The following is a 461,373-nucleotide window of genomic DNA, read 5'->3' as shown; positions in this document are numbered from 1 at the left end:
TGGCGATACATGTTACGCTTACAGGGCTTCGAGGGTTAGTCATGCCATTTGTTGGCATTGCCTTTTATCAATGGTTAGAAAGTCTCTCACCCCAAACTGGAAAATACGCTTTGTTGCTACCCTTAGTTTTAACAACGACAGGTGGCGTTTTATTTGTATTATTTAATCATCAGCGCCTTACCGGTAAGTTAAACTAAAAGCATTGAGTTTACGCTAAATTATTAATCTATTATTGCAGCGATAGAGGAATTTTAAATGATTCACTATAAAGTCAGTTTTGAGCAAGCAAATGCCCATTTGTTTGAAGTGAAATTGAATTTGAATTTTGCGCTCCACAAAGGCCAAAAATTTAGCTTGCCAAATTGGATTCCTGGCAGCTATATGATCAGAGACTTTGCGCGAAATATAGTTAGCTTTAGCGCCAACTGTAAAGGGGAGCTTATTGCTGTCGAAAAGCTTGATAAATCCACTTGGCAGCTACTATCAGATGTTGATTGTTTAGAAATTGGCTACCAAGTATATGCTTGGGATCTTTCAGTACGTTCTGCACATTTAGATAGTCAGCATGCATTTTTTAATGGCACCAGTTTGTTTCTAGAAGTCGATGGATATCAGGATGAAGTTCATCATATGATTTTACAACCCAGTTCGCATGCATTGGCCAACAATTGGCAAGTCGCTACTGCGATGACGGCGAAGTCAGTTGATGAAAATGGTTTTGGAAAGTATTTTAGTAATAACTATGCCGAGTTTATTGATCATCCGGTAGAAATTTCACAATTAAAGTCGGTTGAGTTTGATGTAAATGGCGTAGTACATAAAATGGTCTTTACAGAGGCGCCTGAAAATATTGACCTAGCGCGTATCGCCGATGATGTTAAAAAGATTTGTGCGGCAGAAGTCGAATTTTTTGGCGATGCTAAACCACCTTTTGAGCAATACTTATTTATGACATTTGTTCTTAAAGAGGGGTTTGGAGGGCTAGAGCACCGAGCCTCCACCGCGCTTCAATGTAGCTATGCTGATTTACCATTAAAGTCTGCATCTAAAGAAAAAATTAGCGAAGGGTATCGTGGATTTTTATCACTTTGTTGTCATGAGTACTTTCATAACTGGAATGTCAAAAGAATTAAACCGGCAAAATTCTTATCGCTTAATCTAAAGCAAGAAGTAAACACTCAACTGCTTTGGTTTTTTGAAGGGATAACATCCTATTATGACGAACTACTGTTAGTACGCAGTAATGTTATTTCAGCTGAAAGTTATTTAGACTTATTAGCTCGAACGATATCTAAGGTGACCAAAGGTAAGGGACGCTTTAAGCAAACCGTCACTCAATCGAGCTTTGATGCATGGACTAAATTTTATAAACAAGATGAAAACGCGATTAACTCAATCGTTAGCTATTACACTAAAGGCGCTGTAGTTGCACTGTGTTTAGATTTTGAAATTAAAAGTAGGACGAATGGACAGAAATCATTAGATGACTTAATGCGTTTAATTTGGAATCGTTATGGAAAAACGAGCAAAGGATTAGGCGAGTCACAAGTGGAGCAGTTAGCTAAAGAGCTTGTCGGAGAGAGTCTGCATGACTTTTTTGAGCAGGCGTTGTACTCAACAGAAGATCTTGATTTAGCCGCGGTATTTAATTATTACGGGATTAATTTTCAGTTATTGCCGCAACTAAGCTGGAACGAAAAAGGTGGCTTTAATACTCAGTTAATTGAGCGCGAAGCAAGCAGTTATTTAGGAATTACACATAAAGCTGATCCATTAGGTGTTAAAATTCACTCAGTAGGTCATGGTAGTTGTGCGCTTGAAGCTGGTTTATCTAATGGGGACATTATTATTGCCATTAACGACTTGCGCGTAACCTCCGTTGAAATCGATAAACTGATCGCAGAAATTCCTTTAGGCGAAGTGGTAAAGATTAGTTACTTTAGGCGTGAACGCTTGTATCACACAGAATGTCAGTTAACAGCAAGTGATCCCAATATTTGCTATTTAAGTTTTAAAAATGGCGCAATGAATAATCAGTTTAAGCACTGGGTCGGTCAGCTTGAGTCACAGTAAGTACCGAGTTTTTTGTGGCTGATCGTTGAATCAATGGTTTGAAAATAAGAGAAAAGAATGAAAATAATAAGTTTTAATATTAATAGTTTACGAGCAAGGCCTCACCAGTTAGAAAGTCTAATTGAAAAACATTCTCCCGATGTTATTGCGCTTCAAGAAACTAAAGTTGATGATGCTGACTTTCCTCACCAAATGATTGAAAAAACGGGGTATCACGCTGCTTTCCACGGCCAAAAAGGTCATTATGGCGTGGCAACTTTAAGTAAACAGCCGCCACTTTCAGTTGAGAAGGGCTTTCCAACCGATTCACAGGATGCACAGCGCAGAGTAGTGATAACAGAGCATGCTACGCAATCTGAGAGTATTTATGTATTTAATGGATATTTTCCGCAAGGAGAAAGTCGCGATCACCCGACTAAGTTTCCTGCAAAAAGTAAGTTTTATCACGATCTTAACGCTTACCTGACACCAGAAAAAATGCAACAAAACTGGGTTGTGCTTGGCGATATGAATATTTCTTTTAAAGACCAAGACATTGGGATAGGCGAACCCAATGCAAAGCGTTGGTTAAGAACCGGAAAGTGCAGCTTTTTACCTGAGGAGCGTGAGTGGTTGCAAAGCGTTGTTGATAAGGGTTTTGTGGATACTTTCAGACAGCACTATCCAGAAGTTACCGATCGATTTAGTTGGTTTGATTATCGTAGCAGGGGGTTTGCCGATACGCCAAAGCGAGGCTTAAGAATCGATTTAATTCTTGCTACCCAAAAGCTTGCGCAGCAATGTCAGGGCGCAGGAATTGATTATGATATTCGAGGCATGGAAAAGCCCAGTGATCACGCACCTGTGTGGGCTGATTTTGATATTTGATTTGCGCATTACCATGACGAGCTAAGTTAATTATGTTGCGCTCATTGGTTTGTTTAATGTTTAAGTTTGATGAAGAAGGTATTTGGAGGAATGGTTGGAATTTAAAAGCAAACTGCCGACGCTAGGTACGAGTATTTTTACTCAAATGTCGATGCTCGCGAATAAACACAATGCGGTTAATCTGTCACAAGGATTTCCCGGATTTGATACGCCAGAATTTTTGAAAGAGGCGACTATTCAGGCAATTTCTAATGGCATGAATCAATACTCTCCGGCTAACGGCCAAAGTCAGCTCCAGCATCAGATTGCTAGTCTGGTGGCGCTTAGTTATTCGCATAAGCTAGACCCAGATAAAGAAGTCACTGTCACTTCCGGCGCTACTGAAGGGCTTTGGTGTGCAATTCAAACACTTGTTAGCCGGGGAGATGAAGTGATCGTGTTTGACCCAGCCTATGACTCTTATGCTCCTGCGGTAGAGTTAGCAGGCGGTCAATGTAAGCATATTGAGCTCTTGGCACCATCGTTTAATATTGATTGGGATAGGGTCGCCCAGGCCATTAATCACAAAACTCGCGCCATTATTATTAACTCTCCACATAACCCTACCGGTAGTATCCTCAGTGCAACGGATCTTCAAATATTGCAAAAGTTGGTGCTTGAGCATGAACTATATGTGATTAGTGATGAAGTGTATGAGTTTATAACGTTTGACCAAAATCGGCATGAAAGTGTCCATCTTTATCCAGAACTTTATGCCCGCAGCTTTATTATTTCTAGTTTTGGTAAAACCTTTCATTGTACAGGCTGGAAGATAGGTTATGTGTGTGCTCCAGAAGTGTTGTCTAAAGAGTTTAGAAAAGTTCACCAATACGTTACATTTTGTAGTTTTAGCCCAGCACAGATAGGGCTAGCACAAATGTTATCACAGCACCCTGAGCACATTGAGTTTTTACCAAATTTTTATCAAGCAAAACGAGACCTTTTGCTTGAACACTTGCAAAATTCTAGGTTTGGCTTGCTTCAATGCTACGGAACCTACTTTCAGCTATTAGACTATTCTCAAATATCTGATTTAAACGATGTTGAATTTTGTCGCTGGTTAACCATAAAACAGGGAATCGCAGCCATTCCATTAAGTCCATTTTATCAACGCGGAGCCGAGCACAAACTAATTCGGCTTTGCTTTGCTAAGCAAGATGCAACTTTAATGGCAGCGGCAGAAAAGCTAAAATCACTCTAAAATTCAAAGAGTTAGCTCTCGAGATTAAATTTGCTAGATTAAGCACTAGCGCTCCTTAGAAATTTAAATTTTAGCTTGAGAAAAGGGCTAAATGGGGTAAATTTGACTATACTCTTTATTTAAAAGCGTCGTTTCTTTTAATTTTCTATTGGAACTAGAATAAGAATGCCAGATCCCCAATTAATTGACTCACGTCGAAACCTTGTTTCTGAAATGAAAAGCCGACTGATCAATTTTGTTTTAATTGTATTAGGGCTTGTGGCGCTTCCCGCTTTAGCCAGCTCACTTTATCGAATGCTTTCGGTTGGCTTTCTACCGGTTATGATTGTGCATATTATTGTCGCTATGTCATTGGTCACTACTTTAATATTTCGTAAAAGGTTATCTTTTAATATTCGTTTTTACGTTGCCGTAGCTTGCTTAATGCTGGTAGGCCTTGGCGGCGTATTGCAGCTTGGGTTGATTAGTAATGGTGTGCCATTTTTACTGGCAGCAATTGTTGTGGCAACTTTATTAAAAAGCTACTCATTGGGGATAACGCTTTTTCTTGTAGATCTGGCTTTTTTTATTTTAGTGAAAAGTTTTATTGCCGTCTCTGGTTATGATTACGGCATAGACTTTAATGAGTATGCAACCAATTGGAGCAGTTGGTCTACTTATATCATTTCATTTGTATTTATTGGCAGTCTGTTAGTTTATACCTTAGGAAATTTTAGCCGTTTCTTTTTTGATTTAATTGAAAACCTAGAAGAGCGTGTTTTAGAAAACACCCAAGAATTACAGCAAGCTAACCAAGCAAAAAGTGATTTTTTAGCAAATATGTCACATGAAATTAGAACGCCAATGAATGGTGTACTCGGAATGTTGCAATTGTTAGCTAAAACTCAGCTAGATCACGATCAAACAAAGAAAGTTAACCTAGCCAAATCTAGTGCGGAATCACTTTTGTCGTTAATTAATGACATTCTAGATTTTACCAAGGTAGAAAGTGGCAAGTTAGATATCGAGTCGATTGAATTTAACGTAAGAAAGTTAATAGAAGAAGTTGTTGAATCGCTCGCAGCAAGCCTTAACTCTAAAAATGTAGAACTGTTTGTGGATTGCAGTGAGCTTAAAAATGATATTATCATCGGTGATCCTACTAGAGTTAGGCAAGTGCTCGTTAACCTCATTAGTAACGCCATAAAGTTTACTGAATCTGGTTATGTCGAAGTCATTGCTGAACTCAATGATTTAGAACACTTGTCCTGTCAGGTTAAGGATACCGGAATAGGTATAGAGCAAGACAAAATCGATAATCTATTTGACGCATTTACTCAAGCTGACAGCTCTACAACCCGACGTTTCGGAGGCACAGGCTTAGGTTTATCCATCTCGAATAAATTGGTTAAGTTAATGGGTGGGGAAATTACTGTTGAAAGTGAAGCAGATAAAGGCAGCTGCTTTTCTTTTTGGATACAAGTAAAAATAGCGGAAACTTATAAACCCATTGGTTTAGATCAAAAGTTTGGTTTAGAAAAAGTTGCCATAGTTAGTGACAGTCAAAAAATTAGTCGCGTTATTCAGGCCCAGCTAAGTCAATGGTATGTAAGCAGTCAAGTCTATGGGTTAAGTGACGGTTTACAAGCGCTCAATACAGCCCAAAACTCTCAGTTAGCTATTGTTGAATTTTGTTATGAGGGGCAGCAACAAGACACTCAAAACTTAAGCTCACAATTGAAAGAGCTGATCAATAAAATGCCTGTAATTATTGTGAGCCAATTATCGCAACAAGCTTTAGTGGGTAGGTTTTCAATTTCTAATGATACACCGGTAGTTGCCAAGCCAGTTACATCAACTAATTTACTCCAAGCAATTTTAGCTAAATTAAATAGCACTAGCAGTGATTTTGAAGATAGTCAGACAGAAGAGCAAGTTGATCATTCACACCAGAAGTTTTTGCTTGAAACCAAGAAGGCAGAGGGGAATGTTGAAGAGACTGAACAAGTTATTGAGCATGACGCGCTAGTGAGCGCAACAAGTGATGAAATTATTGAACAAAAGAGCCAAGCGATTGCTCAACGCAAGGCGTGTATTTTAATTGTAGAAGATAATATTGTTAATCAAGAAGTCATGCTCGGGATTTTAGAAGAGCTTAATATCGCTGCACAAGTTGCAGAGAATGGCGACGTGGCGATTCAAATGTTAAGAAAAACAATTCAACCGCAATTTGACTTGATTTTAATGGACTGCCAAATGCCAGTGCTGGACGGTTACGAAACGACTAAAAAGATCCGAAATGGTGACTGTGGCGAGCACTACAAAAAGGTGCCAATTGTTGCAATGACTGCCAATGCTTTGGCTAAAGATAGAGAAGCCTGCCTAAATATTGGTATGGATGACTATTTGGCAAAACCACTTGCTATTGAAATTTTAGTTAATAAACTTTTCTATTGGTTAATTGTTGCTGCTGAGTATGATGCGAAAGACGCTGCTCAAGCAAAACTTTTAGAGCAGCCCAAGAATTTTAGCGAGTCAAAGCTTTCAAGTGAATCGGAGCTTTCAAGTGAATCGGAGCTTTCAAGTGAATCGGAGCAGTCTAGAAAATCAGCGGCAGATAACAGCAACAAAAAAGTGGAGCAAGAAGTCTCAGATAGTCAAACTCATCTATTGGAAAATAAGTTAGAAGAACAAAAAACACTGCAATCAGAAGTCGAGCCTAAATTAAAATCTGTAAGCCCGTCTATGCGAACTGATTCCGCTACGAGTAATTTCAAGTCTGCTACTAAACCTTCTACTGAATCTGAGTTTAAAACTACCTTAGCCACCAACCAATCGAATTCAAAGACGCAACAGTATGTTAAATTTTCAAAACCTTTTATTGGAGAAGAACAAGAAAACAATGATAGCAGCGTTAAAAAAGAAAGCTATTTGAGTATTTGGGATAAAGCATACGCGCTAGAACGCTGCCAAGAAGATGAAAGTAAATTGCTAGCGGAAGTTCAATACTACATTAATAGTCATTTAATGCTTCAGAATGCGCTTTCTGATTCCGTCGTTAGTAAAGATAGTGTCCAAATTAAAACCAGCGTTAATGCATTGCGCTCGGCTGCGAGTAAGGTTGGTGCGCTAGAGGTTGTTGATATCTGTAAAAACCTATTAAATTGCTTGAGCGAAGAAGCCTATTCTGAAATGAGCAGGCTGTTGCCTGATTTACAACGTGCGAATAGAATGATTGTAAACGCATTAAAGTTTTATATACAAAAGCAAGAAGAGTGATAGCGGTAGTGGGTGATTAAAAGCATTCGTTTTGGATGAAAAACTACGAGCTCAAAATTTGAATTAATTTGTTGATAAAAAGATTATTTTTTACCAAAAATGCCGTTATATATATGGTCCAAAACGCTAGCTGATATTAAGGAATTATCACATAATTGAAAGACTCTAAATACAAGAAAATATTATTGAATAACACTTATATTGGGCTGGCGTCTTATCATGTTGCCTTCCTGATTGCTTGTCTTTGTGTTTTCTTTAAAGTAAGCCCTTTTACTTTCTCAGACATTTCTGTATTACTTTACTATTTGTACCCTCCATTAATCGTGGCGATTTACTTTATAAAAACACAGCGTCAAATGAACCTCGCTTTTTCCAACAAAATTTTTGCCCTTTTGCTGTTACATTGGTTCGTTATTTTTGGTTTCTTTAGTTATTTTCTCGGTGAAATGCGTCCTTTGGCGCTTATTGTTGCATTTATGGGGCTTATTTTTATCAGTCTTTACTCAACCTTGCTTAAGTCACTTATTGCAATACTTCTAGTAGTGCTAGTCTACCTAATTAGCGGTGTTTATTATCAACAAGATTTTCCCAGTGCTAATTTTTGGCAAAAAGAGTTTGTCTATTCAGTTACCTTTATTGGCACTGCTTTGATGGTTGGTTTTAATCTTCACTTAGTCGCAATGAAAATTCGTAATACGGCTACCTTCGATGCGCTCACTAAACTGCTTAATCGCCGCGGATTTAAAAAAATATTTTCAGAAGAGTTTAGTCGTAGCCGACGTTATCATCAGCACTGTTGTTTGATGATGCTAGATATAGATTATTTTAAGAAAATTAACGATCAATTGGGACATGATTTAGGCGATCAGTATTTAAAGTCATTCGCACAATTTTTGAGCCATAATGTGAGAACCTGTGACAAAGTCTGCCGTTGGGGGGGAGAAGAATTTCTCGTTCTATTACCCCAAACATCGTTAAGCCAAGCGTGTTTTTTAGCAAATAGAATATTAGCCCAAGCTAATCAAATAGCGCCAATCGAAGGGGCTACAAGCCTTAATATATGCTTTAGTGCAGGACTGGTCGAAGTCGGTCGTTTTGCTCAGCCAGATGCCGCGATTAATAGAGCAGATGAACTTTTGTATCAAGCAAAATCACAGGGGCGCAATCAAGTTGTGTGTGATCCTAGCTAGTCTGTTATGCTATGTCGATAAACTGCCAACCAACCATTTTAGGATAGCTAAATGAACGATCCAGTACTGCTTTTAGTTGCAGTGGGAATAGTATCGATTTTTTGCCAATTTGCAGCGTATAAATTAAAGCTTCCTGCAATTTTACCTTTATTAGTTGCGGGCTTATTGTTAGGCCCTGGCTTTGGCGTACTCGACCCAGACGAGCTGTTTGGTCGATTGTTATTTCCCGTAGTAACTTTGGCCGTTGCCATTATCCTGTTTGAAGGTGCACTCACCTTACACATGAAAGATATTAAAGAGCACGGTAAGATGGTTAGGAATCTTTGTAGCGTAGGTGCTCTAGTAACTTGGGCGCTCGCTACCGTGAGTGCTCATTTAGTGCTTTCAATGAGCTGGGAAATGGCATCATTATTTGGTGCGATAGTCACCGTCACCGGGCCAACCGTTATTGTGCCAATGTTACGCTCAGTAAGACCAGAGCGCAAAGTAGCCAATATTTTACGTTGGGAAGGCATAATCATTGATCCTATCGGCGCATTATTTGCTGTTTTAGTATTTGAATTTTTAATTTCTACCCAAGACGCTTTTCAGCATACTATTTATGCTTTTGGTAAAACTCTAGCAATAGGCCTAAGTTTTGGCGCGTTGTTTGGCTACTTAATTGGTATTGTTATTCGTAATAATTGGCTTCCTCATTATTTAGTCAATACTGCAGTATTAACTATTATGTTAGGTGCTTTTGCGCTGTCTAATGAACTCGCTCATGAGTCTGGCTTGCTCACTGTTACCGTTATGGGTATTTGGTTAGCCAATATGAAAAATGTTGAAGTTGAAGATATTTTAGAGTTTAAAGAAACGTTAAGTGTTTTATTGATTTCTGGTTTGTTTATTTTGTTGGCGGCTCGCCTTAATTTAAATGCAGTAATGCAAGTAGGCTGGGAAGCGATAATTTTATTACTCATTCTTACTTTAATTGTAAGGCCTTGTAGTGTCTTAATATCGGCAATTGGCACAGACTTAAAGTGGAATGAAATAGCTATATTAAGTTGGATTGCGCCTAGAGGTATAGTCGCAGCCGCTGTGTCTGCGCTTTTTGCGTTAAAGCTAGAGAGTATTGGCTTTGAAGGCATTGAATTGTTAGTGCCAATGGTCTTTTTAGTGATTATTTTTACTGTTGTTTTACAAAGTCTAACTTCTGTGGGAGTCGCAAAGTTATTAGGTGTGAGAGCGCCACCCTCGACTGGCGTTTTAATTTTTGGCGCTAGCCGTTTTGGGCGCATGTTAGCGCATGAACTTACCAGTGAAAATATCTACACTCAAATTGCTGACACTAACTGGGATGCGATAAAAATTGCCCGAATGGAAAACATTAACACTTATTATGGCAATCCTATTTCTGAACATGCGCAACGAGAATTGGATACTTCGTTGTTTGGACATGTTTTAGTTATGTCTCCCTATCGACAATTTAATCCTTTAGTCACCTACCATTTTGAAAACTTACTAGGAAAGGGGAGTGTGCTCGGGTTAAACGTGTCTGATCATAAAAGTAGGGCAAGTCATCAAGTTTCTAAACAATACGCTAAAAAGCTGGGCCTTTTTGATAATGATATTACTTATGGGCGCTTACAAGGCATGGTCGAGCGCGGCGCTCAAGTTAAAACCACAGGGCTCTCTGATAATTTTACATTTAAAGATTATACTGAAAAATGGGGAGCTAGAGCGCTACCTTTGTGCGCTATAGATCCTGATGGCATTGTTCATATTTTTGCTCATAATCGAGACGTTGTGGCAAAGCCTAACTGGAAACTTGTCGCGCTTATACTTCCCGAAAAAGAACCAGAAAAATTAACTGAGTCATAATCGGTTAATTTACCCAGCTAAGTATAAAACGCTCATATTTAGCTCTCGACCTTTTACTGGTTAGAGAGCTAAATCACCGCGTTAATTAAGCTATTGAGGGCTCAGCGATTAGCAGCCAAGAGACTTAGTTCGTACTTTTAAACCTAGCTTAGTGGCCGTGAGCTTCTGGATTGTCAAACGGCGTTATCATTGAGGTGTCGTTTGCACAAAGTGTGGCTTCCGGGTGTTTATGCTTCATAATTTCTTTTACCTGAGATTCGGTACCTACTTCTATATCAACCATGATGAGGAAGGCGCCATTTTCTAGCGCGTCATGAAAGCGTTTTATTTTGTAATTTTCAGTTTGTATACCAATAAAGCCGCCAAACCAGCCACCAAATAAAACAAAAAACAGGGTAATAAAAATAAAGCCGGTAGTTCCTATTGAGCCGCCAAAAAAGTTGCTCGCGCTAACAATAATTGACACCAAAACGCCAACCATTAAACCAAAAATTGCACCTCGCTCTGCCGAGTGGATTAGATCAGACTTATGAATAATATTGGCGGAGTGAATATGTCGCCGGTATAGGCCACTTTCGTTCTGCTTACTAATAACATGAAAATTCCAATCAGTAATTCCCGCTTTATGTAAATCTTCAGAGATACTTTGGGTGCTATCTATATTATCGGTAAGGTAATAAAGTCGTTTCATAATATCCTCCTAATTGGTTATTAGAGACCTTAGCGCAAAATTTCTTTGCACTAAGATGACATTAAACTTTACTGAATCAAAATACCAATATTTAAGCAGTGCTTAAGGGGTTTATAGCAAATAGATTTTAGTGGCTAAAAGGTTAGACAGAATGGTGCTAGTAAATAATTAATTTGGCACTTAGCTAGCAAACAGTTGCTATTTTAGTTTGATTCCTTCCAGAGTGTTTAGCTTGGTAAAGGGCTTTGTCAGTTAGTGATATAAGTTCAGCTAAAGTAAGCTTGGGATTACTTTTACAAACACCAGCACTTAAAGTGCAACTCACTTCTGCTGCATCTAAATCAAAAACCTTTTCAGAGAATGAAATTCTAATTCTTTCGCAAATATTGTAAGCCACGTCTGGGTCTGGGCTATTGATAATTAAGGAAAACTCTTCACCGCCCATCCGTGCTGCGATATCTTCATGGCGAATAGACTGAGCTAAAAGTTCACCCAGGGACACTAGCACGTCGTCTCCGGCGGGGTGTCCATAAGTATCATTGAATTTCTTAAAATGATCAATGTCGAATAAAATTATCGAAAACTCTTGTTGTTTGATTTCAAGTTGCTGAATAAATTCATCGAAAGCTCGCCGGTTAGCAAGCTTAGTTAAAGGATCGATCAAGCTTATTTGTTTATAGTGAGAGTGACTCGCCGATAGCGTATCTCTTTCACTTTGAAGTGATTGAATTCGATAACCTAGCGCCAATGAAAGAAGTATACTTTCAAGCGCAGCACCGACCGCAAGCGGCAGCTCAACTATGGGTGAAATGGGTATAATGCCAAACCAATAATAGACCCAAAGCGTACCGCCGATAATATAGGCTAACCAAGACACTAAAAATATACCAGCAGAATAGCTTCCTTTGTACCAAACCCAAGCGGCACCCATAATGGCAAATATCGGGGTAGGTCCTGCCAGTAACAGCGCTAAATTTAGTGCTAGGTTACTAGGGATGAGTAAACTTAAAGCGGTGAAGATTGCAAAGACGATTATAAAGCCACGGGTAAACTTGGCTAAACTCGGGGCGTAAAGCCTAAATTCAGCAAAACGGTAAAGAAAAATAAGCGCGGCTAAGGCACTGCTCATGGCTAAAAAATTAAGCAAATAATTGACGTTATCCCAGTTTGGTAAAAAAGCTAAGCGGATATGTCCGTGCGCAAGTACTTGATATATTAAAGTAAAGCCAATAGCTGCAGCATAAATAAAGTACAGCGAGTCTTTAAGAAAAACTCCGATAACTGCGTTATACAACACCATAACAAGTAAAATCCCGTAACAAATAAAAAAGATACTGTTAAGTAGCTGTTGGGAGTTTATAAACGATTGGTTTTGGTGAAAGTTGAGTTGAAGGTGGTATTTGTCAGAGGCTTCAGTTCGCAGGTAAATAGTGTGTTGACGCCATTCAGGTTCAATTTGAAAGCTTAAAAAGCGCGTTTTAGGCTGAGTTTGCAGGGCTTTTTCACTGCTAATTTCACCCCATATCCCTGGTTGTTTTTGAACATAAAGGATGGCATCGCTCATGCCACTAGAGGCAAGCTCTATCCAGTCATATTGAGAGTTTTGCCTAGAGTCAGGCTCAATTTTTAACCATACGACTTTAGGCTGCGGTCCAAACCAATAATTGAGTTGGTCATAGGACTCTTTAATCCAGCCGTCGCTTGAATGCTGCCACTGATTAGTATGCTTTATAACCTGAAACGAAGCAGGCGCATCACCTTGAAAAAGGTAATGGACTTTGGCTGGCAAGTTTTCAAAAGCAAATGCCAAGCTCATTCCTAAAAGGTAGAAATAGAGGCCAACACCCAGTTTAAAGGCAAGCTTTAACATAGAAAATATATGTGATCCAAAAATTTAATATTAAGAATGAGATTTTTATTTAATATAAGTATAGCAGCACACGAATAAACTATGATGTTTTCGTCACTTAGCTTAATATATTAAACCAAATCAACGATATACAAAGTATCGAGCTAAATAGGAGATTGCTTATTATGAAAAGAATAAAAGTTAATAGTTTGAGCTTCATCATCATTTTATTGTTTAGTTTATCCAGTCAAGCGGCGCAAAAGCTTAGTTTAGTACCACAAAACTCTACGCTTCACTTTATTTCGATTAAAAAGTCTAGTATTGGTGAACTCCATTATTTTAATCAGCTTAGTGGCGGGTTAAAAAAGTCTGGAGAATTTTATGTCAAGATTGACTTGGCAAGCGTTAACACGGCAATTGAAATTCGCGATAAGCGCATGCAACAGCATCTTTTTGAAACTGATAGCCATCCACATGCCATTATCACTGGGCGCATTAATGCTGCTAAGGTTAATTCATTGAAAGCTGGCGAAAGCTTACAGTTGGAACTACCACTGACCCTTTCATTGCACGGACATGAAAAAACATTACAAGCAACGGTTCGCGTTGTTAGATTATCTTCGGGGGACATTTTAGTTAATTCTATTAAGCCTGTAATTGTTAATGCGAGAGACTTCAAATTGCTCGACGGAATCAAAAAGTTAGCGGAGCTTGCGGGGTTAAGCCAAATAGCGAGTGCAGTGCCAGTAGGATTTGAATTAGTTTTTGCGGTGGAAAAATAGCGACATTTAGGTTAATGCGGTGAGTAAAAATACGGCTTCAAAAGTAAAATGCGACTACAGCCAAAACTAGCAGAAGCGATCGCTTTGCAGGTCTCTAAGGCGCATAATTTTGATTTAGAAAAAGCTCGTTTTTCTCCAGTTAGTGGAGGCGATACTTCAAACAGTTTTAAATTAAGTTTTAGAGAAAACCACTTTTTTGTCAAAGTTTTTAGTGAAAGCCAACAGCCGCTGTTAGCGGCGGAAGTTCATGGAATAAGTGAGCTGGCTAAACAAGGCTGCATCAAAGTGCCTGAAGTGGTATTAACGGGACAGTGCGAGGCAAACTTTTATTTAATATTAGACTTTATTCCGTTGCTTGATGCGAGCGCAAATGGCGAGGCTAAATGGCGTAGCCTTGCAGTGCAACTCGCCCAGTTACATAACTGTAGCCAAGCTTATTTCGGATTAAAGGTTGATAACTTTATTGGGAGCAGCGCGCAACTTAATACGCCAAATACAAACTGGCAAAAATTTTATGTAACGCAGCGACTAGAAGTACAGCTTAGCTATTTGAATAAGCGTAAATATCAAATTTTAGCGAGAAAAATTGAAGTTGTGGCACAAAATATTGAAGCTTTTTTTGTGCACCACAATCCTTTGCCTGGATTAGTTCACGGAGATTTATGGAACGGCAATTTTGGGTGGACACTGAGTGCAACAAATACCCAAGCGCAAGTCGAACAACTTGTTCCAGTAATATTTGATCCTGCTTGTTATTACGCTGATCCAGAAGTTGAACTTGCTATGATGACTTTGTTTTCTTCTATTCCTAAAAATTTCTTCCTCGCTTATCATCAACTAAGACCTCGAGCCGATGGCTTTGAAATTAGACAAGTACTTTACCAGCTATATCACCTACTCAATCATTTAAATTTATTTGGTGATGTTTATTTAAGCCAAGTAGAAACACATACAGCAAGATTATTGGGTTTTGTGTCTAAGCAATAGTCTTTAATTTATTTAACCCTCTGGTATCTTTTTTTTCACTGTTCACTGTTCACTGTTCACTGTTCACTGTTCACTGTAGGCTGTATCCCCTTAATATGAGTGATGCTTTAACTTGGCTAGAGCAACTGCTTGCATTCGGTTAGCCGTTAAAGATAAGGTATCGGTTAATATGCGAGGCATGCTGCATTTAGACTTAAAACAAGCGGCTTAGGGGGTCGCTATTGAACAAGCTTAATAGGCAGAAGGGGCGAGTTTAGTCAATTTTGTCTTGCCTTGTTACTAAATTGAGCAGTTTATAGCTAGCAAGGCGCTGTTAGTTTGCTAAACTTAGTGACTTACTGGGTAATGTGTTAAAAGTATAAAGAAAGTGCTTTAGCAGTGTTTTTAAATAATCGGTGTATTTCTAATAAAAGGTGAGTATGCATAGTCAATTAAAATCAGTCATTGAAGCGCTAAACCATATCATTTTAGGCAAAGAGCAGCAGTTAAAATTGTCTTTGGTATGTTTATTAGCTAAGGGACATTTGTTGATAGAGGACTTGCCGGGAATGGGCAAAACTACTTTAGCCCATGCGTTAGCGAAAGTGCTGGGGTTAGATTTTCAGCGAATTCAGTTTACCAGTGATTTATTGCCTGCAGATATAATCGGCTCAGCGATTTATCGGCGCAGCGACGAAACATTTAAGTTTCACCAAGGCCCTATTTTTACCCAAGTCATTTTAGCTGATGAAGTCAATAGAGCAACACCAAAGTCGCAAAGTGCACTACTTGAAGCTATGGAAGAGTATCAGGTGACATCTGAAGGTGTGAGTCGCCCTTTGCCAGAACCATTTTTTGTTATCGCGACCCAAAACCCTTTTCATCAAATAGGTACTTACCCTTTACCTGAGTCTCAACTTGATCGATTCTTAATTAGAATATCTTTAGGCTACCCAGCCCCGGAAGTTGAAAGACAGCTTTTTCAAGGGCAAGAAACTCGGGTCCAGATAGTCGATTTAGAGCCGCGATTAAATGACAAAGATTTAGTTGAGTTACAGTGCCAAGTTGATGAGATTAAGGTAAGTGATAAACTCTTAGATTATGTGCAGGCATTAGTCGGCGCTACGCGAACCGCAGCAGAGTGGGCGCATGGTATTTCTCCGCGAGGAGGACTCGCTTTAATTAAAGCAGCCAAAGCATGGGCATTGTTAGAAGGCCGCGATCATGTGTTACCTGATGATGTGCAAGCTGTGTGGAGTGCCGTTGTTAGTCACCGTTTGTTAAGTCAAAGCTCAGTAGAAAATGTTTCTACTGATATTGTGGATCAGCTTTTAAATAGCACGCCAATTCCTCGTTAACATGCTTCAAGTATTCGGTCGTCAGTTAAAACACAAATTTAGCTTTTGGCTAGATAAACGAATGCCCAAAGGCCGCACCATTCGTTTATCGCAGCACTCTACCTATATTTGGCCAACTAGAACCGGTTATTTTTTGCTTGGTATGGTTATCTTAATGCTAATAGGAGCCACTAACTACCAGAACAATTTAGCGTTTTTAGTGACTTTTTTATTGGTGGGTGTGGGGCTTGTTTGCATTATTGTGACCTTCAAAAATATGCAAGGCATAGAGTTTAAGATAAAAACAAGCGACGAGGTTTTTGCAGGCGATGCGGTTCCAGTGATTGTTTTTACCCAATCCTTTGACAATATAGAGCACTACGCAATAGGTATAGGAGAAAGTTTAGAGCGCTCTCAATGGATTAATTTACTCCCTAATGAAAAGCAGCAAATCGGGTTAAAAGTTGGCCAAGCCCAACGGGGTTATTATCAATTGCCACGCTTAATGGTAACTAGCTGTTATCCGTTTGGCTGGTTTAGAACATGGGCTTATTTTAGTTTGTCCTCGCCAGTACTTGTATTTCCTAAACCTGTCCAACCTAAACACTCTCGTTCTAACTATGCAGGTCAAGACTCAGATGAAGGTAAAAAGCTAGCAGGCAGCACTGAGCTTTATGGCTTAAAGCCTTATCAAGTGGGGGAGCCGCTTAGCCGTATCGATTGGAAGTCTTACGCTCGAGAAAGGGGCATGTATATGCGAGAATTTGCCGACTACCAAGCACAAGACTTATATTTTAGTTGGGAAGATTTTCCGCAAGTTGAAAAAGAATTGCGATTGAGTTATTTGAGCTTTTTAGTGATTAATGCTTCAGCGCAGGGGCTAAGGTTTGGGCTGAGTCTACCGCAACTAAAAATTCCTTATGGCGAAGGCGCGGGGCATCGTTTTCAATGTTTGAAAGCTTTAGCGTTGTTTCAAAAAGATTCTAATGCTAGTACGCCTAAGGAAGTAGCTAATGAATAGCTATCAGCAATCGTTTACTTCATTTGGCCAAAGTAGCTCTGATAATAATTTGCCTTTGCTCAGTATTATTTGTGCGCAACAAAGCGTTTTGTTGCCTTTGTATTTTTATGTTCCTTTGTGGATATCAATAATCAATACTCTGGTGCTTGGGTTGGTTATTTATCAAGTAAAACAGGGCCGCTTTAATATTAACCGATGGCTAAAACTCTGTATTACTTTGCTGACGATAGGTTTGGTTATTATTAGCTATCGAAATTTTTCTGGTAAAGACGTGGGGCTGGCTTTAATAACGGCGATGTATGGCCTTAAAATAATGGAAACTCGAAATTATAAAGAAGCCAGTGCACTTTTGAGTATTAGCTTTTTTATGCTTGTTGCGGCTTTTTTGTTTTCTCAGTCACCCTTAATGGCACTTTATCAATTAATTCCATTTGGACTTATTTTAAACGCATTTTTGGCGCTAAATACAATTCAGCCAACTAAAAAGAATGCTAACGCAAAACCTAAAACTCAGTTGATACGCCAGCTTTGTCGTTATTTATTGTTTGCTATACCAATCATGTTACTGCTTTTTGTGTTTTTTCCTCGACTAAATGGACCTATTTGGCGAATGCCGAGCAGCGGGGCACCGCAGGTCGCTTTTTCGGATAATATGAGCCCTGGTGAAATCAGCAACCTCCAATTATCCGATCGGGTGGCATTTAGAGTCATGTTTGAACAAAGCCCACCGCCAGAAACCCAGTTTTATTGGCGTGTTCTCACGTTACCTCGATTTGATGGGATTAACTGGACTAAGGGTGAACGTCGACGCATAGACGATATTGACCTGTCTAAGCAAAGCTATTTTGCTGATAGTGATAATATTTTTGACTATACAATTACCTTAGAAGCGACTCAACAAAACTATTTAGTGTCTTTAGATCGCCCGGTCGAAACGCCAAGAAATGCCAGCTTATTCGACGATTTTACGGTAAAAACTCGCTATCCAATTCAGGATCGCTTGCGTTATCAAGTTAGCTCTGCGCCAGCTCTTGTATTAAGCCAAACCATGACGCCAGAAAAAATCTCCAGTTATTTACAACTGCCTCAATTTGGGAATAACCGAACTAAACAATGGGCAAAAGAATTTCGTTCTAGCTTTGACACTGATAGAGCCTTTATTCAAGGCGTTTTACAACACATCAACCAGCAAGAGTTCTTTTATACGTTACAGCCTCCTATTTTAGAACGTGATTTGGTCGATAGCTTCTGGTTAGATGAAAGAAAAGGCTTTTGTGAGCATTACGCAGGCGCATTAGTTTTTATTGCCAGAGCTGCGGGGATCCCTGCAAGAGTTGTCATTGGTTTCCAAGGCGGCGAGAAAAATACGCTTTCTGATTACTGGATAGTCAGAGACGCTAATGCTCACGCTTGGACCGAGGTTTGGTTTGAAGGTACAGGCTGGCTTAGAATTGACCCAACTGTCGCCATCGCAGCACACCGGGTCGAAGAGCGCTTATTAGGAGAATATCGCCAGCGCGACTCTCTATTTGATGATTTTGAAGTCGTTGAACTCGATAATATTGGCTGGCTCAAGCAGCTCGAATATTGGAGCGATGAGCTTAATAATCGCTGGAATGATTGGGTTTTAGACTATAACGGCGCCAAACAACGCTCATTTTTTAGCCTTTGGGGAATTGATAGAATTACCCCACAGCAGCTCATTATTGGTATGGTGATTGGGTTATTGTTTTTCGCTGCAACGGTTAGTTTAAAGTTTATGCGTCAAGTCACTAAAGCAAGCAAAATTGAAAAAGGGTTTGCCTTACTGATCCAAAAAGCGATTAAGTTAGGCGCTAAAAATATCAGTGCTAGCACCGGGCCCTATGAGATCCTTAAATTAATTAAGACTTTACCTAGCCCTGAAAGTCATTTTAAAAAGCAACAATTAGAAGCGTTACTGCTTGAATACATTAATATCCGCTATCAATGCAAAACCGAAGACGAATCCACAGCGCAGCAGTGGTTTAAAAAAGTTCGGAAAATTTAATAGAATTTGTTTATTATTAATACATCACTTTTTGATTTTATTGAGGCTCAATGGGCGTTATTACTCAAAGCATACTAATTCATCCCGGTGAGATTGCGATAGAGCAAGCACCCATTGAAATTAAAACTTTGCTTGGTTCCTGCGTAGCGCTAACCGCTTGGCACCCGCAAAAGAAGGTTGGCGGTATTTGCCATTATCAACTTCCTAAGCAAAGAGAAAAGGGTAACCCAACTGAGAGCTTCCGTTATGCCGAGTGCGCTTTGCCAGAGTTTAAGCGACTGCTAACCGAGCAAGCGCCTATCAATGAATACCAAATTGGCCTTTATGGCGGGGCAAACTTGTTTGCGGCTTCTAAATTACAAACGATAGGCAGCAAAAACTTAAAGTTTGCTAAAGAATGGCTCAATGAAAACCAACTGACGCTGGTAAAGGAAGATTCTGGTGAAAGCTTTTGCCGAAATCTAAGCATCGATTTAAATACGGGTGTGGTTTCATTTTTACGCTATTCTGTTGAGTCAGAAGCCATATTCCAGTAGTAGAGCCCACTTCTCTAGTGAAAGCGCGCTAGAAGCCCATCCTAAATATTAAGTTAACGCAGCGCATTAAAGTTAGCTCGTCAAATATGTAAAAATTCCCTATAATCCCGCCTTTATTTAGCTCAGCGAAAAATGGCGAGTGAAGTTTTATGACAGATATTTCCCATATAAAAGCGTTTTTACATTGCGAGACGCCGACTGAGTGGCTTGATTATGCTGCCGCTCACATTGATTTATTGCTAATTGATCACGCAAAATGCGAAAAAAAAGCAGCCTCTACCGCGCTTAGCTTAATGTTTAAGTACCCCCAATGTCATGAGCTTCAAGTCAAAATGGCGCAACTTGCACGAGAGGAAATACTTCATTTCGAACAAGTTTTCGAAAAAATTCAAGCAAGAGGCCTAACCTACAGTATCTTATCGCCTTCAAGATATGCAGGACAATTACGTAAACTGGCTAGAGCTAACGAGCCATTCAAGTTAGTCGACTTTTGTATTATTGGTGGGATCATAGAAGCTCGCTCTTGTGAGAGGTTTGCAGCGCTGGTGCCTAAATTAGAGCCACTTGAGCCAGAATTAGCCAAGTATTATCGTTACTTATTAAAGTCTGAATCGAGGCATTATCTTGATTATTTAGAACTAGCGCAGACATATTCTGACCAAGACATAACGCCGATTGTACAAAAAATGTTGAGCTTAGAGGCCGAGCTAATACAAAGCCCAGATGATGTCTTTAGATTTCATAGTGGCATACCCGCTGAGTGCGTTTTAGCAGCTAACTAAAAGCCAACCTTACTATTTGTAAGGAAAGCGTGAGTTAAGGCCTTAAAAATAAGCTTGAAGTTGAACCTAAACTAAACAAAACAGTCATACAACGAGGCTGCCAATAGGATTTCGCTTGAGTTGGTTGCAGCAGGCTTGTAACATAGCGCCACGCTAAATTTGTGCAGAATAACGAGCATATTGCCGATAGATAGGTTGTTTGTAAGCATTAGTCTGAGCATGTTGTCTTAGTTGGAAAAGTTAAATGAATTCAAACACAGTAAATAATGAGCAAAGTTTAAATCAATTGACTGGTAGTTTAGTGGCGCTAGTAACGCCAATGAACGCTGATTCAAGCGTTAATTTTAGCCAATTAGGCGAGTTAATAGATTGGCATATTGCCAGTGGTACACATGGTCTGGTGGTTATGGGAACCACCGGTGAGTCTGCACTAGTAAGCCAGCAAGAATTATTAAGTGTGGTTACCTTTGCAATTGAACATGCAAATAAACGCATTCCTATTATTGTGGGCTGTGGTGCAATAAGTACCCAAAAAACTTTACAGTTAGCTAACCTAATTAACCCGTTAGGGCCAGACGCTTTACTCTGTGTAACGCCTTATTATGTAAAGCCAACGCAAGCAGGAATGGTCGCGCATTTTGAGCAAGTCGCCGATCACAGTGATTGTCCGGTTATATTATATAATGTGCCTTCTAGGACTGCGGTTGATTTGTCTAACGAGTCGGTCATTATGTTGGCAAAGCATAACAACATTGTTGGTCTAAAGGATGCAACTGGCGATTTAAGCCGAGTTGTGGCTCTCTCGCAAGAGCTTGGCCCTGAGTTTTTACTATTAAGTGGAGATGATGAAACGGCTTTAGAGTTTATTAAAAATGGTGGTCAAGGCGTAATTAGTGTGACTGCTAACTTAGCACCCCAACAATTTAGTCAATGGTGTGAGCTAGCATTAAATAAAGAGTTTGAAAAAGCCAGTCGCATCTTTTCTCGGTTTAAGCTGCTTAATCAAATGTTATTTATTGAAGCTAACCCAATACCTGTAAAGTGGGCGTTGGCTGAAATGAAAAAAATTAATAACTATATTCGCGAGCCTTTAACCATCCCAGAGGCTGAATCGCAAAAACAAATTAATCAAGCTCTTAAAGAGTCTAAGTTAGTGTAAAGCTGGAGTAGCAATTTTGAATTTTTGTATTAAATTAAGTCTTGTTGGTATTTGTAGTATTTTAACTGCGTGCAGCAGTATTTATGGTGATGATGGCCTTATTAAAGACAGTAGTTACGAATACCTTGAAGCAAAGCAAGTAGAGCCTTTGGTTTTACCTGAAGGGCTTCATCAAAAAAGAAAATTAAACTATACACTTGTACCTCAAATTGGTGAAATTGCCGCCAAAGCTCCCGCTGGTAAAGAGCTAGCATTGCAAGCGCCGACTCAAATATTAGATGTTTTAGATAACATTCGAGTTAATAAGCAGTCGGACTTACCTTCGGTATTTATTATTGATGAAAAAGCTTTTGTCGCTCAGTCTATTGTTAATTTATTTACTGAAAATAAAGTTGAGTTAACAAAAAAAGAGAGCCAAAAGGTTATTGAAACAGGGTGGGTTGCATTAGATAGTCGCGGTGTTTGGTTGGGTTTGGCTGGCGAAGAAGATGTTGATGAGTTTAGAGCTAAATATCGAGTTGTTTTCGGAGAGGGAGTGCAGCGTGGTGAGTTATCTTTGCATGTTGAAAGAATCGCAGCGCAAAAGTTAAACCCAGATACCGCACAATGGGAAACAATACCAAGCTTTTGGGAAGATGGTGCGCAAATGTTAAATATGCTTATCGCTAATTATGACAATGCTGCAACCGCACGTGAAGCCGAAGCGCGAGCAAAAGCACCTAAAGGCATAAAGGTCCGTCTTGCTAAAGACGATAAAGGTAATGCTGCGCTTGTTACAGAGGTAGCTATAGAACAAGTTTGGGCGCTTCTGCCGGAAATTCTGCCTACGTTAAATTTTAACATTAATGATAAAGACCGGCGCTTAATGACTTACTTTGTAAGCTATAAGCCAACCGAAAGCGGATTCTTTGCTTCTTTATTTACAGCTGAAAAAGTTTCTCTACCACTAGAAGCTGGCGAGTATCAGATTGCCGTTCGTCAGCTAGGTGAAATGACCGCGGTTATTTTTAGCGACGCACAAGGCAGCCCGCTGGATATTAAAAAATTAACCGAAATGTTTCCGCAGTTGAGTGCGAGTTTTGGAAGACAAAGGTAGCGACATTAAGCCTTTTAGAGTCGCTTCTTTAGGCTCTGGCAGCAAAGGCAATGCAACGTTAATCCAGTACCAAGAAACCACTATCATGATAGATAGTGGTTTTTCGTGCAAAACGCTTGAAAGTAAACTTGCGCTGCGTGGTGTTAAACCAGAGCAAGTCGACGCGATACTAGTGACCCATGAACATGGCGATCACTTTAATGGTGTTCCAACTTTTTCAAACCGCTACAAAATTCCAGTTTGGATGTCGCGAGGGACTAGCTTCCACCCCAAAGCTGAAAAAATTAAGCTGCTTAACTGCTTTAACAGCCAGTTTCCATTTAGTATAAAGTCTTTAGAAATATCTCCTGTATTAGTACCTCACGATGCCAGAGAAGCATGTCAATTTGTTGTTCACGCTAAAGATAAGTCAATAGGTTTGTTGACCGATTTAGGGCATATTACGCCATACGTAGAAAGCAAATACCGCGATTGTGATGTGCTGTTATTAGAGTTTAATCACGATATTAACTTGTTAGAAGGCGGACAATACCCCGTTTCATTAAAAAAGCGCGTCGGCGGCGAGCTTGGTCATTTAAATAATCACCAAGCGAAAGCGTTAATTGAAAAGCTTAATTTGGAAAAACTGCGTTACTTGGTCGCCATGCATTTAAGTGAGGAGAACAACGATGCGAGTATTGTTTTAGACACAATTAACCGTGCTAGTTTTGCAGATAAATTTGAAACACAAATAGCTCACCAAGAGTCTGGTTTTGACTGGATTACTGTATAATCTTTGGCAAGACTAAAGGGCTGTCTTTAGTGTCTTTATAACGATAAGGAGTATCGGTGCAAACTTTAGCTAAAAAGAATATCCCATTTATCTTTCTTGCAGTTATTTCTGTTTTCTGGACTTTTTACTATCAAAGCGCCAATGCTCTTAATGAATATGGCGTAGAAAAACCAGAATGGCTTTTGCTAATCGATGGTTTAATAGTTTTACCTATCTTATGCTTTTGGCTTGTTAAAGATAAGAAAGAAGCTGCCATTAAAGCTGTTGCCTATAGTTGTTTAATTATATTTCTTGGTAGCTTTATTATTCCTGAAAGCTCAAAGGTTGTATGGCCTTATCTTGAATCATTGCGCTATCTTGCTATTGCTGCGTTTATCGTTTTGGAAATTACCACTATTCTTACCGTTTTTTTTGCAATCAAAGCTTCGCTTTCCAAAGATACTGATCCAGATTTGGCTATATCAAAACCAATAGAAAAAATTCTAGGTAAAGGTGCTATAAGCTCCTTGCTTTCGTTTGAGTCAAGAGTTTGGACATACGCATTATTTTCAAAAAAGATAAAGCAGCAAAATTTTGTTGGTGATAATCATTTTTGCTGTCATAAAAAAGATGGCACTCAAAGTAATCAATTAGGTTTTATTTTTATTATTTTATTTGAATTACCCGTTATGCATTTGTTGTTACATTTCTTATGGTCACCGTTTTCAGCCAATTTAACAACAGGCTTAACTCTTCTAGGTTTAGTCTTTTTTATTGCAGAGTATAAAGCGATTGCAATTAGACCTATTTCAATTGTTCCAGACAGCGTTATTGTAAGATATGGCATATGGAACCCATTAATTATTGCTTTAAGTGAAATTAATCACATACAACCTAATTCAAAATTTATACCTAGGTCAGCTAATATTAAGCGATTCAATTTGGCAGGAAACCCAAATATAGAAATCAAGCTCAATTCGGGTAAGTTAATCTATTTAGGCGTAGATTCACCTAACGAGTTTATTTTAGCTATAGAAAAGTATCGAGAAAAATCGTTATAACACATTTAAGACGCTCTCTAGTCAATAAGCAAAAGTAAATAGTTTCGGTTACCTCAGTAACCAAATAGTAGTTAATTAATAATATGAAAATGTGCGGACAGCCATAACTATTTTTAATACCAAAGCACACAAAGCTTGGTTTTGAGTTGCAGGCGAAACTTTACGATCTACTGCGAGATGCGTTAGGAAATCGTTGACTTCATTAGACGACATATCCTTGGGGTGGTTGAGGTTATGAAAGTGAATGTAGCTTTTAACCCAATAAACCTAGCTTTTTTCGGTAAAGTAGGAATATTGCATCGTTCTAATCCTTTCCCTAACCAAACGCATAAATTTCGGTTTTTGTGTCATATTACATCCTCCTTGGCGTTCAATGTAAAACTACTCATACAAGTAGTTATTGTCAAGGTGTTTTGCAATTACGACGCTTCAAGTCGCTAACTTATTGATTTAAAACGTTGTCAAAAAGTGAGTCTGGAATTGTACGCAGTAAAGTTAAGTAGTTACGGGATTGACTTTAAAGTGAAGTTAGGTAAGTATCAGATTTAAATCAATTATTCAGTAATAATTTAAACAAGTGTTTGAATTTAATTGTGATTTACTGAATACAATCATCTGTTAGGAGCACAATATGTCAGTGATCGAAAAGATTATAGATTCGGCTGAAGCGGACACAGATGTGCTTCGTAGACTAGATCAAGATGGGGACAATTTCTCCAAGTTTCGAGAAGTAGACTTCCATTTCAGATGTGAAACCGAAGAAAAAGCGAAGACTGTAGCGGGATTTATTGAAGATTTTCAGTTTGGGAAAGCAAGTTTTGAATTCGACGATGGTGAGCACTATGTTAATGCTGTGATAAATATGCCTGTGACGCAACAAGTAGCTCTTTGTGTTTCTGGTTTTATGACTTGCTTGGCTGAATTGTACGGTGTGGAATTTGACGGTTGGGGATGTGTTGCACAAAATGGCTCCTAACAAGAAAATGAAAATTGAAGCAGGAAAAACGCTCAATTTATTTGGGCGTTAGCTTCGAAAAGGAATTATGTGCATACTCAGAATAAACAGTGATACCTATTCGTTTAAGAAATTCGCCGAAGAAACCAAAATCCCCGTTTACAGTGTTTACGATAAAGGTGAATTTCGGAACAAGAAAAAGACAAGAGTATGTAGAGAATATACTCTTTCATTTGATGTATCAGAAAAAGATTGGGACGATTTTCCAGGCCAAGTAACTGATGCATTGGAGTTTCTTTCTAAGTATTATAATGAATTGTCAACGTTATTAGTTATGACAGAGAGTGTTGATGCTTATTTAGACTTTCCTATTTATTCAAGGCTGAACGAAGAAATTGTAAATCAGAATGATCATCTTCCAAAGGAATTGATTGCTATAGCGGGAAGGTTAAATCTGGGTATAGAAATGTCACAATATGCTAAGGATGCATTTGATGAAATCAGCTAACAAGGTGTTGGAAATTGACGCTAACATCGCGCACTCAACTAGGCGTTATGAGTGAAAGAAATTATGGATGACGAAGAGTTTCAAAAATATTTGGATAGTTGCTTCGATGAGCTAGAGAAAAAGCAGCAAATGCTCATTGACGATTATGGATTTGGTTCATTCGATCGTTTTGAATACGACTTCGATAAAGAGGAAATCTATTTTTTAAATAATGCTGTTATTGAAGTTACGGCAAAGATAATTCCAATTGGTAGTTATAACTCGGATAGCAAAACTTGGATGTGGGCATGGGCTAACGAAGCCTTTCCCGATTCACTAAGAGAAAAGTCGGCGCAGCTAAAGCAACTTGAAGAATTAACAGGTTACGAGATGTTTGGTAATGAGATGGCTGAAATTGACGAAGATATGACATGGGAAATTGCTGGAATGTCATTGTACCTTTTAGAATATCAAGGCGTCTATCGTGGCCCAGCAAATAACACGCAGTACTTTTACGCATTGGATCAAGTGCAAAATGTCAACTCATAACAAGCAGCTCCACCGGACAAATTTTAGCTGTCACCTTTTTTGCAAAAAGACGCAAAAAAGTCGCCATCCAAAATTTGCGCGGTGAGCTGAGCGTTAGGCTTTAAAGTCACAATCGAGTAAATAAAAAGGATCTATTCATGCGGTTATTTACATTATTACTTTTTATTATTTTAGTTATAATATCTGAAAAATCAGCGTCCGAAGAAATAACCATCGGCGAAAAGTTAACTCTATATTCTGAAGTTATAGGTGAAGATAGACCAATTTCCGTTTATATACCCAAAGGGGTAAATGACGACGACTCGCTATATGTTATTTATTTACTTGATAGCCAACATCATTTTCATACAGTTACTGGCATTGTCCAGTCCTTAGTCGATTATAAACAAATACCAAAGACGATGGTCGTAGGGATTCAAACAACCAATCGACCGCGTGATTATTTGCCTGCAATAGACGGTGAACCTAAAACCAATTTTCAAACTTTCGTTAAGTCTAAATGGCCTAAGTCTGGACAGAAGAACTTTCTAAAATTTCTCAGTGACGAGTTATTTCCATTTATAGATAAAAAATACCCGACATACCCGCATAGAACTATTGTTGGGCATTCCAATGCTGGAACATTGGCGCTATCCGCCTTGTTTGAAAGGCCTGAGTTATTCAACAATTATTTATCAATAAGCGCAAATGGGTGGTGGAGTTATGATGAAATTATTCAAAATTCAAAAAAACTCACATTAACTGACCGTAAAAAACAAAAACTTTTTCTTTCGGTTGCTGGTGAAGGCGGTCTTTTTTATACCGGCACATTAGAGTTGTTAACCAACATGGAAAGAAATAAGCCAACTAATTTAGATTGGAAATTTGAACACTATCCAGAACGCACACACATGAGTGGTATTCTACCATCGGTAAGCAGTGGTTTAGAGTACTTATATTCTGATATTAATTTTAATGTCACGCCTGCATTAGCTAAGTATGCAGATGTTTCAGCTCTTAAAGATTACTATGCCGCCTTATCAAAACAATTTGGTTTCACTATTTCAGTTCCTGTTGATACCTACGTAGAGTTTGCTGATCAGCAGCATATGAATCAGCGAACAGACGAAGCTATTGTTACTTTGGAGCAGTTTGTTCAAGACTACGCTAACAACTCTTATGCTCATATGAGACTGGCACAAGGTTATGCCAAGGCAAGCAAGCATGAAAAATCATACAGCAGTTTTGTTAAGGCACTTAATTTAGCTAAGCAACAAAAGCGTGAGGCTAATATTATAGATGCTCTACAAGATATGGTTAATCAAGCTCAATCAAAGGTAGATATATAAAACCTAGCAAGAAGTTATACAAGGTGAACATGCAGTTGGCTTTTTCTCCTAAGTTGCTATTTTTGCTAACAAATTTTTGCCTATTGATTAGGTGTTAAGAGCGGTCATGAACTCGGAGATAAAATGGACTTAATATTACCCTCAGCCGAATATAAAAATAGTTACATTCAATATATTAATGAACTAGGCGATGAAGAGCGTTATCCATTTCCTACGAAAAAAAAGGGACACCCACAACTTTTTCAAAAAACATCTCAAGATAAATTTGACGGCGGCGCGAGTTTTTATTAGTTTGGTTTAAAAGGGTATCAAACTAGAAGGGATTTCAACGATGACTCGCGCTCGCAATTCAATTATTGATTTAGCTTCAACCACTTATTATCACTGTATCTCTCGTTGTGTAAGACGCGCATTTTTATGTGGCGAAGATAAATTCTCTGGAAAGAATTTTGAGCATCGCAGACACTGGATAGTCGAACGAGTTGCCTATCAATTAGATTCATTCGCCATTGAAGTGGCGAGTTACGCCATTATGTCAAACCATTATCACCTTGTGCTTAGAGTCGATGACGACAAAGCCAAAGGCTGGAGTGAGGCCAATATTATTCGGCGCTGGAAACGACTCTATAAAATTCCGCCTGTGGTACAGCAGTATATTAAAAATCCACAGGCGCAAGGCATAGCGGAAGTAGCGCAAGGTATGATTCAAAAATGGCGAGAGCGACTGATGGATATCTCTTGGTTTATGCGCGGTTTAAACGAATACCTGGCCAGAGAAGCAAACAAAGAGGATGAATGTAAAGGCCGTTTCTGGGAAGGGCGCTTCAAATCTCAGCCATTGTTAGATGAAGCCGCAGTTATCACCGCAATGGGTTATGTCGATTTAAATCCTATCCGAGCTAAAATGGCTAAGACGCCAGAAAAATCTGACTTCACCTCAATTCAACAGCGAATCAAGCAGCAATTAAAAACTAAAATAGAAACAACTATACCTCTGCTTAAACTCACCCAATCAAAACAAAAACATAAAAATGCAATTAACGTAACCCAGCAAGACTATATCGAATTAGTCGACTGGTTAGGCCGTGCGATACTTCCCACAAAACGAGGTTATATTGAACAGAGTACACCGCCAATATTAAACCGTCTTAATCTCCATGCTGATGAGTTTGTTTCATTGATGAAACAAAAAGATGATTTATCGCAACTCAGTGTCATTGGCTCTCCCAGTGCAATTACGCATTTTATGGATGTAGCAGAAAGAAAATTAGTCAAAGGGCTTTCTGCAAGTCAGCGGTTGTTTCTTTAGCTAAATCATAATTTATCAACTCGTAGTACCTTAATCAGCTCGGCTGAGGCTTAGTGTTTCCTGAAAATTAATATCTATCCGAAAAATGTCCTGATTGAATCTAATTCGATAAAATTATTCTCATAAAACGCAGACTGGGGCGCTTTAAAGTTATGGTGTGGTGTTGTAATATAAAGCAGGTATAAAAATGGATGTCCCTTTCTTCGACTTTCTTCGCCAGCAGCAAGAACCATACGGGAATGAAGGTAAAGGTTTTTGGGTTGTTGCTGTAATTGGAAATAGCGTCATCTGGTTCAATGATATTGAGGATGGATTCAACCGCTCTTCCTATAGCTCATTTGGAACCATAAACGAGTATTGGTGCAATCAAGATCAACTTGAGTGGACTGTACAACACGTTCTAGATGAAATTAGAGATGGTTACGACTCGGCTGGGTATTGTAGTGCTCCTCAGCCAATCGCTTAACCAGAAATAGGTGGTTGACGCGGGAAGACGCGCAACACAATTAAGCGTTAAACGTATGAAACTAAAAATTGTATTCTTAATGTTAATACTTAACTCTTTTGCAACTTTTGCGGAAGAAGAAACTATCGATCCTTGTAATCCTCCAGAAGATGTACAGGTGCTTCATGCTGTATGTTCTGCCGAAGATGCCGCAGACACAGTTTTTTATCTTGTAAGAAATACGAAGGTAAGGAAAGTTCAGTGCTCAAAACACAACGAAGAATTGAGCAAGAAATGGGGAAGTGCATTTGATGTTTGGGTGGAGAGAAACCGAGAATTAATAAATATCGCTCATAGAATCAAGACAAAGAACTCTGATGCTATTTTCGATCAAAATGCACTAGATGTCAGTTACCTGTTAAGAGTGCATAATCCTTCTTTGGAATCATGCTCTGAAGGCTACAAAGAATTACTTGATACTGACTCAGATGTTAAGAACATGAAGTGGCTTCAAGGCAACTTGCATTATCTTGGCAATGAGTTTAACCAGTCAAAGCAGTAGATGAACTACTGTTTGAGGAGTTAGAGCTGTATAGAAATTTTAGATTCACGAAACCCTTTCACAATATTGACGGTACTTGCAGTTATGATTGCTATGTCTGCTGTCTATTATGCATTTTCATACAATACTCGTACTTATGGCGATATTGAGGTTCAGAAACAAATTTGGGATCAAACCAAACCTCAAAACTATTCATACACAATTTTCAACGGATGTATGTTTGTTCAAAAAAGTGAAGTGATGGTTATATTTGGCAAAGTAAATATCAAGCCTCCCGAAGAAGGTGAACCTGAAGGTTCCCGAAGTGGGCTGGTAATCGAAAACCTATTTGAGAAACTTGAGAAAGCAATGAGTGCTGCAGAGCTTTCGGTCGATTATCATAGACTATATGGCTTTCCAACAAAGATCTCAGTAGATTGGAGCGCTGGGGCAGTAGATGATGAGTGCTTTTATTCAGTCAGTGATTTTGAATTGCTTGAGTAAAAGCTCTAACCAATATGTGAATTTGACCACTTACTCGCAGCGCACTATCGTGCGATACTCCTATTATGCGTGGCTTACAGCCATTTTCGCATAAAACTGCGCTACGCAAACGGCTCAATTTATACAGGCGTCAAGTGTTTGGAACGAAATCTAAAATGAAATATTTAGCTTTACAACCAAAGGAAATGATAATGAATAAGATTAGGCTACTCCTCGGTATATTTATCTTAATAACTTTTATGGGCTGCGGCGGTGGTTCATCCGAAGAAATAGATTTAGATCCACAGCCAATAAGCGAAAAGGCGTTTAGCCTTTGGGTTATGCAAGAAAATAAATGTAATGTTCTAAAGGGCGTGATGGATGCGACTGTTTTGGTTTACGATGAATCTCCAAGCCAGAACCCGCAGGCTGATTTTACTACATATACTACCGGCGAAAATGGGTTGATTGAGCTTGATCTTGATTTAGGTAGTCAGGTTTCTTTTACTGTCATTGCATCTGCCGATCAACCGCTAGGTAAGGTTAACATCATCCGAAGTTTTATCGATGTTGACGTCGACAATTACGTAGTGCCAATATTCACTGGTAGTTACACGCTTGAAGACAGCGATTGCCAATGTCAATCTGCGACGATTACTGCTGAAATTGCTCAATTAGACAATCCTGAAGAGCTTGTCACTCACGTTACTCTTGATTGGAACAGGTTGCACGATCCCTATTCTAACTGGAGCACTGATGGCGGCGCTACCGCAATCTACAGGGCTCAGGAAATCTGTGGTGAAGACTCTGATTCGCCTTTAGTATTCGGTGCTTTAACTGCAATAGGTTGTGCCGACTGCCTTCATGAATTTAAGTTTGGTATCCTTGAAAATCCTACAATTGACAAATTGAACGAAGTTATTCCATTAAATATGGTTTCTGAAACAGTTCCCAAGCCTGAACACCTGGAAGACTTTTGGTTATCTCACGCACGTTATTTAGACGGAACTTATTATCTTAAGGCAGCCAGCAATTGGGGAATTCGCACGCTTGATGAAGTTGATCTCGGAAGCCACTATTATGAAATTTCACGAGAGGTCGAAGGTAGTTATAACGGACAGAGTAACTTAGGCGTTATATACCGATACTCCTATCAGGACTCGAGCGATATGGCATTAATTGGAGACGCACCTCTAGAGACACCAATAGTAGCCAATTATAATGAGGCAGAACAAAGCTACTCCATCTCCGCGCAAGGTAGTGAAGACTACGACTTTAAGTACTTCTATTCCCGTTTTGTCGATGAAGATTATAATGCGACGTTATGGGCAATCTATTCTCCAAACGTCCAGAATGCATTTGTGCCAAGGTTGCCAGCAGAGATAGAACAAGCAATAGCTGCGAGTAGTTACGTTTCACGTACTTTTAGAATCACGGATGTCGATGATGCTTCTGACTACTCCAGTGCACTGAAAGAAGCCGAGCTCAAAAGACATCCTTTTAGTGGAGTTTCGCGAAAATCATATTATATGCGATTTATAGAAGAGGATACCAAAAGCAACTCCTCCATCCTCAAGTTACTAGAGCAACTCGAGAGTGAGTTTTGATGGCTACGAATATTTAAAAGCTCTCGAGTCACCAAGAAACAGCTGAAAACAGCACACAAGGAGTGCTGTTTTCAGAGTAGAGCGTTAAGCAAAAGTCTTCCGCATAATCTACGGACAATCTTCTAGCGTTATATCAGCATCTACTGGAGGTGTATTATGAGCAGGAAGAAGTATCAAGACTACAATTAAGGATTTAGACGAGAAGCAGCTCTTCGTTCTAGGAAGCCTAGTATCACATAAGCCGTAGTTGCCAAGGAATTTGGCGTAAGTGTTCAACGAATCGCAAATTGAAAGCGACAATTTAAAAGACTATCAGGCAAACAATTAAACTGCTTTATTAGAACGCCACACCTAGGGTGTTAAGCGCAGTGACTGAGATGATAGTTTTAGACTCAATGAATTAATTAATATCACTAAGCATAATGTAAAAACATAGAGGAGGCGCTAAGCCTCCTCATTTCTTTGTCTTTAAAGCTTAAAACTAATTGCTACTTCAAAAGTAAACTCTGACTTTTCAAGTTCTGTGGGTATGGCTTGGAAAGGAGCTGCCTTGCGAATAATTCGCGTTACCGCTCGGTCAAGTATTCGAGAACCAGAGCGTTCAATTAGTTTAATTTCTTCGACTTCTCCAGAGGTATTAATGGTCACCATGGCGGTGACATCACCTTCTTCTTGCTCTCTTAAAGCTTCACGAGGGTAAGACTGGTACTCTTTAATCGTGTTAATTAAATCTCGAGTGTAAGAACCTGTAATTAAATCCACATCAATTAAGTCTTCAATTGGCGGCTCAATTTTTGCTACTTTCACAGGCTCTCTTTTAGGTGGCTGTTTTGGTGTTTCAATAGCTGGTTTTGAGTTTGAAGAAGCGCCTTTATTATTGGCGATCTTTTCTTGTTGTGGAGAAGCCTTAGCCGAGTTATCAACGGTTTTAGGTTGATTCACTTTTACTGGCTCAGGATCAGGCTTTTTAGGTTCTGGCTTTTTAGACACAACCTTTTCTGGTTGTGCTTTTTTAGGCTCGGGTTTTTCTGCTTGAGGCTTTGTCTGTTCTACTTTAGCTACTTGAGTTTCATTAGAAGGCTTGTCGGCGTCAAATTTGCCTGCAACCGGCTGGAGAGCCGCAAATTGTGCAAGATAGGTATCAGTGGTGTCAACATTGCCTCTTATAGCTGATTTAAAAGCTTTAGTAGGCGGAATATTGCCTAGCCAAACATTCAGTAATAAACCCATAAAGCCTGGTTTTTCGATAGTGTCGAATAGAGTGCCATTGATAAAAACCTGAGTTCCTACTCCCGGAACGTAATCTATATTGATTTCATCACTGCTATCTAGCTGACGCTTAAAAAGTCGAGAAAATCCAACGATTTCACGGGTGAAGGGTTGCCATTCAGAGCGTGAGTTATTCATAGCCATGCGCTCTTTCCAATGTCGTGCCAGTTTACGGTTAGAGTAGGATGAAACAAACCTTAATGACATTCTCGAGGCAACATTTTGATCCAACAGAAGCTCTACTTGATCGACCGATTGAGGCCCGTAAAGCGCACCTAAGTATATGTCGTTACGCAATTCTTGAAACATACCTATACCAATTAGCTTCAGTTGAGAGCCATCGCTGAGGGTTACTGTTTCATTCGCTTTAAGGTGATTAATTGGATACAGCAGAAAAAGCGCTGCCAAAAAGACGGTAGCGATAAAGCTTTTTCTAACGATGTTTTGATAATGCATGAACAACGCTCCAGTTAAGTGAGTTATCTTCGGTCAGATTGTTAATTCGTCAATCCTACCCAATTCTATGGCGGATTAACAGAATACGATATGTGAGAGCATTAGTTAAGCCAATATTCAGCTTTAACCTAACATAATGTGTTCAATCTTAGCTTAGCGACTGCATTCTTAGCTTTGCAGCTGAATTGGCTTATTTAGTTATACTGCGAGTCAAGGCGAGTTGTAAAAAGTAATGCCCGTTGAGCAGTAACATAATTGACTATATTAGCACAAATTCATCAATTGAAGATTATATGTTTATTATTCAATGTTATACGAAATAAATTAAAATTAATCAATAAGTTTTGTGCTCAGGTGAGCAATTAAGGTTTTGAGATTAGGGTGATGTTGGTAAACAAAAAAGGGATAAATCGGTAATATTCACTTATTTTGGACGAAAGTAGCCAAAATATTGCTTTTTGCGAAGAAACTGATTAAAAATAAACGGAAAAATTTGACTTAAAACGCTTAACTAAGCTAAAAGATATGAAAGGAACTCGTCTAGTGATTACTTTGGCAAGTGTTTTTGGCCAAAATTAAGTGTTTTAAGCCGAAATTAAGCGTTGTTGGCAGGCAAATAAGCGCCTTAACAAAGTATTAATAGATTGCGATTAAGTAGTCGTCAGCGAAAAATTATAAACAAGCATAAACCATTTTGTTGACGTTAATAATTAGTGAATAAAGCAAGCGGGGTAGATTGTGAAGTTAAAATCAAAGATAGTATTGTTTATTTTTTCAGTAGTTTCCGTGTTTAGTTGGGCTGCGGAAAAAACTGATAGTGAAAAAATGCTCGAAGCTCAAAGAACTACAATTGAAGGCTCCGCTTTATTAATGGTGGGTATGGCTCTTACTCAAAACCTTAATGGAGACTACTACATTGGAGCGATGTATCTCGATGAAAATGTACAGTTCGATAGAAGTGTCGACTTTTTATTAATCGATGTGCCACGCCGAATGGAGTTTCGATTTGCGGATCCGTCTGGGGTGTCGGCGAGAAGTTTTAAGCGCAAGCTGAGCGAAAGCATGCGAATCAATAATCCACGCCAAAGTATTAAAGATGAAAGCCAAAACATTTCACGCTTTTTCAGACTTTTTAGTGGCCGTTACAAAAAAGGTGACTCTTTAACAATCGACTTTCATCCTGATATAGGAGTTAGAGTGTCGTTGAACGGGCGAGTACTCGGTGAGATTGAGAGATCACAAGGGCTGTATAAGCTTATCCTAAACACTTGGATAGGTCGTAGACCACCGCATTCACAGTTTAAAGAAGGTATTATTGGTAATAACGAAGGCGATTTTGCCGTTGATCTTCTGCGAAAATATATTTCACTTTAAGCCGTTTAAATTTCCCGTTTTGTCACCTCAAAAAGTCTAAGTTTTTAGCTTAGGCTTTTTGTGGTTTTTGTTTCACCCTATTCTAAACATTTCTATTCTCTTGACCTATTGGGGCTTTACTCTGCGTTTAATCCTCGTTATTCTTTGCCGCTTTAAAGCCAAGCTGCTGTCTTTAAATTCTATAAAAAAAGAGTCAGCATTGCTCAATTAATAAACAAAAGGTTAAGCGAGTCGACATGTCGAATATTTTATTATTAGGTGCAGGGTTTGTTACGGGCCCTTTAGTGGAGCATTTACATGCAAAACAACACCACATCACAATTGGTTCTCAGTTTTTACACGAGGCCGAAAAACTCGCCGCCAACCGAGAAAGAATTACTCCGTTAGCAGTTGATGTTACGAGTGAAGCGGAGCTACGCGAGCTAATTAAAGTCGCAGATATTGTAATTTCCTTTGTGCCTTATCAGTTCCACGTGAGTGTTGCAAAAATCTGTATTTCAGAAAAAAAATCAATGGTTACCGCGAGTTACACTCATCAGGATATGTGGGCTCTAGACCCTCTAGCCAAACAAGCTGGTATTACAATTCTTAATGAAATTGGCGTTGATCCCGGGGTTGATCACATGACTGCGATGAAGGTAATTGATGAAGCCCATGATAAAGGTCAAAAAGTTGAAGCACTTGTTTCTTGGTGCGGCGGCTTACCTGCGCCAGAAGCCAGTAACAACCCTTTAGGATACAAATTTTCTTGGTCGCCTTTAGGCGTTTTAATGGCACTAAACAATGATGCTCAATATTTAAGTCAGGGTGAGATTAGTAAAATACCAAGCAAAGATCTTTTAAGCTCTAAACGAGACGTCTACTTTAGCGAGTCACTTCAATTGCAAGGCTACGCAAACCGTGACTCAGTCAGTTATCGAGAAAGTTACCGTATACCTGAAGTTAAAACACTTTTACGAGGCACCTTACGTTACCCAGGATTCTGTCCAATAATTGATCAAGCGAAAGCCTTAGGACTATTAAGCCAAGCGCCTTTTCAAGAGGCACGTCCAACTCACTGGTTAGCTCTAATAGCCAATTTAAACCAAGTAGCGACTGATAAAATTGATGGACTGTTTCAAAATGCTGAGATGCAGCAACATTTCGAGTGGTTGGGTTGTTTATCTGAGCTAGAAATAACCGGAAATTCACCAATGGAGGCGTTTAGCCACTTATTAAGTGAAAAGCTAAAATACGCTGAAGGAGAGCAAGATATGATTGCGATGCAGCACCGCATGCTACTTGTGAGTGAAACTGGAGAGCGCATAATGCATCGTAGCACTTTAGTCGAAACTGGCGATGTGGGCGGGTTTAGTGCCATGGCGAAAACAGTCGGCTACCCAGCCGCAATTGCTGCTGATTTAATATTGAAAGGGGTCATTGATCGCAAAGGAGTTTGTATTCCAGTCACTAAAGATATTTACTTGCCTGTGCTGGCTGAATTAGAAGCAAAGAATATAGTAATGCATGATGAAGTGATTCAAGGGCAAGATGAAGCGAGCTTTCTTAATAATTTATAACTAAGAAACACTCGCTAGCTTCAACCCTGTTTTCAGCTTGTTGTGAGAGAGGCTGAGTGAGTAAATCTAAACCGATAGCAATAAACAATATAAGCGATTGATACCCTCAATTTTCAATTTTCGTAACAAAGGCGTATCGTTGCTTATAATCTGCAGTTTTTAAGCAGTTATATTAAAAATAGCCTTTGTTTAAAAAGGCATAATAACGTTGTTTTATTAAACTAATTTAAGGAGAAAAGTATGGGCGTTTTAGTTGGTCGTAATGCACCGGATTTTACGGCTGCGGCTGTTTTAGGTAATGGCGAGATCGTAGATTCTTTTAATTTTAAAGAAGCCACTAAAGGTAAGAAGTCTGTTGTTTTCTTTTACCCTCTAGATTTTACTTTTGTTTGCCCATCGGAACTGATCGCTTTTGACCGTCGATTAAAAGAGTTTCAAGACCGTGGCGTAGAGGTGATTGCTGTTTCTATTGATTCACATTTTAGCCACAATGCGTGGAGAAATACGGCAATTAATGACGGCGGTATTGGCCCTGTTGGCTACACAATGGTTGCCGATGTTAAACATCAAATTTGCCAAGCGTTTGACGTTGAGCACCCAGAAGCAGGTGTTGCATTCCGTGCCTCTTTCTTAATCGATGAAGATGGTTTAGTACGTCATCAAGTGGTTAATGACTTACCATTAGGTCGTAACGTAGACGAAATGTTACGCATGGTTGACGCACTTAATTTCCATCAAGCGCATGGAGAAGTTTGCCCTGCAGGTTGGAAAGAAGGCGATAAAGGTATGCAAGCTACGCCAGAAGGTGTTGCTAAATACTTATCAGAAGAGTCTGACAAACTTTAAGTCATTTGGCTTTAAGTTAAAAAAAGCTGGATTTATCCAGCTTTTTTTTCGCCTGTTGATTGTCGCACAGTTCACACTATTTCGCGGAAAATAAGCAAGAAAGCGCTATTTATGCTAATTTCGAAGTAACTGAGTTAATTGTTATTGAGCAGTCCCAAATATTGGTCAATTACTAAATATTGGTCAAATACTGCAGTCTGGCCTACTTGTTCTAATTAATAAAATACTCAATTGAATAAGCATTTACAAATCAATTGCCTAGGCAGGAAAGGGTTTAAAGTTATGTGGCGCAAAATTGGGTTTCAAATTTTAACTAAAACAAGTGCTAAATTAGATTTAAGTAAAATCGCTGAAAGTTTTAGGAACTTATTTGGCTGCTTTTTGTTATTAACTTGCTTTAATTTGTCTGCGGCAGTACCTGATAATATTCAAGCCATTTTTAACGCCAACTGTGTTAGCTGTCATGGTGCGGTTAGCCCGAGTGGTAATTTATCCTTGGCCGACGCGCAAACCTCTGAAGATCAGCTTGTTGGGATTGACTCTCAATGTAATCCAGCGATTAAACGTGTATTGGCCGGTGAGCCCGAAGGCTCCGCGTTATTTTTAAAAATATCACGTCAAAATCCTGGGTGTGGTGGGGTGATGCCGCCAATGGGGGGCTTAATTAGTCAAGCGGACCAAGACGCCATATTCGACTGGATTGTCTCTATAGGGCCTGCGGCGCAATTTGGATTAATTCAAATGCAGTCGGCCGCGGTAAGTGTTGAAGAGCAAGTCACTACTTTGCAATTAAACGTCGAGCGATTACAAGGATCGCAAGGCCAGGTTAGCGTGGAGTATGAAGTAGCTGCAATAGGAAGCGATACTGCCACCGCTGGTGAAGATTTTATTGCTGCAACAGGGCTGATAACCTTTGCTGCTGGCGAGACTACCCAAATGATTGATGTAACGCTTATTGATGATACGGTATTTGAAGGCGCAGAAATCTTTTCGGTTACTTTGAGTAGTAGTCAAGGCGGGGCAGTTTTAGGAAGTCAAAATCAAACTAAAGTCACGATTAATGATGACGAAGTTGCAAACGAGCCGGGCACTTTTTTCTTTAGTGCTGTGAACTACTCTGCAAGCGAAGGTGCAGGTAGTGTTGATATTACCATTTTGCGTTCATTTGGTGGTGCAGGACAAGTCAGTGTCGATATAAATTCCAGCGATGCGAGCGCGATTGCCAATATGGATTATACTCAAGTCTCACAAACTTTGGCGTTTGCTGAAGGTGTGCAGTCGACTCAGGTCACTATTAGTCTTATCGATGATCAAGAGCTAGAATCAAACGAAGTATTTAATTTGACTTTATCTAACCCAACCAATGGCGCACTTATCGGAAACCCCAACCGAGTGAGCTTTACCATTACCGACAATGACGCTAATGATGATGGCGGTGATGGCGGTGATGGCGGTGATGGCGGAGAACAGCCACCGACTGAAAACCCAGATCCGCAAGCCGAGGCTGAATATAGTGCGGCAGGTGCTTTGTCTCTCGCCTGGCTGTTATTTTTTATACTATTATTAGGGCTTAAGCGGGCTAGAAAAAGCACGTTCAACTAATAACAATTAGCTTTAAAGAGCAAAAGCTATTTAATGTCTAAAGATTGCATGTTAAATTATTGATTCGCTTAAACTTCTAGCGCTCAGCAAAATATTGTTGTGCTGATTGGCTGCTGGCAAAGCGCCACTAGAATACTTATTGGGAACACGCTGACACGCTATTATGAATGAATCTACTCTAATGACTGATGGGCTTTTCTTAATGTTAATTGGCATGAGCACCGTCTTTGTGTTTCTTTCCTTGTTAGTATTTTTAACGAGCTTTATCAAGCATTTCGCTAGTGCAGAGCCGCAGGTTAGTTCGAGCGCTTTATCTAATCAGCCAAATAAGCAATCTGAAGAAGAATTAGCCGCAGTTGCTGCCGCCGTATTTGCTTTCCGAAATAAAAACTCTCCCCCTTAAGGATAACAAATGGTCAAAAAGCTTGGATTAACCGAATTAGTACTACGCGATGGTCATCAGTCATTATTTGCTACCAGAATGCGCATTGATGATATGTTGCCTGTGGCAGAGCGCCTCGACCAAATTGGTTATCATTCTATAGAAACTTGGGGTGGGGCTACGTTTGACGCCTGTATCCGGTTTTTAGGGGAAGACCCGTGGGAAAGGTTGCGTCGTTTAAAGCAAGCGATGCCCAACACGCCGCAGCAAATGCTGTTTCGAGCTCAAAATATTCTTGGATATCGACATTACGCTGATGATGTAGTTAATGCGTTTGTAGAGCGAGCTGCAGTTAACGGAATGGATATTTTCCGCATTTTTGACGCGATGAACGACATGCGTAACTTAAAAACCGCGATAGCTGCAACCATCAAGGTTGATAAACATGCACAAGGTACTTTGTCTTACACGGTAAGCCCAGTTCACAATATTCAAATGTGGTTAGATATGGGCAAACAAATTGAGGATATGGGCGCTCATTCTTTATGTATTAAAGACATGGCTGGCTTGCTTAAACCTTATGTGGCAGAAGAGTTAGTGAGTCGTCTTAAAGAGTCTATTAACATTCCTATCGCGCTACATGCCCATGCGACCACTGGACTTAGCACGGCAACCATCACTAAAGCAGTAGAAGCTGGTGTCGATACCGTTGATACCAGTATTTCCTCTATGAGTATGACATATGGCCACTCGGCCACAGAATCTGTAGTCGCAATATTCCAAGATCATGAGCGTGACACCGGTCTTGAATTACCAAAATTAGAAGAAATAGCGGCTTACTTTAGACAAGTCAGAAAGAAATATGCGCAATGGGAAGGGAGCTTAAAGGGTATCGACTCACGCATTTTAGTGGCTCAAGTTCCAGGCGGTATGCTAACCAATATGGAAAATCAGCTAAAAGAGCAGGGGGCAGAAGATAAATTGGATGAAGTGCTCTTAGAAATTCCTAAAGTAAGAGAAGATTTAGGTTTTATTCCTTTAGTAACGCCCACCTCTCAAATTGTGGGGACTCAGGCGGTAATAAACGTTTTAACTGGTGAACGTTACAAAAGCATTAGTAAAGAAACCGCAGGTGTTCTTAAAGGTGAATATGGTGCAACTGCTGCCCCAGTAAATAAAGCTTTACAAGAGCGAGTTTTAAAAGGCGACAAGCCAATTACTGTTAGGCCTGCGGATAACTTACAGCCGGAGTTAGCCAAATTGACCAAAGAGCTAACTGACATTGCACAACAAGAAAATATTCAACTAGCCGAAGCCGCTATCGATGACATATTAACTTACGCACTGTTTCCTCAAGTAGGGATTAAATTTTTAAAAAATAGGGGGAACCCTGAGGCATTTGAAGCTGCGCCTTCACAAGCAACAGCCAGCAGTAAAACCGAAAGCCTACAACATGTGGCAGCAGAGGGCTCAGCGGCAACTGAAAGTTATCAGGTAGCAGTGAATGGTAAGCAGTTTAGTGTCACCGTGAGTAGAGGAGAAATTAACAGTATACAACCAGCGGAGTCTGTCGCCTCGTCTTCGCGGACTACTGCGGGTACAGAAAATGCTGCAGCTTTGGTTAATGCGCCTCTTGCGGGCAACATATTTAAAATTTTAGTTAAACCTGGCGATCAGGTGAATGCCGGAGATGTTGTCATTATTTTAGAAGCGATGAAAATGGAAACTGAAGTTCGCGCGCAAAGCGCCGGTAAGGTTTCTCAAGTTAATGTAAAAGAAGGTGATTCAGTTAGCCATAACGAGCCTTTACTGCATTTAGAATAAGCCTTAAAGGCAAAGATAATAATAACGAGAAACAGAATTTATGTACGAAGGTTTGTTACAGCTTTGGCAAAGCACCGGAATTGCCAACTTTGAATTTGCACAAATTGCGATGATCGCAGTTGGCTTTACATTGCTTTATTTGGCGATAGTGCGCGAGTTTGAGCCGTTACTTTTATTGCCGATTGGATTTGGTGCAATTTTAAGTAATATTCCGGTGGCGGGAATTGCCGAGCCCGGCGGTGTGTTGTACTTAGTCTACCAAGTTGGAATTGAGACGGGTGTGTTTCCACTTATCATTTTTATGGGAGTTGGCGCTATGACAGATTTTGGCGCGCTCATCGCAAACCCGAAAACCCTATTTTTAGGCGCTGCAGCTCAGTTCGGTATATTTGCCACATTATTGGGTGCACTGGCTCTCAATGCACTGCCAGGCATTGAATGGAGCATTCAAGATGCGGCCGCAATCGCCATTATTGGCGGTGCCGACGGGCCAACTGCTATTTTTCTAGCGGGTAAATTAGCGCCTGATTTACTTGGTGCTATAGCTGTTGCGGCTTATTCTTATATGGCGCTTGTACCTATTATTCAGCCTCCTATCATGCGCTTGCTAACAACTGAAAAAGAAAGAGCCATAGAGATGACTCAGTTGCGCCATGTTAGCAAAAAGGAAAAAATTATTTTCCCACTCGTTATATTAACTCTGTGCTTATTGCTACTTCCTTCTGCTGCACCACTAATAGGCATGTTTTGCTTTGGTAACTTAATGAAAGAAAGTGGAGTCGTTAACCGCTTGTCAGAAACAACACAAAACGCACTTATTAATATTACCACCATATTTTTAGGCCTAGGGGTTGGCTCTAAACTATCTGCAGATAAGTTTTTAAACTGGGAAACGATTGGTATTTTGTTGCTTGGTGCTGTGGCATTTTCAATTGGCACCGCGAGCGGGGTTATTATGGCCAAAATCATGTCACGTTTTAGCCGTGAAAAAATAAATCCACTAATCGGAGCTGCCGGCGTGTCAGCGGTTCCAATGGCAGCCAGGGTCGTTAATAAAGTCGGCCTAGAAGCAAACCCACATAATTTCTTATTAATGCATGCGATGGGCCCTAATGTTGCGGGTGTTATTGGGTCGGCGGTCGCTGCTGGCGTATTATTGGCATTAGTTTAACCACATACTGAGGTTTTACATATTCAGCCGTTGTATGACTTAAATAGACCACTAATTGGTTTAAATAGCGAAGATTGACTTACCCAACTATACTGAGTAAGTGGATAAAATTTAAGCTAGTTTGAGGTTGTTTCTATGCCATTAAGATTTCCTGACGAACCGTTATACCAGCTGCTAAGAGCAGAAAAAGTCAAAGAATTTAATCAACAAAAGCCCCAAGGCGAAACTTTAGATTTTCACGATTGTGACTTTCGTGGCTTGGATTTGAGAGGGCTTGATGCCTCGCATTGCAACTTTAGTGGGTGTTATTTTAGAGCCGCAGACCTACGCGGAATTGATTTCTCACTTGCTACTTTAAGCGGTGCAAGTGTTGCTTCAGCGCAAATTTCGGGGTGTTTGTTTCCTGATAAAATTCGCGCAGAAGAAATCCTCTTGTCGGTTGATAAAGGCACCCGGATGAGACCTTCAAGCTAAACGCTAAACAAAGTAAATGATTACTTAAAAATCTTGTTTTCAAGATGAGAAATTTTATATTGTTTAGTTTATACTGCCTGCAATAAACATAAATAACATAAATATTTTAAGGGGCAGGCTTTGGAAGCATTTACTGATTTTATAAAGTTTTTGGATTCATTTTTAGGAAGTGCAGCTTACTTCCCATACCTATTGATTGGTGTTGGTGTTTTCTTCACCATTTATCTTGGCTTTCCACAAATTCGTTATTTTGGACAAGCGACTCGCATTTTGCGTGGAAAATACGCAAAAAGCGATGCACCTGGTGATACTAGTCACTTTCAAGCTTTAACCACCGCTCTATCAGGTACTGTTGGTACGGGTAATATTGGTGGCGTTGCCTTAGCAATTTATTTAGGGGGCCCAGCCGCACTTTTTTGGATGTGGATGACCGCATTCTTTGGCATGACCACTAAGTTTGTAGAAGTCACACTGTCACACAAATATCGTGAAAAAACTGCAGACGGTACAATGGCTGGTGGTCCAATGTACTATATGGAAAAGAAGCTTAACATGAAGTGGTTAGCGGTAATTTTCGCTATAGCAACCATTGTGAGCTCTATGGGTAGTGGCAATATGCCACAAATCAATAATATTGCTGTTGGCTTAAACGAGTCTTTCGGAATTGAAAAGTGGTTAACTGGTGCTGTATTAGCGGTTATTTTAGCCTTAGTTATTATTGGTGGCATTAAACGTATTGCACAAGTCGCTGAAAAAATTGTTCCCGGAATGGCGCTTATTTATCTTGTTGGTGCTTTTGCGGTAATTTTTGCTAACTTGGAAAATATTGGTCCATCATTTATCTCTATATTTGAAAATGTTTTTACCGGTTCCTCAGCTGTTGGTGGTTTTTTAGGCGCTAGTTTTGCCTATGCAATGCAACGCGGTGTGAATCGAGGCCTATTCTCAAATGAAGCAGGACAAGGTTCTGCTGCAATTGCGCATGCGAGCGCAAAAGGTAAAGAGCCTGCGTCAGAAGGTATGGTGTCTTTATTAGAACCATTTATCGATACCATCGTAATTTGTACCATTACCGGTCTAGTGATACTTTCTTCAGGTGTTTGGACAGAAAAGCATCAAAACGACTTTGATACCACGGATATGACTTATTTTGCTGGCAATTATAGTGAGCAAAATAGTGCTGACGTTGAAAAGCTCTATAAACATCTCAATAAAATACAGCAAGAGCCTCTGGCGACTTTTACGGGAGACGTTAGAGTCGTAGACGGTAAAGCCGATGACTCTCAATACACCCTTATTGCTGCTCGTTCAATTGCTGAAGATGTTACCTACAGCCAAGAGGGGCAGCCATTTACAGGAATGCTGAGTATTAAAGACGGTGGTATTACTACACCCGACATTGTGGTGTCAGGAAAGTCGCTTGTTCACTCTGTAAAATTAACCTCCGAGGCATTTAAACGCGGCTTTTTTGGGGATTGGGGACAGTACATTGTCACCATTGGACTTTTACTTTTTGCTTTTAGTACAGCGATTGCCTGGTCTTACTACGGTGACAGAGCGGCAATTTACTTGTTTGGCGAAAGAGCAGTGCTTCCTTACCGCATTGTTTATATTAGTGCCTTCTTCTTGGCATCTATTGTGGACTCGAAAATCATTTGGGAAATTGCTGCCGTGACGGTTGCTTTAATGACCATACCCAATTTAGTCGGTATTTTCTTGCTGCATAAAGATATGAAGCAAACGGTGGCAGAATACTGGAAAGATTTTAAAGAGAATAAAGCAGATTAAAACACCTGTTTGAAAATTGTGATAGAATAACTCTAACAGTCACAATAAAAGCTAATTATTTAGCTGTCGATTGCAAAATAAGCCCCACATAGTGGGGTTTATTCTTGGTCGAGTGCAAACACCAGTTTGCCTAATGATTAACCCAATTTGAGAATGAGACACAATGAGTTATAAAGCACCTTTAGCAGATATGAACTTTTTGCTTAATAATGTATTTAATGTTCAAAATACCTTAGGGCAAATTGAAGCTTTTGCCGAGTTTGATAGCGAACTATACGCTGCAGTTTTGGAAGAAGCCGCTAAGTTTTCAGAAAATGTTTTGTTTCCGCTTAACCGAGAAGGTGATGAGCAAGGTTGCGAGTTTGACCAAGGTAAAGTGACTACGCCTAAAGGCTTTAAACAAGCTTATCAAGAGTTTTGTCAAGGCGGTTGGCAGGGGACATCAGGTGATCCTGAGTTTGGCGGTCAAGGTTTGCCAAAAACTCTCCATGTGCTGATTGAAGAAATGACCTATTCAGCCAATACTTCCTTTTGTTTATATCCTAGTTTAACTAATGGTGCATACCACGCAATTAAAGCGCATGCGAACGACGCGTTAAAGCAAACTTACATTCCTCCTATGTTAGAAGGCCGCTGGTCTGGCGCAATGGGGTTAACTGAGCCGCACGCAGGTTCAGATTTAGGCATCATCAAGAGTAAAGCAGAACCGCAAGGTGACGGAAAATATGTAATTTCTGGAACAAAGATTTTTATAACTGGTGGCGAGCATGATTTAGCTGAAAATATTATTCATTTAGTGTTAGCTAAACTGCCTGGTGCGCCAGCAGGGCCGCGCGGAATAAGCTTGTTTCTTGTGCCTAAGATAAAGGTTAATGAAGATGGTTCTCTCGGTGAACCCAATGGAGTAACTTGCGGTAGTATAGAGCATAAAATGGGAATCAAGGCCTCAGCTACCTGCGTCATGAATTTTGATCAGGCTGAAGGCTTTTTGGTAGGCGAAGAAAATCGCGGCCTTTTTGCTATGTTCACCATGATGAATTTAGAGCGGCTTTCTATTGGCATTCAAGGTATTGGGTTGGCTGAAACTTCCTACCAATTGGCTAAATCTTACGCTTTAGAGAGAAAGCAGGGCAAAAATGCGCAAGGTGAGTTTGCCAGCATTATTGAGCATGCGGATGTTCGCCGAATGTTATTAGAGCAACGGGCCTACACAGAGCCTGCGCGTGCTTTAGCGGTATTTATGGGGCTGCAAATTGACAAGCAATACCATCATTCAGATCCACAAGAAAAATTAAAAGCCGAGTCGTTAATGGCATTGCTTACCCCAATTGCGAAAGCGTTTTTTACGGATAAGGGCTATGAAGCCTGTAACCATGGTTTACAAGTTTTAGGTGGTCATGGCTATGTAAGAGAGTGGGGATTAGAACAGCTTGTTAGAGACGCTAAAATAGCGCAAATATACGAAGGAACTAACGGAATTCAAGCGCAAGATCTACTCGTGCGTAAAGTTTGTTTAGACAAACAAGGCATGCTTGAAATGTTATATGCGTTAATAGAGCAAGACATAGACACGCAAAGTAGCGATGCTTTAGTGGCGCAGCTCAGTCAATCACTACAGCAAGGGCTCTCACGACACCAAAAAACGAGTGCATGGTTGAAGCAAGTATTTAGTTCTCGAGCTGCAGAGGTGCAAGGTGGCGCAGTTGACTATCTACATGCTAGTGGTGTGCTAATTTATAACTGGATGTGGGTGAAAAGTATTCGCGCATTAAATTCCGTCAGCGAATCAGATTTTAGCGCTAAAAAGCGCTTGGCTGCGACTTACTTTAATAAGCAAATAGCCAACAATATCAATGTTTTATGCGATAAAGTTGAGCAAGGTTATGAAGATGTGATGAGTGCTAATAGCGAATTAATTTAAGCTTAAGCAAGCGGTTCCAGAAAAAGGAAGGAAACTTCCTTTTTTTGTGTCTGGCATTTGTGAATGAAGAGCTGATCTTTAACCCAAAATATAATTTTAAAGGGGATGATTGACTAAAACTGAGAAAATGCTAGCTTTAAAGGTAATTCTGTAACTAATTTTAAAATTTGTGAACGGATAGCTATTGGTAAAAATCCAATATTAAGCTATAGTTATCGCAATGTCATAAAGAAAAATCTTAAGTAAGTGCTGTAACTTTATGGAATAGCTAAAGTTTGAGGTAAAATTGCTTTACTAAATGATAGAATTTACGATGCTCGACTTGACGCCAAATATAGACTTTAAAGGCAATTTAGAAGGGTGTTGGCAGTTAAAAATACTTAAAAAGGTTCAAATACAAGGGAATCAGCGTATGTTTCGCAAACTAGTCCTATTAATCATTACCACTGCAAGTTTTTACTCGAGCGCCATTTTTGCGGTTGGCTTGGGGGAGTACAAGCTTAATTCTGGGCTTAACCAACCATTAAGAGCAGAGATTGTTTTGCTTTCTGCAGGCGATCTGGGTGAGCATGAGGTTCATGCTTCGCTGGCAAGCTTAGCAGAATTCGAGAAAGTTGGAGTTGAACGCCTTTTTTATCTTAACGAAATTAAATTTGAAACGGTTAAGTCAGACAATGGTCAAGTAAAGATCTTAATGACCACGCGTGAGCCAATAAAAGAGCCCTTCTTAAACTTTTTAGTTGAACTTAACTGGCCGAATGGGCGTATTATTAGAGAATACACTTTTTTATTAGACCCGCCGGTATTTGAGAAGTCGGCGGCAAGCACTATAGAAAAAGCTTCGGTAAAAAAAACTTCAAATAATTCCAATCAAGTAACTCAGCAAGCAGCTCAGTCGCAACCAGAACCAACCTATAGCGGTAGTAGTTATGGCCCAGTTTCAGCAAACGATACCTTATGGAGTATCGCGAGCAAAGTAAGACCTAACTCTCAAGTAAGCATTCATCAGACCTTAGTGGCTCTATATCGGGCTAATCCAGATGCTTTTGGAAACGGTAATATTAATAATTTGCTGCGCGGTAAGGTGTTAAAAATCCCAGATGAACAGTCAATTGCAAATGTCGCTCAACGAGCCGCCTTGCAAGATGTGGTAATGCAAAACCGTCAATGGAAATCGGGCGGTGCACGTCAAATTATAGATAACTCACAGCAGACTTCACAGCGTGAAATATCAAGCGATGCGCGTTTGCGTTTAGCATCACCAAGTGATTCAAGCTCAAGTCAAAATTCTGCTGGAGGTACGCAAGCGGTACAGCAAATTCAAAATGAACTCGCTAGAACCCAAGAGCAAAGTGCAACTTTACAAGCAGAGAATGAAGAGCTGCGCAGCAGACTTGCAGATGCCTTGCAAAAATTAGAATCTATTCAAGGCGATTCAGCGGTTAACATTGCAGATGCAGAGTTAGCGGCACTTACCCAAGCTAATCAAGATACTTCATCTCAAAATGATAGTGGTATTGATGCAGAGTCTACCGATTCTAACGCCACTGCTGACGAGCTCGCGGTTGAGTCTAGTGACTCTGTTCAAACTGCCGATAACGCAACTGATACAGCAAACGACAATGCTGCCCAAGCAGTGCAACAACCAAAACTACCAGAACCTAAAAAGGTGAAGCCTAAGAAAGTTTATACACCTAAGCAAGAAAAGGGGTTCTTTGAGTCTATTTTAGATTCGGGTATGGCGCTTTGGGGAAGTATTGGGGTTATTCTTTTAGTTGTGATTGCGGTTTTCTGGAAAATGCGCAAGCGCATGGAAGAAGACGACTTTCAAGACGATTTAGTTGCTAGTGCAGGTGCTGCAGGCGTTGATACATCGGAAGACTTTGAGTTACCAGATGTTGGTGATGATATGTTAGTTGAGCTAGATATGGATGAAGATGATGATGCGTCCAAAGAAGGCGATGATGAAAGTTTTGATCCATTAGGTGAAGCAGATATTTATATTGCCTATGGTAAATATGAACAAGCAGAAACTTTACTGCTAGAAGCGATAGAAGATAACCCCATTCGCTCTGATCTAAAAGTGAAGTTAATGGAGTGCTACGCAGAAAATGATGACCAAGAAAAATTTGACTCTTTAGCCGAAGAAGTTTCTCAAGCGGTTGATTCTGCAGAGTGGGAATCTCAAATTAAGCAATTAAAAGAGCAAGCTTGGGGTGAATCTGCGAATGAATCGGGAGAAGAAGGTTTTGATTTACCGTCTACCGAAGATATTTTTGGTGAAGATGAATTTAGTATCGATGACGACTCAAATGTAACTGCTGCTGATACTACAGAAAGTGACGAAGAGTTTGATATTGATATGGACTTTGACACTGAAAAACCAGAAGAAGACCTAAGCGGTGCGGTTACAGAAACTTTCGATGCGATTGAAGACGAGCTATCTATCGACGAAATTGAAGGTGCTGATGAGTTAGACTCTGAAATAGCTGGTGGTGATTTTGAACTAGACCTAGAAGATGACTTAGGGACAGACTCTGAGCAAGATGATGATTTTTCATTAGACATCGGTGATGACTCAGATGATATTTCTTTAGACTTAGATGATGATGAGTTTGATATTGACGGTGATGAAAGCAACTTTGATGAAGAAGACGATGAAAGTGCTGGCGATGAAATTGGCACTAAACTCGATTTAGCAAGAGCTTACATTGATATGGGAGACTCTGAAGGTGCGAAAGAAATTTTAGCTGAAGTAGTTGCTGAGGGTGACGAAACTCAAAAGCAAGAAGCTCAGGCGCTTTTAGATAAAGCTGATTAATAGTAAAATACCCATAACTTAAAACAAAAAGGCGGTTTTTACCGCCTTTTTTCATGAGATTTAAACATGAATATTGCGTTAGGCGTTGAGTATACGGGAACCGCTTATTGTGGTTGGCAACGGCAAAGCCACTCCCCATCAGTTCAACAATGCGTCGAAGAAGTGCTCTCTCAAATTGCTAATGAACCCATTCAGGTTTATTGTGCCGGACGTACGGATTCTAGAGTGCACGCAACTGGACAAGTAATCCATTTTCATTGTTCTAACCCAAGGCCCTTAAAAGCCTGGAATCTGGGCGCTAATACTTTATTGCCGAGCGATATCGCAATTCGCTGGGCGAAATCTGTGCCAGAGGCGTTTCACGCTCGGCATTCGGCAACTGCACGCCGCTATCGTTATATTATTCAAAATACCCCCTACAGGAGCGCTACTTTAGCCACGAAAGTCACTTGGCATAATCAGTCTTTAAACGAGAGCCTCATGCACCAAGCGGCACAGGCTCTGCTTGGAGAGCAAAGTTTTGCCTCTTTTCAAGCTGCTTCATGTCAGTCCAAAACGCCCAACCGTTGTGTTACCCAGGTATCGGTGAAAAGACAAGGGGAGTTCGTTATTGTCGACATTCAGGCTAATGCGTTTTTGCATCATATGGTAAGGAATATTGTGGGTTGTCTAATCACCATTGGCGAAGGCAAAAATCCGGTTAGTTTTGTTGCTGAAGTTTTAGCCAAAGCAGATAGAACACAAGCACCCATGACCGCCAAACCTGACGGTTTGTATTTAGTTAATGTCAGTTACCCGGAAACCTATGAAATACCGAAAATGCCGCTAGGGCCACTCACATTTATTGATAATTTGTAGGCTTACTCGCATTTATTAAAAATCTAACCTAGAGATTAGACCAGTTTATTAACATTAACACTTAACCTTTTGATTAACGATGGTAGAATACCCGCCAGTTTTATTATCAATAAGAGCGAATTATGAGCTGGTTTGAACGAATTTTGCCAAAAAGAACAACCTCTGTTGCCGATCGAAAAAAGTCAGTACCGGAAGGTGTTTGGGCTAAATGCAAAAACTGTGATTCTGTTTTGTACAAGGCTGAATTAGAACGCAGTTTAGAAGTTTGCCCTAAGTGTTCATTTCATATGAGAATTGGTGCGCGAGCGCGCTTGAATAGTTTTTTAGATGACGCTAACTTGGTGGAAATTGGCAGCGATTTAAAGCCTGTGGATCGTTTAAAGTTTAAAGACTCAAAGCGTTATAAAGACCGCATTGTTGCCGCGCAAAAGGCGTCAGGTGAGAACGATGCCCTAGTTGCATTTAAAGGTGAACTTAAAGGACAACCGATTGTTGCTTGTTCGTTTGAATTTAACTTTATGGCTGGTTCAATGGCAGCGGTTGTTGGTGAAAAGTTTGTTAGAGCCGCATTAATTGCAATAAAAGAAGGTTTACCTTTAGTTTGCTTTGCAACGAGTGGTGGTGCCCGTATGCAGGAAGCGCTAATTTCGCTTTTCCAAATGGCTAAAACCAGTGCCGTGTTGGCAAAAATGTCTGAAAAGGGATTACCTTTTATCTCTGTGCTCACTGATCCAACCATGGGCGGTGTGTCTGCGAGTTTAGCGATGCTAGGCGACATTAACATTGGCGAACCAAATGCTTTAATTGGGTTTGCGGGTCCACGCGTTATTGAGCAAACTGTAAGAGAAACTTTGCCTGAAGGGTTTCAACGCTCTGAATTTTTGTTAGATCATGGTGCCATCGATATGATTGTTGACCGGCGAGAAATGCGTGATGTGATTAGCAGCGTGCTATTAAAAATGATGCACCAGCCAGAGCAAGTCGTAGAAACAGAAGCTTAACTTGAAAAAAGATAGATAAAAAATAGGTGCTCAGGCGCCTATTTTTTTATGTTAATTTCCTTTTAAACCGACACTAACCAACGTACTGTCCTGCGGCATAGGCCGATGCCCAAGCCCACTGAAAATTAAAACCGCCTAAATGGCCAGTAACATCTAGCACTTCGCCAATAAAATACAAACCACTAGATTTATTCGACTCGAAGGTTTTAGAGGATATTTCACTGGTATCAACACCGCCGATGGTCACTTCTGCGACCTTATAACCTTCATAGTCTTTAGGATAAATAATCCAGCCACATAGAAGCTCTTCGATTTGCTGTATTTGCTTTTGCTCTAATTGTTTAAGCTTTAAGTTAATATTAAGCTTACTAACTAAATAAGTGGCGACAGACTGACTAAATTGAGTTGCAAGCAAAGTTTTTAAATTAATCTCGGGACGAGTGCTTTTGCTTTCAGCTAACCACTGAGCACAATTTAAATGCGGCAGTAAATTTATGCTAATTGGCATGCCTGGCTGCCAATAGCTAGATATTTGAAGGATCGCGGGGCCGCTTAAACCTTTGTGAGTGAATAGCATGGCTTCTTTAAAGGATGTTTGGCCACAGCTGACTTCAACATCTATAGAATTCCCTGCTAGCTCTGCGAAACTTTGTTTTAGTTTCTCGTCCACAATTAGTGGGGTTAGACCCGGCCTGGTAGGGTATACATGGTGTCCAAATTGCTCAGCGACTTGATAGCCAAACCCGCTAGCCCCCATTGTAGGAATTGATAAACCGCCACATGCAATCACTAGAGAGCGGCATGAAACATCGCCTAAAGTGGTACTAAGCTGATAGCTATCGTTGTCTTTACGGATAGTTTGAATACTGCATTTTAAGTGAATTTTTGCACCATGACTTTGACATTCATTGAGGAGTAAATCGCGAATATCTTTTGAGCTTTTTCGGCAAAATAGTTGGCCAAGAGTTTTCTCATAGTAATCGATTTGGTATTTTTCCACGAGCGCTATAAAGTCCCATTGGGTGTAGCGACTTAACGCGGACTTACAAAAGTGGGGGTTATGACTGATAAAGTTTTCTGGCTCGACATAATAATTGGTAAAGTTACAACGGCCACCGCCACTCATAAGGACTTTTTTAGCCATTTTATTAGCGTGGTCTATTACTAAGGTCTTTTTACCTCTTGCAGCTGCGGTAGAGGCGCACATTAAGCCCGCTGCTCCGGCGCCTACAATAATGACGTCATATTCTTTTAACTCAAACACAAATACTGCCTTACTGACTAAATTGTGCCGCATTTTACCCGATATCCGCAACAAACCCTAAAATTTGTTCTAGACTCTAAAGACGGGGCTTTGTTGAATGTTAGCGATAGCTCATAAAAGATGACTACAATAATTCAGTTTTATTCGTTCTATTTAATTTATTCGTGCTAAAGCGGGAAGTCGGTTATGTATAAAGAGATGTATTACACAGATGACTTAGAAAACTTATCTGAAGAGCTGGTATTTGAGCAAATTCACTTATTAATAGAAGAAAGTCAGGTTGAAGTGCCTAGTTCTGAAGTTTCAATCCAAGACGTTGCAGCTATTGCGTTAAATAATATGCCCGCCAAATACATTTGTAATTTTTTAGAAAAGCAACAGCCAGGGCAGCAACTCACTGATGAAGTGAATGATTTACGCAAATACGCTAAACGGCAAGTATTAAAAGCCATTGATATTGTTAAAAAAGTACCTCATGATTAGGGGATTTCCCCTTATCAGAAAGCGTTAATAAAGTGCCGAGGGTGCCTAAAAATTTAAATGATTGAATATACGATTAATTTATGCGGTGTCTCTTGCGCCGTAGTAGAGTGGAATCCCCAAGCCGAAACTAAAGTTTTTGCCTTGCATGGTTGGCTCGATAACTTAGCTAGTTTTGAAAGTATTGCGGCCCACGCGCCTAATTTGCATATTATTGCGATAGACTTTCCCGGACATGGCCACTCTGCTCACATTCCTACCGGTCAGCTTTATCATTTTATTGATGGTATTTACTTAATTAATGATTTAGCACGCCATTTTAAGCTTAAAAAAATAAATTTGCTCGGTCACTCAATGGGGGGCGCTACCGCTTATTTGTATGCAGCAGCGGCGCCGGAGAAAGTTAACAAGTTAATTGCGATAGAGTCTCTTGGCCCATTAACTGCAGAGCCAGACAAAGGCGTAGCGCTATTACAAGCGGCAATCAAGCAACGTAATGACTTGCATGAAAAGTCCAAGCCTATTTATCCTGACTTTAACCAAGCGCTGAACGCGCGCGCAATCGCATCAAAAATTCAAAGCAAACTAATTAAACCCATAGTTGAACGCGGCTTAGCTAAAGTAGACAACGGCTACACTTGGCGCGCGGATGCCAGATTACGAATTACCTCTGCGACTCGGCTTTCTGAAGCGCAGCTGCTTACGGTTCTAAGTGAAATTCAGTGTGAAGTGTTATTAGTAGAGGCAAAGCATGGTTTTTTGCAGCCCGAGTCATTGTTTTTAAAGCGCCGCGCGGCATTAGCCAATCTTAAAACTCACCTGCTAGAAGGTGGCCATCATGTTCATTTAGAGCATCCGTTAGAAGTTGCCTGCCTAATTCAAGCATTTTTGTTAGAAAACGCTTAAAATTTAGACATTAAGGTAAATTTTTCGTATTTATGAAAAACCTTTTTGCCATTCTCATCGGACTAGTATACTTTAAGCTTCTTGGATGCTGATTATAAAAAGAAATGATGGTAAGCCTAAGTCTTAAAAATTTAGGTTACAATCGATTGGTTGGGAGAATAACAAATGCAAAAAGTCTGGCTTGACTCATACCCAGATGGTGTACCACACGAAATAAATCCAGATTCTTATCAGTCTTTGATCGAGATTTTCGATGAAAGTGTTGCGCTGTACCCAGACAGACCTGCATTCCATAATATGGGTGCAGAGTTAACCTATAAACAGCTCGATCAAAAAGCGCGCGATTTTGCGGCTTATTTGCAGACCGAGCTTGGGCTACAACAAGGCGATCGGATCGCATTAATGATGCCTAATTTGCTCCAATATCCGGTGGCAATTTTTGGCGCTTTTAAAGCGGGCTTAGCCGTGATTAACGTAAATCCGCTATATACTTCTAGAGAGCTCAAGCATCAATTATGTGACTCAAATGCCGATGCAATCGTTATTGTTGCAAATTTTGCCCATACTTTGGAAAAAATAGCCGATGAGACTCCGTTAAAACATATTATTGTCACTCAGCTAGGGGATATGTTGGGCGGCTTAAAATCACACTTAGTTAATTTTGTGGTTAAGTACGTTAAAAAAATGGTACCCAAATACCAGCTTCCAACCGCAGTTACCTTTAAAAATGCAATGCAAAAAGGCGCTCAACTTGAACTTGAAAATGCCAAGTTAACATCTGGTGACATTGCATTTTTGCAATACACTGGCGGTACTACCGGAGTTTCGAAAGGGGCTGTATTAACGCATCGTAATATGGTGGCAAATGTGGTGCAGTCTCACGCTTGGTTATCTACCTCATTAAGCCAGGGGCAAGAAGTCATTATTACAGCACTGCCGCTTTATCATATATTCTCTCTAACCGCGAACTGCATGGTGTTTAGTAAGGTAGGTGGACTAAATGTATTGATCACTAACCCAAGAGACATGCCTGGCTTTGTTAAAGAGCTAGGCAATCATGACTTTACCGCAATAACTGGTGTGAATACTTTGTTTAATGGATTGCTGAATACTAAAGGTTTCGAGCAATTAGACTTCTCCCATTTAAAGCTAACCTTAGGTGGAGGCATGGCGGTTCAAGAAGCGGTTGCTAAAGAGTGGCAGCTAGTCACTGGTAAGCCGCTTTTAGAAGCCTACGGACTAACGGAAACTGCCCCAGCGGTCTGTATTAATCCGATGAATCTAAAAGCTTATAACGGCACTATAGGTTTACCTATATGTTCAACAGAAGTTTCAATTCGCAACGAGCAAGGCGAAGAAGTCGGCTTGAATGAACCGGGAGAGCTGTGGGTTAAAGGCCCGCAAGTAATGCAAGGGTATTTAGACCGACCAGAAGAGACAGCAAAAGTATTAAAAGATGGCTGGTTCGCCACTGGTGATGTGGCTCAAATGAATGAAAAAGGCTTTTGTAAAATTGTCGATCGCAAAAAAGATATGATTTTAGTTTCTGGGTTTAATGTATACCCTAATGAAATTGAAGACGTTGTGGTTGCTCACCCTAAAGTTTTAGAAGCTGCAGCAATTGGCATACCATCTAAATCTAGTGGTGAGGTCGTTAAAGTTTTTATTGTTAAAAAAGACGCTTCATTAACGGAGTCCGAAATTTTGGATTATTGTAAAGAAAATCTCACGGGCTATAAGCGACCTAAAGTTGTCGAGTTTAGAGATGACTTACCTAAGTCAAATGTTGGAAAAATATTACGCAGAGAGTTGAGAGACGAATAGCTTGTTATTCGAAGTTATTTAACCTTTCAGTTTTAGTATGAGCTCAAACGCAAGTCGTTTGAGCTTTTTCGTTTTAGATTAGCAATGAGTCGTTTATATTCATGAATTTAGACAAGGTTCCAGTGCATTGGATTGAAAGCACCTCGGAGTTTGAAAAAATTGCCGCAGACTGGTTAAAAGTTAAACTGTTAGCAATTGACACCGAGTTTGAAAGGCGCACCACTTACTTCCCGAAATTAGCGTTGGTTCAAGTTTTTGATGGTCAATCGATATATCTAATCGACCCATTAAAAGCGCGTTGCAACGATAGTTTTCGTCAGGTTTGTGCCGATCAAAAAATTATTAAAGTGATGCATTCTGCAAAAGAAGATTTAGAAGTGTTCTTTCACTCTTGGGGGTGTCAATTTGAAAGCCTTTTTGACACTCAAGTGGGTTACACTTTTTATAGCGGAAAAATTTCAATTGGTTACGCCAATATAGTCGAAAAATATTGTGGCGTCAGTCTGAATAAACAGGCTACTCAATCTGACTGGTTAGCGCGTCCGTTGAGTCAGGCACAGCTTAATTATGCTGCTGCCGATGTACTCTATTTACCCAAAGTTTACCAGCAAGTGAGCGAACAGCTAGCGCAGGTTCCGCAGGAATTATTTAGTCAAGAGTGTAAACAACTGACTGAGCAAGTAAAGCAGCAACCTGATTATGCTCAAGACTACCGGCAAGCAGGAGATGCTTGTAGGCTTGATGGAAAATCGCTGCACTTGTTTAAATTATTATATCAATGGCGAGAAGAAACTGCGATTTCACAAGATAGAACGCGAAACCACATTGCTAAAGACGTGCAGCTAGTCGATATTGCGTGGCGAAAACCACAAACTAAAAACGATTTAGCTAAAATTGACGGTTTGCACCCACGTTCAGTACGTCAATACCATCAGCAAATTATTGAAATTGTAGAACGGCATCCTTCGCTCGATGAATTAAAGCCGGTGCCTAATCCCAGAGAATTACCTGAGTTAAAGCCGCTGTCACAAAAGTTCGCGCAACAAGCCAAATTAGTTGCCAAAGCGCTGCAAATTGATGCCAGTGTTATTGCCAGTAAACGCTTGCTTAAAAAAGTAGCTTTTGCCTATTTAACGCAAGAGAGCTTTCCCGCATTATGGTGTAGCTGGCGCAAACAATATTTAAAGCCACATTTTGACCGCGAATTTGCAGAATTCAATACTAGGCAAGGGAAATAAAAGTGTTAGAATAAGCTATTCGCGCATTGAGCTAAGCAATTTGAGTTAGTTTTTTAAATTGCAAATTAATTAAATCGATATTCAAGGAACATCATGTTAGCAAGTGTATACCGAAGTAACAAAAAGGACGAGATGTATCTGTATGTTACCCAAAAAGATGATTTTTCCGCAGTTCCAGAACCCTTGATGAAAGTTTTTGGTAAACCTGAATTTGCATTACAACTTAATTTAAGCAAACGTGAGTCTCTTGCTCGAGTTGACATTGAAGAAGTTCGCAATAAACTTAATGATGAAGGTTTTTATTTACAAATGCCGCCTTCAATTCACGCCAATAAGGCCGATGAATAATATTGATTTTGTTTTTGTCGTATCATCTCTGGTTAAATTTAAGCCTTGAGTTTGAGAGGCTAGATTAAGCTTAACAATTATTAGAAGGTAATTTTTTGAACGCTATTAAACCTATCCCTTTAGTCTTAATTATTTGTGCTGCTATGCTATCGGCAAGCTCGTACACTTTAGCTCAATCGGAAGTAGCGACCAAATCCGCGCCAGCTTCAAAAATTTCGCAAGCAGAAAAGTTTAATGCTTGGAAGCAAAACTTAAAAGCCGACTTCATTAAACAAGGGGCGAGCGAAGATTTTGCCGTGGAGATTATTCAGTCGCTTGAATATTTACCTAAAGTCATTCGCCTCGATAGACGTCAACCTGAAGGTACTATGACGCATGAAGAGTATTTAACTAAAGTTATTCCAGAGAGCAAAGTGAAAGCCGCGCGAAAAGCGTATAAAAGTAATATTGATGAGTTAACCAAAGCCGAAAAGAAAACTGGAGTCGCTGCGCGCTTTATTGTTGCCTTGTGGGGTAAAGAAACCCATTTTGGCAGAATAACCGGAAATTATCATGTACCTAGCTCTCTAGCCACTTTAGCATTTGATGGGCGTCGAGCATCGTTCTTTAGAAAAGAATTATTGGCGGCTGTTAAAATTTTAGCAGAAGGACATATTGGCCTTAATGAAATGCAAGGAAGCTGGGCGGGGGCCATGGGAAATTGTCAGTTTATGCCATCGAGTTTTTTGCGCTTAGCTGTAGACGCTAATGGTGATGGCAAAAAGGACATTTGGTCAGATAAACAAGATATCTTTGCTTCAATGGGTAACTACTTAAGCCAGTCCGGTTGGAAACCTAATCAAACTTGGGGCCGCCAGGTTAAGTTAACCCAGCCATTTGAAAATTATCCTATTGGTAAAAAGCATAAACGCCCTTTAAGCGAGTGGCAAGATTTAGGTGTGAAGCGGGCCGATTTATCTGAGCTGCCAAACGCAAATATTGACGCTTACTTAATCGCTCCTGGGGGACAGAAAGGAAGAATTTATTTAGTTTATAATAATTTTGACGTGCTAATGCGTTGGAATCGTTCGCATTATTTTGCCACGGGTGTCGGTTATTTAGCAGATAGAATTGGTTTTCCGCACATAGATACTCAGTCGCGTTAAACTTATGCTAAATATGCAAACTATTCCTATGTGGTTTTACCCTAAAATTGTTGACCCACAAAACACAACGCAGTTTCAGTTTCCTACCAGTAAAGTGGTGTGTATAGGGCGCAACTTTGTTGCCCATGCTCAAGAGTTAAATAACCCCGTACCTAAAGAGCCGCTGCTTTTTATAAAACCAAACTCCTGTTTGGTGGATTTTGCCGAGCCGCTTAATCTTAACCATTTAGCTGAGCCTTGTCATTTTGAAACTGAGCTCGCCATTTTGATTGGAAGTTCGCTAACTAATGCAACTGCAGCTCAAGCTGAAGCGTCGATTTGTGGTGTAGGCTTAGCATTAGACCTTACCTTGCGAGAGATGCAGCAGCGCTTAAAAAAACAGGGACACCCTTGGGAAAAAGCCAAATGCTTTGATAATGCTTGTCCTGTAACTAGTTTTATCTTAACGGAAAAAGGCTTAAACTGGGATCAAATTGAATTTAAGTTGCAAATTAACGGCAATGCGCAGCAACAAGGCTATACTAGTCAAATGATTGTTGGTGTCGTTGAGTTAATCGCAGAAGCATCTAAACACTTTAGGTTATTACCTGGAGATATCGTATTAACGGGTACGCCCGCAGGGGTAGGACAGCTCAATGTTGGTGATCAGCTAGCATTAAGTTTAACTTTTCAATCGCAAGATACTAACCAGCAATTCAACTATCATTGGCAAAGTGTTGTAAATTCAAATGACAAAACCTAACAAACTTGATCGATTTTGGGAGCGAATTCCATTGTTGGAACTGAGTGAAACCCAATGGGAATCTATTTGTGATAGTTGTTGTCAGTGTTGCGCGCACAAATTACAAGACGAAGAAACTGAAGAAATAGTAAAAACCAATATAGTTTGTCAATACCTCGACACCAATCAATGCCGCTGTACAGTCTATCCAGATAGACATACTTATGTTCCAGACTGTATTAAAGTCACCCCTGAAAATGCCGCTGAATTGGACTGGATGCCAGATACCTGTGGTTATAAGCTTTTAGCTAATGGTGAGCCGTTGCCTAAATGGCATCCATTAGAAACTGGTGATCCTTTGTCGGCTAAAAAGCAGGGTGCGGCAATTTGTGGCAAGGTGATTAGCGAGGCAGACATCAATCTTGAAGACATAGAAGACTATGTTGTTCCTGACAACTATTTTAATAGTAAAGATTAGTCAAGATTGGCGACTCGCTCGATAACAAAGTTTAATTATTCACTGGTTTCGTTCAAATCTTTAAAGTTCACCCTAACTTTGTGAGCTATCTAACTGAATATTATGATAATTCTGATATATTAGGCTACACTAGAGATGTCGATTAGTAAACTTGATGGCTATGTAAATGCAAAATCTTTGGTTAAAAATACTTTGTCTAATCATTTGTGCTCTAAGTGCAGGGGCTTGGTCCGCAGAAAATAGTAAAAATCTAGCCAAATCAGATGTTCGTTTACTGATTGATATATCGGGAAGTATGAAAAAGAACGACCCGCAAAACCTTCGTATACCCGCGTTGCAATTAGTGACTAATTTGATGCCAAAGGGAGCTGATGCAGGCGTTTGGGCGTTTGGGCGTTACGTTAACATGTTGGTGCCTTTGGCGCAGGTTGATAAGCAATGGCAAAGCCAGGCGACGAACGCCGCAAAAAAAATTAATAGTGCAGGCCTTTACACCAATATTGGTGGAGTTTTGGAAAAAGCCAGTTATGGTTGGAGTTCACCCTCTAGCGATGAAAAGCGAAGCTTGATATTACTTACCGATGGAATGGTAGACATTTCTAAATCAGCGTCGGCGAACCAAAAAGAGCGCACCCGAATCCTCGAACAAGTATTACCCAAATTAATTACCGCTGGTGCGACTATACATACAATCGCGCTATCGCAAAATGCCGATCACGAATTACTGAAAGCTTTATCTGATCGAACTGACGGTTGGTATCAAGCGGTAGAAAGTGCAGAAGAGCTTCAAAAAGTTTTTCTTAAAATATTCGAACAGTCAACCCAGCGCGACAGTTTGCCGTTAGAAAACAACCGCTTTAAAGTCGATGCCAGTATAGAAGAAATGACACTACTCGTATTTAAAAGCGAAAACAGTGATAAAACGCGCTTAATTACTCCAGACAAAACGGCTATAGAAGGTGCGACGAGTGATGGAAATGTACGCTGGTTTGCAGCTAAAGATTATGACCTAGTGACAATAGAAACACCACAACCTGGTGACTGGCAAATAGAAGCCGATGTCGATCCTGATAACCGAGTAATGGTGGTAAGTAACTTACGTCTTGATGTTAGCAGTGTACCAAATAACTTACTTTCTGGTGAAGCCATTGATTATCAAGTGGCGTTGTTACAAGATGATAAACCTATCAGCAAACCAGAGTTTATAAAACTAGTAAAAGCTCAGTTAACGCAAACGAAAAATGGCCAGTCTAGTCGGTTAGCCATGTTTTATGATGGTTCTGAAAGCCGTTTTAAACAAAACTTTTTTACTGATAACTATGAAGGCATATTAAATTTACAGTTGATTGTAAGAAGCCCAACGTTTGAGCGAACTCGCAATCATGCAGTGAATATTTATGGCTCTCCATTAATCCCTTCAGTTAACGTTAGCGATACCATAGAACAATCACATGAAGTGAGCTTTAGTATCCGCCAAGATATAGTTAAACCAGAGACAGTTACAGTGATGGCAACGGTCGAGTTGCCTAATGGTGAAAAACAATTTATTGGTTTAGAAGATTTAACTCAACCAATTAAAATTCCTTTTATTGCGCTTGGTGGTGAATATAGCGTAACTTTAGACATTAAAGGCCAGTCAATTACTGGTCGAGAGTTTTCTGTTTCGCCCGAACCTATCGTTTTTAACGCAGAACCATTAATTCAACCAGCTGAACAGCAAGAAGCGCCGCCTGAAGAGCCTGTTGTTGATATCAAACAACCAGAAGTCGAGGCGCAAGCCGAGCAACCTAAAGTTGAGCCTGTTAATTCAGATAAACAAGAATCAGCAGACACAAACAATAGCGAAACGGATTCAAACACCGAAACTGAACCCGAAACTGACTGGACATTTTGGATTTATATTGGCATAGGTGTAAATCTATTACTGGGTGTAGGAGGCTTTTTTGCTTGGAAGCTAGTGAAAAAGAAAAACCAGCAAAGTGCGTTGGCGGTTGCAGACGAGCTCGCGCTTGATGAAGAAGATGACGAAGACAGTGAAGATGCTGAAGCAGATGAAGAACAAGAAGAAGATGATGGTTATGATGAATATGAAGATGAGGAAGAGACCAAAGATGATCCCGGCGCTAAAGCATAAGTTGAGGTAAAGAACATGAATAATGAAATGTTCTCATGGTTACTCGTATTAGAGATCGTCTTGCCTTTTGTCATTTTGAGCATTGTACTCATTTTGGTTATTTTAAAAGGGCGTAAAAATAATAAAGAAGCTGCTCGCTTTCTTATTGAGAAAATTAAGAGTAACGAAGATTCACAACGTAAAGAAATTTTTAATTTCTTAAAAAATCAGTTAAACCTTGATAAAAATATAGCGAAACGGGCAACCCGTAAAATAACTAATGATAGAAAGTTTTTATTTAGAAACTTAATTAGTGGCATGCTAAATAAAAATCCGGAAGCCATTGCCTCATTAGAATTAGATATGAGTCGAATTTTTGGCCACTATCACGATCTGACAGCAAACCCAGTGACCACAGATGCAGCTCCAGAAGGCGCGCCAGAATCGAATACTGAGGAGAATACTGAAGATCTAAAAGCGCTGAAAAAAGAAATTAAATTATTAAAGCAAGAAATCCATGTCACTTTAACAACCTTAAATAATATATTTGGCGAGTTTAGCTCTATGTTTGGTGAAGAAGTCCCATCGAGTGAAATGTCTGTAGAGCAAATAATAACGGCAATGGAGTCTTTTGCTGGCGCTAAGGTGAACACTGATGCTGTGGTCGCCGAAATGGATCAAACCGATGCAGGCAAACCTGCAGTCTCAGGTAATGCTCAATCTGCCGCTAGTGCAAACGAAGGTAACAGCGATGATAAGAACAGTCCTGTTGAAGAGGACACCCTTGAAGACACGAGCAATTTAGACAAGACATTAGCTGAATTAGAAGCAAAAGCCGGAGAACCAGACGCCAATATTATTGTAGACGATGAGTCTGTAGAGCCTATGGAAGATGACTTGCTTGAGCAAGCCGTTGAAGACTTACTGCCCGAGCTGCAAGACGAGCCTAGCCCTCAAGTTCCAGAAGAAGTCGAAACGGCTGAGAGCTTTAGCGAGAAATTAAGCGCTGAGTCAAAGCCTAAAGAAGAAAAAGATGAGCTCGACTTTTCAATCGACAGTGAATTAGATGATATTGATAGCGCGCTAGATGAATTAGAGTTAGGAACTTCTGACGATGAGCCTTCATGGGATGAAGCCTTTGAAGAAAGTGGAGATAAAAAAGAGGGTGAAAAATAAGCAACTTTTACATTAAGTTGTTTGTTAAATAACCACTTATGCCTAATATGCAACTTTTTTTAAAAAAAAGGCAATTTTTTTAAATTTATCGTTGACAGCAAACTGGGGTAAACGTATTATTGCGCCCGCTGAAACGCACTAGCTAAAAACTTTTCTGAACGGAGTTTTTACGCATGTTTCACAACTCGGAGCGGTAGTTCAGCTGGTTAGAATACCGGCCTGTCACGCCGGGGGTCGCGGGTTCGAGTCCCGTCCGCTCCGCCATTTTAAAGCCACTAAAAGTATCACTTTTAGTGGCTTTTTTGATCCACTCTTATTTTATTTCTCAAGCGCTTCTTGTCCACCTCTCCTTTTCAATACCGAGCTAGCAGTCATTCTGTTTTTTATAGCATTCATCGCAATTGTGACCTGTCGTCAGGCTTTGCAAACTAGATGAGAATATGACTCATTGGTATTTTTTGTATGCGATACCAGCCTGGGTAGGTCAATATTCTGATGTTCAATGGACAGCTTGATAGCTTTTGTTGGTTAGACAATAATCAGATTGATAGCGTGCAAAGCTTGGCTCTAAATAGTATTTTGTTAATTTTTATTGGTAAATTTAAGACAAGTTTATGATTTAAGGGCTTTTTACCACCAAGTTAAGCCATAAACTGAGCAGATCGGCTGAAATGTTTTATATTTTTCAATTGAATCAATCAGTTCAGGCATTTGACACTGGCTAAATGCAGTTGAATAATTTAAGATAATGCGAGTTATAATTATAGATAAATAGCGGATATGAGGGACACTAATGAAAAGACTTGCCATTGCAGTTATTCATGGTCTGGGTAGTGAAGAAGAGTATTACTCAGTTGAATTAAAACATCGAATTACTGAAGAGTATGTGAATGGGGCTGAAGGCCGCATGGAAGATGAGTTACTTTTCCATGAAATTTACTGGGGCGACCTTGTAAAAGAAGAGCTAAAGCAATTTAGAGAAAAAGCCAATTATAAAGGTGATTTGGCTTATCAAAATTTACGTCAAATCATGACAGACACTCAGGCTCTTGCGCTATTGTATCGTCCGGGTACAGAAATTTACGAAGCAATTAACAATCGAATTAAAGACGGACTCCGTAAGTTTGCTGGCCATCGTCGGGTAAATGTAGATGAAACGCCGTTGGTGATTTTAGCTCATTCTTATGGCGGCGTGATGATGTCGCATTTTATGCGCGAAACCAAGCTAGCTAATTCGTCGGTTAATAACTTTGAAGGTCTAAAAACAGTTGCAGGCTATGTCACTTTTGGTAACCCAATGGGATTATATGCCATGGATGCAGCAAAATCGTTACTTGGAAAGCCATGTGATATTGTGGGCGAAGTACTTGACGATGATCTGAAAAAACGAGCACGTTGGTATAATTTTTATGACAAAGACGATATTATAGCTTACCCGCTAAAAGGTCTTTCAGACGAATTTAACACCTATGTTCATGGTGACTTTGAAATTAATGTAGGTAGTGCTGCGACGTCTTGGAACCCTGCTTGCCACACAGGTTATTGGGAAGATAAAGACTTTTATCGCCCTGTTGCAGACTTTATTGCCGAGCTTAGAGCTCCGCATTCTTTTTGGCAAAGCTAGCTTTAGCCATGCAAGAGTTTAAAAAGCCTGCGTAAGCGGGCTTTTTTTTTGCACAAGTAACGCAGCTAATTTTTAAAACTAAAAATTGCGGTTTAAGAAAAATCGAATAGCACAAGGGTAAAATTGCCTAGGCTTAATTATTTCCGGTATTTAGGTAAATTATAGATAAATAAAAATGACAGATATCTTTAACAATATTCAGTGCCGAGACTTAGGCAAAGTTATTTCGTTGCAAAGAACTATTAAGAGCAGGGCCAAGAAAAAGCAGCCGGTTGATAATCTTAATAAAAAGCTGTCAGATATAGTGGCCAAGTCAATTCAAAAAACATCGCACATTGAGCAACAAGTTAAAGCGTTAAAGTTAGGCGTTGATACTGAGTTGCCCATTGCAAATCACGCGGCAGAAATAACTCAACTTTTGGCATCAAACCAAGTGATCATCGTAGCTGGAGAAACTGGTTGCGGTAAGACTACTCAACTCCCTAAAATATGCTTAAATGCTGGTTACGGGGTTAAAGGGGTTATAGCCCACACTCAACCTCGACGCGTGGCCGCGACTAGTGTAGCAAGACGCATTGCCGAAGAAGTGGAAACGCCTTTAGGGGAAGGGGTGGGGTATGCGATACGTTTTGCCAATAAATACTCATCACAAACTCGCACTAAATTAATGACAGACGGCGTCTTATTGGCTGAAATAGAGCAAGATCCGCTGTTAGCTCAATACGAAGTTATTATTATCGACGAAGCTCATGAGCGCAGCTTAAATATTGATTTCTTATTAGGCTTTATCAAACAAATAATTCGCAAGCGTTCAGATTTAAAAGTAATTATTACCTCTGCAACGATTGACCCAGAAAAGTTTTCTAAAAGCTTTAACAACGCACCAATTGTTAGTGTAGAAGGTCGTAGTTACCCTGTTGAAGTACGCTATAGAGAGCTCGATAGTAGTGATAATGAATCTAGTCACGATGCAATTCTTACTGGTGTTATTAATGCGATAGACGAGTGTTGTAGCGAATCAAGTGGTGATATCCTAATTTTTGCCGATGGCGAAGGGCAGATAAAATCAATTGCTAAACAAATTCATCAATCAAATATAGCCGACGTAGAAATCCTTCCCCTATATGCCAGGCTAAGTGCTAAAGAACAACAAAGAATCTTTTCTGCGAGTGCGAAGCGTAAAATTATTATTTCAACCAATGTGGCAGAAACCTCTTTGACAGTACCGGGAATTATCTTTGTTATTGATATTGGAACGGCGCGAGTCAGTCGCTTTAGTCAACGCAATAAAATTCAACAACTGCCGGTTGAGAAAATATCACAAGCGAGTGCTAATCAACGTAAAGGTCGTTGTGGTCGAATTGCGCCGGGCATTTGTATTCGTTTGTATAGTGAAGAAGATTTTTTAAACCGCGAAGCGTTTACCGCACCAGAAATAAAACGGACTAACTTGTCTTCAGTTGTATTAAAGCTTAAAGCAATGCATGTGAATGAAGTTGAAGCTTTTCCATTTATTGAGTCGCCAAGTGAGCGCTCTTGGAAAGTTGCATTTAACTCGTTATTTGAGCTAGGCGCTTTAGACCAGCGAAAAGAAATTACTCCAATAGGTAAAGCGATGGCTAGTTTGCCCGCTGATCCGCAACTTGCTCGAATTTTAGTCGATGACAGTTTAGTTGCGGTAGATGAAATGCTTGTGATTTGCAGTTTAATGAGTGTTAGAGAGGTAAGAGAGCGTCCCATAGACAAGCAGCAAAAAGCCGATCAGCTTCATCAAAAGTACAATTTGAATAATTCAGATATATTAACTGCAATTGAATTATGGCGTCAGTTAAATCAACAAAAGCAAGCATTAAGTTCTAACGCATTTAAGAAATGGTGTAGTCAGAATTTAATTAACTTTTTAGGTTTTTTAGAATGGAGAAGAGTTTATCAGCAACTTAAAGACGCTGTAATCGCTTTACCTAAATCAGTCAACTCAACTCCTGCACACCCAGATGAAGTGCACAAAGGATTAATCCCAGGTTTTATTACCCACATATTCCAGCGCTCACAAGATCTTTATTATCAAGGGGTTCGTGGATTGAAAGTTTGGGTACACCCATCGTCTTTATATTTTAAGCAAAAAAAGACTTGGCTAATTTCTGCAGAAATGATTGAAACAGAAAAGTTTTACGCGAGAATGAATGCTGATCTACAGCCAGAATGGATTGAGGAGCCTGCCAAACATTTATTAAAGCCTAACTATAAAGATATTCATTGGAGAAAGAAGAAAGGTCAAGTGATGGCCTACGTTGACAAGACATTACTCGGCTTACCTATAGTCAATAACCGGCTAATTAACTACGCTGCTATCGATCCGCAACTCGCTAGAAAGCGCTTTTTACTCGATGGCTTGGCTTTAGATCAATTACCAGAAGATTTACCCTTTATTAAAGCCAACAGGAGTAAGCTGCTTGAGCTAAAAAGCCGGGAGCAGCAACAGCGACTCAATAATATATGTATCGATAACCAATCTTTAGCTGAACTTTATGCTAGTAAATTACCCGACCATATTTGTAGTTTTGCTAGCTTGAAAAAATGGTTAAAGAAAGACTTTAAAGCACGTAATAGCCTTTTAAGTTTTAGCATAGAAACGTTAACTCTTAACCAAGCAGAGAGCCCAGATGATTATCCCGCCACAATAAAAGTAAAAGGTGTTGAATTAAATTTGCACTATTGTTTTGCTCCTGGCACTCCACAAGATGGGGTTAGTGTGGAAATACCTGAAAATATGGTCAATCAGTTTACTGATCGTGATTTTGATTGGTTAGTACCAGGCTATTTGAAAGAAAAAGTATTAGCGGCACTAAAAGTTTTACCTAAACCTATGCGTAGGAGCTTAATTCCTTTAAATGATACTGCGGAAAAATGCTATGCAGCGTTAGCTTCAACTAAGTCTCAAGGAAGCTATTTTCTAGAAGAACTGGCCAAAGTGCTACAAAAAATCTCTGCACAAAAGGTGGTTAAAGAAGACTTTGATGTAGCCCAAATTGAAAGCCATTTAACGATGAAATATCAGATAATGAGCACAAAAAAACAAAGCGCTTCACCGCAGCTTGTTGACTCATTGTCATTGATTAAACCAAAACTTGAGCGTAAGCATAAAGTCAAAATAGATAGCAATGACTCAGGCTTTAAAACGTGGCCTAAAGGTGATTTTTCAATAGAGCTAATTGAAGAGTCTAACGGGCAAACGATTAGAACTTTTCGAGCCATGGTTGACTGCACAAGCCAAGTTAAAATTAACAGTTTTCCAGACAAAACTGCAGCAGTTAATGCTCACGCACAAGGAATTGCACGGTTATTATTATTGAATAACGCAGCGGCAATTAATCAATTGGGTAAAGGTTGGCCTGACTACCGTCGATTAGAAAAAATGAACCTAAGGTTTGGCGGTTTTAGGGCACTATTTGATATGGTCTGCCTTTTAACTGCCGCTCAAGTCGTAGCGCAGCGTAGCGCAGTGTTAAGTGAGCAAGAATTTAAGCAATTGAACGATATTTTTAAGTCGCAGTATCGTCAATTGATTGCGGAAAAACTTAATCTTGTTTTGCCGCTAATTGAACAGCGTGAAAAAATATTTAGTCAGTTAAGCGAGTTATCTTCTGCTAGCTATGCAAAAAGCGTTAAAGATATTAAATCTCAGTTACAAGAACTATGGCAAAGTAGTACATTGTTAAGTGCGGGAGATGATTTGATAAATCGATATACTCGATACCACAAAGGCGTATTAATCCGCATAAAGAGAGTTACAACCAATTTTCCTAAGGAAGATCAGGCGCTAGAAGTTTGGCAAGATTGGCAACAATGGCACAAAGAACTACTCGCCTATAATACTCACGAAGAGCTAAAGCAATATTTTGTCGTCGTTTATTGGATGCTGCAAGAATATCGACTTAGCTTATTTTCGCCCGGGGTAAAGACAGAGGGGGGTATTTCTTCTAAAAAGCTCCAAAAGGCTTTTGAAAAGCTTGAGAAAGAAATTGAAGCGATATAGTGGTTGAATCAAATGATTAAAATCATCCTAAAGGAGCCAAGCGAGTTATTGAAAGCTGGAATAGTTTAAGTGGTTACAGTGATATAAAACTAAAAATAAACCTCAATAAGCGCTTCGATCACATTAAGGCCAAATAGTTACTTAATTGAGTAGAAGAAGAGCTTGGAAAAATCCTTTGGATACACATTCAACGACTAAATTAAAAGTCCAATCGGGTTATTTGAGGTGTCTAAGTACTAATTAAACTTCTAATCTAGGTTATATTTTTATCTTATTAGTGACACTGCTTCTTTTAACCGAGTAACTGATTTAAATAGACAGGCCAAAAAATAGTTTACAAAGCAATCAATTAAGGTTAATGTACTACTTGCTTGGGTGGTGGTTGCTTGGGTGGTTTGCTAATCCCCGTTTGCTAATCCCAGTTTGTTAATCCTAGCTTGTTAAGGCAATTGCCTGATGTGAGTTTATTGGGATAACGGGTGTCTAGCTCATCTAAACTGTTAACATGGGTTTAGCTGCAACAAGTAAGCTCTAATAGTGGCTGCAGAGCATTATATCAAAAGGACTATTTAGGAATTAAATATGAAAGAATTAACCAATAGACAAAGTGAAGTATTTGAGATCCTCAAAAAGTATGTCGAAGAATTCGGTATAGCACCTACTCACGTGGAGCTCGCAGAGCTTATTGGGGTTAGTTCGTCAAAAGCGGCTGCGGATCACCTTAAAGCATTAGAAAAAAAGAATGTGATTAAAATATACGCTGATAAGCCTCGCGGCATTCAAATAATTAACGCAGCAAATGATAACGAGCTGCCGCTCATTGGCTCAGTTGCAGCGGGTCTGCCGATAGAAGCGGTAGAAAATGTTGAGGCATATATCACTATCCCAGAAGTGATTAAACGAAATAAACCGACTTTTTTACTGCGGGTTAGAGGGGATAGTATGATTGATGCCGGAATTTTAGATGGTGATCTTATTGCGGTACGCAAAACCAGTACTGCTGAAGTAGGCCAAATAGTCGTCGCTAGAATAGACGACGAAGTCACAGTTAAAACTTTGCGTCGAAGTGGCAATAACGCAGTTTTAGAGCCTGCCAACGAAAGTTATGAACCGATTGTACTGCCTGCTGAAGATTTAGCCATAGAAGGCAAGTTTGTTGGTCTAATCCGCGCTTAATTAAACCTAAAGCAAGAATTTTGGCTGTTAAGGCTGCTGTTACGAATGCCCGTGTTCCTCTAAATAGGGGCATTTTTCTTCTTTTGGCTGGATTTATTCAATCAATCCGCTAGAATAGCCGCCAATTCAAATGTTGGTTGGTTTTTGTTCTATGAAGTTTATTATTAAGTTATTCCCCGAAGTTATAATCAAAAGTAAGCCTGTTCGTAAAAAGCTGATTGCTCAGCTAAAGAAGAACTTACGCAAACTTTTGTCAGAAATCCATCCAGCGATCGAAGTTTTAGGCTCATGGGACTATGTCGAAGTAAAAATTGATGAAGCACTAGATTCCAGCCTAATGTCGAAACTTTCAGAAGAAACGCTAGAAGTATTACGCAACACACCTGGAATTGACTTTATCCTAAGTGTGAAGTCTCATCCTTTCAGCTCATTAGAAGACATAGCCGAAGTTGCTGTTAATGAATACGCTCCGCAGATTAAAGGAAAGACATTTTGTGTGAGAGTTAAGCGCTCGGGTAAGCACGCTTTCAATTCTATTCAAGCCGAACAAAAAGTTGGTGGGGCATTGCTCGCTAATAGCGAATCGAATGGGGTTCAACTCAAGAATCCAGAGTTCACTGTGTCTTTAGAAATAAAGCAAGATAAGCTGTTAACGATTCAAAAAAGAACTCAAGGGCTTGGTGGGTTTCCTATGGGGCAGCAAGAATCTTGTGTTAGCTTAATTTCTGGTGGTTATGACTCTTCTGTAGCAACTTATTTAATGATGAAACGGGGAATACGGACCCACTTTTGTTTCTTTAATTTGGGTGGAATGGCCCACGAAGTTGGAGTTAAACAAGTTTCTCATTATTTGTGGAAGCGTTACAGTGCTTCTCATCGAGTGCTTTTTATTACTATTCCGTTTGAAGAAGTGGTCAATGAAATATTAAAAAGTATTCACCACTCACAAATGGGTGTGGTGCTTAAGCGTATGATGCTACGTGTAGCAGAAAAAGTCGCCCAAGAGTTTAATGCGCCAGCGTTAGTTACTGGCGAGTGTGTTGGTCAGGTATCGAGTCAAACTTTGACTAACTTATCCGTGATTGATAAAGCCGTAGACACTTTAACTTTACGTCCATTAATTACTATGGATAAGCAAGATATTATTTCTTTGTCTCGACAAACCGGGACAGAAGAATTTGCTGCTGTAATGCCTGAATACTGTGGAATTATTTCAGACAAACCAACGACTTGTGCAAAACTCGACAGGATAGAGCATCAAGAAACTAATTTTGACTTTAGTATTTTAGAGCAAGCATTTGCGGATAGAAAAGTAGAGAATATTGATCAGATTTATCAAACGGATAAAAATTTGGATAATATCGATATTGTCTCTATGCCTGATAGCGACGATATTATTATTGATATTCGCCACCCCCACGAGCTTGCCTCTAAGCCATTATTTTTAACAAAGAATGAAGTGCTTTCTATTCCATTTTTTAAATTATCGAATGAGTCGGCTAAGCTTAACAAAGAGAAAACCTATTTACTCTATTGCGACAAAGGAATTATGAGTCAGTTGCAAGCTGAAACTTTAAGCTCGCAAGGGTTTGCCGTTAAAGTTTACCAGCCTGCTTAATTAGGCTTAGCCACGCGGCTGACATTTTAGTTTTTTGTTGGTCGCTCCTTCGTGAAAACCGTCGCCATTACTGTCTTTAGAGTGTCGGATTCGACCCGATTTAGTAATAATTAAAGCCCTAGATAATTTAGGGTGTAATTGGTGGCATAGCTCAAAGGTCCCATTTTGGTGATTAGTAATACCTGTTTGGTGCCATTGAAAAGAGTCTCTTTTGCCAAACGCTCTCCAACGTAAGCTGAGGTTATCATCGTTAAGTTGGTTAAGTTTCAAAAGCACGTCACTGTTGTTAAATAAGCGATCTTCATCTTTGTCGAAAAAAATTAAATATCCCTTGGACCAGTTTTGTGTGCACGTTCGCCCATCATTGCTTGGGCATAGAGTCACTTTCTTGGTATTTGTAATGGCCATTTTTCGGGCATACTGAAGGCTCGATTTCAGATTAAGTAACACTGAGATGGTTGCCTGTTTCTCTATGAATAACGTTAGTTTGGGTACGGCATAACCAAATAAAACGACGAAAATTGATAGGGCAATCATTAAATCTATCAGCGTAAAGCCTCTTGTTTGATAAGATGCCATGTTAAAGTCCTTTTCATTGCTTTTATTATGAATTGTTATAATAGTTAACAATGGAAAAAGGAACTAATGGCGAATCACTGAAGTTTTATTGAGAGATTAAGTTAATTTCTATACGAGAAAATTAAGTTGCGAAGTAAGCAAAAAACCATCGTTTTAAAAGATAATAGCAAATTATAATAATCACTATTTTAAGAGCTTGAAATTTATAAATAATTGCATTAATAGATTTTCTCAAATTGCAATAATTTGTATTCTAATTTAAAGCGTCGCAGTTCCCCATGTAACGAAAATAAAAACGGCTTATCTCATTATTAGCGGTAAGTATTGGTTGATACTCAGTGATTATCAAGGCACTAAAATCATTATTACTCTAAGGATAGCTTTTTTAATTTGTAACGCATGGCTCTAAAACTTATACCGAGAATTTTGGCTGCTTGCGTTTTGTTTCCTTCGGCTTCTTCCAGTGCCTTTATAATTTCTTGTTTTTCTATAGACTCTAAATACTCATCTAAACTGATGTCGTTTCTTGCCGGTAGGCGTTCAGGTAGTGACGCTGGACTGTTAGGCTCATTTGGCAGCTCGTTAGTTATATTTAAATCAGATTCTGTGATTACTTTTCCGGTGCAGAGCGTTACGGCGCGCTCTAAAATGTTTTCTAGCTCGCGAATATTACCAGGAAACGTGTACTGTTTTAGCTGGTTAAGTGCTTGTTGATCGAGTGAGGGCTTGTCTACTTGATGCGTGCGAGCTAGTTGCTCCAAAAAATAGTCGGCCAGTTTAGGTATATCGTCTTTTCGTTCGCTGAGCGGTGGTACTTTTAATTCTATGACATTGATGCGGTAAAATAGATCTTGGCGGAAAAGATCTTGTTCAACTTGTTTCATTAAGTCGCGATGACTCGCGCTTAGTATGCGTACATTAAAGGTAATTTCTTTTTCTGCGCCAACTGGCCTTACCGATTTTTCTTGAATAGCTCTTAAAAGTTTAACTTGCATATTCGTTGGAAGCTCGGCAATTTCATCTAAAAACAAGGTGCCACCATCGGCTAATTGAAATAAGCCTTTTTTATCACTGACTGCGCCAGTAAAACTGCCTTTTTTGTGACCGAAAAATTCGCTTTCCATGAGTTCAGACGGAATCGCACCACAGTTTACTGGAATAAAAGGCGCTTCTGCTCTTGGGCCTTTGTAATGGATTAACTTTGCAACGAGCTCTTTACCTGTGCCTGACTCGCCATTGATATAGACCGGCGCTTGGCTACGAGCGAGTTTTAGAATAGTTTGTTTTAGCTGTTTCATAATTGGCGTATCGCCAATTAGCTGCTTTTTATTTTTGCTGGTTAATTTTTCAGTAGTTGGCTGGTTAACTTTTAGTGCGCTATTAATGAGTTCGCGTAAAGCGTTCAACTCTACCGGCTTAGATACAAAGTCAAACGCACCGGCTTTCATCGCTTCTATCGCAATTTCCATATTACCGTGTGCTGTAATCAACGCGACAGGTAAGTCAGGGAGATTGGCTTGAATGTACTCTATTAGTTCTAAACCATCACCGTCCGGCAGCCTCATATCGGTTAGACACACATCGAAATGCGTTTCTTTTAAATGCGCGTAAGCTTGCTTTAAGTTTTCTGCTTGACGCGTTTCAATTCCCATACGAAGCAAGGTAATTCCCAGTAGTTGTAAAATGTCTGGTTCGTCATCGACAATTAGAGCTAACGGTTTATGCTGCATTTTCAATCCAATTTTTCACATTTATGCTTGGGTTAAGTTTGCTACTGAAAAGCTAATTCTGAAACATGCGCCGCCACTAGTCAGCGGAATATAGTTAAGTCTAGCACGGTTCACTTCGCATAGCTCTTTTGATAAGTATAGCCCTAGTCCAGTCCCAGAGCGTGAGGTAGTAAAAAATGGCTCAAATATTTTTTCTGCGACTTCTGGGGAAATACCATCGCCTTGATCAATCACATCTAAAAACGCGGTATGTGTTTGTGGTTCCACTCCTACCATAATAGTAACAGTTGGTTCTCCGGTTTTTTGTTCACTATACCTTGCTGCATTATCAATAAGGTTAGTTAAAATTTGTGATAGCTGACTAACGTCAAAGTGAACGATTAAGTTCTGCGATTGAAACAGTGTTTTTATTATCGGTTTAACTTCTTTTCCACTGGCGTATTCTTGCAACATTATAGGTAAGTAGCGAGATAAATTAAGCTCTTTCACTTGAATGGGTTTTCGCTGAGAAAGCTTCATAATATTTTCTATAATTTCGTTTACCCGCTGGGTATTATTTTGAATAATTTCTACAAGCCCTATATTTACTGGGTCAATCTCTTCTGACTCTTTCATTAATTGAGCTGCATGACTAAGCGCACCCAATGGGTTTCTAATTTCGTGAGCGATAGAAGCTGTAAGACGGCCAAGAGAGGCTAGCTTTAGACTTTGTGCTTGCTGATTTAAAAAAGTCGTGTCTTCTAAGAATATAATTGCATTATCTTTATTTTCGCCAATTGCAGAAAAGTTAGGCAGTAAGTTTGGACCCGTTGCTGTATTTCTAAATGTTTTTGAGCGGTAACTATTCTTTCTACGCCATAGGTTAAGTTGCCTTGCCAGTGGTGTAGAGACTTGTTCTAATCGTCTTGATTTAGTTGATTCCGGCATTCCAAGATGAATCCATGCTGCTCGATTGATGAGCCTAATGGCATTGCCTGAGTCAACCACCAATACCCCGGTGGACATAAATTGAATAATTTCTTCATTCAATTTTTCCATGTTTTCTAAGCCTTTTTTTGAGGCTTTTGCCATGGATTCTGTTTCGATTACTTTTTTAGACAAATAAAATGAGAGCAGGCTAGTGGCCATAAATGTCATAGAAAGTATGCCGACCTGGGCAAAATTATTATGCTCTGGTTGGTAAGCTAAATCGGAATAAAGCTCTTCACCAAGCAATGCAAAAGAGGCTAGTATAGAAAAACCTAATGCAGCAGGGTTTCCAGTTAGGATGCTAGCAGCGGAGGTACTTACTGCGATTAAAACGCCCATGCCACTGGCTGCGCCGCCACTGGCGTGCATCATCATAATAATTAAAACAATATCGATAAGCACTTGAACTTCGAGCTGCAAATAGTAAAACTTTTTAACTAAAAAACTAACGGTAAAGGTGCTAAGTGCATAAAATAGGAAAGAGATAGAAGTGACATAATAAAGGTTAGGATTACGAGTTCCTAAAATATTTAATTCAGTGTTCATTAAAAACACTAAAAATAAAAGCAAAGCAAGTACGACTCGATAGCTTGTAAATATTTGTAATGCTCGCCACGAAGTAGAAAAGGGCAATTCTGGAGAAGCTAAAGCTGACATTCTAATTCCTGTCCGTTTTGCTCAGTTAAACATGAAATGCTAATTTTATTTTTGAGCGCATTGTCGTTGCTTTTATCTTTTCTCATTTTAGTTTTCTTATCTATTAGCTTAGCGATTATTAATCGTAAATTGTTGGTATCGGTTTACGCTTATGTTGTGTTCGAATAAAAATTTCGGTGAGTTTTAGTTTTACCGCTGCAGGAACACTTTTACCTTCTAAAAAGTCGTCTATTTCCTCATAACTAATGCCTAAAGCCGATTCATCTGTTTTACCTGGGTTTAAGCTTTCTAGGTCGGCAGTGGGGGCTTTGTTAACGAGTGGTTCTGGTGCGCCTAAATGAGTTGCAATTTGGCGCACTTGCCGTTTGTTTAATCCAAATAGCGGGGCGAGATCGCAAGCGCCATCTCCCCATTTAGTGTAAAAGCCAGTAATGTTTTCCGCAGAGTGATCGGTTCCTATCACTAAACCGCCAAGTAAGCCCGCCACATTATACTGTATGGTCATCCGCGCGCGCGCCTTAACATTACCTTTGTTAAAGTCTAAATGAGCGCTACTAAATTGACTTTTGGGTGAGGCTAATAGCACCTTTTCTGTTTCTGCATGAAGAGCATCTGCGCCTGGGCCAATATTAATACTATAGCTCTGGCTGGGTTGAATAAATGACAGAGCCAATTGTGCGTCAGCTTCGTCTGCTTGGGTGTGATAAGGTAGTCTTAGCGCTACAAACTGAAATGGTTTCGTTTCTTCCGCTGCGGTATCTTGGTTGAGTTGTTCAACCGCCAATTGTGCGAGCCGCCCACAGGTTGTTGAGTCAATTCCACCGCTAATTCCAAGTACCAAATGACGCTGGCCAGAGCTTAAAAGTGTTTTTTTAATAAAGGCGATTCGCCTTTCAACTTCCTGCTGCGGGTTAATTTTAGGTAAAACTTTCATTTCTTGAACAATTTGTTGCTGCATGTCCACGCTTGACTCTCTTAAATGATTAATTGTCATTAAATTTAGGCTTATGTTAGCATATTCGGCAAGTATGTCTGTATTTTCAAGGCGTTATAGTCAATTATTTGTCTTTAATTGTGCTTAAAGTTGTGCTTAAAGATAACTTTTATCAGCCTTGATATATAGACGGCTAAGCTGAATTAAACGATAATATTAGTCAGGACACACCAATAGTCTTGTTAATCAGCACATTGAGTAATTTTTCGGGAGTGCTCATGGGTGACGAGTTTTTAAAGGTAAATAATGAAAAAAATAGAAGCAATAATAAAGCCATTTAAGTTAGATGATGTAAGAGAAGCGTTAAGCGACGCGGGAATTACCGGTATGACTGTCACCGAAGTTAAAGGTTTCGGGCGTCAAAAGGGACATACTGAGCTTTATCGAGGCGCTGAGTATATGGTTGATTTTTTACCAAAAACTAAAATTGAAATTATTATTGCCGATGATTTACTCGATTTGTGTGTAGAGACCATTATGGACGTTGCAAGAACCGGCAAAATAGGCGATGGCAAGATATTTGTTACCGAAGTGCAAAAGATTATTCGAATAAGAACGGGCGAAGAAAACGAGAGCGCAGTTTAAACTGCTCTACAATCTAGCATAAAAAAACGGCAACTTGAGGTTGCCGTTTTTTGTGGAAGCGATTTTTTATTGTTGCCAATTAGTTATTGGCCAGTTTGAAATCTGGGTAGTTTAAAAGTAATACCTTACGGGCATTTTCGGCCATTTCAGGTAATTCCAGCAGCTCATAGGCGACAACCATCATTTGTAGTGCATAAGGAATAGAGGGTGTTTGCGGGTAATGGTCCACGACATAGCTCGCTCTGGCTGCCGCAGCTTGGTAAGCTTCGCGCTTCATATAATAGTTTGCCACGTGAAGTTCGTATTCCGCGAGACGGTTTCTAAGGTAAATCATTCGTTTTTGCGCGTCTCTAGCGTATTTACTGTTAGGAAACAGTCGAACTAGCTCTGCGAAATCATCAAAAGATTGACGGGCTGTAGCGGCGTCTCGTTCCGAAAGCGGGGCAGAAAAAACCTCTTTACTAAAACCTGTTTCCGACGAAAAGTTAATTAGTCCTTTCATGTAGTAGGCATATTCTAAATCTTTATGTCGAGGGTTTTGACGAATAAAGCGATCGGCTGAGGCGATACCAGAAGCAAAATCACTTAAGCGATAGTAAGAGTAGATTAAGTCAAGTTGAGCTTGATGAGAGTAGGCTCCAAAAGGGTATAAACTATCAATTCGCTCTAAATATTGGACCGCACTACGAAAGTTGCCTGATAACATTGAATACTTAGCTTTTTCATAAAGCTTAATTGCATTATTGATTCGCTGAGCTTCATGGGTTGTTGCCGTGTTGCTTTGGCACGCGACTAAAGTGCTTATCATTAGCAGGAATGTTACTATTTTTACTATTCTCATTGATTCTCAATGCCATTTAATTGATTTTTTTACTATCAAAAATAAAGATTTTTGATAACTGATGTTAAACTTAAGCTTAAATGTACTGTTAGTTGGCATATTGCCAATTATAAGTGATTATATTTTAATCAATTGATGCGTTTAATGACATCAATCACTACTTTAACGCGATATTTTACCTCACAGGGTTATTAATCGCCAGATTAACCAATCTAATAAGGCCATCATAGTGACAAAAAGTTCACTCGAACCATCACAAGACGACCCGCTGCAAACTATTGAAGTGGAGAAACAACTCGCAGGGGAACGCTTGGATAAAGCGCTTGCGTTTTACTTTCCTGATTTATCACGCTCTAGGCTACAGGCTTGGATAAAGAACAATCAAGTTAAAGTTGATAATACGGTGATAAATAAGCCTAAATTTAAATTGTTAGGTGGTGAAACTTTAGAAGTCGAGACGAGTTTAGAGGATCAGGGAGAATGGCAGGCTACTGAAATGCCACTCAACATTCATTACCAAGATGACAGCTTGATAATTATCAATAAGCCTGCAGGTTTAGTCGTTCACCCAGCCCCGGGACATTACACAGACACTTTAGTGAACGGGCTTCTATTTCACTTTCCAGAGCTGAGAAAGCTGCCTCGAGCTGGTATTGTGCATCGTTTAGATAGAGATACTACCGGTTTATTAGTAGTCGCCAGAACCGCTGAGGCGCACAACCATTTAGTTGCACAGCTGCAAGAGCGGCATTTTGAACGAGAATATGTGGCTTTAGTGCATGGAGTGATAGTTGCGGGTGATACGATTGATTTGCCCATGGGGCGTCACCCAGTTAGTCGCAAAAAAATGGCAGTTGTTGCTAAGGGCGGAAAAACTGCGATTACGCACTTTAGGATTACACAAAAGTTTCATGATTTTAGTTTAGTCCAAGTCAAACTTGAGACTGGCCGAACCCATCAAATTAGGGTGCATTTTGCGCATTTGAAACATCCCTTGGTTGGTGATCCTATGTATGGACTACGCAATCAAAAGCCAAAGGGTATGAGCGAGGCTTTTGTGAAAGTGTGGGATGGTTTTAAGCGTCAAGCTTTGCACGCTCGATCATTGGGGTTAACTCACCCTAAAACGGAAGAGTGGATCGCTTGGGAGTGCGATATTCCCACCGATATGCAAACACTTTTTGCTGCAATCAATCAGCATGACCAATCTTTATCTAAGTAAATGATAGAGTTTATTCAACCCGATTGGCCTGCACCACAAAAAGTTTGTGCATTTCAGACTACTCGAAATGGCGGCGTGAGTAAGGGGCATTATAATAGTTTAAACCTCGCTCACCACGTCGCAGATGATGTGACAGCGGTAACGCAAAACCGCACTTTGCTCAGTCAACAATTATCACTTCCTAGCGCGCCGTTTTGGTTGCAGCAAGTCCATTCAAATCAAGTGGTAAACCTTGATAATATTTCTAGTCCCTCCGCCGGCAGTATAACTGCCGACAGTTCGTATTCAACTAAGCTAAATAAAGTATGCGTGGTGATGACGGCCGATTGCCTACCTATATTGCTAACCACAAAAGATGGCAGTTGGGTTGCAGCTTGTCATGCCGGGTGGCGCGGGCTACTTAATGGAATTATTGAAAATACAGTCGCTACCAATACAACGGGTGGGGCTGGCTTAATGGCCTGGATTGGTCCAGCTATCTCACAGCCTAATTTTGAAGTCGGTGCTGAGGTTTACAGCGCTTTTACAGATTTAGATTGTGACTACGGTCAGTTTTTTAAAGCCAATGACAAGGCTCGTTTTTGGTTCGATTTAATTGGTTTAGCGCGCTTTAAATTAACCCAATTAGGCTCTGATGTTTATGGCGGTCAATTTTGTAGTTATGCTCAACCTGAACGTTTCTATTCTTATAGAAGGGATTCGCAAACGGGAAGAATGGCGAGTCTTATTTGGCTGGCCAATTAATACTGATGAGAATTAAGTTTTGATTAGTTTTATTATTCTATTTTTTAGCTTGATTGGCGTCTTAGTTCTACTTGGTAAAATTAATAACGAGGTAGATTGGGGAAGCCGTGGTGCTAATGTATTAGACGGTTTAATTCGGTTGTACTGTCGACGTTTTCATCGTTTAGGAACGCAGCGAATTAATTTTCCAGAGAATAAACGTTTTATCTTAGCGCCAAACCATATTTCTGGTATTGACCCATTTATTTTAATTGCAGCATCCAACCGCCCAATACGTTTTATGATAGCGGTAGAAGAATATAATAAGCCCGTCTTAAATTGGATGTTTAAAGCCGCAGGCTGTATTCCTGTCGACCGCAGTGGTCGTGTTGAAAAAGCTTTTCGAAGTGCATTAAGAGCGATAAAAAATGGTGAAATCGTCGCTCTTTTTGCGCAAGGCGGAATTCATAGTGAAGCAACACCTCGTAAAATAATAAAGCCTGGTATTATTCGATTAAGCCAGCTAACTCACAGTGACTTACTGCCTATTCAAATAACCGGAGTAGGCGCGCCCGGAACGGTTTTCGCCTCGGTGGTTAAACCAAGTCAAATTAAAATAAGCCAACATAGTTTAGTTTCTTATAAAAAAATTGCTCAGCCAGAGATAAAACTCAGTTTGTCTCAATGGCTACTCGGCAACATTGATAAAATTGAAGCTTAATTCAAGCAAACTAGAGATTTTCTGTTATCTCACTCATAGTTTTATTATCAATGACAACTTGATTTGTTTGAGTTAGCCCCCATCAATTGATTATTAATTCAATTTTTATATTTAGGTGATAACCATGAGAATGGACAAATTTACCAGTAAATTTCAGTTAGCAATTGCTGACGCCCAGTCGATTGCCGTTGGCCGAGACCATCAGTTTATAGAGCCAGTACACTTAATGTCGGCACTGCTTAATCAAGAAGGCGGCAGTGTAAGGCATTTATTTACTCAAACCGGTATTAACTTACACAGCTTACGTAGCCAATTGAGCGAAGCCTTAGAGCATATCGCCCAAGTTGAGGGAGCTCCTGGCGATGTGCACATTTCGAATGAGTTAGCGCGGTTACTAAACCACTGTGACAAGTTAGCTCAACAGCGTAAAGATCAGTTTATATCGAGTGAACTCTTTTGCCTTGCGGCACTTGAAGACAAAGGCGAGCTTGGCAGAATTTTAAAAAGTTTAGGCGCCGATGCGAAAAATTTAGAAGCGGCAATTGAACAAGTAAGAGGTGGTGAAGCTATTAATGATCCTAATGCTGAGGAGCAACGTCAAGCTTTAGAAAAGTTCACTATTGATTTAACTGAAAGGGCAGAGCAAGGTAAGCTCGATCCCGTGATAGGGCGAGACGATGAAATTCGCAGAACCATACAAGTTTTACAGCGCCGCTCTAAAAATAATCCAGTGCTTATTGGTGAACCAGGCGTTGGTAAAACAGCCATAGTTGAAGGTTTAGCACAGCGCATTATTAACGGAGAAGTACCCGAGGGCTTAAAGCAAAAAAGAGTATTATCGCTTGATATGGGCGCTTTAATTGCCGGCGCAAAATACCGCGGCGAGTTCGAAGAAAGGTTAAAAGGCGTGCTCAATGACTTAGCTAAACAAGAAGGCCAAGTAATCTTATTTATCGATGAACTGCATACTATGGTAGGCGCAGGTAAATCAGAAGGTTCGATGGATGCGGGCAATATGTTAAAGCCTGCGTTAGCTCGTGGTGAACTGCATTGCGTTGGTGCTACCACGTTAGATGAATATAGAAAATACGTAGAAAAAGACGCGGCTTTAGAGCGTCGCTTTCAAAAAGTGCAAGTTGGTGAACCAACAGTAGAAGATACTATTGCTATTTTGCGTGGCTTAAAAGAGCGCTACGAAGTTCATCATGGGGTTGATATTACCGACCCTGCCATTGTGTCTGCAGCAATGCTTTCGCACCGCTATATTTCTGATAGAAAATTGCCTGACAAAGCAATTGACTTAATTGATGAAGCGGCGAGTTTAATTCGAATGGAAATTGACTCTAAACCTGAACAAATGGATCGTTTAGAGCGCAAGTTAATTCAACAAAAAATTCAAAGGGAAGCATTGAAAAAAGAAAGTGATGAAAACTCGCTTGCTCGCTTAGCCGAACTGCAAGAAAAAATTGAAGTAATGGAAAGAGAGTTTTCTGAGTTGAACGAAATATGGAAAGCGGAAAAGGCGGCGCTACATGGAACTCAATCGATTAAGTCTGAATTAGAAAGGGCTCGTATTGATCTAGAAGCTGCTCAACGTGCCGGTGATTTAGCTCGAATGTCAGAGCTACAATATGGTCGTATTCCTGAATTAGAACAACAGCTTGATATGGCTAGCCAAGTCGAAATGCAAGATATGACTTTGTTACGCAATAAAGTCAGCGAAAATGAGATAGCCCATATAGTTTCTAAATGGACTGGTATTCCGGTTGAAAAAATGTTGCAAGGCGAGCGTGAAAAATTGTTGAAAATTGAGGCGCATTTGCATTCTCAAGTAATAGGGCAAGAAGAAGCGGTATCTGCGGTATCTAATGCTGTTCGTCGCTCTCGCGCTGGCTTATCTGATCCGAATCGACCCAATGGCTCGTTTTTGTTTTTAGGCCCCACGGGTGTTGGTAAAACAGAACTTAGTAAAGCTCTCGCCAAATTTCTGTTTGATTCGCAAGATGCTTTAGTTCGTATTGATATGTCAGAGTTTATGGAAAAGCATAGTGTTGCACGTTTAATTGGCGCACCTCCAGGATATGTAGGCTACGACGAAGGAGGATATCTGACAGAGCTAGTCAGACGTAAACCTTATTCAGTTATCTTACTTGATGAAGTAGAAAAGGCGCACCCAGACGTATTTAATATTTTACTTCAAGTGCTTGAAGACGGACGTTTAACTGATGGACAAGGACGCACGGTAGACTTTAGAAATACGGTTATTATTATGACATCTAATCTAGGCTCGGATCTTATTTTAGAATCAGCTGGAGAAGCCCATTATGATAAACTAAAGTCAAAAATAATGAATGTTATTGGTGACTACTTTAGACCAGAGTTTATTAACCGAATTGACGAAACGGTTATTTTCCACTCTTTAGAGCGTAATCATGTTATTGAAATAGCAAAAATACAGGTGGCGCAATTAATTGCACGTTTAAAAGACAACGCAATAGATTTTGAAGTGACTAATGAAGCGCTGGCCAATATTGCCGAAAAGGGGTTTGATCCAGTTTACGGTGCACGTCCATTAAAGCGTGCGATTCAACAGTGGATTGAAAATCCCTTAGCGGAAAAAATATTGTCAGGTAGCTACGATACAAGCAAACCTATCATTTTAGATTTGTTTAATAACGAACTAGTGTTTAAATAATTAGACAGACACAATTAAAAGGTGATTCTCTAGGCCTTTGAAAGCTTGTTGGTTCTATCAACACCTTGGTTTATCCAGTCTGTTTTGGATAAATCAAGGTGTGTTGAATAAATCAATGTGCCGAAGAAGGCATAGCTAGATAAGGCTTAGCTGGACAGGCTTAGCTGGATAGGTCTTAACTCAATCTGAAATTTTTGGTTGAGCGAGCTTAATATGATCAGTCAATCTAATTTCGGCCGCAATCTTATTGCGGACATTGGCAATACTTTATAAGACTGATAGCATCACAAAAACGACAGTGAAGTAAAAATCTATTTAATAAAAAGCAGACCCTCAAATTATTCTAAAGTTTATCTAACGGGCTCAGTGTTCCAGATGGATTTCGATTGAGCACGTGAGTATAAATTTGAGTAGTTCTTACGTCGTTGTGACCGTGAAGTTCTTGGACCGTTCTTTTATCAGCTCCCATATCTTTCGGGTGTTTGAGGTTATAAAAATGGATATACCGCTTAATCCATTGAACATAAGTTTTTTCAGTTTGATAGGAATAGTGTAAAGCACGAGTTTGAGTTCGAACTAACCACATGAATTTTGGTTTTTGTGATTGACTCATTTTTACTTCCTTGTATTAATGAATATCTAAAAATGCTGCATACAAGTAGCGTTAAATCAAGGCTGATTTTCTTACTACGCCAGAAAAGCTATCTAAGTTGCTGATATAAAAAGAATATCCTATTTATGCTATGGAACATTATTCGAATAAAAGTTAAATAAAAACGACGCGATTTCAAAGAGATCGCTCTATCTTCTTGATTTAATTTAAAAAAGTATTTCTACACCAAAGTGTTTTTGCGTATTATTGTCATTTACTGAAAAGAATAAGCTGTTAGGGACACAAATGAATAAGCTCTCCTGTATTTTATTCATAGCTCTATTTTCATTTGCTACTGAGGCTGCCGAATACGGAAAATGGATTCCCGCTGCCAAATATACTCATGTTGAAGAGTATTCGCCTGCACTAGAAGTGGCCAAAAAGTGGGCGCTGGAAAAGTACAATCCAGAAAAAGATAAAATTAGCTTTGAGTTTCGTATAAGACCAGCCAAAGAGGGATACGAAGTCACCGTAGACAATCTCTACCATACGGAGAGCGGAGAGTTTGCAGTAGCTGTAGATGGCGAAATGTGTCTCTATCTTGATAAGAATTTTAAACTAAAGAGAGTCAAGCAATGCATGGCTCCCTAACAAGAAACAGCAGAAATATCAGTGCCAAAAGCGCACTGAATTCTGTGTAAAGCGTTAAGGCTCAAAATGAGTAATCGTGTACAAACAGACAGAGCATACAATCTCTTAGAGAATCCATACTCATATCCGGGTATGGTCGACCGCAAGAATATAGCGGAAAATTTGAGGTTGTGGGTTTATCCGTCTTTTGAACCATTTGTATCTTTTACGTTGGCTCATCAAAAAAATGAATACTTTGTTCGCAGAGTAATTTGGGACCATAGAACAAAAACTATGACAGATGAGCCTCAGACATATTGTGGAGAGGTGCGAGTCGAAAAGTCTGTGTTAGAAGATATGAGTTCAAAATTATCACGAATAGAACTTAAACCATTTGCTCTTTCGGATTTAATTGGAATTGATGGTATACGTTGCGGCATTGAGTTTGGTGATTACTGCTTGACGACAAAATTAAGTTGGTGGGATGCGGCGATTCCAGAAAACTGGAAAGCTCTACAAGAGTGGCATTCTGAATATATAAATAAATTAAATGGGCTGTTTTCTCAATCAAGTATTGATATAGAAGCAGCCTTAACAAGTGCGTGAATTTGATTCGGCGAGAAAATGCCTCTCTAATTACGCGAGCGTTATGCGCCAAATGAGAATCGCATGAAATATCTGGCTTTTTTATTTTTTTCCTTAATCTCTACGAAAGCACTGGCTGGTTGTTTCGTAGATTTAACACGTGAGAATATTTCTTTAAATGTAGAGCGCTTATCGGAGTCTGAAAAAGCCGGAGGGAATCACGGATACATGAATACCCTAAAAATTCAGGTATTGAGTGAATACAAGGGCGCGCCACTTGAAACAATGCTGCTTACAAAAGGCGAGGTAGCTGAATTTTGGTTTCCTATTGCCTTTACAGTCACGGACGGCATTGCTACAACAACCTTAACCGGTTACGAGGAATCATTAGAAGATTTAGAAATGGCATTCTTTTACACAGATAAGGAATGTACTCTTAGTACACAAATTATGTTGTAATCGCATAACAAACGGCTTCAGCGCGAAGCCCAACACTCCAGTTGCCTTGTGTTGGTTCGCTGCGCTCCCAATTTAACACAAGGCAACTTCCGCGTTTTGCTCGGCTGAGCCGGGCGTTATGCTCAAAAAAATATGAATAGAATAATTTGCATTGTGCTCATGTCAGTCTTACTTTCTGGTTGCCCAGCTACCTTTAATGCGCTCCTCAAAAATAGCTCAGGTAATGAAATTATTTTCGTACCCCCATTTGAAACTAGCTTTAATTGGCGCATTGAGTCAGGCGGTTCAGAAAAAGTAAATTGGTATCAAGGCTGCATTACAATCGAAAATGAAAACGGGGTTCAATATTTTTCTGGTTGGCCCATACCTGACAATGTTGTTACAAATGGTTGGTTTAGTTCTACTCTTAATGCAATATACAAAGACAATGAGCTTTACTTCAAAACACTAGATGGTCAACTCATCAAAATTAACAAGCTAAGCTCATGCAACTAAGCATAACACATATGAGCCGTTCTCTAGTCAATAAACAAAAGTAATTAATTTCGGTTACCTCAGTAACCAAATACTAGTTAATCAGTAATATCATCTACTTCGTCTGTCGTTTGAGCTGTGAAGTCAATTGCTTACCGCAAACACATATAGAGGCTCTCTTACTTTGTTCTCAACAATGCCTGCTTGGTACTTTCCATAGAGTTTAGCAGGGGCACTAGACATTCATCGGTTAACCTTATAAAGGCACTATTCAAGATTAGGGTTTAATTTCATTATCCAGTTATTACCAGGCTCAGTTAAGGTGTAAACAATCTTACTCATTAAATTAAAAAGCACGCCAATGAGGTGGCTAATCAAGGCAGTTGGGCTCTAGCTTTTGGTGTATAAAGTTGAAATGTTAAGTTTAAAACCAGTCAGCAGACATCAATTTTAATCACACTCTGCATACGTCCAGTTAGGCGTTGCGCTCACCTCATTGCGTGACTAACTCTTCAGAAATTTTTGTTCATCAAATACCGTTTCGTTTTTCAACATAAAATAAACACATCGCCCAAGCTTGTGAGCAAGGGCGGAAAGTGCTTTAGCTTTAGACATTCTTCGTTGTAACTTAAGCAAGTATCCTTGCGCGTTCTTGTTTCCTCTTAAATATAAAACCGCCGCTTCAGAGAATGCCCATTTAAGATGAGCATTACCTATCTTATTTCCTTGCGTTCCGTACGTTTTGCCAGCGGATTCAGCTTTACATTTCACTAACCTGCAATAAGAAGCAAATTTTTGTACTGACGGAAACCGGTTGATATTGCCAACTTCATAGATAATGGTAAGAGCAAGAATTCGCCCAACCCCTGAAATGCTTTTTAATATATGTAAATGAACCGGATTGTGTTGTTTGGCTTGCTGTTCAATAAACCATTCAATTTTACTTAATTGCTTAGCGTAACAATCGAGCACAGCCATATCCAAATCAATATTGCGTTGTACTACAGGGTTATCAAATGTTGACATAAGTTTTTCACGAGCTGAGATATTTTTTAAGTTAACTTTGTTGGGCGGTAAGTTGTATTGGCTAGTTGTATTAACGACATGTGCTTTTAGATGTGCACCGTGGCGTACTATTTTCATTCTTCGTCGGAGCAGATCTCGCGTTGCTCGTTTCTCTTTTGGGTAAACGTAGGCTAATGGGAAGTTTCCACCTCGAATGAGATTAGCGATCTTGAAAGAGTCGATACGGTCGTTTTTAGCCTTTCCACCGTGAATAGCTTTCATATAAAGCGCATGACCTAGAATAAAGTCAATGGCGTGTTCCTCGCAAAAGTCAGCGACCCAATACCAGCAATGCATACATTCGACACCGACAACTACCTCGCCGATATAAGGTTCAAGAAGGGCTAGTAGACTTTCCGGATTAGCACTTATCTCTTTATGCAGAAGGGTCTTACCGTCTTGATCGATAATACACACGTAAAGTGATCTAGCATGTAAATCAATTCCGCAGTAATATGGGTGCATGTTATTGTAAAAGTTCATTGGGCTTCTCCTTTTGGTTTGGTTGCCTTTAGTTTAGCCGAAATGGTTAAACTGGGGAGAAGGCTCAATGATTATCAAGTTGCTCAAGTCGGATTGCGGTAAACTGTCACCTTGTTTGCATAGAAACGCAAACAAGCCGCCACTTCACCGCAACCGCTTAGCAAAGCGTTAGAGAAACTATGAGACTATCGATTACTTTACTTTTATTGTTCGCATCTTTAAATGCATCAGCGTGTAGGCCCAGTTTAAATGGGATACTTTTGGATATGGAAAATGCTGTAGATGTATATGTTGGGCGTGTTACAGGCTTTAGAAATGTGAGCTTTGAAGAATCGCTTCAAGATGATGGTGATTCCGAGGTAGTTCGAATACCGTCAATATACAAGATGCGTGTCTTTATTACTCAAACATTGATGGGTAAAGCCGAGAAAGTAGTCGAAGCTAATAGTACTCTGTGCAAAGAGCATTATGATATTCGAGAGAAGGTTTATATCTTTAGCAATTCGAATGAAGAATATACGTTTGCGATAAGCGAAGATGACCTAAAATCGAATTTTGTGGACATATTCAAACAATTCTCTAACCAGTCAAAGCAGTAGATGAACTACTGTTTGAGGCGTTAAAAACACTATGAGAAATTGCCTTTTACTTTTAGCCATAGCATTTGCTTTTCCAGCTAAAGCACAGATTGAACCTAGCAAGGTAGATCCGAGTCTTGCAATTGTTTCGCAAGGATTTGGATTTCGTGTGTTAGTTTACTATGTATGCTCACCTGAGCACTGTTGGAATGAAACTTATTTACAGTCTATTTCCTTTGGAGAAAAAAAGGGACACCCACAACTTTTTCAAAAAACATCTCAAGATAAATTTGACGACGACGCGAGTTTTTATTAGTTTGGTTTAAAAGGATATCAAACTAGAAGGAATTTCAACGATGACTCGCGCTCGCAATTCAATAATTGATTTAGCTTCAACCACTTATTATCACTGTATCTCTCGTTGTGTTAGGCGCGCATTTTTATGTGGCGAAGATAAATTCTCTGGAAAGAATTTTGAGCATCGAAGAAGCTGGATTGTCGAGCGAATAGCCTATCAATTAGATTCATTTGCCATTGAAGTGGCGAGTTACGCCATTATGTCAAACCACTATCACCTTGTGCTTAGAGTCGATGACGACAAAGCCAAAGGCTGGAGTGAGGCCAATGTTATTCGGCGCTGGAAACGACTCTATAAAATTCCGCCTGTGGTACAACAATATATTAAAAACCCAAGAGCGAAAGGTATCGCTGAAGTAGCTCAAGGTATGATTCAAAAATGGCGAGAGCGACTGATGGATATCTCTTGGTTTATGCGCGGTTTAAATGAGTACCTAGCCAGAGAAGCAAATAAAGAAGATGATTGCAAAGGTAGATTCTGGGAGGGCAGATTTAAGTCCCAGCCGTTACTTGATGAAGCCGCAGTCATCACCGCAATGGGTTATGTCGATTTAAATCCCATCCGAGCCAAAATGGCGAAAACGCCAGAAAAATCTGAATTCACTTCAATTCAACAACGAATTAAACAACAACAAAAAGCCAAAGTTCAAACCCCAATTCCCTTAATTAAACTCACCCAATCAAAGCAAAAACATAAAAATGCAATTAACGTAACCCAACAAGACTATATCGAACTAGTTGACTGGCTAGGTCACGCGATACTTCCCACAAAACGAGGTTATATTGAGAGCGATACACCGCCAATACTAAACCGACTTAATCTCCATGCTGAGGAGTTTGTTTCGTTAATGAAACAGAAAGACGATTTATCGCAACTCAGCGTCATTGGCTCTCCCAGTGCGATTACGCATTTTATGGATGTAGCAGAAAGGAAGTTAGTCAAAGGGCTTTCTACAAGTCAGCGATTGTTTCTTTAGCAAAACAACATTTCATCAACTCGTAATACAATAATCAGCTTGGCTGAGGCTTAGTGTTTTTCGTAATTTAATATTTAACCGCAATATGTCTTGAATGAATCTAATTCGATAAAATTATTCTCATAAAACGCAGACTAGCAGGCTAGGGCGCTTTAAAGTTATGGTGTGGTGTTGTAGTATTAGGCAGGAATAGAAATGGATGTCCTGTTCCTTAATGGTGTGGTGTTGTAGTATTAGGCAGGAATAGAAATGGATGTCCTGTTCCTTAAAGCAACAAGAAACAGTTACTGTCTGCCTCAACTTTTACGGCATTAAAAAACTATTAGGTTCGCTTTCGGTTTTCCGTGAGCTAAAAAAGATTAATATACTAATTCCCAAAAATAGTGAGCATTGGTCAGAGCCAGATGAAGAAGACGATTTCTATTCTCACTATATTGCTTTCAGTGCTACCAATGAAATTATAAAAAGCTTGCTATGGTGTGCGTGTGCCTCAGATTTTGGTTACATCGAGCCAAACCCAGGTGTAGTTGTTTACCTTTTCAACTTCGACCAAGAAGTAGTAGTATTTCCATACGATGATCGAGGCATGGATGTTGTTGGTAACAACCATTCTTTTCTCAAATCACTGTATACAGAGTTCAACCAATATTTGTTGGGCTACGACCGCGAAAGCATGGAGGCTACGTTCAATGAAAGCTCTTAACAAGGCCAGCCAGCATCGCTCCCTGCGGTCGCTGGACCTCGTTTCACTCGGCCGCTGCTGGCGGCGTTAACCCAATGAAGGAAGTCATGGAATCATTAGCACTAATAGGTCAGGCCGTAGCAATTGTTGCTGCTTGTTGGGCAATCATCTCTGGTGTTGGGGCTTGGAAGCGCGAATTTATTGGTAAAAGAAGAATTGAGCTGGCAGAAGAAATTTTAGCTTCATTCTTCGAAATTAAAGATGCAATTTCGTATATTAGAAATCCTTTTTCGAGTGGAGAAGAGGGGAAAACTAGAAAGAAGGGAGAGAATGAATCCAAGGAAGAGGAAGAGCTTCTTGATAGAGGTTATATCGTTTTCGAGCGTTATGAGAGTAGAAAGGATGCTTTTGTAAAGTTTAATACACTCAAATATAAATTTATGGCATCTTTTGGGCAAGAGTCAGAAGAAATCTTTATTGAATGCAATCGTACTCTCAATAGCATCTTTATTTCAGCTAGACAGCTCGCAACACACTATTGGCAGCGTCAGGGCAAAGTAAAGATGAAAGATGATGAGTTTCAACGTCATCTTGCCGAAATGCATCGTCATGAAGGGGTCTTTTGGGATCGTATGGATGACGATGATGAAATCAGAAATAAGTTAGAAGTTCTTCAGCAAAAGTTAGATGACCTTACAAAACCATGCTTCGAAGAACCTATGAAAACATATTCAATTTTTACAACAAGATGGTTTGTGAGCAAGGATCGTATGAAAGAGAGTAAGGATAATAGGACAGACAACTTCATAAAACACCTGCTCCATATTGAAGAAAAGGATCTTTGTCTTAAGTTTATATTTGATCATGTACGTAACTACGGAATATCCGCCTCTGTAATGGTGGCTGGCTTCTATTTGTTCGCGAACGGAGCCGTAGTTAATAATTTTCCCGGCGCTGGTATTGTATTCGGATCTTTATTGCTGCTTTTAGGCTTCTTGTTAATGGTTTTTAATTTGATTCAGCCAATATGGGCAATGGTGCAATATAAAGTAAAAATGCTTCCCTATATGATTTCTAGCATAGTGCTATTTCTAGCTGCAAGTGAGTTGGTATGGGTTTTTATAAAGCAAGCAATGAGCAAGTAGGGGTTAACACCTATATGACCGGATTAGTCAAAGAACAATAGAACACTATAATCTCCAATTTAATATCAGAAATCGATAAGAGTATCCTATTTGTTACTACTAACGATAATTTCATTAACGGTTAAAAAGACTGTACCAAACACCTATTGAGAGTCAGTCTGAATATTGTTGTACTTAATTACTAACATATCCAGATGTCTTAGCTTTACTAAGACGCTACTAGAAATTTATCGGTTACCCTTAGTTCTGGCGCTTCAAAAATCGGGCTTGTAAAATATATCCAGTTATCAATCACTCAGGCAAGGGGCAGCCACAAAAAAAATATTCGTAAGATGGATGGCATGCTCTGTCTATTCAAGACGAAGGGCTCGGCAATTTTTCATCATGCAAAGAGTAAGCTCATAGCTTAATCAGGTTACTTTGCTTTTGATCTTTTTGCTCAGCGTCACCAGTTATAACTTAATAGCTCAAGCATGCCATCCAAAACCCATTAATTAGTTCGGAAGAAATAGTTCATATCAAATACATCATTCCTTTTCATCATAAAGTAAATAGCAAAAACGGGGACACCCACAACTTTTTCCCAGCGCTGGTCAAAGAAAAGACAAAAGTCACCGAGCCACCGGCTTGTCCCCAATGCGGTGAGCATCATTGGTGCTTTATAGGGACGATGGTCCGATGGTTCTGGCAGCCAGGTTGACGGATTAACAGCAGGGCGCACGCGTTTTTAGACGCAGTTAACTTCTGTGGGGGCTCGCTTGCGCTCACACAAAAAACATGGCATCTTAGGCAGCATAAATAGACATTATTGATGGAATAAATACGCCAAGAAAGGATGCAAAAACGAATAGCCCGCCTCACACGGTTCAATCGGCCTTCTCACTTAGCTAACAAAACCCATTAATAAAGTATTAACTTCTGTGCCAGCGCGGCACAGTCCAACAGGCATTTATATTGAACGGACTGATGTTCAACATAAATGCTAAATAGTTATGCTTCATAAAGTTTTATTAACAAAAGTAAGGAAAAAAGTATGTTTAGAAAGATGTTTTGGGGTGCGGCAATTATTTCAGGTGCCTTGTTGACGGGTTGTGCTTCTGTTCCTATGGAGAGCAATGAAGCTTCAAATGCAGCTAAAGAGTTTAATGCACCCTCGGAAGGAAACGCTGGATTATATATTTATAGGGCTGGTGGTCCGGGCGGTGCGCTTAAAAAGGATATTTGGGTTGATGATAAATGTGTGGGTCAATCTGCTCCCAATGTCTTTTTCTACGAAGAGGTTATGGGAGGTCAGGAACACAAGGTATCCACTGAGTCGGAATTTTCGCCTAACGACCTAATGGTTAATACCGAAGTTGGAAAAAACTATTTCATTAATCAGTACATTAAAATGGGTGTATTTGTTGGTGGCGCTAACTTAAAGCTAGTTGATGAAGAGGTAGGGAAAAAGGCTGTTTCAAAATTGAAAATGGCAGTTAAAGGTAATTGCAGCAAATAGCATAACAAATATGTGCAGGGGATAGCCGTAAGCTGTCACCTTTTGTGTTTGCACACAAAAGTCGCCAACTTATGCCTACCCCTGACATAGGCGTTACGGCTAGTTAGGATTTGGTGAAAACTATTAAATATTACTTTCTAATATTGTTTCTTCTTTTACTTGGCTGCGAGTCAGAATATGCTCCTTCTCTGACTACTGAGCAAGCTGTTTACGAATCGTTATTTTTAGAAATACAAGGGGACGCCATTTCTAGCTATTACCTTGTTGAGCAAACGGAAGCATCTTGGTTTAAGAGTAATCCTCTGGAAGAATTTGAATGGAGAGGACTTCTTCAAGATAAAAAAGATGTACCATTTTCTGTGGTTCGCAGCCTTTACAGTCGGAATCAAAAATCTGAAAAGTTGAATTGGATACCTGTAATCACGAACGCTCAATTGCTGCCGAGCAAATATGTAGATTTGAATTCAGAGAATAGAGATGAACTTTGCTTAGTTCCAGGTGAAGAGCCACATATAGGTGTTGGAAGAGATGACCGTTTTTATCGACCATATTACACAGTATCACGTGTCGGCTTTTCAAATGATGGAACTTTTTCTATAGTAAAGCTCTCAAAAAAATGTGCGCCAATGAGTGGTGCTGGCGAGTTTTTCATATTGTTAAAGCTTGAAGATAATAGCTGGAAATATCTAGGTGAGAGAACGCTGTGGATATCGTAAAACGTAATCAGTATGTGAACGCAGATTCGGCAATAAAGATGCCTCTCTGGTTACAAAAGCGTAACTGAGTAAAACAATTAAATGGAGATAGATGATGGGAGCATGGGCTGAAGATGCATTTGGAAACGATACCGCATGTGATTGGGCTGGAGATTTTGCTGAAAATCCAAGTATCGAAGTAGTGAAGAATGCAATAGATAGAGTGTTAAGTGCAGATGAATATTTAGATTCCGATGAAGCCTGTGAGTGTCTTGTTGCTTGTGAAGCAAATTACTGGGACACCCACCACTATTTCTCAATCATCACGAACATAATCAATTCGATAAAATTATTTACGCCTAAAGCCGAGGCGTACGCTTTGAAATTATACTGAGGTATTGTAGTATTAGGCAGAAATAAAAATGGGTGTCCTTATTATTACTACGTCATTTCTATTTCATGGAAAGATGATGGAAATTTTGAATTTAATATCACTGTGCAAAATGAATCATCAAATGGAAGTAAACTACTTCTAAAAGGATTAGTGACGCGAAATTTTTGGCTAGATTTTTCTGATAAAGTAGGGGAGTCGATAAATAGTGACTTGTATCCGACTATCACTCCTAAGCACATAGCTTACTTTATCAGGCAGGCGATCGCGGAAGGGTGGAGTTCGGATAAGCGTGAGAAAGACTTTATCCTGAATGTGAGCAACAAAGACTTAACCAATCAATGAAAAAAGAAACTGAAAAACGTTCTTTTTATTTTGGCGTTAGCTTCTAGAATATGAGAAATAACTTAAGCAGAAAGGAAGTTCAAAATGAGCTTTCAGAGGCAATGAAAATAATTTCTGGTTCCGAGCTTGCTTCTGTTTGGAATGAAGTTCAGATTGAGCCGGCTCTATGGGCACAGAACCAATACAGCTTCAATGAAGACTTTTGGGTAGTCGCTATAGTTCAAAACTACTGCCTCTATTTCAATTTTGTAGAAAAGGGATGGGGTTGGGGCAAGTTTGTCACTTATGGAAGAATTTCGTTCTACCAGTGGGAGCAAGAAGAAATCCAAGAAGCATTTCTATGGCGATATAAGGAGCTTGAGCTTGAAAGCTAACAAGTCTGTGTTGTGGATTAGTTTCTGCTTCGCGCCAACTAATCACAAACAGAAACGTTGAGCGTCCGATTTTGGCAAGCAAATTAGCAGCATTATTCACAAATCTTCAATGTCTCTATTATGGCAGCTTTTGCTGGTCGAATAAAAACTTGGTTATGTCCGATTATCGCACTCTGAAAATAGAGAATTGTACGGTTAGGTCAAACTCTTTGTTCTATTTAGTCAGCTCAAGTATGAGCTACTACAGCTTTGCGTTTCTAGTTTTCAAGTGAGTTAACTTTCAACTTAGTTAATTTGCAACTTAGTTAATTTGCAATTGAGTTAGAATTTTAGGTTGTTCCAGTTAACTTCACATTCGCCTTTTTCAGTTGCGATATAGGCCGAGTTTCCGGTAATTGTAATAGAGCAGTGCATGGTTCGCTCACACAAGGCGGCTAAACTTTCAATTTCTTGCCAGTTAAACTGAATAACTTCAACCGCTAGTTGTTGAGCTTTAGCCGCTATACCTTGCCACCAAACCTCAGACTTGCTGTTAAAACTATAAATGAGAGTGCGTTTAGCCAGTCGAGTTGCTTTTTTTATTCGCTCAACACTTGGCTCGCCCAACTCAATCCATAGCAATATTTGGTCATCTAATGACTTTTCCCAAATATCTGGCTCGTCAACATCAGACAAACCTTTGCAAAACTCTAACCGTTCAGTTTGATTTAAACAAAAGGCAAGAATTCTGGCCATCATTCGCTCGGTCGTTTCTGATGGGTGTTGAGCAATGGTCAGTTGAACAGACTGATAAACATCTCGGTTTATGTCAGTTAAGTCGGCACTGAGTTTATAGATAGTTGGTTTAATAGCCACAGGCTTTCGCTTATTTAAAAAGAGTTGAGGGCGCTCGATTATAACGTATTTAACTTTTAATACTTGAATTATCGAGCGCTTTAAACCTTTTTTATGTGGCTAACAAATGGTTACTTTTCCTGTTGAAACTTAAATTCGGTAATGCTGTTATTTAGCTCTTGGCTTAGGCGCGATAAATTGTGCATTTTGTCAGCACTAAGATCCGCATTAGATAGCGTCTGTTTGGCACTTGTTTCTATATCTACCACGCTTTGATTGATATCTTCAGCAACTGAGCTTTGCTCTTCTGCAGATACCGCAATTTGGTGATTGATATCATTGAGGTTTTTAACCGAGTCGATGATTTTCTTGAACGAGCTTTCCATATTTTGTGCTTTTAAAACGCCTTGTTCAGAGCTATGTTGGCTACGCTCCATCATTTCAACGGCAGACTTAGTCGTGTCTTGTAACTCTACAATGAGTTTATGAATTTCGATTGTTGCAGTTTGAGTACGTTGAGCTAAGGTTCTTACTTCGTCTGCTACAACCGCAAACCCACGACCTTGATCACCTGCTCTGGCAGCCTCAATAGCGGCGTTAAGTGCCAGTAAATTGGTTTGTTCTGCAATGGTGCTAATAGTATCTGCAATTCCGCCAATAACACCCGATGCACTAGCCAGTTGATTAATGCTTTCACCAGCCTTAACTAACTCACTCTCTAAAGTGTGTGTTAAAACCATGCTTTCTTCTAGTAGATTGCTGCCTTCATCCGCTTGAGACTGCGCCTGGTTTGCAATTTTAGCCGCATCTTGCGTACTAGAAGCAACCTCTTGGACGGTTGCGGCCATTTCGTGAACAGCGGTAGAAATCTGGGTAATTTTGTCTCGTTGGTTGGTAATAAGATCTTTGTTTTCATCGGTTAGCGCTAACATGTCGCGTAAGTCAACGCTTAGGTTTTCTTCTACATGCCTTGACTTGCTATTAACATTAACAAAACTATCTAACAAGGCATCGAAGGCTTTAGCGGTAGAATCGATTTCATCGCTGCCGGTTAGGCCGACTCTTAATGTAAGGTCCTTATTAGAAATAATCTTTTCGCTAGTTTCTTTGATGAGGTCAATTTTGCCGATTATTTTATGCTTAATATAGAAAAAGCCAAAAACTGCAAAGGCGAGTGAAGCCACAAAAAATACGTAAACGATTGTCTTTAAACCACTTATTGCCGCGTTGGCTTGATCTTCAAACAATGTGACGACTTGGTTACTTTGTTCAAGCAAAGTCGCAGATTGCGCTAAAAGGCTTTGTATTTGTTGCGCCGACAAAGACTGCGCGCTGGGGTTAAGCTGCTCGCTGAAAGATTGCCATGTTTTATCGACAGCGAGCAGGGCGTTGGTAACTTGGCTAAGCTGCTTTTGTTGGGCTAGCTGAGTTAGCGATTGCAAGCTTGAGCTAAACTGTTCAACTGTTTGGTTAAGCTCGCTTGAGTTGGTTTGGCCTAACTGATTTGCAAACATCGCTTTGGTTATCTTCTGGGTGAGCATTCGTTGACGCCCAGCTAAATTAATGGTTGTGGCTTGATCCGTTGCAGTTGCAATCCAATAACTAATCGTAAAAGCGTTAGCTAATGAGATAAAAACTAGAATACCAATAAATAAAAGAGTGCGAGTTTTTACGCTCATGAAAGTACCCCCGAGAATTTGATATGAAAAGAATAGACCAGTTCAGTTAAAATTGCTTAATTTTAAGTCGCTTCAACTCAGCTTATTTGGCCCTCAATTAGCAATGCTAAGCTTAAAAATTTGATAGGTGATTTAAGAATTCATCATAGCCTTAGGCAGCGGTGTTGCTTAATTAGCGTCAATGGCTGTTGGTGCTTTAGCGAATTGTTGAAACTTATAGCCTTAGTTTGCTTCTGTTTACTCTGGTGATATTTAAAAATAAGACGCTGTCACCACTTTTAATGCAATCTCTTAATTGAGATAATCTGTCACGAAGGGCTAGCGTTTAATTTTTAATCAGCGTATAAATTAAGATATTCGCTATCTGCTGCGACTCATTCGTTATAGGTGAAACGTCTTTAAGTCAGCCATAGTCCTCTACAGGCATTCCTAAGTTGCAGCTAACTACATGAAAATAAAACACTTTACCTAAGCGAACCATTTAAACGATAAGGAAGTAGTGACTCAATTTCAAGGAGGCTCCATGTTACCCATATTACTCGTACACGGTTACAGTACTGAAGGCAAATCTAACAGTGTGGCAAAAATTTACGGAAGCCTACCGCAAGACTTAAAGCAGGCTTTTGGTGCTAATCTCGTTTTAGATATTAACTTAAGTCGCTGGATATCGCTAAGTAACGGGGTCATGTTAGACGATGTAAGTTATGCTATGGAGCGAGCGCTGCGTAGTGAATATCCTGATTTATTAGAATCAGGCTTTCACGTGATTATTCATAGTACCGGCGCGTTAGTGGTTAGAAACTGGATTAAAAAATTTTCAGCCAAACCAAGCCCGATTAAAAATTTAATTCATTTGGCGGGGGCAAATTTTGGAAGTGGCCTTGCTCATATCGGGAGAGGTCAAATTTCTCGCTGGAAAAATTTGATTTTTCAAGGCACAGGAGTTGGTACAAAAATTCTTGATGAGCTAGAGTTTGGTTGTGCTAAAACATTAGACTTACATTTATATTTTCTTAAAGCCGGTAACGACATCTTTCACGACTATAAGGTGCAGGAGTTTAACCTAATTGGATCGCAAACTTTAGCAAGTTTGCGCATGGTGCCAATACGTTATGTAAAGGAAGACTCTTCTGATAATACAGTAAGAACCAGTGCCAGTAATTTAAACTTTAATTATGTAAAAGTAACCCCAAAACCCAAGGCACTGCAAATAAAGGTCGCTAAGTTGCAAAACATAGTCAAAAAACGACTTAAAAACCAAGATATAAAAGAATCACTTTACCATTTTGACTTATCTGGTTTAAGTGGTAATAGACAACAAATTCCATTCGCTATCGCATACGAAACAGCACACTTTGGCGAAGAAATAGGAATTGTTTATGGCACAAAAAACCGCTCAAGTGTTTTGCCGCTGGTTAAAAGTGCGCTCAGCTGTTCAAGCTCTCAGGTAGCTTATGATAAACAAGTTGATAAGTTTAATAAGGCCTTAGATAAAACTTTTATACGCGCCGCTAAACTAAAAAAGAAACTCCTAGAGTGGGATCCCCATTCACAATATGAAGGACATGCTCAATTAGTTTTCCGGCTAAAAGATCAATATCAAAATCCGGTGGAGCATTTTGATGTAATGTTAAAATCACCAACGGAAAGTAAAAGTGCCGTTAAACTAGAGAGCTTATTGGAAGATCATCACGTCAATAAACGAGATAGAGGGATCATTACATTTTACTTGCGAACCCAATCTTTTGATAAAAAGGCCAAGCAGTTTATCGATCTAACAGCACAACTCGCCGCTCTTAATATTGAGATAACTGCTTATCAAGCCGACACCAATGAAATTGTTTATGTACCACTAACGCTTTCCATTAAGGCAGAACAAATTAGTGAGATTGTACAAAGTTTTAAAACTACAATTATCGATGTGGAATTAGTTCGTTTGGCAACCTCAAAAGTGTTTGAAATCAATCCAAAAGCTTAATGGCATGAGCTTTTGGCTCTTCTCGGTGTCTAAACCGTGTAAGCTCGCACAGTTAATCTGTCTATACATTGTGGTATCGCAAATATCCTTATGATTTAAACTCTGTTAAAATGCGCCCCAATTTCTACTCCTGTTAACTTTAAGGTACAAAATGTCATTAATTAGAGGCGATAAACTTTGCCTAGCTTATGGGCCACAAATTCTGTTAGATCAGGCGTCTTTTGCGCTAGAAGAGCGTCAGAAAGTCTGTTTGGTTGGTCGGAACGGAACGGGCAAGTCGACCTTATTGAAAGTAATCAACCAAGAAGTTGCATTAGATGATGGAGTAATTAACCGTTCACGTAACCACCGAATTGGTTTTTTGCCGCAAGCATTACCGGAAAAAAACGCATTAAGCATTCGTGAATTTGTCGAATCAGGGTTAGCCGAAGTGTCACAATGGGTTGAAGACTATCAAACCCTAATAATGGAAGATGTAAACTCACCAAAACTTGCAGATCTTGAAGAGAAAATCAACGCCTACGACGGATGGACTGTCGAGACACGTGTAAACCAAACCTTGACTCGGTTAGGTTTAAACGGCGAAATTAAAATGTCTGAACTTTCTGGTGGTTGGCGCCGCCGCGCGGCTCTTGCTAAGGCGCTTGTGCAAGAACCTGACCTATTGATTTTGGACGAGCCGACCAATCATTTAGATTTAACCAGTATTCAGTGGTTAGAAGAACAACTAATCAGCTTTAAAGGGGCGCTTTTATTTGTGTCGCATGATCGTTCTTTTGTGAATAAAGTCGCAGATACGATTATGGAGTTAGATCGCGGAAAATTGCGTTTTTACCCTGGAAACTATCAAGCTTATACCGAATTAAAAGAGCAACAGCTTAAAGAAGAAGAAAAAGTTAACTCCGAGTTTGATAAACGCTTAGCAGCAGAGGAAGTATGGATTAGGCAGGGTATTAAGGCCCGCCGTACCAGAAATGAAGGACGAGTTAGAGCGCTTAAAAAAATGCGTCAAGAAAGAGCACAAAGGCGCAACCAGATGGGTGTAAGTAACATTAAAGCGACTGTAGAAACTTCAGGAAGTAAAATTGTCGCAAAAATGAAAGACTTTCAATTTGGTCATGATAGAGCTTTAAATTTGCCGTTTAGCGGCATTATACAAAAAGGCGAGAAGCTGGGTATTTTAGGTAATAACGGTTGCGGTAAAACCACATTTATCAAAACCTTATTAGGCCAGTTAAAACCCTTTGCTGGCGAGCTGAAAACCAGTGATACGCTAGAAGTTGCCTATTTTGATCAGCTAAGAGAAGCAGTCGATTTAAGCAAAACGGTGTCTGATAATATTGCAGATGGTAGAGAGTTTGTTGTGGTCGACGGCAAAGAGCGCCACGTTATTAGTTATATGCAAGACTTTAATTTTACTGCGGACAATGTGCGCGCACCTGCCAGCTCTTTGTCTGGAGGAGAAGTTAATCGATTATTATTAGCGAAGCTTTTTACTCGGCCAGCCAATTTATTTATCTTAGATGAGCCGACCAATGATCTCGATGTTGAAACTCTGGAAATACTAGAAACAATGTTAGTTGAAATGAACGCGACGGTAATCATTATAAGCCATGACCGTTTGTTTTTGGACAATACTTGCTCTTCGCTGTTGGTGTTTGATAATCAGCTTCCGCCGTTGTATGAAACCGACAGCGATCAATTTCAACTTATAGATATTGTGGGTGGTTATCAAGAGTGGCAGCACTATTTTGAGCAAGCCATGCCTAAACAAAAGACTAAGCAAGCATTAAAAAAAGAAAAGCAAAAAATAAAAGCGAAACCGAAAAAGCTTTCTTATAAAGATCAGAAAGCCTTAGATGAATTGCCTAAAATAATTGAAGATGCTGAGGCTGAAATTGCAGAAATAGAAAAGCAAATGGCAGAAGTTGACTTTTATAAAGACAAAGCAAGCGCCGATAAAACCATTGCTGACTTTGAAAAGCGACAACAATCCTTAGCCAAACACTATGAGTTATGGGATGAGTTAGAGGCTAAAAAAGAAGCAGAGTAAAGCGATAAGTTAAACTAATTTTTATGCGATTGAAATTTAATACCAAGCATTTAAGACTTTTAACAGTAGCCTTGTTGGTCACGTTAGTGGGTTATTTTTCATATCGCGTAATTCAGCTTTTTATTGTACTACCGCTAGCAGAGAATGGCGGCAATGAAACAAGCACTTATCAACCTAAATCAATATTACCTTTTAAAAGCCCCAATGTCTCTTTGGTAGAATCGGATCCCACTGAGGAGACTTTGAATGATAAGCCGGAAACTGCTAATGCAGATTCCGTTCAACCTCAGTTAATTAAATCTTGCCTAGATGGCTCCGCACGAGCGGCAAAAGAATATGAAGCACTTGTCGCTAGATTGCAGTTTGAGAACGAATCAACCATCCGACTTCTTTATCAATTTAACGGTCCTGAACAGAAATTATTTAAAGCGCTGTTTCCAATGCAGGCCGAGCTAGATTCAGGTGAAAACTTATTGTTATTAAAAGAATATCTTACCCAGAATCCACAGAGTAAAGTGGCCCACTGGAATTTATTGTTAGCTTGTGCAAGTGATGCCAGGCTCAAAGGTTGTGATGCTCAGTTAGAGCAGAAAGCGCTGCAAAATGACCCCGCAAATGGCCAATTATGGATGAATGTTGCGGTAGCGAAAATAGAAAGGTTGAGCCAAGTCGATGCTGATGACTCAGAAAATAGTGGGGCGATAGAGTCAATATTAGAATCGATTCGGTATGCTAGTAGTGCGCCTAAATTTAGCGAGTATTGGCCTGAACATTTCGACCTTTACGAAAGTGCAATTAGGGCCCAAGGTATTGCTAATGAAGCTGAAATAGCGATGCGAGTGGTGGGCTTGGCATTTTCAGCCAGAACAACTGAAATACACAAGTTGAGTAAGTTTTGCCGTCGTCATGCAAGCCACCGCGCAGATATCGCAGAGTCGTGTATACAGCTTGGAGAGCAGCTTGAACAGCGCTCGGAAACTTATTTAAATTCGTTATTTGGACTAAGTTTACAAAACGCAGTTTATGAAACATTAGATAGTGAGGCAGAAATAGCCGAAGTCAATCAGCGTCGCACGCAGTTGAAAGATCGTTGGGAAAATCCTCAAGCAGAAAAAGCCGGGCAACTCATGTTGTATGACAATTATTTAATGCAAGAATGGTATCAACAGTTTCGCGCACACGGCGAGCATCAAGCAAACCAGTTTTTGCTCGAAGAAGCACTACGTTTATCGAAAAACCCAGCTTATGATCCTTGTTAGAAAATAGCTTTTACCAATGCTCTCAGCGAGTAATTTTTTTATTAATGCCAAAGTTCGCCGCTTGAATAGTCAAAAAACAACCTTATATAGGTGTTACCTTAGATATTTACTGATGAAATTTCGTTGACTGAAATAACGCCTCTTGCGCTTTTGATATTGCTCCCACTGGCTTTAATTAGCTATGTATTAGTTAAGCCTTATTGGGTCAAGGCCAGACGTAATAAAATAGCCAGCCAGCCATTTCCAAAAGCTTGGCGAAAAATTTTAAAGAGTCATATTCCATACTTTTACAAGATGCCCGCAGATTTGCAGCTTCAGCTAAAGCAACGCATTTTAGTTTTTTTAGAAGAAAAATCTTTTCAAGGCTTCGATGGACTTGAAATAACCGATGAGATAAGAGTGACCATTGCTGCACAAGCTTGTTTACTTTTATTGAATAGAGAAAGTGGTTATTACCCCAAGCTTAAAACCATTTATGTTTATCCTGCAGCCTTTAGAACCGACCACCAAAGTGTCGACGGTGCAGGGGTTTTGCAACGATCTAAGCGAGTTTTGAGTGGCGAGTCTTGGGATTATGGCAAAGTCGTACTTTCTTGGAAAGATACACGGATTGGTGCCGCTGACTTTGCAGACGGCCAAAACCTGGTAATTCATGAGTTTGCGCACCAGCTCGACCAAGAAACCGGCAGTGCAAACGGCGCACCTTATCTTCGATTTAATAATTTACAACATTGGACTGCTACTTTGTCTACAGAGTTTGAAGCCTTGCGTCGGCGCGCTGCACGGGGCGAAGAGACACTGTTAGATTATTACGGGGCGACTAATCCCGCAGAGTTTTTCGCCGTCGTTAGCGAAGTCTTTTTTGAGCGCCCAAAAGAATTGCTACAACAGCATAAAGCGCTCTACGAGCAGCTGCAGCTATTTTATCGTGTTAATCCCGCTATTTGGTAAAATTCACTCATTACTTTTAAAAATGAGTTTCCTTGTTCTGTATATATCGTTTAGGATGGGAGCGATTTAATAAAGCCATTGGCTGACTTTAATATTAGAAAATAAATAAAATTATAAGGAAAACAATATGTCTGAAGATGTTTACGCGGCACCACAGTCGAGTTTAGGGGCAGGTGACTCTGACTTTCAAATGCTTATAGAGCCGCTGTTAGCGACCAAGTTATGGGTAAGGTTGTGTTCGGTATTGGGCTACATATTTACTGTTTTTATTATTTTAGGCGGTATAGGCCTCATGTTTGGCGCTAATGTTGGTGGCTTACAGTCTGCGGGTTATACTGCAGGAATAGGGGCGGCTTATTTAATCATGGGGATATTTTACTTTTTCCCTAGTTTGTACTTAGGTCAATATGCTAGCGCCATTAGTCGCGCAGCTGAGTCGAAAAGTGCCGAAGATATTAAAGATGCGTTAACGCGTCAAAAGTCATTTTGGAAATTTGTTGGTGTTCTCGTTGCGATAATGTTCGCGATTATGTTGTTAGGTATAATCTCCGCGATTACTATTCCGATGATGATGTAACAGCCTTTTTATAAACTCAGGCTCAATCTCAAAGCTTGTTTGGATTAGGCGTAATGGCCGCTAAGCAAGCTTTTTTATAGGTAGCTAGATTGTTTAAGCTGCGCTCAAATTTCACCTTTCTAGTAGCAAAATAAAAGTCATCTATGCGTAAATCGGATAAAAAGTTAGAAAAAACGATCGTGAGTGCGTTAACTCTTGCCTGTGAGCAAATTAAAGTTTGCGTTGATGACTTTGAATGGTTGACTCACGACATTGATTATCAAAAGTTTCCCGACTCACTCGTGATTACGTGTGTGTTTAGCTCAACTCAAGCAATTAATTTAGCGACCCAAAGTGGTGAAATAAAATTAGTAGCCGAGATTATCAGAAAGAAACTGCAATCTATTGATATTAAATTAGCCAGCCCCAAACCTTCCATAAAGTTGACAACCGAAGCAGAATTAGCCAAACACTCGCACCGCTGGCATTAACCAAGCCTTGCATCGGCGCTAGTCGGACGACCAAGCCGGCAATTATCAGTTTTAGGCGGCTTTAGCCAGATTACGCTTAACCAGTAAGTGGAGCGAAAGTAGCGAATGGTTACAAGCAATATTGGTAGACAGATTAAAATAGATAGTTGCAGCTGCAATTAATACCTTGAAATATCAAATTCAATTAACCTATAATCGACCCATTAAATAAAACCTGTTGCCTAATCAAAAGGTAGATAGATTCAAAGCCATGGCTGGTTAATTATCACCGCCAAAGTGGATAGATTTAAGGAATTTAAAATGTCACAACAACTCGACCAAACCAACCCGCTCTATCAGCAGCCTCCTAGCACCGACTTTGACTGGGAGAAAGTCGCTTATACCCTGCTTTTATCAAGAGCTATGGACGATATCGAAGAGCAAGAGCTAGTACCAGCTAAATTGGTGTTTAACCAGTTTTCTGCGCGCGGACATGATTTAGCTCAAATTCTTATCGGTTCACTGTTAACTCATCCGCATGATGGAGCGACCGGGTATTACCGTTCGCGGCCCTTTGTACTTTCACTCGGGCTTGATATCGTGGATGCGGTTGCTTCTCCAATGGCAAAGTCTGGTGGTTATAGTGATGGTCGAGATATTGGGGTGGTATGTAACTATCCTAATGTTAAGCGCAAAGGCGCAATGTTGTTTCCCATGTGCGGAGGTGTCGGTTCACAATATTCGCCTATTTCTGGCTGGGCACAATCGATTGTCTATCACCGTGATGAGTTAAATGATACCAGCTACAAAGGGGCTTTGGGGATTTCGATGGGCGGAGACTCTTCTATGTCTACCAGTGGCTTTTGGGCAGCACTAAATATTTCCACGACTAACAATTTACCGCATCTCATTTATATTGAAGATAATGGTTATGGAATTTCTGTACCACAAGAAGTACAGACCCCTGGGGGCGACCAAGTGGCTAATTTAGCTGCCTATAAGAACTTGGAAATTATTGATGGTGACGGAACTTGTCCGGTAGAAGCGCCTCAGCTAATAAAAAAAGCGGTTGAGTATGTCAGATCAGGACAAGGTACTTGTTTGTTGCGTTTAAAAGTACCGCGCCTTTGTGGACACACCTTTCAGGACACCCAAACCTATAAGCCGGAAGCACTGATTGAGTCTGAGCAAAAGAAAGATCCGCTACCAAAACTAAAACAGTATTTAGCAATGCATGGGGTGATTAGTGATACTCAATGGCAAGCATTACAAGACAAAGCCTATACGGAAGTGAGAGCGGCAGTAGAGCAGGCAAAAGCTTTACCCGAGCCTGATGTAAAGCGTTTAACGAAATATGTGTACGCCGAACAAGATGCCTATGGTAATCAAGAGATCCAATTACGTGGTGGCCTTTATGCTGATGATTATCAATTTCCTAAAACAACCGAAACACCTAACCCGCAGGGTGCGCGGATAAATATGTTAACGGCAATTAGACAGACTTTAGATTATGAGTTGCAGACCAACCCTAAAGTTCTGGTTTTTGGTGAAGATGTTGGTCCTAAAGGGGGCGTACATGCCGCGACTTTAGGACTTAACCAAAAGTATGGGGAACGCAGAGTTTTCGATACGAGTTTGTCAGAAGAAGGTATTATTGGGCGATCAGTCGGAATGGCGCTAGCCGGGTTAATGCCTGTGCCAGAAATACAGTTTAGAAAATACGCCGAGCCGGCCGCAGAGCAGTTAACTGACACAGGGATTATGCGCTGGCGTACCAATAATCAATTTGCAGCGCCAATGGTGGTTAGAATACCCGGCGGTTTTGCGGGAAGAGGCGACCCTTGGCATTCTATGTCTGACGAAGTAGAGTGGGCCCATAAGACTGGTTGGCAAGTGGTAATGCCGTCTAACGCTGAAGACGCAGTTGGTCTGTTAAGGTATGCTTTACGAGATAATAACCCGACTATCTTTTTTGAGCATCGTTCGCTGTTGGACGGTCGTTGGGCAAGACGGCCTTACCCTGGCGACGACTTTATGTTGCCGTTTGGTAAAGCAAAAACGATAACTCAGGGTCATAAATTAACCGTGGTAACCTGGGGAGCGATGGTAGAGCGGTGCGAAACTGCAGCATTAGAAATAGCCAACGGAGTAGAGGTTATTGATTTACGCACGATTCAACCGTGGGACAAGCAAGCAATTCTTAACTCGGTAAAGAAAACCGGTCGTTGTTTGATTGTGCATGAAGATAATTTAACTGCTGGATTTGGCGCCGAAATAGCTGCAGTGTTAGCCAAAGAAGCATTTTTTGATTTAGATGTTCCAATAGAGCGCTTGACTATGCCTGACACACCTAATCCGCATAACATTCACCTATTACATGCAGCGGTGCCTACTACTGAGCGCATTCAGTCTAGTATGCAAGAATTACTAGAGTTTTAAGGGGAAGACTAATGAGCAACTTAATAGATATTATTCTTCCGCAAGGGCAGTTAGAAGGAACCTCAGCAACTTTAGCGGCTTGGTTAGTCAAAGAAGGTGACTCAGTGAGTGAGGGCGCACCGCTTGCTGAACTAGAAACCGATAAAGTGGTGATGGAAGTTTGCGCAGAAAAAGCTGGCATCATTGAATCGCTTTCTGCTCAAGTCGGTGATGAAGTTATGCCAGAACAAAGTCTAGGTAAGCTCAATCTTAGTGCGAGCGAACTAGCTCCTACGGCAAACCAAGCTGGGCGTAATTTAGAACAGCATGAAAGTAATACCAATAACCAAAGTGATAAGGCGTCAATTGAATCTACCCCTTTATGTGAAGACGATAGTGCATCTAACGAAGATGATAGTGCACGTAACTTTGTTAGTCCGGCAGTGCGCCGTTTGCTGCGTGAGAATAATCTTGATATAGAAAACATTACCGGAAGTGGCAAGCGAGGTCGCGTAACAAGAGATGATGTGTTGTCATATATAAACAACCCTCAGCCAAGAGAAGTGGCCGCCAAACTTTCTGAGCAATCGACTCAGCCGCCGCTTGCCAGTGCGCCATTCGAAAGCCTAGTGAGAGATAGCCGCCCGTTACAAGGTAAAAAAATACCCCATTCTAATATGCGAAAATCTATCGCTAGTCACATGGTAGAAAGTTTATTACATACTTCACCCCATGTGACGAGCGTTTTTGAAATGGACATGGGAAATATTATTGAGCATCGCAAATGGCACAAAAAAGAGTTTTCTCAAATGGGCGTTAAACTCACTTTTACCGCTTACTTTTTGGCAGCCATGGCCACTGCAATTAAAGCGGTTCCTCAAGTTAATGCTCGCTTTCATGAAGACTCACTTGAAATATTCGACGATGTAAATATTGGTATCGGTACTGCTCTTGGTGATGCGGGGCTTGTGGTTCCGGTGGTTGAACAAGTGCAAACAATGAACTTATTTGAAATTGCCAAAAACCTAAATCTGATGACGGATAAAGCCAGAGATGGCAAACTTAAGCCGTCTGATATGAAAAACGGTAGCATCACTATTTCCAATCATGGAGTAAGTGGCAGCTTGTTCGCAACGCCAATTATAATTAACCAGCCACAAGTCGCGATTCTAGGCGTTGGCAAGCTAGAAAAGCGGGTAGTGGTTGAGTCTGTTAATGGTGTTGATACGATGGTGATTAGACCAAAGTGCTATGTTTCGTTAAGCATTGATCACCGCGCACTAGATGCCCACCAAACCAACCAGTTTCTGAGCGTTTTTGTAGAAACAATAGAGAAATGGGGCGAGTAAAGATTAACTAAAAATGCGCTTGAGCATTTATTAGTGAGTACATAAGCATTCGTTTGATCCAGGTAAAGCCTATGCGCTGGTTTTTTAGCTAGGCGCCGCGATGAAACGAGATTACTAACTTATATTTTTTAGGAATTTATTGATGAGTGTAGCTGACAAATTAATTAAAAGTTACTTAGCGGGTGAATGGCAAAGTGGCAATGGTCGCAGTGATATTCTGGTTAATTCAGTTAATGACGAAGTGATTGGCCAAGTAAATTCGTTAGATAAAGGTTTCGAAGATTTTTTAGATTATGGACGCAGTGTCGCGGGCCCAAAATTAAGAGCGCTTACCATTCATGAGCGGGCTGAAAAAATCAAGTTTTTAGCTAAATATCTACTCGATAGGAAGCAAGAGTTTTATCAAATCTCTTATATGACAGGTGCCACCAAAGCCGATTCTTGGGTTGATATAGAAGGTGGTATAGGCACCATGTTCAGTTATTCTGGAATTGCTCGGCGCGAGTTAAATAATGACACATTTATTGTGGAGGGTGCGGTAGAGCCTTTATCGGCCAATGGAACCTTTGTTGGGCAGCATATTTTAACTTCAAAAGAAGGCGTAGCGGTTCACATTAATGCGTTTAACTTCCCTGTGTGGGGAATGTTAGAAAAGATAGCGCCTAGCTTAATTGCCGGTGTACCTGTCATTGTTAAACCGGCCACCGTGACTTGCTATTTAACTGAAGCTGTTGTTAAAGCCATGGTTGAATCTAAAATATTACCTGAAGGCAGCATCCAGTTAATTTGTGGAAGTGTTGGCGATATTCTAGAGCATGTTAACGAGCAAGATATTGTGACCTTCACCGGATCTGCTTCGACCGGTCAAAAGCTGCGCTCACACCCTAATATTATTGCTAAAAGCGTTCCTTTTACGATGGAAGCCGACTCGCTAAATTGCTGCATTTTAGCGCCTGATGTAACCCCAGAGCACCCTGAGTTTGACTTGTATATTAAAGAAGTCGCTCGTGAAATGACCACCAAAGCGGGACAAAAATGTACCGCAATTCGACGCGCCATAGTACCTAATAATATGTTAGAGCCGGTAAGCGAAGCATTAATTAAACGCCTAACGGGAACTGTGATAGGTGACCCAAGTCAAGAAGGCGTAAGAATGGGCGCATTAGTTGGTAAGTCTCAACGAGAAGATGTTTTGCAAGCGCTTAAGCAGTTGCAACAGTCGAGTGAAACATTACTAGATGGTTTAGAAAACTTTAAAACGATAGGTGTTGATGGCGATAAAGGTGCTTTTATGGCTCCTACGCTATTACATTGTAAAGACGCCTTTAAAAATACTGCGCCGCATGAAGTAGAAGCGTTTGGTCCGGTGAGTACTTTAATGACCTACAGTGGGATAGAAGAAGCGATAGCGCTTGCAAAATTAGGTAAAGGATCGCTCGCTGGCTCTGTGTTTACTGCCAGCCGCGAGCATGCCAGAGACATTATTTTAGGTACAGCTTCACACCATGGTCGAATGCTAGTGATTGATGCTGACTGTGCTAAAGAATCGACTGGGCATGGCTCTCCCTTAGCCAGCTTAGTACATGGTGGTCCTGGGCGTGCTGGTGGCGGCGAAGAGCTTGGTGGTTCAAGAGCAATCAAGCATTATATGCAGCGAACCGCGATACAAGGTTCACCAACTTCTTTAATGGCAGTTACCAATCAGTTTGTGCGTGGTGCTAAAGTCAAACAAGATCGAATTCATCCGTTTAGAAAATACTTTGAAGAATTGGAAATTGGCGAATCCTTAACCACTCATAGAAGAACGGTGACTGAAGCAGACATTGTTAATTTTGGATGTTTATCTGGCGATCACTTTTATGCCCACTTTGATGAAATAGCAGCTAAAGATTCGTTTTTTGAAAAGCGAGTCGCTCACGGATACTTTGTTATTAGTGCCGCCGCTGGAATGTTCGTTGATCCAGGTCAAGGCCCGGTTATTGCTAATTATGGAATAGATAACTTACGCTTTGTTGAGCCGGTTGGTATTGGTGATACTATTCAAGTTAAAATTTCGGTCAAGCGCAAAATTAAAAAGTCAAAACGTGAGGATGATAAATATCATACTGGTGTCGTGGTGTGGGATGTTGAGGTAATTAACCAGCATGACGAAGCCGTTGCAATTTACGACATATTGACCTTAGTAGAAAGGCAAAGCGCTGATTAAGTCGCTTTGCCATTAGGTTAAGCGTTTAACTTTTGGTTTGGTGATTAGATGAATTAAATCGCGGTCTGTCTGGTTGAATTTCGCTGAGCGCTTCTACTTCACGTAAGCTTTGCTTAGCGCGCAGTGCAAGTTGGGTATACTCTTTGGTGCCTTGTGTTTTCCAGTTAACTTCTTCGGCACTAAGTTGGCGGGCTACCTTAGCCGGTGTGCCCATAACCATTGAGCGAGCATCGCAAGTGAATTTTGCACGCACAAAGGAGCAAGCGGCAACCATAGACTCTTGGCCGATTATTGCATCGTCCATCACGACCGCATTCATGCCGATTAGGGCGTTTTCACCGATGCGGCAACCATGTAATACCGCGCTGTGACCAATATGGCTGTAAGGCTCTAAAAAGCAGTCTTTATCGGGAAAACTATGGAGTACGCAACAGTCTTGAATATTGCTATGGTGCGAGACATGAATGCGCCCAAAGTCACCGCGCAGCACTGCACAAGGACCGATATAGCAGTGATCTTCAATAATTACATCGCCGATAATTTCGGCGCTTGGGTGAATAAATGCAGTAGGTTTTATAACAGGCACAAAGTTGTCAATGGCATAAACCGGCACGAGATTCTCCATAAAATAAATTAAGTATTTAAACAATTTAAATTTAAGTATAAATGAGGCATCTGCATGTACCAAACAATTGTTGTTGAGAAAAATAAAGGCGTAGCCAAACTAACCTTAAATCGACCAGAGCGGTTAAACAGTTTTAACGTTGAAATGCATCAAGAATTGCAAACGGCTTTAGACGATATTGCAACTGACGGCGAAAGTCGATGTTTGCTGATAACCGGATCGGGGCGAGGCTTTTGTGCAGGTCAAGATTTGAATGATCGCGCTGTCAGCGCTGATACTAAAGCTCCAGATTTAGGTCTGTCTGTAGAAAAGTTTTATAACCCTTTAATCAGACGCATCACTAACCTTAAAATGCCAGTAATTTGTGCTTTAAATGGTGTTGCCGCAGGAGCAGGAGCAAGTTTAGTTATGGCTTGCGACATTGTTGTTGCCGCAAAATCTGCATCATTTATTTTATCATTCGCCAAAGTTGGGCTGGTGCCAGACTCTGGCAGCTCATGGCACTTTGCTCGCGCGATTGGTTTACCTAGAGCTAAAGCTATGGCAATGCTAGGTAACAAGGTAAAAGCGCAACAAGCGGAAGATTGGGGGCTTATTTATAAAGCCTCAGAAGATGAGAGCTTTTTGAGCGAAGCGACAGATATGGCAGAGTATTTGGCAACACAACCAACCGAGGCGTTAGCCAATATTAAGCAGTTAGTTCATACTGCTTTCGACTATAGTTTAAACGAGCAGCTAGAAAGAGAGCGCCAAGCAATGCAGCATTTAGGGCGCAGCCAAGATTATAGAGAAGGCGTTGCAGCTTTTATTGAAAAGCGTGAGCCAAATTTTAAAGGAAAATAATGAAGCGAGGTTGTTATGACAAAAGCCGAACAGTTATTAGCGAAAGATCCTGCATCACAGTTATTGGGTATTAAATTAGCCTTTATTGATGAAGGCCGTTGCGAACTGACAATGCTTGTAACTGATCAAATGGTCAATGGGTACGGTTTTTGTCATGGCGGTTTTATTTACACTTTTGCCGACACTGCGAGTGCATTTGCTAGCGCTTTAGAGGGAGCACAAGTGTTAACTGCAAATAATCAAATTGAATATTTAAGACCTGCCAAAGTCAATGAGACGTTAACCGCTAGAGCCAGTGTAAGCGCAGTGAGTGGCAGAAATGTATTTTGTGATGTGCAAGTCACCAATGCAGAGCAAGAATTAGTAGTTATTTTAAAAAGTAAATTAATTAGTCAAACGACTTAGTTAACCTAAGCGATAGCTAAAAAGGATTGAACGGAATGAAAAACGTATTTATTTGTGATGCTGTAAGAACGCCAATTGGTCGCTTTGGAGGCTCTTTGTCTGGTGTGCGGGCTGATGATTTAGGGGCAATCCCAATACGTGCTCTAATTGAAAGAAACCCACAAGTGGAATGGGACAGCATTGACGATGTGTATTATGGCTGTGCTAATCAAGCGGGAGAAGATAATCGCAATGTTGCACGGATGAGTGGATTGCTTGCTGGGCTTCCGCAAACGGTTCCTGCAGTAACCATCAATCGACTCTGTGGTTCAGGTATGGATGCGGTTGGCACTGCGGCTCGAGCAATAGCTTGTGGAGAGCAATCGTTAGCTATTGCCGGTGGTGTGGAGCAAATGTCGCGTGCGCCTTTTGTAATGCCTAAGGCAGAGTCTGCATTTTCTCGAAAAGCGGAAATATACGACACTACAATGGGATGGCGCTTTGTTAATAAAAAACTAGCTGAGCAGTATGGTGTCGACTCAATGCCAGAAACGGCAGAAAATGTGGCTGAGACTTTTAATATTAGTCGCGAAGATCAAGATCTATTTGCTTTTAGAACACAGGAGAAAACTCAGCAAGCACAGCAAAAAGGCATTTTTGATGTCGAGATTGTACCGGTCACTGTGCCGCTAAACCGTAAAGAAACTAAGTTATTTAGTGTTGATGAGCACCCGCGGCCTAGCACAATGGAAGGGCTTGCGAAATTGGCAACGCCGTTTAAAGCTAATGGTACCGTGACCGCCGGAAATGCTTCTGGTATTAATGATGGTGCTTGCGCATTGTTGTTGGCTTCACAAGAGCAGCTAGAAAAACAGCAACTAAAACCGCTGGCCAGAGTAGTGACTATGGCGACCAGCGGATTAGAACCGCGAATCATGGGGTATGGCCCGGTAGAAGCGAGCCGTAAAGCTTTGCAAAATGCCGGTTTAACACTTGACCAAATTGACGTGATCGAACTGAACGAAGCCTTTGCAGCACAAGGTCTGGCGGTTTTGCGAGAACTTGGTTTGGCAGACGATGATGCGCGAGTGAATCCTAATGGCGGAGCAATTGCTTTGGGACACCCGCTAGGCATGAGCGGAGCTAGACTGGTTACTACCGCCGCTTACGAATTGCAACGTAGCAAAGGTCAATATGCTTTATGTACTATGTGTATTGGCGTAGGCCAGGGTATTGCTATGATTATAGAACGAGCAGAGTAGCCATTATTATAGTGTAAGGCGAATATATACTGTCTTAATCCTACTTGAACCTTAAAACGGCTGTAATGAGCCGTTTATTTTACCTGTTTTATGATACATTAATTGATGGATATTGGAATTATTGGTATCATTTAAGCAAATTTATTGAGAGAGAAAAGCGATGCAAACGGTAGATAATGCACAGCAGCAAGCTGAATTTGACCGCAAAGTTGCGGAAGAGCAAAAGATTGAGCCAACCGATTGGATGCCAGAAGATTATCGTAAAAACCTGATTCGACAAATGTCTCAGCATGCTCATTCAGAAGTAATCGGAATGCAACCTGAAGGAAACTGGATCACACGGGCGCCAAGCTTACGCCGTAAAGCGGTTTTACTTGCCAAAGTACAAGATGAAGCTGGCCACGGTTTATATTTGTACAGTGCGACGGAAACTTTGGGTATTTCTCGTAGTGAATTAATTGAAGCGCTACAAACAGGTAAAGCTAAATATGCTTCTATATTTAACTACCCAACTCTGACTTGGGCCGATGTTGGTGCGATTGGCTGGCTAGTTGATGGTGCAGCGATTGTAAATCAAATTTCATTGCAGCGAACCTCGTACGGGCCTTATGCACGAGCAATGATTAGAATTTGCAAAGAAGAAAGTTTTCATCAACGTCAAGGTTACGAAATTATGTACGCTTTGGCGAAAGGAACCGAAGAGCAAAAGCAAATGGCTCAAGATGCGATGAACCGCTTTTGGTGGCCGTCTTTGATGATGTTTGGACCACACGACAGTGACTCTGCTCATTCTGGCAAATCGATGAAATGGAAAATAAAACGTCAATCAAATGATTATTTGCGCCAGAAATTTATTGATCAAACGGTCCCACAAATTGAGGTACTTGGCTTAGAAATGCCCGATCCAGAAATCAAGTGGAATCCAAAGCGTAACGCTTACGATAGCGGTGAAATTGACTGGGAAGAGTTTTATCAAGTGATTAATGGTAGCGGACCATGCAATCATCAACGCTTAAAGCACCACCGTAAAGCGCATGATGATGGTGAGTGGGTAAGAGAAGCGGTGCGCGCCTATCGCGCAAAGCAATCACAAAAATCAGCAGAAAATGTTGCTTAATTAAAAGCAACTCACTAACTAAATTAAAATGAGAAATTAACATGAGCCAAGAACATTTAGCAGTGTATGAAGTTTTTATTCGCTCTGCGCGAGGTCTCGATCACAAGCATGTAGGCAGTGTGCATGCGGAAAGTCCAGAACATGCTCTTATGTATGCAAGAGACGTTTATATCCGTCGTTCAGAAGGGGTGAGTATTTGGGTTGTAGAAGCAAAAAATATAACGGCTTCGCAAGAAGGTGATATCGATAACTTCGTTGATCCAATGGACGACAAACCATACCGCCATGCGACTCATTATGAGCTGCCTGATAGCGTTAACAACATGTAACGGCGAGCGAATCAATGACTGAACAAAACCAACAAGACTTAGTTAAATTCCTTATCGGCATGGGAGACGACGCGTTAGTATTAAGTCACCGACTCTCTGAGTGGTGTAGTAACGGCCCTTATTTAGAAGAAGATATTGCATTGTCAAATGTGGCGCTTGATTACATTGGTCGCGCCCGAATGTTTTATCAATATGCTGTTGAAATTGAAGGCCAAGGGCGAACCGAAGACGACATCGCTTATTTGCGTACAGAGAGAGAATATACCAACTTGCTTATTCATGAGTTACCAATTAATGACTTTGCTTTTACGATGGTTCGCCAATATTTTGTTGATGTATTTTACTGCGACTATTTAGAAAGGTTGACCCATTCTAATGACCAAACTATTGCTGCGATTGCAAACAAAGCGATAAAAGAAAGTCGCTATCACTTAAAGCGTAGCGAGCCATGGATTCGACAATTGAGTGAAGGAACCGATGAAAGCCGGCGACGCATTTTAGATGCTTTAACTGAGCTAGAAAATTTTGTTGGTGAATTGTTTATTATGTCTGATTGGGAGCAGCGCTTGGCTGAGCAGGGCATAGCTGTCGATCGAAAGTTGATTGAAAATAACTGGAATCAAACGGTACAAGCTTTCTTTGCACAGTCAAATATCAGTATTCCACCTGCAGCGCTGCAAATTCGCGGTGGGCGAGATGGAATTCATACCGAGCATTTAGGCCACATGTTAAGTGAAATGCAATATTTACAGCGCACCTATCCTAATATGCAATGGTAATTAAACTTAAAGCGCTAGTTAACTAGCGCTTTTAAATAGACATTAAAATGAATCAAACTGCTCAAATAATTCCAACCCACAACCCTGTGTTTGCACAGCGTTTAGCCCTTCGTCGAAAATCAGAATATGCTGATATTTGGAACTTACTTGATCAAGTCTATGATCCAGAATTACCGGGGCTAACAATTTGGGATTTAGGTATTCTACAAAATGTTGAGCAAGAGTCAGGCAATTGGGTAATCACAATTACGCCTACCTATAGTGGTTGCCCGGCAGTAGACGCGATTAAAGATGATGTGGTTAAGGCGTTGTCTGCTGCTGGTATTGATAAAGTAAAAGTAAAAGTTGCGTTAGCGCCTGCGTGGACAACCGAAATGATGTCACCACAAGGCAAAGCACACTTAAAAAGTATACAAATAGCGCCACCCAATGAGCAGAATAATGTTGTGTGCCCGTTATGTGAAAGTGACGATACCTTGTTAGTTAGCCAGTTTGGTTCAACTGCCTGTAAAGCAATGTATCAATGTAAAAGCTGTTCAGAAATATTTGACTATTTTAAACACTTTTAAGTTTGGCTAAAACGAATTTAAGCTAGTTTTAAAGATAATTAAACTGGCATGTTAGCAATCTTAGCTAGTACTCAATCTATTTTAAGGAATTAAAATGAGCACAGAGTTTCACTCACTAACAGTTGAATCTGTTGAACGATTAACTAAAGATGCCGTTGCACTGACTTTTTATGTGCCTGAGAACTTACGTAAAGAGTATGAATATATTCAGGGGCAACACTTAACCTTAAAAGCGGATATAAACGGTCAAGATGTTAGGCGCTCATATTCTATTTGTGACAGCGTAAAAGCTCAAAAATTGACTGTTGGTATTAAAAGCATAGAAACCGGCTTGTTTTCTAATTACGCTAACCAACAAATAAAACCCGGCATGCAAGTTGAAGTGATGCCTCCTCAAGGTCACTTTTATACCGAGCTAAAAAACGATAATAAAAAAAATTACTTAATGATTGCTGTAGGTAGTGGCATTACTCCCATTCTTTCGCATATTCAGTCAATTCTAGAAGCAGAACCTTGCGCATCGATTACTTTAATTTACGGTAATAAGTCAACGCCAATGATGATGTTTCGAGAAAAGCTTTGTTTTATTAAAAACCAATACTTGGAAAGATTTCAATGGATTAACTTGTTTACTCAAGAGGAAAACGATGCCGCTATTTTTAATGGAAGAATGAGCGTACAAAAGTTAATTGATTTTAACAAAGCAAAGCTGCTTAATCTGAAAACGATTAATGATGTATTTATTTGTGGCCCGGAAGGCATGATTAATGAAGTCGTTTCGCATTTTAAAAGCGAAGGTTTTAATGCTGAACAGTTGCATTATGAGCTGTTTTTCGCTGGAGATTCAAACCAAAAAGCACAGCAACAAAAAGCAGAGAGAGCTAAAAAGTATGCTGGTAAAGCTGCTAAAGTGTCGGTTAAGGTTGCCGGCAGAAAAATTCTTATGGATTTGGATTTTGGTGGTGACAATATACTAGATGCCGCGATGGAAAGTGGTGCCGATTTACCATTCTCTTGTAAAGGTGGGGTTTGTGCAACCTGTAAGGCCAAAGTTGTAAAAGGCAAAGTAGAAATGGATATGAACCACTCGCTAACCGAGCAAGAAGTTGAAGACGGAATGGTGCTAACTTGCCAAGCACATCCTGTTTCCGATGATGTTGAAATTGACTTTGATTTAGCTCAATAAGTGACAGTGCCGCTTAACAAAAATTTGCAAGCAGTGAACATAGAAAACTTTATTCAATCTCGCGTTGATAGTGAAAATATCAGCTGTAAGTCGTTTGTCGTTACGGTGTTTGGCGATTTAGTATCTCAGCATGGTGGTTGGATTTGGCTAGGCAGCTTAATTCAATGTTTACAACCGTTAGGTTATTCAGAAAGGCTTATTCGCACCTCTGTTTATCGACTCGTACAAGAAGACTGGTTGCAGGTTAAAAAACTAGGTCGGAAAAGCTATTATAGTTTTACCGCCAATGCTAATCGTCACTATACCAAGGCAGCACGTAGAATTTATGCCAATCAGGTGTATTTTAGTAACAGAAATTGGTTAATTGTGTTACCGGTATTTGTTCCAGATGACAAAATGCCTCTACTTAAAAGGCAGCTACGCTGGTTAGGGTTTAGTCCTTTGGTTAGCGGAGCCTATGCGCATCCTTCTAGTGACCAAGTGGCGCTAGAAGAAACTATTCAAGAGCTTAAAATTAGCGATGCTGTTATTGTACTCAGTGGACACACATTAAATGAAGACTCTCAACTCACCCTAAAAAAGTTAGTGTTTGAGAAATGGGATTTAGAGCAGTTAAATGGGCAATATCACAAGCTTATAAATGACTATCGGTTTTTAGAATCAATTGAATTAAATTTAAAAGCATCAGCCAAAATAAATGATGGGCATTTTGTTTTGTTAAGACTGCTTTTAATTCATGAGTACCGTCGCATATTACTTCAGGATCATGAATTGCCAAGGGAGCTGTTACCGCCTAACTGGCACGGATTGACTGCGCAAAAGATGGTACAGCAGTGTTATCAAACATTAGCCAGCCGTTCAATTAGATTTATTGTTTCGCAACTGCAAAATCAAGATGGATACTTACCTAAGAACTCAGCAGAGTTTGAGCAACGATTTAGTTAAACTATTTTTTTAAAAGGTATTAATTTAATGCAAAGTAATTTCTCGCAAGTTATTTTAGAAAAACGCAATAATATTGGTTTGATCACGATTGATTACCCGCCTGTAAACGCGCTGTCACAAAATGTTAGACAGGGACTTGTGGAGGGTGTTGAAGCATTTGAAAATGACTTGCAAGTTAAGGCCATTATTATTACTTGCAAAGCGAGAACCTTTATTGCTGGTGCTGACATTAAAGAATTTGGAATGCCTCCGAGCAAACCTTTTTTACCTGACGTGGTAAACCGTATTGAAGCAAGTAATAAGCCGGTAGTGGCTGCAATGTTTGGTACATCATTAGGCGGCGGTTTTGAAGTTGCGCTTGCGTGTCACTACCGAGTGGCCTATAAAAACGCCAAGGTTGGACTGCCAGAAGTCAATTTGGGGCTTATTCCTGGAGCAGGTGGTACTCAGCGTTTACCGCGAGTTCTTGGAGTAGACAAATCAATACAAATGATTACTACGGGAAATCATTTACAAGCTGATAGCTTTTCCGATACAGCATTGTTTGACTGTTTAGTCGCTAACGATAAAGACTTAATAGAAGCAACAATTGAATTTGTTGAACAGCGCTTGGCGCAAGGGCAGCTGTGTGTAAAACGAGTTGGTGATCTAAATGTTGATTCCACTAAAATAGATTGGCAGTCTTTAAAAGCGCAAGTTGTTAAAAAAGCGCGCGGTAAACAAGCACCGGTAACTGCACTAGAAGTAATTGAAAATAGCATAAACCTAAGTATAACAGAGGGCATGAAAATAGAGCGCGAAGCTTTCTTAACGTTGCGCGAGTCGGAACAATCTGCCGCGTTACGACATGCTTTTAGTGCAGAGAAACAAGCCAATAAAACTTCACTAACAGGCGAGCCACAACAAGTCGAATTAGTGGGAGTTGTTGGCGGCGGTAACATGGGTTCTGGAATTGCTACAGCGTTTTTAAATAAAGGGTTTAAAGTAGTACTAGTTGAAAGAAATAGCGAAGCGTTAGCTGCGGGTGCCGGCCGAATTAATGATAATTTTAAGAAAAACTTATCAAGAGGCGCCATGACGCAAGACCAAATGAACGCTGCTTTAGCCAACTTATCGACCGCTACTGAATATAAATCTTTAGCTAAAGTCGACTTAGTCATTGAAGCTATTTTTGAAGATTTAGAAGTAAAAAAACAGCTTTTCTCTCAACTTGATAAAGTATGTAAAAAGACTTGTATCTTTGCCTCAAATACTTCTTATTTAGATATTAATCAAATCGCTAATTCGCTAACAGAGCCTAGCCGACTCGTAGGAATGCACTTTTTTAGTCCCGCTCATATTATGAAGTTATTGGAAGTTGTTAAAGCCGAAAAGTCATCTGAAATTGCACTAGCCACGGCTATGAATGTTGGAAAACTGTTAGGCAAACAAGCGGTACTGGTAGGGGTTTGCTTTGGCTTCGCAGGCAATCGCATGTACACACGTTATGGCCGAGAAGTTCAACAGATGCTTTTAGAAGGGGCTTCAATTGAGCAAATTGATCAAGCGATGACAAGCTGGGGAATGGCGATGGGCCCACTGGCAGTGCAGGATTTATCTGGCATAGATATTGGGCATAATGCACGTAGTGCGCAACCATTCCCTAGCCACGACCCAGGTTATTTTCGTGCTGCCGCTTGTATGGTTGAAAAAGGCAGGCTAGGGCGTAAATCAGGCATGGGGTTTTATTCTTATGCTAGCGGAAAGCCTCAGCATGATCCTGAAGCAGACAATTTAATCAGGTTAACAGCGCAGTCACTCAATATTGAACAGCGAAAATTTTCTGAGCAAGAAATAGTAGAAAGAGCTCTAATGGCTTTAATTAGTGAAGGCTTAAGCTTATTAGCTGAAGGCATAGTGCAAAGAATATCTGATATCGATGTGATTTGGCTACATGGCTATGGGTTTCCAAGACACAAAGGAGGACCTATGTTTCAAGCTCAACAAATGGGAAAAAAAGCAGTTGAGTTAAAATTGGCTGAATTGAGAAATGCTTTTGGCGATAAAATTTGGCCTCAAGTAGCGCTAGCGCCACTTAAATAAATTTAATCGCCGAATGCTGAACAACATTAATTATTTATGTTGTCAGTTTTTCAGGTTAATATCGGTTGAAAATGGCTGAAAATAGTACCCAAATGGATAATTCAAAAGTTAAAAGCATGCCAACAACAGACTCTGTCAATATTAAGCAGGCGGTAGGAAAAGTTAAGTATAACCTCGATTTACAAAGCTTCTTGCCTTATCGAATGTACCGCTTAGCGACTCAAATGGCGCAAGCTGGTAATAAGTTGCCGGAGTTGCTCGCAGCAACGGGGGTGCCAATTGGAGAAAGAGAGTGGCGGGTAATCTCGGTGTTGGGTGCTTACGGCGGTTTAACCAACGGGCATGTTGCTGAGGTGTTAAAAACTGACGCCGCGACAGTCACCAGAGCGGTTAAAGTGTTAAAGAAACAAGGCTTTGTCGATACGAAAAATTCCAAGCGTGATCGCCGCAAACAGCTTATCTATTTGACCCAAACTGGTGCTGACTTCCATGATGAAATAACCCCCAAACGAATTGAAACGGGCGAAATTATAGAGTCTTGTTTGTCATACGAAGAGAAAGAACAGCTGCATCATTTACTCAATAAGTTAGACCGTCACTTAGAGCATATGGAAAATGAACAGGAAGACGAGTGGGAATAACTTGCAAAACAGCTCGCTGACATAATAATCGCTTTCTGTGTACCTATTTACTGTGTAAAATGCCGACTAATAACGAGTAGGGCTGAGGAACAGGCTAATTCTACTGAGATTTATATGAAATAGAAGGGGACAAAAGAATGATTCAACTATTTGGTTATTGGCGCTCCACAGCGGCATATCGAGTTAGGATTGCACTTAATCTTAAACAAGTTTCATATACTCAGCATTCGGTTCATTTAGTTAAAGACGGTGGCGAGCAGCACAAGCCTGAATACCAAGCTATAAACCCTCAAGGCTTAGTTCCAACTCTAATCGACGGTAATTTGAAAATAGGTCAATCGATAGCAATTTTAGAGTATTTAGAAGAAAAATATCCGCAATCGCCTTTACTTCCGCAAGCATTATCACTCAGAGCAGTTGCCCGACAACTCAGTCAAATAATTGCTTGTGATATTCACCCTTTGAATAACCTAAGGGTATTAAAGTACTTAAGTGGAAACTTACAAATATCAGACGATGAAAAGACACATTGGTATCACCACTGGATACGAGAAGGCTTTAAAGCCTTTCAGGGCATTCGACAGAGTCACCAAATAGAAGGGGATTATTGCTTAGGAAGTGAACTTTCTATAGCTGACACTTGTCTTATTCCGCAGATTTATAATGCTATCCGATTTGATTTTCCTATGCAGGAGTTCCCAGAGCTCATGCGAATAAACGAGCAATGCTTAAAGTTAGACCGAATTCGTAACGCGTCCCCTGAAAACCAGCCGGACGCAGTAAATTAACAATTCCAAAAGAAGTAGATATTAACAGTGATAAAATTAAAAAAGACATTCATATCCAGTTTTTTAGTTTGTGCAAGCTTAAATTTAAGTGCAGCTGACTCTTATGAAATTATTGATTTAGGTGAGCTAGACGATGTTACTACGTTTGCTTTTGGTATTAACAATAGCAATGTAGCGGTCGGTTTTTCGCAAAAACTATCCAGTATTTATAATCGAGAAGCACCTCACTTTGGGTTTTATTATCAAAATGGCTTAATAAGTGCAGTCAGTGCATTGCCAAGCGACGGCGATCAAATGAGTGCGCTTACGGCAATAAATAATAATGGTTTAGCGGCAGGCTTTTCTATCGTAGGTGAAACCAACAGCGATGGTGTGGTTCAATATCGTGAGTCGGCTATCTACTTTGATACTAGCGACGAAACGCTTTACCCAATTCCAAAAATCGCCGGAGACGTAGGTTCCACGACTAGAGCCTTGAGCTTGAATGATAACGGGGTTGTTGTTGGATTTACTCAATTTAATCCAGATGACGATACTTTGTCTGACGGGACGGCGGCCGAAGCTTATAATGACCGCGGGTTTATATACGACACAGTGAGTGGTGAAATTAATCGAGTTGACCCAATAAATTATGCCAATAATCGATTAAATGTCGTGCTAAGAGATATCAATAACAATAACCGAGCTGTGGGCTATTCAGGTAAAGATATCGAAGATTTTGGTGTCGTCCTTAAGTCCTTTTATGTTGATTCAGCTAACCCTGAAGATTTAGTTGAACTACCTTTAACTATTGATAATCGACCGAGTCAACCATTTGCTATCAACGACCTAAATATGGTCGCAGGGAAAAGAATTTTAGACGAAGAGCTGTTTTACAGTGCGTTTCTTTACGATATAAACAGTCAAGTCATTACAGACATTGAGCCGTTAAACCCAGGTTATAAACCGCAGCGTGGCTCTGGGGTTTCCGACATTTCGGTGGCGTTTGATGTGAATAACCAAGGTCAGGCCGTCGGTAAATCACTTGTTGAGGTTGCGCCTTATCGGTTCCATGCATTTTTATTTGAAAACAACCAAACTAAAAATTTAAACCATTTAATTGATTGTAAAGTTGATACGTCTGAAACGCCTACAGGAAACCCTGATTGGGTTTTATACGAGGCGACACGCATTAATGATAATGGTGTTATTGTTGGAAATGGCTTTTTAAATAGTGTTAGAAAGTCGTTTATGTTGATCCCTAGACCAAACACACCGGTGACGCCTTGCCAAGATGCAGCTGAGTCAGATTCTGGTTCTGGCTCTGTTGGGATTTGGGGGCTTATTTTGCTCGCTTTTGGTGGGGTTTTGCGGCGCGCTAAAACCAAGTAAAAATTATCAAAAAAAAACCGCTGAAGTTAAACTCAGCGGTTTTTTTTTGAGTGAGCAAGCAACTTGGTTTACATGTTGGGGTAGTTAGGTCCGCCAGCTCCTTCAGGAACAACCCAGTTAATATTTTGACTAGGGTCTTTAATGTCGCAAGTTTTGCAATGAACACAGTTTTGCGAGTTAATTTGGAATTTAGGATTACTTCCTTCTTCGTCTCGAACCACTTCATATACACCTGCAGGACAATAGCGTTGCGCGGGTTCATCAAACTCGGCTAAATTGACCTGAATTGGAATGTCTTTGTCCTTAAGTTGTAAATGCACAGGCTGGTTTTCTTCGTGATTAGTATTTGAAATAAATACTGAACTGAGTTTATCAAATGATAAAACACCATCTGGCTTAGGATAATTAATTACTTTACAGTCTGCCGCTTTTTTCATTTGAGCGTAATCTGGTTCTGGATCACTTAAAGTCCAAGGCAGTTTGCCATTAAACAAGTTTAAGTCGATAAATACATAAGCTGAGCCGAGAATGTTGCCCCATTTATGCTGAGCAGGACCAAAGTTACGTTGAGTATAAAGCTCTTTATATGCCCACGACGCTTGATAGGCGGTTTGGAACTCAGTTAACTCGTCATTCGCTCTATTAGCACTTAGGGCTTTATTAATAGTCTCTGCCGCTATCATTCCAGACTTCATGGCTGTATGTGAGCCTTTAATTTTGGCAAAGTTTAAAGTGCCTGCATCGTCACCAATAAGCAAGCCGCCAGCGAACGACATTTTGGGTTGAGACTGAATACCGCCTTTAGTGATGGCTCGCGCTCCATAGGAAATACGTTCGCCACCTTTTAAATATTGTGAAATCTTAGGATGATGTTTGTATCGTTGAAACTCATCAAATGGACTCACGTGAGGATTAGAATAGGAAAGGTCAGTAATTAGACCAACGACCACTTGATTATCTTCTATGTGATAGAGAAAGCCACCACCAGCACTGCCGCTCTCGTTTAATGGCCAACCAGCAGAGTGAACTACTTTACCTAGCTGATGCTGCTCGGCGGGTATTTTCCATAATTCTTTAATTCCAATACCATAGTGTTGAGGTTCTTTACCCTGATCGAGGCTAAAGTTTTGAATGAGTTGTTTTCCTAAATGGCCTCGGCAGCCTTCAGCAAAAACCGTATATTTAGCGTGCAGCTCCATGCCAGGCATGTAGCCGTCTTTTTGACTCCCGTCTTCAGCAACACCCATGTCACCAGTTAAAATGCCTTTAACGCTGCCATTTTCGTTATATAAAACCTCACTGGCTGCGAACCCAGGGAAAATTTCAACCCCTAGCGCTTCAGCTTGTTCTGCTAACCATCGGCAAAGGTTGCCCAAGCTAATAATATAGTTACCATGATTATGCATAGTTTTAGGGGCAAATAAATTAGGGACTTTTAACCCAGAGGTAGCACTATTTAAGAGTAAAATATCGTCACTAGTTACTTCTGTTTTAAGCGGGGCGCCTTGGCTTTTCCAATCTGGAAGCAATTCGTTAAGTGCGGTTGGCTCAAATACCGCACCAGACAAGATATGTGCACCAACTTCTGAGCCTTTTTCAACGACGCAAATCATCGTTTCTTGGTCATTTTCTTTCGCTAATTGTGCTAACTTTATTGCTGTTGAAAGGCCGGCTGGTCCAGCTCCAACGATTACCACATCAAATTCCATAGACTCTCGTTCCATGGATCCCCCCCTAATTGGATTGTGTCTAAATAAATTCAAATACAATAGTCTATCTTATTGATATTAGTCGTATATATTTGAATATGAATGAAGTTGAGCACCAGCCAATACTTGCTATCAGGTAAACAAATAACAGTTATAGCTGGAAAGTGAAGCATTATACCTGATTTTGGTTGACGTTAAACGCATAAAGCGGCAAGATCGCGGCTTCTTTTTATATTTGAACTCTCTGGGTTTAATACCAAGTGATTATTTGCCAGAAAATGTCTATTTGAGTGGCGTTCGTTGGCACAGGGATCATTTAATTATTAACCGAGTTTAAGCTAGTCTAAGTCCATTAATACACGACAGGTGTCTGCATGAAAATACTAGTAACAGTGAAGCGAGTTGTCGATTACAACGTAAAAGTGCGCGTAAAAGACGATCAATCAGGTGTTGAAACCGCTAATGTAAAAATGTCTATGAATCCATTTTGCGAAATTGCAGTGGAAGAGGCGGTTCGTTTAAAGGAAAAAGGTGTTGCGAGTGAAATCGTGGTTGCGTCCATTGGGCCAGCTCAAACACAAGAAACGTTACGTACCGCATTAGCACTGGGCGCAGATAAGGCAATATTAGTAAAGACTGATGAAGAAGTGCAGCCTTTAGCCGTCGCTAAGATTTTAAAACAGGTTGTTGCAAATGAGTCTCCAGAATTGGTACTTATGGGCAAACAGTCTATCGATGGTGATAATAACCAGTCAGGCCAAATGCTAGCGGCTTTATTAGACTGGCCACAAGGTACTTTTGCGTCAGAAGTGTCGGTTACAGAAGGCCAGGTTGCTGTGACACGTGAAATTGATGGTGGCTTGGAAACTGTTAATCTTACATTGCCAGCAGTTGTCACTTCAGATTTGCGCTTAAATGAGCCTCGTTTTGCGTCTCTGCCAAATATTATGAAAGCTAAGCGCAAGCCGCTAGAAGAAACTACGCCAGCAGATTTAGGCGTTGATATAACACCAAGAACTAAAACTTTAAAAGTTGAGCCACCAGCGCAACGCCAAGCAGGCATTAAAGTTGAAAGTGTAGCTGAGTTGGTTGATAAATTAAGAAATGAAGCGAAGGTGATCTAATGACAACGTTAATTATTGCGGAACATAACAATCAAGAAATATCAGCTGCCACGCTTACAACTATCGCAGCGGCGGAGAAACTTGGTAATCCAGTACACTTGTTAGTCATAGGTAATGGTGTTCAAGCCGTCGCAGACTTTGCTGCTGCTTGCCAAGGTGTAAATCAAGTATTGTTAGCTGACTCAGCAGATTTAGCTCATCCTACTGCAGAAACTATTGCTAATGTTGTGGCAGCAAATGCAGAAGGTTACTCACATATTTTAGCTTCAGCGACTACTTTTGGTAAAAACTTCATGCCACGAGTAGGCGCACTACTTGATGTACAACCAATTTCTGACATTATTAGCATTGAAAGTGCAGATACTTTTAAACGTCCAGTTTATGCAGGTAACGCGATAGCAACAGTTCAATCGATAGACGCGGTTAAAGTGATTACGGTTCGCGCAACGGCTTTTGATGCATTAGCTACAAGCGGCGGTTCTGCAACGATTGAATCAATTGATGCAAGTGCGCAGGTTTCGAGCAAAGCTAAGTTTGCATCTCAAGAGTTAACTCAATCTGAGCGTCCAGAGTTAACCGCTGCAAAAATCATTATTTCTGGCGGGCGAGGTATGGGCAGTGGCGAAAACTTCCATATGCTTGAAGAAATTGCAGACAAGTTAGGTGCAGCCGTTGGTGCTTCTAGAGCAGCAGTTGATGCTGGCTTTGTTCCTAATGATTATCAAGTAGGGCAAACGGGTAAAATTGTAGCGCCTGAACTTTATATTGCGGTTGGAATTTCTGGTGCGATTCAACATTTAGCTGGAATGAAAGACAGTAAAGTCATTGTTGCGATTAATAAAGACGAGGAAGCTCCAATATTCCAAGTTGCAGATTACGGTTTAGTCGCAGATTTGTTCCAAGCTATACCTGAGCTAAAAGAAGCGCTTTAATAAACAAAGCTTTAGCTCAAACGAAAAAGGCTCTTAATTGAGCCTTTTTTTATGGAAATTATTAGGATTTTGATTAATAAAAAGCCCGATAAATCGGGCTTTAATTGACTACAAATCTTATTGTTATGATTTAAAATATTTGCTTAAGCCGTTAGCCACACTTTGAGTCACCACAGCTTAAACAAGTCATACATCCATCCATAAGCACAGCAGCTTGTGTCATGCACTTGTTACACATTTGTGCACCGTCTGGATAGTCGCCTTTGTTTGCTGCGCTGTCTTGGTTTTGTAATGATTCGTACTCAGCACGCTTTTGGTCAACTAATGCTTGTTGGTGTTGATCGAGTTCTGGATCTTTTAAAAGTCCAATCATTTTTAAGTGTGACTCAATTGCGTCGCCTATTTCAGCAACTAGCGATGGCATAAACTTACCGCCAGCCTTAAAGTAGCCGCCTTTAGGATCAAATACCGCTTTTAGTTCTTCTGCTAGAAAAGTGCAGTCGCCACCTTTTCTAAATACCGCGGAGATAACTCGAGTTAGTGCAACAACCCACTGGAAATGGTCCATGTTTTTTGAGTTAATAAAAATCTCAAAAGGACGGCGCATTTCATGCTCAGTACCTTGGTTTAAAACAATGTCATTAATTGTCATATATAAAGCATGATCTGATAACGGCGTCTTTACTTTATAAGTAGAACCTAACAGCATTTCTGGACGCTTTACACTTTCGTGCATTTGAACGATTTCGGCAGAAGTTTGTTTTTCTTCTACTGGTTTTTCTACTTCGTCGGACTTTACTTTATACCCGACGATAGGTTGGCTGATTATTTTAGGCATTTTTCTTTCCGTAAAATCATTTGTTAAATTAAAATTGATTAAAGTTGGCGAGGTTAACTCGCCATATTATTGAGAACTAAAACTTACCGTAATAGCCTTCTTTTAATGCATCAAACAAGTTTGCTGCTGTATGAATTTCGCCATCATACTCAACTTCATCGTTACCTTTCAATTCAACTTGAGTTCCGTCTTCTAAAGTAAACTGATAGGTTGTATTTTCTAAGTCTGAGTCTTTAACCAGCACCCCTTGGAAAACTTCTGGATTAAAGCGGAAAGTAGTACAGCCTTTAAGTCCTTCTTTGTAAGCGTAAAGATAAATATCTTTAAACTCATCGTAGTCAAAATCTGTCGGTACATTGGCTGTTTTAGAAATTGATGAGTCGATCCACTTTTGCGCTGCTGCCTGAATATCAACATGCTGAGTAGGAGTAATTGCATCAGAAGTAACAAAGTACTCAGGCAGTTTTTCATCTTCTTTGTCAGAAAAAGGCATCGCTTTTGGGTTGATTAACGAGCGATACGCAAGCATTTCGTAAGAAAACACATCAACTTTTTCTTTAGATTTTTTACCTGCTCTAATTACATTACGCGAGTAGTGGTGTGCAAAGCTAGGCTCAATTCCATTACTGGCGTTATTAGCTAATGAAAGCGAAATAGTACCGGTTGGCGCTATAGAAGAATGGTGAGTGAATCGTGCTCCCACTTTAGCTAACTCTTCAATAAGCTCTGGCTCAACTTCGCCAATTTTTTGCATATAGCGCGAGTATTTAGCGTGCAATACTTTGCCTTTAATTTTTTGGCCGACTTTATAGCCGTCTTTTACCATTTCTGGTCGCTTATGAAGCATACCTGCGGTTACTTCAAACTCTTGCTCTAGAAGCGGCGCAGGGCCTTTTTCTTTAGCGAGTTCTAATGCTGTTTTCCAACCTTCTACAGCTAATTCACGAGTAACTTGCTCTGTAAAGTCGATGGACTCTGCCGAACCATACTTTTTAGTAAGCATTGTTAAGGTAGAGCCTAAACCTAAATATCCCATACCATGACGGCGCTTAGACAAAATGGCTTCGCGTTGTCCTTCAAGTGGAAGACCGTTAATTTCAACTACATTGTCGAGCATGCGAGTAAAAATACGCACTACTTTGCGAAACTTTTCCCAATCAAACTCTGCATTTTCTGTGAATGGGTTTTTAACAAACCGAGTGAGGTTGACCGATCCAAGTAAGCAAGACCCATATTGAGGAAGCGGTTGCTCGCCACACGGGTTAGTTGCTCTAATATTTTCGCAAAACCAATTGTTATTTTTATCATTAACTTGGTCAATTAAAATAAAGCCAGGTTCTGCAAAGTCATAAGTGGAAGACATAATAAGGTTCCACAAGTTTTTCGCTTTAATAACTTTATGAATACGGCAAGCTACTTGACCTAATTCGTTTTCTATATAGCCCTTAGTTGTGGGCCATTCGCGCCATATAATTTGGCTTTCGTCTTGTAAATCGACCTTGTCAACTTCAGCTTCTTTTTTAGAGACTGGAAAGATAAGTTTCCAGTCTTCGTCATTAATTACCGCTTGCATAAACTCGTCGGTTATTAATAAAGAGAGGTTAAACTGGCGCAAGCGACCATCTTCACGTTTAGCTTTAATAAACTCCATTACATCTGGATGGCTCACATCGAAAGTGGCCATTTGGGCGCCGCGACGTCCACCTGCAGAAGATACCGTAAAGCACATTTTGTCATAGATATCCATGAAGGATAACGGACCGGAGGTATAAGCGCCTGCTCCAGAAACGTAGGCGTCTTTAGGGCGTAGAGTAGAAAACTCATAACCGATACCGCAGCCTGCTTTTAGAGTTAACCCAGCTTCGTGGACTTTACCTAAAATATCGTCCATAGAATCATGAATAGTGCCTGACACAGTGCAGTTGATTGTTGATGTTGCTGGTTTATGAGCTAATGCGCCGGCATTAGACATAATGCGTCCAGCTGGAATTGCGCCATGGCGTAATGCCCACACAAAATCATTGAATACTTCTTTTTGTTTGTCTTTTGCTTCAACTTCAGACAGCGCTTTAGCTACGCGTTCGTAAGTTGCATCAATGGTTTTATCAACTGGTTTACCTTCTTTGGTCTTAAGTTGATATTTAGTTTCCCAAATATCGATCGAAGTGTGTTGAAAGTCGATTTGGAAATTTTCTGGAGTTTTTGTTTTTTTCAGCGATGCGGTCATTAATGGAATCCCTCATTCCCAATTTCTTTTACTGCCGCAGTTAGTGGAATATGATCTAACTGCGCCCTAAAAATGTGAGTAAGTCTATGGAAAACTTGTTAGCTCACACACAACAAATTGTTAATAAATTGTGCATAAACAGAAAACGCTTAGAAATCAGATAGATACTACATCTGGTGTTGATTTCTATTTATGGGACACAATATATAGGTGAGTCAGAATAATGTAAAGCCCTAAATATTAAAAATTTAAGGCTTCACAATGGGGGTAAATAACAAAGTTATCTGGGGTATAGCGGAGGAATTACGCTACAAGCCGCTTGGCGCGGTTGCAGGTTTAGTTGCTTATTTAATTCATCTAAATCTAAATTTTTTAACTGAATATCTTTATCTTGCTGCTGTGCAGAATAGCGTACAGATTGCAACTCAATAAGAGAATCCTTTAACGGGGAATCTTGTAGTTTTGAAATTAGCTTTCCAATTGAGTTGATTTGCACATGGCCTAGTAGGGCCAACCAATTGAGAAGGTGCTTTTCTATAGCTGGATAATCTTTATTGTTTATGGCGGTTATGCAAGCTTTCTTATGAGTCTTGGCTTGAGCTGTAATCTGTTGGTTTACTTCAACAGCGGTGTTTTTGCTTACTTGTTTAGGTGATTTTTTTAGCACCAACAAAGTGAGCGTAATCAGCCAGAGCAGGGTAGCTACCCCTGTTAATAATTGCCAAACCCGCAGGTTTTCAGAATCAGCTGGATTAATAATTGGTTGTTCTTGTGGTTGGGTCACTTGAGGCAAGAGCGGCGGAGAAGTGATTAGGGCATTATTTGCAGCGCCTGCAACAACGTTTATGGTTCTGCCAGCTAGTTTTGCTTGTTTTTTACTGTTGCTATTAATGTCCCACCACTCCAGAGTAATATCTGGGATGGTGACTTTGCCCTGCTTGCTAGGGATAACCGCTATTTTTTCTATGCGTTGTCCTTTTATGCCTGACGGCGTCACCTTGCGCTCTTTTTGAGGCGTGTCGTAGTACCATTGCAGCCCTTCGATATTAGGCACTTTAATTTCCGGCAGCTGGGACTCGCTTAAGCCATCAACTGCAAGCGAAATAGTCCATGTGATTGGCTCACCTACCTTTAATTCTGAAGTATCTGGAGTCCAATGTTGAGTCAGCGCAACTTTGTGAGCAGGCAGCCAAGGCGAAGAGGCGTTTTGTGGTTGCGGGCGTACATTTAAATCGATTGGTTTGGTTGTAATACTTACCGGGCGAGTAGAGCTTAAAAAGTTGCCATAGCCACGTTGGTTGGAATCGTTAACATCAGCGGTAAAGTTTATCGCGCCAATTGTTAGTTCGCCACTTTGTTGGGGGAAAATAGCGTATTTTCGCTGCGTCACCACGTAGCGTCGATTGTTAATGGACTTTTCAAATTGAATATCATCGCCTAATTTTTCTACAATACTGTTGGCAGCATGCGGTTCACTTAAACGCGCATAGTGAGTATTGACCGCTCTGTAGAGAGTGATAGTGAGTACGACTTGTTGTTGTACATAAGGTGATTCTTGGTCGACATTGGCTTCTAAGAAAATAGTCTTTTTCTGCCCATTTAACTCAAGTTGATCACTCGCATCTTTAATTTCTAATTCTATTGGGTTGGTAAATTCAGAGCCGACTGAAATTGGTGGAATAGTGACTTTGCCCGTTTTCAAGGTTTTTAATTTGATTTTCCAACCCTTCAAAAATGAGCGCTTACCGTTAATTATTTGAGTATGGGAGTATTGACTGTTCGACACAATGGTAAAGTCTTTAGGAATTAATGATAAGTCTGGTTGCTCGTCAGTTGCATTTTCACTAATTATTTCTAGTTGAAATGTTTCGCCTGCTGAAATATCGATACGGTCTACCGTTGCAGTAACTTCTGCAAGACTGCAAGCTGAAAAAAATATGCTTAAACTAATGATTACACTAGCGATTGATTTAAATAAGTTCATTACCAAAGTTTCTCTTCTTTTTGTTCTCGGCCACGTCGTTGGTACTCTCGGTACATTTTTCGTCGCAAAAGTCCGCCAGGATCATCAGGAATTTTTTCTAGCCAGTGCTCTAAAGCTTGATCTTTTTCTGACTTATCCCGCTGATCTTCTGTTAGTTCCATTTCTTTTTGTTGCTGTTGCTTTTCTTGCTCTGATTGCTGCTGCTCTTGTTCCGACTGTTGTTTCTCTTGTTCCGACTGCTGCTTATCTTGTTGGTTTTGCTGATCCTGTTGCTCTTGTTGATCTTGCTGGTCTTGATTTTGCTGTTGATCTTGCTGATCGTTTTGGTTTTGTTGTTCCTGCTGCTGTTTTTTCAGCAGTTCTTCAATTATTTTTTTGTTATGCAAGGCATCTTCATGTTTAGGCTGTTTGTTTAATAAATCATTATAAACGCTTAACGCGGCTTCTAGTTGGTTGGCTTTTGCTAGTGCCGTGGCATGGTTGTATTGTTGTAAGTTAGAATCATATTGAGGTAGTGGTGCAGGGTTAATGGTTTTGTTGCTAGCATCATCGCTTTCTGCAGGAACGCCAATAGGGTTATTTGTTAGTTTGTTTGGTTTTTCATTTTCTTTACTGGGAGCTTGTGAAGATTCACCGGCAAAAAGCTCTGCGGCTTGTTGATAGTTGCCATTTTGGTATAAGGCGGCACCTTTCCAATTGTTATCTTCAAACAGCTGCGCAGCGCGATCATACTCACCTTGTTGAAATGCTTGATTGGCTTGCTGCTGCTGAGTAAGCCAAAGATCCTTCCATTCGAGAGCATGCAATGATTTATCTGGGTAAGAGGTAACACCAAAAGCAATAATTGTTGCGCCGACACTTCTTAAAATTGTTTGACTTGAAAACCTGAGCAAATGAATAAATAACAACGCCATAACAATCACAACTAACCAATAGCCATCGTCTATCCAACGACTAATTTTTTGTTCACTTTGTTCAGAATTAATTTGCGCATCGAGAGACATCTGAAACCGCTGTTTTAAATAGTCTAAGTCGTAAGAGTCAGCAGTTAATTCAACAATACCAGCATTGGTTTTATCCGCGATGTTACTTAATGGTTGAATTTGTAATTTAGGAACAACGATCGCCCCGTTGCTATCTTTCAAAAAGCCATTTTTGTTAGGTAAGGGAATAGGCGCACCTTGCGCTGTACCAATTGCTAAAATAGACAGTTCATAGCCTGATGAGTTAATGATGTCAGTGATTGCGCTGGTATGTTGAAATTCGACGCCATCAGTTAGCCAAATAATCTGACCATTTTTATGCTTAGCATTTTTTAAAAGGTCAATCGCTTTGGCTACACCTAAATCAGGCCTGCTGCCTAATACTGGCATGATAGACGTACTTAATGTTGGCACCATATTCGCTACCGTTTTTGCGTCTGAGGTTAATGGACTGATAACAAAAGCGTCACCAGCATAAACCACTAAACCTATGGTGCCTTCATTGGTTGTGGCTAATAAGTCCATTAACTTAAATTTGGCTCTTTCTAAACGGCTCGGCTTAATGTCTGTGGCGTCCATGGACAGGGATAAATCGAGCAAAATAACTTGAGCATTATCCGACTCAAAAACCGGTACAGACTTTTCCCTAAAACTTGGTCCGCTAATGGCAATAATCGATAAAAGCGCGATGCTAAAAGCTAAAAGAATTCCACTTCTTACTTTAGTACTTTGACTAGACTGCAACAAAAACTTTAATAGATGAGGTGAAATAACTTGATGCCACGCGCTTTGCTTTTGGTTTTGGCTACGCAAAAGTAAAAATAAAATAATGATAGGAACAATAAGTCCTAACCATTCGGGCCGAGTAAAATGAAAATTATTAATTATATCAAGCATCATTTAACTTTGCCTCGCGCTATTGAGAGTGGCTTTTAAATTAAATAGGGCTCTAATTAAGGTTATCAAGTAAGGGAGTAAAAATAATCCCAGCCCAATACCCGCTGGTATGAAATAGAGTTCTTGAATGGGTCGGTAAACTTCAGGTTGATCTTCAACTGGTTCGAGTTGGTCTAAGATCTGATAAATTTGTGCTAACTCTTGAGTACTTCTCGCTCTAAAATACTGTCCACCTGTGTGTTGAGCAACCAGGGTTAAGGTTTCTTCATCGAGCTCTGCTGAAGGGTTGAACTTTGTGGTTCCTAAGAATAATGACTTACGGATCATTTCGTCGGCCCCGACTCCAATGGTATAAATTTTCACGCCCGCATGTTTGGCTAATTTGGCAGCTTCAATTGGGTCAAGTTCGCCAGAGTTATTGCGACCATCGGTTAACAAAATTAAAACTCTATTTTGTTCTGGTCTTTCGCGTAAGCGTTTTACCGCAAGGCCAATGCCGTCGCCAATTGCGGTTCTCGACGCGCCAGCTAAACCAATTTCGGTTTCACTCAACATATAGTTGACGGTTTTTAAGTCAAAAGTTAGCGGCGTTTGTAAATAAGCGTTCTCGCCAAATAACACCAGTCCGATTCTGTCGCCTTCACGCTTTTCAATAAACTCGCTGAGTATTGACTTGACCACGCTCAACCGCTTTGCCGGCCTACCCATCAACTTAAGATCTTCTTCTTCCATACTGCCAGAAATATCAATGCTAAGTAACAAGTCTCGTCCACTATTTGGTAGCTCAATCGGTTCGTCCACCCATTGTATCCTTGCCAGGGCAAGGCAGAAAAATATCCAGCTAAGAATGAGTATTAATTGCGTAATCCAAGCTTGCTTTTCTCCGTGATGGGAAGCTTGCAGTGATTGCCAATTGTTAAATAATGGCGTGCGTATAGGCGAAACTTGGGGTTGCTTATTGCGATTAAAATACCAAATGATCATTGGGACTGGTATCAGTAAAAAAGCCCAAGGAAAAGCAACCTGAATCATTTTGTCTCCTTTGCGGCTTGCATCTTGATTAATTGCTCAATCGCCAATTTTGACTGTTGGATTAACGCTGCCCAGTCTTTCTCATCTAGCGGACTAGCTGAGTTAGGGGCTTGATAAATATACGCTTCAAATAGCTTTTCTTGAGACTCATTAAATAGCTTGGTTTGAGTTTGCTGCTGGATAAAGTTTAACCACTCAATACCGGCTAAACTCGCAATTTGTTTGGCGGGATAAAGTGTTAAGCAAACCCGTTTCATTAAAGCTGACAGCTGAGCAACGCTCGCAGGATTGGGTTTTGCTGTTGCAATATTCTCCAATTCGGTTAGAGCTGGTTTAATGAGTTTCAGTTTTTGGCGTTTTTTGTGCCAACGCATCCCTAAATAAACAACAAAGGCGATTAAAAGGCCGATAACAACCCACCAACCGGGTGCCAACATTAAACTTTGGTTTATTTCAGGTAAATGGATAGGTCGCAGTTGAGCGAGTGGATCTTCGGCTTGATTCATCATTGGCCACCACCTTGAAACGCTTTAGCATTTGCATTAGCTGATGACGTTTGGCTGCTGCTATGGTGGCCAATAGAGTGTTGCTCAAATGTTGTATCGATATGCGTAAAAATACCCTTATGGCTTAAGGAAAAATCTTTAATCGTATTTAAACGGTTTAGAAATGCCAGTTTATAATCTTTTTGAATACCCTGTAGGCCAGTGTTCAGAACGCCTTGGTTAACGCCGTCAGAAATGCCATAAATGCCACTTGGCGGTAGTTGTTTTTCTATGGGGTCGTTCACTAAAACGCAATGAATGTCGGTATGTTGAGATAGCTTCGATAGATGCCTTTGGCAACTTTCATCAAATTGATTAAAGTCGCTGACAATATGAATGAGCGTACCGGGTTTTGCTAAAAACTGTAACCGCTTTAAAGTATCGCTTAGCTGGTTGGTTTGCGATGTGACAGTATTTTCTGGGGCGACTTTATTAGCACTAAAAGTATGATGCAAGGTCGTTTGGTGACTTTCTACTATCTTATTAAGCAGCTGCATACAGTTACGGCGATTGCTCGACGGTTTCATTTCAATATGGTGCTTATTACTAAAAATTAACGCACCAAATCTATCCCCGTTGGTTAGGGTATTCCACATTAGTTGAGCTGCAATCTTGCTAGCCAACAATGATTTAAATACTTCAGCGGTTCCAAAAAACATACTAGGCATGTGGTCTAACACGACAAAAACTGGTCTTTCGCGTTCTTCTTTAAATAGCTTGGTGTGGGCCTCACCAGTTCGCGCAGTGACTCGCCAGTCTATATTGCGAATGTCATCACCAATTTGATAAAGCCGAACTTCGTCAAAATCCATACCTCGACCTTTGAAGCGCGACCGAAACCCTCCAACACGGTTGGTTTTCACTTTCGCATTAGGCGCTAGCCACTGAATAATTGGGTTGTTGCGCATTTCAATAAGTTGACCCAAAGATAGGTCAATACCGTATTGAAAGCCTTCGGGTAGTGACTCTTTGCTGCTCGCTGCTAATTCGTGCGCTGGTTTAGACCAAGTAGACATAATAAAATTTCGCCTTGTTAGACAACCGGAGTAATTTCAATTAGTCTTTGAATGACTTTGTCAGTATCTATTCCTTCAGCTTCGGCTTCATAAGTTAAAATTAGCCGATGCCTTAATATATCGTAAGCCATACTTTGAATATCATCGGGAGTCACATAATCTCGTCCGGCTAACCAAGCGCAGGCTCTCGCGCATCGGTCTAAAGAGATAGTGGCGCGAGGGCTAGCGCCATAATCAAGCCAGCGATTTAAATCGGCGTCTAAGGTCTCTGTATTACGTGTATTAACTATGAGTTGAATAATGTAAGCTTCTAATTCTGAAGACATATGAATATCAAGCACTTGATCTCTTGCGGCAAACAAATCTTCTTGTTGCAGCTGTACTTGTTCACTTTCAGAATAGTTTTTGTGCGCCTCGTTACGAGTAAGTTGCAAAATCTTTGCTTCAGCCTCTGCATCTGGATATCCAACTTTTACATGCATTAAAAATCTATCGAGTTGTGCTTCGGGCAGTGGGTATGTACCTTCTTGCTCTATTGGGTTTTGAGTTGCCATTACCAAAAATAATGGGGGCAGTGGATAGGTTTGGCTACCCACAGTGACCTGTCTTTCTGCCATTGCCTCTAATAATGCCGATTGTACTTTAGCTGGCGCTCGATTGATTTCGTCAGCCAAAATAAGGTTATGAAAAAGTGGGCCTCGCTCGAATTTAAAGGTGCCATCTTGAGGACGATAAATCTCGGTACCAGTCAAATCTGCGGGTAGTAGGTCTGGGGTAAACTGAATTCGGTGGAAATCACCTTCAATTCCCTTAGACAGCGCATTAATAGCTCTTGTCTTGGCTAAACCTGGTGCACCTTCAACGATTAAATGACCATCAGCTAACAGAGCCACCATTAACCGATCAACAAGGGTCTCTTGACCAATAATTTGCTGACTCAGGTTGGTTTTAAGTTGCGCGAATTTTTCATTTAATGACATTGTTTTTAGCCTTATATCTAGTTTTAAATTCGAGGGGAGCTTTTTTAACCGATTATTGGTTAATTTTCCAGTACTTAGACGGATTTAGCTTGAAAAGTTTAATTTCAAGTGCAACAAAATATTTAAACCAGCCAAGTTAGTATAGCGGAGAATCTGGCTAACTCGTTAGCTAGTTAAGAACTGACCATCTTAGTACGCTAATTGGTATGTGGTGCCATGTTGTTAGTTTTCAATAGCCGCTTGTCTCTAAAGCATTTATTAGGCACACTAAGTGTCAGTTTTAGCGCTATCTAAGTTGCTGTTGGCTTAGATAAGTCAGACATCACTTAGGTTTAATCGCGAAACGCCTAAAAGTTTAATTAGCGCGGGTATTAGCAAAGCCATCATCAACTGATTAAAGGCTGAAAGCAAGAGTAAATATAAAATGAAAAAGATAAAAAACGAGACAGCTTTAGTTAAAAAAGCGACAGAAGTTGCAGAAAAGTATGCCAAAAACAGAGGCTATAAAGGATTTAGTGGGACTGACTCTGCCAAACAAAAGATAGAAAGCCTCTACCGCTTGTTGGTTCACGATAACCTAATAACGCCTTTGGCTAAAGACCAAGAAAATCAAATGAATATGAAGCATAAATTGGCGCTATGGATTACCAAACAGTTGCCTAAAGACCATGAGCTGCTAAAGTAAAAAGAGGCAAGTGGCCAGTATAAATCACAATATTTGTTACAATAATAGCGAGCAATAGTTTCTTGCTAGTTAGGTTAATTTTTGCGAAGATGCGTGGTTCGTTGTTTTGCTAGTTTATCTGGCAGGCTTGTAACAACCTTAATTTTAAACCATGGTTAGTTAACATTAACCTAACGGAATAACTCAGCAACACCATAATACTGAAATAAAAACATGCGTTTATCTGCTAGGAATTTTGCAATTTTATTACTACTGAACTGGGTATTAGCCCAGGCAGCAGTATTGCAACATGAATTTAGCAGTGAGCACCTTTTATCAAGCACTTCTCATGTTTGTATGGGGCAAGGTGCCCAACAAGATGATTGGTGTCAAATTTCACATAGCTTTATTTTTAAGCTTGAAGTAAATCATTATCTTACCCCCAGCTTCGGGCAAGATTTTGCTCTTCATTTTCAATTAGATTTTTCCCGTGCCCCTCGAGCTCCACCACAAAACTTACTTTCTTAGTTCAATTTAAATTAATTTTATTTTTGTAAACCAAGCATATTGGAAATGAATTCCGTGTGTTGGTTCTCTTTGTTAAGTGAGGAAATTATTGTGTACGTCCAAATTAAAAACCGAATTGTTCAAGGCTTTTTGATATCAAGTTTATTGCTTAGTGCGCAGAGCACGATTGCAGAAACCATCAGTGGAAAAGTTGAAGTTAACAATACGAGTAGTTTAACTAATATAAAAATTAAAGTCCGTGGTACAGATATAGTGACTTTAAGTGATCGTGAGGGCAATTTCTCACTCGATTTAGCGCCAGGAAAATATATTTTGGACATTGAAGGTGGCCGCTTTGCACACTTTCATCAAGAAATTGAAGTACAAGAAAAATTTAATGCACCCTTAGTTATTCGGCTAGAAGATGAGTCGGAACATAAAATCATTGTTCGCGTGAACCCGCTTGAGCATACTGCGTTAGATATGGCTACGCCAACGGTTATATTAACCGGTGACGAACTCACCATGAAACGTGCAGGTACCTTAGGCGATATTTTACAACTAGAGCCGGGTTTAAATGTTTCATCTTTTGGACCATCGGTTTCTCGACCTGTAATCAGAGGCCTAGGTGGTGGTCGGGTTCAAATCACCAACAACCAAATGTCGGTTCAAGATGCTTCAACAACTAGCGCCGATCACGACGCAGGAATTGAGCCGCTATTAGCAGAACAAATTGAAGTAGTAAAAGGGCCGGCAACAATGCTTTATGGTAGCGGAGCAATTGGCGGCGTTATCAATGTTTCAGATAGACGAATTAATCCAGAGTTTGCTACTGGTTTATCTGGTGGCTTGGAAGCCCGTTTAGGAAGTAATGCAACCGGTGAAAATAGTGTAATTTCGGTATTTGATTACGGCCAAGACTTTTGGCACTTACATTTTGACGCAGTTAGCAGCCGTTATGATGATCTATTAATCCCCAGCGCTGCCGAGTCCGAATATTTACACGAGCTTGAAGAGGCTGAGGGCGGCGAACATGAAGAAGGGGAAGAAGGTGACCAACGCCTCGCTCATAGCCATTCTGAAAGTAAAGCGGCAACCATTGGAACCACTTTCATTTCTGATTCTGGATATATTGGGTTTGCTGCAAGCTTTAATGATAAACAATATGGGGTCCCTGGACATGCACACCATGAAGAAGAACACGGTGCAGAGGAACATGAAGCAGAAGAACATGAAGAGCACGAAGCAGGGGTACTGATTGATTTGAACCAAAAACGATACGATCTGCAAGCGGCAGTGGATAATATTTCACCCGCTATCAGTCAATGGTTTTTGGGATTGGCATATACTGATTATGAACATCAAGAGCTAGAAGGCGACGAAGTTGGAACACAGTTTTTGAATAATGCTTTTGAGTTAAAAAGCTACTTAAAACATAGCAGCCCAGCTAGCTCTGACTGGCTATCTGACTGGCATGGCATTATTGGTGTGCAATATACTGAACGAGACTTTGATGCAATTGGTGAAGAAGCATTTGTGCCACAAAGTGTGACGACTAATCAGGCCTTATATATTTTAGAAGAAAAGCAGTTTGGCGCGCTTAAATGGGAGCTTGGTTTAAGATTTGAGTCGCAAAAGGTCGCTGCTGTCGCTACGCCAAATTACTCAGAAAGCGGATTAAGTTACTCGGCTGGTGTCGTTTATTCATTAATGGAACATAATAAAATCGCGCTAAATTACTCGCACGCTAACCGCTTCGCGAGTGCTGAAGAGCTTTATTCTGATGGCGAGCATTTTGCAACGCGATCATATGAAATTGGCGACGCTAATATAGCTAAAGAAGTTTCAAATAATTTTGACTTTTCTTACCGATTTGAAAGTGATGTTTTCGATGGCGAAGTTAATTTATTTTACAACCAATTTAATGATTTTATTTACGGTCGCGTCGCTTCTGAAGGCGATGCTTGTGTATCTAGTGAAGCCGCGCTTGTTGCTGCTGAAGAAGAACTAACGCTTATATGTTACGCGCAAGATGATGCAATATTCTATGGCGCTGAATTACAAGCCAACTGGAAAATGACTCCGCGTTCGGCACATCAATTAAAGGTTGGAGTTATTGCGGATTTCTTATCTGCAAAGCTCGACTCAGGCAGCAACCAAAGTACATATTTACCAAGAATTCCGCCTCGTAAATTAGGGCTAAACTTTAACTATGCCTTTGAGGCATTGTCGGCCAACATCAACTGGATTGCTCATGCCAAGCAAAACAAAATTGGATTAAATGAGTTGCCAACCGATGGATTTACTATGTTAAATCTAGAAGCAAATTATCGTCTTTATTTTCAAGAAAATGATTTACTACTGTTTTTTAAAGCGAATAATTTACTCAATGAAGAGGCGCGCGACCACAGCTCTTTGTTGAAAGATCTTGCACCGAGGGCTGCGCGTAATTATTTAGTAGGAATGCGTTATACCTTTTAATTAAAAGGTATTTGGCTACCGAGCCGAGTTTACCCCTTGGTTTTGGCTATAAAAAGTGTAAAAGACATTTGAACTAGCTAAACTAAGGGGGCTTTTTTAAGATAAGTTTGTAATATTAATAGTCGCTGTAGGCTCGGTAGGTTTTGCCTTGGTCGTCTTTGAAAAGCTAGGTTCGTCAAATAGCTCATCTGTCTCTTGATTTAACTGCATTTCATTATGTAAAGATTGGAACGGAAATAAGTTAGTGTCCATTAAGTGCGATGGTGCAACATTACTAATAGAACGAAAAATATTTTCAATTCTACCTGGAAATTGATGCTCCCAAGTTTTTAACATTTGCTTTATTTGTTTACGTTGCAGGTTTTCTTGAGAACCACATAAATTACAAGGAATAATAGGAAAACCTTTCAGTTGTGAAAAGCGATTTATTTCTGCTTCTTTACAATAAGCGAGTGGTCTTATAACGGTATTTTTTCCATCGTCACTTAAGAGTTTGGGTGGCATAGATTTCATTTTCCCACCAAAAAACATATTTAAGAACAATGTTTCCATAATATCTTCTCTATGGTGTCCTAATGCAATTTTAGTAATACCATTTTGTTGTGCCCAAGAGTAAATAATTCCACGACGCAACCTAGAGCATAAAGCGCAGGTGGTTTTTCCTTCTGGCACTTTCTCTTTAACAATACTGTAGGTGTCTTCTTGAATAATATGATATTCAATATCTTGAGTTTCTAAATAAGCAGGTAACACATCTTCTGGAAAACCCGGTTGTTTCTGATCTAGGTTAACTGCGATTAACTCGAACTTAACCGGTGCGCTTCTTTGTAAGCTTTTGAGTATTTCTAGCATGGTATAACTATCTTTACCACCAGAAAGGCAGACCATAATTTTGTCGCCTTCTTCAATCATATTAAAGTCGCTGATGGCTTGACCGGTACTGCGGCGCAGGCGTTTTTGTAGCTTATTTAGCTCTACCTTTTTAGCTTGGTCTAGCGCTTGATTTGCTTCGCTTGAAGAAGCTGTGTCGTTGCTGCAAGCTAAGTTTGAAGTTTCGATGATAGAAGTTTCAATGCTAGTTTTTTCAATACTGCTGCTTTCAATACTGCTGCTTTCAATACTGGAGCCTTCGATGTTAGCTCTGTCTGAATTAGCTGTTTCAGTATTACGGCTTTGGTTATTTTGAATCATCACTTTTATCTTCATCTAGTTATACATTCTCGCTACCTCTTTGGGCTAAATTGACGCACAAACCCTAAATTTAAGCCGCAGGCTGCTGTTAGTAGCAAAATATTGGTTGGCGATTATACAGAATTTCCGGATAGGTAGTGAGTAAATATCACTTTCTATAAAAATTTAGCTTGTCGAGTAGCTACATAAGCAAGTTTTGCGCATTCCCTAACATTTAAGTAGTATCAGAGGCCAAGAATAAGACAACCAAATAAAATCAACAGGTTAGTATGCTTAATAAGTTATGGCTTAGTTTTTTTGTTGTATCGTTTTTAACTGCCTTATATAGCTGGCTGGTACAGGGAGACGCTAACGTGTTTAACGCGGTTATCGAAAGTCTTTTTGATATGGCCAAGTTAAGCGCACAAATAGCTCTAGGCCTTATTGGCGTGTTGGCTTTTTGGTGTGGCCTGCTCAAGCTTGCCGAGCTATCTGGGCTGGCAAACGGGCTGGCGCGATTATTAGGCCCACTGTTTAGTAAACTAATGCCAGAGGTCCCTAAAGGACACCCTTCATTAGGTTATGTCACCATGAATATGGCGTCTAATATGCTGGGGTTAGATAACGCGGCTACTCCTATGGGCATTAAAGCAATGCAGAGCTTGCAGTTATTAAACCCGAAAAAAGAGACGGCTTCCAACGCGCAAATTCTATTTTTAGTCATTAATACTTCGTCGGTTACTATATTTCCCATCACAATTATTATGTACCGGCTACAGCAAGGGGCTGTGAACCCGACAGAGGTCTTTTTACCGATTTTATTAGCAACTACCGCTTCTAGTTTATTTGGTTTATTCGCTGTGGGTTTAGTCCAAGGTCTACCGCTTCTTAATCGGGTTGTGTTGAGCTATTTAGGCGGCATTTTAGCGATGATTGGCGGTTTGCTTTATTGGTTGTCCGGTATGAGTCACGACGAAATGGCCAGCGTTTCTGCTTTACTGGGTAATGGACTATTGTTTACCAGTATTGTCGTTATATTAGTAGTCGCGCATTGGCGAAAGGTTAATGTATACGACAGTTTTATCGACGGCGCAAAAGAAGGGTTTGAGCTTGCGGTAAAAATTATACCCTATATGGTTGCAATGTTGGTTGCTATTGGCGTGTTAAGAGCATCCGGTGTGTTAGATATTGTGGTGAAAGCAATTTCCAGTCTAGTTGCTTGGGTTGGATTTGACACCCAGTTTGTAGCAGCACTGCCAACTGCTTTAATGAAACCTTTTAGCGCCAGCGGTGCTAGAGCGATGATGTTAGAAACCATGGACACTCACGGAGTAGACTCTTTTGTTGCTAAAATTGCGTCTGTCATGCAGGGAAGTACAGAAACCACATTTTATGTTATCACGGTCTATTTTGGTGCTGTTGGAATTAAACGAGTCAGGCATGCCATAGGTTGTGGTATTTTTGCTGATTTCATTGGCGTTTTGGCAGCTATTTTGGTTGGCTATTGGTTTTTTAGTGTTTAAAACAGCCTTTTCAAGGCGCGTGTTTTTATAAGCTTTTGCTAATAAAAAGGCATGTTTTTTAGCAGGTAAGTGACTACTTTACGCTGTAAACCCTGTGAAATAAGATAGTGGCTTAATTTTCGTAATATTTCTGTCATATGGAACCTCATTTGTTGTTGATGTCAACAAAAATCCACAGCTATTTTAAAATTAATTTATGTCGCTCTGCACAAAAAAAAAGCACCGTCAGTAACTTGCTGATTTTCATTAATAATTATTTAAGTTGTTGATTTTATTGGATTTAATATGTCAAGGTTAAATTTTAACCAATCTGTAGCAGGGTGAGTAATTATGCGGCTTTAGAAGAGTTTTAAAAATCTTTTCCCCAAAGTTATCCACAGAAAATGTGGAATACTTTTTCTTTTAAAATATTCACTAAAACGGTTGATTTTTGGGTAAAAACAAGGCAGATATCTCATCTAGAAATGCCTAGATTGCGACTTAGCTTAATTTCACCGCAGAAGATACAGTATAGGCTTTGCCTTGTTTATCTTTAGAATAGTTGCCAAAGACTTCATTAAACACGCGTTTACAGAAATGGCGCAGTCCATTTACCGTGACAACAACAAATTTTCCGCCCGGTTTTAGGTGGTAAAAAGCATCATATAGAAATAAATACAGCATATCGTTGCCGACTTTTGCGGGAATATTCGAGACGATTAGGTCAAACTTTTCTTCATTTAGCTCAGAAAGACCATTACTAAGCCGTGCTTCAGCATTGTTAAGTTGATTTATTTTAATGTTGTTTTTGGTATGTTGAATCGCGACAAAATCTTTATCAAGAAGGATTGTTTTGCCTTTAGGTGCTTGTTTAGCCATATAAAGACCAATAGGGCCGTAACCGCAACCTAAATCTAAACAGTCAAAGTCCTCTTTTATATCAAGATATTTGAGCAGTAGCTTGGTGCCTTCATCAATTTCTTTAGGTGAAAATACACCAAAGCTCGTTTCGAAGGTAAAGTCTTGTCCATTTAGCTGCGCCTTTAAGTTAAGCGGCTGTCGGATTCTGCAGGCTTCTGGAATTGGTGATGGGCACATAAATTACTCAATTTATTCGATTTAACGGCACTAAATTATCGCGCGCTTGTATGGCGGGATAATTTAAATGCAATAATTTTTTAAGGTTGCTTGAGGAGCGCCATTATATGATAAAATTCGGCAGAGCATAAGATACCTTGCATAGTTTAATTAATAGAAGCCAATCATGAACCAAATTCCTTTAGGCAAGCCAACGCCTTACGTAAGTCATTACTCACCCGAGTTATTGTTTCCTATTGCGCGCAAAGAAAAGCGAGATCAGCTGAATCAAGCCTACCTTAATTTTCAGGGTAAAGATCTGTGGACCGGTTATGAAGTCAGCTGGCTAAACTCTAAAGGCTTACCTCAAATCGCCATAGGAGAGTTTAAGTTAAATGCTGATAGTCCTAACATTGTTGAGTCTAAGTCGTTTAAGCTGTATTTAAACTCTTTTAATCAGACTCGCTTTGATTCGATGGAGCAAGTTGCAGCGGTTATGCAGCGCGACCTGACTCAGGCCGCTGGCGGCTTGTTTGAGTCTAAGCTTTATGCTGTTGATAAATTTGCTCACTTTAATTTAACCCCAATCGAAGGGGTTTTGTTAGACAATTTAGATGTTGAAATCGACACTTATCAATATTGCCGAGAGCTCTTGGCTGTAAATGAAACCCAAACAGACATAATAGAAGAAACCTTGCTGACACACCTACTTAAAAGTAACTGCTTAATTACGAATCAGCCCGATTGGGCTTCACTTGTGATTCGCTATAAAGGTAAACCCATAAATAAAGAGCGATTGCTAAAATACATTATTTCATTCCGTTCACATAATGAATTTCATGAGCAGTGCGTAGAACGTATCTTTGCTGATATAAAAGAGCTTTGTGGCCCTGAAAAGCTGACGGTTTATGCGCGTTATACACGTCGAGGTGGGCTAGATATTAACCCCTGGCGAAGTGATTTTGAATCTGATCTAGAAAATATTCGGCTGGCTAGGCAGTAGCCCTTTTATTCACCGGAGGCGATGGCTAACTTAACAAAATCACTCGAAGTGATAATACCCACAAGTTCACCTTTATCTTCTATGGCAACACAGCCACTACGTTGTTCTAATAGCTTTGCAGCGGCAACTTTTATTGAATCGCTCAAGTCACAAGTAGTGGGATGTACCGTCATAATACTGGCCACATCCATGGATTTTTCGCAGTGCTCTAGTTGATCGAAGCCTCTCTGATTAAGGATTTTTATCGCATTGGCAAGTACTGCTTTTTGACTCAGAATACCAACTAATTTACCCGACTCAGAGTCTTTAACCGGCAGGTGACGTATCTTTTTTTCTGTCATTAATAAACGCGCACGATTAATGTTTGCATGATTTGAAATTGATATAGGGTTAGCGGTCATAATGGAACTTAGTTGTGGCATTGGGCTATTCTCAAAGTAGTTTGTCGATACAAGTCATTTTGAGTATAGACCAGATTTAAAAAACCGGCATTACGCCGGTTTTTTATTTAATAAAAGCGCTAAAAATTTATGAATAGCCAATAAGTACCGAAATAACGAGCGATAAACTTCCGGCAATAAATAGTTTTCCAATCAGTGGTGCAATAAATTTAAACCAGCGACTATAAGGTATTCCACACATGCCTAAAATTCCCATTAGCACGGCATTGGTTGGAACAATCATATTCATAAATCCATCCCCCATTTGATAGGCAAGAACGGCTGTTTGGCGTGAAACTCCAACAATGTCACCAATTGGCGCCATTATGGGCATGGTAACGTAAGCTTGGCCTGAGCCTGAAGGAATGAAGAAGTTTAATATGCTTTGAATTAACAACATGCCAATGGCTGATATTTCTGCGCCAACGTGACTTAAAGGCATCGCTAAGGCATTAACGATGGTGTGCAGTACTTGAGCATCCGTAAGCAATAATTCGATACTGCGAGCAAAGCCAATTAATAATGCTGTGCCGGTTAGTTCTGACGCGCCTTTAATAAAAGTAGTAGCGATATTATCTAAGCTAAACCCAGCTATTAATCCGGTTACAATCGCTAAACCAAAAAATAATGCGCCAAGTTCAATAAAGTACCAGTGCAGGGTAGCAATGCCATAAACCAATAAAAATAAGGTGGCTAAAGTGAGCAACAGAATCGCAGTTTTTGGTTTGTCCATTGCAGGAAATTCTGTCACCGCAGGCGGTTGTGCTTCTTTAATATCTGCGACATAGCTATTTGCTGGATCTAGCCGAACATTTTTAGCGTAGCTCCAGAGATGATGAAAGCCAATTAACATAAAAGGAGCAAACAGCGCTAACCTAAACTCCCAGCCTGAAGTTGGAGGTACTTCGGCAACGCCTTGGGCAACAAGTAGAGTAAACGGGTTGAGTACAGCCGTGCCGTAACCAATGCCATATCCTACCACCATAGAACCCACTGCAGAGATGGTATCCATTTTTAAAGATACACATAAGGTAATTAGAATGAGCACTAACGGAATATATTCTTCTGCCATTCCAATGGTCGAGGAACCGAGCATAAATGCCGCGCAGCTCATAAATAATAGTAATGCAGGGCGGTGCGAAAATCTTTGTAGCACTTTGCCTAACATGGCATCAATGGCACCACTTTCTCGCAATACGGCGATTGAACCACCGATTAAAAATAAGAAAAATATAATGCCTTGTGCTTCTCCCAAAGCTCTTGGGATGACCGTAAATAAGCTCCAAATAGACAAATTAATATCATCTTTGGCGACAGCATAGGTTCCAGGCACAACCGTTTCGCGCCCTTCGGCATTGGTTGACATTTCAAACGCTCCCGAGGGGAGAAGCCAAGTGAGTAGGTAGGCAAAGATCATCATGCTGAAAAGCAAAACTAGCGTATGCGGAACTTTAAAGTTTTTCATGGTAAGTTTCTTGTTTTTTGAGTTGAAGTGTTAAAGTGAAATTATTTAGTTTAAAACTATTTTCGCTGCTGATTTTCGTTGCTGATTTTCGTTGCTGATTTTCGTTGCTGGTATCAGTAATAGCGCTAAACTCAATAATTTAAAAACTCGGCCGGAGCCGAGTTTTTAAAGTGTTTATTATTTTACACCATGCATTAATTTATTAATAAATGGCGCGACAATAAAGAAGATAATAGAGATGATTAAACCACCCCAGAAGAGTTGTTCGAAAACGGTTGCATAGCCTTCGATTGAACCCGCTGCATCGCCATGGCCACCGCCGCCTGCGGCAATTGCTGCAATGCGACCAGCTGCATAGTTTGCGGTTGCAATAGAAAGGAACCATCCGCCCATAGCAAGTCCTGTTTCTTTTGGCAGTGCTAATTTAGTTACCATTGATAATCCAATCGGTGATAAACAAAGTTCACCCATAGTATGAATTAAGTAACAAATCGCTAGCATGTACCAAGGTACACGACCATCTTCACCAACCATAAACTGAATGGCAAAAACTAACGCGTAAAACCCAACGCCCACACCGAGTAAGCCAAAAGCAAACTTGCGTGGAATAGAAGGGTTCATGTTCCACTGTTCAAGCTTAGGCCAAGCCCATGCAAATAGCGGAGCTAAAACAATGATAAATACGGGGTTAGCTGACTGGAATAAGGTGAAATCTAAACCACCAGGCATAGACACATAGTCACGTGCGAAGAAGTTTAATGACGAACCTGCTTGTTCAAATAGTGCCCAGAAAAACATATTGGCCAAAAATAAAATAAGCATAGCGATATAACGGTGTAGTTGTTCTTTACTGCCGCTTTTAATTCCGCTAAATACGAAGTAGGCAGAAAGACCTAACATCATAATAGTTAAGATCATGCCTAAAACTTCACTTTTGCTAAGCAAAATGTAAACCGGAGCAATTAATACTGCTGCGCCTAACAGAACTTGACCAAGTGATTTCCACCCATTTCTTTCTTTTGGCGCTTCGCCAACATGGCCTAACCATGCTTTAAGAAGTTGGAAAACAACAACGCCGAGTACCATACCAATACCCGCAGCAAAGAAACCCCATTTATAACCATAAACTGCGCCAATCCAAGTACCACAAATGATAGGAGCGATTAAAGCACCGGCATTGATACCCATGTAAAATATGGTAAAGCCTGAGTCTCTACGAGGATCTTCTGGAGTATAAAGTTTACCAACCATGGTTGATATATTAGGCTTAAACAGGCCGTTACCCACCACCAAGACAGCTAAACCTAATAAGAATAGGGTAAAGTCAGGAGAGAGTAATAAGAAGAGGCCGGCGGACATTAAAGCGCCGCCCAGCATGATAGAACGTTGATAACCTAAAATTCTGTCAGCAACATAACCACCTAAAATACCAGTCATATAAACCATTGAGGTATAACCGCCGTAAGTTAAACTTGCTTCGGCGTCGGCTTTGTCACCTAAATGCGAGAAAAATGCAATCGCAACATAAGGTCCTAAAATGGCACGCATGCCATAATAACTAAATCTTTCCCAAAATTCTGAACCGAAGAGCATCCAAAGACCTTTGGGGTGGCCTAGGAAGTCACCTTTCGGTGGTGCTAAGTCTTGCGACTCGTTTGCAGTAGAGGACATCTAGTTTCACTCCTAATTATTATTGATTTGTATAGTATTCGTTATCCCGAATACTTGACAGGAAAACCCCACAAGGAAGGATTTATAACCTTTCTGAGTCACTTAGACAAGTTAAGTTTTTGTTGAAGATTCACATTTTAATTGTTAAGTCGCTGTTTTTATATTGATTATTAACGCAAATCGGATGAGCTAAAGGCGCTTTACGGCTGGTGCAAATGCGACTAATTGCATTAAAAACAGCCAAAAATGGCATTACAAAGGTACCTTTTCAGGTACAATAGCGCCAAATTGCGAAAATAAGGTTAATTTATGAGCTTTTTAGCATGTCGAATTGATAAATCAGATCAAGGCATTAACCACCAAATAATGCCTATGTCGCTTGAGCAACTCAGTGAAGGCGATGTTGTCATTAAAGTTAGCTATTCAGGGGTTAACTATAAAGACGCTTTAGCAGCGACAGGACGAGGGCAAATTTTGAAAAAATTTCCGCTTAATGGCGGAATTGATTTAGCCGGAGTCGTTGAGAGCTCTCAGGTAAGTGACTTTAAACCCGGAGACGAAGTATTAGTTAATGGTTGCGGTTTAGGTGAAAGCCATGATGGCGGCCTCGCACAATACGCGAGAGTACCGGCTGACTGGGTTATAAAGCGCCCAGCAGAATTAAGCTTAAAAGATTGTATGGCTTTAGGCACCGCGGGATTTACTGCCGCCTTAGCCATCCACCGTATGCTGGAAAATGGGCAAACTCACGATAAAGGCCCAATTGTGGTCACCGGGGCGAGTGGCGGAGTTGGTTCAATAGCGGTCAATATGTTGCATGGCATGGGTTTTGAGGTTATTGCCTTAAGTGGACGACGCGAATTTGATAACTACTTATTAAAGCTAGGCGCTAACCAAGTGACTTCGGCAGCGGCTCTTAACTTAGGTAGCCGCCCGTTAGAAAAGTCGCTATTTGGTGGCGTGATAGATAATGTTGGCGGTGAGCAGTTAGCTCAGCTGTTTGCTCACACTAATTTATGGGGGAACGTCGCTTGTATTGGTTTGGCTGACAGTCACCACTTAAAGACGACAGTGTTTCCACTCATTTTACGCGGTGTTAGTTTGTTAGGTGTGAGTTCAACTAATTGTCCTATGCCATTGCGTCGTTCAATTTGGGAAAGAATGGGCCAAGATCTTAAGCCTAGTCAATTAGACGAAATTGTTACCGAAACTGTCGGCCTTACTCAAGTTTCGCAAGTGTTTAATCAACTTTTAGACAGAGAAAAGCACGGTCGAATTGTTATTGATTGCCAAGCGTAAATTAAAATTAATTATTTAAGCCCGTTTTTAACGGCATATTAATGGATACAAAGCATGAAAAATCAATTAGCTAAATTAGTTGATAAGTTACAGAAAAAGCCACAGTGGATTAGTAAAAGAGCGCTTAACTTTGCGTTGGGTTCAACTATTAAATTTGTTGGCACAGCGGGCGTAGAGTGTGTTTCACTATCTCAAGAAAAAGCAATTTTTAAACTAAAAAATAGAAAAAAAGTTAGAAATCATATTGGCAGTGTTCATGCCGCAGCAACTAGCTTGCTTGCCGAAACTGCCAGTGGTTTAGTTCTCGGTATGAATATTCCTGATGACAAAACACCGTTAATGAAGTCAATGCATATAGATTATATTAAACGCTCGTCAGGTGATTTGTTAGCGGAAGCGATTATTACTCAGCAACAAATAGAAATGTTATATCAGCAAGACAAAGGCGAAACATTAATTCAAGTTAAAGTGACTGACCAAGAAGGTAACGAACCGGTGTTGTGCCAAATGTTATGGGCTTGGGTGCCAAAGTTAACAAAGCCACTTTAAAACGAAACAAAATTTAAGAGTATTTTATGCAAGTTTATCTAACGGCATTAGGCTGTCGTTTAAATGAAGCCGAGCTACAAATGTGGGCAGAAGATTTTCGTTCGCAAGGCTTATCTATTACGCCTCAAATTGAACAGTCTAAACTGATGGTAATAAACACCTGTGCTGTGACAGCAGAAGCTGCTCGCAAGTCACGTCAAACTATTCGTAAACTGCACCGTAAAAACCCACAAGCTAAACTTGTGGTGACTGGGTGCTATGCGTCTTTAGAAAAAGAGCAGGCGCAACAACTATTAGGTGTCGACTTAATTGTAAGCAACGCCGACAAATCACAATTGCCAGAACTAGCCAAAGCGTTAATTGAAACTCCCGATATGCCATTTGCTGCAACAGAGCCAGAAGAAGCTGCATTGTTTGTTAGAAATAAAGAAAGGGCATTTATAAAGATTCAAGATGGGTGCCGTTATCGTTGTACCTATTGCATTGTTACCGTGGCCCGTGGCGAAGAGTCTAGCCGTCCTATTGCAGAATTAATTTCAGAAATTAACAAATTAGAATCTGAAGGCGTTAAAGAAATTGTGCTTACAGGCGTGCATGTTGGCGGGTATGGTTCAGATTTAGACACCAGCCTGTATGATCTGGTGGTTGCCATTTTAGAGAAAACTCAAATCCCAAGAATCCGTTTTGCTTCTGTTGAGCCGTGGGATTTGCCAGACAACTTCTTTGAACTTTTTGAAAACAAGCGTTTAATGCCACATATGCATTTACCCATTCAAAGTGGTAGTAATCGCATATTAAAGAAAATGTCGCGGCGCTGTAAGTCTGAAACATTTTTACAGCTAGTTAAACAGGCAAGAAAAGTAGTACCAGAATTTAATGTTACTACAGATATAATCGTTGGTTTTCCCGGCGAAACGGATGCTGACTTTGAGCTGTCTAAACAAATAGTAGAGCAAGCAGATTTCGGCCACGTACATATTTTCACTTACTCTAATCGAGAAGGAACAAAGGCTGCTCGTTTACCTGAACAAATTGAAGGGCCGGTAAAAAAAGAACGAAGTAAGCTATTGCATCAATTGGTAGAGTACAAAAAATTGCAATTGTTGCAAACAATGCAAGGGCAGTGTCAGGATGTTTTATGGGAAGGCCAAGCGCAACGTTTAGAGAATGGTATGTATCGTTTTTATGGACACACTGAAAATTATCATAAAGTCGCCATAGATCTTGACTCTCCTTTGGAATTGTCTAACCAAATAGTCACATGCGAAATTACCGCAGTAGAAGAGAGTGGTGTTTTGTTAGCGCGATTTAAAAATGAAAAACAAGTAACAAACTTTAAAGAGCAAATTTTAGTTCAGCAGTTGTAGTTTGGGGCGAAGGTCTTAACCCCAAAAAACATAAAAAATAACATACAGAATTTTTTTAAAGCAACTCAGTGTCATTGGCTCTCCTAGTGCGATCACGCATTTTATGGATGTAGCAGAAGGAAAATTAGTCAAAGGGCTTTCTGCAAGTCAGCGATTATTTCTTTAGCTAAATCGTCTTTCATCAACTCATAATACCTTAATCAGTTATGCTGAGGCTTAGTGTTTCCTGAAAGTTAATATCTATGCGAAAAATGTCCTGAATGAATCTAATTCGATAAAATTATTCTCATAAAACGCAATGAAGAGCGCTTTAAAGTTATGGTGTGGTGTTGTAATATAAAGCAGGTATAAAAATGGATGTCCCGTTGTTCGTTCTAATATTAGCGTGAGAGTTGTGAAGCCATGAGTACCAAATATGTATTAGAACTTCGTCATAGACCGAATTTAAATGACGATATTAGCAGTCGACATAATCGATTTATCAAACAACAAGAGGGCATTAATTCGCCCTGGAATATTTCCAGCGATCAAGTTGTGATACCATCTGATATCGCTGGAGAGTTGTCGTCTATAGTCGATCTTAATAAGGTATTGGGTAAAGGACTAAAGGGCGAGATTGTTTATCAGTTACGAAGTAAAGAGTACTTAAGAGATACAGCTCAATATGACGATAATTTAGCTATTGAGTTTAACCCCGAGAAAGTGGACTTCTCCGATTTAGTTCAGCGAGTTTTCCCTATGCTTGTTGATGCGTTTGAGTCATATAGAGCAACAATTTATGATAAAACCTTAGCTAGATCTGATTGGATGGATATCGTTAAGCAGGTAAGAGAAACTGGTCGAGATGTTAACGGTCGTGATGGTGTTTATCGTATCAATGCAGTTAATTATTTTGATAAAGAGCTGTGCCAGCGATCTTTTACTTTATCTCCTGAACAAATTGTCGAGCGATTAGATAGTAAAGTAGAAGCAGTTTCTTTGCTAAACGATGGTGTGCTCTTAATATATAATTCAAAACCATTAGAACGTAGTGAACATGAAAGTATTGACTCTATAATTAGAGCGCTTTTAAGTTAATTATGCAAAGCTTGGCTTTCTGTTCTAAGAAGCTTGTTGCTGTTTAATCAGAGCTTCTAACATCTCAGTAATGAATTTCTGTTTACTCCTGGGCATTAAACCAATCTGTTCAATCTGCCGTTGTAGTGTGGAGGCTGGTCCACGCTTGGCGGGCGTTGTTTCTAATCCTGTTAATTGTTCCAATGATACAGCAAATAACCTTGCCAATATGGGTAGCATAGAGGCAGGGACTTTCCTTGAACCCGCTTCATAAGCAGCAATCAATTGTTGTGAGATCGTCAGTGTATCGGCTAGTTGTGCCTGAGTTAGCTCCATCTCTTAAAAAAAGGGACACCCACAACTTTTTCAAAAAACATCTCAAGATAAATTTGACGGCGGTGCTAGTTTTTATTAGTTTGGTTTAACAAAAAAAAAAGGGACACCCACAACTTTTTCAAGAAACATCTCAAGACAAAAAAAGGGACACCCACAATTTTTTCAAAAAACATCTCAAGATAAATTTGACGGCTGCAAGATTTTTTATTTGTTTGGTTTAAAAGGATATCAAACTAGAAGGGATTTCAACGATGACTCGCTCTCGCAATTCAATAATTGATTTAGCTTCAACCACTTATTACCACTGTGCCGCTTAAGGCAGACCAAGATACTCATTACTGTCGTTGAAGTGAAGCTAAAGTATAGGCGGTCAGCTGGTCTGCGGTTATTATTTCGTTAGCTAAGTTGCTTTTCTCATCTTGTATTACCCCCTATAAGCTTTTAAACTTTGCTAAGAATTAGTATTTTCTGAATTCTTCAACCTAGCCAGAAATCATTAAGAGCGAAATCGAAACGATAAAATTATTTACGTTTAAATCATAAAAAAAAGGGACACCCACAACTTTTTCAAAAAACATCTCAAGATAAATTTTAAAAAAAAGGGACACCCACAACTTTTTCAAAAAACATCTCAAGATAAATTTGACGGCGACGCGAGTTTTTATTAGTTTGGTTTAAAAGGATATCAAACTAGAAGGGATTTCAACGATGACTCGCGCTCGCAATTCAATAATTGATTTAGCTTCAACCACTTATTATCACTGTATCTCTCGTTGCGTAAGACGCGCATTTTTATGTGGCGAAGATAAGTTCTCTGGAAAGAATTTTGAACATCGCAGACACTGGATAGTTGAACGTATAGCTTATCAATTAGATTCATTCGCCATTGAAGTCGCGAGTTACGCCATTATGTCAAACCACTACCATCTTGTGCTTAGAGTCGATGACGACAAAGCTAAGAGTTGGAGTGAGGCCAACGTTATAAGGCGCTGGAAGCGACTCTATAAAATTCCGGCAGTGGTACAACAGTATATTAAAAATCCACAAGCGCAAGGTATCGCAGAAGTAGCTCAAGGTATGATTCGAGAGTGGCGTGAGCGACTGATGGATATCTCTTGGTTTATGCGCGGTTTAAATGAATACCTGGCCAGAGAAGCAAACAAAGAAGACGAATGCAAAGGTAGATTCTGGGAGGGCAGATTTAAGTCCCAGCCGTTACTTGATGAAGCCGCAGTCATCACCGCAATGGGTTATGTCGATTTAAATCCCATCCGAGCCAAAATGGCTAAGACGCCAGAAAAGTCTGACTTTACCTCAATTCAACAGCGGATTAAACAGCAACTAAAAAGCAAAGTTCAAACCCCAATTCCCTTAATCAAACTCACCCAATCAAAACAAAAACATAAAAATGCAATTAACGTAACCGAGCAAGACTATATCGAACTAGTCGACTGGCTAGGTCACGCGATACTTCCCACAAAACGAGGTTATATTGAGAGCGATACACCGCCAATACTAAACCGACTTAATCTCCATGCTGATGAGTTTGTCTCGTTAATGAAACAGAAAGATGACTTATCGCAACTCAGTGTCATAGGCTCCACCAGTGCGATTACGCATTTTATGGATGTAGCAGAAAGGAAGTTAGTCAAAGGGCTTTCTGCAAGTCAGCGATTGTTTCTTTAGATAAATCATCTTTCATCAACTCATAATACCTTAATCAGTTATGCTGAGGCTTAGTGTTTCCTGAAAGTTAATATCTATGCGAAAAATGTCCTGAATGAATCTAATTCGATAAAATTATTCTCATAAAACGCAATGAAGAGCGCTTTAAAGTTATGGTGTGGTGTTGTAATATAAAGCAGGTATAAAAATGGATGTCCCGTTGTTCGTTGTATAAAAATGGATGTCCCGTTGTTCGTTGTTGTTCGTTGTTGTTCGTTGTTGTTCGTTGTTGTTCGTTGTTCGTTCCCCAATGGGGATAGCATCAATAAGGATACCGCCGGCGGGATGAAAGAAGGATTGCCGAGTTGTCCTGATTGCAAAATGATTACGTCTCCAGGAAATTCTGTTCCTGGTGTAGCAGGAGCACAACCTGCGAATCCAAATACCCCTGTATGGCCTACCGATCACGGAGATGTGAAAAGAGGATATTCCAATGCCATGGTTCATCCTGTGACGGGAAAAGTTACAAAGCATACTGCTGTAGATATTAGAAATCCAACTGGTGACTCCGTTTATTCTGTTTTGGACGGAGAAGTAATCGATGTAAACTTCAATAAAAATGCAGGTAATTACATCAAAGTGAAACATGCCAATGGGTTAGAGACTAGTTATTCTCATACTAAAGCTAATGTTAAGATTGGGGATAAGGTTAATAAGGGAGCTACTATTGGAACCTCTGATGGTTCAGGTAGGATAACCGGCCCTCACCTTCATTTTGTTCTTCGAAGAAACGGTGTTAGGTCAGATCCAATGACGAAATTTTTAGATTTAGCAAAGAGGCCATAATGAAAAATATACTAATTTTAATAATTATATTGTGCACGTCCTTTATCGCTTCGTCATGTACCAAAGCAAAAAGTGCTGAAGAGTTTGCAATACATTTACAATCAATTATTGCTAATGACGATAGAGTATCCTTCAGGGAACTATTGAAGCTACAGAAACCGAGAGATAAAGCTCACAAAGCTGAACAAGTTGATTATGTATTTGATAATAAATCGTCAAATATTCGAGCGATGTTAACGAACGAAGAAACGAATATTTATGTCAAACCTTTTACAAATCTTACGGGTGATTCCACAGGTAAATATATAATAATATATTACAACCCAAGCGTAATCGATTTTACAAATTCTGTATCTCAAGAGCAATTGGAAGCTCATTGGTTAAGTGGTTACGTTGAAACGGCAATTCAGTCGATAGGAGATGGATGGTTTTTCGTTGATTCAGCGTTTTATCAGGGATCATCTCCTTCATGGGTTGAGGACTACTAGGAATATTGGAGTCAGAGCTATACTGGTGAAGCACCAGTCAGAACACTGCCGGTGGGATGCAAGGCGGTTTACCTGGATGTCCTGATTGTCGATAATCCTAACGCTCAGACTAACTATTCACCCCTTGAGTCTGCTTGGAAGGCGTGGAATAAATCTCAAGGTACGGTAAGCAATGGTCTAAAAAATAGGCGTGCTGCTGAGTGGGACATGTATTCAAAAGATGTCTACCGGCAATGGTAGTGTTTGAAATTATAAATATATAAGGAATGAGGCTTGAAAATGAAGCTTAAAGTGTTTTTAGTGACAATTTGTTTTGTTTTATCTTTGGGGGCGTGCGCAGACACAAAGCAAACAAGCACAATAGATTTGAATGATTATTTGGGTGATTACCATGTAACAAAAGTTGAAAGGTATCGTGGCGGGTTGACCACTGATCAGGAAGCTCTAGAACGAGTTGGTAAGTGTAGTGTTATTAATAAAGAGTTGTTCAAAGCTGAAGGTGTAGAACTACAAAAGCCAGTTTATAAAATAGTAGAGCATATTATAAAAACAGAAGAAGGAAATGTTGTCTCTAAAAATCAGAGAGCATTCTTAAGTATTTATAATGGATTTAAAACAGAGCGAAAAAAGGTCGTTTCACTTAATGTTTACTCGCCCGATGATTTAAAAGATTATGAAGATAGCTTTGAAATTATTGGTGCAGATGAACTTCTAAATTTATATGATGGTTTTTTTTATTTCTATAAGAAGGGATGTAAGGTGACAAATTAATGAGGTAAGGGGCAAATCTTTACTTATACCATTTTAGGTCGTAACGCGGTAACTCGGGTTCCTGTAGGTCGGCGTAGAGCTTGCGAAACCCGACAACTAAACTCAAAACCACCTCCCATCCCGCCCTCACTTCGAGGGCGTTTTTACCTCCCATCATCGAACAGACTGAATTCAAGAAAAAAAAGGGACACAACTTTTTCAAAAAACATCTCAAGATAAATTTGACGGCGGCGCGAGTTTTTATTAGTTTGGTTTAAAAGGATATCAAACTAGAAGGGATTTCAACGATGACTCGCGCTCGCAATTCAATTATTGATTTAGCTTCAACTACGTATTATCACTGTATCTCTCGTTGCGTAACAAAAAAAAGAGGACACCAAACAAAAAAAGAGGACACCCTGAAGCTACCCCAGTTTGACGGACACTTTTAATCAGAGACTAATTTGTCTCTAAGGAGTGTCCCAATGGTTAGAAAACGTAATGTAATCCCCCCAATAATCCGCAGTAACCAAAAGTGGAAAATTCCGATACACATACATAAAGGAGAACTCTAGCTTTCAAAATATGTCTTCCTGATGCTCGGATGCTTTACATACAAATGACAGCGACGTTTTTAAGGTCATGCTATTTAGTGTCGTGAACACCTAAAAATTGTAAAATAGTAATTCCTTCCATTGATTGTATGCGCCAGTGTAAAGATAATACAGGGTAGTAGAAGAGTCTAATTTTGCCTTTTAGACTTAATAACCTAGAGACAACGCTATCGTGACTCCTGCTTTCTCATTTTTTGAAATATTAATCATTATTGGTATTAGCCAAGGGCTAGTTACCAGCGTATTGTTATTAACTTCTAAGGAAAATCAACACAGTAAACGTATTTTAGGTTTCACTGTGCTGGTCTTTTGTATTGCCAATTGTCGCGCGTTATTGCACTCGTCTGGGTTATGGGACGTTGCGGTATTCCGATTTTTTCCTGTTGGAATGGAGCTATTTTTACCGCCTTTAGTATACCTTTACGTTTTGTCATTGACCGAGAGTGACTTTAAAATTAAAAAGCAATATCTATGGCACTTTATTCCAGGCGGGCTTTACGCCGTTTTTGACATCAGTGTTTATTTGCTTGCGCTAGGCCAGGAAACCATGGCTGCCAAAGATGAACTGTCTCGTCAGCTCTACTTTGACCAAGCGAACTGGCTCGAAGATTATCTTATTGTTATTTCTACTTTAACTTATGTGGTCTTTGGCTATGTAAAAATAGCCAACTACCTCACTTGGCTTAAGCAGTTCAAGCAATATAAGAGCTTTCCTATTTTTGCTTGGCTGCGAGGCATTATCTTTTGGAGTGCTATCTTGGGGCTGGTCTTAATGACGAATCAATTACTTGATACTTTTTCATTGTGGGTCGAGCAGCCGAGTTATCGTTGGCGATTTTTCAACCTGTTTTTAGCATTTATGACTTATTACTTAGGCTTTATGGGATATAAAAATGACGGATTAAAAGTTCATCTGTCGCAAACTAATTTAACTTCATTAGCTAAAAAACTCAGTCAAAGCCAAGTTCAGTCGATTGAACAAGAGTTACTCCATAAGCTTGATAAAGAAGCTGTGTACTTAGACGGTTCGCTAACATTAAAACAGCTAGCTGCTGAACTCAATGTGACATCCGAGAATTTATCTCTCGTGGTAAACCAAAAATTTGCTATGGGATTTCGCGACTTAATTAATACTTACCGAGTTAATCGAGTAAAGCGGCAGCTAAGTGACAATACTAATGCTAATATTTCGATGCTCGACTTAGCTCTTGAGTCTGGGTTTAACTCACAGGCAAGTTTTTATCGCGCTTTTAAAAAGCACCAAGGACTCTCGCCAAAAGCCTTTTTGGCGCAACTCTCTAAATAAGTTCTTAATTAGTAAAATTATCATAAAAAATGACTCTCAAAACATGTTTTGGGAGGTGTAGCCCTTACAATACGGGTATCTTGGGTTTTTTCTTCAGGCAACTAACCCATGAGATTACCCATGAAAAACCTATCGGATTCCTATTTATTTGGCTATACCTGCTTGCTCGTCGTGATGGCGTGTTGGCTGTTAAATCAATTCTTAGACTTTAGTTTGATTAATTCAATAATAGTTGTACACGTGTTGCTCGGTAGCATTGCATTTCTTGTTGGCGGTATTACGCTTTTCTCAAAAAAGGGCGGTCGTGTGCATAAAATAAGTGGAAAGATATTTTACATTTCAATGGTTGTGTCGGTCGCGCTAACATTATTGGTCTCTGTTTCGCCAAACCATATTAGTCCGTCGCTGTTTCAGATTGGTGTTTTAAGTCTTTATTTCCTTATTGGTGGAAAACGCAGTATTGGGCTAAAACAGCCTAACCCTAGGCTATTTATTGACCGTTCGCTCGCCACCATAGTGATATGCGTAAGCTTATTTATCATGGCTTATTCAGTTGTGTTAGATGGCAGTTTTAATCCCTTAAGAACAGTTTTTGGTAGCATCGGAATAGCCTTTGGGGTGTTCGACCTGATTTTATTTAAACAGCCACAAACAATAAAACGAAAATGGTTAGTCCTGCACCTGTCTAAAATGCTAGGAGGCTATACCGCAGCAGTAACCGCTTTTTTTGTGGCACAACAAATTTTAACTGGATACTACGACTGGTTTATGCCATCTGTATTTGGTCTCTCCTATATCTTGTTTTGGTTGCTCAAATTAAAAGCATTTAAGCTAGCTCGGATGAGTTAGCAAAGCTTTGGTTTAACTAATTACATTTAATCACTATGCAATAGACTTTGTTCAGCCAGATAAACGGTTTTCGTTATTCTCGCGGGGCTTTACTAAGAACAACAAGGAAACTACGTTATGACATTATTTCACTCTATGTATCTGACTCAGAATTTAAAAAAGCCATTAGCCAAGCGTTGGTTGGGGTTTAGCGCTGTATTGTTGGCTTTAATTCTTGGCCTCAACCAACCGCTAAAGGCGGCACAAAGTCGTTTAGAGCGAGCTGAAAGCCTAATAGAAAGCAAGCAGTACCAACAAGCTTTGCCATTATTTACAGCGTTAAGCACTGATAAATCATTTAACACACAAGGTCTGTTTGGTTTAGCTCGGGTTGCGTTTTATCAGCGGCAACTAGACGATGCGCAAGAATATATCGAAGCGGTGTTGCAGGCAGTGCCGGATAATCCAGATTATTTGTTTATCGCCGCTCGTATTGCCGCAGCGCAAGCGCAGCAGGCTAGTATGTTTAGTAAGCTTGGCTATGCGCGCGATGCTAAACAATATTTTTCTCAAGCGCTTAAAGTAGATAGTCAACATAAGCCCTCGTTGATTGGCTTGATTAAGTTTCATCAACAAGCACCGGTGATGGCGGGCGGTGATAAAGACGCTATTCCTAGTTTACTTAAAAAGCTTTGGGTAGTAGATCAACGAGCAGCATTTACAATACAAGCACCGCAACTTTTAAACAACAAGCAAGTTGAAAAGGCCAAGGTGCTTTATCTACAAGCATTAAATTCATCTTCAGAGACTGATTTAGGCCAGTTTAAATTTGATTTTGCAATGTTGTTAGCTGGGCAGGGCGATTATGAGTATGCACTCAAAGAATTGCTTTCAATTAATTTAAGTACGCCGGAAAAACGACAAGATTTCGCTAGTATGCGACTCTATCAAATTGGTAAGTTAGCAGCTGAATCTAAATCAAACTTAGAGCAAGGTTTAGATAGCATGATTCAATATGATGCGCTGCCTGCAGAAAATAAAACGATTCCACAGGACTGGGTAGAATTTCGTCTAGCTCAGCTAAAATTATTAAAAACGCAGTCAATAGAAGCGCGAAAGTCACTCAACGCTTTAAAAGAAAAAACTTCAGATGACAATCTGAAAAACAAAATACAATTTATTTTAGGTAGCGAATAAAAAGAAAAAAGGCAAAATAATAGGGTCGCTACAACTTTTTCCAAAAAACATTTCAATAATGTTTTGGTGGGGGCTCTAATGATTGAGGCTCCTCAAATTTACTCTAAAAGTCGGGATGTTAAGTCACAAGCGCACAAACTGAAGTTTGGTCACATTTTGAATATTAGCTTAGTTACAACGGTTATAATTTCCGTATAATTGCCAGCTTAAATTGCATTGGGCCTAACCACATAAGCCTTGCTAGGTAAAAAAACTGTAGCTGACAACAAAATAAAAGGGATTTTACATGTTTATTCATAAACACCTTTCTTCTTTGCTCGCATTATTTCTATTAATCGCTATCACTGCTTGTGGCGGCGGAGGTGGTGGTAGTACAGAACCGCCTCAACCAATCCTCGATACCACGGCACCTGTTATCACTTTAAATGGTGACGCTAATATGACACTCGTTCAAGGCGAGACTTATCAGGAGCTCGGAGCAAGCGCAAGCGATGACCGGGATGGTAACGTTAATGTGGTGATAACCGGCTCTGTCGATACCGCAATTCTTGGTGATTATTTGGTGACTTATTCCGCCACCGATGCAGCGGGGAATAGTAGTAGCTTAGTAAGAACCGTCACCGTGGTACTTCCGTCTGATGTGACCGCACCCGTGATCTCGCTAATTGGCGATAACCCAATGACGCTGTTTCAAAACCAGACTTATGAAGAGCCCGGTGCGACAGCGACTGATGATAGAGATGGTAATGTTGATGTCGTAATTACTGGTTCCGTTGATACTGCCATTCTTGGTGACTATCAGCTTACATACACCGCCACCGATGCGGCAGGGAATAGTAGTAGCTTAGTAAGAACGGTTATCGTGGTACTTCCGCCCGATGTGACCGCACCAGTGATCACGCTAATTGGCGATAACCCAATGACATTGTTTCAAAACGAGGCCTATCAAGAGCCCGGTGCAACCGCGACGGATGATCGAGATGGTAATGTTAGCTTAGTCATAACCGGCTCTGTCGATACTGCCATTCTTGGTGACTATCAGCTTACATACACCGCCACTGATGCGGCAGGGAATAGTAGTAGCTTAGTAAGAACGGTTATCGTGGTACTTCCGCCCGATGTGACTGCACCAGTGATCACGCTAATTGGCGATAACCCATTGACCCTGTTCCAAAACCAGGCTTATGAAGAGCCCGGCGCGACCGCGACTGATGATCGCGATGGCGACGTTGATGTCGTAATTACTGGCTCCGTTGATACCAGTTCTCTTGGTGATTATGAGATATCCTATACTGCTACTGACGAAGCTAACAATAGTAGTAATACAATTCGTACTGTTTCCGTCGTTGATGGTACGGCTCCAGTGGTTACAATTACGGGGCCAACCTCATTAATTGTCATTTTGAACAAAACCTATCAAGAGCTAGGCGCTACAGCCTCAGATGATATTGACGGCGAATTAACCGTAGGTATTAGTGGCACGGTTGATACCAGTACTGTCGGCATTTACACCATTACTTACACTGCGACCGATGCGGCCGGCAACATCGGCAGTGCCAATCGGACGGTTTCGGTAGAAGCGGCCACTCCCTTCATAACGACTTGGAAAACTGACAACTTCGGGTTTAGTGATTATAACCAAGTCAAAATTGGGACCCGAGGTGTTGGCTATGATTATCAAGTGGACTGGGGAGATGGTTCGAGTGACACCAATGTAACTGGCGATATCACCCATACTTACTCAGCCGCAGGGACTTATATCATTTCAATCACCGGTGACTTCCCTCGAATATTTTTTGACAAAAATGGCTATGATAATGAAAAATTACTATCTATTGAGCAATGGGGTAATCAGCCTTGGCAATCTATGGGGAATGCATTTTTTGAATGCTATAACTTAGTGGGTAACGCGAGCGATATACCGAACCTTTCGCAAGTAACCGATATGAGTTTTATGTTTAACGAAGCCGAGGCTTTCAATCAAGATATTAGCAATTGGGATGTGAGTGCAGTCACGGATATGAGCTATATGTTTTTCGGTGCCCTCGCTTTTAACCAAAGCCTCAGCAATTGGGATGTGAGTGCAGTCACGGATATGCGCTATATGTTTAATTTTGCCCGAGCCTTCAACCAAGACCTTAGCAATTGGGATGTGAGTGCGGTTACTAATATGAACCATATGTTTTACGAAGCCTACGCTTTCAATCAGGATATTAGCAATTGGGATGTGAGTGCGGTCACTGATATGAGCCATATGTTTTACGAAGCCTACGCTTTCAATCAGGATATTAGTAGTTGGGATGTGAGTGCGGTCACGGATATGAGCTATATGTTTTACGAAGCAGAGGCTTTCAATCAGGATATTAGCAATTGGGATGTGAGTGCAGTCACGGATATGAGCTATATGTTTTACAATGCCGAGGCTTTCAATCAGGATATTAGCCGCTGGGATGTGAGAGCAGTCACTGATATGAGCTATATGTTTTACAATGTCGAGGCTTTCAATCAGGATATTAGCCGCTGGGATGTGAGTGCAGTCACTAACATGAGCTATATGTTTCGCTATGTCAGAGCCTTTAATCAAGATCTCAGCAATTGGGATGTGAGTGCGGTCACTAATATGAGCCATATGTTTTACAATGCCAACGCTTTCAATCAAGACCTTAGCAATTGGGATGTGAGTGCGGTCACTGATATGAGTTATATGTTTGCCTTTGCTGCTGCTTTCAACCAGTACCTCAATAATTGGGATGTGAGTGCGGTCACTAATATGGGGGGGATATTTAGACGTGCAGAAGCCTTCAACCAAGATCTCAGCAATTGGGATGTGAGTTCGGTCACTAATATGGGGATCATGTTTAGCGGTGCAGAAGCCTTCAACCAAGATCTCAGCAATTGGGATGTGAGTGCGGTCACTAATATGAGGAGCATGTTTAGCGGTGCAAAAGCCTTCAACCAATACCTTAATAATTGGGATGTGAGTGCTGTGACCAATATGCGCTATATGTTCTCCGAAACCGACGCCTTCAACCAAGCTCTCAGCAATTGGAATGTGAGTGCGGTCACTGATATGAGTGGTATGTTTAACAATGCCAAGGCTTTCAATCAAGCTCTCAGCAATTGGAATGTGAGTGCGGCCACTGATATGAGCTTTATGTTTTACAATGCCAAGGCTTTCAATCAAGACCTTAGCAATTGGGATGTAAGTGCGGTAACCAATATGATGGGTATGTTTTTAAATGCCAGCGCCTTCAATCAAGATCTCGGCAATTGGGATGTGAGCGCGGTCACTAATATGAGCAATATGTTTAGCGGTGCAATCGTCTTCAACCAAGACCTCAGCAGTTGGGATGTGAGTGCGGTAACTAATATGAGGGGGATGTTTGGCAGAGCTGACGCTTTCAATAAAGACCTCAGCAGTTGGGATGTGAGTGCGGTCACCGATATGAGCTTTATGTTCTACGAAGCCGACGCCTTTAACCAAGCTCTCAGCAATTGGGATGTGAGTGCGGTCACCGATATGAGCTCTATGTTTTACAATGCCGGCGCCTTTAACCAAGACCTCAGTAATTGGGATGTGAGCGCGGTCAACGATATGACCAATATGTTTGCAAATGTCACTCTCTCAACAGCCAACTACGATGCACTTCTCAGCAGTTGGAGTGTGCAAAGCTTACAAAACAATGTTGTGTTTAATGCCGGTAACAGTACTTATTCAGCTTTTTCACAAGGTGCTCGAGATACACTAACGGGTACGTATAGCTGGACCGTGACGGATGGTGGTGTCGAACCTTAAAAAAGTACTTTGTATTTACTGATATAACAGAGGCGCTTTTAACGCCTCTTTTCTTTTTGGTTATAATTAAATCCATAGCACTATCTAAAATTAGAAAGTTATTTCAGCTATGTCTAAGTAACAAATTGTTGTGGTTGTTACTGTATTTTAAGAAACATATAATATATTGACGGTTAGGCTGAGTATTTTACTTATTTAGAAACGATATGGCATAACTATTTAAAGATACATCTCAATAAGAATTTGATGGCGGCGTAAGTTTTAAATATCTTGGCCCAGCTCAGCTCCCCAACTTGGTGATAATGGATGTACTAAAGGTAATTTAATTTCGAAAAATATCGCGAGTAAAATTCAGCGAAAAATAACTTAAAGTTTTTTTGTTTAGATTACATAATTGTTTTTCTGGTTTAATCGTTAAAATTTTTTTTTGATGGTAGAGGCTGCTTAGGATTGAATAGTTTTAAAGCTAACACGCAAAGACTAAAAATGACTCCGGCTATCGCGCCAAATAAATGTGACTCTTCCACTACATTCGCTTCAATTAAACTTGCCGTGCTTTGATTAATTTCCCAAATAAGTTCAAAAGCGAGTTTTGCCGCAACTACAACAACGACAAGTCCGTGAACAAGTGGTGATTGGCGCCAGCTAAGAATAGCGCAACCCACTAAATACCCGTGAAGCGCTCCCGACAAACCAACATACCAAGTTAAGTTCATAAACCAATGAAGTAAACTCACATTTATAAGCATACAGAAGCCCAGTAAACCCATGCGCCATTTAACAGATAAAGTTGGACTAAAAATATAATCTATTAAAATAAGCCCGGTTAAATTTAATAACAGGTGATTCCAGTTGCTGTGAGTAAAGTTTGCGCTAAAAATCCGCCATAATTCACCATGGCTAACCGAACTGGTTTCATAACGCAAAAGCTCAATAGATGCGGGGGCAAATAGCTGAACCAGTGTGCATAGACTACAGATTGCCAATAGTGGGATATATTCTGGATAAAGGCGCTTTAAGAGCGATTGAGTGCTTATATTTGGCAAATTAAAAAATACAGTAAATTGACAGTAGAGAGAGTGTAACCTTATCTGAGAAAGGTTTAAATGTTGTGATTATAATTTTACTTAATTCGAGTGTTTCAGCCAAACTGATAGACTTGGTAGAAGGCGAGGGTGCTTATGAGGGTTAAGCAAATTGAGGTAAAAAAAAAGCCGCTAAAAGCGGCTTTTTCGAATTTGGCTCCCCCTCCCCGACTCGAACGGGGGACCTGCGGATTAACAGTCCGTCGCTCTAACCAACTGAGCTAAGGGGGAACAGCTACTCTCCTTGAGAGCGAGCGCAATATTAAAGAAGAATTTACTAGCGGTCAACCAACAATTAAAAAAAAATCGATATTTTTTCGAGTTAGGGTAAATTCGCTTAAAAAATCATCATTTTGTATGCTTTCTGATTGAATATTATACAGTTTTACCCGGCTTAAAGGTGTTAATGGGTTTTTGGGGCTGACTCGTAGAAAGTGGCGTTAAGTGCCACTTCACACCGCAACAACTTTAGTCATATTCGTACTAGCGTTAGACTAATGCTTAGCCTAAGATACTAGCCTTCAGTGGTTGCTTTTAAACAGCTAATTAAAGTTACCCAATTAAAGTTAACAGTATTAATCGAGTTGATATGAGTGAACAACAACAATTTGCGCTAAAATCGAAGTTCAAGCCAGCAGGTCATCAACCAGCAGCAATCGACAAGCTAATTGAAGGTTTAGAAGATGGGTTAAGCCATCAAACGTTGTTAGGGGTAACCGGCTCTGGAAAAACATTTACGATCGCCAACGTTATTCAAAGAACCCAGCGACCAGCAATAGTGCTAGCACCTAACAAAACCTTAGCGGCGCAGCTTTATGGCGAAATGAAGGCGTTTTTTCCGGATAACGCAGTTGAGTATTTTGTTAGTTATTATGATTACTACCAGCCTGAAGCTTATGTGCCCAGTAGCGATACATTTATTGAAAAAGATGCTTCGATTAATGACCATATTGAGCAAATGCGCCTCTCTGCAACGCGAGCTATTCTAGAAAGGCCAGATTGTATTATTGTTGCTTCTGTGTCGGCGATTTACGGATTGGGCGATCCAAAACAATTTCATAGCATGGTTATGCATTTAAAGCCTGGCGACGAAATTGACCAACGCCAAATTCTTAAAAAGCTCGCTGAACTTCAATTTACTAGAAATGACACAGAGCTACAGCGAGCTAACTACCGAGTAAGAGGCGATGTTATCGATATATTTCCCGCTGAATCTGAACGCTACGCCATTAGAATTGAGTTGTTCGATGATGAAGTCGATACTTTAAGCAGTTTTGATCCCTTAACCGGTGAGGTACTCCAAAAGCTATCTAGAGTGACGATTTACCCCAAAAGCCATTATGTTACCAAACGCCAAACCTTATTAGATGCCATAGAGCAAATTAAAATTGAGTTTGCGGAACGCTTAAAGCAGTTAAAAGACAATAATAAGCTAGTAGAGCTCCAAAGGTTAGAGCAGCGAGTTAAGTTTGATTTAGAAATGATGCAAGAGCTTGGTTACTGCTCGGGAATTGAAAACTATTCACGCTATTTGTCAGGTAGAGCACCGGGGGAGCATCCTCCGACACTGTTTGACTACTTACCAGACAATGCATTGTTAATCATGGACGAGTCTCACGTGATGGTTTCGCAAATAGGCGCTATGTATAAAGGTGATCGCTCACGCAAAGAAACCCTGGTGGAATACGGCTTTCGCTTACCTTCGGCACTCGACAACCGGCCTCTAAAATTTGCTGAATTTGAAAAGCTAGCGCCTCAGACCATATTTGTGTCGGCTACGCCAGCCGATTATGAAAAAGAACATTCTGGCGAGATTGTTGAGCAAGTCGTTCGCCCAACTGGTTTGTTAGATCCGGAAGTAGAAGTACGCCCTGTAGCGACCCAAGTAGATGATTTATTGTCAGAAATAAAAGCACGAACCGCAGTCAATGAACGCGTATTAGTGACCACTTTAACCAAGCGAATGGCAGAAGATTTAACTGAGTATTTGTCTGAACACGGTGCAAGAGTCAGGTACCTACATTCGGATATAGACACAGTTGAAAGAATGGAAATCATTCAAGATTTGCGTAAAGGTGTGTTTGATGTACTGGTTGGCATTAACCTTTTAAGGGAAGGGCTGGATATGCCAGAAGTTTCCTTAGTTGCCATTTTAGATGCTGATAAAGAAGGTTTCTTACGCTCTGAGCGCTCGTTAATTCAAACTATTGGCCGTGCGGCTAGAAACTTAAACGGCAAAGCGATTCTTTATGGTGATAAAATTACCGGCTCTATGCAGCGCGCAATAGGAGAAACCGAAAGACGTCGTATTATTCAGCAAGCCTATAACCAAGAGCACAATATTGAACCTAAAAGCGTTACTAAGGACATTTTAGATGTTATGCAGTCTGGCTCGACCAATAAAGAGCAAGGTGCTTCAAGACGTAAAAAAGTCGCAGAGGCGAGTGCGGCATATAAAGCATCACCAAAAGAACTGGCTATAAAAATCAACAAGTTAGAAAAAGAAATGCACGCGGCAGCGAAAAACTTGGAATTTGAAAAAGCGGCGCAACATCGAGATGAAATTGCGCACTTACGAGAGTCTTTGTTTAATTTAGAGTCAGCGGGAAGTTAGAAAAGGCCGCGCTACTCTTCTGTAAATAGAAACTCTAAACTTTCAGCGGCGTGGCGCGCGTGTGGAATAACTATTGAGCCGCCAACGAGCATGGCAATACCAATCGCTTCGTCTATTTGTGCTTTATTAAAGCCCATTTTCACCGCCGTCTCTAAATGATAGTCAATGCAATCATTACAACGTAAAACTAACGAGGCAGTGAGAGCTAGCAACTCTTTAGTTTCTGCTGGCAAAGCGCCGTCTTTATAAGCTTGTTTGTCTAAGGATACAAAACGCTTGGTTAACAGATTGTCGGTACTTAAAAGTTTTTCATTTCCCGCTTTGCGCTTAGCTCTAAACTCTTCAAATGGGTGAGACATTTTATTACTCTGTTAATTAAATTTTGCGAATAATAACCAACAAGTGACAATATTCAAAATAAATTCTCAGTATATTATTATAGAGAATGCTTATTTTTCCCTTTATATACTTAACGAGTCTTGTTAGCGAATGTAACTTATTGAAAAATATCGCTTTTAATTGCAGCTTTTGTGCTTTAGAACATTTGGTTTCGCTTCACTAAGTAAAATAACGGTAATATAACTGTGTAAATTTTTGTGTATTATTAGCAAATAGCTTACAAATTGAATTTTAGCAGTTACTATAGGCACAATTGATTATTGTAAACGATTAAATATCAGCGTATTTAACGTCAGTTTTAAAGAGAAAAACATGGAAGCACATCTTAATCAAACCCTTTTAGAACCCGATTTTTTTAAACAGCCAAGTAATTGGGAACGCTACAAACGTAACTTTGGTCATACTGATATTATTATTGAGAACGGAGAGTTTAAAGATTTAAACTTTTCTAACTTAGACTTTTCTAATGTTCGATTTATTGGTTGTTATTTTGATTCTTGCCAGTTTGTAAAAACCAATTTAATTTCTACTAACTTAAGTCATTCCAGTTTTATTTCTTGTGACTTTGAAGGGGCTAAGTTAATCGCGAGTAACTTGTCTCATGCAGAGTTTAAAAAGTGTAACTTTAACCAAGTTAACTTACTCACCGCGATTTTAAACGATACCGCTATTATCAATTCAGATTTAACCCAAATAGACCTTCAGAGCTTTAATTTAATTGGTATTACGCTTGATTTATGTGACCTAAGAAAACAAAACTTAGCAGGCAAAAATTTAACTAATTCTAGCCTTGTGAGAGTTGATTTGCGGGGAGCAAACTTAGATAAAACCAATTTATGTGGGGCTAACTTATCTAACTGTTTATTAGAAGATGCACAAATTCGCTCTACCCAATTTAAGCGCTGCAACTTAACCAGTGTGGATTTTAGCAACAAAGATTTATCTCGGGTTAATTTTGAAGGAGCCATACTAAAAGGCTGTGATTTTAGAGAGGCCGATTTAAGTGGCGCATGCTTAGCTAATGCTGATATTACCAACTCAAGTTTGTTTAACGCAGAAACGATTGGCTGGGACATTAGAGATATTAAATGTGAATTTGCCTATTGGGACCGAGACAGCACGGTTAAAACTGAATATGGCAAAAACGAGTTTGAACGAATTTATGCAGAATCATTAATTATAGAGTTAAAGTACGACTTTAGGCTAACCGCCAATGAAATTGCTACTTTACCCATTTTAATTGACCACCTACAAGCTTGTCATTGGGGAGTCGCATTACGCTTAAAATCGGTAAGAGATATCGCGGGTGGAGCGCTGGTTCAGCTTGTAGTAGATGAAGCTGGCAATTATGCGCTTAATGACCTTGAAAACTCACTCAAAGAAGAAGCCAGTAGAATCCAAAAGGCACAATTGGCATTGCGTGCCGATAAGAAAATGCAAAAACGTTTTAAAGAAGCGATTGCCGGGATTAAAGATCAGTTTTGGCCTCGCTTATTAGAGCTAGCAGCTGAACATGAAATTGATCAGGTAAGAAATTTCTGCGTGTTGTTTATCGATTTAAAAGACTTTACCCAGTGGAATGAAGGAGTCGTGTCAGAAAAGCTGTCTTTATTTAGAGGTTTGCTTAAACCCATTTTAGAAAAATGGCAGGCGAGTTATCCTAATATGGAAGGTGACTCTCTTAGAGCAACTTTTCGGAGCGCAAATGCCGCAGCAGCTTGTGCCTGCATGATAAAAGACGTATTAATGGCAGCCGACTTTGAGCTTCGCATTGGGATTGATATGGGGCAAGTTTCAATCGTGCATAACGAAGTCACGGAGCAGTCTGATCTAGAAGGAAATGCGGTTAGCATGGCCGCTAGATTAGAATCTATGGCCCAAGCCGGTGAAATTATAGTCTCTGAAAAGGTCAAGCATTACGCAGAGCAAGAAACATCTAACTTTCAGTTTAATCCGCGTAAAAGCCAACTGACTAAAGCTATCGGAAACCGCAAAGCGGGAGACTGGATTAATATTTATCATTTAGTAAGAAAAGCGGACGTTTAATTAAACAATGAGAAATTTAGCCATTTTAACTATTTGTAGTATTTTATTTAGTGCAGTCGCCAGCGCTCAATCACAGCCTGATCACGATATTATTATGTTCGATTTTAACCTCACTGATAGCGGCTATAGCGTGTCTAATCCGGTTATTGTCGCTAATTCTGCAGAGTACGAAAACCAGCCACATTTTAGCCCAGACGGCACCGCTATTTGGTTTACTAAAATGCAAAACGGTTTGACTGATATTTGGATTTGGAATGAAAAGGGGAGTAGCCCGCTTCACCCAACGCCTTTAAGTGAATTTTCGCCTACAATGATGCCATTTAAACCAACTAGCTTATCTAGCGTAAGAGTTGAAAAAGATGGAAGCCAACGGCTTTGGGAAGTGGATGAAAAAGGTCAGTTCGCGCTTATTTTTAATCAAATACAGCCTGTAGGCTACCATGCTTGGAGTGGTAAAGATGTCGCTATGTTTATATTAGGCGAGCCCAATTCTTTGCAGGTAACCCGTTATGGTAGCAAAGTCGCTACAATTGTCGATGACAATATTGGTCGTTGTATTGCGCGCATTCCCGGTAAACACGCGGTTAGCTACACGAAACACACTGATCAAGGTGCCTACCTATTAGCTTATGACTTTACTAGTGGTCAAAGTAAACAACTCATCAGCATGCCTCAAGAGACTCAAGACTATGCTTGGATAAATGATCACAGCATTGTTTCTTCGCTCAATGACGAGCTTGTTATTGCCGATTTAACAAAGCCGCTTAAATGGCAACAAGTTATTAATGCCTCTAAAGTCTCGCTCAAAGGTGTATCGCGGATCGCGTATTCTGCGAAAACTCAAAAATTAGCGGTCGTGGTTGAAAAGTAAGGATTTCTCGCTCACGCCAGTCTCGCTAACCGCTAATCTAACAGAGATTATTGTCTTTTACGGCGGATAAGTTGGGGGGCGTTATTTAACCGTAACCACCAAGACTATAGATAATAGCGAATAAAAAAGAGCGCACTGACTCACGTTAATCAACAGCTAAATTAAAGTATTTGGGCTATGTTCCGATATACAGGTCGCATCGCGTAAGTTAGTGAATAGATACAGGTGTTCTTAATTTTGAGTTTTAGCATAAGGTTAATTCAATGCCAGTGCCAAAACCGGCTTACTAAGTACCATTTATTATCACAATATTTGCTAACTTTACTTTAGAATTCAAATAATTATTGCTATGATCTAGAAATGTTAGCAAGTTACTAAAACGAATAGTTAAAGGGTTTAATGAATGAGAACAAGAATTAAGCAGTCGATTGTCGCATTGTTTTTAAGTGCTTCTGCGAATGCCGTTTATGCAGATGATTTTTTCTTAGGTGCGCCAGATGAATCTGCTGCTGCATCACAAGATTGCAATGACTTACCAGAAGGCTGTGTGGCAGAGTGGGAAGGCAGTGTTGAGTTTGGCTATGTGGCGGTTTCAGGAAACCAAGATACGACATCACTTAACGGGCGCTTTTCACTTGCTTACGAATTAGAAAAGTGGCGTCACGAAGGATTTATGTCAACCATTACTAGCTCATCTGAAAGTAGCGATTCGTTAGGCAATGTGACCGAAACTACGTCAGAAAAATATAATGCACAAGCCAAGTCGTTATTTAAGTATAGCCCTAAAGCTTATGCATTTGGTATCTTCGAGTATGATAATACGAGAAATTCTGGCTTTGAATACCAATCGTCTTTAGCGTTTGGTGCGGGTTATAAGTTTATTAATTCTAAAGTTTATAAACTTGACGGCGAGCTGGGTTTTGGTCGTCGTAAAAGTGAAACTGAAGCAACTGATTTGCTACCTTCAACCACCAATAGTGAGTCTATTACACGATTAGCTGGTAAATTTGCTTGGAAAATTAGTAAAAGTTCTATATTTGAACAGAAGGTGTCGTCAGAAATTGGTGATACTAATACTATCACTAAATCATTAACGGGTTTGTCTGCTAATTTAATTGAAAACTTAGCGATGAAGCTTTCTTATACCGTTAAGCATCAAAGTGATGTTCCGTTAAATAGTGAAAAAACAGAAACTATCACTTCATTTACAGTTGTTTATTCATTTTAAACGATTGTGATTGGCCGCAAGAGTTTGCGGCAACTTAAACTTTCTATTAAGGCTTAAGAGCTATGCTTCTTAAGCCTTTTTTATTGATACAGAGCTCGCCTAGAGCAGCTTGGTTATGATGGGCAGGTAGCTCTGTCGCAATTGTGTTATTAACTGCTTTTTACCTAACAAAGAAAACTCTTGTATCACTTGTTTTGCACTCCAACCATTTAGTAGCAGGCGGATTTTAATTTTTAAATTGTTATCTAAATCGGTTAAGTCAGTTAAGTCAGTCAGCGTTTTAATTAATAGCTTTTTTAAAATCCAATCAACCATAGTAAAACCTCTATAGCCTTGACAAAAAGCTTGCGCTTCAAGCAGCTCGTGCTGGTCTATCGTTTGCACTTTTTGAGCGTTGGCGAATAAAGTTGCAATAATTGAAGGGCATATCGATTTAAACTCACTTGTGAGCTTGTGTTCAAAACTTTCTAAGCAGCGGCTGGTTAGCTGATTAAATAGTGTTAGCGTCTCGCTAGAGCGATTGTTATTTAGCTTTAATACTTCGACGCTTTGTTGGCCGCTAGCGGCATCTTTAGTGCTAGTTAACCGGATCACTTGATAGCCGCTCGATTGCCAAAAGTTGAGGGTCTTAGCGTCGCAAGCAAAACTGGCGCCAACGAAATTTAGCGGCGTAGCATGAACGTTTTGTTCTAACGCATTTAGCAGCTTTTTGCCAAAGCCTCTATTTTGGACGCTCGGGTGAGTTGCAATGCGCATGACGCGAAGATAGCGGAAGTTTCCTGCTTGACCAAAACCTTGATGCGCTATAATCGATTGAGGTAATAATTCTCCAGCGATAGGCTTTCTTCCTTGTAAACATAGTGTCGTATGATGAGGGGAAAGGGCTCCTTCTAACACGCACAGCGCAACCGCAATTACTTGCTGATTTTTATTCTCGAGTAAATGTATTTGTAAGTGACTAGAAGATAACAACTGCTCTAAATCTGACGGCTTTGTTTGATAATGCGCATTAAGCAGCAACACAAAACATTGACTTAATAAGTGCTCGTCATTTAAAAGCATGGCAGAAGTGATTGAACGGTATTTAATTTCATCTTCAACTTGAATGCGAGTGTCACTGAGTTTAGCTAGTGGTGTGGCAAACAGCATTGTTTTAAATACTAGTGATTCCAACACATCATCATCGCGCCACCTTAGCGGAGCGTTTAAGTGGCTAAAATTGGTTTGTGGATAAATTGAAAGCAACTGCTGTTTAAAGCGAATTTGGAATCCTTTACCATTGCCTTCGTAGCCGTGCTCAGTGGTTGCAAAGACTAAGCGCTGGTAATGTTTAGATATAAGCAGTAATTGCTGAGTAGGAATTGCTGCTGCTTCATCAATTATGACTAAATCGGCCTTTGGCCAGGTTTCAATAATTTGATCTATCGCCATAAACTGCACGCTAGAGTTTAGCTGCGATGGTGACTTTTCAAGTTGAAAATGTTTATCAAAACTAATCAAATTTGTTTTGCTAGGTGCGGTGATAATAATATTCTTTTCGCTCGACTGTACAAGCGATTTACAGGCTAGCGCTAGCGCAGCGGTTTTGCCTCGGCCTCTATCGGCAGTAATCACTAAAGGGCGCTTATTTCTGCCTGTGGCGACCTTGATTATTTTTTCTACAACTAACGCTTGCTCACGATAATTTGCTTTAAATCCTTCAACTTTCCCTGGTTGAGGAAATTTAAATAATGACTTAGCCGGGTGGATGAAAGCGACAATTTGGGCTTGGGTATAATTTTCAAAAAGTTTGGAAAGTAAATGTGAAAACTTTACCGGCTGGCTGCTTGGCTTTTTGTGCTTTGAATCAAAAGCTAAACTTTGTGCGTAATTAAATGAAACTGCTTGCTCGTTGGCAGCTTGAGCCAACAGTGAAGAATAGCTCCGAGGCAGTTTTATGAGCATTGCGCCACCGGCTTTTAAAGTACCAACTAGTGCGCAAAATTGATTAGGATCAAAGTGATGGCGTAAATCAAGCTCAATAATATCAAACTCTTGGCCCAGTAGTTGGCTATTTTTTTGGCTTTCTGTCGCAAGCCCTGACTCAAGATCGACTTTTAAAATGTTATAGCAGTTTGCAGCAAAAGCTGGCTTTAGCTGAGGAATGTCTGCGCTGATAAACGCTACGCCACGTTGACCACTGCTTTCTAATTGTTGCTTCCAAATATTGATGTTTTCTATTGAGCGGCTCATTCTAAACTAAAGTTTATGCTTAATTTTTAGTGATTATAAACTGGTTTAGCGATAACACCTAAAATCAGCACTTAGTTTGTTTTTGCCACCGTAGTTTGGTTAGCTTTAATTTAAGCTGATCGAACTCTGAAACCGCTAGTTTTAACCTTAGTCTCGCTTCGGTCTTTTTAATTGAATTATCAATCTGTTGGCATTGGACTAACTTTGGGCTCTCTTGCTTTTTATTGCTTTGTTTTGGTTTAATAGGCGTATTAGTTGGTGCCTTAGTTGTGTTTTCCCAGTTAGTGGTGTTTACCGGTTGAATTGATTTTGAGGTAAAGTTTTTCTTTTTGGGGGGAGGTTTATCGCTATACACGGGATTACCGTATTGATCTAAATAAAAATAGCTGGTGGTTGTTTGTGAGTAGGCGTTAGCAATGCCCAATAAGCCTAGACTAAAGCAAAGACTCGCTCGAGCCAGCATTTTTGAAAATACGCGGTTTAATAAGTTGTTAGCATCCATGCGTAATATCTCCTTAATATCTATGTGTCTTAATATCGTTGTGTCTTAAAATTAATGTGTCTTAATATCAATGTGTCTTAATATCAATATGTTTAGTTGCCGGTTGATGACGAGCAAGCGCTTAAATATCTGGCCAGTTAAGTCTGTGGCTAGTTAAATATCAGACTAGATAAAGAAGAGAGTAATCCTGGTTAAGCCAGTAGCGAGCTTTCAAGTGAAAAACTTTGATGAATGTCTTTAAAAGGATGATCGATTTATCTATGCGGGCAATAAAAAGGGCGCATGTAGCGCCCTTAAGAAACTTTACTTTAGATTATGCAAAGTTAGCTGAAACGAAATCCCAGTTAATAATGTTCCATATTGAGTCTAGGTATTGAGGTCTCGCATTACGATAGTCAATGTAATAAGCGTGCTCCCAAACATCAATAGTCAATAATGCGGTGTAATCTTCTGTCAGTGGGCAGCCGGCATTGCTAGTATTAACAATTTCTAACTCGCCTTTTGAGTTTTTAACTAACCAAGTCCAACCTGAACCAAAGTTAGTTGCCGCTGAGTTGTTGAATTGCGCTTTTAATTCTTCCATAGAGCCAAACTTGCTATTAATTGCCGCTAAAAGTGCGTCTGATGGCTTAGTTTGGTTTGGCGATAAGCAGTTCCAGTAGAAAGTATGGTTCCAAATTTGTGCTGCGTTATTAAACATTCCGCCTTCTGAAGTCTTAATAACTTCTTCCAAGCTTTTAGACTCAAATTCTGTACCTGCGACCATTTTGTTAAGATTAACTACGTAAGTGTTATGATGCTTACCGTAGTGAAACTCGATGGTTTCTTCAGAAATAGTCGGCGCTAATGCATCCTTAGCATAAGGTAGTGCTGGTAGTTCAAAAGACATATTTTTCTCCTAGAATATTTGTGTATGTCGACGCGAGCTATTTTAGATCGAATCGACAAGATGTTACAGGGTTTCTTACACAAATACTCAGTGTGATAGCATTAACCTATAATTGCAGGTGGATATAAAAGCTATGTGTTGGAATCAGGCGCTTAAAGAGTTACAATTTGCGCCAATATTCCGGTCTCATTACTTAAGGTGTGGATAAATGGACACAATTGAAAAAATTAAGCAGCAAATTGAAGAAAACAAGATCATTTTATATATGAAAGGCTCACCAGAAGCGCCAATGTGCGGCTTTTCGGCGAATGCTACTCAAGCTATTATGGCTTGCGGCAAAGAATTTGCTTACGTTGATATTTTGCAAAACCCTGATATTCGAGCGGAACTTCCTAAATATGCGAATTGGCCAACTTTCCCACAGCTATGGGTAAACGGTGAGTTAATAGGCGGTTGCGATATCATTCTTGAAATGAGCCAAAGCGGCGAACTAGCAGAAGTTATTCAATCAGCGTAAGTTTTGCAAGCAATCATTAAGCTTAATAAAAAAGGCCTGTTAAAGGCCTTTTTTAGTTTTAAATATTGTTAATTTGTTGAATAAGTCGGCTAGCTTTTATTCAAGCCAGCTAGAAACTTGAGTCATACCTATTTGTTTGTATTTGTCAGATTGAGCGACTACCTCTAATAAAAGGGTGTCTATCTCAATATCTGGTGTTTCTTTTGGATTGATATGACGCTGGGGATTAGTGTTAATACTGCTACCTGCGTGAAAGTCATTTTCATTCTGGGCCGCGGCATTAATTGTGGTTGTATTTCTATTAGCTAGCTTTCCTTGCTGTTGTTCTGTTATTGGTAACATACTAGCCTCAAAAAGGATTTAGGCGAACTGACTATTTGGGGTCATTCCAAAAAAGTGCTGCGCGGTTTTATTAATGTTAAGTTCAATATTTTGGTCAGAGTACCAGTCTTCTGGGTAAGAGCCGATAAGATCAACATGTTCTTTTAGTAAAGGGACAGAAAGCGGACTTGATAATTTAACGTTGGTTGCGACGTGAAAGTTTGTTTTAGTAGTTGCTTGGCTAGTGCCTAAACAAAGCTGACCGTTTTCTAATGTATACCATTTCATAATAAGCGCTTCTTTTATCTGTTAATCTACTACTGACATTGCAAGACGACATAGTATCAAACTAACATTAAATTGCTGTGACAGGCTTCACGTAAATGCCAAGTTGAAAAATGCATTATAAATTAATAACTTAGCGACATTAAATATCTCTTTTTTAGATGTTTGTAGGGTGAACGCGATTCTACTCTGCTAGATTGTCAGTTTTATTAATTTAAGTTAGAGAAAGTCCTAATTTCGATTTATACTCGGGCTCATTTCTAACTCCTAATACGGCCAAAGCAATTGAATTACGCAAATAAAACTATTTGGATAACCGGTGCAAGCGGCGGCATAGGGCAGGCGTTGGTTAAGTCATTTGATGAACAAGGGGCTAGCTTAATTCTGTCTGGGCGAAATAAAGCGGTTTTAGAAAAAATAAAGGCGCATTGTCACGAGCCAAATAAGCATCAAGTCGTTTGCTTCGATTTGAGTGACGCAAAAGCTGTTTTGCAGGCCGCAGAGCAGGTTTGTAGTGAGCTTCAAATAGATGTTTTGGTCAATAATGGTGGCATAAGCCAGCGCTCCTTGGCTTTGGAAACACAGTTAGAAGTTGATCACCGTGTAATGGAAATTGATTACTTTGCGGCAGTGGCTTTAACCAAGCAAGTTGCAGCACAAATGGTGGCTCGTCAAGCAGGGCTAATTATCAATATATCTAGTGTAGCGGGTAAAGTCGGCTCGCCATTGCGCAGCGCCTATTCTGGTGCAAAACATGCCTTGATTGGCTTTATGGATTGCTTACGGGCTGAACTAGCAAGCCACAATGTAAGAATTGTTAATGTATGTCCAGGCTTTGTACATACTAACATTAGCCGAAATGCTTTAACTGGTGATGCCTCACCTTATGCCAAATTAGACGATGAAATTAATCACGGTATGGCGGCTGATGCCTTTGCTAAACTGCTAATGAAGCGACTGAATGGTGGTAATGATGAAATTATAATTGCTACTGGATTACCCCGCTTAGCCAGCATTTTCAGACGGTTAATGCCAAATACGTTTATCAAGATACTACCCAAAATTTATAAGCGAAAGCATTAAATAATCCGCTATTCAAGGAATGAAATGAAGCTTAGCCGAATAAGAAAAAAATTATTAGTTATTACCTTTTTGTTGCTAGTGAGCTCAGGATTACTTATCAATGAGTGGTATGGCAAGCCTTTGTTTATTAATAATTTATTTAACCGAATGGTCGTTAAACTGGCACTCACCAGCCCGGAAGCACTAACTTCTATTCATTGGCTAGAAAATTATGGTATTTCTGGGCATAACCAGCGCCTAGATGATGCTAGTCCTGCCATGCTTTTACAGCAGTTGAACATGATTAAAAATGAAGTCAGTTACTTCAAAGAGTTTCAAGACAGTGAGCTAACGGCTAATCAAAAAATTTCAAAACAAATCGTCCAATACTTTGCAGAACTGCTAAATCAAGCCACGCCCTACGTGTATCATAATTACCCTGTAAACCAAGTGTTTGGGGTGCAAAGTAACTTTATTAGCTTTATGCAAACCCAGCATCAAATTAATAGTCGACAAGATGGAAAAGACTATATTGCTAGGCTACAAAGACTACCCATTAAGTTCTCTCAATTAATTGAAGGGTTAGAGTTTCGAGCTAGAAAAAACATAGTCGCACCTCGCTTTATTCTGCAAAAAGTCATCCAAGAAATAAACTCGTTTCTAATGCTAGAGCCAAAAAATAATCTGCTTTATTTAAACCTACAACACAAGTTAGAGCGCTTAAGCGGGGTTAGCGCACAGCAAAAAACAGAGCTTTTGAAGGCCGCAGAAATAGCATTAGCAGAACAAGTGCTACCTGCTTATAAACAGCTACGAGACTACTTAGTGCGTTTAGTAAAAGAGTCGCCTAACCAAGGCGGAATGTGGCGCTTACCAGACGGCGATAAAGCCTATCAAGTGGCGCTTAAACTGTTTACTAGCACCAGCTATACACCTGACTACATTCATAATGTTGGTTTAAGTGAGGTTGCAAGGTTGCAGCAAGCAATCATTACCATTTTAACTAAAGCGCACCAAACTACATACCCTAACTATAAGCAAATGATGCACCAGCTTGCTCAACAAGAGTCCCAGTTCTATCCAGACAATGAAGCAGGACGGGAGCAAATAATTAGTCGCTACGGTGAAATTATTAGCCAGGCGCAACAGCAGATTGACTCGGTCTTTAATTTTCCAATTAATACCAATATAAAAGTACAGCGGGTGCCTTTGTTTAAACAATTAACGAGCCCTATGGCCTATTATATTCCCTCGGCAGTCGATGGCTCGCGAGCGGCCGTGTTTTACGTTAACTTAGCAAATATTCAAGCAACCCCTAAATATACAATGAAAACTTTGGCTTATCATGAAGCAATACCCGGCCACCATTTACAAATTTCTGTGGCGCAACAGTTAACTGACTTGCCTTTATTCAGACGCTTTGCGCCGTTCCCTGCCTACATAGAAGGGTGGGCGCTTTATGCCGAGAACCTTGCCTTTGAGCAAGGTTTAATCGATGACCCTTTAGATAACGTGGGTCGACTTCAAGCAGAGCTGTTTAGGGCAGTGCGCTTGGTGGTAGACACAGGAATTCACGCAAAACAGTGGTCGAGGCAACAAGCCGTAAACTATATGCTTGAAAATACCAACTTAATGCCCGCAGAAATTGAAATAGAAGTTGACCGTTATTTTGTGCTTCCGGGGCAGGCTTGCGCTTACAAAGTGGGCATGATGAAAATCTTAGAACTAAGAAGTCGAGCCCAGGAATCACTTGGCAATAAGTTTGATTTAGCTGAATTCCATGATGTTATTTTAAATAATGGAGCGGTTCCGTTAGATATATTAGAGATGTTAGTTACTGATTATATTAATCAAAAGCTTCGCAACCAGAGCTTGTAGAGTCTCCGGCCGACTGAGTGCGCTAGAGGCGAGATTTCTGCAAAATTCAAATCTCTCAACTATACTTTGCAAATACAGGGTTGAATAGTTGAAGTAGGTTCCAAATGATAGATATAGATGACTTGCGCGCTCAGACGCGATTTAAAAGTGAGTTGTCCATTATTATCAGTTTTCCCAATCAGTTTGACGAAAATGTGATGGATGCAATCGACTGCAAAACCGAAGACATTTCGGTTAGCGGGTTAAAAGTAATCAGCCATCAACCAATTCCGCTAGAGTATATATTTCCTATAGAAATCAAGTGGTTAAGAGAAGGTGTTGAGTTTTGTTTTAGCGGCGAGGTGAAGTGGTGTTTACAAACCGATGAACAGCCTACCTTTAACATTGGCATTAAGCTGCATGAGCTACTGGAAAACTCGATAGAGAATTGGTTTGAGTTTGTTGAGCAAGTCACCGGAGGCAAAGCACAAGCTGAATTAGGAACGCGATCATGAGCAATGATAACCGTCAACATGAACGTATGGAGCGCGTGGAAATCATCTACATTGAAGTGTTATCTGCTTCTGGTGATGATAAATCCGATAGCATTATGTTAGAGTGCACTAGCCAAGATATTTCTCAGTCCGGTTTAAAAATTATTGCAGAATACCCGTTTTTAGTAGGCTCAATTTTAGAGTTGTTGATTAGCTTTGAGAGTGGGGGATTTAAGTTTTTACTCACCGGAGAAGTCATGTGGCTCGAAAGCTTAGCAGATAAAAAATATTCCGCTGGATTTCAACTTATGGACTCTGAACACTCTGATTATGCTGAGTGGGTTAAAATGTTTGAGTTAGATCCCAGCACCGTTTAGCGCGATGATAGCACCTTTTTTTATCGGTTAATTGATACTAAATAGCCTAGTTCAGTTTTTCACTGTCAGTTTTTTTACTTTCTTGCTTTTCACTTTTTAGTGTATTCTCTGTTTATCTATTAAGCTATTGTAGTTGGCTTGTTGAGTCAGATTGTTCTGGCCTGTCTATTTTCGGTTTATCAGTAGGTTCCGTCGTTTTATATAGCAAGTTAAGGACTTACTTAGTTGGTTATTAAATAAAGATTAACAATGAAAAGGTTTAAGGATGTTTAAAAAGTTTATTATCGTAATAGTCGTTTTTATTGTCATTCTTGCGGGTTTGCAAGTTTTTGGCGGCAGAGATTTTACGCAAGTGGAATTAGCTTGGGACAAATACTCCTATAATGGCACTTTAAGTAGCTTTTTAGATGACGTGGGAATTATTTTTGGTGGTGGAAAAATAAAAGAAGGCGTTTTTCCTCACTCGCGTTATGCCAAGCATGTAATGTATCGCTGGACCGATGAACACGGAACTGTCCATGTGTCAGAAAGAAAGCCTAATGTCGCCAATTTTGAGGTAATTGAACTGGGTGAATTAGATATACAAGTTGAAGAAAGCAAACAAAACAAAAAAGACGATTAAATTGATTTAGGTTTTCTGAGGCTATTAGTTAATTATATTTGGCTTCATTAATGCGCTTAGTGGGTGACTTTTTTAGTAAGACATTAACACTACCCGTACCGCCATGCTGAGGCGGACTTGAGTGAAAGGCAATAACCGTATCTACTTGTTTAAGCCAGTGATAAACATAACTTTTTAAACGCGCAGGTGGATTACTGAGCATGCCTTTTCCATGGGTGATGGTAATGCATCGAAAGGCTTTTTGGTTACTTAATTTTAATAATTGAAATACCTCATTCCTGGCTTCGGCAACGGTTTTTCTATGCAAGTCTAAATGGCAGTCTGATTGATACTTTCCTTGGCGCAGCTTTTTAAACACACCAGGCTGAACACCGTCTAGCTTAAAACTGAGAATTTCTAAGGGCTCTACTGAAGGCACCTCGCCATCAGTTAAAAAGTTTCGATCTTTTTGACCAAAGGACTGGGCAACTTTTTGGCGATAGGCAACATTAAGTTGTTCACCTTTATTATCATGGGCTACTATTTTGTCTTGTTTGAGCGGTTTAACATCGCTCATTTCAGCAAAAAAGTCGCTATTGTCGTTGCTTGAGTCGGGCATTTTATTCTCGTTAAAGAGCCGTGATTGCAGAGTCACAATTTAATTTCAGCTATTTTAAGCAAAATGCGCTTTGAAGTGTAGATGCAATTGATACTGAAATTAACTATACTCAAGATACCATTCCATAAACTACCGGATAATCAATATGATAGATGGTAAATTTGATGTTGTTTTTAGAGGCCAAACAGTAAAAAACTTTGCTGTTGACCAAGTAAAAGCCAATTTAGCCAAGCTATTTAAATCTTCTCCAGAAGCAATTGAGCGATTATTTTCTGGCTCGGAAGTTGTGATTCGTAAAGATCTTGATTATACCGCGGCCATGAAGTACCAGTCTGCGCTTAAAAGCTCGGGCGCTCTGGCACTAATAAAAGAAGTAGAGGCAGCCAGTGAGCAAAGCGTTGCTGCGCCAAGTTCGCCGCAACCTGCAGAGCCAACAAATGTTACCTCGCCAACTGAAAGCGCGCCGCAGCCAACGCCAGCAACTGAGCAGGAAGAAGGCGCTTTGTCTATGGCTAAGGCTGGTGAAAGAATTTTACCGCCGAAAGAGCCAGAAAAGCGTGAAGTTGATACTAGCAGTTTATCCTTGGCTGGAGTTGGTGAGAGAATATTACCCCCGTCTCAGCAAGAGGACGTTCCCCAACCTTCGTTAGATCATCTTAGTTTAGAAGATCCCAAATAAGCGCCTTAGTTGTCATTAATTGTTCTTAATTGTTCTCAATTGCCCTTAATTGTAGTGGGCGCTTAGCTCGGTTTGTCTATAATGTTTTACCCAAAGTGCTGTAGCACCTGCGACTGCAGCTGGCATGACTAATAGGTTAACTACTGGGATCATTGTCAACAGCATAACCATAGAGCCAAAACCAAAAGGCCCGCTTTTATTGTTTCTAAGTAACGTCAGGGTCCGATTAAAGCCAATTTTATGATTATCTTGCGGGTAGTCAATGTACTGAACTGCGGCCATCCAAGCATTAAATCCAAACCAAATAAACGGCGCAATCGGCGCAAGAGGGGTAATAAATAACAATAAGCAGCCAATGGCTCTAGGCACATAATAGGCTAGTTTCCGCCATTCTCTGCCTAATAACCGGGGAATATCAGCGATAAAGTCGCTGAGTTTAAAGACTGATTGATGGTTATTTTTACTCAAATGATTCTCAACCGCTTCGGCTAACAAGCCATTAAATGGCGCGGCTACCCAATTAGCAATAAAAGCAAAGCTAAAAAACACCACAATAATTACGCTAATAACAATGAGAGGCCACAAAAGCCAACCTAAGAACTCTACTATCCATTGAACAATACTTGAATCGCTATACTGAAGGCTGTCGTACCACTCATTTAAATGGTTGAAAGCGTAAATCGTTGCAAAACTAAGCAACACAATATTGATGAAAAGTGGGATTAATACATACAGGCGAATACCTGGTTGCCAGATGAGTGAAAACCCTTTGCTTAAAAATTGAGCACCACTAAAGGAGTTTGAATGCATTTTTTAAAATTACCTAGTTTTGTCGTGATTTTAGATGTGTTTTAATGGCGAAATAATTTAAACTAATGCGTTTGATAAAACCAGCCGAAAATTGTAAGCATAATAGTGCCCAGTGGCATATTGAGTCATTGAAGCGGATTTCGGGATTTTAGTTACATCAGCAGCAAATTAGAAATAAGATAATAATGAGATTAAAACAAATAAAATTAGCGGGTTTTAAGTCTTTCGTTGACCCCACTTCGGTTCCATTTCCAGAAAATTTGACCGCAATTGTTGGGCCCAATGGCTGTGGTAAGTCGAATTTGATAGACGCGGTGCGCTGGGTTATGGGTGAGTCATCGGCCAAAAACCTTCGTGGTGACTCAATGACCGACGTTATCTTTAACGGTTCAACCACTCGAAAACCGGTTGGTCAAGCGAGTATTGAGTTGGTTTTTGATAATAGTGATGGTACGGTGCAGGGCGAATACGCTAACTATGCTGAAATTTCAATTCGCCGAATGGTAACTCGTGACGGTCAAGCAAGTTATTATCTTAATGGCACTAAGTGTCGACGCAAAGATATTACCGATATTTTTCTAGGTACCGGGCTAGGGCCGCGTAGTTACGCAATTATTGAGCAAGGAATGATTTCTCGATTAATTGAGTCTAAACCACAAGAGCTGCGAATTTTTCTAGAAGAAGCTGCGGGTATTTCTAAATATAAAGAACGCCGCCGTGAAACAGAAAATAGAATACGCCATACCCGCGAAAATATGGAACGTCTTACTGATATTCGCGAAGAATTAGGTAAACAGATCGCGCATTTGCAGCGGCAAGCTAACTCAGCAACAAAGTACAAAGAATATAAGCAAGAAGAACGTCAGTTAAAAAGTGAGTTAGCGGCGTTAAAGTGGCAAAAATTTCATGGCCAGGTTGAATCGCTCACTTCAGAAATTAATAAGTTAGAAACCGAATTAGAGGCGCGCATCGCTGATCAACGCCACGCAGATAATCAAATTGAGCAAACTCGCGAAAAACACATTGAGCTTACTGACGGCTTTAATGCGGCACAAGGCCGTTTTTATGGTATTGGGGCAGATATAGCCCGTTTGGAGCAAGGCATTGCGCACAAGAAAGAGCGCCGAGTCCAAATTAATGAAGACTTAAACCACGCCAGCTCGTCTTTAAAGCATCTTATGGAGCAAATGTCTCAAGACGAAGTGCAAATTGAGTCTTTAAAAGAAAAATTATTAGAGGCTGAACCAGAGCTTGAAATACAGCAACAAACCATGGAGCAAGCACAAGACGCCTTGGCTGAAATAGAAGGCTCCATGCTTGACTGGGAAAAAGAATGGGAAACATTTAGCAAAACCAGCTCAGAAAATAGCCAAAGAATGGAAGTTGAGCGGACTCGTATACAGCATTTTGAGCGGGTTATTGAGCGACTAGCTAAACGTATTGAAACTCATGAAAATGAACTTGCCGAGCTTTCTGCCGAACCGGTAGAAGAAAGTATGTTAGAGGCTTCATTAGAGCTAAGCAAAGCCGAAGAAGAAACGCATATTTTAAGCGAAGCGACAGAGTCTTTGATGCAACAGATTTCTAGCATGCGTCAGTCGCGTCGTGAAAATCAATCCACCATTGATCAACGCCGCAGCGAATTACAGAAAATACAAAGCCGCCATATATCGCTTAATGCATTACAAAAGGCCGCTTTGGAAACCAGTAGCCAGTCGGTAGAAAAATGGCTCGAAGAAAATAATTTAAAAAATAATAATAAGCTAGCCCAAGAAATTAAAGTAGAAGCTGGCTGGGAAGCTGCGACTGAAATAGTACTTGGCGACTATTTAGATGCCGTTATAGTAGATGATTATGATGACTTAGTGGCTAATATTGGGCAGCTAGATAGCGGCTCTGTGACTTTACTTGCAGCTTTATCTAGTCAAAATAACGACTTACCAAACAAGCCAGAAACGCTATTAACTAAAGTTTCTAATGCGTCTAGTGTCGCTGGACTATTAAGTAATATTTACGCGGTTGAATCGATTGAAGATGCGCTTAAGTTGCGTCCAAATTTAGCTGCTACTGAGTCGGTTATTACCCAACAAGGAATTTGGTTTGGACCTAACTGGGTGAGAATTGCTAAAAAAGACGCAGAAGAATCCAGTGTATTGGAAAGAGAAAGTGAGTTAGCGGAATTAAGTTTAAAGTTAGAAGCTGCGGAAGAAGAGCTCGCGACTTTAAATGAAAAGTCTGAAATTGAGCGAGATTCGTTAAAAGACCTAGAAAATGCTTGGGAAGAAAAACAGCGAAGTTTAAGCGTAGCTAACAAAAAATATGGTGAGTTAAGAGCGCAAGTTGGTTCGCAGCAAGCAAAGCTTGAGCAAGCTAATCGCCGAAAAGAAGCTTTAGCTCGCGAAATTGCCGAATTAAGAGAGCAGCTAAGCGCCGATGAGAAAACTTTATCGCAGAGCCGAGCAACTTTAGAGAAGTTGGTCGACTCCATGGCTGAAGATTTAGATAAAAAAGATAAATTAAATCGGTTAAGAGATGAAAAGCGTAGCCAAGTTGAACAGGCGCGTAATCAAGCGCAACAAGCGAAAGATCAGGCCCACAAAATTGAGTTGCAAGTGGCTAACATTCGTTCAGAAATTAATTCGGTACAATCAACAAATCAGCGCATGCACTCGCAAATCCACGAACTGCAAACTCGCAAGCAAACGCTAGAGGAGTCGTTACAGTCTGTTAATTCACCAGATGATGAATTACAAATAGAATTGGAAGAAGCCTTAGAAAATCGTTTAGAGGCCGAACAAAATTTAACTCAAGCAAGAGAAGCTTTAGAAGAAGTTGATAAACAAATTCGAACTTTTGAAAAGCAACGTCATGATGCAGAGCAAGCGTCTCAGTCTGTTCGTGGGCGCCTCGAAAGATTACGAATGCAGTGGTCAGAAAACTCAACCATGCAGAAAAACCAGGCGGAAAACTTGTCTGGTGAAGAAAACGATATTGAAAAAATATTAGCTGCCATGGAAGAGGGTGCTAATGAAGAAGAGTGGAACAAACGTTTAGAAACCGTTGCTGCTCGGATCCAACGACTTGGCGCGATTAATTTAGCGGCAATAGAAGAGCACGAACAGCAATCGGAAAGAAAAGTTTATTTAGATGCTCAATATGAAGATTTAGAACAAGCCTTAGACACACTAGAAGGTGTTATTAGAAAAATAGATAAAGAAACTCGCACCCGCTTTAAAGAAACTTTTGATAAAGTTAATTCTGGCATGAAGGAGTTATTTCCAAAAGTATTTGGTGGAGGCCATGCTTATCTTGAGCTAACCGGCGATGATTTGTTAGATACTGGAGTTACGGTTATGGCCAGACCTCCAGGTAAAAGAAATAGCACGATTCACTTATTATCGGGTGGTGAAAAAGCATTAACCGCGCTAAGTTTGGTGTTTTCAATATTTAGACTCAACCCTGCGCCTTTCTGCTTACTAGACGAAGTTGATGCGCCTCTTGATGATGCGAATGTTGGACGTTTCTGTAAGCTAGTAAAAAGTATGTCTGAAACGGTACAGTTTATTTATATTACTCATAATAAAGTTGCGATGGAAATGGCTAGCGCGCTAGCTGGGGTAACTATGCAAGAGCCCGGCGCATCAAGATTAGTTGCGGTAGACGTTGATGAAGCTGCGCAATTGATCTCACAATAACTGAGGAATCACGAATAAAATGGATTGGCAAATTAGAATTGCTTTGATTATTGTTGGAGTCGCTTTAATTGGCTTTATTGTTTACGACTTTCAAAGAAGAAAAAAACTTCAGCAAGAAAAAGATAATTTAATACAAAAAATGCGCCAAACGGCGGATCAGGTTGACGATTCGGGTTTTGACTTTACTGGCGTTGGTTCGGTCAGAAAAGCCGGTGAAAGTGAATCTAAAACGGTTTCAGCTGGCACTTTGAGTTCTGCATCGCAAGACGCTGCACCTAGCCGAGCTGAGCCACAACCAAACTCAAAACAAGAAAGTGTGAGCCAACATAAAAGCTCACCACCATTACAAACTCCAACCGAGCAATTAGACTTAGGGGTAGAAGAAGACAAACCAGTAAGCGATCCTGATCTTGTTTTTTCTTTGATTGTAAAAGCAAAAGAAGGAAGCACTTTCTTAGGCCAAGATTTTATGCCCTTGTTGTTATCGCAAGGCTTGCGACACGGAGAGATGGGTATCTTTCATCGTCATAGCGGGGCTGCAGGAAAGCCTGGTCCGGTAATGTATAGCCTTGCTAATGCAATTAATCCTGGCACCTTTGATTTAAAAGATATTGAACGCTTTGAAACGCCTGCATTTGCGCTTTTTATGACAGTTCCCGGTCCATCAGATGCCGCTCAAGCCTATGAGAATATGGTAAAAACTGCGCGACTTCTAAAACAAGAGCTTGACGGTCAAATTCTTGATGAAAGTAAAAGTGTTTTTACTGAGCAAACTTATCAGCACCATTTAGAGACACTTAAGACCTATTTAGCCAAGCGCGCAATTAATCCTTAGCTCAATAGGCTAAAGCGTTATTTTTTAAACTTAATTTAAGTGAATTTCTCATGTCACTATCGGCATTGCAAAAAATTAATCAATTAAAAGATACCATTGAAGAAGCAAATTATCGTTATTATGTGCTTGATAATCCAAGTTTGCCTGATGCAGAATACGATCGATTATTGCGCCAGCTAATTGAATTAGAAACGCAGCACCCTGAACTAGTCACCCCCGACTCACCAACGCAACGAGTAGCCGGTAAGCTTGATGCTGCGTTTCCATCTGTCACCCACTTAAGCCCAATGCTTTCATTAGATAATGTTTTCTCCGAAGCTGAATTTAGTGGTTTTCAGCAGCGTATTTATAATCGTATTGGTGAGTTCAGTCCCATTGAGTTTACCTGCGAGCCTAAACTTGACGGCTTAGCTGTGAGTATTGTTTACCGCAACGGTGTGTTGGATGTCGCTGCAACTCGTGGTGATGGTAAGCAAGGTGAAAATGTGACCTTGAATATTAAAACCATTGCCAGTGTGCCATTAAAGTTACGTGGCGATTTTCCAGAAGTCTTAGATGTTCGCGGCGAAGTATTTATGCCCAAATCCGCATTTGAGCAGCTTAATCAAGATGCTACTGAAAACAATGAAAAACTATTTGTAAACCCGAGAAATGCCGCAGCGGGCAGCTTGCGTCAACTCGATCCTAAAATTACAGCCAAGCGTAAACTAGCGGTTTATTTTTATGCGATTGGAAGTATCGAGGGCGGTCAATTAGCGGAAACGCATTATGAAAGATTAATGCAAATAAAATCTTGGGGGCTTCCGGTTTGTCCAGAAATTCAATGTCTGCCAAGCGCAACAGATTGCTTGGCTTATTACGAAAATATTTTAAAGCAACGGAGCGAATTAAGTTACGATATTGACGGAGTAGTTTATAAAGTTAACTCTATCGATCTTCAGCAAGAACTTGGCTTTGTTGCTAAAGCACCTCGTTGGGCTATTGCACATAAGTTTCCAGCGCAAGAAGAATTAACTTTGTTAAAAGCCGTTGATTTTCAAGTTGGACGCACTGGTGCTATCACTCCTGTAGCAAGATTAGAGCCGGTATTTGTCGGTGGGGTAACAGTCTCTAATGCCACGTTACATAATAAAGACGAGATTGAACGACTGGGTGTGAAAATTGGTGACACTGTTATTGTTAGGCGGGCCGGAGATGTTATTCCGCAAGTGGTGTCCGTTATTCTAGAGAAACGACCAAGTGATGCTCAATCCATCGAGTTTCCAATGACTTGTCCGGTTTGTAATTCAAAAGTAGAAAAAGAAGCTGATCAAGCTGTTTTTCGCTGTAGCGGTGGTTTAATTTGTGATGCCCAAAAGCGCGAATCGATTAAACATTTTGCTTCACGAAAAGCGATGGATATAGATGGCTTAGGCGACAAACTCGTTGATACATTGTGTGATAATAAATTACTAAATAGCGTTGCAGATATCTACAAGTTAGAAAAATCTGCCTTAATAAATCTAGAAAGAATGGCTGAAAAATCGGCAGACAATTTATTAACTGCAATAGAAAAGAGTAAACAAACGAGTTTGGCGAGGTTTATTTTTGCGTTAGGAATTCGAGAAGTTGGCGAGGTGACAGCGTTTAATTTAGCCCAAGAATTTACTTGTATTGAAAATCTAGCGAATGCCACTCAAGAAGATTTAGAGTCTATAAAAGATATTGGTAAGGTTGTTGCGCAACATATTGTGATGTTTTTTGCTAATAGTTACAACCGCCAAGTCGTTGACGAGCTATTAGACAGCGGAATTAATTGGCCTAGTATTGTCAAGGTGGACCAATCACAGCTTCCTTTAAATGAGCAAACTTGGGTTTTAACCGGTACGCTCACCCAACTTAAACGTAACCAAGCGAAACAACGACTGATAGCTTTAGGGGCTAAAGTAAGCGGTAGTGTTTCTAAAAACACCCATACTTTGGTCGCAGGTGAGGCGGCTGGTTCTAAATTGAGCAAAGCAACCGAGTTAGGTATTAAAGTATTAGACGAAGCCAGCTTTATTAAAATGCTCACCGAGTTAGAGGCTAAGTAAAAAGGTAATTGTTTGATTTTTATTAATAAATTCCCATAAATTAGTTAAGGGAATAGGCTTAAAGGGCTTGTTTAATATGAATTTTGAGATTTTTATGATCGCTTTTTGAGACATATCTCACAATGATTAAGGCTAATCCGCTACAGCGCTTAGTGCTTTTCTACTATTTCACAGAGTTTGAATTTATTGCACTATTAAGGCAATTAACTTTTAAGTGAAGCAAGAGGAAAGATAAATGGTACAAGTTAAACATCAGTGGGCAACCTATCATAAAGGCAGAGTAAAAGTTAAAGCATGCGCGAGTTGTGGCGAGCTTCACTTACCTAGCAATTCTGAAAATGTGTGTGAGCACAACAATGTTAGCCAAAGCCAAATTGTTAAAGCCGGTTATCGTTTATACGGTGGGCAAACTTCAGTACTGTAAGTTTTAAATTTTTGCGAAATTTTTAAAATGCCCCTCAAGGGGGCATCTAATTTCTTCGATGATTTAACTATTCAAAGCTAATCTAAAAATTCTTTCAGCCATAAATTAACTTCGTGATGCCATTGCAGGCTATTATGTGGCTTAAGTACCCAGTGATTTTCATCAGGAAAGTAAAGTAATTTACTTTTAATACCTTTTCTTTGAAGTGCAGTAAATGTTGCTAAGGATTGAGTGACAGGAATCCGATAGTCGAGTTCGCCTTGAACCACAAGCATTGGGGTTTTCCAGTTGTTGACATAATTCACTGGGTTATACTTTTCGTGTATATCTGGCGATTTGAAGTATGGGCCGCCATTTTCCCATTCTACAAACCATAATTCTTCAGTGCTGTAGTACATCATTCTATTGTCAAAAACGCCGTCATGATTGACTAAACACTTAAATTGATCTGGCCAATTTCCCGCAATCCAATTTATCATATAACCGCCATAAGATGCGCCTAGCGCACAGGCATTGTTGGTATCAATAAATGCATATTGTTGGTCAATAAATGCCATTCCTTTTTGCAGATCTTCAAAGGGTTTGCTACCCCAATTTTGCGAAATAGAGTCGGTAAATGCTTGCCCATAGCCGGTAGAGCCGTGAAAATCTATCATGACTGCGACGTATCCTTGGCCCGCATAGGTTTGTGGATTCCAACGATAATGAAAACGATCGGCAAAACTGCCTTGTGGCCCACCATGAATTAAGAAAGCCAGTGGATATTTTTTATTTGGGTCAAAGTCAACCGGCTTAACTAAGTAGCCGTAAACTGTTTCGTCGTTCCAGCCTTTAAACTTAAATTGTTCGTAGTCACCCAACTTAACTTGGCTCAATTTTTTAGTATTTACAAAAGTAATTTGCTGTGGTTTTTTTCCATCGAGACTAGATAGGTAAAGCTCGTTAGGTTGTTTTAAATTATTCATTGCATAAATAATTTTTTGGTTGCCAACGGTAGGTGAAGTGACCCAGCCTGATTGATTAAATAATACTCGCTCACCAGTTTTAATGTTAAATCGCCAAAGTGCTTTGGTACCAAGGTGATTACCCGTAAGAAAAAGATATTGGTTGTCGCTAGAAAATTGAAGGCTAGAAAAACTTCGGTCCCAGTCTTTAGTGACATATGAATTTTTACCTGTTTTTAAATCTTTTAATACGACCTCAAAACGATCGGCTTCAAAACCAGGGCGGCGCATTGCTAAATAAGCTAAGGTGTTGCCATCGCTACTCAGAATTGGTTGTGTGTCCCAAGCTAAATTTGACTGAGTTAAATTAATTGCTTTGCTAGGGTTGGCAACAGAAACTTGGTAGATATCAAAGTTGGTAGAAGTTGGTTCGTTTTTATCTTGTATTTTAGCGGCAAAGTAGACTTTGGAAGCATCAGCATTCATTGTGTATTCTTCGTTACCTCCAAAGGGATCGGAAGGAACGTTAGCAAAAACAGTCGCGCTTAGCGGGGTTATTTTTTGGTTAGCTAATAAACCATTTTTATTGAGATCTACCGAAAAAATCTGTGATTGAGTGCTACCAATCCAGTGGTCCCAATGACGTACAAACATTTTATCGTAAACGATACCAGATGCTTGTTTTTGTTTTTCTTTGGCTAAGTAATTTTTAGTACAAGCAAAGTCTTCACAGCTTGGCACCACAGCGCTTGAAAAAATAATTCTGTTATTATGTTTTGATATTTTAAAGCTGGTTACGCTGAGTGGAAATTGGGTGACTTGTACTGGCTCTTTTTTGGTTATATGGGTTTTCCAAATTTGCGAACCTTTATGACGAGTAGACAGAAAATAAATATGCTGGCTGTCTTTTGCCCACTGAGGTGAATAATCAGAAGCAGGGTGCTTGGTTACTTGAATCGCTTTATTATCACTGAGGCGAGTCACCCAAATCTCTGTAGTGCCTTTGTTTGCTTCTAAGTCAGTACTTCTAACTAAGTAGCTAACATAACGTCCGTCTGGAGAAATTGACGGACTACTGACCCGTTGCATTGTGATTAAATCGGTTGCATTAAAAGCCGACTGGGCACTTAGGTTTATGAACCCACTTAAAACTAAACAAAGCAGCGCTATTATTTTCATTGTGATGACCTTTGAATTTATCGAAAACTCAATTTATCGACATTTATAATCGAATTCAAGCTGTAACCAATTAATTTGATCGAATTACGCAATGGATATATTAACTGGGATAAATATGCTTTGCGAATGGGAGCCTTTAAAAGTTTAATGGCTTAATTAAGGCTAAAAAATGCGAGCCAAAATGGCATTTTAGGCTTTTAAAAATCGATATTTGTATAACAATTATTCAATATAGCAAAAAGCGAATGTTTTTTTAGAAAAGCAGTTGACACTGCGCAGTGAAGCAAATAGAATCTCGCTCGGTTTGGGGCTATAGCTCAGCTGGGAGAGCGCTACACTGGCAGTGTAGAGGTCAGCGGTTCGATCCCGCTTAGCTCCACCAGTTTCTTAAGTTCAATTTGAGGTTAAGACAACAATCTAGTCCCCTTCGTCTAGAGGCCTAGGACACCGCCCTTTCACGGCGGTAACAGGGGTTCGAACCCCCTAGGGGACGCCAAATTAAAAAGCCAGTCTTATGACTGGCTTTTTTTATGCCTATGAGTTTCAATCAAATCTTGCTAGCGCTTCAATTTAGCTAACCTATTGTTCTAAAGTACTTATCAGCTCAAGCTATGCTAGATATAAGAAAGTTAATGAGCATGAGTACTGACCCAACTAGATATATGCGTTATAATGCAGTCACTTAGCGTCATTGCAAGATACACTCTGGCTATCCAACCAATCAATAACCATAGACATAATTTAGCCAAGTGTTTGTCTCGTCTGCTATCGCAATGATGAATAGACACCTTACTTATTTTATTTAATCTGATTTGAGCCAGGAGAGTTTAGATGGCGGCAATTAAGCAGGCTGACTTTATCGACAGTGTTGAAGCGGCTTTACAATATATTTCGTATTATCACCCTAAAGACTTTATTGATTCACTTCATCAGGCTTACCTAAAAGAGGCTAATCCGGCCGCTAAAGACGCTATGGCGCAAATGTTAATTAATTCTAGAATGTGTGCGGAAGGTAAACGACCGATTTGCCAAGACACAGGTATTGTCACAGTGTTTGTTAAAATTGGTATGGATGTTCAGTGGGATTGTGAGTTAACCGTACAGGAATTAGTTGATGAAGGTGTGCGCAGGGCGTACCAAAATCAAGATAATCCCTTAAGAGCTTCTATCGTCAAGAACCCGGTAGGGCCAAGAGTTAATACCAAAGACAACACGCCGGCTGTGGTTCATGTAGAAATGGTTAAGGGTAATAAAGTTGATGTTACCGTGGCTGCAAAAGGCGGTGGCTCAGAAAACAAATCTAAATTTGTTATGCTAAACCCAAATGACTCAATCGTAGACTGGGTATTAAAAACAGTGCCCACTATGGGAGCAGGTTGGTGCCCACCAGGTATGTTAGGACTGGGAATAGGAGGCACCGCAGAAAAAGCGATGGTTATGGCGAAAGAGTCGTTGATGGATCCTATTGATATTCACGAGCTGCAACAAAAAGGTGCTCAAACACCAGTTGAAGCGCTTCGCTTAGAACTCCATGAGAAAGTTAATCAATTGGGGATCGGCGCTCAAGGCTTAGGCGGGCTAACTACAGTTTTAGATATTAAAATAAAAGATTGTCCAACGCATGCCGCATCTCTACCTGTAGCAATGATTCCGAACTGCGCGGCTACACGTCATGCGCATTTTGTATTGGATGGCTCTGGTCCTTCGTTTGTAGCAGCGCCTAGCCTTGACGATTGGCCTGAAATCACTCAAGAAGCTAGCGAGAATGTAAAAAGAGTTAACTTAGATAAGATTACTCAAGCAGAAATTGAAACTTGGATGCCAGGTGATACCGTGCTGCTTTCTGGCAAAATACTAACCGGACGTGATGCGGCGCATAAAAAGATAAAAGACCTGATTGATAGCGGTAAAGGTTTGCCAGACGGCGTTGACTTTGAAGGACGGTTTATCTATTACGTTGGCCCTGTAGATCCAGTAGGAGATGAAGTTGTCGGCCCAGCCGGTCCAACGACATCGACTCGCATGGATAAGTATTCAGAAATGATGTTAGCGCCAAAGGCTCAAGGTGGCATGGGGCTAATGGGCATGATTGGCAAAGCAGAGCGTGGCCAAGCGACTCTTGAAATCATTAAGCAAAATAAGTCGGTTTACCTAATGGCTGTTGGCGGCGCCGCATACTTAGTATCCAAAGCCATAAAGCAATCACGCGTGGTGGCATTTGAAGAGCTGGGAATGGAAGCGATCTATGAGTTTGAAGTAAAAGATATGCCGGTGACTGTCGCGGTAGACACTAAAGGTGAGTCAGTTCACCAAACTGGGCCTAAAATATGGAAGTTAAAAATACAGCAGTCAGCTTAAGCGGTTTGCTATTAAATGCCTGCTTAACCAGTTACGCAGTAAAAACGCGTTAATGTCAAAAAGTAATACTAAGTTCAAACGCTTAGTTTATGGTAAAGAATAGAAGTTAATTTAAAGCACTAATTTAAAAGAGAGAAATAATGACAACAACTATGACTCCAGGAGCAAAGCTTCGCCAAGCGGTGGCAGAAAGCCAACCATTACAGTTAGTCGGAACCATTAATGCTTTTACTGCCCATATGGCCAAGCGAGCAGGGCACAAGGCAATTTATTTGTCTGGAGGAGGCGTAGCAGCCAATTCTCTGGGCATGCCAGATTTGGGGATTAGTACCATAGACGACGTTTTAACCGATGTACGCCGAATTACCGATGTGTGCGATTTACCGCTTATGGTTGATGCCGACACCGGCTTTGGTGGCGCCTTTAATATTGCTAGAACGATCCGGTCTTTAACTAAATTTGGTGCAGCAGGTTGCCATATTGAAGATCAAGTGGCTGCCAAACGCTGCGGCCATAGACCTGGAAAAGAAATCGTCTCTTTAGATGAAATGGTCGATAGAATTAAAATAGCGGTTGATTCACGCACAGATGAAAGCTTTGTCATTATGGCGAGAACTGATGCTCTAGCGGTTGATGGAATTCAAGCTGCGGTTGATCGCGCTAACGCTTGCGTAGAGGCTGGCGCTGATATGATTTTTCCAGAGGCTGTTGGAAGCCTAGAAGAGTATACCGAGCTTAGAAAACAAATTAACGTACCTATTTTGGCCAATATTACTGAGTTTGGCCAAACCCCTTTATTTAGTACGCCAGAGCTTGCAGAAGTTGGGGTTGATATTGTGCTCTATTGCTGTGGCGCTTACCGTGCAATGAATAAAGGTGCCGAAAGTTTTTATCAAGCTTTAATTAATGACGGTCATCAACGTAATGTTGTTGACATAATGCAAACTCGTAGTGAGCTTTATGACTACCTCAACTACCACGAATATGAAGATAAATTAGACCAATTATTCGCTAACAATAAGGAGAAGTAAGCAATGACCGATACCTCTAAAACTAAGTCAGTTTTGCCAAAGCCAAAGAAATCTGTGGCGTTATCTGGTGTTCCGGCTGGTAATACAGAGTTATGTACCGTAGGACGTTCTGGCAATGATCTGGCTTATCGCGGTTACGATATCTTAGACTTTGCTGAAACCGCTGAGTTTGAAGAAATTGCGCATTTATTAATTCATGGGCGTTTACCAAATAAAGCTGAACTCGTTAATTATAAGCGTAAGCTAAAGTCATTGCGTGGCTTACCAACGGTTGTGCAAGAGGTACTAGAATCTATTCCTGCAGCAGCCCATCCAATGGATGTTTTAAGAACTGGCTGTTCAGTGTTGGGTACGGTGTTACCAGAAAAAGATGAACAAGCACCAGCCGATGCTCGAGATATTTCAGACCGTTTATTAGCGTCATTTGGTTCTATGTTACTTTACTGGTATCACTATAGTCATAATGGAAAATGCATTGATGTAGAAACTGACGATGATTCTATTGGCGCACATTTCTTAAATCTTTTACACGGTGAAAAACCGAGTGAAGATTGGGAAAGAGCAATGCACACTTCATTAATATTATATGCAGAGCATGAGTTTAATGCTTCTACTTTTACCAGCCGCGTTATTGCCGGTACAGGTTCTGATATTTATTCTGCAGTAAGCGGAGCAATTGGTGCTTTGCGAGGCCCTAAACACGGTGGCGCAAACGAAGTTGCCTTAGAAATTCAAAAGCGTTATGGGTCGCCTGACGAAGCGGAAGCGGATATTAAAGAACGTATTGCTCGAAAAGAAATTGTGATTGGATTTGGTCATCCGGTTTATACGGTATCTGATCCTAGAAATGAAGTAATCAAAAAAGTAGCTAAACATTTATCTGCGCAACAGGGTGATATGAACTTATATGATATCGCTGAGCGATTAGAAACAGTAATGTGGAATGAAAAGAAAATGTTCCCTAATTTAGACTGGTTCTCTGCGGTTTCGTATCATGTAATGGGTATTCCAACGGCAATGTTTACCCCAATATTCGTCATGTCGCGAATTACCGGGTGGGCTGCTCATATTATGGAGCAAAGAGTCGACGGTAAAATTATTCGACCTAGTGCGAATTATACTGGCCCTGAAGATAAGGCATGGGTGCCAATTGATAAACGCTAATTCAAACGATTAAAAAAGGGCGATTGATTCGCCCTTTTTTTTATTCGTTTTCAAAACTTAGTTGCTGAAACCCACGAAAGATAAAATAAACAAAAAACAACAATCCAATGGCGCAAAAGACTTTTATTGTCAGCTGCATAAAGTCTACCCCTTGCAAAATATAATCGCGCTCTGTCACTTGAGAGTCGGCTACTGTTCCTAAGGCATTTAATATTTGAACGCCAGCCCCATTAGCACAGGCAAAATTTAAACTAACCACACAAATCGCGGTTAAAATGAGTGTCCTTACTGCGTATTTAAAATAAGCTTTGGGCATTATCGTTTTCCTTTATTCTTTTATTGGATTAGCCAGTAGCGCTCTAAAACCTTTTAATAAATCTTTTTTCTTAAATAAAAAATGCCAACGAGAGCCACCACATTGACGCCATAAGAAACAAGCTCGAACAGCGCAAAGTAAAGCAGCGCGTACTTTGGTTTGATTTAACTTTTCTTTTAGGTAGCGCGGCTCGCCACGCACTTGTATTCTAGTGTTGAGCTTTGAAAGTGTGTCTTGGTAAACTTGTGATGACTCGGTTAATAATTTTTCAAACTGCTCGTCATCAAGGTAAAATTCTAATTGAGAATGTTGATTTGAAAGGCTTTGAACTCCATCAGCAAGTTTACTCATGAGCTGCGGGTTATTTTCTAGTTTCTTCTGAATCGCAATGACATTAATCATTAGGTTAACAAATTCAGGATCTTTATCTTTATGCTGCGGATCTAACTGCGCTAAAAGTAAGCGTAGTCCCGTGCTAACTTCAAAGCTGCCTGCATAAACCGCGGCGCTACTCGGCGCTTCAATTCGCAATAAGCTGGCTAAAACGGCTTTAAAGTCAGTAGGGTTAGCGTCACCTTTCCATGCGATATGTTGAACTACTCGCACTGATTGTGCCATGCCTGCTAAGGCAATACATTGGTCGGTTAAAGCATTCTTTTGATTCATTTAAAATCTTATTGTTCTAGGTTAAAAATATTGTCGATGATACCGCCGCCTAAACATAGATCAGCTTGATAAAATACAACAGACTGACCGGGCGTAACCGCTCGCTGTTTTTCGTCAAAGGTTATTCGCCATTGAGAGTCGTCAAGTTGCTCTACTAGACAAGCAACATCTTCTTGTCGGTATCGAGTTTTAGCAGTACAACGAAAACGCTTTTCTATTTTGTCAGGTTCTACCCAATGAAGTTGAGAGGCAATTAAGCCATCGCTCATAATTAATGGGTGTTCATGACCTTGTCCAACAATTAAAACGTTTCTTAGTAAGTCTTTTTTAAGGGCATACCAGGGTGCTTCGTCTGCTGTTTGGATGCCGCCAATTCCAATGCCTTTACGTTGGCCTAAAGTATGATACATGAGACCTGAATGCTGCCCAATAATTTCGCCATGTTCATCTTCAATATCTCCCGGTTTAGCGGGCAGGTATTGTTGTAAAAAGTCTTTGAACTTACGCTCGCCAATAAAACAAATGCCAGTGCTGTCTTTTTTATTGGCAGTAATAAAGCCTTGTTGTTGTGCTATTTCTCGGACTTTAGACTTTTGTAATTCGCCTACTGGAAATAATGTTTTATTTAATTGCTGCTGTTGTAATGTATATAAAAAGTAGGTTTGGTCTTTATTGTTGTCTAAGCCGCGTAACATTTGCGAGCCCGTCGAGGTGCGCACAACACGAGCGTAGTGGCCTGTAGCAATATATTTAGCGCCTAAAATGTCAGCATAATCTAAGAAGGCTTTAAATTTAATTTCTTTATTACACATGATATCTGGGTTGGGCGTTCTGCCTGCTTTGTATTCTTCTAGAAAATATTCAAACACTCTGTCCCAATACTCGGCGGCAAAATTGATCGATTTAAAGGGTATTTCTAGTTTGTCTGCAACGGCTTTTGCATCGGCCATATCTTCTGCTGCAGCACAGTAGTCATCGGTGTCGTCTTCTTCCCAGTTTTTCATAAACACGCCTATAACGTCATATCCTTGCTGCTTTAACAAATATGCCGCTACAGAGGAGTCAACACCGCCAGACATGCCAACTACCACTTTAGTTTGAGAGTTATCTATCATTTTTACTCGCTTAATTCTTCTATACAGGCCTCACCCAAAGCAATTTCATCGTTGCTAAAGTGAATAGATTCCAATGGAACTCGATTACCCGCTTTATAATCACTAATGCATTGTAACACTAAGGCACTGCGCAGTTGAGTTTTATCCAGAGCAATAATTTCTTCTTCTAAGAACCAGCAATTTTCAAGGATATCTTTATCCATGGGCTGGGCCTCTTGTTCTTGAGGAACCGTGCCTACAAAGCAAAAGCGTAAATAGGTTTTGCCGTTTGTAGCAGGGCTGAGCAAATAGGTTCCAGTTAAAGCGGTGGGGGTAAAGTCCAAGCCGGTTTCCTCTTTAACTTCGCGAACTACTGCTTGCTCAAGTGATTCTTTTAATTCTACGTGGCCTGCAGGCTGATTAAATACGATTTGACCATTACTCGCTTTTTCTTTTACTAACAAATAACGATTATTTCGTCTTATAATAGCTGCGACAGTCACATGGATAGAGTCCATAACTAAGCTACCTAAAGGTTAAAGTTTAATAATGAAGCATTTTACTCATTTAAATGAAAAAGGCGAGGCTGAAATGGTCGATGTGACCGAAAAGAGCCCCACTAGTCGTATCGCAATTGCAAAAGGCGCGATTGATATGACCGCAGAAACCCTGCAAATGATTCAAGCGGGCACCCATAAGAAGGGAGATGTACTGGCGGTAGCAAGAGTTGCGGGGATCCAGGCGGCTAAAAAGACCGCCGACCTTATACCACTCTGTCACTCTTTAATGTTGAGCTCTATTAAAGTGAGTTTTGAGTTATTAGCAGAGACTAATCAGGTAGAGGTAACGGCAGAATGTAAATTAACTGGCCAAACAGGGGTAGAGATGGAAGCCTTAACCGCAGTTTCGGTGGCATGTTTAACCCTTTATGATATGTGCAAGGCTGTTGATAAGTCTATGAAAATCAATGATATAAGGTTAATCGAAAAGCAGGGTGGTCGGTCTGGCGTGTGGCGTTCAAACAAAGGTTAATGAGAATTTTATGAAGATTAAAGTACTATTGTTTGCCCAGTTTAAAGAGCAGTTAAATTGCTCAGAGTTAGAAGTTGAGTGCGAACATGGCGCTAGTATTGAAACGCTTTGTAAGCAACTATGCCAAAGAGGCAAAGAGTGGCATGATTTATTTGAGAATTCTAATCGTTCACTTAAAGTAGCGGTAAATCAAAACTTAGTGGATTTTAAATATTTACTCAATAACGATGACGAAGTGGCATTTTTTCCACCAGTTACTGGCGGTTAAAAATGAATAAGAAACTTTCTAATATATTAATATCAGAAGCACCGCTCGATTTAGCCGAATTAAATCAAAGCGTGCAGCAGCAAAATGGTCAATCTGGGGCTAGCGTGATATTTACCGGAGCGGTACGAAGCTCGCAACAAGAGCAAGGCTTAACCGGAATGACGCTAGAACATTATCCGGGTATGACAGAATCTCAACTAGAACGAATATTAAGCGATGCCAAGCAACGTTGGCATATTAATGATTGTATTGTTGCTCATAGAGTCGGTTATTTAACGCCTGGAGAAGTTATTGTTTTTGTTGGCGTTGCCGGTTTACACCGTAAAGAATGCTTTGCTGCAGCGCAGTTTATAATGGATTATTTAAAACAAAAAGCGACTTTCTGGAAAAAAGAGCATTACCCCAGTGGTAGTGTTTGGGTAGAAGCCAAGCAAAGCGATGCTGCTGCGTTTAACCAATGGAATAAATAACATGCGTCTCGATCAGTTTATCGCTCAAACTAGTTTGGTATCTCGCTCTAGAGCCAAGCAAATTATTCTAAAAGGACGAGTTAAAGTCGACGATCAACAAATTAAAAATCCTAAGCACCAAGTTAAGCTGAATAGCCAAGGTCAGGTCGAGTCAAATGTTGTGTTTAAAGGCGAAAGGTTAACCTTGCAAGGTAAGCAGTATGTTTTACTAAACAAGCCTCAAGGGTTTTTATGTTCAACTCAAGATGAAGTTTATCCTTCCGCATTAAACTTGTTAACTAGCATGAATACCAAGGGTTGCCATTTTGCTGGCCGTTTAGATCAAGACTCCACCGGTGTGGTGTTAGTGAGTAACGATGGACAATGGACTCATAATATTACTTCTCCTAGAAAATCTTGCATTAAACAATATCTGGTCACTACCGCAGAATCATTAAGCCAATCAATGATTAGCCAACTTTGCGCCGGTGTGCAGCTAAAAAGAGAGAAGGAATTAAGCGTTCCGGTTGAAGTCGTGCAGCTATCTGAAAATCAGTTAAGATTGAGCATTAGCGAAGGAAAGTATCATCAAGTTAAACGTATGTTAGCGGCTGTGGGCAATAAGGTTATCCAATTACATCGAGAGTCAGTCGGTGGGATTGAATTGGGCGACTTAAAACTAGGTGAATGGCGTCCTTTGACGGCGTCAGAAATTAGTTTATTTAACTGATTCTGACAAGAGTAAACAGCGTCCATTATCTTGTTTAATTAAAATAACTTTATGAGCACGTAAATTAGCAAATCCAATAAGGACTTTGACATTGCCTTCAAATATTTTACCTTGGCTAGAATTGGTCGCCTGATCGGCGGTTATCGTGACGTTACAACTTGGCAGAGAAAGACTATGGCGTTGTGTAATTTCTGCTGCGCTAAGGGTATTAACATTTACAACCACTAAACTACCTATAACGCTTAGTTTAGCTAAATATTTTGTTAACAAAAACTCGAATAGAAAACTCCAGCTAGTCTGATTGGTCACGATATTTCTCCTGAGTTTGAGTACGACTGGTCAATTAATCGCTGCTCAAATTATATTTATTTAGCTCAAAATTCCAATGCTGAGGATTGAAATTAATCAGCATAACAGCTCATTTATTAACAAATAACGCTAAATTCAATGTTTTTCGAAAAATTTCGCTTTTGTTTTGGTCAAAGTTTGCTTAACCAACTTAAATTTCAGTTTTTTGTTTAAACTCACAAAGATCTTCAATGATGCAAGAACCACAGCGAGGTTTGCGCGCAATACAAGTATAACGCCCGTGTAATATAAGCCAGTGATGAGAATCCATAATAAACTCTTTAGGAATAAGCCTTAAAAGGCGCTTTTCTACTTCGACTACATCTTTACCTTTTGCAATCCCGGTGCGGTTAGCCACTCTAAAAATATGCGTATCAACTGCCATGGTGGGTTGTCCAAACGCGGTATTTAAAACGACATTGGCCGTTTTGCGGCCCACGCCTGGTAGTGCTTCTAAGTCTTTTCTATTCTGCGGTACTTCCGAATTATGTTTATCTATGAGAATTTGGCAGGCTTTGATTACATTGGCTGCCTTAGTATTAAATAATCCAATCGTCTTTATATAAGACTTTAGGCCTTCAACCCCCAAGGCAACAATTGCTTCTGGTGTATTGGCTACAGGGAATAGCTTTTGGGTTGCTTTGTTTACCGATACATCGGTTGCTTGGGCCGATAAAGTTACCGCAACTAGTAATTCGAATGGGCTTGAATATTCTAGCTCTGTTTCTGGTTTAGGGTTTTCTTTTTTAAATCGAGAAAATATTTCAGTTCTTTTTATTTTATTCATGCTGTCACTAATTACAGGTTAATTTGGTCGCTATTAATTTGGGCTATTCAAGCTCGCCTAGCGCGTATTCTAGCATAGATTCTATTTGTGAAGTGATAGCAGCTAATACCTTTGGGTCGAAGGTTTTTATTCTTGGTGTATGAATGTGTCCGGTTGGAATATTCGAGTTAAGTTGGTTTTTTAAACGAATACTTCGATAAGAGATTTCGTTGGACAGATAGCCTCCGCCAGATCCTTCTACTGCTATTTTATTTGCGAGCTGATTAAGAGAAATTGGTGCTAGCTTTATCGCTGAATGATTTTCCAAAACAATTACATTGTTATTGTCATTAACTTTATAAACTCCATCGGCTTTTTGCATGTTTTGGACTGGTAAACTAAATTCAACAAACTCGGGCCCAGGCAACAGTTGTTTAGCCAACTTGCTAATTAATGGGTTTTGATGAGATGCACCTGTTATAACATTCAGGTTGTCAGGAGCAGTCGCGCTGCGACGCTTTCCCGGAAATCTCTCTAGATCAAAGTTAGCTCGTCCCATGCTTATTGTGGTAATTAAATCAACATTATTTAAGGCGTAAAAAGGTGCTAAAAAAGACTCTATCAATCCGTTATCAAAGTCTTCATACCTTACCGGAATAAGTACGCTGTTAATCTCAGCAGTAACACCTTGGTAACTAATGATTTTTCCATCGAGCATTAATGCGGCAACACCAGATGGATTGCTTTGCTGAATGTTTCTATCTAATAGAAAAGGATCAAAACCAGTTAGAATGATCTTTTTATGAGTATTTTGGTTATAGTCGATATCGAGCATACCGCGAGATGTTTGCTCCAATAACTGCAATAAGTTATCACGTTGTAAAGGCGTGATTTTAAATGCTGGATCTAGGCTACGAATAATTTGGCTTAATTTTAAGCGTTGCCAATAGATCGCGCGATCATCATAAGGTTGTTTGTGTTTGATTGCTTTTTTAGCTGCATCCCATAGCTGATGCCCTTGTTGAAAAACTAAATTCTTCGCCTCATCATATGAAGTGATTTTACCCCATTGGCTAGATGAAAACTGAACCTCAGAATCGAGCAAATCAACGCTCGATTGAATTACTTTTTGTGCCTTTTCAATTCTTTTTTCCTCTACAGACAGAGTGGCAGCTGTGCAGTTAAAAGCGATTGCCAAAGCGCTTGATAATACGTATTTAAAAAACGTACCCTGGTTAGTTAATGGTTTTGCAAATGGTTTGATATTCATTAGTACCAACCTCGTGTAGTGGTTTCAATCTTAAAGCTAATTTGGTCTATAAACGCAACAGCTTGTTGACGTGTTAAATAGGGAATAGTGAAACTTCCCGAAGCTAAATAAATTTTTAAATGGCAAAGATCTTTTCTCCGCATTAACGGCGACTGTAATAGTTTGATATGTTGCACTTTGTGGAGCGCAAAGGTTATTCTAAAGAATCCCCAAAAACCTTTGTTAAATAACCCATATTCTTGATCAAAGCCAAAGCTGAATTTTCGCCAGCGTTGCCAAAAAATAAGACCTAAACCTAAGGTGATTGGAACTATGAACAGAAGTAACATCAATGTGGTTTCTAACGCCGCAAAAACAATTGGCATACTGAAAATTAAGCTATAAACGATGGTCATTTTTTTGATATAGTTTGGGTGAATAGGGTGAGTTTCAATTTGTTGTGTTTGGCTTTCTAAAACAAGATTGGTGAGTTCAGCTGACTGCTGTTGAGAGCGAGCTGGAATGATAAATTGGCTGCTAGCTGGATCTTGCTTAGAGCCTTGTAGCGAAACTTGTTTTAATATTAAGTTTTCAATGCTAAACAAATGTCCCAGAAAATTAGTTTTTTGAATTACAGCTTGAATTCGACTTTGTTTTGCAGACTCTTCGTGAGTAGAAAAAAGGCCACTAGAGCGCTTAAAGGTATTTTCTTTAAAGGTTAACTTGAACTGATAAAAGCGCAAAATCGCCCCGATAACTGAAAACAATATTGTAACAATAAAGACTGTCAATAAGATACCTAATATCATCAACCCAAAAGCTACTGCGCCTCCACCTAACTGAGCGGTCAACTGATCAACCGCCGCCTTACCAATAAACTTTTCTATGATGCGCTCAAAGCTTCCCCATAGCGGTGCGGTAAATGCAGCGAAAATGGCAAAGTTTGCTGTGCTTAATCCGTACTTAATTATGTCCTTTAAAGATGCGCTAGCTAAAGTCTCATCGTTAGAGCTAAACGCCTCAGCAACTTGATCTGTTTTTGTGGCTTGGTTCGTAGCGTTAGCTTGCTTAATGCTAAGAATTTGTGCTTTTAATTGATTAGCCTTTGCTAAAGTTATTCCGGCTAGGTTAATTTCATCGCCACTAGAGCCTGCAGTTTCGAGCTTAAGTATTACTAACTTAAATGGCTTGTAATAAAACGGGTGAATAATGTTGATGTTTTGAATTTTGGGAAATTTTACACTGCGTTGCTTTTTATTAAATATTCCTTCTAAAATTTGAATGCTATCTTCGCTTATCGCGTAGCGAAAAAACCAATACTGGGTAATAGCATTGAACACGATTATTAGCAACAAACCAGTTATCGCTAAGCCGCTGTAGAGAAGTTTGTTTTCTGTATTAAATACCACAACGATTACGGGCGCCATGGCTGGTATTGCATCTTTGATTAACTGAGTAATAGACTTAACCAAAAAGAAGACAATGGCAATCGGCGAAAGCCTATGTTGCATTATTTTAGTCGGCGAGGCTGCGGTTTCAGTTTGCTGCATGGTTTATCTCTTGCATAATTTTGGCTCTGAGAGCTTGCGCAGTTTGGTAGTTTAAACCGGGTATTTTAAGATCTGCGGAGGCGCCGCCTGCAGTATAAAAAGCCATATTGGCAAAACCAAAATGGCGTTCAATAGGGCCTTGGGTAATATCAATATGTTGAATTCTTTGGTGTGATAGAAATAGATGCTTGTGCCAAAAAAGCCCAGTCTTAAATGCTATGTCTTTCTCTCGCAAAGCATATCCAGACGCTTTAGCTCTAAAATACTCCATTGTAGCTATAACAAATATTAGCCCTCCAACTGGCAAATATAACCAGCTAGGCACGCTATAGTGATGGATAAAATGGTCGCTAACTCGGGCAACGATAAGAAAAAATAAACCGAATAAAAGCGTAGTGACTGAGTTGATTAATGCGTATTGGCTTGATAGTAAGGTAAGTTCTAGCGTTTTTACCGATGGCATACTTTTAGCATTAACCTGTTCATTAGAATATGGGGTGCTAGCGCTAGATTCAATTGGTGTATTCATAATATTCCCATTTTTGAGCCGGTAAGTGCTCAATAAGCTTTTAAGATAAATGTCAGTGTTAACCATGAGGTAGCCACGCCAATAGAGGCGAGTTTGACTCGAGTTAGCGATGCGCTTGAGTTTGCCATAAGATTAGTCAATTTAAAACTTTAGTCTTGACATGAGGTTATGTAATAATTGGCGTATAATCAATAACATCGCTAAGAACACGTCTATTTCACTCGACTTAGTGCTCAAAATATTCCGCAAAAGGGTTTTAAAAATGAAAATCAATAGTAATTTCGATGGTGGCAATATTCAATGTGTCAATATTGAAAATCCCGCTAACATCCAACTGAAAATCAATAAAGATAATAATAGTGAATTTTATCAATGGTTTTATTTTCGTTTAACCGAGGCGAAAGGCATTGAGTGCCAACTTAACATCGTTAATGCAAAGGATTCAGCCTATGCAGACGGTTGGAATGATTATCAGGCGGTGGCATCTTATGATCGCGAGTATTGGTTTAGAGTACCCACAGAATATAAAGAAGGGGTATTAAGTATTAATCATGAACCAGAGTCTGACTCAGTGTACTATGCCTATTTTGCTCCTTATTCTACCGAGCGATGCAGTGATTTAGTGAACTGGGCACTAACAGATTCGCGAGTTAAATTAGATATTTTAGGTAATACCTTAGACGGCAATGAAATTGAACAATTAGTTATTGGCGATGAAAGTAGCAATAAAAAGAAAATTTGGGTTCATGCCCGTCAGCACCCAGGTGAAACCATGGCTTCTTGGTGGTCTGAAGGGTTTATTCAAAGGCTTTTAGATGAAGATGACGCTGTGTCGAGAGCGCTTTTAGAGCGCGCGACATTTTACATAGTACCTAACCTCAACCCAGACGGTAGTCAGCGAGGGCACTTAAGAACGAATGCCGCTGGAGCCAACCTAAATCGTGAGTGGTTAGAGCCAACTATGGAAAAGAGCCCTGAAGTATATTTGTTAAGAGAAAAAATGCAAAAAATTGGCGTCGACTTCAATCTTGATGTACACGGCGATGAAGCATTGCCCTACAATTTCATTGCGGGAGCCGAAGGTGTCGCCAACTGGACGCCTCAACTAGAGTCTTTACAACAACAATTTGAAACAAATTATCAGCGCTTTAATCCAGACTTTCAAACCAAATACGGCTATCCTAAGGACCAACCTGGAGAAGCCGATTTACGTATTTGCTCTAATTATATAACTCAAACATTTAACTGTTTGTCGTTAACATTAGAAATGCCATTTAAAGATACCGCTGATACGCCGATGCCTATACAAGGCTGGTCTCCAGAAAGAAGTATTAAGCTTGGATCTACTGCTGTTGATGTTTTATGGTCAGTCATCGACCAAATCTAACACTTAAACTCAATTAGCTTTACAAAGAGCCGCTTTTGCGGCTTTTTTAGGTCTATAAGAAAGCTAAAATAATATTTAGTTTTAAAAAAGCCAACTTTTTAAGGCATGGCTTCGTCTTAATGACAAAACCCAAATTGATAAAATGAAAAAGGTTACTCAATGCGTTTGTTAAAGTTATTCGTTGTTTTTGGAATGCTCGTTGTTTCATCTGCTGCTTTTGCGCAATCATCTAGCGCTAAGCAAAATTATAGTTTACCGAGAGTTGTTGGGGCCCCAACAATAGATGGCTTTATTCAAGATGATGAATGGGCCGAGGCCACTCAAGTAGAGCTGAAATATAATATTAACCCAGGCGACAGTACGCCTGCACCGGTCAAAACCTACGCCTATATGATGGAAGATGGAGAAAATCTTTACATTGCATTTAAAGCCTTTGATCCAGAGCCAGAAAAAATTCGTGCTTATATACGTGATCAAGATGCTATATTTCAGGACGATTTTGTAGGGGTTATCTTAGATACGTTTAATGATGAACGTAAAGGTTTCGAGTTTTTTGTTAACCCCATGGGTTCACAAGGCGATTTAACTCGAGACGACACATTAAATAACGAAGACTCATCATGGAATACGGTATGGGACAGCGCCGGGCAGCTAAGTAAAGACGGTTATATGGTAGAAATGGCCATTCCGTTTAGAGCGTTGCGATTTAATTCAAAACTGAGTGAACAAACTTGGGGGATCCAGTTCTTAAGAATTTATCCTAGAGACTCTCGAATGACGTTAGCAGACAACCCGACCGATCGAAATTTACAATGCACGCTATGTCAGGTAAATAAAGTTACAGGCATGAAAGGGTTAAAGTCAGAAGGCTATAATCTAGAGGTAACTCCTACGGTTACCTATGTTAATCAAAAAGTCAGAGAGGTAAATCCAGTTGGTGCTTGGGAGCAAACCAGTGACGAACCAGAGTTTGGCGTTGATGCACGCTGGGGGCTAACTGAAAACTGGATTGTTAATGGAACAATAAACCCTGATTTTTCGCAGGTTGAAGCGGATGATGTTCAATTAGATATTAATCGCACTTTCTCACTTTTTTATCGCGAAGCACGGCCTTTCTTTTTAGATGGAGCAGACTATTTTGATAGCCAAAACCGTTTAGTTCACACTCGAAATATCGCGGATCCAGACTACGGTTTAAAGTTAACCGGAAAACAAAATGGACACAGTTTGGGCGTTATTGCCGCAAATGATCAGTCGACTAGTTTTTTGTTGCCATCAAGCTTGGGTTCGGGACTTGCAGTGCTAGAGGATACGGCCTCTGATATATTTGTTGCGCGTAGCCAGCACGATTTTGATAATCAAAATAATTTAGGTGTTTTAGTCACCCATCGTTCCGCTACCGATTATAAAAATAGTGTCGTTGCAGTCGATGGCAAATATTATTTTACTGAAAAAGACATACTCAGCTATCAACTGATGCAATCTGATAGCGAAAACCCAGAGTCAATTCAATTTGACGACGACAATCAAAGAGTTTTAGACCCCACTCAAAGTGATCTCGCTTACACCATTGGCTATCGACATAACGACCAAAACTACGTGATACGTGCCAATTATAATGATTATGGTAAAGACTTTAGAGCTGATATGGGCTTTGTCCCTCAAGTTGATTATCGAAAATTGATACTTGGAGGCGAGTATATTTGGTACGGCGAGAAAGATAGCAAATGGACGCGTTTAAGTTTATTTGGTGATTGGGATAAAACTCTCGATCAGTCTGGAAAAATGCTTGAGCAAGAAACCGAGTTGCATATGAATGTGCGCGGCCCTTTACAGTTTATTAGCAACTTTGGTGTAGTTTCACGTAAACGATATTATGATGAACAATATTTTAACGAAGATGGCGTAATGGTTTATTTTGAATTAAAGCCGTTAACTTCATTAACTATTGGAAACTTTTCTCGATTTGGCGATCAAGTTGACTTTGCTAACTCTCAGCTTGGAAAAATTAAAGTATTTGAACCTTATGTACGCTGGCAAATTGGTAAACATATGAGTGCCAATATTAGCTATACAAATCACCTTTTAAAGGTTAATGGTGAAAAATTATTTAGGGCTGAACTGAGTGATATAAAACTGGCTTATCAATTCAGTGTAAGAAGCCGTTTATCGCTTACGCTTCAAGGCGTTAATGTACATCGAAATACACCAATGTATAACCGTAACCAAGACACTGACCCTGACAATGATGTTTCTGCAAGAAAAAAGCGTTTTGGTACTAAGTTAATATACTCATATAAAATTAATCCTCGTTCATTGGTTTATGTTGGCTATTCAGATAATGCTGTTGAAAGTGATGAGGTGCAATCACTTACCACAACAGATAAAACGGTTTTTGCAAAATTTAGTTATATGTGGCAGTACTAGTTCTACTTTGAGTAGGTTTTTAGGGATAAAAGGCGGCGTAAACCGCCTTTTTTTCTGTTGCGCTTGAGTTTAAAACGAATTGCTAACTATAATGAGGTTTTTGGACTAAAGGGTTAGTTGTATGTCTTCAGACGTAATGGTCGAGTCGCTTAATGTATATGATGAGCCAATCATTCCTTGTAGTTTAGATCCCATTACTGGATTTTTTAGAGATGGTTGCTGTAATACCAATGAACAAGATTTAGGCAGTCATACGGTTTGTGTAGAAGTAACCCAACAGTTTTTAGAGTTTTCTCGGTTTAGAGGAAATGACCTTACAACGCCAATGCCCGATTACGGCTTTCCCGGCCTAAAACCTAAAGATCGCTGGTGTTTATGTGCGGCGAGATGGTTGGAAGCACATGAAGCCGGAATGGCACCTAGAGTGGTATTAACAAGCACTCACAAAAAAGCGCTAGAGATTGTTCCTTTAGCGCTGTTATCTAAATATGCAGTTGATCTTAACTAAGCAGCCGTTGGCTGTTTATTTAAAATGAGCTCACCTTTTTTAATAACCGCTACACAGGGGTTTCCGCCAATCCGGTAACTTAACTCTGCTGGATGAGAAATGTCCCAGAGTACTAGGTCGGCCTGTTTTCCTTCTGCTATTGAACCCACTTTATGATCAATGCGAAGTGCTTTAGCTGCGTTGAGAGTAACGCCGGCTAGTGCTTCTAATGGCGTGAGTTTGAATAGAGTCGTTGCCATATTAAGCATTAATAGAAGCGAGTGACACGGTGAACTTCCAGGATTTGAGTCTGTGGCTATTGCAATAGGAATATCATGTTGGCGCAAAGCATCGACTGGCGGTAATTTAGTTTCGTTTAAAAAATAAAACGCGCCCGGTAGCAAGGTAGCAACCGTATTTGCTTGCTTTAATGAAGGCAGTGTTGCTTCGCTTAAAAATTCTAAATGGTCAACAGACCAAGCTTGATATTGTGCCGCCAATTGAGACCCACCAAGATCAGATAATTGTTCTGCATGTAACTTGACTGGTAAGCCTAATGATTTAGCTTTATTAAATACTTTTTCAGTTTGAGCTAAATTAAATCCAATGTTTTCACAAAACGCATCAACACAATCGATTAAACCTGCCGCGTTAAAATCTTCCATCATAGCGTCACAAACTAAATCGATATAAGCATCTGGATCGTCTTTAAATTCTGGTGGTAGGGCGTGTGCGCCCAGAAAGGTTTTACTCACTTCTACGGGTGAAAACTCATTTAACTGTTTAGCAACTTCTAGCATTTTCTTTTCGTTGGCATAGTCTAGACCATAACCAGATTTTATTTCGATACTCGTAACACCTTCTTCAATTAAATAGCTTAATCGCTTCGCTGCAAGGTCGAATAATTGGTCTTTGCTTGCTTCTCGTGTTGCCTTAACCGTAGAAATAATGCCTCCACCGGACTCAGCAATTTGCTGATACGTAGCCCCTTGTAAACGCATTTCATATTCATTAGCTCGATTGCCGGCGTAAACTAAGTGAGTATGGCAGTCAATAAGCCCTGGAGTAACCCACGCGCCTTTTCCATCTAAGGTCTCTTGGGTTTCTATTTGGCCCGGTTGCTGGCTAAAGTTAGCAATTAACTTGACGATTTTGCCTTGCTTAATACAGATAGCTGCGTCATTTATGATGCCGTAGTCTTGGGCGTTATTTATACAAGCTAGCTGAACATTATGAATCACTAGTTGATAGGTCTCAGACATAGAATTTCCTTTTTAAATAAACTTTATTGGGTGAGGCAAAAATTCCCTAAAAAGCACTTAGAATGCTTGCTATATTGTGCCAGCATGGCTAAGGTATCGAGTTAAAATCGATGAGTTCATGCAGCATTAAAGGAACATGAAAAAGTGGAATTATACGCTGAATCAATATTGATTGGTAATCAATGGATGCACAACCAAACGCTTTATATTGGTGATTGTGGCACTATTCAAAATATACAGCCCGGTCGTTCAGAAAATGCGGTTGACGCTGGTGGGGTGGTTATTCCGGGAATGGTAAATTGCCATTCACATGCTTTCCAGAGGGCCTTTGCTGGGTTTTCAGAATACCGAGCGAATCAGCAAGACAGTTTTTGGAGCTGGCGCGATATTATGTATCGGTTTGTGGCCAAGATGACGCCGCAAGACGCACACCTAGTTGCAACTTTTTTGTATTTAGAAATGCTAAAGGCAGGCTATACTAGCCTGGTTGAATTTCATTATTTACACCATCAACCAGCGGGGAAATTTTATCCAGACCCTGCTGAAATGTCCCATCAGGTTATTCAAGCTGCTAAGCAAGCAGGTATTGCAATCACTCATTGTCCGGTTTTATATCGTTATGCTGGATTTGGGGAGCAAGCGCCGTTACAAGCACAACAAAGGTTTGTACACCAAACGGATGATTACCTAGATTTAGTAAACACTTTACATGCTAGTTACCAATCTGAAACCAATATAAAAATTGGTATTGCGCCTCATTCTTTAAGAGCCGTTAGCCAGCAGCAGCTTAAAGAAATTATCCCGCATATAAAAAAACTCGATCCCAAAGCTCCGGTGCACATTCATATTGCTGAGCAAACTCAAGAAGTTGATGATTGCATAAAATATTACCATCAAAGGCCAGTTGAGTGGTTGCTTGAAAACTTTAATGTCGACGACTCATGGTGTTTAATTCATGCGACTCATTTAACCGCAACAGAAATTGAAGCAATTGTTAGCGCTCAAGCAGTGGTGGGAATTTGTCCAACGACTGAGGCTAACTTAGGTGATGGAATATTTCCAACGCAAGAATTTCTTAGTCAAGATGGTCGCATTGCAATTGGTTCTGACTCTCATATAGCGGTTAATGTGGCAGAGGAGTTAAGAACATTGGAGTATGCCCAACGTTTAACCTTGCAACAACGAGCCGTTTTAACTTCCGCTGACTGTAACTCTGTGGGACAAAACCTATATACCAAAGCTGCGGTGAATGGTGCTTCAACGCTAAACCAAAATGTTGGCGCTTTGGCAGTAGGTAAACGAGCTGATTTAATAGTACTTGATCAAGACCATCCGAGCTTGGTTGGTAAAAAACAGAGCTTTATTCTAGATGCGGCAATTTTTGCTTGTTCTCAATTACCGGTAAAGCATGTCATGGTTGCAGGGCAGTGGGTAATCGAAAATACCCAACACCCGCAACAGCAACAAATCACTCAAAACTATTTAGATGTTGTTAAAAAGCTAATCGCTTAATCAATACTGAGTTAAGTGATTGAATTTAAACCAAGTGATTTTGCCAGTTAAACCTATACTGCATGCTTGTCAGTTTCACCAAAAACTCGGCTGTGAGCAATTGCTTGTATCCGCGCGTGGGCAGAGGAGCTGCGATAATCAATGACCCTCTATTTTGATCAGTTACCGCGAGATATGGCTAAGCTTTTGCGAGAAACTAAATAAATCGATACTTTTGGAAATAGCAATAAACTTTTCTAGCCAAGAAAAAAGATTAAACCGACCCTGGGGAGTAAATTAGACTTTTGCTGGCTGCGCGGTATCAGTGTTTTGGTGAGATAGCTTGAACCATCGAAACAATAATAATATTGCTGCGCAACTTAAGCCTGCGATTAAGCCAACCCAATAGCCATTAGCGTTCATCTGCAGTGATTCTGCACAATAATAGCCGACTGGAAAGCCAACCATCCAATAAGATATCGCAGTCATTAACATCGGCACTTTAGTGTCTTTAATTCCTCTTAAAGCGCCGGCGCTTGCCACTTGTATGCTATCTGAAAACTGAAATACAGCGGCAAAAAATAACATGCCAATGGCTACATTAACCACTTGAGTTTCCTGCGTATACAGCTGCACCAAAAAGCTGGGGATTAATATCATTGCTGTTGCACTAAATGCCGAAAGTAACGCTGAAACTGTAATGCCAGTATAACCCGCTAATTGGGTTGATCTAGGATCCTTTTTCCCGGCGAAGTAACCAACTCGTGCTGTAATTGCTTGAGATATTCCTAATGGGATCATAAATGCTAAAGACGCAATGTTCACTGCAATTTGGTGACCTCCCATAACGTAAGTAGGGTAGCGAGCTATCATTAGCGAGACTGCTGCAAACATGGTAATTTCAAAACCTAAAGTTACCGCCATAGGTAACCCTAATCGAAACACCTCTTTTATTTCTGGTTTTGAGGGTAGAGACCAACGGTTAAAAATATTCAGGCTTTGATATTTGGGCGTAAATACAGTGTAAACTAACAGTCCAATAAACATAATAGTCCAAACTAGCCCCGTGGCGTAACCAATACCTAAAGCGCCCATTTCAGGTACGCCAAAGCCGCCATACATAAACCAATAGTTTAAGAAAATATTAAACGGAATAGAGATTATGGTCGCAGCCATAATGGCCGGTGTTGAAAACAATCCCTCGTTGCAAAACCTTAAAGCAAGAAAGCCTAGCAGACCGGGCATTCCCCATATGGTAGCGTGCAAATAATCAGTAGAAAGCTGGGCTACATTGGTTGCCACGCCAAGCCAGTCAAGAATATAATGGGCATTGAATAAACTTAGAATGGCAAAGGGGGTAAAAATAGCCGCTAATAGTAAACTTAAACGAAAGTTAGCGCCTATTTTAACTTCGTTACTTGCACCTCTTAAATGAGCAATAATCGGGTTAAAAGCTAAAAATAAGCCCATAAAAAAGACAAGTACGGGGTGCAGGAGGCTACTTCCTATGGCAATGGCAGCTAAAGCGTCGCTACTATAATGTCCGGCCATCACCGTATCGATTACGCCCATTGCCATTTGAGCCAACTGCGCAAAAACCGCAGGAATAGCAATAGGAATAAGTGCTTTTAATTCTTGTTTTACCTTTTGAAACAAGCTAACTCCAAAACTCTGTTAATCAATATTGACAAGAAAGTGTTAGTCCGGCCTATGGATAGGCAAGGGAATATACTTTATTTTTAGCTGTGTCACTAGAACAAATAAATATGCTTGGAGAATTTTTAGACACAAATGGTTAATAAACAAAGTTCCTGCGGCAAATTGTTTAATCGTTGCAACATTTGAGTTTTAAGCTAAACGAGCAAAATCCAGTTTGTATTGCAGAACTTGGTTTAATTATGATGACTTATTATCTAGCGGTTGAACTAGAATATAGTACCATTGGCTTTGCCGTTTACTTGATACTGAATAACTTTGAGCTTTAGCATCATGCCCACTAGACGCAATCAATATCCATTCATTGACTGGCCCAATAATCGTATTTTGAGTGGCTGAGCTTTGCACGCCGCTATTAGCTTGTGAGCGAGTTTGGTTTTGCGCTGAAACCGCCAGTCTAACCGTTTTCGGGCCTGTCTGCTGTACCGTCACATAAAAGCCGCTAGAAACTTTTCTGTGGGAGGTTTGTGGAATAAAAGCGTCGTATTCTTTGACTATATGCGTTTGAGGAAATGACTCTCCTGTGTTTATAAACGCGCTATATCCTTCGGTCGCTCTAACCTTAAAGTGGCGGTTATTTTGTGACTGCTGTTGGGTTGAATAGCTTTTGCTATTTAAACTACTGCCTTGTGCTGTGATTTTTACTTTTGCATGCTTTCGTTCCCAGTCTGTTAGTTTGCGTTGACTAATTTTTACTTCAATTAAGTAATTTAAAGGCGCACGATCTAAGCTTTCTAACATACTTTTAATCTTTGTAATCTCGACTTCGCTCGCTTCAATAAAAAGAGTGTAGTCTTTACCGCTAATTTTTGCTTGCGCTGAAATATGTGGCTGAATAACTGGTATGATTTGTTGGCTCGCTACGTTTTTTAACTGGTGCACATAAAGCTTTGCATTGGCTAGAGAGGCTCCTAGGCAACTAATGATTAAGATGGCATAAAAAAATGGTTTTAACCCGGCCAAATTTAAGCGGCTAATTGAAAAGGCTTTGGATTCTAAATGTAGATATTCATTCATTGCTGCCTTATCACTATAATCAAAATTAGAGTTCATCATAATCGCCTGTAAAATAATCGCCTGTAAAGTTTTATGCCTATGCTGCTAAAATGTGTATTACTAAAAATGTAGCTTCGCTAAATAAGCGAGTATCAAGGGAAAATACAGGTTACTAAATATGTAACGCTCTTAGTCCACTTGCTGGTGCTGCCGACTGCCATAGTTCATCAAAGTACTTCGACATTTGCTTCACTTTGCTGTTTGGCAGCACTAAACATTCGGTTTCAAAGCGTTCAAATTGATTTCTAAACAATAGATTTTTACCATCAAATAGATAGAACCCAAAATAATTTTCATGAAAATCTTTTGGAATGATTTTTATCTTTACATAACTAGAAAAATTTTGCGCTAAACTCACCATTCGATGGTCGACGCCGCGTAACAGGGATTCGTCTTTTATCAGTATGTCAATACGAGCAAAACGGCTGGAGCGTATAAAACGACTAGCGATGGACTCTAAACTGCGATCATTCAGTACTCGCGGATCAAGGTTTGGGGTATAGAGTTGAACCTTTTTTTGTGCCTGAGAAAACTGCTCTTGGGTAGCGGTTTTTAAATCGCTAAGGCTATGAAAAACTTGGCCGCTATTGCTTTCTGTTTTTAAGGTATCTACTTTGCTCATTCTGCCGACCCTTGATTAATGTTAGCTAATCGATAATTACTATTATGGAGTAATCAACGGCATTCTTGCAAGTAGCCACAGGGAAGCATAGCGCTAGCTGCTGCGTTTCAACTGAAAAGTAAATTAAGTAACACTAATAATTGTTATAAAATTTGCGTAGAATAGCTATGCAAACTCGATAGATGGCCGTAAACAGAGGAGAGCATCGGTGGAAAAGAAGTTTGAAAATATCATGTACGCAACCCGTTGGTTTTTAGCACCTATTTATATTGGTCTTAGTTTGACCTTATTAATGCTAGGTATTAAGTTTTTCCAAGAAATCTACCATGTACTTCCTGACTTGTTTAACATGGCTGAAAAAGACCTAATGCTGTTAACTTTGTCATTAGTCGACTTAGCATTAGTTGGTGGGTTGATTGTTATGGTTATGTTTTCTGGCTATGAAAATTTTGTGTCTCAGTTAGACATTAGTGACAATACTGAAAAACTGTCATGGTTAGGAAAATTAGATTCTGGTTCGCTTAAGCAAAAAGTCGCAGCATCAATTGTGGCGATTTCTTCAATTCATTTGTTACAAAAGTTTATGAATATGGATGATCCTGCCAATGCCGATCCTAAATGGTACGTAATAATCCATTTGACTTTTGTTATTTCAGCCCTAGGGATGGCCTGGGTAGACAAGTTTAATCGTCACTAATCAAGGCATGTAATTATTATGATTTGGAAAAAAGATTTTTCACTTGAACAGTTGAACATGTCTCGTGCAAACACTTTAGTAGAGTTGCTGAATATTCAACTGACTGAGTTTGGCGAAGATTACTTAGTCGCCAAAATGCCAGTTAACTCTAAAACTCACCAACCGATGGGGATACTGCATGGTGGCGCTTCAATCGTATTGGCAGAAAGCGTTGGCAGTATTGCGGCGAATTTAGCGGTAGATGAAAGTCATTACTGTGTTGGGTTAGAAGTGAATGGAAACCACCTGCGCTCGATTAGATCTGGATGGGTGCTTGCTAAAGCGACGGCTGTTCACTTAGGGCGAAGCACTCAAGTCTGGAATATTATGATTAGTTGTGAAAAAGGGAAAAGCATTTGCGCGGCTCGGTTAACCATGGCAGTTTTAAGCAAAGAAAAATTGAGTCACTAAGAGGAAGAAGAAGTTAGGGTTAAGCGAGATATTTTCGCATGCGCTGATAGGGAATTCCTTGTTTCATATAAACTGGGCCATCAACCTCGAAGCTTTGCTGATCATAAAAATGAACTAGATCCGTTTCAGCATTTAAAGTTAAATTCTTTATTTTAAGCTTTTTGGCTAGCGTAATGAGTTGGGTGAGAATGCTAGAGCCGACGCCGCTTCCGCGGTGGTTAATTAAAACTGCAATTTTACTAACCCGACCGTCTGGAGTGAGCCTTCCGCAAGCGATGATTTCATCGCCTTTATAAGCGAGAATATGGTAACAGTCGTTATCAAAACAATCGCAAAGTACTTCTTTATCGAAACGTTGTTCGACAACAAAAACTTTTTTGCGAACTTCTAGTATTTCGTTCGCGGAGGTAGCCCAACTAACTTGTGCAAACCGATAGTCGCTTTTTGCCATATAATCGTAATAACCTGAGTCGCTTAGGTTGAAGAGACTTAAATATTAATATAGCCTCTATTAATAATCCTAGCTAATGTTTCATAAAAAGCAAATTCTGGCGACTTTTCATCAACTAAAAAATACGTTATCGGCTTTCCAGTAAGCAGTTCAGAGACCATACCCTGGTGCTCAAGCTTAAACTCGAAAGTTTCTCCGTCTAGATGGACTAAGATGAAGTCATCCATCGCAACCCAGTTTGCATTGATTTCTGGCCTCAATTGGCAAACTTGTTGATCGGTTAATTGGTTAGCCTTTTGCAAGTTAGGCTCAGCGCAAGACTCTATTTTAGGTATGCTAAGTGAGCGCCCTAATATTTGCTTAATTAAGTTGGGGTTAGCTGATAGCTTGACTAATTCTTGTTGGGCCCATTTAATGAGTTCAGGCTCTAACTTTCCCGACGGGTTGGCGTTAGCGCGGTATTCATCACTAAAGAATTGATTTTGGCACGCATTTTCTAAATGCTCGGCTAAGGCACCAATTAGATCTTTTGTTTGAGGCGCTCTATAACCAATGGAATAGCCAATCGACTCACCGATAGATTCGCCCCAATGTGGTGTGTCAGGAGGCACATAAAGTATATCGCCGGGCTTCAAAATAACGTCAATTACTGGCTCAAACTCGCCAATATGAACTAGCCCATTTATTTTACTAACTTGTTGTTGGGTATCTCCTTTAGCACCGACACGCCAGCGCCTTTCTCCTTGAGTTTGCAGTAAAAATACATCGTAGTTGTCAAAATGAGGGCCTACACCGCCACCGTGTGTCGCATAACTGACCATAATATCGTCATAGCGCCAGCGCGGTATGAAGCTAAAGTAGGAGAGTAAGTTATTGAATTCGGGCATCCAGTAATCAACGGATTGAACCAGTAGAGTCCAGTGAGATTCTGGTAAATTAGCGAAATCTTCCGCCAGAAAAGGCCCATGGCGTAATTGCCAATCTGCGTTATGAGAACTGATTAAACGTGATTCGATTTCTTCTTCTAAAGCCATGCCGGCTAATTCATCAGCACTCAGGTAATTCGGTGGTGGCTCGAAAAAATTTTTTAACAGTGCTGGAGCTTTTTGCCAGTATTGTTTTAAGAAGGTATTAGCTGAAAATTGAGTATTCATAGCAGCAATCATTTAGCACAGTGATTATCTAATCGCATTATAAGCCATACCAATACGCTTTTAGGAAACTAGGGGCTAATTAAATTAGCCCCTATAAATTTAAATATTTTTGGCTTGTTCTACGGCATTACCAATATAGTTTGCAGGCGTGAGTGCTTTTAAGGCCTCTTTTGCTTCTGTTGGTAAATCGAGTTGCTCAACAAAAGCTTGCATGCCGGCTTGATCTACTCGTTTGCCTCGGGTTAGTTCTTTTAGCTTTTCATATGGCTTTTCAATACCGTAACGGCGCATAACCGTTTGAATTGGCTCAGCTAATACTTCCCAGTTAGCATCAAGCTCATCTGCTAGTGACTTTTGGTTTACTTCGAGCTTCGAAATTCCCTTTAAAGTGGCTTGATAAGCAATTAAGCTGTGGGCTACGCCCATACCAAGTGCTCTTAAAGCGGTAGAGTCAGATAGATCTCGTTGCCATCTAGATACTGGCAATTTTTGGCCAAGGTGAGTGAATAGGGCATTAGCTATGCCCAAATTACCTTCCGAATTTTCAAAATCTATTGGGTTAACTTTGTGCGGCATGGTGGAAGAGCCAATTTCGCCTGCGACTGTTTTCTGTTTAAAGTGCCCTAATGCAATATAACCCCAAATGTCACGATCAAAATCTAATAAAATGGTATTAAAGCGGGTTAAAACATCAAAGTACTCTGCGATATAGTCATGGGGCTCAATTTGAGTTGTATAAGGGTTCCATGTAAGACCTAAGCCTTCAATAAAAGCCTGTGCAAAAGCAGGCCAATCGACTTCTGGGTATGCGCTAATGTGAGCGTTGTAATTACCGACAGCACCATTTATTTTTCCCATAAGTTGAACTCGACCAAACTGCGCTTGTTGACGTTGCAGGCGAGCCACAACATTGGCCATTTCTTTACCTAAAGTAGTCGGTGAAGCAGGTTGGCCGTGGGTGCGAGACATCAGCGGAATTTCTGCGTACTGGTGGGCTAAATCTGCAATACTATTGATGATATTATCTTGATAATCACATAAGACAATCGCTGCGTCTTTTAGCATGAGCGCATAAGAAAGGTTGTTAATATCTTCTGATGTACAAGCGAAGTGAATAAACTCACTTACTGCGCTGATTTCTTGGTTATTGGCCGTCTTTTCTTTTAAAAAGTATTCAACGGCTTTAACGTCATGATTTGTGGTGCTTTCAATATCTTTGACTCGTTGCGCGTCTGATTCACTAAAATCACTAATTATCGCTTCTAATGCCTGTTGAGTCGCTTCGCTGAAAGCGGGGACTTCTGGTATTTTTCCATTATCAGCTAGCGCTTGAAGCCAGCGTATTTCAACAATTACGCGGTATTTAATTAACCCGAATTCACTAAATATTGGTCTTAATTCTTGGGTTTTGTTGGCATAGCGACCATCTGCTGGAGATATTGCAGTAAGTGCAGATAATTCCATGTGAACTCCTTAAATAGGGTAAATTTGAAACGTTAATAATGAAAGGCGCGTATTTTAACTGATTTATTTTAGTTAAGACACTATTTGAGTGCTGCTTAAAGTGTATAACCTGGTAGAAAAACGTTAAATCTTGAAACCTTTCGCTCAAAATTACTAATTACACGCCAAAATTAATAAAGTTTGCGCTATGATTTAGTAGTTACTATTTAATATAGAAGTATCTTTAGCTCTTTCACTTTAAGCTGTTTGGAAGAAATTTAATAATAACAAAAAGTACATGCGCTTATGTCATTTAGCGAGTTTTCACTGATTGGTTTGTGCTTTGTTAGTTAAAGGAAGCCTTAATGAAAAATACAATTTTTCCCGATGCAGAATACTTTCAAGTTCCTCGAGCGCTCTATATTGGCGCGTGGAAAGTCTGGTTTAAGCGTTTTGGCGAGCATGACTTGTGGCGTAGCGGAGCGATGCCACTAGTAACTAGCAATGCTAAGTTATTTGAGTTAATTGAGCAAAAACAACGGTTTAGCGTTCAAGTACTTAACCGGTTGTTGGTTCCTTGGTCATTCCGTGATTCAGAGATGGTAACTTCGGCATTTTTTCTAATGAATCAAGACATGCTTAAATTAATTGAGTACGAAGACTCTGCGCCAGAAGCACGATTAACTGATCAAGCCTTAGATTTTTGGGATGGCTTAACCTTTTTAGAGCAAGATTTATTTACTTCTTACGCTGAAGCAAGAATTCAAGCGGATATTGAAACTCCTAGCAACGAGCCAATAGTGCTAGATGATGCCGGTGTTGAAGTGATTGGCGAGGATATTTACCCGCCATACGTGCCCGCTAAAGATGCTAGCGCTGATGAGTTTGCAAGTGCCATAGTTGCCTGGATAGAAGAAGATCCTTTTACGCCTATGTATCAAAGACATGCCGTTGGCGAAGCCGTTAGTAGTTGGCATGATCGACTGGAAGCGTTTTTTTGGCCCAAGCCTCGTAACGGACTAATGCAAGTATCGCATTCCGCTGATGCCCTGATGTATCGCGCTGAGATTCTAGCAAGGTCGATTGAGGAAAACGTTAAATGGTCACTAGAGGATAAAAAGCTCGCGGTAAAAACTGCTCAAGAAATCTTTCTGCAAGCTGGCGTTCCTCAACGAGGAGTGACCTGGGAAAGTGTTTACCAAGTCATGCAGGCTGCGATTGCTGGCGATATTAATAGTGATGCTAAGATGAATAGCGGTTGGAGTCTGTTAGCATCTTTTGCGTCGCATTGGGTTAAAGAATTGCCTAATCGTTTACCCATGGTGTGTTGGAATTCACGGGTGTCTACTTCTATTATTTCTCGATTAGACTTTTTGCTGGTAGAGGCTGGGTTTAGCCAAGTACCTGATATGTTTAAATCCTTAGGGACTGTTCCAGGTTATGGTGGAACTCGTCCTCGAGAATTCACCTTAACTTGGCCGCAAGGATATCGTAGTTGGCAAACACAAGTAAAAGCGAGTGAGTTTGTTAATCTAATGGTTAATTGCTTAAATAACCAAAAAGACAGTAACGGAAAGCTTAAATATCGGCCCATGCCTATCCCAACTGGAGGGAGTGCGCCTTGGTCAATCCAAGGGGTTCAATTAGTACTATTTTCGGACGGTTATTAGCTGTTAGTAAAACTAAGGTAAGAAAAAGCGGTGTGAATGTTAATAGACATAGGTTTTTTACAACCTATGTCTATAGGAAGGCTAACTCATTTAAATTAAAAACGATTAAACAGTTGGCTCCAAGAGGATTGACCAAACAGCCTAGTGTGTAGCGATTTAGTGTCTAAATCTGCGGCAGTACTCTGTAAACTCTTCTCGATTAGTAGTGGTGCTGACCATTGCTTCGATTTTTGCTTAGCCAAATTAATTACCTTAGGCTTCTCTAAAGCTATATTCATGCTGTCTTTCAAGATAGCAACTTTAGGACGTAATCTTGATTTTTCTGGCTGTTCAACAACGACACCAATCGAGTTGTCATTTAACATGACTAAACTACCCGTTGGGTAAATACCAATGGCTTGAATAAACTCTTGTATTAATTCCTTTTGAAAAAGCTCACCGCGATTATTGTATAAATGCGAAATTGCATCTGCGGGGGTCATTGCTTCTATCCCAGGGTAAGGATTAATTAATTGCTCATAGTAATCGGCGAGACCAGCTACTCTCGCTAAAAAGGGGATTCTATTGCCAGCTAGCTGGCGAGGGTAGCCACTGGCGTTATTACGTTCACAATAGGCCGATAAAATATAATTAACTTGGTGACTAGAAGAAAAGATTTTTTGCGTTTCTTCAAGTGTTTGCTCAACGTGAGACTGATATAAAGCTTCTTCTTCATTGGTTTCACGGCGGATTAATAATTCTTTAGGCAATTTGCACTTACCAACAGGCGCCAGAAGGAGTGCTGTGCCAATATCTCTCATATCATGTTTTGAAAGGCCTAGATGGCGAGTAAACAAAATACCCCATATAGCGCTACGAACTGCTTGTTGATGAAGCGCCTCATCATCAATTTTGATTCGGCATAACCAAGCAAGCGCATTTGGGTTTTTTACAATGCTTTTTACCATGGCTGAAGATGCAGAGCGGATCTCAGCGATGTTTATATAGCCGTTTTGTTCCATGTTTTTATAAACTAACGACATGTTACCTGTAATTTGGTCGAAAATTTGGCTTGCCGATTTAATTTCACGGTTAAACGATTTAGTAATGTTATAGCTTTCAACGCGCGGCTTAAAACGAGCCTTTTCATTCATTAAGCGCTGCACACGAGCATCAACGACAGCTTTACTTGTATCTGACTTACTTGTCGTTAGTGAAAGTCTTGATTTAACGTCGACTTTGCTTAAAAACTGGTCGATATAAACTTTGTTGCAGTAATGAGAAAGAAGATCGAGTTCTTCTTGTTTATTGATGTAGAAACCTTGGATAGGAAAGGGGGTTTGTACCCAAGGCACATCTAGGCGCGACACATACATGCCTATCTCTAGATTTTCTACTGGTAATTCTTGGGTCGTTAAATGCATTAGCGGGTGCCTCTTATAAGCTAATTCGTTCTCCCGAACAACAAACACATTCCTTTTCATTAAAGGTAAGTTTACAAGACTACAACCAATAATACAGGAACAGGTTCACACTAAAGCGCCAATGTTTGAGATATTAATGGGTATTTTAATGCCCACTGGACTTAATTTAGTTTTATTAGCTAAAAGTAAAAGTGTCAGTAAACTGTCTTCTCTGCTGGTTACTTTAAATTGTAGCGCTAACTAATTGAATATTAACAATAAAGTGTTTATGTTGAAAGGTATGATGAAACTGGAATTTAGCGAGTTAATATTAATTTTTCTTTTAAGTTTAATTTAATTAATTACTTTAAGTATGGTTGGTAAGGTGTTGTAATATAGGGTAATATTTATTTTTATTACAGTGTTATATTAGAAATGGCTTCAATTCCACTTAATTGCTTTTTTTATCTCAATTATTGTTGATTGTGATGTTACAGCCTATAACCTAAAGTTTAGCTATAACGACGGCGCGTTTAGGCGCTGGATAGCCTTCGATGGTTAAGTTCTGGTTTTTGGGATCGAGGTAATTTTCAAGTGAATGAAATGTCATCCAATCCGTCGCTCTTTGCTCTTGAATGCTTGTTTGGTTTACATCGATGGTACGGATTTGTTTAAAGCCGCAGCGCGCTAGCCATAGCTCTAACGCTTTAGTCGAAGGTAAAAACCAAACATTGCGCATTTGTGCATAGCGATCTTGGGGGACCAGTACTTGATTTTCATCACCATCAATTATTAAAGTCTCTAAAATCAGTTCTCCGTTAGGTGCCAGCAACTGTTTTAATTCTAATAAATGGTTGATTGGCGACTTTCGATGATATAAAACACCCATAGAAAATACGCTATCGAAGCCTTTTAGCGTGGGCTTTTGTATCATGTCTTCTATGCCTAGCGGGAGTAGGTGAACAGGTTCATTAGCTAAGTATTTTTTGATGACCGCAAACTGCGCTAAGAATTTTTGTGAAGGATCAATTCCAATGACTGTTTTTGCGCCAGCACCGCGCATACGCCAACAGTGGTAGCCGTTACCACATCCAACATCGAGTACATTTCTGCCTTTTAAGCTTGAAATCGATTGTTTAATTCGCTCCCATTTCCAGTCTGAGCGCCACTCTGTGTCTATATGAGTATCGAAAAGATGAAAAGGTCCTTTACGCCATGGATGGAGGGTTTTAAGTGCACTAATAAAGTCGCTTTGTTGAGCGGAAGTCAGCTGCTCGTTTAAATCTTGCTGGGTACCTATTTTGACTTGGTCGACTAAATCTATTTCAGTTGGTTTTATTAAAGGCAGCGCTGCGAGCATAGTTTCCCATTGGTGCAATTCGCCATGGGTATAGCTTGCGAGGCGGTTTTGAATCGCATTGTTTAAATAATCGAACCAGTCTGTTAACCCTGACGCAGCTAAGTCATTAGAAAGCTGGGAAAAATTTATCATAAAAGTAGTCTGTAAATTCTGAAACAGTAAGTTAAATATAAGCTTGGATTATTTTACCGCAATCATCGATAAAAAATTATATTGCTGCAACCAAGTGGTGTAAGAGTTAAAACCAGCATTATGCATTCTTTGATAGTGGGTTTCGATGGTATCGGGGATTAATACATTTTCAAGCGCATTTCTTTTTTGCGAAATCTCTAAATCACTATAACCATTTTCTCGTTTAAATTGATGATGAAGTTTAATCATTAAGTCGTTTGTGATCTTGTCTTCAAATTGGACTTTTTCAGACAGTACTAATATCCCATTGGGGTTTAGAGCGTCATATATCCGCTTAATAAGTGCTTGGCGATCATCTACCGGAATAAACTGGAGAGTAAAGTTAATCACTACCATGTCAGCGTTATGCATGGGTACTTGTTGAATATTGCCACAAACGAGCTCTATTGGAGTTTGTTGCTTAAACACTTGGATATGCTGCCGGCAGCGCTCCAGCATGTCTTGCGAATTATCAACTCCAATTATTTTGGCATTGCTCGCGCTAATACCATTACTCATAGCTAAACTGGCAGCTCCTAACGAACAACCTAAATCGTAGCAATTGCCGCCTTGTTTAACGTAAATAGCAGCGAGCTTTTGTATTTGCTCTATGATTAAAGGGTAGCCCGGTACAGAGCGTTTAATCATGTCTGGAAAAACTTCGGCTACTTGTTGGTCAAACTTAAATGGAGTCGCAGGCTTAGGCTGTGAAAATAGGTTATCTGTTTTCTCACTCATGTTAGTGATTCCAATATTGTTGAAGGTTGGTGCTCGGCTTTATGGCCTGGCGGCCGCTTGCTTTAAAGCAAACGCCGTTTATTTTTCCGTGATACGTGATTGTTTCTTGCTCAACTGAAATCCAACTACCTTCGGGGATCCCAATGACAGTACCGTTGGGGTTTAAGGTTAAGTATTCGTTAATGCGCTGTTCGCGAGTTTCGCCGTTGTGACCGGGTGGATTGCCCTCAATATAATGGGGGTTTAGTTGGCAAGGAAACAGCTTAAGCGCGTTAAAACTTGCGGGTTGAATAATAGGCATATCGTTTGTGGTTTTTATGGTAGGTCCTGCAATGTTAGCGCCTGCACTCCAGCCGATATAAAGGGTATTGTTTTTCACTTGATCACAAATGGTATCTATCAAGTCAAAGTGATAGAGCCTTTCTAATAGACGAAAAGTGTTTCCACCACCAACTAAAATTGCGTCGGCATCAATTATAGCTTGTTTGGGATCGTCAAACTGGTGCACTGATTTCACTGTTATAGCAGACGGAGCTAGTGCTTGTTGAACCATGTTTAAATATTGATCATAGCTGACCGTAACCCCAGCGTAAGGAACAAAAAGTACTTCTTTTATTCCATCAAGTTTTTCGTTAATAGCGGGAATCGCGGTTTCTAGATAGCCTGAATTGCCGGCTCGAGAGCTGCTTAAAAGTAAAAGGCGCATATTATTTCAATTGTTAAATAAGAATCGCGCCATTTTACCTTTATGTGGAGTAGGCTTCTATATATAAACTGAGAAACCATTAAAAACTTTTGCTGCTGACTTGTTAAGTAAACACAGCCGTTAAATTTCGCTTAGCTTTGTAAACCCCTAAGCGTGTTTTCGATTGACTCTCTAATTAGCACTTCACGGTCTTCCCAGTCTACTGTTGGAAGCCCATAAAAAGCGCCGTAAGCGCCATATACAGACATAGCAATAACCTGCGAAGCGACTTCTTTGTTTTTTAGAATAAATACGCCAGAATTTATACACTTTTCAACACAAGATTGGAGTAATTCAATATAAAGGCGAGTACCTTCCGCTGCGTAGACATCAAAGTTTTCTGAAATATCTGCACGATGGTCCTGCGTAGCAATGCCTAATTGATAGCTTTTAGGGTTTAGTAACCAATATCTAACATTATGGTTCATTAAATGACGAATCGTTTCTAATGGTCCTTGATTAATGACAGATTCTGGCGGTTTACAAAACTTCCAAAGCTCTTCAGCGATATCTTCCCAAAAGTGGCGCAGAATGGCTTTTTTATTTTCAAAATAATAGTATATTTTTGTCGGGGCAAAGCCTGCTTGAGCCGCTATACGACGCATACTGGTGTTTTCGTACCCTTCGTTGACAAATAAGTCCCTAGCAATCTCAATAATATTTTCGCGAATTTCTTGTTTTTCGTTTTCTGAGAGAGATGGTCTTCCTGGTTTTCGTTTTGGAATTGCCACGATGTTTGGTCCCCGAGTGTTTCTATAGTTATGATTATTTATAATTAAACAACAGGGTGAATTATAATGAATATTAATGGGTAATTAATCGTAAATTTGACACAATTTAGCCAAACAAAAGCTTATAAATTGGATAATTTGCATTAAAACGTTAAATAAAACACAAAAACTCGCTTTAATATAACGAGACTTGTAATATTGCGATTCGAGTTCTAGCAGTAATTCAAGCAGCCGAAATTGTAAATGAGTTAAATTTTTGCTGCTTTGCGGTGTTATATAGAAGGTTGATTAAATGGACAAACTAAGTAGTCAAAAAGACCATACTTTAGTGGTGAGTCTTGTTATAACTGCCATATTGGTGATGGTTTTAATTAACGCGCATGATTGGACCTCACAAAGTACGCCAGAGCCCACCAAAGTTAATATTGACGAGCCTTTGCCCGACTTTTCTCAACATCGTGATGTTAATCAAAAAAAAGAAGCCTTCTTTAATTATTTAAGACCCATTATCCGCATGGAAAATACTAAAATTAAGTATGATCAGGCGTTATTAGAGCAAATTGAGTCTGAGCTTGAAGGAGTAAAGTCACATCATGCGCAAGCGGTTAAGCGTAAATTAGACAAATTGGCTAAACGCTATCGCGTAGAAAAAACTAAACCGGCTGAAATATTAAAGGTATTAAAACGGCGCATAGACGTTATTCCTGAGTCATTGGTGCTAGCACAAGCTGCTAAAGAGTCAGGGTGGGGGACTTCGCGCTTTGCCACCGAAGCGAATAATCTATTTGGCCAATGGTGCTATCAAAAAGGCTGTGGCATGGTTCCGTCTAAGCGAGCTGCCAATGCGCGTCATGAAGTCAGAGTATTTCAATCACCGAGAGACTCAGTTAAAAGTTACATGCGAAATTTAAATTCGCATTATGCCTACTCTGAATTTCGGCGGCTAAGACAAAATATGCGTGAAAATGCCAAAAGATTATCAGGCAAAGTGCTAGCGCAGGGGTTAATTAATTATTCTGAGCGTAGAGAAGACTATGTTAAAGAGGTGGTTAACCTAATTGAATACAACGATTTAGAGTAGGTCGTGTTTCTCGGTATTAATCTCCTAACGACTAATCCAAGTTTAGTTATGCTGTAATTTAAGCGTAGTATGTTCATCGTTAAGCCTTATCGTGCAGTCTTTATAGATAAAGGGCGCATAGGGGCTTTGTCAATTTGGAATTTGTTGTAAATACTCGATGCTTTCGTCTGGGTTTACATTGGTTTTAGGCGGAATAATAGCCCATCCCGTTGATTCTAATATGGGTTGAATTTTATAGGACTCTTGGCCAGACATCAGTTGTAGTCTTAGTTGAGAATCTTCGAGTTTGCACTGTGCTTTTAATATGTGGTGAAAGTCACTGTGGTTTTGGTAGGCGTTATTCGTTTTAATTGACTGCCAAGCTTCAGGCTTTAGTTGTAACCATTTTGCAATTAAACGATATGCAAACAACCTAATACCCAATACACTCGAAATAGGATTGCCTGGTAGCCCTAAATAAAATACGCCGCTGGGAAGTTGAGCTAATAGTATTGGTTTTCCAGGTTTGATTTTAACTTTATGAAATAAGATTTTTCCATTTAGCTTGCTGATAAGTTTCGGAATAAAGTCATGCTCACCCATCGAAACCGCGCCCGTACTAATGATTAAATTGGTATTAGATTGACTTAAATCACTGAGTGTTTTTTCAAATTTTTCCGGATCGTCTTTGTTGATTCCTAGATCGTTAAATTCAATCGGTAAATGTGACAGCCAGTCTTTAATATAATATTTGCTTGAGTTTCTAATTTGGTTTGGTTCTAAGGTCAGGTTAGCGTCATCAATTACTTCTTTACCTGTGGCAATAAAGGCTATTTTAGGTTTAGCAAAAACACTCGCTTTGCTCACACCCGTCGCTGCCATTGCCATGAGTTGTGGAGCGTTTATAGTTTCGCCAATATTTAATAGTAATTGATTGGCTTTAAAGTCGCTGGCCGCGCTGCGAATATTCGTAGTAGCAGAAATTGGTGCGGTAATTGTTATTTTTTCAACGCGTTCGCTATGTTTTTCGCTAATCAATAGCTCGCACGCTTCAATTGGTATGACTGCGTCGAATCCTTTTGGGACTTGTGCTCCGGTCATTAATTGCCATGTACAGTTAGGTTTTGATGTAACTGAGTTTGCTAGCGCTTTATCGCCTGCTGCTGACTTACCAATAACTTTGAGCGTTATTGGGTTATCGGGTGAAGCGGCTAAGGTACTTTGGCTGCTAACGGCAAAGCCATCCATCGCACTGTTAGTAAATCCTGGCACGTCTTCTTTAGCGTAAATGGTTTGCGCACAAACTCTATGGCCGATCTCGTCAAGCTCGCAGACTTGTTCAGCAAGTGGTTTTAATTCTAATTGGTCAATTATGCGTAAAGCTTGGTGTAAGCTAATTAAGTGGTTGGTGTTATCTTTAAGTTGCATAATTAACCCCCAATAGACGCTAAATGAGGGGTAACGCCTGAATCTCCATTGTGCAAAAAATGTTGCTTTCTTTTATTTAATAACAGCCTATGTAACGATTGCTTGAGTTTATTTTTTTGACTACTGGATTGTAGTAAGTGTCTTACATTGTAGCCTTTTTCACCAAATAGACATAAATGAAAGCTGCCGTCGGAGGCGACGCGCAGCCGATTACAACTATCACAGAAATCGCTAGAGTAGGGCGCTATAACGCCAAAGGTACCTTTAAATTCTGAATGACCATATTCAATGGCTGGGCCAGCGTCTTTCGCTTTTGGTTTCTTTTTCCAGCCACGGGCCTTCAAGTCTTGCTCAAGTTCACTAGCGGATAGATGATATTGGTTAAAGAATGCTAAGTTTTCGCCAGTTTGCATTAGTTCAATAAAGCGTAAACTGAGTGCTTTGTATTTGATTAATTTGGCATAGGTATCTAGTTGGTGCGAGTTTATATTTTTTAATAACACCGCATTGAGTTTCACTTGCTTTAAGCCAAGCTCAAGCGCTTTATCAATTCCAGCCAATATTGCGGGCAGTCGATTGTGACCGGTCAATGAATGAAACAGTTTGGGATCGAGACTATCGACACTAACATTTAAATAATCAACACCGCTCTGGTGCCACGACTCAATATGCTGCTCTAATTTGTAGCCGTTGGTGGTTACAGCAATTTTTTTTATATTTGGAATGGCTTTAATCAGCCTAATGATTTCTAAAAAGTCTTTTCGGACACTCGGTTCGCCACCGGTTAAACGAATTTTGCTAACGCCTAATTCAGAAAAAGCGATCACTAGGTTTTCTATTTCATTTAATTGGAGCTCATGCTTTTTTGATTGGCATTGGTAGCCATCTGGCAAGCAATATTGGCAAGAAAAGTTGCAAACATCAGTAACTGACAAGCGCAGATACGGAAATTGACGGCCTTGTGGGTCAATAAGTTGGCTTTGCAATTAAATGCTCCTAGGTTAGCTAGTTTGCTTTGTTTTTAAGCTCGTTTATGTATTGAGTGAGCATCAAGTGTTTTGTTACTTTGCTTACTTAATAAAGTGGTTCTTACTGAGTCTAGCTTAGCTTGCTTGTGAGGACAATTAAATAGGTTAGACAGCCTATTTTATCAGTTAAAATAATGAATAAGTGTGTTTGTCTAGCAAAGCGCTTAATTAACCTGAGCAGGGCGCTTAATTTTAGCTAAAAATGCGGCCTTTTCCTGCTCGCTTGCTAAATCCCACCAATAATTAAGTTTTTCCAAGGTTAACGAGTCGGTAGCGCTTTTTGATGCGTCTTTTGGGGGTGCCTTTACAGGCAGGCGCTGGGCTTCGGCAGTTTCGCTTGAAATATTGAGTACGCGGTTTGGTTTAAGCCTTGTTTCCTGGATATAAAAGCTATCTGCATTACTGTTTAAAATTCGCGCGCTAAAGTTAATTTTGGAAAGTGCCGAATTAGACTCAACTTTAACGAGTTCAAAAATTGGCTGTTTTATATATTTTCTTGCGGCTAAAGCAGTCGCAGGCTTTATAAGCCTTAATAGGTAAGTTTGGTTATATTCAAAATAGGCACTGATTAAAATGGGTTGTGATTTAACAATATCAAAGTTATCTGCGTCATCACTTTCGTATACTTCTTCAAACTCAATAACAATTTTATTGATTCCAGAACGTAGGCTTAGGTTTCGCTCTTGGTTCACTAAACCGCTTTGGTAAAGCGAACCGTTAATTGCTAAAATATTAAATGACTCGGCAACCTTTAGTTTAGTTTGATTGGCATTAGCACCTAGGGTGCTACTAATGGCGAGCAAAAAAAGCGTTGCGGCTATAACAATAATGTTTTTATACATGCTAAATATTTACCCGCTATATTGATTATAAGTTGATGGTAATTGCCGAAACTAAACCAATTAAGCCACCAAACACACCACCCCAAACCACTAGCCAGCCTAGGTGATTTTTGATCATGTTTTGTACGATTTCTTTGACTAGTTGCGGTGTTAATTGGTTCAAACGACCTTCAATAATGCTTTCAATGCTAGAGCGAATGTCTAAGAGCGATTCAGGATCTTCTATTTCTTCAATAAGTAGCGCTGAAAATTCTTCACTGCTGATCATTTCTATAATGGATTCGCGCATATTTTTTGCGAAGGGTTCTTTAAGCGGCAGGAGCGCTTCTTGACCTCCAAACATACCTAGCATTCCGCCAAATGATGACTCCATAATAACTTTCACTAATCGCTCAAAAGCGGGTTCTAAATCAATTTTTTCAATGATAGGGGTTAATTGTTTTTGTGGCTGAAAACCTTGAGAGCTTGTTAAAAAATGATCAATATTTTGCTGATTAAAAAATTCTTGCATCATCATATTTTTGATTGCTAGTTTAAACTCTTGGAATCGAGCCGGAATCACGCCACTTCCGTAGAGACCAGGTACTTTTTCAAATAACATGTGTATTGCTAACCAGTTTGTTAGCGCGCCTGAAAGCGCAAAAAGTCCTGCACAGAGCGTTAAGGTGCTATCAAAAATATAACCTAAACTGAGTAAAATGAGAGCAATTAAGTTAGTTAACATGCTTTTATTCATTGGCTAAAAGTACCCTATTAAAATTTAATTGTTTTGTTGTGCTATGTAATAGCCTGCTAAATAGCGCAAAGTTTAATCGATCTAGCTGTTAAAGCAAGGGAAAAACAGCGGCTTTTTATTGCAATAGACACAGCTTAACCCTTAATATCAATGTGATATTACTTTAGGTGAAAATACCGATTAAATGCAGCCAAATTATACGATTGCCTTCAATGACTCAATAAGCGCAATTTCACCATTAGATTGGAATTCTCTAAACCACCAAGGTTACCCTTTTGCACGCTTCGAATTTTTGAGTGCCTTAGAAGAGAGTAAGGTGGTGGGTAAAGAATCTGGTTGGCAAGTCAAACATATTAGCGTTCACCACAATAATCAGCTTATTGCAGCGATGCCGATGTATCAAAAACTACATAGTTACGGCGAGTATGTTTTTGATTTTCAGTGGGCAAATGCGTATCACCAAGCAGGGCTTAAGTACTATCCTAAATGGGTTGCTGCCGTACCTTTTACACCTTCTGTGGGACCAAGAATCCTAGTCTTAGAAGGATTCCAAGATAAGCCAGAACTTACTTTTCAAATCATTAAATTTATTAAAACTAATATGGAAGATAGTTGTGTTCATTCTTGGCATTGCTTGTTTCCTAGTGAGGCGCTAAGCAAGACACTTAATTCCATGCAACTGACCCAAAGAGGCGGCATTCAGTTTCACTGGTTTAATCGTCAGTATCAAAATTTTGAGCAGTTTTTAGCAAGTTGTCGTAAGAAGCATCGCAATAACATTAAGCGAGAACGGCTGAAAGTGCAGCAACAAGGAATTAATTGTCGCGTTATTAAAGGCGATGAAATTAATCCGCAATTAATGAATAAATTTTACCAATATTATTGCCGAACCTATTTAAAGCTCAGTGGCCATAGTGGCTACTTAAATAGTGTTTTTTTTCAGCAGTTATTATTGACTATGGCAGATAAATTGATCTTGTCTGTGGCCGAAAAAAATCAACAAATAATAGGCGCTGCATTGTTTTTAGTTGGTGAAAACACACTCTATGGTCGCTACTGGGGGAGTGATAAAGAGTATGAATATTTGCATTTTGAGCTGTGTTATTATCAAGGAATAGATTATTGTATTGAGCAGCAAATCGACCGCTTCGATGCTGGAGCTCAAGGCCAACATAAAATACAGCGCGGATTCGAGCCCGTAGAGACGCTCTCATATCATTATCTTACTCCGTTAGAATTTGACCAGGCCATAAAAGCTTTTTGCGCGCAAGAAGCGACACACAATCGCGCTCTAATAAATGAGTTAAGTCTCAAATTACCCTATAAACTTTGAATAGTGGGAATATTACCTTGCAGCTAACTGGCGCTTTCATCTAGGGTATAGGGATCTTATTTAACCTTTTAAGTTAAGGAAAGCTCACATGAGTGCGTTACAACGGATCCTGAGTTTTACGGTATTATTTATATTTGCTAATCAATGCGCTGGTTTTAATTCTTTGGCTCATAAACAGCAAAACCTCACTAAACCAAATGCAGCATCAACTTCTGTGGCTAGCCCACAAGCATTTAAAGTATCTCATCAGAATGAAAGCATGCTGCACAAAGCGGCAATAACATTTCATCATGGTGTATTAGAAGTTAAATACCAGCAGGGCTTTATTATTTTAGATTTAAATAATAACGAAATTGAGTCATTGCGTTCTTTTGGTTTTAAAGTTGAAAAAGCCGATCTGTGGCAGCAAAAATATGAGCAACATATAAAAAGCTTGGCGCAATCTAAAAGCCAATTAAGTGCTAACCAGGCTTCGGGCATTCCGGGGTATCCATGTTATCCAACTGTTGAAGAAACTTTTGCTCGCGCCCAGGCGCTAAGTCAAAATTATGCCGGCCTAGCTGAGTGGATTGATATTGGTGACTCATGGTCAAAAGCGAACGGGCAGGGTGGATACGATTTAATGGTGCTAAAAGTCACAAACCAAGCAGTTGTTAAAGACAAGCCAATTTTATTTATTCATAGTGCAATGCATGCAAGAGAACTTACGACTGCAGCATTAACATTAGAGTTCGCGGAAAAGCTGCTTGGTGATTACGCAACTGACGCTGATAGTCGATTTATTATTAACGAACATGAAGTCCACTTTCTTTTTCAAATGAATCCGGACGGACGTAAGATCGCTGAGTCTGGTGTATATCAACGTAAGAATACAAATCAAAACCATTGCCCAGGAAGCGATGTAGGGGTTGATTTAAATCGTAATTTTGCATTCTTTTGGAATACAACAGCCAATGGCTCTAGTGGTGAGCCTTGTAATGCGACTTACCGAGGGCCTAGTGCAGAGTCTGAGCCTGAAACGATTGCCGTTTCAAACTATATTAGAAGCCTTTATCCTGACGAAAGGGGAGAGAATGAGCAAGATCCGGCGCCGACGAATAAGCCGGGATTGCATCTCGATATGCATAGCTATAGTGAACTAGTGTTATGGCCATATGGCCAAACCCGAAATACCTCACCTAACGACATTGGGTTTAAGGCGCTGGGTAATAAATTAGCTTGGTTTAACAATTATACACCTACCCAAAGTGTAGGGCTTTATCCCACAGATGGAACCAGTGATGATGTCAGTTACGGTGAACTGGGTGTAGCGGCAATCACTTTTGAATTGGGAACCTCATTTTTTCAAAGCTGTGGTATTTACCAAAATGAAGTAAGACCTGATAATTTTAAAGCTTTAAAATATGCGGCTAAAGTTGTGGCAGCGCCTTATGAGCTTGCGCGTGGCCCAGAAGTAACTCAACTTGAGCTAAACGGCTCAGAGTCTTTAGTTACAGTAGCCAAGTCGGGGCAATTAAATGTAAAAGCTGTCGCAAATGCTACACTGACAAAACTTTCCAGTAATAATCGAACCATTTCTAAAGTCATTTATTCAATCGATTCACCCATTGGTAGCGACACTGCAGGCTTACCTGAGTTTGAAGAAAATGACGGAAATTTAAGTTCTGGCGTTGAGGAATTTAGCACTAATATTGACGTTTCAAGTTTGTCGGTTGGAGAGCACATTCTTTATACCCAAGCCTTTAGTCGAGCAGGTCAACCTGGCGTTGTAAGTGCAAAGTTTTTTATGGTTGCTGAAAATAGCTCACCCGTACCGCAAATAGATTATAGTTGTACATTCTTGGTATGTGAGTTCGATGCAAGCGCCAGTAGTGATAGTGATGGAGTCATTACTTCTTATCTTTGGACACTAGATCAAACAGAAACTCTAAATGGAACGCTTGTATCACACACTTTCTCAGAAGAAGGTTCAAAAACTATTCAGTTAACTATTACTGATAATACCGGCAACCAAGCATCTACAAGCTTAACAATTGAAGTCGTGAAAGAAGTGGTTGTCACACCACCGGTTGAAACTCCTGAGCAACCGCAGAGTTCGTCTGGTGGTGGCAGTAATACGCCATGGTCTCTTACTCTACTTTGTTTGTGGTGTGGGATTATTTTGATCCAATCACGCCAATCGAGAAAGCTTAACTGGTTTTAATTTTATCTCGCTCAGCCTCATTAGCTTACCTGGTAGCCGTTAACTAAAGTTTACGGCTATCTAGTAGCTTAGATTCGCCGGGCATAAGGTTTCCAATATCCCAATTTCCAACAGACATTCGAATTAATCTTAAGGTAGGAAAGCCAACTGCAGCAGTCATGCGCCTCACTTGACGATTTTTACCTTCGGTTATGCTTAAGGCTATCCAGCTCGTTGGTATAGACTGCCTAAATCGTACTGGTGGATTTCTAGGCCAAAGGCTTTCAACTTGTTCTGGGGTTAGCTGCTTGGCCTCTGCTGGGCGAGTTATCCCGTCTTTTAAACTAACGCCTTTGGCTAATTGAGTAAGCGCTGATGAGGTTATTTCTCCCTCGACTTGAACCCAATAAGTTTTAACCTTTGAAAATTTTGGATGTGAAATCTGATGTTGAATTTTACCGTTGTTGGTAAGTATGAGTAATCCTTCTGAGTCTTTGTCTAAACGTCCAGCAGCGTACACTCCAGGAGTCTTTATATAATCTGCTAAAGTCTCATCGCCAGACTCTCCGGTAAATTGACAGAGTGTGTTATAGGGCTTATTAAAGGCTATAATAATGGTATTTTCTGGCACTTGAGGCGTTTTTTGTCGAGATCGGCTGTATTTAGACTTGTTGTTTGACTTACCTCGAATAGGCCGTTTAGCGGGATGCTGCATGTAATGTACCTGTGGCTAATAGAAGTCAGTCGACACTAGAGTAAATTTCTTTAATAACCGATAGTGTTACTAAAAAACGGGCTTAATCTAGGAATAATTAAAACAAATAGCGTATAATTTGCGCCATCTATTTTACGCAACTGGTACTTAATGGTTCAAGCGGTATTAGGAATAAGTTTCTAATCCAACCGAACAAGTAAGTATCGATGGATGATTTAACCGCGGTTCAACTTTGAAACTAGGACACCAAATGACGACATCAAAGATTATTTACACTAAAACTGACGAAGCACCAGCTTTAGCGACATATTCCTTATTGCCAATTATTGAAAGCTTCACTAAAGCAGCTGGTATTGAAGTTGAAACAAGAGACATTTCTTTAGCGGCTAGAATACTTGCAGTGTTTCCCGAGCATCTCACTGCCGAGCAACGTGTGGCAGATGCTTTATCAGAGTTAGGCGATTTAGCTAAAACACCTGAGGCTAATATTATAAAACTCCCCAATATTAGTGCGTCAATTCCTCAATTAAAAGCGACTATCAAAGAGCTTCAGACAAAAGGCTTTAATTTACCTGATTATCCAGAAGAGCCAAGCAATGATGAAGAAGCGCAAATTAAAAATACTTACGACAAAGTTAAAGGAAGTGCGGTAAACCCCGTATTACGAGAAGGAAATTCTGATCGACGCGCCCCAGCTTCGGTTAAAAACTATGCCAAGAAAAACCCGCATAGTATGGGCGCTTGGTCTGCAGATAGTGACTCGCACGTAGCAAGTATGAGCGATTCTGACTTTTTTGGTTCTGAAAAATCATTAACCATGCCAAGCGCAGACACTTTAACTATTTCATTGCAAAATAAAGACGGTATATCTTCAATATTAAAAGAGGGTTTATCTGTTCTAGAAGGCGAGATTATTGACGCAGCGGTACTTAGTACCGAGAAGTTGCGTGCTTTTATTAAAGCGCAAATTGAAGACGCTAAGCAACGTAATATTTTATTTTCGTTGCATTTGAAAGCGACTATGATGAAGGTGTCTGACCCGATTATTTTCGGTCATGTTGTGTCGGTTTTTTATGCCGATGTTTTACAAAAGCATGCTGATGTAGTCGAGGAATTAGGCGTTGATTTAAATAATGGTTTTGGCGACTTACTAAACAAAATTCAAACTTTGCCAGAAGCCAAACAAGCTGAAATTTTAGCTGATATTAATGCTTTATACGAATCAAGACCTGACATCGCAATGGTTGACTCAGATAAAGGCATAACCAATTTACATGTTCCTTCAGATGTTATTGTAGACGCCTCTATGCCTGCAATGATCCGTAGTTCAGGCCAAATGTGGAATTCTAAAGGCGAGCTGCAAGATACAAAAGCAATTATTCCTGATCGCTGTTATGCCAGTGTATATCAAGCGACAATCGATTTTTGTAAGCAAAACGGTGCTTTCGACCCTGCAACAATGGGGAGTGTGCCCAATGTTGGTTTAATGGCACAAAAAGCTGAAGAGTACGGCTCGCACGACAAAACTTTTGAGATAGCAGAAAGTGGTTCTGTTAGAGTCACTAACTCGCAAGGTGAGGTTATTTTAGAACATGAAGTTGCTAAAGGCGATATTTGGAGAATGTGCCAAGTAAAAGACGCTCCCATAAAAGATTGGGTTAAGTTAGCAGTTAACCGAGCGCGACTAAGTGATACTCCTGCAGTTTTTTGGCTAGATGCTAAGCGAGCACATGACGCCCAGCTTATCAGTAAAGTAGAAGCTTACTTAACGGAACACGACACTGAAGGCTTAGACATAAAAATTATGTCGCCACTAGAAGCAACCTTACACACTTTAGATAGAGTAAAAGCAGGTAAAGACACCATATCGGTTACCGGCAATGTGCTTCGTGATTATCTTACCGATTTGTTCCCAATATTAGAGTTAGGAACGAGTGCTAAGATGTTATCTATTGTGCCATTAATGAACGGTGGTGGTTTGTTTGAAACAGGCGCTGGTGGTTCGGCACCTAAACATGTCCAGCAGTTTGAAAAAGAAAACCATTTGCGCTGGGACTCGTTAGGAGAGTTTCTAGCTTTAGCCGCTTCGCTAGAGCATTTAAGCAACGTAAATGACAACTCAAAAGCTCAGGTTTTAGCTGACGCGTTAGATGCTGCAACCGGAACTTTCTTAGACAATAACAAATCGCCGTCTAGAAAAGTTGGCGAATTAGATAATCGTGGGAGTCACTTTTATCTTGCGATGTATTGGGCTCAAGAACTGGCTAGCCAAACTTCAGATTCAGAAATTAGTGCTAAGTTTAAAGACATAGCACAGCAATTATCGGAAAAGGAGCAGGTTATCGTAGATGAGTTAAATGCTGTGCAAGGACAAGCGATGGATATTAACGGTTATTATTATCCTGATGAAAGCCAAGCATCCGCTGCTATGCGTCCTAGCCAAAGTTTAAATGAAATACTCGCCAAGCTTTAGTTTGCCGATACTTTAAATGCAAAAACACGAGCTTCGGCTCGTGTTTTTTTTTATCAAAGTAATTGACGTGTTTTTGTGGTGTTAGAACTTACTAGGCTAAAGCATTTGGAGTTTATTTTAATTTTTTATTTTTCTTTGGCGCATAAAAAATCTGGCACAAAATTGCAGATTGAGATTGCGTGTGGTGTCATTAAACCCAATATTAAAATTGGGTTTAGATTAACTAGTCTTCTTTTTCGGAAGCTTTTAGCTCACCAGCTTTTGGGCTAATATCCAGGGCGTGCAGTCCTTTAGGGCCTTCGCAAGTTCCAAAAGTTACCTCTTGGCCTGCTTTTAGGCTTTTGTAGCCATCCATTTCGATTGTGGAATAGTGTGCAAAAATATCATCACCACCATTGTCTGGTCTAATGAAGCCATAACCTTTTGCGTTGTTAAACCACTTTACTGTGCCTGTCGCCATGTTCTACTCCTCGTTTATCCTTTGTCACATAATTCATTGAATTAACGCAGCGATACTACCATGCTAAGCCAACTAAAATTGTGATACATCTAGCTATTTCAATCTATAACTTACGTCATAGCCTACTTTTTAGGCATATTAACAAGCTATGAATCGCATAAAACAGATTAAAAGTCAAGTCTAAATTTTGTTGCTGTGAACCCGATAGTAAAATAAAAAAGCAAGCTATTGAAAAACGGCTGGTTTTACCCCATTAAAGTCGCATAAAATAAGTTATTGATAAAAAGCTTCCATTTGAAGCTGCAAATTTTAACTGATTGACTAGAATATAAGATATGAGCAACGAAAATAATCCCCAGGATGAGCATGGCGTCGCAGTCGCAGAGAGTAAACCTGAAACTAAGAAACCAAAAATGTATCGGGTGGTCTTATTAAATGATGATTACACGCCAATGGATTTTGTGGTTCAAGTTTTGAAGCGCTTTTTCTATAAGACTTCAGAGCAAGCGACAAAAGTCATGTTGCAGATTCACTATGAGGGGTATGGAATTGCTGGTGTCTATACAGCAGAAATTGCTGAAACGAAAGTCGCATTGGTGAATGATTATTCGCGATCTCATGATCATCCACTGATGTGTACCATGGAAGAAGATTAACCCGACTTAGTTACTAAGTCTCAAGACGGAATTTTTAAAGAGTTCAATAGTTTGTCTGTTGAGTTCGAGTACTACTACTAAGGTGTGTAAGCGATGTTAAGTAAAGACTTAGAATTAACCTTAAACTTAGCTTTTACCGATGCTCGGGAAAAGCGACATGAATATATGACGGTGGAGCACTTATTACTCGCCTTATTAGATAATGCTAACTCCGCTGGTGTATTGAGAGCTTGTGGTGCTGATGTAGAAAAGCTGCATAGCCAGTTGCTAAGCTTCATTGATGAAACCAGTCATATTTTGCCAGCAGAAGCTGGGGATGTTGAGACACAACCTACGTTGGGGTTTCAGCGCGTGCTGCAACGAGCTGTTTTTCATGTTCAGTCTTCCGGTAAGAAAGAAGTCACGGGTGCCAATATATTGGTGGCTATTTTCAGTGAACAGGAAAGTCAGGCTGTATATTTGTTACAACAGCAAGATATTAGTCGCTTAGATATTGTCAATTATATTTCTCACGGGATTTCTAAAATTCCTGGTGAAGAAGCCGAAACCGACGGGCTGGAGTTTGAGTCGCCCGATAAAGAAGAGACCAATAAACAGCCTACAGCGTTGGAGTCTTATACGGTTAATTTAAATCAAGAGGCTTTAGAAGGAAAAATTGATCCTTTGATAGGACGTAGTTTAGAGATAGAAAGAACGATTCAAATACTTTCCAGGCGGCGCAAAAATAACCCCTTATTTGTTGGTGAAGCAGGGGTCGGAAAAACGGCCATTGCAGAAGGTTTAGCCAAACGTATCGTTGATAAAGAAGTACCAGAGGTTATTAGTGATTGCCATATTTATTCATTAGATTTGGGCGCATTGTTAGCCGGTACAAAGTATCGTGGTGATTTTGAAAAGCGTTTAAAGGCTGTTTTAGCTGAGCTAAAAGCCGAAGATCATGCGGTATTATTTATAGATGAAATACACACTATCATTGGCGCTGGTTCAGCGTCAGGTGGAGTGATGGATGCGTCGAATTTAATAAAACCGATGCTAGCTAACGGACAGTTAAAGTGTATGGGCTCAACGACTTTTCAAGAGTATCGCGGAATCTTTGAAAAAGATCGGGCCTTGGCGCGACGTTTTCAAAAGGTCGACATCGATGAGCCGAGTATTCCAGATACTGTTGATATTCTTAAAGGGCTACGAAGCCGCTATGAAGACCATCATGAAGTTAAGTACTCTGACGCAGCATTACATTCTGCGGTTGAACTGTCGGCGAGATATATTAACGATAGACAGTTACCGGATAAGGCAATTGATGTAATAGATGAGGCGGGAGCTAATCGTCAGCTACAAGATAAAGAAGACCGCTCGCAATCAATATCGGTTCAAGATATTGAAAACATTATTGCCAAAATGGCTAAAATTCCGGCTAAAACTGTTTCTAGTTCTGATAAAAAATCGTTGAAGAACCTTGAGCGAAACTTAAAGATGGTGGTATTCGGGCAAGATGAAGCAATTGAGACTTTAACTACGGCAATTAAGTTGTCTCGTTCTGGTTTAGGAGTGGAAGATAAGCCTATTGGTAGTTTCTTATTAGCTGGACCAACCGGAGTGGGTAAAACTGAAGTAACTAAGCAGCTCGCTAAGATTATGGGGATTGAGTTTATTCGATTTGATATGTCAGAGTATATGGAAGCACATACAGTATCTCGTTTAATTGGCGCGCCTCCTGGTTATGTCGGTTATGACCAGGGTGGATTATTAACTGAAGCGGTCACTAAACACCCTTATTCAGTTATTTTGCTCGACGAAATTGAAAAGGCTCACACCGACGTTTATAACTTGCTGCTGCAAGTTATGGATCATGGTACTTTGACAGATAATAACGGACGCAAAGCCGACTTTAGAAATGTTATTTTGGTTATGACTACTAATGCCGGGGCGGCAGAGTTAGAAAAACCAAGCATTGGCTTTCAACAGCAGTCTAAAGAGTCGGACAACTTAGAAGTTATTAACCGTGTATTTACCCCAGAGTTTAGAAACCGTTTAGACGCTACAGTGTGGTTTAAGTCGCTTGATATGCAGGTAATTTGCTCCGTGGTCGATAAGTTTATCGTTGAACTACAAAGCCAGCTAGACAATAAAGGTGTTTCGCTTGAAGTTACTCAAGAAGCGCGTAATTGGTTAGCAGAGCAAGGCTTCGACAAAACCATGGGTGCAAGACCTATGGCACGGGTAATGCGCGATAAAATAAAGAAAGAGCTAGCTGAAGAGCTATTATTTGGCAAGCTCGCAAATGGCGGTCAAGTTGTCGTGGGCTACAGTGCGTCGCAGCAGAAGCTTACTTTCGAGATAGGTAAGAAAAAGGAATTAGCAGTTAAACAATAATTTGATAGGCACAAAAAAACAGGTTTAGACCTGTTTTTTTGTGGGATATTTTTACCGGCCTAGTAGTTAACCGATTGGTAGGTAACCGATTAATTTTCAACTCTTGGGTATAAATTCCAGAATCTGTTACTTTTAGGGAAACAACAGCTTATAGGTTATCTAGCTCTAAAAGTAATTCTGCCTTTTGAAAGGTCATAAGGCGTCATTTCGACCGTTACTTTGTCACCGGTTAAAATACGAATGTAGTTTTTACGCATTTTGCCAGAAATATGTGCAGTAACAATGTGCCCATTTTCTAATTCTACGCGAAACATAGTGTTTGGTAATGTTTCTAGAACAGTACCTTCTAATTCAATGCAATCTTCTTTTGCCATACTCTCACAAATTTTAGTTGAGTTTAAAACGCGCGTAATAATGCCTGAAATCTAGCTAATAATCAAAGGCTTTTACGGTTTGCTAAGATAAAATGACCCATTGTTCATTCACAAAACATTCTAGTGGGCGATATTCCCCTTTATAAGCCATTTTTTGGCTGTTTTTTATCCAATAGCCCAGGTAAACATAGTCAGATAATTGTTGTTTGCAAAGTTCAATAAGTTTAAGTATTGCTAGTCGACCTAAGCTAAATTTTGCATAGGCTGGGTCAAAAAAGGTATACACAGCAGATAACCCATCGTCAACTTGGTCATAGACACAACAAGCGACTAATTGTTGCGATTGAATGTCATAAAAGTTGAGGTAACGGCAATCGAGCCAGTCAGTTAGAAGAAATTCTTGATATTGTTTAGCCGAAGCAGGGTACATATCGCCGTCTTTATGACGTGCGTTGATGTAGTTTTCAAATAGTTGATAGTGAGTTTGGTTAAAGTGAGCGGGCTCATGTGAAACTCGAAATTTTGAAGCGCCTTTTAAGCAGCGGCGCTGTTGCTTGTTGGGCTTAAATTGAAAGCTAGGAACTCTGACCGAAATACAAGCTTGGCAAGTGTCACAATGGGGCCTATAAATATGCTCACCACTGCGTCTAAAGCCTTTGTTAATCAGCGCGGTATAAAGCAAAGTGTCATTTGGCACTTCCGGTGAAAGAAACATGGTTTTAGATAGTTGTTGAGGCAAATACGGGCAGTCATGAGCGGGAGTAAGATAAAAACTTAATTGAGTAGGTTTAAATTGACTCGCCATGTTAACAACCGATCTGAAAATTAGTTGTCGCTAAATCGCGATTGGTAAAAGTGACATTGTGCTGTTGAATGTTTTGCGTTACCAGTTGAGCAGGGGACCAAAGATCGCCGGGTAAGCTCGGTTGCACTGTTGATTCGAGGTAACTAAGGTAGTTTTCTCGTGAGATATTTTTAGCGCCCAAGCTCATTAAATGCGGGTTTTCTACTTGGCAATCGATGATTTTAAAGCCGAAAGGTTTTAAGTAGTTTATTAGCGCTGTTAACGCCGTTTTAGAGCCATTGGGGATGCTACTAAACATTGATTCACCACAAAAAGTGCCTCCAACATTTACCCCGTAAATTCCGCCTACTAACTGATTGTTTTGCCAAACTTCTACGGAATGCGCGCGCTTAATTTCATGCAATGCTAAATAGGCTTGTTTCATCTCTAGAGTAATCCAAGTCCCATTAATATCATCTCTTGGTTTGGCGCAGGCTTCTAAGACTTGAGCGAAAGCTGCGTTTAAAGTAATTGTAATTGACGGGCACTGCAACAGGCGTTTAACTTCTTTGCGAAGCTTAAATTGCTCGATAAAAAACACCGTGCGTGGATCAGGAGACCACCACAAAATTGGCTCTTCATGAGAATACCAGGGAAATATTCCTAGGCTGTAGGCCGTGAGCAGGCGTGACGTTGATAAATCACCGCCAGCAGCTAACAGACCATTGGGTTCAGCCAAAGCCTGGTGCACTGTAGGAAAAGGGGTGTCGATATCTAAATACGCTAGCATAATTAAAGCATAGCACTAACAAAAAAGAGATACACTAAATAGGTATCTCTTTTGAGTGTGATTTAGAATTAAAACAAATATCAGTTGAACTGCATCTCAGGAATTTCTCCTTCGATAATAAGTTTTCCGGCTGTTTTTTGTTTTATCTCGTCTACGCTGACACCCGGAGCTCTTTCTATTAAATAAAATGCACCATTTTTTATTTCTAATACCGCTAAGTCGGTTACAACTTTTTTAATACAATCGACACCCGTTAGAGGTAGAGTGCAACTTTCTAGTAATTTAGAATTACCATGCTTGTCTGCGTGGGTCATTGTAACCACTATATTTTGTGCACCTGCAACTAAATCCATCGCGCCGCCCATACCTTTCACAAGTTTACCGGGAATCATGTATGATGCGATATTACCGTTTTGATCAACTTCGAACGCGCCAAGTACGGTGAGATCGACATGGCCACCTCTAATCATTGCAAAACTTTCTGCCGATGAAAAAATAGAAGCGCCGGCAATTGCCGTCACAGTTTCTTTGCCTGCGTTGATCATATCAGGGTCAACTTGTTCTTTAGTAGGGTAAGGTCCCATACCAAGTAAGCCATTTTCTGACTGCAGCATTACTTCAATGTTTTTAGGTACATAATTCGCGACTAAAGTAGGGATTCCAATTCCTAAATTTACATAAAACCCGTCTTCAAGTTCTTGCGCCACTCGCTTAGCAATTTGTTCTCTGTTTAATGCCATTTTCTTGCTCCCTTAATTGCTTTCAGCCAATGTTAAACGTTCTATTCGTTTTTCAAAGCTTGCTTGAATTACGCGATCGACATAAATACCTGGGGTGTGAATTTGGGTTGGTTTTAACTCACCAACTTCGACAATTTCTTCAACTTCAACCACCGTAATTTTTCCGGCTGTTGCAGCCATTGGATTGAAGTTCATGGCTGTATCACGATAGACTAGATTACCGGTTTTATCGGCTTTCCATGCTCTAATAATGGCGAAGTCTCCAGTGATAGACTCTTCCAAAATATAGTTTTTGCCATTGTATTGGCGTGTTTCTTTTCCTTCAGCTACCGGTGTGCCGTAACCTGTTGCAGTATAAAAAGCAGGAATACCAGCACCACCTGCGCGCATTTTTTCAGCTAATGTACCTTGAGGAGTTAACTCTACCTCTAGCTCTCCTGACAAAAACTGACGTTCAAACTCGGCGTTTTCACCAACATAAGAAGAAATCATTTTCTTTATTTGCTTGTCTTGTAATAATAAGCCTAAGCCAAAATCATCAACGCCGCAGTTATTTGAGACAAAGGTCAAATCTTTAGTTCCCATTTTTTTAATTTCTGCAATTAACCCTTCCGGGATCCCGCACAAACCAAATCCGCCTGCAATGACGGTCATACCGTCAGTTAATCCGTGCATCGCCTCGCTGTAGCTCGATACGACTTTGTTAAAGCCGGCCATAAATCTACTCCTATTAAATTTTTTAGTCGCCAATATTTTTATTGGAGCGTGTCGTTTAATTATTTATCTTTTTGCTAGTAACGCTTTCGCTACTTTAGAGTTGTTTTCGCGCTTTAAATAGCGGCTAATATAATCACCTGCAGCAACGAGTTGCTCTAAATCAACATGATGCTTAATACCTAATCCATTGAGTAAATACACAACATCTTCAGTTGCAACGTTTCCACTTGCGCCTTTTGCATATGGACAACCACCGAGTCCCGCGACTGATGAATCAATATTCATTATTCCCATTTCAAGCGCGGCATATATATTAGCTAAAGCTTGACCGTAAGTATCGTGAAAATGTACGGCAATTTGTTTTAAAGGAATCAATTTTTCGATGGTTTCAATTAATGTTTTTGTTTTTCCTGCAGTACCAGTGCCAATTGTATCACCTAGAGAAATTTCGTAACTACCACTTTGGTACAATAGTCGAGCAACTTCGGCGACTTTTTCGGCTGCTATGTCGCCTTCATAGGGACAACCCATAACACACGAAACGTAGCCTCTTACTTTTACCTGATGTTTTGCGGCGGCTTCAAATATTGGTTCGAATCGCTCAATACTTTGCTTAATAGAGCAATTAATATTTTTTTTAGAAAAGCTCTCTGAGGCTGCCGCAAATACCGCGACTTCTTTCACGCCACAGCTTAGCGCATTTTCAAAGCCTTTTAGGTTTGGAGTGAGTACTGGGTAATTAACTGAACCAGAAAAATCCAGTTGTTTAGCTATTTCTAAATGATCTGACATTTGCGGAACCCATTTGGGCGAAACAAAGCTAGTTGCTTCAATGACGCTTAAGCCGCTTTTAGCGAGCCGCCTAATAAGTTCCAATTTTACTTCGGTAGGTACTGGCGTCGCTTCGTTTTGAAGCCCGTCGCGCACGCCAACTTCAATTATTTTTACTGAATCTGGTAGCACTTACTCTTCCTCAAAAGTGATAAGTTCGGCACCGTCTTCTACTAAGTCGCCAACTTTATAAAATACATCGGCTACCACCGCATCTTGGTGAGCTTTGATGGTATGTTCCATTTTCATTGCTTCCATTACGATAAGAGCTTGGCCTTGCTCAACTGAGTCACCTGCGGAAACTAATACGTCTATTATAGTACCCGGCATAGGGGCGGTTAAATTGGCTTGCGAGTCTTGACCGAGTTCAACTTGGCTATGATCGACTATTTCAATCTCCCAGTTTTTCGCATTTTTAAAGATGACCATTCGGTTCGCGTTTTCGGCAATATTGAGTACGTGTTGGTGGCCATTAATATTTAGATGGAGTTTTGCTTGTGCTTGTTCGTCAAAACTTAAGTTTCCTGATACCCTGTATTCATTGTTTTCTATTTCAAATATAAATCCATGCTCTCTAAAGTGTGCAATGATTGGATAGGTTTGGCCTGCGTAAATTAGCTCCATCGCATGATGGTTGTCTTCATTAAGTCTCCAGCCTGAATTATCGTTCCAAGGTGAGCGACTATCTATACAACCATATTGATTTAATTGCATTTGATTAAGTAATACTTTTAATGCTGCAGCGGCTAACAATGAATGGTCTATTTGGTCGTTATAAACAAGCAACTCTTCATCGTGTTTCTCTAGAAAATGGGTATCAAGATCAGCATTGATAAAAGCGTCATTGCTGGCTAGTTGATGCAAAAACTCGATATTAGTGGTAACGCCCGCTACATGGAAATTCTTTAACGCACCTCTTAAACGGGCGAGGGCGGCGTCTCTATTGTGATCCCAGACAATTAATTTTGCTATCATTGGGTCGTAATATACCGATACCGAGTCACCAGAAATTATGCCTGAATCTACGCGCACGTTTTGATTAATTTTAGGTAAACCTAAATGATGAATTTGCCCGGTTGCTGGTAAAAAATCGTTGCTAGGATCTTCAGCATAAATTCGCGCTTCAAAGGCGTGTCCCGTCATGCTAATTTGACTCTGCTGTTTCGGCAGTGCTAATCCGTTAGCAACCATTATTTGCCACTCGACCAAATCGAGTCCAGTAATCATTTCAGTGACAGGGTGCTCAACTTGAAGTCGCGTGTTCATTTCCATAAAGTAAAATGATCCATCTTCGTCGTATAAAAACTCGACCGTACCAGCGCCTTGGTAACCTATGGCTTGCGCTGCTTTTATTGCTACTGCGCCCATTTTTTGTCGGTTAACTTCACTTAAACCTGGAGCTGGCGCCTCTTCAATAACTTTTTGGTGGCGACGCTGTACGCTACAGTCACGCTCAAATAGATGCACAGCGTTATTGTGAGAGTCTGCAAATACTTGAATTTCAACGTGACGGGGTTTGGTTAAATACTTTTCAATTAATACTCTGTCGTCACCAAAAGAAGATATAGATTCGCGTTTACATGAGTTAAGCGCTTCGATAAAGTCTTTGCTTTTTTCAACCACACGCATGCCTTTACCTCCACCTCCGGCGGTGGCTTTTATTAGCAATGGATAGCCTATTTTATCAGCTTCTGCTTGTAAGGTAGCTTCGCTTTGGTCTTCGCCATGATAGCCCTCAACTAATGGAACACCGGCTTTTTGCATAATGGATTTTGCGGTGCTTTTAGAGCCCATAGCAACAATAGCTTCAACAGGTGGACCCACAAAGACAATATTATTAGCTGCACATTGCTTTGCAAAGCTCGCGTTTTCAGAAAGAAAACCGTAGCCTGGGTGGACCGCATCAGCGTTTGCTTGTTTAGCGACTTCGATAATTTTGTCAGTTTTTAAATAGCTGTCTTTTGCCGCTGAGCCGCCCACGTAATAAGCTTCATTAGCGAGCTTAACATGTTGAGCGTTTTTGTCTGCATCAGAATAAACTGCTACACACTCAATTCCCATTGCTTGCGCGGTTTTAATAATTCTGCACGCAATCTCACCACGGTTGGCGATTAATAACTTACTAATTCCAATTTGTCGCATTAATTTGTCCTGCAATGTTTATTCTTGTATGTCTTGATTAAGCCAGCTTGGCGAGCGCTTTTCTAGGAATGCAGCGACTCCTTCTTTACCTTCTACAGAGGCACGAATATCTGCGATTCGCTGCGCAGTTTCTCTAATTAATTCTTCGTTTATCGATTGGTTATAAACGTAATCGACCAGTTTATTTGCTTGATGCATAGCTTGAGGGCTATTGCTTAAAAGGCTATTAATATAGTCACTAGCGCTAGTTTCTAACGCTTCGTGGTCTACAACAATATGCACTAAACTCATCATTTGTGCTTGTTGTGCATTAAACCTTTCTGCAGAAATAAAATAGCGCTTAGCGTTTCGCTCGCCCAGTGCTCTAACAACATAAGGGCTAATTACAGCAGGGATTAAACCGAGTTTAACTTCTGATAGGCAAAACTGTGCTTTGTTACTTGCAATAACAATGTCGCAACAGGCGACTAAGCCAACACCACCACCAAACGCTGCACCTTGGACTATTGCTACTGTTGTTTTCGAGCAACTGTCTAGCGCTTGCATTAAACCAGCAAGTTGTAGAGAGTCTTGGTAGTTTTCTTCCCAGCTATAAGTGGCCATTCGTTTCATCCAGTTGAGATCTGCACCGGCAGAAAAGCTTTTACCGTTGGCCGCTAAAACTAGAATTTTTACATTATCATCTTGATCAATTTTATTAATTTCTTGGGTCAATTGACGAATCATTTTGTCGTCAAACGCATTATGAATTTGCGGGCGGTTCATGCGTATTGTGGCAACGCCATTGTCTTGTATATCAACTTTTAAAATTGCTTCACTCATTGTTTAGCCTTTATTATAAAATTCACAATATTCTTTAAACTACATTCTAAATACACCAAACTTTGTTTCTTCGGTTGGGGCGTTTAAACTGGCAGAAAGTCCTAACCCTAAAACTTTGCGAGTGTCGGCTGGGTCGATAACACCATCATCCCAGAGTCTCGCGCTAGCGTAGTAGGGGTGGCCTTGCTCTTCATACATGGCCTCAATGGGCGCTTTAAACTTAGTTTCATCAGCTTCGCTCCAAGACTCGCCCTTACGTGCATAGTTGTCACGCTTAACTTGCGCTAACACATTGGCTGCTTGTTCGCCTCCCATAACTGAAATGCGCGCATTAGGCCACATCCACAAAAATCTTGGGCTATAGGCGCGACCGCACATTCCATAATTACCTGCGCCAAAACTTCCGCCAACAATAACAGTAAACTTAGGCACTTTGGCACAGGCAACCGCGGTAACCATTTTTGCGCCATTTTTTGCAATGCCACTGTTTTCGTATTTACGCCCGACCATAAAGCCAGTAATGTTTTGTAAAAACACTAAAGGAATATTACGTTGACAGCACAGCTCAATAAAATGTGCGCCTTTTAATGCTGATTCAGAAAACAATATTCCGTTATTGGCAACTATACCAACAGGGTATCCCCAAATTTTTGCAAAACCACACACTAAAGTTGTGCCATAAAGCGGTTTAAACTCATCAAACGCACTTGCGTCTACAATGCGCGCAATAATTTCTTTTATATCAAAAGGCTTTCGTGAGTCGGTTGGAATAACGCCATAAATATCTTCTAACGGGTAGGCTGGCGCTTGCGGCTCTGCTACTTTCCAGGGGGTGTGCTTTTGTCTGTTCAAGTGAGAAACACAATTGCGTGCTAAGCTGAGCGCGTGCTTATCATCAACTGCATAATGGTCGGTTACGCCCGAAGTTTTACAGTGTACATCGGCGCCACCTAAATCTTCTGCGGTCACTTCTTCACCTGTGGCCGCTTTAACTAATGGTGGGCCGCCAAGAAAAATAGTACCTTGTTCTTTTACAATAATACTTTCATCTGCCATTGCTGGAACATAAGCTCCACCAGCGGTACAACTGCCCATTACAACAGCAATTTGAGCAATACCTTTGGCTGATAAATTTGCTTGATTAAAAAAGATTCTGCCAAAGTGATCTCGATCAGGAAAAACTTGATCTTGTTGAGGTAAGTTAGCACCACCTGAGTCTACTAAATAAATACAGGGCAAATGATTTTGCTCGGCAATTTCTTGTGCTCTTAAATGTTTTTTCACAGTTTCAGGAAAGTAAGTGCCGCCTTTTACTGTTGCGTCGTTGGCAACAATAACGCATTCTTGTCCGTTAACCCGCCCAATACCAGTAATAATTCCGGCCGCAGGTACTTGGTCGTCATACATGCCGTAAGCAGCAAACTGTGATAACTCTAGAAAGGGAGAACCGACATCTAATAATTGCCTAACTCTATCTCTCGGTAATAACTTGCCTCGGCTAAGATGTTTTTGTTGGCGTTCAGTTCCGCCACCTTGAGCAATAACTAACATCTTATCTTTTAAATCATCGACAAGTGATTGCATTTTCTCGGCATTGGCCAAGAAGTCTGGGCTGCGCGGGTTGAGCTTGGTTTTAATTACTGGCATTTTTTAATCCGTTTAAATTAAAGCATGAGTTAATTTAGTCATTCATTACTGCTCTTGAAATAACAAGTTTTTGAACTTCGCTTGTTCCTTCATAAATTTGGCAAATTCTAACGTCGCGATAATATTTTTCTACTGGAAAGTCATTTAAGTAGCCATAGCCACCAAAGACTTGAATCGCATCAGAGCAAATTTTTTCAGCGACTTCACTGGCAAATAATTTGGCCATAGAAGCTTCTTTTAAACAGGGTTTGTTTTCATCCTTAAGTCGCGCTGCATTGTGTACCATAAGGCGAGCCGCTTCTAGCTGTGTTGCCATATCGGCTATTTTAAATCCAATAGCTTGATGCAAGTGAATAGGTTTACCAAATGCACTTCTTTCTAATGCATATTGCTTTGTTGCTTCTAATGCGGCTCTCGCGATACCAACACTTTGTGCAGCAATACCGATACGGCCGCCTTCTAAGCCAGACAACGCAATTTTGTAACCTTCACCTTCTTTACCTAATAGGTTGCTGGCTGGAATTCGACAATCCTCAAACAAAATTTGACAGGTGTCTGAAGCGTGCTGGCCTAGTTTGTGTTCAACGTTGCTGACCTGATAACCGGGCGTGTTAGTTGGTACAATAAAAGCAGAAATACCTTTTTTACCGGCACTTGGGTCGGTTACTGCAAATACAATGGCGATGTCAGCTGTTTTTCCAGAAGTAATAAACTGTTTTACTCCGTTTAAAACGTATTCGTCTCCATCTTTAACTGCTTTGGTTTTTAAATCTGAAGCATCTGAGCCTGCGTGAGGTTCAGTTAAGCAGAAAGCAGCGAGCTTTTCACCGGCAGCTAAAGGTTTCAAAAATTCTTCTTTTTGCGCGTCATTGCCAAAGTTTAAAATTGGCATACAACCAACCGAGTTAGTGACGCTAATCACTGTAGAACAAGCCGCATCGCCGGCGGCTATCTCTTCTAAAACGAGAGCGGCAGAAAAATATCCGATATCGCAGCCATGCCACTTTTCAGGCACTAGCATGCCATAAAATCCTAGTTCACCTAAGCCTTTTAAAGCGTCAGCCGGAAAGGTTTTGTCACGGTCCCATTGCGCAGCATAGGGGGTTATTTTTTCTGCGACATATTGACGAGCCGCGTCTTGAATCATGGTTTGTTCTTCAGTTAGAAGCATGAATAATCTCTCAATTAAACTGATGCCCAGCTATGGGTATCATTAAAATTTGTGGTGTTAACAAAAAAGTGTTATTGAAACCATTTATGGCACTTTATTAGTGCCACGTGGGTTTAATTAACGCTTCGTTTAAACGAGCTCAATAGCCATCGCGGTTGCTTCGCCACCACCAATACAAAGTGACGCAACCCCTTTACTTTTACCGTATTTTTTAAGTGCTGCAATTAAGGTAATTAAAATGCGTGTACCGCTAGTTCCAATAGGGTGGCCAAGTGCGCATGCGCCACCGTGTACGTTAACTTTTTCAGGGTCCAATTTAAGGTCTTTTATAGCGGCCATAGTGACAACGGCAAAGGCTTCATTTATTTCAAAAAGGTCAACATCGTCAACAGTCCATTGAACATTATCTAACAAGGTTTGCATTGCGCTGACTGGGGCAATGGTAAACTCTGCAGGTTTGCGAGCGTGAGTGGCATGTCCAACAATCTTCGCCAAGGGTTTTAAACCACGTTGTTGAGCGTCTGATTGACGCATTAATACAACCGCCGCAGCGCCATCTGATATTGAACTTGCATTGGCTGCAGTTACACTACCGTCTTTTTTGAAAGCAGGGCGCAAACTTGGAATTTTATCAGGACGCGCTTTTAATGGTTGTTCGTCGTGCTTAACTTCTACTTCACCTTTACGTGATTTAATCGTTACAGGAACAACTTCTTGGTCGAAAGAGCCATCTTCTATTGCTTTTTTGGCGCGCGCTAATGAGGTAATGGCAAACTCGTCTTGCTGTTCACGAGTAAATTTATAAGAGTCGGCACAATCTTCTGCAAAAACTCCCATTGCTTTGCCTTCGTAAGCGTCTTCTAGTCCGTCAAATGCCATGTGATCTAAGACTTGTGAGTGACCAAAACGATAGCCTTGACGCGCTTTAGGTAACATATGTGGCGCGTTACTCATGCTTTCCATTCCGCCAGCAATCATTACAGAGTTATTTCCTGCACTGAGCATATCATGGGCAAACATGACGGACTTCATACCAGAGCCACAAACTTTATTTATTGTGGTACAGCCGGTTGCTAAGGTTAAGCCTGCGCCAATACTGGCTTGACGTGCTGGTGCTTGGCCAAGCGCTGCAGGTAATACGCAGCCCATAATCACTTCGTCGACATCTTCTGCAGCAATACCAGAGCGCTCTACCGCGGCCTGTATAGCAAAAGCGCCAAGCTCAGTCGTTTTTAAAGGCGAAAGTTCGCCCATAAAACCGCCCATTGGGGTTCTAGCCATTCCAACAATAACGATAGGATCTTGTGACATTATCTTTTCCTCAAATCAATTTGTTTAATTCAACGCCAAAATACTGATTTGGCGGGATAGGTAGCCACTTTAGCTTCACTAGGGGCACCTTAACTGATACGACTGTTACCAAAAACACCATCCTGTTACTAGCTATGGTGTTTGTTGTATTAGGTTTATTAAATAATAATCGAATTAGCTTGTTTCTTTAAATAACTCTCGGCCAATAAGCATACGCCGAACTTCTGAAGTACCTGCGCCAATTTCATAGAGTTTGGCGTCGCGTAATAAACGGCCAGTAGCAAACTCATTGATATAACCGTTCCCACCGAGGCACTGTATTGCCTCTAAAGCCATTTGTGTGGCTTTTTCGGCACTGTATAAAATAACTCCAGCAGCGTCTTTGCGTGTAGTTTCGCCGCGGTCGCATGCTTGTGCAACGTTGTATACGTAAGACTTGCAAGCATTCATTGTTGTGTACATGTCGGCTAACTTGCCTTGCATTAATTGAAACTCGCCAATTGCTTTACCAAACTGTTTGCGTTCATGCACATAGGGCAAAACAATATCCATGCAAGCTTGCATAATACCGGTAGGGCCACCAGATAAAACGACTCTTTCATAATCTAGGCCACTCATTAACACACTAACACCTTGGTTGAGCTCACCTAAAATGTTTTCTTTTGGAACCGCACAATCTTCAAACACAAGTTCACAGGTATTTGAGCCGCGCATACCTAGTTTGTCTAGTTTTTGTGCTGTTGAAAAGCCGGCAAATTCTTTCTCAATGATAAACGCAGTTATACCTCTAGAACCGGCTGTTGGATCGGTTTTAGCGTAAACAATTAGTACATTAGCGTCTGGACCATTAGTGATCCACATTTTATTACCATTTAATAAATAATGATCGCCTTTGTCTTCTGCTTTCAGGCGTAAACTTACGACATCAGATCCCGCGCCTGGCTCGCTCATTGCGAGAGCACCAATATATTCACCAGAACATAATTTAGGTAAATATTTTTGTTTTTGAGCTTCCGTGCCATTTTTACGTAATTGGTTAAGGCAAAGATTTGAATGAGCCCCATAGCTTAAGCCTATGCTAGCAGATGCTCGGCTGATTTCTTCCATTGCGACAACATGCTCTAAATAACCTAATCCAGAACCACCGTACTCTTCTTCAACGGTCATACCAAGTAAACCCATTTCTCCAAACTTAGGCCAAAGCTCGTTCGGAAATTCGTTTTCTTGATCAACTCGTTCTGCAATTGGTGCGATTTCTTTTGCAGCAAATGCTCTAACTGTTTCACGGATCATATCGGCGGTTTCGCCAAGATTAAAATTTAAACCTGAATACATGAGTGCCTCTAGTTTTGATTAATTTTGTGTTCGAGCTGTTCTAGCTCAGTTAGCATAGTCTTAATGTCTTGTTGTTGTTGATACAGCGCGTCGCGCCTTTCTGCAATTTTAGTCAGTAGTAATTGAGTTTGTTTTTGTTCACCACTGGGTGAGTCGTACATTGAAATGATTTCGCGTATTTCCGATAAAGAAAAGCCAATTCGCTTTCCTCTAAGTATTAACTGAAGGCGAATTCGGTCGCCACGGCGATAGATACGCGTTGACCCGTTTCTCGCTGGAATGAGCAATTTCTCGTCTTCGTAGTGTCGAATAGAGCGAGGCGTAATTGAGAACTCTTGAGCGAGCTCACTTATGGAGTATGTTTTATCTAAATCAGTCATAGTAAGGCTATTATAGTTACCCTTTACGTGAACGTAAAGCTAGTGAAAGACCTTGCCATTGTGGTAAGACCTCTACTGAGCGGTTATTGCACCTTGTTTGAGTTGGTTGTTTTTTACCCGCTAGGTCGAGGGCTATACCTTATAACGTTACTTACTAAAACTATAAAAGTACGTTTTTTTATCTAAAAATGTGATAAGTTGAGCCGTTTTGTTGGGTTTTGGGTTAATATACTTCGAACAAAAATAAAACAGTTACTAACAATAATAAAGCGCTGCATTTGCACCGACGTTATATCGCAAAGCAAAAGATAAAGAATAATAAGCAAGGAGGCACTAATGACTCATGTGAATAAATCTACAAACGCCACTAACGGCGTTTCGTCAAACCTTGATCCGGCTAAGTGTAATCTAGATTCACAAGATGAAAATACAGATTGCGAATCAGTCGCTGCAACTAAAGTCATTCAGGCCGAAATCAATTTAATTAACAAGCAAAGGAAAAACCGGCTTAAAGAGCATTCAGACTCACCTAAAAATGACCAACAAGTCCCCTTAGATCCGCAACGATTTTACGACTCTGCGCCAGTTGACTTGATTGGGCTTGGAATATCCGGAGGGGGGATTCGCTCGGCGGCATTTTCAGTTGGGGTGATTCAAGCGCTAGATAGTAGCCGAAGTAAAAATGAAAATGAAAATACACTCTATGCACGAGTAGATTATCTATCTACAGTTTCTGGCGGTGGCTACACAGGATCTGCTGTAAGTTGGTTTAATTACACTAACTATACCCAAGGCGGAGAGAAAGATTATATTTGTCCTTTTGGCATTGCAAAAGAAGGCGTAAGAACTCAAGCGGTCAAGAAAGGTGCCACAGCCTCTAAAGACAAAATCAATCCCAACCAATTTTTATCTTATTTGCGCCAACACGGAAAGTACCTTACCCCAGGAAATGGGTTCAATATTGTTGCATTTATAGCCACAATTTTTAAAGCAATGACTACCTCTTTATTGTTTTATTTTAGTGTTGCATTCTTGGCATTTTCATTTAGTCCTTTACTGACTATTTATTTGGGTAAGCCTATTATTCATGCCAAACAATTTGGCATTTACGCAATTTATCTTGTGTGTGGCCTATTTGGCGTTTACTTACTTAGTGGGTTTGTTATGGGAATTCACGCTTGGGCTAAAAAGCGCAGGCAAAACCATACGCTTAGTATCTTTTTAAACTTTGTTTCAATATTCGCTATGCTGACTTTAGTGGTTGGTGCTTATTTTTTTGTGTTTATAAGCCAAGCAGGTGATTCATTTGTTGAAGAAGTCATTGTGGCCTTTTATGCACTTGCATTTTTGTATTTAATTGCACCCGGAAGTACTTTTTATTTTAACAGCAACAATTCTCATGATTATAATCGACGTTCGATTGTTTATTGGCGCCTAGGCTTAATTACAACATTAGCTTTAGTGTTAATCTTAGTCTTATTTATCCCTTGGCTTAGTCATGTTCTTTTTGTTGATATGCCACAAGCAATGAGTTACACCGGCTCTGTATCGTTTTTTAGTTTGATTGCCACTTTGTTTACATTACAAGAAAAGTTAAAAAAGAAAACTAAAGGTATACCAATTAATTATATTTTGTATCCGCTAGCGGCAATTCTTATTTTAAGTTTACTCGCGTTAGCTTACAGTTTAAATGCGCATCTTTTGGGTGATCAATTCAAATCAACGGTTGAAGTTGCTTGGCATAAAAACTTAGTGTTATTACCTTATGGTGTAGCTGCTTTAATCGTAATTGCAGGCACTATGATTAATTTAAATTACCTTTCCATTGGTAAAGTTTATCGCGATCGCTTAATGGAAACTTTTATGCCTTCAGTTGCCAGCGTCCAAAATAATCAGTGGGGACTTTCGTTTGACGCGGATAATAAAGTGCTGACAGATTTTGTTGATAATCAAGTTAAAACTACTGGGCCTTATCACCTAATTAATACTAACTTAGTACTTATTGACGATAAAGAAATTCGTTTTAAAGGTAGAGGCGGCGACAACTTTATTTTATCTCCTCTGTACTGCGGTTCAGACGCGACACAATGGTTGAGTTCAGATAAGTTTGAAGATGGTAAAATGACATTAGCAACTGCAATGGCGACCTCTGGTGCTGCGGTAAATCCTAATGCTGGAGTGGCAGGGCAAGGGGTAACCACTAACCGGATTGTTTCAATTCTTATGACACTGTTAAATGTTAGGTTAGGGCATTGGGTGAATAATTTAACGGCTAAGCCGAAACAACCAACGTTCTGGCGTCCAGGCCTTAAACAAGGTTTATTAGGTATTGGGTTTAACAGCGAAGCTGAGTTTTTAGAGCTATCTGATGGTGGGCACTTCGAAAATCTTGCGGTGTATGAGCTGATTAGGCGAAGAGTTAAAACTATTATTGTGAGTGATGCAGGTGCGGATCCTGGTTTTAATTTTGCCGATCTAGGCAATCTAGTCGAAAAAGTTAGAGCCGATTTTGGAGTATCTATTCGATTTGACTGTGTTTTCGATAAAGATGGTAAAGAGCTGGCTAAAGATGCCCTAGACAATTTGGAAAGCTGCATTAACTATGATTTAAGCTATCTTATTCCTGGTACCAGAGGAAATACCCCTTTTGAAAAGAAGTTTGAGCTGGCCGAAAGAGGCTTTGCAATTGCCAGAATTTACTATCCAGAAAAACAAGGAAAATCTGAGCCTGCTTATTTAATTTATCTTAAATCTACCATGATTACTGGTTTACCTGCAGATATTTACGCCTACAAGGCTGCTAACCGCAGTTTCCCTGATCAGCCAACGTCAGATCAGTTTTTTGATGAGAACCAATTTGAGAGTTATCGCGAACTTGGTTATCAAATCACTCGAGAAATGTTGCAAGATAAGGCTTGTAGAAAAATTTTAGCCATCGATAAGTAATAATAACCAGCGACTAGATACTCCGAACACTTAAAGCTAAAAAGCAACTTTAAAATGCTGCATAGGCCAAAGCCCTAAACAGGGCTTTCAAGTGTCTATTATTCACTCAATGGATTACTACCAAGACAACTTTTATCACTCTAAATGTAGTTGCAAATAATTCGCATTTAGACTAATATTCACATTAAGCGAGCTTGCCTAATGACAAAGTTAGATAAGCTCAATGTTCGTATGCTCTGCATAGTAAGCTGTGTATAAGTAAGCCCGCACAGGCAGCTATAGCGAATAGGAAAGCTTTTTAAATTAGATGCTAATCGAGTTTCACTCGGTAAAACGGAGAACATGATGGCGTATTGCCTAACCGAAGTCAGTGCACAGCAAAAAGTGAAAGTGGTGAGTATTGGCGCTGCACGCAGTCTTTTTCGTAAAAAATTGCTGGCAATGGGCGTGACACCAGGTATTGAGCTGAATATTACGCGTATTGCACCAATGGGTGGTCCGTTAGAACTTACCCTTCGTGGCTTTTCGCTAAGTTTACGCCGTAGTGAAGCTGAAAATATACACGTTGAGCTGATGGAAGCTTCAGCTTAATCCGTTTGAATTTTAAATTATCGCTTATTTCAAGTCTGTCCTTTTACCGGAACTAGTTTAAACCTCTATGTTAAACCAACCCATCATTGCGCTCTGCGGCAACCCTAACTGTGGTAAAACTACTTTGTTCAATCTATTAACTGGTTCACGCCAAGAAGTAGGAAATTGGCCGGGAGTAACGGTAGAGCGAAAATCTGGTCGCTACCAACATGACGGACAGTCTATTGAAGTGGTCGATCTACCCGGTACTTATTCTTTAGACGTAGTAGACGAGTCTGTGGCTTTAGATGAGCGTGTCGCTAGAGACTATATTCTTGCTGACGAAGCAGATCTAATTGTCAATATCATCGACGCATCAAATATTGAAAGAAACCTGTATTTAACGACGCAGCTGTTAGAGCTTAACAAGCCTATGCTAGTCATACTTAATATGTTTGATGTGGCTGAAAGTAATCGGCTAAAAATTGATGTTGAAAGGCTCGCTAAACATTTAGGCTGTCCGGTTATTCCATTTAGTGCTCGCCGGGCTAAAAATGCCGATCCAGTGAAGGCGTTAGTTTCTCAACTTATTATTCAACCAGAAAATATAGTCGATTTCGAGTTAGACTTTGACGCGGAATTTGAACCGAGTTACGCCAAGGCAAAAGAGATAGTCCATGATTATGCAGCGTCAATTAATAAGCCCAAGTCTTGGGTTGCATTGCGAGCGATCGAAGATGAAACATTTCAGCTGCCAGCACCAATCGAGAATGAGTTTAAACAGGCTACTCAAAGCTTGCTTAAAAACTATGGCGAAGATATTGATATTGTTATTGCTGAAGCTCGGTTTAACAAAATACTTAATTGGATTGAAGCTTGCGTTAATAAGGAAGGGCAAATTTCTAGAAGCCTTTCAGTAAAGTTAGATCAATTTTTTCTAAACAAGTACCTCGGCATTCCGCTATTTTTATTTGTGACATATTTAATGTTCTTGTTTACCATAAAAGTCGGTGGTGCTTTTATCGACTTTTTCGACCAAGCCGTTGGCGCGGTGCTAGTAGATGGAGCTAGTGTTTGGTTAAGCGAAACGGGACTACCTGCCTGGTTGGTGACTATTTTAACTAATGGAGTAGGCGGCGGCATTCAAACGGTTTCTACTTTTATTCCTATCATAGCAAGTCTATATTTATTTCTTTCGGTTTTAGAAGATACCGGCTATTTAGCTCGTGGTGCTTTTGTTATGGATCGCTTTATGCAATCAATTGGCTTACCCGGAAAGTCATTTATTCCACTGATGGTTGGGCTCGGGTGTACAGTACCAGCCATTTATGCAACACGTTCTCTCGAGTATCACAAAGATCGAATTATGACCGTTATGATGAGCCCATTCGTTTCATGCGGTGCGCGTTTGCCAGTGTATATTTTGTTTGGTGCTGCATTTTTTCCTAACGACGCTCAAAACCTTGTGTTTGCGCTTTATTTAATCGGCATTGCAGTAGCAGTGCTAACTGGTGTTGTACTTAAACGCACATTATTACAAGGCGAGAATTCTCCTTTTGTGCTCGAATTACCCGCTTATCACTTACCTAACTTAAGAAATGTAGCTACCAAAACATGGGAAAAATTGAGTTCGTTCGTGTTAGGTGCCGGTAAACTGATTGTGATAGTTGTAATCGTTTTAAGCTTTTTTAACTCACTTGGGAACGATGGTTCGTTTGGAAACGAAAACAGTGAAAAGTCAGTATTGACTAGTATAGGAAAGAGCATCACGCCCATTTTTAAACCCATGGGTGTTAGTGAAGAAAATTGGCCTGCTACCGTTGGTATTTTCACTGGCTTATTTGCTAAAGAAGTGGTGGTTGGCACTATCGATTCGTTATATACCAGTCAAATTACTTCGCAAAACGAAGAGCCTAAGTTTGATTTAACTGCCGCGTTAACTGATGCGGTAATGACGATACCAGTCAATCTAGGAGCTGTACCTGAGTCTTGGGACGATCCAGTAGGTATAAAAGTGGGTGATGTAAAAAATTTAGAACAAGTTGCTGCAGACCAAGATGTTGATCGTCAGCTATTTGCTGTTTTACAAACCGCATTTGGAGGAACCCTAGCAGCATTTTCTTATTTATTGTTTATATTGTTATACTCACCATGTGTATCTGCACTAGGCGCTACTCATAAAGAAACAGGCACAAAATGGACGCTCTTTAGTATTATTTGGACTACCTTCTTAGCTTATAGTATGGCGACAGTTTGCTTTCAGCTGGGTCAATTAGAAACAAATTTTGATAGCGCAATTGCTTGGATTGGCCTGTTCGTTGGTTTGTATTTTATGGTTTATGTGTTATTAAAATTTATTGGCAATAAGCAACATAAAAAAACGGTTTCTATTGTGCAGGTAGAAAGCTAATGTTGATGGATATCAAGCAATTACTAATCGAGCGAAATGAAATGAGTTTAACTGATCTCGCGCGTCATTTTTACGTTTCTGAAAATGTAATGCAATCAATGTTAGCTCAGTGGATCAAAAAAGGTAAAGTCAAAAAGCGTCAAGTTTCAGGGCTTTGTTCATCAACCTGCGGTTCTTGTGATGAGTCGGCCGAGGTTAAAACACTCTATCAATGGAAAAGTGTTGCTCAAAAACCAATTCATATGCAAGTTAAGTAACTTTAAAAACTAGTTAGTGTATTTAATTTAGTTAATTAGCAACTGAAGCTTCATTCCAAGTTCTGTTGTGTAACCTTTGCCTTTAGCTGAAACCAATCCGTCTTTAGAGATTAAATAATATGATGGATAGGCATTTATTTTAAATTGCTGCTGAATGTACCTGGTGCCTAATAAAACTGGTAGCGATAATTTATGCTGGGATAAAAATTGCGTTACTTCTGTTTTGGTATCCCAATCTAGCGCAATGGCAACGATATTAATATCATCATTATTGGCTTGGTAGACTTCTTCTAAATTATCTATAGAGTAATGGCATACTCGACACCATGGAGCAAAAAAATAAATAAACGTAGGTTTTTGATTTGCGTTTAATATTAACTCAACTTTTTCGCCAGTAGAGCTTACTAAGTTAATTTGCTCTAATGGTGCGGCAACAGAATCTTCTAACATATCTCGCTGTTGCCACCACTGGATTGATAAAAACAAACTCACATAAACGCCAATCATTAAAATACGCTTTAAGAATTGAGACCATTTGGGCTTGGCTATTTTGAATCTCTTAATTGCGCTTGGCAAAATTTTTAATCCTTAAACAATTATAAAGTAAGCAAAGATTGAAACGGCCACCCACAAGGTAGAGCCTAACGCTAATGCGCTCCACCGAATCGCGGTGAAGGTGTGACGAGTAAAACCAGTACCAATTAAAAATAGGCTTAAAGCCATGCCTTTTTTAGCAACTAAAGAAGTATAAGGCGCCTGCTCAAAAACAAAAGGTACTAAGGTTGCTATTAAGCTAGCAACAATAAAAAATAGGATAAAAATTGGAAACTGACTTCTGCGCCGCTCAGTCTTAAAGACAAAGCTGGCTAAAACGACTAGCGGTATTATCCATAATGCTCGGGTCAATTTAGTAGTGGTAGCGACTTCTAAAGACTGATCGCCAAATGCTGCGGCAGCACCAACAACTGAGCTAGTGTCATGAATACCGAGTGCCGCCCACAAACCAAACTCAACTTGAGAAATACCGAGCCAGTGTCCCAGTTCGGGATAGGCAATAAGCCCTACCGCGTTTAGTATAAAAACGATACTAATGGAAATAATAACATCTTGAGCTTTGGCGTTGATAGCAGGGGCAGTTGCGGCAATGGCACTTGCACCACAAATAGCGGTACCCCCAGTAATTAAAAAAGCGAGTTTAGGTTCAACTTTAAATGCCTTGCCGAGCGCAAATCCAAGAACCAGTGCAAACACAATACTTGCTACAGTAAGCCCAAAGCTATTTACAGCGTGTTCTGCGACTTGTGACAAATTTAAGCTTAAACCAAGCGTAACTATGCTCCACTTCATTAGATGAGTAGAGAGCCATTGTGTTTTTAGTTGAAAAGGGTTACCAAAAACTAAGGCAAAAGCGACCCCTAACAACATTGCGCCAGCAAAACCGACATACCCAAAAAACACAATTAAACTGAGAGTAATTAGGCTAAATAAGGAAAAATTAGAGTTTATTTGCACTTTAGAATTTGTTAACAAATGTTATCGAGTAGTGATTATATAGCAAAAACTGCTTATATTACAATGTGTTAAATCACTACTTTAGAGTCAAATAGGAGGTTTGTAATTTTTAGTGATTAGGTGTTATAGTTCAATAGTACACTATGTATTGTGTCAATTAATCAAGAGAGAGTCCTATGAATGCTATGAAGTGGAATGATCAAACACCCATCTTCCGACAGCTAAAGGAAAAAGTTGTCGAATTGATTATCGATGGGGAAGTGGCTGAAGGGGAGGCTGTTCCATCGGTTCGACAGGTTGCAGCAGATTACCAAATTAATCCGTTAACGGTATCTAAAGCTTACCAAGAACTAGTTGATGACAACGTGTTAGAAAAAAAGAGGGGATTAGGAATGTTTGTTACTCAAGGCGCTAAAGAAAAGCTTTTTGAAGAAGAGCGACGTCAGTTTTTAGAGAATGAATGGCCCAAAATTATGCTGAAAATTGATAGGCTTGGTATCAATATAGATCAATTAAAAAAATTAAAAGCAGCTAACGACGGAGAAAGCTCATGAGTACCATTATTTCGGCTAAAGGTTTAAAAAAATCTTATGGTAATTATAGCGCTTTAAAAGGTGTTGACTTTAATGTAGAGAGAGGAAAGATTGTTGGCTTAGTTGGTCCTAATGGGGCAGGCAAGACAACAGTTTTAAAAGCAATCTTAGGGCTGACTTCTTATCAAGGCGAGTTAAAAGTACTTGGTTTAGATCCTTCTAAACAACGCCATGAGTTAATGCAGAAAGTCTGTTTCATCGCCGATGTCGCGGTACTACCTCGCTGGTTAAAAGTATCTCAAGCTGTTGAATTTGTAACAGAAGTTCACCCGCATTTTAATTTAGAGCGGGCTAAGCACTTTCTTTCGAAAACTAAAATTAACTGGAATTCGAAGGTTAAAGAATTATCAAAAGGTATGATAACTCAACTTCATTTAGCTTTAGTTATGTCGATTGAAGCGGAACTGCTAGTGCTTGATGAGCCAACTTTAGGTCTAGATATTCTGTATCGTAAAGAATTTTATAATCAATTACTGGCAGAGTTTTTTGATGAAGGCCGTAGTATTTTAGTCACTACTCACCAAATCGAAGAAGTAGAGAACCTATTAACTGACTTAATTTTTATTAAAGACGGTGAAATTGTGTTAAATGCCTCTATGGAAGAAGTGGCACAAAGCTATACCGAAGTTATGGTTTCTAAAGAGAAGATTGCGCAAGCAGAAGCGTTAAATCCTGTTACTCAACGCGATGTATTTGGTCGTAAAGTGTATTTGTTCGAAGGGGTCGCTAGGCAAGATTTAGAAGCGCTTGGTGAACTCCATGCGCCAAGTATCGCTGATTTGTTTGTTGCAAAAATGAGGGAGAGCCACTAATGAATACATTTAAAGTGTTAATCAAAAGAGAATTTTGGGAACATCAAGGTGCGGTATTTTACACTCCCGTAATTATTGCGTTGATTCTAGCTTTATTAGCTATTTTTGGTGGCATTACCGGGCACACCGTGGCGAGTAGTCATGGCACTGACTTTTCGTTATCACAACAACTACCTAAAATGATTGCCGAGTTTGAAAGTATGTCCGAAGAAACTCGCGAGAAAGGGTTACAGGTCGCACTTTTCGTTCCTTTAGGCTTATTTGGCTTTATTAGTTTAATTATTAGTTTATTCTTTGGGTTAGGTAGCTTATACGATGAACGTAAAGACCGTAGCATCTTGTTTTGGAAGTCACTTCCAGTTTCTGATACCGCAACGACATTATCGAAGTTTGTCGCTTTAAGCTTAATGGTGCCAGTTTGTTACTGGATTGTAGTTACCCTATTTCAAGTTTTTCTGATGTTATATGCAACAGTTTTAAGCTGGATAGGCGGTGATTCTGGCGCTTTAGTTTGGGGTTCGGTAAACCTATTTGGCGTAGCGTTTAATAGCTTAATAGCTTTGGTTGTAGCAAGTTTATGGATGGCACCCATTTGGGGCTGGGCGATGTTAGCGTCTTCATGGGCTAAAAAAGTCCCATTTTTATGGGCTCTGTTGCCAGTCCTGCTACTTGCTTATGCAGAGTATGTAGTTTTAGGTAGCTATAAGTTTATTCAAACATTTGGAGAAAGAATTGGCTCGGCGGTACAGATCCAAAATTCAAATATTAACGTAATAGTTGATGATGAGTCTTTTGACTTGATCACTGGAAGCGCTGTAGAGCAGCTTGTTAATCTTGAAATGTGGGTTGGCGTTTTAGTTGGCGCAGCTTTTATTGCTGCCGCAACCTATATCCGAAGATATCGAGACGAAGCTTGATTTTTAATTAAGGCTGTGCAAATATTGTACAGCCTTTGGAGATAATATTATGATACTAAATCGCAAGAGTAATAAAGGAACGAGTAAAGTTAGTTTAATCATCGCAGTTACTATGATTGTTACCGTATTAGCCGTAATACAAACGCAGGGTTACCCAATAGAAGAGTTAGCTGATGGAGGAGTAAAAGTTTGTCAGGCCAGCGCTGTAAGCTTTTTAGCTTCTATTCTGTGGTAGCTTAAAACTCGGTTTTAACTCGAGCGGTTAAGTATCTACTAAATAATTATAAAAAAAGGAGCTTTTGCTCCTTTTTTTGTTTTTGTATATTTCAGTGAATGAACTAATTACGAATTAATTGGCAAAGCACGTATGGGGCAACAACAACCGCCCACAACCTCACAGTTTCTTCTTGGCAATGATTTTTTACCCATTCTGGGGTCGCAAAATGAACTTTTTCTTGCTCTGTAAGCGGCTCTAGCTTTTTTGCTTCATTTTTAGCAATCATTTCTGCGGTTAAAATCAAGTCTATATCGGTGTCAACGACCAATAAATTGCCTTTAGCAAAAAAGCGTTCTATTTCTTGCCAAGTTACTTTAGCGGTTTCAAGGTTTAGTTTTTCAGTTAAGCTTAGTTGCTCAATATCGGGTGGTGTAAAGTTTGATTCGGTTGCCACTGAGTGCCTCGTTATACTGCATTGTAATTATCTTTAAGATGAGTATTTTACAGATAATATTTGAATTAATACATTTTTTCACAGACAGCTTAGTTATTTAATGGAACTATTATAAATGACTTATTGCCTAATATAGGCATTTGTACCAATATATTGAATTAGTTAGTACATGTTTTAACCGCTAGCCTGGGTCAGTAGTCATCGCTTTTGCTAAATAAAATGGTGACTGAGTAGGCGAAAGACAGCTTTTTTTAATGTTGATTCTTTATTAATTTAGCTAATAAACTCAATTACTTAATGGAGAAAGAACCATGAAAAATACCAGTAGTAAGTTAATCGCTGTGATGACAGGGTCTTTAATTCTTTTTTTTGCATCTGCAAGTTTAAGTGCCGCTGTAGAAATAAAGCTTATTGAGCCTAGTAAGTTTAGAGATGCAGAAGTTGCCGGGGAGAGCAAGAAGCAAAGCTATCAGTCATTAGAAAAAGAACTTGTTAAGGTTTTTAAACGTGCAATAAGCCGTTCACCAGAACAAAAGTTAGACTTAAACGTTGAAGTTACCAATGTTGATTTAGCGGGTGACATTGAGTATTTCTGGAACCAAACAGGGCGAGAAATGCGCGTAGTTAAAAATAATGATCTTTATAAGTTACAATTCAACTTCACCATAAAAGATACCCAAGGTAATGTGATAAAGCAGGGTAATGAAGAAATTAAAAACTTTTTGCGAAATACTAATTATCGTCATGCCGCAAATTCGTCTGCTTTAATTGGATATATGCAAAAAGATATTAACGACTGGCTCAAACGCAGCTTAGCGAATTAATTTGTTATTTAGCCACAGGTTAATTGTTAGAGCTTTCTATTTGCTGGTTTAGTGGCGTAGCAATTGATTTTGATTGCATTGCCTTCTGTGTGTGTCGTTGGTCTAGATAATTCTTAAACGCAACAATTAATCCTAGACCAACAAATGCACCCGGGGGCAATATGGCAAATAAAAACTTTTGTTCGGTAAGATAAAAATGCACCGTCAATGAGTTAGCCCAGTCTCCAAATAAAAGTTCGGCACCTGATAGGATCGTGCCTTGTCCCACCAACTCTCTCATTCCGCCTAACAGCATTAAAATTATAGTAAAGCCTATTCCTTGAGCGAGGGCATCGATTAAAGATGGCAGCGGCGGATTTTTGCTGGCAAATGCTTCAGCTCGTCCAATAATCGCGCAGTTAGTGACAATTAAAGGAATAAAAATTCCTAGCACTAGATAAAGTTCGTAAGTGAATGCGTTCATTATTAATTGTACATTAGTTACAAAAGATGCAATTAACATAACAAATATTGGAATTCTAATTTCTTTGGGGATATGCCTGCGGATTATTGAAACCGTCAAATTTGATCCAACAAGAACGAAAGTTGTTGCAATTCCAAGTCCTAATCCATTGATTAAAGTTCCGGTTACTGCAAGTAGAGGGCAAAGACCTAACAGCTGAACTAACGCCGGATTATTACCCCATAATCCATTTGTAACTATCTCTCGATTGGTTTGCATTATCTATTCACTCCACATTGGCTGGCTTGTTTAAATAACCTGTTTTGGTTATTTTGATAAAACAATAATGCTTTTTGAACCGCTTTAATGATTGCTCTAGGGGTAATGGTTGCACCAGTTAAGCTATCGAAATCTCCACCATCTTTTTTTACTTTCCATTGATTGCTGTTGCTCGAATCAAGTGACTTTAAATTGAACTGTTGTACCCAGTCAGACTTAGACTCTTCTATTTTATCGCCTAATCCAGGGGTTTCCTGATGGCTTGTTACGCGCACGCCGGCAAGTTCACCATTGACATAAATACCTAATACTAATTGTATTTTACCTGCGTAACCATCGGGTGCGGTGGTGGTCATAAAAAGACCTACCGGTTGATTATTATTACGCAAACGGTAAATTTTATGTGGTGTGGTAGAACCCAATAAATCACTGTCAATTACTTCAATACAGTCTCGGTAAAAATCGTTGGAGTACTCATCCGGTGAAATTATTTGGTTTAAGCGACGTGCTATGGCCAATTCAATTTCTTCTGCTATTTGATCTTTGGTTAATAAATGGGTAAGCGCGATTAATCCCGTAGACACTAATGCAAATAAGCCCAATATCAACGCATTTCTAGCGGCAGCGTGGCTTGCTGTTTGTTGGTCTAACTCGGATTTAGGCTTTATTTTACTCATCGCTACTAGCCTCCAGTTTTTGATGTCCGTATATAACTGGCTTGGTGTAATGATCGATGACCGGCACGGCAATATTAAGGAGTAACACTGCAAACGCAAAGGCTTCTGGATATCCACCAAAATGTCGAATTATAATGACAAGTGCGCCTATCGCTACACCATAAATAATTCTGCCTTTAGGCGTAGTGGCCGCTGAAACAGGATCGGTAGCAATAAAAAAAGCGCCGAGCATGGTTGCCCCGGTTGTTAGATTAAAATAGCTCGAAGTAAACTGTTGTGGATCATAAAAGTAAAAAATTTGGCTAGTAATATACATACTCACAAGTATGCTAATTGGAATGTGCCATCGAATGATTTTATTAGCGAGTAAAAAAATTCCGCCAATTAAAAAGCTTAAATTAACCAGTTGCCAAGCATTAATATTTTCAATCAATTGATTATTGTTAAATATTTCACTAGTCATTAAGCCTTGAGTAAATTGTGTTTTAGTAAAGTCTAAAGGAGTGGCCATGGTGACGCCATCGGCGACTAATTGATAAGCCAGCAAGTTTATTTCTTTATTAGGGCCCACCATTATTAAACTTAAAGCTTCAGAAAAGCTGGGTGTGTTTAACTGAATGTGTTGACTAGGAAACCAGGCTGTCATTTCAACGGGAAATGAAATAAGTAGCAAAACATAGCCAACCATAGCGGGGTTAAATGGATTGAATCCTAGACCGCCATAGAGTTGTTTAGCAATAATGATAGCAAAGGCAACCCCAATAAAACTCATCCATATAGGTAAAGATGGGGGCAGGGCAATGCCTAGTAATATACCACTTAGCAGTGCTGAGTTGTCTTTAAGTGTTTTTTTTATTGGCTTGTTTCGCAGTTTTAAAACGCTTGCTTCGCTAATCAGTGCAAAGACGGCACAGCAGATCACGTTTATTAAAACGCCCCATCCAAAAAAGTAAGTTTGTACTATTATCCCTGGAATTAATGCTACACACACAAGCGCCATTAATTTGTTTGTTGATAGCGCATGGTGTAGAAATGGGGAAGATAAACGACTCATTTATGGTTGCTCTTTTTTGCTTGAAATTTGTTGAGACTTTTTTTGCTTCGCTCGTTCTAGCGCTGCATTGATAGCAGCTTTCCGACCATCAGGATCTTCCGCTTTATTTTGTGCTGCGAGTCTTCTTGCTTCTGCGGCTTGTTGATGCTTTTTTGCTTTTTCTTGTTTTGCTCGCTCTAAGCGAAGTTGACGAAAGTCGTAACGTTGCTTAGCTCTTTCTGCAACAAGTTGTTTTTGTTGATTAGATTTTATATTGGATTTTGCATATCGGTAGTATTGCACTAATGGAATTTCGCTTGGACATACATAAGCGCAGGCGCCACACTCTATGCAATCAAAAAGCCCTTGCTGTTCTACTTTTTCCCATTGATCGCTTTGACTAAACCAGTAAAGCTGCTGTGGTAGTAAGTCGACGGGGCAAGTTTTATCGCATTCGCCACAACGAATGCAAGCTTGATGTTCACTCGCTTGAGTAAGCCAAAGTTTTTCATCCGCATTTTGGTGATTAAATATCAGGCAGTTGGTCGCTTTGGTAACGGGGGTTGCTAAGTCAGTTACTGAAACTCCCATTAAAGGGCCACCAATAATTACCGATTGATTAGCGACGCTTTTAATCTTTAATTGCGACATTATGTGGCTTATGGGCGTTCCAAAAGGAACAATATAATTACCCGCTGGTGTAACTAAATTTCCGGTGATAGTTACTACTCGCGATACCAGCGGAGTCGCATTAACCACCGCTTGGAAAATGGCGTGCACGGTTGCAACATTTTGCACTAACAAACCCATAGATGCGGGTAATTGTCCCTGAGTTAATTGTTGACCAGTAACCAATTGAATGGTCTGTTTTTCTCCACCACTAGGATATTTAGTTGGCGCGACAACCACTTTGATATTATCATTGGGGTATTGTGATTGTAGAACTTTAGCTAAGGCAGCTATAGCTTCTTTTTTATTGTCTTCAATTGCAAAATCTATTTTTTCTGCAGAGACTATTTTAGCCGCTATTATGGCACCTAAAATAACTTCATCGGCTTTCTCTTGTAATAAACGGTCGTCGCAAGTTATGTAGGGTTCGCATTCCATCGCATTAATAATTAAATGCTTTATTGGTCGTGCATTGAGTTTAATGTGGGTTGGAAAAGTAGCACCTCCTAAGCCCACGATACCAGCAGCCTTTACTCGCTCTAACAAAGACTCAGCATCTACCGTTTGCCAATCAAGCGGCTCCAACAAAGTTTGTTGAGGGGGATGCTCTGAAGATTTCTCGAGTAGAATGCAGGGCTGTTTTAAGCCTGAAGGATGCCCAACAGAATGTTCTAAAATATCTAAAACAGTGGCGTCGAGAGGCGCGTGAATGGGTGGAGTTGCATCGCTTTTAGCGGTTACCAAAGCTTGGCCTTGGGTCACTTTATCGCCAATACTACAATGTAAAATAGGATCTTTTCCAATAGGTATATATAGTCTATTCGGGCTAGCTAGTTCAGAAATGGTTTTGTGCTTAGATGGCTCTTTGTATTCTTCAGGATGAATTCCGCCATTAAATCGCCCAATTGCTGGTACAACCCATTGGTTAAAGGTGATTTGATTGTGGGCCGGTTTAGAATTGCTCATGAAATTAACTTTACAGGAATTGATTGAGTTAAATTTTGGTTAGGTTTTGGCCACTGCCAATTTTCTAAAGTATCTACTTTAAATGGCATATCGATACAATCTACCGGGCAAGGCTCAACACATAAATCGCAACCTGTGCATTCCGACTCAATCACTGTGTGCATTTGTTTAGCTGCACCAACAATGGCATCTACTGGACAGGCCTGAATACACTTAGTACAACCAATACATTCATCTTCTCTAATGACAGCTACTCTCGGTGCTTCTTCTTCGCCGCAGGCTTCATCTAAGGCAATGACTTCGACTTCGAGTAGATCGGCTAACGCTTTAATTCCTGCTTCTCCGCCAGGCGGACAACGGTTAATTTTTTCGGATTCTGACGCTATCGCTTGGGCATAAGGTTTACATCCCGGGTAACCGCATTGGCCGCATTGAGTTTGCGGAAGTATTTGATTAATTTGATCAACTAAAGGGTCGCCTTCAACTTTAAATTTAACCGAAGCGTAACCGAGCAGTGCGCCACAACTTGCGGCAAAGATGACTAAGGTGGTAAGTGCGATGACTAACTCTTGCATTAGGCTTTTACCAGCCCCGCGAAGCCCATAAATGCTAATGACATTAAACCGGCGGTTATTAGGGCTATTGCTGCGCCTTGAAATGGTTGCGGCACATCAGCGACTGCGATTCGCTCTCTCAGTGCGGCAAATAAAATTAAAACCATGGAAAAACCCAGTGCTGCGCCCAGTCCGAAAAACAATGATTCAATAAAAGTGTGAGCTTGATTAACATTTAATAAGGCAACACCCAAAACTGCGCAGTTAGTGGTTATTAAAGGAAGAAATATGCCGAGTATTCGGTACAACATGGGGCTGGTCTTTTGAATTACCATCTCAGTAAATTGAACCACAACCGCAATTGCAAAAATAAACGATAAAATCTGTAAATATTCTAAACCTAACGGGGCTAGCACAAAAGTGTTAATAATATAGCTAGCGACAGACGAAAGCGTTAATACGAAAGTCGTCGCAGCGGCCATTCCGGTCGCTGTTTCTACTTTACTGGAGACGCCCATAAACGGGCATAATCCCAAAAACTTAGCGAGCACAAAGTTATTGACTAAGACAGTACTAACAAGCAACAGTAGAAGTTCAGTCATAATTTTTAACGTCTATTGAGAAGGGGAGTTTGGTTTTCGCTTAGCTTCATAAAAATGTTTAGCAGCTAAAATAGCAGCAACTAAAATACCCCAAATTATCACTAGCGTTGTCAAACTTTTATAAATCACTTTAACTCCTTCAACTTCTGCATTGAGTAAAGTGGTTAATATCATTGGCGCTAACGAGTCTGCATCGGCGACTGTTTGAGGCGTAAAAGCACCCACTGCAATAAGAGCGAGAATGCTAACGCGTGCGGCAAAAGGGAGTTTTTTAAGTTTTAGGTCGAGCATAAAGAGCAAAGCGATACCTAATAAAATATAAACCACCCAGGCTTGTGGATAAAGATCAAAACCGCTCATTATTTAACTCGCATGCCGGCTTGTGCGCCTTCGTCAGGGCTTAATACCCATAAATCACTGCCTCCGGGACCGGCTGCTAATACCATACCTTCTGACATGCCAAAGCGCATCTTACGAGGTTTTAAATTTGCAACCATAACGGTCAGTTTGCCTTCTAGATCCTCGGGTTGATAAGCTGATTTAATGCCAGCAAATACTTGTTTAGTTACACCGCCTAAGTCCAATTGAAGTTTTAAAAGCTTATCTGCTCCTTCAACGTGTTCGGCTTTTACTATAGTCGCCAAACGTAAATCAACTTTATCAAAGTCAACAAACTCTATTTCTGGCTTAATTGGATCGGCCAATTTAGGGGAATTTTCTGCTTCAGTCACTTCTTTTGACTCCTCAATCATTTTATCTAACTGCTTAGGATCAACTCGCTGAACCATTGGTTTAAAGCGATTAATCTTATGGCCTAAGAGTAAATTGTTTGAATCTTGCCAAGATAACGGCTCAATATTTAAGAAAGCTTCTACTTGCTTGGCAATTTCTGGTACCGCTGGTTTTAGATAGATAGTCAAAATTCTAAACAAGTTAAGTGCAACGCTACTGATAGTTTGTACTTCTGCGGCTGTTTCTTCTTGCTTAATTTTTACCCAAGGTTCTTCAGTAGCAATATATTGATTTGCTTTGTCTGCTAAGTTCATTATTTCGCGTATTGCTTTGCCGTAATCTTTAGTTTCATAACAATTTGCAATATCGTTACTAGCCGCCTGAAACTCTTTAATTAAAGGGTGCTCAGCAATATTGTCACTTAAAGTTCCGGCAAACTTCTTACTTATAAAGTTAGCGCAGCGGCTCGCAATGTTAATGTACTTTCCAACTAAGTCAGAATTAATGCGGGCGATAAAATCTTCTAGGTTTAAGTCAAAATCGTCGACTTTACTCGTTAACTTAGCCATAAAGTAGTAACGTAAATATTCTGGCTGAAGATGGTTTAGGTAAGTTCTCGCCTTAATAAAAGTACCTTTTGACTTAGACATTTTAGTTCCGTTCACAGTCAAAAAGCCATGAGCGTGAACTTTTGTTGGCTTGTTAAAACCGCTACCTTCTAACATGGCGGGCCAAAACAGAGTATGGAAATAGACAATGTCTTTTCCAATAAAGTGATGAATTTCGGCGTCACTATTTTTACCCCAATAGGCATCAAAGTCTAGGTCTCCACGTTTATCACATAGGTTCTTAAAGCTTGCCATGTAGCCCATAGGTGCATCAACCCAAACATAAAAGTACTTACCGGGTGCACCTGGAATTTCAAAACCAAAATAGGGTGCATCGCGAGAAATGTCCCATTGTTGCAAGCCCGCGTCAAACCACTCATCAAGCTTATTCGCAATTTGTTCTTGAACATGACCTTGTCTAGTCCAGGTCTTAAGCATTTCTTCAAATTCAGGCAGTTTAAAGAAAAAGTGCTCTGAGTCTTTCTCTATTGGTGTCGCGCCAGAAATAGCAGATTTTGGATTTTTGAGTTCTGTTGGGCTGTAAGTCGCGCCGCAGTTGTCGCAATTGTCGCCGTATTGATCAGCTGAGTCGCACTTAGGACAATCGCCCTTAACAAATCGGTCGGGCAGAAACATGCCTTTTTCAGGGTCATACAATTGAGTTATGCTACGTTTTTCAATATGGCCTTTAGCCTCAAGCTCACGATAAATATATTCACATAAAACTTTGTTTTCTTCACTGTGGGTAGAGTGGTAGTTGTCGTATTCGACTAAAAAGTCTTCAAAGTCCTTTAAATGTTCTTCACGAGTTGCAGCAATAAACTCTTCTGGAGATATGCCTTCTTTTTGAGCGCGCAACATTATTGGTGTGCCGTGAGTATCGTCAGCACATACGCTAATACACTGGTGACCACGCATTTTTTGAAAGCGAGTCCAAATATCGGTTTGAATATGTTCTAGCATGTGTCCAATATGGATAGAACCATTGGCATAGGGTAAGGCGCTAGTCACTAATATTTTTCTTGGTTTAAATTGCTGCACTTTGGTCACTTCTTTTTTATCACAAATTAAAAGGATTTAGCCGAGGCTAACTCGTTGGCGCAACTATACCTTTTTTTACTTAACCTTTCATTAAAAAGAGCGGCTTAGAGCCCAAAATTAACAAGTATTTTTAGTTGTTTTTCGGGTATAATCCGCGCATTGTTTTCATATCATACTAGTGTTGGGCGAATGTTAGACGAACAAGCTATATCAGATTTAATTAAAAGCAACGAATTCAAGTCATTGCCTCCTGGCTTTCAAATTGATACGTATTTAAATCAAGTTAATGTCATTGGAGATAGTGTTAAAGTCGAAATTGTATTACCTTTCCCAGCAGCTGGCCTGCAGCAAGTACTGGCTGAAGAAATTGAAGCGGTAATTGCTAGCGCTTGGCCTCAATCGACTAAAATTGCTATAGCGATTAAACACCGTGTCACCGCGTATGAAACTAAGGCTGGCGTACCGCCGATTGCCAACATTAAGAATATTATTGCGGTAGCTTCGGGCAAAGGCGGGGTTGGTAAGTCGGCAACGAGTATTAATTTAGCCTTAGCTTTGCAGCAAGAAGGTGCAAAAGTCGGGATTTTAGACGCTGATATTTATGGCCCAAGTGTGCCCATTATGTTGGGTATTCCTGACGCTAGGCCTATTTCTGAAGATAAAAAGTCGATTCAGCCGTTGAGTGCGCATGGTATTGAGTCTATGTCGATTGGCTTTTTGGTTGATCCTAAACAAGCCATGGTGTGGCGCGGCCCTATGGCGTCGCAAGCATTCCAACAGATTATTAGGGACACTCGTTGGGGTGATTTAGACTATTTGATCGTTGACTTGCCTCCTGGCACTGGAGATATTCAGCTCACTTTATCACAAAAGATCCCGGTGACAGCTGCGGTAATCGTTACCACACCGCAGGATCTCGCGTTAGCTGACGCTAAAAAGGCCGTTGCTATGTTTGAAAAGGTGAAAATACCGGTTATGGGTGTTGTAGAAAACATGTCGACTCATATTTGTAGCCAATGCGGCCACGAAGAAGCAATTTTTGGTAAAGGTGGTGGACAGTTTTTATCAAATGACTATAACATGCCTTTGTTAGGCCAATTACCATTGGCGCTAGAAATCAGGCAAGACCTTGACCAAGGAAATCCGACTGTTTCTAAAACACCGTTAGGTGCAGTTAGTTTAGCCTACCGCGCAATAGCGCGTAATTTAACGGCCAATATGACAAAACTGGGCAAGGACTACTCAAAAGGTAGCGACAATATCGCCATAAAAACTTGGTCGCCAAAAGCTTAATAATTGGATTGGCATGGTTTAATCTGCGCTAGTCACTTTGTAACTTATTAATAACCAGAAAATAGAGAATAAAGATGAGTATTAAATCAGATAAATGGATCCGCCGTATGGCAGATAAAGGCATGATAGAGCCTTTTGAAAGCGGTCAAGTTCGAGAGCATGAAGGTAAGCGAATTATCTCCTATGGTACCTCAAGCTATGGTTACGACGTTCGTTGCTCTAATGAATTTAAAATTTTTACTAATGTCCATTCTGCAGTCGTTGATCCTAAAAACTTTGATGACCAAAGCTTTGTTAACATCGAGTCAGATGTCTGCATTATTCCTCCAAACTCGTTTGCATTGGCTAGAACGGTTGAATACTTTCGAATACCCAGAAGCGTTTTAACGGTGTGTTTGGGTAAATCAACTTATGCACGATGCGGTATCATAGTGAATGTGACCCCTTTAGAGCCAGAATGGGAAGGGCATGTAACACTTGAATTTTCTAACACTACGCCATTGCCAGCCAAGATTTACGCGAATGAAGGTGTGGCACAGATGCTTTTTTACGAATCAGACGAAGTGTGTGAAACCTCTTACGCGGACAGAGGTGGCAAATATCAGGGTCAAACTGGGGTAACTTTGCCTAAAACCTAGTCTTTTGGTTTGTTAAAGCCAATGGTGGACCTTGATTAGCTTTTAGCATTGCGTAGTTTTGTCCTAATAATAGCGGTTAATCTGGGGTTGTTGCTAACTACTAGTGTTAACCATATTCAGCGGCATTGATTGTAGTTTAAGTTCAATAAAGGAACAGTTATTACTAATGGGCTTTTTTTCATTCCTTGACTGGCTTGCGTTATTTTGGTTTGCCCTATTTTGGGGCGGCTATACGTTTTTTGCTAATAATCAAGCGAGAAGTGTACTTAACTTATCGCGTAGTCTAACTCGAGTAAGAAGCTTTTGGATGAAGGAAATGCTCGGCAGAGAGCCGCGCATTTCAGATGCAACGGTATTAGGAATACTCCAGCGGACAGTGACCTTCTTCGCTTCAACAACTATTTTTATTCTTGCTGGTTTACTCGCAGTTTTAGGTGCATCGGACAAAGCACTACGCTTAGCGCACGCACTGCCTTTTGTGGCCGAGCACAGTCAATCTGCTTGGGAGCTCAAGATATTAATGATGATTTGCATATTTATTTATGCATTCTTTAAGTTCTCTTGGTCGGTACGTCAGTATAATTTTGCGTTAGTATTGTTTGGTGCAGCACCTTCTAAACAAACCAGTAACGCATTAGAGTTTGTGCAGTGCTCTAATGAGTTATTAACTTCGGCTAATAACTCATTTAACTATGGATTGAGGGCATATTCCTTTGCAATGGCGACTATCGCATGGTTTATTCATCCGGTGCTTTTTATGGTTTCAACTGCTTGGGTTGTTGCCATACTCTACCGCAGAGAATTCCGGTCGCGCACCTTAGCGGCTATGACCTCGGCAATTGATGCCTTGCAAAAAAACGCAGAGGATGGACAGCCTCTTAGCAGCTCGTCACTTGAAGTAACTACCAAAGTCGAAGACAAAGCTTAACTAAAACCTGGTTTTGGCTAAATGCTACGACTCAATTATGGTTTTAAAGCCAATACTTCACATTGCAGCTTAGTGAGAACGGTTTCTGCGGTATTGCCCATAAATGCACCTTTAATTCCTTTGCGGCTGATTGTCCCCATAACGACCACTTGGGCATTGATATTTTGGCTCAAAAGCGGAATGCGTTCTTCGGCAAGCCCTTCGATAACATGTAAGTTTTCTGCTTGAATATTTTTATCTTGAGTAAGCTCTAGCAGCTTACTATGATTGATTTGAGTAACTTGTTCTCTCATCGACTCTAAATCAAACCCACCCATGGTTGCTGCATTATCTAATTGTGGTGAAATATGGGTGGTAACAACGTGGGTCGGCTCGTCTGTGAGGCGAGACAAAAGTTTAGCATAGTTAATAATTTCGTGATTAAAGGCTATTTCATCAGGGTTGCTAGTAGCGCCGTCTACCGCTGCAAGCACCGGAGCAGGAATTCGCCAAGTCTTATCTTTCACCAGTAATAGTGGAGCAGGGCAATGGCGCAGTAACTGCCAGTCTATTGGCATATTAAAAGGGTTTAAGCTACTGGCTTTATCACTAATGCGCTTAATAACTAGATCGGGCATGGTTTCGTCACAGCTATCAATAAGTGCTTGCTGAATCTTTCTTTCCCACTTTACTTCTACTGTTACAGGGATATTTTTCGCTTCTAGCTTTGTCTTTAACGAATTTAAGTACTCGGTTCTAAGCTGAATTTTATCTTGTTTTATCTGGTTTTTCTGTTGTTGAGAAAGAATTGGGGATAATTCTGTGCCGGGATCGTAAATACAGCTTAAAAGGTGAAGCTTAATATTGTAAAATTCAGCAAACTTCAAGGCGCGAGTCAACGCTATATGTTCTTTTTGCTTGCCACTAACAAATACTAAGATATTCTGAGGAAATTTCATACAAACTCCGGAATTTATTTGAGCGCAATGGGTCGAAGCTCTCACTATTTAGGTGGTCAACAAACCTCTGACCAGTATAAAATACAAGCTTTACTAAGACTAGGCCAAAATTTAATTTTATGCCGCAAAACCATAAAACTTTATGGTGGCACTTACTTATCATTTGAGGGATCTTTATGCCTATTTGGCTAAAAACGTTTTATTCAGAGTATTTTTTAAAGAATATTTGGCTTACATTTATAATTACTGTAGGAGTGATAGGGACTATCGGGTCATTTGCAGTTAATTTTAGAATGGACGCTTCTGCAGATTCGTTAGTGTTAGAAAATGATCAATCATTGGAGTTCTATCGTAAAGTTAAGAAAACCTACGGTACTGATGATTACTTATTTATTACATTCGATCCTCAAGAGCCTTTATTTTCGGCAGGCTCAATCAAACAGCTTTCGTCATTAAAACAACAACTGTCACAACTTGACGATGTTGATACCGTTATTTCATTACTCGACGCACCTATCTTTAACCCTGAATCTGTTAGTCTTACTACAATTGAAGATGACCTTTACTTTTTAAAAGATCCACAAGTCGATTTAGAGCAAGCAAAAAAAGATATATTAAGGATCCCGCTATATAAAAACTTATTAATCAATGAAAGCGGTGACATTACCGTCATGCAAGCCAATTTAAAAGGCAACAAGGACTATTTTAAACTCAATGACGAGTTAAGAAAGTTGCTTTGGAAAAAGAAAAATAAACAAGTGTTAAGCTCGTTTGAACAGCAAAAAGAAATAAACTTAAAAAACGAATTAAGATTGTTGGCCGATGAATTGGCACAACGCAATGAACGAGTTATCAAACAAATTCGTGATCTAAAGCTAGCTTATAAAGATGTAGCTACAATTTATCTTGGCGGTATACCCATGATAGCGCACGACATGATTGAGTTTGTTAAAAGCGACTTAATTGTGTTTGGGTTTGGCGTTTTTATTTTATTAATTGCTATTCAAGCATTTATTTTTAGGCGTACTCGGTGGATTATAATAACGCTTGGTGGTTGTAGTATTACCGCCGTGGTTAGTATGGGCATATTAGGCATTATGGATTGGCCTGTGACCGTTATATCGTCAAATTTTGTCGCACTGCTGCTAATTATTACTATGTCGTTGATTATTCATTTAATCGTTAGGTTCCGCCAAGTAGAGCGCGAATATCGCGAGATGTCTTACGATAACAAAATAGTTGAAACCTTGTCATCAATGTTTACGCCTTGTATTTATACCAGCCTAACTACCATTGTTGCGTTTGGTTCGCTTATGGTAAGTGACATAAGGCCTGTTATTGATTTTGGTAAGATGATGATCTTGGGGGTGAGTTTAGCTTTTGTTATAGCATTTACACTTTTCCCATTACTCATGAAGATCCGTAAGAAGTCTGGATTAGACAAACGTAAAGAAACAGGCTTTTTCACCTTCACAAATAAATTAGCAAGTATTTCCGATCGCTGGCGTTTACCGGTCGCTGCACTTGCTATTGCAATGAGTTTGATGAGCGCCTGGGGGATTAGTTACTTAAGTGTCGATAATCGATTTATTGATTATTTTAAATCTGATACAGAAATACACCAAGGAATGAAGGTAATAGACACTCAGTTGGGAGGTACTACTCCACTTGAAGTTATTATTGAACGATCAGCCATAGAAGCTGACTTTGCTTTCATTGAAGCAGAAAGTGAAGAAGATGAGTGGGCTAGTGAAGATGAGTTTGGGGAAATACCTGATAGTAACGCTAAACAAGAAACGCCTCGCTTATGGATGACATCTCACGGCATCAACAAACTCCACAAAATTCAAAATTATTTAGACTCATTAGAAGTTACTGGAAAAACATTGTCTTTAGCCGCTGGCTTACAAATTGTAGAGCAGATTAATGGAAATAAAAGGCTGAGTGATTTCGAGCTTTCACTTTTAGAAAGTAAAATTCCAGCAGACTTAAAAGCGCAAGTTATGTCGCCTTTTTATGACAGAGAAAATGACGAGGTAAGATTTCTAATTCGCGTTAAAGAAACTGATCCCAACTTAAATAGAAATAAATTGTTGAATGATATAAGTCAGTTTTTACAAACAGAGCTTAAATTTAAACCTGATAGTTTTCAATTTACTGGCATGCTGATACTTTACAACAATATGTTAGATAGTTTATTTAAGTCGCAGATTCTTACGTTAGGAGTAGTTTTTGGCATAATATTAGTTATGTTCAGTATTTTATTTCGTTCAATTAAACTCGCTTTAATTGGTATGTTTCCGAATTTAATGGGAGCCTGCTTTGTACTTGGTTTAATGGGGTGGTCTGGCATCCCGCTAGATATGATGACCATTACCATAGCCGCAATTAGTATTGGTATAGCGGTAGATAACACTATCCATTATATTCACCGTTTTAAACTTGAATATAAGCGTTTAGGTAATTACACCAAAGCTATGTATGCCTGTCATGACACAATTGCACGAGCAATGTACTTTACCTCAATAACGATTATTTCTGGGTTTTCTGTATTGGTATTATCTAACTTTATGCCATCAATTTACTTTGGTGTATTTACCAGCTTGGCAATGTTAATCGCTTTATTAGCTAACTTAACATTATTACCGGTTTTATTGCTTTTATTTCATCCATTAGACAGTGCTAGCGAAGACTAAGACTAAGTTTTTTTGTTAGAGAAAGAGCAACGCCGACAGTTAGTCGGCGTTGCTTAGTTTGGTTAATTCTAATGTGAAGCTATAGTTTTTGTTGAGCAAGCGTCTTTATTTTTTCTACCATCGCTTGCAAGCCATTGCCACGAGTAGGGCTAAGGTGTTTGACTAAATCTAGCTGATGAAAATAGTTTTCAATATCAAAGTCAATAATTTCTTGTGCTGACTTATTATTGTAAGCAGCCATGACAATTGCGAGTAAGCCTCGAACTATATGAGCATCACTGTCGACAATAAAGTGAAAGCGATTTCCATCGTAAAGCGGCTCTATCCAAACTTGGCTTTGGCAGCCGGGGACTAGTCGATCCTCTGTGCGCAATAATGGATCCATTTCGGTAAGCTCTTTACCTAGATCGATCATATATTTATAGCGATCTTCCCAGCTTTCAAAAAAGCTTAGTGTGTCGATTATTTCTTCAGTTTTGCTCATAATTTTGGTTAATTTCTATATACTTAAAAGTGAATAGTTTTATCGATTAAAAAAACATACCTGTTTCTAGTTTAGCTTCGTCGCTCATCATTTCTCTGGTCCACTGAGGATCGAAAACTAACTCGACTTCAACATTGGTTACGTTTGGTACTTTGGCAACGCGATATTTTATGTCACTAATCATTACGGGGCCCATTCCGCAGGCGGGTGCAGTTAAAGTCATTTCAATTTTGACAGTTTGAGAAGCTTGCTCCACATTGACTGAATAAATTAAACCTAAATCAACCAAGTTAACTGGTATTTCGGGATCGTAAATACTTTTTAACGCTTGCCATACCTGATCTTCGTTTATAGAGTTGCCTTCTACTGGATCAAAAGTAAGCGTTTCTGCTTTTAGACCGAGTGCTGCCGCATCGGTGCCATCGACTCTTGCCATATTACCATTGACTGCAACAGTATAATTACCGCCAAGCGCCTGAGTAATAGTGACAAATGTATCTTTTGGGATCATGATTTTTGTACCGGAAGGTACTAAGCGAGCAGGGCAGTCATTTAAGGCTACAACCATTTGTTTTTGCATGTGAGCTATCTCTATTAAATGGGTTTTTAACTCGTTTATTGGGTAATGCTAAAGCTTTCGCCACAGCCGCAATGTGCAGTTGCATTAGGGTTGCTAAACTCTAATCTAAAGTTTACCCCTTCTTGAATATAGTCGACCTGTGTTCCTTGAATAAGCGGCAAAACTTTGGGTAAGATAAACAACGTTAAGTTTTCAGCAAGCTGGAATTTTAAAGATTCTGGCGCAGGGGTAAAGGCTAGCTCGAGTAAATACTTATAGCCTGAGCAGCCACTTTCTTTTACATTAAATTCAATTCCGTCAGCCTGCTTAGATTTTACTTGATTGGTTAAATGCTTTATTGCAGACGGAGTAAAACTTACTGGTAGTTTTTCAGTTGGATTATAGGTTGCTACAGTCATGTTAAAAACTCTCTTTTCTTATGAAAGAAACATTTTAGCTTTATTTAAAGCTGCAAAAAGTGCATCAATTTCTTCTATGGTATTATAAAAACTAAACGAAGCTCTAATAGTACCGCTGAGATTTAGGGCTTGCATAAGAGGCATTGCACAGTGATGCCCAGTGCGTACTGCAATTCCCTGTTGGTCAAGTATCATCCCTACATCTTGTGAATGTAGTCCATCTATAACAAAGCTAAGTACCGATGTTTTAGCGCAGTCTGAACCAATAATGCGCATGCCCTCAAAGTTTTTAGCTTTGCTCGTAGCATATTCGATTAGTTGGTTTTCATAGGTTCTTAACTCATTGCGGTCAAATTGATTAAGATAGTCTATTGCCGCACCCATTCCAATAGATGCTTCTATATTGGGCGTGCCGGCTTCAAATTTATAAGGCAGCTTATTATAAGTTGTGCCGTCAAAGGAAACTTTTTCAATCATTTCACCCCCGCCATGCCATGGAGGCATTGCTTCTAGCAGCGCTCTTTTACCATAAAGAATACCAATGCCTGTAGGGGCGAAGGCTTTGTGGCCAGAAAATACGTAAAAGTCACAATCTAACGCGATTACATCAATACTTAAATGAGGTGCTGCTTGTGCGCCATCAATTAAAACCTTGGCATTAAACTGATGCGCTGCGGAAATGATTTTTTCAACCGGGTTAATTACGCCAAGCGCGTTTGATATATGTCCAATTGCTACTAACTTAGTTTTTGGGTTGAGTAGTGTTAAAAAATGTTCAAAGTTTAATTCACCATTGGGGTGGATATTGATGACTTGAAGCTTTGCACCAACTCTTTCACATAACATTTGCCAAGGAACGATGTTAGAGTGGTGTTCCAGAGTAGAAACAATGATCTCGTCCCCAGCAGAGATATTCTGTAGTCCCCAAGTTTGGGCAACTAAATTAATTGATTCGGTGGTTCCTCTAGTCCAAATAACTTCTTCACGATGTTTTGCATTGATAAAGCCTTGAACTTTAACTCGCGCCGCTTCAAAAAGTTCGGTAGCTTTATCGCTTAGCGCATGAGCGCCGCGGTGAACATTAGAATTGACTAAATCGTAGTAAGATTTTATTGCGTTAATGACGTCATTGGGTTTTTGTGAGGTTGCACCGTTATCTAAATAAACAAGTGGATGGTCGTTAACCGATTGATGCAGGATAGGGAAGTCAGCACGGACTTCCTTAATATCGAATTTTCTTTTTGATGTTACTTCACTACTATTCATTTTTGCTCAACTTAAGTTAACAAATTAGTCAATAGAAGACATGTGGCTATCAACTAAGGCATTTAAATAATCATTGATAGCTTTGTCTTTTACGCTGTTGAGTAATTCTTGAATAAACGCAAGACTTAACATTTTTTCAGCCTTTGCTTTTTTAATACCGCGACTTTGTAAGTAGTAAAGTGCTTTGTTATCAATTTGTGCAACAGTTGCACCGTGAGCACAAACTACGTCATCAGCGTATATTTCTAATTCAGGCTTAGTGTTAATTTCTGCTCGATTAGTTAATAATAAATTTTTATTATTTAACTGCGCATCAGATTTTTGCGCGTCTTTAAAAATATGAATTTTTCCGTTAAATGTGGCGCTCGACTCATCCGCAATAATTCCACGAAAAACCTCATTAGTATTACAGTGAGGAATTTGGTGTTCAATATTAGAATGGTAATCGACGGTATTGCTATGAGCCGGTAAGTAAATACCGGTAATATTGCATTGGGCATTTTTGCCTTGGTGCATTACGTCAATATCGGTTCGATTCAGTCTGCTTCCAAAGCTCAGATAAAAACTATCCATTACACAATTATCAGCAAGTTGGCTTTTAACTTGGCTGACTTGTGTAGCACTAGCTGACTCTAAGTTAATACGAAAGTGTTTTAAGTGACTATTCTGCTTTTGAGCGATACTTGTTTGTTGCAACGCGAGCTGAGTGTGCGCCTCTGTTTTAGAGAAAAACTGTTCAACTAATGTTGCTTGGCTTGACTCACCAATACAAAGTATCACTTTGCAGGTGTGTATGTTTTGTTGCTCTTCGCCATGAGTGTAATGTTTAATATGAATTACAGGCGATTGCAATGCATTGTCATTTAGTTGAATGAGCAAACCATCGTTTATTAAAGCTTGATTAAGATTTAACAATAAATTTTTACTGCTTAAGTCATGCTCTAGTTGAGCTTTAATAATTGCTTGCTGTTCTTCATTTGCATTCGAGAACTTCGTCATTTGCAAGCTATCGCCTAAGTTTAAAGACTCAGTCTCGGTCGCCAGTAATCCATTGATAAATGTTATCTCTATCGCGTCTTCTAATTTAAGAGGCTCTACCGGATACTTAGCAAACTCTATTTCAGTTAAGGCTTGTTTTGATAAGTTAGGCTTTTGTTGGTTTACTTCGAAATTAGATGCTAAAAAACTTAAATCGTTATATTTCCAATGCTCTACCTTTCTTGAAGGTAAGGGGGCACTTTTAAATGCTTGTAAAGCGTTTAATTTAGTTTGCTCTAACCATGGTAAAGTGGCATTTTGCTGAGGCGTATTCAGTGACAAGCCTTCACGGTTTTGAAACTCTACAATAAAACTCATAATATTTGTTCCAATTGATGACTTAAAGTTTACTGATCCAGCTGTAGCCTTTTTCTTCTAACTCGTGGGCTAGTTCTTTTCCACCGGACTTAATAATTTTTCCGTCTGATAAAACATGCACATAGTCAGGAACAATGTAGTCTAGTAATCTTTGGTAATGGGTAACGATAATAAATGATCGATTAGGATCTCTACTCGCATTTACACCATCAGCAACAACCTGCAAAGCGTCAATATCTAAACCTGAATCAGTTTCGTCTAAAATGCAAACTTTAGGCTCTAACATCATCATTTGCATAATTTCATTGCGCTTTTTTTCGCCGCCAGAAAAGCCTTCGTTCACGCCTCGCTTAAGAAATGCTTGGTCTAAATTTACTTGTTCACATTTTTCTCTAGCTAACTTTAAAAAAGATACTGCGTCTAACGGTTCTTTTCCTTGGTGTTCACGGATTGCATCAACACTTGACTTTAAAAATTCCATATTGCTTACGCCTGGAATTTCTACTGGATACTGAAAAGCTAAAAACAGGCCTGATTTAGCTCTTTCGTCAGCTTCCATTTCTAATAAATTTTCGCCGTCTAAAGTCGCTTCGCCTTGCGTGGCTTGATATCCTTCACGTCCCGATAAAACGTAGCCTAAGGTGCTTTTACCTGAGCCATTTGGCCCCATAATGGCATGAATTTCACCTGGTTTAACTTCAATTGATAAACCTTTAAGTATTTCTTTGTCTTGTACATTAGCGTGTAGCTTATTAATTTTTAACATTGATGCTCTCTAATAGTTTTAATTTATCCAACAGAACCTTCTAGGCTAACTTCTAGTAGTTTGCCTGCTTCAACTGCAAACTCCATTGGTAACTCTTTAAATACTTCTTTGCAGAATCCATTTACTATCATTGATACTGCTTTCTCTGCTTCTATGCCTCGTTGCAGACAAAGAAATAACTGATCGTCACTGACTTTAGATGTTGTCGCTTCATGTTCGATAATTGCGCTCGGATGCTTACTTTCAATATAGGGGAAAGTATGCGCACCACATTGATCGCCAATTAATAATGAATCACATTGAGTGAAGTTTCTTGCGCCTTCGGCTCTTGGACTCATTCTGACTAATCCACGATAAGAGTTTTGACTCTTGCCGGCAGAAATACCTTTAGAAATAATCGTCGACTTAGTATTTTTGCCTAAATGTATCATTTTGGTGCCTGTATCGGCTTGTTGCATATTGCGAGTTAAGGCAACCGAGTAAAATTCTCCAATGCTATTGTCTCCGCGTAAGACCACAGATGGATACTTCCAAGTAATCGCAGATCCTGTTTCTACCTGTGTCCATGAAATTTTTGCGTTGTGGTGACAAACGCCGCGCTTGGTTACAAAGTTATAGATTCCGCCTTTGCCATTCTCGTCTCCCGGATACCAGTTTTGTACTGTAGAATATTTTATTTCCGCATTGTCCAAAGCGACTAGCTCTACTACCGCGGCATGTAATTGATTTTCGTCACGCATTGGAGCTGTACAGCCTTCAAGATAACTCACGTGGCTAGATTCTTCGGCAATAATTAAGGTTCGCTCAAACTGACCTGTTTTTGCTTCGTTAATTCTAAAATAAGTTGATAGTTCCATAGGGCAGCGCACGCCTTTAGGAATATAAACAAATGATCCATCACTAAATACTGCTGAGTTTAAGGCAGCAAAATAATTATCTTTTTGTGGAACAACCGAACCGAGGTATTTTTTAACTAATTCGGGATGAGAGTGCACAGCTTCAGAAATAGGGCAAAAAATTACCCCAGCTTCAGCAAGCTTTGCTTTAAAAGTAGTGGCAACAGATACAGAGTCGAACACTACATCAACAGCAACACCGGCTAAAATTTCCTGCTCGTGTAACGGAATACCAAGCTTGTTATAGGTTTCTATTAACTCGGGATCAACTTCGTCTAAACTTTTTGGCGCGTCGTCAATGCTTTTAGGTGCTGAATAAAAAGACACATCTTTCAAGTCGATTTTATCGTAGTTCAAATGAGCCCATTCTGGCTCAGCCATTTCTAAGAAACTTTTAAATGCTTTTAATCTCCAATCGAGTAGCCATTGTGGCTCTTTCTTTTTTGCAGATATAAAGCGAATAACTTCTTCGTTTAAGCCTGGTGGCAGTGTTTCAGCATCTATCTCTGTTATAAATCCAGCTGAATACTTAGTATTAACATATTCATCAATTATTTCGTCAGACATTTGTGGTAACTCTTTAGTAAAAATTGTTTTCGGTCTAAGTTGCTTAGCCAGTTATCGTATTTAAGCAATAATGCTTAAATAATTGACCAAACGCTTAGTCGCTATCTTTATATTTTCAATTTAATTGCTTAGTATCATTACTTAATTAGTATCATTACTTAATTAGTATCATCACTCAATTGGTATCAATTCTATTCTGTCTTTAAGGTTATGATGGCTTTTTTGACGCGCTACTTGGGCATCATTTCGCTGAATAATTTCTGCCAAGGTAATGTTGTTTAGAAACTCGTTAATTTTGGCACTTAGATCAATCCAAAGATTGTGAGTGAGACACTGCTTACCGTCATGGCAGTTAGCGCGGCCTTCACAACGTGAAACATCCATTGACTCATTGACAGCATTAATAATTTGAGCCACATTAATTTCGTTAATATCTGCATTCAATTGATAGCCGCCACCAGGGCCTCTAATACTCTTCACTAAATCATTTTTACGTAATTTAGAAAAAAGCTGCTCTAAATAAGATAACGATATCGCTTGTCTTTCAGATATATCGCTAAGATTAACTGGCTGATTTTTACCGTTTAATGCTAAATCTAGCATTGCAGTTACTGCGTATCGGCCTTTAGTCGTTAATCTCATTTTAACTCCGTGCTTATACCTTAGAAATAGCCCTTGCAAGGTTAATTGTTAGCTCAATTGGCCTTGCCTGCGGGCATTTTCTAATACCTGAGTAAAATAGTCAAGTAAAGCGCTTATACCTATTTTTGATTAATATGTTTAAGCATAGATTTAAATGCTTTAGGGTTAGCGGCCAAGATTGAATCGCTGTTACTATAGTCTGGATTACCTTTTAGGTCAGAAACCATTCCGCCTGCTTCTTTAACAAGCAATACACCAGCGGCAGTATCCCACTCGCTTAGTCCAAATTCCCAAAAACCATCGATTCTGCTGGCGGCTACATAAGCTAAGTCTAATGCGGCCGAACCACCTCGGCGCATATCACTACAATGCGGAAATAACTTAGCAAATACATCTAAATATTCGGGTAACTTTTGCTTTTGCTTAAACGGAAAACCAGTGGCTAATAGTGCATGCTCTAGGCCATTGCTATTGTCATTAACTCTTAAACGTTTACCATTAAATTGTGCGCCTCTACCGCGAACTGCGGTAAACAACTCCTCGCAAATAGGGTCGTATACGACAGCAACTTCGGTTTTGCCTTTGTATTTGCAAGCAATAGAAATACACCAATGAGGTACTTTGCGGATAAAATTGGTTGTTCCGTCAATCGGATCTATAACCCAAACATAGTCGCTATCACCAGATTGACCGGATTCTTCGCCTAAGTATGCGTGATCTGAGTAGGAATGAGAGATGGTATCAATAATTAAACGCTCAGCCGCTTGATCAACATTAGTAACATAGTCACTTTGTGATTTTGTTTGAACAGTTTTAATTTTATCCGATTCACGAATAATAAAATCGCCAGCTTTACGTGCAGCGCGCACAGCAATAGTTAGAAATGCTTGCATTTTTGATGATACCTAAATTGTTAAAAAGCGGTTTGAGCTTCGAAGCCAATTAAGCAGTGCTTGTGGCTTTGAGTCAATTTGGGCGCAAGTATAGCGGAAAACCGCTAAAGTTGAAACAAATCTAGCTGGAAAAGTTTGCCTATTCACAAGATTTAGACCGTTAGTGGCCAGGTTTGACTGTAGCAGTTAGAACTAGCGGCATAATGATAGTTAAAACAGATGGTTAGCTATTAAGTTTGTGCTACAGTAAGGCACTTTTATAGTCATTCCAAAGAAGTATAAAGTTCTCTAGTGATTAGCTAGCGTTAACGAAGGGGAGAATAACAATGCAAGCGTTAAATATTGCCGTGATTACCGTGTCTGATTCGCGCACTGAAGCCACTGATACGTCTGGCGACTATTTGCGCGAGGCTGCGCAAACTGCTGGTCACTGTGTTAGCGAAAAAATAATAGTAGCAGATGATATTTATCAATTAAGAGCTGCGCTTTCTGGTTATATAGCCAACCCAGCAATACAAGTGGTTTTAATGACAGGTGGGACCGGTTTTGCGCTAAGAGATTCTACGCCGGAAGCGGTAAAACCTTTATTTGATAAAGAAATACTTGGGTTTGGCGAACTATTTCGGCAAATCTCTTATGATGAGATAGGTTCATCAACAATTCAGAGCCGGGCACTCGCTGGTTTGGCGAATAACACTTTAATATTTTGTATGCCTGGCTCCACCGGAGCCTGCAAGACTGCATGGTTGAACATAATAGAAGCGCAACTTAACGCAGACTTTAAACCCTGCAATTTCAATCAGTTAGTGAGCTGATTGGAAAGACTTTACTCGCTCATAAGCCGCCCATTAAGTTATAGAGGCTAACTTATCTTAATAGGCACTTGTTAAACCCAATTTATACCAAGAAGGAAAACCAAAACTCATGTTGAAGCCTAAACAAGTCTGGATACAAAGTTGCCTGCTAGTTATGTTAGCGTTATTTTCCGTTGGCGTTAACGCTGACCAAACAAAGGTTAAACCCAATACTCACTCAGCAAAGTTACACGCACTATTCGAATTAGAGTGGCAGCAGCGTATTCAGAGAGATCCTTCGGAAGGCCTAAGGTATGGCATCATTGAACGATCTGACAAGCTTTTAGATGTGAGTGAGCAGGCATACGCTAAGTGGGAAAAAAAGCTTAACGGTTATTTAACCGAGTTAGAGACGATTCCATTCAATCGTTTATCTGAAAGCGATCAAGTGAACTACCAAATTTTTAAGCAGCAGTTACAACGTTCTTTAGATGAGATTCGTTTTAAAACTTATCAAATGCCGTTTTTGGTTGATTCAGGCTTTCACACGGATGTTTTGCGATTAGCTGAAGAGCAACAATTTAAAGTTGCAGCGGATTATGAAAGTTATATTAAGCGATTAAAAGCGGTACCAAATTTTATTGAGCAGAATATTACCAATATGAAAGCCGGTCTTGAACGTAACTACGCAATGCCCAAAGTGGTGATGGCAGGCTTTAGTGATGTCATAAAATCAAGTTATATCAGTGGGGTCGAAAATAGCCCCTTTTGGAAACCCTTCAATCAAATGCCGCCAACGTTAACTGAAAAGCAGAAAAAGTCTTTAGCTGACAGTGCGAAACGCGTTATAGAAAGCGAAGTTTTTAAAAGCCTCAAAACCTTATATCGCTTCTTTGAAAATGAATATATCCCTCATACCAAGACGAGCCTAGGCGCGTACGATTTTGACAATGGCGAAGCCTACTATGCAGCACAAATTAAACATTACACCACGCTTGACTTAACAGCCGAAGAAATTCATCAAATTGGGTTAAATGAAGTTAAAAGAATCCGTGCAGAAATGGATCAAATTTTGGTTAAGTTGGAGTTTCCAGGAAGTTTTAAGGAGTTTGTAACATTCTTAAGAGAATCGCCACAGTTTTACGCAAAGTCTGGCGAAGAATTAATTAAAGAAGCGGCATACATAGCTAAACGAATGGACGCACAGCTGCCCAAGCTATTTAAACATTTACCGCGCCAACCTTATGCAGTTGAGCCAGTGCCTGAAAGTATTGCTCCTAAATATACAACCGGTCGTTACGTTCCTGCTCCACTTAATAGCGAGCGTCCAGGCACCTATTGGGTTAACACCTATGCATTAGATAAGCGGCCATTATATGTACTAGAAGCATTAACGCTTCACGAAGCGGTACCAGGCCATCATTTACAAGTCGCTTTAAGCAAAGAGCTAGACTCTTTACCTAACTTTAGACGTTATTCTTATATATCGGCATTTGGTGAAGGTTGGGGGCTATATAGTGAAAAATTAGGCTTAGAGGTTGGCTTTTATCAAGATCATTACAGTAACTTTGGCCGCTTAACTTATGAAATGTGGCGCGCGGCGCGGCTAGTGATAGATACCGGCATTCATGCAAAAGGTTGGACGCGAGAGCAAGCGATTGCGCTACTCGAAAACAATTCTGCTTTATCGACGCATAATATTCGTACTGAAGTTGATCGTTATATCAGTTGGCCAGGACAAGCGCTGGCATACAAGCTAGGCGAATTGAAGATATTAGAATTAAGAGCGTATGCAGAAAAGCGTTTAAAGGATAAGTTTAATATCAGAGATTTTCATCACGAAGTGTTACGTCAAGGTCCAGTCCCTTTAAATGTTTTAGAAGCGCAAATAAAGCGTTATGTAAAGTCGACTTTAGCTGAGTAGTTTGTCACTTAACCCAAATGAAAAAAGCCGAACGACAATTTTCGTTCGGCTTTTTTGTTAACCTAGAACTTACCAACCGCAATTACGGTCTTTATTTTGTTCATCTAACCAAGTTTTTAACGGTGCAAAGTAATCGATAATGGCAGAAGCGTCCATTTCAGCTTTACCTGTCATGGTTTGTAGTGCTTCTTGCCATGGACGGCTAGAGCCCATTTCTAACATTGCCATTAGCTTTGCACCAGCTTCTTTATTATTGTAAATAGAGCAACGGTGCAACGGACCTTCACTTCCCGCGATAGCACATAACTCACGGTGAAACTGGAACTGTAAAATATGTGCTAAGAAATAGCGGGAATAGGGCGTATTCCCGGGTACATGGTACTTAGCGCCCGGATCAAACTGGCTTTCATCGCGTGCCACTGGTGGCTTTATGCCTTGGTACTTTTCGCGAAGTTCCCACCAGCCTTGGTTATATTGTTCAGCCGGAATTTCTCCGCTAAAAACGCCCCATCGCCACTTATCAACTAATAAGCCAAAAGGTAAAAATGCTACTTTGTCTAGCGCCATTTTCATTAAGAAAGGTAAATCTCCATCTGCTGCTGGCACTTCGTCGATTAAGCCGATTTCTTTTAAGTAGCTGTCATTAATTGAAAGTGCCACTGTGTCACCGATGGCTTCGTGGAATCCATCATTAGCGCTAGAACGATACAGCATTGGCTGTTTAAGGTTGTAGGCTCGTTGATAAAAGTTGTGGCCTAACTCGTGGTGAATAACAACAAAGTCTTCAGCGTTCTTTTGAATACACATTTTTATGCGGTAATCTTCAATGCTTAAATCCCATGCACTTGCATGGCACTGTACATCACGATCTTGCGGTTTAGTAAACAAAGAGCGCTTCCAAAAGGTATCGGGCAATGGTTCGAAACCCAGAGATTTAAAGAATCTTTCTGCGGTGCGCACCATCTCTATTTCGCTATATTGTTTGGCATTTAAACGAGCAGTTACATCTGTTGCCGGCGTGTCAGTTTGAGGTGCCACATCGGGATAGATATTACCCCAAGATTGAGCCCACATATTGCCAAGTAAATGCGCTGGAATAGGACCGTCTTTCGCAACAACTTCATCACCGTATTTTTCGTTTAGTTTTGCTCTAACGTGACATTGAAGTGAGTCATACAGGGGTTTAACTTGACCCCACACACGATCCATCTCTTTGGCGAAATCGTCAGCAGGCATATCGTACTTAGAGCGCCACAGTGCTCCTGTATCTTTAAAGCCAAGCTCTTTAGAACCTTGATTAGCAATTTCTACCATACGAGTATAATCTTTGCGCATTTGCGGCGATACAGTGCGCCAATCAAGCCAAGCTTGTAATTTTTCTTGATGTGATTTCTTTGGGTCAGCGAGTGTCGCACTCAGATCGCCAAGCACATGACAGTTGCCTTCAGAATCGCATCCTTTAGCGTAAGTAGCATCTAAGTTAGAGGTAATTGTTGCAAGCTCTTTAGTTAACTTATCATCTTCTGGGGCTGGAATAGTTAAGCCCGTTTTAAGTATTTCAAGCTTTCGGCGGGTGTCGTAATCTAACTCTAAGCCGTTAAACTGCTTGGCGCCGAGCGCTAAACCAACGCCAACTTTGGTGGCTTCTTCCATCATTTTTGCGACTAAAAAGTTAGTATCGCTAGTCACAAAGTTTGCTTGTACCCAGGCGGTTTTTGCCTGAAATTCATAATCTCGCTCAAGAATCTGTTCGGCATTGTTAACATAGGCTATTGCATCAGCAGCAGTTACTGGCTGCTCTTTGGCTGTTTTGTCTGCTTCAGGTGCTGGCTGGCAAGCGATAAGAGCGCATGCTACACCAGATACCAGAGCAAGCTGTTTAAACTGGTTTAAATTGATCATAGAGTAGAACCCTTCAAATAGTTTGGTGAATAGTTAAGTTATATTAGGTATTCGTAATAGCTTAAAATTCGTTAAGTTTTAGTTTTTCTACGAAAAGCTGTGCTAGAGAATACTCCCGAAAAAAAAGTGCTGCAAGTGCTGTGGCTGTTTCCACTGCGAAAATTAGCTTATTTAAAGCGAAGGTTAACGCCCGATAAACAAGATAGTTGTTAATTTAAAACGCGCTAGAACTAGGATTTTACGCTTTTGCAACGGTAGGAGGGGAAATAAAATGGTTAAAACTCGATCATTCTGTGAGCTAATACCTTAACGTTGAACGAATTTTGTACTATTATAATTGCACTTGGATGATTCTTATTGTAGTCTAATTGCCCATTTCCTTGGCTAATTATAAGAATGAACCTCCCAGGGACTTGGTTAACATAGCATTACAAACACTGGGGTGGAAAATTGAAAGCAGTTGTATTTAGTATCCTAGGACTCTCTCTGAGCTTGTCCATTTCTTGCTTTGCTAAAGAGCTGGCAGGTGTCGAAATGGAAGAAGTTGTCAACTTATCCGTTGGAGGCCAGCAAGTTAGGTTGCACGGCACCGCAGTTAAAAGTGACGCTCACCAGTCAATTTACGTCGGCGGGCTTTATTTACAAGATAATGCTGAGAGCGTCGCTGATATTTTAAATAATGACGGTGCTAAACGCTTTGTACTTTATTGTCAAAACTCTACCATACAACCAGACGCTCTCATTCGAGCACTTAATATTGGTATTGCCGCCAATCATACTGAACAAGAATTATCCGCATTAGAGCCTATGGTGGAGCAGTTCAATCAACTTTGGAACTCGGAAATAAAACAAGGTGATAAAGTGTGGATTGATTTTATTCCAGAGCAAGGCACCATAGTCACGATTAATGGTGAGCAAAAAGGCTTCATTCCCGGCAAACTATTTTATAATGCATTTCTAAAAACGTGGCTCGGCGACAATCCCATTAATCCTGAAATGAAAAAGCAGCTTTTAGGTCAACCACTTTAGTTTTAATCGAGCTACCGTTCTCTGCATCTACTGCCCAGTCAGGCTTTTTAAGCAAACTGGGTCCTGCTTAGTTTTTATCCTTTGTTTACTTTCGCTAGTTTAATTGCTTTATCGCTTAAGGCTTTTGACTGCTAATAAATCTTTGAATTGAAATTGATTAAAAAATTATTGAGCGATTACGTTTATTTTAAAGGCTGAGCACGTTATTATTTTGCGGAATTTTAACTCTCGTGAGATTTTATATGCAAGCTGCTGGTCCAATCATGTTAGATATTGCTGATACTCAGCTATCTGCAGAAGATAAAAAGCTAATTCAATTGCCATTATGTGGTGGCCTAATATTATTCTCACGTAATTTTGAATCAGCCGAACAAATTTTTGAGTTAACTAAACAAATAAAAAAGTTAAACCCATCAATCGTCATTGCTGTCGATCAAGAGGGCGGTCGAGTTCAACGTTTTACTCAGGGTTTTTCGAAGCTTCCTGAGCTAGGTAAGCTGGGTCAACTTTATCAGACAGAGCCTGAACAGGCGCTTGAATTTGCACAAAACCTCGGTGAGCTAATGGCGTTAGAAGTTCAATCGGTCGGCTGTGATATAAGTTTTGCACCAGTTTTAGATATCGGTGATATGGCTTCGCAAATTATTGGTGATCGTGCTTTTGCATTAGAACCAAACGATATTATTGCGTTGGCTAGCCGTTATATTCAAGGAATGCAGTTAGGTGGTATGCAAGCAACAGGCAAGCATTTTCCTGGGCATGGCTCGGTCGTCGCAGATTCTCACGTTGCAATTCCTGTCGACCCTAGAAGTTTCACTCAAATAGAAGGGTTAGATTTAAAACCATTCGCTGCGCTGGCACCGCAATTAGGCGCAATAATGCCGGCACATATTATTTACTCAGAACTCGATTCAAAGCCTGCTGGCTTTTCTGAGTATTGGTTACAGAAGGTGCTGCGTACCGATCTTAATTTTGACGGCGTTATTTTTTCAGATGATTTAAGTATGCAAGGCGCAACGGTCGCAGGTGACTTCAGTCAACGTGCTCATGCTGCATTAACGGCGGGCTGCGATATGGTTTTGGTCTGTAATGATCGAAACGCAACCTGGCAGGTAATCGATGCATTAAAGGATTATCAACAGTCAAGCCAATCTGGCCAAAGAATCAGCCGTTTAACCATGCAACAACAGCCTTGTGGCTTGCAAGTATTAAAAAGTAGCCAGCGTTGGCAATTCCTCGCAGATTCGTTGCAGCAATTTAATCGAATAACTCAAAAATCATTAAAGCAGGAAGTTTAATATGGAATTTGGAAACTTTGAAATTTGGTTTAAGCAAAATTTAGGTGACTCAAGTTTTTATCTTAAAGTCTTTGGTGCGGTGTTTTTAACACTTTTAGTTAACTATATTTGGAACAAAACCCAGGCTAAGTTGCTGCTTAAATTGCAAGCAACTAAAAATAACTGGGATGACGCTTTAATAAAGTCATTAGCAAAGCCTGTCGTTATTTTAATCTGGGGATCCGGATTATGGGTACTCACAAATTATATTTTAGCCTATGAAATTAATCAGGTTGCACGAGATATTGGCCTAGTTATTGTTATTTCTTGGTTTCTGGTTAGGTTTATACGAGAAGCTGAAATAAATCTCATAGCTGATAATAGAAACAAGGCGGGTGAAGAGCGAATTGATCACGCAACGATCGAGGCGATAAGTAAACTGCTCCGAGTATCAGTGTCAATTACTACAACACTGGTTATCCTACAAACGCTGGGGGTTAGTATTAGCGCTGTGTTAGCCTTTGGCGGTATTGGCGGAATAGCAGTAGGCTTTGCCGCCAAAGATTTATTAGCAAATTTTTTCGGTGGCTTAATGATTTACTTAGACCGCCCATTTTCAGTTGGTGATTGGATTCGCTCACCGGATCGAAACATTGAAGGCGTAGTGGAATATATTGGCTGGCGGCAAACCCGTATTAGAACCTTTGATAAAAGGCCGCTTTACGTGCCAAATGCGATATTTAATAGTATCACCGTTGAAAATCCGTCTAGAATGCATAATCGGCGCATTTATGAAACGATTGGAATTCGTTACGATGACATTCGTCACATGACGCCTATAGTTGAACAAACGCGTGAAATGTTATTAAAGCATCCTGATATCGATACTAAGCAGACGCTTATGGTTAATTTTAATAACTTCTCCAGCTCATCTATTGATTTCTTTGTTTATACATTCACTAAAACGACTGACTGGGCAGAATTTCATCAGATTAAGCAAAACGTATTGCTAAAAATTGCCGAAATTATTCAAGCTAATCAAAGTGAAATAGCTTACCCAACGCAACGTTTGCAGCTAGAACAAATGCAAGCAATGAGTGAAACTATCGACAATAATCAGTCTGTGGGAAAAGCTTAAGGCGTAGCTTATAAGGGTATTGTGCATGAACGGAATATTATTCGTTTAGTGCTCTACAGAGCTTGCAATACCTAGCTTCGCTTTTTCGTATTATAATTCCAGCTGAAAAATCAGCTCATATTTAGATAGATTACCCTTCTAGATGTACTGTCCTGGCTATCGCTGAGAAATTATGATTGTTATCAGAGTCGGCAAATGAATAAGACCCCGAAAAATTAATATGTAACCAAGCTACAAGTGAAATTTTCTTTAACGCCTGAAGTTTTCACAGATCTTGTCATGCTCATTAAACTCTTGAAGCTTTGATAGAAATTGAGCGTTGTAATGATTAACACAATTGGTAACCAAGCGAGCGCATTGAATCCACTGTGATTAACGCCCAATCAATAGGAAGCTGCACGGTGATAAACGTTTATGCTACTTTTGTACAATCGGCCTGAAACAGCTTTTTTTCAGATTGCTCCTTGAAGGTTTCGTATTGTGGTGAAAACTGATAGCTAACAAAGTGAAGTACAGCAAATTTATATCTATTTGCCCCATGTTTATCTGCCGACAAATTATTAAGCTAACGTTAGAAGTGTTGTTATAAAGTAAATCAAAAGGTGAAGGCTATCATGACCATCAGTACTAATAATTTTACTGTTTTCTGGTCTGCCGTTGAGTTCCAATGTTATCGTCGACACGTCTTTGTCTGAGAACTCTATCTCTATCTAGTATAGTTGTTAAATTGACTGAAACCTACTTGCGATATTTTTGCTCTTATTTCGAATAATAAGTAATACATGTAACTGAGTGACTCACCACATAATCTCTTAATTAATTTATTGGATGATAGTAAGTATGAATAAAGCTGAATTCCTTAGACTAGGGATTAATTTTCAACTCAATAATAGTTCGATTAGCTATCTTTAAATGTTGTTTTGTAAACGTTACGGCTGAGTGGTAATTGCTTTCCAGACTCAAGAGTGACTCTGTATTTACCTGAGCCGTAATTTGAAATGGTTCGTATCTTATTTTTTTCGACAAGATAAGAGCGGTGGATGCGTATAAATTTAGATACCAACATATAAGAAAGTTGCTCCATATTTTTGTCATGCAAAAAGGATTGATTGGAATATGTGATGATTTCAGTATAGTTGCCAGCAGCTTGAATAAAGTGGATATCTTCGACTTGGATAAACATAACCTTACCGCAATGTTTGATTAATAGCTGACTGATTTGTTGCTGACAATTTTTCGTCGAATTTTTAAATCGCTGCATGGCTTGCTTAAATCGCTTTTCAGTTACTGGCTTGGTAATAAAATCTAATACACCATAGTCGAAAGCGGTGGCTGCTCTTTCAGGAGTGGCCGTAATTACGATAGTAGGAAAGGAGGCAGGGGATGCGTGTTTGAGTAAGCTAAAACCATCATCACCGTTTAGATTTAAGTCGAGTAACACAAGGTCGAATCGATATTTCGATAAACGTTTTTTTGCCATTTGAATCGAAGTAGCAAGGTGGACATCACAATATTGAAAGTGCTGATGACAAAGATCAGCAATTCTTTCTGCAACTAAAGGAACATCTTCGATGATTAGTATTGTGTTCATGATCGCTGCAACTCAATAACTGTATGCCAGCCTTGGTCATCACCGTATGAGAAAACCTTGCTTGCAAGCGGATGCCATTGTTGTAACCGAGACTTAATATACTTGAGCCCGCTTCCTGTTGTCGGTTTGCTATTAGCTATTGATTTTTTATTGCCATTATTCGACAGCTTGTAGACGCACTTTTCGCTAGTTTCTTCTTTCGTTAATGTAAATATTGCTTGCTGTGAGCCAGTAAAACCATGAGTTAATCCGTTTTCTACAATGGTATGAAAAATGGCTGGCGGTATGGTCTCGTCGCCTGCAATTCCCTTTAAATTAAAGTGATAAACCGTTTTATGCTGCAGGGACATTATTTTTAAGTAGTGACGGCACATTTGAATCTCTTGCTCAATGGGTACTTCAATCTTTTGGGTCATTTGAGTCATCAAATGAAACTCTTCTGATAAAGCATCGATTAGCTCACCAGCTAGTGCTTGGTCTTTTTTTATCAATTGCTGAAGCGACATAAGCGTATTCATTAAAAAGTGAGGCTGAATATGCTTCTGAACAAATTGAAATTCAAGCAGGTCAAGTTGTAGTCTAGACTTTTGAAGAGACAGCGAATTATGTAAAATACCACGCGCAGTGAACACGATCATTAACAAGGAAAATAGAGCGATAGCCAAGTAATCTACCTTAAATACAAACGAAGTTAAAATGAAATTGTTATATACCCACTGTTGATTATCCAATATGTTGAATTGATCTATGAAAACTACTATCGTCAAAAATATCGAAAATGACAGCATTACAGCGCTATCTTTGGATTGAATCTTTTGAGCAAACGCACAAAGCGCAATTAATAGTCCAGACAGAAAAGGCGCTTTCGGTAAAACCAAAAGATAGCAGACGATAGTGAGCGCGACATAGAGAAAAAAACAAAACGCAATGTGTTTCCGTTTTAAACTAAAGTGAAGGCACATGACTAGAATTAAGCTAGCGAAAATTAGATATTCGATTAAGCTAACAAGTGTAGTGTTGTCTAATAGATTAACCGTCGCCATTAGTTCATTCCAATACAAAGCCTCATTTATCATCAAGGAAAAGCAACATACAAAAAGGAAAACCAAACTTGAGAAGACCGCATTCTTATCTAATGCGAAATAGAATCCCAAATTAGCTATCATTGCAAACAAAAAGATACCCGATAGCACAAGCGGCGCTGTCGACATAATCAACGACTGCTGTTGAAAGTCAGATAAAGGTCCCAGAGCAATATCTCTAAATATAGCGCCACCTTGATAACTAAAGTTCGAAAAACTAACTTGTAAGCTATTGATACCGAGTTTCAGCAATTTTTTTGGAATTATTTGACGAAATAAGCTTTTTCCTGACGACTCGTTAGTGTGACTAGTGCCAACCTGACCATTTTCAAAAAGTAACTGGCCATTTATTGAGACTGACGCAGCAATAACATTTGACCTAAGTTGCAGCCAAGTATCTTGTGAAAGCGCTTTTTGATCGCTGATAGCGAAGTCGACTTCCAAGAACCAGTTATTTTTTTCTTGTGATACTCGAGTATAAATACCTTTAACATCTAAGTTGTCAGCTACCACTAATTTTTTTGCACCTTTTAATAGTTTGGCAGCCGGGTATGTGACTAAATCAATCGATTTACCCTCATATTGTGGTAACTCTTCAATCGCTGACGCTTGAGACAAAGTAAGGCAACACAATAAAAATGAAAAAATAGTTCTCAACTTTGTTCCTTTTTGGGACTTTATTGACGGCTAGCCAGCCATTATAGTCAAAAAACAACACTATGTAACTGAGCTAGCCTTTATCTGTTGAAGATTCTTGTAGCTGAGAAATCTTATTAATATACAGCTTCTTTTGCTGAATATTATTGTTACTTGTTAACGCTAAAGCTTGTTTATAGGCTTTCAATGCTAGGGCTTGATTTCCCATTTTTTCGTGTAATTTAGCTTTATACTCGAAGGATCTGAAGGATTTTGGATAAATTGATAGAGCCAAATCAATTACGATTAAAGCGTTTGAGAATTCTTCTTTAACAGCGTAAGAATAAGCCAGTTTGTGTAATACTTCTTCATCTGGGTGAGCATTTGAGGGGAATGTAAACCCGCTTTGCATGCCATTCGTAAGCCACTGAATATAGAATAGACTGTTATTATCTACAAGCTTTTCACTTGAATAATAATGCTCCATAATTCTGTGTATTTTCGACAAAATCTCTAAACTTGGCTCAATGGAAAAGTAATACTTTTGCATACTTTGCAGCTCTTTAACACTCGGCTTTACTACATAGCCAAACTCTTTTGATGTACTTTTAAAGTGCTGTAACACTTCAGTAAAGGACATATCACTATAGCCAAAATCAAGTTTATGTGGCTTATATAGATCTTTAAAGGCTATGTGGAATCCAACATGTGGCGTTGTTTGGTGTCCATCTACATCACTCACGTCAAAGCGATGTCTTAACCCTTTTGGTGATAGTTCTCTGAAGTTTTTTGTAGCGAGATTGATCGCGTCTTTAATTTTAAAGAATTCACTATCACCATGGTTCATGTATAAATAGCTGTTTAGTTCTGAGTTACTTTTCAAAAACCTTACTATATCTTGTTGCAACTTAGGTGTGTGGTGGAGCGAAGGGCTAAATGCAAAGCGCGCTCTAAAGAGTTCTTGCTCTTGGATTAATGAATGAATGACGAATAGACCACTTTTTGAATGACCAGACAGTACACGATAATTAGTGGTCCTATAATGCTTGTCAATGAAGGGGAGTAGTTCTTCTTTAATAAAACTCATGAATTGATTGGCACCCAGATTAACTTGCTCATTGTATCGAAAGTAAGGACTAAAATCCCTTGTACGTTCGCCAGTATGTGGCACAGAAACAATAATCATCTCCGGGATATGCTGTTTTGAAGCTAAAATGTTTTGTGTAAACGTCGCTGAGCGTTGAAGGTTGTCGCTATCGAGAACATAGAGCACTGGAAAATCTTGTAGCTTGTTTTTATAGTAACTTTTAGGTAGTTGGATATGAAAAGGCCTGATTTCACTTAAGTGCTTTGACTCGATGTTCAACTTAAATTCGAATGTAGTCAGTTTGTTTTTTGAAAGAGCGAGTGCTGGAATAATCCACAATACGACTATTAGTAGGTTACAAATTTTCTTCATCACATTGTCCTGGTTAATTAATGTTCTAGGGCATGTTAATTCCTACAAGAGTTTCTAGATATTAGAAATCCGTGAAATGCACTATGTCGTTGTGAATTGCATAAATCGCGGGTTTTTAGAAGATTAACTATTTATCAATAGCAATTTAGATGTGCTCAGTCTTTGTTGTTATAGAGAGAAGCTTAAGTGAGCGTTTTACGTATTCCAGAGACAAATAGTAGTTAGTTTGGTAAGGGTATAACTGAAAGAGACTGTTGGAGACTAAGTATTATAATAGCCCATTAATTGCCTCATACTAGGTTAGTGGGCTATTTCTGTATTGGATACATTCGAACTTATGCTTACATTAGAGCTTCAGCTTAAGGCCAATATGCTGGACGTGCTAAGGATGTATTGTAACTGTTTGCTAATGAGTATGACTTAGTCGTATCTGCATTTTTTAAAGAAAATGAATCTAGAGCCACGCTTCAAAGACCAAAGTTATTTAGATTACTGGAAATTGCTCAGAAGAATTGTAGAGTTAAATTAGTGTAATGTTGGCTTTGCTTTATCCGGAAACATTACACTAAATCGAGTAAAACAGCGGTTAAGTTATCTGCTAATTAAATTTAAAGCTGCCTACTTAGCCTTTGCGCAAAACAGAATGGATGACGCGGTTGTGTTCAAAGTACACGGTAAAGTCTGCATAATGCCAGCGTGTAATCGGTGGTTCGCCGACGGCAGGTAGTTTAGTTTGCGGCTGGCCAAACTTTGCTTCTACCTGTTGCATCGTGATGCCATGCTTTGGCTTATTATTGGTTTGCTCAATCTGAGTGCCTAATTTTAGTGTTTCGGCACTGGCTAACGGCGAAAAACAAGCAATGCTGCAGGTTAACATCGTTAAGGCTAGTAGAAGTTTGTTTGAAGTCGCTTTGTTCATCGCTTTTTCCTCATTCTAGAATACTGCTTAATATACTCGCCTAACTAACTGATTTAAAGAAATAAATAGAAAAAATTGGAACTAAGTAGCAAATATTTAGGGCTGTTCGTCAGATTCTGTCGAATTTTTCTCGGAGTCACTTTTGTTTCTGAGCTGTTTTGACTGTATTTGAAACACGTGTTTAATGATCGCGTCGCGGTCAGCTTCTTTCAGTTTGGTAAACATTAGTGCAATTTCAAACTCTTCATCATTGATAGGCTTAACATCTACGACACGACCAAATGCGGCTATTCCAACACACTCTGGTAATAACACTAATTCGATTTTCATTATGTCATCAATTTTACAAGCTTGCTTGGCGTTAAACCTTACACCACCACCGCTAATATCTACTTCAGTTAAGTCATTCTTAGTGGTATCGAGTGACTGAATAATAAAACGAGTGATCAAGCTCATTTTTTTATCCATGTTAATCAAATAATTTCCAAGCTGACTTTCTTTTTCGTTAAGTGAGTTTAAGTAAGAAAGATTTTCATTTTCTAGTTTCGACAACTCTTGTAGTAGAGTGATTCTAGGGGAGTTTACCCCTAAATTTTGTTGTTGCTCGCCAATTTGATTTTCACTTTCTAAAATTAGCTGGTTAAGAATTATCCAGTTTTTAATTCGGAAATACTCGCGTCTTTCCTTGTCAGAGTTTATTTGTGACATTGTTTAAGCTCGTTATTATTCGTTATCTTTAATATATAGCATATTTAGACACACTTCTTGCTAATTTAATGCTTTAGTCTAAGAGTTGAGGTTGGTAGAATCAGCCAACAATAAAAGCTGTTAGGCTTTATCACTTTTCAGTCTACCTTAGATTAGGGATTAAATGAAAAAATCAGTCGCTCTAATGATTGGGCTGCGTTATACCGGTGCGCGCAAAAGCAATCATTTTATATCGTTTATTGCACTAGTCAGTATGTTAGGTATTGCCTTAGGTACTATCGTATTGATCACCGTGATGTCGGTCATGAATGGGTTTCAATCGGAGTTACAGCAGCGTATTTTAGGCATGGTTCCGCATGTTGTTGTAGGAGAGCGGGGCCCAGGACTAAAAGATTGGCCACAACTTGAAACCCAGGTGTTGCAACACGAATCGGTGGTTTCAGCAGCCCCCTTTATTGATGTACAAGCGATGTTTAAGGCTGGTGCAAGCACAAGGTTTGGTCTAGTTCAGGGAGTGTTACCCGGAAAAGAAGCGCAAGTTTCTATTATTGATGACTTTTTTTTAGCGGGAAACTTAAAAGTTTTACAGCCTAAAGAATACAATATTATCTTAGGTATTGGTTTGGCTCGGGCCCTAGGCGTGACCATTGGTGACAAGGTCAATTTATTAATTGCGGAAGGAGCCACTGTGTCGCCTGCCGGAATATCTCCACGCACTAAGCGATTTACTGTGGCCGGAATTTTTGAAGTTAAGTCTGAAGCTGACGCTATGATGGCTATGATTCATATGACTGACGCGGCTATTTTAACTCGTAAAGGTGATTTAGTCAGTGGGTTAAGAGTTACGACAAATGATGTAATTAACGCCCAGTGGACTGCATTCGATTTACGCTCAACGCTGCCAGATAATTTTTATGTGAGCGATTGGCGTTATACCCATGGTGCTTTGTTTAAAGCGATTAAAATGGAAAAAACCATGATGGGCGTGTTGCTTACGTTAATTGTGTTTGTGTCGGCATTTAATATCGTGAGTACCTTAGTCATGGTGGTTACAGACAAACAAGCAGACATAGCCATTCTAAGAACCTTAGGTGCAAGTCCAGGAACCATTATGCGGATATTTATAGTACAAGGGAGCTTAAATGGCATTATAGGTACGGTGATAGGAGTGATAGGCGGTGTCGCCTTGGCAGTTAATTTACCCGAAGTTGTCGGCTCTATAGAGCAACTTTTTGGTGTTAGCGTAATCCCTGGTGATGTCTACTTTATTGGCTTTTTACCTTCTGAGCTACATTGGGACGATGTCGGTTTAATTACTTTTGTGGCTTTTTCGCTCACTATACTTGCCACGCTTTACCCCGCTTGGAAAGCATCACGCACCAAACCAGCAGAGGCATTAAGATATGAGTAGTTCTATTCAACCCGTATTGAGTTGCCGCGATCTGCATAAATCCTTTAAAGATGGTGAAAAAAAAGTTGAAGTACTTAAAGGAGTCAATTTGCAGATTAATGGCGGTGAAATGGCCGCTATTATTGGCGCGTCTGGTTCTGGTAAAAGTACTTTGTTGCATGTTCTTGGCGGCTTAGACTCACCTGACAGTGGCGAAGTCTTGGTAAATAATGTCAACATTCACCGCCAAGGAGTTAAACAGCAAGGTCAAGTTCGCAACAAGACTCTTGGGTTTGTTTATCAGTTTCATCACTTGCTAGCAGAGTTTAGTGCATTGGAAAATGTCGCTATGCCTTTGTTAATTGGGGGCGTTGATTTTGAGCTAGCCCAAACCAAAGCAGAGACTATTTTAACTCGAGTTGGTTTGTCTCACCGATTAACTCATCGGCCGTCTAAACTAAGTGGAGGAGAGCGCCAGCGGGTAGCAATTGCACGAGCTATGGTGACTAATCCTGCTTGTATTTTAGCTGATGAGCCGACTGGTAATTTAGACATGGCAACGGCACAGTCAATTAATGAGTTAATGAACGAGTTAAATCAGTCTGAAAATACCAGCTTTTTAATTGTTTCTCATGATTTGCGGCTTGCAGAAAATATGCAAAAAATCTATGAAATGACAGATGGCGAGCTGACTTTGGCTAATAGATAAGCAATTTTTTAATAAATGAATAAAAGTTAAAAAAAATTAAAATTAGCCTTTGACAATCCTAATAAGCCTCTATAGAATGGCGCGCTCTTGAGGGAGCACTTCAAGAAAAAGTTTTAGTCCCCTTCGTCTAGAGGCCTAGGACACCGCCCTTTCACGGCGGTAACAGGGGTTCGAACCCCCTAGGGGACGCCATATTTAAAAGCCCAGTTTATCTGGGCTTTTTTATGCCTATCTGTTTTTCTTTATTTTTTATTACGTTGCTCAGGTTGTTTGATTAATCCTATTTATATTGATCCTGATGTTTAGCTTTATGTTATTACCTTAACATTGTAGCTGGCGAATATTGTTGCTAGGATTGTCTTTTTTAAACGCTTAAATCCAACTAGCTATAAGGTTCTTTATGTCTGCGCTTGAGCTTTTACTTTCCAGAAAATCGCATAATAAGCTGACTTTACCAGCACCCAACAATGAGCAACTTGAATATATCTTTAAGGTTGCATTGCGCGCTCCTGATCATGCTTTATTAAAGCCTTGGCGTTATCGAGTGTACCAAGGTCAAGCACTTCATCAATTAGGTGATTACTTTTATCAAGCGGCTAAATTAGCTAATCCAGACTTGGCTGTAGAAAAGCTTGAAAAAATGAAAACTAAGCCACTAAGAGCGCCCATGGTTATCGTTGCTTCGGTAATCATCAAAGAGCATCCTAAAGTACCTAAAATAGAACAAATACTGTCAGGAGGCGCGAGTGTACAAAATTTAATTATGGCTGCGCACTTTCTTGGTTTAGGCGCTATGTGGCGAACCGGTGGAATGGCGTTTAATCCGCACTTAACCCAATTACTCAATTTTGAAGCGAGCGAAATACTCACTGGTTTTATTTATCTCGGCACAGAGGAGGGTGAAAAGCGAGAACCTAAGCCTGTCGATCTAGAACAGCATGTAGCCTATTTTGAATAAGCGTATATAGTTGTAATCTAATTAAAGTGTTTTATTAGGATTGTGCTATAAGCGCTTGATAATAAAATAATAATTATAAAAAAAGCTGCCTGAGGCAGCTTTTTTTAAAGGGGCTATAATTTAAAAATCAGCGGAGCCAGGCGCTCTAGGGAAAGGTATTACATCGCGAATATTTTTCATACCCGTAGCGTAAAGTACGGCTCTTTCAAAACCAAGTCCAAAACCAGAGTGGGGAACCGTGCCATAACGACGCAAATCTCGGTACCACCAGTAATGCTCTTTTGGTAAGCCCATTTCATCGATGCGCTTATCTAATACGTCTAAGCGCTCTTCGCGTTGGCTGCCACCAATAATCTCTCCAATTCCAGGCGCTAAAACGTCCATTGCAGCAACCGTTTTGCCATCATCATTCATGCGCATGTAAAAGGCTTTTATGTCTTTTGGGTAATTCATTAAGACGATAGGCTTTCCAACTTTTTCTTCGGCTAAGTAGCGTTCGTGTTCAGACTGTAAATCAGTTCCCCATTCCACTGGAAACTCAAACGTCTTTCCGCAATTTTGTAAGATTTTAACCGCTTCTGTGTAGTCCATCCGTTCAAACTCATTATTAACCACAGATTCGAGTCGAGTGATAACGCTTTTATCAATCCGCTGATTGAAGAACTCAATGTCATCGCCGCGCTCATTAAGAACAGCTTTATAAATATATTGCAGCATTTCCTCTGCTAAATCAGCGTTGTCTGCAAGGTTAGCAAAGGCGATTTCAGGTTCAACCATCCAAAATTCGGCGAGGTGACGGCTAGTGTTAGAGTTTTCTGCTCTAAACGAAGGTCCAAAAGTATAAACTTTTGATAGTGCCGAGCAATAGGTTTCGACATTAAGTTGGCCAGACACGGTTAGAAAAGCTTCTTTACCAAAAAAGTCTTTAGAATAATCAATTTCGCCGTTCTCACCGATTGGCAGGTTAGCTTGGTCGAGCGTGCTAACTCTGAACATTTCTCCGGCACCTTCACAATCACTTGCGGTAATGATAGGAGTATGAATCCAGTTAAACTGGCGCTCATGGAAAAAGCGGTGAATAGCTTGCGCTAAACAGTTACGCACCCGTGATACCGCTCCAATAGCGTTGGTTCTTGGACGTAAGTGGGCATTACTTCTTAAAAACTCCATTGTATGGGGCTTTGGCTGAATAGGGTAGCTTGCTGGATCGTCTACTAAACCATGCACAATCACTTCAATTGCTTGAATTTCAAAAGATTGGCCTTTGCCTTGGCTTGCAACTAGTTTTCCAGTCACTTCTAAAGATGCACCCGTGGTCACTTTTAAAACTTCTTGCTGGTAATTATTGAGTTCGCCAGGAACGATTATTTGTATTGGATTAAAGCAAGAACCATCATGTAAATTGATGAAAGAGAATCCTGCTTTAGAGTCTTTGCGAGTGCGTACCCAACCCTTAACCGTTACTTCAGTGTCGGCAGTCGCCTTTCCTGATAATAGGTCTGAAATAGACCAATGCTTACTCATTGAATTACTCCAACTGTTGATGTTTTATAAGTTTTATTTGAGGATGGCAATCTTAACCCTGAAATAAGTTTACTTCCAGTTTAAATGTTACCGCTAAGACTAAAAGCTAGGATTATTATTGGCTTAAAGTTAAAATAAGCCAAATACGTTGAATAAGGTTTTTACTATGAGCGAAGAAAAAAGTGCGTTTTATCAATTGTTAAATAAACAATTAGCCGGGCTGTTAACTGGCGAACGCAATTTTATCACTAATTTAAGTCAGTTTAGTGGGCTAATTAACTCTCAGCTCGATGACATAAACTGGGTTGGGTTTTACCTTACCCAGGCTGACCAAGATTTATTATTGGGACCGTATCAAGGCCAAGTTGCTTGCGTGCGTATTCCTTTAGGCAAAGGGGTGTGTGGTACTAGCGCGCTTAAGCGAGAGTCGATATTAGTAGAGGATGTCGATCAATTTACCGGCCATATTGCATGTGATTCGCGCTCTCGCTCTGAATTAGTTTGTCCCATAGTAGTGAACAACAAACTGATTGGTGTACTAGACGTCGACAGCCCGAGTTTAAGTCGGTTTGACCAGGCTGATTTGCGCGGAATGGAAATGTTAGTAGAAACGTTGATTTTAGCGACTGATTTTGACTAGGCCAAACAAATAGCTAATTAGCAATTACTTGGTGAGTGAATTTTACAACTAGCATGTTGCTTGAAGGCCGCACTATTTTAAGTGCGGCCTTTTTGATTTAGGGTTTATTCGCTGCGTAGACCCATTGACTCTCGGATATTGTCTGGCAGTTCTGGTAGCGAAGAGCGTGGAATCAAGAAAGTAGAGATATTGAAGAGATCTTTAAAAAATCGATTATTCTGAGTAGTTTGACGTAAATAGTCGTGTCCAGAGCTTCCTCCGGTGCCAATTTTAGCGCCTATCATGCGATGTACCATAACCGTATGACGATAGCGCCACTGGGTAAACTCTTCATCGATATCTACAAGCTTTTCGAGGAGCTGAAAGGGTTGTTGGAAAGCGGGTTCATCGCGATAAAGGTTGATAAATATGGCACCTAATAACGATTTTTGGCTCATTCTAAACTGACCATCGGCTTTTAACTCGCTAAATATCTTGGTATCAAACAGCGCATCAAATTGATGGCGTGTTTTGTCTAAATCTTTAAGTTGAAACTCGCGATCTTTATCTGAAAGGTAGTCAATTGAATCGATGAGTGACTTATCTGAGTTAAGCATATCGGCTACGGCTTTTTCATAAGCTTTTAAGAATGAAAAGCTTTCTTTTTCAAGAAACGGCATACGCTCTAGCCATTGTTCTAACAACTCAAATAAACTGGGCTGTTCTTCTAGTGCCATTAAATGCTCTCGATCTTGATCGTTTAGGCGGTTATAAAATGACTTTTTATCAAAATTAATCCGGTACTCCATCTTTAAACCCAGCATTATTTCGATTTCTTTAAACTGAATGCTTTGAAATCCACTCGCTGGCACTAAATAGTCTCTAAACTCGAGGAAGTCGAGTGGTGTCATAGTTTCAAGAATTTCTATTTGGTGATTCAAAAGTCCTTGGATACGATGGATTCGGTCTAATCTTTGAATTATCCGTCCGTAGCTATTGGCATTTAAATGAGGCTGTCCAAAGTCGCTTAAAACAGACTTTAACTCATGCAGTATTTGCTTAAACCACAGTTCGTATGCTTGATGAACAATAATAAAAAGCATTTCATCATGTGCTTCAGTCTCCTGATACTCGCCACTTACCGGCTGTTGAGAATCTAAAAAGCGATCAAGATGAAGGTATTCTCCGTAGTAGCACGGCTTTGGATTCTTTTGCATTGCACACATGGGATAGTTGGCCTGTTATTATTAGTGACGATTTAGATCCTATCATTATTAAAAATTGCCCTCTAGCAAAACTAGAGAAATTGTTTGATTCAAAATAATGATTGTTTTCATTAAAAAACTAGCACTAGTTGGCGAAAAATTTGGTTATATTGAGTGAAAGAGAGTTAACAACAAGGCAATGAGTGGTATAATCTGGCGAACAATTAGCTCTATCATAAAAATAACTAACTGTTTAATTTGAACTAATTCTTTCTAAAAACCGCTATTTATCGCTATTTAATATAAATTAGCGCGCATTAGGACACCAGTTCATCAGATATCGCTTGATTTAAAAACAAAATAGAAGGGAAACTATTGTGAGTCGTATTTTTGGACACTATATACCCAAAAGCCTAACTTTTTTAGCCTTGGTCGAATTCTTTATTTTACTTTGCTCGTTTTACATCGCGATTGAAATACGATTCTCGGCTGAAGACTATCAACTAAGCCAATTACAACAATCACCTCATATTAAAGCCTTTGTTTTTGCTGTCACCGTGTTTTTATCTATGGTCGCAGTGGGCTTGTATTCGCGCAGCATGCGGGAAACCTTTGAGCGAGTCTTTGTTAAGCTTATTATTACTAATATTATTGCGTTTATTGGCTTAGTCACGGTTTACTATATTATGCCTAGCTGGTTTGTTGGGCGAGGCGCGGTGGGCATTGCTTTACTGATTATTTTTATTGGTTTAATTATCGTCCGTCAAATTTACGCTAACTTAGTAGACACTAAATTAATGCGTTCAAGAGTTTTAGTGATAGGTACTGGAGAAGCGGCTAAACAGTTAGAGCTATTAAAGCGTAAGAGTGACTGGCGCGGGATTACGCTAGTCGGCTGCTTACATTTACCTGGCCAAAAAGAGCTCATCAAGAATTATCAAGTTATCCGTTCAGATGCTTCTTTAACTCAGTTAGTAAAAGATTACGGGATCGATGAAATTATCATTGCGGTTGAAGAAAGCAGTGCGCAATATCCAATTGAAGAAATTATTAACTGCAAAATGAACGGTATTCAAGTGACCGAGCTGAGTGCCTTTTTCGAGCAACGTACCGGCCGTATTCAAATAGATACACTGCATCCAAGCCGCTTTATTTTTATTGAGGGCTTTAATCAGGATTATGCGCGAATCGTAGTAAAACGCATAGTTGATATAGTTTTAAGTTTGTCGTTGCTTACTTTAATGATTCCAGTGTTTCCGGTGTTAATCTTTTTAATAAAGAAAGAGTCTGGTTGGAAAGAGCCGGTGTTTTACAGCCAGATAAGAGTCGGCCAAGATGAAGAAAATTTTGTTATCCATAAATTTAGAAGTATGGTGGTTGATGCAGAAAAGTCTGGCGCTCAGTGGGCCTCAAAAGATGATGCTCGGGTAACAAAAGTCGGTAAAGTCATGCGAAAAACTAGACTAGATGAGCTTCCTCAATTATGGAATGTTTTAAAAGGTGACATGAGTTTTGTGGGACCAAGGCCGGAGCGCCCAGAGTTTGTCGAAGAGCTAGCCCAGCAAATACCTTACTTTCGGATGCGGCATAGAGTTAAACCAGGCATTACCGGTTGGGCTCAAGTTTGTTATCCCTATGGTGATGATGTAAAAGATGCCAAAGAAAAGCTTCAATATGATCTATATTATATAAAGAATTATAGTGTTTTTTTAGATTTAACTATTTTAGCGCAAACTGCGCAGGTGATTATGTGGCAAAAAGGTGCACGATAAATAACTTTGCTGCTTGGCTACGAGAAATTGGATAGAGTGAAAAACAAGGAAAAATAATGTACGAGTCTTATTATAAGTTGTCTGGCAAGCCGTTTCAGCTTGCCCCTGATCCCTACTTCTTTTTTGGAAGTAGCACTCATAAGCGAGCCTTAGCCTATTTAAAATACGGCTTATCTCAAGGTGAAGGTTTTATCGTAGTTACAGGTGATGTGGGAACCGGTAAAAGTACCTTAGTAAGAACTTTGTTTGGTTCTTTAGAGGGAAAAGACGACGTTGTTGCTGCCGAGCTTATTAACACCCAGCTTGACTCGACCGATATACTAAGAATGGTAGCGGCTACTTTTGGCTTAGCGCACAAAGAAAGTGAAAAAACCTCGTTACTTAAAAACTTAGAAAACTTTTTTATTGCACGTAGCCGAGAAGGTAAACGCTGCATGCTAGTGATTGATGAAGCGCAAAATCTTCCTTTTGAAACTCTTGAAGAGCTGCGAATGCTTTCTAATCTTTATCATGACGGTAATACGCTTTTGCAAATCTTTTTGCTTGGTCAATCTGAGTTTAGAGAACATTTAAGAGACCCAGCGTTAGAGCAGGTGAGACAGAGAGTTACCGCGTCTTATCACTTAGCGCATTTAGATGTTGAAGAGACCCAGGCTTATATAGAGCATCGTTTGAAAAAAGTTGACTGGGATAATATGCCAAGTTTTACTGCAGAGTCTTTTCAGTTAATTTATGATTTTACTGAAGGGGTACCGAGAAGAATAAATACCACTTGCGATCGCCTATTGTTGTACGGATTTTTAGAAGAAAAATCACGTATAGATGGTGAAATAGTTAAGATAGTTACTGCAGAAATTACCCAAGAAAATGACGCCGGTAAAGAAGCAGCGGCGAAATCTAAAATACCATTGAAAATTGTTGACTCTAAGTTGCCTGCAGACGCACCCGCGTTAGAAGTTAGACTTATGCAGTTAGAAAAAGAAATGGACGAGCTGAAACATAAGTTTAGAAAAGAGCGCGAGTTTATGCGCAAAATCGTTCAAATTTCATTAAATTTTGACGATGATTAAATCGCCCAATAAAATTTAGCTACAATTCAATATAAAAAAAGGCTCTTAATTAAGAGCCTTTTTTTTCGAGCTGCTTATTAAAGACTAACGCTCATCTATCGGCTTAACTTGGCGTTCTGATTTGCCAGTATAAAGCTGACGAGGCCGGCCAATTTTTTGAGTCGGCTCTGCGATCATTTCTGACCATTGAGATACCCAGCCTACGGTTCTGGCAAGTGCAAAAATAACCGTAAACATGTTAGTTGGAATTCCTATGGCTTGTAAAATAATGCCAGAATAGAAATCAACGTTAGGGTAAAGCTTTCTTTCAACAAAGTAGGGGTCTTCTAGCGCTATTCGTTCGAGTTCCATTGCTACTTTTAGAATTGGGTCGTCTTGCTTGCCCGTTGCAGCTAGTACTTCGTGAGCACTTTCGCGCATCACTTTCGCTCTAGGGTCAAAGTTTTTATAGACTCTGTGTCCAAAGCCCATAAGGCGGAAAGGATCGTTCTTGTCTTTTGCTTTAGCAATAAACTCTGGTATGTTTTTCACATCGCCAATTTCATTTAACATGGTTAAGCAAGCTTCATTGGCACCGCCATGAGCAGGCCCCCAAAGTGAAGCAATACCTGCAGCCATACAAGCAAAAGGATTAGCGCCTGATGAACCCGCTAATCTTACCGTTGAAGTAGAGCAGTTTTGTTCGTGATCGGCATGTAGCGTAAATATTCTATCCATTGCTTTCACTAATACCGGGTCTGGGCGATCGTCGTGCGATGGCATACTAAACATTTGATGTAAAAAGTTTTCTGCATAAGACATCTCGTTACGCGGATAAACAAACGGATGACCCATAGAGTAGCGGTAGCACATTGCTGCAATAGTTGGCACTTTAGCGATTAAGCGGAAAGCACTTTTTACCCGGTGCTCAGGATTATTAATATCGAGAGAGTCATGATAGAAAGCCGATAATGCACCAACGACCCCAACCATAATTGCCATTGGGTGAGCGTCACGGCGAAAACCTCTAAAGAAAGTGGCTAACTGTTCATGTACCATAGTGTGGTTGTTGATACGATCAACAAATTCAGCTTTTTCGGCTTTATTTGGCAGTTCACCGTTAAGCAACAAGTAAGAAACTTCCATAAAGTCACAATTAGCAGCTAACTGATCGATTGGATAACCGCGATAAAGCAAAATTCCTTTGCCGCCATCGATAAAAGTGATTTTAGATTCACATGAGGCTGTCGACATAAATCCTGGGTCATAAGTAAATACGCCACTTTTGACTAATTGGGTTACATCGATTACATCGTTCCCTTCGCTAGGGGAATACATGGCTAAATTAAGTTCTTCACCATTTGGTAGAATAAGTTTGGCGGATTTATCCGACATTTTATTAGCTCCTGTTATTTGCATTGTGCATTCATTTGTTGCGACCTTCGCCCAAATTGTCGCAAAACTGTGCTTAAAATTATTTTAGTTATTAGCGCGCTACTATAAAGATTGTTGTCATTTTGTCAATTGGAATAGTGTTTCTATTAGTTTTAAGCTAACCATCTAATAATAATTTTTAATAAGCCCTAGGATCAAATTAAACCATTTGTATTCATTGCCTTAGACTTATATAATTCGCTTCCGTTGGGGTTGACCAAGTTTTAATTACTTTAGTGAATTAGGCTTATCAAAAGAAAGTTTAGCAGAAGCTGGTTTTTCTGCTTACAATTAATAGTCAACATTTATTCCAAATCCACACAATCGAGAAGAATTGTAGCCGTGAACGATAATAGACCTGTAAATCTAAATCTGGCAGCATTCAAGTTCCCTGTAACTTCGATATCTTCGATCTTACATCGTATCTCTGGAGTTTTGCTGTTTCTTTCCATACCATTTTGTTTGTGGGCACTGCAACAAAGCCTAACACCAAACGGTTTTAATCAAGTTTGCATGATTGTCGGTGGGGTTGTCGGTAAGTTTATTACCTGGACAATTTTATCTATGCTGGCTTATCACATAATAGCTGGCGTTCGACATTTATTGATGGATGCGGGACTGGGTGAGTCATTAGAGGCAGGCCGATTTGGCTCCTACCTAGTGATAGTCCTTGGCGTCGTATCTGCAGCACTTATAGGAGTTTGGTTATGGTAACTTCAGCAACTAGTCTAGGGCGCAGTGGTCTACATGACTGGATGATCCAACGGGTTTCAGCTGTCGTATTAGCACTATATGTCATCTATTTAACTGGGTTTGTATTCTCTGCGGAGACGCTAGAATTTGCTTTGTGGCGAAATCTGTTTGCACAAACTTGGTTTAAAGTTTTTTCTTTATTGGCTTTAGCATCACTTTGTTTCCATGCCTGGATAGGTATGTGGATCATTTCTACCGACTACATCAAGCCAACTGGCTTACGCATGGTGTTTCAGGTGCTAGTAATTTTAGCTTGTTTAGCGTTTCTCATTTGGGGCGCACAGATTCTTTGGAGCGTATAAATGGCAGTTCCAGTTTATACTTATGATGCAGTCATTGTTGGCGGCGGCGGTGCAGGTATGCGCGCTTCGTTACAGCTAGCAAAGTCTGGACAAAAAGTAGCATTAATTTCAAAAGTTTTTCCAACGCGTTCTCATACAGTATCCGCTCAAGGTGGTATTACTGTTGCGCTAGGCAACACTCATGACGATGATTGGCGCTGGCATATGTTTGATACCGTTAAAGGTTCTGATTACATCGGTGACCAAGACGCTATTGAGTATATGTGTGAGAATGGTCCTGATGCCATTTTAGAGCTCGATCATATGGGATTACCTTTTTCGCGCTTAGAAAATGGAAAAATTTATCAACGCCCATTCGGTGGTCAGTCTAAAGATTTTGGTGGCGAGCAGGCTGCGCGAACAGCAGCGGCAGCAGATAGAACCGGTCACGCATTATTACACACTTTATATCAGCAAAATTTAGCTGCAAAAACCCAGTTCTTCAATGAGTGGTATGCCATTGATCTATTGATGAACGATGAAGGGCAATGTTGTGGTGTGTTCGCAATGTCTATTGAAAGTGGTGAAATTGCATTATTTAAATCAAGAGCAACTGTTTTTGCTACTGGCGGTTCCGGTCGGATTTTTGCTTCAACCACAAATGCATTAATTAATACTGGTGACGGTGTCGGTATGGCACTGCGAGCAGGTATTCCGGTGCAAGATATTGAAATGTGGCAATTCCATCCTACAGGTATTGCTGGTGCTGGAGTATTGGTGACAGAAGGCTGTCGCGGTGAAGGTGGTTATTTAATCAACAAAGATGGCGAACGCTTTATGGAGCGTTACGCGCCAAATGCGAAAGACTTAGCCAGTCGCGATGTTGTAGCTCGGTCTATGACCAAAGAAATTTTAGAAGGGCGCGGCTGTGGACCAAATGGCGATCACGTTATGCTTAAACTCGATCATTTAGGTGCCGAAACACTTAACGCTAAGCTTCCAGGCGTTTGTGAATTGTCTAAAACCTTTGCTCATGCTGATCCCGCGGAACAACCGATTCCAGTGGTTCCTACTTGTCATTATATGATGGGTGGAATTCCAACCAACAAATATGGCCAAGTTATTGGTAAAAAGCCAGGCCAAGATGAATATATTGTTGATGGGCTTTATGCGGTAGGCGAAATTGCTTGCGTATCTGTTCACGGTGCAAACCGTTTAGGCGGAAACTCATTATTAGATTTAGTGGTGTTTGGCCGCGCAGCAGGAATGCATTTAGAAGAAGCACTGGCAGATGGTATGCCGCAAGCTGAATATAATGATTCGAATGTTGAGCGAACGATGGCGCGTTATCAGCGCTGGGAAGAAACTACCAGCGGTGAAGACCCTGTCGCAATTAGACGTGAAATGCAGCAAATCATGCAGAATCACTTTGGCGTATTTAGAACTGGTGAGTTAATGGAAAGAGGCCTTGTGCTACTCGCTGAAGTTTCTGAAAGACTTAAGTCTGCAGTTTTATCAGACAAATCTAAAGCATTTAACACCCAAAGAATTGAATGTTTAGAGCTAGATAACTTAATGGAAACGGCAAAGGCAACTGCTAAAGCAGCTAATTTCCGTGAAGAAAGCCGTGGTGCACATAGCCGTGAAGATTTCCCTGATAGAGATGATGAAAACTGGTTAACTCATAGTCTTTATTATCCTGAAACTGGTGAAATGGACAAACGTGAAGTTAACATGAAGCCGGTTTCTGTGGATGCATTTCCACCGAAAGCCAGAACATACTAGGGGAATTAAGATATGCTTTTTTCAATTTATCGTTATAACCCAGAAACAGATAAAAAGCCAAGAATGCAAGAATACGAGCTAGAAATAGAAGCTGGCTCAGACATTATGCTACTAGATGCTCTAGTTCAGTTAAAAGAGCAAGATCCAACGCTTTCGTTTAGACGCAGTTGTCGCGAAGGAGTTTGCGGATCAGACGGAATTAATGTTAATGGTTCTAATGCTTTGGCTTGTATCACACCACTTTCTTCATTGAAAGGTAAAAAAGTGGTTGTGCGTCCGTTACCTGGTTTGCCTGTTATTCGTGATTTAGTTGTCGATATGGCACAGTTTTATCGTCAATACGAAAAAGTAAGACCTTACTTAATTAATAATGATGAGCCTCCGGTTCGAGAGCACCTACAGTCACCAGAAGATCGCGCTAAGCTTGATGGTCTGTATGAATGTATTTTGTGTGCTTGTTGTTCTACGGCGTGTCCTTCATTTTGGTGGAATCCAGATAAATTTGTTGGGCCGTCTGGACTGTTGCAGGCGTATCGTTTTCTAATTGATAGTCGTGATACAGAAACTGAGTCGCGGCTAGCTGATTTAGATGACGCTTACAGTGTTTTTCGTTGTCGTGGAATTATGAATTGCGTGAGTGTATGTCCTAAAGGGCTTAACCCGACTCAGGCGATTGGGCATATTCGTTCAATGATGTTGCAACAAGGCGTTTAATTCGCAAAATGCCGAGAATAGTCTATTCTTGGCAAAGAACAAAAAATAAACAGCTTTTAGCTTAGGCTAAGAGCTGTTTTAGTTTTACCTATCCTAAACTCAAAATTATCCTTAAAAGTGCTGTTAAATATTTGAATTAATACTATTTATTTACAGCCTGACAGGTCTAGTGTTTAGTAGGTTAACCAATTATAATAGGCGCAACAAAAATACATGTTTAAACCTAAGGTTTTGCATGTGTTGATGGGTTTCTTCAAATAAACTAAAAAGTGGAAAAAAGTCATGAACTTACATGAGTATCAAGGCAAGCAATTATTCAAGGAATATGGTTTGCCAGTATCTAACGGTATTGCTGTTGATTCACCAAAAGCTGCGTTTGAAGCGGCAGGGCAGATTGGCGGTAATAAATGGGTTGTGAAAGCACAAGTACACGCTGGCGGTCGCGGTAAAGCGGGTGGAGTAAAACTTGTAGACACTAAAGAAGATGTTAAAGCTTTTGCTCAACAATGGTTAGGTAAAAACTTAGTGACTTACCAAACTGACGCTAATGGCCAGCCAGTTAGCAAAATATTAGTGGAAGATTGTACTGATATTGCACAAGAGCTTTATTTAGGCGCAGTGGTTGACCGGTCAACCCGACGTGTTGTGTTTATGGCTTCAACTGAAGGCGGCGTAGAAATAGAAAAAGTTGCAGAAGAAACACCAGAAAAAATTCATAAAGCGATTGTTGATCCTTTGGTAGGTGCACAAGCTTATCAAGGTAGAGAATTGGCTTTCAAAATGGGTTTAGAAGGCAAAAATGTTAAACAATTTACGCATATATTTTTGCAGCTATCTAAGCTATTCCATGATTTAGATCTTGCACTTCTTGAAGTTAATCCGTTGGTTATTACCGAAGCGGGAGACTTGCATTGTCTTGACGCAAAAATCAACATTGATAGTAACGCTGTTTATCGTCATGCTTCACTGCGCGATATGCACGATCCTAGCCAAGAAGACGAGCGTGAAGCGCACGCAGCATCTTTCGAATTAAACTATGTGGCATTAGACGGAAACATTGGCTGTATGGTTAACGGCGCCGGTTTAGCAATGGGTACTATGGACATTGTTAATTTGCACGGTGGTTCGCCAGCGAACTTCCTAGATGTAGGTGGTGGTGCGACTAAAGAACGTGTGGTTGAAGCCTTTAAAATAATTTTAACAGATGACAACGTTAAGGCCGTACTGGTTAATATTTTTGGTGGGATTGTACGTTGTGACTTAATCGCTGAAGGTATCATTGGCGCTGTTGAAGAAGTTGGAGTTGAAGTACCGGTAGTTGTCCGCTTAGAAGGAAACAATGCCGATAAAGGACAAAAAGTCCTTGCCGATTCTGGATTAAATATTATCGCAGCAACTAGTTTAAGAGATGCAGCAGAAAAAGTTGTTAAAGCTGCGGAGGGCAAATAAATGAGCATTTTAATTGATAAGAATACCAAAGTAATTTGCCAAGGATTTACTGGTTCTCAAGGAACTTTTCATTCTGAGCAAGCAATAGAATACGGTACTAAAATGGTAGGCGGTGTAACACCGGGTAAAGGTGGTCAAACGCATCTTGGATTACCGGTTTTTAACACGGTTGCTGAAGCCGTTGAAAAAACTGGTGCTGAAGCTTCTGTTATTTACGTACCAGCAGCATTTTGTAAAGACTCTATTCTAGAAGCGGCTAACGCTGGAATTAAACTAATCGTTTGTATTACAGAAGGTATTCCAACTCTGGATATGTTGGACGCTAAAGTTAAATGTGACGAGCTCGGAGTTCAGTTAATCGGTCCTAACTGTCCTGGTGTTATCACGCCAGGCGAATGTAAAATTGGTATTATGCCAGGTCATATTCATTTACCAGGCAGAGTGGGAATTGTTTCACGCTCGGGCACATTAACTTACGAAGCGGTAAAGCAAACTACTGATACCGGTTTTGGTCAGTCTACCTGTGTTGGAATTGGCGGTGACCCAATTCCTGGTTCTAACTTTATCGATATTTTGGAAATGTTTGAGAAAGATCCAAAAACTGAAGCAATTGTGATGATCGGTGAAATTGGTGGAACTGCAGAAGAAGAAGCCGCTGCATTTATTAAAGCTAATGTCACTAAACCTGTTGTTTCTTATATTGCAGGGGTTACTGCACCTCCGGGCAAACGTATGGGGCATGCTGGAGCAATTATTTCTGGCGGTAAAGGAACTGCCGATGAAAAATTTGCTGCATTAGAAGATGCTGGCGTTAAAACGGTTAGAAGCTTAGCCGATATTGGTGATGCTTTAAAAGAAATTACTGGTTGGTAATGATTTTTATCGATATTCAATAGAAGTAATAAAAAAGCCGACAAATGTCGGCTTTTTTGTATTAGTAAATTTAGTCACTTTTTGAGGAGTTATCATGGCATGGATTGACCCGAATCAAACTTTATCCGGGCAGCATATAGAATTAATTCCATTGCAATCGAGCCACCGCGAAGGATTGCTAAAAGCGGCAAATGCAGAAGGGTTAAATAAACTCTGGTACACCGATATTCCAGGCGCGTCTAGTATAGATACCTACATACAGTCAGCTTTAGACGCCAAAGCTAATCAACTATGCATGCCTTTTTCTGTTGTACATAAAGCTTCTGCCACCATAATCGGTTCAACACGCTTTTGCAATTTAGACGCGAGTAATCGGCGTTTAGAAATAGGCTATACCTGGTATGCTAAATCGCATCAACGCTCTCCGGTCAATACAGAAGCTAAATTACTTTTGTTGAAATTTGCTTTTGAGATTTTAAATTGCATAGCAGTTGAGTTTAGAACCCACTTTATGAACCAGCCTTCGAGAAATGCAATTTTACGATTAGGTGCTAAGCAAGACGGCATATTACGACAACACAAACGCTTAAGTGACGGAACCATTAGAGACACTGTTGTTTTCTCTATTATTGCTGCAGAATGGCCAAGCGTAAAACAAAACCTGACATATAAGCTGTTGCAGTAAATGGCTATCTCGTTTGGAGATTGCTTGTGTTTGTCTCAAATTGTTACATTATGAATTTCTGCTAATGAGATAATCAACATTTTGTTATTTGCATAAAATCAGTCTCTAAACTAGGCTTTAAGCAAGGTAAATAGGCGTTTTATTTATAAGTTTAAACAAGGTAGCAGGTGTCAATTTGCAAAGTGTGTTGACTATTTCAGTACAAGGAAAGCAGCTTGGAATTTACAGAGCCCATTAATTCGATTGTATTACTTTTTGCAATATCTATTGGTGCGCTTTTAGTAACTGCGATAAGTCTTTTTTTAGTTAACTATTTCACCCAAACTAAGTTTTATTTTAAAGTTCTGGTTGCCATGTGTTTGGTTGGAATAGCCTATCAAACATCAACGTTACTATACTATTTTAGCTATTCCACGGCTGAGGCGGTATGGTGGTTGAAAATTCAAAATTCAACTATTCTCACTTTTTTTCCGTTGTGTTTTTACATTATTGGTTATATCTCGGAGCAAGCTAACTTAAAACGCTGGTTTACCTTAGTCGCAATTGTGAGTGCTAGCTTGGTGTTAGTAAATTTGATTCTTCCTTACGGTATTCGCTTTGATTCAATTAACCAATTAAAGCAAGTCGAGCTGCTGTGGGGCGGAAAGATATCTTATTTAGATGCCAAGCAAAGCAAGCTTGGCATGGTGTTTTTTTTATTGTTTCCGGCTTTTTTTGTTTGGAGTGGGTATCGGTGCTACCGATTATTGCTTTGCGGTAAAGTTAGAGAGTCTGTGTTACTCACTGCAGTGATGCTCAGCTTAATGGTGTGTGCGTATCATGGTAATAAGATAGATAATGGTGAAGTGGTTAGCTTTTACTTTATCGGTTTTTCATTTTTATTTATTGTACTGTTCCTATCTGTTGAATTTGGCTTTTATTTAAAGAAAAAAAGTGACGAATTAGTTGCTAAGTCTCAGGCGCTCGTTAAAGAAACCGAAAGTAAAGCAAGAATTCAAAAGTTAATTTCTAGTATGGCGATGAGTGTTACTAATTCTGACTCTTCTGATTTTTTTGATGACCAGGTTCTCTCTATCGCTAAAACTTTTGATTGCAAGTATGTATTTATGGGGTTAATCGATAAAAACAACCCACGATCAATAGAGACAATTTCTGTTGCAGGAAATGCTCAGTTAATCGACAACTTTTGTTTCTCACTCAATGACACGCCAAGCATGCAACCGGTAGCCGAATCAATGTACTTTATAGAAGACAATGCGATGCAAGTATTTGCAGATGACTGGCTTATTAGAAAGTTAAGTGTTGATAGCTTTATAGGCTGCCCTATATTCAATAACGACAAAGAGCTAGTGGGTATAGTGGTGTTACTAGATGAAAAGCCTCTTAACGATGTAAATTTGGTCAGTGAAATACTGTCAATTTTCACCTCACGAGTTTCCGCAGAATTACAGCGCATAAAGGCTGATAACCGTAATAAGCTGATTGCCTATCAAGACTATGCCACTGGTTTACCTAACAGAGCACAACTAAACTCTTATATTCGAGGTTTACTCAGAATTCTTGAATGTGAAGAAAGTCAACATGCGCTTTTCTTAGTTGATCTAGATAATTTTAAAATAATTAACGAAGCTGTAGGAACAAAGGTCGGCGATCAAATTCTTCGTAAAATATCTCGACGGTTAACTTCTCGGTTTGCTGAACAAGCTTTTATATCGCGTTTTGGTGGCGATGAGTTTGTTCTAATTTTCAATCGATTTTCAGAAAAAATAATTCAAGAATGTGAAGGTATTGCGCAAAAAATTATTAATGAAGTTGCACAGCCTTTACAAATAGGTGAACGAATAATTCAAATTGGTTGCAGCTTAGGTATTACAATTTTTCCATTACACACAAACCAAGAAAGCGAAGTGCTAAGATATGCAGAAAATTCGTTACTACAGGCTAAAGAAAAAGGAAAAGGTAGCTTTAAAATATTTGATCCAGAAATTCAGATGCGGATAGACGAAAAACGCAGTATTCAAAAAGAATTACACCAAGGCTTAATTAATAAAGAGTTTATTATTTTCTATCAACCCCAAATAAAGGCAGATGGCACCGTGTTAGGTGCTGAAGCGCTAGTTCGCTGGAAATCGCCTAAGCGAGGCTTTGTTCCACCCGCTTTTTTTATACCAATTGCAGAAGAAACAGGTTTTATCCACAAGCTTGGTGATTGGATTATAGATACTTGTCTTTCACATATGCATCACTGGAAACGACGCGGTTTAAAAATACCCGGCCATATATCAATTAATGTCTCAACTTGGCAGTTTTCTCAACCAGGCTTTGTGGTAAGTTTAATCAACAAAATTAAAGCGCTTAATATTTTGCCTGAAGAAATTGTTATTGAGCTTACAGAAACAGGCCTATTAAAGGATATTGAACAAACCTATTTTAAACTACGTTTATTAAAGCACAGTAGAATTAAAGTCGCGTTAGATGATTTTGGAACAGGCTATTCTTCGCTTGCTTACCTGCGAGACTTGCCTGTAGATATATTAAAGATTGATAAGGCATTTATTGATCACATTCATCAGCCGGAAGACAATGGGTTAGTCGAGTCGATCATCGCCATTAGTCAACATATGCATATGGGACTTATTGCCGAAGGGGTAGAGACAGAGCAACAAGTAAAGATTCTGTCAGACATGCACTGTGATGCTTATCAAGGTTATTTTTACGCTAAGCCCATGTCAGAGCCTGATTTTTGCCGCTGGGTTAAAAATTATGCTAGTCCTAGCTCACCTTTAGGCATTCAAAATCATCAGGCATCTTAGGTTATAAATTGTTTTGCTTAGTCAGAATAGGGCGATTACCTTGATTAAATAGGGCTATTTAATTTAAGCGACCGCCAGAATGATTAATCAAAAATCTCCGTTTTTGACCTGTGACTATTTTTCTAAGTATTGGAGTTTATCTTTAACGCCATCCCATTTTGCCGCTTCTGGTAATGGATCTTTTTGTTCTGTAATGTTTTTCCAGTCTTGCGCAAGTTCAGCATTAAGTTCGATAAAGTGTTTTTGATCTTGGGGGACTTCGTCTTCTTCAAAAATTGCTTCAGCTGGGCATTCTGGCTCACACAATGCACAGTCAATGCACTCGTCAGGATCTATCACTAAGAAGTTTGGGCCTTCGTAGAAACAATCGACAGGGCAAACTTCAACACAATCAGTGTATTTACATAAAATACAGTTATCAGTAACAACAAACGCCATGATTTAGCTCCATCGGCAGCAAAGTGACTCTATATCAATGGCGCGTATTCTAACTAAAATAGGCGTAACATTGAATGTTAATTATAGCTTATTTAGCCGTTTTGCTTTAATTCTTCAATTTTATATAAAAACTCTAGCGCTTGTTTAGGCGTTAGCTCATTGGGATCGAGTGAGTTGATTAATGCTAAGGTGTCAGCTTCATATTGGCTGAGTGTTTGAGCTGCAGCCTCAACTTGCGGTATTGCATTATCTTGGGCAGCTTGAGTGTGGTGCTTACCTTGTTGCAAGTGGTTTTGATAGTCAGTCGCTTGCCGAGTGACTGCGGCTGGAATTCCGGCAAGTTTGGCTACATGAATCCCATAACTTTTGCTAGTTGGGCCTGAATGTATCTGATGATCTAAAATTAATTTGTCACCATGCTGAATCGCACCAAAATGTTTATTTTGAATTTGAGGGTTATCGTTAACAATTTGGGTTAATTCAAAATAATGAGTTGCGAACAAAGTTAACGGATTGATTTGTTTAGATAAATAATCCAATGTTGCCCACGCTAAAGCTAAGCCATCATAAGTGCTAGTACCGCGACCAATTTCGTCTAAAATAACTAAACTATGAGCAGTGGCATTATTTAATATATTGGCAGTTTCACTCATTTCTACCATAAAGGTTGAGCGACCGCCAGACAGATCATCTGACGCACCAATTCGTGTATAAATCGCGTCTAGCAAACCTATTTCTGCAGAAGCCGCAGGAACAAAGCTGCCTACATGTGCTAACAGTGCGATTAGGGCGGTCATGCGCATATAAGTCGATTTTCCGCCCATGTTTGGGCCGGTAATTAGCAGGCTTTTTTGGGTTTGAGACATGACTACGTCATTGGCTATAAATGGTGCCTGCTGGAATGACTCGACCACTGGGTGTCGCCCGCCGCTAATATTAATGCCAGTTTGCTGAGCTATTTTGGGTCTTACATAGTCTAATTGTAAAGCGGTTTGCGCAAAACTCTGTAAAACGTCCAGTTGAGCAATACTCGAAGCGGTGGATTGCATGGAGTCGACATTAGGAAGCAGGGTTTCAATAAGCTGTTGATATAACTGCTTTTCTAAAGCTAATGCTTTGGCTTGGCTAGATAATACTTTTTCTTCCAATTTCTTTAATTCTGGAGTGATAAAGCGCTCGGCATTTTTTAGCGTTTGGCGGCGAGTATAGGTTAACGGCGCATTGTCGGATTGTGCTTTAGAAATTTCAATAAAGAAGCCATGAACTTTGTTATAACCGACTTTTAAGGTATTAATACCAGTGGCTTCTCGCTCTTTAGCTTCCATATCGGTTAGCAAGTCACTGGCATTGGTTGATAAAAACCTTAATTCATCTAGTTCGGCGTTATAACCATTTTTAATGACATTGCCATCTCTTAAAACTACAGGCGGGTTATCGCTAATAGCGTGTTGAAGTAACTCATAGGTATCGCTATGCGATTTAATTAGCTTGGCTAACTCAAGTAAGTATTGGTTTTGCGAGCCATTGAGCCATTTAATCAGTTGTGGCAATTGAGCTAAACTTTCCCGCAGCCCTGTTAAGTCTCTTGGACGAGCGGTGTTCAGTGCAATTCTTGTTAGGATGCGCTGCATATCCCTAATATGCGAAAGCAAATGACGCAGCGAGTCTATATCTGGCGTTGCGACTAAAGCTTCAACACAGTTTAAGCGATTCTCTATCGCCGATTTTTGATTTAGCGGGGCATGCAGCCAGTTTTTAAGGAGTCGACAACCCATTGCGGTTTTTGTTCGGTTAATTACCGTAAATAGGGTCTTATCTTGTTCACCATAAAGGTTTTCGGTGATTTCTAAGTGCTTACGACTGTGGCTATTAAGCTGCAGCATTTGCAGGCTATCAAATGCTTGAAGTTTATTTATGTGTTTTAACAGACTTTGTTGAGTGAGCTTGGCATAGTTAAGTGCTGCGCCTGCAGCGGCGATAGCTAAACGCAAATGCTCACACCCAAAACCATCTAAGTTACTCACTTCAAAATGTTGAATTAAGGTCTGATAGTTTTGTTGGTAATCAAACTGCCAATCTTCTTGTATTTTAACCGCGGCAGCCCCTAAATTAAGTTTTGCCGTTAAATCAGCGTCGCAGAGTACTTCAGCGGGCTTGAGCCGTGTTATTTCACTTTGTAAGTCTGCAAGATTATCAAATTCGTTACAGTAAAACCTTGCGCCAGCTAAATCGATCCAAGCAACCCCTGAATGCTGATTCGCTGCGCTTTTGGGCTGATAAATCGCAACTAAAAGGTTTTCTTTGTCTGCTTCTAAAAGGCTGTCTTCACTTAATGTGCCTGGAGTGATTACTCGAACAACTTTTCGCTCAACCGGTCCTTTACTTGTTGCCGGATCGCCGACTTGCTCACATATAGCCACCGATTTTCCCTGTTTTACTAGGCGTGCTAAATAATTATCAACGGCATGAAAGGGGACACCGGCCATTGGAATAGGATCGCCGTTTGATTTTCCTCTGTGGGTTAGCGTTATTCCCAGCCAATCTGCTGCGTTGTGAGCATCGTCAAAGAATAATTCATAAAAATCACCCATTCTATAAAACAATAAAATATCTGGGTATTGTTGTTTAATCTTTAGATACTGCCGCATCATCGGCGTATGATTAGTAGAAGTCAAAGTAACCCTAAATGCATTTTTATAATTAATGGTATTGTGTTGAATTCTACAAGAATTAAGGCACAAACCAAACACTTAATATTGGAATATCTTATGCCAGCGAATATTCAAAGTCTTGTTTCCACCTTGTCGGTAAGGCTAATTTTCAAGCAGCTTAAAGTGGTTACCGTTGAATCCTGCACTGGCGGCTGGATAGGAAAAGCATTAACTGATCCGCCAGGAAGTTCAGACTGGTTTAACGGGGGGTTTATTACTTATAGTAATGAAAGTAAGACTCAACTTGTTGGTGTGCCAACAACATTAATTCAAAAATATGGTGCAGTTTCACTAGAAGTTGCCGAAGCTATGGCGCAAGGCGGGCTTAAAAACTTTTCAGACAGTATTAGCGTTGCGGTCAGCGGCGTTGCAGGTCCGGGCGGCGGGAGTCAAGAAAAGCCCGTTGGTACTGTGTGTATTTGTACTAGTTTAAAAGGCAAAAGTAATGCGCGCCGGTTTCTCTTTAGCGGAGATAGAGAAGCAATTAGAAGACAAACGGTGGAACAAGCACTAACCATGTTATTAGATGCCATTGAAAATCATATAAGATAAAAAAGCCAGCGATTAAGCTGGCTTTAATGGCCGTTGAAAAAGGTTACAACGGATATCTGTTGTTGATTTGCTTATGATGCGTCAGCAATACGTTTGCGAGCAAGTTCGTCTGCAACAACATTTGTTGTTTTTTCATCAGCTTCTGCTTTTGCAAAAATCTCAGAAAGCGTACCATAAATTTCACTCACTTTATCTAAGGCTGCTTGCTTGTTGTATTGGCCGCCATTTTGCTCAAACGACACATTGATAATGCCGCCAGCATTAATAACATAATCAGGCGTGTATAAAATTCCTTTTTGCTTTAATACTTCACCGTGACGGTCTTCTGCGAGTTGGTTATTAGCAGCACCGGCAACGATTGAGCACTTAAGTTGTGGGATAGTGACATCATTGATTGTAGCGCCTAATGCACAAGGTGCATAAACGTCGACATCTTGCGAGTAGATTTCATCTTTATCTACTGCGGTAGCGCCTAGATTAGAAACTACACGGTCAATCGACTCTTTATTTATATCGGTTACAAAAAGCTCAGCACCTTCTGAACGTAAATGCTCACATAAATAATATCCTACGTGACCTAAACCTTGGACAGCAATTTTAACACCTTCTAATGAATCACGATTTAAACGGTGTTTAACCGCGGCTTTCATTCCTTGGTATACACCGTATGCTGTGACCGGTGACGGGTCGCCACTTTTACCTTCTAAGCCTAAAACATAGTCGGTTTTACGGTTAACAATTGCCATATCATTAGGATTTATGCCAACGTCTTCAGCAGTAAAGTATTGGCCATTGAGGTTATTAACAAACTCACCAAAAGATTCAAACAATGCTTCAGATTTCATGGTTTTTGAATTACCAATGATTACTGACTTACCGCCGCCCATTTTTAAGCCTGCGAGTGCATTTTTGTAACTCATTCCACGTGAAAGTCTTAATGCATCAATTAGCGCACCTTCGTCAGAATTGTACTCCCACATACGGCAACCACCAACCGCTGGGCCTAAAGCCGTAGAGTGTACACAGATAATTGCGCTAAGGCCTGACTTAGGGTCACGACAAAAAACCACTTGTTCGTGGTCGTCATACGCGCGTAAATTAAATACAGCCATACTTTTCTCCTAATGAGATTGTACTGAGTGGAGCAATTAAAGTTGTTTTGCTCCACATAGGATATTACAAGTTATGTTTTAAGAAATAGTCATTGGCAATTAACCAATGTCAAAAGTGATCCCTTGAGCTAATACAGCTGTATCGCCCCAGAAAATCGTATTTGTTTGACGACGCATGTAGGCTTTCCATGCATCTGAACCAGCTTCACGACCGCCGCCAGTGTCTTTTTCGCCACCAAATGCGCCACCAATTTCTGCGCCAGAGGTACCAATATTAACGTTAGCAATACCACAGTCACTGCCAGCATAAGATAAAAACTTTTCAACGTTAGTCACGCTTTGCGAGAATATAGCTGATGAAAGTCCTTGTCTCACTCCGTTATTCATTTCAATTGCTTCTTCAATTGTCTTGTATGTCATAACGTATAAGATAGGTGCAAAAGTTTCATTTTGAACCACTTCCCAATCATTTTGAGCTCTAATAATTGTTGGCTCTACATAATGACCGGGACGATCGATTCGTTTACCGCCGGCTAAGATTTCGCCACCTTGCTGTTTTGCTTTTTCGATAGTCGCTTCAAAGTTTTTAACTGCGGTTTCGTCGATTAATGGGCCCATTAAGTTTTTAGTGTCTAAAGGATCGCCAATGGTCACTTGCTTATAAGCATTTACGAGAGAATCAATCACTTTGTCAGCAATAGACTCTTGAACAATTAAACGACGAGTAGTCGTACAACGTTGCCCTGCGGTACCAACTGCGCCAAAGGCAATTGCTGGTATTGCATGCTCTAATTTAGCTGTTTCATCTAAAATCAAGGCATTGTTACCTGCTAATTCAAGTAAACATTTACCCATACGCTCAGCGACTTTAACACCAACCATTTTGCCTACAACTGAAGAACCAGTGAAAGACATTTTCTTTACTCGCTTATCGCTAATGAACTTTTCAGCTAAAAGGTTCTTTTCGCTATCAACGAAAGTGTAAAAAATAGGTTGATAACCTTCGTTTTTCATCACTTCATTACAAATATTTTGTACTGCAATAGCGGTAAGTGGTGTTTTTGGGCTTGGCTTCCAAATAGTGATATTGCCACATACTGCAGCTACAAATGCATTCCAAGACCATACCGCTACTGGAAAGTTAAAAGCAGAAATACAGCCAACTAAGCCCAGCGGTTGCCACTGCTCGTACATTCTATGTTGTGGACGCTCTGAATGCATGGTTTTACCATACAACATACGTGATTGACCTACAGCAAAGTCTGCCATATCGATCATTTCTTGAACTTCACCGTCGCCTTCAGCTTTACTTTTACCCATCTCTAAAGAAACAAGGCTACCTAATGCGTCTTTTTTATCTCTAAGAGCGTTACCCATTTTACGCACTAACTCGCCACGTAACGGAGCAGGGATAGAGCGCCACTCTAGAAAAGCACTTTCTGCTTTGGTAATAATGGTTTCATAGTCAGCTTCTGAAGCAGCATAAACTTTGGCAATCTCTTCACCATTGGCAGGGCTATATGAAGTAATTACCTCAGATTGCTCTTTTGACCATTGATCAACACCCCAACAAGCGCCAGAATTGACAGAATTAATACCTAGTTCAGCTAATATGTTCATAAAGTTCCTCTAATTTAGATGCAGCTGCGAATTTAAAACTAATGGAAACGGACTTGAGGACTGTCTTGAAGACTACCAGTGATGCACTTTCGCAATAGCACTTGGCTACCTAACAACCCAAACGAAGTTAAACCTCAATAAAGTCTAAACTTAGTTGCCATTAAAGCAATAAATAGCAGTTGGAAAAATGTGGCGCAAAGATACCATTGCTTAGCGAGAATAGCCAGTTTAATCTTGCGTTAAAATGTATTTTTAACCTCTGTAGGGCGCAATATCGCTGCATTTAGCGATATTTTTCTGATCCGACCAGTCAGCGTCGCAAGCTCAATAAAGGCGACTAAGTTTACCTTGGGCTAACCCTTAACGTTACGGAATCTTTATCAAAATTAGGAATGCTCAGTTAAGAGCTTGGCGTTTGGCAATGGTTAAAAACGCCGTAATTAGGCTTTAAGCAATATCTACTAACAGAATTATCCTTGAAGTATTGTTTCAAATCGCTTAATTTGTCACGGTGTTTTAATTATGCCGTTAAATAATTAGGCTAATTAATGTAGGAACAATGAAAAAAAGGGCTCAGTATGAATAGTGAAGCAATACAAACGGAACAAGTATCACAACAAAACAGCCAAAATCCGCATCAAGACTGGCATAGTAATCAGCTAATCAAAATTCAGAAATTTTGCTTTAGTAAAGGCATTCAAGTAAAAGGGTTAGAGCAAAGCAAATGTTCAATTTTGCCTCCGATCGTCGCTATTTGGTATGTAAAATCTAATGAAAAAAAGCAGGACTACTGGGTTATTAGCGGAGAGCTTCCAACTGATATCGCGGCCGCTAAAGTAGCAAAAAATGCTAGAGATGTATTACGGCATTTTGCAATGACTTGGCAATTAAAAGCAGCACGAATGGAAGAGGCTATCGCTGAAGGTAAGCATTTAAATGACGTAGAAACTCAAAAGAAGGTCATTCAAGAGTTAATTCAAAAAGCAGAAGCTATATCTCAGTTACATTCAGATGATAAACTGTGGGAAACTAGTGGAATGACCGTTTAGTTCTTGTCTTGGTGACTCTTTAAATTAAAATCCTGCTTTGCAGGATTTTTTTTCAACAAAATGTTGTTTAATGACTATTAAGACAAATAAATCGTCTGCTGCTATTTACGCTTAATATTCCCACCAACATGTCTGCCACCATTCGATAAACTCATTCAAGTCGATATGCCCGTCATTGTTTTCATCGACAATTGCAAAGCCTTTTTCGCCTTGCTCTTCAGTTGTATGAGGCGACACCACTTTAAGTAACTGAGTAAACTCTTTAACGTCAATTTCGCCGTTTCCATCTTTATCAAAAAATGCAAAATTTTCTTTAATTTCTGCAAGCTGCTCTAGCGGTATTTCTTTTGTTGCGACCATGGTGCTTCCTTTATAAATAATTACGGGGCTTAGCTTTTTGACTGAACCGGTTTACCGGATTGTAAGTTTTGTTTACTGGGCTTGTAAAGTAAACTCTTCAATTCGATAGTCAACATTACGCTCTTTTAAATAATTTAAAATGAACTGATAAGCGCCTTCTTGTGCGCCAAGCGTTTCGGGCGCCAAAATACCGGCTTCTATATTATTTGCCAGTACAAAATTAGCTATTGCGGTTGCGGTATAGCCTGTAGTTCGCGCCATAGAAGTAGTGGTGTCAGTCCCGTGGTCGATCATACGATAAATATAACGGCGAGTTTTACCATTTTCTTCGCCTTCTATCGTTACTCGTAAAACAGTAAACTCTTTGTCTGAACTTTTTAGGCGCCAATTATCTTGTAAAATTTTTGCGGTCACATCTAGCGGTCTAAAAGGTACTCCGTCTAGCTCTAGTGTCGTTTCTGAGAAAAAACCTGAGTGTTTTAACACATTGATATACTCAGCGTGTCCTGGGTATCTGAGTGTTTTCTCTTTCATATAGGGTATATGGTTCATCGTAGTAATTAAAGTACGCAAACCATCAGTGTTAAAAGCCTCTAATGTACCTACTCGTTGAATTTCCATTAACTCACAGTCAGACAATGGCTCGCGAGTTACTAACTCTCCATTCTCAACATAACGAGCTGGGCGGGTATACTCTTCAATAACATCAATAGGAGAAAAGGGCGCTTTGTAATTAAATGGCCATTCGCGTTTAGATGGTAAACCACCCACAAGACATTCAAAGCTTTTAATTTCTAGTTTGGTGTCTAGATGGCCTAGAATAATATTATCCATACCAGGCGCTACACCGCAGTCAACTATTGCAAAAACGTTATTCTTTTTGGCAAGATAATCTAGATCAAAACAATCTTCGGGGAAAAAGCTAATATCGACGACATTTTTACCTGCTTTTAAGATGCGCTTTAAGGTTTCAAAACCCATAAAACCAGGGACCGCACAAACCACCAAGTCAAATGCTTGCAGTAAATCGCTGTAATCGTTGTTTTCGTGTAAATCAAACACCAGCGTTTCAATCTTTTCGTTGTGTTTTTTTAAACTTGCTAAGCTTCGCTTACTTTTATCAATGGAAGTAACCGAGTGATTTTCGGCTAAATCGAGGGCCATGGCGGCACCAATCATTCCCGCGCCTAAAATAGCAATATTGCTCATAATTAGCTCCAAGCTAAGATTATTATGTTATTTGTTAAAAAAGTGATTTGTTTTTTATCTAGCAGGAGGGGCAATCTCACCTGCAGTGTCTTTGTCAAAAGATGGTAGCTCGTAGGGTGTAATTAACACTAACACGCCCATCAGTGGATGATCAAAAAAATGTAGCTCGCCACTACGAACTCGTCGAGACTGTTGTATAGGATAGTTAAATAATCGCTCTATATATCGCTTTTCAGATTCAGACTCTAAAAAGTTTTCACCAATATCCCAGACTAATTGCGATTGATGGTTATTGGTTAAATTAGCAGCTGATAAATCATTTGTCTGATTGTCTTGTGGCAACTTAAAGCGATTGTCAGCGCTTAGTTGATTTATATGTTGATTGCCACCTTGTTCACTTTGCTGACTATCTTGTTGCAAGTAAGATGACGTTGGAATTAGATTATTAGACTCTCCAGCAAGAATTGGCTCTAACTCAAATATTTCGACCGCTTCTTTGTCGGGACGGCGAAGAAACAAGTTGGTTTTAATATGTAGATAGCGATTAACATAGATGGTTATATCGCCATCTAATTCCGGCACCCAGGTTTTTGGTTGCAGTTTAGAACGCATTTCCGGGGTTAACTCAGCTACTGCAACATCACTAATAATTTGGTTTTCTTTGTCTAAAATTTGTTGAAAAATGTTATCTGTTGCTGTCGTGCCATCTAAACTGATGTTTTTGTGGCTTGCCGTAGTTTGACTGTCTGAGATTACCTGGTCTGAGATTGGCTGGGTTGGCGAATCAATTTCGCTAGAATGAATATTATTCAACGTTTGACTGCTATTATCGGTCCTTGCCTCAGTATTAATATTCGCAGAATTTGAAGCTGAAGTAGAGTTTAAAATTGCAAAGGTATTATTCTGGCTTTCTCTAAAACTAGTGTTCAGGCTATTAAGATTTAAAGCTTCAGACTCTATTTTTGCTCCTTGATAGGTAAAGTTTTCACTAAAATCTTGCCCACCAGCGATTCTTATTGGTAAGGCTTCGCGCGAACCAACCACTGGCTGACGCCAAGCGTAATGAGCTAATACGCGATATTCTGGGTGTCGGCCTAAACTCGTTGCTTCATTGTTTAAACTCCGCAATTCGGTTGCTAATAACTGATAAGGTTGCTCAACTTGTATTTGCGCCTGTTCAGTGTCAACCAATGGTTCGGATTGCTCTGTTTGGCCAAGTGGTTGAGTGGGCGAGGGCGGGCTTTTGATTTCTTCCGAAGGAGCCAGTTCTATCCCAAAGGCGTTAGTCGTAGTTTCAGTGGTATTATCTTTTGTCAATGAACCGAACGTAAGGCTCGAGTCAATTTCTGGTTCAACGATATGATAGGGTTGGAGAAAGTCAACGGCATTGGGTGCTAAGCTAAATTCAACTTGATCGTCCCAAGATTCTTCAAAAAGCCCTTCATCGCTGGTTCTTTTATAAACGATTACTTCTATTTCAAACCAGCGCTGCGCTTCTTCTTCAGCCGCTATAGCCGGTATATGGCTTCCTATTAATGAAATAACAGCTAAGCTAATTAGAATTCGAAAATGCATATATTTTTGTCCAAAGTGTTTGGTCTAGTTAACTCAATTATCGTGTTTAAAAAGTCACTTACCGCGGCCAGCAGCCACTCGCAACTAAGAATACTACCCTTTACCCAGTAATCGTTTCAATTAAAGAATTAATTTGTTGCAAACGTTGCTGCAAATTTTCATTTGAGCTAACGACCTTTAAGCGAGTACCTTGTTCTAAGCGATACTTAGCAGGGGCCGTTTGTATAAGGTTAATTAGTTTGCCGGTGTCAATATTCGGTTCTGGTTTAAACTCTAAGCTAATCCGAGAATCATTAGCTTCAAGTTTTTTAATACCCATAGGAGTAAGCCGCAACTTTAATTCAGCTGACTCAAACAGCGCTTTGGCAGGATCTGGCAGAAGGCCAAAGCGATCGATTAGTTCTATTTGCAAGTCGCGAAGCGCAGTACTTGTTTTGGCGTTTGCAATGCGCTTATAAAGTGATAGCCGTATACCAACATCTGGAACGAAGCTTTCGGGTAAAATACAAGAAGTGCCTAAGTTCACCTCGGTTTGGTTCTCTTGGCTTAGTTTAAGTGACGGCTCTGCGCCGCTTTTTAGCGATTCAACCGCTTCTTCTAGTAATTCCATATATAAACTAAAGCCAATCGTTTGCATATGTCCGCTTTGTTCATCGCCAAGTAACTCTCCTGCACCACGAATTTCTAGGTCGTGGGTAGCTAAAATAAAGCCAGCCCCCAAATCTTCTAAATTACCAATAGCTTCGAGGCGCTTTTTTGCGTCTTTAGTGATGGTTTTAGGCGGCGGTGTTAATAAGTAGGCATAAGCTTGATGATGCGAACGTCCCACGCGGCCTCTCAGCTGATGCATTTGGGCTAACCCTAACTTATCTGCACGATCCATAATAATAGTATTGGCAGTAGGAACGTCGATACCGGTTTCAATAATCGTGGTGCATACCAGTACATGGTATTGCTGATGATAAAAGCGCTTCATAACTTCTTCTAGTTCGCGCTCGCGCATTTGACCATGGGCAACAGCGACTTGTAGCTCGGGCATTAGCTGTTGTATTTCTCGCGCTGTACGCTCAATTGAGTCAACCGAGTTATGCAAAAAGTAAACTTGGCCTCCACGTCTAATTTCTCGCTGAATAGCTTCTTTTATTAAAGGAGTATTGTGCTGCCGTACAAATGTTTTAATTGCTAAACGTTTCGCAGGGGGCGTCGCAATAATAGATAAATCTCGCATTCCAGACATAGACATATTTAGCGTTCTAGGTATTGGTGTAGCGGTTAAGGTTAAAATATCAACTTTAGCTCGGTAACTCTTTAATATTTCTTTTTGGCGTACACCAAACCGATGCTCTTCGTCGATTAATAGTAAGCCTAAGTTTTTAAACTGCGGCTGGCCGCTAAGTAAACGGTGGGTACCAATGACAATATCAATATTCCCAGACGCTAAGCGAGCTAACACTTGCTCTTGCTCTTTTTTAGACTGAAAACGAGATAAGACGCCAACATTGACAGGCCATTGTGAAAAGCGATCTTGGAAGGAATTAAAGTGTTGCTGTGCTAATAACGTCGTTGGTACTAGCATCGCCACTTGCATTCCACTTTGAATCGCGACATAGGCAGCTCGCATAGCAACTTCGGTTTTGCCAAAACCAACATCGCCACAAACTAAACGATCCATTGGGGTTTTGGCTTGCATGTCGGCTAATACGGCTTCAATTGCCTGTTGTTGGTCTGGTGTGGCTTCAAACTCAAATTCGGCGGCAAATTTTTGATAATCTAGCTGATTGATTTTATGTTTAATACCGCGCTCAGCAGCACGTCTGGCGTATAAATCGAGTAACTCTGCGGCGGTGTCACGGGCTTTTTCTAAAGCTTTGGTTTTAGCCTTGCTCCAGCTTTCACTGCCTAGTTTATGCCATGGTGCAGTGTCTGGGTTGCTGCCAGAGTAGCGGTGGATTAAGTGTAAATCTTGGACCGGTACATAGAGTTTATCGCCGCCAGAATACTCCAGGGTTAAAAACTCGCTTTGCATGCCTCCGGCATCGATGGTTTGTAAGCCTAAATATCGGCCCACCCCTTGGTCAACATGCACAACAGGATCACCGGTTTTTAGTTCGGCTAAACTATGTATTAACTGATCGGGCGACAAGCCTTTGTCTTGTCTACGCCTTGACTGTAATACTTGGGCGCCGAATAAATCACTTTCACAAATGATTAAAGTCTCTTGGAAGGCAAAACCTTTTTGAATTGGTGCGGTTGTTAGCCCTAAACAACGGTCTAACTGGCTAAATGACTGCCAATCATGAATGTTACTAAATTTTAAGTCATGTTTGGCAAGTAATTCGCGTAAAACCTCTTGGCGACCAGACGACTCGGCGCAAATTAATATTTTTTTAAACTGCTTGATTTGAGTAGCGAGCTCAGCAATAGGATGTTTTGATTTATGATCTACTTTAACATTCGGACAACTCAAAAAGTTTAACGAATTGGCAGAGTCGTCACTCGGGCCTGTTAGGACTAAGCTAGGGTAGTGTTTTAAGCTAGTAGCTAACTGGTTTTGGTTAATAAATAGTGATAGGGGTTCAACAATTGGACGCTCTTTGTCATGTCGATACTGTTCATATCTTTCGTTTAACTCATTCCAAAATATTTCAACCGGTTTATTAATGTCATTTTTATGGACGATTAAGACCTTGTCAGTATTAATAAAGTCAAATAGGGTGTTAAGCTGCGGAAAAAACAAGGGTAAATAATATTCAATACCCGCAGGGAATAGGCCACTGCTAACATCTCGATAAATACCGGCCTCTTTAATGTTTGAGTCAAATGCGGCTCGCCAATTTTGTCGAAATGCAGCGATGGCGTTATCATCTGTTGGGTATTCTCGCGCAGGTAGCAAGGTGATTTCATCGACCTTTACCGTGGTCAGTTGAGTTTCTGCATCGAAGTAGCGAAGTGACTCAATTTCGTCGTCAAACAACTCAATTCTAATTGGCTGTTCGCTTCCACTGGGAAAAAGATCAATAATAGAGCCGCGCACCGCAAACTCTCCATGTTCAAGTACGTTAGCTACCATGGTGTAGCCATTATTGACTAAACCACTTCTTAACTGCTCTATATCAATTGTTTGATTAACTTTTAAAAATAAGCATTGTTGCTCTATATAATCTCTTGGTGGTAACTTTTGTAACGCAGAAGATACCGGTAGCAGTAAAATGCCACGCTTTAATCGCGGGAGTTGATAAAGTGTTTGTAGCCTTTCAGAAATAATATCTTGGTGTGGCGAAAAGTAGTCATAGGGTAGGGTTTCCCAATCGGGCAGGGTAATGACGGCGATATCATCTTCATTAGAAACGCCAGAAGCTGCTTGAGGCTTATCAGTTTGTTTATTTAAGAAGTACTCTATTTCGTTTTTTAGTGGAATAGTTTTAGCTGCATCAGGTAAAAACACAACCATTAGACTATCTAACTCAGCTGCGGCTTGAGCAATGCTAAATGCAAAAGCACTCGCATGAACATCGCTAAAGAAGTTTAAGTAACCTGGTTTTTTATTAATTTGCTGAACGAAGTTAGGCAATAAATTCAATGTATTAGTAATTATTAAGTGATTTTAGCGCATTATAACCTAGTGGCTAGTTTTGTTATAGCATGGCAATGCACTTAACTTATGAATAACTTAGTGCAATTGCGACCAAAGCACCTTTTGTGTTATTTCAAGTTGAAACTTTGTTTGTTAGAATATTCTGCAACTTGATTTGGCTTTCAATCGTGAAATTTGATTATTCCGCTTTATATAAAGCTTAGCCGATATTAAGCGCTGCATTATCGATTAAAACTTTTTTTTGCGCTCGTAGCTCAGCTGGATAGAGCGGACCCCTCCTAAGGGTCAGGCCGCAGGTTCGACTCCTGCCGGGCGCACCAAAATCAGTAAAAACAGAGCCACCTTTTAAACAAGACCCAGAATACCCTGTATTCTATCGATACTTTTGCGATGGAAACTATCTAACGACCTATTTTTTTACATAAATAAAGCACTTTTCATTCTAGGGCACAAATGAGTTGATTTGGGTTATTAAAAATTTCAATTGAAGGTAAATCCAACTCGTTAGTTTGCTATTTAGTCGATAGTTTTCAAAATAGTCTTTGGAGACACTTAACATTAAAAATTATAGCTATAAAAGCTTTGTTATTAAGAGTAATTTATTGCTAAGAATTGCTTTTATTTTAAACACTTACTGCTATATTTTAATTAACAGTCTTAACTAAGCAGTTAAATAGTACTGGTTTAATTAGCGGCTGAACTTAAGTCTTTAAAATTAGGCTTAGGCGGCGGTTTTTATTTATCTGAAATGGAGTTTGTCTTTAACTAAAGTTCGCGCGCATGCTCTATTTTTTATAATTTAACCAGCATGGGTTATTATCTTTCCTTAGGTATTATTATGTTGATGTATAAAGGGTTTATTGGTCAAATTGACTACGACTTGCATACCCAAAAGCTCGTGGGCGAGGTTATAAATGCGCTAGACTTGCTCGAGTTTGATGGAGAGTCTTGTGTTGAACTTAAACTAAACTTTGAAAAAACGGTTGATGACTACCTCAAGCTTCAAGCTGAAGAGGGAGAAAGACCGGCTATTCCCTTCGTCGGCAATTTCACTGTTTGCTTACCTAGTGACAAGCAAAAGCTAGTAATAGAAGAAGCGCACAAAAAAGGGCAGTCAGTTAGTCATTGGCTTAATTACCTAGTCAATCGGCAATTATCACAGTATTTTCATCAATCTCAATCAGTTAATTCCGGGATAAAGCCTTAATAGTTAAAAATATCTAATTTTCTTTGATATACTGCCGGAAATTATGGGAATTGGATTACTAGGTTAGTGACAAGTTTTGATAAAGTACAATTAGTGACCATTGATGAAGATCACGATGGGCAACGTATAGATAACTATTTGTTTACCTTGCTAAAAGGCGTACCTAAAAGTCGCGTATACCGAATTTTGCGTAAAGGTGAAGTGAGAGTTAATAAAAAGCGCGTAAAAGCCGAGTACAAATTAACCTCTCAAGACGAAGTAAGAATCCCGCCAATACGAATCACCGAGAAAAGCCAATCAATTGATTTGCATAAATTAGATAGCGTACAACAGCTTGAAAGCCTGATTATTCACGAAACCAACCAATATATACTATTAAACAAACCAAGCGGAATGGCGGTACATGGTGGTAGTGGATTATCGTTTGGCGTTATCGAAGCTCTGCGGGCGCTGCGTCCTAAAGAAAAGTTTTTAGAGCTAGTTCACCGATTAGATCGAGACACGTCGGGCTGTTTATTAATAGCTAAAAGAAGAAGCTATTTAACTTATTTTCATGAACAGTTACGCAACAAACAAATGCGTAAAGAGTACTTAGCTATTGTAGAAGGAACTTGGGATAACTCGAAAAACCGCATTACTGCACCGTTAAAAAAGAATCAGTTAAAGTCGGGTGAGCGATTTGTCAGTGTAGAAAAAGACGGTAAAGCGTCTGAGACTTTATTTAAGTGTTTAAAAAGACTCAATGGGTTTAGTGTTATTAAAGCGATGCCACAAACCGGGCGAACCCATCAAATTAGAGTGCACGCTTTAGCAGCGGGCTGTCCCTTACTCGGTGATGCAAAATATAATAGTCAAACGCAAGCCGCACCTATTTTAAAAGAGTTTGGTCTAAAGACATTTTTGCTGCATGCCCAGCGATTGTCTTTTAAAATTCCAGACGATCCAAAGATCTACTCTTTCGAAGCAGAGCCCCCTGAAGTTTTTAATCAAGTGATCAATAAGCTCACTAACCGTTAATTTAAATTATGAGTAGGGCAAGATGAGTCAGCTAATAAGAGCGCAGTATTCTTTTGTAATATTTGACTGGGATGGAACCTTAATGGATTCGACCGGACGTATTGTGTCAGCGATGCAAACCTCTGCAAAGCTAACCGGATTGCCGATTCCAACTAAAGAAGCTGTCAAATCAATTATCGGCTTGAGTATGCAAGCGGTTATGCAGACTTTATTTCCAGGGTGTGATGCTACAACCAAGGAAAAATTTTTAGATATCTATCGGCATCAATATATCACTGGTGACACAACCCCGTCCCCGTTATTTGACGGCGTGTTAGAGAACCTTAACTGGTTAAAACAGCAGTCAATTTCTATTGCTGTGGCAACAGGAAAGGCAAGAGCCGGTCTCAACCGAGTTTTAGCAGAAGTTGATTTACTCGACTTCTTTGATATCACCATCTGTGCCGATGAGGCACAGTCAAAACCCCACCCGGAAATGGTCGAGCATTTAATGCAGCGCATGGGAAAAAGTAAGCCCGAAACATTAGTAATAGGTGATAGCGTACATGATTTAGGTATGGCTAATGCTGCAGGTGTAGCTTCTATAGGGGTTACCAGTGGGGCTAACGAATACGATCAATTAGCAGAACACAAGCCGCTATCGATTTTAAAAAATGTGGCTCACTTTAAAGCTTGGTGTGAAGCTAATTAAGTTCCAGCATGATATTACTTTTTGCCTGTCTCAGGTTTTTTTAAACTGGCAGGGCAATAAAGCGATAATATACAGTCGCTGGATTAATTTGGCCGCTAATTCCAATGCTTAAGATTCCGTCAACAAAGTTGAGTGCAAGTCTTTTATTAATCGCAACGATGTTTGCAGTTGCTCTTGTGACTGTTTTGGCAAAGTCAACATTAAACCAAGTTGACGGTTTTACCTTTGTTTGGCTGCAAGTGTTATTCGGTTTTATCGGCATTTCTCTGATAGAAAGTGTTAGAAAAACTTCATTTAATTTCAACCAAATTAGCCGTGCTCATTGGGTCATCATTATTACGATGGGAATTTGCAATTTTACGATTGTAAAAACCTTATTTATATTATCGCTCGAACTATTGCCGGTAAATACTCACGCTTACTTAATTAATTTTGTTGGTATAGTTACCATGTTGTTAAGCGCACTCGTATTAAAAGAAAAGCCGACCATTTGGCAATTGCTAGGAGCATTAATTGCTTTGTTCGGTGTCCATGTTTATTTTCTAGTGGTACCTACAGGCGATACACTCACTGGAGTTATTTTGAGTATCTTAGCAGTCGTCTTTTTAGCCATTACCAATATATTAATGCGTAAGCTGCACATCAATACTGCTAGCAAACCGAGTTCAGGAGTGGTCTCATTTATCGCGATCACGAGTGGGGGGTTACCTTTAGTTTTAGTAGGTTTATTTAATTTAGCTCCGCTTTCTAGCATTTCTCACTACAATTGGTGGGTTATTGGTTTAAATGGCGTGGTGTCTATCGCGTTAACTATGCTTGTTTTTAATTATGTCATGCAGTTTTTAAGAGCTTTTGAAGCAAGTATTTTGGCCTCTAGCGGACTAGTTTTTGTTGCACTTTTGTCTGTACCTATACTCGATGAAGTTATTCAAACTAACCAGTTGCTTGGTATGTTTTTATTGGTTTTAGGCATTGTTTTTGTGCAGGTTTTTCAGCGTAGATCTTAGTTTTAAATTATCGCTATAAATTAAAGCCTTAAAGTACCTAGGCTGCGCTGGCTATAACTAACAATAAAAGTGCTTGAGTTTGCTTTTATCACTAAGGAATATTAACGCCAAGCAACCTAAGTAACTTACAAGTAGCAATTAAAGGCAAGCCTTCTAAAGCGGTAGGGTCATCGCTAGTGACGCTCTCAAATAAACTAATTCCCAATGACTCAACTTTAAAACTACCGGCACAATCGAAAGGCTTTTCAGCTAATAAATAGTTCTCGATAGTTTGCTTAGATAACTGCCTAAATTTCACACTAACTCGACTTTCTAAGTAGGCTTGCTTGTGCGGCTTTCGCTGGGTAGCGCAAACACCTGTTATAAACTCTACTTGCTTACCAGAAAACTGTGCCAGTTGTTGGCGGGCGTTTTCAAGCGTGTGCGGCTTACCAATAATTCGCCCCTCAAATACGCCAGCTTGATCAGATGCTAGAACCAATGCGTTTGGGTGAAGGCTTAAAGCGGCGACGGCTTTTTGAACCGAAAGGCGCTCCACCATTGCTTGTGGTGATTCTTCGTGCAAAGGGGTTTCATCAATATTAGGAGCACAAACCTGGAAAGGAATCATTAAACGTTTAAGTAATGCACTTCGGTAAGGAGAGCTAGAGGCTAGTACTAAAGGTGGATTATAATTTTGCTCACTCATGATGACGCCTTTTGATGTTGTTGCTTTTGCCATAATTTATAATATGCGCCCTGTGCGGCCAATAATTGGGTGTGGCTGCCTTGCTCTTTAATTTCACCTTGTTGCAATACTATGATGGTATCGGCATGCACAATGGTAGATAGCCGGTGCGCAATAATTAAACTGGTATAGTCTGCAGCTATTTCTTTAATTGCTGAAAGAATTTTATTTTCTGAAATACTGTCTAATGAAGAAGTGGCTTCATCAAAAATAAGTAACTGGGGCTGTTTTATTAGTGCACGAGCAATGGCAACTCGTTGTTTTTCGCCGCCCGAAAGTTTTAAGCCTCGTTCGCCTACTAGGGTATCCCTGCCTTCTGGTAATTCTTCAATAAATTGCTGCAAGTGAGCTAGCTGAATGGCTCGCTCTACCTCGCGATCAGTAGCAGTAGGCTTACCATAACGGACATTCTCAAAAATACTATCATTAAACAGTACGGTATCCTGTGGCACAACCCCAATATGTGCGCGTAAAGATGCTAGGCCAAATTGAGTCAGAGAAGTTGACCCAACTTGAATAGTGCCATGGGTAGGATCATAAAATCTGAGTAACAGCTTAACAAGGGTTGATTTACCTGAACCACTTGAGCCAACAATCGCAACGGTTTGGTTGGGTAAAATATTAAAACTAATTTGCTTTAATATTTGACGGTTACTTTGATAACCAAAGCTAACTCGATCAAAACTAATAGGTTGGTTTAAACTGGTTAATGTTTGTGCATTGGGTTGCTCGATAACCGACGGTTTAGTGGCGAGTAATTCAAACATTTTTTCTATATTAACGATAGCAACACGAATTTCTCTGTAGACAAAACCAAGGAAGTTCAATGGCATAAATAGTTGCATCATAAAAGCATTAATTAATACAAAGTCGCCAACACTTATCAGTCCTTGACTAACTTGTCCAACGGCTAAATAGAGTAGGCTGGCCACAGCTATGCTGATAATTAATGCTTGCCCGGCATTTAAAAAAGACAAACTAAGTCGATTTTTAAGTTTGGCTGCTTCCCAGTTTTTTAAGTCGCTATCGTAACGTTGAGCTTCAAACTTTTCATTAGTAAAGTATTTTACGGTTTCGTAGTTTAATAAACTATCTATTGCACGTGTGTTACTTTGCGAGTCAGCAGAATTAGCTGCCCGAACGTATTGGTTGCGCCAATTGGTTACAACCACGGAAAAACAAATATAAATTAAAATCGCTGTCGAAGTAATCAGCCCAAATTCCCAACCGTAATTTGTGAGTAAAATACCAACGACTAAAGAAATCTCTAACAGCGTAGGGATAATATTAAATACCATAAAACGCATTAAAAAACTGATACCATGGGTTCCTCGCTCTATATCACGCGACAACCCGCCAGTTTTACGGTTTAAGTGAAAGTTAATATCCAGCTGATGCAAATGTTGAAATACGCTTAAACTAATCCGTCGAATGGTTCTTTCGGTTACGCGGCTAAACAGAGTGTCTCTAATTTCTCCAAATAGCACATTGAGAAAGCGCAAAGCACCGTAGGCAATCACTAAGCTGACAGGGGCTAACAAGTATTGGTATTGTTGATTAAAATTGAGTAGGGTGCTTTGATTACTATCTGCCGATGTTGTGTTTGGAACTAAACTATCGACTATCGCTTTTAAAATAAATGGTAAGACTACTGTGGCGAGCTTTGCCAGTATCAAAAACACAATGGCCAGCAATGCTCTCCATTTAAACTCGGTTAAAAAAGGCAGCAACTGTTTAACGATTGACCAGTTAATTGCTACGTTGGTATCAATTGGTTGTCCACTTCGGCGCATTCGTTTGGGTTCAATAGATTCAATTCAATTTATTGTAGCAGGGCAAGCGGCAATACCCTAGCTTGTAGTTATACTCATTCAAATTTTACTTAATGTTCTTGCTGGCTAATATTTAAACAATAAAAAACTTAAATTATGTTAATGATCGTTGTTAGTAAAAAATATAGGGTTCGCTACTACAATTGGTTATAATTAGCCCTTTATAATCAAACGCACTATCCTGGTTAGCAACTGCTGCTTATTACCAAATAAAATGGGTTCTTCTATGTCAAACCAAAGTGAATCAGCACAACTTACCGAGTCTAATCTACTAGGCTACTATCAAAGTTTTCTTGACGAAGTAGTAGAAACCGAGTTGGTTTGGGGGCTTTTTAACGGTGAAGACTGGGCAGTATGTGAATCGGAAGATTTTGCCGGAAGAGAAGTCATCTTATTTTTCTCATCAGAAGCTCGAGCCGCCAAACTTGCGGTAGAAGAGTGGGCTGATTATCAAGCGACACCTATCGATCCAGACGAATTTATTGATGATTGGCTACATGGCATGCATGAAGACGAAGTGTTAGCCGGTACTAATTGGGATGAAAACCTAATTGGACCTGAGATTGAGCCAGTAAAGCTAATTGATGATTTACTCGATGAAGACTATGAATAAGTAAATTAGACAACTATAATTCGCCAATTACAGTAATTTTCCAAAATTTGAGCTGATTATGTGGATAATTAAGCTGATTTTGTGAATTATTTTGCCTTTTAACAAGCTTTTGGGTAGAATCGCGCGCCTATGCAACAATCCCTTGAAAACAGTAGTATTCAGCCAACTAAATTGGCGAATAAAAATGGCCAAATTAAGTTTAATTGGCCGATCGCTTCTTTTGAACGACTAAAAGAGCTTTTATATTCAGAAAATGGGCAAGTTGCTATTGAGATAAACGCTGAGTATGATCATCGACGTCAGTGTTTGTTAGTGACCAATTTGGTTGCCGACGTAACACTACAGTGTCAAACTAGTTTTGACCCAATAGATTATAAGATCGAGCGAACGGTGACTTTTTGTGCCGTGGTTGCCGAAAGTCAATTTGTAGATGTTGACGAAGAATACGAACCTGTTTTGATGGAAGATGGCAATTTAGACATTAAACAGGTTGTAGAAGACGAATTAATTTTATCTATTCCGCTTGTAGCTAATAAGCCAATAGAGGAAATCGAGACAAAGATGAGTTTTGGTGAGTTAGACGAAGCCGAAATTGAAAAGGCTGAAAAAGCGGCAAACCCTTTTTCAGTATTACAGAATTTAAAGAAAACTTAAGTTTAGGAGAAATACCATGGCTGTTCAAAAGAATAAAGTTACCCGTTCAAAGCGAGATATGCGTCGTTCACACGATGCTTTAGTAGACAACACTGCGTCTTTATCAGAAGACCAAACGACTGGTGAGCTTCACAGACGTCATCATATGACTGAAGATGGCTTCTACCGCGGTCGTAAAGTACTTTAATTAAATCAAGCAGTTTTGACTCAGGTCATCATTGCGATTGATTGCATGGGGGGCGATTTTGGCCCCTCAGTTATTCTGCCTGCAATAAAAAAGGCAATAAATAACTATCCGCTAGTCAAGTTCCAGCTTTACGGTCAAGTAGAGCAACTAAATCGACACCTAAAACAACTTAAAATTATTAACAACCCTAACATTTCAGTAATTGCCTCAAAGCAAGACGTTCTCATGGACGACTCTCCAGCGTTAGCTATGAAGACTAAAAAATCATCATCAATGCGACTGGCTTTAGAAGCGGTGCGAGACGGCAGAGCTCATGCCTGTGTAAGTGCAGGTAATACTGGCGCATTAATGGCAATTTCGCGGTATATCTTAAAAATGCTGCCTGGTATTGATAGGCCTGCAATTATATCGGCTATTCCTACTTTAAAAAATGATCATGTATTTTTATTAGATTTGGGGGCGAATGTTGCTTGTGATGAAAAACGCTTAACCCAGTTTGCAATTATGGGAAATGAGTTAGCTAAGTGTTTAGATAAGCAGGTCGCGCCTAAAGTGGGGTTGTTAAACGTTGGGGAAGAGGATAATAAAGGCTCAGAAACATTGCGAAAAGCCTCACAACTGATAAGCGAAATTGACGGCTTAAATTATTCTGGATTTGTTGAGGGCAACCAGATTTTTAGTGGTGACTACCAAGTTATCGTAACCGATGGTTTTACGGGTAATAATGTACTGAAAGCATCAGAAGGATTAACCCATTATTTAGCCCATAAAATTAAGCATGCCTTTGAGAAAAATTGGTGGGCTAAGTTTTGCGGATTACTTGCTAAGCCAGTAATCGCTGCGTTTAAAGCCGAGGTTAATCCAGAAAAATACAATGGTGCCTGTTTAATAGGGTTGCGTGGTATTGTCATTAAGAGCCACGGAAGTGCTAATGTGAATGCGACTTATTGGGCAATACAAGAAGCAATCACTCAAGCCAACCAGAAACTGCCTCAAATAATAAGAGAGCGATTAGAACAAGCAAAACCAAAAATTGATCAAAGCGCTGAAATAATAACTAAATAAAGCCTGCTGTTGTAGAAGGCGTTATTTTTACTAACAAAAATTAGCAACAGGAAACAATGATGAGTTCAACAAAATTTGCGATGGTTTTTCCCGGTCAAGGCTCACAAAGTATTGGTATGCTTGCCGACTTTATGAACGAGCAAGTAGTTATTGATACGTTTAGTGAGGCGTCTCAGGTGCTTGGCTATAACGTGACAGAGTTAGTCGCTCAAGGTCCCGCAGAAAAGCTCAATGAAACCCAAATTACTCAACCCGTATTACTAACCGCTAGCGTTGCTTTATGGCGCTTATGGCAAAGTCAAACAGAAGCCCGCCCGAGTTATTTTGCAGGCCACAGTTTAGGCGAATATTCTGCGCTTGTTGCCGCTGAAGTTATTGATTTTCGCGATGCATTACAATTGGTTGAAAAACGCGGCGAATTTATGCAAAAAGCAGTTCCGGCGGGTACCGGTAAAATGGCAGCCATAATCGGATTAGATGACCTGCTTGTGATTGAAGCTTGCGAAGAGTCAGCGGGTGAAGAGGTTGTATCGGCAGTTAATTTTAATTCACCTGGTCAAGTTGTTATTGCAGGTAATGTCGCTGCGGTAGAAACGGCAATGCAAAAATGTAAGGATAAAGGTGCTAAACGAGCTTTACCTCTGGCTGTTAGCGTACCGTCGCACTGTGCATTAATGAAACCAGCGGCGGAGTCATTACAAGCGGCTCTAGAAGAAATTGCGATTAATACGCCACAAGGTCAAGTCATCAACAATGTTGATGTAATGATTGAACAAGATGCAGATAAAATTAAAGCGGCTCTAGTAAGACAGCTTTATTGCCCAGTACGTTGGACAGAAACTGTTCAAATGCTTGCCACAAATGAAGTAACTCAACTGGTAGAGTGCGGCCCTGGCAATGTGCTCAGCGGTTTGGCTAAACGTATTGACCGCTCATTGATTGCGCATCAACTAAAAGATAAAGAGTCTTTTAATCAAGTGGTTGGAGCAGTTTCTTAAGAAATTGCTTTAATATAAGCGAGCTTAAAAGCCGGATAAATTAAACCTGGAGAAAAATATGAGTGACGCAAAGTTGGCGTTAGTAACTGGTGCTTCACGCGGAATTGGTAGAGCCATTGCAGAAAACCTAGCTAATGCTGGTTACATAGTGGCAGGAACCGCGACTTCACAAAAAGGTGCAGACAATATTACCCAAATATTACAAGACGCAGGCTATCAAGGCGCTGGTTTTGTGGTAGATGTTTCGAGTGCAGACTCTATAGAGGCACTCATTAAAAGCTTAAAAGATCATTATGGTAAAACGCCAGAAGTTTTAGTTAATAATGCCGGAATCACTAAAGATAACCTACTTATGAGAATGCAAGATGATGAGTGGGATAGCATTTTGGAAACTAATTTAACCTCTATTTACCGACTCTCAAAAGCTTGCTTACGAGGAATGATGAAAGCCCGTTGGGGAAGAATCATTAACGTGGGCTCAGTAGTAGGTTCAACAGGAAATCCCGGACAAGCAAACTATTGCGCTGCGAAAGCCGGTGTAATAGGGTTTAGTAAATCGCTTGCCAAAGAAATAGGTACCAGAGGTATTACTGTAAACGTAGTAGCGCCAGGATTTATTGATACCGATATGACCAAAGCACTTGAGGAGTCTCAGCGGGCAGAATTAGCGAAAGGAATTCCTTTAGCAAGACTAGGCTCACCGCAAGATATCGCTAACGCGGTAGGCTTTTTAGCTTCTGATGGTGCTGGTTATATTACTGGAGAAACTATCCATGTAAATGGAGGTATGTATATGGGATAACAGTTAACTGTTACCCGTATTTACATAACAAATTAGATTAAACCTTTATTTTTAAGTGATTTTTGTGTTTAATATGGCTCTCGCTGAGTTCACGCGAATAAAAAGTAAGAGTTTTTATTGAAAGGGCTAGTGGTCAGACCAAGAAAAAACTTCGGCCTGTAACTTGCAACTTTACACAAAATCAATAAACTACACGCCTCAGCGTTTGCTGAATAAATTTTTAGAGGAAAAGAACTATCATGAGCACTATAGAAGACCGCGTAAAGAAGATCGTTGTCGAGCAGTTAGGCGTTTCTGAAGATGCAGTAACACTTGAAGCATCTTTTGTTGACGATCTTGGAGCAGATTCACTGGATACAGTTGAGTTGGTCATGCTACTTGAAGAAGAATTCGATACTGAAATCCCTGATGACGAAGCTGAAAAAATTAACACTGTTCAAGCAGCTGTTGATTACATCAAGGCGAATGTAGAAGGCGCTTAATCAGAACTCTGATTATTGTCTAAAAAAGCTGCGATAGGTCAAACTATCGCAGCTTTTTTGCTTCTTAGCGTCTCACAAGAAAAGAATTTAAGTTATATATGTAGTCATATAGGTTGGCTAAATTAAACCCAGGTTTTAATTAGAATACTTATAAAACACACTTTATTGTATAAAGGTTGGTTTTATAAGGCACTAAATGTTGTTTAAATAGCAAAATAGCCTGAATTTAAACTGATTTGTTTGTATAAACTGATTAAGGAAATCTTTTAGATGAAAAATAGAGTCGTAGTTACCGGACTTGGTATGGTTTCTCCTTTAGGTAATAGTGTGGAATCGACTTGGGAAGCCATTTTAAAAGGACAAAGCGGAGCCGCTTCGATTAGTGCCTTTGAAACTGATGGCTTAGCGACGCATTTTTCGGCTTCAGTTAAAGGTTTTAATGTTGAAGAGTTTATGCCTAAAAAAGAAGCGCGTAAATTTGATAGTTTTATTCAGTATGGCATAGCAGCTTCTGTCCAAGCGATTAAAGACTCAGGTATTGAAGTGACTGATGAAAATGCGCATCGCGTCGGTGTGTGCGTTGCTTCTGGCTTAGGTGGAATGCAAACCATTGAATCTAATCATCAGCAGTTATTAAATCGTGGTGCACGCAGAGTATCGCCGTTTCTTATACCTGGCTCTATCATTAATATGGTTGCTGGCCAACTTTCAATTATGTATGGCATGAAAGGCCCTAATATATCAATTGTAACGGCGTGTACTACAGGGGTTCATAATATTGGACATGCAGCTAGAATGATTGCTTATGGTGACGCAGACGTAATGGTTGCTGGCGGCTCCGAAATGGCCACCACACCATTAATAATTGCAGGGTTTAACTCTGCAAAAGCTTTATCTACTCGTAATGATTCTCCACAAACTGCAAGCCGACCTTGGGACAAAGATCGAGATGGATTTGTACTCGGCGACGGCGCGGGTGTTGTGGTATTAGAGTCATATGATAGTGCTAAACGACGTGGCGCTAAAATATACGCGGAACTCTCAGGCTTTGGAATGAGTGGAGATGCCTACCATATGACCTCACCACCAGAAAACGGTGAAGGGGCTGCCGCGGCAATGAACAATGCACTTAATGATGCTCAAATTAACCCACAGCAAGTTAATTATATAAACGCTCACGGGACCTCAACATCAACCGGCGATATCGCAGAAACGCAAGCGGTTAAAGCGGTATTCAAAGATTCAGCGAAAGCGGTCAGAGTTAGCTCAACTAAGTCAATGACAGGGCATTTATTAGGTGCAGCAGGAAGTGTCGAGGCAATTTTCAGTATTTTAGCTATCCGCGACCAAGTCGCTCCACCAACGATAAACTTAGACAACCCAGATGAAGGCTGTGATTTAGATTATGTCGCTCACCAACCACAATCTATCGATATTGAGCATAGCTTGTGTAATTCATTTGGTTTTGGTGGTACTAACGGTTCGCTACTTTTTTCAAAGCTTTAACCTTTTAATTGCTTTAAGTAAGTGCGGCGACAGCGTTGAATATAACAGTAATTTCTCATCTAGAAAGCCCAGAAAATTTAAACCGAGGGCTTTTATATGGTGATGGATTCTTTACAACCGGCCTATTTGAAAACCAGCAAATACGCCATAAAGACGCGCATTATCAGCGACTATCAGCCGCCGCACATCATTTTAGATTTGAACATCTTAACTTAGATAAACTTTTCGCGTGTTTTCAGGCAAATATAGTTAATTTTGAGCGTGGATGCTTTCGAATCACATGCTATAGAGAACAGCAAGAGCGTGGTTATCAAGTCAGCAAACACGCGACCTCGCAAGTACTAATTCAACTTAGCCCTTGGGTAGATTCGCTAACGCAACCAATGAGTTTAATTGACTCCCAAATCGCTGTTTCTGTCAATCCTCATCTCGCAGGCTTTAAACACCTAAACCGATTAGATAGCGTGCTAGCCAGCAGACAATTAAGTAGTTTAAATCAAGAAGTAATAATGTATGCCGGCGATAATGTCATTTCTGGCAGCAAGTCAAACTTATTCTTTTACCTTGATCATCAATGGGTAACTCCTTCTATCCTTAGCGCAGGAGTATTAGGGATCACCCGGGCTCGATTAATGCGGTCGATGTTAGCGCATAATATTTCAGTCAAAGAAGCCCAGCTTAAACGCAGCGATCTAAGTCGTGTTCAAAGTGCACTGGTGACAAATGCGGTGATGGGGATGAGACTGGTCAACCAAATAAACAACAAAGCGCTTGATACTCAAATCGCAGTCGACTTACAATCGACTTTGAACTTTAAGCGTTAATATTTAAATGGCTATTAATAAACTCACTCCCTTACGTATCACTTTTGGAATTTTACTACTGATCACTTTTTTAAGTGTCGCTTTTCAGTGGCTAAGTTATCAATCTTTTTTGCAAGAGCCTCTTAATTTACAAGGGAAGCAGCAAGTAAAAATAGAAATAAAAGCGGGTGACGGGGTCAATCGCCTAGCTTCTAGTTTGGTTAAGCAAAAAATTATTAGCAGTAAACTCTACTTTAAAATACTCGCTTGGTTAGAACCTCAGCTAGCTCAGTTAAAGTTAGGCGAATATACAATTGAGCAGTCCGACACCCCAAAAACCTTATTAACGAAAATAGCCAATGGAGATGTCATTCAATACAGCTTTACCATTGTCGAAGGTGTTAATTTTGCCGTTTTACTTAAGCAGCTTCGACAAGCAAATAAATTAATTGATGATTTAGATGACACAATGCCAGGCATTGCTAAGCAATTGGCAATCAATGAGCAACACCTAGAAGGGTGGTTTTTACCGGAAACCTATCAATATGCTAAAGGCCATAAAGCTTCGGACATATTAAAACGTGCCCATACCCAAATGAAGCAAGTATTAGAGCATGCATGGCAAACGAAACAATCAGAGCTTCCCTATAAGTCAAAATATGAAGCTCTAATAATGGCGTCTATTATAGAAAAAGAGACCGGTGTTGCGAGTGAGAGAAGCGAAATAGCGGGAGTTTTTGTCCGCCGACTCTTAAAAAAAATGCGTTTACAAACAGATCCCACTGTAATTTACGGTGTAGGTGAGGATTATCAAGGGGACATTACTTATCGTCATTTAAGAACACCTACCCCTTACAACACCTATATTGTTAAAGGTTTACCGCCCACACCGATTGCAATGCCTGGTAAAGAGTCTATTTATGCTGCCTTAAACCCCGCGTCGGGAACGGCGCTCTATTTTGTAGCTACTGGCGACGGCGGACATCAATTTAGTGATACACTAAGCGAACATAACAAAGCGGTTAAAGCTTATTTAAAGCGTCAAAAAGAAAATAAAAAGTAGTCATTAGACATTCACAATATAAATAAAAACAGAGAAGCAATGAAAAAAGCGCAGTTTATTTCACTTGAGGGTAGCGAAGGCGTAGGCAAAAGTACTAGCTTATTATTTGTTAAAGAATATCTAGAGTCTCAAGGTTTTAATGTGTTAGTCACAAGAGAACCAGGCGGTACTCCGTTAGCAGAAGACATTCGACATCTGTTACTTGAAAAACGTACTGAAAAAGTTGAGTCTGAAACAGAGTTACTACTCATGTTTGCAGCGCGCTACCAACATGTAGAACAAGTCATTAAACCAGCCTTAGCGGAAGGAACTTGGGTGCTTTGTGATCGCTTTGTCGATGCGAGCTACGCCTATCAAGGTGGGGGCAGGGGAATCCCCTATGAAAAATTGGCTCAGTTAGAGCAGTGGTGCTTGAATGGTTTTGAGCCCGACTTAACCCTATTATTAGATATGTGTGTAAAAGACGCGCTTGAGAGAACTAAAGCACGCGGCGAAGCCGATAGGTTCGAAATTGAAAAAATCACTTTCTTTGAAAAAATTAGAGCGGCTTATTTAAACCGAGCCAAACAGGCTAGTGAGCGGATTAAAGTGATTGACGCAGCACAATCTCAACCACAAGTGCAGTTAGCCATTAAAAACCTACTGGCTCAATTTATTCAAGGATAGCTGATGCTTTACCCCTGGTTTGAGAATGCAGCAAATAAACTTGCACAAGCACTGCAAAAAGATCGTTTAGCCCATGGCTTAATGATAAGTGCTTCACAAGGCTCAGGTAAATTAGACTTTGCTAATTCTATTGCGCAAAGCCTGTTGTGTAACAACCCAGTTGCTTTTGCACAGCCTTGCCACGATTGCAAAGGCTGCCATTTGTTTCAATCGGCGACGCACCCGGATTTTTATTTGCTTGATAAATTAGTCGATGCTAAGGGCAAGCAAAAAAAGTCCATAGGAATTGATCAAGTTAGGCAGCTGAGTGACAAGCTAGTAGATACAGCGCAACTTGACGGATGGCGTGTCGCTATTATTGCGGAAGTCAATTTGCTTAGTAGAGGGGCATATAATGCGTTACTTAAAACTCTCGAAGAGCCCAAGCAGAGCACTTTGCTTATTTTAATTACTAGCAATTTGGGGCAAGTACCAGCCACAATTAAAAGCCGCTGTCAGCTAGTCACGCCTGATAACGATAAACAAATAAAGATCAATTGGATAAAAGCTAATACCCAAAATGCTGATCAAGCAAGCATCGAGCAAGCATTAGAATCATCCTATGGTTCGCCGCTGCATGCCAAAGCGTTTCTAGAGAATAACGGTTTACAGCAGTTTTCAGAGCAGATAGCTTTACTCGATGCGTTGTTAGCTAATAAAATTACGCCGCAACAGGCATTAGCGAATCTTGCTGACGATGATTTACAGTGTGTTAACTTTTTAAGTCACTATTTTTTCAATGTACAAAAATCTAAATTATTAGAAAACCACCCGCTGTATCGGCAAATCGCAGATAAAAGTGTTCAAAACCTGTTTGATAAATGTACCGATTATCGCAGAGCTCAATTTTCTGGCAGTAACTTACAGCCAAAACTCCAACTACAGGCTATACTTATACCCTGGTTTGAAATCGGCAAGAAATTAAGCCATAATTCAATGAGTTAAATAGTTTAGTTAAAGTTAATTCTTGGTACTGAAGTCGAACAATCTCTTTGGTTAAACTAATAACAGCGCATAGAATAAGTGAAAATACTTTATCCAAAACTAGCTTTAGTGTAAAAATATTGGGATATTATTCGACTCTACTTGGTAAATAAAGGTAAAACATGTCAAATCAAGCGTCTCCAAAGCATGGAATTATGCAGTTAACCATTAAAGACAAAGGGGCTTTATACGCAGCTTATATGCCTTTTGTTAAAAATGGCGGATTATTTATTCCTACTAATAAACAATGCAAAATTGGCGATGAAGTATTCATGTTATTAACCTTAATGGAAGAAAAAGAGCGCTTACCAGTCGCAGGTAAAATTATATGGATTACTCCAAAAGGCGCTCAAGGCAATAAAGCTCGCGGTATCGGTGTTCAATTTAGTGAGCAAGATAAAGGCGTAACGCGAGGTAAAATTGAAACTCACTTAGCGGGTTCGCTTGAATCCGATCGCATTACCCACACTATGTAGCCTCGTTATCAGTTAAATTGAAACAGCCATTTAAGGCTGTTTTTTGTTAGAGCACCACACCTTGCTGAATCTCTGTCGCAAACTAAACAAGCTTATACCGATTGATTTTTAGCACCTTAATTCAATTCCGTTTCTTATATGATCGCATTGATTTTGGCCTAGCCTAGTAGTTTTATTTAAACAAGGCTTAGGGTAAGATGGCGCAGAATTTTTAAATAGGTTTTATTATGTTAGTCGATTCTCATTGTCATTTAGATCAGCTAGATCTCAGCGGTTTTAATGGATCACTGGATGTCGCCTTGCAAGCGGCTCGCGACTCCGGCGTAGGGCAGTTTTTATGTGTGGCAATTAATGTTGATAACCAAAACGCAGTTATTCAAATTGCAGAGCAGCACAAAGATGTTCATGCCTCAGTTGGTATTCATCCGCTGTATACCAAAGGCCAAAATATTGATTTGGACTATTTGTTAAAACAAGCGCAGCACAAAAAAGTTATCGCCATTGGCGAAACAGGACTCGACTATTATTATGATAAAGAGTCCAAAGAACAGCAACTTGCTTTGTTTAGAACACACGTACAAGCTTCTGTAGAAACGGGGCTTCCGCTCATAGTTCATACAAGAGATGCGCGAGAAGATACCATTCAAATGCTAAAGTCAGAAAATGCGCAAAAATCCGGCGGTGTTTTACATTGTTTTACTGAGTCCTTGGCAATGGCCGAAGAAGCTATGGCTTTAGGGTTTTATATTTCATTTTCTGGAATTGTGACCTTTAAAAATGCAACTGAGTTACGTGAGGTCGCGCGCCAAATACCAGCCGATAGAATTTTGGTAGAAACAGACAGTCCTTATTTAACCCCCGCACCGCATCGTGGTAAACCTAATTCGCCACGCCACGTTACTGATGTCGCTCGTTTCTTAGCAGAGGTGAGAGGGGAAGATTTTGATACGCTTTGCAAACAAACAACTGAAAATTACCAGCGCTTGTTTTTACCAACAAGCTAGCTGTTAGCAAGCCCAACGAGCGTTTATTTAACGTTTTGCTAAACGCGCTAACTCATTCCAAATGGGCCAAAATAAACTTGGCCTAAATTTTGATGGCTTTATTTTTAATTTCGCTTACTTCAAAATGTTGAAAGAACAACTCACTTATCATTTTGAAAGGAGCGATTATGCAATCGATTAACAAAATATTAGTAGTTGCTGAACCAGAGCGAGACTCGCAACATGCGATTGAACGAGCTACCTATCTTGCAAAAGCTTTTAATGCGCAGGTTCATTTGTTTGCCTGTGTCTATAACAGAAGCCTTTCATCTAACATTTTATTTAACCAAGATGACTTAGAAACGGCTAAAAAAGCTTATGTCGCTAAAAAGCTTAACCAATTTAAAGAGTACGAAACGAAATTAGCAGAGCAAAACATCTCCGTCAGTTCTCATTTTATTTGGCACAAAGAAAGCTACGACTGCATTAACCAAGAAGCGACCGCAGTAAATGCCGATTTAATTATTAAGGCAACTTATCCGCACGCTTTTCTTAAACGTGTATTATTTACGCCTAACGATTGGCAGCTATTAAAGACCAGTAAAATACCACTTATCCTAACTAAGCAATCTAAGTCGAATCAGTATAACAACCTATTAGCCGCTATTGATCCTTCGTTGTCACGTAATAAGCCTAAAGGTTTAAATGATAGAATCTTAACTACGACGCATTTACTAAAACTAAATCTGGCGGCTGATGCTTATGTTTTAAATTGTGTAGAGCCTATGGAATATCAAGTTTGGAGTGATATGGGGGCTGGCGTAGGTGTTGGAATGGGTCCGACTGATTTTGCCATAGGTGAAGATGCGTACCTACAATACGTAAATGATTTAAAAGCTAGCTTTCAGCAAGCTTTTGACAACGCACTATCTAATTATCAATTTGATGATGATAAAAAGCTGCTTATACAAGGTTATCCCGAATCTGTGCTGCCGGAATTTGTTCAACAAAACGGGATCGATTTGTTAGTCTTAGGAACGGTCTATCGAACCGGTTTAATTGGCAGTACCGCAGAGAGAGTTTTAGATGATATTCAGTGTGATATTTTGTCAGTACAAGTAGCAGATGGAAACTAGCCCCTATCTCCAAGCTAAATAGGTTTAAAACGGTGTACTTTTAAGCAGTGCAGATAATAATTTATACAGAAATAAAATGCAGGCAAAAAAATCCCAGGTTCCTAATCGGATTGCCTGGGGTAGGGGAAGTAAAACAATTTCAACCTAAGGTAACAACAGAGGAATTAAACTAACTTTACTATATATAAATTTAGTTCAGATTTATAAAAATGCCACTTTTATTTGATTGATTTTTATACAGCTTAGTTCTATACAAGCGGGCAAAATTAGGTTTTGCGATATAATGAGCCAAAGTTATTACTCAACTCTCCTCTAATCACTATGAAGCATCAAAGTCTTTATCGCCATGTCCTATTACCCCGTCGGTATTCCAAGGCAACTCTCGATAGGGGCTACTACTATTTGAACCCATAAATGGATACTTCTTTACATCAAAATACGGGGAGTAATCAAAGTCAGCTGGCGTATACAGCCGAGTGTTACGGGGTACTAACTCTAAGCCGTCTTTACCGTGCCGCCTAAATAGTGGCAGTACTGGGTATTTAACAGAATAAAAAGCATCAGCAATAAGTGAAGAACAGACTGTTTTAGTTACTTCGTCTTGTTTTCGAGTAAATAGAGTAGACCGCCAACGCCGCGGCAGGATCCGCCAAGGAAAAATAAATCTTGCAAGATCAAATAGTTGGCGAACATTATATCCTACCCCTAATTTATCGACTGCAAAATTAACGACATTTTGTGCATCTTGCGCAGACAAAGTTGAAGGACGGCAAACTCTTAGGTTGTCTTTGCTATAGTCTGCCAATGGCGTAACTATCATTCCTTTACCTAAAATACCTTCAATTAGAAGCTGCTGATCAGGAGCTGCGGGATAAAATTTTTGTAGTTTAGCCCGATAACCTTCGTCCTGAATATCATGTAGCCTACCAATGTACAAAGCAGAATGGGTCCAGCGACTTTGTGATATTACTTTAATCACATCAGAAACCCGACTTCGACCTTCTACTAAAATAACATCGCCAGGGCGAACGCCATAACTGAGTTTTTCATAATCGCAAATTGGAAAAGTAGACGGTGGTTTCTCTTTGTTTAACCAATTTTCTAGTCGCTTTTTGATGCTCATGGTTGCTCAATAGCCTTGGTATAATTAATTCTAAATCAATTGCTTATGATAACAGCAACCCTAATATTAAATATAGCGCAACTAAACTGAGTTTGTGTAACAAGTATCAGTTTTGAGACTAGTTTCTTTGATTAATATTGGCTAGACTGGATTGCCGCAAAAAAACTTTGATAAGTCACTATTTTCATGGTTTTATAGGGGTATCAAAAGAATTGATAAAACATACTAATTAAATAAGCAGACATTACTGGACGGCGTTTATTATGATCTTAGACAACTGGGACGACTTGTTCCTTATAGACCAACAGCTTTCTGAAGATGAGCGAATGATTCGTGATATGGCACGTAATTACGCGCAAGAAAAGCTTCAACCTCGAGTACAAATGGCCAATAGAGATGAAGTATTTGATGTAGAAATTATGCGAGAAATGGGCGAGCTAGGGTTACTTGGCTCAACCATTGAAGGCTTTGGATGCGCTGGAGTTAGCTACGTAGCCTACGGTTTAGTGGCACGAGAAGTCGAAAGAGTCGACAGTGGTTATCGTAGTGCATTGAGTGTGCAATCAAGCTTAGTTATGCACCCAATTAATGCCTATGGTACCGAAGAACAAAAACAAAAATATTTACCTAAACTTGCCACCGGCGAATGGATTGGCTGCTTTGGTCTTACTGAGCCAGATAGTGGTTCAGATCCAGCCAGCATGAAAACTCGTGCCAAAAAAGTTGATGGTGGCTATTCTATTTCTGGAACAAAGATGTGGATCACCAATTCACCAGTTGCCGATGTTTTTGTGGTTTGGGCCAAAAATGAAGAAGATAAAATTTGTGGATTTGTTTTAGAAAAGGGTATGCAAGGACTTTCTGCACCTAAAATAGAAGGCAAATTCTCGTTACGAGCCTCTATAACTGGTGAAATAGTGATGGATGAGGTGTTCGTTCCAGAAGAAAACATGTTTCCTGAGGTGCGCGGGCTTGGCGGACCTTTTGGTTGTTTAAATATGGCGCGTTACGGAATTGCCTGGGGTGCCATGGGGGCTGCCGAATTCTGTTGGCATGCTGCGCGAGAATACGGACTAAACCGGAAGCAGTTTAACCGCCCATTAGCAGCAACTCAGCTTTACCAAAAGAAATTAGCCGATATGCAAACTGAAATCACACTTGGTTTACAAGGCGCTTTAAGAGTAGGTCAATTAATCGATGCTAAAGCGTTTAAACCGGAAATGATTTCGCTAATCAAGCGTAACTCTTGTGGCAAAGCGCTTGATATTGCGCGCACAGCTCGAGATATGCACGGCGGTAATGGAATTAGTGATGAGTTTCACATTATTAGACACATGCTTAACTTAGAAGCGGTTAATACTTATGAAGGTACTCATGATATTCATGCGCTTATATTAGGTCGCTCACAAACTGGTATTCAAGCTTTTATGTAATCAGTCGATACTTATAGCCATAGCAAGCCAGCAATTTTGCTGGCTTTTTAATAAACAAGTGCTAAGAATGAGTCGGTTCGTTAATTAAATGGTTAGAACTTGAGCATTTACACAATTTATTACAATGGTCAGCTTTATTTTAAGAGTTTTACTTGAGTTTTATCCAGTTTAGCGTTATTTATTTAACTAACTTACGAACCAACTTCTTACTTGTTAGTCTTATGATAAGAAGAAGTCTCAGCTCAAAGAGCGATTCAGTAATCTAATCAGGAAGTGATTTTTAATGAAGTTATATAATTCAGTTGTGAATTTTAGTTTAGTGGCTTTGTTTATGGCAACCACAGCTATAGCAAGCAATACAGCGCCGCCAACACAATCACTGGCAGAAGAAGAGTACCCCTTAGTCGACTTGTCGCCTAATCCAGCGCATCATCAAGCGAGTCGCTATATTGCTAAATTTATTACTGATTATCACTTTGAAAAGCCGCGTTTAGGCAATGAACAGTCGGTTAAAATACTCGATCAATTTATCGAAATGCTTGATAACAATAAGTCTTACTTTTTAGCTGATGATATTAAATCGTTTCAACAGTATCGCTACAGTTTAGATAACTCAATTCTCACTGGTTGGTTAAAGCCGTCTTTTCATATCTATAGTGTTTTTCAAGAGCGTTGGTCAGAGCGTAATAAATATGCAATGACCCTATTAAACAACGAAATGGACTTTACCAAAGACGAGACTTTTCAGTTTGACCGAGAAGATGCAAATTGGGCTAAGACTAATAAAGAACTTGATGAACTTTGGCGCAAACGTGTTAAAAGTGATGCACTTAATCTAATTTTAGCTGACAAAAGCTGGGACGAAGCTAAAGATATTCTTGCTAAACGTTATAAAGCAGCAATGCGGCGAGTATCTCAAATTAATAGTGAAGATGTATTTAGTTATTTTATGAACGCATACACTAATACGGTTGATCCGCATACCTCTTATTTTTCTCCAAGAAATGCTGAAAATTTTAATATTGATATGAAGTTATCACTAGAGGGCATTGGAGCCGTACTTCAATCAGATGATGTCTACACTAAAATTAATCGCATTGTAGAAGCTGGGCCAGCGGACAAATCTGGTGAGCTAAAAGTTGATGATAAAGTTATCAGTGTTGGGCAGGGTAAAGAACCACTCGTGGATGTTGTGGGTTGGCGCCTAGATGATGTGGTTGACTTAATACGAGGCGATGCTGGAAGTGTGGTTAGATTAGAAATAGAGCCAGCTAACAGCAGTGTAGCGGGAAAAACAAAAATTATTTCGATTGTTCGAGAAGAAGTAAAGCTTGAAGAACAAGCTGCAAAATCAGAAATTATTGAAGTCGAAGCGAATGGTAAAGTACAACGGATTGGGGTAATTGATTTGCCCAAATTTTATGTTGATTTTAAAGCCAAATACGAAGGCCAAAAGGACTACCGAAGTACTACGCGAGACATTCGTAATCTTATTGAAGAAATGAAGCAGGACCAAGGCGTACAGGGCATTGTGATTGACCTTCGCTCAAATGGTGGTGGTTCACTAGATGAAGCCGTAGCATTAACTGGACTCTTTATAGACACAGGCCCGGTAGTACAAGATAAAAGTGGGCGTGGCTTTGTCGATTTATTATCAGATACCGATCCTGGTACCGTGTGGGATGGTCCACTCGCAGTTTTAGTTAATGGTTCGAGCGCATCGGCATCAGAAATATTTGCCGGAGCAATACAGGACTATGGCAGAGGCTTAATTGTAGGTGAACAAACTTTTGGTAAAGGCACGGTTCAACGAGTGTTAGATTTAAACCAAACTTTCCGTTCAGAAGAAAACTTATTTGGCGCACTTAAACTGACCATTAATAAATTTTATCGTATCAGCGGTGAAAGTACGCAACGCAAAGGGGTAGTACCCGATATCAAATACCCAGATCCTTTCTCAAGAGATGAGTTTGGTGAAGAAAGTTACAAAACTTCACTTAAGTGGGATGTGATTGATCCTGTGGATTATACAAAAGTGGGCGACTTTAATGATTATTTAGCGTCTTTAACTAATCGTCATTTAGATCGCATTAAGAGTGATCCAGAGTTTCAATACTTGATTAGCGACATTGAGGAATTAAATAAACGCCGCCAAGAAAAAACCATCACTTTAAACTTAGCAGAGCGCAAAAAATTATTGCAACAAGACAAAGATAAACAATTAATTAGAGAAAATAAGCGCCGTGTAGCTTTGGGCAAGCCACCTATTAAAGCAATCGACGAAGATACAGAGTTAACTGAACCAGAAGACTCAAAACTTTTAGAAACGGCAAAAATATTGGTAGATTTAGCTACTCTACAAAATGCGCAAAAGCTAGCAGACTTGTCGATCAAAAATAAACCTCTACAAGACAAGTAAGTTGATAATTTAAAACGGCTTTTAAAAAAAAGAGGCTTATGCCTCTTTTTTTATGTGTTTAATAAATATAAATAACCATTAAGTATTAGGCTTAAAACTATCAAGCTTCTACAATTTCTCTACATCTAATTCAGCCATTAAAGAAAGATACCAGATTATTGTGGATACATTATCTATTAGAAACAAGAAACTCTTTACTGCAATAAAAACACCTTTTATGCCAAGTGGCAAAATCGATTTAAAGCGTTTCGATAAATTAGTTGAGCAGCAAATTGATGCGGGTGTCGATGGTTTGATTGTAGGTGGCACCACAGGTGAAGGGCACTTGCTCGACTGGGAAGAGCACCTGATGCTCATTTCACATAGCGTAAATCATTATGCTAAGCATTTAGTGATTGTTGGCAATACTGGCAGCAATAATACCCGAGAGTCAATAAGAGCAACCGAATACGGTTTTGCGTCAGGTATGCACGCTTCTTTGCAAGTAAACCCTTATTATGGCAAAACGAATCAAGAGGGAATGCTTAAACACTTAAGTTTAGGTTTAAATTTAGGGCCAGCTTTTGTTTATAATGTGCCTGCACGCACTTGCCAAGACATTCCCGTTGAAGTAGTTAAAGAATTAGCACAGCACACTAATTTTATTGGCATGAAGGAGTGCGCCGGTAATATCAGAATCAAATCCTATGAAGAACAAGGCATACCTTGTTGGTCAGGCAATGATGATGAAGCTTTTTTAGGAGTGCACCAGTGTCATAGTCACGGGGTTATTTCGGTCGCTTCTAATCTGGTTCCCAAACTAATGCGACAATTGATGGATGATGTCTCAAAATCTAGTTTAAATAATAAACTAGCACCATTATTTAAGTGGCTGTTTGATAGTCCTAATCCCATTCCCCTAAATACCGCATTGGCACTCACTCAAGCGGTGCAGCCGGTATTTAGACTACCTTATTTACCAGTATCAGCCGAGCAGCGCCAGTTATTGATTGATATTTTAAAGCAATTTAATGCCCAAGATATTGTCGGTTCGCAAGTGACTAACTTAGCGGATGAAGCATTTATTAGCGTAATCTAAGCTGATATTTAAAGTTGCATTTTCGAAGCGATCGCGTAATCATTCAATAACTTTAACAACTAAAAAATTGACTCTTGTGACCACTGGTATTGTAATTATTAATTACTGGCAGCAATTGCTTATGCTTATTCCAGTCGGAATTGTCCTAGTAATCATGCTGCAATGGTCAGTAAACGTGGCTAATGCTGGCTATGCAATTGCGCGAATGTTATTGCAGCTTCTCAGCGTTGGATATTTTCTGACATTTTTATTTTCTCAAAATAGTAGCTTTATCACTACTTTGCTTTTGGGGTTTATGTTGCTGCTTTCTTGTTGGATAGGCTTGCGTACTTCTCCAAAACATCGAATGAGCCTGCTAATTCCGGCGCTTGTAGCAAGCTTAATTGGCGGGGGTTTCAGCCTAGTTTTTGTTGTTAGTGGCGTACTTCAAATAGATAGCTGGGGAAACGCGCGTTATATCATTCCTCTGGGTAGTATGATTTTCGCTTCAACTATGAATAGTATTTCACTCGCTAGCGAGCGCTATTTTGCAGAAGTTGAAAGAGGCACTATGCCACTAGAAGCACGTAACATCGCATTTAATGCCTGCATGATACCTGTGATTAATTCTTTATTCGCTGTAGGCCTAGTATCGCTACCCGGGATGATGACAGGGCAAATACTCTCTGGTGTTAGTCCTTTTGTCGCGTCACAATACCAAATCCTTGTCATGTGCATGATTTTTTCATCTACAGGAATCACCGCAGCATACTTCCTTCGCTATCTTTCACGATCCTAGGCAAGCACTAAACTCTTAAAATTTAAACTAGGTAGAAACCCTGATACTTAGTTATTGTCGGTATAAATTCATTCAATTGCCTGCTTAAATCTCGCTTTTAAACTAGGTTTTTTCGCGAATATAGGTCATACTTGTAATAGGGTAACTAAATGAATTTATTACTATTTTCTTCTTCTGATCTCACAGGTATTATTGAGTAAAAATTTAGGTGTATTAAATAAATGAAAGACGTTTCGTCTAAATTTTTGATTAGTGGTTTAATTATAACTGGCTTAGTTAGCATGCTTTCAGCAATAGGCGGTTTTGCTGTGCTCAATTTAGCGACGTTTGACCACTTTACTAAGCTCAATATGCGTACCAATGTTGAAAGCAATTTATTAATTATTAAGCCTGATAGCTCATCTCAACTATCAGTAAATAATCAGCGAGCTGATCAGCGGCTGCAGTCGTCCGATTTGGAAGAACTCATTCAACAGCTCAATCAATTTAATGCCAAAGCCGTCATTATTATCTCTCAAAGCAGTCAACTAGAAACAGTTGCAGGCATTAAAGCCAATAACTGGTTTTTTGCGAGTCCTTATAACTCTTTAATTGACAAGAATTTAACTGATTTTAAAATACCGTCGATTAAAACAATCCCAATTTATGCTAACAATGGAGTCTATCGACAGTACTCAGTTGAAGGGCACTCTCAGAATCTACTTAACTTTATTGGTTTAGAGCTAAATAACGCTATCGACATTCAAGAGCAAGCTGCAAATAAAACTTTCTTTAACACCTTTATAGCGCCAAGCTCATTTCCTTACTTAACACTGTCACAAATTAAAAATGGCAATCTAGTAGAAGAACTTGTAAGGGATAAGTTAATATTAATCGAAGTTGATAGTCACATATACTACAACCAATTTTCAATAGCTTCCACAGACAACGCAAGCTTCACCGAACTTCAGGCAATTATTCTTGAGTCTGCAGAGCAGAAGTTAGATTTTGTATTGCTACATTGGTCAATAACTACTTTAATCATTATATTGTTCTTCATTATAAACTTTATACTACTTCAAATACTTTCGGCTCGAGGAATACTGCTAAACTTAATCTTCACTTTAGTCAGTATTTATTTTATCGCATTTGCCTGTTTGTTTTATCTACAGCTAATCTTACCAATGATAGAGCTTATTGCCATTCAAGCGATTAGTTTGGTCTATTTCTTAAGTTCTAAAAGACAAAGAGATGAATCCTTTATTCATTCAGTAACTGCCAACATAAACTCAAGACTTTCTAAAAAACTAAATCCAACTGAATTTAATGATACAGATAAACCTTGGAGCAAATTACATAACTTGTTAAACCATCACTTGGTATTAAAGCGGTCTATTTTTTTGGAGAAAACTCTTGGTAGCTCTCATGTGCAAGAAATTGACGCCTTTAACTGTTCAATAGAAGCCATTAAAGAGCGACGAAGAGATTTTAAAAGAGAACCCTATCTAAGTGCTACAGCAAAAAAGATTCCAATGAGGTTGACAAAAAAACCTTATTTTAAAGACTTAGAGTCTAATGAATTGGAATATATCGTCGCGCTAGAATTTGCGAACCAATTGTTAGGTTTTTGGGCATTGACTATCAATTCAACCGAGCACCCGAATTTGGAACAGTTTGAGTCTCAAGTTAGTAATTTTGCGGCAGAATTTAGCGAGCTGCTTTATCATCGTTCTAAATTTATTGCGAAGCAGCAAGCGAATAAAAGCCTTTTAAAACGATTTGTCGGTGTTGAAGTCGCACAACAAGAGTTTATCAAGTTAGATGCTAGTATCACAGCTTTTGAAAAGCGCTACGATATTCTACAAGAAATATTTAATGGAATGAGCTCTGCCGCAGTACTGTTTGACTTATTTGGTCAACTTGTTGTGTTTAATCGCGCTGCCGAAAAACTTGCATCAGATTATCATACTTCCTTATTTTCCCTATCTGCTCACGATCTGTTGATGCGTGTTACTAATAAAAACGTAAATGAAGTAAAACGCACGCTAAGACAAGTTACAACGCAAAATGAAGAGGTCGAATTCCAAATCTCATCCTCAAAAGGTGTATCAAATTACGTTTTAAAGGTTAAAGCGATAAGTGCCAAAGACGCGGAGTATCAGGTCGGGGTTCCATTTTTAGTAATAGGTATTTTATTTGAGTTTGTTAATGTGGCGACTGTTCAAGATGTAATTGAGCGGAAAAAAGACTTATTTACTAAACACTTTTACCAGATGAGTAATAATTTAAGCAGTATTAGCCTGCTAGCTCGGCGTATAAAGAAAGTTGAGGGTGATAAATTAGCGCAGACTATAAACCTCATTGATGAGTCAGTTATTGAAACTCATCAGTTGCAAAAAAAAGTAGAAGATTCTTTATATAATATACAGACACCCAATAAAACTGGGCAAGCATTGGATGTCATTCCGCTAATCAATAAAGCAATACAAGCTGTCAATAAACAAATTAATGAGAAAACTTTTAAGATTGACTTAGACGCGCCCAAAATATTAAGTTTAGTCGTTACATCTCCTGAAATTATTTATGCACTCTTTGAGAATATTATAAAGCTGTTAGTGAATGACAGTCAGCAAGAAGAACCTATTATAAGAATTAAAGTACTAGACAAATTAATAGAAAGTGTTCAACAACGTAAAATCTGTTTAGCGTTCAAGAATAAAGGCTTTGGTATGCCTGTTAAAGAACTTGAAGAATTAAAGTCGAAAACGGTATCAGAGGTTTCAGAAACCGATAACATTAACAACATACTATTTTATAGCAATCAACTTAAAAAGCTGAATGTTTTGTTAGAATTGAATTCGGCCTATGGAGAAGGTTTTGAAATAAATATCCACATCCCTATTTTTGAGACCAGCTAAAATAAACCAATAGAAGGTGATATGACAGACAAACAATCTAAAAAAATTGTCGTGGTCGAAGATCAAAAGCTACTTAATATGCTTTTAGTCGAGTTAATAGAGGACTTCGGCCATCAAGCTATTAGCTTTAATAATGGCCAAGAAGCTTTAGATTTTTTAAGAGACAATTCAGCAGACTTATTAATGACTGATTTATTTATGCCCGAAATGGGCGGAAGCGAATTGATTGAAGCGCTATTTAAAGACAATATATTAATTCCTGTTGTGATAGTTTCAGGTGTAGAAAAAGACGAGATTTACAGCGAGTTATCTCAACCAGCACTAGAGGAATTTTACAAAACCAATATTCAGTTTATCCAAAAACCTTTAAACGAATTTAACATTCGTTTATTAAGGCACTTTTTAGATACCCTATAAGATGCTTTTTCCTCTCGAAATATTTCCTGTAGGCGCTTTAGCTGGCTCGGTAACAACCGCTGTTTGGATTGGCGTTCTGGTAGTTGTTTTCTACAACATTAGATTTGGAACCACTCTTTCAGGTTTAGTTGTACCGGGATATTTAGTTCCGTTGTTCTTAATAAAACCCATGAGCGGCTGGGTTATTATCCTCGAAGCAATTATGACCTATTTTTTAGCCAAGCTAATCGCGGAACGAGCATTAGTAAAAGCAAAATTAGGCGAGATGTTCGGTCGAGACAGGTTTTTCATTTTAATTTTATGTAGCGTGTTAGTAAGAGTAGTATCAGATGCTTTTGTTTTACCTTTTACTGAAAATTGGCTACTTGAAAAAGGTGTAGCGCAACATTTACGCAGTGATTTGCATAGCTTTGGTTTAATTATTATTGCGTTGTGTGCTAACCAGTTTTGGAATAGTGGAATTAAAGCGGGCAGTGCGACATTATTTTTATATTTAATCACTACTTACTTAGTGATTTCAGAGCTTCTAATTCCCTATACTAACTTTAATATTAGTACTTTAAGTTTTATGTATGAAGACATAGCCAGTAGTGTTTTAGCTTCACCAAAGGCTTATATCATTTTAGTTACAGCAGCATTTATTGCATCACGGATGAACTTAAAGTATGGGTGGGACTACAATGGCATTTTAATTCCATCATTGCTCGCTCTACAATGGTACAACCCTTCAAAAATTGTCGTTACATTTATTGAAGCTTTCGTCATACTGTTACTATCACAGTTACTATTAAGATCGCCTTTCTTTAAAAACCTTAATATTGAAGGTGGTAAACAAATACTGTTTTTTTTCAATATAGGCTTTCTTTATAAAATCTTACTTGGATTTTTCGTCGCCGGTTCATTTCCTTATTTTAACATCACCGATCTATATGGCTTTGGTTATTTATTAAGCACATTAATTGCATTAAAAATGTACCAGAAAGGCTTAGCGGTAAAAATGACAAGAACTATTATTCAGACTTCATTTTCAGCCACGCTAATCGCCAGTTTGCTAGGGTTTACACTCACACTAGTGAGCTTTAATCCCTTTACTGAATATAAGGCGGACATAGGCTCAGTAAGACTAGAAACAAGCGAAATTAACGTAGATGAAGCAATCAATAAATTAATCACGACAAGTTTTAACGATTCACAGCCGTCGATAATAGCCCGCAGTCAGCTTGCGAATTATGCTACAGAGAGCAAACAGTTTTTCACACAAATTAGAGAATTGAAGCGGTTGAATTCGACTAATGTTTCTAATGAATTATTAGGTTTAGCTAACTTATTGGGTTTTAAGCTCACCTTATTTAAAGATCAATTTCTGTTAATTACAGATCAAGTGTTAGAAAGAGGGAGTGGTTTTTACTTAATCAACTTAAAGTCCGATAGCGAACTACTACTGAGTATGCCGCGAACAGTTGAAGAGCCTTTAGTGGCACAAGTTTCTTTTAAATTATTCAAAAAACTTAATGCTGGATTTTTAGCCTACAGCTCAACAAGAGCTAGACGCTCTGATGATGGTAGTGACGATTTACTATTAAACTCTCGCTCAATATTCCAGCAATTTCACCAGACACTCGGTAATGAAAACACGCTACAAATTCGACGACTGAGAGATGAAGTCAGTAAGTATATGGGGAACGAAAGTAATCAAACCTTATTATGGGTTAAACGCGGATTGCCAATTGACTTTTCTATGCAAGACATAAAGCAAGTTATAGGTGATTTTGATGTTAACTGGCGAGATCTCCCTTTTCAGAACCGACAACGAGACATAATGATTAAAGGCTTTGCTGAAATCTATTTAGATAGGGCAGGGTTAATTAAGATACTTGCTCAAGAAGGCGGAAATACACTTGATTTGACTCTAGAAAAGGAACAGCGTATATCGGGATATCTGCAAGATTTTTTGAGTGAATCAAAACAACTTATCGCAAAACGGTCTAGTCAAAATTATGTGAATCCTACTCAATCTCAACTTCTGTATTTCGACAATTTGATTTTGAATCCTTTGCTAGAGTTATCGGAAAAATATGCTACACCAACATGGTTGAGTGAAGCGCAAAGCTTAATTCCTAGTATCGTTTCCGCTGCTAAGCAGTTCGGTTACGAAATATTTATTTATCGTCATAAAAGCACAGAAGATGAATATATTATTCTAAAAGAAACGCTTAGCGAGAAAGGCAATGGCGAGCAAAGATATTGGGGCACTTATGTCATTAAGTTAGGAAAATCTTCAAACTATTTTATAGAAATCCCTGCACCTAAGTTCGAAGTTGGGACTTTTGAGTTTGGTATTAAACTATTTGAGCAATTAGACGCTAAGGCTCTGTTAATATCGGGTGCCCATTTGAAAGCAAATTTTGATGGTAGTAGCTTAGTCACATCGATTGAAAATCGGTATTCATTATTTAATTTAATACATCAAACACTATTAAGACATTTTAAAGCAATCAAACCGCATGCCGTACAAATAAGAGGCGCAGCGTTAAACGACGAGAATAAAAATACAATTGAATTAAACTATTACTCTATCAATCGGCCATATATAAAAAGTGAGCCATCATTTATCCGTTTGTATGATTATCTAAATGACTTTGTAACCAATACAGAAGATAGTAATGAGTATTTAAAGCTAGGCCAAGCGAAACGCAATGCTCAATCGCGATTTTTAGAGTTTATTAATGAAGCCTTGTACAGCGAGATCCGGCTACCTTTCGAGATTAGAAAGTCATTCCAAAACATAGATGAGAATTCCGCCGTAATACGCAAGTTAGAATCTTTAAATATTGAAGTTAACGAGGGCGAACTTGCCTATTTTATCAACAGCATAGCCTCTCGCTATATTAATACTGCGCAAGCTGAAGTTATTAGCCAAGAGTTCGCTAATTTTGAGAGTACAGGAAACATTACGTTTATTTATGAACTGATGAAGAACTATCCATCACTCAAACTGAATGCAGTTTTAGATAAAAACTCTCTTCAGCTATTTACAATACTTAAATACGATGAAAACACTGTGTTAATTTGCAAACTAAAATCCAGCACTGATAGCGTATATCGTCTTACTGATTTCAAAGAGCTGGCTCTATTTATCAACTCAAGAGATCGCTGTTTAGTCAAGGAAGAAGATAAGTGAGAGTTTTAGGGTACATTATGTTACTGGTAATTGCTGTGATTTTAGCAATAACAGCAGCCGTTCATTTAAGTAACGTCGCTCTATTTGAGGAGCAGGCTGATGCTAGTAGTCAAAACTATCTCCAAAGTAAAGTGTTTTGGTTTAATCATAAAAAGCAATTAACTTTTAGTATTCCTGCTAATAGTAATCAGGTGAGAATACTGTTGACTGCGGAACAGTCACATGTTCAAGAGCAAAATATGCTCGTTACCTTTCTGTTGCAAGGCAAAAGCACTAAGAAGTTACAAGAGAATGTCGTGTTTAGCTCCCCAAACAAACAGGAACAAAGCGATAAATCTGGGCTGCGTTATTTTGATCGAGTTGGTTCTATTAATGCAAGCTTATCATTTGAAAAACTGTTTAATATATCTAAGGGCGTGAAAAAATTAACCATAGAAATCGAGTCACATGAGTTTAATGTTGCAGCTCGAGTTTATTCATTAGAAAACCTTTCGCAACCTAAAGCCGAACTTATATGGAAGAGAGCGCACCCAAATGAAAGGCAGGCGCTGCTTTTGCCGCATATATATCCTGCCGATCTAGTAAAAGAAGAAGAGAGGCAAACTTCTTTATCAACTCGCTGGGGAACACTAGGTCCTGACGGCGTCGATGGTGTTGACTACCAAAGTGGCGTTCTTCTAGTTAATAAAGAGCAACAAGAAGCAAGCATAAAGCGTCAGACTAGTGGACAAATTAGAATTGGTAAGAACCGAATTTTTACTTACCATAATAATGCAGGTATTAATTTTAATGCACTTAGCTGCCATTCAGATTTCGATAATAACGTAAGTTTAGCGATTAGTAGCATTGCAGCCGAAACAGAAGAGCTTAAGAAAAGCGTATTGAATATTGCGACTAATGAAAAAATAGCGATAGAAGGAGAGCCAACTGCAATTCAATTTTCATCTGACAAGCCTTGCAGGTTACGATTTTATAACAGTTTAAATGAAGAAATACAGCTAGAACAAAATAGAAGAACGAGCATTTATTTAACCGATAAAAAGGAATTAAGTTACCGGCTTAAATTAAACTCAAGTTCATTGCAAGCAATTAGAATAGACGTGCGGGGGATACTTCTAAAAGATGATCCTAGCGACAAACTAGCAACAGTAGAGCTACAACTACACGATCAGTCTGGAAATTTGATTGAAAGATACTCTCGAGAATTAAGCTTAGTTGAAAATCCTTTTGAATACATTGAAGATATTGCAGTTCAAAAAAAGATAACAGCAAATAATAGCTATTATATTAAAGCACCAAAAGACGCATTTAAATTTTCGGTCAAAGTAAATGGAATCGATGCATTAGTAAGAGTTTATGCTCGGCCATTAGAGTTACCTATTTATTTCACAAGACAATATCAGATTGATAGTGCCATAGACAATATCGATGAGTCTGCAACCAAATCGACTCAAGTATGGTTCGGCATCAATCCAATAGAAACAAATAGCTCGATCATAAAACTGCAAACCCTATGGAATTTGCCATTAGAGAGAAAATTAGCTAATCGTAATATGTGGCGAAACCAATGGGTGTCTTTGCTCAGCGACGACTTTGTCACGAACAATGTTTTCTATCTCGAAAATAGAACCATAGACACGCCATCTATCACACGATTTGTTCAAATTAAAAATCGAGAGTCTCTTTTATTTGCTACTCCGTATAATAACAACAATATTAAGCCACAATTGGTAATAATAAGAAATACGCAACAGCCCGAAGAGCTTAGCGTACAAATTAATAACTCAGAGGTAGTTAGTACTTGGATTGCAGGAAAGGTTAGTGTTATAAACTTACCAAGAATATCTGCAGGCAGGCATGATATAGCAATTAAAGCCAATAATATAAATAGCTATTATATTAACTATGTCACTTTAAATAGCTTTAAGTCCGCACATAAGGTTGCTGCAGTACCAATTAACAATGGTGTTGTGCTTAACCTGCAAAAACAAGCCGAAGAGGAGTCAATTACATTACGCTATTTTTCAAAAATAAAGACTCCACATCAAGTTATTATTTCGCTAAACAAGGTCAATGATTTTGGCCTTTCCAATAGTTTGACGCTTCCTACTAGAGTCATTAATTATATCCCGACAAACAATTCTAACCCAAGTATGGTCTACCTACTTGAGCAACCAACTCAATGGATTGATTCAGCCACAGTGCTTCATTTCCCTTTGAAAAGTGATCTTCCACCGGGAAAATATAAATTAACCATAAAATCTACTGTTGATAATTCAGGTTATATACAGGCTGGTTACTTATTAGATGAAATTACTGGTAAAGCCGTTTTATTTACAGAGGAACAGGACAATGATTAATAAGCGTTTAGTTCTATTTAAATTAATCTACATTTGGACTTTACTATTCTCCTTGCCTGCTGTTGCTGATCTGCTTATCAAAAAGCAACAACTCTCCGAGTACAAAGAGTATAAAAAACCGACTCGAGAGCAAACCTTACTACTTGAAGATCAATTTTTCGAATTTTTTAATGGTAATGATCTAGCACTAAAAGAATTTTACCGTCTAAAACCATTAGGTAATTCTGCATCACGCCAGCCACACTCTTCTTTATTGGGAATATCTATTAAAGAATTAGGCTGGGGTCAATTTGTATTTAATAGAGAACTTGACGAGCGCTTTTTGCTACAGGTTCCACATCGCTTTAACGATAAGTATACGCTTAATATAGCCTATCATCTCTGGAAAAATGGTTTAGTTGGTTTCATCTACACCAATTTAGTCCATCGTTATAATAATGAAAAGATGGGGCGACAACACACAAGTGACTTTAGTCACTCTAGTGATAGTCCATTAGTCGCAGCGACTAAAGCATGGCTTGCATATAACAACAAAGGAATCGTCGTTCAATTACACGGATTTTCTAAAAACAAACGCAAGACTAAACAAGCTAAAATGCTCAATATTATTCTAAGTCACGGTGTTAATCATTCTAAGTATTCGTTCAGTAAACTTTCGAGTGCTAAGGTTTGTCTTGAGGAATCATTAGGTGTAGCCGTTGGAGTTTATCCTGTTGACACTATTGAACTGGGAGGAACTAAAAACATCGTAGGTCAAGAAGTAAGAAAGATTGTTGGCTTTGAAAATTTTATCCATATTGAAATAGACAAAAGAACAAGGTTGAGGTTGAAAAACTCCTCCTCAGACAGTATTGCTATGTTTAGATGTATTAAGAATGCTTACCAATGAATAGTATAATTAATAAATATTTAATTCTGTTTGCTAGTTTAGTATTAGCACAAAATCTTTTTGCAGTAGAAAAGGTTATAGACTGGAATTCGAACTCCCAAGCCTTTATATTACCGAAACAAAGTAAATCTGTAGCAAATGATTATAAGCTAGAGCCATTTAATGGAGTACTTAAAGCCAACCAAGAAGTCATATTTGATCTTGAGTCTGCGGACTTTATTAGTATAAAAACCTTAAAAAACAGCAAATGCGAATCACCACAAAACAGATCTAGTCTTAGTAATTTGCAGCTGTATACTTCAAAGGGAGATGGTCTATTTGTTAAAGTGGAAACAAATACTGTTTTACAAGAACAAAGGTCTAACCAAGAGTTATTATTCAATACTAAAAGCAAGCAGACTAAACAAGTTTTAGTAATCAACCAGTCGAATTTAAGGTTATGTTTTAAGTTATTTGCAGGCAAGTACAGAGCTAGCTTTAATCAATTTGAGCATTCAAATCACTACCTGTCTGAACATTACCCAAAAGTAGAAGTGATACATAAATACAAAACTGCGCGAGATTATAATGTAGTAAAGGGATTGGAATATAAGGAAATACTTGACGGGCCCGCTTTGTATCGGTTTGAGTTAGTATACCCCTGGAAAAATGAGTATGGGAGCAACGAAGTAGTACAAATTAATACTCTTATTAACAAGCAAAACTTAAAGGAGCATTTCTTTACAATTCAGCCTTCGCGTTTTAGCAAGACTTCAGTCGGTTCCAAACACACTGTCGTTTCACGAATACAAAATCTCGACTTGTGGGTACCAAAAGGAAAGCACGAAGTTTCACTCAGTCCAGATCGCCACTTATTGCTTAGAAGAGTAAACTTTAAAGAAGAAGACCAGCTATTTTATAGTGCTAACTATGCAACATCCAAAGTACAGCAAATACTTAAACATGCTTTTACTAAAAATGATGCACAACAAAACGATTGGGATTTGTTTAAGCAAGACCAATTCGCCTATCTACAAATGTTTCCAAAAGAAGCGGTAAGATCTGCCACTCTCGATCCCGTTACCATTCAAACACTAGCAAATAATAAAACTCAATATGTTAGCGTAAATCGTTTAAAAGCAAATGAAGTAAAGATCTTTGGCGATGCTGATCTAAACAGCTCACAAACCCGACTTATTAGTCTCGAGGCGAATTCAAGCCTAAACTATAACTCTGTATTAGACTCGCCGTCTAGATCGGTTAGATTAAAACTGAAGCCAACAATTAACAGACAAGTATTTGAGCTTAAGTCAAATATTGGAGAGTCTTATGAATTATTATATGATCCTAATTTGATAAAGTTTCTTGAGGTTGCGCCTAGCTACAACGATTTAGCCAAACAAGAATCAATAACTAACTTTAACGCGCCTAATAATTTTTTAGTTGAGCAAATTCTAGACTTTAGCACTCCCTGGAAAACACTAAGCATTTCAAATATGGGCGAAGCGTCACTGATGCACCAATTAGCTTATTCATTTGTAAAACCACTAGAAACCAGTGATACCGCATTTGCTGAGCAATTTTCGCGGTTAATTAGCTATAAAAATAATGGCGAGATAATTGCTCAAGATTACTTATATGATAGGTTAAGTTCTAGTCACCAGCTAGCATATAAGAATATGCTCTCTAGAGTTTTTGAACAAGAGCTGTCTCAATGGCAATTTCGATTAGATAGGCGACAACAAGATTTCTCAAACCGCTATCAGATTGAGGCTAAGCCTATTTCTGTAACAAAAACAAAACAACACTACCAGAAGCTAGTGGATGGCTTAAAAGAGTTGGGAATACAGAATATTCCTACTGGAAGCAAAGTAAAAGATATTGAGTCAGTTTTCGCATTGTTTTCATCAAACATGCTCAAAAAAGGCTACCACCAATTATTGAGACAAACGCTATTTTATTTTACTCAATCGCAAGATAAACATTTTCAAACTGTAGCGGAACGATTTTACTTAAGTATTCTATATCAAATGAAGCGCTGGCATGAAATTGAAGGTTATTGGGCCAATAGAATGCTTAAAAAAGATTCTCGTAGTTTTATAGGGATTGCATCTAGTTGGTTTAAACAGGGACGAATGAAACAAGCTGCGCGTTTATTTGCCTTAAGTCAACTTACAAAGCTTGAAGTTTATCCCGAAATGCTTATTGCACTAGCACAGAGCGAACAGGATAAATTGACCGCTGTAGTATTAGAGCAGACATCGCTAAAGCTGCAAGACGTTCCCAATTTTGCTACTCGAAAGAATAGCCAAAGTACTAGTGGAGCGTTAAAAAGTCATACTGAGAATAACGCTTATGTTATGTTCGATCAATCGATTAGCTATCAAAAGACTTTTAATCCAAGCTTTAATAGTAAGAATAAAGTTTCTCTACTATATAACCAAGCTTTAGACTTATATCTTCAGTCAATTAACTTATCTGAGTCAACACCACTCACGCTAAGTATGAGTGGCAAGAAAATATTAAAATTTAATTTCTTTGCAGCCATAGACCCGTCTTCGGAAACTAGCTTAGAGAATGGCGTGATAAACATCAGTATAGGAAATGAAACTTATGCAGTTAAGCTTTTAGAAAATCGTCAAGTATCGAATATAATCTATACTGATAGTAAATCGAATAAGCTCTTAGTTAATCAATCATTTTGGATAGAGATACCCCATGGCAGTAGCGAGCTAAAATTAAGTATTCAAGGCGCTTCTGGAGAAATACTGATTAATGAATACGTTACAACTAGTGCTCTAGATATTACAACTCTCAAAACTAATGATGCAGCCTTAAACCAAGGGATAGGCCATAGCATCATGTCTATCAATAAAGATATCCAATTGAGACGTTATTTTAGTGATCGCGCATTAAGCGAACTAAAAATCAAAAGCTTTCCTTATAATAATAATTTTAGTTTCATGAACCGCGAACATACGTCTACGGAATTTGTCAACGAATTAGATTTAGTATCGCAAGAGGAAAAAAAGATTAGATTAAGTAACCCTTTCTCAGGAGCAAGTGTTTCGAATGAAAATAGCTTGCAAGAAAGCTATTTTCAGCAAAATAGTTATCAGCAAAATGTTGCAAACCGATTTAAAGATTTTTTGTACCAGTTTCAAGACAGCAATCTAGTAAGCTCCATAAACAGCAATCTTGGAGCCGACTTTAACAAGGAAGTATTTATAAAGGAAGCATCGATTAAGGAGGAATTTATAAAAGACAGGCAAGCTTACAGAGTATTAGAAGAACTCTTGCAATCAGAGAGTAACAATTTAGCGCTGGCTAATAAACTTAAACCTTTCCTCAATAAGGGCGAGCTATCTGCGGAGATCACACAACAAGTCAAGAATATTTTAACTCAGTATGAGTGGGTCGATATTGATTCTATTGTTTCTAGCGCTGGAAAATTTAGTGTAAAAATGCACAACATCCAAGGTTTTTCTGAGCTTGTCAGGCTCAAATATGCATTAAAACGATCTGTTCATAACAGTAATGAAATTGCCTTATATGCTAACAAGCAACGAGTAATTGACATTCATTCAGAAGGTAAGTCAAATCTTCGCCTTAAAATTAGCGCATTATCGACCCTAGGTGAACCAAACAAGGAAGTGCGCATAAACCTAAGCATTAATCGTAATCGCTATACTAAAACGTTTAACAGCGATAAATTTCTTACACATAACATAAAGTTAAAGGCGGGTGTTAATCGTATTGTCATTTCTGTCGATGACAATGCCAATAGACCAATATTTTTTACTCTAAACCATGTTGGTTCCGCAGGAAGATTATTGAATCCAGTCTTAGCAGATCAAAAAACTCAGTTTCATGCTGCAACTGGCGATTTTCCGTTAAGAGTTTATATTGCTCAGCCAAGTTGGGTGAGAGTGATTAAATTTAGTGATTCTAGTTTAAACGTAGTAGAACAATATGTAGACAAAGCCGGGATTGTTGAGTTTGAGTCAGTAGATAATGATAAGACTGGATATAAGATACAGGTGCTCAAGCCTAGAAAAGATAAAAGTTATCAAGCTAATCTACGCAGTGCATTATTTTCTAGTAAAACCTCAATTGAAAACGAAGCCTTTACAGGAGAAGCTAAAGATTATGGTATTGATTACCAATCGACATTTAATTTCTCTATTGATACATTAACCTTTGGAACTCACACTTTTGCACTAGGCAGTAGTACCAATACAATTAATGATGATGATCCAATACAACAAAATGTAACTAAAAGCTCAGTCCGCTATCAGTACCGGAAGTACTTTCCTTCAATTAACAGTTACTTTAATAATAAATTGGACTTCAAGCACACTAATTCTTTCAATACAGTCGTTAATAAGAGCCATTTAGATTTATTAGAGAATAAGAATTTAAACTACGAGTTTGACTTTAATTTATACTATCAACTAAATAGCGACAACTTAAGTGCTAAAAATGAATTCAGGGTTAATAGCGCTGCTCGAGTCAATTGGAATTACTACTGGAATAATCAGTTTCAAAATAAGCTTTTCACTAAGCTAGACTTAAACTATTTAAGCTATAATGGCAACAATACAATTGCAGATGATTTTATTGATAACGACGTATACTCTAGTTACAAATCGAACCACTTAAATTCGATAACATTGGGAAATCAGTTTAAATATCAACCCTTTTTAGATACGATTGCATTTGTTGATGCGAGAGTAAAATCTAATCAATTAACCAGTTCACTGAGCTTAGATAATTATTCTGCTGCTTTTGGTGTAAGACAATTTATTAATAATTTTAGAGTAAGTGCAAGGTATCGACATAAAGCCTATTTAACGGATTCAATAAGAGCGCAAGCGTTTGAACTTAGCCAATTTAGGTTTCAAATGGACTATGATTATTGGTCGAAAAATTCTCATCTATGGCAACTAAGCTTGGCGTATCAATATTCGCTAGAGGAAAAAAACTCGGAGATAATGCTCTGGTTATCTTGGAGCCCGACTAAATATCAATATTTGAATGATTACTCTCCAATAGACGAGACATTTTTAAAACTCAGAAAGTCATTTGTCGGTGATTACAGAGTGAATAATTACATCATAGAAGACTCTCATGAATAAGGCTGATAGTTTAACTCAAATTTCAAGTCTGTTAGAACCGGCTTGGCAAAAAATTCATCAACCATTGTTATTAGAACTTAATAGCGAGTTTAATAAATGGCTCTTAAAACAAGAGAAGAGCTATTTAGGCGACAATAATATTAATGACTATATTCACTGGATTCAGTTTCTACAATCGAATATTCGCCAACAAATTAGCAAAATTGACATTTATAACGATGCTAAAAATCGCTTTAAAAGCGACTTCAAGCATGCCGTAGATGCAGCCGAGCGTAAGCAACACTTAGTTAATTATGCCGCAAAACTGAATTATACTCGTAGTACTATTAAGCAAATCATTAACAACCCTATGGGGTGGACTGATGAGCACGCGTTAAATGATAAGCAAATTAAACTAGTTTCCAATATAGAACTAGATATTGCAGTTTCGATTGAACTGTTAGGAAAATTTATAGATTTATTATTAAATCAAGCTAGTAACGAGCAACATGAAGACTTTTGGAAAATAATTTCTTTACCTACATTTTTAACCGACTTAATAAACTATAAAAGTCATAATGGTATTAGCATTGCCGCTTTAAAGTGTTTGCGAGTGAGCCTTGCTAAAGTAGACCCAAGCGTACTCAAAAGAGTGCCGACCGAATTAACTCAATATATCTATCGTTTGTGTTTAGATCAAAGTACTCATATTTGGCAAAGAAGTGAAGCGATCGCGTTAATCGTCCAATTGCAACCTTCAAACATAGATACGATTTTAAAATCAATTTTTGAAGAAGATAATAAATCAGATATATTTTTAAAAGGGCGAGTAGTCAAACATATTTTTAGTAACATTGCGGATGATAAAGTAAAAACATATAGCAAAGTGTTTTTTTTAGACATGTCAGAATATGTTCGCCAACAAACAGTGCGCACGCTTATTCATTTTAAGCCCGGAATAGCGATTGATATATTACAGGACGTTGTAAACCGTGAGCGTTCTGAAAAGGTAAGAGGAACTATATACTATGAGCTAAATAAGGTAATAACAAGAGATAAAATTCAGCTCTCTAAAATTATCGAGTATTTTTACCGAGCTTTAGAAAGAGAAAATGGCGAACTAGCATTGACCATTCTACTTAATAGCTTCAGTGACCTAGCCCAAAGCCACGTTTCAATTAGTTTATGGGAAGAATATTTAGCCAGCTTCCAACAGATGCAGAGTAAGCTGTCGGAAATTCATTTAACACATCCGTCAACAGCAATTAGGAGAGCTGCGGCAATCTGTATCCAAAAGTTGAGTTCTTTAAGCAACAAAGAATTACTTTCCAATGATATCTTAAAGGTATTAAACAAGTTACCGCTTGGGAAAACAATCGTCATAAAACTTAACTCTAATCAAGATGCTGAAGAAATTTGCCATTTTATTCAAGCGAGAATATCCCATCGTCATGGATTTAATATCAAAATATCTAATAGATATATAAAAGTTACTGCAGGATTTAAATTTAAGTTTCGTTTATGGCGGTTTATATACGAGTTTTTAAATACAGCAACGGACAAACGACAAAATCATAACCATGTTAAAGGGCGTGTGTACTATGCTCTTGATCACATTACGACGAAGAAAAACGCCGAGCAAAGCAAAACTAAAGTACCAGGAGAGCCACTATACCACGATGCTGAAATTGGTGACCGAGACTATCTTCCTTTACTCGACCAGGTGCTATCTTGTTTAGATCAAGGGTGGCCAACAAAACCAATGAGATTATATTCAAGCGAAGGCATAACTGAAATTACACCTCCTTCGAATTTTTTCAAACGGTTAAAAGCACGCTCAATCATTCAATTGAAATTTTCTGAAATTGCGAAACAAAGAAATTGGAAGGAGGGCCAACAAACTGCTCCAAACGCTTACATGTCTACACTAGAGTCGTTAGGGTTTAATCTACGTATTAAGGGCTATAGAACACAAAATAGTCATATGAAGGAGGAGAGAGGCCGAATTGATGATAGAGTAGCGCGCTTTTTTCCAAGTTTTATCCCTTTCTCTTTACCGAGTTTTTCAGAAGTCCAAACTTACTTTTATTCGGTATATCAGAATACCATTCATCAATTACTCGCATTTATTTTGATAGTTTTAGGTTATTTTGTTGGACAGCATATCATTCTACTTCGCTCATTTAAAAAATGGCGTTCAAAAATACCTTTGGTTATTGGCGGGTGGGGGACTCGTGGGAAATCTGGGACCGAACGTCTAAAGGCGGCATTATTTAATGCGATGGGTTTAAGTGTAATGAGCAAAACTACGGGATGTGAAGCGATGTTTTTATATGGCTCGCCTAACCGCCCTATGAAAGAACTCTTTTTATTTAGGCCATATGATAAAGCTACTATTTGGGAGCAAGTGTTTTTAACCAAGCTTGCAGGTCAGCTAAACACAAAAGTGTTTTTATGGGAGTGCATGGGCTTAACTCCCCGATATATTGACATACTGCAAAATCAATGGATGCATGATGATATATCGACTATCACCAATTGTTATCCCGATCATGAAGATCTTCAAGGGCCAGCGGGTATAGAAATACCCATTGTGATGCAACGTTTTATCAGCAATAAAAGCAAAGTGTTCACGACTGAAGATAGCATGTTTCCTATTTTACAAGACGCTGCTTTTGAAAAAGGCGCCGAACTAAATCAGGTTAACTTGGCAGAGTGTAACTTAATCTCTGATGATGTTGTGAGCCGCTTTCCCTATGAAGAACACCCTAATAATATTGCACTTGTTATGAGAATGGCAGAAGCGCTTGGGATAGAAAATGATTTCGCATTACAGGCAATGGCAGACAATGTAGTTGCAGATTTAGGTGTATTGAAAATATATCCAGTTGCAGAAGTCAATCAACGTAAATTAAAGTTTATCAATGGAATGTCAGCGAATGAAAGGCTAGGGGCTCTGGGTAATTGGAATAGAACAGGCTTTAACCAACATACACTAAATAAAACACCCGAGGTTTTCACAAGTATCGTTATTAACAATCGAGCAGATAGAATTGCACGATCGAAAGTCTTCGCTGATATGCTAGTGTTAGACACTCAAGCTGATAGCTATGTTTTAATTGGCGCTAATTTAGCTGGCTTTGTTAATTATGTTAAAGAATCTTGGGATAAGCATTATTCTGAAGAGAATTTTAAAGGTAACCAAGTGTCTACAGAGCTAGCCTTAAGCTTGGCGCAAAAGTACCGTATTTATACTAACTTAGACGACCTAAAAGCTCGTATTGATGCAGCGATTAAAGGCACGAATCTCACGCCAACGACTAAGCAAGTATTAAACGACGCAATCGCTAAACTATTTGATTTAGACGATAATCCAGTTGTTAATCCAAGCAACAGCAATAAAACTGAATTACATCAACTCGTTGCTGAAGATTTCGGTTTATCTAGCGATTCAATTAATACAATAAATAAAAATGAGCTCGAACTCTGCAATAAAATTTATACTGATGCTTTTTATTGGAACCTTGAACTGAACGAGTTCCTGCAACTAAGCAAAGGATTGACTCAGGAAAATTTTACTCAATACGCTAATTGGCTTTTTAAGTGTTTTAAGCGTCGGTTTATTGTTATTAATGATTATTATTCGAGCGGGAATAAGACTTTAGAGCGCATAATAGAACATTCTTTACCTGGCGTAGAAACCAAAATTATCGGTATGCAAAATATTAAAGGAACTGGACTCGATTTTATCTATCGCTGGCAAGCGTGGGACCAAGTCTATCAGTGGTGTGAACAATTAAAGCAGGATAGCCGACCACACGTTCTCAATGACGCAGCTAGTGCGCTCAATGCCTGGCAAGATTATGGAATATTAGATTTTGAATCAGTATTTGAATGTATTCAAATTGCTAAAGCGCGTAACGTCACTCAAAATGAATTGCTTCAAGCTGAACTTCAGTCTATTTATCAAAAGTTAACCAGCTACCAAGATGAGCTTAAAGCTGAACTGAGCGGCGATCAAGTGAATAGTAAGTGGCTTGTCAGTGTGGTGAATTTTATAGAAGCATTCTTGGACTCAGGAAGCGCGGTTAGTCGTAGGAAGAAATCAAATAAAATTTATGCGGCAATTTTAAACAATACGATTAGCTACGATCGAGCTTCAATTGAGCTAGCTAAATTAACTAAACAGCAAAAAGGCGGTTGGTTAATGCAAACGCTTTCAAGTAAATTACGCTAAGCGAGTTCCTCTTAGAAAAAGAAAAAAAATAAGAAAAGGCTTAGAATTAATACTGAGCAGCCAAGCTAAATTGAGTGCTGTATCTAAATAGTCGCAATCTAAATAGTCGCAATCTAAATAAATCGCGTGCTAGTGAGAAGTTCAATAGACTAAATTAAATAGCTAGCTCAAATGACTAGCTCAAACGACTAGATGTCATTTAAGATTAATGCAATTTAGTCTAGCTATAACGCATTAACGCAGAGTATTCATTAAGTTAGGATTTCTTATGTCATTAAAGAAGCAAAAAATTGTTGTACTTAGCGGTGCAGGAATCAGTGCTGAAAGTGGCCTTAAAACCTTTAGAGACTCAAATGGTTTGTGGGAAAATCATGCCATAGAAGATGTCGCAACTCCGCAAGCCTGGATGGCAAATAGAGAACTTGTTCTATCTTTCTATAATCAACGTAGACGCCAGTTAGCTAATTGCCAGCCAAACCCAGCTCATAGAGCTATTGCAGAGCTTCAGGATCAGTTTGATACTTTAGTCATCACGCAAAATGTTGATGACTTGCATGAGCGCGCAGGATCCAAAAACGTGATTCATGTGCATGGCGAATTAACCAAAGCCTGTAGCGAGGTAGATAAGGCGCATGTAATCGATATTGGCTATAAAGATATTAAAATAGGCGATTTAGGTGCAGACGGACGCCAGCTTAGGCCCTATATCGTCTGGTTTGGAGAAGCGGTCCCGGCTTTTGAGGTAGCAGCCCAAGAGATTACCGATGCAGCCAAAGTCCTTGTTGTTGGCACTTCGCTGAGTGTTTTTCCTGTAGCAAGCTTAGTAGACTTTGCGCCAACTAGCGCAGAAAAGGTGATAGTCTCATTAGATTTAGAGCAAACACCTGCTGGCTTTGAGTTTATTAAGTCGAAAGCTTCGGTTGCACTGCCCAGTCTAATTTCACAATGGCTTAACGCTTAACGCTTAAATAGCGCATTAGCTACAATTTAACCATCAATAGCTTAATTTTGATGTTCTTTGTTGAAAAGACTATGCTTAAGCTAGCGTAATGAACGCGCTCTATCACCGTCTTTTCTAAAATATCAATTTTGTCGTGTTGAGCATGGTAGTGATTATGTCCAGTTAAGCCCAGCTTATTTAAAGGTGCTCATCATGAAATTAGCAATATTATCCTGTGGTCCTAAGTCTTATAGCACAATGCGCTTGAAAGAAGCCGCATTACAACGTGGGCACCAAGTAAAAGTACTTAATACTCTGAAGTTTGCCATTGATTTGCAGCGCGGTGTGCCCGATTTGTACTACAACCAGAAACCACTGAGTGGTTATGATGCCGTACTGCCACGAATTGGCGCTTCTATTACATACTACGGTACGGCTGTGGTAAGGCAGTTTCAAGAGATGGAGGTTTTTTGTGCAAATACTTCTCACGGCATCAGCAACTCTAGAGATAAACTAAGAAGTCTGCAAATATTGAGTCGCCATCATATTGGGATTCCCCGAACTACTTTTGTGAAAAATAAAAAAGATGTACTTGGTGCAATTGAAAGAGTTGGCAGCGCTCCAGTTATTATTAAACTAATTGAGGGCACGCAGGGTATTGGCGTATTACTTGCCGACACAGTGACAGCCGCTGAGTCGATCATTGAGCTATTGCAAAGCCAAAAGCAAAATGTGTTAATTCAAAAATTTGTCGCAGAAAGTAAAGGTAAAGACATTCGCGCCTTTGTGGTAGGTGATAGAGTAGTAGCTGCTATGCGACGGGTAGCTCAAGGCCAAGAATTTAGAAGTAACGTGCACAGAGGAGGGGTCGCAGAGGCAGTCACTTTATCCGAGGAATATGCTGAGACCGCAGTTAAAGCAGCTCAAATTTTAGGTTTACAAGTGGCCGGCGTTGACATGTTAGAGGGTAAAGATGGCCCACAAATTATGGAAGTTAATTCGTCTCCGGGTCTTGAGGGAATAGAAACTTGCACTGGTTTAGACATTGCGGGTGCTGTCATAGAGTATATTGCCGCTCAAGTTGATTTTCCTGAAATTGACGTGCGCCAAAGATTAACCGTGAGCAAAGGTTATGGCGTAAGTGAAATTTTCATACCTGAAGGGTCGAATTTCGTCGGCATGACGATAGAACAGACTCAGTTACGTGAGCAAGATATTAACGTTTTGAACCTTTATCGAGGCATTAAAACAATTCCCAACCCAAAAAGCAGCCGCGTTTTAGAGGCGAACGACAAGCTACTTTGTTTTGGTAAGCTGGAATCTATGCGACATATGGTGCCTGTAAAAACCCGACGTAGACGTCAGCCTAAGGTGGCTAGTTTAGAAATCACTGATGTGATTGGCGAGCCAAAAGAATAGCATTAGGTTTAGGTGCTACGCGAATCAACAACCCGACTATTAGGCCCTAGTTGCATCGCTCCTCAGCTTGAGTATTAGCATTTTAATATTTGCTTAAATTAAACAAAAAAGCCTCGTGCAAGTTATTTGAGTGTTGTAATATTCAACATAATTAGTGCCAACAATAAGTTAAATAAATCAGGCGAACATGATGAGAGCGATTTTATATGATCCCCAAACAGCAACTATTCAAGCTGGCGGCGAAGAGCTAATTGAAACTTGGCAAAGCGCAACAGATAGTATTATTTGGCTCGATATAAAAAGCACCTCAAATACGCTCGATGAAAAGATACTGACCCAGTTTGACATTCATCCCTTGGCAATCCAAGACGCGCTACGTTTGCGCCACCCACCTAAAATAGAGCGCTTTGAAAAGTTTCTGTTTATTTTACTCAGAGGCCTAGACGCTACAACTGCTGGAATTGACTTCGGCTCTATTCAATTATCATTGTTTGTTGGTGAAAGATTTTTAATTAGTCGTCACACCCAGTCTTCGTTATCAGCCAACTGGCTTTTTAATAAACTACAAAAGAACCCGCAGCTTTTTGACAAAGGCGCTGGCGGCTTAGCTATACAGTTAAGTAATAAATTAGCAAGACGCTATGTTGAGATATTGCTAGAGCTAGAACCGAGACTCGATGAAATAGAAGAAGAGATGTTTATTAAACCGGACGACACTTTGCTTGCAGAGTTAACCGGTTATAAGTCTCGACTGAGAAAGCTCACTCGTATTGCAAATTACCATAAGGAAATTGCAGAGTCGCTAAAAAGTCAAGACGATAGCTTAATCGACGCTTCATTAAACCACGACATTGTTGATCTGTATGAGCAAATTGATCGTACTCAAACTTTGTCTAATATGTACTACCAAATTTGTAGCGATTTAACCGATGGGTATTTAGGTATGGCCTCCCATCAACTTAACCGCGTAATGCAGCTTTTAACGATTATAACCGTTATTTTTGTGCCTTTAACCTTTATGGCTGGAATTTACGGTATGAACTTTGAAAATATGCCAGAATTGTCCTCCAAATCAGGCTATTTTATATTACTTGGCATTATGCTTGTGGTGGCTGTTATTCAAGTCATCTATTTTAGAAAAAAGCGCTGGTTATAAGCTGGTTATAAATAAGGAATCTAAATGATCAATAAGCTAGGTGCTGAATCTTTTTGGGTAGAAAATATTAACCTTATAAAAGATTGGATAATGACAAGAGTTGCAACTGTCGATACCTTAATTGAGTTAAGTACGATTTTAGTGGCTGCTATTTTAGCGATTATTTCAGTAAAGACAATTCGAACTAGTACCAATCAATATGCTGCTCTTAAGTCTAGCTCGGCTTTGCTTAATCGCCTTAAAGACTCAGCCGATAGAATTGTTTTTCCGTTATTACTACTTGGCTATTTATCAGTTTTTAATTTAATCCTAAGTTATATCGAATACCGCCACAGTTTGGTCGGTATAGTCAACAGTTTAAGTGCCGCCTGGGTAATTATTAATATAGCTTCGTTGTTTGTAGTTAACCCGTTGGCATCAAAATTCATTGCCTTATCTGCCTGGCTTGTCGCTGCATTAAATATCTTAGGGTTTTTAGACGATGTTTTAGCATTTTTACAGCAGGCGACGCTAAGTTTAGGTCAAGCAAAACTATCCGCTTTAACAATTCTACAGGCCATTTTGGCACTCGTTGTTTTATTATGGGTTACTTCATTGGCTGGCCAAATCATTGAAGGGCGCCTTAAACAGTCAACTAATTTGTCTGAATCATTTAAAGTCTTGTCTGCTAAACTATTAAGAATAGCGCTGGCAGTCATCGCCTTAATTATTGCGTTAACAATTGTTGGAATTGATCTCACTGTATTTGCCGTTTTTGGCGGCGCAATAGGTGTAGGCTTAGGTTTTGGTCTACAAAAAATATTTGCGAACCTAATTAGTGGCTTTATTTTACTAGCCGATAAGTCGATAAAGCCTGGTGATGTTATTGCGTTAGGTGACGACTATGGTAAAGTTGATGCATTAGGTGCTCGCTATGTTTCAGTATTAACCCGTGATGGTATTGAACACTTAATACCCAATGAAGAACTCATTACCACGAAAGTAGAGAATTGGTCACATTCAAGCAACTTATTAAGAGTGCACAAAATGATTGGTGTACATTATCAATCTGATATTCGTTTAGCAGTGGATTTATGCAAGCAAGCGATGAGTGAAACCCCTCGCATATTAAAAGAACCTGCACCAAATTGTTTAGTTAAAGACTTTGCCGACAACTCAGTAAACATAGAAATGCGTTTTTGGATACAAGATCCTATGAACGGTTTAGCCAATGTGAAAAGTGACTTGTTGTTAAATGTTTGGGATAAGCTACACGAAAACAATATTGAAATTCCTTATCCACAGCGCGACTTACATATTCGGTCGTCTGCAATTAATAATGACATTTTAAAGCCAAACGACTCGTCTAATGACGAGTAATAAGTTTAAGCAGTCAGTCGATTAAAGTTAATTAGATTTTATTGGATTAATAAAACTATGTCGGAATCTTTAAATCCACATGCTCTTGCAACATTAATTATGATAGGCGCGGCACTTATACTGTTTGCGCAAGACAAAATCAGGCTAGAAACATCTAGTTTAATTGTATTATTTGTTTTAACTCTTGGATTTCAAGTTTTTCCCTACACTTTAGAAGATCAATCGAATTTTAACCCTATTGATTTTTTCTTAGGCTTTGGACACGAAGCACTATTAGCGATTTGCTGCTTAATGATATTAGGCAGAGGCATTGAAAAGACCGGTGCAATGAAGCCTTTAATTGGCGTTTTAACAGTGCATTGGAGTCGCTCACCGAAACTGTGTTTAGTTATTACACTTTTAGTTAGCGCCTTGTTTAGTGGTTTTTTAAATAATACGCCCATTGTAGTGATGCTAATTCCAGTTTTAATTAGTGTAGCGCAAAGTAATAGTCAATCGGCCTCTAAAATATTAATGCCTATGGGGCTTGCTACACTAATTGGTGGTACGGCAACAACCATTGGTACTTCTACCAATTTATTAATTGTTTCAGTCGCTAGAGACCTAGGTAGCCACGAGTTTGGTCTGTTTGATTTTGCTTTGCCCGTCGCTATAGTGGGCGGCTTTGGATTGTTGTATCTTAGTTTTATCGCGCCATTATTACTACCAGATAGGCGCTTGCCGTTAGAACAAAAAGAAAGTCGTATTTTTAAAGCGGTTCTTATGATTACGAATAACAGCGTGATCAATGGTAAGACGCTTGCTGAAACCATTGCGATGACTGATCACAAAATTAAAATTAGTCGAATAATTCGAGGTAAAAATCAACTTATCACGTTACCAACTGTAACCTTAAAAGAGGGTGACGGCTTAATAGTGAGTGGTAACGCTGATGAGCTAATGGAATATAGCCACATTTTTAAAGCGCAACTTTATGAAGATGTAGGTCTTAAAAAAAGTATTGAAAAATCTACTGGATTTACTCAAGATGATCAAGTACTAGCCGAAATTCTAGTCACCGAAGGCTCATTTTTAGAACGTAAAACCTTAAAGCAAGTGAGGTTTTCACACGTTCACGAATTACTCGTTTTAGCGCTTCATCGTTTATACCAACCGCAAAATATTGCCAAATCAATCTCAGAGACAGAGCTTCATCGTGGCGATATTCTATTAGTGCAAGGGACACCTGAGAAGCTAGAACGGTTAAAGAATAATAGTCGAATACTGTTACTCAGCAGTAAAATCAATTTAGTGGCTTCGCACAAAGCGCCGCTGGCCTTAGCCATTATGTTATTAGTCATAGTCGTTGCTGCAACCAATTTATTGCCGATTTCTATTAGCGCTTTAGGTGGGGTTGGGTTAATGCTATTAACTAAATGCATTAACTGGACAGAAATAGCCCGCGCACTTAACCCCTCTGTCATTATGATCATTGTGGTTAGCTTAGCATTAGGTAAAGCAATGCTAGTTACCGACGCTGATTCTTACTTAAGTAGCCAGTTTCTTAACTTAACTCAGAACCTACCTTCAGTTGTAACGCTGGGAGCTTTGATATTTTTAATGGCTGTTATCACTAATGTTGTATCTAATACCGCCGCTGCCGTTATAGGGACGCCTGTTGCTATTAATATTGCCCAAGCCTTAAACGCCGCACCCGAAGCATTTATTTTAGCGGTATTATTTGGCGTGAATATGAGCTATGCAACGCCTATTGGCTATCAAACTAATTTGTTAATTTACAGTGTTGGCGGCTATAAGTTTAGTGATTTTATTAAAGTGGGGCTGCCGCTCACTTTATTGATGGGCTTAGGTTTTACCTTAGTTTTATCATTGTTATACAACATTTAACCTTTCCAGATCTAAGGCTATTATTTTGCTTTTTTATTGATTGCTTATAATCAGACGCACTCCAAACCTAGGCATTAGATTTATTTTGTTACAAACCGCTCAACTTCGCGCTTGAATCTGGTGTGCTGGTGATATATAACACAAGCACTGCTGTAATATATTGAACCACCATTACTAAAAGGAGTAGGGCGTGTCAGTTACGAAACCAATTTGGTTACTTATTTTTGCTATCGTATTAAGCGGATGTAATTTTACTAACACCGTTCGTATGAAAAATGCCAATGATCATTTAGTACCCCATTGGCAAGAAAATACAACAGAAGTCACTTTACAGGCTCGCTATATTGGAGAAAAGCCCTATATTCAAGTGGCAATCAATGGACAGTCCGGGTTTCTTTTTATGATCGATACTGGCGCTTCTATGAGCTATTTATTTGATACGCCAAAAGTTAAAGCGCTTAAGGTTAAAAAAGGATATCAATTAAAAGTTGGTGGCTGGGGTGATGAAAAGGATTCTCCCGTTTACCAAACCCAAGTAAAGCAAATCGGCTTGTCTAAAGTGGCATTCTTTGACGTTAATTTTGCATTTTTACCTGTTACAAAGAGTTTGTATTTTTTGCGTGAAGACGAAGCAATCTACGATGGCGTTTTAGGCCACGATATATTAAAACATTTCTCATGGCTATTTGATAAAGTAGACAATAAAATAGTGATAAGTAGCCTGCCATACCAAAGATTAGGGCAAGAGACATCGATAGAGTTTGACACATTTTTTAGCAAAATTAGCATAGAAGGTCAGTTAGATTTTGGAAACTCTCAGCCTATAGCGTTAGATTTTATTATCGATACAGGTAGCCGCCACTATTTAAAGGTTGCTGAAAGTTTATTTATTGATGCAGATTTTTCAGACATTAGTAGAAAAAATAACATTACCCGTATCACTGCCGCTGACTTTGGATTAAGCGGCCGTACAGTACATAAGCGCATACGTCTAAGTCAATTAAGCTTTTCTGGCCTATCGCTATCAAATGTTAAAACCAACTTGATTGGTGGAGATTTTGAAGATGACAACGGGGTCATAGGCAGTGCACTGTTAAATCAGTTTCGATTCATTATTGACTATCACTCGGATCAAATACATTTAATTAAGCGGCCTAACACAGCTTACCAAACTCGTTATAATCTCTTAGGCTTAGAACTCAGAAAAATTCGCAGTGGCGAATTTGTTGTACGCTATATATTTCCAGATATTAGAAATACAGCAGTAGACATAAAAGAAGGCGACTTAATTACTAAAATCAACGATAAAAGCACTCAAGTCATTAGCCAAGAAGATTGGCTGAAGTTAACTTCGCAAGCGGGGATTTATACTATTTGTCGGTTAAGAGAAAATGAAACGTGCTTTACACTAGAAAGCAAAACAATTGAAGGTTATTCAGATATCCCTTAGTTTAAGTTTGCTCAATTGCCAACTTATAATTTAGATAAGTTGGCCAATATTTCTTCGCAAAGAATTTTCTTGAGTTAAAGCGATAATCAGTGAAATGAAATAGTAACAACTAGCAAGTTTTAAGTGACGGCTAACCGTTTATTAAACTCTTCTTGTAGATACTTTTTATTTTCGATTACATCAACTAACGCGCTCACACTATCTTCAATATCTTTAAAGCGCAAAAACAACGGCGAAAAACCAAAACGTAAAATATTTGGCGCTCGAAAATCGGCAATGATACCTTGTGCTATTAAAGCCTGACAAATAGCGTAGGCATCATTATGGCAATACGCAATTTGGCTGCCTCGTAAATGGTGTTCAAGTGGTGTAATGAGTTTTAATCCATTTAAACAATCGTTTTGCTTAACTTTTTGTATAAACAAGTCGGTCAGCGCCAATGATTTTTGGCGAATCATTTCAATACTTATATCTTTAAAAAGGTTTAACGATTCATCAAGTACAGACATTGATATTACGCTGGGAGTACCGCATAAAAACTGCTTTATACTACTAGACTTTTCATAGTCTGGAGCAAAGTCAAAAGGCGAGCGATGACCCATCCAGCCACTTAAGGGTTGTTCAAGATCGCATAAATGGCGCTTTGCGACATACACAAAAGCTGGTGCGCCGGGGCCACCATTAAAATATTTATAACCACAGCCTACGGCAAAATCAACTTGCCACTCATCTAACTTAACAGGAATTGCGCCAGCACTGTGGGCTAAATCCCAAATAACCAATATGCCTTTTTCTTTTGCCGCTAGAGTGATCGATTGAATATCTAATACACGGCCCGTTCTAAAGTTAACCTGAGTAAGCATAAGTACTGCAATAGAATCATCAAGGGATTCAATGATAGAATCTTCTGTTACCGTGACTAGCTCACAACGTTCACGACCTAATAAATTCTGTAAGCCTTGAGTCATATATAAGTCAGTTGGGAAATTATCGCTTTGTGATAGTATTTTAGTTCGCTTGGTATTAAGTGATAGAGCGGCTGCTAATACTTTAAACAAATTAATCGAAACGCTATCGCAACAAATAACCTGGCCTTCAGCTGCACCTATTAAAGGGGCTATTTTTTCACCAATGATTTCAGGTAAATCTATCCACTGGTGCTTGTTCCAACTAGTGATGAGATCATCACCCCATTGTTCAGCGAGCACTTTTTCAGCCCGAAGTTTCGCTGCAAAGGTCATTGGGCCTAGTGAGTTACCATCTAAGTAAATTTTATTTTTTGGTAGCTGAAAAGCTTTCCGTTTATTTGCTAAAGGATCATTTGTATCCATTGTTGCAATATTACTTAAACTGGCTTGAATTTGAGGCACTTGTTATCCTTACTACTTTTACTTCTATACGACAAGAGCGGAGAGGGTAACACATTTAACGCAAGGATTAACACAAAACTAAAAGGTTACTGAGGTGTTTTATAGCAAGAGAATGTTACAAAATTTAGTCCCGTATATTTTCTGAAAGAATTACAAAGCCTTACGCTGTTTGTATATACAAGAAAGATTTAAAAGTTAATATTACCGATGTTTTTAGATTAGTCTTTTCTATCGCGGTAAAACACTATTTGGCTTTAAAAATTACCCGAACAAAATTAGTGTTTGTTGCACAATAATCTACTTATCATCGCATGGTAAGAATATTCTAACTAAGTCGTTATTGAAAATTAGTTAATGAAAATGGGTTATAGAATTATCCGTTAATATTTTTCAAAGCAGTATTAATCCAGCTATTGATTTGCTGCTCAAGTTCTTTAAGTGAAATACCACTGATACTGAGTATTTTTCGATGAAAATCTTTAGCATTGAAACTATCAACTGGAATTTTCACTTGAAACTTTCCCCAATCTATCCAACTTTAAAAGCCCTATAATATATTGCAGCCATAAGTTAGCATGCCTGTAATCTAATCGACAACTATACTCGCATTCGCACTTTCGTAATTTGAGTTTATTGCTACAACTCGACTCCAACTCAAATGGTTAATACCCATATCGATCCGCGCAGCGCGAAATGAAATCCCTCGCGCTATAAGAAAACAGGCTTCCCACAATTGTCATAAAATCCATTATCATTCGCTTTTATTTTTCGTTTGATACGGTAAAGATCACTCAGATTAACCTAAGCAATAATAGCGTAAGCATGATGCTAGTTAAGAATCTTAACACCCAATTCTATAAAGGGTTAAAACTACGAGGCTACTTAATTTTTTTCGACAATAAGATACTGACTTTGATTAATATTATGGACACAAAAAATACAAGACAAAGTAGCTAAAAGCGTAAAAGATTAAGAATAGAATATAACTCTCTCTAGCGAATTAATCGGTTATTGTTTGATAGGGTATCCGTGCATTTCAAGAAAATATACCACAGACAATAGATGCCATTTAAATTAAAAGCATACAGTGATCAAATCGCCTGAAAGGGATTGTTTTAAGTAACGTTAGATAATTGGGTTCTTATGTACGAGCCGTAATTTAGCGGAAATCCTGAGTACTTTAAAAGTTTCTTGAAATTCAATGAGTGATAGAATGGTGTCACTTTATGAGTCAGGAAATTTGTAACTTCCTCAGCTCCCATATCTTTCAGTTGTTTGAGGTTACAAAATGGATAAACCGCTTAATCCATTGAACATAAGTTTTTTCTGTTTGATAGGAATAGTGTAAAGCACGAATTTTAGTTCGAACTAACCACATGAAATTTGTTTTTGTGATTGACTCATTTTTACTTCCTTGTATTAATGAATACCCAAAAATACTACTTATGCAAGGGGCTTCATAGAAAACTCCTTTATGTAAGTGTATCGGAATTTTCCACTTTTGGTTACTGCGGATTATTGGGGGGATTACACTCTTGTCACTGAGTTGGATGATTTGTTTTTTGCATTGAATTATCAATAACCAATGTTTTTGAAAAGGTCGTTAGCCATAATCGAATTCGCGATTTAACAGGCATTATGTGTTATTAAAAACCATTCTTGAAATTCTATTCTCAATTGCTTACTATAACGAGGGTTTTAATAATGTCGCGATAATAAAAATTCCAGCAGCTTGCTGTAGATTTGGAGTCGTCAGATACCTTAAGAAAGGAACAGTCATGCAAGTCGGCTATGCGAGAGTCTCCTCTAAAGACCAAGATCTCAGTTTGCAGTATGAAGCACTTAACCAGATCGCTTGCGACAAAATCTATGAAGATAAAGTCAGTGGCACCAAAACTACCCGCGAAGGATTAAACTTGGCATTAGAGGTTCTGCGTGAGGGTGATAGCCTAGTAGTTTGGAAGCTAGATCGGTTAGGTCGTAGTATTAAAGACTTGGTGACTATGGTAGGAGAACTTGAAAATCGCGGCGTGCACTTTAAAAGCCTAATCGACAACATTGATACTTCAATACCTGCCGGTCGTTTCTTTTTTGATGTGATGGCCAGCCTAGCACAAATGGAACGAGAGCTCCTGATAGAGCGTACTCATGCAGGATTGGATGCTGCTCGTAAACGAGGCCGAGTTGGTGGGCGTAAGCGCACCATGACTGATTCTAAAATAGAAGCCGCCAAACGATTGTTGGCAGACGGCATCCCGCCGAAAGATGTAGCGCACGATTTAGGGGTTTCTATACCGACACTCTATCGATGGCTTCCTGCCTCAAAAAGATCAGGATTTTAAATAATGTTTATTAGATGACAAATAGAGCTGTTTAGTTTTGTTATTTGTCCTTCTATTATTGAAACAGAAGGCTTATCAAATGATTTAAACTCATCCAAGTAGAGATATTGATTAGATGCCAAGTTAGACATCAACATCAAGCAGCATGATGACCCTAAAAAATAAGAAAAGAAGCGGTGTTAAAGAATGACCAATCAATTTAAACAAAATATATTCAATGTTTCCCAACAAGGACTATCTGTTTGCGAGCAATTAGAAAAAGGTCAAGCAGAAACCCCGCTAGCCGAGCATTTTCAGCAAATTGAACGAGATATCGACAGCTCACCATTTTCGATGGTTTTAATGGGGTTAACTACCGAAGCAAGGACTGCAGTCCTTGCTTGGCTGTATGGTAAAGACTTCTCTGTACTATCAGTGAATGTTGTCAAACAACTGGGTCTAGTTGAAATTAGCCTGAGAGAACGCGGTTACACTTTAGAGCGAGCAAACGGTGAACGTCAGGAGTTTGACCGTTTAGATCCGTTTATGGAAGCGCTGCAAAAGTCAGATGTATTAAGCCCTAACGACGGGCAAGACTGGGTTGATCCTATTCGTTTAGGTGTTAATAGCGCAAAGGGTTTACAAGGGTTAAAAGTTTATATGCCCGAAAGCCCCGATATGGTGCTCAAGAACCCCGGATTACTCAATCGCGTCATCACAAAAGCCAATTTACTCGTTGTTGCTGCGCCACTACATTATGAGCTGAGCGACAATGACCAAAAAGCAATTTTAGAAGTCAGTGAAAACATGGACGGTTTTTGGCCTTTGTTAATCATTGATGAATTAGAAGAAGATACTGGCTTGCCAGAAATAGGCTGGTGGCAAAAGCATAACGCGCCAACGGTTCAACTGAAACCACAACTACTGACCACTCATGTCGATGCGAGAATTCCTTCTATGTTGCAAGACATTGATGATAAAGCGCGCCAGGCACTCTTTCTACATCTGCAGGCTCGCAGAGTTATTCACGCCAGTGAAGCGGTAGCCGAGCGCAGTCAACAAGAATTAAGACTATTACAAGGTCGACAAAAAAGAGAGCAGCGTAAATCACAAGCTGCCGAAACTGAAATTAAATCAGGCGGTATTGAACGTCATCAGTGGGATGATGTTCGAAGCAATATCACTGACAAAATGGCAAAGCTCAATAAAAAATTTCAAGAGCAGGGCAAAAAATCCCTCTTACCCGAAGCAGAACTCAGCAGCCAGCTTAAACAGTTTGTTGACAGACTCAGTGTCAGTGACCTTAATCAGGAGCCTGGTCACGCGAGTATAAAACTGAGCGTAAAAGACAGCTTTTTAGATGAGTTAAAAAATCAATTGAAAGTCTTATTAAAGCGGCAACTCAAGTCTGAACTGTCGGACCTTAATAAAGATCTCGCTAAACAACGGCAACTTATTGAAAAGCAGGCCAAAGAGTTAACCGCTCAGCCTCAAATTATTGAAATCAATTCGCCAGATGAGCATGCACTTTGGTCAGGCTTGAAAGAACAACTCAGCGTCAGCGTTCGATATCGAGGCGAAATGCCCAAACGCGGTTTTATGGCGCGTTTAAGTGATGGTCGAAAAGCTATTATGGGTATATCAATGATGGCGATGGTAATCGGTGGGCTTTTCAAAGCTGTCTGGGGCGTCGATTTTCGCTCAATGATAATGTTAATCGCACCGCTAATTTTTATTGGCGCTATAGTCTATTCATATATCGTATGGCCCAAAGAAGATGCTGAACGTTTCGCCAAAGAGCTTGACCGAGTTAAAGAAGGGCTAACCAGTGAAATAAAACGATTACTCAGTGAACTACAAAGAGATAAACAGGCAAAAGTCTCTGATCATTTAGACGGCGAAAAGAAAGCAATCCTTAAAAAACTGGATGAATTGAATCGTAATACCCAAGCAAGCCAAGAGCAGGCAGTGAGTCAGCAAAAACAACAGGCCGCTAGGCGTTTAACTCAAATTGATCAACAAATTAAAGAACTTCAAATGATCGACCTAGAGATTAGTTCATTAAAGCGTCAGTGTGACAACTTGGAAAGGGAAGGGACACAACAACTCAAACGTGTCTCTGTTTAAGTTTTCTGTTAATCATAGCTATTTCAAAAAATCTAAAATAATTAATAACAGGTATGCAGCTGAATGAATAATCAACAAGCAACAAAACTACTAGGTTTAAGTGGTTCAGAACCAGCCAATGAAATAACAAAAGCTTATCAAACCAAGTTGGCAATGGTGGAAGAAAAGCTTAGCTCAGCGCCAACAGATTCACTTAAAGCCAAGTTTGAGCAAATGAAATTATCACTTAAACAGGCATATGATTTATTAAATCAGCCTGCAGCGCAAACATCCAGTTCATCGCCGCTTACCCAAACAAAAATGGCCGACCTACCAGGCGTTGGTTCTGGTGAGTCAAATACTTCAGTCAACTTATCAGAAGGTTCCACTCTTGCTGGCCGTTACCAAATTAAAGAGCAAATTGGCTCAGGCGGTATGGGCGCGGTTTATCGTGCTTTTGATAGTAATACCCAAAAAGATATCGCCCTTAAAGTCTTATTGCCAACCTTACTTAAAAATGAAGGGGCGCGTGAGCGATTTATGGATGAAGCGCGCATATCGCAGCAGCTCAGTCACCCCAATATTGTCAATGTGTTTGATGTGCAAAATGATGGTGACTATTATTTTTTGACCATGGAATTATTAGAAGGGCAAGACCTTCGTCAAGTCATGGAAAATAGAAAGCTAGCACGTCAGCCGTTTGCAGTGGATGAAGTACAAGAAATTATTCGAGAAGTGTGTGCAGGTCTTGCTAATGCGCATAAGCACACGGTGCATCGTGACATTAAACCTGAAAACATCTGGCTGAGTGAGCAGGGTGAATACAAGATTATGGACTTTGGTATTGCTAGAGTTCAATCCACCAGTCATCGCACCCAGACAGGCGCAGCCATGGGAACCGCATATTATATGGCACCTGAGCAGCTCAAAGGCCAGGCGAATATTGACGGTCGGGCAGACCAATACGCGCTAGCGGTTTTAGCTTATGAGTTACTGAGTGGCGAAGTGCCGGCGGGCATGATTGAACCGGTACAAAACCACCGCAAAGATATACCAAAAAGTATGGCCAATGCGATTCATAAAGGATTAGCACCAAGACCGGAAAATCGCTTTGAGGATATTAATGTATTTAGCGAGGCGATTATTTCAGGTAAAAAAGGCACGAGTTTACCTTCGTTTAACTTTGCCAAGTTCGGCATTCCAGCGGTGATACTCATCGCCATTTTAGGTATTGGCGGCTTAATCAGTACAGGAAGTTTAGATAACGTTATTGAAGCCTTAAAACCCATTGATAAAGAACTAGTCGCCAAACAAAAAGCCGAAGTGGCCAAACTGCAAGGCGAAATTAAGACCTATAAGAAACGGCTGGACAATGGCCAGCGCAATTTAAAAAGTGAAGTACGCGATGCCGAGCGTAATAACGATAGCAATCTAAAGTACTTACAAAGCTGGCAACAACTGACCGATGATTATTTGTTTGAAGGCAGTAGTATTACCGAACTAGAGGGTAAGCTGAGCATGGGTGAAAGCTTGCTTAGACAAGATAGCCAGGAAAGTATCAAACAAGCGACCACCACCATGACCCAGGTCAGAGACGGCTACAAAACCTTATGGGATGAGTTTAATGCCGCAGAAACCTTATTGAAAGCTGAAGAGGCAGCTTTAAGAGCCAAACAAACCTGGCAACAAAGAAAAGGCGAGTATGATTTAAATGATTCAAATTACGTTACTCAAGCGAATACAAGTGCAAACAATGCAAAATCAAATCAACGAGCAGGCGAATTGGTTAAAGCCAAACAAAACTGGCAGCAGGCCAAAAGTGACTGGCAAAGCGCATACAGCAATGCAGAAGCTCAAGTTGCTCAAATAGAGCGAGCTCGAGCCAATGAGAAAGAGCGTATTGCCGCCGAGAAGAAACGACAACGCATCGCCGCCGAGAAGAAACGACAACGCATCGCCGCCGAAAAGAAACGACAACGCATTGCAGCAGAAAAAGTACTCCAAAAAAAGGCAATAGAAGCCGCAAAACGCATCAAAATGGTCAGTATTCCCGCAGGTAGTTTCCAAATGGGCTGCGTTTCAGGACAAGGCTGTCGAAGTAACGAAAAACCCGTCCACACGGTCAGTATCAACGCCTTTAAAATGAGCGAGACGGAAGTGACCTTTGCCCAGTGGGATGCGTGCGTGAGCGCGGGTGGCTGCAGCCATAAACCAAGTGATAGAGGCTGGGGCAGAGGCAGCCGCCCAGTGATGAGGGTTAGTTATAACGACATCACCCAGCAATTTATCCCTTGGCTAAATAAAGTGACCGGCAATACTTATCGATTGCCGACCGAAGCAGAATGGGAATATGCGGCAAGGGCTGGTAGCAGCACTCAATACAGCTGGGGTAATAGCATTGGCTCAGGTCGTGCTAATTGTGATGGTTGTGGTAGTCAGTGGGATAATTCAAAAACAGCCCCCGTCAAATCCTTTTCAGCGAACGCCTTTGGTCTTTATGATATGCACGGCAATGTTTACGAATGGACACAAGATTGCTGGAATGATAGTTACCATGGCGCGCCAAGCCATGGTCGGGCATGGACTAGTGGTGACTGTTCAGGGCGCGTGCTCCGTGGTGGCTCCTGGCGCGACGGTACTAGGTCCCTTCGTGCTGCCTACCGCTACAAAAGCGACCGCCTGTACCGGTTCTACAACTTCGGCTTTCGTTTAGCCCAGGACTAGCGACGCAGGAGCGCTTCTCTTTTTCCTTTTAGAGCGAAGCGACTTTTCCCGTAGCGTTAGCGAAGGGTTTTTCCCTTTTGTATTGAGAAGCTAAAGTATTAATAGTCACGTTTAGTGGTTTAGGCTATATTCAGCCGACAGGCGGAAAATTTTTTAAATAGGTTTGCCTTTGGGCAATCGGGTATCAGCCTGAATGTGAAACCGCGTGTTGCATGGCGGTTCCTGGAGCAATTTTACAAGGATGTAATGAATGCAGGAGCAATTTTCTGTCAAACCGAACAACTTGCGTTCGGCTGACCGTGGCGGGAGTGCGGCGTCTTCACGTTACTTCTTTAGCGGCTACGGCTTTCGTTTGGTCCAGGGCCACTGACCAAAGGGAAGCGTTACCCTTTGTGTGCTTTTGCCACTCTCTCGGTAACTGCTCCTTAGTTACTCTACTTACCTACATCCGTGTAGGCATCATCAGGAGGAGTTGGGGGAGGTGGTTTTGGTGTTTGAAGATTTTATAATTTCGACTGGTTAGCAAGGGTTTAACCCGCAAAGCCGGCCGCGATTTTTTTACATTCTAGGTGATAATTAGTAGTAAATAAAATGGAACAAACACAGTAGTTTATTAAGATGCAACGGATGAGGAAACGCCTTTTTTGTTGTTTTAAATTTCAACTTGTCCATCTAATGCTTTGTGAATTAATAAAATCGAGCGCTATAAACGATGAAACAAAACTTACTATTAATGGGTGTTTTTTTTGTGGTTTTTTCTTTTCATGCTTTTTCACAAGAGCCCACTGAAAAGCAACAAAACTTCCGAGAGGAATTTGATAACTTTGCGAACAGTCAGCAAGAGAGCTTTAATCAGTTTTTAGCGCAACGCGACCAAGAGTTTTTAAAAATGCTAAAGCAAAACTGGCAGGAGTTTGAGGCAATGGCGCCATTGGTTCGTGATGCTAGGCCCAAACCTACAGAGGTTCCTAGTGTTTCTGAGTCAAATAAAAGCAATACAATTGATAAGGTTGCTCCTGATTTAGCTGGCTCACTAATAAGCGAAACGTTAACGCCAAACAGACCCATTAAAGGACTGAAAGGCGATCTTGTTTCAATCGTTTTCTTTGGCAATAAACTAGAACTCCCCATACTAAGTGCGCCAATTTTAAAATCAAGTAACCAAAACGGCTTAACGCAATATTGGCAAGATAGCGCACAGCGCAAGTCAGCTCAATTGATAGGTACGTTAAACCAATACAAATCAAAGCTGCAACTCTCTGACTGGGCATTTTGGAAGTTAGTGGGCGAATTTGCGGAAAAGGCCACCAAAACAAAAAATGATGCATTGGCACTAAGCTGGTTTCTTCTTAATAAAGCAGGTTTCAAGGCGCGTGTTGCTTTTAATGAGAATTCATTAGTTTTACTGATGCCGTCAGCTCAAAAAGTTTACGGTGTAAGCTATTACAATTTTGATGGTGAACGTTATTATTTATTTTCTACACAAGGTAAAAAAAATACCACTGGCAAAATAACGAGTTATCAAGGTGATTACAATGCAGCAGGATTAAAAGTTGATTTAAGCTTTGATAAAAGCGTGAAAACCAAACCAACTATCAAAAATAGAGTGATTGATTTTCGTATTAATGAACGTAAGTATCAATTATCACTGCCTTATGATTATCAACGGATAAAGTATTTTGTCGATTACCCGCAACTAGATCTCGTTCACTATTTTAAAGCACCAATCGATGAAATTACCAAGGTTGGTTTAAGAAAAATAAAGCAAAAACTGTTAGGTGATAGCACTCAAAAACTTAATCAATTACTCGCTATAATCCATCAAGCCTTTCCTTACGCCATAGACGAGCAGCAATTTGGTAAAGAAAACTACTTAATGATAGAAGAAACGCTGCATTATCAAGCGAGTGATTGTGAGGATAGAGCGGTTTTATTTGCCTGGTTGGCAAAGCACTTATTAAATGAGAATATTGTCGGACTAAATTACCCGGGGCATGTGTCAACAGGCGTTGAGCGTAACGGCAAAATACAGTCAGCTGATCCCACTTATATAGGCGCAACCGTTGGACAAGTGATGCCTGACTACACTAAAGTTAATGCAGAAGTTATTAGGTTTTAAACTAACAAGAATAAACGGAAATTTTTATGGATAATCAACAAGCATTGAAACTCCTTGGTTTAACCGGCAGTGAGTCAGCCGATGATATAACTAAAGCCTACCAAGCCAAGTTACAAATGGTTGAAGATAAAATAACTGCTGCGCCCACTGACGCACTGAAGCAAAAGTTTGAGCAGATGAAACAATCCATTGAGCAGGCTTACACTTTACTCAATGCCAAACAAAAGTCTGCCAGCTCACCTTTAACCGAGACCAAAATTGCAGATTTACCCGGCGCAGGTCCTGCAGAATCAGTTGGCATTGAATTAAAGGCCGGAACTACCTTAGCCGGTCGCTACGAAATAAAGGACCAAATTGGCGCTGGCGGCATGGGCGCGGTTTACCATGCTTTTGACCAAAGCAAACAAGAAGATATTGCGATTAAAGTATTGCTACCTACATTGGTTAAAAACGAGCGAGCTCGTTCTCGTTTTATGGATGAAGCTAGAATCTCAGCCAAGCTTTCCCACCCAGGCATTGTTAACGTGTTTGACGTTCAGCAAGACGGCGATTATTTATTTTTAACGATGGAGTTGTTAGAAGGTCAAGACTTGCGCAGTCTGATGGACACGCGAAAGCTTTCCAGACAAGAGTTTGACGAAGAAGAGGCCAAAGCGCTGCTCATGCCATTGTTAGAAGCTTTGAGTTATGCCCATAAGCACACCGTTCATCGCGATTTAAAGCCCGAAAATATTTGGGTGACCGAAGAGGGCGAGTATAAAATAATGGATTTTGGTATCGCCAGAATTATGTCCAATAGCCAGCGTACTCAAACCGGCATGGCAATGGGCACAGCTTATTACATGGCGCCAGAACAACTAAAAGGCACCAGTAAAGTGGATAACAGGGCGGATATTTATGCGCTTGGGGTACTGATTTACGAGCTAATGACAGGAGAAGTACCCGCAGGACGCATTAAACCCTTAAAAGAATTACGTAAAGATTTAACCAAAGGTTTTGCCGCAGCCATTGACCAGACCTTAGAGCCAAAGCCTGATGAGCGGTATGCTGATGCTGAGGCAATGAGTGCAGCAATAAATAAAAAGGGCACGAGTTTACCTTCGTTTAACTTTGCAAAGCTCGGCATTCCAGCGGTGATACTCATCGCCATTTTAGGTATTGGCGGCTTAATCAGTACAGGAAGTTTAGATAACGTTATTGAAGCCTTAAAACCCATTGATAAAGAACTAGTCGCCAAACAAAAAGCCGAAGTGGCCAAGCTACAGGGCGAAATTAAGACCTATAAGAAACGACTAGACAATGGCCAGCGCAATTTAAAAAGTGAAGTACGCGATGCCGAGCGTAATAACGATAGCAATCTAAAGTACTTACAAAGCTGGCAACAACTAACCGATGATTATTTGTTTGAAGGCAGTAGTATTACCGAACTAGAGGGGAAGCTGAGCATGGGTGAAAGCTTGCTTAGACAAGATAGCCAAGAAAGTATCAAACAAGCGACCACCACCATGACCCAGGTCAGAGACGGCTACAAAACCTTATGGGATGAGTTTAATGCCGCAGAAACCTTATTGAAAGCTGAAGAGGCAGCTTTAAGAGCGAAACAAACCTGGCAACAAAGAAAAGGCGAGTATGATTTAAATGATTCAAATTACGTTACTCAAGCGAATACAAGTGAAAACAATGCAAAATCAAATCAACGAGCAGGCGAATTGGTTAAAGCCAAACAAAACTGGCAGCAGGCCAAAAGTGAGTGGCAAAGCGCATACAGCAATGCAGAAGCTCAAGTTGCTCAAATAGAGCGAGCTCGAGCCGATGAGAAAGAGCGTATTGCCGCAGCCGCTAAACACATCAAAATGGTTAGTATTCCTGCAGGTAGTTTTCAAATGGGCTGCGTTTCAGGACAAGGCTGTGAAAGTGACGAAAAGCCCGTCCACACGGTCAGTATCAACGCCTTTAAAATGAGCGAGACTGAAGTGACCTTTGCCCAGTGGGATGCGTGCGTGGCAGCCAAAGGATGCTCATACAAACCAGATGATGAAGGTTGGGGCAGAGGCATCCGCCCCGTAATCAATGTCTCTTACAACGACATCACCCAGCAATTTATCCCTTGGCTGAATAAAGTGACGGGCAATACTTATCGACTGCCGACCGAAGCAGAATGGGAATATGCGGCAAGGGCTGGTAGCAGCACTCAATACAGCTGGGGTAATAGCATTGGCTCAGGTCGTGCTAATTGTGATGGTTGTGGTAGTCAGTGGGATGGTTCAAAAACAGCCCCCGTCAAATCCTTTTCAGCCAACGCCTTTGGTCTTTATGATATGCACGGCAATGTGTGGGAATGGACACAAGATTGCTGGCATGGTAGTTACAATGGCGCGCCAAGCAATGGCAGCGCATGGACTAGTGGTGACTGTTCACCGCGTGTGATGCGCGGCGGCTCTTGGCGCCAAAAACCGTTCTACCTGCGTTCAGCTAACCGTAGCTGGTATTTGGCAACTCAACGTTACAACAGTCACGGCTTTCGTTTGGTCCAGGGCCGCTGACCAGCGAGAAGCGTTACCCTTTGTGTGGTTTTGCTACCCTCCTTTGGAGGGGCTGGGGGAGGTGGTTTTGAAACTAAAGGATTTTAACATTTCTACCTATCTGCAGGAATTTAACCCGCGAAGCGGGCCGCAATTTTTTTACATTTTAGGTGATAATAAACCCGGTAGGGTGGGCAATGTCCATCGGCAACCAAATGATTAATTTGACATAACGGTGAACACATAACCTCAAGTATAAAGAGGGGCTGAAACTTTCTTAAAAGCATAATACAATCATTATTAAATGGCTCAGAAATAGTCAAATATTTAAAGTAAAGTTTATCAAATTTCTCTGTTAATATTTGGGCCATGACCGTCTATATTTAATAGATGTAACTATCAACAAAATAACAAAAAGACTTTAATTCTATGCAATATCTCGGCATTGACCTTGGCACTACATTTTCTCTCGTCGCTTACGTGAATGCACAAGGCGTTCCGGCCCTGTTTCCTGATTATCATGATGCTAATGAGTTTCGTACGCCATCGGTCATTCATATCGGTGAAGAAGGCTGTTTGGTCGGTCAAGCACTTGAAGAATTATTAGAAGATGAACCGGCGTTAACCCAAGCAAGGTTTGTCAAGTTGGGGTTGGGTAAAAACGAGCCCTTATATACTGACCACAAAAACAATCACTGGCTGCCACCAAGTTTATCAGCACTGATTCTAAAAAAGCTGATGCGTGATGTAGAGGCATTTTTACATGAAGAAGTAAACGGTGTAGTCATTTCTGTACCAGCCAATTTTAACGATGCACAGCGTAAAGCGACTAAACATTCTGCCATACTTGCTGGTTTGCCATCGCCGACATTAATTGAAGAGCCCATTGCTGCAGCTACCTATTATGGTTTTGCCGATAAATCAGGTGAGCAGACCTTATTTGTTTATGATTTAGGCGGCGGTACGTTTGATGCCACCGTCTTACAATCATCAGACGATGGCCTTTATGCATTGGCCACCGAAGGCACCAATGAAATAGGGGGAAAGGGTGTTGATGAGCTAATTATGGCGCAAGTGGCTCAGGAGTATCAGCGGATACATAATCAAGATCCGATGCTTGATCCGGTTACAGCGAGCCAGCTACGACGTTTTGCTACTGATACTAAATTGGCACTAGCAAAACCCGGTCGTAACCAAGTGAGAAAAACTCTATTACTCGGCGGAAAAACCCTCGATTTTGTGATCACCCGGTTGCAGTTTGAAACTATGATAAACGACCTGATTGATGAAACGATTAGAGTCAGTGAGCGCTGTTTAGATTCTGCCGGACTTGACTGGATGATGATTGATAAAGTGTTATTAACTGGCGGTTCATCTTTGTTGCCGCTGGTTACAGACAAAATAGCCGTAGCTTGCGGAAAGCCCAGAGAAGATATTGTTTGTAAACAACCCCATCAGGCGGTGGCTTATGGCGCGGCGTTAATCGCTGAGCAGCGTAATGCAAATTCAACTGCCAATAATTTACAAAGGATCAGTGCTTACGAGCTTGGAGTTCGTGCCAGAAACCGAGAAACAGGTGAGCCAATGGTACAAGTTTTGGTCAAAAAGAACATGCCAGTACCCGCAGCTGAAAGTACCACTTTTTATACCACCCGTGATGACCAATTCAGAATGGTGATTGAAGTAGTGCAGCAAAAGGCCGCCAATGACCAAGAAAAAAGCTTGGGATATTTCATATTTGGAATAGAAGAGCCTAGAAAAAATTATCCGGTTGAAATTACGCTCGCCTATGATTTAGAAGGAATGGTGAAGGTGACTGCTAAAGATCCCGAAACCGGCACGGTGTTAGAACAAATAATGGACGAAGATGGCCAGGCAATGGATCAAGCGTTAATGGAACAGAAGAGTTGGGTTGATGATACGCGGGTAAATGATTAATAATGAGTCTTCCTCTCCCAAAGGGAGAGGAAACTGAACAAAACAAGAAATTAGGAATAACAATGGATAACCAACAGGCAGCTAAACTACTTGGACTAAGCGGTGATGAATCAAATGTTGAAGTTTCCAAAGCCTACCAGTCAAAACTAAAGTCGTTAGAAGAAAAACATGAGTCAGCGCCAACTGCCGCTCTGAAAGATAAGTTCGAACAGATGAAATTATCACTCACCCAAGCGCATGACGTGCTTATTCAGCAAGCAGCAAAAGCAACATCAGCTTCGCCACTTAGTCAAACCAAACTGGCTGACTTGCCGGGCGCTGGGCCACAAACTGGCAATGATACTGCGCTAGAAGTCGGTACAGTTTTAGCAGAGCGCTATGAGATTAAAGCCTTTATCGCGCAAGGTGGAATGGGGGCTGTTTACCGTGCTTTTGATAAAAACCGTAATCAAGATATCGCTATTAAAGTCATGTTGCCAGGGCTAATGCAAAATGAAACCGCAAGAGAGCGTTTTTTAGATGAAGCGCGTTTATCCAGTCAGCTGAGCCACCCCAACATAGTTAACGTGTTTGACGTCCAGCAGTCGGAGGGTTTGTGTTTTTTAACCATGGAGCTACTTGAGGGACAAGATTTACGCGAGTTAATGAACAACCGCAAACTCGTTCGTCAGAATTTTTCTTTGGAAGAAGTAATAGAAATTTTAGAGCCCATTTGCGCTGGGCTAGATCATGCCCATGAACTAACCGTGCATCGCGACATAAAACCTGAAAATATCTTTCTTACCGCAGAGGGCAAATACAAGTTAATGGATTTTGGTATTGCGCGAGTTATGAGTACTAGCCAAAGAACTCAAACCGGCGCGGCCAGTGGCACTGCTTATTATATGGCGCCAGAGCAGCTAAAGGGTTCAAAGCACATCGATGGCAGAGCCGATCAATACGCATTGGCCGTGTTAACTTACGAATTGTTAAGTGGCGAAGTACCCGCCGGAGCCATTGAGCCACTGCACCAGCTGGTTAAAGGCGTTAGTAAAAAGGTAAGTGGTAGTGTACAACAAGCACTTTCCCCCAAACCCGAAAACCGATTTGAGAATTTAAGCGCCTTTTTGGGCGCGTTAAAAGGCCAAGGCAGTGGTGCCGCTTTGGCTTCGTTTGATTTTGGCAAACTGGCTATATCCACCATGATATTAGTAGCCCTATTAGGTGTGGGCGGTCTAATCAGCAGCGGCGGCTTAAATGGCCTATGGGATGCGATTAAACCCATTGATAAAGAACTAGTCGCCAAACAAAAAGCCGAAGTGGCCAAGCTACAAGGCGAAATTAAGACCTATAAGAAACGACTAGACAATGGCCAGCGCAATTTAAAAAGTGAAGTACGCGATGCCGAGCGTAATAACGATAGCAATCTAAAGTACTTACAAAGCTGGCAACAACTGAGTGATGATTATTTGTTTGAAGGCAGTAGTATTACCGAACTAGAGGGTAAGCTGAGCATGGGTGAAAGCTTGCTTAGACAAGATAGCCAGGAAAGTATCAAACAAGCGACCACCACCATGACCCAGGTCAGAGACGGCTACAAAACCTTATGGGATGAGTTTAATGCCGCAGAAACCTTATTGAAAGCTGAAGAGGCAGCTTTAAGAGCCAAACAAACCTGGCAACAAAGAAAAGGCGAGTATGATTTAAATGATTCAAATTACGTTACTCAAGCGAATACAAGTGCAAACAATGCAAAATCAAATCAACGAGCAGGCGAATTGGTTAAAGCCAAGCAAAACTGGCAGCAGGCCAAAAGTGACTGGCAAAGCGCATACAGCAATGCAGAAGCTCAAGTTGCTCAAATAGAGCGAGCTCGAGCCAATGAGAAAGAGCGTATTGCCGCCGAAGCCGCTAAACACATCAAAATGGTTAGTATTCCTGCAGGTAGTTTCCAAATGGGCTGCGTTTCAAAAGGTTACTGTTGGAGTCACGAAATGCCCGTCCACACGGTCAGTATCAACGCCTTTAAAATGAGCGAGACGGAAGTGACCTTTGCCCTGTGGGATGCGTGCGTGGCAGCCAAAGGATGCTCACACGAACCAGTAGATTATTTCGGCTGGGGCAGAGGCAGCCGCCCCGTAATCCATGTCTCTTACAACGACATCACCCAGCAATTTATCCCTTGGCTGAATAAAGTGACGGGCAATACTTATCGCTTACCGACCGAAGCGGAATGGGAGTACGCGGCAAGGGCGGGAAGCAGCAGTAGATACAGTTGGGGCAATAGCATTAATTGCTCGCAGGCCCGATATGGTCGACGTACTAGCGGAGAGTGTGGCGATAGTCAAAAGGGTACAGTTACAGTAAAAAGTTATCAACCTAACGCATTTGGTTTATATGATATGCACGGGAATGTTTGGGAATGGACGCAAGATTGCAGGAATAATAGTTACAATGGCGCGCCAAGCCATGGTCGGGCATGGACTAGTGGGGATTGTTCAGTACGCAGGCTCCGTGGTGGCTCCTGGAGCGCCGATGCTAGGAGCGTTCGTGCTGCCTTCCGCGGCGGCGGCGGCCGCGCGGCCCGGCACAACGACCTCGGCTTTCGTTTAGCCCAAGACTAGCGACGCAGGAGCGCTTCTCTTTTTCCTTTTAAAGCGAAGCGACTTTTCCCGTAGCGTTAGCGAAGGGTTTTTCCCTTTACTGTATTGAGAAGCTAAAGTATTAATAGTCACGTTTAGTGGTTTAGGCTATATTCAGCCGACAGGCGGAAAATTTTTTAAATGGGTTTGCCTTTGGGCAATCGGGTATCAGCCTGAATGTGAAACCGCGTGTTGCATGGCGGTTCCTGGAGCAATTTTACAAGGATGTAATGAATGCAGGAGCAATTTTCTGTCAAACCGAACAACTTGCGTTCGGCTGACCGTGGCGGGAGTGCGGCGTCTTCACGTTACTTCTTTAGCGGCTACGGCTTTCGTTTGGTCCAGGGCCACTGACCAAAGGGAAGCGTTACCCTTTGTGTGCTTTTGCCACTCTCTCGGTATAACTGCTCCTTAGTTACTCTACTTACCTACATCCGTGTAGGCATTATCAAGAGGGGGTGGGGGAGGTGGTTTTGAAACTAAAGGATTTTAACATTTCAACCTATCTTCAGGAATTTAACCCGCGAAGCGGGCCGCGATTTTTTTGTACTATTGGGTGATAATAAATCATAAACCAAAAAAAAACGGTAGGTGGTTAATGTTTACCGCCCACCAATATCGGTTAAATTGACTTCTACTGTGGTTATCTAAATCATACCCACCAAAAATAGCGCCACTTGAAGGACGCATAAAAAATGCCATTCACCTCGGCACTGTTTCAACCTGTAACGACGCTGATGCAGCAAGGGTTTGTTGATCCAACCAGAATAAAAATAAATTTAGTGTATAGTTTTTTTGTTCCTGATTGCCATTTTCTTCTGGCATTAACTGGCGAAAGGCCTGAGTATCAATTTTTTTATTGGTCATTAAAAATACATACTGATCACGAGTTGATTGATTGGGGACTAATAACCCTGCAGAAAAACTCCCTTGATGTTCCGGTAAAATAAGCGTTTTATTGATTGGTATATTATCCCTTATTTTCGTCACGCGACCGTCTTCGTAGATATTAAAAACGGATAGGTATCCTGATTGTTTCGAGTTGATCACAAACCGAAACTCATCGCCTTCTTGCATATGGGTGCTTATGCTTTGATCAAATTCATTTTGCAAGGAAACCTGAAAATTTGGTGTGTTTAAGGAGTCCCAGTTAAGTAGTTCGACAAGCTGATGACTTTTAATAGGTTTAACAATATTATTTAATTCTAGATACCACTCTTGGTCCTTTCTAAACAATTTAATGTTGACGATTTCAACGTGGGAGCTTTGATAAGCAATTAGTTTCTTGTTGATTTGACTGACGAAAGAACTACTTTTCATAACAGAAGATCCTTGCCAATTAATTTTGCCTGGTTTTCCTTGCCAAAAACTCTCAAGTAATTTATCAGAAAAAATATCAGCCAGTTCTCGTTGATCGTACCTTAATGCAAAATGATATTGACCACTAGGGTCATTAATATCACTACAAGCAATTTCAACACTCGAAAGTAATGCACTAGCGCGTGTCTTAACTTTTTGTGAGTACTTGGTATTAACCTGTTTGCCTACTTTATTGGCTTCTCTATTTGTTTCACCAGAAACGTTGACTTCAATTTGATTAGCAATATCATATAGCGCTTGTTGTTTTGCTTCGCTTACGTTGCTGCCATTGCCGTAACCCAAAAGCATTGACGCTTTTTTATTTTGTAATGCAATTTGAAGGCAGGGTGATTGATAGTTCTTTTGTTGAATGTATTGGCTGCTTTGTTTTGCTGGTGAGTTTGCGCACGCCGTCAATAGGAGTAAAAGAGGAATCGATAAAACAGAAAAGCTGAACGACAAATTTTTCTTAATCTTTTGAGCGAACACTCCGTACTGGCTAGTATTGAGTGTTCGCAATGCTTTTAAGCTAAAGTACAAAGCCTGTATATTAAAGAAAGTCATTGCAAAACTCTTTGGCTAAGTATGAGACCGAGCCTCCGCAGCTGCAGCTGCAGCCTCTCTAGCTGAATCACGTGCGTTATCGGCAGCTCTGTCTGCGCTGGTTGCTGAACTGCCCGCGTCACTTACCATTTCAACTATCTGGCGAACACCGTTGTCTGCGTCACCAATACAACCTTTTATGGTCTCTACTCCGTCCATCGCTTTTGGTACTTCCGCCCATGCCGTGATCTGAGCATTCTTAGCATCAAGTGCGTGTCCTTCCGCTTTCGAAACAGCACTAGCTGCATCACTTAACATTCGCTGCATATCTTTGGCTGCGTCTTGCGCAGCTTGCTGCACATCTGCGAGTAATTTTTCTGCACTTTGCTTGGCTGCTTCTGCCTCATTTCTAGCGGCTTCGGCTTGCGCCAGTGCCGCTTGCGCCTGTTGCATCATTTGCTCGGCTTGTTTAGCCATGTTATCAGCCTCTTGAGCTGATGATTCTGCAACATTAGCAGCGCTTTGCGCGTCACCTGCCGAGTTGGCTGCTACGGATGCTTGTGAATTTGCGTCGCCTGCTGATGACGCGGCTTGACTAGCTGCAGAACTAGCCTGCGCCTGTGCTGATTCTGCTTGTCCGGCAGCGCTTGACGCTGTACTGGCTTCTGATTGCGCTCTTTGCGAAGCTTGAGTTGCTTCCTGAGCTTCCGACTCGGCAGTTTGCGCTGCGACATCTGCATTTTGCTGGGCAGTTTCAGCGGCATGTTGGGCTTGACCTGCTGCGGCTTGTGCAGCTTCTGCCTCTGTTTGAGACTGCTCAGTTGCAACCTTGGACTCTTCCGCTTTTGTTTGTGCTTGCTCAGCGGCACTTTGTAATTCTTCTGTCTCTTTTTGTGCCGCTTCCGCTTGTGATTGAGCATCCAAGCTAGCGACTTTAGCTGCATCTGCCTGTTGCTGAGATTCTTGAGCTTGATCAGAAGCTGCAGCTGCTTCCTGTGCTTCTTTTTCGGCTAATTGCGCAGCGGTTAAAGCTTCTTCTGATGAAGTCTGCGAGTTGGCTGCTGAGCTTTGTGAGTCAGTAGCTGATGTTTGTGATTCACCTGCTGAAGCTGTTGCTGCGCCAGCTTGTTGTTGAGCATCTTGCGCTGAACTACCTGCAACTCCAGCCTGGCTTAGTGCTTCGTTTGCCGATGCTGCTGAATGAGAAGCTTGTTGATCGGCTTGTTGTGCGCTCATGCCTGCTTGAGATGCTTGTCCCATTGCTTCATTAGCTGACATGCCTGCTTGACCTGCCTGTTGCTGCGCATCTGAAGCTGAAACGCTTGCTTGACCGGCTTGTTGTTGTGCGTCTAATGCAGAGGTGTTAGCTTGCTGAGAAGCGTCACGAGCATCAGCCGCTTGATTATCGGCTACATCAGAAGCGCGAGCGGCTTGGTCAGCTTGACGCTGCGCTTCATTGGCCGCTTGCGCAGCCTGAGAAGCTTGTTGCTGCGCATCTTGCGATGAGCTACCAGATTGCTGAGCACTAGAGCGAGAGTCATCTGCAGATGATGTGGCGTGTGTTGCTTGCTGACTAGCCTGTTGCATAGCTTCCGTCGCAGAAGCTGCTTGTTGTTGCGCAATATTCAGTGCTGCTTGAGAGTTTTCCGCTTGCTGTCCAGCCAGCTGTGCTTCTTGCTGTGCTTTAGATTTTTCCATTTCAGCTTCTTGAGCTGCAGAACGGGCTCTTTCAGCTTCTGCTCGAGCTTGCGCTAGTTCGGCTTCTAGTGCGCTTCGTGTCTGGTTATGTTCGTTAGCTGGCATGTTGAATTCCTTATATACTTTGAAATTGATTCTTAAGCTGTTTATGCTTCAATATCCTTAGGATTGATTCTAGTGATATTTAAACAATACTTCCATATTTTTTGGAAACTAAACAGCGGCTTAACTGATTAAGAAGGACAATTTTTATTTCCGAACGGACAAATAATAAAAAATATTAATTTTAAGCTAAATAGCACAACCTGGTTGTCATAAAAAGCTTATTGTCCTTCTATACTAAATAGATTGGTTCAGAATAGATCGTTCCAGCTAATGGATACCGGTACACTTGAGAAAGAATAATTAGAAAAGGTAAGGAATTGGAAATAATAAAAACAATCAGTGTGACACATATTGGCAAGGTGCGTGATCACAATGAAGACGCCGTTCTTTGCGATAATCAATCAGGTTTATGGATTGTTGCTGATGGTATGGGAGGACATGCTAGCGGTGAAGTGGCAAGCTCGCTCGCGATAGAAACGGTCAAAAACAAGCTACAAGCAGGCGCTGATTTAAAGGAATCGATTAAGACAGCCCATAGTGAAATTCTTAGCCAGGGTGAAAATAATCCAGAGCAAAAAGGGATGGGTACAACTATTGTTGCGGCGCATTTAAAAAAAGATGGTTTTAAAATCGGTTGGGTTGGCGATAGTAGAGCTTATATTTTTGGTAAAAAACTAGAGCAACTCACCTTTGATCATAGCTTTGTTCAAGATATGGTGTTTAGAGAAGTTCTAACACCAGAAGAAGCCGAGGTTCACCCTAAGAGAAATTTGATTAATCGCTCACTCGGCATTGTGAATGCAACATTAAAAGTTGACACAATAGATTTTAAACCGAAAAGTTCAGGTGTTCTATTTTTATGTAGTGATGGCGTGAGTGATTATGTTGACAGTAGAGCGTTGTCGGAAGTCTTCTTAGAATCAAAATCTCTCGAGCAGTTGAAAAATAATATTAGTAGGTCTGTGATGGATACAGAAGCAGGCGATAACTTTAGTTTTATATTAATTGAATTCAAAGTGAGTAAGCGTTTGTTCATCAAGAATAACTTGTTTAGATAGGTTAAGGTTAAGAAATGGATAAGCAAAAAGCATTACCAATTTTGGGATATGTAAACCAAACTAAAAAATGCGCATGACATATTGCTCTTTTCAAAAAATACCGATGCTTCCAAAACTCAAACTAATAACAAGCAAAAGAGTCACTCTTCGCCACTTACTGAAACAAAAATGGCAGATCTACCTGGAATGGGGAATCAAGAGGGGAGAGTGTTGAACTCGCAATTGGTTCTGGTTTAGCAGGGCGCTACACCATTGAAGAACAAATTGGTGTTGGTGGTGTAGGGGCAGTATACCAAGCGACAGATGATAATACTGGAGAACCTATTGCAATAAAGTTATTACTTTCCAGTTTGCTTACAAATCCTCGTGCGAAAGAACGTTTTATGGACGAGGCGTAAATTAGTCAAAAGCTAAGTCACCCGAACATTGTCAATGTATATGATGTACAACAAGATGATGAAATGTTTTTCCTCACCATGGAATTGTTAGAAGGGCAGGCTTTGAGAGCCTATTTAGAGAATTTAAACCTCACTAGGAAAGAAATTGGCCAAGAGCTGATATTAATTGCGCTTATTATCATGCGTCCTAAAAAACTGCAACCGTTTGAGCGCTTTTCCGAGAGTTTGCCAATCCATTTCATTTACATCACTATCAATAAATATTGTTTCTATTTCGGAAGTAATATCACTAACTTAACCTATGGTTTTGGATGTCTTCAGCTTAAATAACTCATGCTGCTGAAACACTAGATTTAAGTTAGGTAAAAGGTCGAATTAACCCAGTCTGACTTGGTGCTATTTCCCAAGAACTACAGAAGGAGAAACGTCATAAGCTACCAATAAATACTAGCGTTTTTGACTACAGTTTAAGCTGATATTCCTTATGTAAATGTTGGTATTGTAGAAAATAATATCTGAGAGAAAATTTGTTTTTTTGTCTTAGGTTAAGCCAAAAATGATTCTGGACGTGTCTTTAAGTATTGAACGTAACTAGCCCACAAGCTTAGGAAATCCCCACCACTCACCAAATGATAACATTAAAAGAGTCGGTGGGCATGAAGAAAATGCCCACCGAAAAAACTAATTCTCCAAATTTTTATCCAATTCTTGCTGAGCCTTCCAGGCCTTAAACTGCTGAAACAACACACGATCGTCTTCAGCATTAAGCTGCTTGCCGCTAGCCGAAACAATTCCATTATAAAGCGCTTTGGTTTGTTCAGGGCTCACTTCAATCATCACACAAAAATTCTTTTTCATATCAATGGTGAATAATCCCGCTTTTGTAGGTTTGCTACCTTTTAGTGTTTGATCAAAAATTTGACGAGAAACACTTTCAAAAGTGGTGCCTGTATTCATACCTGCACTGGTTGTCGTCTTATCTGCAAAAGCTTTGGTCATGCCTGCCGCGCGAATATCAATTTGTTTAGCTAATCTATCGCGGGCAATATGGCTGGCTTCATCTTTATCGATAGACATATTGCCTGACCAAGCTACACACGCAGACTCGGCAATGCCGTCTTCAATTTGCGGCGACAAAATCCAATCGGGCACATCGGCAAGCTCACCTTTGTTGATTTTATCTTGTCCTGCGCAAGCTGATAAAAGTAAGGTGGCAATTAGTGAGGTTACTAGTTTTTTCATATTGTTTCCTGTTAATTATTTAAAGATTGACCCCACCTTAGTCCTCCCTCTGCGAAGGGGAGGTTAGGAGGGAGTTGTTTTTATGTTCTAATACCTTAGACGGTCAAGTCTACAAATCAGACATTAAAAAATCTGTCACGCGATTACAAAGCTGTCTTGCACTTTGTTTGCTATCAATACCCGCTAAACTTTTATCCAGTGGAATGAAACTCTCGTTAGAGATCAAAGTAACCAACTCGGTCATTTGATTTAAGCGATTTTTATCGATGATGACTTGTTCTGAATCTACTTTACAGTCAACCCATTGCTCAGCAATTAAATAACCTAATTGAAAATATTTTTGATGTAATTCAGGCTCTAGCGACGAACCTTCCATATCGATTGCGCTGTCTAAATTAATATGATTAAATCGGTTTGTTTTATGCGTTTTTATATAATCCGAAATGCCCGCACTAATAGCTCTTTTGTCCGGTGATACAAATTGAATATTTGATTTATTGTCTGATTTATCCTTGTTGTCAATTGAACCTTTGTCAGCAACTTGCGGTGAACTGTCAATTCCGGGACTCAACTCAGATGGTGTTTGCATCATAAAAATAACCGCAACTAAACTGGCTGTCACCAAGCCACTGGTTAAACCTTGCCAACTTGAAAGCCAGTTGAAGACTTGTGCTAATAAACTTTGTTTCTTCTCTATTGCTTCACTCTCACCGCCAAGAATTTCGACCAATCCAATCCACTGTTGCATTAAATTCTGATCAGCATTGATATGACTTATCACTTGTTGCTTACGTTCAAAATCTAACTGATCATCAAATAACATGGCCAGCTCTTCATCCGTAGGCTTGTTTCCTTGAGCCGTTGACTTGCCAGTTTGAGCCAGTAACGCAATTTTTGATAAAAGAAGGCCTTCATCGGTTGAGCTTGTTAAATTAATTGATTTCTCAGTACTCATTCCTGCGCCGCCTGTAACAATTTTTTAATCGACTCCATGGGTAAGCCAATATCGTTTAAGGCTTGCTCAATGCGTTTTAAAATTCCTTTTAATAATCGACCTGGCTGATAACTAGGCATACTTAGTGATTTGGCGATCACATTCATTTTTAAACCTTCCTGATAAACCATTTTAAGTAACAACTGTTCTTCATCAGTCAATTGAATTGATTGATATAATCGATCGAGCTGTTGCTGGCTTATGGAAAGTGAATTCAAGTGTTCATGTCCTTTTGTGTCGCTATTACCCTGTCTATTAGCATTAGAAGGACAAGTCAGAAAACTAAACAGTTGAGACATCAGTAATAGACTTTCATCAAGCTGAGATTGATCAAGTTGTTGCTCTAAACTCACAGTTTCACCATAGTCGGCATTAGATTCAATCTCACCTTCATCGTTACGATTACCGTTGCCATAGCCACAAATCATAGACTCAGGTATTTCGCGATGACTACTGCCACACCAGGGCAGTTTGGCTTTAATTGTTTTTATAACTGCGCTAATCAAATCCCTCTGCCGGTTGCCTTGATAGACCAGTCGGTCAATCACACTTTCAACCAGTTGACGCTCCAAACAGACCATTTTCCAGACAGATACCCACAAATCACCCTCTCGTTTTAACCACTCAGGCGGGCGAGGGCGACCAAAGCGATTACGGGCAAACTCCTCGAGTAAGTTATTGGTTAGGGTATAAAGAAAGGTTTCTGGCTTGGCTTTACCCGTATAGCTATGGCATTTTACCCAGTCATTGCGGGCTAATTGCTCTAACACATGAGTTGTCGCTTCCTCAGCTAACCCTGCTTGGCCAAAACGCTTAGTCGCTTGTATTTCAAGGCGTGAGAGCCAAGTTTCACTTAATATGATGGAATGCCAATCAACAGTCATAAGTTATTGTTTTTATAGTGTAATTTATGAGCTAGAATAAGTTAATGCTTGATTGATATTAGCTTGTTGGTTGGATAAAATCAATTATGTTGAAAAAGGCAATCTAATCAGCTGGGCAACTTAATTAAACGTGGCAAACATTGTCGAGAATTTGAATTTGACCATCTAGTAATAAGGTAACTCGCTTTCGCATTGAAAGAGAACTGAACAAAGACAAAAATAGGAACATGACTTAATGGATAACCAACAAGCAGAGAAACTTCTCGGTTTAAGTGAAAATAGTTCAATAGACGAAATTAACAGTGCGTATCAGACAAAGTTAGCAATGGTTGAAGAAAAACTCAACTCAGCACCAACTGAAGCGCTCAAGAGCAAGTTTGCAGCCATGAAATCCTCGCTTGAAGAGGCTAAAAGTCAGTTATTAGCAGATGCTAGTAAAAACTCAAACTCATCACATTCATCAAGTTCGCCGCTAACTCAAAGTAAACTCTACGATTTGCCTGGCGTAGCTCATGAAGATGCCGTCAAGCTAGACCTAAAAGAAGGCACCATGTTAGCGGGACGTTACACCATTGAAGAACAAATCGGCGCGGGCGGTATGGGCGCTGTATTTAGAGCAGTGGATGGTAATACCCAGCAGCAGGTCGCTATAAAAATGATGCTGCCAACCCTGGTTAAGAATAAACGCGCGCAAGAACGCTTTATGGATGAAGCACGTATTTCTCAGCAACTCAGCCACCCCAACATTGTGAATGTTTACGATGTACAACAAGACGGCGACAACTTCTTTTTAACCATGGAGCTGCTTGAAGGGCAAGATTTACGCTCTTACATGCAAAACCTTAAAAATACACGCCAGCCTTACGAAGTTGACGATGCGTTAGAGCTAATTACTAAAGTCTGTGAAGCATTGCAATATGCCCATGAATACACAGTTCATAGAGATATCAAACCCGAAAATATCTGGCTGTGTAGTGACGGTAAAATAAAAGTCATGGATTTTGGGTTGGCCCGACTGCAAAGCGCTAGCCAGCGCAGCGCATCAGGTGCTGTATTGGGTACTGCTTATTATATGGCACCCGAACAAATCAAAGGGCTAGATAATATAGATGGTCGAGCCGACCAATTTGCCATTGGCGTAATGCTGTATGAAATGCTCAGTGGCGACGTGCCTACTGGTCGCGTAGAAAGCTTGCACCTACTCAATAAAAGCATCAGTAAAAAATTGTCACAGACAGTCGACAAGCTACTCTCAAACAAACCTGAGCAGCGTTTTAGTGATATGAACGAACTAATAACCGCGCTAAAAGATAAGGCTAAACGCGGCACGAGTTTACCTTCGTTTAACTTTGCAAAGCTCGGCATTCCAGCGGTGATACTTATCGCCATTTTAGGTATTGGCGGCTTAATCAGTACAGGAAGTTTAGATAACGTTATTGAAGCCTTAAAACCCATTGATAAAGAACTAGTCGCCAAACAAAAAGCCGAAGTGGCCAAGCTACAGGGCGAAATTAAGACCTATAAGAAACGACTAGACAATGGCCAGCGCAATTTAAAAAGTGAAGTACGCGATGCCGAGCGTAATAACGATAGCAATCTAAAGTACTTACAAAGCTGGCAACAACTAACCGATGATTATTTGTTTGAAGGCAGTAGTATTACCGAACTAGAGGGTAAGCTGAGCATGGGTGAAAGCTTGCTTAGACAAGATAGCCAGGAAAGTATCAAACAAGCGACCACCACCATGACCCAGGTCAGAGACGGCTACAAAACCTTATGGGATGAGTTTAATGCCGCAGAAACCTTATTGAAAGCTGAAGAGGCAGCTTTAAGAGCCAAACAAACCTGGCAACAAAGAAAAGGCGAGTATGATTTAAATGATTCAAATTACGTTACTCAAGCGAATACAAGTGCAAACAATGCAAAATCAAATCAACGAGCAGGCGAATTGGTTAAAGCCAAGCAAAACTGGCAGCAGGCCAAAAGTGACTGGCAAAGCGCATACAGCAATGCAGAAGCTCAAGTTGCTCAAATAGAGCGAGCTCGAGCCAATGAGAAAGAGCGTATTGCCGCCGAGAAGAAACGACAACGCATCGCCGCCGAGAAACAACGACAACGTATTGCCGCCGAGAAGAAACGACAACGCATCGCCGCCGAGAAGAAACGACAACGCATCGCCGCCGAAAAGAAACGACAACGCATAAAGAAGGCAGTAGAAGCCGCAAAACGCATCAAAATGGTCAGTATTCCCGCAGGTAGTTTCCAAATGGGCTGCGTTTCAGGACAAGGCTGTCGAAGTAACGAAAAGCCCGTCCACACGGTCAGTATCAACGCCTTTAAAATGAGCGAGACGGAAGTGACCTTTGCCCAGTGGGATGCGTGCGTGGCTGCTGGTGGCTGCTCATATAAGCCAGATGATAAAGGTTCGGGCAGAGGCAATCGCCCCGTAATCCATGTCTCTTACAACGACATCACCCAGCAATTTATCCCCTGGCTGAATAAAGTCACCGGCAACACTTATCGACTGCCGACAGAAGCAGAATGGGAGTACGCGGCAAGGGCGGGAAGCAGCACTCAATACAGCTGGGGTAATAGTATTCGTTGTTCACAGGCACGTTATGGAAATAATAAAGGTGATTGTGGCAATGATAGAAAAACAGCCCCCGTCAAATCCTTTTCAGCCAACGCATTTGGTTTATATGATATGCACGGCAATGTGTGGGAATGGACACAAGATTGCTATAATAATACGTACCATGGCGCGCCAAGCAATGGTCGGGCATGGACTAGTGGGGATTGTGCAAGGCGCGTGCTCCGTGGTGGCTCCTGGAGCAACTATACTGGGACCCTTCGTGCTGCCACCCGCCACGACTTCGACCGCACGTTCCGGTACTACGGCAGCGGCTTTCGTTTAGCCCAGGACTAGCGACGCAGGAGCGCTTCTCTTTTTCCTTTTAGAGCGAAGCGACTTTTCCCGTAGCGTTAGCGAAGGGTTTTCCCTTTTGTATTGAGAAGCTAAAGGATTAATAGTCACGTTTAGTGGTTTAGGCTATATTCAGCCGCCAGGCGGAAAATTTTTTAAATGGGTTTGCCTTTGGGCAATCGGGTATCACCCTGAATGTGAAACCGCGTGTTGCATGGCGGTTCCTGGAGCAATTTTACAAGGATGTAATGAATGCAGGAGCAATTTTCTGTCAAACCGAACAACTTACGTTCGGCTGACCGTGGCGGGAGTGCGGCGTCTTCACGTTACTTCTTTAGCGGCTACGGCTTTCGTTTGGTCCAGGGCCACTGACCAAAGGGAAGCGTTACCCTTTGTGTACTTTTGCCACTCTCTCGGTAACTGCTCCTTAGTTACTCTACTTACCTACATCAGTGTAGGCATCATCAGGAGGAGTTGGGGAAGGTGGTTTTGAAACTAAAGGATTTTAACATTTCGACTTGTTAGCTTGGATTTAACCCGCAAAGCCGGCCGCGATTTTTTTTTGCATTATTGGGTGATAATTAGTAGTGAATAAATTGGATATGAGAAAGTTGATGTGTTGGGTTACCAAGTCAGTCCGAGTAAACGTTGGTTCAGAAACGATAATGGATTTCGATTTCAGAGAAAAATAAAACACAAAGCAAAACGATATACTCAGTATGCTTTAAATATGGCTGATATTGATCCTGGTGTGCAGAGTTGGATTGGGCATGCCATTCATGCAGAGACTGCAGCGTTAAGAGAGTCACTATTTAGTGAAGTCGTATTTCTCGGATAAGTCCGATATTTGTGAATATCGGACTTATTGAAAGGGGGGATTATTTAGGTATAATAGAGCAACTCTGAACTAATGCCTTCAATAATAATGAATCCAAAGCGGAAAGCGCCAGCACCAATTATTGATAGCCTGAGTTTTATCGGTAACCCTTTTAAACAATCGCAATTCAGCACAAAACCATTTCTCGCGATAAAGGTACCTGGTTCAGGTATTGATTTTGAATATGCACTGAAGTTTTTGTATAGCTACAACGGCAGCACCGCGACCTTTAATAGTTATCGCCGAGAAATTGAAAGGTTGCTTCAATGGTCATGGCGGATAGAACAAGTCTCTGTATTAAACCTTAAGCGTGAACATATCGAAGACTTTATTCGTTTCTGTTTCAATCCACCAAAAGCCTGGATTGGCACAAAAAATGTTGCGCGTTTTAAAAGTAAAAATGGCGAGCGCATAGCTAATGAAGATTGGCGACCATTTGTGGCATCGGTATCCAAGTCTGAGCATGACCAAGGAGCCGAAGCTGATATCAGTAAATTTTCACCATCACAGGCGTCAATCAAAGCTACTTTTACTGCGTTATCATCATTCTACGAATATCTAATCCATGAGAATCTTGCTGATTCCAATCCTGTTGCATTAATCAAACAAAAAAGTAAATTTATCCGTAAAGACCAAATTCAGCCAATGGTGAGACGCATCAGCACGCTTCAATGGGAATATATTTTAGAAACTGCCGAGTTAATGGCGTCAGAAGAGCCTTTGGAACATGAACGCACATTATTCATTATGAATTGTTTGTTTGCCATGTATCTGAGAATCTCAGAGTTAGTCGCTGATGAAAGATCAACGCCAATGATGGGAGACTTTAGAACCGACCATGATAGAAACTGGTGGTTTCATGTCACCGGTAAAGGTAACAAAAATAGAACAATAACCGTGTGCGACGACATGCTTAATGCACTTAAGCGCTACAGAAAACATTTGGGTTTATCAAAACTACCCAGCCCTGGAGAACAGATCCCGTTGATATCAAAATCCAAAGGTAAAGGCTCAATCACCAGCACCAGGCATATAAGACGCATTGTTCAATTATGTTTTGATCGCACATACCAGCGAATGAAATCAGATGGCCTTGAGGATGATGCACTGGAGTTAAAAGCAGCCACTGTTCACTGGCTCAGGCACACAGGAATATCAGAAGATGTAAAGTTTCGACCAAGAGAACACGTCAGGGACGACGCGGGACATGCAAGTATGGCAACTACCGACCGTTATATTGATTCTGATTTACGAGAGAGACATGCGTCTGGCAAGAAAAAGCGCATAAAAGATATTTATTAAATACAACAAGTTAAATCCCAAAGTGTGGCATTTACAACTCTATATTGTTGGAGACCCCGGATTATCCAATAATGAAGCAACGAAAACAGTATTTTTTGTTATGATGGCCTAAATCAATTACCGTACTTCATCTAAACTCTTTTGGTAAGGAATAAAAATGGGTTCCGAAAATGATATCAATAAAACACTGAGAACGCTGGTTATGTGGGGGTTAACGCTAGTAGAAATCAGCAGAGTTCTTTCGTTACCAGAAAAGACAATTAATATTCAAGACCTTACTTGTGAGACTAATTTTTTCACTGATGATCAGCGCAAGCGCATAGATTTAGTTAATGACATTCAGTCTTTCATCGATAACATATTTTCAAATCCCGAGAATCGCAAAAAGTTTATGACTTTCAAAAACGGCAATAAGCCATTTAATGGTGAATCTCCAGCTTCATATATCAAAACGGGGCAACTTGATTGTTTGATTCAAACGCGTAATGCAATTATCAATGCTGGAGCCTGGTAATCTAAAATATCAAAAACTTAACGTTTCCGTAACTTGCAACTTTACCTGATAAACTCGATCTAGCAAGCTCATCGTGCTTAGCAAACACCATCAATTTATTCATTGACGTGGATTACACAGCTTTAAGTAAAATTACATATTATTAGTTAAAAAGTTTACATAGGTTTAGTTAGACGTCCAGAGGTTGGCCTGCTAAACCTATTTCAATAGCCATATGTGCGTATAATGTATATTATGTTAAATGAAGTATTAACTAATTAAGTTAAGGTAGTTATAATTTTTAGGCTTCATAAAGACTCACACCCCACCAAGTCACTTAATCATCCATTTAATGACTAAAATGCACGGTATCTTTTAGCCGAACCAATTTTTAGTTCTTGTAAAAGGTCTAACCAATTCAGCATAGTTTATTAGCTCGCCTCACACTCAAATCGCGAAGCAACCGCTTTGTACGCTATTAAATTAACAGACGAATCAGTTACCGGTTTCATTGTCGGTTCATCAGATAAAATATTCTGCACTAAACACTTAGTATCGTGATTTGGGTGATTTTCGCCAAATACAGCTAAAGCCTCCCTAACTCTTGGTTGGTCAATCACATACTCAATAAAAGTTAGTGCCATATCTTCATCAACTGAGCCTGGCTTTGCTTTTTCTAAAATGTTAATTAATTCGCCTGAGTATCTTTGTTGGTTTTCTACAATTATTGATACTGCTCCGTCATCGTACCCAGAACCTTTAAGGTAAATTTTATGAAGACCAATTAGTTCAATTTTCTTTATCGGAATGACAAACATATCTATGAGAAAAACGGTTAGAATAAGTCCAAACAAAGAAAAGAAGATAATTTTAAGTTTTCGCTTTTTCATTAGTACCTTAACGCCTTGATAGGAGGCTAGTAATTGTTGGCTACAATGTGAAGCAAAACCAAGCAAATTGTAAGAGTCCTGTTACTTGGCTTAATATGCCGCTATTTACCACCAGCTATATCAACAAATGTACCAGTAATAAACGATGCTTCATCTGATAGTAGAAATGCAATAGAAGAAGCAACTTCTTCAGGTGTACCACCTCGCTGTAAAGGGATTAACGACTTAATCCGTTCTACTCTATCGGGTTCTCCCCCATCGCCATGCATTTCAGTGTAAATAAAGCCTGGGCGTACACAGTTTACACGTATATTTTGACTTGCAACCTCAAGTGACAAACCGATTGTTAATGAATCTATAGCGCCTTTTGATGCGGCATAATCAACATATTCGCCAGCAGAGCCTAACCTTGATGCAGCCGAAGAGACATTAACAATTGAACCTCCATTTTTCATTCTATTGATTGCTTCACGAGAACACAAAAAATAACTTGTGATATTGGTCGTTAGCACTTTATTAATTCTTTCTGCTGTCATTTCTGACACTCGAATTTGCGGCAACAATATACCTGCGTTATTTACTAAGTGGGTAATTTGACCTAATGAATTATCAATAGTATTAAAAAGACGAATTACATCATCTTCTTCTGAAACATCCGCTTGTACAGCGATTGCTCTGCCACCGTCTTTTTCAATGTCCGAAACAACCTTAGCAGCCTCAATTTTATTAGAAATATAATTAACGCAAACAGCATAATTTTGCTTTGCTAGATACCTAGAGGTAGCAGCACCTATTCCTCGACTACCTCCTGTCACTAATACTATCGGATTCATCGGAACTCCATTTACCGTTTAACGCTTACTTCAATTAAGGCGTATTTTTTTTGTTTTGCCTTCAATTGCAGGCTCTGATTAAAGCTAGTATATCGAAATTGGATAGTAATCGTTACCTTCATTTAGCTGCTCAGGTAGTCCGGTCGAAACATCCACTGAACTACTACCAATTTCACCTTTTGGAAACACTAAGAGTGATTTCTCTAATTTTGGTTGTTGGACTCCGTAATACTGCCCAACTTCCTTTAATTGCTCATCAAAAAATATGAGGCGAGATGTCGCTCTGCTACAACTTCCCGCTCCCCATGTTGTATTGATATAAGTCACGAAAGTCGATTTGCCGGCAACCTTCAAAGCACCAAGGTAATAGAAACTCTCATCTCCAAATTCTCCGTCATCCCAAGCTCCGTGGGGAATAGCTTTTGCGGCTTCGTAAAGTTTTGAAGCTAGTGGTTCATTCCCATATACAAATCTTTGCGAGTCAGCACACTCAGCTAGTGCGGAGTTTGACACAAGCAGCGCTAAAACTAGAAAATATCTCATTATTATTTGGGGCCTTAGCTAAATTGTTAATTACATAAATATCTTAATGATTTAAGTTACCTACTTAGTCTATGACTGGCAAAAAACTGAGAAAATTACCGTTCGGAAATCACTTTTTTCTAATTGCATCCATAACATCGATAACGAAGAAAGCAGCCACTCAGCAATTTGACAAAGCTTCAGGTGCTTTTTTCTTCTGCTTTAAATCAAACAACAATCAAATCAATTTACTTTGACCCCGCTTGATTTTGCTTCAAAGAAGTTGCTACCAAGCACGTCAGCAATGTTTAATCTCACTCACAAGTTCGGGTCTGATTCTAGAGCCAGGTGTACACTATCTTTTATAAGGCTCTCTTGTAAATTAAGAAAGAAGTGATGTACTTCCGTATTGAGCTTTTGACCCTTATTCTGGATAACTGTATTTAGAGCGCTATAGAATGCAAATATCAACTGCCTATTTAAGCAGTTAAACCTGGATTTCATACTTTATTTCTAACGTAAATTTGTGAGACTCCTACAGAAGTTGAACCACCCTCAGTCTAATCCATTATTTTTTCAACTTCCTGTTTGGGCTGTTTTTTATTGTGTAAATTGAAAAAAGCAGGATATACAGATAAAAGCCTCCTACAGATCCACCGCCATTACTAGAAGATTGAGGAGAATCTGCAATAACGCCTCCCTTGTTCTTATTTCCCACATGTAGTTTAACCTCAGCAAGTCTTGAGCTGCTCTGGCCATAATCATCAATTATGTAGTACAAAAAGGCATCGTCCCCCTCGAAATCCAAATCAGGTCGATACTCTAAGATACCACCACCAATATAAAGGCCGCCATTTTTTGGCAAAGTCTTAATTCTATAAGTAAAACTGTCGCCATCAGGATCGGAGTCATTTGCAAGAATATCTAACTCGACATTGGTGTTTTTATCTAAATAATACTCATCGGGTACAGGCAAGGGTTTTGAATTCAGGTACGGATTAGAAAAATCAATATTCACTTGTACTACTTCAGATGCATCGCCTTCTTCGTCAATTAACCTGTATTTAAAAGAGTCCGGTCCAATGTAGTCACCATCACGTATAAGGCTTAAGTTTGCCGCATCAAAAATTGAATGTTTGGGTTCCTCTACTATTTCAATGTGACTATGTCTTAAAAAATAATCGTCTTGATCATTCAAAGTAGGATCGAAGAGGTTAACCTGTTCAACGGTCTTGAAAGTATCAGCATAGGCTTTGGGGCGTTTGTTAACGTAAATATTTAATCTACCTATATTTGATTCACCTAAATCATTAATAAAGCTAAAATTAATTGTTTCTGAACCGGTTGCGCCTGCATTGGGGACATAGCTAAACCCCTCCGAGTCCACAGCAATATTTCCTAACTGTGACTCAGTCAAGATTTTAAATTCGCTGTGCAAATTATTGGAACTAACAGGAAATTTAAAGTGGTTGTTAATATCGTGTCGCATCACGTAATTTCTTTCACTCGCATACTTATTTTCATTAGTTAATTTCCACAACTCAGTCCCATGAAGGTCATAATCAGCTGTAAAATATACATTTCCAAAATCATCATTAACAATTTCATCAAAACCAATTTCGTGTTTTTCAAATTTTGTAGTTAGAAGCTCTGTTTCACCAGAAATCAAACTCGCTCTTTTTAACGAATTTTCAGAGTAGTAGTATAAATAGTCTTCGTAGAACCGTATGTCATAATAGGAGATTCTACCAAGTACTGTAACAAGTTTATCCACACCTTCATTAAAATCGTGACGGTAGATATTTCCAGTCTGCTCCTCCACCTGGTAGAGATAGTTGTTATGGTAAACTATTTGAGAGTTTGCTATTGGTCTAAACTCAGAAACACTATCCTTTTCTGAGTCGTAGACGAATTTTTTTGGATATAGTGATATTAGTGCATTTTTTCCCGAATGAAATAAAACAGTCAAAGTATCATCCTCAGTCAATAACTCTTGAAGTTGCGTATCAACAAAACTATTTCCATTGAATACTCGGCCATTTCTGAACAGCCATTTACCTTCACCAATATATGAAGGAAATAGCCCTTCATCATTTTCGGATATTTCATGAATTTGATAGCTCAGATCTTCATTCAGTACGATAAAATCGTTATCTCTTCTAATGTAGGCCTTATCACCTTGAACCCTAACTTCGTTAATACTGTTTTGATTATCATACAAAATATATCGGTGGTTAAAGCCCAATATAGGCCCATTAAAATAATCCAGATAGTCCCCGTTGGTTGTTAAATAGCCGCCGGCAAATTTGTAGATATTTCCAGTACGACCACAGCTGTATTCGAGGCGTTTACCGGTATCAAGATTATAAGCCATACTTGATACTTCCCGACACGTATCATAGAAAGTTCTGCTGTAATAGATCTTATTTAGTATTTGAAACTCAACTTTGGTGTTAAGACTACTACGTATAGTATCTACAATCATCGAGGATTCATTACTAGAAGGATCATAGGACCATATCTGGCGACCCTCGACAGTCTTTGCATTAACATATAGGCGATTTTCGACCACTTGAATTCTGCTGATTTTCGAGCCGTCAGTTTCTATTGTTTTGTCTATGTCCTCGATAAGTGATACATTCTTGTTCACTAAATCTAGTACATGAGGTTCCATACCTAGATCCCAGTTTTTTTCAGAATAGACTAGCTTCTTATTTACTGCCGCTCCGTAGCTATGTCGGTATCGCGTATTTCCAATCTCAGCTTTTGGGTTAAAAACATGTAGTATTTCACCCTCAGCTGAGCCAAATTCTACATACAAAAGTTCCGCATTATTTCCCTCAGGTGAAGTTCTTAAAATACAAGCGCCTTGTAGGCAGCCGACAGCTCTAGAAGCTGGAAAGAGATGTGGCCCTCCCTGAGGGAATTCTACTAATTGTTCTTCTATATAGACATCGCTAGAGTGTTGAAATACAACTCGCCCATCAATGATCGATGGCGGATAACCTACATCTAGCGAGTAAGGGATACTGTATTTGATTCCCGCAGGGTCATATCGTATAGCCCTTGAGCCACCGTATTCCTGATGTGCTATGAAATAGATAGACGAATCATTTTGAAAGAGCATTTTTATTCGTTCGGCTTCGAATTCAACTTCGTCTCTTATTTCCTTTACTTGTGACGACTCTATGTCACAAAAATACAAGTTCGTATCATTTGGTGCATGAAAATATATTCGTCCATGTACAGTCTGAAGCCTGTCTACACCAGACTCCCAAAAACAAGAAGAGTGTTTATTGTTATCTTCATCAAAGAAATAAAAATAATTATCTTGATAAGACGCAATAATTGACTCATCATTGCCAATAATATTCACCCTGTCCCAATATTTCCCTGCTTCATATCGAACTCGCTCAATTAGAATCGTGTTTTCGCTTGTACCATCGCTTTTATAGAGAAGTAAATAGCCATTTTCAGCAATCGAGAAAATCACTTTATCTTGAAATTGTTTTGAGGCAAAAGTAAATGACTCAGAATAGAGATTTCCTAGCTCGCTGATTACATGCGTGCCTGTCACTGTGCCATCGGAAACCCACAACTTTATTGGATGTGAATCTTCTACAAAGAGAACTCCATTTTTAGTCACATTAGATTTACCTAGATCAAATGTAGTATTAATATCTGCTAACTTTTCATTTTCTCCAGATATGCTGTCATATCCATATAAACTGTTCACACCTGGCTCACTTTGGGCAAAGAATAATACCTTTTCCTTATAAACCTTGAATCCAGTCGGTTTTGAGTCACTGTTAACTAACTCTTGGTTATAATCTTTTACCAAAGATAATGGCAATTCTGCTTTAGCTAAATTAATTGCAGAAATCAGCATTATAAATACTAAACACCTTGTCATTTAGAGCTCTCCTATTTGCAACTTGCAACTTGCAACTTGCAACTTTTATTTTCTTCGTTGTTAATTCATGGCAATCTTAAAATTAAAACCGCCAAACTCTATCTTTTTAATCTCTATTCGCTTTCCATCCTATCTAGGTAGAACGATTTTTTTAAAGGTCCTGACACCTTTAAATTTCATAGTGCCTGATCCCCAGCAATTGTTTAAATGATGGAGCCTCTTTTGATATCACTACGTCAGTCTCTATCCCATAGAGAGTAATCAAGCTCTGCATTAATTCTTTTTATGAATTAAGAGCCAACATGGAGAGTTTCAAGGGATCTCTGCGCCCCGCCCAAAATATTCGACCATTTGATTTAACTACAGCTCCCCATCTTTAGAGTAGGAGAGAACATAAACTCCAGACCCATTATCCCAACCCGATCTGAGTTTTATTTCCCAACTTCGAATTCACCCATAATCTCGCTTACAAAAGATACTGGCTCATCTAATGCAACATCACCAAATTTCGATTGATGTAGCTCACAAAAAACAGAAAAGTAAGAGGATTTTACACTATCGATATCTAAAGACAAAAAAAATTACTTGCTGTTCGATTCAAGCAGCGCTAAAACTAGAAAATATCTCATTATTATTTGGGGCCTTAGCTAAATTGTTAATTACATAAATATCTTAATGATTTAAGTTACCTACTTAGTCTATGATTGGCAAATATATTTTAACTTACTGAAAAAGGGAGAGATAATGAATTGGCGTGCACAATGGATAAGAAATAAGCGTTGGCTGCAAGTCATTCTAATATCGGCAGTATTTGCTTTATCTGTCAGGTTGTTAATCAAGTTTGAGCTCGATAGCTCTGCGCTACTTTACTTAGCGATCCCCTACCTAATTGCGTTAACTCTTGCTTTTTTTAGGCGGCGCGAGCATATGAGAAGCATTCCAAGAAAGTACGCAAGCCTTTGTATAGACTCGCTCATTGTGATGTTAGCTAGCTCTTTAATTTTATTCGAAGGCTTTATTTGTGTATTGATGTTTATGCCAATTTATTTCGCAGTTGTTCTGTTAGCCTTTGCAATAGAGTCATTAACATATCACTACTCTAAAAAATCGGGGAAAAATAAACTTAAGGTTCACCTTCTTCCTTATTTGTTTTTGATTTTTTCAATTGAAGGTGTTTCGCCTGAACTAAGCTTTCCACGAGAAAATACGGTTTCGGTCACCCGAACCGTACTCAAGACGCCAGAACAGATCCATCAAAGTCTTCAAAAACCAATGTCTCTTGAAGTTAGCAGACACTGGTTTTTAAGTATTTTTCCTATGCCTTACCAGATTGATGCTGAAAGTTTAAGTCCTGGTGACGTACACTCTATTGATTACCGTTACCACCGTTGGTTCTTTACAAATACTCACGAAGGCAGGCTCAGCCTGCTTATAGAACAGGTTGAGCTTGAAAGAGTTAAAACGAAAATCCTGGAAGACACGAGCTATCTTTCTAACTATATGGAGTTAAAAGGAACAGAAATACGACTAAAATCAAACTCAGATGGCTCGACCGAGGTTACTTTATCTGTTTTCTATGAACGCAAACTCGATCCAGCTTGGTACTTTCAGCCTTTGCAAGAATATGGGGTAACTAAAATGGCGGAGTTCTTAATATATCAGTTAATGCAAAAAGGATAGTCACTATGGAGAGCCGCTATGAAAACCCAAGAATAAAAGAATCTGACCAAGCGAGCGCCAAAGACGGCGAAGTCTATTGGTCGATTAATAAATCTTTGTGGTTATCTAGCATGGGCGTCATTACAATGATTGGTGCCCCACTAACATTTTCGGTAGACGCCGTTCTGCTTTTTATTCTATTCACTGGATTTACTCTGTGTTTTGGACACTCTTTAGGAATGCATCGCTTATTTATCCATAAGAGTTATGACGCGCCTAAATGGTTAGAATATATTCTGGTTCACTTAGGCGTATTAGTAGGTCTCGCAGGTCCGTTTGGGATGCTCAAAACGCATGATATTCGTGATTGGGCGCAGAGGCAGAAGCATTGCCATGATTATTTTGGCCATCAACAGCCCTTCTTAATAGACGGCTTTTGGCAAATGCATTGTGATATTCGATTATTAAATTTGCCAGAAATTATTATTGAGGCTGAATATTCGAACGACTTTTTGTATCAATGGATGGAAAAGTACTGGATGTGGCAACAGCTTCCTTGGGCGATTTTGTTCTTTATACTTGGCGGACTTCCTTGGGTAATATGGGGAATCTGTGTACGTGTTTGCGTGAGCGTAATAGGTCATTGGTTAATAGGTTATTTTGCTCATAATAAAGGTCAACGCCATTTCCATGTTAAAAATGCTGCTATTCAGGGCTATAACATTCCATTTACCGCATTAATTACAATGGGTGAAAACTGGCACAATAACCATCACGCCTTCCCTACTTCAGCAAAGCTTGGTCTTAAAGCTAATGAATGGGACCCTGGCTGGTGGGTGTTGAAAGCGATGGAAAAACTCGGCTTAGTCAGCAACCTCAATTTACCGGAAACTAAGCCACCTCAAAACGATTTAATAGAGTTACATACTAAATAGTCCGCGTTCATTTATTTGATGTATATTTAATCATTCGCTGTTAGTATAACGATCTAACAAAAACTATCTCGTACAGTTATGTCCAGTGTGTTTCGTTATCTTATAATTCTCATTGCCTTAATCGCTACTCCATTGGTGACTGCGACTGCTTCGTCAACTCAAAGCGTTGATATTCAATATCTTCTTCCTATTTCAGCAACTTTATCACTAGATGATATTCAAACTCGTACCGATTGGCTTACTAGTGAAACTGGTTGGGTAAAAGAAACTCTTTTTGAACACAACTATTGGTATGGTGCGACACCTAAAGTTGCTTGGTTAAAAATTAAATTTCTAAATGCACAACAACCTAGTTCACCAGCAACTTGGTTAGAGTTAGCATCTAGCGGCGTAACTCGCGCACTAATGCACTACCAAGATGTACATGGAGAGTGGAAAACAATTAACAGTGAAGCGGCATCAAACTCAGATGAGCAGCGCGTACGCTCTCGGTTTATAAGTTTTCGTGTGACCGATGAAATGAACTTAAAAGAAATCTATTTGCGGATTGAATCTACAGACAAGTTCCAACTACAACTAAACCTTTACGATAACCAAAGCTACCTTAACAATATTATTCAATCGAATTTTTTCTTTGCTCTTGGCTATGGATTAATGCTAGTCATGATATTTTATAATTTAGTAATAGGGGTATTTCTAAAAGACTCGCTTTATTATATTTATGCATCAGTGATGACCTGCGCCCTACTTTATCAATTTTTTGCTCATGGACATTCAAGGCTATTTATTGATTTAAACTGGGATTGGGTAAATTACTCACTCAACTTTATGGTGATGTTAACGACTACGCTTTCCATTTATTTTTTATACCATTTTTCTAATATTAAACTTTATTCTCCTAAAGTAGCCAAAGTGGTAAATATTTTTATCAAGTTTTTATTTGTTTGTACTTTTATTACGCTGATTGTTTCACCGAGTATCGCTTTAAATATCGTATTACTGTTAGCAGGACCCCTACCCGGTTTAGCTTTAGCAATTGGCGTTTGGGCTTGGTATTGCGGAAGCAGAGAAGCTAAATTTTTTACCGTTGCTTGGTTGTTTTATATTTGTGCTGGTCTGCTGTGGTTATTTTACTGGCTTGGACTTTTGCCGTTAAACAACTGGGTTGAAATGCCACTTATCATTGGTGCAGCGTTTGAGAGCGTTCTTTTGTCTTTAGCTTTAGCTTATCGAATAAGAATTTTAAGTGAGCAAACTAACCAATTAGAACTAAGTGAAACCCATTACAAAAAGCTTAGTATGCTCGACTCACTATCTAATCTAGCAAACAGAAGAGCCTTTGATGCTAAGCTAAGTGAACTTAATGCTACAGATAAACAGTTTGGCGTGATCCTTTTAGATATTGATAACTTCAAACAGTTTAACGATCTTTATGGCCATATAGCAGGCGATAAAGTTATTCAAAAACTTGGCAGAATTTTAAATACTTCACTACGAGAGAATGCGCTTTGTGCTCGCGTCGGCGGCGAAGAGTTTGCGGTACTAATTGCAAATGAGGACAAAGATGGCTTGCTTATGATAGCAGAAAGAGTCAGAGAAACATTTAGTAAAGCGACTTATCATGTTAATGATACTACGACCCAATGTACTATCAGTTTAGGTGTCGCATCCAAACAACTAAATGAATCAACAACTGCCCTAATAACAAGGGCTGATAAAGCACTTTATGAAGCGAAAAAGTTAGGCCGTAATAGAGTTTATTTTGCTGATGAAAGCCAGTTAACCATAAATACCTAAGCCTAACCAATAACCTACTCAGTTAGATTTGATTTCTCATGTTAAGTGTTTAATCTCTTTTGTCTAACGTCTAACGTCTAACGTCTAACGTCTAACGTCTAACGTCTAACGTCTAACGTCTAACGTCTAACGTCTAACGTCTAACGTCTAACGTCTAACGTCTAACGTCTAACGTCTAACGTCTAACGTCTAACGTCTCAATTCATAAAAAAGTGCGACAGATAACAGGCTAAAATTTTGTATTGAAAACGCTAATAAAATAGCCCTAAGACAATAGCGTGCAATCGATAATATTAGATTACATTGTATTGACCTAGAGCCACTTTAGTTAAGTTAGCTAAGGACTAAAACACTTTTAAGGGTTGTAATAAGTAGCGGAGCCTGGTCCTACTGGCATACCAAGTAAAAAGACCCACACATAAAACAAAGTTGTCCATACTACAAAGAAAATAATTGAGTAAGGCAACATGGTCGCTATTAAAGTCCCCATACCTAAGTTCTTTTGATAACGGGTAGCCATAGCGAGTATCAAGCCAAAATAACTCATCATTGGGGTAATTAAATTGGAAACTGAGTCACCTATTCTATAGGCCGCTTGTATTGCTTCTGGCGCAAAACCAATTAACATTAACATAGGCACAAAAATTGGAGCGGTGACCGCCCACTGCGCTGAAGCGCTTCCTAAACTTAAATTTATCATGGCACACATGATGATAAATAAAATAAACACCTCAGGGCCATCTAAGCCAAGAGCTTGCAATAAAGCTGCACCCTTAACGGCTAACACAGTACCTAAATTAGTCCATTTAAAGAAAGCGACAAACTGTGCCGCAAAGAAAACTAAGGTTATATATAAACCTAAACTTCCAATGCTTTTTGCCATCGCGTCAATTACGTCGCGATCATTTTTCATGGTGCCTGCAAATTTACCAAAGACAAAGCCAGGTATTGCAAAGGTAATAAAGATAAACGCAACAATACCTTTTAAGAATGGAGAACCTGCAACTGCACCTGTTTCTGGATGTCTTAAAACGCCACCCTCTGGCACAATAGTAAGCGCTAGAAGTAGCACCAAAAAGAGAAATGTCAAACCTGCCGCCTTTAATGCTTTCAGTTCCTGCTGAGTTGGTTTGTCCATCTTTTGTTCGCCAAGATCGATAGATGCTTGTGAACTGTCGTATTTGCCTAAACGAGGTTCTACTATTTTTTCGGTAACCAAGGCACCCGTTGCAGCAATAACAAATGTACTAATAAACATGAAATACCAGTTAACTTCTGGCCCAACGCTATAACTAGGGTCAAGTAAGTGGGCAGCAGCCTCAGTGATACCAGATAACAATGGATCCACGGTACCCAAAAGAAGGTTTGCGCTATAGCCTCCCGAAACACCGGCAAATGCTGCAGCTAACCCAGCTAATGGATGCCTGCCTAAAGAATGAAATATCATTGCAGCCAGCGGAATTAAAACTACATAGCCTAGTTCAGAAGCTGTATTAGAGACAATACCAGCAAAAACGACTGTTACCGTTACCATACGCTTAGAAGCATTCATCACTAAAGCTCGCATGGCTACAGACAACATTCCAGAATGTTCTGCAACAGCAACACCTAACATTGCGACTAGAACAGTACCTAACGGTGCAAATCCGGTAAAATTAGTCACCAAACCGGTAACAATGCGCTGTAGGCCTTCACCGTTAACCAAAGAAACGACTTTGATAAGGCCATCCTCTGCCCGCCCACTACTACCTTCGGGTCTGGGATCGGAAACGCTAACCTCAAAATACCCAAGTAGGCCACTAAGCAATACGATGCCTAGTGCAAATAAAGCAAACAGCGTTACTGGATGAGGTAGTAAATTACCAAGCCATTCAACAGTTGCTAAAAAACGATTAAACCAGCCTTTATTGGCCGTTGTACTTAGGTTGTTTGGTGATTGCTGACTCAAAATTTTCCCTTACAGTGAAAACAAAATTGGAGACAGTTTATAGATAAATCATCTCAGGTTCAAAAAGTTAGGTTTTTGGTCAATTATTAGCCTACCAGCAGGCTTTAAAAGGTTGTTTAATATCATTAAAGTCAAAACTTAAATCAACGCTATCTATTCAAACTTGTGTACTTAGCGAGTCTAGAAATAAAGAAAAGTCACCTAAAACATCATATACTGATAGGGCTAACGCTAGTGTTGTATATTGTTACGCATAAATTGCTCGCTAAATTAAGTTTTAATAGATTTATAGCTGGTTACAGCTTAGTCCTGTCAATGCGCAATTAAGGCTATTAGGCTCCGCTATTTACAAGGATAAACATGAATCAACAAAAGATTATCGAATTGCTAGAAGCGCAAAAGAATGAGCGCGGCATTAAAAATTGGCACAAGTTGAGCGAAACTGGCGGCCTAAAAACCTTTGGTATTGGTTTAACCCAACTCCGCAAACTGGCTAAGAAAATAGGTAAGAACCATGATTTATCCATGGCACTTTGGCAGTCGGATTATTATGATATTAAAGTTATTAGTTTGCTTATTGACGAGCCTAAAAAAATTACTCGCGAGCAAGCAGAAAAACAAGTCGATGAACTTAATGCAGGCATGTTACGTCACGTGTTCAGTTCTTGTGATGCAACATTGCCTAAAACAGCTTTCGCATTTGAGCTTTGTAATGACTGGATAAACAGCCAAGACACAACAAGACGAAATTGTGGTTATGGTTTACTCTATGAATTAAGCAAAAATAAACGTCACCCAGCCCTAACTGATAATTTTTTCTTAGAAACAATCAAGCAGATTGATGAAACTATAGACAGTGAAGACAACAAGGTACGTATGTCAATGGCTGGTGCGTTGATTGGAATAGGTAAACGCAATAAAACCCTTAACAGTGCTTGTATTAAAGTTGCCAAGCGCACTGGCTCAATAGATTATAACGATAGCGGAAGTAAATGTGAGCCGATCGATATCATGAAGCATTTAACGAGTGACTATTTAAAGCAAAAGTTCAGTGCTTAATTTGTAGTTGCTGAGATGTGAACTGCCCCTTATGAATACGAGGCGCAATATCCCTGTGGAGTTCACCAATATAATGATTATACGCTTTACTCACATTTTAGCTTTTCTTTAAGTTTGATAAACTTTTCCTTAGCTTCTTTTAGACCATTCGCACCAATCTCAGATTCTATTTGTAACACACCACTATTCGAAGATTCATACCCTAAATGACTTGCCATGTAGAGCCACATAAGAGCCTCTACAATATTTTTCTTAATTCCTTCACCACGATATAGGTGCATTGCAACGAAATCTTGTGATTGAGGAATACACATATTGGCTGCAGTCAAAGAGTGGCCTAAAGCTTTTTTTTGATCCTGTTTAACACCATCGCCTTGCGTATATATTACACCCAGCATTGCGTTCCCTAACCCATCTCCTTGAGCTGCACTTTTTTCAAAGAGTTCTAAAGCCTTAGCTGTATTTTTTTCTATGCCGTCTCCATAAAAATAGTGAGTACCTAAAGCAGACTGGCTACTAGCTTCGCCTTTATCAGCTCCTTGCTGGAAAAATATTAATGCCATTTTCATATTTCCGTTCTCATACATTTGAACACCGGCCTCGTAGTTTGATTTGATTCGTAAAGAAACCTCCGCCAAAGATATAGTCGGGATAACAAAAATAAATAATAATACAAGTCTTAATTTCATAGTCTAATTCCAAAATCTATTAGGATACAAGTCAGCATTGAGACACTCGTTTTCTCGGATCGATTCCAATGAATGGCTATACACTCTTTATTTAGCATTCTGACAATAATCGTCGAATGCAGCACTTAACTTTTCAAGTTTACTAAAAAAACAATATGGGCGCTTCCACAATGTCCTTTTTTTCTTTTATTTGTTAAACCTGTGAAAGCCGTGTTAGCAATTTGCGCGAAAATATTCATTGGGTATAAACAATTGAATCGAAAGCAATCTATGTTAAATCATACTCGATCAAGCACCAAAATCATCAATATTAATAGCACTTGGCTCAACACCAAGTGACAACAATAGTCTTTTAACGGCTTCATTCATAACCTGAGGCCCGCAAATATAGAACTCACAATCTGCTATCGAATGGTGCTGACTTAAATATTGATCATAGATTACTTGATGAATATAGCCCGTACTTCCATTCCAGCTATGATTTTTTGGTAAATGTGATAATGCTACGTGCCAGCTAAAGTTAGAATGCTCTTTGACTAGTTGTTCAAACTCTTCTGCGTAAAATATTTCAAGCTCATTACGAGCGCCAAACCAGAGGGAAAGCTTTTTGTTTGTTCTAAGCGTTTTTAATTGAGTTAATATGTGCGAGCGCAACGGCGCCAAGCCTGCTCCGCCGCCTATAAAGATAATCTCTTTGTCATTATCCTTTGCGTGAAATTGTCCGAATGGACCGCTCAACATTACCTCATCACCTTGCTTTAAATTAAATGCAGCAGTTGAACCTTCGCCGCTTATATTACCTTCTAGGGGCAGCGCTAATCGTATGTTAAATACTAGGCGATCATTTTCAGTCGGAGGGTTTGCCATAGAATAAGCACGGCTAATACTTTCACTTCGAGAAGAACTGAGTTGATACAATTTATTAATGTCCCAAAACGCTTGAAATTTTTCTGGGACCTTTTGATTATTTAAAGCGCTAACTCCCTTTTTAAAGTGCATTAATACATACTCTCCCGCTTGGAATGTAAAGTCTGTATCGTTTGGCATTGCCACTACTAACTCTTTAATCAGTGGTGTTTTAAATTCATTGCTAATGACTTTGCAGTTTAACAACTGTTGCGTAGCAACCGAATCAGGCAAAGTTACTTGAACTCCATTGGTTAGTCGATGCTGGCATGCTAAACGCACCCCCTGCTGTATTTCCTGCTGGGTTAGCATCGCTTTGTCTGATTCAGAAGCCGCTGCACTTGGATCGAGTGTCACCTTGCATAGGCCACAGCTACCACCGCCGCCACAAGTAGAAGGTAATTGGTAACCTTGCTTTGCTAAAAAGTCAAAAAGATTACTGAACTTGGGTGCTGAAGTCTCACTTGTAAAGGCACCTGGACCACGAATGACAACCGCACTTCTTTTAAACCGAGCGAATAAATTAAAGTCACTTAAATGAAACACTTTAAATAAAATTAGTAGGCCGGTAACTGCTATAAAAGAACTAAGGGCAACGGAAAAAATCACTAGCGAATTGTTCATATCGCTCCGCTCGCTGTAGTCCATAATATGTAACATCCAAAAGATGTCAAAAAGCCGCCAAGTGTCTGTTTTTAAGCCATAGAATCGGCCAGTTTTGGCATCAATATAAATGTTTGAGTTTTCAGCGTCGGAATAATCGACACGCCACACAGGCAAACTAAATTTTCGATTCTCTGTTGTCCTTTGGGTTTCTTTATTTATAGCGACAACTTCTCCATCACCTGCGTAAATTTGGTCGGCAATTTGTTTCGCCTTATTTTCGGTTATAGAAATGTGATCTAAATTTTTAGTATCAATTAACCATCGATCCGTTTCGCTGCTCACAGCAAAAACCGCTTTACCAAGTAAGCTCAAAGTTTGAACTGCGGTTAATTCAGGGTAACGCTTGGCTATCTTGGAATAAGCTAATGAGGTAACTGTCTCACTGTGCTTAGCTTGCTTATTAATTAGCTTGTTTCCTTTTACATCGTCATGCTGCAAAAAGCTAAACATCATACCGGTAAACATCCATAGCACTAGTTGAATGCCAATAATTAGCGCAATCCATTTATGCAGCTTTTTTAATTTTGAAACTAAATTACTCGATGCAGGCTGAGCTTGACGAAAACTGTATACCAGTAAACCGACACCACTAAGTGTTAGCAATAAGCCTATCGTTGATGCTAGTCGTAATAAGTTATTGTTGATGTTTTCGCGAGTATCATAGTCCATGATATGCAACATCCAGAAAAAATCAAAAAGTCGCCATAAATCGCTGCGCTTAGAGCGAAGTGAGCCAGTGTCTGGAGTAAAATAGAGCGTAGAATTGAGCCAGTCGTCGTAGCTCACCTGCCATATTTCTTTTTTCAATCCACCTAATTCTTTTGGATAAGCCGAAAGTCGTTGTACCGATCTAATTGCTCCACGGCCTTGATATATTGCTGCCGCGTTTTCTCTAATTTGCTGTTCATCAATTTCAGGAAGCCGCTCTAGCGACTCAGCTGAAAGCCGAATAACACCCTGCTGATTGTTAATAATATAGACGGGCTGACCAAATAAAACCTTAAGCTGAATAGAGGAAGCCTCTTGAGCTACGTCATTAAGCGTCGCGCTATCAAGCGATTTAATGCGAAAACTTGAAAGTTGTTTATTAGGAAAAGGCTTGACTAGATGATCACCATGAATTATCTGAATTTGCACTGCAGTCATATAGAGACCAGTAAGACACCAAAGCAATGCTTGTAAGCCAACAATTAGCGCTAGCCATTTGTGATATTTTCTTATGTAATTTGCTAGCTTCAAAACATACCTCTAATCGCCAGTTATTTTAATTGTTGGGAAAATTATATAGAATCCACTGGGAAGTAGAAACACTAACCAATGTACAGCCAATTTTTCTTGTTAGTAACACGAATATAAAAGGTAAAAGTGCCAGTGCTAATAACGGCACTTATTTAATATCAATAGCAAAACTAAGCTGGGCTACTTTTCATAAAATGCTGACTAACTTCAGCTTAAGCTAAGAAAGTTTTACAATCTAATTAGACCAATGAATATGGCTGATTTTCCACTGACCATCTAATTTTCTTAGCACCATGGTTTCCATAGTGATAGAGTCAATCTCTTTTCCTTTAAAGCGACCTTTAGATTGAGTGCGTTTTGTTGAAATAGCAGTATCTGCATAGATTCTAACTTGATGCTCTAAAGTTTCGCTGCTTAATCCTGCTAAATAATTCATATCCGCAAGCATATGATGGTGTGCGTACTCTGTAGCGGAACGTTCAGCTCGCCCCCCCTCGTAAATTAATACATTATCATCGAGTAAACTAATTGCTACTTTAGTATTTTTATTTTTTAATGCCTTGTGGAATAAATTAACTACCTTTGCTGGCTCGCTATCACTCCCTAGCATTAGTGTTACGCTTGTTGTTTTTGGAGCTTCAGCTAAACTCGCAAATGATAGAGTGATAGCGCTTAGTATAAATAGAATTAGATTTGCAGTTTTCATTATTTGCCTCGTTAAATTACATGTTTGGTCCAGTCGCAGTGGAAAGGATTGCAGTTATAAAAAGAATGCTTAGCCCAAGAATAATCTCTCGAGTTATAGAATGTTTAAGCGTTATTTTTACCTTTGTAGAGTATTCTAGCTGTGAAACAAGATATAACTTGTGATACAAAGCGATTAATAAAATGCCACTCACCCCGGCTAACTTAGCTATAAATAGCCAACCGTACAAACGTTGAAATATAGTAAAGGAACCATCTGAAATATTATATAGAAGTAACAATCCAGTCGAAATGATGCATAACACCACTCCCAATGCTGTTTTTCCAAAAGACGTCATTATTGCTTGAAGCTTTTCTATTATCAAAATGTCACATGCTTGGCGTAATGGAAGTAACGAACCTATCCACCAAGCGACACCTAGAAAGTGGACCAACAAAAACAATCTAAATGGCCAAGCTAACTCTGCTGTATGTCCAACAAAAGCAAAAGTATTGGCAATTAAAATAGCGCCAATCAAAGTGCAAATGGCACCTAAACTACGAATGGCTAAATGATTATTTGGTGCTAGCGAAAAATGAATAACGCCCATAAGTAAGAAGCCTAGTAGTTGTTGCAACAGCGCATCGCCGACAGGACTTTGCCACAGCATATTAATATACAAACTATTAAATGCGCCATTAAACCCTTCCTCTGCGAAGGAGCCAACTTGCACTAGAAAATAGACTACGGCTGTCAATAAACCGCAAATAATACTTTGCAGGTAATAACGATTTATCGATTTAAGCAATCGTGCTTCTTCCGAGTGTCGTAATCGCATGTAGCCTACACCAATAGCAATACCTGCCGTTAAATACAAGCAATACTTAAGCACAACTGATAGTACTATCCATACGGATAACGCCATTATTGACCTACCTTTAGTCTTTTTCTACGACTTTTTGATCTCGTACTAACGAGTCGTCAGTTAATGTGAACTGGAACTCTCCGTTCATTTTATGAGTATCTTTTCCCATAGCAACCCAAGTCACTTTATAATTATCGCTTTCGAGTACAGGCACCGGAATTGCGAATGTCTCACTAAACATCGGTGACAGCTTAAATGCCAACTTTACTTGACCTGACTGCTCAGAATGCAACTCAACTTTTATTAATTTTACGGCTTTGGAAAAGGTGAGCTGAAGTGATTCTGGTGACGAGTTGATACTGCTACCGTGAGCGGGTGTGCTGGCTATTAGGCTTGAGTGAGAAATAGCATTCAAGCTAAACAGCGAAATAAAAATGCTCAGTAAGCTCAGTTTTAGAATAGTCATTGTTTTACCTTTTGGTTTAAAAATACGATTTAAGTAGCGGTCTCTTAATTATTATTTATGTTGATGCTTCTTTTACGCCATAAAAAATAAACAACAGGCAATACCAGTAAAGTTAATAATACTGAACTCAGCATCCCACCGACCATAGGCGCAGCAATGCGACTCATCACTTCTGACCCAGTACCTGTGCCATATAAAATAGGCAATAACCCAATGATAATAGCCGCCGCGGTCATCATAACGGGACGAACCCTTAAGCCAGCGCCTTGTAAAACGGCTTGCATTAGTTCTTGCTGAGTGATTTCAGATTTAGCTTGCTGTTTCTCTTTAACTAAATTTTGATAAGACTGATTTAAATAGACTAGCATTATCACCCCAATTTCAACTGCAACACCTGCCAAGGCAATAAAACCAACGCCAACAGCGACAGAGAAATTGAAGCCTTGCAAATACATTAACCAAATACTGCCGACCATAGCTAACGGTAGTGTCCCCATTATCAATGCAACTTCGACAATGTTTCTAAAGTTCATAAACAGTAGAATAATAATAATTCCGAGTGTTAGAGGGATAACGTAAGTTAGTTTTTCTTTAGCGCGAAGCATATATTCATATTGACCAGACCAACTAATAGAATATCCTGGAGGAAGGCTTATTTTATCCTGAACAATCTTTTGTGCTTCGACCACGTAACTACCAACATCCACATTTTCTATATCAATAAAAGCCCAACCATTTAATCGGGCGTTTTCACTTTTTATACCAGGAGGACCATCTTCAACATAAATATTTGCAACATCCTGAAGTGCGATGCGCTGGCCGCTGGGAGTCAAAATCGGTAGCATAGCAAGTCGCTCAGGTGAATTGCGGTAGTCTTGCGGGTATCGAAGATTAATTGGGTAGCGTTCTAGCCCTTCAACGGTTTGCGCTATATTCATTCCGCCAATAGCAGTTGCAACCACTTGCTGAATATCTGCAATATTCAGTCCGTAGCGCGCAGCTTTTGCTCGTTGAATATCGACTTTGATATATCTACCACCTGCTACCCTTTCCGAATAAACAGAGGCGGTCCCAGGTACATCCTTAAGTATCAGTTCTAGTTGCTGGCCTATTTTTTGAATTTCGCTTAATTTCGGCCCCGCTATTTTGATTCCAACAGGTGTCTTAATTCCGGTTGCTAGCATATCGATTCGAGTTTTTATGGGCATAACCCAGGCATTAGTTACCCCAGGTAACTTAACTAAATTATCAAACTCTTTAATTAAGTCTTGTGTGGTCATGCCATCACGCCATTCATCCCTTGGTTTTAGCTGGATAAATGTTTCTATCATAGTCAAAGGCGCAGGATCGGTCGCTGTTTCTGCTCGCCCTACTTTACCAAAAACGGTTTCAACTTCGGGTACGCTACGTATTAATTTATCTGTTTGTTGCAGTAACTCACGCGCTTTACCAATAGAAATACCTGGATAAGTTGTAGGCATATACATTAAGTCGCCTTCGTCTAGTGGCGGAATAAATTCACTACCTATTTTATTAACCGGCCATAATCCAATGAGCAAAATTATAAATGCAATTAATAAAGTGATTTTAGGAAATTTTAAAACACTTTTTAGTAGCGGCATATAACCCGCAGTAAGCAAACGATTAACTGGATTTTTATGTTCAGAAATCACCTTCCCACGAATAAAATAGCCCATTAATACAGGAACTAAGGTAATTGCGAGTGCAGCGGCAGCAGCCATGGCGTAGGTTTTAGTAAAAGCCAACGGGGCAAACATTCTGCCTTCCTGGGCTTCTAAGGTGAATACAGGCACAAAACTTACGGTAATAATTAACAAGCTAAAAAATAAAGCAGGACCGACTTCTGCGGCTGAATCAGCCACTATTTTCCAGCGATTCTCCTTGGTGATAGGCGTTCTTTCCATGTGCTTGTGCATGTTTTCTATCATGACAATTGCACCATCTATCATTGCGCCAATCGCAATGGCTATTCCGCCTAGCGACATAATGTTTGCATTTAAACCTTGCCAATACATAATAATAAATGCGGTAAGAATACCAACCGGTAAACTGATAATTGCCACCAATGAGGAGCGAACATGAAATAAAAACGCCATACAAACTAGCGCGACTACCGCAAATTCTTCAAGCAATTTAATCCAAAGATTATTCACTGCTTTCTCAATTAATCGACTCCGGTCATATACCGGTACTATTTCGACGCCGGCAGGTAAACCTAGCTTAAGATTTTCAAGTTTAGCCTTAACCCCTTGAATGGTTTTTTGCGCGTTTTCGCCATATCGCATCACAACGATTCCGCCAACTGTCTCGCCTTCTCCATTAAGCTCAGCAATGCCACGACGCATTTGTGGTCCTAAAGATATATCTGCAATATCTTTTAGTAAAAGCGGCGTACCATTATCATTTACGCCCAAAGGAATATTACCGAGATCCGTTTGATTCTTAATATAACCACTAGCACGTACCATGTATTCTGCTTCTGCCATTTCGACTACAGACGCGCCTATTTCTTGGTTCCCTCGATTAATAGCCATTTGTATATGTGACAATGGAATTCCAAAAGCGCGTAATTTATCAGGATCAACTTTGACTTGGTATTGCTTGACCATGCCCCCGAGTGCAGTGACTTCTGATACTCCCGGTACCGTTTGTAATTCGTATTTTAAAAACCAATCTTGAATACTTCTTAGTTGGCTTAAGTCGTGTTGACCCGTTCGATCTACTAAAGCGTAAAGATAGATCCACCCTACGCCCGTGGCATCAGGCCCTAGCTGAGTTTTTGCATTAGCAGGCAAAGTTGATGCAACCTGACTTAAGTATTCAAGTACTCGACTACGCGCCCAATAGAGATCGGTCTTTTCATTAAATATTACGTAAACATAAGAATCGCCGAAAAATGAATAACCCCGCACTGTAACTGCGCCGGGCACAGAAAGCATAGCCGTAGTTAGCGGATAGGTAACCTGATCTTCGACCACTTGTGGAGCTTGCCCAGGATAGGATGTTTTAATGATAACTTGCACGTCAGACAGATCGGGAATGGCATCAACGGGTGTGTTTTTAAGCGAATAAATTCCAAGCCCTACAATCATTAAGGTAACAAGCACCACGAAGAAACGGTTACCTACCGACCAACGAATAATTGATTCAATCATGCTAGTCTCCTAATGATGTTGCTGATTTTGATTTTGATTTTGATTTTGATTTTGCTGATAATCTTCATCATCAGTCTTCATGGCAAGTAATTCTACAATTATCAAATCATCCTTTACTTCAAATCGAAACTTTATCTGCTTGCCAGCTGTTAGTTGGTTAATGTCGATATTATCAGCCAAAATAAAATCCATAGTTGCCGCTTGTCGACTCCATTTAGCGATAGGCCCTCGGCTAATATTGAGCAAACGAGAATTTCTATCGATAGAATTAATTACGCCGTCTACTTCCGCCCAAGGTACCTCTTCTTCTGATTCAACACTTGCTTCGTCCATTATATGAATATCGCTTATTATATAGTCTTTATTTAAGTCGCGGGTTATTTCAATATGTAAATTCATTCCGGCTTTCAGTTGCTGTAAATCTACTGATTTTTCAAGCAGAAAATCCATAGTCATTTCTGGCCAGTCCCACTCAGCTATAGCACTATGAGTCGCGTTAACCGTACGACTTTCGTGAATGACCGAATTTATCCTAGCTGCTGTCCATACAGCTTCGGGCTTATCCTGTTTGACCAGCATGCGTTTAAAGTCTGAAGTTTTGCTTGATTCTGAGTCAATTAAAAACTGCGCAGAAACTACAATATTATCTTGCTCACTTATGCCTTCAAGTACTTCAATCGACTTATCATCTTGTAGTCCTAAGATAACTTCAACTGACTTAAATCTGCCGCCATTTAAAGCGAGTACGAGACGATTTTGATTACCGGTGCGAATAACAGCCTCTCTCGGTACAACTAGTCTTTCCTCTAACGAGTCAGCATGAATTTCTACTTGCGCGTACATATTAGGTTTAAGCTGGCGATCGCGATTATCAAACTTTAAACGGAGTTTAGCGGTACGAGTTTTAGCATTTAAGGTGGGGTAAATATAATCTACCTTTCCTTTCCAAACTTTCCCCGGTAGATAGTCTAAGGTCATTGTCACCGGCATATTCAGTTCAACAAATGGTAATTGCCTTTCGAATACTTCTGCTTCTACCCATACATGATCAAGCGCACCTATCGACATTAAGGTAGTACCTGGCTGAACAAAAAAGCCCTGCCTCACTTTTAAATTATCGACCACTCCCGATTGAGGCGCATAAAATGTGATGGTTTGCGAAACCTTTCTAGTTTCAATTAAAGCTTGAATACTTCGTTGCGGAAGTTGTAACGCAGTTAAACGTTCTCTGGCTGCGCGTATTAAACGTTCATTCTTACGCTCTAATGCGAGCAAAAATTCTTCTTGCGCATTAACAAGTTCGGGTGAATAAATCTGATACAAGGGCTCGCCTTTTTTTACTGGGTCACCTTCAGCTTTTATAAATAGCTTTTCTATCCACCCTTGGACACGCGGATGAATATGAATCAATTGATCTTCATCGTATTGAATATACCCGACAGTTGTCATTTTAGGTTTTAACTTTGCGCGCGTAACTTTGGCAGTTCGCACTCCTAAATTATTAATCACTTCGGGTGAAATGCTAATAGTGCCAGGTCCAGCATCTCCTGCATCATTTGCTTCTGCGTATACAGGAATAAGATCCATGCCCATTGGCGATTTACCTGGCTTGTCTCGTCTGTAATTTGGATCCATTGGTGCAACCCAGTATAAAGGCTCCGAAGTCGAAGCCGACGCAACTTTGGTGCTGCTATCACTAGCTCCAAAAAGGAAATAAATGCCCGCTATTAAGATTCCAAATGCTAACCCGATAACCGCTGACGAAAATGAAAATTGTTTTTGCATGGTTATTCTCCAAGTGAAGCAGAAGCTTGTTGCTGCTCACTACTATAAAAATAATAATTGAGTTGGCTAATTGTTTTTAATCGCTCGACGCTAATATCAAGTGCATCTATTTCTGCATTGAGCTGCGCTATTCTAGAACGAACGACCTCTGCAAAATCACCATCGTCATTAGTGTACGCAGTCAATGAAGCTTCAGCCTGTTCTGACATTTGCGGTAATAAACGCTCATTATAAAGTGATTGTCGCTCGTTTAGCTTGAGCAACTGTACTTTTAGCGCCTCAATCTTTGCTAAGAAATTTCTTAACAAAATCCACTTTTCAGTTTTAATTGACTCGGTAGTGTAGATAGCGGAGCTAACTTGTTTGTCTTGTCTGTTTGCAGTAAACAGTGGTAAGTCAAATGTGACTCCCAAAGAGAATAAGTCGGTGCGTACTTGTCCACTTGGCATGTTTTCACGGTAGCCATAGCTAGCGTTGATTCCCCAGCTGGGTTTATACTTTTGTTTAGCCAAATCAATGGATACTTTACTGGCTGCGACTTTAGTATCGACTGCTTTAATTAGCGGGTGGGCTTCAACCATTTTGGCAAGGCTATTTGCATGAATAGTGCTACTTTTGAGAAAACTTGTTGGGTATAAGGGGCTCACACTTGGTAGTTTAGTTGCAAACTCTATATCGTTAAGCTGGGCAAAACCCTGTTGATTACTAGCGCTCATGTAGGCTGAAGAATACTGATTACCTAACCATTCCATCAGCTGCTGCCGCGTAACCATTTCTTGTTGACTTAATTTAGTTAGCTTGTCATCTAAGCGGGTTAACTCTAGTTGTGCCCGAATAATGTCTTGCTGCCTGGTTTTACCAACAGCAGAAGAATAGCTTGCTTGCGCCACATCAGCTAGCTGTTCAAATAGAGCTCTATTTTCTTCAATCAAAGTAATACTTAACTGCGCTTTGTAAGCATCTAGCCAGAGCTGTGTTACTTGCATTGTAAGCATGGCTTTACGATTTTCTCGTTGGTACGGTTGCTGCTCACTGAGGAGGCTATACTGCTTAGATTTTAATGCTAAGCTATCTCCTTGAGGGAACATTTGACTGACACCTAGCTTAAACTGAGTCATCCCCTCCTGGTTAAACGCGAAATTATCCGTAGGAATATTCGCTAGGCCTACAGAAACCTTGGGATCGGGTAATGTATTAGCTGCCACACTGTCAGCGACCAATGCTTTCTCAAGATGCAAGCTTTTGACTAGCCAAGGATCATTATCAAGTGCCAGTTGAATCGCTCGGCTAAGTGTTAATGGTTCGGTCAGTTGCATCGAAAACACATTTTTAGACAAAGTTAACAAGCAAATCAGCAGTAAAAAGTGTGCTTTTTTCATGGGTTATTCCTTTAGCGGAATTTAAAAATTAATAAGTAAAAATTATGCTGTATTGGCAGTGATCAATTGATAGAAATAATTAACCTAGCTTTTAATAAAACGAGGGAAAATCACCGAGATACAGACGGATCTACCCTGTATTAGGCTAGAATGGGTGGGCGGTAAAGCGAAGTGGGGATTCGACTGACTGCAAGCGAGATCGCTTGAGCCGCTAGAGTTGAAGATTTTATAAAGCTTGAATCACTAATTAATTGGGAAAGTGCCAAGGAGTAACAACTTCCCATAGAGCAGTGCTCTTCTTGGTTACAGCAATCGTCGACAGCCGCTAACTCATCAGCTTGCTCGTGCGAGTTCATATTATGCATCGAATGGTCCATCACTTGCGCGCTAGACTCACTTAATTGTCCCTTTGAACTCATCATATCGCAGGCCATTGCTGACGCAAATGTAACCTGACAGATAAAAGTCAGTAACATTACGGCAATATTGATGGGCTTGCTTTGCATAATAACGGTTTTATTTTTAATTAAGTGCTCTTAGAATACACGAATTATGTAAAAGTTCAATTATGAATGCAACTCATTTGCGTAAACCTTATATCGAGTAACAACGAAACAAAAAATTACTAGAAACTAAGCTTGAATGGTAAGCACTCCTCGCTATCACTAACCAACTAGTTACCACAAGATCAAAAGAAAGTAGCAAAACGCTTGGGCAAAATTGAAATAATCCTACTATGTGAAATGACACTATGCTTTAGACTTTGGCTACCTCTTGTAAACCTTGTTTAAAAAACAACCTAGAAGCTAGATACGGCAGCATTAATTGATATAATTACTCAATATTTGAACTACACTTAGTGTTTAACTCTATGTGTGTAACTAATTTGAAAATAAGCAGCGTCTCTACCCGCAATGAATTCTAGTCGAAATACAATTGATGTTTATCTTGACGCGATAGCAACTTATAGCAATGCGGCCTCAGTTAATTTATGCCTATACCCTATTAACAATACAGAAAAAGCATTTGCCGTATATAAAAATACGCAAGCTAAACTACCAGAGTTTGAATCGAATTCCTCTCTCGAAGAGTTAATTAGGCCATTGCATAGTCAGCATTCCGGTTCTTCTAATTTCTTTGTCGTTAATGGAAAAATAGCATGTTCAAAATTAATTTTCTTGAATATTTCAAATTTACACTCACTATATCAAGCGAAAAATCCACTCTGTATTAAAGAAAAGCGTATAGACACATTAGCGGTTAATAACGAACAATCTGAACCAGTTTGGCTTTGCTTAGGCTTGATATTTAAACAATCCCCTCCAAACTGGTTACAAGAAAACGATAACCTACATGTACCATTTATGAATCATGCTCCACTTTTGAGTAAACTGCTTTATTTGGGTAGTTATCTTATTGAAGAAGCTGAAAAAAATAAGCGTTTCTTGTCTGATCCTATTACCTCACTGTCTGGACGAGTTGACTTTCAAAATCGTTTAGGAGAACTCTTAAGTTCTGCAAACGTTGTTGCGCTAATATTGATTAATCCCATGGACTTTCAACAGATTAACAAAAAATTTGGACATGACGCTGGAGACTCTGTTATTGGTGAAATAGCGACTAAACTTGTTAGTTCGGTACGTAAAAGCGATTTATTAAGTCGCTTTGGAGGAGCATTGTTTGCCGTAGGAGCTAAAATCAAGCTGACTTCAGAGCTGCAGCCATTACTCGAAAAACTACAAAAATCCCTATCAAAATCAAAGTACTTGAATGGTACCCTTTCACCTGATTTTAATTTTGGCATTTCAATTTTTAACAGAAATGATAACGTAGAATTAGTATCTGACCCTGTCAATGATTTGATAGGAAAAGCTGACCAAGCGCTTTTCGCTGCTAAACAAGAAAAAACGACTCACTTTGTAGTCTGGCAAGAAGAGCAATTAGAAAAGTTTAGTTATCACCCAGATCATATCGGCAATATTTTTACTGCTGATACTGCTACTGATTACAGAAACATGTTATTGCTCTGGGATATATCCAATCTTATAGCTACTAACAATGATTTCTACAGTTTACTCGAAAATTTTATTGTGAGACTAGCAAAAACCTTTAATTTCCATTTTGCAGGACTCTTCAAATTAGAAACGCCTAATAAATTATCTATAGACTGTTGTTATGCGATAGATGCTGATGAAAATATTTCTACGATATCATCCCCTAAATCTGATTATACAAAGTATATAAAGAAGCTTGTTACAAGCAATAAACCTTTTACGCCTATATTGACCGCTCTAGACAACGATGAAATGTTATTTATCGTTCCGTTTAATGACAATGAATTAATTTTTACTTTAGTTGGTAAGAAAAACGTTTTTAGTATAGCGAGTGACAGTCAATTATTGTTAATTGCCTTAGTAAAACAACTAGGTCGAGCTCATGTCAGAGCAACGTTAGAAAAAAAATTAAACTTACAACTGCTTTCGCAACAGGACAAATTAAAGGCGGAACTTAGCGAGTTGAAACAAAGTATAAACGCCAGCGAACTGCATTATCAGTCTGAAGTAATGCAAAAACTAATGAATAAAGTACAAAGAACCGCGAAGTCAAATACTACAACGCTAATTATTGGCGAGAGTGGCACAGGTAAAGAGCGGCTGGCGCATACAATTCATCAACTAGGGAGCCGCTATGATAAGCCGTTTGTAATTGTCGACTGTGGTTCAATTCCTGAGTCGCTAATTGAATCAGAGCTTTTCGGATATATAAAAGGAGCTTTCACCGGTGCCCAAAATGCTAACAAAGGTCGCATACTTGAAGCCGACGGTGGTACTTTAATGCTAGATGAAATAGGTGAACTCCCAATACAAGTACAAGCAAAACTACTTAGATTTGTACAAGAAAAACAGTTTACCCCGGTCGGCGGTACGCAGACAATTAGTGTGAATGTTAAAATAGTGGCCGTTACTAATCGAGATCTTGAGGATGAAGTCAAGCTTGGAAACTTTAGGCAAGATTTATTCTATCGACTTAATGTTGTTGTACTGAGGCCTCCTCCCCTTCGACATCGCATAGACGATATACTGCTACTCGCAAAACACTTTCTTAAGCGCTATAGCATTCAACATGAAGAGCCTCTTAAGACTCTTGCAGAAGATGCTATCCAAAGCATGCTCAGCTATCATTGGCCAGGAAACGTTCGTGAACTAGAAAATAAGCTGATGCAAGCGAGTTTGTTATGTGAGGACAATCTAATAACATGCAAAGATCTTAACATTAATAGCCTCAATAACGACCAAAGTTCGCAAATAGTGAATATATATCAACAAGAGAAAATAAATGATGAGCGAAGTATTTCTACCATTCATTCATCACCTACTAAAATGAGTCATCCTTACTCTTCTCCTAAACCTTATGCCGCTTTATCTACTAGCTTAAATGAAAAAAATATTCTCACGTCATTTAAGGCAGGTGTTAACGAGCTTTTAACGTTTTTTCGCGAGAATAATGTTTTGAACAGAGCTTTTATTGGCCAATGGTTAGAGGATGATTTAGTTATGGAAACCTTTAAAGTTTGTAAAGGTAATTCAAAGCAAGTTGCGTTACGATTAGGTTTAGCAAACAGTACCGTGAGACGCAGGTTGAAAAAATTAGAGTTAATACAGCCAGAGAGGCCTAGAGAGTGGGGGCTAGTGCTCGATACTTTAATACCATTGATTCAAGGTGACATTTATATCGGTAAAGATAGTATAAAACAGCTGAAATTAATTTTGATGAATGAGGTACTTAATCAGTATGGTGATAACCCGACAATCGCTTCGACTATAATGGGTATGAGTGAGCCCACTTTTTATAAATGGAAGAAACAAATTGCAACCAAATCGAGTTAATATAAAACCGTTCAATAATTTAATAGTTCTTTATTCAACATCGCAATATTTTTGAAAGTCGGTTGAGTAAAGCTTATTTATTTCGAATCTACGTGGATTGCTTCCTTATATTGGTTAATTAGTAATCTCTCAATTACTGATGCGCTATTCGGTCGGCTAAAGTAATAACCTTGTAATAGCGCACAATAGTTGTGCTTAAGAAAGTTGATCTGACAGATATCTTCCACCCCTTCCGCGACTACTTTTAGCTTTAGCTTTTCAGCTAGTGCCATTATTGCACTTACTATAGCGCAGTCTTCACTCGCCTCCGAAATATCACCGATAAAGGAGCGATCGATCTTTAAGGTGTCGATGGGTAGTGACTTTAAGTAAGATAACGATGAATAGCCAGTTCCGAAATCATCGACGGCTAAGCGTATCCCCATTTCTTTTAAGCGCAATAACTTTTGTACGCTTTCGCCAAGGTTGCTCATAATAATACTTTCAGTAAGCTCTAGCTCTAAGTGGCAGGCACTTAGTTTATTTTCCTTTAGAGCTGCAAAAACATTATCTAAAAAATTAGGATGGTCAAATTGGCAGGCTGATACATTGACTGCCATTCTAGTAAAATGCGCTCCTTTGTCGAGCCACAGCTTAGCTTGTGCACATGCGTTAAATAGTACCCAGTTCCCAATGTTGACTATTAGTCCAGACTCTTCAGCAATTGGAATAAATTCGTCAGGTGAAACCAAACCTAAAGTTGGATGTGACCATCTTAATAAAGCCTCAACACTGGTCACCCTTCCCGTTCGGCTATCAATTTGAGGTTGATAATGTAAATGTAACTCATCTTTAGCTAGTGCTTTTCGCAGATCGGTTTCTAATCTTAATCGTTTACGAGCGGACGCATTCATCGCCATATCGTAAGTTCGATAGCCACAGCCACCTTTGCTCTTTGCTATATACATTGCTTTTTCGGCATTTCTTAGTAAACACTTAACATCAGTTCCATCTTTCGGGTACATGGAAACGCCAATACTAGGAGATACGACAACTTCCTGTTGATTTATAGTGATAGGTTGATTGATTGTTTTAACTAATCTTTTTGCTATTCTCTCTAGCGAGCTCTGCGCTTCGATATTTTCAAGATAAATTGTAAATAAATTGCCACCTATTCTTGCTAATTGCTCTGGTGCGCTTTGACTGTCTGCCTTAACCATAAATATATCACTTGATCTAAGGGCCTTACTCAATTTTTTGCTAATTTCTACAAGTAGTTTATCGCCAAAGTCATGCCCTAAAGTATCATTGAATCGTTTGAAATTATCTAAGTCTATGACTAGTAGCCCGGAAGTTACAAAACTATTTCTAGCTTGTGCTAACTTAGTATTAACAAGCTCAACAAAGCTTTGTCGGTTTGTTAATCCAGTTAATGCATCATAACGGGTTATTTGATTGAACATCGTTTTTTCATTTTGCTTAGTCGTACTTTTGGTAATTAAGTGGAATGTTCTTTGTCTAAATGTTTCTGTGCAAAATGGTAGTGGCATAAAATCACTCGCGCCGTTACTAAATGCTTTTTCTGACTCGTCAGGACTTATGCCTTGCGTAAGCATAAAAATTTCTGAGCCAATTCCTTTTGATTGGGGCTCTATTTCTCGACAAATTTGAAATCCACAGCTGTTCTTTATACATTCTGGTAGAATGATTACATTCGGTTTTAATCTCTCTAATAATAAACTTAGCTGAGCTTTAGATTCAGCTAAACAGAGACTAATGTCCTGTTCATTCAAGTTTTTTTCAATTAAGCTCATGATAGTTGAGTCAGGATCAAATACTACGACTGACCTTTCTGTTACCTGGCTTATATCTAATGCTAGCACTCAATTTTCCTCAAATAGTTTTCACTATCCACTTAATCTTCTATTAATTACATTGCGGTAATTGCTGTTCTTATACTTCAGTTGTTTCTGGTGTATTACACACTAATTTCACGTAACCATCTTCAACGACTTTATCTAAACTATTTGATAGTTGGTTCATAAAAGAGACTTGTGGTTTTTTTTCTGACTGACTAATACCTACCCAAGTATTCCTCCCTAAAGCTTTAGAGCGATAGAGCGCTTTATCTGCAATAGCTTGCACTTGTTCCCAGCTTAGTAGATGCGGATAACTCTTATGAAAAGGGTAAAACGAAAAACCAATAGAACAAGACAGATGTAATTTTTGTTTTAAGCCTATTTCAAAAGGCTCTTGGCTAATGCTTTTACGGAGCCTTTCTGCGAGTAACACTACTTCTTCTTCATTATTTGCTGTACCGATAACTAAAAACTCATCACCGCCCCAGCGGACTAAAGTATCTGAGCGACGACAGGTACGCTTTAGTATATTGGCAACATCAGTTATGACTCTATCTCCTGCCGAGTGACCATATGTATCATTGACAGGTTTAAATCCATCTAAATCAAACATTAAGAAAAATAGACGATGTTTAGACTCTGCGTTAGTTGAATTAGGTTCGTCTAGCTCGTAGAAACGTCGATCGGTATCAGCTATCACTTTGTCTATGACGTCATCTAGATAGCGCCTATTATTTAGCCCAGTCAGTTGGTCTGTTACACTGGCTTTTTGTAATTTACTATTTACAAACTGTAGCTCTTCAGTTCTTATCCTGACGTTTTTTTCAAGTTCTACACGGTACTCTTTCGCTTTTTCATTTCTAGCTATATAGGCTTTTGCAGAAGCTACAATCAATAAAACTAATATAATTGCATAGGCAATATAGGCCCACCAAGATTTCCAGGGCGCGGGTAACACTGTGACTGCTAAATCGATACCATGCTCACTCCATACGCCATCATTATTTGCGGCCATCACCTTAAAGTTATAACTACCAGCAGGAAGGTTGGTATAAGTCGCTCTACGTAGATTACCTGCATTGATCCAATTCTCATCAAAACCTTCGAGAATATAGCGGTATTGATTATTATTTGGTTGCGCATAATCTAACCCAGCAAATTCAAAAGCAACAAAGTAGTCCTGATGACGGATGTCGATTTTTTTTAGATTTCGTAGTTTATTATTTTCATGACTTTCGCTATTCATTTTAAGAAATTTTGTTAACACAACTGGCGGCTGGTGAGAATTTGGCTGGATGTCTTTAGGATTAAAAATTGTCAATCCGTTAGAACCACCAAAATATAAAGAACCTGAATCATCTTTAAAGTAGGCACCAGCATTAAAATCATTACCCTGTAAGCCATGGGAGGAATCATAGTTTAAGATCGATTCAGAAACGGGATCAAATTTACTCAAGCCACGATTTGAGCTCAACCAAAGAAATCCATCTTGATCTTCAACTATTCCATAAATAGCATTACTTGGTAGGCCGCTATTTCGATTATATTGAGTGAATTTATAGGTGCCGTTCTTCCTATCCGATCTAGATAATTTATTTAACCCTCCTCCATAGGTTCCTATCCATAAATTACCTAGTTTATCTTCGTGCAATGTCAATACGTGATCACTTGATATTGAATATGAGTTTAATGGATCAGACTTAAAAACTAGTGCTTGTTGATTAAACGGGTTGAATAAATTTAGTCCCCCGCCCCAGGTTCCCAACCAGAGTAGACCATCTTTACGAACTTCAATAGCTAAAATATTGTTACTACTTAAACTTTCAGGTTTTTTTACATCTTTTTTAAAATGAGTAAATATTGCCTTGTCTACCTCAAACAAATTAAGACCACCTTTAAAAGTACCCACCCAAAGGTTGCCATTCGATGCTGGTTTGATAACCGTTACACCATTAGCGCTTAAGCTATTTTCATTTTCTGCAGAGTGTTTAAATGAAGTAAATTTTTTTGTATTAATGTCAAATAGGTTAAGCCCATTATTTTTAGTTCCAATCCAAAGGTGGTCTTTAGAGTCCGCATGTAACGACATGACTTTGCGGCCAGAAAGCCCTTCAACTGTATTAGTCGGATGATAGTGATTCACTTTATCCTGTGTAATCTGATTTAATCCGTTATAGGTTCCCACCCATATATCACCCGATGAGCTTTGGTGGATCGCATTAACTCCATTGTCGGTTAAGCTTAATTTTTGTGTGGGAACATGATGTAAATGCTTAAATGCTTTAGTCGCACTATTCCACTTATTTAATCCAGCGTAGGTACCAACCCAGAAAACACCGCCGTTGTCATAATAAAGTTGCGTTGTTTTATTTGATCCAAGACTAAAGCGATTAAGTGGATCATGCCTAAGGTTATAGAAACTTTGGCTTTCTTGATTCCAGCGCGATAACCCCATATCAGTTGCAATCCAGACAAACCCCTCCGGATCTTCAAGAATGTCACGAACCTGGTTGTTATTTAAACTATTAGGATTTTGTGGATTATGTGAAAAGTGGACAAATTCTGTGGCACCAAATGGGAGCATACTTACGCCGTTATCGTAACTACCTACCCATAAATTTTTATTACTATCAATGAACAATGCTCGTGAACGATCGCTTGACAATTGCATCGAAGTAGAAACATTTCGATTGAACCTTGTAAAAGTTTCCTTAAGAGGGTCAAAACGGTTAAGACCTCCACCGTCCAATGCAATCCAAAGATAGCCTAAAGAGTCTTCGACAATGTCTCTAACCTTATTATTTGCTAGTGAGTTTTGGTTATAGGGGTCATACTTATAATGCTTAAAACTATCTGTATTTTCATCATATTTATCTAACCCGCCATCACTTCCTATCCAAAGGCGACCAGCACTATCAGAGAAAATAACTCTAATACTATTGTTACTTATAGCACCTTTTTTTTTGGAATGTTGATATCGGGTAAACTCTAGATTGTTAGCATCAAATCGATTTAGCCCACCTCCATCTGTGCCAACCCAAAGGTTCTTGCTGGCGTCTTCACCTAACGCTAAAATCAAATCGGAAGATATTGAGTTTTGATCGTTCTGATCGTAAGAAAATACTTTAAAGTTATACCCATCGAAACGGTTAAGACCTTCTTGAGTACCAAACCACATAAACCCATCTTTGTCTTGATGAATAGCAAGAACAGCTTCTTGAGATAAGCCTTGTTCAAGGTTTAAGTGCTGAAATCGAATATTAGGCTCAATCAAAGTAACTGCTACTAATGTATTTATTTTGATGACTAATAAAAAAGTTAGCCATTTTAAACTATGCATAAATACGATTCCGTAGCAGTTTGATAAATAGGATAATGACACTAGGCGCCTACTCCTGCTCTACCCACGAATTAACTTCTATATCAGTAGAATTGCTTTCATTCCAGGTGATACCTTCATTCCAGGTGATACCTTCGTTCCAGGTGATACCTTCATTCCAAGTGATACCTTCGTTCCAGGTGATACCTTCGTTCCACGTAATTCCTTCGTTCCACGTGATCCCTTCGTTCCACGTGATCCCTTCATTCCAAGTGATCCCTTCGTTCCAAGTGATCCCTTCATTCCAAGTGATCCCTTCATTCCAGGTAATACCATTAGCGTCAATTAAATAAAATTTTCCTTCAGCGTCAACTTGAGTAGGGCCTTGGTAATGCGTAGTTCCTTCTAAATCGGCTGTAATATCTAAGCCTTGGTTAGCACAACCAGTTGCGTTGCTATGGACCGCGGCCCAAGCATTAACTAGACCAGCTCCTTGATTGAATGGACTATACGCAATGCTTCCGTCACTATTAACTGCTGTTTGTGCAGAACTTTTTAAACGACATTTAATATCATTAGGACTCAGACCCGAATTAACTTGCAACATTAAGGCAACGGTACCTGCGACTACCGCTGATGCTTGTGAAGTTCCTGAAATTTCAAAATAATTTTCACCAACCGCAGCTTCAGGATGAGCGTTCATTAAAGTCGTCCAATAACGGTTATTTATTTTACCCAAAACATGACCACCCCACGCAACCACGTCTGGTTTAACAAAGCCATCGTGAGTGGGTCCTGCAGCCGAAAAGCTAGTAAGCCGATCGTCGGTATAGTCATACGGAGTGTAATGATCAGTCATCGCACCGACTGTTATAACGTAAGGTACGTTACCGGGAACAGAAATGGTCATTGGATCTGGGCCATTATTCCCTGCTGAAGTCACCACTACAATTCCAGCTTGCCAAGCTTTCATTACGGCTTGGTTGAGTGGGTCAGCCCAATAGTTAGATTGCGGCTTAGCGCCCACAGATAAATTTAAGACGCTAATTCCATAGCGGTATTTATTCGAGATAACCCAGTCAATAGATTTGATCATATTCACGTAAGTTCCCTTGCCGCTCTGATCAAACGCTCTAACAGCGACTATACTGGCATCAGGAGCGATTCCATTATAGTGGCCATAAGCATCGCGAACGCTACTAACTGCTACGCCAGCGATATGACTACCATGCCCATGCGCATCGGTATCACTGTTGGTACTTATTTGATAGCCGCGAATAGCATCATAATGCGCTAAGATACGATCTTGCTGATAACTATTACGTTTGAGAAATGCGCCACCTTTTGTCCCTACAGAAATACCGCTATCAATAAACGCGATGGTAACTCCTTTTCCTGTTATACCAAGACGGTGCAGCTCACTAGCTCCAGTTTGTCGAGTCACATTAGTCGCCGTAGAATAACTACTGGTAGTGACTGGATGATTGCTAAATACTTTAATTCCGTTAGTTAGCTTTAATGCGGATAACTGACGTTGACTTAAATTAGCAGCAACCGCGTTTATTATAGAAAGTTCGTCTGTTACTTCGCCGCCAACCTTGTTGACTAAGCGAATCATAATCTTTGTTTCCAAGCCTTGGATTATAAAAGATCGCTTTACCGATTGGGTAACTAGAGGCGTTTTTTCTATAATAGTCGGTTCATCTGATTTAGAGAACATGGCCTTCCCTAAACCGATGATTACGGTTAAAACAATTAATGCTTTAATCGCTAACTGGTATTGACCTAACTTTTGAACAATAACTAAATGGCTTAACATGCATATCTCCAATAAGGATATATTTTATCTATGCACTACTTAGCATAATATATGCCAATAATTCAGAATTATTTATGTCGTTGAAATATATAAATAAAATGATACGACAACAATGAAGTTAAACTTTACTATCATTATGACTTAATATATGACTTTCATTATGAGCAAACAAAACGATAACTAGTTAACATTTTTGGGTCATTTTAATAGTTGAGTTTTCTATTATATTAAACCCTCACACTGTCTTTTTTGTAGAGTGACAACTGGTATAGAAATTGATATTTTTCGCAGATTGCTCACAATGTATCCAGCATCTTACACTCAGCCTATTTTAAGCGGTACAGTGATAACAAGCGTTTGAAGGTAAATCAATAGTTGAATTGCGAGTGCGAGTCATTGTTGTTATCCCTTCTGGCTTTCCCTTCTTTAGCTTATATTGCTTTTTATCGCTTTTTGTTGAGCCGCTCTGTAGCGTCGAATATTCTCAGTAACGCTATCTGTCTTTTCAAACTTAACATCGGTTGGT

General features: G+C 39.8%; 384 protein-coding genes, 6 tRNA genes and 2 pseudogenes (2 of these 392 cut by a window edge). 243 read left to right on the top strand and 149 right to left on the bottom strand.

Features of this window, described 5'->3' with window-relative positions; translation table 11 throughout:
- The 7 genes from ACUR5C_RS10095 to ACUR5C_RS10065 all read left to right on the top strand — a co-directional run.
- Window positions 1-197, top strand: partial view of a hypothetical protein gene (locus tag ACUR5C_RS10095; RefSeq protein ID WP_454464996.1) — the end only. It extends 1,072 nt beyond the left edge of the window; 197 of the gene's 1,269 nt are visible here — the last part of the coding sequence; its start codon lies beyond the left edge, outside the window; it ends in the stop codon at window positions 195-197.
- 58 nt (window positions 198-255) lie between these two features.
- Complete coding sequence (locus ACUR5C_RS10090) at window positions 256-2,073, top strand: M61 family metallopeptidase (RefSeq protein WP_454464995.1); 1,818 nt, start codon at window positions 256-258, stop codon at window positions 2,071-2,073.
- A gap of 57 nt (window positions 2,074-2,130) precedes the next feature.
- On the top strand, window positions 2,131-2,940 hold the full coding sequence (xthA, locus tag ACUR5C_RS10085) for an exodeoxyribonuclease III (RefSeq protein ID WP_454464994.1): 810 nt from the start codon (window positions 2,131-2,133) through the stop codon (window positions 2,938-2,940).
- 94 nt (window positions 2,941-3,034) lie between these two features.
- On the top strand, window positions 3,035-4,180 hold the full coding sequence (locus ACUR5C_RS10080; protein WP_454464993.1) for a methionine aminotransferase: 1,146 nt from the start codon (window positions 3,035-3,037) through the stop codon (window positions 4,178-4,180).
- Window positions 4,181-4,345: 165 nt separating this feature from the next.
- Complete coding sequence (locus tag ACUR5C_RS10075) at window positions 4,346-7,438, top strand: ATP-binding protein (RefSeq protein WP_454464992.1); 3,093 nt, start codon at window positions 4,346-4,348, stop codon at window positions 7,436-7,438.
- A 155-nt stretch (window positions 7,439-7,593) separates the two neighbouring features.
- Window positions 7,594-8,628, top strand: a complete 1,035-nt coding sequence (locus ACUR5C_RS10070; RefSeq protein WP_454464991.1) for a GGDEF domain-containing protein — start codon at window positions 7,594-7,596, stop codon at window positions 8,626-8,628.
- Between the two features lie 51 nt (window positions 8,629-8,679).
- Window positions 8,680-10,491: a cation:proton antiporter gene (locus ACUR5C_RS10065; protein ID WP_454464990.1), complete on the top strand. Its 1,812-nt coding sequence runs from the start codon at window positions 8,680-8,682 to the stop codon at window positions 10,489-10,491.
- 148 nt (window positions 10,492-10,639) lie between these two features.
- Here the strand turns inward: ACUR5C_RS10065 and ACUR5C_RS10060 are convergent, their stop codons facing one another.
- The gene (locus ACUR5C_RS10060; RefSeq protein WP_454464989.1) at window positions 10,640-11,182 is read right to left on the bottom strand and encodes a hypothetical protein; all 543 of its coding nucleotides are present in this window, start codon (window positions 11,180-11,182) and stop codon (window positions 10,640-10,642) included.
- A 184-nt stretch (window positions 11,183-11,366) separates the two neighbouring features.
- Window positions 11,367-13,052, bottom strand: coding sequence for a diguanylate cyclase (locus ACUR5C_RS10055; RefSeq protein WP_454464988.1), 1,686 nt, complete (start codon window positions 13,050-13,052; stop codon window positions 11,367-11,369).
- A gap of 164 nt (window positions 13,053-13,216) precedes the next feature.
- Between ACUR5C_RS10055 and ACUR5C_RS10050 the strand changes: the two genes are divergently transcribed.
- The 11 genes from ACUR5C_RS10050 (at window position 13,217) to ACUR5C_RS10000 (ending at window position 24,551) form a co-directional block, all read left to right on the top strand.
- Window positions 13,217-13,813, top strand: a complete 597-nt coding sequence (locus ACUR5C_RS10050) for a YceI family protein (protein ID WP_454464987.1) — start codon at window positions 13,217-13,219, stop codon at window positions 13,811-13,813.
- Window positions 13,814-13,861: 48 nt separating this feature from the next.
- Window positions 13,862-14,800 carry a fructosamine kinase family protein gene (locus ACUR5C_RS10045; RefSeq protein ID WP_454464986.1) on the top strand — a complete coding sequence of 313 codons (939 nt, stop codon included), beginning with the start codon at window positions 13,862-13,864 and terminating at the stop codon, window positions 14,798-14,800.
- A gap of 419 nt (window positions 14,801-15,219) precedes the next feature.
- Window positions 15,220-16,137, top strand: coding sequence for an AAA family ATPase (locus ACUR5C_RS10040; protein ID WP_454464985.1), 918 nt, complete (start codon window positions 15,220-15,222; stop codon window positions 16,135-16,137).
- A gap of 61 nt (window positions 16,138-16,198) precedes the next feature.
- Window positions 16,199-17,137 carry a DUF58 domain-containing protein gene (locus ACUR5C_RS10035; RefSeq protein ID WP_454464984.1) on the top strand — a complete coding sequence of 313 codons (939 nt, stop codon included), beginning with the start codon at window positions 16,199-16,201 and terminating at the stop codon, window positions 17,135-17,137.
- Entirely contained in the window at window positions 17,130-19,166 is a 2,037-nt protein-coding gene (locus ACUR5C_RS10030) for a transglutaminase TgpA family protein (protein ID WP_454464983.1), read from the top strand. The genes ACUR5C_RS10035 and ACUR5C_RS10030 overlap by 8 nt, the downstream gene beginning before the upstream one ends.
- 50 nt (window positions 19,167-19,216) lie before the next feature.
- Entirely contained in the window at window positions 19,217-19,702 is a 486-nt protein-coding gene (locus ACUR5C_RS10025; protein ID WP_454464982.1) for a chemotaxis protein CheD, read from the top strand.
- A gap of 149 nt (window positions 19,703-19,851) precedes the next feature.
- A complete protein-coding gene (locus ACUR5C_RS10020) occupies window positions 19,852-20,484 on the top strand; it encodes a MiaE family protein (RefSeq protein ID WP_454464981.1) in 633 nt (210 codons plus the stop codon).
- Between the two features lie 244 nt (window positions 20,485-20,728).
- Window positions 20,729-21,643, top strand: coding sequence for a 4-hydroxy-tetrahydrodipicolinate synthase (gene dapA / locus ACUR5C_RS10015; protein WP_454464980.1), 915 nt, complete (start codon window positions 20,729-20,731; stop codon window positions 21,641-21,643).
- A 16-nt stretch (window positions 21,644-21,659) separates the two neighbouring features.
- A complete protein-coding gene (gene bamC / locus ACUR5C_RS10010) occupies window positions 21,660-22,739 on the top strand; it encodes an NlpB/DapX family lipoprotein (RefSeq protein ID WP_454464979.1) in 1,080 nt (359 codons plus the stop codon).
- On the top strand, window positions 22,723-23,511 hold the full coding sequence (locus tag ACUR5C_RS10005; RefSeq protein WP_454464978.1) for an MBL fold metallo-hydrolase: 789 nt from the start codon (window positions 22,723-22,725) through the stop codon (window positions 23,509-23,511). The genes bamC and ACUR5C_RS10005 overlap by 17 nt, the downstream gene beginning before the upstream one ends.
- A gap of 56 nt (window positions 23,512-23,567) precedes the next feature.
- Window positions 23,568-24,551 (top strand): PH domain-containing protein, encoded by a 984-nt coding sequence (locus ACUR5C_RS10000; RefSeq protein ID WP_454464977.1) that lies wholly within the window; start codon window positions 23,568-23,570, stop codon window positions 24,549-24,551.
- Window positions 24,552-24,626: 75 nt separating this feature from the next.
- Here the strand turns inward: ACUR5C_RS10000 and ACUR5C_RS09995 are convergent.
- A pseudogene (locus ACUR5C_RS09995) lies at window positions 24,627-24,806 on the bottom strand (site-specific integrase); the annotation flags it as partial.
- A 376-nt stretch (window positions 24,807-25,182) separates the two neighbouring features.
- Here ACUR5C_RS09995 and ACUR5C_RS09990 point away from each other — a divergent pair.
- The 10 genes from ACUR5C_RS09990 to ACUR5C_RS09945 all read left to right on the top strand — a co-directional run bounded on the left by ACUR5C_RS09990 (window position 25,183) and on the right by ACUR5C_RS09945 (window position 32,255).
- Window positions 25,183-25,527 carry a ribonuclease E inhibitor RraB gene (locus ACUR5C_RS09990; RefSeq protein WP_454464976.1) on the top strand — a complete coding sequence of 115 codons (345 nt, stop codon included), beginning with the start codon at window positions 25,183-25,185 and terminating at the stop codon, window positions 25,525-25,527.
- A 67-nt stretch (window positions 25,528-25,594) separates the two neighbouring features.
- Window positions 25,595-26,014: a DUF4279 domain-containing protein gene (locus ACUR5C_RS09985; protein WP_454464975.1), complete on the top strand. Its 420-nt coding sequence runs from the start codon at window positions 25,595-25,597 to the stop codon at window positions 26,012-26,014.
- 51 nt (window positions 26,015-26,065) lie between these two features.
- Window positions 26,066-26,542, top strand: coding sequence for a DUF6882 domain-containing protein (locus tag ACUR5C_RS09980; RefSeq protein WP_454464974.1), 477 nt, complete (start codon window positions 26,066-26,068; stop codon window positions 26,540-26,542).
- Window positions 26,543-26,679: 137 nt separating this feature from the next.
- Window positions 26,680-27,870 (top strand): alpha/beta hydrolase, encoded by a 1,191-nt coding sequence (locus ACUR5C_RS09975; protein WP_454464973.1) that lies wholly within the window; start codon window positions 26,680-26,682, stop codon window positions 27,868-27,870.
- Between the two features lie 123 nt (window positions 27,871-27,993).
- The gene (locus ACUR5C_RS09970; protein WP_454464972.1) at window positions 27,994-28,161 is read left to right on the top strand and encodes a hypothetical protein; all 168 of its coding nucleotides are present in this window, start codon (window positions 27,994-27,996) and stop codon (window positions 28,159-28,161) included.
- 40 nt (window positions 28,162-28,201) lie between these two features.
- Window positions 28,202-29,179 (top strand): transposase, encoded by a 978-nt coding sequence (locus ACUR5C_RS09965; protein WP_454464971.1) that lies wholly within the window; start codon window positions 28,202-28,204, stop codon window positions 29,177-29,179.
- Window positions 29,180-29,366: 187 nt separating this feature from the next.
- Window positions 29,367-29,645 (top strand): hypothetical protein, encoded by a 279-nt coding sequence (locus ACUR5C_RS09960; protein ID WP_454464970.1) that lies wholly within the window; start codon window positions 29,367-29,369, stop codon window positions 29,643-29,645.
- A 55-nt stretch (window positions 29,646-29,700) separates the two neighbouring features.
- Window positions 29,701-30,186 carry a hypothetical protein gene (locus ACUR5C_RS09955; RefSeq protein ID WP_454464969.1) on the top strand — a complete coding sequence of 162 codons (486 nt, stop codon included), beginning with the start codon at window positions 29,701-29,703 and terminating at the stop codon, window positions 30,184-30,186.
- Between the two features lie 84 nt (window positions 30,187-30,270).
- Window positions 30,271-30,669 carry a DUF6174 domain-containing protein gene (locus ACUR5C_RS09950; RefSeq protein WP_454464968.1) on the top strand — a complete coding sequence of 133 codons (399 nt, stop codon included), beginning with the start codon at window positions 30,271-30,273 and terminating at the stop codon, window positions 30,667-30,669.
- 191 nt (window positions 30,670-30,860) lie between these two features.
- Window positions 30,861-32,255, top strand: a complete 1,395-nt coding sequence (locus ACUR5C_RS09945; protein ID WP_454464967.1) for a hypothetical protein — start codon at window positions 30,861-30,863, stop codon at window positions 32,253-32,255.
- A 468-nt stretch (window positions 32,256-32,723) separates the two neighbouring features.
- On the opposite strand, the gene ACUR5C_RS09940 is transcribed toward ACUR5C_RS09945, so the two are convergent.
- On the bottom strand, window positions 32,724-33,980 hold the full coding sequence (locus ACUR5C_RS09940) for a TonB family protein (protein ID WP_454464966.1): 1,257 nt from the start codon (window positions 33,978-33,980) through the stop codon (window positions 32,724-32,726).
- Between the two features lie 738 nt (window positions 33,981-34,718).
- On the opposite strand from ACUR5C_RS09940, the gene ACUR5C_RS09935 reads away from it, so the two are divergent.
- From ACUR5C_RS09935 to accD, 13 genes are all read left to right on the top strand, one after another.
- The gene (locus tag ACUR5C_RS09935) at window positions 34,719-35,354 is read left to right on the top strand and encodes a chalcone isomerase family protein (protein ID WP_454464965.1); all 636 of its coding nucleotides are present in this window, start codon (window positions 34,719-34,721) and stop codon (window positions 35,352-35,354) included.
- 206 nt (window positions 35,355-35,560) lie between these two features.
- A complete protein-coding gene (locus ACUR5C_RS09930) occupies window positions 35,561-36,913 on the top strand; it encodes a saccharopine dehydrogenase C-terminal domain-containing protein (RefSeq protein WP_454467875.1) in 1,353 nt (450 codons plus the stop codon).
- 240 nt (window positions 36,914-37,153) lie between these two features.
- Complete coding sequence (locus ACUR5C_RS09925; protein WP_454464964.1) at window positions 37,154-37,759, top strand: peroxiredoxin; 606 nt, start codon at window positions 37,154-37,156, stop codon at window positions 37,757-37,759.
- Between the two features lie 282 nt (window positions 37,760-38,041).
- Window positions 38,042-39,361 (top strand): Calx-beta domain-containing protein, encoded by a 1,320-nt coding sequence (locus ACUR5C_RS09920; RefSeq protein WP_454464963.1) that lies wholly within the window; start codon window positions 38,042-38,044, stop codon window positions 39,359-39,361.
- A gap of 163 nt (window positions 39,362-39,524) precedes the next feature.
- Window positions 39,525-39,764, top strand: coding sequence for an OadG family protein (locus ACUR5C_RS09915; protein ID WP_454464962.1), 240 nt, complete (start codon window positions 39,525-39,527; stop codon window positions 39,762-39,764).
- A 9-nt stretch (window positions 39,765-39,773) separates the two neighbouring features.
- Entirely contained in the window at window positions 39,774-41,567 is a 1,794-nt protein-coding gene (gene oadA, locus ACUR5C_RS09910; protein WP_454464961.1) for a sodium-extruding oxaloacetate decarboxylase subunit alpha, read from the top strand.
- 40 nt (window positions 41,568-41,607) lie between these two features.
- Window positions 41,608-42,738: a sodium ion-translocating decarboxylase subunit beta gene (locus ACUR5C_RS09905; protein WP_454464960.1), complete on the top strand. Its 1,131-nt coding sequence runs from the start codon at window positions 41,608-41,610 to the stop codon at window positions 42,736-42,738.
- Between the two features lie 135 nt (window positions 42,739-42,873).
- Window positions 42,874-43,212: a pentapeptide repeat-containing protein gene (locus ACUR5C_RS09900; RefSeq protein WP_454464959.1), complete on the top strand. Its 339-nt coding sequence runs from the start codon at window positions 42,874-42,876 to the stop codon at window positions 43,210-43,212.
- Between the two features lie 120 nt (window positions 43,213-43,332).
- On the top strand, window positions 43,333-45,000 hold the full coding sequence (locus ACUR5C_RS09895; RefSeq protein ID WP_454464958.1) for an alanine/glycine:cation symporter family protein: 1,668 nt from the start codon (window positions 43,333-43,335) through the stop codon (window positions 44,998-45,000).
- Between the two features lie 163 nt (window positions 45,001-45,163).
- Entirely contained in the window at window positions 45,164-46,921 is a 1,758-nt protein-coding gene (locus tag ACUR5C_RS09890; RefSeq protein ID WP_454464957.1) for an acyl-CoA dehydrogenase, read from the top strand.
- Window positions 46,922-47,219: 298 nt separating this feature from the next.
- Window positions 47,220-49,742, top strand: a complete 2,523-nt coding sequence (locus tag ACUR5C_RS09885) for a motility hub landmark protein FimV (RefSeq protein ID WP_454464956.1) — start codon at window positions 47,220-47,222, stop codon at window positions 49,740-49,742.
- 66 nt (window positions 49,743-49,808) lie between these two features.
- Window positions 49,809-50,600 (top strand): tRNA pseudouridine(38-40) synthase TruA, encoded by a 792-nt coding sequence (gene truA / locus ACUR5C_RS09880; protein ID WP_454464955.1) that lies wholly within the window; start codon window positions 49,809-49,811, stop codon window positions 50,598-50,600.
- A gap of 122 nt (window positions 50,601-50,722) precedes the next feature.
- Window positions 50,723-51,601: an acetyl-CoA carboxylase, carboxyltransferase subunit beta gene (gene accD / locus ACUR5C_RS09875; protein ID WP_454464954.1), complete on the top strand. Its 879-nt coding sequence runs from the start codon at window positions 50,723-50,725 to the stop codon at window positions 51,599-51,601.
- A 73-nt stretch (window positions 51,602-51,674) separates the two neighbouring features.
- Here the strand turns inward: accD and ACUR5C_RS09870 are convergent, their stop codons facing one another.
- Window positions 51,675-52,898 (bottom strand): BaiN/RdsA family NAD(P)/FAD-dependent oxidoreductase, encoded by a 1,224-nt coding sequence (locus tag ACUR5C_RS09870; protein WP_454464953.1) that lies wholly within the window; start codon window positions 52,896-52,898, stop codon window positions 51,675-51,677.
- A gap of 153 nt (window positions 52,899-53,051) precedes the next feature.
- Between ACUR5C_RS09870 and ACUR5C_RS09865 the strand changes: the two genes are divergently transcribed.
- From ACUR5C_RS09865 to thiI, 15 genes are all read left to right on the top strand, one after another.
- Window positions 53,052-53,348: a late competence development ComFB family protein gene (locus tag ACUR5C_RS09865; protein ID WP_454464952.1), complete on the top strand. Its 297-nt coding sequence runs from the start codon at window positions 53,052-53,054 to the stop codon at window positions 53,346-53,348.
- Window positions 53,349-53,405: 57 nt separating this feature from the next.
- The gene (locus tag ACUR5C_RS09860; protein WP_454464951.1) at window positions 53,406-54,251 is read left to right on the top strand and encodes an alpha/beta fold hydrolase; all 846 of its coding nucleotides are present in this window, start codon (window positions 53,406-53,408) and stop codon (window positions 54,249-54,251) included.
- A gap of 165 nt (window positions 54,252-54,416) precedes the next feature.
- Complete coding sequence (gene fadD, locus ACUR5C_RS09855) at window positions 54,417-56,075, top strand: long-chain-fatty-acid--CoA ligase FadD (protein WP_454464950.1); 1,659 nt, start codon at window positions 54,417-54,419, stop codon at window positions 56,073-56,075.
- Window positions 56,076-56,176: 101 nt separating this feature from the next.
- Window positions 56,177-57,313 (top strand): ribonuclease D, encoded by a 1,137-nt coding sequence (locus tag ACUR5C_RS09850; RefSeq protein ID WP_454464949.1) that lies wholly within the window; start codon window positions 56,177-56,179, stop codon window positions 57,311-57,313.
- A gap of 93 nt (window positions 57,314-57,406) precedes the next feature.
- On the top strand, window positions 57,407-57,661 hold the full coding sequence (locus tag ACUR5C_RS09845) for a YcgL domain-containing protein (protein ID WP_454464948.1): 255 nt from the start codon (window positions 57,407-57,409) through the stop codon (window positions 57,659-57,661).
- A 95-nt stretch (window positions 57,662-57,756) separates the two neighbouring features.
- Window positions 57,757-58,806 (top strand): lytic murein transglycosylase, encoded by a 1,050-nt coding sequence (locus ACUR5C_RS09840; RefSeq protein WP_454464947.1) that lies wholly within the window; start codon window positions 57,757-57,759, stop codon window positions 58,804-58,806.
- A 4-nt stretch (window positions 58,807-58,810) separates the two neighbouring features.
- Complete coding sequence (locus tag ACUR5C_RS09835) at window positions 58,811-59,548, top strand: fumarylacetoacetate hydrolase family protein (RefSeq protein ID WP_454464946.1); 738 nt, start codon at window positions 58,811-58,813, stop codon at window positions 59,546-59,548.
- Entirely contained in the window at window positions 59,535-60,005 is a 471-nt protein-coding gene (locus ACUR5C_RS09830) for a YcgN family cysteine cluster protein (protein ID WP_454464945.1), read from the top strand. Before ACUR5C_RS09835 ends, ACUR5C_RS09830 begins: the two co-directional genes overlap by 14 nt.
- A gap of 166 nt (window positions 60,006-60,171) precedes the next feature.
- Complete coding sequence (locus ACUR5C_RS09825; RefSeq protein WP_454464944.1) at window positions 60,172-62,139, top strand: VWA domain-containing protein; 1,968 nt, start codon at window positions 60,172-60,174, stop codon at window positions 62,137-62,139.
- 15 nt (window positions 62,140-62,154) lie between these two features.
- Window positions 62,155-63,294 carry a hypothetical protein gene (locus ACUR5C_RS09820; RefSeq protein WP_454464943.1) on the top strand — a complete coding sequence of 380 codons (1,140 nt, stop codon included), beginning with the start codon at window positions 62,155-62,157 and terminating at the stop codon, window positions 63,292-63,294.
- 187 nt (window positions 63,295-63,481) lie between these two features.
- Window positions 63,482-63,558: transfer RNA gene (locus ACUR5C_RS09815), tRNA-Asp, on the top strand.
- A 529-nt stretch (window positions 63,559-64,087) separates the two neighbouring features.
- A complete protein-coding gene (locus tag ACUR5C_RS09810) occupies window positions 64,088-64,918 on the top strand; it encodes a hypothetical protein (RefSeq protein ID WP_454464942.1) in 831 nt (276 codons plus the stop codon).
- Between the two features lie 175 nt (window positions 64,919-65,093).
- Window positions 65,094-68,954 carry an ATP-dependent RNA helicase HrpA gene (hrpA, locus tag ACUR5C_RS09805; RefSeq protein ID WP_454464941.1) on the top strand — a complete coding sequence of 1,287 codons (3,861 nt, stop codon included), beginning with the start codon at window positions 65,094-65,096 and terminating at the stop codon, window positions 68,952-68,954.
- A 582-nt stretch (window positions 68,955-69,536) separates the two neighbouring features.
- Window positions 69,537-70,130, top strand: a complete 594-nt coding sequence (gene lexA / locus ACUR5C_RS09800) for a transcriptional repressor LexA (protein ID WP_454464940.1) — start codon at window positions 69,537-69,539, stop codon at window positions 70,128-70,130.
- Between the two features lie 151 nt (window positions 70,131-70,281).
- On the top strand, window positions 70,282-71,748 hold the full coding sequence (thiI, locus tag ACUR5C_RS09795; protein WP_454464939.1) for a tRNA uracil 4-sulfurtransferase ThiI: 1,467 nt from the start codon (window positions 70,282-70,284) through the stop codon (window positions 71,746-71,748).
- 6 nt (window positions 71,749-71,754) lie between these two features.
- Here the strand turns inward: thiI and ACUR5C_RS09790 are convergent, their stop codons facing one another.
- From ACUR5C_RS09790 to nadE, 4 genes are all read right to left on the bottom strand, one after another.
- Entirely contained in the window at window positions 71,755-72,327 is a 573-nt protein-coding gene (locus tag ACUR5C_RS09790) for a GspH/FimT family pseudopilin (protein ID WP_454464938.1), read from the bottom strand.
- Between the two features lie 365 nt (window positions 72,328-72,692).
- Entirely contained in the window at window positions 72,693-74,057 is a 1,365-nt protein-coding gene (locus ACUR5C_RS09785; protein WP_454464937.1) for a sigma-54-dependent transcriptional regulator, read from the bottom strand.
- Window positions 74,058-74,078: 21 nt separating this feature from the next.
- A complete protein-coding gene (locus ACUR5C_RS09780; protein WP_454464936.1) occupies window positions 74,079-75,683 on the bottom strand; it encodes a sensor histidine kinase in 1,605 nt (534 codons plus the stop codon).
- A gap of 118 nt (window positions 75,684-75,801) precedes the next feature.
- Window positions 75,802-76,677: an NAD(+) synthase gene (gene nadE, locus ACUR5C_RS09775; RefSeq protein WP_454464935.1), complete on the bottom strand. Its 876-nt coding sequence runs from the start codon at window positions 76,675-76,677 to the stop codon at window positions 75,802-75,804.
- 246 nt (window positions 76,678-76,923) lie between these two features.
- On the opposite strand from nadE, the gene glnB reads away from it, so the two are divergent.
- Entirely contained in the window at window positions 76,924-77,262 is a 339-nt protein-coding gene (gene glnB / locus ACUR5C_RS09770; RefSeq protein ID WP_454464934.1) for a nitrogen regulatory protein P-II, read from the top strand.
- A 79-nt stretch (window positions 77,263-77,341) separates the two neighbouring features.
- On the opposite strand, the gene ACUR5C_RS09765 is transcribed toward glnB, so the two are convergent.
- A complete protein-coding gene (locus tag ACUR5C_RS09765; RefSeq protein WP_454464933.1) occupies window positions 77,342-78,103 on the bottom strand; it encodes an outer membrane protein assembly factor BamD in 762 nt (253 codons plus the stop codon).
- A gap of 229 nt (window positions 78,104-78,332) precedes the next feature.
- Between ACUR5C_RS09765 and rluD the strand changes: the two genes are divergently transcribed.
- From rluD to clpB, 4 genes are all read left to right on the top strand, one after another.
- Window positions 78,333-79,325, top strand: a complete 993-nt coding sequence (gene rluD / locus ACUR5C_RS09760) for a 23S rRNA pseudouridine(1911/1915/1917) synthase RluD (RefSeq protein WP_454464932.1) — start codon at window positions 78,333-78,335, stop codon at window positions 79,323-79,325.
- Window positions 79,326-80,069, top strand: a complete 744-nt coding sequence (gene pgeF, locus ACUR5C_RS09755) for a peptidoglycan editing factor PgeF (RefSeq protein ID WP_454464931.1) — start codon at window positions 79,326-79,328, stop codon at window positions 80,067-80,069.
- A 19-nt stretch (window positions 80,070-80,088) separates the two neighbouring features.
- Window positions 80,089-80,769 carry a lysophospholipid acyltransferase family protein gene (locus ACUR5C_RS09750; protein ID WP_454464930.1) on the top strand — a complete coding sequence of 227 codons (681 nt, stop codon included), beginning with the start codon at window positions 80,089-80,091 and terminating at the stop codon, window positions 80,767-80,769.
- A 124-nt stretch (window positions 80,770-80,893) separates the two neighbouring features.
- Window positions 80,894-83,464 (top strand): ATP-dependent chaperone ClpB, encoded by a 2,571-nt coding sequence (gene clpB, locus ACUR5C_RS09745; RefSeq protein WP_454464929.1) that lies wholly within the window; start codon window positions 80,894-80,896, stop codon window positions 83,462-83,464.
- 343 nt (window positions 83,465-83,807) lie between these two features.
- Here clpB and ACUR5C_RS09740 read toward each other — a convergent pair whose 3' ends face one another.
- Window positions 83,808-84,077 (bottom strand): phage integrase N-terminal SAM-like domain-containing protein, encoded by a 270-nt coding sequence (locus ACUR5C_RS09740; protein ID WP_454464928.1) that lies wholly within the window; start codon window positions 84,075-84,077, stop codon window positions 83,808-83,810.
- Window positions 84,078-84,362: 285 nt separating this feature from the next.
- Here ACUR5C_RS09740 and ACUR5C_RS09735 point away from each other — a divergent pair, with 285 nt between their 5' ends.
- The 4 genes from ACUR5C_RS09735 to ACUR5C_RS09720 all read left to right on the top strand — a co-directional run bounded on the left by ACUR5C_RS09735 (window position 84,363) and on the right by ACUR5C_RS09720 (window position 86,225).
- Window positions 84,363-84,707: a hypothetical protein gene (locus tag ACUR5C_RS09735; protein ID WP_454464927.1), complete on the top strand. Its 345-nt coding sequence runs from the start codon at window positions 84,363-84,365 to the stop codon at window positions 84,705-84,707.
- Between the two features lie 66 nt (window positions 84,708-84,773).
- Window positions 84,774-85,292: a hypothetical protein gene (locus tag ACUR5C_RS09730; RefSeq protein WP_454464926.1), complete on the top strand. Its 519-nt coding sequence runs from the start codon at window positions 84,774-84,776 to the stop codon at window positions 85,290-85,292.
- 63 nt (window positions 85,293-85,355) lie between these two features.
- On the top strand, window positions 85,356-85,730 hold the full coding sequence (locus ACUR5C_RS09725; RefSeq protein WP_454464925.1) for a hypothetical protein: 375 nt from the start codon (window positions 85,356-85,358) through the stop codon (window positions 85,728-85,730).
- Between the two features lie 159 nt (window positions 85,731-85,889).
- Entirely contained in the window at window positions 85,890-86,225 is a 336-nt protein-coding gene (locus ACUR5C_RS09720; protein WP_454464924.1) for a hypothetical protein, read from the top strand.
- Window positions 86,226-86,708: 483 nt separating this feature from the next.
- Here ACUR5C_RS09720 and ACUR5C_RS09715 read toward each other — a convergent pair whose 3' ends face one another.
- The gene (locus tag ACUR5C_RS09715; RefSeq protein ID WP_454464923.1) at window positions 86,709-87,752 is read right to left on the bottom strand and encodes an IS110 family RNA-guided transposase; all 1,044 of its coding nucleotides are present in this window, start codon (window positions 87,750-87,752) and stop codon (window positions 86,709-86,711) included.
- A 266-nt stretch (window positions 87,753-88,018) separates the two neighbouring features.
- Between ACUR5C_RS09715 and ACUR5C_RS09710 the strand changes: the two genes are divergently transcribed.
- The 10 genes from ACUR5C_RS09710 to ACUR5C_RS09665 all read left to right on the top strand — a co-directional run bounded on the left by ACUR5C_RS09710 (window position 88,019) and on the right by ACUR5C_RS09665 (window position 94,794).
- Window positions 88,019-88,351, top strand: a complete 333-nt coding sequence (locus ACUR5C_RS09710; protein ID WP_454464922.1) for a hypothetical protein — start codon at window positions 88,019-88,021, stop codon at window positions 88,349-88,351.
- A 31-nt stretch (window positions 88,352-88,382) separates the two neighbouring features.
- Window positions 88,383-88,646, top strand: a complete 264-nt coding sequence (locus ACUR5C_RS09705; protein ID WP_454464921.1) for a hypothetical protein — start codon at window positions 88,383-88,385, stop codon at window positions 88,644-88,646.
- Between the two features lie 40 nt (window positions 88,647-88,686).
- Window positions 88,687-89,664, top strand: a complete 978-nt coding sequence (locus tag ACUR5C_RS09700; RefSeq protein ID WP_454464920.1) for a transposase — start codon at window positions 88,687-88,689, stop codon at window positions 89,662-89,664.
- Window positions 89,665-89,917: 253 nt separating this feature from the next.
- On the top strand, window positions 89,918-90,367 hold the full coding sequence (locus tag ACUR5C_RS09695; protein ID WP_454464919.1) for a DUF3885 domain-containing protein: 450 nt from the start codon (window positions 89,918-89,920) through the stop codon (window positions 90,365-90,367).
- Between the two features lie 74 nt (window positions 90,368-90,441).
- Window positions 90,442-91,491 carry a hypothetical protein gene (locus ACUR5C_RS09690; protein WP_454464918.1) on the top strand — a complete coding sequence of 350 codons (1,050 nt, stop codon included), beginning with the start codon at window positions 90,442-90,444 and terminating at the stop codon, window positions 91,489-91,491.
- 1,033 nt (window positions 91,492-92,524) lie between these two features.
- A complete protein-coding gene (locus ACUR5C_RS09685; protein ID WP_454464917.1) occupies window positions 92,525-92,989 on the top strand; it encodes a DUF2846 domain-containing protein in 465 nt (154 codons plus the stop codon).
- Between the two features lie 113 nt (window positions 92,990-93,102).
- A complete protein-coding gene (locus tag ACUR5C_RS09680) occupies window positions 93,103-93,705 on the top strand; it encodes a hypothetical protein (protein WP_454464916.1) in 603 nt (200 codons plus the stop codon).
- Between the two features lie 91 nt (window positions 93,706-93,796).
- Complete coding sequence (locus ACUR5C_RS09675; RefSeq protein WP_454464915.1) at window positions 93,797-94,078, top strand: DUF4259 domain-containing protein; 282 nt, start codon at window positions 93,797-93,799, stop codon at window positions 94,076-94,078.
- 102 nt (window positions 94,079-94,180) lie between these two features.
- Window positions 94,181-94,420 carry a hypothetical protein gene (locus ACUR5C_RS09670; RefSeq protein ID WP_454464914.1) on the top strand — a complete coding sequence of 80 codons (240 nt, stop codon included), beginning with the start codon at window positions 94,181-94,183 and terminating at the stop codon, window positions 94,418-94,420.
- Window positions 94,421-94,470: 50 nt separating this feature from the next.
- Window positions 94,471-94,794 (top strand): hypothetical protein, encoded by a 324-nt coding sequence (locus tag ACUR5C_RS09665; protein ID WP_454464913.1) that lies wholly within the window; start codon window positions 94,471-94,473, stop codon window positions 94,792-94,794.
- Between the two features lie 321 nt (window positions 94,795-95,115).
- Here ACUR5C_RS09665 and ACUR5C_RS09660 read toward each other — a convergent pair whose 3' ends face one another.
- Window positions 95,116-95,649, bottom strand: a complete 534-nt coding sequence (locus ACUR5C_RS09660; RefSeq protein WP_454464912.1) for a YaeQ family protein — start codon at window positions 95,647-95,649, stop codon at window positions 95,116-95,118.
- 110 nt (window positions 95,650-95,759) lie between these two features.
- On the bottom strand, window positions 95,760-97,307 hold the full coding sequence (locus tag ACUR5C_RS09655) for a methyl-accepting chemotaxis protein (protein ID WP_454464911.1): 1,548 nt from the start codon (window positions 97,305-97,307) through the stop codon (window positions 95,760-95,762).
- A 523-nt stretch (window positions 97,308-97,830) separates the two neighbouring features.
- Here ACUR5C_RS09655 and ACUR5C_RS09650 point away from each other — a divergent pair.
- The 9 genes from ACUR5C_RS09650 (at window position 97,831) to paaZ (ending at window position 110,547) form a co-directional block, all read left to right on the top strand.
- On the top strand, window positions 97,831-99,285 hold the full coding sequence (locus tag ACUR5C_RS09650) for a lipase family protein (RefSeq protein ID WP_454464910.1): 1,455 nt from the start codon (window positions 97,831-97,833) through the stop codon (window positions 99,283-99,285).
- A 151-nt stretch (window positions 99,286-99,436) separates the two neighbouring features.
- Window positions 99,437-101,338, top strand: coding sequence for an ATP-binding cassette domain-containing protein (locus ACUR5C_RS09645; protein ID WP_454464909.1), 1,902 nt, complete (start codon window positions 99,437-99,439; stop codon window positions 101,336-101,338).
- Window positions 101,339-101,424: 86 nt separating this feature from the next.
- Window positions 101,425-102,597, top strand: a complete 1,173-nt coding sequence (locus ACUR5C_RS09640; RefSeq protein WP_454464908.1) for a hypothetical protein — start codon at window positions 101,425-101,427, stop codon at window positions 102,595-102,597.
- Window positions 102,598-102,720: 123 nt separating this feature from the next.
- A complete protein-coding gene (locus ACUR5C_RS09635) occupies window positions 102,721-103,548 on the top strand; it encodes a M90 family metallopeptidase (protein WP_454464907.1) in 828 nt (275 codons plus the stop codon).
- A gap of 127 nt (window positions 103,549-103,675) precedes the next feature.
- Window positions 103,676-104,125 carry a hypothetical protein gene (locus ACUR5C_RS09630; protein ID WP_454464906.1) on the top strand — a complete coding sequence of 150 codons (450 nt, stop codon included), beginning with the start codon at window positions 103,676-103,678 and terminating at the stop codon, window positions 104,123-104,125.
- A gap of 143 nt (window positions 104,126-104,268) precedes the next feature.
- On the top strand, window positions 104,269-104,595 hold the full coding sequence (locus ACUR5C_RS09625) for a Fis family transcriptional regulator (protein WP_454464905.1): 327 nt from the start codon (window positions 104,269-104,271) through the stop codon (window positions 104,593-104,595).
- Between the two features lie 300 nt (window positions 104,596-104,895).
- Window positions 104,896-107,013, top strand: a complete 2,118-nt coding sequence (locus tag ACUR5C_RS09620; protein ID WP_454464904.1) for an alpha-ketoacid dehydrogenase subunit alpha/beta — start codon at window positions 104,896-104,898, stop codon at window positions 107,011-107,013.
- A gap of 11 nt (window positions 107,014-107,024) precedes the next feature.
- A complete protein-coding gene (locus tag ACUR5C_RS09615) occupies window positions 107,025-108,341 on the top strand; it encodes a dihydrolipoamide acetyltransferase family protein (protein ID WP_454464903.1) in 1,317 nt (438 codons plus the stop codon).
- A gap of 142 nt (window positions 108,342-108,483) precedes the next feature.
- Complete coding sequence (gene paaZ, locus ACUR5C_RS09610; protein WP_454464902.1) at window positions 108,484-110,547, top strand: phenylacetic acid degradation bifunctional protein PaaZ; 2,064 nt, start codon at window positions 108,484-108,486, stop codon at window positions 110,545-110,547.
- Between the two features lie 25 nt (window positions 110,548-110,572).
- On the opposite strand, the gene ACUR5C_RS09605 is transcribed toward paaZ, so the two are convergent.
- A complete protein-coding gene (locus ACUR5C_RS09605; protein WP_454464901.1) occupies window positions 110,573-111,160 on the bottom strand; it encodes an acyltransferase in 588 nt (195 codons plus the stop codon).
- 66 nt (window positions 111,161-111,226) lie between these two features.
- Here ACUR5C_RS09605 and paaG point away from each other — a divergent pair, with 66 nt between their 5' ends.
- The 13 genes from paaG (at window position 111,227) to ACUR5C_RS09540 (ending at window position 123,468) form a co-directional block, all read left to right on the top strand.
- Window positions 111,227-112,015, top strand: coding sequence for a 2-(1,2-epoxy-1,2-dihydrophenyl)acetyl-CoA isomerase PaaG (gene paaG / locus ACUR5C_RS09600; protein ID WP_454464900.1), 789 nt, complete (start codon window positions 111,227-111,229; stop codon window positions 112,013-112,015).
- 15 nt (window positions 112,016-112,030) lie between these two features.
- A complete protein-coding gene (locus ACUR5C_RS09595; RefSeq protein ID WP_454464899.1) occupies window positions 112,031-112,420 on the top strand; it encodes a PaaI family thioesterase in 390 nt (129 codons plus the stop codon).
- Between the two features lie 35 nt (window positions 112,421-112,455).
- Entirely contained in the window at window positions 112,456-113,661 is a 1,206-nt protein-coding gene (pcaF, locus tag ACUR5C_RS09590) for a 3-oxoadipyl-CoA thiolase (protein WP_454464898.1), read from the top strand.
- A gap of 160 nt (window positions 113,662-113,821) precedes the next feature.
- Window positions 113,822-114,778, top strand: coding sequence for a 1,2-phenylacetyl-CoA epoxidase subunit PaaA (gene paaA / locus ACUR5C_RS09585; RefSeq protein WP_454464897.1), 957 nt, complete (start codon window positions 113,822-113,824; stop codon window positions 114,776-114,778).
- A 41-nt stretch (window positions 114,779-114,819) separates the two neighbouring features.
- Entirely contained in the window at window positions 114,820-115,107 is a 288-nt protein-coding gene (gene paaB / locus ACUR5C_RS09580) for a 1,2-phenylacetyl-CoA epoxidase subunit PaaB (RefSeq protein WP_454464896.1), read from the top strand.
- A gap of 14 nt (window positions 115,108-115,121) precedes the next feature.
- The gene (gene paaC, locus ACUR5C_RS09575) at window positions 115,122-115,886 is read left to right on the top strand and encodes a 1,2-phenylacetyl-CoA epoxidase subunit PaaC (protein ID WP_454464895.1); all 765 of its coding nucleotides are present in this window, start codon (window positions 115,122-115,124) and stop codon (window positions 115,884-115,886) included.
- Between the two features lie 47 nt (window positions 115,887-115,933).
- Window positions 115,934-116,455: a 1,2-phenylacetyl-CoA epoxidase subunit PaaD gene (gene paaD, locus ACUR5C_RS09570; RefSeq protein ID WP_454464894.1), complete on the top strand. Its 522-nt coding sequence runs from the start codon at window positions 115,934-115,936 to the stop codon at window positions 116,453-116,455.
- A 94-nt stretch (window positions 116,456-116,549) separates the two neighbouring features.
- Window positions 116,550-117,641, top strand: coding sequence for a 2Fe-2S iron-sulfur cluster-binding protein (locus tag ACUR5C_RS09565; protein WP_454464893.1), 1,092 nt, complete (start codon window positions 116,550-116,552; stop codon window positions 117,639-117,641).
- Window positions 117,642-118,586: a PaaX family transcriptional regulator gene (locus ACUR5C_RS09560; RefSeq protein WP_454464892.1), complete on the top strand. Its 945-nt coding sequence runs from the start codon at window positions 117,642-117,644 to the stop codon at window positions 118,584-118,586. It begins immediately after the preceding gene.
- Window positions 118,587-118,613: 27 nt separating this feature from the next.
- Window positions 118,614-120,668 carry a 3-hydroxyacyl-CoA dehydrogenase NAD-binding domain-containing protein gene (locus ACUR5C_RS09555; protein ID WP_454464891.1) on the top strand — a complete coding sequence of 685 codons (2,055 nt, stop codon included), beginning with the start codon at window positions 118,614-118,616 and terminating at the stop codon, window positions 120,666-120,668.
- 71 nt (window positions 120,669-120,739) lie between these two features.
- Entirely contained in the window at window positions 120,740-121,309 is a 570-nt protein-coding gene (locus ACUR5C_RS09550; RefSeq protein ID WP_454464890.1) for a MarR family winged helix-turn-helix transcriptional regulator, read from the top strand.
- Between the two features lie 137 nt (window positions 121,310-121,446).
- The gene (maiA, locus tag ACUR5C_RS09545) at window positions 121,447-122,097 is read left to right on the top strand and encodes a maleylacetoacetate isomerase (protein WP_454464889.1); all 651 of its coding nucleotides are present in this window, start codon (window positions 121,447-121,449) and stop codon (window positions 122,095-122,097) included.
- Between the two features lie 27 nt (window positions 122,098-122,124).
- Window positions 122,125-123,468: a DUF3466 family protein gene (locus ACUR5C_RS09540; protein WP_454464888.1), complete on the top strand. Its 1,344-nt coding sequence runs from the start codon at window positions 122,125-122,127 to the stop codon at window positions 123,466-123,468.
- Between the two features lie 68 nt (window positions 123,469-123,536).
- Here ACUR5C_RS09540 and ACUR5C_RS09535 read toward each other — a convergent pair whose 3' ends face one another.
- Complete coding sequence (locus tag ACUR5C_RS09535) at window positions 123,537-125,192, bottom strand: electron transfer flavoprotein-ubiquinone oxidoreductase (RefSeq protein WP_454464887.1); 1,656 nt, start codon at window positions 125,190-125,192, stop codon at window positions 123,537-123,539.
- 359 nt (window positions 125,193-125,551) lie between these two features.
- Here ACUR5C_RS09535 and ACUR5C_RS09530 point away from each other — a divergent pair, with 359 nt between their 5' ends.
- Together ACUR5C_RS09530 and ACUR5C_RS09525 are read left to right on the top strand one after the other, a co-directional pair.
- Window positions 125,552-126,301 carry an electron transfer flavoprotein subunit beta/FixA family protein gene (locus ACUR5C_RS09530; RefSeq protein WP_454464886.1) on the top strand — a complete coding sequence of 250 codons (750 nt, stop codon included), beginning with the start codon at window positions 125,552-125,554 and terminating at the stop codon, window positions 126,299-126,301.
- On the top strand, window positions 126,301-127,233 hold the full coding sequence (locus ACUR5C_RS09525; RefSeq protein ID WP_454464885.1) for an electron transfer flavoprotein subunit alpha/FixB family protein: 933 nt from the start codon (window positions 126,301-126,303) through the stop codon (window positions 127,231-127,233). The genes ACUR5C_RS09530 and ACUR5C_RS09525 overlap by 1 nt, the downstream gene beginning before the upstream one ends.
- Window positions 127,234-127,384: 151 nt before the next feature.
- Here the strand turns inward: ACUR5C_RS09525 and ACUR5C_RS09520 are convergent, their stop codons facing one another.
- From ACUR5C_RS09520 to ACUR5C_RS09485, 8 genes are all read right to left on the bottom strand, one after another.
- A complete protein-coding gene (locus ACUR5C_RS09520) occupies window positions 127,385-128,071 on the bottom strand; it encodes a TSCPD domain-containing protein (RefSeq protein WP_454464884.1) in 687 nt (228 codons plus the stop codon).
- A gap of 76 nt (window positions 128,072-128,147) precedes the next feature.
- Window positions 128,148-130,298 carry an adenosylcobalamin-dependent ribonucleoside-diphosphate reductase gene (locus ACUR5C_RS09515; protein ID WP_454464883.1) on the bottom strand — a complete coding sequence of 717 codons (2,151 nt, stop codon included), beginning with the start codon at window positions 130,296-130,298 and terminating at the stop codon, window positions 128,148-128,150.
- Between the two features lie 280 nt (window positions 130,299-130,578).
- Complete coding sequence (locus ACUR5C_RS09510) at window positions 130,579-132,282, bottom strand: BatD family protein (protein WP_454464882.1); 1,704 nt, start codon at window positions 132,280-132,282, stop codon at window positions 130,579-130,581.
- On the bottom strand, window positions 132,282-134,165 hold the full coding sequence (locus ACUR5C_RS09505) for a VWA domain-containing protein (RefSeq protein ID WP_454464881.1): 1,884 nt from the start codon (window positions 134,163-134,165) through the stop codon (window positions 132,282-132,284). The genes ACUR5C_RS09510 and ACUR5C_RS09505 overlap by 1 nt, the downstream gene beginning before the upstream one ends.
- Entirely contained in the window at window positions 134,166-135,194 is a 1,029-nt protein-coding gene (locus tag ACUR5C_RS09500) for a vWA domain-containing protein (protein ID WP_454464880.1), read from the bottom strand.
- Entirely contained in the window at window positions 135,191-135,703 is a 513-nt protein-coding gene (locus tag ACUR5C_RS09495; protein ID WP_454464879.1) for a DUF4381 domain-containing protein, read from the bottom strand. The genes ACUR5C_RS09500 and ACUR5C_RS09495 overlap by 4 nt, the downstream gene beginning before the upstream one ends.
- Window positions 135,700-136,755, bottom strand: a complete 1,056-nt coding sequence (locus ACUR5C_RS09490; RefSeq protein ID WP_454464878.1) for a DUF58 domain-containing protein — start codon at window positions 136,753-136,755, stop codon at window positions 135,700-135,702. Before ACUR5C_RS09490 ends, ACUR5C_RS09495 begins: the two co-directional genes overlap by 4 nt.
- A 17-nt stretch (window positions 136,756-136,772) precedes the next feature.
- Entirely contained in the window at window positions 136,773-137,735 is a 963-nt protein-coding gene (locus ACUR5C_RS09485) for an AAA family ATPase (RefSeq protein ID WP_454464877.1), read from the bottom strand.
- 424 nt (window positions 137,736-138,159) lie between these two features.
- Between ACUR5C_RS09485 and ACUR5C_RS09480 the strand changes: the two genes are divergently transcribed.
- From ACUR5C_RS09480 to ACUR5C_RS09470, 3 genes are all read left to right on the top strand, one after another.
- Window positions 138,160-138,420, top strand: a complete 261-nt coding sequence (locus ACUR5C_RS09480) for a DUF5062 family protein (protein ID WP_454464876.1) — start codon at window positions 138,160-138,162, stop codon at window positions 138,418-138,420.
- A gap of 282 nt (window positions 138,421-138,702) precedes the next feature.
- Window positions 138,703-138,927: a hypothetical protein gene (locus ACUR5C_RS09475; protein WP_454464875.1), complete on the top strand. Its 225-nt coding sequence runs from the start codon at window positions 138,703-138,705 to the stop codon at window positions 138,925-138,927.
- A 90-nt stretch (window positions 138,928-139,017) separates the two neighbouring features.
- Complete coding sequence (locus ACUR5C_RS09470; protein ID WP_454464874.1) at window positions 139,018-141,387, top strand: TonB-dependent receptor; 2,370 nt, start codon at window positions 139,018-139,020, stop codon at window positions 141,385-141,387.
- Between the two features lie 96 nt (window positions 141,388-141,483).
- Here the strand turns inward: ACUR5C_RS09470 and ttcA are convergent, their stop codons facing one another.
- Window positions 141,484-142,578 carry a tRNA 2-thiocytidine(32) synthetase TtcA gene (gene ttcA / locus ACUR5C_RS09465; protein WP_454464873.1) on the bottom strand — a complete coding sequence of 365 codons (1,095 nt, stop codon included), beginning with the start codon at window positions 142,576-142,578 and terminating at the stop codon, window positions 141,484-141,486.
- Between the two features lie 269 nt (window positions 142,579-142,847).
- On the opposite strand from ttcA, the gene ACUR5C_RS09460 reads away from it, so the two are divergent.
- On the top strand, window positions 142,848-144,080 hold the full coding sequence (locus ACUR5C_RS09460) for a nucleoside recognition domain-containing protein (RefSeq protein ID WP_454464872.1): 1,233 nt from the start codon (window positions 142,848-142,850) through the stop codon (window positions 144,078-144,080).
- 480 nt (window positions 144,081-144,560) lie between these two features.
- Here ACUR5C_RS09460 and ACUR5C_RS09455 read toward each other — a convergent pair whose 3' ends face one another.
- Complete coding sequence (locus ACUR5C_RS09455; RefSeq protein ID WP_454464871.1) at window positions 144,561-145,157, bottom strand: class I SAM-dependent methyltransferase; 597 nt, start codon at window positions 145,155-145,157, stop codon at window positions 144,561-144,563.
- A 166-nt stretch (window positions 145,158-145,323) separates the two neighbouring features.
- On the opposite strand from ACUR5C_RS09455, the gene queF reads away from it, so the two are divergent.
- A complete protein-coding gene (queF, locus tag ACUR5C_RS09450; protein ID WP_454464870.1) occupies window positions 145,324-146,139 on the top strand; it encodes an NADPH-dependent 7-cyano-7-deazaguanine reductase QueF in 816 nt (271 codons plus the stop codon).
- Between the two features lie 5 nt (window positions 146,140-146,144).
- Here the strand turns inward: queF and ACUR5C_RS09445 are convergent, their stop codons facing one another.
- The 3 genes from ACUR5C_RS09445 to ACUR5C_RS09435 form a co-directional block, all read right to left on the bottom strand.
- Complete coding sequence (locus tag ACUR5C_RS09445) at window positions 146,145-146,561, bottom strand: CBS domain-containing protein (protein ID WP_454464869.1); 417 nt, start codon at window positions 146,559-146,561, stop codon at window positions 146,145-146,147.
- Between the two features lie 106 nt (window positions 146,562-146,667).
- The gene (locus tag ACUR5C_RS09440) at window positions 146,668-148,044 is read right to left on the bottom strand and encodes a YfcC family protein (protein WP_454464868.1); all 1,377 of its coding nucleotides are present in this window, start codon (window positions 148,042-148,044) and stop codon (window positions 146,668-146,670) included.
- A gap of 177 nt (window positions 148,045-148,221) precedes the next feature.
- Entirely contained in the window at window positions 148,222-149,715 is a 1,494-nt protein-coding gene (locus ACUR5C_RS09435) for a peptide MFS transporter (protein WP_454464867.1), read from the bottom strand.
- Window positions 149,716-150,024: 309 nt separating this feature from the next.
- On the opposite strand from ACUR5C_RS09435, the gene ACUR5C_RS09430 reads away from it, so the two are divergent.
- From ACUR5C_RS09430 to ACUR5C_RS09415, 4 genes are all read left to right on the top strand, one after another.
- The gene (locus ACUR5C_RS09430) at window positions 150,025-151,014 is read left to right on the top strand and encodes a YhdH/YhfP family quinone oxidoreductase (protein ID WP_454464866.1); all 990 of its coding nucleotides are present in this window, start codon (window positions 150,025-150,027) and stop codon (window positions 151,012-151,014) included.
- A gap of 54 nt (window positions 151,015-151,068) precedes the next feature.
- Entirely contained in the window at window positions 151,069-151,563 is a 495-nt protein-coding gene (locus ACUR5C_RS09425; protein WP_454464865.1) for a DUF4442 domain-containing protein, read from the top strand.
- A 26-nt stretch (window positions 151,564-151,589) separates the two neighbouring features.
- The gene (mtaB, locus tag ACUR5C_RS09420) at window positions 151,590-152,930 is read left to right on the top strand and encodes a tRNA (N(6)-L-threonylcarbamoyladenosine(37)-C(2))-methylthiotransferase MtaB (protein ID WP_454464864.1); all 1,341 of its coding nucleotides are present in this window, start codon (window positions 151,590-151,592) and stop codon (window positions 152,928-152,930) included.
- A 402-nt stretch (window positions 152,931-153,332) separates the two neighbouring features.
- Window positions 153,333-154,007 carry a hypothetical protein gene (locus ACUR5C_RS09415; RefSeq protein WP_454464863.1) on the top strand — a complete coding sequence of 225 codons (675 nt, stop codon included), beginning with the start codon at window positions 153,333-153,335 and terminating at the stop codon, window positions 154,005-154,007.
- 24 nt (window positions 154,008-154,031) lie between these two features.
- Here the strand turns inward: ACUR5C_RS09415 and ACUR5C_RS09410 are convergent, their stop codons facing one another.
- A complete protein-coding gene (locus ACUR5C_RS09410; protein ID WP_454464862.1) occupies window positions 154,032-154,322 on the bottom strand; it encodes a helix-turn-helix domain-containing protein in 291 nt (96 codons plus the stop codon).
- A 708-nt stretch (window positions 154,323-155,030) separates the two neighbouring features.
- Here ACUR5C_RS09410 and ACUR5C_RS09405 point away from each other — a divergent pair.
- The 8 genes from ACUR5C_RS09405 (at window position 155,031) to ACUR5C_RS09370 (ending at window position 165,812) form a co-directional block, all read left to right on the top strand.
- Window positions 155,031-156,008, top strand: a complete 978-nt coding sequence (locus ACUR5C_RS09405; protein WP_454464861.1) for a transposase — start codon at window positions 155,031-155,033, stop codon at window positions 156,006-156,008.
- A gap of 324 nt (window positions 156,009-156,332) precedes the next feature.
- Window positions 156,333-156,833 carry a M23 family metallopeptidase gene (locus ACUR5C_RS09400; RefSeq protein WP_454464860.1) on the top strand — a complete coding sequence of 167 codons (501 nt, stop codon included), beginning with the start codon at window positions 156,333-156,335 and terminating at the stop codon, window positions 156,831-156,833.
- Window positions 156,833-157,321 carry a hypothetical protein gene (locus ACUR5C_RS09395; RefSeq protein WP_454464859.1) on the top strand — a complete coding sequence of 163 codons (489 nt, stop codon included), beginning with the start codon at window positions 156,833-156,835 and terminating at the stop codon, window positions 157,319-157,321. Before ACUR5C_RS09400 ends, ACUR5C_RS09395 begins: the two co-directional genes overlap by 1 nt.
- A gap of 273 nt (window positions 157,322-157,594) precedes the next feature.
- On the top strand, window positions 157,595-158,092 hold the full coding sequence (locus ACUR5C_RS09390; RefSeq protein ID WP_454464858.1) for a hypothetical protein: 498 nt from the start codon (window positions 157,595-157,597) through the stop codon (window positions 158,090-158,092).
- A gap of 765 nt (window positions 158,093-158,857) precedes the next feature.
- Window positions 158,858-159,991 (top strand): helix-turn-helix domain-containing protein, encoded by a 1,134-nt coding sequence (locus tag ACUR5C_RS09385; protein ID WP_454464857.1) that lies wholly within the window; start codon window positions 158,858-158,860, stop codon window positions 159,989-159,991.
- 120 nt (window positions 159,992-160,111) lie between these two features.
- Window positions 160,112-160,840 (top strand): DUF2306 domain-containing protein, encoded by a 729-nt coding sequence (locus ACUR5C_RS09380; protein ID WP_454464856.1) that lies wholly within the window; start codon window positions 160,112-160,114, stop codon window positions 160,838-160,840.
- Window positions 160,841-160,957: 117 nt separating this feature from the next.
- Window positions 160,958-162,016 (top strand): tetratricopeptide repeat protein, encoded by a 1,059-nt coding sequence (locus ACUR5C_RS09375; RefSeq protein WP_454464855.1) that lies wholly within the window; start codon window positions 160,958-160,960, stop codon window positions 162,014-162,016.
- Between the two features lie 286 nt (window positions 162,017-162,302).
- Complete coding sequence (locus tag ACUR5C_RS09370) at window positions 162,303-165,812, top strand: BspA family leucine-rich repeat surface protein (protein WP_454464854.1); 3,510 nt, start codon at window positions 162,303-162,305, stop codon at window positions 165,810-165,812.
- A gap of 407 nt (window positions 165,813-166,219) precedes the next feature.
- Here ACUR5C_RS09370 and rrtA read toward each other — a convergent pair whose 3' ends face one another.
- Entirely contained in the window at window positions 166,220-166,858 is a 639-nt protein-coding gene (rrtA, locus tag ACUR5C_RS09365) for a rhombosortase (protein WP_454464853.1), read from the bottom strand.
- A 193-nt stretch (window positions 166,859-167,051) separates the two neighbouring features.
- Window positions 167,052-167,128, bottom strand: a tRNA-Asn gene (locus ACUR5C_RS09360).
- Window positions 167,129-167,486: 358 nt separating this feature from the next.
- Between ACUR5C_RS09360 and uvrB the strand changes: the two genes are divergently transcribed.
- Complete coding sequence (gene uvrB / locus ACUR5C_RS09355; RefSeq protein ID WP_454464852.1) at window positions 167,487-169,511, top strand: excinuclease ABC subunit UvrB; 2,025 nt, start codon at window positions 167,487-167,489, stop codon at window positions 169,509-169,511.
- 11 nt (window positions 169,512-169,522) lie between these two features.
- On the opposite strand, the gene ACUR5C_RS09350 is transcribed toward uvrB, so the two are convergent.
- Window positions 169,523-169,870: a carboxymuconolactone decarboxylase family protein gene (locus ACUR5C_RS09350; RefSeq protein WP_454464851.1), complete on the bottom strand. Its 348-nt coding sequence runs from the start codon at window positions 169,868-169,870 to the stop codon at window positions 169,523-169,525.
- Between the two features lie 352 nt (window positions 169,871-170,222).
- Between ACUR5C_RS09350 and ACUR5C_RS09345 the strand changes: the two genes are divergently transcribed.
- The 3 genes from ACUR5C_RS09345 (at window position 170,223) to ACUR5C_RS09335 (ending at window position 174,055) form a co-directional block, all read left to right on the top strand.
- Window positions 170,223-171,956, top strand: a complete 1,734-nt coding sequence (locus tag ACUR5C_RS09345) for a pentapeptide repeat-containing protein (protein WP_454464850.1) — start codon at window positions 170,223-170,225, stop codon at window positions 171,954-171,956.
- A 7-nt stretch (window positions 171,957-171,963) separates the two neighbouring features.
- Window positions 171,964-172,827, top strand: coding sequence for a TolB family protein (locus ACUR5C_RS09340; protein ID WP_454464849.1), 864 nt, complete (start codon window positions 171,964-171,966; stop codon window positions 172,825-172,827).
- A 403-nt stretch (window positions 172,828-173,230) separates the two neighbouring features.
- On the top strand, window positions 173,231-174,055 hold the full coding sequence (locus ACUR5C_RS09335) for a DUF481 domain-containing protein (protein WP_454464848.1): 825 nt from the start codon (window positions 173,231-173,233) through the stop codon (window positions 174,053-174,055).
- A 99-nt stretch (window positions 174,056-174,154) separates the two neighbouring features.
- Here the strand turns inward: ACUR5C_RS09335 and ACUR5C_RS09330 are convergent, their stop codons facing one another.
- From ACUR5C_RS09330 to ACUR5C_RS09320, 3 genes are all read right to left on the bottom strand, one after another.
- Complete coding sequence (locus ACUR5C_RS09330) at window positions 174,155-176,287, bottom strand: tRNA(Met) cytidine acetyltransferase TmcA domain-containing protein (RefSeq protein WP_454464847.1); 2,133 nt, start codon at window positions 176,285-176,287, stop codon at window positions 174,155-174,157.
- Window positions 176,288-176,351: 64 nt separating this feature from the next.
- The gene (locus ACUR5C_RS09325; protein ID WP_454464846.1) at window positions 176,352-176,789 is read right to left on the bottom strand and encodes a hypothetical protein; all 438 of its coding nucleotides are present in this window, start codon (window positions 176,787-176,789) and stop codon (window positions 176,352-176,354) included.
- 313 nt (window positions 176,790-177,102) lie between these two features.
- Window positions 177,103-177,678, bottom strand: a complete 576-nt coding sequence (locus ACUR5C_RS09320; protein ID WP_454464845.1) for a superoxide dismutase — start codon at window positions 177,676-177,678, stop codon at window positions 177,103-177,105.
- Window positions 177,679-177,886: 208 nt separating this feature from the next.
- Here ACUR5C_RS09320 and grxD point away from each other — a divergent pair, with 208 nt between their 5' ends.
- On the top strand, window positions 177,887-178,195 hold the full coding sequence (gene grxD, locus ACUR5C_RS09315; RefSeq protein ID WP_454464844.1) for a Grx4 family monothiol glutaredoxin: 309 nt from the start codon (window positions 177,887-177,889) through the stop codon (window positions 178,193-178,195).
- 96 nt (window positions 178,196-178,291) lie between these two features.
- Here grxD and ACUR5C_RS09310 read toward each other — a convergent pair whose 3' ends face one another.
- Both ACUR5C_RS09310 and ACUR5C_RS09305 read right to left on the bottom strand, forming a co-directional pair.
- Window positions 178,292-178,537 carry a hypothetical protein gene (locus ACUR5C_RS09310; protein WP_454464843.1) on the bottom strand — a complete coding sequence of 82 codons (246 nt, stop codon included), beginning with the start codon at window positions 178,535-178,537 and terminating at the stop codon, window positions 178,292-178,294.
- An 18-nt stretch (window positions 178,538-178,555) separates the two neighbouring features.
- The gene (locus ACUR5C_RS09305; RefSeq protein WP_454464842.1) at window positions 178,556-178,804 is read right to left on the bottom strand and encodes a hypothetical protein; all 249 of its coding nucleotides are present in this window, start codon (window positions 178,802-178,804) and stop codon (window positions 178,556-178,558) included.
- A gap of 282 nt (window positions 178,805-179,086) precedes the next feature.
- Here ACUR5C_RS09305 and ACUR5C_RS09300 point away from each other — a divergent pair, with 282 nt between their 5' ends.
- The 5 genes from ACUR5C_RS09300 to ACUR5C_RS09280 all read left to right on the top strand — a co-directional run bounded on the left by ACUR5C_RS09300 (window position 179,087) and on the right by ACUR5C_RS09280 (window position 183,213).
- On the top strand, window positions 179,087-179,884 hold the full coding sequence (locus ACUR5C_RS09300) for an SDR family NAD(P)-dependent oxidoreductase (RefSeq protein ID WP_454464841.1): 798 nt from the start codon (window positions 179,087-179,089) through the stop codon (window positions 179,882-179,884).
- A gap of 24 nt (window positions 179,885-179,908) precedes the next feature.
- Window positions 179,909-181,741, top strand: a complete 1,833-nt coding sequence (locus tag ACUR5C_RS09295; protein WP_454464840.1) for a DUF885 domain-containing protein — start codon at window positions 179,909-179,911, stop codon at window positions 181,739-181,741.
- Window positions 181,742-181,845: 104 nt separating this feature from the next.
- Entirely contained in the window at window positions 181,846-182,235 is a 390-nt protein-coding gene (locus ACUR5C_RS09290; RefSeq protein ID WP_454464839.1) for a PilZ domain-containing protein, read from the top strand.
- Window positions 182,232-182,591 (top strand): PilZ domain-containing protein, encoded by a 360-nt coding sequence (locus tag ACUR5C_RS09285; protein WP_454464838.1) that lies wholly within the window; start codon window positions 182,232-182,234, stop codon window positions 182,589-182,591. Before ACUR5C_RS09290 ends, ACUR5C_RS09285 begins: the two co-directional genes overlap by 4 nt.
- Before the next feature lie 265 nt (window positions 182,592-182,856).
- Window positions 182,857-183,213, top strand: coding sequence for a DUF4124 domain-containing protein (locus tag ACUR5C_RS09280; protein ID WP_454464837.1), 357 nt, complete (start codon window positions 182,857-182,859; stop codon window positions 183,211-183,213).
- Between the two features lie 28 nt (window positions 183,214-183,241).
- Here ACUR5C_RS09280 and smrA read toward each other — a convergent pair whose 3' ends face one another.
- On the bottom strand, window positions 183,242-183,811 hold the full coding sequence (gene smrA / locus ACUR5C_RS09275) for a DNA endonuclease SmrA (RefSeq protein ID WP_454464836.1): 570 nt from the start codon (window positions 183,809-183,811) through the stop codon (window positions 183,242-183,244).
- Between the two features lie 145 nt (window positions 183,812-183,956).
- Here smrA and ACUR5C_RS09270 point away from each other — a divergent pair, with 145 nt between their 5' ends.
- Window positions 183,957-184,490 (top strand): hypothetical protein, encoded by a 534-nt coding sequence (locus ACUR5C_RS09270; protein WP_454464835.1) that lies wholly within the window; start codon window positions 183,957-183,959, stop codon window positions 184,488-184,490.
- A gap of 45 nt (window positions 184,491-184,535) precedes the next feature.
- Here ACUR5C_RS09270 and cysZ read toward each other — a convergent pair whose 3' ends face one another.
- Window positions 184,536-185,300 carry a sulfate transporter CysZ gene (gene cysZ, locus ACUR5C_RS09265; RefSeq protein WP_454464834.1) on the bottom strand — a complete coding sequence of 255 codons (765 nt, stop codon included), beginning with the start codon at window positions 185,298-185,300 and terminating at the stop codon, window positions 184,536-184,538.
- A 185-nt stretch (window positions 185,301-185,485) separates the two neighbouring features.
- Here cysZ and smc point away from each other — a divergent pair, with 185 nt between their 5' ends.
- The 4 genes from smc (at window position 185,486) to ACUR5C_RS09245 (ending at window position 192,326) form a co-directional block, all read left to right on the top strand.
- On the top strand, window positions 185,486-188,995 hold the full coding sequence (gene smc / locus ACUR5C_RS09260) for a chromosome segregation protein SMC (RefSeq protein ID WP_454464833.1): 3,510 nt from the start codon (window positions 185,486-185,488) through the stop codon (window positions 188,993-188,995).
- Between the two features lie 19 nt (window positions 188,996-189,014).
- On the top strand, window positions 189,015-189,830 hold the full coding sequence (gene zipA / locus ACUR5C_RS09255) for a cell division protein ZipA (protein WP_454464832.1): 816 nt from the start codon (window positions 189,015-189,017) through the stop codon (window positions 189,828-189,830).
- A gap of 50 nt (window positions 189,831-189,880) precedes the next feature.
- Window positions 189,881-191,902, top strand: a complete 2,022-nt coding sequence (gene ligA, locus ACUR5C_RS09250; RefSeq protein ID WP_454464831.1) for an NAD-dependent DNA ligase LigA — start codon at window positions 189,881-189,883, stop codon at window positions 191,900-191,902.
- A 235-nt stretch (window positions 191,903-192,137) separates the two neighbouring features.
- The gene (locus ACUR5C_RS09245; RefSeq protein ID WP_454464830.1) at window positions 192,138-192,326 is read left to right on the top strand and encodes a hypothetical protein; all 189 of its coding nucleotides are present in this window, start codon (window positions 192,138-192,140) and stop codon (window positions 192,324-192,326) included.
- A 77-nt stretch (window positions 192,327-192,403) separates the two neighbouring features.
- On the opposite strand, the gene ACUR5C_RS09240 is transcribed toward ACUR5C_RS09245, so the two are convergent.
- A complete protein-coding gene (locus ACUR5C_RS09240) occupies window positions 192,404-194,449 on the bottom strand; it encodes a S9 family peptidase (RefSeq protein WP_454464829.1) in 2,046 nt (681 codons plus the stop codon).
- Window positions 194,450-194,755: 306 nt separating this feature from the next.
- Between ACUR5C_RS09240 and ACUR5C_RS09235 the strand changes: the two genes are divergently transcribed.
- The 5 genes from ACUR5C_RS09235 to prpC all read left to right on the top strand — a co-directional run bounded on the left by ACUR5C_RS09235 (window position 194,756) and on the right by prpC (window position 199,002).
- Window positions 194,756-194,831, top strand: a tRNA-Ala gene (locus ACUR5C_RS09235).
- Between the two features lie 38 nt (window positions 194,832-194,869).
- Window positions 194,870-194,945 (top strand) — tRNA-Glu (locus ACUR5C_RS09230).
- Between the two features lie 335 nt (window positions 194,946-195,280).
- Complete coding sequence (locus ACUR5C_RS09225; protein WP_454464828.1) at window positions 195,281-196,807, top strand: fumarate hydratase; 1,527 nt, start codon at window positions 195,281-195,283, stop codon at window positions 196,805-196,807.
- A gap of 140 nt (window positions 196,808-196,947) precedes the next feature.
- On the top strand, window positions 196,948-197,838 hold the full coding sequence (prpB, locus tag ACUR5C_RS09220) for a methylisocitrate lyase (protein ID WP_454464827.1): 891 nt from the start codon (window positions 196,948-196,950) through the stop codon (window positions 197,836-197,838).
- A gap of 3 nt (window positions 197,839-197,841) precedes the next feature.
- Entirely contained in the window at window positions 197,842-199,002 is a 1,161-nt protein-coding gene (prpC, locus tag ACUR5C_RS09215; protein WP_454464826.1) for a bifunctional 2-methylcitrate synthase/citrate synthase, read from the top strand.
- A gap of 40 nt (window positions 199,003-199,042) precedes the next feature.
- Here prpC and ACUR5C_RS09210 read toward each other — a convergent pair whose 3' ends face one another.
- The 4 genes from ACUR5C_RS09210 to ACUR5C_RS09195 are packed head-to-tail and all read right to left on the bottom strand — an operon-like array spanning window position 199,043 to window position 201,596.
- Window positions 199,043-199,318, bottom strand: a complete 276-nt coding sequence (locus ACUR5C_RS09210) for a hypothetical protein (protein WP_454464825.1) — start codon at window positions 199,316-199,318, stop codon at window positions 199,043-199,045.
- A gap of 12 nt (window positions 199,319-199,330) precedes the next feature.
- Window positions 199,331-199,984 carry a high frequency lysogenization protein HflD gene (hflD, locus tag ACUR5C_RS09205; protein WP_454464824.1) on the bottom strand — a complete coding sequence of 218 codons (654 nt, stop codon included), beginning with the start codon at window positions 199,982-199,984 and terminating at the stop codon, window positions 199,331-199,333.
- Between the two features lie 8 nt (window positions 199,985-199,992).
- Entirely contained in the window at window positions 199,993-201,099 is a 1,107-nt protein-coding gene (gene mnmA, locus ACUR5C_RS09200; RefSeq protein WP_454464823.1) for a tRNA 2-thiouridine(34) synthase MnmA, read from the bottom strand.
- Between the two features lie 2 nt (window positions 201,100-201,101).
- Window positions 201,102-201,596, bottom strand: a complete 495-nt coding sequence (locus ACUR5C_RS09195) for an NUDIX hydrolase (protein WP_454464822.1) — start codon at window positions 201,594-201,596, stop codon at window positions 201,102-201,104.
- Window positions 201,597-201,627: 31 nt separating this feature from the next.
- Between ACUR5C_RS09195 and moaC the strand changes: the two genes are divergently transcribed.
- From moaC to ACUR5C_RS09175, 4 genes are read left to right on the top strand one after another with little or no spacing between them, the layout of a single operon-like run.
- Window positions 201,628-202,110 (top strand): cyclic pyranopterin monophosphate synthase MoaC, encoded by a 483-nt coding sequence (moaC, locus tag ACUR5C_RS09190; protein ID WP_454464821.1) that lies wholly within the window; start codon window positions 201,628-201,630, stop codon window positions 202,108-202,110.
- 10 nt (window positions 202,111-202,120) lie between these two features.
- Window positions 202,121-202,378 carry a molybdopterin converting factor subunit 1 gene (gene moaD, locus ACUR5C_RS09185; protein WP_454464820.1) on the top strand — a complete coding sequence of 86 codons (258 nt, stop codon included), beginning with the start codon at window positions 202,121-202,123 and terminating at the stop codon, window positions 202,376-202,378.
- Window positions 202,379-202,380: 2 nt separating this feature from the next.
- Window positions 202,381-202,848, top strand: coding sequence for a molybdenum cofactor biosynthesis protein MoaE (locus ACUR5C_RS09180; protein WP_454464819.1), 468 nt, complete (start codon window positions 202,381-202,383; stop codon window positions 202,846-202,848).
- A gap of 1 nt (window position 202,849) precedes the next feature.
- The gene (locus ACUR5C_RS09175; protein ID WP_454464818.1) at window positions 202,850-203,557 is read left to right on the top strand and encodes a pseudouridine synthase; all 708 of its coding nucleotides are present in this window, start codon (window positions 202,850-202,852) and stop codon (window positions 203,555-203,557) included.
- On the opposite strand, the gene ACUR5C_RS09170 is transcribed toward ACUR5C_RS09175, so the two are convergent.
- The 5 genes from ACUR5C_RS09170 to ACUR5C_RS09150 form a co-directional block, all read right to left on the bottom strand.
- The gene (locus ACUR5C_RS09170; protein WP_454464817.1) at window positions 203,546-203,866 is read right to left on the bottom strand and encodes a hypothetical protein; all 321 of its coding nucleotides are present in this window, start codon (window positions 203,864-203,866) and stop codon (window positions 203,546-203,548) included. The two genes, ACUR5C_RS09175 and ACUR5C_RS09170, sit on opposite strands and share 12 nt — an antisense overlap.
- Window positions 203,867-204,056: 190 nt before the next feature.
- Window positions 204,057-204,692 carry an endonuclease III gene (gene nth, locus ACUR5C_RS09165; RefSeq protein WP_454464816.1) on the bottom strand — a complete coding sequence of 212 codons (636 nt, stop codon included), beginning with the start codon at window positions 204,690-204,692 and terminating at the stop codon, window positions 204,057-204,059.
- Between the two features lie 43 nt (window positions 204,693-204,735).
- Window positions 204,736-205,941, bottom strand: coding sequence for a PA0049 C-terminal domain-containing protein (locus tag ACUR5C_RS09160; RefSeq protein ID WP_454464815.1), 1,206 nt, complete (start codon window positions 205,939-205,941; stop codon window positions 204,736-204,738).
- A complete protein-coding gene (locus ACUR5C_RS09155) occupies window positions 205,941-207,470 on the bottom strand; it encodes a PH domain-containing protein (RefSeq protein WP_454464814.1) in 1,530 nt (509 codons plus the stop codon). Before ACUR5C_RS09155 ends, ACUR5C_RS09160 begins: the two co-directional genes overlap by 1 nt.
- Entirely contained in the window at window positions 207,457-207,999 is a 543-nt protein-coding gene (locus tag ACUR5C_RS09150) for a PH domain-containing protein (protein ID WP_454464813.1), read from the bottom strand. Before ACUR5C_RS09150 ends, ACUR5C_RS09155 begins: the two co-directional genes overlap by 14 nt.
- A 262-nt stretch (window positions 208,000-208,261) precedes the next feature.
- Between ACUR5C_RS09150 and ACUR5C_RS09145 the strand changes: the two genes are divergently transcribed.
- From ACUR5C_RS09145 to ACUR5C_RS09135, 3 genes are all read left to right on the top strand, one after another.
- Window positions 208,262-209,386 carry a M14 family metallopeptidase gene (locus ACUR5C_RS09145; RefSeq protein ID WP_454464812.1) on the top strand — a complete coding sequence of 375 codons (1,125 nt, stop codon included), beginning with the start codon at window positions 208,262-208,264 and terminating at the stop codon, window positions 209,384-209,386.
- Window positions 209,387-209,545: 159 nt separating this feature from the next.
- On the top strand, window positions 209,546-211,813 hold the full coding sequence (locus ACUR5C_RS09140; protein WP_454464811.1) for a carbohydrate binding family 9 domain-containing protein: 2,268 nt from the start codon (window positions 209,546-209,548) through the stop codon (window positions 211,811-211,813).
- A 121-nt stretch (window positions 211,814-211,934) separates the two neighbouring features.
- Window positions 211,935-212,321, top strand: coding sequence for a DUF2237 family protein (locus tag ACUR5C_RS09135; protein ID WP_454464810.1), 387 nt, complete (start codon window positions 211,935-211,937; stop codon window positions 212,319-212,321).
- On the opposite strand, the gene hutI is transcribed toward ACUR5C_RS09135, so the two are convergent.
- Entirely contained in the window at window positions 212,318-213,562 is a 1,245-nt protein-coding gene (gene hutI, locus ACUR5C_RS09130; protein ID WP_454464809.1) for an imidazolonepropionase, read from the bottom strand. The two genes, ACUR5C_RS09135 and hutI, sit on opposite strands and share 4 nt — an antisense overlap.
- Window positions 213,563-213,706: 144 nt before the next feature.
- Here hutI and ACUR5C_RS09125 point away from each other — a divergent pair, with 144 nt between their 5' ends.
- A complete protein-coding gene (locus tag ACUR5C_RS09125; protein WP_454464808.1) occupies window positions 213,707-215,074 on the top strand; it encodes a formimidoylglutamate deiminase in 1,368 nt (455 codons plus the stop codon).
- 276 nt (window positions 215,075-215,350) lie between these two features.
- Here the strand turns inward: ACUR5C_RS09125 and ACUR5C_RS09120 are convergent, their stop codons facing one another.
- From ACUR5C_RS09120 to ACUR5C_RS09110, 3 genes are all read right to left on the bottom strand, one after another.
- The gene (locus ACUR5C_RS09120) at window positions 215,351-216,709 is read right to left on the bottom strand and encodes an MATE family efflux transporter (RefSeq protein WP_454464807.1); all 1,359 of its coding nucleotides are present in this window, start codon (window positions 216,707-216,709) and stop codon (window positions 215,351-215,353) included.
- 240 nt (window positions 216,710-216,949) lie between these two features.
- Window positions 216,950-217,822 carry a hypothetical protein gene (locus ACUR5C_RS09115; protein ID WP_454464806.1) on the bottom strand — a complete coding sequence of 291 codons (873 nt, stop codon included), beginning with the start codon at window positions 217,820-217,822 and terminating at the stop codon, window positions 216,950-216,952.
- 115 nt (window positions 217,823-217,937) lie between these two features.
- Window positions 217,938-218,447 carry a DUF7931 domain-containing protein gene (locus ACUR5C_RS09110; protein ID WP_454464805.1) on the bottom strand — a complete coding sequence of 170 codons (510 nt, stop codon included), beginning with the start codon at window positions 218,445-218,447 and terminating at the stop codon, window positions 217,938-217,940.
- A gap of 208 nt (window positions 218,448-218,655) precedes the next feature.
- Here ACUR5C_RS09110 and ACUR5C_RS09105 point away from each other — a divergent pair, with 208 nt between their 5' ends.
- A complete protein-coding gene (locus tag ACUR5C_RS09105; protein ID WP_454464804.1) occupies window positions 218,656-219,144 on the top strand; it encodes a TIGR00645 family protein in 489 nt (162 codons plus the stop codon).
- Window positions 219,145-219,162: 18 nt separating this feature from the next.
- Complete coding sequence (locus ACUR5C_RS09100; protein ID WP_454464803.1) at window positions 219,163-219,594, top strand: hotdog fold thioesterase; 432 nt, start codon at window positions 219,163-219,165, stop codon at window positions 219,592-219,594.
- A gap of 19 nt (window positions 219,595-219,613) precedes the next feature.
- On the opposite strand, the gene ACUR5C_RS09095 is transcribed toward ACUR5C_RS09100, so the two are convergent.
- The 3 genes from ACUR5C_RS09095 to purB all read right to left on the bottom strand — a co-directional run bounded on the left by ACUR5C_RS09095 (window position 219,614) and on the right by purB (window position 222,663).
- Window positions 219,614-220,045 (bottom strand): GNAT family N-acetyltransferase, encoded by a 432-nt coding sequence (locus tag ACUR5C_RS09095; protein ID WP_454464802.1) that lies wholly within the window; start codon window positions 220,043-220,045, stop codon window positions 219,614-219,616.
- A gap of 38 nt (window positions 220,046-220,083) precedes the next feature.
- Complete coding sequence (locus ACUR5C_RS09090; RefSeq protein ID WP_454464801.1) at window positions 220,084-221,199, bottom strand: cupin domain-containing protein; 1,116 nt, start codon at window positions 221,197-221,199, stop codon at window positions 220,084-220,086.
- Between the two features lie 99 nt (window positions 221,200-221,298).
- Complete coding sequence (purB, locus tag ACUR5C_RS09085; protein ID WP_454464800.1) at window positions 221,299-222,663, bottom strand: adenylosuccinate lyase; 1,365 nt, start codon at window positions 222,661-222,663, stop codon at window positions 221,299-221,301.
- Window positions 222,664-223,007: 344 nt separating this feature from the next.
- Here purB and ACUR5C_RS09080 point away from each other — a divergent pair, with 344 nt between their 5' ends.
- Window positions 223,008-224,312 carry a hypothetical protein gene (locus ACUR5C_RS09080; RefSeq protein WP_454464799.1) on the top strand — a complete coding sequence of 435 codons (1,305 nt, stop codon included), beginning with the start codon at window positions 223,008-223,010 and terminating at the stop codon, window positions 224,310-224,312.
- A 95-nt stretch (window positions 224,313-224,407) separates the two neighbouring features.
- Here the strand turns inward: ACUR5C_RS09080 and ACUR5C_RS09075 are convergent, their stop codons facing one another.
- The 5 genes from ACUR5C_RS09075 to ACUR5C_RS09055 form a co-directional block, all read right to left on the bottom strand.
- The gene (locus ACUR5C_RS09075; protein ID WP_454464798.1) at window positions 224,408-225,715 is read right to left on the bottom strand and encodes a cyclic di-GMP phosphodiesterase; all 1,308 of its coding nucleotides are present in this window, start codon (window positions 225,713-225,715) and stop codon (window positions 224,408-224,410) included.
- A gap of 484 nt (window positions 225,716-226,199) precedes the next feature.
- Window positions 226,200-227,186, bottom strand: a complete 987-nt coding sequence (gene cmoB / locus ACUR5C_RS09070) for a tRNA 5-methoxyuridine(34)/uridine 5-oxyacetic acid(34) synthase CmoB (protein ID WP_454464797.1) — start codon at window positions 227,184-227,186, stop codon at window positions 226,200-226,202.
- 48 nt (window positions 227,187-227,234) lie between these two features.
- Window positions 227,235-227,963: a carboxy-S-adenosyl-L-methionine synthase CmoA gene (gene cmoA / locus ACUR5C_RS09065; protein ID WP_454464796.1), complete on the bottom strand. Its 729-nt coding sequence runs from the start codon at window positions 227,961-227,963 to the stop codon at window positions 227,235-227,237.
- Window position 227,964: 1 nt separating this feature from the next.
- The gene (gene pepE, locus ACUR5C_RS09060) at window positions 227,965-228,669 is read right to left on the bottom strand and encodes a dipeptidase PepE (RefSeq protein WP_454464795.1); all 705 of its coding nucleotides are present in this window, start codon (window positions 228,667-228,669) and stop codon (window positions 227,965-227,967) included.
- 131 nt (window positions 228,670-228,800) lie between these two features.
- Window positions 228,801-229,439: a TetR/AcrR family transcriptional regulator gene (locus tag ACUR5C_RS09055; RefSeq protein WP_454464794.1), complete on the bottom strand. Its 639-nt coding sequence runs from the start codon at window positions 229,437-229,439 to the stop codon at window positions 228,801-228,803.
- 292 nt (window positions 229,440-229,731) lie between these two features.
- Here ACUR5C_RS09055 and ACUR5C_RS09050 point away from each other — a divergent pair, with 292 nt between their 5' ends.
- The gene (locus ACUR5C_RS09050) at window positions 229,732-230,520 is read left to right on the top strand and encodes a glucosaminidase domain-containing protein (RefSeq protein WP_454464793.1); all 789 of its coding nucleotides are present in this window, start codon (window positions 229,732-229,734) and stop codon (window positions 230,518-230,520) included.
- Between the two features lie 129 nt (window positions 230,521-230,649).
- Here the strand turns inward: ACUR5C_RS09050 and ACUR5C_RS09045 are convergent, their stop codons facing one another.
- The 4 genes from ACUR5C_RS09045 to ACUR5C_RS09030 form a co-directional block, all read right to left on the bottom strand.
- On the bottom strand, window positions 230,650-231,927 hold the full coding sequence (locus ACUR5C_RS09045) for a molybdopterin molybdotransferase MoeA (protein ID WP_454464792.1): 1,278 nt from the start codon (window positions 231,925-231,927) through the stop codon (window positions 230,650-230,652).
- A 2-nt stretch (window positions 231,928-231,929) separates the two neighbouring features.
- Window positions 231,930-232,913, bottom strand: coding sequence for a GTP 3',8-cyclase MoaA (gene moaA / locus ACUR5C_RS09040; protein ID WP_454464791.1), 984 nt, complete (start codon window positions 232,911-232,913; stop codon window positions 231,930-231,932).
- 206 nt (window positions 232,914-233,119) lie between these two features.
- A complete protein-coding gene (locus ACUR5C_RS09035; RefSeq protein ID WP_454464790.1) occupies window positions 233,120-233,797 on the bottom strand; it encodes a DUF2057 family protein in 678 nt (225 codons plus the stop codon).
- A gap of 25 nt (window positions 233,798-233,822) precedes the next feature.
- Window positions 233,823-234,533 carry a DUF445 domain-containing protein gene (locus ACUR5C_RS09030; RefSeq protein ID WP_454464789.1) on the bottom strand — a complete coding sequence of 237 codons (711 nt, stop codon included), beginning with the start codon at window positions 234,531-234,533 and terminating at the stop codon, window positions 233,823-233,825.
- Window positions 234,534-234,717: 184 nt separating this feature from the next.
- On the opposite strand from ACUR5C_RS09030, the gene ACUR5C_RS09025 reads away from it, so the two are divergent.
- Together ACUR5C_RS09025 and ACUR5C_RS09020 are read left to right on the top strand one after the other, a co-directional pair.
- Window positions 234,718-235,866, top strand: coding sequence for a GNAT family N-acetyltransferase (locus tag ACUR5C_RS09025; protein WP_454464788.1), 1,149 nt, complete (start codon window positions 234,718-234,720; stop codon window positions 235,864-235,866).
- A gap of 88 nt (window positions 235,867-235,954) precedes the next feature.
- Complete coding sequence (locus ACUR5C_RS09020; protein ID WP_454464787.1) at window positions 235,955-238,069, top strand: M14 family zinc carboxypeptidase; 2,115 nt, start codon at window positions 235,955-235,957, stop codon at window positions 238,067-238,069.
- A 43-nt stretch (window positions 238,070-238,112) separates the two neighbouring features.
- Here the strand turns inward: ACUR5C_RS09020 and ACUR5C_RS09015 are convergent, their stop codons facing one another.
- A complete protein-coding gene (locus ACUR5C_RS09015; RefSeq protein WP_454464786.1) occupies window positions 238,113-238,763 on the bottom strand; it encodes a pseudouridine synthase in 651 nt (216 codons plus the stop codon).
- A gap of 250 nt (window positions 238,764-239,013) precedes the next feature.
- Here ACUR5C_RS09015 and ACUR5C_RS09010 point away from each other — a divergent pair, with 250 nt between their 5' ends.
- Window positions 239,014-241,236, top strand: a complete 2,223-nt coding sequence (locus tag ACUR5C_RS09010) for an NADP-dependent isocitrate dehydrogenase (protein WP_454464785.1) — start codon at window positions 239,014-239,016, stop codon at window positions 241,234-241,236.
- Window positions 241,237-241,459: 223 nt separating this feature from the next.
- Here ACUR5C_RS09010 and cspD read toward each other — a convergent pair whose 3' ends face one another.
- Complete coding sequence (gene cspD / locus ACUR5C_RS09005; RefSeq protein WP_454464784.1) at window positions 241,460-241,696, bottom strand: cold shock domain-containing protein CspD; 237 nt, start codon at window positions 241,694-241,696, stop codon at window positions 241,460-241,462.
- A gap of 335 nt (window positions 241,697-242,031) precedes the next feature.
- Between cspD and clpS the strand changes: the two genes are divergently transcribed.
- Window positions 242,032-242,352: an ATP-dependent Clp protease adapter ClpS gene (gene clpS / locus ACUR5C_RS09000; RefSeq protein WP_454464783.1), complete on the top strand. Its 321-nt coding sequence runs from the start codon at window positions 242,032-242,034 to the stop codon at window positions 242,350-242,352.
- Window positions 242,353-242,445: 93 nt separating this feature from the next.
- The gene (gene clpA / locus ACUR5C_RS08995; RefSeq protein ID WP_454464782.1) at window positions 242,446-244,725 is read left to right on the top strand and encodes an ATP-dependent Clp protease ATP-binding subunit ClpA; all 2,280 of its coding nucleotides are present in this window, start codon (window positions 242,446-242,448) and stop codon (window positions 244,723-244,725) included.
- Between the two features lie 155 nt (window positions 244,726-244,880).
- Here the strand turns inward: clpA and infA are convergent, their stop codons facing one another.
- From infA to ACUR5C_RS08930, 13 genes are all read right to left on the bottom strand, one after another.
- Window positions 244,881-245,099, bottom strand: coding sequence for a translation initiation factor IF-1 (gene infA / locus ACUR5C_RS08990; protein WP_454464781.1), 219 nt, complete (start codon window positions 245,097-245,099; stop codon window positions 244,881-244,883).
- A gap of 82 nt (window positions 245,100-245,181) precedes the next feature.
- Window positions 245,182-245,904 (bottom strand): arginyltransferase, encoded by a 723-nt coding sequence (locus ACUR5C_RS08985; RefSeq protein ID WP_454464780.1) that lies wholly within the window; start codon window positions 245,902-245,904, stop codon window positions 245,182-245,184.
- 1 nt (window position 245,905) lies between these two features.
- Window positions 245,906-246,673, bottom strand: coding sequence for a leucyl/phenylalanyl-tRNA--protein transferase (gene aat / locus ACUR5C_RS08980; RefSeq protein WP_454464779.1), 768 nt, complete (start codon window positions 246,671-246,673; stop codon window positions 245,906-245,908).
- An 80-nt stretch (window positions 246,674-246,753) separates the two neighbouring features.
- A complete protein-coding gene (locus tag ACUR5C_RS08975; RefSeq protein WP_454464778.1) occupies window positions 246,754-247,413 on the bottom strand; it encodes a CoA transferase subunit B in 660 nt (219 codons plus the stop codon).
- A gap of 12 nt (window positions 247,414-247,425) precedes the next feature.
- Entirely contained in the window at window positions 247,426-248,130 is a 705-nt protein-coding gene (locus ACUR5C_RS08970) for a CoA transferase subunit A (RefSeq protein WP_454464777.1), read from the bottom strand.
- A 63-nt stretch (window positions 248,131-248,193) separates the two neighbouring features.
- Window positions 248,194-249,093, bottom strand: a complete 900-nt coding sequence (locus tag ACUR5C_RS08965) for a hydroxymethylglutaryl-CoA lyase (protein ID WP_454464776.1) — start codon at window positions 249,091-249,093, stop codon at window positions 248,194-248,196.
- Window positions 249,094-251,103: an acetyl/propionyl/methylcrotonyl-CoA carboxylase subunit alpha gene (locus ACUR5C_RS08960; RefSeq protein WP_454464775.1), complete on the bottom strand. Its 2,010-nt coding sequence runs from the start codon at window positions 251,101-251,103 to the stop codon at window positions 249,094-249,096.
- Between the two features lie 18 nt (window positions 251,104-251,121).
- Entirely contained in the window at window positions 251,122-251,925 is an 804-nt protein-coding gene (locus ACUR5C_RS08955; RefSeq protein ID WP_454464774.1) for an enoyl-CoA hydratase/isomerase family protein, read from the bottom strand.
- Window positions 251,926-251,964: 39 nt separating this feature from the next.
- Window positions 251,965-253,572 (bottom strand): carboxyl transferase domain-containing protein, encoded by a 1,608-nt coding sequence (locus ACUR5C_RS08950; protein ID WP_454464773.1) that lies wholly within the window; start codon window positions 253,570-253,572, stop codon window positions 251,965-251,967.
- Between the two features lie 34 nt (window positions 253,573-253,606).
- Complete coding sequence (locus ACUR5C_RS08945) at window positions 253,607-254,743, bottom strand: acyl-CoA dehydrogenase family protein (protein ID WP_454464772.1); 1,137 nt, start codon at window positions 254,741-254,743, stop codon at window positions 253,607-253,609.
- A 129-nt stretch (window positions 254,744-254,872) separates the two neighbouring features.
- Window positions 254,873-256,054: an acetyl-CoA C-acyltransferase gene (locus ACUR5C_RS08940; protein ID WP_454464771.1), complete on the bottom strand. Its 1,182-nt coding sequence runs from the start codon at window positions 256,052-256,054 to the stop codon at window positions 254,873-254,875.
- Window positions 256,055-256,228: 174 nt separating this feature from the next.
- Window positions 256,229-257,389, bottom strand: a complete 1,161-nt coding sequence (locus ACUR5C_RS08935) for an isovaleryl-CoA dehydrogenase (protein ID WP_454464770.1) — start codon at window positions 257,387-257,389, stop codon at window positions 256,229-256,231.
- Between the two features lie 8 nt (window positions 257,390-257,397).
- On the bottom strand, window positions 257,398-257,769 hold the full coding sequence (locus ACUR5C_RS08930) for a MerR family transcriptional regulator (RefSeq protein ID WP_454464769.1): 372 nt from the start codon (window positions 257,767-257,769) through the stop codon (window positions 257,398-257,400).
- Window positions 257,770-258,105: 336 nt separating this feature from the next.
- Between ACUR5C_RS08930 and ACUR5C_RS08925 the strand changes: the two genes are divergently transcribed.
- The 4 genes from ACUR5C_RS08925 to ACUR5C_RS08910 all read left to right on the top strand — a co-directional run bounded on the left by ACUR5C_RS08925 (window position 258,106) and on the right by ACUR5C_RS08910 (window position 263,952).
- Window positions 258,106-260,715 carry a lipopolysaccharide biosynthesis protein gene (locus ACUR5C_RS08925; RefSeq protein ID WP_454464768.1) on the top strand — a complete coding sequence of 870 codons (2,610 nt, stop codon included), beginning with the start codon at window positions 258,106-258,108 and terminating at the stop codon, window positions 260,713-260,715.
- Window positions 260,716-261,057: 342 nt separating this feature from the next.
- Window positions 261,058-261,306, top strand: a complete 249-nt coding sequence (locus ACUR5C_RS08920; RefSeq protein ID WP_454464767.1) for a FeoA family protein — start codon at window positions 261,058-261,060, stop codon at window positions 261,304-261,306.
- 67 nt (window positions 261,307-261,373) lie between these two features.
- Window positions 261,374-263,695: a Fe(2+) transporter permease subunit FeoB gene (feoB, locus tag ACUR5C_RS08915; protein WP_454464766.1), complete on the top strand. Its 2,322-nt coding sequence runs from the start codon at window positions 261,374-261,376 to the stop codon at window positions 263,693-263,695.
- A gap of 5 nt (window positions 263,696-263,700) precedes the next feature.
- Window positions 263,701-263,952 (top strand): FeoC-like transcriptional regulator, encoded by a 252-nt coding sequence (locus ACUR5C_RS08910; protein ID WP_454464765.1) that lies wholly within the window; start codon window positions 263,701-263,703, stop codon window positions 263,950-263,952.
- A gap of 27 nt (window positions 263,953-263,979) precedes the next feature.
- On the opposite strand, the gene ACUR5C_RS08905 is transcribed toward ACUR5C_RS08910, so the two are convergent.
- The gene (locus tag ACUR5C_RS08905; RefSeq protein WP_454464764.1) at window positions 263,980-264,528 is read right to left on the bottom strand and encodes a TlpA family protein disulfide reductase; all 549 of its coding nucleotides are present in this window, start codon (window positions 264,526-264,528) and stop codon (window positions 263,980-263,982) included.
- Between the two features lie 12 nt (window positions 264,529-264,540).
- Window positions 264,541-265,464: a YeiH family protein gene (locus ACUR5C_RS08900; RefSeq protein ID WP_454464763.1), complete on the bottom strand. Its 924-nt coding sequence runs from the start codon at window positions 265,462-265,464 to the stop codon at window positions 264,541-264,543.
- Window positions 265,465-265,640: 176 nt separating this feature from the next.
- On the opposite strand from ACUR5C_RS08900, the gene ACUR5C_RS08895 reads away from it, so the two are divergent.
- From ACUR5C_RS08895 to ACUR5C_RS08880, 4 genes are read left to right on the top strand one after another with little or no spacing between them, the layout of a single operon-like run.
- Entirely contained in the window at window positions 265,641-266,018 is a 378-nt protein-coding gene (locus tag ACUR5C_RS08895; protein WP_454464762.1) for a GntR family transcriptional regulator, read from the top strand.
- Entirely contained in the window at window positions 266,015-266,869 is an 855-nt protein-coding gene (locus ACUR5C_RS08890) for an ABC transporter ATP-binding protein (RefSeq protein ID WP_454464761.1), read from the top strand. Before ACUR5C_RS08895 ends, ACUR5C_RS08890 begins: the two co-directional genes overlap by 4 nt.
- Window positions 266,869-267,786, top strand: a complete 918-nt coding sequence (locus ACUR5C_RS08885) for a hypothetical protein (protein WP_454464760.1) — start codon at window positions 266,869-266,871, stop codon at window positions 267,784-267,786. Before ACUR5C_RS08890 ends, ACUR5C_RS08885 begins: the two co-directional genes overlap by 1 nt.
- Before the next feature lie 49 nt (window positions 267,787-267,835).
- Window positions 267,836-268,021, top strand: a complete 186-nt coding sequence (locus tag ACUR5C_RS08880; RefSeq protein WP_454464759.1) for a hypothetical protein — start codon at window positions 267,836-267,838, stop codon at window positions 268,019-268,021.
- 103 nt (window positions 268,022-268,124) lie between these two features.
- Here the strand turns inward: ACUR5C_RS08880 and ACUR5C_RS08875 are convergent, their stop codons facing one another.
- Complete coding sequence (locus tag ACUR5C_RS08875) at window positions 268,125-268,457, bottom strand: DUF2288 family protein (protein WP_454464758.1); 333 nt, start codon at window positions 268,455-268,457, stop codon at window positions 268,125-268,127.
- Between the two features lie 311 nt (window positions 268,458-268,768).
- Between ACUR5C_RS08875 and ACUR5C_RS08870 the strand changes: the two genes are divergently transcribed.
- On the top strand, window positions 268,769-269,281 hold the full coding sequence (locus tag ACUR5C_RS08870; protein ID WP_454464757.1) for a DUF3016 domain-containing protein: 513 nt from the start codon (window positions 268,769-268,771) through the stop codon (window positions 269,279-269,281).
- Between the two features lie 19 nt (window positions 269,282-269,300).
- On the opposite strand, the gene ACUR5C_RS08865 is transcribed toward ACUR5C_RS08870, so the two are convergent.
- From ACUR5C_RS08865 to metG, 8 genes are read right to left on the bottom strand one after another with little or no spacing between them, the layout of a single operon-like run.
- Entirely contained in the window at window positions 269,301-270,002 is a 702-nt protein-coding gene (locus ACUR5C_RS08865; protein ID WP_454464756.1) for an electron transport complex subunit E, read from the bottom strand.
- Window positions 270,002-270,679 carry an electron transport complex subunit RsxG gene (gene rsxG / locus ACUR5C_RS08860; protein WP_454464755.1) on the bottom strand — a complete coding sequence of 226 codons (678 nt, stop codon included), beginning with the start codon at window positions 270,677-270,679 and terminating at the stop codon, window positions 270,002-270,004. The genes ACUR5C_RS08865 and rsxG overlap by 1 nt, the downstream gene beginning before the upstream one ends.
- Complete coding sequence (gene rsxD / locus ACUR5C_RS08855) at window positions 270,672-271,733, bottom strand: electron transport complex subunit RsxD (protein WP_454464754.1); 1,062 nt, start codon at window positions 271,731-271,733, stop codon at window positions 270,672-270,674. The genes rsxG and rsxD overlap by 8 nt, the downstream gene beginning before the upstream one ends.
- Window positions 271,734-273,347: an electron transport complex subunit RsxC gene (gene rsxC / locus ACUR5C_RS08850; protein WP_454464753.1), complete on the bottom strand. Its 1,614-nt coding sequence runs from the start codon at window positions 273,345-273,347 to the stop codon at window positions 271,734-271,736.
- Window positions 273,344-273,922: an electron transport complex subunit RsxB gene (gene rsxB / locus ACUR5C_RS08845; RefSeq protein WP_454464752.1), complete on the bottom strand. Its 579-nt coding sequence runs from the start codon at window positions 273,920-273,922 to the stop codon at window positions 273,344-273,346. The genes rsxC and rsxB overlap by 4 nt, the downstream gene beginning before the upstream one ends.
- Window positions 273,922-274,503 carry an electron transport complex subunit RsxA gene (rsxA, locus tag ACUR5C_RS08840; RefSeq protein WP_454464751.1) on the bottom strand — a complete coding sequence of 194 codons (582 nt, stop codon included), beginning with the start codon at window positions 274,501-274,503 and terminating at the stop codon, window positions 273,922-273,924. The genes rsxB and rsxA overlap by 1 nt, the downstream gene beginning before the upstream one ends.
- A 12-nt stretch (window positions 274,504-274,515) precedes the next feature.
- Window positions 274,516-274,863, bottom strand: a complete 348-nt coding sequence (locus tag ACUR5C_RS08835; RefSeq protein ID WP_454464750.1) for a hypothetical protein — start codon at window positions 274,861-274,863, stop codon at window positions 274,516-274,518.
- On the bottom strand, window positions 274,863-276,884 hold the full coding sequence (gene metG, locus ACUR5C_RS08830) for a methionine--tRNA ligase (protein WP_454464749.1): 2,022 nt from the start codon (window positions 276,882-276,884) through the stop codon (window positions 274,863-274,865). The genes ACUR5C_RS08835 and metG overlap by 1 nt, the downstream gene beginning before the upstream one ends.
- Before the next feature lie 189 nt (window positions 276,885-277,073).
- Between metG and apbC the strand changes: the two genes are divergently transcribed.
- The 3 genes from apbC (at window position 277,074) to ACUR5C_RS08815 (ending at window position 279,743) form a co-directional block, all read left to right on the top strand.
- Entirely contained in the window at window positions 277,074-278,177 is a 1,104-nt protein-coding gene (gene apbC / locus ACUR5C_RS08825) for an iron-sulfur cluster carrier protein ApbC (RefSeq protein WP_454464748.1), read from the top strand.
- Between the two features lie 74 nt (window positions 278,178-278,251).
- Complete coding sequence (gene dcd / locus ACUR5C_RS08820) at window positions 278,252-278,815, top strand: dCTP deaminase (protein WP_454464747.1); 564 nt, start codon at window positions 278,252-278,254, stop codon at window positions 278,813-278,815.
- A 166-nt stretch (window positions 278,816-278,981) separates the two neighbouring features.
- Window positions 278,982-279,743 (top strand): DUF599 domain-containing protein, encoded by a 762-nt coding sequence (locus ACUR5C_RS08815; protein WP_454464746.1) that lies wholly within the window; start codon window positions 278,982-278,984, stop codon window positions 279,741-279,743.
- A 35-nt stretch (window positions 279,744-279,778) separates the two neighbouring features.
- Here ACUR5C_RS08815 and ACUR5C_RS08810 read toward each other — a convergent pair whose 3' ends face one another.
- Window positions 279,779-280,681 (bottom strand): universal stress protein, encoded by a 903-nt coding sequence (locus ACUR5C_RS08810; protein WP_454464745.1) that lies wholly within the window; start codon window positions 280,679-280,681, stop codon window positions 279,779-279,781.
- Between the two features lie 176 nt (window positions 280,682-280,857).
- On the opposite strand from ACUR5C_RS08810, the gene ACUR5C_RS08805 reads away from it, so the two are divergent.
- Window positions 280,858-283,377, top strand: a complete 2,520-nt coding sequence (locus tag ACUR5C_RS08805) for an efflux RND transporter permease subunit (protein ID WP_454464744.1) — start codon at window positions 280,858-280,860, stop codon at window positions 283,375-283,377.
- A 79-nt stretch (window positions 283,378-283,456) separates the two neighbouring features.
- Here the strand turns inward: ACUR5C_RS08805 and ACUR5C_RS08800 are convergent, their stop codons facing one another.
- The 9 genes from ACUR5C_RS08800 to ACUR5C_RS08760 all read right to left on the bottom strand — a co-directional run bounded on the left by ACUR5C_RS08800 (window position 283,457) and on the right by ACUR5C_RS08760 (window position 291,225).
- On the bottom strand, window positions 283,457-283,861 hold the full coding sequence (locus tag ACUR5C_RS08800) for a SufE family protein (protein ID WP_454464743.1): 405 nt from the start codon (window positions 283,859-283,861) through the stop codon (window positions 283,457-283,459).
- A 46-nt stretch (window positions 283,862-283,907) separates the two neighbouring features.
- Window positions 283,908-284,441, bottom strand: a complete 534-nt coding sequence (sufT, locus tag ACUR5C_RS08795; protein WP_454464742.1) for a putative Fe-S cluster assembly protein SufT — start codon at window positions 284,439-284,441, stop codon at window positions 283,908-283,910.
- Window positions 284,442-284,476: 35 nt separating this feature from the next.
- The gene (locus tag ACUR5C_RS08790; RefSeq protein ID WP_454464741.1) at window positions 284,477-284,839 is read right to left on the bottom strand and encodes a HesB/IscA family protein; all 363 of its coding nucleotides are present in this window, start codon (window positions 284,837-284,839) and stop codon (window positions 284,477-284,479) included.
- An 18-nt stretch (window positions 284,840-284,857) separates the two neighbouring features.
- Window positions 284,858-286,105, bottom strand: a complete 1,248-nt coding sequence (locus ACUR5C_RS08785) for an aminotransferase class V-fold PLP-dependent enzyme (RefSeq protein ID WP_454464740.1) — start codon at window positions 286,103-286,105, stop codon at window positions 284,858-284,860.
- 24 nt (window positions 286,106-286,129) lie between these two features.
- A complete protein-coding gene (gene sufD, locus ACUR5C_RS08780) occupies window positions 286,130-287,461 on the bottom strand; it encodes a Fe-S cluster assembly protein SufD (protein ID WP_454464739.1) in 1,332 nt (443 codons plus the stop codon).
- Between the two features lie 22 nt (window positions 287,462-287,483).
- Window positions 287,484-288,227, bottom strand: a complete 744-nt coding sequence (sufC, locus tag ACUR5C_RS08775; RefSeq protein WP_454464738.1) for a Fe-S cluster assembly ATPase SufC — start codon at window positions 288,225-288,227, stop codon at window positions 287,484-287,486.
- Window positions 288,228-288,250: 23 nt separating this feature from the next.
- Window positions 288,251-289,690, bottom strand: coding sequence for a Fe-S cluster assembly protein SufB (gene sufB, locus ACUR5C_RS08770; protein WP_454464737.1), 1,440 nt, complete (start codon window positions 289,688-289,690; stop codon window positions 288,251-288,253).
- Between the two features lie 171 nt (window positions 289,691-289,861).
- Window positions 289,862-290,332, bottom strand: a complete 471-nt coding sequence (gene iscR, locus ACUR5C_RS08765) for a Fe-S cluster assembly transcriptional regulator IscR (RefSeq protein WP_454464736.1) — start codon at window positions 290,330-290,332, stop codon at window positions 289,862-289,864.
- 119 nt (window positions 290,333-290,451) lie between these two features.
- Complete coding sequence (locus tag ACUR5C_RS08760; RefSeq protein WP_454464735.1) at window positions 290,452-291,225, bottom strand: inositol monophosphatase family protein; 774 nt, start codon at window positions 291,223-291,225, stop codon at window positions 290,452-290,454.
- Between the two features lie 326 nt (window positions 291,226-291,551).
- Here ACUR5C_RS08760 and moaB point away from each other — a divergent pair, with 326 nt between their 5' ends.
- Window positions 291,552-292,040, top strand: a complete 489-nt coding sequence (moaB, locus tag ACUR5C_RS08755; protein ID WP_454464734.1) for a molybdenum cofactor biosynthesis protein B — start codon at window positions 291,552-291,554, stop codon at window positions 292,038-292,040.
- Window positions 292,041-292,149: 109 nt separating this feature from the next.
- Window positions 292,150-293,943, top strand: a complete 1,794-nt coding sequence (locus tag ACUR5C_RS08750) for a DUF885 domain-containing protein (protein ID WP_454464733.1) — start codon at window positions 292,150-292,152, stop codon at window positions 293,941-293,943.
- A gap of 69 nt (window positions 293,944-294,012) precedes the next feature.
- On the opposite strand, the gene ACUR5C_RS08745 is transcribed toward ACUR5C_RS08750, so the two are convergent.
- A complete protein-coding gene (locus tag ACUR5C_RS08745; protein WP_454464732.1) occupies window positions 294,013-295,845 on the bottom strand; it encodes a M2 family metallopeptidase in 1,833 nt (610 codons plus the stop codon).
- A gap of 450 nt (window positions 295,846-296,295) precedes the next feature.
- Here ACUR5C_RS08745 and ACUR5C_RS08740 point away from each other — a divergent pair, with 450 nt between their 5' ends.
- The 3 genes from ACUR5C_RS08740 to ACUR5C_RS08730 all read left to right on the top strand — a co-directional run bounded on the left by ACUR5C_RS08740 (window position 296,296) and on the right by ACUR5C_RS08730 (window position 299,289).
- A complete protein-coding gene (locus ACUR5C_RS08740; protein WP_454464731.1) occupies window positions 296,296-296,874 on the top strand; it encodes a chalcone isomerase family protein in 579 nt (192 codons plus the stop codon).
- Window positions 296,875-297,116: 242 nt separating this feature from the next.
- Window positions 297,117-298,172: a beta-N-acetylhexosaminidase gene (gene nagZ, locus ACUR5C_RS08735; protein ID WP_454464730.1), complete on the top strand. Its 1,056-nt coding sequence runs from the start codon at window positions 297,117-297,119 to the stop codon at window positions 298,170-298,172.
- A 1-nt stretch (window position 298,173) separates the two neighbouring features.
- On the top strand, window positions 298,174-299,289 hold the full coding sequence (locus ACUR5C_RS08730; RefSeq protein ID WP_454464729.1) for a mechanosensitive ion channel family protein: 1,116 nt from the start codon (window positions 298,174-298,176) through the stop codon (window positions 299,287-299,289).
- Window positions 299,290-299,701: 412 nt separating this feature from the next.
- On the opposite strand, the gene ACUR5C_RS08725 is transcribed toward ACUR5C_RS08730, so the two are convergent.
- The 6 genes from ACUR5C_RS08725 to ACUR5C_RS08700 form a co-directional block, all read right to left on the bottom strand.
- Window positions 299,702-299,845, bottom strand: a complete 144-nt coding sequence (locus ACUR5C_RS08725; protein WP_454464728.1) for a hypothetical protein — start codon at window positions 299,843-299,845, stop codon at window positions 299,702-299,704.
- Between the two features lie 342 nt (window positions 299,846-300,187).
- Window positions 300,188-300,880 (bottom strand): LytR/AlgR family response regulator transcription factor, encoded by a 693-nt coding sequence (locus tag ACUR5C_RS08720; RefSeq protein ID WP_454464727.1) that lies wholly within the window; start codon window positions 300,878-300,880, stop codon window positions 300,188-300,190.
- Window positions 300,877-302,619 (bottom strand): sensor histidine kinase, encoded by a 1,743-nt coding sequence (locus tag ACUR5C_RS08715; RefSeq protein WP_454464726.1) that lies wholly within the window; start codon window positions 302,617-302,619, stop codon window positions 300,877-300,879. The genes ACUR5C_RS08720 and ACUR5C_RS08715 overlap by 4 nt, the downstream gene beginning before the upstream one ends.
- A gap of 73 nt (window positions 302,620-302,692) precedes the next feature.
- Complete coding sequence (locus ACUR5C_RS08710) at window positions 302,693-304,057, bottom strand: alpha/beta hydrolase-fold protein (protein ID WP_454464725.1); 1,365 nt, start codon at window positions 304,055-304,057, stop codon at window positions 302,693-302,695.
- Between the two features lie 622 nt (window positions 304,058-304,679).
- The gene (locus ACUR5C_RS08705) at window positions 304,680-304,976 is read right to left on the bottom strand and encodes a hypothetical protein (protein WP_454464724.1); all 297 of its coding nucleotides are present in this window, start codon (window positions 304,974-304,976) and stop codon (window positions 304,680-304,682) included.
- Between the two features lie 96 nt (window positions 304,977-305,072).
- The gene (locus ACUR5C_RS08700) at window positions 305,073-305,684 is read right to left on the bottom strand and encodes a PilZ domain-containing protein (protein ID WP_454464723.1); all 612 of its coding nucleotides are present in this window, start codon (window positions 305,682-305,684) and stop codon (window positions 305,073-305,075) included.
- A 163-nt stretch (window positions 305,685-305,847) separates the two neighbouring features.
- Between ACUR5C_RS08700 and ACUR5C_RS08695 the strand changes: the two genes are divergently transcribed.
- The 4 genes from ACUR5C_RS08695 to ACUR5C_RS08680 all read left to right on the top strand — a co-directional run bounded on the left by ACUR5C_RS08695 (window position 305,848) and on the right by ACUR5C_RS08680 (window position 308,741).
- Window positions 305,848-307,095, top strand: a complete 1,248-nt coding sequence (locus ACUR5C_RS08695; protein ID WP_454464722.1) for a lipoprotein-releasing ABC transporter permease subunit — start codon at window positions 305,848-305,850, stop codon at window positions 307,093-307,095.
- Window positions 307,088-307,783 (top strand): lipoprotein-releasing ABC transporter ATP-binding protein LolD, encoded by a 696-nt coding sequence (lolD, locus tag ACUR5C_RS08690; RefSeq protein ID WP_454464721.1) that lies wholly within the window; start codon window positions 307,088-307,090, stop codon window positions 307,781-307,783. Before ACUR5C_RS08695 ends, lolD begins: the two co-directional genes overlap by 8 nt.
- Window positions 307,784-307,899: 116 nt before the next feature.
- Window positions 307,900-307,975, top strand: a tRNA-Glu gene (locus ACUR5C_RS08685).
- Between the two features lie 208 nt (window positions 307,976-308,183).
- Window positions 308,184-308,741 carry a nitroreductase family protein gene (locus ACUR5C_RS08680; RefSeq protein WP_454464720.1) on the top strand — a complete coding sequence of 186 codons (558 nt, stop codon included), beginning with the start codon at window positions 308,184-308,186 and terminating at the stop codon, window positions 308,739-308,741.
- Window positions 308,742-308,861: 120 nt separating this feature from the next.
- Here ACUR5C_RS08680 and asnS read toward each other — a convergent pair whose 3' ends face one another.
- Window positions 308,862-310,265, bottom strand: coding sequence for an asparagine--tRNA ligase (asnS, locus tag ACUR5C_RS08675; protein WP_454464719.1), 1,404 nt, complete (start codon window positions 310,263-310,265; stop codon window positions 308,862-308,864).
- A gap of 166 nt (window positions 310,266-310,431) precedes the next feature.
- Between asnS and ACUR5C_RS08670 the strand changes: the two genes are divergently transcribed.
- Window positions 310,432-310,905, top strand: a complete 474-nt coding sequence (locus tag ACUR5C_RS08670; RefSeq protein WP_454464718.1) for a GAF domain-containing protein — start codon at window positions 310,432-310,434, stop codon at window positions 310,903-310,905.
- A 104-nt stretch (window positions 310,906-311,009) separates the two neighbouring features.
- On the opposite strand, the gene ACUR5C_RS08665 is transcribed toward ACUR5C_RS08670, so the two are convergent.
- The gene (locus ACUR5C_RS08665) at window positions 311,010-312,101 is read right to left on the bottom strand and encodes a tryptophan 2,3-dioxygenase family protein (protein WP_454464717.1); all 1,092 of its coding nucleotides are present in this window, start codon (window positions 312,099-312,101) and stop codon (window positions 311,010-311,012) included.
- Window positions 312,102-312,466: 365 nt separating this feature from the next.
- Between ACUR5C_RS08665 and ACUR5C_RS08660 the strand changes: the two genes are divergently transcribed.
- Complete coding sequence (locus ACUR5C_RS08660) at window positions 312,467-313,861, top strand: TIGR03013 family XrtA/PEP-CTERM system glycosyltransferase (RefSeq protein ID WP_454464716.1); 1,395 nt, start codon at window positions 312,467-312,469, stop codon at window positions 313,859-313,861.
- A gap of 56 nt (window positions 313,862-313,917) precedes the next feature.
- Window positions 313,918-314,931 (top strand): XrtA/PEP-CTERM system-associated ATPase, encoded by a 1,014-nt coding sequence (locus ACUR5C_RS08655; RefSeq protein ID WP_454464715.1) that lies wholly within the window; start codon window positions 313,918-313,920, stop codon window positions 314,929-314,931.
- Between the two features lie 84 nt (window positions 314,932-315,015).
- Here the strand turns inward: ACUR5C_RS08655 and gltA are convergent, their stop codons facing one another.
- Window positions 315,016-316,305, bottom strand: coding sequence for a citrate synthase (gene gltA / locus ACUR5C_RS08650; protein ID WP_454464714.1), 1,290 nt, complete (start codon window positions 316,303-316,305; stop codon window positions 315,016-315,018).
- Window positions 316,306-316,686: 381 nt separating this feature from the next.
- Here gltA and sdhC point away from each other — a divergent pair, with 381 nt between their 5' ends.
- The 8 genes from sdhC (at window position 316,687) to ACUR5C_RS08610 (ending at window position 325,697) form a co-directional block, all read left to right on the top strand.
- Complete coding sequence (sdhC, locus tag ACUR5C_RS08645; RefSeq protein ID WP_454464713.1) at window positions 316,687-317,058, top strand: succinate dehydrogenase, cytochrome b556 subunit; 372 nt, start codon at window positions 316,687-316,689, stop codon at window positions 317,056-317,058.
- A complete protein-coding gene (gene sdhD, locus ACUR5C_RS08640) occupies window positions 317,052-317,399 on the top strand; it encodes a succinate dehydrogenase, hydrophobic membrane anchor protein (RefSeq protein ID WP_454464712.1) in 348 nt (115 codons plus the stop codon). Before sdhC ends, sdhD begins: the two co-directional genes overlap by 7 nt.
- On the top strand, window positions 317,400-319,163 hold the full coding sequence (sdhA, locus tag ACUR5C_RS08635; protein ID WP_454464711.1) for a succinate dehydrogenase flavoprotein subunit: 1,764 nt from the start codon (window positions 317,400-317,402) through the stop codon (window positions 319,161-319,163).
- Between the two features lie 12 nt (window positions 319,164-319,175).
- Window positions 319,176-319,877, top strand: a complete 702-nt coding sequence (locus ACUR5C_RS08630; RefSeq protein WP_454464710.1) for a succinate dehydrogenase iron-sulfur subunit — start codon at window positions 319,176-319,178, stop codon at window positions 319,875-319,877.
- A gap of 282 nt (window positions 319,878-320,159) precedes the next feature.
- On the top strand, window positions 320,160-321,326 hold the full coding sequence (sucC, locus tag ACUR5C_RS08625; RefSeq protein WP_454464709.1) for an ADP-forming succinate--CoA ligase subunit beta: 1,167 nt from the start codon (window positions 320,160-320,162) through the stop codon (window positions 321,324-321,326).
- Window positions 321,327-322,199 (top strand): succinate--CoA ligase subunit alpha, encoded by an 873-nt coding sequence (gene sucD / locus ACUR5C_RS08620; protein ID WP_454464708.1) that lies wholly within the window; start codon window positions 321,327-321,329, stop codon window positions 322,197-322,199.
- A gap of 94 nt (window positions 322,200-322,293) precedes the next feature.
- Window positions 322,294-322,884, top strand: coding sequence for a GNAT family N-acetyltransferase (locus tag ACUR5C_RS08615; RefSeq protein ID WP_454464707.1), 591 nt, complete (start codon window positions 322,294-322,296; stop codon window positions 322,882-322,884).
- Window positions 322,885-323,099: 215 nt separating this feature from the next.
- The gene (locus tag ACUR5C_RS08610) at window positions 323,100-325,697 is read left to right on the top strand and encodes a putative bifunctional diguanylate cyclase/phosphodiesterase (RefSeq protein ID WP_454464706.1); all 2,598 of its coding nucleotides are present in this window, start codon (window positions 323,100-323,102) and stop codon (window positions 325,695-325,697) included.
- A 114-nt stretch (window positions 325,698-325,811) separates the two neighbouring features.
- Here the strand turns inward: ACUR5C_RS08610 and fdxA are convergent, their stop codons facing one another.
- Window positions 325,812-326,135: a ferredoxin FdxA gene (gene fdxA, locus ACUR5C_RS08605; protein WP_454464705.1), complete on the bottom strand. Its 324-nt coding sequence runs from the start codon at window positions 326,133-326,135 to the stop codon at window positions 325,812-325,814.
- 92 nt (window positions 326,136-326,227) lie between these two features.
- Window positions 326,228-328,810, bottom strand: a complete 2,583-nt coding sequence (gene mutS, locus ACUR5C_RS08600; RefSeq protein ID WP_454464704.1) for a DNA mismatch repair protein MutS — start codon at window positions 328,808-328,810, stop codon at window positions 326,228-326,230.
- A gap of 93 nt (window positions 328,811-328,903) precedes the next feature.
- Between mutS and ACUR5C_RS08595 the strand changes: the two genes are divergently transcribed.
- Window positions 328,904-329,398 (top strand): CinA family protein, encoded by a 495-nt coding sequence (locus ACUR5C_RS08595; RefSeq protein WP_454464703.1) that lies wholly within the window; start codon window positions 328,904-328,906, stop codon window positions 329,396-329,398.
- A 71-nt stretch (window positions 329,399-329,469) separates the two neighbouring features.
- Here the strand turns inward: ACUR5C_RS08595 and ACUR5C_RS08590 are convergent, their stop codons facing one another.
- Together ACUR5C_RS08590 and amaB are read right to left on the bottom strand one after the other, a co-directional pair.
- A complete protein-coding gene (locus tag ACUR5C_RS08590; protein ID WP_454464702.1) occupies window positions 329,470-330,510 on the bottom strand; it encodes a Leu/Phe/Val dehydrogenase in 1,041 nt (346 codons plus the stop codon).
- Between the two features lie 99 nt (window positions 330,511-330,609).
- Window positions 330,610-332,130, bottom strand: a complete 1,521-nt coding sequence (gene amaB, locus ACUR5C_RS08585) for an L-piperidine-6-carboxylate dehydrogenase (RefSeq protein ID WP_454464701.1) — start codon at window positions 332,128-332,130, stop codon at window positions 330,610-330,612.
- Between the two features lie 578 nt (window positions 332,131-332,708).
- Here amaB and ACUR5C_RS08580 point away from each other — a divergent pair.
- Window positions 332,709-333,179 (top strand): DUF4826 family protein, encoded by a 471-nt coding sequence (locus ACUR5C_RS08580; RefSeq protein ID WP_454464700.1) that lies wholly within the window; start codon window positions 332,709-332,711, stop codon window positions 333,177-333,179.
- A 111-nt stretch (window positions 333,180-333,290) separates the two neighbouring features.
- Here the strand turns inward: ACUR5C_RS08580 and ACUR5C_RS08575 are convergent, their stop codons facing one another.
- From ACUR5C_RS08575 to mfd, 4 genes are all read right to left on the bottom strand, one after another.
- Complete coding sequence (locus tag ACUR5C_RS08575) at window positions 333,291-333,539, bottom strand: EF-hand domain-containing protein (protein WP_454464699.1); 249 nt, start codon at window positions 333,537-333,539, stop codon at window positions 333,291-333,293.
- 72 nt (window positions 333,540-333,611) lie between these two features.
- The gene (locus ACUR5C_RS08570) at window positions 333,612-334,748 is read right to left on the bottom strand and encodes a saccharopine dehydrogenase family protein (RefSeq protein WP_454464698.1); all 1,137 of its coding nucleotides are present in this window, start codon (window positions 334,746-334,748) and stop codon (window positions 333,612-333,614) included.
- 54 nt (window positions 334,749-334,802) lie between these two features.
- Entirely contained in the window at window positions 334,803-336,323 is a 1,521-nt protein-coding gene (locus tag ACUR5C_RS08565) for a CsiV family protein (RefSeq protein WP_454464697.1), read from the bottom strand.
- 100 nt (window positions 336,324-336,423) lie between these two features.
- Window positions 336,424-339,894 (bottom strand): transcription-repair coupling factor, encoded by a 3,471-nt coding sequence (mfd, locus tag ACUR5C_RS08560; protein WP_454464696.1) that lies wholly within the window; start codon window positions 339,892-339,894, stop codon window positions 336,424-336,426.
- A 267-nt stretch (window positions 339,895-340,161) separates the two neighbouring features.
- Between mfd and ACUR5C_RS08555 the strand changes: the two genes are divergently transcribed.
- The 5 genes from ACUR5C_RS08555 (at window position 340,162) to ACUR5C_RS08535 (ending at window position 343,840) form a co-directional block, all read left to right on the top strand.
- Window positions 340,162-340,238: transfer RNA gene (locus ACUR5C_RS08555), tRNA-Arg, on the top strand.
- Between the two features lie 518 nt (window positions 340,239-340,756).
- On the top strand, window positions 340,757-341,125 hold the full coding sequence (locus ACUR5C_RS08550) for a hypothetical protein (RefSeq protein WP_454464695.1): 369 nt from the start codon (window positions 340,757-340,759) through the stop codon (window positions 341,123-341,125).
- A gap of 66 nt (window positions 341,126-341,191) precedes the next feature.
- Window positions 341,192-342,142: a 23S rRNA pseudouridine(955/2504/2580) synthase RluC gene (rluC, locus tag ACUR5C_RS08545; protein ID WP_454464694.1), complete on the top strand. Its 951-nt coding sequence runs from the start codon at window positions 341,192-341,194 to the stop codon at window positions 342,140-342,142.
- Between the two features lie 22 nt (window positions 342,143-342,164).
- Entirely contained in the window at window positions 342,165-342,833 is a 669-nt protein-coding gene (locus ACUR5C_RS08540) for an HAD family hydrolase (protein WP_454464693.1), read from the top strand.
- A 104-nt stretch (window positions 342,834-342,937) separates the two neighbouring features.
- A complete protein-coding gene (locus tag ACUR5C_RS08535) occupies window positions 342,938-343,840 on the top strand; it encodes a DMT family transporter (protein WP_454464692.1) in 903 nt (300 codons plus the stop codon).
- A 91-nt stretch (window positions 343,841-343,931) separates the two neighbouring features.
- Here ACUR5C_RS08535 and ACUR5C_RS08530 read toward each other — a convergent pair whose 3' ends face one another.
- Both ACUR5C_RS08530 and ACUR5C_RS08525 read right to left on the bottom strand, forming a co-directional pair.
- Window positions 343,932-344,528, bottom strand: a complete 597-nt coding sequence (locus tag ACUR5C_RS08530; protein WP_454464691.1) for a Maf family protein — start codon at window positions 344,526-344,528, stop codon at window positions 343,932-343,934.
- Entirely contained in the window at window positions 344,525-346,360 is a 1,836-nt protein-coding gene (locus tag ACUR5C_RS08525) for an ABCB family ABC transporter ATP-binding protein/permease (RefSeq protein ID WP_454464690.1), read from the bottom strand. Before ACUR5C_RS08525 ends, ACUR5C_RS08530 begins: the two co-directional genes overlap by 4 nt.
- Before the next feature lie 265 nt (window positions 346,361-346,625).
- Between ACUR5C_RS08525 and ACUR5C_RS08520 the strand changes: the two genes are divergently transcribed.
- The 15 genes from ACUR5C_RS08520 to ACUR5C_RS08450 all read left to right on the top strand — a co-directional run bounded on the left by ACUR5C_RS08520 (window position 346,626) and on the right by ACUR5C_RS08450 (window position 358,856).
- The gene (locus tag ACUR5C_RS08520) at window positions 346,626-347,012 is read left to right on the top strand and encodes a DUF2750 domain-containing protein (RefSeq protein ID WP_454464689.1); all 387 of its coding nucleotides are present in this window, start codon (window positions 346,626-346,628) and stop codon (window positions 347,010-347,012) included.
- Window positions 347,013-347,141: 129 nt separating this feature from the next.
- Window positions 347,142-347,666, top strand: coding sequence for a YceD family protein (locus ACUR5C_RS08515; protein WP_454464688.1), 525 nt, complete (start codon window positions 347,142-347,144; stop codon window positions 347,664-347,666).
- Window positions 347,667-347,682: 16 nt separating this feature from the next.
- The gene (gene rpmF / locus ACUR5C_RS08510; RefSeq protein WP_454464687.1) at window positions 347,683-347,853 is read left to right on the top strand and encodes a 50S ribosomal protein L32; all 171 of its coding nucleotides are present in this window, start codon (window positions 347,683-347,685) and stop codon (window positions 347,851-347,853) included.
- A gap of 15 nt (window positions 347,854-347,868) precedes the next feature.
- A complete protein-coding gene (gene plsX / locus ACUR5C_RS08505) occupies window positions 347,869-348,918 on the top strand; it encodes a phosphate acyltransferase PlsX (protein ID WP_454464686.1) in 1,050 nt (349 codons plus the stop codon).
- Between the two features lie 59 nt (window positions 348,919-348,977).
- Entirely contained in the window at window positions 348,978-349,916 is a 939-nt protein-coding gene (fabD, locus tag ACUR5C_RS08500; RefSeq protein ID WP_454464685.1) for an ACP S-malonyltransferase, read from the top strand.
- Window positions 349,917-349,974: 58 nt separating this feature from the next.
- The gene (gene fabG / locus ACUR5C_RS08495; protein WP_454464684.1) at window positions 349,975-350,718 is read left to right on the top strand and encodes a 3-oxoacyl-ACP reductase FabG; all 744 of its coding nucleotides are present in this window, start codon (window positions 349,975-349,977) and stop codon (window positions 350,716-350,718) included.
- Window positions 350,719-350,957: 239 nt separating this feature from the next.
- The gene (acpP, locus tag ACUR5C_RS08490) at window positions 350,958-351,200 is read left to right on the top strand and encodes an acyl carrier protein (protein ID WP_454464683.1); all 243 of its coding nucleotides are present in this window, start codon (window positions 350,958-350,960) and stop codon (window positions 351,198-351,200) included.
- A gap of 270 nt (window positions 351,201-351,470) precedes the next feature.
- A complete protein-coding gene (gene fabF, locus ACUR5C_RS08485; RefSeq protein ID WP_454464682.1) occupies window positions 351,471-352,706 on the top strand; it encodes a beta-ketoacyl-ACP synthase II in 1,236 nt (411 codons plus the stop codon).
- Between the two features lie 35 nt (window positions 352,707-352,741).
- Entirely contained in the window at window positions 352,742-353,530 is a 789-nt protein-coding gene (locus tag ACUR5C_RS08480) for an aminotransferase class IV (protein WP_454464681.1), read from the top strand.
- A 7-nt stretch (window positions 353,531-353,537) separates the two neighbouring features.
- Window positions 353,538-354,572: an endolytic transglycosylase MltG gene (gene mltG / locus ACUR5C_RS08475; RefSeq protein WP_454464680.1), complete on the top strand. Its 1,035-nt coding sequence runs from the start codon at window positions 353,538-353,540 to the stop codon at window positions 354,570-354,572.
- A gap of 39 nt (window positions 354,573-354,611) precedes the next feature.
- Window positions 354,612-355,238 (top strand): dTMP kinase, encoded by a 627-nt coding sequence (gene tmk / locus ACUR5C_RS08470; RefSeq protein WP_454464679.1) that lies wholly within the window; start codon window positions 354,612-354,614, stop codon window positions 355,236-355,238.
- A gap of 3 nt (window positions 355,239-355,241) precedes the next feature.
- On the top strand, window positions 355,242-356,222 hold the full coding sequence (locus ACUR5C_RS08465) for a DNA polymerase III delta subunit-related protein (protein ID WP_454464678.1): 981 nt from the start codon (window positions 355,242-355,244) through the stop codon (window positions 356,220-356,222).
- A gap of 161 nt (window positions 356,223-356,383) precedes the next feature.
- Window positions 356,384-356,737, top strand: coding sequence for a PilZ domain-containing protein (locus ACUR5C_RS08460; protein WP_454464677.1), 354 nt, complete (start codon window positions 356,384-356,386; stop codon window positions 356,735-356,737).
- A gap of 227 nt (window positions 356,738-356,964) precedes the next feature.
- Entirely contained in the window at window positions 356,965-357,741 is a 777-nt protein-coding gene (locus ACUR5C_RS08455) for a TatD family hydrolase (protein ID WP_454464676.1), read from the top strand.
- Between the two features lie 167 nt (window positions 357,742-357,908).
- Window positions 357,909-358,856: a universal stress protein gene (locus ACUR5C_RS08450; protein WP_454464675.1), complete on the top strand. Its 948-nt coding sequence runs from the start codon at window positions 357,909-357,911 to the stop codon at window positions 358,854-358,856.
- Window positions 358,857-359,175: 319 nt separating this feature from the next.
- On the opposite strand, the gene ACUR5C_RS08445 is transcribed toward ACUR5C_RS08450, so the two are convergent.
- Complete coding sequence (locus tag ACUR5C_RS08445) at window positions 359,176-359,979, bottom strand: YiiX/YebB-like N1pC/P60 family cysteine hydrolase (RefSeq protein ID WP_454464674.1); 804 nt, start codon at window positions 359,977-359,979, stop codon at window positions 359,176-359,178.
- 263 nt (window positions 359,980-360,242) lie between these two features.
- Between ACUR5C_RS08445 and ACUR5C_RS08440 the strand changes: the two genes are divergently transcribed.
- The 18 genes and pseudogenes from ACUR5C_RS08440 (at window position 360,243) to ACUR5C_RS08355 (ending at window position 392,975) form a co-directional block, all read left to right on the top strand.
- On the top strand, window positions 360,243-361,412 hold the full coding sequence (locus ACUR5C_RS08440; protein WP_454464673.1) for an acyl-CoA dehydrogenase: 1,170 nt from the start codon (window positions 360,243-360,245) through the stop codon (window positions 361,410-361,412).
- A 283-nt stretch (window positions 361,413-361,695) separates the two neighbouring features.
- A complete protein-coding gene (locus tag ACUR5C_RS08435; protein ID WP_454464672.1) occupies window positions 361,696-363,831 on the top strand; it encodes a carboxy terminal-processing peptidase in 2,136 nt (711 codons plus the stop codon).
- 160 nt (window positions 363,832-363,991) lie between these two features.
- Complete coding sequence (gene dapA / locus ACUR5C_RS08430) at window positions 363,992-364,909, top strand: 4-hydroxy-tetrahydrodipicolinate synthase (protein ID WP_454464671.1); 918 nt, start codon at window positions 363,992-363,994, stop codon at window positions 364,907-364,909.
- 121 nt (window positions 364,910-365,030) lie between these two features.
- Window positions 365,031-365,687, top strand: coding sequence for an ABC transporter permease (locus tag ACUR5C_RS08425; protein WP_454464670.1), 657 nt, complete (start codon window positions 365,031-365,033; stop codon window positions 365,685-365,687).
- A gap of 221 nt (window positions 365,688-365,908) precedes the next feature.
- Window positions 365,909-368,584 (top strand): hypothetical protein, encoded by a 2,676-nt coding sequence (locus ACUR5C_RS08420; RefSeq protein WP_454464669.1) that lies wholly within the window; start codon window positions 365,909-365,911, stop codon window positions 368,582-368,584.
- 21 nt (window positions 368,585-368,605) lie between these two features.
- Window positions 368,606-369,001 carry a response regulator gene (locus tag ACUR5C_RS08415; RefSeq protein ID WP_454464668.1) on the top strand — a complete coding sequence of 132 codons (396 nt, stop codon included), beginning with the start codon at window positions 368,606-368,608 and terminating at the stop codon, window positions 368,999-369,001.
- A 1-nt stretch (window position 369,002) separates the two neighbouring features.
- Window positions 369,003-372,182, top strand: coding sequence for a poly-gamma-glutamate biosynthesis protein PgsC/CapC (locus ACUR5C_RS08410; protein ID WP_454464667.1), 3,180 nt, complete (start codon window positions 369,003-369,005; stop codon window positions 372,180-372,182).
- Between the two features lie 17 nt (window positions 372,183-372,199).
- Window positions 372,200-374,542 (top strand): hypothetical protein, encoded by a 2,343-nt coding sequence (locus tag ACUR5C_RS08405; protein ID WP_454464666.1) that lies wholly within the window; start codon window positions 372,200-372,202, stop codon window positions 374,540-374,542.
- A complete protein-coding gene (locus tag ACUR5C_RS08400; RefSeq protein WP_454464665.1) occupies window positions 374,535-375,431 on the top strand; it encodes a hypothetical protein in 897 nt (298 codons plus the stop codon). Before ACUR5C_RS08405 ends, ACUR5C_RS08400 begins: the two co-directional genes overlap by 8 nt.
- Window positions 375,428-380,548, top strand: a complete 5,121-nt coding sequence (locus ACUR5C_RS08395; RefSeq protein ID WP_454464664.1) for a hypothetical protein — start codon at window positions 375,428-375,430, stop codon at window positions 380,546-380,548. The genes ACUR5C_RS08400 and ACUR5C_RS08395 overlap by 4 nt, the downstream gene beginning before the upstream one ends.
- Window positions 380,541-384,764 (top strand): hypothetical protein, encoded by a 4,224-nt coding sequence (locus tag ACUR5C_RS08390; RefSeq protein ID WP_454464663.1) that lies wholly within the window; start codon window positions 380,541-380,543, stop codon window positions 384,762-384,764. Before ACUR5C_RS08395 ends, ACUR5C_RS08390 begins: the two co-directional genes overlap by 8 nt.
- A 268-nt stretch (window positions 384,765-385,032) precedes the next feature.
- Window positions 385,033-385,725: an SIR2 family NAD-dependent protein deacylase gene (locus ACUR5C_RS08385; protein WP_454464662.1), complete on the top strand. Its 693-nt coding sequence runs from the start codon at window positions 385,033-385,035 to the stop codon at window positions 385,723-385,725.
- 192 nt (window positions 385,726-385,917) lie between these two features.
- Window positions 385,918-386,841, top strand: a pseudogene (locus ACUR5C_RS08380) (ATP-grasp domain-containing protein); the annotation flags it as partial.
- A complete protein-coding gene (locus tag ACUR5C_RS08375; RefSeq protein WP_454467874.1) occupies window positions 386,824-387,123 on the top strand; it encodes a cation:proton antiporter regulatory subunit in 300 nt (99 codons plus the stop codon). The pseudogene ACUR5C_RS08380 and the gene ACUR5C_RS08375, both read left to right, overlap by 18 nt.
- Before the next feature lie 190 nt (window positions 387,124-387,313).
- Window positions 387,314-388,279, top strand: a complete 966-nt coding sequence (locus ACUR5C_RS08370) for a magnesium transporter CorA family protein (RefSeq protein ID WP_454464661.1) — start codon at window positions 387,314-387,316, stop codon at window positions 388,277-388,279.
- Window positions 388,280-388,303: 24 nt separating this feature from the next.
- Entirely contained in the window at window positions 388,304-389,638 is a 1,335-nt protein-coding gene (locus tag ACUR5C_RS08365) for a mechanosensitive ion channel family protein (protein ID WP_454464660.1), read from the top strand.
- A gap of 57 nt (window positions 389,639-389,695) precedes the next feature.
- Window positions 389,696-391,525 carry an SLC13 family permease gene (locus ACUR5C_RS08360; RefSeq protein WP_454464659.1) on the top strand — a complete coding sequence of 610 codons (1,830 nt, stop codon included), beginning with the start codon at window positions 389,696-389,698 and terminating at the stop codon, window positions 391,523-391,525.
- A 190-nt stretch (window positions 391,526-391,715) separates the two neighbouring features.
- Window positions 391,716-392,975, top strand: a complete 1,260-nt coding sequence (locus ACUR5C_RS08355; RefSeq protein ID WP_454464658.1) for an aspartyl protease family protein — start codon at window positions 391,716-391,718, stop codon at window positions 392,973-392,975.
- Window positions 392,976-393,094: 119 nt separating this feature from the next.
- Here the strand turns inward: ACUR5C_RS08355 and kynU are convergent, their stop codons facing one another.
- The 3 genes from kynU to ACUR5C_RS08340 all read right to left on the bottom strand — a co-directional run bounded on the left by kynU (window position 393,095) and on the right by ACUR5C_RS08340 (window position 395,723).
- Entirely contained in the window at window positions 393,095-394,345 is a 1,251-nt protein-coding gene (gene kynU / locus ACUR5C_RS08350; protein WP_454464657.1) for a kynureninase, read from the bottom strand.
- 373 nt (window positions 394,346-394,718) lie between these two features.
- On the bottom strand, window positions 394,719-394,856 hold the full coding sequence (locus ACUR5C_RS08345; protein WP_454464656.1) for a hypothetical protein: 138 nt from the start codon (window positions 394,854-394,856) through the stop codon (window positions 394,719-394,721).
- Between the two features lie 756 nt (window positions 394,857-395,612).
- On the bottom strand, window positions 395,613-395,723 hold the full coding sequence (locus ACUR5C_RS08340) for a phage integrase N-terminal SAM-like domain-containing protein (protein WP_454464655.1): 111 nt from the start codon (window positions 395,721-395,723) through the stop codon (window positions 395,613-395,615).
- Between the two features lie 400 nt (window positions 395,724-396,123).
- On the opposite strand from ACUR5C_RS08340, the gene ACUR5C_RS08335 reads away from it, so the two are divergent.
- From ACUR5C_RS08335 to ACUR5C_RS08305, 7 genes are all read left to right on the top strand, one after another.
- Window positions 396,124-396,687: a recombinase family protein gene (locus ACUR5C_RS08335; RefSeq protein WP_454464654.1), complete on the top strand. Its 564-nt coding sequence runs from the start codon at window positions 396,124-396,126 to the stop codon at window positions 396,685-396,687.
- A gap of 186 nt (window positions 396,688-396,873) precedes the next feature.
- Window positions 396,874-398,793, top strand: a complete 1,920-nt coding sequence (locus ACUR5C_RS08330; RefSeq protein ID WP_454464653.1) for a hypothetical protein — start codon at window positions 396,874-396,876, stop codon at window positions 398,791-398,793.
- 63 nt (window positions 398,794-398,856) lie between these two features.
- A complete protein-coding gene (locus ACUR5C_RS08325; RefSeq protein WP_454464652.1) occupies window positions 398,857-401,496 on the top strand; it encodes an SUMF1/EgtB/PvdO family nonheme iron enzyme in 2,640 nt (879 codons plus the stop codon).
- 712 nt (window positions 401,497-402,208) lie between these two features.
- Complete coding sequence (locus ACUR5C_RS08320; RefSeq protein WP_454464651.1) at window positions 402,209-403,615, top strand: hypothetical protein; 1,407 nt, start codon at window positions 402,209-402,211, stop codon at window positions 403,613-403,615.
- A gap of 26 nt (window positions 403,616-403,641) precedes the next feature.
- Window positions 403,642-406,158 (top strand): SUMF1/EgtB/PvdO family nonheme iron enzyme, encoded by a 2,517-nt coding sequence (locus tag ACUR5C_RS08315; RefSeq protein ID WP_454464650.1) that lies wholly within the window; start codon window positions 403,642-403,644, stop codon window positions 406,156-406,158.
- 408 nt (window positions 406,159-406,566) lie between these two features.
- On the top strand, window positions 406,567-408,075 hold the full coding sequence (locus tag ACUR5C_RS08310; protein WP_454464649.1) for an Hsp70 family protein: 1,509 nt from the start codon (window positions 406,567-406,569) through the stop codon (window positions 408,073-408,075).
- A 62-nt stretch (window positions 408,076-408,137) separates the two neighbouring features.
- The gene (locus tag ACUR5C_RS08305; RefSeq protein WP_454464648.1) at window positions 408,138-410,678 is read left to right on the top strand and encodes an SUMF1/EgtB/PvdO family nonheme iron enzyme; all 2,541 of its coding nucleotides are present in this window, start codon (window positions 408,138-408,140) and stop codon (window positions 410,676-410,678) included.
- A 720-nt stretch (window positions 410,679-411,398) separates the two neighbouring features.
- On the opposite strand, the gene ACUR5C_RS08300 is transcribed toward ACUR5C_RS08305, so the two are convergent.
- Entirely contained in the window at window positions 411,399-412,619 is a 1,221-nt protein-coding gene (locus ACUR5C_RS08300) for a hypothetical protein (protein ID WP_454464647.1), read from the bottom strand.
- A gap of 15 nt (window positions 412,620-412,634) precedes the next feature.
- The gene (locus ACUR5C_RS08295; protein ID WP_454464646.1) at window positions 412,635-414,401 is read right to left on the bottom strand and encodes a coiled-coil domain-containing protein; all 1,767 of its coding nucleotides are present in this window, start codon (window positions 414,399-414,401) and stop codon (window positions 412,635-412,637) included.
- Window positions 414,402-414,718: 317 nt separating this feature from the next.
- Here ACUR5C_RS08295 and ACUR5C_RS08290 point away from each other — a divergent pair, with 317 nt between their 5' ends.
- The gene (locus tag ACUR5C_RS08290) at window positions 414,719-415,459 is read left to right on the top strand and encodes a PP2C family protein-serine/threonine phosphatase (protein ID WP_454464645.1); all 741 of its coding nucleotides are present in this window, start codon (window positions 414,719-414,721) and stop codon (window positions 415,457-415,459) included.
- Window positions 415,460-416,538: 1,079 nt separating this feature from the next.
- Here the strand turns inward: ACUR5C_RS08290 and ACUR5C_RS08285 are convergent.
- The 3 genes from ACUR5C_RS08285 to ACUR5C_RS08275 all read right to left on the bottom strand — a co-directional run bounded on the left by ACUR5C_RS08285 (window position 416,539) and on the right by ACUR5C_RS08275 (window position 418,977).
- Window positions 416,539-417,099 (bottom strand): hypothetical protein, encoded by a 561-nt coding sequence (locus tag ACUR5C_RS08285; RefSeq protein ID WP_454464644.1) that lies wholly within the window; start codon window positions 417,097-417,099, stop codon window positions 416,539-416,541.
- 109 nt (window positions 417,100-417,208) lie between these two features.
- Window positions 417,209-418,054 carry a hypothetical protein gene (locus tag ACUR5C_RS08280; RefSeq protein ID WP_454464643.1) on the bottom strand — a complete coding sequence of 282 codons (846 nt, stop codon included), beginning with the start codon at window positions 418,052-418,054 and terminating at the stop codon, window positions 417,209-417,211.
- The gene (locus ACUR5C_RS08275; RefSeq protein ID WP_454464642.1) at window positions 418,051-418,977 is read right to left on the bottom strand and encodes a sigma-70 RNA polymerase sigma factor region 4 domain-containing protein; all 927 of its coding nucleotides are present in this window, start codon (window positions 418,975-418,977) and stop codon (window positions 418,051-418,053) included. The genes ACUR5C_RS08280 and ACUR5C_RS08275 overlap by 4 nt, the downstream gene beginning before the upstream one ends.
- 235 nt (window positions 418,978-419,212) lie before the next feature.
- On the opposite strand from ACUR5C_RS08275, the gene ACUR5C_RS08270 reads away from it, so the two are divergent.
- The 4 genes from ACUR5C_RS08270 to ACUR5C_RS08255 all read left to right on the top strand — a co-directional run bounded on the left by ACUR5C_RS08270 (window position 419,213) and on the right by ACUR5C_RS08255 (window position 424,593).
- Window positions 419,213-421,903 carry an SUMF1/EgtB/PvdO family nonheme iron enzyme gene (locus ACUR5C_RS08270; RefSeq protein ID WP_454464641.1) on the top strand — a complete coding sequence of 897 codons (2,691 nt, stop codon included), beginning with the start codon at window positions 419,213-419,215 and terminating at the stop codon, window positions 421,901-421,903.
- Window positions 421,904-422,516: 613 nt separating this feature from the next.
- The gene (locus ACUR5C_RS08265) at window positions 422,517-422,738 is read left to right on the top strand and encodes a hypothetical protein (RefSeq protein WP_454464640.1); all 222 of its coding nucleotides are present in this window, start codon (window positions 422,517-422,519) and stop codon (window positions 422,736-422,738) included.
- 72 nt (window positions 422,739-422,810) lie between these two features.
- On the top strand, window positions 422,811-424,079 hold the full coding sequence (locus ACUR5C_RS08260; protein ID WP_454464639.1) for a tyrosine-type recombinase/integrase: 1,269 nt from the start codon (window positions 422,811-422,813) through the stop codon (window positions 424,077-424,079).
- A gap of 157 nt (window positions 424,080-424,236) precedes the next feature.
- Window positions 424,237-424,593 (top strand): hypothetical protein, encoded by a 357-nt coding sequence (locus ACUR5C_RS08255; RefSeq protein WP_454464638.1) that lies wholly within the window; start codon window positions 424,237-424,239, stop codon window positions 424,591-424,593.
- Between the two features lie 410 nt (window positions 424,594-425,003).
- On the opposite strand, the gene ACUR5C_RS08250 is transcribed toward ACUR5C_RS08255, so the two are convergent.
- From ACUR5C_RS08250 to ACUR5C_RS08235, 4 genes are all read right to left on the bottom strand, one after another.
- Complete coding sequence (locus ACUR5C_RS08250) at window positions 425,004-425,462, bottom strand: hypothetical protein (RefSeq protein WP_454464637.1); 459 nt, start codon at window positions 425,460-425,462, stop codon at window positions 425,004-425,006.
- Between the two features lie 101 nt (window positions 425,463-425,563).
- Window positions 425,564-426,295 (bottom strand): SDR family oxidoreductase, encoded by a 732-nt coding sequence (locus tag ACUR5C_RS08245; RefSeq protein ID WP_454464636.1) that lies wholly within the window; start codon window positions 426,293-426,295, stop codon window positions 425,564-425,566.
- A gap of 84 nt (window positions 426,296-426,379) precedes the next feature.
- Window positions 426,380-426,838: a hypothetical protein gene (locus tag ACUR5C_RS08240; RefSeq protein ID WP_454464635.1), complete on the bottom strand. Its 459-nt coding sequence runs from the start codon at window positions 426,836-426,838 to the stop codon at window positions 426,380-426,382.
- 547 nt (window positions 426,839-427,385) lie between these two features.
- Window positions 427,386-430,730: an Ig-like domain-containing protein gene (locus ACUR5C_RS08235; RefSeq protein ID WP_454464634.1), complete on the bottom strand. Its 3,345-nt coding sequence runs from the start codon at window positions 430,728-430,730 to the stop codon at window positions 427,386-427,388.
- A gap of 744 nt (window positions 430,731-431,474) precedes the next feature.
- On the opposite strand from ACUR5C_RS08235, the gene ACUR5C_RS08230 reads away from it, so the two are divergent.
- From ACUR5C_RS08230 to ACUR5C_RS08220, 3 genes are all read left to right on the top strand, one after another.
- A complete protein-coding gene (locus ACUR5C_RS08230) occupies window positions 431,475-432,410 on the top strand; it encodes a hypothetical protein (RefSeq protein WP_454464633.1) in 936 nt (311 codons plus the stop codon).
- 5 nt (window positions 432,411-432,415) lie between these two features.
- Window positions 432,416-433,324, top strand: coding sequence for an acyl-CoA desaturase (locus ACUR5C_RS08225; RefSeq protein WP_454464632.1), 909 nt, complete (start codon window positions 432,416-432,418; stop codon window positions 433,322-433,324).
- A 78-nt stretch (window positions 433,325-433,402) separates the two neighbouring features.
- On the top strand, window positions 433,403-435,121 hold the full coding sequence (locus ACUR5C_RS08220) for a diguanylate cyclase (protein WP_454464631.1): 1,719 nt from the start codon (window positions 433,403-433,405) through the stop codon (window positions 435,119-435,121).
- Between the two features lie 355 nt (window positions 435,122-435,476).
- Here the strand turns inward: ACUR5C_RS08220 and ACUR5C_RS08215 are convergent, their stop codons facing one another.
- Complete coding sequence (locus tag ACUR5C_RS08215; RefSeq protein ID WP_454464630.1) at window positions 435,477-437,069, bottom strand: AbgT family transporter; 1,593 nt, start codon at window positions 437,067-437,069, stop codon at window positions 435,477-435,479.
- A gap of 360 nt (window positions 437,070-437,429) precedes the next feature.
- Between ACUR5C_RS08215 and ACUR5C_RS08210 the strand changes: the two genes are divergently transcribed.
- The gene (locus tag ACUR5C_RS08210) at window positions 437,430-438,128 is read left to right on the top strand and encodes a DNA alkylation repair protein (RefSeq protein ID WP_454464629.1); all 699 of its coding nucleotides are present in this window, start codon (window positions 437,430-437,432) and stop codon (window positions 438,126-438,128) included.
- Window positions 438,129-438,214: 86 nt separating this feature from the next.
- Here ACUR5C_RS08210 and ACUR5C_RS08205 read toward each other — a convergent pair whose 3' ends face one another.
- From ACUR5C_RS08205 to ACUR5C_RS08165, 9 genes are all read right to left on the bottom strand, one after another.
- Window positions 438,215-438,817 (bottom strand): tetratricopeptide repeat protein, encoded by a 603-nt coding sequence (locus tag ACUR5C_RS08205; RefSeq protein WP_454464628.1) that lies wholly within the window; start codon window positions 438,815-438,817, stop codon window positions 438,215-438,217.
- A gap of 288 nt (window positions 438,818-439,105) precedes the next feature.
- Window positions 439,106-441,628 (bottom strand): NADH:ubiquinone reductase (Na(+)-transporting) subunit F, encoded by a 2,523-nt coding sequence (gene nqrF / locus ACUR5C_RS08200; RefSeq protein WP_454464627.1) that lies wholly within the window; start codon window positions 441,626-441,628, stop codon window positions 439,106-439,108.
- A 235-nt stretch (window positions 441,629-441,863) separates the two neighbouring features.
- Entirely contained in the window at window positions 441,864-442,334 is a 471-nt protein-coding gene (locus ACUR5C_RS08195) for a YybH family protein (protein ID WP_454464626.1), read from the bottom strand.
- 16 nt (window positions 442,335-442,350) lie between these two features.
- Window positions 442,351-443,238 carry a copper resistance D family protein gene (locus ACUR5C_RS08190; RefSeq protein ID WP_454464625.1) on the bottom strand — a complete coding sequence of 296 codons (888 nt, stop codon included), beginning with the start codon at window positions 443,236-443,238 and terminating at the stop codon, window positions 442,351-442,353.
- A 13-nt stretch (window positions 443,239-443,251) separates the two neighbouring features.
- Window positions 443,252-443,644, bottom strand: a complete 393-nt coding sequence (locus tag ACUR5C_RS08185) for a copper resistance CopC family protein (protein ID WP_454464624.1) — start codon at window positions 443,642-443,644, stop codon at window positions 443,252-443,254.
- 44 nt (window positions 443,645-443,688) lie between these two features.
- Window positions 443,689-446,820 carry an efflux RND transporter permease subunit gene (locus ACUR5C_RS08180; protein ID WP_454464623.1) on the bottom strand — a complete coding sequence of 1,044 codons (3,132 nt, stop codon included), beginning with the start codon at window positions 446,818-446,820 and terminating at the stop codon, window positions 443,689-443,691.
- A 9-nt stretch (window positions 446,821-446,829) separates the two neighbouring features.
- Window positions 446,830-448,605 (bottom strand): efflux RND transporter periplasmic adaptor subunit, encoded by a 1,776-nt coding sequence (locus ACUR5C_RS08175; protein ID WP_454464622.1) that lies wholly within the window; start codon window positions 448,603-448,605, stop codon window positions 446,830-446,832.
- Between the two features lie 2 nt (window positions 448,606-448,607).
- Window positions 448,608-449,984 (bottom strand): TolC family protein, encoded by a 1,377-nt coding sequence (locus ACUR5C_RS08170; RefSeq protein WP_454464621.1) that lies wholly within the window; start codon window positions 449,982-449,984, stop codon window positions 448,608-448,610.
- A gap of 140 nt (window positions 449,985-450,124) precedes the next feature.
- The gene (locus tag ACUR5C_RS08165; RefSeq protein ID WP_454464620.1) at window positions 450,125-450,406 is read right to left on the bottom strand and encodes a hypothetical protein; all 282 of its coding nucleotides are present in this window, start codon (window positions 450,404-450,406) and stop codon (window positions 450,125-450,127) included.
- A 492-nt stretch (window positions 450,407-450,898) separates the two neighbouring features.
- On the opposite strand from ACUR5C_RS08165, the gene ACUR5C_RS08160 reads away from it, so the two are divergent.
- Entirely contained in the window at window positions 450,899-453,871 is a 2,973-nt protein-coding gene (locus ACUR5C_RS08160) for a sigma 54-interacting transcriptional regulator (RefSeq protein ID WP_454464619.1), read from the top strand.
- Window positions 453,872-453,948: 77 nt separating this feature from the next.
- Here the strand turns inward: ACUR5C_RS08160 and ACUR5C_RS08155 are convergent, their stop codons facing one another.
- The 4 genes from ACUR5C_RS08155 to ACUR5C_RS08140 form a co-directional block, all read right to left on the bottom strand.
- On the bottom strand, window positions 453,949-455,733 hold the full coding sequence (locus tag ACUR5C_RS08155) for a GGDEF/EAL domain-containing response regulator (protein ID WP_454464618.1): 1,785 nt from the start codon (window positions 455,731-455,733) through the stop codon (window positions 453,949-453,951).
- Between the two features lie 70 nt (window positions 455,734-455,803).
- Window positions 455,804-459,049 carry a ligand-binding sensor domain-containing protein gene (locus ACUR5C_RS08150; RefSeq protein WP_454467861.1) on the bottom strand — a complete coding sequence of 1,082 codons (3,246 nt, stop codon included), beginning with the start codon at window positions 459,047-459,049 and terminating at the stop codon, window positions 455,804-455,806.
- Between the two features lie 49 nt (window positions 459,050-459,098).
- Window positions 459,099-460,847, bottom strand: a complete 1,749-nt coding sequence (locus ACUR5C_RS08145) for a S8 family peptidase (RefSeq protein ID WP_454467860.1) — start codon at window positions 460,845-460,847, stop codon at window positions 459,099-459,101.
- A gap of 426 nt (window positions 460,848-461,273) precedes the next feature.
- Window positions 461,274-461,373, bottom strand: partial view of a hypothetical protein gene (locus ACUR5C_RS08140; RefSeq protein WP_454467859.1) — the 3' end only. 287 nt of this gene lie beyond the right edge of the window; 100 of the gene's 387 nt are visible here — the last part of the coding sequence; the start codon falls outside the window, past its right edge; it ends in the stop codon at window positions 461,274-461,276.

The sequence above is a fragment of the Aliikangiella aequoris genome, from assembly GCF_053709105.1.
The sequence above is the reverse complement of the archived record's forward strand: the minus strand, read 5'-3'. Positions and strand labels throughout refer to the sequence as shown.

Coding starts and splice junctions, on each gene's coding strand:
- ACUR5C_RS09850 (WP_454464949.1), top strand. CDS start 56,177: ATGAATTTAGACAAGGTTCCAGTGCATTGGATTGAAAGCACCTCGGAG.
- ACUR5C_RS09550 (WP_454464890.1), top strand. CDS start 120,740: ATGGCTGAAAATAGTACCCAAATGGATAATTCAAAAGTTAAAAGCATG.
- ACUR5C_RS09460 (WP_454464872.1), top strand. CDS start 142,848: ATGCTTAATAAGTTATGGCTTAGTTTTTTTGTTGTATCGTTTTTAACT.
- ACUR5C_RS10025 (WP_454464982.1), top strand. CDS start 19,217: ATGGGCGTTATTACTCAAAGCATACTAATTCATCCCGGTGAGATTGCG.
- ACUR5C_RS09280 (WP_454464837.1), top strand. CDS start 182,857: ATGTTTAAAAAGTTTATTATCGTAATAGTCGTTTTTATTGTCATTCTT.
- ACUR5C_RS09350 (WP_454464851.1), bottom strand. CDS start 169,870: ATGTCTCACCCATTTGAAGAGTTTAGAGCTAAGCGCAAAGCGGGAAAT.
- ACUR5C_RS09285 (WP_454464838.1), top strand. CDS start 182,232: ATGAGCAATGATAACCGTCAACATGAACGTATGGAGCGCGTGGAAATC.
- clpB (WP_454464929.1), top strand. CDS start 80,894: ATGAGAATGGACAAATTTACCAGTAAATTTCAGTTAGCAATTGCTGAC.
- ACUR5C_RS09405 (WP_454464861.1), top strand. CDS start 155,031: ATGACTCGCGCTCGCAATTCAATAATTGATTTAGCTTCAACCACTTAT.
- ACUR5C_RS09380 (WP_454464856.1), top strand. CDS start 160,112: ATGAAAAACCTATCGGATTCCTATTTATTTGGCTATACCTGCTTGCTC.
- ACUR5C_RS08250 (WP_454464637.1), bottom strand. CDS start 425,462: ATGAAAAAGCGAAAACTTAAAATTATCTTCTTTTCTTTGTTTGGACTT.
- ACUR5C_RS09690 (WP_454464918.1), top strand. CDS start 90,442: ATGAAGGAAGTCATGGAATCATTAGCACTAATAGGTCAGGCCGTAGCA.
- ACUR5C_RS09885 (WP_454464956.1), top strand. CDS start 47,220: ATGATAGAATTTACGATGCTCGACTTGACGCCAAATATAGACTTTAAA.
- ACUR5C_RS09865 (WP_454464952.1), top strand. CDS start 53,052: ATGTATAAAGAGATGTATTACACAGATGACTTAGAAAACTTATCTGAA.
- ACUR5C_RS09565 (WP_454464893.1), top strand. CDS start 116,550: ATGAGCACAGAGTTTCACTCACTAACAGTTGAATCTGTTGAACGATTA.
- ACUR5C_RS08575 (WP_454464699.1), bottom strand. CDS start 333,539: ATGGTCGCAACAAAAGAAATACCGCTAGAGCAGCTTGCAGAAATTAAA.
- ACUR5C_RS09510 (WP_454464882.1), bottom strand. CDS start 132,282: ATGAACTTATTTAAATCAATCGCTAGTGTAATCATTAGTTTAAGCATA.
- ACUR5C_RS10035 (WP_454464984.1), top strand. CDS start 16,199: ATGCCCAAAGGCCGCACCATTCGTTTATCGCAGCACTCTACCTATATT.
- ACUR5C_RS09965 (WP_454464971.1), top strand. CDS start 28,202: ATGACTCGCGCTCGCAATTCAATTATTGATTTAGCTTCAACCACTTAT.
- nadE (WP_454464935.1), bottom strand. CDS start 76,677: ATGACAATTAATCATTTAAGAGAGTCAAGCGTGGACATGCAGCAACAA.
- ACUR5C_RS09020 (WP_454464787.1), top strand. CDS start 235,955: ATGAGTGCGTTACAACGGATCCTGAGTTTTACGGTATTATTTATATTT.
- ACUR5C_RS09900 (WP_454464959.1), top strand. CDS start 42,874: ATGCCATTAAGATTTCCTGACGAACCGTTATACCAGCTGCTAAGAGCA.
- ACUR5C_RS09045 (WP_454464792.1), bottom strand. CDS start 231,927: ATGCAACTTAAAGATAACACCAACCACTTAATTAGCTTACACCAAGCT.
- ACUR5C_RS08235 (WP_454464634.1), bottom strand. CDS start 430,730: ATGACAAGGTGTTTAGTATTTATAATGCTGATTTCTGCAATTAATTTA.
- ACUR5C_RS09175 (WP_454464818.1), top strand. CDS start 202,850: ATGCGTCTCGATCAGTTTATCGCTCAAACTAGTTTGGTATCTCGCTCT.
- sufC (WP_454464738.1), bottom strand. CDS start 288,227: ATGTTAAAAATTAATAAGCTACACGCTAATGTACAAGACAAAGAAATA.
- ACUR5C_RS09625 (WP_454464905.1), top strand. CDS start 104,269: ATGCGTAAATCGGATAAAAAGTTAGAAAAAACGATCGTGAGTGCGTTA.
- ACUR5C_RS09035 (WP_454464790.1), bottom strand. CDS start 233,797: ATGTATAAAAACATTATTGTTATAGCCGCAACGCTTTTTTTGCTCGCC.
- ACUR5C_RS08280 (WP_454464643.1), bottom strand. CDS start 418,054: ATGAGTACTGAGAAATCAATTAATTTAACAAGCTCAACCGATGAAGGC.
- ttcA (WP_454464873.1), bottom strand. CDS start 142,578: ATGATTCAAAATAACCAAAGCCGTAATACTGAAACAGCTAATTCAGAC.
- ACUR5C_RS08450 (WP_454464675.1), top strand. CDS start 357,909: ATGCAATCGATTAACAAAATATTAGTAGTTGCTGAACCAGAGCGAGAC.
- paaZ (WP_454464902.1), top strand. CDS start 108,484: ATGAGTGTAGCTGACAAATTAATTAAAAGTTACTTAGCGGGTGAATGG.
- ACUR5C_RS08460 (WP_454464677.1), top strand. CDS start 356,384: ATGTCAAATCAAGCGTCTCCAAAGCATGGAATTATGCAGTTAACCATT.
- ACUR5C_RS10020 (WP_454464981.1), top strand. CDS start 19,852: ATGACAGATATTTCCCATATAAAAGCGTTTTTACATTGCGAGACGCCG.
- sucD (WP_454464708.1), top strand. CDS start 321,327: ATGAGCATTTTAATTGATAAGAATACCAAAGTAATTTGCCAAGGATTT.
- ACUR5C_RS09160 (WP_454464815.1), bottom strand. CDS start 205,941: ATGAATATCAAACCATTTGCAAAACCATTAACTAACCAGGGTACGTTT.
- ACUR5C_RS08870 (WP_454464757.1), top strand. CDS start 268,769: ATGAAAAATACCAGTAGTAAGTTAATCGCTGTGATGACAGGGTCTTTA.
- ACUR5C_RS08630 (WP_454464710.1), top strand. CDS start 319,176: ATGCTTTTTTCAATTTATCGTTATAACCCAGAAACAGATAAAAAGCCA.
- ACUR5C_RS09845 (WP_454464948.1), top strand. CDS start 57,407: ATGTTAGCAAGTGTATACCGAAGTAACAAAAAGGACGAGATGTATCTG.
- ACUR5C_RS08975 (WP_454464778.1), bottom strand. CDS start 247,413: ATGGCATTAAACAGAGAACAAATTGCTAAGCGAGTGGCGCAAGAACTT.
- ACUR5C_RS09615 (WP_454464903.1), top strand. CDS start 107,025: ATGAGCAACTTAATAGATATTATTCTTCCGCAAGGGCAGTTAGAAGGA.
- ACUR5C_RS08540 (WP_454464693.1), top strand. CDS start 342,165: ATGAGTCAGCTAATAAGAGCGCAGTATTCTTTTGTAATATTTGACTGG.
- cspD (WP_454464784.1), bottom strand. CDS start 241,696: ATGGCGACAGGCACAGTAAAGTGGTTTAACAACGCAAAAGGTTATGGC.
- ACUR5C_RS09520 (WP_454464884.1), bottom strand. CDS start 128,071: ATGCCTAAAATAATCAGCCAACCTATCGTCGGGTATAAAGTAAAGTCC.
- paaA (WP_454464897.1), top strand. CDS start 113,822: ATGCAAACGGTAGATAATGCACAGCAGCAAGCTGAATTTGACCGCAAA.
- ACUR5C_RS08315 (WP_454464650.1), top strand. CDS start 403,642: ATGGATAATCAACAAGCATTGAAACTCCTTGGTTTAACCGGCAGTGAG.
- ACUR5C_RS08960 (WP_454464775.1), bottom strand. CDS start 251,103: ATGCGACAAATTGGAATTAGTAAGTTATTAATCGCCAACCGTGGTGAG.
- ACUR5C_RS09500 (WP_454464880.1), bottom strand. CDS start 135,194: ATGATTCAGGTTGCTTTTCCTTGGGCTTTTTTACTGATACCAGTCCCA.
- ACUR5C_RS09925 (WP_454464964.1), top strand. CDS start 37,154: ATGGGCGTTTTAGTTGGTCGTAATGCACCGGATTTTACGGCTGCGGCT.
- ACUR5C_RS09345 (WP_454464850.1), top strand. CDS start 170,223: ATGGAAGCACATCTTAATCAAACCCTTTTAGAACCCGATTTTTTTAAA.
- cmoB (WP_454464797.1), bottom strand. CDS start 227,186: ATGATAAATTTTTCCCAGCTTTCTAATGACTTAGCTGCGTCAGGGTTA.
- ACUR5C_RS09445 (WP_454464869.1), bottom strand. CDS start 146,561: ATGCCACAACTAAGTTCCATTATGACCGCTAACCCTATATCAATTTCA.
- ACUR5C_RS09725 (WP_454464925.1), top strand. CDS start 85,356: ATGAAATATCTGGCTTTTTTATTTTTTTCCTTAATCTCTACGAAAGCA.
- ACUR5C_RS08360 (WP_454464659.1), top strand. CDS start 389,696: ATGTCGGAATCTTTAAATCCACATGCTCTTGCAACATTAATTATGATA.
- xthA (WP_454464994.1), top strand. CDS start 2,131: ATGAAAATAATAAGTTTTAATATTAATAGTTTACGAGCAAGGCCTCAC.
- ACUR5C_RS08565 (WP_454464697.1), bottom strand. CDS start 336,323: ATGCATTTTCGAATTCTAATTAGCTTAGCTGTTATTTCATTAATAGGA.
- ACUR5C_RS10055 (WP_454464988.1), bottom strand. CDS start 13,052: ATGTTAAAGCTTGCCTTTAAACTGGGTGTTGGCCTCTATTTCTACCTT.
- ACUR5C_RS08305 (WP_454464648.1), top strand. CDS start 408,138: ATGGATAACCAACAGGCAGCTAAACTACTTGGACTAAGCGGTGATGAA.
- ACUR5C_RS09735 (WP_454464927.1), top strand. CDS start 84,363: ATGAATAAGCTCTCCTGTATTTTATTCATAGCTCTATTTTCATTTGCT.
- ACUR5C_RS08865 (WP_454464756.1), bottom strand. CDS start 270,002: ATGCAAACCAATCGAGAGATAGTTACAAATGGATTATGGGGTAATAAT.
- prpC (WP_454464826.1), top strand. CDS start 197,842: ATGACCGATACCTCTAAAACTAAGTCAGTTTTGCCAAAGCCAAAGAAA.
- dcd (WP_454464747.1), top strand. CDS start 278,252: ATGAGTATTAAATCAGATAAATGGATCCGCCGTATGGCAGATAAAGGC.
- sufT (WP_454464742.1), bottom strand. CDS start 284,441: ATGCAAAAACAAATGGTTGTAGCCTTAAATGACTGCCCTGCTCGCTTA.
- apbC (WP_454464748.1), top strand. CDS start 277,074: ATGTTAGACGAACAAGCTATATCAGATTTAATTAAAAGCAACGAATTC.
- ACUR5C_RS09305 (WP_454464842.1), bottom strand. CDS start 178,804: ATGAAATGGTATACATTAGAAAACGGTCAGCTTTGTTTAGGCACTAGC.
- ACUR5C_RS08710 (WP_454464725.1), bottom strand. CDS start 304,057: ATGAAGAAAATTTGTAACCTACTAATAGTCGTATTGTGGATTATTCCA.
- ACUR5C_RS09645 (WP_454464909.1), top strand. CDS start 99,437: ATGTCATTAATTAGAGGCGATAAACTTTGCCTAGCTTATGGGCCACAA.
- ACUR5C_RS09340 (WP_454464849.1), top strand. CDS start 171,964: ATGAGAAATTTAGCCATTTTAACTATTTGTAGTATTTTATTTAGTGCA.
- sufB (WP_454464737.1), bottom strand. CDS start 289,690: ATGTCTGACGAAATAATTGATGAATATGTTAATACTAAGTATTCAGCT.
- oadA (WP_454464961.1), top strand. CDS start 39,774: ATGGTCAAAAAGCTTGGATTAACCGAATTAGTACTACGCGATGGTCAT.
- rsxC (WP_454464753.1), bottom strand. CDS start 273,347: ATGAGCAATTCTAAACCGGCCCACAATCAAATCACCTTTAACCAATGG.
- ACUR5C_RS09505 (WP_454464881.1), bottom strand. CDS start 134,165: ATGATGCTTGATATAATTAATAATTTTCATTTTACTCGGCCCGAATGG.
- ACUR5C_RS08760 (WP_454464735.1), bottom strand. CDS start 291,225: ATGCAAGCATTTCTAACTATTGCTGTGCGCGCTGCACGTAAAGCTGGC.
- ACUR5C_RS09490 (WP_454464878.1), bottom strand. CDS start 136,755: ATGTCTACTTGGTCTAAACCAGCGCACGAATTAGCAGCGAGCAGCAAA.
- uvrB (WP_454464852.1), top strand. CDS start 167,487: ATGAGTGAACAACAACAATTTGCGCTAAAATCGAAGTTCAAGCCAGCA.
- ACUR5C_RS09990 (WP_454464976.1), top strand. CDS start 25,183: ATGTCAGTGATCGAAAAGATTATAGATTCGGCTGAAGCGGACACAGAT.
- ACUR5C_RS09155 (WP_454464814.1), bottom strand. CDS start 207,470: ATGCAGCAAACTGAAACCGCAGCCTCGCCGACTAAAATAATGCAACAT.
- ACUR5C_RS08670 (WP_454464718.1), top strand. CDS start 310,432: ATGAGCGAAGAAAAAAGTGCGTTTTATCAATTGTTAAATAAACAATTA.
- ACUR5C_RS09525 (WP_454464885.1), top strand. CDS start 126,301: ATGACAACGTTAATTATTGCGGAACATAACAATCAAGAAATATCAGCT.
- paaG (WP_454464900.1), top strand. CDS start 111,227: ATGTACCAAACAATTGTTGTTGAGAAAAATAAAGGCGTAGCCAAACTA.
- ACUR5C_RS08180 (WP_454464623.1), bottom strand. CDS start 446,820: ATGATTGAATCAATTATTCGTTGGTCGGTAGGTAACCGTTTCTTCGTG.
- lolD (WP_454464721.1), top strand. CDS start 307,088: ATGAGTAGTTCTATTCAACCCGTATTGAGTTGCCGCGATCTGCATAAA.
- ACUR5C_RS08260 (WP_454464639.1), top strand. CDS start 422,811: ATGCCTTCAATAATAATGAATCCAAAGCGGAAAGCGCCAGCACCAATT.
- ACUR5C_RS08880 (WP_454464759.1), top strand. CDS start 267,836: ATGATACTAAATCGCAAGAGTAATAAAGGAACGAGTAAAGTTAGTTTA.
- ACUR5C_RS08385 (WP_454464662.1), top strand. CDS start 385,033: ATGTCATTAAAGAAGCAAAAAATTGTTGTACTTAGCGGTGCAGGAATC.
- ACUR5C_RS08805 (WP_454464744.1), top strand. CDS start 280,858: ATGCCTATTTGGCTAAAAACGTTTTATTCAGAGTATTTTTTAAAGAAT.
- ACUR5C_RS09110 (WP_454464805.1), bottom strand. CDS start 218,447: ATGAGCAAAGTAGATACCTTAAAAACAGAAAGCAATAGCGGCCAAGTT.
- ACUR5C_RS09890 (WP_454464957.1), top strand. CDS start 45,164: ATGAGTTATAAAGCACCTTTAGCAGATATGAACTTTTTGCTTAATAAT.
- ACUR5C_RS08320 (WP_454464651.1), top strand. CDS start 402,209: ATGAAACAAAACTTACTATTAATGGGTGTTTTTTTTGTGGTTTTTTCT.
- ACUR5C_RS09150 (WP_454464813.1), bottom strand. CDS start 207,999: ATGAATACACCAATTGAATCTAGCGCTAGCACCCCATATTCTAATGAA.
- ACUR5C_RS09945 (WP_454464967.1), top strand. CDS start 30,861: ATGAATAAGATTAGGCTACTCCTCGGTATATTTATCTTAATAACTTTT.
- moaD (WP_454464820.1), top strand. CDS start 202,121: ATGAAGATTAAAGTACTATTGTTTGCCCAGTTTAAAGAGCAGTTAAAT.
- ACUR5C_RS10090 (WP_454464995.1), top strand. CDS start 256: ATGATTCACTATAAAGTCAGTTTTGAGCAAGCAAATGCCCATTTGTTT.
- dapA (WP_454464980.1), top strand. CDS start 20,729: ATGAATTCAAACACAGTAAATAATGAGCAAAGTTTAAATCAATTGACT.
- rpmF (WP_454464687.1), top strand. CDS start 347,683: ATGGCTGTTCAAAAGAATAAAGTTACCCGTTCAAAGCGAGATATGCGT.
- ACUR5C_RS09210 (WP_454464825.1), bottom strand. CDS start 199,318: ATGCCCAAAGCTTATTTTAAATACGCAGTAAGGACACTCATTTTAACC.
- ACUR5C_RS09830 (WP_454464945.1), top strand. CDS start 59,535: ATGACAAAACCTAACAAACTTGATCGATTTTGGGAGCGAATTCCATTG.
- ACUR5C_RS09415 (WP_454464863.1), top strand. CDS start 153,333: ATGAGTACCAAATATGTATTAGAACTTCGTCATAGACCGAATTTAAAT.
- ACUR5C_RS10065 (WP_454464990.1), top strand. CDS start 8,680: ATGAACGATCCAGTACTGCTTTTAGTTGCAGTGGGAATAGTATCGATT.
- ACUR5C_RS09705 (WP_454464921.1), top strand. CDS start 88,383: ATGAGAAATTGCCTTTTACTTTTAGCCATAGCATTTGCTTTTCCAGCT.
- ACUR5C_RS08925 (WP_454464768.1), top strand. CDS start 258,106: ATGACTCATGTGAATAAATCTACAAACGCCACTAACGGCGTTTCGTCA.
- smc (WP_454464833.1), top strand. CDS start 185,486: ATGAGATTAAAACAAATAAAATTAGCGGGTTTTAAGTCTTTCGTTGAC.
- clpA (WP_454464782.1), top strand. CDS start 242,446: ATGTTAAGTAAAGACTTAGAATTAACCTTAAACTTAGCTTTTACCGAT.
- ACUR5C_RS09675 (WP_454464915.1), top strand. CDS start 93,797: ATGATGGGAGCATGGGCTGAAGATGCATTTGGAAACGATACCGCATGT.
- ACUR5C_RS08955 (WP_454464774.1), bottom strand. CDS start 251,925: ATGAGTGAAGCAATTTTAAAAGTTGATATACAAGACAATGGCGTTGCC.
- sdhD (WP_454464712.1), top strand. CDS start 317,052: ATGGTAACTTCAGCAACTAGTCTAGGGCGCAGTGGTCTACATGACTGG.
- ACUR5C_RS08295 (WP_454464646.1), bottom strand. CDS start 414,401: ATGCCAGCTAACGAACATAACCAGACACGAAGCGCACTAGAAGCCGAA.
- ACUR5C_RS09530 (WP_454464886.1), top strand. CDS start 125,552: ATGAAAATACTAGTAACAGTGAAGCGAGTTGTCGATTACAACGTAAAA.
- ACUR5C_RS09080 (WP_454464799.1), top strand. CDS start 223,008: ATGAAAAATACAATTTTTCCCGATGCAGAATACTTTCAAGTTCCTCGA.
- ACUR5C_RS09835 (WP_454464946.1), top strand. CDS start 58,811: ATGCTAAATATGCAAACTATTCCTATGTGGTTTTACCCTAAAATTGTT.
- ACUR5C_RS08245 (WP_454464636.1), bottom strand. CDS start 426,295: ATGAATCCGATAGTATTAGTGACAGGAGGTAGTCGAGGAATAGGTGCT.
- ACUR5C_RS09595 (WP_454464899.1), top strand. CDS start 112,031: ATGACAAAAGCCGAACAGTTATTAGCGAAAGATCCTGCATCACAGTTA.
- ACUR5C_RS09765 (WP_454464933.1), bottom strand. CDS start 78,103: ATGAGAATAGTAAAAATAGTAACATTCCTGCTAATGATAAGCACTTTA.
- ACUR5C_RS09820 (WP_454464943.1), top strand. CDS start 62,155: ATGAATAATGAAATGTTCTCATGGTTACTCGTATTAGAGATCGTCTTG.
- ACUR5C_RS08835 (WP_454464750.1), bottom strand. CDS start 274,863: ATGAGCGGTTTTGATCTTTATCCACAAGCCTGGGTGGTTTATATTTTA.
- ACUR5C_RS08940 (WP_454464771.1), bottom strand. CDS start 256,054: ATGTCACAAGATCCTATCGTTATTGTTGGAATGGCTAGAACCCCAATG.
- ACUR5C_RS09825 (WP_454464944.1), top strand. CDS start 60,172: ATGCAAAATCTTTGGTTAAAAATACTTTGTCTAATCATTTGTGCTCTA.
- cysZ (WP_454464834.1), bottom strand. CDS start 185,300: ATGCATTCAAACTCCTTTAGTGGTGCTCAATTTTTAAGCAAAGGGTTT.
- ACUR5C_RS08530 (WP_454464691.1), bottom strand. CDS start 344,528: ATGAGTGAGCAAAATTATAATCCACCTTTAGTACTAGCCTCTAGCTCT.
- ACUR5C_RS09975 (WP_454464973.1), top strand. CDS start 26,680: ATGCGGTTATTTACATTATTACTTTTTATTATTTTAGTTATAATATCT.
- rsxD (WP_454464754.1), bottom strand. CDS start 271,733: ATGAGTCGTTTATCTTCCCCATTTCTACACCATGCGCTATCAACAAAC.
- ACUR5C_RS08270 (WP_454464641.1), top strand. CDS start 419,213: ATGGATAACCAACAAGCAGAGAAACTTCTCGGTTTAAGTGAAAATAGT.
- ACUR5C_RS08930 (WP_454464769.1), bottom strand. CDS start 257,769: ATGACTGATTTAGATAAAACATACTCCATAAGTGAGCTCGCTCAAGAG.
- ACUR5C_RS08175 (WP_454464622.1), bottom strand. CDS start 448,605: ATGCAAAAACAATTTTCATTTTCGTCAGCGGTTATCGGGTTAGCATTT.
- ACUR5C_RS08655 (WP_454464715.1), top strand. CDS start 313,918: ATGTACGAGTCTTATTATAAGTTGTCTGGCAAGCCGTTTCAGCTTGCC.
- ACUR5C_RS10075 (WP_454464992.1), top strand. CDS start 4,346: ATGCCAGATCCCCAATTAATTGACTCACGTCGAAACCTTGTTTCTGAA.
- ligA (WP_454464831.1), top strand. CDS start 189,881: ATGTCACTATCGGCATTGCAAAAAATTAATCAATTAAAAGATACCATT.
- ACUR5C_RS09400 (WP_454464860.1), top strand. CDS start 156,333: ATGAAAGAAGGATTGCCGAGTTGTCCTGATTGCAAAATGATTACGTCT.
- ACUR5C_RS08195 (WP_454464626.1), bottom strand. CDS start 442,334: ATGAAAACTGCAAATCTAATTCTATTTATACTAAGCGCTATCACTCTA.
- paaD (WP_454464894.1), top strand. CDS start 115,934: ATGAATCAAACTGCTCAAATAATTCCAACCCACAACCCTGTGTTTGCA.
- ACUR5C_RS09630 (WP_454464906.1), top strand. CDS start 103,676: ATGTCTGAAGATGTTTACGCGGCACCACAGTCGAGTTTAGGGGCAGGT.
- ACUR5C_RS09115 (WP_454464806.1), bottom strand. CDS start 217,822: ATGAACTCTAATTTTGATTATAGTGATAAGGCAGCAATGAATGAATAT.
- ACUR5C_RS08445 (WP_454464674.1), bottom strand. CDS start 359,979: ATGAGCATCAAAAAGCGACTAGAAAATTGGTTAAACAAAGAGAAACCA.
- ACUR5C_RS09015 (WP_454464786.1), bottom strand. CDS start 238,763: ATGCAGCATCCCGCTAAACGGCCTATTCGAGGTAAGTCAAACAACAAG.
- paaB (WP_454464896.1), top strand. CDS start 114,820: ATGAGCCAAGAACATTTAGCAGTGTATGAAGTTTTTATTCGCTCTGCG.
- ACUR5C_RS09710 (WP_454464922.1), top strand. CDS start 88,019: ATGGAAAATGCTGTAGATGTATATGTTGGGCGTGTTACAGGCTTTAGA.
- fdxA (WP_454464705.1), bottom strand. CDS start 326,135: ATGGCGTTTGTTGTTACTGATAACTGTATTTTATGTAAATACACTGAT.
- ACUR5C_RS09440 (WP_454464868.1), bottom strand. CDS start 148,044: ATGAAAAACTTTAAAGTTCCGCATACGCTAGTTTTGCTTTTCAGCATG.
- ACUR5C_RS09140 (WP_454464811.1), top strand. CDS start 209,546: ATGCGTTTGTTAAAGTTATTCGTTGTTTTTGGAATGCTCGTTGTTTCA.
- ACUR5C_RS08890 (WP_454464761.1), top strand. CDS start 266,015: ATGAGTACCATTATTTCGGCTAAAGGTTTAAAAAAATCTTATGGTAAT.
- ACUR5C_RS09455 (WP_454464871.1), bottom strand. CDS start 145,157: ATGTGCCCATCACCAATTCCAGAAGCCTGCAGAATCCGACAGCCGCTT.
- ACUR5C_RS09700 (WP_454464920.1), top strand. CDS start 88,687: ATGACTCGCGCTCGCAATTCAATAATTGATTTAGCTTCAACCACTTAT.
- ACUR5C_RS09375 (WP_454464855.1), top strand. CDS start 160,958: ATGACATTATTTCACTCTATGTATCTGACTCAGAATTTAAAAAAGCCA.
- ACUR5C_RS08815 (WP_454464746.1), top strand. CDS start 278,982: ATGGGCTTTTTTTCATTCCTTGACTGGCTTGCGTTATTTTGGTTTGCC.
- ACUR5C_RS09960 (WP_454464970.1), top strand. CDS start 29,367: ATGGATGTCCCTTTCTTCGACTTTCTTCGCCAGCAGCAAGAACCATAC.
- gltA (WP_454464714.1), bottom strand. CDS start 316,305: ATGTCGGATAAATCCGCCAAACTTATTCTACCAAATGGTGAAGAACTT.
- ACUR5C_RS09225 (WP_454464828.1), top strand. CDS start 195,281: ATGGCGGCAATTAAGCAGGCTGACTTTATCGACAGTGTTGAAGCGGCT.
- ACUR5C_RS08300 (WP_454464647.1), bottom strand. CDS start 412,619: ATGACTTTCTTTAATATACAGGCTTTGTACTTTAGCTTAAAAGCATTG.
- ACUR5C_RS09905 (WP_454464960.1), top strand. CDS start 41,608: ATGTACGAAGGTTTGTTACAGCTTTGGCAAAGCACCGGAATTGCCAAC.
- ACUR5C_RS08330 (WP_454464653.1), top strand. CDS start 396,874: ATGACCAATCAATTTAAACAAAATATATTCAATGTTTCCCAACAAGGA.
- cmoA (WP_454464796.1), bottom strand. CDS start 227,963: ATGAGTGAGAAAACAGATAACCTATTTTCACAGCCTAAGCCTGCGACT.
- ACUR5C_RS09310 (WP_454464843.1), bottom strand. CDS start 178,537: ATGTTACCAATAACAGAACAACAGCAAGGAAAGCTAGCTAATAGAAAT.
- ACUR5C_RS08190 (WP_454464625.1), bottom strand. CDS start 443,238: ATGGCGTTATCCGTATGGATAGTACTATCAGTTGTGCTTAAGTATTGC.
- ACUR5C_RS09090 (WP_454464801.1), bottom strand. CDS start 221,199: ATGAATACTCAATTTTCAGCTAATACCTTCTTAAAACAATACTGGCAA.
- ACUR5C_RS10030 (WP_454464983.1), top strand. CDS start 17,130: ATGAATAGCTATCAGCAATCGTTTACTTCATTTGGCCAAAGTAGCTCT.
- pcaF (WP_454464898.1), top strand. CDS start 112,456: ATGAAAAACGTATTTATTTGTGATGCTGTAAGAACGCCAATTGGTCGC.
- ACUR5C_RS09325 (WP_454464846.1), bottom strand. CDS start 176,789: ATGGATGCTAACAACTTATTAAACCGCGTATTTTCAAAAATGCTGGCT.
- ACUR5C_RS09810 (WP_454464942.1), top strand. CDS start 64,088: ATGAAAAGACTTGCCATTGCAGTTATTCATGGTCTGGGTAGTGAAGAA.
- ACUR5C_RS08160 (WP_454464619.1), top strand. CDS start 450,899: ATGAATTCTAGTCGAAATACAATTGATGTTTATCTTGACGCGATAGCA.
- ACUR5C_RS08550 (WP_454464695.1), top strand. CDS start 340,757: ATGTTGATGTATAAAGGGTTTATTGGTCAAATTGACTACGACTTGCAT.
- ACUR5C_RS08240 (WP_454464635.1), bottom strand. CDS start 426,838: ATGAGATATTTTCTAGTTTTAGCGCTGCTTGTGTCAAACTCCGCACTA.
- ACUR5C_RS09095 (WP_454464802.1), bottom strand. CDS start 220,045: ATGGCAAAAAGCGACTATCGGTTTGCACAAGTTAGTTGGGCTACCTCC.
- zipA (WP_454464832.1), top strand. CDS start 189,015: ATGGATTGGCAAATTAGAATTGCTTTGATTATTGTTGGAGTCGCTTTA.
- ACUR5C_RS08420 (WP_454464669.1), top strand. CDS start 365,909: ATGAAAGACGTTTCGTCTAAATTTTTGATTAGTGGTTTAATTATAACT.
- ACUR5C_RS08165 (WP_454464620.1), bottom strand. CDS start 450,406: ATGATGAGTTCAAAGGGACAATTAAGTGAGTCTAGCGCGCAAGTGATG.
- ACUR5C_RS08985 (WP_454464780.1), bottom strand. CDS start 245,904: ATGGCGAGTCAATTTAAACCTACTCAATTAAGTTTTTATCTTACTCCC.
- ACUR5C_RS08230 (WP_454464633.1), top strand. CDS start 431,475: ATGAATTGGCGTGCACAATGGATAAGAAATAAGCGTTGGCTGCAAGTC.
- ACUR5C_RS08520 (WP_454464689.1), top strand. CDS start 346,626: ATGTCAAACCAAAGTGAATCAGCACAACTTACCGAGTCTAATCTACTA.
- ACUR5C_RS09435 (WP_454464867.1), bottom strand. CDS start 149,715: ATGTCCTCTACTGCAAACGAGTCGCAAGACTTAGCACCACCGAAAGGT.
- ACUR5C_RS09950 (WP_454464968.1), top strand. CDS start 30,271: ATGATTGCTATGTCTGCTGTCTATTATGCATTTTCATACAATACTCGT.
- ACUR5C_RS08695 (WP_454464722.1), top strand. CDS start 305,848: ATGAAAAAATCAGTCGCTCTAATGATTGGGCTGCGTTATACCGGTGCG.
- ACUR5C_RS08170 (WP_454464621.1), bottom strand. CDS start 449,984: ATGAAAAAAGCACACTTTTTACTGCTGATTTGCTTGTTAACTTTGTCT.
- ACUR5C_RS09870 (WP_454464953.1), bottom strand. CDS start 52,898: ATGCGGCACAATTTAGTCAGTAAGGCAGTATTTGTGTTTGAGTTAAAA.
- ACUR5C_RS08185 (WP_454464624.1), bottom strand. CDS start 443,644: ATGACTATTCTAAAACTGAGCTTACTGAGCATTTTTATTTCGCTGTTT.
- ACUR5C_RS08425 (WP_454464670.1), top strand. CDS start 365,031: ATGCTTATTCCAGTCGGAATTGTCCTAGTAATCATGCTGCAATGGTCA.
- ACUR5C_RS09730 (WP_454464926.1), top strand. CDS start 84,774: ATGAGTAATCGTGTACAAACAGACAGAGCATACAATCTCTTAGAGAAT.
- ACUR5C_RS09515 (WP_454464883.1), bottom strand. CDS start 130,298: ATGACCGCATCGCTGAAAAAAACAAAAACTCCAGAAAATTTCCAAATC.
- ACUR5C_RS10050 (WP_454464987.1), top strand. CDS start 13,217: ATGAAAAGAATAAAAGTTAATAGTTTGAGCTTCATCATCATTTTATTG.
- ACUR5C_RS08275 (WP_454464642.1), bottom strand. CDS start 418,977: ATGACTGTTGATTGGCATTCCATCATATTAAGTGAAACTTGGCTCTCA.
- ACUR5C_RS09330 (WP_454464847.1), bottom strand. CDS start 176,287: ATGAGCCGCTCAATAGAAAACATCAATATTTGGAAGCAACAATTAGAA.
- glnB (WP_454464934.1), top strand. CDS start 76,924: ATGAAAAAAATAGAAGCAATAATAAAGCCATTTAAGTTAGATGATGTA.
- ACUR5C_RS09940 (WP_454464966.1), bottom strand. CDS start 33,980: ATGCATTATCAAAACATCGTTAGAAAAAGCTTTATCGCTACCGTCTTT.
- ACUR5C_RS09180 (WP_454464819.1), top strand. CDS start 202,381: ATGAATAAGAAACTTTCTAATATATTAATATCAGAAGCACCGCTCGAT.
- ACUR5C_RS08335 (WP_454464654.1), top strand. CDS start 396,124: ATGCAAGTCGGCTATGCGAGAGTCTCCTCTAAAGACCAAGATCTCAGT.
- ACUR5C_RS08680 (WP_454464720.1), top strand. CDS start 308,184: ATGTCTGCGCTTGAGCTTTTACTTTCCAGAAAATCGCATAATAAGCTG.
- iscR (WP_454464736.1), bottom strand. CDS start 290,332: ATGAGATTAACGACTAAAGGCCGATACGCAGTAACTGCAATGCTAGAT.
- feoB (WP_454464766.1), top strand. CDS start 261,374: ATGTTAAACCAACCCATCATTGCGCTCTGCGGCAACCCTAACTGTGGT.
- ACUR5C_RS08580 (WP_454464700.1), top strand. CDS start 332,709: ATGAATAGTGAAGCAATACAAACGGAACAAGTATCACAACAAAACAGC.
- ACUR5C_RS08370 (WP_454464661.1), top strand. CDS start 387,314: ATGAGAGCGATTTTATATGATCCCCAAACAGCAACTATTCAAGCTGGC.
- ACUR5C_RS09335 (WP_454464848.1), top strand. CDS start 173,231: ATGAGAACAAGAATTAAGCAGTCGATTGTCGCATTGTTTTTAAGTGCT.
- ACUR5C_RS09480 (WP_454464876.1), top strand. CDS start 138,160: ATGAAAAAGATAAAAAACGAGACAGCTTTAGTTAAAAAAGCGACAGAA.
- ACUR5C_RS09970 (WP_454464972.1), top strand. CDS start 27,994: ATGGACTTAATATTACCCTCAGCCGAATATAAAAATAGTTACATTCAA.
- ACUR5C_RS09245 (WP_454464830.1), top strand. CDS start 192,138: ATGGTACAAGTTAAACATCAGTGGGCAACCTATCATAAAGGCAGAGTA.
- ACUR5C_RS08570 (WP_454464698.1), bottom strand. CDS start 334,748: ATGAGCAATATTGCTATTTTAGGCGCGGGAATGATTGGTGCCGCCATG.
- ACUR5C_RS09485 (WP_454464877.1), bottom strand. CDS start 137,735: ATGTCATTAAATGAAAAATTCGCGCAACTTAAAACCAACCTGAGTCAG.
- ACUR5C_RS10040 (WP_454464985.1), top strand. CDS start 15,220: ATGCATAGTCAATTAAAATCAGTCATTGAAGCGCTAAACCATATCATT.
- sufD (WP_454464739.1), bottom strand. CDS start 287,461: ATGAGTTTTATTGTAGAGTTTCAAAACCGTGAAGGCTTGTCACTGAAT.
- ACUR5C_RS08785 (WP_454464740.1), bottom strand. CDS start 286,105: ATGAATAGTAGTGAAGTAACATCAAAAAGAAAATTCGATATTAAGGAA.
- ACUR5C_RS09430 (WP_454464866.1), top strand. CDS start 150,025: ATGAGCTTTTTAGCATGTCGAATTGATAAATCAGATCAAGGCATTAAC.
- amaB (WP_454464701.1), bottom strand. CDS start 332,130: ATGAACATATTAGCTGAACTAGGTATTAATTCTGTCAATTCTGGCGCT.
- ACUR5C_RS09740 (WP_454464928.1), bottom strand. CDS start 84,077: ATGAGTCAATCACAAAAACCAAAATTCATGTGGTTAGTTCGAACTCAA.
- maiA (WP_454464889.1), top strand. CDS start 121,447: ATGATTCAACTATTTGGTTATTGGCGCTCCACAGCGGCATATCGAGTT.
- ACUR5C_RS09295 (WP_454464840.1), top strand. CDS start 179,909: ATGAAGCTTAGCCGAATAAGAAAAAAATTATTAGTTATTACCTTTTTG.
- ACUR5C_RS09650 (WP_454464910.1), top strand. CDS start 97,831: ATGTTACCCATATTACTCGTACACGGTTACAGTACTGAAGGCAAATCT.
- ACUR5C_RS09535 (WP_454464887.1), bottom strand. CDS start 125,192: ATGGAACGAGAGTCTATGGAATTTGATGTGGTAATCGTTGGAGCTGGA.
- ACUR5C_RS08205 (WP_454464628.1), bottom strand. CDS start 438,817: ATGAAATTAAGACTTGTATTATTATTTATTTTTGTTATCCCGACTATA.
- ACUR5C_RS08410 (WP_454464667.1), top strand. CDS start 369,003: ATGCTTTTTCCTCTCGAAATATTTCCTGTAGGCGCTTTAGCTGGCTCG.
- ACUR5C_RS08515 (WP_454464688.1), top strand. CDS start 347,142: ATGCAACAATCCCTTGAAAACAGTAGTATTCAGCCAACTAAATTGGCG.
- ACUR5C_RS09395 (WP_454464859.1), top strand. CDS start 156,833: ATGAAAAATATACTAATTTTAATAATTATATTGTGCACGTCCTTTATC.
- ACUR5C_RS08920 (WP_454464767.1), top strand. CDS start 261,058: ATGATGGCGTATTGCCTAACCGAAGTCAGTGCACAGCAAAAAGTGAAA.
- asnS (WP_454464719.1), bottom strand. CDS start 310,265: ATGAGTAAGCATTGGTCTATTTCAGACCTATTATCAGGAAAGGCGACT.
- ACUR5C_RS08150 (WP_454467861.1), bottom strand. CDS start 459,049: ATGCATAGTTTAAAATGGCTAACTTTTTTATTAGTCATCAAAATAAAT.
- purB (WP_454464800.1), bottom strand. CDS start 222,663: ATGGAATTATCTGCACTTACTGCAATATCTCCAGCAGATGGTCGCTAT.
- ACUR5C_RS08535 (WP_454464692.1), top strand. CDS start 342,938: ATGCTTAAGATTCCGTCAACAAAGTTGAGTGCAAGTCTTTTATTAATC.
- ACUR5C_RS09665 (WP_454464913.1), top strand. CDS start 94,471: ATGAGAAATAACTTAAGCAGAAAGGAAGTTCAAAATGAGCTTTCAGAG.
- ACUR5C_RS10060 (WP_454464989.1), bottom strand. CDS start 11,182: ATGAAACGACTTTATTACCTTACCGATAATATAGATAGCACCCAAAGT.
- rsxG (WP_454464755.1), bottom strand. CDS start 270,679: ATGAGTAAAATAAAGCCTAAATCCGAGTTAGACCAACAAACAGCAAGC.
- ACUR5C_RS09030 (WP_454464789.1), bottom strand. CDS start 234,533: ATGAATAAAAGCATGTTAACTAACTTAATTGCTCTCATTTTACTCAGT.
- ACUR5C_RS09025 (WP_454464788.1), top strand. CDS start 234,718: ATGCAGCCAAATTATACGATTGCCTTCAATGACTCAATAAGCGCAATT.
- thiI (WP_454464939.1), top strand. CDS start 70,282: ATGAAGTTTATTATTAAGTTATTCCCCGAAGTTATAATCAAAAGTAAG.
- ACUR5C_RS08595 (WP_454464703.1), top strand. CDS start 328,904: ATGCCAGCGAATATTCAAAGTCTTGTTTCCACCTTGTCGGTAAGGCTA.
- ACUR5C_RS08750 (WP_454464733.1), top strand. CDS start 292,150: ATGTTGAAGCCTAAACAAGTCTGGATACAAAGTTGCCTGCTAGTTATG.
- ACUR5C_RS08810 (WP_454464745.1), bottom strand. CDS start 280,681: ATGAAATTTCCTCAGAATATCTTAGTATTTGTTAGTGGCAAGCAAAAA.
- rsxB (WP_454464752.1), bottom strand. CDS start 273,922: ATGCAAGAGTTAGTCATCGCACTTACCACCTTAGTCATCTTTGCCGCA.
- nth (WP_454464816.1), bottom strand. CDS start 204,692: ATGAATAAAATAAAAAGAACTGAAATATTTTCTCGATTTAAAAAAGAA.
- ACUR5C_RS09620 (WP_454464904.1), top strand. CDS start 104,896: ATGTCACAACAACTCGACCAAACCAACCCGCTCTATCAGCAGCCTCCT.
- ACUR5C_RS09495 (WP_454464879.1), bottom strand. CDS start 135,703: ATGATGAATCAAGCCGAAGATCCACTCGCTCAACTGCGACCTATCCAT.
- ACUR5C_RS09050 (WP_454464793.1), top strand. CDS start 229,732: ATGGACAAACTAAGTAGTCAAAAAGACCATACTTTAGTGGTGAGTCTT.
- pgeF (WP_454464931.1), top strand. CDS start 79,326: ATGATAGAGTTTATTCAACCCGATTGGCCTGCACCACAAAAAGTTTGT.
- ACUR5C_RS09195 (WP_454464822.1), bottom strand. CDS start 201,596: ATGGACTCTATCCATGTGACTGTCGCAGCTATTATAAGACGAAATAAT.
- tmk (WP_454464679.1), top strand. CDS start 354,612: ATGAAAAAAGCGCAGTTTATTTCACTTGAGGGTAGCGAAGGCGTAGGC.
- ACUR5C_RS08400 (WP_454464665.1), top strand. CDS start 374,535: ATGATTAATAAGCGTTTAGTTCTATTTAAATTAATCTACATTTGGACT.
- ACUR5C_RS08465 (WP_454464678.1), top strand. CDS start 355,242: ATGCTTTACCCCTGGTTTGAGAATGCAGCAAATAAACTTGCACAAGCA.
- ACUR5C_RS08415 (WP_454464668.1), top strand. CDS start 368,606: ATGACAGACAAACAATCTAAAAAAATTGTCGTGGTCGAAGATCAAAAG.
- ACUR5C_RS08455 (WP_454464676.1), top strand. CDS start 356,965: ATGTTAGTCGATTCTCATTGTCATTTAGATCAGCTAGATCTCAGCGGT.
- ACUR5C_RS09320 (WP_454464845.1), bottom strand. CDS start 177,678: ATGTCTTTTGAACTACCAGCACTACCTTATGCTAAGGATGCATTAGCG.
- smrA (WP_454464836.1), bottom strand. CDS start 183,811: ATGCCCGACTCAAGCAACGACAATAGCGACTTTTTTGCTGAAATGAGC.
- ACUR5C_RS08730 (WP_454464729.1), top strand. CDS start 298,174: ATGGAATTTGGAAACTTTGAAATTTGGTTTAAGCAAAATTTAGGTGAC.
- ACUR5C_RS09695 (WP_454464919.1), top strand. CDS start 89,918: ATGTCCTGTTCCTTAAAGCAACAAGAAACAGTTACTGTCTGCCTCAAC.
- ACUR5C_RS08615 (WP_454464707.1), top strand. CDS start 322,294: ATGGCATGGATTGACCCGAATCAAACTTTATCCGGGCAGCATATAGAA.
- ACUR5C_RS08720 (WP_454464727.1), bottom strand. CDS start 300,880: ATGAACACAATACTAATCATCGAAGATGTTCCTTTAGTTGCAGAAAGA.
- ACUR5C_RS08390 (WP_454464663.1), top strand. CDS start 380,541: ATGAATAAGGCTGATAGTTTAACTCAAATTTCAAGTCTGTTAGAACCG.
- fabD (WP_454464685.1), top strand. CDS start 348,978: ATGAGTTCAACAAAATTTGCGATGGTTTTTCCCGGTCAAGGCTCACAA.
- rsxA (WP_454464751.1), bottom strand. CDS start 274,503: ATGACTGAACTTCTACTGTTGCTTGTTAGTACTGTCTTAGTCAATAAC.
- pepE (WP_454464795.1), bottom strand. CDS start 228,669: ATGCGCCTTTTACTTTTAAGCAGCTCTCGAGCCGGCAATTCAGGCTAT.
- ACUR5C_RS08225 (WP_454464632.1), top strand. CDS start 432,416: ATGGAGAGCCGCTATGAAAACCCAAGAATAAAAGAATCTGACCAAGCG.
- ACUR5C_RS09370 (WP_454464854.1), top strand. CDS start 162,303: ATGTTTATTCATAAACACCTTTCTTCTTTGCTCGCATTATTTCTATTA.
- clpS (WP_454464783.1), top strand. CDS start 242,032: ATGAGCAACGAAAATAATCCCCAGGATGAGCATGGCGTCGCAGTCGCA.
- hrpA (WP_454464941.1), top strand. CDS start 65,094: ATGACAGATATCTTTAACAATATTCAGTGCCGAGACTTAGGCAAAGTT.
- nagZ (WP_454464730.1), top strand. CDS start 297,117: ATGCAAGCTGCTGGTCCAATCATGTTAGATATTGCTGATACTCAGCTA.
- ACUR5C_RS08790 (WP_454464741.1), bottom strand. CDS start 284,839: ATGACTGTAGCAACCTATAATCCAACTGAAAAACTACCAGTAAGTTTT.
- ACUR5C_RS08705 (WP_454464724.1), bottom strand. CDS start 304,976: ATGAACAAAGCGACTTCAAACAAACTTCTACTAGCCTTAACGATGTTA.
- paaC (WP_454464895.1), top strand. CDS start 115,122: ATGACTGAACAAAACCAACAAGACTTAGTTAAATTCCTTATCGGCATG.
- ACUR5C_RS09780 (WP_454464936.1), bottom strand. CDS start 75,683: ATGTCAGCTTTAGCTTCTCCAGAATTGCCCTTTTCTACTTCGTGGCGA.
- sucC (WP_454464709.1), top strand. CDS start 320,160: ATGAACTTACATGAGTATCAAGGCAAGCAATTATTCAAGGAATATGGT.
- ACUR5C_RS09555 (WP_454464891.1), top strand. CDS start 118,614: ATGCAAAGTAATTTCTCGCAAGTTATTTTAGAAAAACGCAATAATATT.
- ACUR5C_RS09720 (WP_454464924.1), top strand. CDS start 85,890: ATGTCAGTCTTACTTTCTGGTTGCCCAGCTACCTTTAATGCGCTCCTC.
- ACUR5C_RS08895 (WP_454464762.1), top strand. CDS start 265,641: ATGAATGCTATGAAGTGGAATGATCAAACACCCATCTTCCGACAGCTA.
- ACUR5C_RS09270 (WP_454464835.1), top strand. CDS start 183,957: ATGATAGATGGTAAATTTGATGTTGTTTTTAGAGGCCAAACAGTAAAA.
- grxD (WP_454464844.1), top strand. CDS start 177,887: ATGGACACAATTGAAAAAATTAAGCAGCAAATTGAAGAAAACAAGATC.
- ACUR5C_RS10045 (WP_454464986.1), top strand. CDS start 13,862: ATGCGACTACAGCCAAAACTAGCAGAAGCGATCGCTTTGCAGGTCTCT.
- hutI (WP_454464809.1), bottom strand. CDS start 213,562: ATGTCTGAGACCTATCAACTAGTGATTCATAATGTTCAGCTAGCTTGT.
- queF (WP_454464870.1), top strand. CDS start 145,324: ATGAACCAAATTCCTTTAGGCAAGCCAACGCCTTACGTAAGTCATTAC.
- ACUR5C_RS09240 (WP_454464829.1), bottom strand. CDS start 194,449: ATGAAAATAATAGCGCTGCTTTGTTTAGTTTTAAGTGGGTTCATAAAC.
- ACUR5C_RS09290 (WP_454464839.1), top strand. CDS start 181,846: ATGATAGATATAGATGACTTGCGCGCTCAGACGCGATTTAAAAGTGAG.
- fadD (WP_454464950.1), top strand. CDS start 54,417: ATGCAAAAAGTCTGGCTTGACTCATACCCAGATGGTGTACCACACGAA.
- ACUR5C_RS09860 (WP_454464951.1), top strand. CDS start 53,406: ATGATTGAATATACGATTAATTTATGCGGTGTCTCTTGCGCCGTAGTA.
- ACUR5C_RS08800 (WP_454464743.1), bottom strand. CDS start 283,861: ATGAGCAAAACTGAAGAAATAATCGACACACTAAGCTTTTTTGAAAGC.
- ACUR5C_RS08700 (WP_454464723.1), bottom strand. CDS start 305,684: ATGTCACAAATAAACTCTGACAAGGAAAGACGCGAGTATTTCCGAATT.
- ACUR5C_RS09135 (WP_454464810.1), top strand. CDS start 211,935: ATGTCTTCAGACGTAATGGTCGAGTCGCTTAATGTATATGATGAGCCA.
- ACUR5C_RS08340 (WP_454464655.1), bottom strand. CDS start 395,723: ATGTGGTTAGTTCGAACTAAAATTCGTGCTTTACACTATTCCTATCAA.
- fabG (WP_454464684.1), top strand. CDS start 349,975: ATGAGTGACGCAAAGTTGGCGTTAGTAACTGGTGCTTCACGCGGAATT.
- ACUR5C_RS09410 (WP_454464862.1), bottom strand. CDS start 154,322: ATGGAGCTAACTCAGGCACAACTAGCCGATACACTGACGATCTCACAA.
- ACUR5C_RS08590 (WP_454464702.1), bottom strand. CDS start 330,510: ATGGCTGTATTTAATTTACGCGCGTATGACGACCACGAACAAGTGGTT.
- ACUR5C_RS09715 (WP_454464923.1), bottom strand. CDS start 87,752: ATGAACTTTTACAATAACATGCACCCATATTACTGCGGAATTGATTTA.
- ACUR5C_RS08665 (WP_454464717.1), bottom strand. CDS start 312,101: ATGCAAAAGAATCCAAAGCCGTGCTACTACGGAGAATACCTTCATCTT.
- ACUR5C_RS09955 (WP_454464969.1), top strand. CDS start 29,701: ATGAAACTAAAAATTGTATTCTTAATGTTAATACTTAACTCTTTTGCA.
- ACUR5C_RS08945 (WP_454464772.1), bottom strand. CDS start 254,743: ATGCTTCTAACTGAAGAACAAACCATGATTCAAGACGCGGCTCGTCAA.
- moaB (WP_454464734.1), top strand. CDS start 291,552: ATGCAAGCGTTAAATATTGCCGTGATTACCGTGTCTGATTCGCGCACT.
- ACUR5C_RS08145 (WP_454467860.1), bottom strand. CDS start 460,847: ATGTTAAGCCATTTAGTTATTGTTCAAAAGTTAGGTCAATACCAGTTA.
- mtaB (WP_454464864.1), top strand. CDS start 151,590: ATGCAAGTTTATCTAACGGCATTAGGCTGTCGTTTAAATGAAGCCGAG.
- ACUR5C_RS08885 (WP_454464760.1), top strand. CDS start 266,869: ATGAATACATTTAAAGTGTTAATCAAAAGAGAATTTTGGGAACATCAA.
- mnmA (WP_454464823.1), bottom strand. CDS start 201,099: ATGATAGATAACTCTCAAACTAAAGTGGTAGTTGGCATGTCTGGCGGT.
- ACUR5C_RS08310 (WP_454464649.1), top strand. CDS start 406,567: ATGCAATATCTCGGCATTGACCTTGGCACTACATTTTCTCTCGTCGCT.
- ACUR5C_RS08435 (WP_454464672.1), top strand. CDS start 361,696: ATGAAGTTATATAATTCAGTTGTGAATTTTAGTTTAGTGGCTTTGTTT.
- ACUR5C_RS08395 (WP_454464664.1), top strand. CDS start 375,428: ATGAATAGTATAATTAATAAATATTTAATTCTGTTTGCTAGTTTAGTA.
- ACUR5C_RS08745 (WP_454464732.1), bottom strand. CDS start 295,845: ATGATCAATTTAAACCAGTTTAAACAGCTTGCTCTGGTATCTGGTGTA.
- mltG (WP_454464680.1), top strand. CDS start 353,538: ATGGCTATTAATAAACTCACTCCCTTACGTATCACTTTTGGAATTTTA.
- ACUR5C_RS09145 (WP_454464812.1), top strand. CDS start 208,262: ATGAAAATCAATAGTAATTTCGATGGTGGCAATATTCAATGTGTCAAT.
- ACUR5C_RS08255 (WP_454464638.1), top strand. CDS start 424,237: ATGGGTTCCGAAAATGATATCAATAAAACACTGAGAACGCTGGTTATG.
- aat (WP_454464779.1), bottom strand. CDS start 246,673: ATGCTAGCGTATTTAGATATCGACACCCCTTTTCCTACAGTGCACCAG.
- lexA (WP_454464940.1), top strand. CDS start 69,537: ATGAAAGAATTAACCAATAGACAAAGTGAAGTATTTGAGATCCTCAAA.
- ACUR5C_RS09985 (WP_454464975.1), top strand. CDS start 25,595: ATGTGCATACTCAGAATAAACAGTGATACCTATTCGTTTAAGAAATTC.
- hflD (WP_454464824.1), bottom strand. CDS start 199,984: ATGAATCAAAAGAATGCTTTAACCGACCAATGTATTGCCTTAGCAGGC.
- accD (WP_454464954.1), top strand. CDS start 50,723: ATGAGCTGGTTTGAACGAATTTTGCCAAAAAGAACAACCTCTGTTGCC.
- ACUR5C_RS09685 (WP_454464917.1), top strand. CDS start 92,525: ATGTTTAGAAAGATGTTTTGGGGTGCGGCAATTATTTCAGGTGCCTTG.
- ACUR5C_RS09100 (WP_454464803.1), top strand. CDS start 219,163: ATGATTTGGAAAAAAGATTTTTCACTTGAACAGTTGAACATGTCTCGT.
- ACUR5C_RS09655 (WP_454464911.1), bottom strand. CDS start 97,307: ATGAGCGTAAAAACTCGCACTCTTTTATTTATTGGTATTCTAGTTTTT.
- ACUR5C_RS09785 (WP_454464937.1), bottom strand. CDS start 74,057: ATGCAGCATAAACCGTTAGCTCTAATTGTCGATGACGAACCAGACATT.
- ACUR5C_RS08285 (WP_454464644.1), bottom strand. CDS start 417,099: ATGAAAAAACTAGTAACCTCACTAATTGCCACCTTACTTTTATCAGCT.
- truA (WP_454464955.1), top strand. CDS start 49,809: ATGAATATTGCGTTAGGCGTTGAGTATACGGGAACCGCTTATTGTGGT.
- ACUR5C_RS09920 (WP_454464963.1), top strand. CDS start 38,042: ATGTGGCGCAAAATTGGGTTTCAAATTTTAACTAAAACAAGTGCTAAA.
- ACUR5C_RS09010 (WP_454464785.1), top strand. CDS start 239,014: ATGACGACATCAAAGATTATTTACACTAAAACTGACGAAGCACCAGCT.
- moaC (WP_454464821.1), top strand. CDS start 201,628: ATGAAGCATTTTACTCATTTAAATGAAAAAGGCGAGGCTGAAATGGTC.
- ACUR5C_RS08220 (WP_454464631.1), top strand. CDS start 433,403: ATGTCCAGTGTGTTTCGTTATCTTATAATTCTCATTGCCTTAATCGCT.
- acpP (WP_454464683.1), top strand. CDS start 350,958: ATGAGCACTATAGAAGACCGCGTAAAGAAGATCGTTGTCGAGCAGTTA.
- ACUR5C_RS08910 (WP_454464765.1), top strand. CDS start 263,701: ATGGATATCAAGCAATTACTAATCGAGCGAAATGAAATGAGTTTAACT.
- ACUR5C_RS08970 (WP_454464777.1), bottom strand. CDS start 248,130: ATGGCCGGCTTTAACAAAGTCGTATCGAGCTACAGCGAGGCGATGCAC.
- ACUR5C_RS09425 (WP_454464865.1), top strand. CDS start 151,069: ATGAAAAATCAATTAGCTAAATTAGTTGATAAGTTACAGAAAAAGCCA.
- fabF (WP_454464682.1), top strand. CDS start 351,471: ATGAAAAATAGAGTCGTAGTTACCGGACTTGGTATGGTTTCTCCTTTA.
- ACUR5C_RS08365 (WP_454464660.1), top strand. CDS start 388,304: ATGATCAATAAGCTAGGTGCTGAATCTTTTTGGGTAGAAAATATTAAC.
- ACUR5C_RS08525 (WP_454464690.1), bottom strand. CDS start 346,360: ATGCGCCGAAGTGGACAACCAATTGATACCAACGTAGCAATTAACTGG.
- infA (WP_454464781.1), bottom strand. CDS start 245,099: ATGGCAAAAGAAGATTGCATTGAATTAGAAGGTACTGTTCTAGAAACA.
- ACUR5C_RS08405 (WP_454464666.1), top strand. CDS start 372,200: ATGTTACTGGTAATTGCTGTGATTTTAGCAATAACAGCAGCCGTTCAT.
- ACUR5C_RS08325 (WP_454464652.1), top strand. CDS start 398,857: ATGAATAATCAACAAGCAACAAAACTACTAGGTTTAAGTGGTTCAGAA.
- ACUR5C_RS08440 (WP_454464673.1), top strand. CDS start 360,243: ATGATCTTAGACAACTGGGACGACTTGTTCCTTATAGACCAACAGCTT.
- ACUR5C_RS08210 (WP_454464629.1), top strand. CDS start 437,430: ATGAATCAACAAAAGATTATCGAATTGCTAGAAGCGCAAAAGAATGAG.
- ACUR5C_RS09915 (WP_454464962.1), top strand. CDS start 39,525: ATGAATGAATCTACTCTAATGACTGATGGGCTTTTCTTAATGTTAATT.
- prpB (WP_454464827.1), top strand. CDS start 196,948: ATGACAACAACTATGACTCCAGGAGCAAAGCTTCGCCAAGCGGTGGCA.
- ACUR5C_RS08935 (WP_454464770.1), bottom strand. CDS start 257,389: ATGTATTCAGGTTTAAATTTTAATCTTGGCGAAACCGCCGATATGATC.
- ACUR5C_RS09075 (WP_454464798.1), bottom strand. CDS start 225,715: ATGCATTTAACGACCCAAGAATTACCAGTAGAAAATCTAGAGATAGGC.
- sdhA (WP_454464711.1), top strand. CDS start 317,400: ATGGCAGTTCCAGTTTATACTTATGATGCAGTCATTGTTGGCGGCGGC.
- ACUR5C_RS09790 (WP_454464938.1), bottom strand. CDS start 72,327: ATGGCATCTTATCAAACAAGAGGCTTTACGCTGATAGATTTAATGATT.
- ACUR5C_RS08950 (WP_454464773.1), bottom strand. CDS start 253,572: ATGCCAGTAATTAAAACCAAGCTCAACCCGCGCAGCCCAGACTTCTTG.